This window comes from Acidovorax sp. 94 (genome assembly GCF_003634645.1).
GTDB lineage: Bacteria > Pseudomonadota > Gammaproteobacteria > Burkholderiales > Burkholderiaceae_C > Acidovorax > Acidovorax facilis.
The window spans coordinates 226,359-673,756 of record NZ_RBJA01000001.1; the positions used below are offsets into that span (position 1 = coordinate 226,359).

Annotated in this window: 419 protein-coding genes, 6 tRNA genes, 2 pseudogenes and 1 riboswitch (2 of these 428 cut by a window edge); of the genes and pseudogenes, 216 read left to right on the forward strand and 211 right to left on the reverse strand. The window is 65.0% G+C overall.

Annotated features, from left to right (window positions below; all coding sequences use genetic code 11):
• Positions 1–34 carry the 5' portion of an NAD(P)/FAD-dependent oxidoreductase gene (locus tag C8C94_RS01015; protein WP_121419391.1) on the reverse strand. It extends 1,220 nt beyond the left edge of the window, so 34 of the gene's 1,254 nt are visible here — the first part of the coding sequence; its start codon is at positions 32–34; the stop codon falls past the left edge of the window.
• 67 nt (positions 35–101) lie between these two features.
• Positions 102–1,277, reverse strand: coding sequence for an ABC transporter substrate-binding protein (locus C8C94_RS01020; RefSeq protein WP_055400202.1), 1,176 nt, complete (start codon positions 1,275–1,277; stop codon positions 102–104).
• Positions 1,278–1,548: 271 nt separating this feature from the next.
• Here C8C94_RS01020 and C8C94_RS01025 point away from each other — a divergent pair, with 271 nt between their 5' ends.
• Entirely contained in the window at positions 1,549–2,034 is a 486-nt protein-coding gene (locus C8C94_RS01025) for a DUF4124 domain-containing protein (RefSeq protein WP_055400285.1), read from the forward strand.
• A 38-nt stretch (positions 2,035–2,072) separates the two neighbouring features.
• On the opposite strand, the gene C8C94_RS01030 is transcribed toward C8C94_RS01025, so the two are convergent.
• Complete coding sequence (locus C8C94_RS01030; RefSeq protein WP_055400204.1) at positions 2,073–3,206, reverse strand: sterol desaturase family protein; 1,134 nt, start codon at positions 3,204–3,206, stop codon at positions 2,073–2,075.
• Between the two features lie 124 nt (positions 3,207–3,330).
• Between C8C94_RS01030 and C8C94_RS01035 the strand changes: the two genes are divergently transcribed.
• Positions 3,331–3,819, forward strand: a complete 489-nt coding sequence (locus C8C94_RS01035; RefSeq protein ID WP_010459986.1) for an acyl-CoA thioesterase — start codon at positions 3,331–3,333, stop codon at positions 3,817–3,819.
• A gap of 69 nt (positions 3,820–3,888) precedes the next feature.
• Here C8C94_RS01035 and C8C94_RS01040 read toward each other — a convergent pair whose 3' ends face one another.
• From C8C94_RS01040 to nirB, 10 genes are all read right to left on the reverse strand, one after another.
• Complete coding sequence (locus C8C94_RS01040; protein WP_055400206.1) at positions 3,889–5,328, reverse strand: cellulase family glycosylhydrolase; 1,440 nt, start codon at positions 5,326–5,328, stop codon at positions 3,889–3,891.
• A 156-nt stretch (positions 5,329–5,484) separates the two neighbouring features.
• Complete coding sequence (locus C8C94_RS01045; protein WP_121422626.1) at positions 5,485–6,240, reverse strand: type IV pili methyl-accepting chemotaxis transducer N-terminal domain-containing protein; 756 nt, start codon at positions 6,238–6,240, stop codon at positions 5,485–5,487.
• Between the two features lie 195 nt (positions 6,241–6,435).
• A complete protein-coding gene (locus C8C94_RS01050; protein ID WP_233573357.1) occupies positions 6,436–7,107 on the reverse strand; it encodes a TrkA family potassium uptake protein in 672 nt (223 codons plus the stop codon).
• Entirely contained in the window at positions 7,100–8,434 is a 1,335-nt protein-coding gene (locus C8C94_RS01055; RefSeq protein WP_055400210.1) for a TrkH family potassium uptake protein, read from the reverse strand. Before C8C94_RS01055 ends, C8C94_RS01050 begins: the two co-directional genes overlap by 8 nt.
• Positions 8,435–8,607: 173 nt before the next feature.
• Entirely contained in the window at positions 8,608–9,459 is an 852-nt protein-coding gene (gene cobA / locus C8C94_RS01060; RefSeq protein WP_055400212.1) for a uroporphyrinogen-III C-methyltransferase, read from the reverse strand.
• Complete coding sequence (gene ybiB / locus C8C94_RS01065) at positions 9,456–10,379, reverse strand: DNA-binding protein YbiB (RefSeq protein WP_121419393.1); 924 nt, start codon at positions 10,377–10,379, stop codon at positions 9,456–9,458. Before ybiB ends, cobA begins: the two co-directional genes overlap by 4 nt.
• Before the next feature lie 168 nt (positions 10,380–10,547).
• Positions 10,548–13,385 (reverse strand): nitrate reductase, encoded by a 2,838-nt coding sequence (locus C8C94_RS01070; RefSeq protein ID WP_121419394.1) that lies wholly within the window; start codon positions 13,383–13,385, stop codon positions 10,548–10,550.
• 100 nt (positions 13,386–13,485) lie between these two features.
• Positions 13,486–13,884 (reverse strand): nitrite reductase small subunit NirD, encoded by a 399-nt coding sequence (gene nirD, locus C8C94_RS01075; protein ID WP_055400217.1) that lies wholly within the window; start codon positions 13,882–13,884, stop codon positions 13,486–13,488.
• A gap of 93 nt (positions 13,885–13,977) precedes the next feature.
• Complete coding sequence (locus tag C8C94_RS01080; protein WP_121419395.1) at positions 13,978–14,781, reverse strand: type IV pili methyl-accepting chemotaxis transducer N-terminal domain-containing protein; 804 nt, start codon at positions 14,779–14,781, stop codon at positions 13,978–13,980.
• Positions 14,782–14,807: 26 nt separating this feature from the next.
• Positions 14,808–17,252 carry a nitrite reductase large subunit NirB gene (gene nirB / locus C8C94_RS01085; protein ID WP_121419396.1) on the reverse strand — a complete coding sequence of 815 codons (2,445 nt, stop codon included), beginning with the start codon at positions 17,250–17,252 and terminating at the stop codon, positions 14,808–14,810.
• A gap of 353 nt (positions 17,253–17,605) precedes the next feature.
• Here nirB and C8C94_RS01090 point away from each other — a divergent pair, with 353 nt between their 5' ends.
• Positions 17,606–19,369: a bifunctional protein-serine/threonine kinase/phosphatase gene (locus tag C8C94_RS01090; protein ID WP_121419397.1), complete on the forward strand. Its 1,764-nt coding sequence runs from the start codon at positions 17,606–17,608 to the stop codon at positions 19,367–19,369.
• Positions 19,370–19,562: 193 nt separating this feature from the next.
• Here the strand turns inward: C8C94_RS01090 and C8C94_RS01095 are convergent, their stop codons facing one another.
• Positions 19,563–20,777 carry a nitrate/nitrite transporter gene (locus C8C94_RS01095; protein ID WP_121419398.1) on the reverse strand — a complete coding sequence of 405 codons (1,215 nt, stop codon included), beginning with the start codon at positions 20,775–20,777 and terminating at the stop codon, positions 19,563–19,565.
• A gap of 507 nt (positions 20,778–21,284) precedes the next feature.
• On the opposite strand from C8C94_RS01095, the gene C8C94_RS01100 reads away from it, so the two are divergent.
• Positions 21,285–22,937, forward strand: coding sequence for a methyl-accepting chemotaxis protein (locus tag C8C94_RS01100; RefSeq protein WP_121419399.1), 1,653 nt, complete (start codon positions 21,285–21,287; stop codon positions 22,935–22,937).
• A 189-nt stretch (positions 22,938–23,126) separates the two neighbouring features.
• Positions 23,127–23,624 (forward strand): MarR family winged helix-turn-helix transcriptional regulator, encoded by a 498-nt coding sequence (locus C8C94_RS01105; protein WP_121419400.1) that lies wholly within the window; start codon positions 23,127–23,129, stop codon positions 23,622–23,624.
• Positions 23,625–23,681: 57 nt separating this feature from the next.
• Here C8C94_RS01105 and C8C94_RS01110 read toward each other — a convergent pair whose 3' ends face one another.
• The 7 genes from C8C94_RS01110 to C8C94_RS01140 all read right to left on the reverse strand — a co-directional run bounded on the left by C8C94_RS01110 (position 23,682) and on the right by C8C94_RS01140 (position 31,742).
• Complete coding sequence (locus C8C94_RS01110; protein ID WP_121419401.1) at positions 23,682–24,458, reverse strand: enoyl-CoA hydratase-related protein; 777 nt, start codon at positions 24,456–24,458, stop codon at positions 23,682–23,684.
• Between the two features lie 26 nt (positions 24,459–24,484).
• Complete coding sequence (locus C8C94_RS01115; protein WP_121419402.1) at positions 24,485–25,477, reverse strand: tripartite tricarboxylate transporter substrate binding protein; 993 nt, start codon at positions 25,475–25,477, stop codon at positions 24,485–24,487.
• Between the two features lie 57 nt (positions 25,478–25,534).
• Positions 25,535–27,178 carry a cyclohexanecarboxylate-CoA ligase gene (gene aliA / locus C8C94_RS01120; RefSeq protein ID WP_121419403.1) on the reverse strand — a complete coding sequence of 548 codons (1,644 nt, stop codon included), beginning with the start codon at positions 27,176–27,178 and terminating at the stop codon, positions 25,535–25,537.
• A gap of 71 nt (positions 27,179–27,249) precedes the next feature.
• Complete coding sequence (aliB, locus tag C8C94_RS01125; protein WP_121419404.1) at positions 27,250–28,407, reverse strand: cyclohexanecarboxyl-CoA dehydrogenase; 1,158 nt, start codon at positions 28,405–28,407, stop codon at positions 27,250–27,252.
• A 20-nt stretch (positions 28,408–28,427) separates the two neighbouring features.
• Positions 28,428–29,210 (reverse strand): 2-ketocyclohexanecarboxyl-CoA hydrolase, encoded by a 783-nt coding sequence (gene badI / locus C8C94_RS01130; protein ID WP_121419405.1) that lies wholly within the window; start codon positions 29,208–29,210, stop codon positions 28,428–28,430.
• Positions 29,211–29,247: 37 nt separating this feature from the next.
• Entirely contained in the window at positions 29,248–30,015 is a 768-nt protein-coding gene (gene badH, locus C8C94_RS01135; protein WP_121419406.1) for a 2-hydroxycyclohexanecarboxyl-CoA dehydrogenase, read from the reverse strand.
• A gap of 701 nt (positions 30,016–30,716) precedes the next feature.
• Complete coding sequence (locus tag C8C94_RS01140; RefSeq protein WP_055400227.1) at positions 30,717–31,742, reverse strand: LacI family DNA-binding transcriptional regulator; 1,026 nt, start codon at positions 31,740–31,742, stop codon at positions 30,717–30,719.
• Between the two features lie 205 nt (positions 31,743–31,947).
• Between C8C94_RS01140 and C8C94_RS01145 the strand changes: the two genes are divergently transcribed.
• Genes C8C94_RS01145 through C8C94_RS01160 form a run of 4 tightly spaced genes read left to right on the forward strand, consistent with a single transcriptional unit; the run spans position 31,948 to position 35,331 of the window.
• Positions 31,948–32,433, forward strand: a complete 486-nt coding sequence (locus C8C94_RS01145) for a gluconokinase (protein ID WP_121419407.1) — start codon at positions 31,948–31,950, stop codon at positions 32,431–32,433.
• On the forward strand, positions 32,430–32,951 hold the full coding sequence (locus C8C94_RS01150) for a TRAP transporter small permease (RefSeq protein WP_121419408.1): 522 nt from the start codon (positions 32,430–32,432) through the stop codon (positions 32,949–32,951). Before C8C94_RS01145 ends, C8C94_RS01150 begins: the two co-directional genes overlap by 4 nt.
• Positions 32,952–32,963: 12 nt before the next feature.
• Positions 32,964–34,256 (forward strand): TRAP transporter large permease, encoded by a 1,293-nt coding sequence (locus tag C8C94_RS01155; RefSeq protein WP_121422627.1) that lies wholly within the window; start codon positions 32,964–32,966, stop codon positions 34,254–34,256.
• Between the two features lie 55 nt (positions 34,257–34,311).
• Positions 34,312–35,331, forward strand: coding sequence for a TRAP transporter substrate-binding protein (locus C8C94_RS01160; protein ID WP_121422628.1), 1,020 nt, complete (start codon positions 34,312–34,314; stop codon positions 35,329–35,331).
• Between the two features lie 118 nt (positions 35,332–35,449).
• Here C8C94_RS01160 and C8C94_RS01165 read toward each other — a convergent pair whose 3' ends face one another.
• Together C8C94_RS01165 and C8C94_RS01170 are read right to left on the reverse strand one after the other, a co-directional pair.
• Positions 35,450–35,743, reverse strand: a complete 294-nt coding sequence (locus tag C8C94_RS01165) for a hypothetical protein (protein WP_055400235.1) — start codon at positions 35,741–35,743, stop codon at positions 35,450–35,452.
• An 84-nt stretch (positions 35,744–35,827) separates the two neighbouring features.
• Positions 35,828–36,118: a DUF4148 domain-containing protein gene (locus tag C8C94_RS01170; RefSeq protein ID WP_121419409.1), complete on the reverse strand. Its 291-nt coding sequence runs from the start codon at positions 36,116–36,118 to the stop codon at positions 35,828–35,830.
• Between the two features lie 535 nt (positions 36,119–36,653).
• Between C8C94_RS01170 and C8C94_RS01175 the strand changes: the two genes are divergently transcribed.
• Positions 36,654–37,094 (forward strand): CBS domain-containing protein, encoded by a 441-nt coding sequence (locus C8C94_RS01175; protein ID WP_121419410.1) that lies wholly within the window; start codon positions 36,654–36,656, stop codon positions 37,092–37,094.
• A gap of 227 nt (positions 37,095–37,321) precedes the next feature.
• On the opposite strand, the gene C8C94_RS01180 is transcribed toward C8C94_RS01175, so the two are convergent.
• From C8C94_RS01180 to C8C94_RS01195, 4 genes are all read right to left on the reverse strand, one after another.
• The gene (locus C8C94_RS01180) at positions 37,322–38,161 is read right to left on the reverse strand and encodes an ABC transporter ATP-binding protein (protein WP_121419411.1); all 840 of its coding nucleotides are present in this window, start codon (positions 38,159–38,161) and stop codon (positions 37,322–37,324) included.
• Positions 38,158–39,108 carry a nitrate ABC transporter permease gene (ntrB, locus tag C8C94_RS01185; protein WP_121419412.1) on the reverse strand — a complete coding sequence of 317 codons (951 nt, stop codon included), beginning with the start codon at positions 39,106–39,108 and terminating at the stop codon, positions 38,158–38,160. Before ntrB ends, C8C94_RS01180 begins: the two co-directional genes overlap by 4 nt.
• A 36-nt stretch (positions 39,109–39,144) precedes the next feature.
• On the reverse strand, positions 39,145–40,389 hold the full coding sequence (locus C8C94_RS01190; protein ID WP_121419413.1) for a CmpA/NrtA family ABC transporter substrate-binding protein: 1,245 nt from the start codon (positions 40,387–40,389) through the stop codon (positions 39,145–39,147).
• 507 nt (positions 40,390–40,896) lie between these two features.
• The gene (locus tag C8C94_RS01195) at positions 40,897–41,523 is read right to left on the reverse strand and encodes an ANTAR domain-containing response regulator (protein WP_121419414.1); all 627 of its coding nucleotides are present in this window, start codon (positions 41,521–41,523) and stop codon (positions 40,897–40,899) included.
• Between the two features lie 205 nt (positions 41,524–41,728).
• Between C8C94_RS01195 and C8C94_RS01200 the strand changes: the two genes are divergently transcribed.
• On the forward strand, positions 41,729–42,895 hold the full coding sequence (locus C8C94_RS01200) for a branched-chain amino acid ABC transporter substrate-binding protein (protein ID WP_121419415.1): 1,167 nt from the start codon (positions 41,729–41,731) through the stop codon (positions 42,893–42,895).
• A gap of 110 nt (positions 42,896–43,005) precedes the next feature.
• A complete protein-coding gene (gene tsaD / locus C8C94_RS01205) occupies positions 43,006–44,046 on the forward strand; it encodes a tRNA (adenosine(37)-N6)-threonylcarbamoyltransferase complex transferase subunit TsaD (protein WP_121419416.1) in 1,041 nt (346 codons plus the stop codon).
• 65 nt (positions 44,047–44,111) lie between these two features.
• On the opposite strand, the gene C8C94_RS01210 is transcribed toward tsaD, so the two are convergent.
• The 6 genes from C8C94_RS01210 to C8C94_RS01235 are packed head-to-tail and all read right to left on the reverse strand — an operon-like array spanning position 44,112 to position 50,088.
• Positions 44,112–45,563 (reverse strand): aldehyde dehydrogenase, encoded by a 1,452-nt coding sequence (locus C8C94_RS01210; RefSeq protein ID WP_121419417.1) that lies wholly within the window; start codon positions 45,561–45,563, stop codon positions 44,112–44,114.
• A 46-nt stretch (positions 45,564–45,609) separates the two neighbouring features.
• Complete coding sequence (locus tag C8C94_RS01215; protein ID WP_121419418.1) at positions 45,610–46,320, reverse strand: ABC transporter ATP-binding protein; 711 nt, start codon at positions 46,318–46,320, stop codon at positions 45,610–45,612.
• Positions 46,317–47,075 (reverse strand): ABC transporter ATP-binding protein, encoded by a 759-nt coding sequence (locus C8C94_RS01220; RefSeq protein ID WP_121419419.1) that lies wholly within the window; start codon positions 47,073–47,075, stop codon positions 46,317–46,319. Before C8C94_RS01220 ends, C8C94_RS01215 begins: the two co-directional genes overlap by 4 nt.
• Positions 47,068–48,000 carry a branched-chain amino acid ABC transporter permease gene (locus tag C8C94_RS01225; RefSeq protein ID WP_121419420.1) on the reverse strand — a complete coding sequence of 311 codons (933 nt, stop codon included), beginning with the start codon at positions 47,998–48,000 and terminating at the stop codon, positions 47,068–47,070. The genes C8C94_RS01220 and C8C94_RS01225 overlap by 8 nt, the downstream gene beginning before the upstream one ends.
• Positions 47,997–48,875 carry a branched-chain amino acid ABC transporter permease gene (locus C8C94_RS01230; RefSeq protein ID WP_121419421.1) on the reverse strand — a complete coding sequence of 293 codons (879 nt, stop codon included), beginning with the start codon at positions 48,873–48,875 and terminating at the stop codon, positions 47,997–47,999. The genes C8C94_RS01225 and C8C94_RS01230 overlap by 4 nt, the downstream gene beginning before the upstream one ends.
• A 4-nt stretch (positions 48,876–48,879) precedes the next feature.
• Positions 48,880–50,088: an amino acid ABC transporter substrate-binding protein gene (locus C8C94_RS01235; protein ID WP_121419422.1), complete on the reverse strand. Its 1,209-nt coding sequence runs from the start codon at positions 50,086–50,088 to the stop codon at positions 48,880–48,882.
• 219 nt (positions 50,089–50,307) lie between these two features.
• Between C8C94_RS01235 and C8C94_RS01240 the strand changes: the two genes are divergently transcribed.
• The 5 genes from C8C94_RS01240 to C8C94_RS01260 all read left to right on the forward strand — a co-directional run bounded on the left by C8C94_RS01240 (position 50,308) and on the right by C8C94_RS01260 (position 56,397).
• Entirely contained in the window at positions 50,308–51,303 is a 996-nt protein-coding gene (locus tag C8C94_RS01240; protein WP_121419423.1) for a helix-turn-helix domain-containing protein, read from the forward strand.
• Between the two features lie 297 nt (positions 51,304–51,600).
• Positions 51,601–52,959, forward strand: coding sequence for an efflux transporter outer membrane subunit (locus C8C94_RS01245; RefSeq protein ID WP_199731158.1), 1,359 nt, complete (start codon positions 51,601–51,603; stop codon positions 52,957–52,959).
• Between the two features lie 68 nt (positions 52,960–53,027).
• Positions 53,028–54,419, forward strand: a complete 1,392-nt coding sequence (locus C8C94_RS01250) for an efflux RND transporter periplasmic adaptor subunit (RefSeq protein WP_121419424.1) — start codon at positions 53,028–53,030, stop codon at positions 54,417–54,419.
• The gene (locus C8C94_RS01255) at positions 54,416–55,192 is read left to right on the forward strand and encodes an ABC transporter ATP-binding protein (protein ID WP_121419425.1); all 777 of its coding nucleotides are present in this window, start codon (positions 54,416–54,418) and stop codon (positions 55,190–55,192) included. Before C8C94_RS01250 ends, C8C94_RS01255 begins: the two co-directional genes overlap by 4 nt.
• Positions 55,192–56,397 (forward strand): ABC transporter permease, encoded by a 1,206-nt coding sequence (locus C8C94_RS01260; RefSeq protein ID WP_121419426.1) that lies wholly within the window; start codon positions 55,192–55,194, stop codon positions 56,395–56,397. Before C8C94_RS01255 ends, C8C94_RS01260 begins: the two co-directional genes overlap by 1 nt.
• A gap of 83 nt (positions 56,398–56,480) precedes the next feature.
• Here C8C94_RS01260 and C8C94_RS01265 read toward each other — a convergent pair whose 3' ends face one another.
• Positions 56,481–56,873: an Hsp20/alpha crystallin family protein gene (locus C8C94_RS01265; protein ID WP_121419427.1), complete on the reverse strand. Its 393-nt coding sequence runs from the start codon at positions 56,871–56,873 to the stop codon at positions 56,481–56,483.
• 92 nt (positions 56,874–56,965) lie between these two features.
• On the opposite strand from C8C94_RS01265, the gene C8C94_RS01270 reads away from it, so the two are divergent.
• Complete coding sequence (locus C8C94_RS01270) at positions 56,966–58,312, forward strand: branched-chain amino acid ABC transporter substrate-binding protein (protein WP_121419428.1); 1,347 nt, start codon at positions 56,966–56,968, stop codon at positions 58,310–58,312.
• A 70-nt stretch (positions 58,313–58,382) separates the two neighbouring features.
• Here the strand turns inward: C8C94_RS01270 and C8C94_RS01275 are convergent, their stop codons facing one another.
• The 6 genes from C8C94_RS01275 to C8C94_RS01300 all read right to left on the reverse strand — a co-directional run bounded on the left by C8C94_RS01275 (position 58,383) and on the right by C8C94_RS01300 (position 65,678).
• Positions 58,383–59,153: an ABC transporter permease gene (locus tag C8C94_RS01275; protein ID WP_370449702.1), complete on the reverse strand. Its 771-nt coding sequence runs from the start codon at positions 59,151–59,153 to the stop codon at positions 58,383–58,385.
• Positions 59,150–60,130: an ABC transporter ATP-binding protein gene (locus C8C94_RS01280; RefSeq protein WP_121419429.1), complete on the reverse strand. Its 981-nt coding sequence runs from the start codon at positions 60,128–60,130 to the stop codon at positions 59,150–59,152. The genes C8C94_RS01275 and C8C94_RS01280 overlap by 4 nt, the downstream gene beginning before the upstream one ends.
• 214 nt (positions 60,131–60,344) lie before the next feature.
• Positions 60,345–61,421 carry a lytic murein transglycosylase B gene (gene mltB / locus C8C94_RS01285; protein ID WP_121419430.1) on the reverse strand — a complete coding sequence of 359 codons (1,077 nt, stop codon included), beginning with the start codon at positions 61,419–61,421 and terminating at the stop codon, positions 60,345–60,347.
• 137 nt (positions 61,422–61,558) lie between these two features.
• Complete coding sequence (locus C8C94_RS01290) at positions 61,559–63,586, reverse strand: DUF3488 and transglutaminase-like domain-containing protein (RefSeq protein ID WP_121419431.1); 2,028 nt, start codon at positions 63,584–63,586, stop codon at positions 61,559–61,561.
• Positions 63,587–63,698: 112 nt separating this feature from the next.
• Positions 63,699–64,754, reverse strand: a complete 1,056-nt coding sequence (locus C8C94_RS01295; protein WP_121419432.1) for a DUF58 domain-containing protein — start codon at positions 64,752–64,754, stop codon at positions 63,699–63,701.
• Positions 64,755–64,757: 3 nt separating this feature from the next.
• A complete protein-coding gene (locus C8C94_RS01300; protein WP_010460095.1) occupies positions 64,758–65,678 on the reverse strand; it encodes a MoxR family ATPase in 921 nt (306 codons plus the stop codon).
• A gap of 53 nt (positions 65,679–65,731) precedes the next feature.
• Here C8C94_RS01300 and C8C94_RS01305 point away from each other — a divergent pair, with 53 nt between their 5' ends.
• From C8C94_RS01305 to C8C94_RS01340, 8 genes are all read left to right on the forward strand, one after another.
• Positions 65,732–66,685, forward strand: a complete 954-nt coding sequence (locus C8C94_RS01305; protein WP_199731160.1) for a histone deacetylase family protein — start codon at positions 65,732–65,734, stop codon at positions 66,683–66,685.
• A 138-nt stretch (positions 66,686–66,823) separates the two neighbouring features.
• Entirely contained in the window at positions 66,824–67,612 is a 789-nt protein-coding gene (locus C8C94_RS01310; RefSeq protein ID WP_370449703.1) for an enoyl-CoA hydratase, read from the forward strand.
• Between the two features lie 5 nt (positions 67,613–67,617).
• Positions 67,618–68,952, forward strand: coding sequence for a mechanosensitive ion channel family protein (locus C8C94_RS01315; RefSeq protein WP_121419435.1), 1,335 nt, complete (start codon positions 67,618–67,620; stop codon positions 68,950–68,952).
• A 217-nt stretch (positions 68,953–69,169) separates the two neighbouring features.
• Entirely contained in the window at positions 69,170–69,919 is a 750-nt protein-coding gene (locus C8C94_RS01320) for an electron transfer flavoprotein subunit beta/FixA family protein (RefSeq protein ID WP_121419436.1), read from the forward strand.
• Positions 69,920–70,852 (forward strand): electron transfer flavoprotein subunit alpha/FixB family protein, encoded by a 933-nt coding sequence (locus C8C94_RS01325; protein ID WP_121419437.1) that lies wholly within the window; start codon positions 69,920–69,922, stop codon positions 70,850–70,852.
• A 76-nt stretch (positions 70,853–70,928) separates the two neighbouring features.
• Positions 70,929–72,719: an acyl-CoA dehydrogenase gene (locus C8C94_RS01330; protein ID WP_121419438.1), complete on the forward strand. Its 1,791-nt coding sequence runs from the start codon at positions 70,929–70,931 to the stop codon at positions 72,717–72,719.
• A 137-nt stretch (positions 72,720–72,856) separates the two neighbouring features.
• Positions 72,857–73,810 (forward strand): nitronate monooxygenase family protein, encoded by a 954-nt coding sequence (locus C8C94_RS01335; protein WP_055394253.1) that lies wholly within the window; start codon positions 72,857–72,859, stop codon positions 73,808–73,810.
• 251 nt (positions 73,811–74,061) lie between these two features.
• Positions 74,062–75,195: an ABC transporter substrate-binding protein gene (locus C8C94_RS01340; RefSeq protein WP_121419439.1), complete on the forward strand. Its 1,134-nt coding sequence runs from the start codon at positions 74,062–74,064 to the stop codon at positions 75,193–75,195.
• Between the two features lie 9 nt (positions 75,196–75,204).
• Here C8C94_RS01340 and C8C94_RS01345 read toward each other — a convergent pair whose 3' ends face one another.
• Genes C8C94_RS01345 through C8C94_RS01355 form a run of 3 tightly spaced genes read right to left on the reverse strand, consistent with a single transcriptional unit; the run spans position 75,205 to position 78,188 of the window.
• Positions 75,205–76,215, reverse strand: a complete 1,011-nt coding sequence (locus C8C94_RS01345) for a cytochrome d ubiquinol oxidase subunit II (protein WP_121419440.1) — start codon at positions 76,213–76,215, stop codon at positions 75,205–75,207.
• Between the two features lie 10 nt (positions 76,216–76,225).
• The gene (locus tag C8C94_RS01350; protein WP_121419441.1) at positions 76,226–77,593 is read right to left on the reverse strand and encodes a cytochrome ubiquinol oxidase subunit I; all 1,368 of its coding nucleotides are present in this window, start codon (positions 77,591–77,593) and stop codon (positions 76,226–76,228) included.
• A 4-nt stretch (positions 77,594–77,597) separates the two neighbouring features.
• A complete protein-coding gene (locus C8C94_RS01355) occupies positions 77,598–78,188 on the reverse strand; it encodes a GbsR/MarR family transcriptional regulator (protein WP_121419442.1) in 591 nt (196 codons plus the stop codon).
• A gap of 190 nt (positions 78,189–78,378) precedes the next feature.
• Between C8C94_RS01355 and C8C94_RS01360 the strand changes: the two genes are divergently transcribed.
• Positions 78,379–79,497, forward strand: a complete 1,119-nt coding sequence (locus C8C94_RS01360) for an acyltransferase (protein WP_121422631.1) — start codon at positions 78,379–78,381, stop codon at positions 79,495–79,497.
• Positions 79,498–79,519: 22 nt separating this feature from the next.
• Here C8C94_RS01360 and C8C94_RS01365 read toward each other — a convergent pair whose 3' ends face one another.
• The 4 genes from C8C94_RS01365 to mdlC all read right to left on the reverse strand — a co-directional run bounded on the left by C8C94_RS01365 (position 79,520) and on the right by mdlC (position 83,351).
• The gene (locus tag C8C94_RS01365; protein ID WP_055394290.1) at positions 79,520–79,909 is read right to left on the reverse strand and encodes a hypothetical protein; all 390 of its coding nucleotides are present in this window, start codon (positions 79,907–79,909) and stop codon (positions 79,520–79,522) included.
• Positions 79,910–80,177: 268 nt separating this feature from the next.
• Positions 80,178–80,591, reverse strand: coding sequence for a nucleoside diphosphate kinase regulator (gene rnk / locus C8C94_RS01370; protein ID WP_055394263.1), 414 nt, complete (start codon positions 80,589–80,591; stop codon positions 80,178–80,180).
• A 71-nt stretch (positions 80,592–80,662) separates the two neighbouring features.
• A complete protein-coding gene (locus C8C94_RS01375) occupies positions 80,663–81,664 on the reverse strand; it encodes a tripartite tricarboxylate transporter substrate binding protein (protein ID WP_121419443.1) in 1,002 nt (333 codons plus the stop codon).
• Between the two features lie 94 nt (positions 81,665–81,758).
• Entirely contained in the window at positions 81,759–83,351 is a 1,593-nt protein-coding gene (gene mdlC, locus C8C94_RS01380) for a benzoylformate decarboxylase (protein WP_121419444.1), read from the reverse strand.
• A gap of 66 nt (positions 83,352–83,417) precedes the next feature.
• Here mdlC and C8C94_RS01385 point away from each other — a divergent pair, with 66 nt between their 5' ends.
• Positions 83,418–84,317, forward strand: coding sequence for a LysR family transcriptional regulator (locus C8C94_RS01385; RefSeq protein ID WP_121419445.1), 900 nt, complete (start codon positions 83,418–83,420; stop codon positions 84,315–84,317).
• Positions 84,318–84,397: 80 nt separating this feature from the next.
• On the forward strand, positions 84,398–85,564 hold the full coding sequence (locus C8C94_RS01390; protein ID WP_121419446.1) for a PA0069 family radical SAM protein: 1,167 nt from the start codon (positions 84,398–84,400) through the stop codon (positions 85,562–85,564).
• 51 nt (positions 85,565–85,615) lie between these two features.
• On the opposite strand, the gene C8C94_RS01395 is transcribed toward C8C94_RS01390, so the two are convergent.
• Positions 85,616–86,584 (reverse strand): IS1595 family transposase, encoded by a 969-nt coding sequence (locus C8C94_RS01395; RefSeq protein WP_082437481.1) that lies wholly within the window; start codon positions 86,582–86,584, stop codon positions 85,616–85,618.
• A 215-nt stretch (positions 86,585–86,799) separates the two neighbouring features.
• Positions 86,800–87,858, reverse strand: coding sequence for a sodium-dependent bicarbonate transport family permease (locus tag C8C94_RS01400; RefSeq protein WP_121422632.1), 1,059 nt, complete (start codon positions 87,856–87,858; stop codon positions 86,800–86,802).
• An 86-nt stretch (positions 87,859–87,944) separates the two neighbouring features.
• Between C8C94_RS01400 and C8C94_RS01405 the strand changes: the two genes are divergently transcribed.
• Positions 87,945–88,844: a LysR family transcriptional regulator gene (locus tag C8C94_RS01405; protein ID WP_121419447.1), complete on the forward strand. Its 900-nt coding sequence runs from the start codon at positions 87,945–87,947 to the stop codon at positions 88,842–88,844.
• Between the two features lie 49 nt (positions 88,845–88,893).
• Here the strand turns inward: C8C94_RS01405 and C8C94_RS01410 are convergent, their stop codons facing one another.
• A complete protein-coding gene (locus C8C94_RS01410; RefSeq protein ID WP_121419448.1) occupies positions 88,894–89,859 on the reverse strand; it encodes a LysR family transcriptional regulator in 966 nt (321 codons plus the stop codon).
• A gap of 279 nt (positions 89,860–90,138) precedes the next feature.
• Between C8C94_RS01410 and C8C94_RS01415 the strand changes: the two genes are divergently transcribed.
• Together C8C94_RS01415 and C8C94_RS01420 are read left to right on the forward strand one after the other, a co-directional pair.
• Positions 90,139–90,471 carry a nuclear transport factor 2 family protein gene (locus tag C8C94_RS01415; protein ID WP_121419449.1) on the forward strand — a complete coding sequence of 111 codons (333 nt, stop codon included), beginning with the start codon at positions 90,139–90,141 and terminating at the stop codon, positions 90,469–90,471.
• On the forward strand, positions 90,468–91,250 hold the full coding sequence (locus C8C94_RS01420; protein WP_121419450.1) for an SDR family oxidoreductase: 783 nt from the start codon (positions 90,468–90,470) through the stop codon (positions 91,248–91,250). The genes C8C94_RS01415 and C8C94_RS01420 overlap by 4 nt, the downstream gene beginning before the upstream one ends.
• A 77-nt stretch (positions 91,251–91,327) precedes the next feature.
• On the opposite strand, the gene C8C94_RS01425 is transcribed toward C8C94_RS01420, so the two are convergent.
• The 3 genes from C8C94_RS01425 to C8C94_RS01435 form a co-directional block, all read right to left on the reverse strand.
• A complete protein-coding gene (locus tag C8C94_RS01425; RefSeq protein WP_121419451.1) occupies positions 91,328–91,840 on the reverse strand; it encodes a hypothetical protein in 513 nt (170 codons plus the stop codon).
• A gap of 206 nt (positions 91,841–92,046) precedes the next feature.
• On the reverse strand, positions 92,047–92,511 hold the full coding sequence (locus tag C8C94_RS26010; RefSeq protein ID WP_370449706.1) for a GNAT family N-acetyltransferase: 465 nt from the start codon (positions 92,509–92,511) through the stop codon (positions 92,047–92,049).
• Positions 92,498–93,367, reverse strand: a complete 870-nt coding sequence (locus C8C94_RS01435; RefSeq protein ID WP_121422633.1) for a LysR family transcriptional regulator — start codon at positions 93,365–93,367, stop codon at positions 92,498–92,500. The genes C8C94_RS26010 and C8C94_RS01435 overlap by 14 nt, the downstream gene beginning before the upstream one ends.
• A 185-nt stretch (positions 93,368–93,552) precedes the next feature.
• On the opposite strand from C8C94_RS01435, the gene C8C94_RS01440 reads away from it, so the two are divergent.
• Complete coding sequence (locus C8C94_RS01440; protein ID WP_199731351.1) at positions 93,553–94,542, forward strand: NAD(P)H-quinone oxidoreductase; 990 nt, start codon at positions 93,553–93,555, stop codon at positions 94,540–94,542.
• 60 nt (positions 94,543–94,602) lie between these two features.
• On the opposite strand, the gene C8C94_RS01445 is transcribed toward C8C94_RS01440, so the two are convergent.
• The 11 genes from C8C94_RS01445 to C8C94_RS01495 form a co-directional block, all read right to left on the reverse strand.
• Positions 94,603–96,345, reverse strand: coding sequence for a phosphoethanolamine transferase (locus C8C94_RS01445; protein WP_121419454.1), 1,743 nt, complete (start codon positions 96,343–96,345; stop codon positions 94,603–94,605).
• Positions 96,346–96,380: 35 nt separating this feature from the next.
• Positions 96,381–97,250, reverse strand: a complete 870-nt coding sequence (fghA, locus tag C8C94_RS01450) for an S-formylglutathione hydrolase (RefSeq protein WP_121419455.1) — start codon at positions 97,248–97,250, stop codon at positions 96,381–96,383.
• A gap of 211 nt (positions 97,251–97,461) precedes the next feature.
• Positions 97,462–98,580: an S-(hydroxymethyl)glutathione dehydrogenase/class III alcohol dehydrogenase gene (locus C8C94_RS01455; protein ID WP_121419456.1), complete on the reverse strand. Its 1,119-nt coding sequence runs from the start codon at positions 98,578–98,580 to the stop codon at positions 97,462–97,464.
• 35 nt (positions 98,581–98,615) lie between these two features.
• Complete coding sequence (locus C8C94_RS01460) at positions 98,616–98,882, reverse strand: metal/formaldehyde-sensitive transcriptional repressor (RefSeq protein WP_055402789.1); 267 nt, start codon at positions 98,880–98,882, stop codon at positions 98,616–98,618.
• A 223-nt stretch (positions 98,883–99,105) separates the two neighbouring features.
• Complete coding sequence (locus C8C94_RS01465) at positions 99,106–100,416, reverse strand: citrate synthase (RefSeq protein WP_121419457.1); 1,311 nt, start codon at positions 100,414–100,416, stop codon at positions 99,106–99,108.
• Positions 100,417–100,494: 78 nt separating this feature from the next.
• A complete protein-coding gene (locus C8C94_RS01470) occupies positions 100,495–100,815 on the reverse strand; it encodes a succinate dehydrogenase assembly factor 2 (protein WP_055393121.1) in 321 nt (106 codons plus the stop codon).
• A gap of 18 nt (positions 100,816–100,833) precedes the next feature.
• Positions 100,834–101,538, reverse strand: coding sequence for a succinate dehydrogenase iron-sulfur subunit (locus C8C94_RS01475; protein WP_055393124.1), 705 nt, complete (start codon positions 101,536–101,538; stop codon positions 100,834–100,836).
• Positions 101,539–101,563: 25 nt separating this feature from the next.
• Positions 101,564–103,372, reverse strand: a complete 1,809-nt coding sequence (gene sdhA / locus C8C94_RS01480; protein ID WP_055393127.1) for a succinate dehydrogenase flavoprotein subunit — start codon at positions 103,370–103,372, stop codon at positions 101,564–101,566.
• A gap of 29 nt (positions 103,373–103,401) precedes the next feature.
• Entirely contained in the window at positions 103,402–103,767 is a 366-nt protein-coding gene (gene sdhD / locus C8C94_RS01485; RefSeq protein ID WP_055393129.1) for a succinate dehydrogenase, hydrophobic membrane anchor protein, read from the reverse strand.
• Positions 103,768–103,834: 67 nt separating this feature from the next.
• Positions 103,835–104,269, reverse strand: a complete 435-nt coding sequence (gene sdhC / locus C8C94_RS01490; protein WP_121419458.1) for a succinate dehydrogenase, cytochrome b556 subunit — start codon at positions 104,267–104,269, stop codon at positions 103,835–103,837.
• A gap of 133 nt (positions 104,270–104,402) precedes the next feature.
• The gene (locus C8C94_RS01495; RefSeq protein ID WP_055393133.1) at positions 104,403–105,191 is read right to left on the reverse strand and encodes a GntR family transcriptional regulator; all 789 of its coding nucleotides are present in this window, start codon (positions 105,189–105,191) and stop codon (positions 104,403–104,405) included.
• Positions 105,192–105,406: 215 nt separating this feature from the next.
• On the opposite strand from C8C94_RS01495, the gene C8C94_RS01505 reads away from it, so the two are divergent.
• The 5 genes from C8C94_RS01505 (at position 105,407) to C8C94_RS01525 (ending at position 113,672) form a co-directional block, all read left to right on the forward strand.
• Positions 105,407–106,393, forward strand: coding sequence for a malate dehydrogenase (locus C8C94_RS01505; protein ID WP_055393136.1), 987 nt, complete (start codon positions 105,407–105,409; stop codon positions 106,391–106,393).
• A gap of 14 nt (positions 106,394–106,407) precedes the next feature.
• Entirely contained in the window at positions 106,408–107,475 is a 1,068-nt protein-coding gene (locus C8C94_RS01510; protein ID WP_233573358.1) for a CoA ester lyase, read from the forward strand.
• A gap of 32 nt (positions 107,476–107,507) precedes the next feature.
• The gene (locus tag C8C94_RS01515) at positions 107,508–108,137 is read left to right on the forward strand and encodes a hypothetical protein (protein ID WP_121419460.1); all 630 of its coding nucleotides are present in this window, start codon (positions 107,508–107,510) and stop codon (positions 108,135–108,137) included.
• 127 nt (positions 108,138–108,264) lie between these two features.
• Positions 108,265–110,850, forward strand: coding sequence for a bifunctional aconitate hydratase 2/2-methylisocitrate dehydratase (acnB, locus tag C8C94_RS01520; protein WP_055393150.1), 2,586 nt, complete (start codon positions 108,265–108,267; stop codon positions 110,848–110,850).
• A 203-nt stretch (positions 110,851–111,053) separates the two neighbouring features.
• Positions 111,054–113,672: an ankyrin repeat domain-containing protein gene (locus tag C8C94_RS01525; protein WP_121419461.1), complete on the forward strand. Its 2,619-nt coding sequence runs from the start codon at positions 111,054–111,056 to the stop codon at positions 113,670–113,672.
• Positions 113,673–113,835: 163 nt separating this feature from the next.
• On the opposite strand, the gene C8C94_RS01530 is transcribed toward C8C94_RS01525, so the two are convergent.
• The 7 genes from C8C94_RS01530 to cyoA form a co-directional block, all read right to left on the reverse strand.
• A complete protein-coding gene (locus tag C8C94_RS01530) occupies positions 113,836–114,399 on the reverse strand; it encodes a response regulator transcription factor (RefSeq protein ID WP_121419462.1) in 564 nt (187 codons plus the stop codon).
• A gap of 4 nt (positions 114,400–114,403) precedes the next feature.
• Entirely contained in the window at positions 114,404–115,732 is a 1,329-nt protein-coding gene (locus C8C94_RS01535; protein WP_121419463.1) for an ATP-binding protein, read from the reverse strand.
• Entirely contained in the window at positions 115,713–116,552 is an 840-nt protein-coding gene (locus C8C94_RS01540) for an SURF1 family protein (RefSeq protein ID WP_121419464.1), read from the reverse strand. The genes C8C94_RS01535 and C8C94_RS01540 overlap by 20 nt, the downstream gene beginning before the upstream one ends.
• Complete coding sequence (gene cyoD, locus C8C94_RS01545; RefSeq protein WP_055402912.1) at positions 116,552–116,980, reverse strand: cytochrome o ubiquinol oxidase subunit IV; 429 nt, start codon at positions 116,978–116,980, stop codon at positions 116,552–116,554. The genes C8C94_RS01540 and cyoD overlap by 1 nt, the downstream gene beginning before the upstream one ends.
• A gap of 2 nt (positions 116,981–116,982) precedes the next feature.
• Positions 116,983–117,618: a cytochrome o ubiquinol oxidase subunit III gene (cyoC, locus tag C8C94_RS01550; protein ID WP_055402914.1), complete on the reverse strand. Its 636-nt coding sequence runs from the start codon at positions 117,616–117,618 to the stop codon at positions 116,983–116,985.
• Positions 117,611–119,614, reverse strand: coding sequence for a cytochrome o ubiquinol oxidase subunit I (gene cyoB / locus C8C94_RS01555; protein WP_121419465.1), 2,004 nt, complete (start codon positions 119,612–119,614; stop codon positions 117,611–117,613). The genes cyoC and cyoB overlap by 8 nt, the downstream gene beginning before the upstream one ends.
• Before the next feature lie 65 nt (positions 119,615–119,679).
• The gene (cyoA, locus tag C8C94_RS01560; RefSeq protein ID WP_121419466.1) at positions 119,680–120,735 is read right to left on the reverse strand and encodes a ubiquinol oxidase subunit II; all 1,056 of its coding nucleotides are present in this window, start codon (positions 120,733–120,735) and stop codon (positions 119,680–119,682) included.
• Positions 120,736–120,982: 247 nt separating this feature from the next.
• Here cyoA and C8C94_RS01565 point away from each other — a divergent pair, with 247 nt between their 5' ends.
• On the forward strand, positions 120,983–122,323 hold the full coding sequence (locus tag C8C94_RS01565) for an MFS transporter (protein ID WP_055402920.1): 1,341 nt from the start codon (positions 120,983–120,985) through the stop codon (positions 122,321–122,323).
• Between the two features lie 118 nt (positions 122,324–122,441).
• On the opposite strand, the gene tolA is transcribed toward C8C94_RS01565, so the two are convergent.
• The 12 genes from tolA to C8C94_RS01625 all read right to left on the reverse strand — a co-directional run bounded on the left by tolA (position 122,442) and on the right by C8C94_RS01625 (position 132,331).
• The gene (gene tolA, locus C8C94_RS01570) at positions 122,442–123,410 is read right to left on the reverse strand and encodes a cell envelope integrity protein TolA (RefSeq protein ID WP_121419467.1); all 969 of its coding nucleotides are present in this window, start codon (positions 123,408–123,410) and stop codon (positions 122,442–122,444) included.
• Between the two features lie 30 nt (positions 123,411–123,440).
• Positions 123,441–123,869: an ExbD/TolR family protein gene (locus tag C8C94_RS01575; RefSeq protein WP_055398910.1), complete on the reverse strand. Its 429-nt coding sequence runs from the start codon at positions 123,867–123,869 to the stop codon at positions 123,441–123,443.
• Between the two features lie 14 nt (positions 123,870–123,883).
• Positions 123,884–124,597, reverse strand: a complete 714-nt coding sequence (gene tolQ / locus C8C94_RS01580) for a protein TolQ (protein ID WP_055398908.1) — start codon at positions 124,595–124,597, stop codon at positions 123,884–123,886.
• Positions 124,594–125,013 carry a tol-pal system-associated acyl-CoA thioesterase gene (gene ybgC / locus C8C94_RS01585; protein ID WP_121419468.1) on the reverse strand — a complete coding sequence of 140 codons (420 nt, stop codon included), beginning with the start codon at positions 125,011–125,013 and terminating at the stop codon, positions 124,594–124,596. The genes tolQ and ybgC overlap by 4 nt, the downstream gene beginning before the upstream one ends.
• Before the next feature lie 6 nt (positions 125,014–125,019).
• Entirely contained in the window at positions 125,020–126,204 is a 1,185-nt protein-coding gene (locus C8C94_RS01590; protein ID WP_121419469.1) for a pyridoxal phosphate-dependent aminotransferase, read from the reverse strand.
• Between the two features lie 108 nt (positions 126,205–126,312).
• Positions 126,313–126,870, reverse strand: a complete 558-nt coding sequence (nusB, locus tag C8C94_RS01595) for a transcription antitermination factor NusB (RefSeq protein WP_121419470.1) — start codon at positions 126,868–126,870, stop codon at positions 126,313–126,315.
• Positions 126,867–127,331: a 6,7-dimethyl-8-ribityllumazine synthase gene (gene ribH / locus C8C94_RS01600; RefSeq protein ID WP_121419471.1), complete on the reverse strand. Its 465-nt coding sequence runs from the start codon at positions 127,329–127,331 to the stop codon at positions 126,867–126,869. The genes nusB and ribH overlap by 4 nt, the downstream gene beginning before the upstream one ends.
• A 5-nt stretch (positions 127,332–127,336) precedes the next feature.
• A complete protein-coding gene (gene ribBA, locus C8C94_RS01605; RefSeq protein ID WP_055398900.1) occupies positions 127,337–128,458 on the reverse strand; it encodes a bifunctional 3,4-dihydroxy-2-butanone-4-phosphate synthase/GTP cyclohydrolase II in 1,122 nt (373 codons plus the stop codon).
• Between the two features lie 175 nt (positions 128,459–128,633).
• Positions 128,634–130,319, reverse strand: a complete 1,686-nt coding sequence (locus C8C94_RS01610) for a DUF2235 domain-containing protein (RefSeq protein ID WP_121419472.1) — start codon at positions 130,317–130,319, stop codon at positions 128,634–128,636.
• A gap of 218 nt (positions 130,320–130,537) precedes the next feature.
• The gene (locus C8C94_RS01615) at positions 130,538–130,834 is read right to left on the reverse strand and encodes a 2Fe-2S iron-sulfur cluster binding domain-containing protein (protein ID WP_055398898.1); all 297 of its coding nucleotides are present in this window, start codon (positions 130,832–130,834) and stop codon (positions 130,538–130,540) included.
• 13 nt (positions 130,835–130,847) lie between these two features.
• Positions 130,848–131,483: a DUF938 domain-containing protein gene (locus C8C94_RS01620; protein ID WP_121419473.1), complete on the reverse strand. Its 636-nt coding sequence runs from the start codon at positions 131,481–131,483 to the stop codon at positions 130,848–130,850.
• A 566-nt stretch (positions 131,484–132,049) separates the two neighbouring features.
• Positions 132,050–132,331: a DUF427 domain-containing protein gene (locus C8C94_RS01625; RefSeq protein ID WP_121419474.1), complete on the reverse strand. Its 282-nt coding sequence runs from the start codon at positions 132,329–132,331 to the stop codon at positions 132,050–132,052.
• A gap of 351 nt (positions 132,332–132,682) precedes the next feature.
• Between C8C94_RS01625 and C8C94_RS01630 the strand changes: the two genes are divergently transcribed.
• The 3 genes from C8C94_RS01630 to C8C94_RS01640 all read left to right on the forward strand — a co-directional run bounded on the left by C8C94_RS01630 (position 132,683) and on the right by C8C94_RS01640 (position 136,062).
• Complete coding sequence (locus C8C94_RS01630) at positions 132,683–133,591, forward strand: SDR family NAD(P)-dependent oxidoreductase (protein ID WP_121419475.1); 909 nt, start codon at positions 132,683–132,685, stop codon at positions 133,589–133,591.
• Between the two features lie 71 nt (positions 133,592–133,662).
• The gene (gene gshA, locus C8C94_RS01635) at positions 133,663–135,189 is read left to right on the forward strand and encodes a glutamate--cysteine ligase (protein WP_121419476.1); all 1,527 of its coding nucleotides are present in this window, start codon (positions 133,663–133,665) and stop codon (positions 135,187–135,189) included.
• 195 nt (positions 135,190–135,384) lie between these two features.
• On the forward strand, positions 135,385–136,062 hold the full coding sequence (locus C8C94_RS01640; protein ID WP_121419477.1) for a Crp/Fnr family transcriptional regulator: 678 nt from the start codon (positions 135,385–135,387) through the stop codon (positions 136,060–136,062).
• A 71-nt stretch (positions 136,063–136,133) separates the two neighbouring features.
• Here the strand turns inward: C8C94_RS01640 and C8C94_RS01645 are convergent, their stop codons facing one another.
• From C8C94_RS01645 to C8C94_RS01670, 6 genes are all read right to left on the reverse strand, one after another.
• On the reverse strand, positions 136,134–137,036 hold the full coding sequence (locus C8C94_RS01645; RefSeq protein ID WP_121419478.1) for an alpha/beta fold hydrolase: 903 nt from the start codon (positions 137,034–137,036) through the stop codon (positions 136,134–136,136).
• A gap of 11 nt (positions 137,037–137,047) precedes the next feature.
• Positions 137,048–138,031, reverse strand: coding sequence for a tripartite tricarboxylate transporter substrate binding protein (locus C8C94_RS01650; RefSeq protein WP_121419479.1), 984 nt, complete (start codon positions 138,029–138,031; stop codon positions 137,048–137,050).
• 49 nt (positions 138,032–138,080) lie between these two features.
• Positions 138,081–138,992: an SDR family oxidoreductase gene (locus tag C8C94_RS01655; RefSeq protein WP_121419480.1), complete on the reverse strand. Its 912-nt coding sequence runs from the start codon at positions 138,990–138,992 to the stop codon at positions 138,081–138,083.
• 49 nt (positions 138,993–139,041) lie between these two features.
• Positions 139,042–140,547: an NAD(P)/FAD-dependent oxidoreductase gene (locus tag C8C94_RS01660; protein WP_121419481.1), complete on the reverse strand. Its 1,506-nt coding sequence runs from the start codon at positions 140,545–140,547 to the stop codon at positions 139,042–139,044.
• A 352-nt stretch (positions 140,548–140,899) separates the two neighbouring features.
• Positions 140,900–141,070 (reverse strand): oxidoreductase-like domain-containing protein, encoded by a 171-nt coding sequence (locus C8C94_RS01665; protein ID WP_121422635.1) that lies wholly within the window; start codon positions 141,068–141,070, stop codon positions 140,900–140,902.
• A gap of 56 nt (positions 141,071–141,126) precedes the next feature.
• On the reverse strand, positions 141,127–141,378 hold the full coding sequence (locus tag C8C94_RS01670) for a hypothetical protein (RefSeq protein WP_121419482.1): 252 nt from the start codon (positions 141,376–141,378) through the stop codon (positions 141,127–141,129).
• 85 nt (positions 141,379–141,463) lie between these two features.
• Here C8C94_RS01670 and ylqF point away from each other — a divergent pair, with 85 nt between their 5' ends.
• Positions 141,464–142,441 carry a ribosome biogenesis GTPase YlqF gene (gene ylqF / locus C8C94_RS01675; RefSeq protein ID WP_121419483.1) on the forward strand — a complete coding sequence of 326 codons (978 nt, stop codon included), beginning with the start codon at positions 141,464–141,466 and terminating at the stop codon, positions 142,439–142,441.
• A 429-nt stretch (positions 142,442–142,870) separates the two neighbouring features.
• Positions 142,871–145,174 carry a bifunctional diguanylate cyclase/phosphodiesterase gene (locus C8C94_RS01685; RefSeq protein ID WP_055398881.1) on the forward strand — a complete coding sequence of 768 codons (2,304 nt, stop codon included), beginning with the start codon at positions 142,871–142,873 and terminating at the stop codon, positions 145,172–145,174.
• A gap of 122 nt (positions 145,175–145,296) precedes the next feature.
• Here C8C94_RS01685 and C8C94_RS25700 read toward each other — a convergent pair whose 3' ends face one another.
• From C8C94_RS25700 to C8C94_RS01695, 3 genes are all read right to left on the reverse strand, one after another.
• Positions 145,297–145,440, reverse strand: coding sequence for a hypothetical protein (locus C8C94_RS25700; protein ID WP_199727021.1), 144 nt, complete (start codon positions 145,438–145,440; stop codon positions 145,297–145,299).
• Between the two features lie 65 nt (positions 145,441–145,505).
• The gene (locus C8C94_RS01690; RefSeq protein ID WP_121419484.1) at positions 145,506–146,786 is read right to left on the reverse strand and encodes an MFS transporter; all 1,281 of its coding nucleotides are present in this window, start codon (positions 146,784–146,786) and stop codon (positions 145,506–145,508) included.
• A 41-nt stretch (positions 146,787–146,827) separates the two neighbouring features.
• Positions 146,828–147,277 carry a RidA family protein gene (locus tag C8C94_RS01695; protein ID WP_121419485.1) on the reverse strand — a complete coding sequence of 150 codons (450 nt, stop codon included), beginning with the start codon at positions 147,275–147,277 and terminating at the stop codon, positions 146,828–146,830.
• Between the two features lie 214 nt (positions 147,278–147,491).
• Here C8C94_RS01695 and soxR point away from each other — a divergent pair, with 214 nt between their 5' ends.
• Positions 147,492–147,956: a redox-sensitive transcriptional activator SoxR gene (gene soxR, locus C8C94_RS01700; RefSeq protein ID WP_305000531.1), complete on the forward strand. Its 465-nt coding sequence runs from the start codon at positions 147,492–147,494 to the stop codon at positions 147,954–147,956.
• A 280-nt stretch (positions 147,957–148,236) separates the two neighbouring features.
• Here the strand turns inward: soxR and C8C94_RS01705 are convergent, their stop codons facing one another.
• The 4 genes from C8C94_RS01705 to C8C94_RS01720 all read right to left on the reverse strand — a co-directional run bounded on the left by C8C94_RS01705 (position 148,237) and on the right by C8C94_RS01720 (position 153,975).
• Positions 148,237–149,043, reverse strand: a complete 807-nt coding sequence (locus C8C94_RS01705) for an oxidoreductase (protein WP_121419486.1) — start codon at positions 149,041–149,043, stop codon at positions 148,237–148,239.
• Positions 149,044–149,078: 35 nt separating this feature from the next.
• Positions 149,079–152,162, reverse strand: a complete 3,084-nt coding sequence (locus C8C94_RS01710) for an efflux RND transporter permease subunit (protein WP_121419487.1) — start codon at positions 152,160–152,162, stop codon at positions 149,079–149,081.
• Positions 152,159–153,274 (reverse strand): efflux RND transporter periplasmic adaptor subunit, encoded by a 1,116-nt coding sequence (locus tag C8C94_RS01715; RefSeq protein ID WP_121419488.1) that lies wholly within the window; start codon positions 153,272–153,274, stop codon positions 152,159–152,161. Before C8C94_RS01715 ends, C8C94_RS01710 begins: the two co-directional genes overlap by 4 nt.
• 83 nt (positions 153,275–153,357) lie before the next feature.
• The gene (locus C8C94_RS01720) at positions 153,358–153,975 is read right to left on the reverse strand and encodes a TetR/AcrR family transcriptional regulator (protein WP_121419489.1); all 618 of its coding nucleotides are present in this window, start codon (positions 153,973–153,975) and stop codon (positions 153,358–153,360) included.
• Between the two features lie 91 nt (positions 153,976–154,066).
• Between C8C94_RS01720 and C8C94_RS01725 the strand changes: the two genes are divergently transcribed.
• Positions 154,067–155,515, forward strand: a complete 1,449-nt coding sequence (locus tag C8C94_RS01725) for an efflux transporter outer membrane subunit (RefSeq protein WP_121422637.1) — start codon at positions 154,067–154,069, stop codon at positions 155,513–155,515.
• A 60-nt stretch (positions 155,516–155,575) separates the two neighbouring features.
• Here C8C94_RS01725 and C8C94_RS01730 read toward each other — a convergent pair whose 3' ends face one another.
• Positions 155,576–158,701, reverse strand: a complete 3,126-nt coding sequence (locus C8C94_RS01730) for a WD40 repeat domain-containing protein (RefSeq protein ID WP_121419490.1) — start codon at positions 158,699–158,701, stop codon at positions 155,576–155,578.
• A 104-nt stretch (positions 158,702–158,805) separates the two neighbouring features.
• On the opposite strand from C8C94_RS01730, the gene C8C94_RS01735 reads away from it, so the two are divergent.
• On the forward strand, positions 158,806–159,741 hold the full coding sequence (locus C8C94_RS01735) for a succinylglutamate desuccinylase/aspartoacylase family protein (protein WP_121419491.1): 936 nt from the start codon (positions 158,806–158,808) through the stop codon (positions 159,739–159,741).
• A gap of 19 nt (positions 159,742–159,760) precedes the next feature.
• Here C8C94_RS01735 and C8C94_RS01740 read toward each other — a convergent pair whose 3' ends face one another.
• The 4 genes from C8C94_RS01740 to C8C94_RS01755 all read right to left on the reverse strand — a co-directional run bounded on the left by C8C94_RS01740 (position 159,761) and on the right by C8C94_RS01755 (position 162,556).
• Positions 159,761–160,300 carry a DUF924 family protein gene (locus tag C8C94_RS01740; protein ID WP_121419492.1) on the reverse strand — a complete coding sequence of 180 codons (540 nt, stop codon included), beginning with the start codon at positions 160,298–160,300 and terminating at the stop codon, positions 159,761–159,763.
• An 85-nt stretch (positions 160,301–160,385) separates the two neighbouring features.
• On the reverse strand, positions 160,386–160,601 hold the full coding sequence (locus C8C94_RS01745; RefSeq protein ID WP_055398867.1) for a hypothetical protein: 216 nt from the start codon (positions 160,599–160,601) through the stop codon (positions 160,386–160,388).
• 268 nt (positions 160,602–160,869) lie between these two features.
• A complete protein-coding gene (locus C8C94_RS01750) occupies positions 160,870–161,832 on the reverse strand; it encodes a DMT family transporter (protein WP_121419493.1) in 963 nt (320 codons plus the stop codon).
• A gap of 217 nt (positions 161,833–162,049) precedes the next feature.
• On the reverse strand, positions 162,050–162,556 hold the full coding sequence (locus C8C94_RS01755; protein ID WP_055398918.1) for an MgtC/SapB family protein: 507 nt from the start codon (positions 162,554–162,556) through the stop codon (positions 162,050–162,052).
• A 472-nt stretch (positions 162,557–163,028) separates the two neighbouring features.
• Between C8C94_RS01755 and C8C94_RS01760 the strand changes: the two genes are divergently transcribed.
• The gene (locus C8C94_RS01760; protein ID WP_121419494.1) at positions 163,029–163,619 is read left to right on the forward strand and encodes an NAD(P)H-dependent oxidoreductase; all 591 of its coding nucleotides are present in this window, start codon (positions 163,029–163,031) and stop codon (positions 163,617–163,619) included.
• 33 nt (positions 163,620–163,652) lie between these two features.
• Here C8C94_RS01760 and C8C94_RS01765 read toward each other — a convergent pair whose 3' ends face one another.
• Positions 163,653–164,603 (reverse strand): nitronate monooxygenase family protein, encoded by a 951-nt coding sequence (locus tag C8C94_RS01765; protein ID WP_121419495.1) that lies wholly within the window; start codon positions 164,601–164,603, stop codon positions 163,653–163,655.
• A gap of 68 nt (positions 164,604–164,671) precedes the next feature.
• Positions 164,672–165,466, reverse strand: a complete 795-nt coding sequence (locus C8C94_RS01770) for a pseudouridine synthase (protein WP_121419496.1) — start codon at positions 165,464–165,466, stop codon at positions 164,672–164,674.
• A 213-nt stretch (positions 165,467–165,679) separates the two neighbouring features.
• On the opposite strand from C8C94_RS01770, the gene C8C94_RS01775 reads away from it, so the two are divergent.
• Complete coding sequence (locus C8C94_RS01775; protein WP_121419497.1) at positions 165,680–166,273, forward strand: DUF6151 family protein; 594 nt, start codon at positions 165,680–165,682, stop codon at positions 166,271–166,273.
• A gap of 156 nt (positions 166,274–166,429) precedes the next feature.
• Positions 166,430–166,765, forward strand: a complete 336-nt coding sequence (locus C8C94_RS01780) for an ankyrin repeat domain-containing protein (protein ID WP_121419498.1) — start codon at positions 166,430–166,432, stop codon at positions 166,763–166,765.
• Positions 166,766–166,866: 101 nt separating this feature from the next.
• Here C8C94_RS01780 and C8C94_RS01785 read toward each other — a convergent pair whose 3' ends face one another.
• Complete coding sequence (locus C8C94_RS01785; RefSeq protein ID WP_121419499.1) at positions 166,867–167,331, reverse strand: TerB family tellurite resistance protein; 465 nt, start codon at positions 167,329–167,331, stop codon at positions 166,867–166,869.
• 129 nt (positions 167,332–167,460) lie between these two features.
• Between C8C94_RS01785 and C8C94_RS01790 the strand changes: the two genes are divergently transcribed.
• Positions 167,461–168,378, forward strand: a complete 918-nt coding sequence (locus C8C94_RS01790; protein ID WP_121419500.1) for a DHH family phosphoesterase — start codon at positions 167,461–167,463, stop codon at positions 168,376–168,378.
• A gap of 87 nt (positions 168,379–168,465) precedes the next feature.
• Here the strand turns inward: C8C94_RS01790 and C8C94_RS01795 are convergent, their stop codons facing one another.
• From C8C94_RS01795 to C8C94_RS01805, 3 genes are all read right to left on the reverse strand, one after another.
• A complete protein-coding gene (locus C8C94_RS01795; protein ID WP_121419501.1) occupies positions 168,466–169,683 on the reverse strand; it encodes a DUF1501 domain-containing protein in 1,218 nt (405 codons plus the stop codon).
• A gap of 10 nt (positions 169,684–169,693) precedes the next feature.
• Complete coding sequence (locus C8C94_RS01800) at positions 169,694–171,307, reverse strand: DUF1800 domain-containing protein (RefSeq protein WP_121419502.1); 1,614 nt, start codon at positions 171,305–171,307, stop codon at positions 169,694–169,696.
• Between the two features lie 140 nt (positions 171,308–171,447).
• Positions 171,448–172,719, reverse strand: coding sequence for an MFS transporter (locus tag C8C94_RS01805; RefSeq protein ID WP_121419503.1), 1,272 nt, complete (start codon positions 172,717–172,719; stop codon positions 171,448–171,450).
• Positions 172,720–172,996: 277 nt separating this feature from the next.
• Here C8C94_RS01805 and C8C94_RS01810 point away from each other — a divergent pair, with 277 nt between their 5' ends.
• Positions 172,997–174,700, forward strand: coding sequence for a flagellinolysin (locus tag C8C94_RS01810; RefSeq protein WP_121419504.1), 1,704 nt, complete (start codon positions 172,997–172,999; stop codon positions 174,698–174,700).
• 18 nt (positions 174,701–174,718) lie between these two features.
• Here the strand turns inward: C8C94_RS01810 and C8C94_RS01815 are convergent, their stop codons facing one another.
• The gene (locus tag C8C94_RS01815) at positions 174,719–175,156 is read right to left on the reverse strand and encodes a thermonuclease family protein (RefSeq protein WP_121419505.1); all 438 of its coding nucleotides are present in this window, start codon (positions 175,154–175,156) and stop codon (positions 174,719–174,721) included.
• A gap of 372 nt (positions 175,157–175,528) precedes the next feature.
• Between C8C94_RS01815 and C8C94_RS01820 the strand changes: the two genes are divergently transcribed.
• Positions 175,529–176,155 carry a DUF2242 domain-containing protein gene (locus C8C94_RS01820; RefSeq protein WP_228894371.1) on the forward strand — a complete coding sequence of 209 codons (627 nt, stop codon included), beginning with the start codon at positions 175,529–175,531 and terminating at the stop codon, positions 176,153–176,155.
• Positions 176,156–176,233: 78 nt separating this feature from the next.
• Here C8C94_RS01820 and C8C94_RS01825 read toward each other — a convergent pair whose 3' ends face one another.
• A complete protein-coding gene (locus C8C94_RS01825) occupies positions 176,234–176,782 on the reverse strand; it encodes an alpha/beta hydrolase (protein ID WP_121419506.1) in 549 nt (182 codons plus the stop codon).
• Positions 176,783–176,925: 143 nt separating this feature from the next.
• Between C8C94_RS01825 and C8C94_RS01830 the strand changes: the two genes are divergently transcribed.
• Positions 176,926–177,363, forward strand: a complete 438-nt coding sequence (locus C8C94_RS01830) for an Lrp/AsnC family transcriptional regulator (RefSeq protein WP_121419507.1) — start codon at positions 176,926–176,928, stop codon at positions 177,361–177,363.
• A gap of 80 nt (positions 177,364–177,443) precedes the next feature.
• Here the strand turns inward: C8C94_RS01830 and C8C94_RS01835 are convergent, their stop codons facing one another.
• On the reverse strand, positions 177,444–178,004 hold the full coding sequence (locus C8C94_RS01835; RefSeq protein WP_121419508.1) for a dihydrofolate reductase family protein: 561 nt from the start codon (positions 178,002–178,004) through the stop codon (positions 177,444–177,446).
• Positions 178,005–178,081: 77 nt separating this feature from the next.
• A complete protein-coding gene (locus tag C8C94_RS01840) occupies positions 178,082–178,972 on the reverse strand; it encodes a LysR family transcriptional regulator (RefSeq protein ID WP_121419509.1) in 891 nt (296 codons plus the stop codon).
• A 184-nt stretch (positions 178,973–179,156) separates the two neighbouring features.
• Here C8C94_RS01840 and C8C94_RS01845 point away from each other — a divergent pair, with 184 nt between their 5' ends.
• On the forward strand, positions 179,157–179,867 hold the full coding sequence (locus C8C94_RS01845; protein ID WP_121422639.1) for a glutathione S-transferase family protein: 711 nt from the start codon (positions 179,157–179,159) through the stop codon (positions 179,865–179,867).
• 19 nt (positions 179,868–179,886) lie between these two features.
• Here C8C94_RS01845 and C8C94_RS01850 read toward each other — a convergent pair whose 3' ends face one another.
• Positions 179,887–180,423 (reverse strand): pseudouridine synthase, encoded by a 537-nt coding sequence (locus tag C8C94_RS01850; protein WP_121419510.1) that lies wholly within the window; start codon positions 180,421–180,423, stop codon positions 179,887–179,889.
• A gap of 273 nt (positions 180,424–180,696) precedes the next feature.
• On the opposite strand from C8C94_RS01850, the gene gltS reads away from it, so the two are divergent.
• Positions 180,697–181,938 (forward strand): sodium/glutamate symporter, encoded by a 1,242-nt coding sequence (gene gltS, locus C8C94_RS01855; protein ID WP_121419511.1) that lies wholly within the window; start codon positions 180,697–180,699, stop codon positions 181,936–181,938.
• A gap of 137 nt (positions 181,939–182,075) precedes the next feature.
• Here gltS and C8C94_RS01860 read toward each other — a convergent pair whose 3' ends face one another.
• Positions 182,076–182,996 (reverse strand): M23 family metallopeptidase, encoded by a 921-nt coding sequence (locus C8C94_RS01860; protein ID WP_121419512.1) that lies wholly within the window; start codon positions 182,994–182,996, stop codon positions 182,076–182,078.
• A gap of 177 nt (positions 182,997–183,173) precedes the next feature.
• On the opposite strand from C8C94_RS01860, the gene C8C94_RS01865 reads away from it, so the two are divergent.
• Positions 183,174–184,445, forward strand: coding sequence for a phosphatidylserine/phosphatidylglycerophosphate/cardiolipin synthase family protein (locus C8C94_RS01865; protein WP_121422640.1), 1,272 nt, complete (start codon positions 183,174–183,176; stop codon positions 184,443–184,445).
• A gap of 436 nt (positions 184,446–184,881) precedes the next feature.
• Here C8C94_RS01865 and C8C94_RS01870 read toward each other — a convergent pair whose 3' ends face one another.
• A complete protein-coding gene (locus tag C8C94_RS01870) occupies positions 184,882–185,130 on the reverse strand; it encodes a hypothetical protein (RefSeq protein WP_121419513.1) in 249 nt (82 codons plus the stop codon).
• Between the two features lie 158 nt (positions 185,131–185,288).
• Between C8C94_RS01870 and C8C94_RS01875 the strand changes: the two genes are divergently transcribed.
• The 4 genes from C8C94_RS01875 to C8C94_RS01890 all read left to right on the forward strand — a co-directional run bounded on the left by C8C94_RS01875 (position 185,289) and on the right by C8C94_RS01890 (position 189,984).
• Complete coding sequence (locus C8C94_RS01875; RefSeq protein ID WP_121419514.1) at positions 185,289–186,251, forward strand: MoxR family ATPase; 963 nt, start codon at positions 185,289–185,291, stop codon at positions 186,249–186,251.
• A gap of 5 nt (positions 186,252–186,256) precedes the next feature.
• A complete protein-coding gene (locus C8C94_RS01880) occupies positions 186,257–187,429 on the forward strand; it encodes a DUF58 domain-containing protein (protein ID WP_121419515.1) in 1,173 nt (390 codons plus the stop codon).
• On the forward strand, positions 187,426–188,919 hold the full coding sequence (locus C8C94_RS01885; protein WP_121419516.1) for a DUF3488 domain-containing protein: 1,494 nt from the start codon (positions 187,426–187,428) through the stop codon (positions 188,917–188,919). Before C8C94_RS01880 ends, C8C94_RS01885 begins: the two co-directional genes overlap by 4 nt.
• Positions 188,920–189,207: 288 nt before the next feature.
• On the forward strand, positions 189,208–189,984 hold the full coding sequence (locus C8C94_RS01890) for a transporter substrate-binding domain-containing protein (protein WP_121419517.1): 777 nt from the start codon (positions 189,208–189,210) through the stop codon (positions 189,982–189,984).
• A 28-nt stretch (positions 189,985–190,012) separates the two neighbouring features.
• On the opposite strand, the gene C8C94_RS01895 is transcribed toward C8C94_RS01890, so the two are convergent.
• From C8C94_RS01895 to C8C94_RS01915, 5 genes are all read right to left on the reverse strand, one after another.
• Positions 190,013–190,474: an SRPBCC family protein gene (locus C8C94_RS01895; protein ID WP_055398924.1), complete on the reverse strand. Its 462-nt coding sequence runs from the start codon at positions 190,472–190,474 to the stop codon at positions 190,013–190,015.
• Positions 190,475–190,634: 160 nt separating this feature from the next.
• On the reverse strand, positions 190,635–190,952 hold the full coding sequence (locus C8C94_RS01900) for a DUF2322 family protein (RefSeq protein ID WP_055398926.1): 318 nt from the start codon (positions 190,950–190,952) through the stop codon (positions 190,635–190,637).
• Positions 190,953–191,077: 125 nt separating this feature from the next.
• Positions 191,078–191,407, reverse strand: coding sequence for a hypothetical protein (locus C8C94_RS01905; protein ID WP_010460358.1), 330 nt, complete (start codon positions 191,405–191,407; stop codon positions 191,078–191,080).
• Between the two features lie 62 nt (positions 191,408–191,469).
• Entirely contained in the window at positions 191,470–192,462 is a 993-nt protein-coding gene (locus C8C94_RS01910; RefSeq protein WP_233573360.1) for an FHA domain-containing protein, read from the reverse strand.
• Complete coding sequence (locus C8C94_RS01915) at positions 192,459–193,889, reverse strand: serine protease (protein ID WP_121419518.1); 1,431 nt, start codon at positions 193,887–193,889, stop codon at positions 192,459–192,461. The genes C8C94_RS01910 and C8C94_RS01915 overlap by 4 nt, the downstream gene beginning before the upstream one ends.
• 79 nt (positions 193,890–193,968) lie before the next feature.
• Here C8C94_RS01915 and C8C94_RS01920 point away from each other — a divergent pair, with 79 nt between their 5' ends.
• Positions 193,969–194,907: a M14 family metallocarboxypeptidase gene (locus C8C94_RS01920; RefSeq protein ID WP_121419519.1), complete on the forward strand. Its 939-nt coding sequence runs from the start codon at positions 193,969–193,971 to the stop codon at positions 194,905–194,907.
• A 54-nt stretch (positions 194,908–194,961) separates the two neighbouring features.
• On the opposite strand, the gene C8C94_RS01925 is transcribed toward C8C94_RS01920, so the two are convergent.
• The 9 genes and pseudogenes from C8C94_RS01925 to C8C94_RS01965 form a co-directional block, all read right to left on the reverse strand.
• The gene (locus tag C8C94_RS01925) at positions 194,962–195,675 is read right to left on the reverse strand and encodes a nucleotidyl transferase AbiEii/AbiGii toxin family protein (RefSeq protein WP_121419520.1); all 714 of its coding nucleotides are present in this window, start codon (positions 195,673–195,675) and stop codon (positions 194,962–194,964) included.
• Entirely contained in the window at positions 195,665–196,174 is a 510-nt protein-coding gene (locus tag C8C94_RS01930; protein ID WP_233573361.1) for a helix-turn-helix domain-containing protein, read from the reverse strand. The genes C8C94_RS01925 and C8C94_RS01930 overlap by 11 nt, the downstream gene beginning before the upstream one ends.
• Positions 196,175–196,359: 185 nt before the next feature.
• Entirely contained in the window at positions 196,360–196,671 is a 312-nt protein-coding gene (locus C8C94_RS01935) for a hypothetical protein (protein ID WP_121419522.1), read from the reverse strand.
• A 132-nt stretch (positions 196,672–196,803) separates the two neighbouring features.
• Entirely contained in the window at positions 196,804–197,034 is a 231-nt protein-coding gene (locus C8C94_RS01940) for an addiction module protein (protein WP_121419523.1), read from the reverse strand.
• A 197-nt stretch (positions 197,035–197,231) separates the two neighbouring features.
• On the reverse strand, positions 197,232–198,383 hold the full coding sequence (locus C8C94_RS25385; protein ID WP_147433213.1) for a hypothetical protein: 1,152 nt from the start codon (positions 198,381–198,383) through the stop codon (positions 197,232–197,234).
• On the reverse strand, positions 198,380–198,928 hold the full coding sequence (locus C8C94_RS01950) for a DUF4365 domain-containing protein (protein ID WP_121419524.1): 549 nt from the start codon (positions 198,926–198,928) through the stop codon (positions 198,380–198,382). The genes C8C94_RS25385 and C8C94_RS01950 overlap by 4 nt, the downstream gene beginning before the upstream one ends.
• 14 nt (positions 198,929–198,942) lie before the next feature.
• Positions 198,943–199,200: pseudogene (locus C8C94_RS01955) on the reverse strand (glutamine--tRNA ligase); the annotation flags it as partial.
• Positions 199,201–199,363: 163 nt separating this feature from the next.
• Positions 199,364–199,972 (reverse strand): zeta toxin family protein, encoded by a 609-nt coding sequence (locus C8C94_RS01960; RefSeq protein ID WP_121419525.1) that lies wholly within the window; start codon positions 199,970–199,972, stop codon positions 199,364–199,366.
• A 3-nt stretch (positions 199,973–199,975) separates the two neighbouring features.
• A complete protein-coding gene (locus C8C94_RS01965; RefSeq protein WP_121419526.1) occupies positions 199,976–201,799 on the reverse strand; it encodes a glutamine--tRNA ligase/YqeY domain fusion protein in 1,824 nt (607 codons plus the stop codon).
• A 172-nt stretch (positions 201,800–201,971) separates the two neighbouring features.
• On the opposite strand from C8C94_RS01965, the gene C8C94_RS01970 reads away from it, so the two are divergent.
• From C8C94_RS01970 to C8C94_RS01995, 6 genes are all read left to right on the forward strand, one after another.
• On the forward strand, positions 201,972–202,325 hold the full coding sequence (locus tag C8C94_RS01970; protein WP_055393575.1) for a hypothetical protein: 354 nt from the start codon (positions 201,972–201,974) through the stop codon (positions 202,323–202,325).
• A gap of 235 nt (positions 202,326–202,560) precedes the next feature.
• Positions 202,561–203,037 carry a type II 3-dehydroquinate dehydratase gene (gene aroQ / locus C8C94_RS01975; protein WP_010460374.1) on the forward strand — a complete coding sequence of 159 codons (477 nt, stop codon included), beginning with the start codon at positions 202,561–202,563 and terminating at the stop codon, positions 203,035–203,037.
• Between the two features lie 37 nt (positions 203,038–203,074).
• A complete protein-coding gene (gene arfB / locus C8C94_RS01980) occupies positions 203,075–203,491 on the forward strand; it encodes an alternative ribosome rescue aminoacyl-tRNA hydrolase ArfB (protein WP_055393573.1) in 417 nt (138 codons plus the stop codon).
• Between the two features lie 145 nt (positions 203,492–203,636).
• Positions 203,637–204,479: a class III extradiol ring-cleavage dioxygenase gene (locus C8C94_RS01985; RefSeq protein ID WP_121419527.1), complete on the forward strand. Its 843-nt coding sequence runs from the start codon at positions 203,637–203,639 to the stop codon at positions 204,477–204,479.
• Between the two features lie 38 nt (positions 204,480–204,517).
• Positions 204,518–205,189, forward strand: coding sequence for an alpha/beta hydrolase (locus C8C94_RS01990; protein WP_121419528.1), 672 nt, complete (start codon positions 204,518–204,520; stop codon positions 205,187–205,189).
• Positions 205,190–205,339: 150 nt separating this feature from the next.
• Entirely contained in the window at positions 205,340–206,236 is an 897-nt protein-coding gene (locus C8C94_RS01995) for a DUF3014 domain-containing protein (protein WP_121419529.1), read from the forward strand.
• Between the two features lie 27 nt (positions 206,237–206,263).
• On the opposite strand, the gene C8C94_RS02000 is transcribed toward C8C94_RS01995, so the two are convergent.
• On the reverse strand, positions 206,264–206,731 hold the full coding sequence (locus C8C94_RS02000; RefSeq protein WP_008903283.1) for an Lrp/AsnC family transcriptional regulator: 468 nt from the start codon (positions 206,729–206,731) through the stop codon (positions 206,264–206,266).
• A 127-nt stretch (positions 206,732–206,858) separates the two neighbouring features.
• Between C8C94_RS02000 and C8C94_RS02005 the strand changes: the two genes are divergently transcribed.
• Positions 206,859–208,130, forward strand: a complete 1,272-nt coding sequence (locus tag C8C94_RS02005; protein WP_121419530.1) for a methionine gamma-lyase — start codon at positions 206,859–206,861, stop codon at positions 208,128–208,130.
• On the opposite strand, the gene C8C94_RS02010 is transcribed toward C8C94_RS02005, so the two are convergent.
• The gene (locus C8C94_RS02010; RefSeq protein WP_055393562.1) at positions 208,078–208,551 is read right to left on the reverse strand and encodes an Lrp/AsnC family transcriptional regulator; all 474 of its coding nucleotides are present in this window, start codon (positions 208,549–208,551) and stop codon (positions 208,078–208,080) included. The genes C8C94_RS02005 and C8C94_RS02010 overlap by 53 nt on opposite strands.
• Before the next feature lie 103 nt (positions 208,552–208,654).
• On the opposite strand from C8C94_RS02010, the gene mdeB reads away from it, so the two are divergent.
• Entirely contained in the window at positions 208,655–211,318 is a 2,664-nt protein-coding gene (gene mdeB, locus C8C94_RS02015) for an alpha-ketoglutarate dehydrogenase (RefSeq protein ID WP_121419531.1), read from the forward strand.
• Positions 211,319–211,454: 136 nt separating this feature from the next.
• On the forward strand, positions 211,455–211,688 hold the full coding sequence (locus tag C8C94_RS02020; RefSeq protein WP_121419532.1) for a hypothetical protein: 234 nt from the start codon (positions 211,455–211,457) through the stop codon (positions 211,686–211,688).
• A 172-nt stretch (positions 211,689–211,860) separates the two neighbouring features.
• On the opposite strand, the gene C8C94_RS02025 is transcribed toward C8C94_RS02020, so the two are convergent.
• The 9 genes from C8C94_RS02025 to C8C94_RS02065 all read right to left on the reverse strand — a co-directional run bounded on the left by C8C94_RS02025 (position 211,861) and on the right by C8C94_RS02065 (position 223,415).
• The gene (locus C8C94_RS02025; protein ID WP_121419533.1) at positions 211,861–213,108 is read right to left on the reverse strand and encodes an ISL3 family transposase; all 1,248 of its coding nucleotides are present in this window, start codon (positions 213,106–213,108) and stop codon (positions 211,861–211,863) included.
• A 189-nt stretch (positions 213,109–213,297) separates the two neighbouring features.
• Positions 213,298–215,520 (reverse strand): hypothetical protein, encoded by a 2,223-nt coding sequence (locus tag C8C94_RS02030; RefSeq protein WP_121419534.1) that lies wholly within the window; start codon positions 215,518–215,520, stop codon positions 213,298–213,300.
• Positions 215,521–215,668: 148 nt separating this feature from the next.
• Positions 215,669–217,915: a hypothetical protein gene (locus tag C8C94_RS02035; protein ID WP_121419535.1), complete on the reverse strand. Its 2,247-nt coding sequence runs from the start codon at positions 217,913–217,915 to the stop codon at positions 215,669–215,671.
• Positions 217,916–218,152: 237 nt separating this feature from the next.
• On the reverse strand, positions 218,153–218,986 hold the full coding sequence (locus C8C94_RS02040; RefSeq protein ID WP_121419536.1) for a zinc-dependent peptidase: 834 nt from the start codon (positions 218,984–218,986) through the stop codon (positions 218,153–218,155).
• Between the two features lie 36 nt (positions 218,987–219,022).
• A complete protein-coding gene (locus C8C94_RS02045; protein ID WP_121419537.1) occupies positions 219,023–219,814 on the reverse strand; it encodes a UDP-2,3-diacylglucosamine diphosphatase in 792 nt (263 codons plus the stop codon).
• Between the two features lie 16 nt (positions 219,815–219,830).
• Positions 219,831–220,337: a peptidylprolyl isomerase gene (locus C8C94_RS02050; RefSeq protein WP_121419538.1), complete on the reverse strand. Its 507-nt coding sequence runs from the start codon at positions 220,335–220,337 to the stop codon at positions 219,831–219,833.
• A 30-nt stretch (positions 220,338–220,367) separates the two neighbouring features.
• Positions 220,368–220,949 (reverse strand): peptidylprolyl isomerase, encoded by a 582-nt coding sequence (locus C8C94_RS02055; protein ID WP_121419539.1) that lies wholly within the window; start codon positions 220,947–220,949, stop codon positions 220,368–220,370.
• Positions 220,946–222,232 carry a L,D-transpeptidase family protein gene (locus C8C94_RS02060; RefSeq protein WP_121419540.1) on the reverse strand — a complete coding sequence of 429 codons (1,287 nt, stop codon included), beginning with the start codon at positions 222,230–222,232 and terminating at the stop codon, positions 220,946–220,948. Before C8C94_RS02060 ends, C8C94_RS02055 begins: the two co-directional genes overlap by 4 nt.
• An 85-nt stretch (positions 222,233–222,317) precedes the next feature.
• Positions 222,318–223,415 (reverse strand): nuclear transport factor 2 family protein, encoded by a 1,098-nt coding sequence (locus C8C94_RS02065; RefSeq protein WP_121419541.1) that lies wholly within the window; start codon positions 223,413–223,415, stop codon positions 222,318–222,320.
• A 215-nt stretch (positions 223,416–223,630) separates the two neighbouring features.
• Here C8C94_RS02065 and cysS point away from each other — a divergent pair, with 215 nt between their 5' ends.
• From cysS to C8C94_RS02080, 3 genes are all read left to right on the forward strand, one after another.
• Positions 223,631–225,013, forward strand: coding sequence for a cysteine--tRNA ligase (gene cysS / locus C8C94_RS02070; protein WP_121419542.1), 1,383 nt, complete (start codon positions 223,631–223,633; stop codon positions 225,011–225,013).
• A 47-nt stretch (positions 225,014–225,060) separates the two neighbouring features.
• Entirely contained in the window at positions 225,061–225,735 is a 675-nt protein-coding gene (locus C8C94_RS02075) for a DNA-3-methyladenine glycosylase (protein ID WP_176885413.1), read from the forward strand.
• Positions 225,736–225,848: 113 nt separating this feature from the next.
• Positions 225,849–226,826: an acetyl-CoA carboxylase carboxyltransferase subunit alpha gene (locus C8C94_RS02080; protein ID WP_055400675.1), complete on the forward strand. Its 978-nt coding sequence runs from the start codon at positions 225,849–225,851 to the stop codon at positions 226,824–226,826.
• 512 nt (positions 226,827–227,338) lie between these two features.
• Here C8C94_RS02080 and C8C94_RS02085 read toward each other — a convergent pair.
• Positions 227,339–228,457, reverse strand: a complete 1,119-nt coding sequence (locus tag C8C94_RS02085) for an IS110 family transposase (RefSeq protein WP_121419543.1) — start codon at positions 228,455–228,457, stop codon at positions 227,339–227,341.
• A gap of 216 nt (positions 228,458–228,673) precedes the next feature.
• Between C8C94_RS02085 and C8C94_RS02090 the strand changes: the two genes are divergently transcribed.
• The 4 genes and pseudogenes from C8C94_RS02090 to C8C94_RS02105 all read left to right on the forward strand — a co-directional run bounded on the left by C8C94_RS02090 (position 228,674) and on the right by C8C94_RS02105 (position 232,287).
• The gene (locus tag C8C94_RS02090) at positions 228,674–230,527 is read left to right on the forward strand and encodes a methyl-accepting chemotaxis protein (protein ID WP_121419544.1); all 1,854 of its coding nucleotides are present in this window, start codon (positions 228,674–228,676) and stop codon (positions 230,525–230,527) included.
• Between the two features lie 127 nt (positions 230,528–230,654).
• Complete coding sequence (gene tilS / locus C8C94_RS02095) at positions 230,655–231,620, forward strand: tRNA lysidine(34) synthetase TilS (RefSeq protein ID WP_121419545.1); 966 nt, start codon at positions 230,655–230,657, stop codon at positions 231,618–231,620.
• Positions 231,621–231,647: 27 nt separating this feature from the next.
• Positions 231,648–232,184 (forward strand): annotated as a pseudogene (locus tag C8C94_RS02100) (ACT domain-containing protein); the annotation flags it as partial.
• A gap of 10 nt (positions 232,185–232,194) precedes the next feature.
• A tRNA-Ser gene (locus C8C94_RS02105) sits at positions 232,195–232,287 on the forward strand.
• 105 nt (positions 232,288–232,392) lie between these two features.
• Here the strand turns inward: C8C94_RS02105 and C8C94_RS02110 are convergent.
• From C8C94_RS02110 to C8C94_RS02120, 3 genes are read right to left on the reverse strand one after another with little or no spacing between them, the layout of a single operon-like run.
• Positions 232,393–232,824 carry an RNA-binding S4 domain-containing protein gene (locus C8C94_RS02110; protein ID WP_055400419.1) on the reverse strand — a complete coding sequence of 144 codons (432 nt, stop codon included), beginning with the start codon at positions 232,822–232,824 and terminating at the stop codon, positions 232,393–232,395.
• Positions 232,821–234,287, reverse strand: coding sequence for a sensor histidine kinase (locus C8C94_RS02115; protein ID WP_121419546.1), 1,467 nt, complete (start codon positions 234,285–234,287; stop codon positions 232,821–232,823). Before C8C94_RS02115 ends, C8C94_RS02110 begins: the two co-directional genes overlap by 4 nt.
• Positions 234,284–234,967, reverse strand: a complete 684-nt coding sequence (locus tag C8C94_RS02120) for a response regulator transcription factor (protein WP_055400466.1) — start codon at positions 234,965–234,967, stop codon at positions 234,284–234,286. Before C8C94_RS02120 ends, C8C94_RS02115 begins: the two co-directional genes overlap by 4 nt.
• Before the next feature lie 125 nt (positions 234,968–235,092).
• Between C8C94_RS02120 and C8C94_RS02125 the strand changes: the two genes are divergently transcribed.
• The 17 genes from C8C94_RS02125 to C8C94_RS02200 all read left to right on the forward strand — a co-directional run bounded on the left by C8C94_RS02125 (position 235,093) and on the right by C8C94_RS02200 (position 253,835).
• Complete coding sequence (locus tag C8C94_RS02125; RefSeq protein ID WP_121419547.1) at positions 235,093–236,052, forward strand: tripartite tricarboxylate transporter substrate binding protein; 960 nt, start codon at positions 235,093–235,095, stop codon at positions 236,050–236,052.
• 92 nt (positions 236,053–236,144) lie between these two features.
• The gene (locus tag C8C94_RS02130) at positions 236,145–236,663 is read left to right on the forward strand and encodes a tripartite tricarboxylate transporter TctB family protein (protein WP_055400468.1); all 519 of its coding nucleotides are present in this window, start codon (positions 236,145–236,147) and stop codon (positions 236,661–236,663) included.
• 12 nt (positions 236,664–236,675) lie between these two features.
• Positions 236,676–238,181, forward strand: a complete 1,506-nt coding sequence (locus C8C94_RS02135; protein ID WP_121419548.1) for a tripartite tricarboxylate transporter permease — start codon at positions 236,676–236,678, stop codon at positions 238,179–238,181.
• Positions 238,182–238,400: 219 nt separating this feature from the next.
• A complete protein-coding gene (locus tag C8C94_RS02140; RefSeq protein WP_121419549.1) occupies positions 238,401–239,114 on the forward strand; it encodes a DUF2325 domain-containing protein in 714 nt (237 codons plus the stop codon).
• 34 nt (positions 239,115–239,148) lie between these two features.
• On the forward strand, positions 239,149–240,390 hold the full coding sequence (locus C8C94_RS02145) for an ISL3 family transposase (RefSeq protein ID WP_121419550.1): 1,242 nt from the start codon (positions 239,149–239,151) through the stop codon (positions 240,388–240,390).
• 184 nt (positions 240,391–240,574) lie between these two features.
• The gene (locus tag C8C94_RS02150) at positions 240,575–242,083 is read left to right on the forward strand and encodes a sigma-54-dependent Fis family transcriptional regulator (RefSeq protein WP_121419551.1); all 1,509 of its coding nucleotides are present in this window, start codon (positions 240,575–240,577) and stop codon (positions 242,081–242,083) included.
• A 151-nt stretch (positions 242,084–242,234) separates the two neighbouring features.
• Entirely contained in the window at positions 242,235–243,428 is a 1,194-nt protein-coding gene (locus tag C8C94_RS02155) for a substrate-binding domain-containing protein (RefSeq protein ID WP_121419552.1), read from the forward strand.
• Between the two features lie 176 nt (positions 243,429–243,604).
• Positions 243,605–245,080 (forward strand): PHB depolymerase family esterase, encoded by a 1,476-nt coding sequence (locus C8C94_RS02160; protein WP_121419553.1) that lies wholly within the window; start codon positions 243,605–243,607, stop codon positions 245,078–245,080.
• Between the two features lie 64 nt (positions 245,081–245,144).
• Complete coding sequence (locus tag C8C94_RS02165; RefSeq protein WP_121422644.1) at positions 245,145–245,918, forward strand: ABC transporter ATP-binding protein; 774 nt, start codon at positions 245,145–245,147, stop codon at positions 245,916–245,918.
• Entirely contained in the window at positions 245,915–246,655 is a 741-nt protein-coding gene (locus C8C94_RS02170; protein ID WP_121419554.1) for an ABC transporter ATP-binding protein, read from the forward strand. The genes C8C94_RS02165 and C8C94_RS02170 overlap by 4 nt, the downstream gene beginning before the upstream one ends.
• Positions 246,652–246,774, forward strand: a complete 123-nt coding sequence (locus tag C8C94_RS25965) for a hypothetical protein (RefSeq protein ID WP_255424223.1) — start codon at positions 246,652–246,654, stop codon at positions 246,772–246,774. Before C8C94_RS02170 ends, C8C94_RS25965 begins: the two co-directional genes overlap by 4 nt.
• Positions 246,771–247,760, forward strand: coding sequence for a branched-chain amino acid ABC transporter permease (locus C8C94_RS02175; protein ID WP_121419555.1), 990 nt, complete (start codon positions 246,771–246,773; stop codon positions 247,758–247,760). Before C8C94_RS25965 ends, C8C94_RS02175 begins: the two co-directional genes overlap by 4 nt.
• 12 nt (positions 247,761–247,772) lie before the next feature.
• Positions 247,773–248,846, forward strand: a complete 1,074-nt coding sequence (locus tag C8C94_RS02180) for a branched-chain amino acid ABC transporter permease (RefSeq protein ID WP_121419556.1) — start codon at positions 247,773–247,775, stop codon at positions 248,844–248,846.
• A 92-nt stretch (positions 248,847–248,938) separates the two neighbouring features.
• On the forward strand, positions 248,939–251,107 hold the full coding sequence (locus C8C94_RS02185; RefSeq protein ID WP_121419557.1) for a D-(-)-3-hydroxybutyrate oligomer hydrolase: 2,169 nt from the start codon (positions 248,939–248,941) through the stop codon (positions 251,105–251,107).
• A gap of 121 nt (positions 251,108–251,228) precedes the next feature.
• Positions 251,229–252,377 (forward strand): ABC transporter substrate-binding protein, encoded by a 1,149-nt coding sequence (locus tag C8C94_RS02190; protein WP_370449763.1) that lies wholly within the window; start codon positions 251,229–251,231, stop codon positions 252,375–252,377.
• Positions 252,378–252,420: 43 nt separating this feature from the next.
• A complete protein-coding gene (locus tag C8C94_RS02195; protein WP_121419559.1) occupies positions 252,421–253,287 on the forward strand; it encodes an alpha/beta fold hydrolase in 867 nt (288 codons plus the stop codon).
• Between the two features lie 80 nt (positions 253,288–253,367).
• Complete coding sequence (locus C8C94_RS02200) at positions 253,368–253,835, forward strand: DM13 domain-containing protein (protein WP_094287412.1); 468 nt, start codon at positions 253,368–253,370, stop codon at positions 253,833–253,835.
• Between the two features lie 24 nt (positions 253,836–253,859).
• On the opposite strand, the gene C8C94_RS02205 is transcribed toward C8C94_RS02200, so the two are convergent.
• On the reverse strand, positions 253,860–254,102 hold the full coding sequence (locus C8C94_RS02205) for a glutaredoxin domain-containing protein (protein WP_055400446.1): 243 nt from the start codon (positions 254,100–254,102) through the stop codon (positions 253,860–253,862).
• Between the two features lie 111 nt (positions 254,103–254,213).
• Here C8C94_RS02205 and C8C94_RS02210 point away from each other — a divergent pair, with 111 nt between their 5' ends.
• The 7 genes from C8C94_RS02210 (at position 254,214) to C8C94_RS02245 (ending at position 260,865) form a co-directional block, all read left to right on the forward strand.
• Positions 254,214–254,780 (forward strand): lipocalin family protein, encoded by a 567-nt coding sequence (locus C8C94_RS02210; protein ID WP_121419560.1) that lies wholly within the window; start codon positions 254,214–254,216, stop codon positions 254,778–254,780.
• Positions 254,777–255,793, forward strand: a complete 1,017-nt coding sequence (locus C8C94_RS02215) for an NAD(P)/FAD-dependent oxidoreductase (protein WP_121419561.1) — start codon at positions 254,777–254,779, stop codon at positions 255,791–255,793. The genes C8C94_RS02210 and C8C94_RS02215 overlap by 4 nt, the downstream gene beginning before the upstream one ends.
• An 18-nt stretch (positions 255,794–255,811) precedes the next feature.
• Positions 255,812–255,994 carry a DUF2256 domain-containing protein gene (locus tag C8C94_RS02220; RefSeq protein ID WP_121419562.1) on the forward strand — a complete coding sequence of 61 codons (183 nt, stop codon included), beginning with the start codon at positions 255,812–255,814 and terminating at the stop codon, positions 255,992–255,994.
• Positions 255,991–257,307: a DASH family cryptochrome gene (locus tag C8C94_RS02225; protein WP_121419563.1), complete on the forward strand. Its 1,317-nt coding sequence runs from the start codon at positions 255,991–255,993 to the stop codon at positions 257,305–257,307. Before C8C94_RS02220 ends, C8C94_RS02225 begins: the two co-directional genes overlap by 4 nt.
• Complete coding sequence (locus tag C8C94_RS02230; RefSeq protein ID WP_121419564.1) at positions 257,304–258,854, forward strand: cryptochrome/photolyase family protein; 1,551 nt, start codon at positions 257,304–257,306, stop codon at positions 258,852–258,854. Before C8C94_RS02225 ends, C8C94_RS02230 begins: the two co-directional genes overlap by 4 nt.
• A 46-nt stretch (positions 258,855–258,900) precedes the next feature.
• Positions 258,901–259,638, forward strand: a complete 738-nt coding sequence (locus tag C8C94_RS02235) for an SDR family NAD(P)-dependent oxidoreductase (protein WP_121419565.1) — start codon at positions 258,901–258,903, stop codon at positions 259,636–259,638.
• A 198-nt stretch (positions 259,639–259,836) separates the two neighbouring features.
• Positions 259,837–260,865 carry a phosphotransferase enzyme family protein gene (locus C8C94_RS02245; protein ID WP_121419567.1) on the forward strand — a complete coding sequence of 343 codons (1,029 nt, stop codon included), beginning with the start codon at positions 259,837–259,839 and terminating at the stop codon, positions 260,863–260,865.
• A gap of 28 nt (positions 260,866–260,893) precedes the next feature.
• On the opposite strand, the gene map is transcribed toward C8C94_RS02245, so the two are convergent.
• Both map and C8C94_RS02255 read right to left on the reverse strand, forming a co-directional pair.
• Entirely contained in the window at positions 260,894–261,694 is an 801-nt protein-coding gene (gene map / locus C8C94_RS02250; RefSeq protein WP_121419568.1) for a type I methionyl aminopeptidase, read from the reverse strand.
• Entirely contained in the window at positions 261,694–261,969 is a 276-nt protein-coding gene (locus C8C94_RS02255) for a ParD-like family protein (RefSeq protein ID WP_094287431.1), read from the reverse strand. The genes map and C8C94_RS02255 overlap by 1 nt, the downstream gene beginning before the upstream one ends.
• A 379-nt stretch (positions 261,970–262,348) precedes the next feature.
• Between C8C94_RS02255 and C8C94_RS02260 the strand changes: the two genes are divergently transcribed.
• The 4 genes from C8C94_RS02260 to C8C94_RS02275 are packed head-to-tail and all read left to right on the forward strand — an operon-like array spanning position 262,349 to position 266,467.
• Entirely contained in the window at positions 262,349–262,762 is a 414-nt protein-coding gene (locus C8C94_RS02260; RefSeq protein WP_121419569.1) for a PepSY domain-containing protein, read from the forward strand.
• A 25-nt stretch (positions 262,763–262,787) separates the two neighbouring features.
• On the forward strand, positions 262,788–263,264 hold the full coding sequence (locus tag C8C94_RS02265; protein ID WP_055402955.1) for a DUF2271 domain-containing protein: 477 nt from the start codon (positions 262,788–262,790) through the stop codon (positions 263,262–263,264).
• Positions 263,265–263,274: 10 nt separating this feature from the next.
• On the forward strand, positions 263,275–265,482 hold the full coding sequence (locus tag C8C94_RS02270; protein ID WP_121419570.1) for a PepSY domain-containing protein: 2,208 nt from the start codon (positions 263,275–263,277) through the stop codon (positions 265,480–265,482).
• Entirely contained in the window at positions 265,463–266,467 is a 1,005-nt protein-coding gene (locus tag C8C94_RS02275) for an FAD:protein FMN transferase (protein ID WP_121419571.1), read from the forward strand. Before C8C94_RS02270 ends, C8C94_RS02275 begins: the two co-directional genes overlap by 20 nt.
• A 254-nt stretch (positions 266,468–266,721) precedes the next feature.
• Here C8C94_RS02275 and C8C94_RS02280 read toward each other — a convergent pair whose 3' ends face one another.
• From C8C94_RS02280 to C8C94_RS02285, 3 genes are all read right to left on the reverse strand, one after another.
• The gene (locus tag C8C94_RS02280) at positions 266,722–267,054 is read right to left on the reverse strand and encodes a BON domain-containing protein (protein WP_121419572.1); all 333 of its coding nucleotides are present in this window, start codon (positions 267,052–267,054) and stop codon (positions 266,722–266,724) included.
• A 193-nt stretch (positions 267,055–267,247) separates the two neighbouring features.
• Positions 267,248–267,415, reverse strand: coding sequence for a hypothetical protein (locus tag C8C94_RS25575; RefSeq protein WP_156358902.1), 168 nt, complete (start codon positions 267,413–267,415; stop codon positions 267,248–267,250).
• A gap of 261 nt (positions 267,416–267,676) precedes the next feature.
• Complete coding sequence (locus C8C94_RS02285; RefSeq protein WP_121419573.1) at positions 267,677–269,605, reverse strand: sigma-54-dependent Fis family transcriptional regulator; 1,929 nt, start codon at positions 269,603–269,605, stop codon at positions 267,677–267,679.
• Between the two features lie 280 nt (positions 269,606–269,885).
• Between C8C94_RS02285 and C8C94_RS02290 the strand changes: the two genes are divergently transcribed.
• The 9 genes from C8C94_RS02290 to C8C94_RS02330 all read left to right on the forward strand — a co-directional run bounded on the left by C8C94_RS02290 (position 269,886) and on the right by C8C94_RS02330 (position 279,115).
• A complete protein-coding gene (locus C8C94_RS02290; protein ID WP_121419574.1) occupies positions 269,886–271,361 on the forward strand; it encodes a benzaldehyde dehydrogenase in 1,476 nt (491 codons plus the stop codon).
• A gap of 73 nt (positions 271,362–271,434) precedes the next feature.
• A complete protein-coding gene (locus tag C8C94_RS02295; RefSeq protein WP_121419575.1) occupies positions 271,435–272,202 on the forward strand; it encodes a coniferyl-alcohol dehydrogenase in 768 nt (255 codons plus the stop codon).
• 15 nt (positions 272,203–272,217) lie between these two features.
• Positions 272,218–273,141, forward strand: coding sequence for an alpha/beta hydrolase (locus C8C94_RS02300; protein WP_121419576.1), 924 nt, complete (start codon positions 272,218–272,220; stop codon positions 273,139–273,141).
• Between the two features lie 155 nt (positions 273,142–273,296).
• A complete protein-coding gene (locus tag C8C94_RS02305) occupies positions 273,297–274,217 on the forward strand; it encodes a transporter (RefSeq protein ID WP_082437251.1) in 921 nt (306 codons plus the stop codon).
• 30 nt (positions 274,218–274,247) lie between these two features.
• On the forward strand, positions 274,248–275,591 hold the full coding sequence (locus tag C8C94_RS02310; RefSeq protein ID WP_121419577.1) for an ABC transporter substrate-binding protein: 1,344 nt from the start codon (positions 274,248–274,250) through the stop codon (positions 275,589–275,591).
• A 5-nt stretch (positions 275,592–275,596) separates the two neighbouring features.
• Positions 275,597–276,373, forward strand: a complete 777-nt coding sequence (locus C8C94_RS02315) for an ABC transporter ATP-binding protein (RefSeq protein ID WP_233573362.1) — start codon at positions 275,597–275,599, stop codon at positions 276,371–276,373.
• Entirely contained in the window at positions 276,370–277,131 is a 762-nt protein-coding gene (locus C8C94_RS02320) for an ABC transporter ATP-binding protein (RefSeq protein ID WP_121419578.1), read from the forward strand. The genes C8C94_RS02315 and C8C94_RS02320 overlap by 4 nt, the downstream gene beginning before the upstream one ends.
• Positions 277,128–278,027 (forward strand): branched-chain amino acid ABC transporter permease, encoded by a 900-nt coding sequence (locus C8C94_RS02325; RefSeq protein WP_199731161.1) that lies wholly within the window; start codon positions 277,128–277,130, stop codon positions 278,025–278,027. Before C8C94_RS02320 ends, C8C94_RS02325 begins: the two co-directional genes overlap by 4 nt.
• Positions 278,024–279,115: a branched-chain amino acid ABC transporter permease gene (locus C8C94_RS02330; protein ID WP_233573363.1), complete on the forward strand. Its 1,092-nt coding sequence runs from the start codon at positions 278,024–278,026 to the stop codon at positions 279,113–279,115. Before C8C94_RS02325 ends, C8C94_RS02330 begins: the two co-directional genes overlap by 4 nt.
• Positions 279,116–279,148: 33 nt before the next feature.
• Here C8C94_RS02330 and C8C94_RS02335 read toward each other — a convergent pair whose 3' ends face one another.
• On the reverse strand, positions 279,149–280,045 hold the full coding sequence (locus tag C8C94_RS02335) for a LysR family transcriptional regulator (RefSeq protein ID WP_121419579.1): 897 nt from the start codon (positions 280,043–280,045) through the stop codon (positions 279,149–279,151).
• A gap of 121 nt (positions 280,046–280,166) precedes the next feature.
• On the opposite strand from C8C94_RS02335, the gene C8C94_RS02340 reads away from it, so the two are divergent.
• The 5 genes from C8C94_RS02340 to C8C94_RS02360 all read left to right on the forward strand — a co-directional run bounded on the left by C8C94_RS02340 (position 280,167) and on the right by C8C94_RS02360 (position 285,279).
• Positions 280,167–280,862 (forward strand): class I SAM-dependent methyltransferase, encoded by a 696-nt coding sequence (locus C8C94_RS02340; protein ID WP_055393594.1) that lies wholly within the window; start codon positions 280,167–280,169, stop codon positions 280,860–280,862.
• Between the two features lie 120 nt (positions 280,863–280,982).
• Positions 280,983–281,417, forward strand: coding sequence for a hypothetical protein (locus C8C94_RS02345; RefSeq protein WP_233573364.1), 435 nt, complete (start codon positions 280,983–280,985; stop codon positions 281,415–281,417).
• Positions 281,418–281,476: 59 nt separating this feature from the next.
• Positions 281,477–282,295 (forward strand): alpha/beta fold hydrolase, encoded by an 819-nt coding sequence (locus tag C8C94_RS02350; RefSeq protein ID WP_121419580.1) that lies wholly within the window; start codon positions 281,477–281,479, stop codon positions 282,293–282,295.
• Positions 282,296–282,511: 216 nt separating this feature from the next.
• The gene (locus tag C8C94_RS02355) at positions 282,512–282,982 is read left to right on the forward strand and encodes a (2Fe-2S)-binding protein (RefSeq protein WP_121419581.1); all 471 of its coding nucleotides are present in this window, start codon (positions 282,512–282,514) and stop codon (positions 282,980–282,982) included.
• Positions 282,979–285,279: a xanthine dehydrogenase family protein molybdopterin-binding subunit gene (locus tag C8C94_RS02360; protein ID WP_121419582.1), complete on the forward strand. Its 2,301-nt coding sequence runs from the start codon at positions 282,979–282,981 to the stop codon at positions 285,277–285,279. Before C8C94_RS02355 ends, C8C94_RS02360 begins: the two co-directional genes overlap by 4 nt.
• 181 nt (positions 285,280–285,460) lie before the next feature.
• On the opposite strand, the gene C8C94_RS02365 is transcribed toward C8C94_RS02360, so the two are convergent.
• Positions 285,461–285,850 carry a nuclear transport factor 2 family protein gene (locus C8C94_RS02365; protein ID WP_121422649.1) on the reverse strand — a complete coding sequence of 130 codons (390 nt, stop codon included), beginning with the start codon at positions 285,848–285,850 and terminating at the stop codon, positions 285,461–285,463.
• A 144-nt stretch (positions 285,851–285,994) separates the two neighbouring features.
• Here C8C94_RS02365 and C8C94_RS02370 point away from each other — a divergent pair, with 144 nt between their 5' ends.
• Entirely contained in the window at positions 285,995–286,975 is a 981-nt protein-coding gene (locus tag C8C94_RS02370; protein WP_121419583.1) for an AraC family transcriptional regulator, read from the forward strand.
• An 85-nt stretch (positions 286,976–287,060) separates the two neighbouring features.
• Here the strand turns inward: C8C94_RS02370 and C8C94_RS02375 are convergent, their stop codons facing one another.
• Complete coding sequence (locus C8C94_RS02375; RefSeq protein ID WP_121422650.1) at positions 287,061–287,483, reverse strand: DUF1810 domain-containing protein; 423 nt, start codon at positions 287,481–287,483, stop codon at positions 287,061–287,063.
• 139 nt (positions 287,484–287,622) lie between these two features.
• On the opposite strand from C8C94_RS02375, the gene C8C94_RS02380 reads away from it, so the two are divergent.
• Positions 287,623–288,507, forward strand: a complete 885-nt coding sequence (locus tag C8C94_RS02380; protein ID WP_121419584.1) for an alpha/beta hydrolase — start codon at positions 287,623–287,625, stop codon at positions 288,505–288,507.
• Positions 288,508–288,554: 47 nt separating this feature from the next.
• On the opposite strand, the gene C8C94_RS02385 is transcribed toward C8C94_RS02380, so the two are convergent.
• Positions 288,555–290,249 (reverse strand): hypothetical protein, encoded by a 1,695-nt coding sequence (locus tag C8C94_RS02385; RefSeq protein WP_121419585.1) that lies wholly within the window; start codon positions 290,247–290,249, stop codon positions 288,555–288,557.
• A 77-nt stretch (positions 290,250–290,326) separates the two neighbouring features.
• On the opposite strand from C8C94_RS02385, the gene C8C94_RS02390 reads away from it, so the two are divergent.
• Positions 290,327–290,920: a serine aminopeptidase domain-containing protein gene (locus C8C94_RS02390; protein ID WP_255424252.1), complete on the forward strand. Its 594-nt coding sequence runs from the start codon at positions 290,327–290,329 to the stop codon at positions 290,918–290,920.
• A gap of 134 nt (positions 290,921–291,054) precedes the next feature.
• On the opposite strand, the gene C8C94_RS02395 is transcribed toward C8C94_RS02390, so the two are convergent.
• The 3 genes from C8C94_RS02395 to hemH all read right to left on the reverse strand — a co-directional run bounded on the left by C8C94_RS02395 (position 291,055) and on the right by hemH (position 296,932).
• Positions 291,055–292,845: an ATP-dependent endonuclease gene (locus tag C8C94_RS02395; RefSeq protein ID WP_121419586.1), complete on the reverse strand. Its 1,791-nt coding sequence runs from the start codon at positions 292,843–292,845 to the stop codon at positions 291,055–291,057.
• Between the two features lie 352 nt (positions 292,846–293,197).
• On the reverse strand, positions 293,198–295,690 hold the full coding sequence (locus C8C94_RS02400; protein ID WP_121419587.1) for a Lon protease family protein: 2,493 nt from the start codon (positions 295,688–295,690) through the stop codon (positions 293,198–293,200).
• Positions 295,691–295,816: 126 nt separating this feature from the next.
• Positions 295,817–296,932 (reverse strand): ferrochelatase, encoded by a 1,116-nt coding sequence (gene hemH, locus C8C94_RS02405; RefSeq protein WP_121419588.1) that lies wholly within the window; start codon positions 296,930–296,932, stop codon positions 295,817–295,819.
• Between the two features lie 59 nt (positions 296,933–296,991).
• Between hemH and C8C94_RS02410 the strand changes: the two genes are divergently transcribed.
• The 3 genes from C8C94_RS02410 to C8C94_RS02420 all read left to right on the forward strand — a co-directional run bounded on the left by C8C94_RS02410 (position 296,992) and on the right by C8C94_RS02420 (position 298,910).
• Positions 296,992–297,735, forward strand: coding sequence for an HAD-IA family hydrolase (locus C8C94_RS02410; RefSeq protein ID WP_121422651.1), 744 nt, complete (start codon positions 296,992–296,994; stop codon positions 297,733–297,735).
• Between the two features lie 111 nt (positions 297,736–297,846).
• Positions 297,847–298,701, forward strand: a complete 855-nt coding sequence (locus C8C94_RS02415; protein WP_121419589.1) for a DUF2189 domain-containing protein — start codon at positions 297,847–297,849, stop codon at positions 298,699–298,701.
• On the forward strand, positions 298,698–298,910 hold the full coding sequence (locus C8C94_RS02420) for a DUF2788 domain-containing protein (RefSeq protein WP_015014900.1): 213 nt from the start codon (positions 298,698–298,700) through the stop codon (positions 298,908–298,910). Before C8C94_RS02415 ends, C8C94_RS02420 begins: the two co-directional genes overlap by 4 nt.
• Positions 298,911–298,960: 50 nt before the next feature.
• Here the strand turns inward: C8C94_RS02420 and C8C94_RS02425 are convergent, their stop codons facing one another.
• From C8C94_RS02425 to hpnC, 9 genes are all read right to left on the reverse strand, one after another.
• Positions 298,961–299,998: a tripartite tricarboxylate transporter substrate-binding protein gene (locus tag C8C94_RS02425; RefSeq protein WP_121419590.1), complete on the reverse strand. Its 1,038-nt coding sequence runs from the start codon at positions 299,996–299,998 to the stop codon at positions 298,961–298,963.
• A gap of 46 nt (positions 299,999–300,044) precedes the next feature.
• Positions 300,045–301,442, reverse strand: coding sequence for a sensor histidine kinase (locus C8C94_RS02430; RefSeq protein WP_121419591.1), 1,398 nt, complete (start codon positions 301,440–301,442; stop codon positions 300,045–300,047).
• Positions 301,443–301,445: 3 nt separating this feature from the next.
• Entirely contained in the window at positions 301,446–302,114 is a 669-nt protein-coding gene (locus tag C8C94_RS02435) for a response regulator (protein ID WP_121419592.1), read from the reverse strand.
• 155 nt (positions 302,115–302,269) lie between these two features.
• Positions 302,270–303,283 carry a tripartite tricarboxylate transporter substrate binding protein gene (locus C8C94_RS02440; RefSeq protein WP_121419593.1) on the reverse strand — a complete coding sequence of 338 codons (1,014 nt, stop codon included), beginning with the start codon at positions 303,281–303,283 and terminating at the stop codon, positions 302,270–302,272.
• Between the two features lie 120 nt (positions 303,284–303,403).
• Positions 303,404–304,708: a hydroxysqualene dehydroxylase HpnE gene (gene hpnE, locus C8C94_RS02445; protein WP_121419594.1), complete on the reverse strand. Its 1,305-nt coding sequence runs from the start codon at positions 304,706–304,708 to the stop codon at positions 303,404–303,406.
• A gap of 16 nt (positions 304,709–304,724) precedes the next feature.
• The gene (gene hpnD, locus C8C94_RS02450; protein ID WP_121419595.1) at positions 304,725–305,567 is read right to left on the reverse strand and encodes a presqualene diphosphate synthase HpnD; all 843 of its coding nucleotides are present in this window, start codon (positions 305,565–305,567) and stop codon (positions 304,725–304,727) included.
• A gap of 120 nt (positions 305,568–305,687) precedes the next feature.
• A complete protein-coding gene (locus C8C94_RS02455) occupies positions 305,688–306,584 on the reverse strand; it encodes an amino acid ABC transporter substrate-binding protein (RefSeq protein WP_233573366.1) in 897 nt (298 codons plus the stop codon).
• A 117-nt stretch (positions 306,585–306,701) separates the two neighbouring features.
• The gene (locus tag C8C94_RS02460; RefSeq protein ID WP_121419596.1) at positions 306,702–308,111 is read right to left on the reverse strand and encodes an L-serine ammonia-lyase; all 1,410 of its coding nucleotides are present in this window, start codon (positions 308,109–308,111) and stop codon (positions 306,702–306,704) included.
• 301 nt (positions 308,112–308,412) lie between these two features.
• Positions 308,413–309,348, reverse strand: a complete 936-nt coding sequence (gene hpnC, locus C8C94_RS02465; protein WP_233573367.1) for a squalene synthase HpnC — start codon at positions 309,346–309,348, stop codon at positions 308,413–308,415.
• A 207-nt stretch (positions 309,349–309,555) separates the two neighbouring features.
• Here hpnC and C8C94_RS02470 point away from each other — a divergent pair, with 207 nt between their 5' ends.
• From C8C94_RS02470 to C8C94_RS02530, 13 genes are all read left to right on the forward strand, one after another.
• The gene (locus tag C8C94_RS02470; protein WP_370449711.1) at positions 309,556–310,764 is read left to right on the forward strand and encodes an efflux RND transporter periplasmic adaptor subunit; all 1,209 of its coding nucleotides are present in this window, start codon (positions 309,556–309,558) and stop codon (positions 310,762–310,764) included.
• Positions 310,765–310,772: 8 nt separating this feature from the next.
• Positions 310,773–313,955: an efflux RND transporter permease subunit gene (locus C8C94_RS02475; protein WP_121419598.1), complete on the forward strand. Its 3,183-nt coding sequence runs from the start codon at positions 310,773–310,775 to the stop codon at positions 313,953–313,955.
• Positions 313,956–314,049: 94 nt separating this feature from the next.
• Positions 314,050–314,136, forward strand: a tRNA-Leu gene (locus C8C94_RS02480).
• Positions 314,137–314,211: 75 nt separating this feature from the next.
• On the forward strand, positions 314,212–315,525 hold the full coding sequence (gene tig, locus C8C94_RS02485) for a trigger factor (protein ID WP_055399519.1): 1,314 nt from the start codon (positions 314,212–314,214) through the stop codon (positions 315,523–315,525).
• Between the two features lie 127 nt (positions 315,526–315,652).
• Entirely contained in the window at positions 315,653–316,261 is a 609-nt protein-coding gene (clpP, locus tag C8C94_RS02490) for an ATP-dependent Clp endopeptidase proteolytic subunit ClpP (RefSeq protein WP_055399521.1), read from the forward strand.
• A 102-nt stretch (positions 316,262–316,363) separates the two neighbouring features.
• Positions 316,364–317,629 (forward strand): ATP-dependent Clp protease ATP-binding subunit ClpX, encoded by a 1,266-nt coding sequence (gene clpX / locus C8C94_RS02495; protein ID WP_010460566.1) that lies wholly within the window; start codon positions 316,364–316,366, stop codon positions 317,627–317,629.
• 188 nt (positions 317,630–317,817) lie between these two features.
• A complete protein-coding gene (lon, locus tag C8C94_RS02500; RefSeq protein WP_055399523.1) occupies positions 317,818–320,250 on the forward strand; it encodes an endopeptidase La in 2,433 nt (810 codons plus the stop codon).
• Between the two features lie 86 nt (positions 320,251–320,336).
• A tRNA-Gly gene (locus tag C8C94_RS02505) sits at positions 320,337–320,412 on the forward strand.
• A 58-nt stretch (positions 320,413–320,470) separates the two neighbouring features.
• Positions 320,471–320,544 (forward strand) — tRNA-Cys (locus C8C94_RS02510).
• Between the two features lie 182 nt (positions 320,545–320,726).
• Positions 320,727–320,802: transfer RNA gene (locus tag C8C94_RS02515), tRNA-Gly, on the forward strand.
• A 156-nt stretch (positions 320,803–320,958) separates the two neighbouring features.
• A tRNA-Leu gene (locus C8C94_RS02520) sits at positions 320,959–321,051 on the forward strand.
• 284 nt (positions 321,052–321,335) lie between these two features.
• Entirely contained in the window at positions 321,336–321,974 is a 639-nt protein-coding gene (locus tag C8C94_RS02525; RefSeq protein WP_055399525.1) for a DUF6806 family protein, read from the forward strand.
• A 163-nt stretch (positions 321,975–322,137) separates the two neighbouring features.
• The gene (locus tag C8C94_RS02530) at positions 322,138–322,674 is read left to right on the forward strand and encodes a M48 family metallopeptidase (RefSeq protein ID WP_055399527.1); all 537 of its coding nucleotides are present in this window, start codon (positions 322,138–322,140) and stop codon (positions 322,672–322,674) included.
• A gap of 84 nt (positions 322,675–322,758) precedes the next feature.
• On the opposite strand, the gene murI is transcribed toward C8C94_RS02530, so the two are convergent.
• The 3 genes from murI to C8C94_RS02545 form a co-directional block, all read right to left on the reverse strand.
• Complete coding sequence (murI, locus tag C8C94_RS02535; protein WP_121419599.1) at positions 322,759–323,628, reverse strand: glutamate racemase; 870 nt, start codon at positions 323,626–323,628, stop codon at positions 322,759–322,761.
• A gap of 168 nt (positions 323,629–323,796) precedes the next feature.
• Entirely contained in the window at positions 323,797–325,383 is a 1,587-nt protein-coding gene (locus C8C94_RS02540) for a fumarate hydratase (protein ID WP_121419600.1), read from the reverse strand.
• 195 nt (positions 325,384–325,578) lie between these two features.
• The gene (locus C8C94_RS02545) at positions 325,579–325,941 is read right to left on the reverse strand and encodes a hypothetical protein (protein ID WP_121419601.1); all 363 of its coding nucleotides are present in this window, start codon (positions 325,939–325,941) and stop codon (positions 325,579–325,581) included.
• A gap of 336 nt (positions 325,942–326,277) precedes the next feature.
• Here C8C94_RS02545 and fumC point away from each other — a divergent pair, with 336 nt between their 5' ends.
• Positions 326,278–327,663 carry a class II fumarate hydratase gene (gene fumC / locus C8C94_RS02550; RefSeq protein WP_121419602.1) on the forward strand — a complete coding sequence of 462 codons (1,386 nt, stop codon included), beginning with the start codon at positions 326,278–326,280 and terminating at the stop codon, positions 327,661–327,663.
• Positions 327,664–327,775: 112 nt separating this feature from the next.
• On the opposite strand, the gene C8C94_RS02555 is transcribed toward fumC, so the two are convergent.
• The 7 genes from C8C94_RS02555 to C8C94_RS02585 all read right to left on the reverse strand — a co-directional run bounded on the left by C8C94_RS02555 (position 327,776) and on the right by C8C94_RS02585 (position 334,475).
• Positions 327,776–328,549, reverse strand: a complete 774-nt coding sequence (locus C8C94_RS02555; RefSeq protein WP_121422654.1) for a Crp/Fnr family transcriptional regulator — start codon at positions 328,547–328,549, stop codon at positions 327,776–327,778.
• Positions 328,550–328,694: 145 nt separating this feature from the next.
• A complete protein-coding gene (locus C8C94_RS02560; protein WP_121419603.1) occupies positions 328,695–329,861 on the reverse strand; it encodes a DNA topoisomerase IB in 1,167 nt (388 codons plus the stop codon).
• A gap of 213 nt (positions 329,862–330,074) precedes the next feature.
• Positions 330,075–330,773: a response regulator gene (locus C8C94_RS02565; protein ID WP_121419604.1), complete on the reverse strand. Its 699-nt coding sequence runs from the start codon at positions 330,771–330,773 to the stop codon at positions 330,075–330,077.
• A complete protein-coding gene (locus C8C94_RS02570; protein ID WP_121419605.1) occupies positions 330,770–332,353 on the reverse strand; it encodes an ATP-binding protein in 1,584 nt (527 codons plus the stop codon). The genes C8C94_RS02565 and C8C94_RS02570 overlap by 4 nt, the downstream gene beginning before the upstream one ends.
• Before the next feature lie 20 nt (positions 332,354–332,373).
• Positions 332,374–332,676: a hypothetical protein gene (locus tag C8C94_RS02575; RefSeq protein ID WP_233573368.1), complete on the reverse strand. Its 303-nt coding sequence runs from the start codon at positions 332,674–332,676 to the stop codon at positions 332,374–332,376.
• Positions 332,677–332,843: 167 nt separating this feature from the next.
• Positions 332,844–333,698, reverse strand: coding sequence for an intradiol ring-cleavage dioxygenase (locus C8C94_RS02580; RefSeq protein ID WP_121419606.1), 855 nt, complete (start codon positions 333,696–333,698; stop codon positions 332,844–332,846).
• A 204-nt stretch (positions 333,699–333,902) separates the two neighbouring features.
• Positions 333,903–334,475, reverse strand: a complete 573-nt coding sequence (locus C8C94_RS02585) for a TIGR00645 family protein (RefSeq protein WP_218135473.1) — start codon at positions 334,473–334,475, stop codon at positions 333,903–333,905.
• Positions 334,476–334,698: 223 nt separating this feature from the next.
• Between C8C94_RS02585 and acs the strand changes: the two genes are divergently transcribed.
• Entirely contained in the window at positions 334,699–336,693 is a 1,995-nt protein-coding gene (gene acs, locus C8C94_RS02590) for an acetate--CoA ligase (protein ID WP_121419607.1), read from the forward strand.
• Between the two features lie 433 nt (positions 336,694–337,126).
• Complete coding sequence (locus C8C94_RS02595; RefSeq protein ID WP_055400488.1) at positions 337,127–337,609, forward strand: hypothetical protein; 483 nt, start codon at positions 337,127–337,129, stop codon at positions 337,607–337,609.
• Positions 337,610–337,765: 156 nt separating this feature from the next.
• Here C8C94_RS02595 and C8C94_RS02600 read toward each other — a convergent pair whose 3' ends face one another.
• Positions 337,766–338,071 carry a c-type cytochrome gene (locus C8C94_RS02600; RefSeq protein WP_055400490.1) on the reverse strand — a complete coding sequence of 102 codons (306 nt, stop codon included), beginning with the start codon at positions 338,069–338,071 and terminating at the stop codon, positions 337,766–337,768.
• A 113-nt stretch (positions 338,072–338,184) separates the two neighbouring features.
• On the opposite strand from C8C94_RS02600, the gene C8C94_RS02605 reads away from it, so the two are divergent.
• Genes C8C94_RS02605 through C8C94_RS02630 form a run of 6 tightly spaced genes read left to right on the forward strand, consistent with a single transcriptional unit; the run spans position 338,185 to position 343,563 of the window.
• Positions 338,185–338,427, forward strand: coding sequence for a TIGR04438 family Trp-rich protein (locus tag C8C94_RS02605; protein ID WP_055400492.1), 243 nt, complete (start codon positions 338,185–338,187; stop codon positions 338,425–338,427).
• 48 nt (positions 338,428–338,475) lie between these two features.
• Entirely contained in the window at positions 338,476–339,552 is a 1,077-nt protein-coding gene (gene gmd / locus C8C94_RS02610; RefSeq protein WP_121419608.1) for a GDP-mannose 4,6-dehydratase, read from the forward strand.
• A 49-nt stretch (positions 339,553–339,601) separates the two neighbouring features.
• Positions 339,602–340,723 (forward strand): glycosyltransferase family 1 protein, encoded by a 1,122-nt coding sequence (locus C8C94_RS02615; RefSeq protein ID WP_121419609.1) that lies wholly within the window; start codon positions 339,602–339,604, stop codon positions 340,721–340,723.
• On the forward strand, positions 340,638–341,564 hold the full coding sequence (locus tag C8C94_RS02620) for an ABC transporter permease (protein WP_147433215.1): 927 nt from the start codon (positions 340,638–340,640) through the stop codon (positions 341,562–341,564). The genes C8C94_RS02615 and C8C94_RS02620 overlap by 86 nt, the downstream gene beginning before the upstream one ends.
• 26 nt (positions 341,565–341,590) lie before the next feature.
• Positions 341,591–342,355, forward strand: coding sequence for an ABC transporter ATP-binding protein (locus C8C94_RS02625; protein WP_121419611.1), 765 nt, complete (start codon positions 341,591–341,593; stop codon positions 342,353–342,355).
• Positions 342,352–343,563, forward strand: coding sequence for a hypothetical protein (locus tag C8C94_RS02630; RefSeq protein ID WP_121419612.1), 1,212 nt, complete (start codon positions 342,352–342,354; stop codon positions 343,561–343,563). The genes C8C94_RS02625 and C8C94_RS02630 overlap by 4 nt, the downstream gene beginning before the upstream one ends.
• A 103-nt stretch (positions 343,564–343,666) precedes the next feature.
• Here C8C94_RS02630 and ilvD read toward each other — a convergent pair whose 3' ends face one another.
• The gene (gene ilvD / locus C8C94_RS02635) at positions 343,667–345,373 is read right to left on the reverse strand and encodes a dihydroxy-acid dehydratase (RefSeq protein WP_121419613.1); all 1,707 of its coding nucleotides are present in this window, start codon (positions 345,371–345,373) and stop codon (positions 343,667–343,669) included.
• Between the two features lie 121 nt (positions 345,374–345,494).
• Between ilvD and C8C94_RS02640 the strand changes: the two genes are divergently transcribed.
• From C8C94_RS02640 to C8C94_RS02690, 12 genes are all read left to right on the forward strand, one after another.
• Entirely contained in the window at positions 345,495–346,421 is a 927-nt protein-coding gene (locus tag C8C94_RS02640) for a LysR family transcriptional regulator (RefSeq protein ID WP_121419614.1), read from the forward strand.
• 24 nt (positions 346,422–346,445) lie between these two features.
• Positions 346,446–347,273, forward strand: coding sequence for a prolipoprotein diacylglyceryl transferase (gene lgt / locus C8C94_RS02645; RefSeq protein ID WP_121419615.1), 828 nt, complete (start codon positions 346,446–346,448; stop codon positions 347,271–347,273).
• Between the two features lie 368 nt (positions 347,274–347,641).
• A complete protein-coding gene (locus C8C94_RS02650) occupies positions 347,642–348,310 on the forward strand; it encodes a GntR family transcriptional regulator (RefSeq protein WP_121422656.1) in 669 nt (222 codons plus the stop codon).
• Positions 348,307–349,830, forward strand: coding sequence for a malonyl-CoA decarboxylase (locus C8C94_RS02655; RefSeq protein WP_121419616.1), 1,524 nt, complete (start codon positions 348,307–348,309; stop codon positions 349,828–349,830). The genes C8C94_RS02650 and C8C94_RS02655 overlap by 4 nt, the downstream gene beginning before the upstream one ends.
• A gap of 173 nt (positions 349,831–350,003) precedes the next feature.
• Positions 350,004–351,005 (forward strand): tripartite tricarboxylate transporter substrate binding protein, encoded by a 1,002-nt coding sequence (locus C8C94_RS02660; protein ID WP_121419617.1) that lies wholly within the window; start codon positions 350,004–350,006, stop codon positions 351,003–351,005.
• Between the two features lie 299 nt (positions 351,006–351,304).
• Positions 351,305–352,108: an enoyl-CoA hydratase/isomerase family protein gene (locus tag C8C94_RS02665; protein WP_121419618.1), complete on the forward strand. Its 804-nt coding sequence runs from the start codon at positions 351,305–351,307 to the stop codon at positions 352,106–352,108.
• Between the two features lie 50 nt (positions 352,109–352,158).
• Positions 352,159–353,712, forward strand: a complete 1,554-nt coding sequence (locus C8C94_RS02670; protein WP_121419619.1) for a malonyl-CoA synthase — start codon at positions 352,159–352,161, stop codon at positions 353,710–353,712.
• A gap of 206 nt (positions 353,713–353,918) precedes the next feature.
• On the forward strand, positions 353,919–354,392 hold the full coding sequence (locus C8C94_RS02675) for a hypothetical protein (protein WP_147433216.1): 474 nt from the start codon (positions 353,919–353,921) through the stop codon (positions 354,390–354,392).
• A gap of 892 nt (positions 354,393–355,284) precedes the next feature.
• Positions 355,285–355,569: a hypothetical protein gene (locus C8C94_RS02680; RefSeq protein ID WP_055395182.1), complete on the forward strand. Its 285-nt coding sequence runs from the start codon at positions 355,285–355,287 to the stop codon at positions 355,567–355,569.
• 103 nt (positions 355,570–355,672) lie between these two features.
• Complete coding sequence (locus C8C94_RS25395; protein ID WP_147433217.1) at positions 355,673–356,218, forward strand: hypothetical protein; 546 nt, start codon at positions 355,673–355,675, stop codon at positions 356,216–356,218.
• A 135-nt stretch (positions 356,219–356,353) separates the two neighbouring features.
• Positions 356,354–356,539: a DUF1010 domain-containing protein gene (locus tag C8C94_RS02685; RefSeq protein WP_370449713.1), complete on the forward strand. Its 186-nt coding sequence runs from the start codon at positions 356,354–356,356 to the stop codon at positions 356,537–356,539.
• A 155-nt stretch (positions 356,540–356,694) separates the two neighbouring features.
• Entirely contained in the window at positions 356,695–357,135 is a 441-nt protein-coding gene (locus tag C8C94_RS02690) for a DUF3592 domain-containing protein (RefSeq protein WP_121419622.1), read from the forward strand.
• Between the two features lie 231 nt (positions 357,136–357,366).
• Here C8C94_RS02690 and C8C94_RS02695 read toward each other — a convergent pair whose 3' ends face one another.
• Both C8C94_RS02695 and C8C94_RS02700 read right to left on the reverse strand, forming a co-directional pair.
• On the reverse strand, positions 357,367–358,074 hold the full coding sequence (locus C8C94_RS02695) for a LysR substrate-binding domain-containing protein (protein ID WP_233573369.1): 708 nt from the start codon (positions 358,072–358,074) through the stop codon (positions 357,367–357,369).
• A gap of 138 nt (positions 358,075–358,212) precedes the next feature.
• Positions 358,213–358,656, reverse strand: a complete 444-nt coding sequence (locus C8C94_RS02700) for a universal stress protein (RefSeq protein WP_055395188.1) — start codon at positions 358,654–358,656, stop codon at positions 358,213–358,215.
• Positions 358,657–358,763: 107 nt separating this feature from the next.
• On the opposite strand from C8C94_RS02700, the gene C8C94_RS02705 reads away from it, so the two are divergent.
• The 9 genes from C8C94_RS02705 to C8C94_RS02745 all read left to right on the forward strand — a co-directional run bounded on the left by C8C94_RS02705 (position 358,764) and on the right by C8C94_RS02745 (position 366,821).
• Positions 358,764–361,205, forward strand: a complete 2,442-nt coding sequence (locus C8C94_RS02705; protein WP_233573565.1) for a cation-translocating P-type ATPase — start codon at positions 358,764–358,766, stop codon at positions 361,203–361,205.
• Positions 361,205–361,342: a cbb3-type cytochrome oxidase assembly protein CcoS gene (ccoS, locus tag C8C94_RS02710; RefSeq protein WP_008906189.1), complete on the forward strand. Its 138-nt coding sequence runs from the start codon at positions 361,205–361,207 to the stop codon at positions 361,340–361,342. Before C8C94_RS02705 ends, ccoS begins: the two co-directional genes overlap by 1 nt.
• A gap of 64 nt (positions 361,343–361,406) precedes the next feature.
• On the forward strand, positions 361,407–362,846 hold the full coding sequence (gene ccoN / locus C8C94_RS02715) for a cytochrome-c oxidase, cbb3-type subunit I (RefSeq protein ID WP_055395190.1): 1,440 nt from the start codon (positions 361,407–361,409) through the stop codon (positions 362,844–362,846).
• A gap of 17 nt (positions 362,847–362,863) precedes the next feature.
• The gene (gene ccoO / locus C8C94_RS02720; RefSeq protein WP_055395192.1) at positions 362,864–363,496 is read left to right on the forward strand and encodes a cytochrome-c oxidase, cbb3-type subunit II; all 633 of its coding nucleotides are present in this window, start codon (positions 362,864–362,866) and stop codon (positions 363,494–363,496) included.
• Between the two features lie 13 nt (positions 363,497–363,509).
• Positions 363,510–363,647: a cbb3-type cytochrome c oxidase subunit 3 gene (locus C8C94_RS02725; RefSeq protein ID WP_055395194.1), complete on the forward strand. Its 138-nt coding sequence runs from the start codon at positions 363,510–363,512 to the stop codon at positions 363,645–363,647.
• A gap of 24 nt (positions 363,648–363,671) precedes the next feature.
• Complete coding sequence (gene ccoP, locus C8C94_RS02730) at positions 363,672–364,589, forward strand: cytochrome-c oxidase, cbb3-type subunit III (RefSeq protein ID WP_055395196.1); 918 nt, start codon at positions 363,672–363,674, stop codon at positions 364,587–364,589.
• A gap of 86 nt (positions 364,590–364,675) precedes the next feature.
• Complete coding sequence (ccoG, locus tag C8C94_RS02735; RefSeq protein WP_121419623.1) at positions 364,676–366,121, forward strand: cytochrome c oxidase accessory protein CcoG; 1,446 nt, start codon at positions 364,676–364,678, stop codon at positions 366,119–366,121.
• 73 nt (positions 366,122–366,194) lie between these two features.
• The gene (locus C8C94_RS02740) at positions 366,195–366,476 is read left to right on the forward strand and encodes a FixH family protein (protein WP_055395201.1); all 282 of its coding nucleotides are present in this window, start codon (positions 366,195–366,197) and stop codon (positions 366,474–366,476) included.
• A gap of 51 nt (positions 366,477–366,527) precedes the next feature.
• A complete protein-coding gene (locus C8C94_RS02745) occupies positions 366,528–366,821 on the forward strand; it encodes a hypothetical protein (RefSeq protein WP_055395203.1) in 294 nt (97 codons plus the stop codon).
• A 68-nt stretch (positions 366,822–366,889) separates the two neighbouring features.
• Here C8C94_RS02745 and fnr read toward each other — a convergent pair whose 3' ends face one another.
• Positions 366,890–367,612, reverse strand: a complete 723-nt coding sequence (fnr, locus tag C8C94_RS02750; protein WP_121419624.1) for a fumarate/nitrate reduction transcriptional regulator Fnr — start codon at positions 367,610–367,612, stop codon at positions 366,890–366,892.
• Between the two features lie 187 nt (positions 367,613–367,799).
• On the opposite strand from fnr, the gene hemN reads away from it, so the two are divergent.
• The 4 genes from hemN (at position 367,800) to C8C94_RS02770 (ending at position 373,906) form a co-directional block, all read left to right on the forward strand.
• Positions 367,800–369,182 (forward strand): oxygen-independent coproporphyrinogen III oxidase, encoded by a 1,383-nt coding sequence (hemN, locus tag C8C94_RS02755; RefSeq protein ID WP_055395207.1) that lies wholly within the window; start codon positions 367,800–367,802, stop codon positions 369,180–369,182.
• A gap of 5 nt (positions 369,183–369,187) precedes the next feature.
• Complete coding sequence (locus C8C94_RS02760) at positions 369,188–369,946, forward strand: sulfite exporter TauE/SafE family protein (RefSeq protein WP_121419625.1); 759 nt, start codon at positions 369,188–369,190, stop codon at positions 369,944–369,946.
• A gap of 220 nt (positions 369,947–370,166) precedes the next feature.
• Complete coding sequence (locus C8C94_RS02765) at positions 370,167–371,465, forward strand: HD-GYP domain-containing protein (protein ID WP_121419626.1); 1,299 nt, start codon at positions 370,167–370,169, stop codon at positions 371,463–371,465.
• A complete protein-coding gene (locus C8C94_RS02770; protein WP_121419627.1) occupies positions 371,462–373,906 on the forward strand; it encodes a bifunctional diguanylate cyclase/phosphodiesterase in 2,445 nt (814 codons plus the stop codon). The genes C8C94_RS02765 and C8C94_RS02770 overlap by 4 nt, the downstream gene beginning before the upstream one ends.
• A 52-nt stretch (positions 373,907–373,958) precedes the next feature.
• On the opposite strand, the gene C8C94_RS02775 is transcribed toward C8C94_RS02770, so the two are convergent.
• From C8C94_RS02775 to C8C94_RS02785, 3 genes are all read right to left on the reverse strand, one after another.
• A complete protein-coding gene (locus C8C94_RS02775; protein WP_055395215.1) occupies positions 373,959–374,774 on the reverse strand; it encodes a sulfite exporter TauE/SafE family protein in 816 nt (271 codons plus the stop codon).
• Positions 374,775–375,173: 399 nt separating this feature from the next.
• The gene (locus tag C8C94_RS02780; RefSeq protein WP_055395217.1) at positions 375,174–375,545 is read right to left on the reverse strand and encodes a cell division protein ZapA; all 372 of its coding nucleotides are present in this window, start codon (positions 375,543–375,545) and stop codon (positions 375,174–375,176) included.
• Positions 375,542–375,772 carry a hypothetical protein gene (locus C8C94_RS02785; protein WP_055395219.1) on the reverse strand — a complete coding sequence of 77 codons (231 nt, stop codon included), beginning with the start codon at positions 375,770–375,772 and terminating at the stop codon, positions 375,542–375,544. The genes C8C94_RS02780 and C8C94_RS02785 overlap by 4 nt, the downstream gene beginning before the upstream one ends.
• A 36-nt stretch (positions 375,773–375,808) precedes the next feature.
• Positions 375,809–376,047, forward strand: a riboswitch (cobalamin riboswitch).
• 81 nt (positions 376,048–376,128) lie between these two features.
• On the opposite strand from C8C94_RS02785, the gene C8C94_RS02790 reads away from it, so the two are divergent.
• From C8C94_RS02790 to cobT, 16 genes are all read left to right on the forward strand, one after another.
• Positions 376,129–378,012, forward strand: a complete 1,884-nt coding sequence (locus C8C94_RS02790) for a TonB-dependent receptor domain-containing protein (RefSeq protein WP_121422658.1) — start codon at positions 376,129–376,131, stop codon at positions 378,010–378,012.
• 142 nt (positions 378,013–378,154) lie between these two features.
• Positions 378,155–379,516, forward strand: a complete 1,362-nt coding sequence (locus C8C94_RS02795) for a cobyrinate a,c-diamide synthase (protein ID WP_121419628.1) — start codon at positions 378,155–378,157, stop codon at positions 379,514–379,516.
• Positions 379,513–380,115: a bifunctional adenosylcobinamide kinase/adenosylcobinamide-phosphate guanylyltransferase gene (locus C8C94_RS02800; RefSeq protein WP_121419629.1), complete on the forward strand. Its 603-nt coding sequence runs from the start codon at positions 379,513–379,515 to the stop codon at positions 380,113–380,115. Before C8C94_RS02795 ends, C8C94_RS02800 begins: the two co-directional genes overlap by 4 nt.
• Positions 380,115–381,017: an ABC transporter substrate-binding protein gene (locus C8C94_RS02805; RefSeq protein WP_121419630.1), complete on the forward strand. Its 903-nt coding sequence runs from the start codon at positions 380,115–380,117 to the stop codon at positions 381,015–381,017. Before C8C94_RS02800 ends, C8C94_RS02805 begins: the two co-directional genes overlap by 1 nt.
• Positions 381,014–382,117 (forward strand): iron ABC transporter permease, encoded by a 1,104-nt coding sequence (locus C8C94_RS02810; RefSeq protein ID WP_233573370.1) that lies wholly within the window; start codon positions 381,014–381,016, stop codon positions 382,115–382,117. Before C8C94_RS02805 ends, C8C94_RS02810 begins: the two co-directional genes overlap by 4 nt.
• On the forward strand, positions 382,044–382,862 hold the full coding sequence (locus C8C94_RS02815; RefSeq protein WP_121419631.1) for an ABC transporter ATP-binding protein: 819 nt from the start codon (positions 382,044–382,046) through the stop codon (positions 382,860–382,862). The genes C8C94_RS02810 and C8C94_RS02815 overlap by 74 nt, the downstream gene beginning before the upstream one ends.
• Complete coding sequence (locus tag C8C94_RS02820; RefSeq protein WP_121419632.1) at positions 382,859–383,326, forward strand: hypothetical protein; 468 nt, start codon at positions 382,859–382,861, stop codon at positions 383,324–383,326. Before C8C94_RS02815 ends, C8C94_RS02820 begins: the two co-directional genes overlap by 4 nt.
• Positions 383,323–383,709 carry a DUF2149 domain-containing protein gene (locus tag C8C94_RS02825; protein ID WP_121419633.1) on the forward strand — a complete coding sequence of 129 codons (387 nt, stop codon included), beginning with the start codon at positions 383,323–383,325 and terminating at the stop codon, positions 383,707–383,709. The genes C8C94_RS02820 and C8C94_RS02825 overlap by 4 nt, the downstream gene beginning before the upstream one ends.
• Complete coding sequence (gene cobN, locus C8C94_RS02830; protein WP_121419634.1) at positions 383,706–387,902, forward strand: cobaltochelatase subunit CobN; 4,197 nt, start codon at positions 383,706–383,708, stop codon at positions 387,900–387,902. Before C8C94_RS02825 ends, cobN begins: the two co-directional genes overlap by 4 nt.
• 29 nt (positions 387,903–387,931) lie before the next feature.
• Positions 387,932–388,501 carry a cob(I)yrinic acid a,c-diamide adenosyltransferase gene (gene cobO, locus C8C94_RS02835; RefSeq protein WP_056064339.1) on the forward strand — a complete coding sequence of 190 codons (570 nt, stop codon included), beginning with the start codon at positions 387,932–387,934 and terminating at the stop codon, positions 388,499–388,501.
• Between the two features lie 58 nt (positions 388,502–388,559).
• Entirely contained in the window at positions 388,560–389,516 is a 957-nt protein-coding gene (gene cbiB / locus C8C94_RS02840) for an adenosylcobinamide-phosphate synthase CbiB (RefSeq protein ID WP_121419635.1), read from the forward strand.
• 65 nt (positions 389,517–389,581) lie between these two features.
• Positions 389,582–390,580, forward strand: a complete 999-nt coding sequence (locus tag C8C94_RS02845) for an aminotransferase class I/II-fold pyridoxal phosphate-dependent enzyme (protein ID WP_121422659.1) — start codon at positions 389,582–389,584, stop codon at positions 390,578–390,580.
• Positions 390,577–391,371: a HipA family kinase gene (locus C8C94_RS02850; protein WP_121419636.1), complete on the forward strand. Its 795-nt coding sequence runs from the start codon at positions 390,577–390,579 to the stop codon at positions 391,369–391,371. Before C8C94_RS02845 ends, C8C94_RS02850 begins: the two co-directional genes overlap by 4 nt.
• The gene (locus tag C8C94_RS02855) at positions 391,358–391,750 is read left to right on the forward strand and encodes a DUF3037 domain-containing protein (RefSeq protein ID WP_121419637.1); all 393 of its coding nucleotides are present in this window, start codon (positions 391,358–391,360) and stop codon (positions 391,748–391,750) included. Before C8C94_RS02850 ends, C8C94_RS02855 begins: the two co-directional genes overlap by 14 nt.
• A gap of 35 nt (positions 391,751–391,785) precedes the next feature.
• The gene (locus tag C8C94_RS02860) at positions 391,786–393,267 is read left to right on the forward strand and encodes a cobyric acid synthase (RefSeq protein WP_121419638.1); all 1,482 of its coding nucleotides are present in this window, start codon (positions 391,786–391,788) and stop codon (positions 393,265–393,267) included.
• A 70-nt stretch (positions 393,268–393,337) separates the two neighbouring features.
• Positions 393,338–394,408, forward strand: coding sequence for a nicotinate-nucleotide--dimethylbenzimidazole phosphoribosyltransferase (gene cobT / locus C8C94_RS02865; protein WP_121419639.1), 1,071 nt, complete (start codon positions 393,338–393,340; stop codon positions 394,406–394,408).
• Between the two features lie 25 nt (positions 394,409–394,433).
• Here the strand turns inward: cobT and C8C94_RS02870 are convergent, their stop codons facing one another.
• Complete coding sequence (locus tag C8C94_RS02870; protein ID WP_121422660.1) at positions 394,434–395,543, reverse strand: GGDEF domain-containing protein; 1,110 nt, start codon at positions 395,541–395,543, stop codon at positions 394,434–394,436.
• 284 nt (positions 395,544–395,827) lie between these two features.
• Here C8C94_RS02870 and C8C94_RS02875 point away from each other — a divergent pair, with 284 nt between their 5' ends.
• From C8C94_RS02875 to C8C94_RS02910, 8 genes are all read left to right on the forward strand, one after another.
• Positions 395,828–396,898, forward strand: coding sequence for an ABC transporter ATP-binding protein (locus C8C94_RS02875; protein ID WP_121422661.1), 1,071 nt, complete (start codon positions 395,828–395,830; stop codon positions 396,896–396,898).
• 61 nt (positions 396,899–396,959) lie between these two features.
• Positions 396,960–398,252, forward strand: coding sequence for a PotD/PotF family extracellular solute-binding protein (locus C8C94_RS02880; protein WP_121419640.1), 1,293 nt, complete (start codon positions 396,960–396,962; stop codon positions 398,250–398,252).
• Positions 398,253–398,434: 182 nt separating this feature from the next.
• The gene (locus tag C8C94_RS02885; RefSeq protein WP_055395265.1) at positions 398,435–399,346 is read left to right on the forward strand and encodes an ABC transporter permease; all 912 of its coding nucleotides are present in this window, start codon (positions 398,435–398,437) and stop codon (positions 399,344–399,346) included.
• 1 nt (position 399,347) lies between these two features.
• On the forward strand, positions 399,348–400,235 hold the full coding sequence (locus C8C94_RS02890; RefSeq protein ID WP_121419641.1) for an ABC transporter permease: 888 nt from the start codon (positions 399,348–399,350) through the stop codon (positions 400,233–400,235).
• A gap of 13 nt (positions 400,236–400,248) precedes the next feature.
• Entirely contained in the window at positions 400,249–401,010 is a 762-nt protein-coding gene (locus C8C94_RS02895; protein WP_121419642.1) for a GntR family transcriptional regulator, read from the forward strand.
• A 16-nt stretch (positions 401,011–401,026) separates the two neighbouring features.
• Positions 401,027–401,773: an aspartate/glutamate racemase family protein gene (locus C8C94_RS02900; RefSeq protein WP_121419643.1), complete on the forward strand. Its 747-nt coding sequence runs from the start codon at positions 401,027–401,029 to the stop codon at positions 401,771–401,773.
• A gap of 53 nt (positions 401,774–401,826) precedes the next feature.
• A complete protein-coding gene (locus C8C94_RS02905; RefSeq protein WP_056169497.1) occupies positions 401,827–402,051 on the forward strand; it encodes an AbrB/MazE/SpoVT family DNA-binding domain-containing protein in 225 nt (74 codons plus the stop codon).
• Positions 402,048–402,440, forward strand: coding sequence for a type II toxin-antitoxin system death-on-curing family toxin (locus C8C94_RS02910; RefSeq protein WP_121419644.1), 393 nt, complete (start codon positions 402,048–402,050; stop codon positions 402,438–402,440). The genes C8C94_RS02905 and C8C94_RS02910 overlap by 4 nt, the downstream gene beginning before the upstream one ends.
• Positions 402,441–402,529: 89 nt before the next feature.
• On the opposite strand, the gene nth is transcribed toward C8C94_RS02910, so the two are convergent.
• Entirely contained in the window at positions 402,530–403,168 is a 639-nt protein-coding gene (nth, locus tag C8C94_RS02915; RefSeq protein ID WP_121419645.1) for an endonuclease III, read from the reverse strand.
• Positions 403,169–403,255: 87 nt separating this feature from the next.
• On the reverse strand, positions 403,256–403,732 hold the full coding sequence (locus C8C94_RS02920) for a GyrI-like domain-containing protein (protein ID WP_055395273.1): 477 nt from the start codon (positions 403,730–403,732) through the stop codon (positions 403,256–403,258).
• Between the two features lie 120 nt (positions 403,733–403,852).
• On the opposite strand from C8C94_RS02920, the gene C8C94_RS02925 reads away from it, so the two are divergent.
• Positions 403,853–405,043 carry a PLP-dependent aminotransferase family protein gene (locus tag C8C94_RS02925; protein WP_121419646.1) on the forward strand — a complete coding sequence of 397 codons (1,191 nt, stop codon included), beginning with the start codon at positions 403,853–403,855 and terminating at the stop codon, positions 405,041–405,043.
• Positions 405,044–405,050: 7 nt separating this feature from the next.
• The gene (locus tag C8C94_RS02930; protein WP_015014770.1) at positions 405,051–405,278 is read left to right on the forward strand and encodes a SlyX family protein; all 228 of its coding nucleotides are present in this window, start codon (positions 405,051–405,053) and stop codon (positions 405,276–405,278) included.
• Positions 405,279–405,292: 14 nt separating this feature from the next.
• Here the strand turns inward: C8C94_RS02930 and C8C94_RS02935 are convergent, their stop codons facing one another.
• Entirely contained in the window at positions 405,293–405,925 is a 633-nt protein-coding gene (locus tag C8C94_RS02935; protein WP_121419647.1) for a TetR/AcrR family transcriptional regulator, read from the reverse strand.
• Between the two features lie 97 nt (positions 405,926–406,022).
• On the opposite strand from C8C94_RS02935, the gene C8C94_RS02940 reads away from it, so the two are divergent.
• A complete protein-coding gene (locus C8C94_RS02940; protein ID WP_121419648.1) occupies positions 406,023–408,077 on the forward strand; it encodes an NADPH-dependent 2,4-dienoyl-CoA reductase in 2,055 nt (684 codons plus the stop codon).
• Between the two features lie 96 nt (positions 408,078–408,173).
• On the opposite strand, the gene C8C94_RS02945 is transcribed toward C8C94_RS02940, so the two are convergent.
• The 3 genes from C8C94_RS02945 to pstS form a co-directional block, all read right to left on the reverse strand.
• Positions 408,174–408,830, reverse strand: a complete 657-nt coding sequence (locus C8C94_RS02945) for a 3'-5' exonuclease (protein ID WP_121419649.1) — start codon at positions 408,828–408,830, stop codon at positions 408,174–408,176.
• Positions 408,831–408,911: 81 nt separating this feature from the next.
• Positions 408,912–410,441 (reverse strand): CYTH and CHAD domain-containing protein, encoded by a 1,530-nt coding sequence (locus tag C8C94_RS02950; protein WP_121419650.1) that lies wholly within the window; start codon positions 410,439–410,441, stop codon positions 408,912–408,914.
• A 99-nt stretch (positions 410,442–410,540) separates the two neighbouring features.
• The gene (gene pstS, locus C8C94_RS02955; RefSeq protein ID WP_121419651.1) at positions 410,541–411,611 is read right to left on the reverse strand and encodes a phosphate ABC transporter substrate-binding protein PstS; all 1,071 of its coding nucleotides are present in this window, start codon (positions 411,609–411,611) and stop codon (positions 410,541–410,543) included.
• A gap of 295 nt (positions 411,612–411,906) precedes the next feature.
• Here pstS and C8C94_RS02960 point away from each other — a divergent pair, with 295 nt between their 5' ends.
• Complete coding sequence (locus C8C94_RS02960; protein ID WP_121419652.1) at positions 411,907–413,559, forward strand: methyl-accepting chemotaxis protein; 1,653 nt, start codon at positions 411,907–411,909, stop codon at positions 413,557–413,559.
• Between the two features lie 63 nt (positions 413,560–413,622).
• Positions 413,623–413,826, forward strand: coding sequence for a hypothetical protein (locus tag C8C94_RS02965; RefSeq protein ID WP_055402288.1), 204 nt, complete (start codon positions 413,623–413,625; stop codon positions 413,824–413,826).
• An 18-nt stretch (positions 413,827–413,844) separates the two neighbouring features.
• Here C8C94_RS02965 and C8C94_RS02970 read toward each other — a convergent pair whose 3' ends face one another.
• A complete protein-coding gene (locus tag C8C94_RS02970; RefSeq protein ID WP_121419653.1) occupies positions 413,845–415,131 on the reverse strand; it encodes a sensor domain-containing diguanylate cyclase in 1,287 nt (428 codons plus the stop codon).
• Positions 415,132–415,222: 91 nt separating this feature from the next.
• On the opposite strand from C8C94_RS02970, the gene C8C94_RS02975 reads away from it, so the two are divergent.
• The gene (locus C8C94_RS02975; RefSeq protein ID WP_121419654.1) at positions 415,223–415,567 is read left to right on the forward strand and encodes a DUF6172 family protein; all 345 of its coding nucleotides are present in this window, start codon (positions 415,223–415,225) and stop codon (positions 415,565–415,567) included.
• Between the two features lie 51 nt (positions 415,568–415,618).
• Here C8C94_RS02975 and C8C94_RS02980 read toward each other — a convergent pair whose 3' ends face one another.
• Entirely contained in the window at positions 415,619–416,899 is a 1,281-nt protein-coding gene (locus C8C94_RS02980) for a DEAD/DEAH box helicase (RefSeq protein ID WP_121419655.1), read from the reverse strand.
• A gap of 213 nt (positions 416,900–417,112) precedes the next feature.
• On the opposite strand from C8C94_RS02980, the gene C8C94_RS02985 reads away from it, so the two are divergent.
• The 3 genes from C8C94_RS02985 to C8C94_RS02995 are packed head-to-tail and all read left to right on the forward strand — an operon-like array spanning position 417,113 to position 418,183.
• The gene (locus tag C8C94_RS02985; protein WP_121419656.1) at positions 417,113–417,583 is read left to right on the forward strand and encodes a DUF2721 domain-containing protein; all 471 of its coding nucleotides are present in this window, start codon (positions 417,113–417,115) and stop codon (positions 417,581–417,583) included.
• Positions 417,580–417,942: a translation initiation factor Sui1 gene (locus tag C8C94_RS02990; RefSeq protein ID WP_121419657.1), complete on the forward strand. Its 363-nt coding sequence runs from the start codon at positions 417,580–417,582 to the stop codon at positions 417,940–417,942. Before C8C94_RS02985 ends, C8C94_RS02990 begins: the two co-directional genes overlap by 4 nt.
• Before the next feature lie 13 nt (positions 417,943–417,955).
• Complete coding sequence (locus tag C8C94_RS02995; RefSeq protein WP_121419658.1) at positions 417,956–418,183, forward strand: DUF3820 family protein; 228 nt, start codon at positions 417,956–417,958, stop codon at positions 418,181–418,183.
• Between the two features lie 8 nt (positions 418,184–418,191).
• On the opposite strand, the gene C8C94_RS03000 is transcribed toward C8C94_RS02995, so the two are convergent.
• On the reverse strand, positions 418,192–419,274 hold the full coding sequence (locus C8C94_RS03000) for a branched-chain amino acid ABC transporter permease (RefSeq protein ID WP_121419659.1): 1,083 nt from the start codon (positions 419,272–419,274) through the stop codon (positions 418,192–418,194).
• The gene (locus C8C94_RS03005) at positions 419,271–419,822 is read right to left on the reverse strand and encodes a GNAT family N-acetyltransferase (protein ID WP_199731165.1); all 552 of its coding nucleotides are present in this window, start codon (positions 419,820–419,822) and stop codon (positions 419,271–419,273) included. The genes C8C94_RS03000 and C8C94_RS03005 overlap by 4 nt, the downstream gene beginning before the upstream one ends.
• A gap of 125 nt (positions 419,823–419,947) precedes the next feature.
• Between C8C94_RS03005 and C8C94_RS03010 the strand changes: the two genes are divergently transcribed.
• Together C8C94_RS03010 and C8C94_RS25705 are read left to right on the forward strand one after the other, a co-directional pair.
• On the forward strand, positions 419,948–420,841 hold the full coding sequence (locus tag C8C94_RS03010) for a LysR family transcriptional regulator (protein WP_121419660.1): 894 nt from the start codon (positions 419,948–419,950) through the stop codon (positions 420,839–420,841).
• Between the two features lie 37 nt (positions 420,842–420,878).
• Complete coding sequence (locus C8C94_RS25705; RefSeq protein ID WP_171012331.1) at positions 420,879–421,052, forward strand: LiaI-LiaF-like domain-containing protein; 174 nt, start codon at positions 420,879–420,881, stop codon at positions 421,050–421,052.
• Positions 421,053–421,085: 33 nt separating this feature from the next.
• On the opposite strand, the gene C8C94_RS03015 is transcribed toward C8C94_RS25705, so the two are convergent.
• The gene (locus tag C8C94_RS03015) at positions 421,086–421,526 is read right to left on the reverse strand and encodes a group III truncated hemoglobin (RefSeq protein WP_121419661.1); all 441 of its coding nucleotides are present in this window, start codon (positions 421,524–421,526) and stop codon (positions 421,086–421,088) included.
• Positions 421,523–422,293, reverse strand: coding sequence for an iron-sulfur cluster repair protein YtfE (ytfE, locus tag C8C94_RS03020; protein ID WP_199731167.1), 771 nt, complete (start codon positions 422,291–422,293; stop codon positions 421,523–421,525). Before ytfE ends, C8C94_RS03015 begins: the two co-directional genes overlap by 4 nt.
• Before the next feature lie 92 nt (positions 422,294–422,385).
• Here ytfE and C8C94_RS03025 point away from each other — a divergent pair, with 92 nt between their 5' ends.
• Positions 422,386–422,916: an Rrf2 family transcriptional regulator gene (locus tag C8C94_RS03025; RefSeq protein WP_055402311.1), complete on the forward strand. Its 531-nt coding sequence runs from the start codon at positions 422,386–422,388 to the stop codon at positions 422,914–422,916.
• A 40-nt stretch (positions 422,917–422,956) separates the two neighbouring features.
• Here C8C94_RS03025 and C8C94_RS03030 read toward each other — a convergent pair whose 3' ends face one another.
• The 5 genes from C8C94_RS03030 to serB all read right to left on the reverse strand — a co-directional run bounded on the left by C8C94_RS03030 (position 422,957) and on the right by serB (position 428,066).
• Positions 422,957–423,991: a helix-turn-helix transcriptional regulator gene (locus C8C94_RS03030; RefSeq protein ID WP_121419662.1), complete on the reverse strand. Its 1,035-nt coding sequence runs from the start codon at positions 423,989–423,991 to the stop codon at positions 422,957–422,959.
• A 30-nt stretch (positions 423,992–424,021) separates the two neighbouring features.
• On the reverse strand, positions 424,022–426,130 hold the full coding sequence (locus C8C94_RS03035; protein ID WP_121419663.1) for a xanthine dehydrogenase family protein molybdopterin-binding subunit: 2,109 nt from the start codon (positions 426,128–426,130) through the stop codon (positions 424,022–424,024).
• Positions 426,127–426,591, reverse strand: a complete 465-nt coding sequence (locus C8C94_RS03040) for a (2Fe-2S)-binding protein (protein WP_121419664.1) — start codon at positions 426,589–426,591, stop codon at positions 426,127–426,129. Before C8C94_RS03040 ends, C8C94_RS03035 begins: the two co-directional genes overlap by 4 nt.
• A gap of 157 nt (positions 426,592–426,748) precedes the next feature.
• Entirely contained in the window at positions 426,749–427,330 is a 582-nt protein-coding gene (locus C8C94_RS03045) for a redoxin domain-containing protein (RefSeq protein ID WP_121419665.1), read from the reverse strand.
• Positions 427,331–427,352: 22 nt separating this feature from the next.
• Positions 427,353–428,066 (reverse strand): phosphoserine phosphatase SerB, encoded by a 714-nt coding sequence (gene serB / locus C8C94_RS03050; RefSeq protein WP_121419666.1) that lies wholly within the window; start codon positions 428,064–428,066, stop codon positions 427,353–427,355.
• A gap of 230 nt (positions 428,067–428,296) precedes the next feature.
• Here serB and C8C94_RS03055 point away from each other — a divergent pair, with 230 nt between their 5' ends.
• Both C8C94_RS03055 and C8C94_RS03060 read left to right on the forward strand, forming a co-directional pair.
• Positions 428,297–429,955: a serine hydrolase gene (locus tag C8C94_RS03055; RefSeq protein WP_121419667.1), complete on the forward strand. Its 1,659-nt coding sequence runs from the start codon at positions 428,297–428,299 to the stop codon at positions 429,953–429,955.
• 253 nt (positions 429,956–430,208) lie between these two features.
• On the forward strand, positions 430,209–430,427 hold the full coding sequence (locus C8C94_RS03060; RefSeq protein ID WP_121419668.1) for a hypothetical protein: 219 nt from the start codon (positions 430,209–430,211) through the stop codon (positions 430,425–430,427).
• A gap of 473 nt (positions 430,428–430,900) precedes the next feature.
• On the opposite strand, the gene C8C94_RS03070 is transcribed toward C8C94_RS03060, so the two are convergent.
• The 3 genes from C8C94_RS03070 to mfd all read right to left on the reverse strand — a co-directional run bounded on the left by C8C94_RS03070 (position 430,901) and on the right by mfd (position 435,381).
• Complete coding sequence (locus C8C94_RS03070) at positions 430,901–431,089, reverse strand: DUF3149 domain-containing protein (RefSeq protein WP_055393653.1); 189 nt, start codon at positions 431,087–431,089, stop codon at positions 430,901–430,903.
• Between the two features lie 94 nt (positions 431,090–431,183).
• On the reverse strand, positions 431,184–431,843 hold the full coding sequence (locus tag C8C94_RS03075) for a hypothetical protein (RefSeq protein ID WP_121419669.1): 660 nt from the start codon (positions 431,841–431,843) through the stop codon (positions 431,184–431,186).
• A 73-nt stretch (positions 431,844–431,916) separates the two neighbouring features.
• Positions 431,917–435,381 carry a transcription-repair coupling factor gene (gene mfd / locus C8C94_RS03080; protein WP_121422665.1) on the reverse strand — a complete coding sequence of 1,155 codons (3,465 nt, stop codon included), beginning with the start codon at positions 435,379–435,381 and terminating at the stop codon, positions 431,917–431,919.
• 96 nt (positions 435,382–435,477) lie between these two features.
• Between mfd and C8C94_RS03085 the strand changes: the two genes are divergently transcribed.
• Positions 435,478–436,392 (forward strand): 2-C-methyl-D-erythritol 4-phosphate cytidylyltransferase, encoded by a 915-nt coding sequence (locus C8C94_RS03085; RefSeq protein WP_121419670.1) that lies wholly within the window; start codon positions 435,478–435,480, stop codon positions 436,390–436,392.
• A 110-nt stretch (positions 436,393–436,502) separates the two neighbouring features.
• Entirely contained in the window at positions 436,503–436,982 is a 480-nt protein-coding gene (gene ispF, locus C8C94_RS03090) for a 2-C-methyl-D-erythritol 2,4-cyclodiphosphate synthase (RefSeq protein ID WP_055393645.1), read from the forward strand.
• A 214-nt stretch (positions 436,983–437,196) separates the two neighbouring features.
• Here ispF and C8C94_RS03095 read toward each other — a convergent pair whose 3' ends face one another.
• Together C8C94_RS03095 and C8C94_RS03100 are read right to left on the reverse strand one after the other, a co-directional pair.
• Positions 437,197–438,192, reverse strand: coding sequence for a tripartite tricarboxylate transporter substrate binding protein (locus C8C94_RS03095; protein ID WP_233573372.1), 996 nt, complete (start codon positions 438,190–438,192; stop codon positions 437,197–437,199).
• 14 nt (positions 438,193–438,206) lie between these two features.
• A complete protein-coding gene (locus C8C94_RS03100) occupies positions 438,207–439,247 on the reverse strand; it encodes a porin (RefSeq protein WP_233573373.1) in 1,041 nt (346 codons plus the stop codon).
• Positions 439,248–439,456: 209 nt separating this feature from the next.
• Here C8C94_RS03100 and C8C94_RS03105 point away from each other — a divergent pair, with 209 nt between their 5' ends.
• Positions 439,457–440,806, forward strand: a complete 1,350-nt coding sequence (locus tag C8C94_RS03105; protein WP_233573374.1) for an adenylosuccinate lyase family protein — start codon at positions 439,457–439,459, stop codon at positions 440,804–440,806.
• Here the strand turns inward: C8C94_RS03105 and C8C94_RS03110 are convergent, their stop codons facing one another.
• The 4 genes from C8C94_RS03110 to C8C94_RS03125 all read right to left on the reverse strand — a co-directional run bounded on the left by C8C94_RS03110 (position 440,807) and on the right by C8C94_RS03125 (position 444,544).
• Complete coding sequence (locus tag C8C94_RS03110) at positions 440,807–441,961, reverse strand: GntR family transcriptional regulator (RefSeq protein ID WP_121419674.1); 1,155 nt, start codon at positions 441,959–441,961, stop codon at positions 440,807–440,809.
• Between the two features lie 86 nt (positions 441,962–442,047).
• The gene (locus C8C94_RS03115) at positions 442,048–443,091 is read right to left on the reverse strand and encodes a LacI family DNA-binding transcriptional regulator (protein ID WP_370449717.1); all 1,044 of its coding nucleotides are present in this window, start codon (positions 443,089–443,091) and stop codon (positions 442,048–442,050) included.
• A gap of 107 nt (positions 443,092–443,198) precedes the next feature.
• On the reverse strand, positions 443,199–443,450 hold the full coding sequence (locus tag C8C94_RS03120) for a hypothetical protein (protein ID WP_055393637.1): 252 nt from the start codon (positions 443,448–443,450) through the stop codon (positions 443,199–443,201).
• Between the two features lie 539 nt (positions 443,451–443,989).
• Positions 443,990–444,544 carry a hypothetical protein gene (locus tag C8C94_RS03125; protein WP_147433218.1) on the reverse strand — a complete coding sequence of 185 codons (555 nt, stop codon included), beginning with the start codon at positions 444,542–444,544 and terminating at the stop codon, positions 443,990–443,992.
• A gap of 367 nt (positions 444,545–444,911) precedes the next feature.
• Between C8C94_RS03125 and C8C94_RS03130 the strand changes: the two genes are divergently transcribed.
• Both C8C94_RS03130 and gudD read left to right on the forward strand, forming a co-directional pair.
• Entirely contained in the window at positions 444,912–445,886 is a 975-nt protein-coding gene (locus tag C8C94_RS03130; protein ID WP_121419676.1) for a tripartite tricarboxylate transporter substrate binding protein, read from the forward strand.
• 50 nt (positions 445,887–445,936) lie between these two features.
• Positions 445,937–447,289 carry a glucarate dehydratase gene (gene gudD / locus C8C94_RS03135; protein ID WP_121419677.1) on the forward strand — a complete coding sequence of 451 codons (1,353 nt, stop codon included), beginning with the start codon at positions 445,937–445,939 and terminating at the stop codon, positions 447,287–447,289.
• Between the two features lie 103 nt (positions 447,290–447,392).
• On the opposite strand, the gene C8C94_RS03140 is transcribed toward gudD, so the two are convergent.
• On the reverse strand, positions 447,393–447,398 hold the end of the coding sequence (locus C8C94_RS03140) for an ATP-binding protein (protein ID WP_228894678.1). Its footprint extends 1,536 nt past the window's final position; the window shows 6 of its 1,542 coding nt (coding positions 1,537–1,542); the start codon falls outside the window, past its right edge; it ends in the stop codon at positions 447,393–447,395.

Sequence of the window (447,398 nt, forward strand, 5' to 3'; positions counted from 1 at the left end):
TGACGACGTCAAAAACAGGGGAAGTGTGGGACACAGTGATGAACAGGCAGCGGTGACAGGGCCGCCATTGTCGCCGCAGCGTTCATCGGGCCCTCACGCCATCACTGCCGGTACACCCCGCCAGAGCCCACCACCGCGATGTCCACGTAGTTCGAGCCGTGGTGGTTCTGTGGGCTGAATTGGTAGCTGTAGCCGCCCAGGTCAAGGTTGCCCAGGCCTTCCATGGCCTGGACCAGGCTGGCCCGGGTGACGCCAGGCCCTGCTGCGCGCAGGCCTTCAATCAGCACGCGCGCATCCATGTAGCCGGTGTAGCGGTCGTAGTCCACAGGCTTGTCGTGGCGCTTCATGGAGGCCTGGAAGTCCCGCGTGAGCGCAATGGTGGGCTTGGTGGGCGAGGGGCCGGTGCGTGCCACGGCCAGACCGCGCGCGTCGTCACCCAGCGCCTTGAGCACTGCGGAGCCTGCGCCCAGCGACAAGGTGTAGACCGGCACTCCCAGGTGCGCGCGGTTGGCCCGCACGTAGGCCACCACAGGCGGCCCCGCCGCCACCAGCAGCACGGCTTGTGGTTTCTGGGCGGCCAGGGCCTTGGCGGCGTCGTTGGCGTCTGCCCCGGTTGGCGCGATGGCATGCGAGCCGGCCAGCGTCGCGCCTTCGGCGGCAATGGTTTTTTCGACCAGCGGCAGCAGCAGCTTGCCAAAGTCGTTGTTCTCGTAGGCCACGGCAATGCGAGAGGTCTGCACTGCCACCAGGTTGCGCACAATCTTGACCAGCTCGTCGGCATAGCTGGCGCGTGTGGTGAAGAGGTAGGGATGCTGCTGCGCCCGGATGGCAGGGCTGCCCGTGTACACCGAGATCAGTGGCAGCTTGGCTTGCACCAAGTAGGGCAGCAGCGCCATCACTTGAGAGGTGCCCGACACGCCCAACAAGGCCAGCACGCCCTCCTTCTCGCTCAGCTGCCTGGCGTTCTCCAGCGTGCGGCGCGGATCGAACCCGTCGTCGAGCGTCACCAGGCGAATCTTGCGTCCGCCAATGCCGCCCTTGGCATTGGCGTCTTCCACTGCAGCGTCCTGTCCTTCATGGATGGGTGCAAGAAAGGGGGCCATGCCACCCGACAGCGCGGTAGACCGGCCAATGAGAATGTCGCCCTTGCCCGGAGCGGGTTGCGCCCTGGCGGACAGGCTGGCCAAGGCCGCACCGCCTGCCAGTGCCAGCACGAGGCTGCGGCGGCGCGCCTGGGAAAGCCGCTGGCTAACGGGCAAGGCAACGTGGGTTTTCATCAAACAGCTCCTCCTGGTCGTGGCCACCGTGGCCTCAAGGTGCGGCGATGGTAGGAGTGCGGTAGCCGCGCACCCACCGGGTTTTTACCGGGGGTGCGTCAAGTTAGGGACAGGCGTCTATCCCAATCCCTTTTTGAAACTGGAGCGGCTGCCCCCAGCCCTGGGGCACGCCTTGTTGGTGTCGGTCAAGGCCTCGATGCCACCAAGGAGGCTCTGAACCGGTCGTGCGCGGCGCGGTAGCATGTGGCATCCACCCGCCGAGGACTATTCCATGAAACCGATACGCTGTGCCGCCTGCGCCCTGGTGCTGGGCTTTCTGGCCCCGGCCTGGGCCGTCAACAAATGCACGGATGCCGATGGCAAGGTGTCGTTCCAGGATGGCCCTTGCCTGGGCCAGGGCGAGAAGATCGAGGTGAAGCCAGCCATGCAGGGCGCCACCCCTGTTCCACCTGGCCCCTCCACCGCGAAGGAGGGCGCCTTCGGCCCCACCTGGCAGCGCAAACACTATCTGCAGAACCAGGGCGTGCCGCAGGCGCGCGCGGCCCTCGAACGCAACCAGCAGGAATGCGCGGCAACGGCACCGGATGCTGCAGTGGCCCATGCAGGCCCCCTGCGGCGCAGCACCCTGGCACAAGGCTCCCAGTTCGCGCAGGAACGCGCGGCTGCAGCGGGCAAGGACAAAGCCGCGTGTGAGGCCCGAACCGAGGAGCTGCGCAACCAGCTCAAAGCGCTCGAAGCCGAACTCGGCAAGCTGTAGCCCTCCTCGGTGGGGGAGGGGGGAGGCGCCTCAGCCTCTCAGCCCTTCCAAGTGAACGGAAACTTGAACTGCTTCACAAACCCGTTGGGCACGTAGTCGCCCAGCACGCCGTAGTGTTCGGGCCAGAGCTTGGTGCTTTTGACGGCGGTGCCAAACAGGTAGTCCAGAAACGCAAAGTGCGCCGCGTAGTTCTTGTCCAGCGCCTCCTGGTCCTGGCTGTGGTGCCAGTGGTGGAAGTTGGGCGTGACGAGCACGTAGCGCAGCGGGCCCAGGCGCACGCTCACGTTGGCGTGGTTGAAAACGGCCTGGAAGCCCACGATGACGATGTAGGCGTCGATCACTTCCTTGCTGAAACCCAGAACGTAGATGGGCGCCAGCACCAGTGTGCGGGTGATGAGCAGCTCCAGGATGTGCTGGCGCGAGCCGGCCATCCAGTCCATGCTTTTCACGCTGTGGTGCACCGCATGCAGGCGCCACAGCAGCGGCACCTCGTGGTAGGCGCGGTGCGTCCAGTACTGCACCAGGTCGGCCACGAGCACGATGAGGAACAGCGCCACCCAGAAGTTCAGGCCCTGTACCCAGCCGCGAATACCGTCGTTGGCCGCCCAGCCAAAAAATTTGTGCACGATGAGGTTGGTGGCCAGGAGCACAAAGCCCACCACCATGTGGTTCACGATGAAGTGGTGGAAGTCGGTTTGCCACTCGGCGCGGAAGATGGGCTGGTCCTTGCGCAGTGCAAATAGTTTCTCGATGAAGATGAAGATCAGCGAGCTGCCCAGCAGGTCGAGGATGAACCAGTCCAGGCCGATGTACGGTGTGTTGTCAGGGAAGTTCGGGTCCACCTCCACCTTGTGGCCGCCCAGGAACGCCGCCAGCGCCACCATGGCAAAGGCAAACGTGGCCAGCCAGCGCGAACGGTTGAAGAGGATGTTGACGAGGGAGATGCCCCCCGCGATGGCCATGGCGGTCAGCATGATGGTGCGAATCACCGTCACGTCGTAGCTCTTGCGCAGCTGTGGTGTCGTCAGGTACTCGGGGAAGTGGAAGGCCAGCACGCCCAGAAAACACAGGATGGCCAGCGTGAGTGCAATCACGCCCGACACCAGCCCGCGCCCGGTGCGCAGCGCGCCATGGCTCTCGGTGAATTCATTGAGCTTGTCGATTTCGAGCATGGTTTCCCCTCTGGCCTCGCGGCCTGCTTGGCTTTTTTGATGGGCCGTGATCTGGCTTGTGTGGCGCGAGTGTAGCGGCCCGCAGCGTTGCGCCTGCGACACGGGGGAGCCCTAAAATCGCGGCATGAACATCCCTTCACACCAACTCAGCATGACGGTGCTGATGTCCCCCGACATGGCCAATTTTTCGGGCAATGTGCACGGCGGGGCCATTCTCAAGCTGCTGGACCAGGTGGCCTATTCGTGCGCAAGCCGCTATTCGGCCTGCTATGTGGTGACCTTGAGTGTGGACCAGGTGATGTTTCTGCAGCCCATCCATGTGGGAGAGCTGGTGACCTTCCTGGCCAGCGTGAACTACACCGGTTCCTCGTCGATGGAGGTTGGTATCAAGGTGGTGGCCGAAGACATCCGCTCGCAGGTGGTGCGGCATGTGAACAGCTGCTTCTTCACCATGGTGGCGGTGGACGAGGCGCGCAAGCCGGTGCAGGTGCCGCCGCTGTCGCCTTCCACGCCCGACGAACGCCGCCGCTGGGATGCGGCACTGCTGCGCAAGTCCCTGCGCAAGGAGCTGGCGGAGCGTTTCAGGCAGGTGCGCGAGACTGCTGGCGGGTAGGCCGGGAACCCAGAACAAAAAAGGGCCCCTGCATGGCAGGAGCCCTTGTTCAATTGGGGAAAAAGTTGCTTAGCGCGCGGCGCAGAAACCGAATTCGGCCGCTGCCCCGGGGGCGAGGGTCTTGTTCCAGTCCACGCCGGACGCGTTCAGGTTGCTGCCAGCCTGCGTCCATGTGGCATTCCAAAGATTGTTGATGGTGCCGCTCACGGGGATGGTGATCGCCCAGTTGCCAGCGGCGGTGCCCTGGTTGGTGACGCGGACCCGCTGGCAATAGCCTGCGTTCCAGACACTGTCCATCATCTCCTGCACCGAGAAGCCACCGGTAGGCGTCGGTGGGGTTGGCGTTGTCGGCGTTGTGGGGGTGGTTGGCGTCGTAGGTGTTGTTGGCGTCGAACCATCGCCCCAGAGGCGCTGCAGCAACTGGACCTTGTCGGTGCGCACGGTGGTCCAGTCATCGTCCAGAATGCCGCCGGTGTCGCCACTGTTGGGGTTCCACGACCAGTAGAAGCCGCTGCGCATGCCCTTGCCGACCATGTAGTCCACCAGCGCGTTCTGCCACTGCACATCCCGCGCATCGCCCCGGCCAAATTTGCCACCGAACTCGCCCAGCATGACGGCATAACCGGCCTGCACGAACTGGCCAAAATGCTGGTCCCAGATGGCCGGCATGTTGCTCGGGAAGTTCGAAGCATTGAAGTAAGGCTGCACGTAGACATCCGGCCCGTAGGTGTGCGGCGCCAGCAGCAGGCGGTTGGCGGGGATGTTCAGGGGCGTGCAGGCCAGAGGTTCGAGGTTGCCACCCCAGAAGTGCGCGTTGCTGCCCGAGCAGCTGGGGTTCTCGCCGATGCCTTCCACGGCAATCAGCCAATGGGGAGCCAGCGGCAATACGGCAGCGGCTGCGCGCTCGGCGGCGCGGTTCCAGTCGGTGGCGTTGTTGCCCGTGCCCCAGGTGGCGGCACCGTGGGGTTCGTTCTTGATATCGATGCCGATGACGCCGGGTACGCCTGCGTAGCGCTGGGCGACAAAGGTCAGATCACTGATCCATTGCTGTTCGCTGTAGCTCTGGGTGTACCAGAGTTCACTGATGGTCTGGCAATCGGGGGTGTGATGGTCCAGCAGCACATACATGCCACGGTTGCTCAGTTCCGTGACCACCTTGTCCATCACCTGGATGGCCGAGAGGCCCTGCAGGTCGGCATTGCGGCCGTAATCGATGCTGCTGGGCGGCGCCGAGCCGTGCAGGGTGGCGGGGCAGAACGGCAGGCGCACGGCGTTGAAGCCCTGGGCCTGCATTTGCGTGATCATTTCAGTCCAGTTGCGCGCCCACAGGCCATGCACCACATGGTTGTTGGTCTCAAAGCCAAACCAGTTGACGCCGCGCAGCTGGATGGCCTTGCCCGCACCGTCCAGCACCTTGCCTGCGTTGATTTCGTAGCTCCAGGCCATGCTGGTACTTGCCAGCAGGCAACCGGCCAACGCCAGGCTCTTGCACAGGGTGGTGATCTTCATGGCTTACGCATCTCCCGAAAGTGTTGTGTGTCTGGCGTGAAAGAGTACAGGCCCTCTACAGCCGGGCTACTGCCCGGTGGTGGGCTGAGTGTGGGCGCTCTGCCCATCGGCCACCGTTTCCAATGGCTGCAATTGTAAGTGCCTGTTGCGCCCTTTTCAGGCTGCGCCACGGCTGCGTCCAGCCAGCGATACTGCCTGTAGCGAAAGGCCGTCTATTTCGTTGGTGATACCCGACAGTACGTTGGCCACCACCGCAAATTCCCGTCCGTGCTGGCCTGCGCGGGCGGCCATGACCTGGGCATTGAAGCTGACCACCTTGGCCTCGCGGGCCACGGTCTGGATGGAAGCCACGATGCCCGCCAGTTCTTTCATGAGGGTTTCGGACTTGGCCTTACCCACTTGATCGAATGCGGTGGTGGCGGTATTCAAGGCCTCCAGTGCGCTGTCGGTGGACTCCACCAGCCGCGCCAGCGCGTCTTCCACACGCGGGCTGTGGCGCTCTGCCAAGTCCAGCGTGGTGCCCACCTGCTGTGCAAACGCATCAATCGTGGCGCCAACGCCGTTGGGGCCGTGGTAGGCCTTGCGGATGATGTCGCCGTTGGCGGCATCCAAGTGACCGGCAGTGTCTACCAGCCTGGCTTGGCTGTCGGTGAACAGCGTCAATGAGCTGCGCGCCGCCTTCATGTGCAGATCGCTGCCGCGTGCGGCCAGCACCGTCTGCAACACCATGCGCTGCGACAGCATGCGCTGGCGTGCCGCCAGGTTGACCAGCGACATCTCGCCGTCACGGCCGGTTGAAGACCCGGCCTTGGGCGCCAAAGACAGCGTCGAAGAGGGGGGCGAAAAGGACGTCGAAGCTGGCGTTGAGGAAGTGGCCATGCCGTTGCGGGTGGAGATGGGGAAGGCTGCCATGGTGTTCCTTGTGCTGATTGCATTCAGATACATCCGGTCAAGCAATACCCGGGCCAGTGTCATGCGTCGCAGCCGCTTTCGATGCGATGGATGCAGACGCACTGACGAGGTTTGACCCGCACCCGCTACCGGCCGCGCAAGGTGCTCTGGCACGTTGGCGGCAGGGAAGGGCGCGTGCGGCGCGGCGCTGGGCGCTCAGTACAACGCTGCGAAGCGCTCCACCATGCGCGTGGGGCCTGCCACGATGAGGTGGTCGCCCGGTTTGATTTCGGTATCTGCCTTGGCGTAGATGAAGTCGAGGTGGCGACGTTTGATGCCCACCACCGTAATGCCATGGCGTTTGCGCACGTCGGATTGCGACAATGGCTTGTTGTGTGTCTCCATCGGCGCCCGGGTTTTGGCAATGGCAAAGCCGTCGTCAAACTCGATGAAGTCGATCATCTTGCCGGTGACCAAGTGCGCCACGCGCTCGCCCATGTCCGCCTCAGGGTAGACGACATGGTGCGCACCCACCCGCTCGGCAATGCGGCCGTGCTGGGGGTCAATGGCCTTGGCCCAGATGTCCTTGAGCCCCAGCTGGCTCAGGTTCAGGATGGTGAGCACGCTCGCTTCCAGGTTGCCGCCGATGCTCACCACCGCATGCGCAAAGTCGGGCACGGCCAGCTGGCGCAGGGTTTCCAGGTCGGTGGCGTCGGCCTGCACCACATGGGGTAGCACGCTCGCCAGCGACTGCACCGTCTCGGCATCGCTCTCGATGGCCAGCACGTCGTGGCCCAGCTCCACCAGTGATTTGGCAACCCCGGTGCCAAAGCGGCCCAGGCCAATCACCACCACGCTGCCCGACAGGTTCTTTACGGCTTTATCCAACAATGGGTTTCTCCTCGGGGTAACGGTAGTTGCGGCGCATCTGGTTGGTGGCCAGGGCCACGGCCAGGGTGACCACGCCCACGCGCCCAATGAACATGAGCGCAATGATGATGGCCTGCGCCCCCGGCACCAGGTCGGCGGTGATGCCCGTAGACAGCCCCACGGTGCCGAACGCTGAAATCACTTCGAACAGCACCTTTTCCAGCGGTAGCGGCGTGAGCGGCAAGATGAGCAAAATGGCCAGTCCCACCACGGCCGCGCTGAGCACCAAGATGGTGATGGCCTGGCGTTGCACCGAATCGGCGATGCGACGGCCGCGAAACTCGACGTCGCGGTGCCCACGGATTTCGTTCCACACCACCAGTACCAACACAAAAAACGTGGTCACCTTGACGCCCCCGGCGGTGCCCGCGCTGCCCCCGCCGATGAACATGAGGATGTAGTGCAGCGCCAGTGATTCGGTGCTCAGCGCTCCGATATCGACTGCATTGAACCCTGCCGTGCGTGCCGATACCGAGGTGAACAGTGCCACCAGCCCCTTGTGCGCCCAGCCCATGGGCCCCAGCGTTCCCGGATTGTCGAACTCGGCCAGAAAGATCACCACCGTGCCCAGTGCGATCAACGCCAGCGAGCCCCACACCGTGAGGGCGGTGTGCATGGACCACAGTGGGCGTTTGCGTCCGCGTTCGGCCAGCAGCTCGTGCAGCACAGGAAACCCCAGGCCTCCGATGATGATCGCCAGCATCAGCGGAGCCAGCACCAGCATATCGGACGAGAACCGCACCACGCTGTCTGCCCAGGTCGAAAAGCCCGCATTGTTGAAGGCCGATATGGAGTGGAACATGCCTTGCCAGGCAGCCTCTCCCCAGGGCATGCCATAGCCCAGTGCGAACCGCAGGCCCAGGGCCAGCGCCATCAGCAGCTCGACGGCAACCGTCACTTGGAGCACGATCTTGGCAACGCTCTTTACGTCCCCCAGCGCCAGCGAATGGGTCTCTGCCTGCAGCAGCAGCCGGGTGCGTATGCGCATTTGCCCACTGATGAGCAGCCCCATCAGCGTGGCCGACGTCATCATGCCGAAGCCGCCCAGCTGAAACAGGCCCATGATGAGGGCCTGGCCCGTGCCGCTCCAATAGGTGCCGGTGTCCACCACGACCAGCCCTGTCACGCACACGGCAGAGGTGGCGGTGAACAATGCCGTGAGAAATGGCGCGCTCTGCCCCTGGGCGTGCGAGAGCGGCAGCATGAGCAAGACCGTGCCGGCAGCGATGACGGTCAGAAAAGACAGCACCAGAACCGCTGCGGGGTGCACGACACGTTGGTTCAAACGAATTCCTGGGCGGGTGGCAACAATGCGCGGCCCGTGAGGGTCGGGGCTTGGCGAAGACTCTCTTCAGAGTCTGCGCGCGGCGATGCTATCAGCTTTGGATAGATCGCTCGCCTGCTGCGGCGCTGTGGAGCCGGCCGGTGCCGCGCACAGCCGCAGGCACCCCCACGTCGTCAGACAGCGCGCCGCGCCCGGGGTGCTTCGGATTTTTCTGACGTGGAATGCATCGCGTCCTGCGACGCCAGCGCCACACCCCGCACCACATCCCCCACAACGATCACCGAGGGGCTGGCGAGCCCGTCGCGCGTGATGGTGGTGTGCAGTGCGCCCAGCGTGGTCACGGCGTGGCGCTGCTGGGGCAAGCTGGCATGCTGGATGATGGCCACGGGCGTGCTGGCGGGCAGGCCGGTGAGCAGCTCCTGCTCGATGGTGGCGGCGCCACTCACACCCATGTAGATCACCAGCGTGAGCTTGGCGTCGCGGGCCGTGGCGGCCAGTTGGCGCCAGTCGGTGCCCGCATCGCCGGGCTTGGCGTGGCCGGTGACGAACACCACGCCGTGGGCATGCTCGCGGTGGGTGAGCGGCGCGCCCAGCGAGGTCAGGCCCGCCAGGCCCGCCGTGATGCCGTTGATGACGGTGACCGGCACGCCTGCCGCGCGCAGGTGCTCCACTTCTTCTCCACCCCGGCCAAAGATGAACGGGTCGCCGCCTTTAAGGCGCACCACGTTCTCACCCTCGTTCACCGCCATCAGCATCAGCTTCTCGATGAAGGCCTGGGGCGTGCTCTTGCAGCCACCACGTTTGCCCACGTAGACGATGCGGGCCGTGGGCGACGCGTGCGCCACGATGGCGTCGCTCACCAGGTCATCCACCAGCAGCACGGTGGCGGCCTGGATGGCCTTGAGCGCCTTGATGGTGAGCAGTTCCGGATCGCCGGGGCCAGCGCCCACCAGCGTGCAGCTGCCTCCCGTTCCGAGGTGGGGCTTGGAAGGGGGCAGGGTGTTGGTGTGCGTGGGGCGGCTCATGGGGATGTCTCCGAATTGGTTTGTTCCGCAAGTCGCAAGATATGTTCCACCTGGCGCTCAATCGCAGGCGGAATCGGCAACTCGCCCGCCAGCACGCAGCGGGTGTAACTGGCCGTTGTGGCCACGTCGATCTCGGTGGGTAAGCCGGGCACCTCGCTGGCGGTCCCGGGCTGCTGTGATTCCAGCACCGCGTGCATGCCGTGCACAAAACCGTCGTATCGCGGTGTGCGGCGCGGATCAGTAGCGACCTCGCCCTCCAGCCCACGCGAGAGCAGCGCACTCACGCCCAGTGTGCGAAAGGTGGTCTGCAGCATCTCGAAATATTCAGGGTGTGTGTACGCAGTGACCACCACCGACGGCCCCGCGCACGGGCTCATCAGCTTGACCACGCTGTGCCCCGGGTTGCGCAAGCCCACCACCTCGCGCACAGAGAGCAGGCGCGCCAGGCCTGCGTGCAGGTGTTGGGTGTGGATATGGCGCACGGTGCCGTTTGCTATTTTTTCAGGAGCTGTTAGCGAAGGTACATCAAGCGCTAGAAGCACATCGGATGCCAAAATGCGCCGCGCCTCGGTGCGCATGCCGTGCAGCAGCACGGGCAGCCCCTCGCGCGCCAGCAGCAGCGCCAGCAGCGGCGTCAGCACCGGCAGCTTGCGCGCGCCGTTGTAGCTGGGCAGCACGATGAGCGGGCGGTCGGTGGCGGGCAGCAGGGCCAGGCGCTGGTGCGTGGCATCCAGAAAGCCGCACATCTCTTCGGACGTCTCCCCCTTGATGCGCATGGCCAGGCAGAACGCGCCGATCTCCAGGTCGCTCACCTGCCCGTCCAGCACCTGGCCGAACAGGTCGGTGGCCTGCTCGCGCGACAGTGGCTTGGCGCCGCGCGCGCCGCGGCCGATTTCCTTGATGTACTGGGCGATGGCCATGGTCTTTGGTGGCGGGACTTGTGAAACAGGGCTTCAGCGTCGTTGTTTCGGCTTGCCGTACAGGCGTACTGTCTGTGCCGAAAGCGCCTGGCTGCAGCCCTGTTGCACAAGTCCTGGTGGGGATTGTTGGTTTGAAGGCTATTTTCTCGCAACCCAGAGAACTTTTGGTTATATGGTGGCCTGCGCCAGGGGCTTGGACGCCAGTGGCCCCGTGGCGCGCACCATGCGCTTGAGTTCGGGCAGGCACGAGCCGCAGTTGGTGCCGCAGCGCAGCTTGCCCTGTAGTTGCGCCAGCCGGTCGTCGTCGGTTCCGTGGCAGTGCGCCAGCTCGGCGGTGATGGCGGTGTCCGTCACGTTGAAGCAGGTGCACACCGATTTTCCACGCGACTGCACGGCCACGGGTGCTTTGGCGCCGGGCACGAGCAGCAGGCGGCCATAGGTCTGCGCGGGCAATTCTTCCTGCAGCAGGGTCTTGAGCCAGCCCTCGGCGCTGGTGTCGCCTGCGAGCACTATGCCTTCGAGCGTGGTGGTGTCCCCATGGCGTGCCAGCCGCGCGGCGCGGCGCTGGCCGCGTTTCTTGTCGGCATAGCGCAGCGTGTCGGCGCCAGTCAGGCCCATCAGGGATTCGATGCGCTCCACGGTGGCGTCGGGCGGTGCCTCGTGCGCGGCGGCGCGCAGCAGCACGCCCACGCGCTCACGGCCGGGTTCGCCCAGCGGTGTGTTGTTGCTGAAGGGCACGCAGCTCGCAAACGGAAACTGCGCCATCAGCGCGGACAGCACCTCGCGCGTGGCCTGGGCGCTGTCGGCGGGCAGCCAGGCCATGGCCAGCAGCGTCCAGGGCAGCTCGGCCTTGAGCACCTTCACGGCCGCGTGCTTGAGTTCGGGTTGCTTGGACGTGGGGCAATAGGCCGAGGTGGTGAGCGCGTTCACACCTGCCAGCCGCTCGCCGGTGGAGGAACACCCGCTCAAAAATTCGCTGCCCCAGTGCATGGCCATGAAGGCCTGTGACAGGCCCACCGTGGTATCGGCCTGCGCGGGCACCACGATGGTGCCGCGCTTGCTCGTCACATAGACCAGGTCGCCGTTCTTCAGGCCGCGCCGTTCCATGTCCTGTGGGTGGAGCTGCACGCTGGGCTCGGCTACATGGCCGAACAGGCGGCCCAGTGTGCCGGTGCGCGTCATGCCGTGCCACTGGTCGCGCAGGCGGCCGGTGGTCAGGCTGAAGGGGTAACGCGACTCGCGCTGCTCGGCCGTGGGTTGCCAGGCGTGCGCGGCAAAACGGGCGCGGCCATCGGGGGTGGGGAACACGCCGTCTTCGTACAGGCGGGCCTTGCCCGTGGTGGATCCCTCAGGCAATGGCCACTGTTGGGGGCCTGCAGATTCGAGCGTCTCCCACGACAGACCGGTGATGTCCAGGTCGCGTCCGCGGGTGCTCTCGCGGTGCTCATTCCACACAGTTTCGGCGCCCTGGTCGGCGTCGTCAGTGGTGTAGGGGAACAGCGTGGGCTGGCCGGGGCGTAGGCGCGCCTCCAGCTGGTGCGCAAACTGCACCGCAATGGCCCAGTCGTGGCGCGCCAGGCCGGGTGCGGGCACGGCAGTGCGCACGCGCGAGATGCGGCGCTCGCTGTTGGTCACCGTGCCGGTCTTTTCACCCCAGGTGGTGGCGGGCAGCAGCAGGTCGGCATAGGCACAGGTGGCGGCGCTGGCAAAGGCTTCTTGCACCACCACAAACTCGGCGCGCTGCAATGCGCGGCGCACGGTGGCCTGGTCTGGCATGCTTTGCGCGGGGTTGGTGCAGGCAATCCACAGGGCCTTGATCTCGCCGTCGGCGGCGGCCTGGAACATCTCCACGGCCGTCTTGCCCGGCTTGCTGGGCACGTCGGCCACGCCCCACAGTGCGGCCACCTCGGCGCGGTGCTGCGGGTTGGCCAGGTCGCGGTGGGCGCTGAGCAGATTGGCCAGGCCACCCACTTCGCGCCCGCCCATGGCGTTGGGCTGGCCGGTCAGGCTGAACGGGCCCGCGCCGGGCTTGCCGATCTGTGCGGTGGCAAGGTGCAGGTTGATGAGCGCTGCGTTCTTGGCCGTGCCGCTGCTGCTCTGGTTCAGGCCCTGGCAGTACAGGCTGAGCGTGGCTTTGGACTGCGCAAACCACTTGGCGGCGGTGGTCAGGTCGGCCACGCTGATACCGCAGGTCTGCGCCACGCGTTCGGGTGTGTAGTCGCGCACCAGGGCCTTGAGCTCGTCAAAGCCCGTGGTGTGCGCAGCGATGTATTCGGCGTCCGTCCAACCCTCCCACAGCATCAGGTGCAGCATGCCGTTGAACAGCATCACGTCGCTGCCGGGCTGGATGGGCAGGAACAGGTCGGCCATGCCGGCCGTGTCGGTGCGGCGCGGGTCGGCCACGATGACCTTCATGCCGGGGTTGCTGGCGCGCGCGTCTTCGATGCGGCGGAACAAGATGGGGTGTGCCCAGGCCGCGTTGCTGCCCACGATGAACAGGCACTGTGCGTGTTTCACGTCGTCGTAGCAGGCGGGGGGCGCGTCGGCGCCCAGGGTCTGCTTGTAGCCCGCCACGGCGCTGCTCATGCACAGGCGCGAGTTGGTGTCGATGTTGTTGGTGCCGATCAGGCCCTTGGCCAGCTTGTTGAAGACGTAGTAGTCCTCGGTGAGCAATTGGCCGCTCACGTAAAAGCCCACGGCATCGGGGCCGTGGTTCTGGATGGTGTTTGCGAATTTTTCGGTGGCCAGGTTCAGCGCGGCGTCCCATGGCAGGGGCTGGGGAGCATCGCTGCGTTGCGCGCGGTGCAGGGGCTGTAGCAAGCGGGTCTGCAGCGTGATGGGGCTGCTGGCCGTGAGGTGCAGGGTCGAGCCCTTGGTGCACAGGCGGCCAAAGTTGGCGGGGTGGGAGGGGTCGCCGCGCACGCCGGTGATCTGCGCGCCATCGGATTCGATGATCACGCCGCAGCCTACGCCACAGTAGGGGCAGGTGGATTTCGTTTCTTGCATGGCGTGGATTCCAGATGTTTTTGGGCTCTAGCGCTTAATGGAAAAGCGCTGATAGCTATGTATTTAATAGCTTTGGTGTTCGATGGGCGTTGCGGGGTGATCAGGCCGCCAGGCCGCGCCGCGCCGGCCCTGCTACGGGGCGCGTCAAATCGACCGCATGCTCGTCCAGCTCCAGGGCATCCAGATACACCGCGCCATCTTCCACCTTCACGGCGAACTTGGGCGTGCAGCCTTCGTCGGGAGCCGATGCCTGCCCATCGCACAACCCAATCGTCCAGTTGTGCAGCGGGCACGCCACCTGCGTGCCAAACACAATGCCCTGCGACAGCGGGCCGCCCTTGTGAGGGCAGCGGTCGAGCAGTGCGAACACGCCTCCGGCGTCGTTGCGGAACACGGCCACATCCAGACCCTGTGGGCGCGCCACACGGCGCGAGCCCAGCACGGGGATGTCGTCCACGCGGCAGATCAGCTTCCATTGCGGGGTGGGGGTTGTGGTCATCGTGGTTCCTTCGGTGTTTTTGGATGTTGTCGGGGAGCCTGCCAGGGTCATCGTGGGGCGGCTCGTTATTTTTTGAGGAAGCCTCGGGTGGGCTCAGGCGGCCAGCGCCGCATACATGCCGGTCACGCGGTCCATGCTGGAGAGCAGGTTTTCGCTGGCCACGTACACCTCGGCCACTTGGCGGTTCACGTTGCCCCCACCCTGCATGCGCTGCAGCGCAGCGTCAAAAAACACCCACTGGCCGTCGGCCAGCTGCAGTTCCTGGCGGATGCGGTTGGTGGCCTGGGGGGCATTGCGCAGCAGCTCGGTGGCTGCGATGAATTCACTGCGGGCCTTGGCGATTTCGGTGGTGGCGGTGGACGCGTCCACTGGCAGCATGGCGGCCAGGTAGAACTTGGCCATGCGCTGGCTCAGCATGCGCTGGCGGCCTGCAATGTTCACCAGGTGGCCCACGGGCTTGCCCGAGGCCGCCTCGTACTGCGTGGTGCCCAGATGGGCCAGGGCCAGCACCTTGGCATCGGCCTGCAGCATGGCGCTGGCGTTGTCGGTGGACGATGTCGCAGCGGCCAGCGTGGTCTTGTGAGCGGCCCAGGCGGTTTCCAGCTTGGTGTACGTTTCGCGGATGGTGGGCGAGGGCGCATAGGCCTTGAGTTCCACCAGCTGGCGCTCGAACAGCGCGATGGACTGCTCCATCACCTGGCGTGCCGTGGGCGTGTCGGCCTTGTGGGCCAGGGCCAGCCAGGCCTTGCCCACACGCTGGCTCAGCATGCGCTGGCGCCCGGCCTTGTTGATGGCGTCGTTGAGGTCGGTGACCTGGGCGTGGGCGCTGCCCAGCGGGGCGAGGGCGCTGCACGCAGCGGCGCAGCTGGCGGCGGTCAAAAGGGTTCTGCGGTGCATGGTGGGGTCTCTCCGGACTTGGGCGATCAGGCGCTCAAGGGCGCGAACTGGCGTGTGTCCACGGCCGCCTTGTCAAAGTCGAACCAGGGATCGGGCTCGCCGTCCAGCGCAAACTGCAGCTGCTCCCACAGCGCCTTGCGGCCTTCGTGGTCTTCCAAAATGCGCTTCTTCACGTAGTCCAGGCCCACACGGTTCACGTAGTGCACGGTGCGCTCCAGGTACCAGCCTTCCTGGCGGTACAGCTCGCAGAAGGCGCCGGTGTACTCCAGCACTTCCTCGGCGGTTTTGAGCTTGGTGAAGAAGTGCGCCACCTCGGTCTTGATGCCGCCGTTGCCCGCCACGTACATCTCCCAGCCGCTGTCCACGCCGATGATGCCCACGTCCTTGATGCCCGCCTCGGCGCAGTTGCGGGGGCAGCCGCTCACCGCAAACTTCACCTTGTGCGGCGCATACATGCGCCACATGGCGCGCTCCAGATCCTTGCCCATCTGGGTGCTGTCTTGTGTGCCCATGCGGCACCACTCGCTGCCCACGCAGGTCTTCACGGTGCGCAGGGCCTTGGCGTAGGCGTGGCCGCTGGGCATGCCGATGTCCTTCCAGACGTTGACCAGGTCTTCCTTCTTCACGCCCAGCAGATCAATACGCTGGCCGCCCGTGACCTTGACGGTGGGGATCTTGTACTTGTCCACCGCATCGGCAATGCGGCGCAACTCATCGGCCGTGGTCTCGCCGCCCCACATGCGGGGGATCACGCTGTAGGTGCCGTCTTTCTGGATGTTGGCGTGGCTGCGTTCGTTGATGAAGCGGCTTTGCGGGTCGTCCTTGGCTTCTTTCGGCCAGGTGCTGATGAGGTAGTAATTGACCGCCGGGCGGCAGGTGGCGCAGCCGTTGGGCGTCTTCCATTCCATGAACTTGAACACCTCGGCAATGCTGACCAGCTTGCTGCCGCGGATCACGTCACGCACGGCCTGGTGGCCGTGGTCGGTGCAGCCGCACATGGCCTTGGTCTTGGGCGTGGCGCTGTAGTCGCCACCGGCGGTGAACATGATGATCTGCTCCACCAGCCCGGTGCACGAGCCACACGAGGCGCTGGCCTTCGTGTGCTTGCGCACTTCATCCAGTGTGAACAGGCCTTTGTCCTTGATGGCCTTGCAGATGGCGCCCTTGGTCACGCCGTTGCAGCCGCAGACCTCGTCGCTGTCCTGCATGGCGGCAGCCTTGCTCTGGCCCTGGTGGCCGGTGTCGCCCAGGTGCGATTCGCCAAACATCAGCTTGTCGCGGATGTCGCTCACGCTGCGGCCGTCGCGCAGCAGCTTGAAGTACCAGCTACCGTCCACCGTGTCGCCATACAGGCAGGCGCCCACGAGCTTGTCGTCTTTGATGACGAGCTTTTTGTACACGCCACCGAAGGGGTCGCTCATCACGATCTCCTCGGTGTCGTCTCCTCCTTGAAAGTCTCCGGCCGAGAACAGGTCGATGCCCGTCACCTTGAGCTTGGTGGACGTGAGCGAGCCCTGGTAGCGGCCGATGCCGAATTCGGCCAAATGGTTGGCCAGCACCTTGCCCTGCTCGAACAGCGGGGCCACCAAGCCATAGGCAATGCCCCGGTGCGCGGCGCATTCGCCCACGGCATAGATGCGGGCGTCGGTGGTGGTCTGCAGCGTGTCGCTGACCACAATGCCGCGGTTCACGTGCAGGCGCATCTTTTCGGCCAGGGCAGTGTTGGGGCGGATGCCCACGGCCATCACCACCAGGTCGGCAGGCACCTCGGTGCCGTCCTTGAACTTCACGCTGGCCACGCGGCCTTCGGCGTTGCCCACCAGCTCTTGTGTTTGTGCTTTCATCAAGAACTGCATGCCGCGCTCCTGCAGCGACTTTTGCAGCATCTTCCCGGCCACATCGTCCAGCTGCCGTTCCATCAGCCAGTCGCCCACATGCACCACGCTCACTTGCATGCCGCGCTTCATCAGGCCGTTGGCGGCCTCCAGGCCCAGCAGGCCGCCGCCGATGACCACGGCGTGTTTGTAGGTGGCTGCCGCGTCGATCATGGCCTGTGTGTCGGCAATGTCGCGGTAGGCCAGCACGCCCTGCAAGTCTTTGCCGGGGATGGGCAGGATGAAGGGGTTGGAGCCTGTGGCGAGGATCAGTCGGTCGTATTCGGCGGTGACCACCGTGCCATCCTTGCTGGTGGCGCTGACCACGCGGCGCACGCGGTCCACGTCGGTCACGGTGAAGCCGGTGTGCAGCGTGATGTGATTGTCGGCATACCACGACCAATCGTTCAGAATGATCTCGTCGATGGTCTGCTCGCCGGCCAGCACGGGCGAGAGCAGGATGCGGTTGTAGTTGGGGTGGGGCTCGGCCCCAAACACCGTGATGTCGTAAAGATCCGGGGCAATCTTGAGCAGCTCTTCCAGCGTGCGCACACCGGCCATGCCGTTTCCTACCATCACCAGCTTGAGCTTTTTCATCGTGACTCCGTCGGTTCTATCGCCTGGGCGATTCGAAAAACAAAAAAGGCGTCCACACGATGCCGTTTCGAATTCCTGTCGAAACCGCATGTGCGGACGCCTTCGTCCGGGCAATCCACCCCTGCGCCATTGCACGGGTGGATTGCGTGACCCTGTGGGGTCGTTGCTGGAGTTAAGCAATGCTTGTGCCAGTCGATTTGCACTGAGGTGGGGCGGCTTCTGGGGGTGTTTTGAGACCCGCGTGTGGGGGGGGGTGCAGTGCTGCCCCGGCTCTGCGCAGGTGCCACGGGGGTATGCCCTTGTCTGGCGCGGGGCGCACCACCTTGGGCACGGAACCTGCAAGGAGCTGGTGCATGACTTTTGAACTGGATTTCGGCCACACCTCGCAGGCTGGGCGCAAGGAGCTGAACGAAGACTTCGCCGCGCTCGTGCTGGGCCAGGGGCGCGACCGTGAGCGCGGAGCCATCGCGGCCATCGCCGACGGCGTGAGTACCGGCGGCAATGGCCGCGAGGCCGCCCAGACTTCAGTGAACACACTGGTGAACGACTATTTCGCCACGCCCGACACCTGGGACACCACGGTGGCGCTGGACCGCATCCTGTCCGCCCACAACGGCTGGCTCGCCTCCATGAACCGGCGCCGCCAGCCTGCGGTGGGATTGACCACGCTGACCGCGCTGGTGCTGTGTGGCCAGTCCTACACGCTGGCCCATGTGGGAGACACGCGCGCCTACCTGGTGCGCGAGGGCCGCCTGCAGCAGCTGACCACCGACCATGTCATGGCGCAGCACGATCTCAGGCACCAGCTCACCCGCGCCATGGGCCTGGACGACCACGTGGTGGTGGACTACAGCCAGGGCGAGCTGCGCAGCGGCGACCTGTTTGTGCTGCTGTCGGACGGCGTGCACGGCAGCGTGCCCGAGCGCGAACTGCGCCAGCTGCTGCGCCAGGAGATACCGGCCCAGGCGCTCACCGACGAGCTGGTGCAGGTTGCCCTGCGCCGTGGCAGCAGCGACAACGTGACCGCGCTGGTGGTGCGGGTGCAGGGCGCGCTGGAGGCCACGCTGCAAGACGAATCGCGCCGCGCCCAGGACCTGCCCGTGCTGCCCCTGCTCAAGGTGGGCGACACCGTGGACGGCCTTACGGTGACAGCCATCGTGGCCGACAACGGCATCCACCGGCTGTACCAGGTGCGCGACGGGGCCACGCAGCGGCTGTATGCCCTCAAGACCCTGCTGCCCGCGCGCGCCCACGACGCCGAAGAACGCGCTACGCTGGCGCACGAGGCCTGGGTGGCGCGGCGCATGCAGTCGGGTCAGGCCGCCGCCCATCTGGCGCGGCTCAACGACTGGCCGGTGGGGGACGGCGGCTTTGGCGATGGCGCCGCAGCCAGCGCGTTTTACCTGCTGTACGACTGGCATTCCGGCGACACGCTGGGGCAGCGCCTGCGCCATCGCCAGCACCTGGCCGTGGGGCAGGCTGTGACGGTGACCGTGCAGGCCGCGCGCGTGCTGGGCTGGCTGCACCGCCAGGGCGTGGTGCACCGCGACATCAAGCCCGACAACCTGCACCTGGGGGACGACGGGGTGCTGCGTGTGCTGGACCTGGGCGTGGCCCTCTCAGGCCGCGAGCCCGAGGCCACCCGCCGCCTGCACGCCGGAACCCCCAGCTACATGAACCCCGAGCAGTGGCCGGGCTATGAAAAGGGCGGCGACCCCTCCGGCCAGCTGCCCGATGCGGGCAGCGACCTGTTTGCGCTGGGGGTCACGCTGTACCAGCTGCTCAGCCACGGGCGCCTGCCCTATGGCGAGGTGGTGCAGTACCAGCTGGGCCGCTACCACCGCGACCCGGTGCCCCCCAGCCGCCACAACCCGGGCGTGCCGATCTGGCTCGACCAGATTGCCCTGAAGGCCGTGGCCCGCAACCGCGCCCAGCGTTTTGAAACTGCCGAGGAACTGCTGCTGGCCCTGGAGCGCGGCGCCTCACGCCCCCTGTCGGCGACCGGGTCCCAGCCGCTGATGCAGCGCGATGCCACGGCCCTGTGGAAGATCGCTCTGGCCGTGAGCGTGCTGGTGAATGTGCTGTTGATTTATTGGCTGCTGTTTTTGCCGCGATAAGAGTAGGTGGTGATTTGCTATTGAAAGGATAGCTTGTGGTGCTTATGAGATAAGCGCTGGGGATTTTTTTGGTCAAAGACCAGTGCAGGGACGGGGGAACGCGGGCGTCGGGCACTGCATGCACGACGCCCGTTGAGCGACTGTCCTTTGGCTGGAAGTGGGGTGAGCGCTGACGCGCTCACGGCTGCGCCGTTCACGCACTGCGCGCACGTCCACCCTTCTCCGCCCACGTGCGCGTCCAGCGGATCTGCATCACCCGCAGTAGCACCAGCATGGCCAGCGCGCACACCGCAATGCCCACAAAGCCCCAGAGGTAGGTGCCGGTGTACTGGCGCGAGATGCCCATGCCATTGGGGATGAGGCCGCCGCCCAGCGCGCCGATCTCGCCGATCATCGAGCCTGCCACCGCCGTGGCCAATGGCCAGCGCAGCGGCACCAGCTGGAACAGGGCGCCGTTGCCCGCCCCCAGGGCCGCAAAACACACCAGGAACAGCAGCATGGTCACGGGCAGTGATTTTTCGGCCAGGCCACACAGCACCATGCTGGCGGCGGTGATGGCCAGCACGCCGGTCAGGGTGTTCACACCGCCCCAGTGGTCCGACAGCCAGCCACCAAACACGCGCAGGGCCGCGCCCAGGAACGCCGCCATCATCGTGAGCTGGCCGGCCGCCACCTTGCTCACGCCGAACTGGTCATAAAAGTAGCTGGGCAAGAAGGTGGTCAGGCCAATGAAGCCGCCAAAAGTCACGGCGTAGATCAGGCTGAAGGCCCAGCCGTCTTTTTCAAACAGGCAGGCGATGTGCTCACGGAAGCTGGCGTGGGGTGCCAGGTCGGGCGGCTCCTTGGCATACACCGCCATCACCAGCGCGGGTATCGCCACACTCACGGCAGCAAAGCCATACACGGCCTGCCAGCCAAACTTCTGCGCCAGCATGGGCGCGAGCAGGGCTGCCACTGCAGTGCCCACGTTGCCGGCGCCCACGATACCCATGGCCAGGCCTTTGTAGCGCGGCGGGAACGAGCCCGAGCCCAGTGACAGGGCCACCCCAAAGCTGGCGCCCGCCACGCCCAGCAGGATGCCCATGGCGAGCAGGTCGTTGTACGAATGCACGAACAGGTAGCCGTAGCCCATGGCCACAAAGATCCCCGCCATCTCGACCAGCGTGGCGTTCTTGCGACCGATGTACTGCGCCAGGATGCCCAGCGGAAACCGCATGAGGGCGCCCGCAAAGATGGGAATGGACAGCATCATGCCCATCTGCGTCGGCGTGAGCTGGAAGGCATCGCGGATGAACGGTGCCATGGCACCGTTGATCACCCAGACTGCGCACGAGAAACCGAAATACAGAAAGGACGACCACAGCGTTGGGGCGTGGCCGGACTTGAGAAACTCTCGAAATTGAAGCATGGCGATCTAGCGCAAAGAGGCTGCTGTGCTGCTGCAAGCACACCCACAACCGGGCAGAAAAACAAAAAGGCGCCAACACGGGCCGCTCGGGCTTGCTGGTTTGTTTGCAAGCCCCACACATCCCATGAAGACGCCAACGTCTTGTTCGCCCAATCCGCCGTTGCACCGGGCTGACACACGGCCAGCGTTGACCGTGGTGCTGAACATGCAAAGGATGTGCCAAGTTCTGGTGGCACTTGGTTTGAGTAAAAACGGCGGCTGGCACTTGCGTATCGAGAGTTTTTTGCTATCAAATTTGAAGTTAAAATTGCCTGCCAGTCCAAGTTAGTGCAGCGTGCTCCGGTGTGATGCACTTTTTTGGCGCGATGCACCAATTTGGTGGCTGCAAACCAGCAGAGCCACTTAGGTGTTTCAAATCATAAAAATTCAACATAGGATGTATTCGGTTCATCCGTTGCCGTGTTGCCCGGTTCTGAGGTGACGAGGCATTCCCTGAGGAGGGTCCCCATGCGCGTCAATCTCCCGATCAGCACGCAGGAATATGCGTTCCCCAAAGGCCAGACCCTGGTGTCCACCACCGATCTCAAGGGCCGCATCCTGTACTGCAACCCGATGTTCATCGAGGTCAGCGGGTACGAGAAGGAAGAGCTGCTGGGCCAGCCCCACAACATCGTCAGACACCCCGACATGCCCGAGGAGGCCTACCGCGACATGTGGGAGACCATTGCCAGCGGCAACCCGTGGTCGGCCCCGGTCAAGAACCGGCGCAAGGACGGCACGTTCTACTGGGTGATGGCCAACGTCACCCCGCTCATGCAGGGCGACCAGCCCACGGGCTACATGTCCGTGCGCACCGAGGCCACCCGCGATCAGATACAGGCCGCCGACCAGCTCTACCGCCAGATGCAGGCCGAAAAACAGGCTGGAACCCTGGTGCACGTGCTGCGCGAGGGGCAGATCGTCAAGAACACGCTCTGGGGGCGCATGGCCCGCGCAGTGCAGCTCGGGCCGCTCGGCAAGATCATGCTGTGCACGCTGCTGCTGGTGTTCGCGTCGTGGGGGGCTGCGCTGCTGGGCGGGCACACCATGACCGTCGCGGCGGGCGCAGCCTGGCTGGGCGTGGTGCTGCTGGCCCTGGGCATGGCGGTGTACCTGCACCGGGCCACCGTGGCGCCGTTGTCGCAGATGCTGCGCTGGGCCAACCGCATGGCCGCAGGCGACCTTACCCAGAAGATTGCGGCGTCGCGCAGCGACACCGTGGGTCAACTGCAAAAGGCGCTGGCCCAGCTCAATGTGAACCTGTTGTCCATCGTGCGCGATGCGCGCCAGGAGAGCGAACACATGCAGCTTTCCACCCGCGAGATCGCGCAGGGCAACCAGGACCTGTCAGAACGCACCGAAGCCCAGGCCAGCAACCTGGAGCAGACGGCGGCGTCGATGGAGGAAATCACTGGCACCGTCAAGCAGACGGCCGAATCGGCCCGCCAGGCCACCGTGCTGGCCACCCAGGCCACCCAGGTAGCTGAGCGCAGCAGCGAGGCCGTGGACGGCGTTGCCAGCACCATGAAGCAGATCCAGACTGCCTCCGGCCGCATCAGCGAGATCACCCAGCTCATCGACTCCATTGCGTTTCAGACCAATATCCTCGCGCTCAACGCCGCCGTGGAGGCCGCGCGTGCGGGTGAGCAGGGGCGCGGGTTTGCGGTGGTGGCCTCCGAGGTGCGCAGCCTGTCGCACCGCACGCTCTCGGCCGCCAAGGAAATCCGGCAGCTCATTGACGACTCGGCCACCAAGGTGAGCGAAGGCCACGCAAAGACCGACGCAGCGCAGAAGACTATGACCGAATCGCTGGAGCTGGTGCGCCGCGTGAACACGCTGATCGGTGAAATTCACAGCGCGTCCAACGAGCAGCTCAGCGGCATCTCTCAGGTCAACGCCGCCGTGGCGCAACTGGACACCATCACGCAGCAGAACGCCGCGCTGGTGGAGGAAAACGCCGCCTCGGCGATGCAGCTCAACGGGCAGGCGCAGACGATGACCGAGACGGTGCAGGTGTTCCGCATCGATGCGTCGGCGCCCAGCCAGGCGCGGGACGCGGTGGCGTTGCGCAAGGAAATGAAGGCAACCTCCGGCGGCCGGGCGCTGGCAGCACCGACCTGAGATGAGAGCTGGCGCTGGCGGCACCAGCTGCCAGAGGCCTTGCTGCGATCGCTGTGACTGGGTGGGGTGGTGCACAGGCAAGGAGGTTGTTGAGCGGGCCATGGCATGCAGAGGCTGGATGACGGTGCGACAATGTGTTGTCTTGATTGTCCTGTTGCCATCGTCTGCAAAACTCCGAGAGCCCAACGCATGCATTCTCCAGATTCCAAAGCCCAGATTGCCCGCATGGAGCTGGCCAATCGGTTGTTTTTCAGGCTGTATCAATGCGCTAACTTGTTGCATAAAACCGGTTCGCGGGCGGTGGAGAGCGAAGGGCTGACCACGCAGCAATGGGCAGTACTTGGTGCCCTGTCGCGTGAGGATGCGCAGCAGGGCATGGGTGTGAACGAGCTGGCGCGCTACCTGTTGGTCAGCCGCCAGAACCTTGCGGGCGTGATCGGGCGGCTGGAGCGCGATGGCCATATCTGCATGGAGATCGATGAAAAGGACCGCCGCTCCCGTCTGATCAAGATGACCGAGTCAGGGCGCATGGTGTGGCTGGTCAAGGCCCGGCCCAAGATCGATGCGTACTATGAACAGGCGCTGGATGAGTTCTCGGTGGGTGACATCACCCACACGCTGCACTACCTGCTCAAGCTGCTGGACAACATGCAGCGGCTGGACACTGGCGGGGACACCGAGGGCTGAGCAGACTGCAGCCGGGTGGATGCCGGACACCGGTCGGAGGCGACCGGCTTCTTCTGCTCAGCGGTGTTCGAATGCCGGTTCGCGTTTGCCGAGAAACGCATGCATGCCTTCATGGGCATCTGCACTGGCAAAGCGCTCGTACAGCGCATGGCGCTCGAACAGGATGCCTTCGGTCAGCGGGCTTTCCCAGGCGCGGTTGACCGATGCCTTGATGGCCATAAGCGCGGGCAGCGAGAAGCCGGCAATCTGGGTGGCCAGGGCCAGCGTGCGGTCCAGCAGTTCGGCGTCGGGTACGACGCGTGAGACCAAACCGTAGCGGTCGGCCTCTTGCGCGTCGAGCATGCGGGCCGACAGGCACATGTCCATCGCCTTGGCCTTGCCGATGGCACGCGGCAGGCGCTGCGTGCCGCCGGCACCGGGCAGCATGGCGAGCTTGATCTCGGGCAGCGCGAACCGGGCCGATTCGGCTGCCATGGTGATGTCGCAGGCCAAGGCCAACTCACAGCCGCCACCCATCGCATAGCCTGCAACGGCAGCCAGCACCGGCTTGCGCACCTGGCGAATGGTCTCCCAGTTGCGGGTGATGAAGCCGCCCCGGTACACGTCCATGAACGACCAGTCGGCCATGGCCGCAATATCGGCCCCGGCCGCAAACGCCCGGGCGCTGCCGGCGATGACGATGGCACCCACGCCATCGTCCGCATCGAAGGCCTGCAGCGCAGCGCCCAGCTGGTCCATCAGGGCGTCGTTGAGCGCGTTGAGCTGCGCGGGCCGGTGGAGGGTGATCATGCCCACCCGGCCGCGGGTTTCCGTCAGGATCAGTGCTTCATTCATGCTGGATCTGGGCTTGGTAGGGCTGGTCAGTCGATGTTGATCTTGGCTTCCTGGATCAGGCCGGACAGCAGCTTGGTCTCTTCGGTCAGCAGTGCGCGAAACTCGGCGTTGTCCAGGCCCACGGGCTCTGCGCCCAGCGATTCATAGCGGCTCTTGGTGCTGGGCAGGGCGAGCACCTTGGCGATTTCACGGGCCATGCGCGCCGTGATGTCTGCAGGTGTGCCATTGGGCGCCCACATGCCAAACCAGATGTCCAGCTCGGCGCCCTTGAAGCCCAGCTCTGCCAGCGTGGGCACATCCGGGAAGAACGACGACCGCTTGGCGCCCGCCACGGCCAGCATGCGCACCTTGCCTGCGCGGACATGCGGGAACGCAATGCCTGGGTCAAAGACATAGTCCGCCTGGTTGGCCATCACATCCTGCAATGCAGGCGCTGCGCCCCGGTAAGGGATGTGCGTTGCAAATACACCGGTGACCTTCTTGAACAGCTCGCCCGCCAGGTGCGGTGGCGTGCCGGGGCCTGCGGAGGAGTACGACAGTTTGCCCGGGTTGGCGCGGGCATAGGCCACAAACTCCCTGGCGTCCTTGAAGGTGGACTGGGGCTTGACCACCAGGTACATCTGGCTGCGGCCCACGCCCGCGATGGGCGTGAGGTCCTTGGCCGGGGCAATGCTCTGCTTGAAGAGGAAAGGGTTGGCCGTTTCGAACGAAGTAGGCGCAATCAGGAAGGTGTGGCCGTCTGCAGGTGCGCGAATCACTTCGGCCGCTGCCACGTTGCCGCTGGCGCCAGGTTTGTTGTCCACCACAACGGGCTGGCCCAGCGCTTCGGTGAGCGACTGGGCCATGACGCGTGCCATCACATCGGTGGTGCCGCCTGGGGCAAAGCCGACCACGATCTTGACCGGCTTGGTGGGCCAGGCCTGCGCATGCGCCGTGCCGATGGCGCCCAGGACACAGAGTGCCAGGGCGGCAGACTGGCTGAGGCGTCTGCGGATGGGGGAAGGTTGGCGTGTAAGCATGTCGTTGTCTCCTGCTGGTTTGTTGTGTAGTGATCGACGGGAAAACGGTGGCAACCTTCAGGCAACCTGTTCGCGCAGCATTTCGCGCAGCTTGAACTTCTGGATCTTTCCGGACGGTGTGGCTGGCATCACGTCTCGCACGATCAGGCGCTCGGGGATGTACTGCACGGCAATCTTTTGGTCCTTGAGGAACTGCACCAGGCCTGGCAGGTCGATGGTCTGCCCGGGCTTGGGCACCACCACGGCGCAGGCCCGCTCGCCCAGGCGCTCGTCAGGGTAGGCCACGATGGCCGCCATGGCGATGGCGGGGTGGCGATAGAGCAGCGACTCGACTTCGACCACCGGAATGTTCTCGCCGCCGCGGATGATCACGTCCTTGCTGCGGCCGGTGATGCGCAGGTAGCCGCGCTCGTCGATGCGGGCCAGGTCACCGGTGTCGAACCAGTCGTCGGCGTCGGTGGCGTTCAGATGCGCGCGGTGCAGGTAGCCGCCAAAGTTGGAGCATGAGCGCAGCAGCAGCTTGCCGGGCTCGCCTGGCGGCAAGGCGTTGCCGTCCACATCCACCACCTTGATCTCCACGCCAGGCAGTGGGCAGCCATCGGTGTTGAAAGAGCGTTCATCGTCGTCCTCCGGACGGGTGAGCGTGACAGCGCCGTTCTCGGTCATGCCCCAGGCCGACACGATCTTGGCGCCCAGCGCCTTGCGCGCCTGTTCCACCAGCGGACCGGGGATGGGCGCTCCAGCGCACAAGAAGGTGCGCAGGCTGGGTACGGCTACGCCGCTGTCGGCCACCGTACGCGCCAGATCGGTGAGAAACGGCGTGGAGGCCATGGTGAAGCTGGCCTTCTCTGCATTGATCAGTGCGATGGCCTTGGTGGGCTCCCACACGTCCTGTAGCACGGCACTGGCCTGTAGGAGGATGGGCATGATCAGACCGTACATGAAGCCCGTCTGGTGTGCCATGGGCGAGGCCATCAACACCACGTCGTCGGCACCCAGGTGCAAGCGCTTGGCGTACGGGATGATGTTGGCCATCACGGTGTTGGCCGAGTGCATAACGCCCTTGGGCTCGCCCGTGGTGCCCGACGTGTAGATGAGCTGGGTGACTTCGTCGGGGCCGGGGCGGTGGGCGGTCAGGATGGCTTGCGCATCGGGCTGCTGTTCCCATTCGGGACCGCTGAGCAGGGCGTCAAAGCTGTTGGCACCACTGCCACCGACCACCACCACATGCTTGAGGTGCGGCAGGGCGGGCTGCAGGTCGGTGATCATTTGCTCAAAATCAAAGCCCCGAAAGGTTTGGGGCGCAATCACCACCTTGGCCTCGCCATGTTGCAGCATGAACGAGAGTTCGCGCTCGCGAAAGATGTGCATCAGCGGGTTCATTACGGCACCGATGCGCGAGCAGGCCAGGTAGGTCAGCGTGAACTGCCACCAATTGGGCAACTGGCACGCCACGACGTCGCCCCGGCCCACGCCCAGGCGCGATAGGCCCACGGCAATGCGATCAGCCATGCGTGCCAACTCGCGGTAGGTAAAGCGGGTGGTGGCTCCCGTTTCCACTTGCAGCGCGGTCAGCGCCAGTTTGTCGGGGCAGGTGGCCACGCAGGCGTCCAGCGCATCGTTGATGGTGCGGTCACGCCAGTGGCCTTCGGCCACCCGCTGCGTGCGGCGCGGGGGGAGCAGTACAGCGTCAAATTCCATGGTCTTGTCTCCTGGTGTTGTTGTGGGTGATCCGTGGCCTGCGGTGAGCTGTGGTGACTTGGGGGGGGCGCTCAGGCAGGCACAAACTTGCGGCCGGCTCGGTCGCGGGCGATGATGGTTTTCATGATCTGCGCCGTGCCGTCGCCGATCTGGAAGCCCAGCACGTCGCGCAGGCGCTGCTCCATCAGTCCGCGGTCGTAGCCGCCGTGGCCAAAGCACAGCAGGCATTGGTGGATCACGTCGTAGGCCAGCTTGGGGCCCCACCACTTGGCCATGCCTGCTTCTGCGGTGTGCGGCAGGCCCTTGTCCTTGAGCCACAGGCCCTGCAGGCACAGCAGGCGAGCGCCTTCGACCTCGGTGTCGTACTGCGCCAGCGGATGCGTCACGCCCTGGAACGCCGACAGCGGCTGGCCGAAGGCCTGGCGCTGGGTGATGTATTCCCAGGTTTCCTCCAGCGCCACGCGCGCCACGGCCAGGCATTGCAGACCGATGAGCGAGCGCGAGAAGTCAAAGCCGTGCATTACCTGCACGAAGCCCTTGTTCTCGTCGCCCAGGCGGTGGCTGATGGGCACGCGCACGTTCTCGAAAAAGATCGAGCCGCGGCCAATGGCGCGTTGGCCATGGCAGTCAAAGCGGTTAGTGGTGATGCCAGGTGTATCCATGGGCACCAGCACGGCGGTCACCCCATGCGCGGCCTGCTCGGGTGTGCCGGTGCGACCAAACACCACGGTGATGTCGGCCTGGTCGGCGGCCGAGATGGAGGTCTTTTCACCGTCGATGACGTAATGGTCGCCATCGCGGTCGATCTTCAGGCGCAGGTTGGCGGCGTCGGAGCCACCACGCGGCTCGGTCAGGGCGATGGCGCAGATCGCTTCGCCTTGAATGAGTTTCTGCAGCCAGGGGCCGACCACGTCAGGGTTGCCATACTTGGACAGGATCTGCGCGTTGAGCGATGCCAGCAGATTCAGGTACGAGAAGCTCAGGTCAGCGCGGGCAATCTCTTCGTGGATCACGCCCGCAGCCAGACACCCCATGCCCAGTCCGCCGAACTGCTCGGGCAACTCCGGCACGATGAACCCTAGCGAGCCCATTTCACGCAGCAGGGCGCGGTCCAGCACCCGGGTCCTATCGCGCTCCAAAAAGCCAGGCGCGACCTTCTCCTGCGCAAAGCGGCGCACCGTTTCAGCCAGTGCCTGCAGGTCTTCGTTGATGTACGGGTTCGGGTTCATCGTTCTTCTCCGGCGGTTGCTTACTTCACGTACTTGCGGAATTCGGGCTTGCGCTTCTCTTTCAAAGCGTTCACGCCTTCGCGCGACTCTTCGGTGTCGTAGTAAAGCTTGAGCGCGTACATGCCCAGGCCTGCAATACCGGCCTGGTGGGCGGTGTCGGCGTTGAAGCTGCGCTTGGCAATGGCCAGGGCGGTGGGGCTGCGCTCGCACAGTTCTTCACCGATCTTCTGCACCTCGGCGTCCAACTGGTCGTGCGGGAAGCAGAAGTTGGCCAGGCCCATGGCCACCGCCTCTGCACCGCTGTAGCGGCGGTTCAGGTACCAGATTTCACGGGCCTTCTTTTCACCGACCACGCGGGCCAGGAAGGCCGTGCCGTAGCCGGGGTCCACTGAGCCCATCTTGGGACCAACCTGGCCGAACTGGGCCTTGTCGGAGCAGATGGTCAGGTCACAGATGGTGGCCAGCACGTTGCCGCCGCCGATCGCAAAACCTTGCACGCGGGCGATCACGGGCTTGGGCACGTCGCGGATGGCGGTGTGCAGCTCTTCCATAGGCAGCCCAATGGTGCCGCGGCCGTCGTAGTTGCCGCTGTGGGCCGATTGGTCGCCGCCAGTGCAGAAAGCGCGATCGCCAGCGCCGGCCAGCACGATGGCACCCACATCACGGTCATAGCCGGCCTTGTTCAGCGCCTTGATGATTTCGTCGCAGGTCTGACCGCGAAAGGCGTTCATCTTGTCGGGCCGGTTGATGGTGATCCAAGCCACGCCGTTGCGCACTTCGTACAGGATGTCTTCGAAATTCATGGTGTTCTCTCGGTAAAGGTAAGGAGGTATCCGGGGATCAACCGTGCATGGTCAGGCCGCCCGACACGCTGATGACCTGGCCGGTGATGAAGCCCGCGTCATCGCTGCCAAAGAAGGCAATGGCGCTGGCCAGGTCATCGGGCTGGCCCAGGCGGCCCAGGGGGATCGCGCTGCGAAACGCTTCCAGCAGCTTGGCGGGGTCGCGGGCGCCTTCAGCCACACCGGCCAGCAGTGCGGTGTCGGTGGGGCCGGGGCAGACCACGTTGACGGTGATGTTCTGGCGGGCGTGCTCCCGGGCCAGCGTCTTGGACAAGGCCACCAGCCCTCCCTTGCACGCGGAGTACACCGCCTCGCCGGACGAACCACCGCGCGCCGCATCGGACGCGATGTTGACGATGCGGCCGGTCTTGCGCTCTGCCATGCCGGGCAGCACGGCGTGCAGCATGTGCAGGGCGCCCGTCAGGTTGATGGCAATGAGCTTGTCCCACTCGGCAGGCACGGTCTTGGTGAAAGGCTTGAACACATCCCAGCCGGCGTTGTTGACCAGCACATCGATGGGTCCCAGGGCAGCTTCGGCCGCTGCCACGGCGGTGTCTACCTGGGTGCGCTGCGTGATATCGCACTGGAAGGCCTGGGCTACGCCCCCTGCAGCCCGAATGCCCTCCACCACTTTCTGCGCAGCCTCCAGGTTCATGTCGAACACGGCCACCCGGGCGCCTTCTTCGGCGAAGCGGCGGCTGGTAGCCCCACCAATGCCGCCGCCGCCGCCGGTCACGATCACGGTCTTTCCATTCAGATTGCGCATGGTTCACTCCTGGGTAATTCGAGGCATACCTTCCTGCGACAGCAGTCAGTGAAAGGTATTTAAGACAATGTATTTGCATATCGTAGTGGGATGGACTACATGTGTCAAACAGTTGTCGTTTAATCTTGTCTAAGTGTTTACCCTTTGTTTGTCGTAATCAAGAGAGTTTTTCTTCGAGGTTGACTTTGTTTTTTGAAGATTTGGATTCTTTTTATAAGTAAATAGATTGTCTTAAATGGACTGGTTTTATACACCGCAGAGAGACCGCAGGGCGGATGTTGGGCTAGGGGGCTTTGCTGAGGTCGTGGCTTGGATGACTGGCGGCGTGTCATACCGCCCACAGCGCGTGTGGCGTGCATGCTCAGAGGTGGAGTGCAGGGGGCTGCGCTCTTGACGGCTGTGGCGCGTGCCATGCACGCCCTGTGCGTGGCCGACGGGGAGGCGTTGCCCGCGCAAGGGCTACAGCGGCGCAGCCGTCAGGCCTGGGGATCTTGAGAAAAATACCGCGTTATGTATGCACCTGCGGTTTCGGGCAGTCTGCGGCGCTGCAAAGACTCGCAATAGCCACGGCTACTGCCGCGTTGTACGCCTGGCAGCCCATCCTGATCCGCAGCGCACACTGACCGCTCGATGTGCGCAGAGAACCCCTGGGAGAACGGCGGGGCGGTGCGGGTATGTTGGGTGCGCGCCGTGTTGCGCGGTCAGGTACTTGCCCGCACCGTCAGCTCAAACCCCAGATTCACTGAATTTTTCTCCGGCATCTCGCCCCGCATCAGCGTCAGCAGCATCTGCGCACTGGCCTCGCCGATGGCCGAGCGCGGGGTGCGTACGGTGGTTAGCGGCGGCAGCATCTGGTCGCTGCCTGCCAGATCGTTAAAGCCGGCGATGGCCACGCGGCCAGGCACGTCCAGACCCAGACGCTGGGCGGCCAGCAGACCACCCTGCGCGAGGTCGTCGTTGCAGAAGAACACGGCGTCCACGCCAGGGCGGGTGCGCAGCACCTCTTCCAGCAGCTCTGCGCCCAGGCGGATGGATGAAGGCTGAGGGCTGAGCAGCTCCAGCCGTGGGTCGTACATCCCCGCCTCGCGCAGGCAACGGCGGTAGCCTTCGGCGCGCTGCATGGTGCGTGGGTCCAGCTGGGCGGCAACGAATGCGATGTTCTTGTGGCCGCGCGACAGCAGGTGGGTTGTCATCGCATGGCCTGCGTCCTGCTGCGAAAAGCCCACGCAGAACACGCCGGGTGCGGGCGTCATTTCCATCAAGTGCACGCAGGGCACGCCGCTGGTGGCAATCATGTGGCGGGCGGCCTCGGTGCGGTCAAAGCCCGTGACAAGCAGGCCCGCCGGGCGGTGGGCCAGGTAGGTGCGCAGCAGCTGCTCTTCTTCCTGCGGGTCGTAGTGCGTCACGCCAATCAGGGCTTGGTAGCCGTGCGGGAAGAGGGTGCGGTGCACGGCCTCCAGCACGTCTACAAACAGTGCGTTGGACAGCAGCGGTACCAGCACCGGCACCTGCACACTGCGCTGCGAGGCCAGTGCGCGGGCGGCGGGGTCGGGCACGTAGCCCAGTTGTGCGGCGGCGTCTTTCACACGCTGCACCAGTTCTTGCGCCACGCCGCGCTCGCCGCGCAGGGCACGGGACGCGGTGATGGGACTCACCTCGGCGGCCTTGGCCACGTCGTTCAGCGTGATGCGGCCGCTGGAGCGGCGTCTTGTCTCGGGTTTGTTCAAGGGTTAACCCTCATGGGGGTTGAGATTGATCTGGTTAGGATAGCGCTGTCCAAGCGATGGAGCAAGGCGATGCCCGCTATTTTGGATGAAGTTGAAGAACTTGCCACAGTTTGTGCGGCATCCGGGAGCGGATGCCTTTTTTACGGATCGCTTGGATAGCGCTACCAACATGAGTGTTTTACCGTCAACGGTTTATCTGGTGGTCATGGGTGTGGCCGGGTGTGGCAAGTCCAGCCTGGGTTCTGCCCTGGCGCAGGCCCAGGGCCTGCCCCTGATAGAAGGGGACGACCACCACAGCCCGGTCAGCCGCGAAAAGATGCGCCAGGGCATTGCCCTGACCGACGAAGACCGCGAGGGCTGGCTGGCCACGTTAGGACAATTGCTGCAGGCGCACCCGCACGGTGCGGTGTTGACCTGCTCTGCGCTCAAGAAGGTATACCGGAACCGGCTGCGCAACGCCTGTCCGGGACTGCTGTTTGTCTTTCTGGAAATCGACCGTGCCAGCGCCGGCCAGCGTGTAGCAGCGCGCGCGGGCACCCATTTTTTTTCCAGCGCGCTGGTGGAAAGCCAGTTCGCCACGCTGGAGTCACCGGTGGGCGAGGCGGGCGTGTTGCGGCTCGATGCGCTACTGAATCTGGCCACGCTGCAGCAACAGGCTTCGGCCTGGATCGCCGCCCAGGAGTCTGCATGAATTCCCCTGCACAACACGCGCAACTGCAGCCGTCGCTCAGCCGGTTCGCCAGGATCTCCCAGCTGCTGATGGCCAGTTGCCTCGGCGTGATGGCCGTGGCGGTGTTCATCAACGTGGTGCTGCGCTACGGCTTTGGCAGCGGTGTGGCGGCCAGCGAAGAGCTGTCGCGCCTGCTGTTTGTCTGGATGGTTTTTATCGGTGCCGCAGCGGCCTACCCCGCCGGTGAGCACATGGCTTTTACCAGTCTGGCGGGCCTGTTGGCAAAGCGCCCGGTGGCCTTTGGCCTGTTGACGGCCGTGATCCGGCTGCTGGTGATCAGCGCCAGCGCCATGTTGGCCTGGGGCGCCTGGCAGCAGGTAGTGGTGGGCATGGGCAGCCGCTCCGTCGTCATGGCCTACCCGGCGGCGTTGCTACCACTGCCGGCCTTTTTGTGCGCGGTGGCCATCGGAGTGATGGCGGTCATCGAGTTGATTCAACGCAAGCCGCTGGACCTCGGTCACGGCGCCGAGGTGGAGTAAGTGATGATGGCCATGGGACCCGAAGCGCAGGCTTTTATCGTTTTTTCGCTGGGCATGCTGGTGCTGATGGGCACCGGCATGAACATGGGCCTGGCCCTGGTGCTCACTGGCGCTGGCATGGCCTGGGTGCTGGATTTTTTCGACACGCAATTGCTCGCGCAGAACCTCGTGGCCGGGGTGGACAGCTTTCCGCTGCTGGCCGTGCCATTCTTCATCCTGGCCGGTGAGCTGATGAACTCAGGCGGCATCAGCCGTCGCATCATCGACATGGCGCAGGCATGGGTGGGGCATATCCGGGGTGGGCTGGGTTATGTAGCCATCGGCGCTGCGGTGCTGATGGCCAGCATGAGCGGGTCGGCCCTGGCCGACACGGCAGCCCTCGCCACCATCCTGCTGCCCATGATGCGCCAGCAGGGCTACCCGATGAACACCTCGGCAGGGCTGATCGCCTCGGGCGGGATCATTGCGCCCATCATTCCGCCGTCCATGCCGTTCGTGATTTATGGCGTGACGACCAACACCTCGATCTCGGCGCTGTTTGTGTCGGGCATCGTGCCTGGCTTGATGATGGGCGCGGGCCTTATCTTTGCCTGGCGCTGGGTGCTGCGCGGCTTGGATCTGCCTAAGGGCGAACCCTTGCCCGCCAAGGACCGCTTGCGCGCCACGGCACGCGCCTTCTGGGCCATGCTGATGCCGCTCATCATCATCGGCGGCATGAAGACGGGGGTTTTCACCCCCACCGAGGCCGCCGTGGTGGCCGCGTTCTATGCGCTGGCGGTGGCACTTTTCATCCACCGCGAGATGAAGCTGGCGGACATCTATGGCGTGCTGGTGCGTGCGGCCAAGACGACTTCCATCGTGATGTTCTTGTGCGCAGGCGCCCAGGTGGCCAGCTACATGATCACGCTGGCCGACCTGCCCAATGTGCTGACCAGCTGGCTGGGCCCGCTGGTGGAGAACCCGCGCCTGTTGATGGCCGTGATGATGATCGTGCTGGTGCTCATCGGCACGGCGCTGGACCTCACGCCCACCATCCTGATCTTTGCGCCCGTGATGCTGCCCATCGCCGTCAAGGCGGGGATCGACCCGGTGTACTTCGGCCTGATGTTTGTGCTCAACGGCGCCATCGGCCTCATCACGCCGCCCGTGGGCACGGTGCTCAATGTGGTGGCCGGGGTGGGGCGCATCTCGATGCACAGCGTGATCAAGGGCGTGAACCCGTTCCTCTTCACCTACGTGCTGATCCTGGCACTGCTGGTCGTGTTTCCGCAGATCGTGACCGCTCCGGTTCTGTGGATGCGTTGACGATGCTGCGCCCTCTTTTCCCGTGCCTTTCTTTCCTTCGCCAATGGAGACAACCATGAAAACTTTCCGCCGTACCCTGCTCGCCGCCCTGTCGGTGGCCGCCATCACCTGCTCGTTCCAGGTCGCTGCGCAAGACATCAAGCCGCGCATCATCCGTTTTGGCTATGGCCTCAACGAGGTGTCCAACCAGGGCCGCGCCACCAAGCTGTTTGCCGAAGAGGTCGAAAAAGCCTCGGGCGGCAAGATGAAGGTGCGCGCCATCGGCGCCGCCGCGCTGGGTTCGGACGTGCAAATGCAGCAGGCCCTGATCGGTGGCGCGCAGGAGATGATGGTGGGCTCCACCGCCACGCTGGTCGGCATCACCAAAGAAATGGCGATCTGGGACACGCCCTTCCTGTTCAACAACGCCAAGGAAGCCGACGTGGTGCTGGATGGCCCCGTGGGCCAGAAGGTGATGGACAAGCTGCAGGAAAAAGGCCTGGTGGGCCTGGTGTACTGGGAGAACGGCTTTCGCAACCTCACCAACAGCAAGCGCCCCGTCAACAAGCTGGAAGACATGGACGGCATCAAGCTGCGCGTGATGCAGAACAACGTGTTCCTCGACAGCTTCAAGACCCTGGGTGCCAACGCGGTGCCGCTGCCGTTCTCCGAACTCTTCACCGCGCTCGAAACCAAGACGGTGGACGGCCAGGAGAACCCCTACAACACCATCCTGTCGAGCAAGTTCTATGAGGTGCAGAAGTACCTCACCGTGACCAACCACGTCTACAGCCCCTGGATCGTGCTGGTGAGCAAGAAGTACTGGGACGGCCTGTCGAAGGCCGAGCAGAAGGTGCTGCTCGACGCCGCCAAGAAGAGCCGCGACTTCGAACGCCAGGACACACGTGCCGAGGCCGACAAGGCGCTGGCCGACCTCAAGGGCAAAGGCATGCAGGTGAACGAACTGCCTGCCGCCGAAGCCAACCGCATGCGCGAAAAGCTCAGCGCCGTGAACGCGAGCATCGCTGCCAATGTGGGTGAAAGCCTGTGGAAGGATGTGCAGGGCGCCGTGGCGCAGGCACGGGCTGGCAAGTAAACCAACGCTTGTTGACGGGGCTCAGCCCCGGCAATAGAAAAGGCCGAGGCCCCATGCGGGGCCTCGGCCTTTTTGCATTTGCAATTCAGGGTCTGCGCCACGGCGCAGACCCGGCAAATTACAGCGAACCGATTTCGCCGGAAGAGATCTTGCCGGTGCGCAGCGCGTCCACAGCCTGAGCGTTCACTGCATTGCGGTCAGCCGTGGAGGTGTAGACCAGAGCACGCGAACCGACGGGGATGGCGCCGCTGGTCTGGGGCACGGTGGAGGCTTCAGCCATCACTTCAGCGCGGGTGCGGCTGGTTTCGAACTTCGTGGCGAATTGCGATGCATCGGCTTCGTCAGCCTGGGCACCGAAGGAAGCGAAAGCGGCAACAGCAGCGATGGAGAGGAAACGTGCGGTCTTGTTCATGGTGAAACTCCTGTGAAATTCAACAAATGGGGACGAGGTGTCTGGAATACGTGAAGCGCGAAGCAGTGGATTCAAAAAGGTGAATCAACCGCCTTCAGCGGGGCCCACGCGGCCAGTGCGCATGGCTTGTGCGGCAGCTTCGGCACGCACTGCAGCGCGGTCTACCGTGGACTTGTAGGTCACCACGCGGGAGCCTGCTGGCTCCTGGCTGCGCATTTGGACTGCGGCGGCGGCTTCGGCAACCACTTCGGCACGGGTGCGGTTCGTGTCGAATTTCAGGGCAAATTGCGAACCATCAGCTTCGTCAGCCTGGGCACCCAAAGAAGCGAAAGCAGCCACAGCGGCGATAGAGAGAAAACGTGCAGTGTTGTTCATGATGAAAGTCCTTGAAGTTAAAAAAAGCGTCTCAAAAAAGCCGGAGCGAAGATCAAAAACAACGTGCTTCGCACCGGGTTCGGTGAGTCGCCTTGCGGGTTCGGCTCATCGATGGGATGAACTGTACGCCGCAGGTGGATGAAGAAAAACCAGCTGGTCGCAAACTAACTGTTCCAGTTTTGGAAACAATCTGGACGCTTGTTTCCTGCCTGTGGCCGATGAGAAGAATCTCAGGCCCGCAGCCGGTCGCAAGCGATCGATCCGAGGCAAGAAGGGTGGGCGTTGATTCCTTTGGAAGTGCGTTGGACATGGGCTGTATCGTGCCCGGCCGGCGCTGCGGCGTCGTCTCGTCGCCGTTTCGGTTCTTTTCAGTTTGTTTCGGGTTCGGCTGAATGCAACAGGGTCGAAACATATGCATCGCTGTTGCCACACCGGGCCCAAAAGGGGGAGAAATCGGGCTTGCGCGGCTTGCGCCCGTTGGGCTTATGGGCTGAAATCTCTCTGTACCTGTTCCAGGTGTTACGAGGGAGGTTCCATGACCGTAGTCGCCAAAATTCTTCAGTCCAAACCGGACGCCACTGTCCACACCATTGCGCCCACGGCGTCGGTGTTCGATGCGCTCAAGCTCATGGCCGACAAGGGCATCGGCGCCCTGGTGGTTACCGAGGGGGATGCCATCGTGGGCATCTTCACGGAGCGCGATTACGCGCGAAAGATCGCCCTGCTGGGCCGCACGTCAGCCGCCACGCTGGCGCGCGATGTGATGACCACCTCGGTACGCTTTGTGCGGCCCGAGCAGACCAGCGAGCAGTGCATGCAGATCATGAGTACCGGCCGCCTGCGCCACCTGCCAGTGGTGGACAACAACGGCAAACTCGTGGGCATGATCTCGATCGGGGACTTGGTCAAGGACATCATCTCCGAGCAGAAATTCATCATTGAACAGCTGGAGCAGTACATCACTGGAAGTCACTAGAGTACATCCCCCTGAGGCGCTGCGCGCCTTCCCCCTTCTCTCGAATCGCTGCGCGATTCGGGAAGGGGGACGCCCCAGCGCGGCGGGGCGTCCCTTGCGCGGGGGCGCTGGCCTGGGGTTGCGCGCGTGCGACGGCCCTGCCATGGGGACAAAACGAAAAAGGGCTCTGACCGATCTGGTCAGAGCCCTTTTGATTTGCCGTGTTGTCGGGCCTGGAGCCCAGCGGTTCAAGCTGCTTTTTCGACGTGCCCCTGGCGGGTGTACAAGAAATCGATCACCGCCTTGCGGTAGTGCACGTACTGCGGGTCTTCGGCCAGCTCCACGCGTTTGCGGGGGTGGGGCAGGTCGACGGTCAGCACTTCGCCAATCGTCGCGGCCGGGCCGTTGGTCATCATCACGATCTTGTCGGACAGCAGCACGGCCTCGTCCACGTCGTGGGTCACCATGACCACGGTGCTTTGGGTGCGTGCGACGATTTCCAGCAATTCGTCCTGCAGCTTGGCGCGGGTCAAGGCGTCCAGCGCGCCAAAGGGCTCGTCCATCAGCAGCACCTGGGGCTCCATGGAGAGTGCCCGGGCAATGCCCACGCGCTGCTTCATGCCGCCAGAGATTTCACCGGGGCGTTTTTGTCCAGCGGGCGTGAGGCCCACCAGGGCCAGTGCGGCGTCGGTGCGGGCCTTGAGCTGGGCCTTGGTTTCCTTGTCACCGAACACGCGCTCCACGGCCAGGTAGATGTTGTCGAAGCAGGTGAGCCAGGGCAGCAGCGAGTGGTTCTGGAACACCACGGCGCGCTCGGGGCCTGGGCCCTTGATCTCCTTGTTGGCACACAGCAGCGCACCGTTGGTGGGCGTGGTCAGCCCGGCGATCAGATTCAAGAGCGTGGACTTGCCGCAGCCCGAGTGGCCGATCAGCGCTACGAACTCGCCCTTGGCAATCGTCAGGTTGATGTCGCGCAGCGCGGGGAACAGGCCCTTGGCCGTCTTGAAGGTCTGTTCGACGCCGTGGACTTCGATGAACTTGGTGCTCATGGAGGGGTGTGTGGATGCTGCCGTGGTGGTCGTGTTCATGCTTTCACCTCTTCAAACGTAAATGCGGTGGCCAGCTTGATGAGCGCAAACTCCAGCACCAGCCCGACGATGCCGATCACGAAGATGGCGATGATGATGTTCTTGACGTTGAGGTTGTTCCACTCGTCCCACACCCAGAAGCCAATGCCCACGCCGCCGGTCAGCATCTCGGCAGCTACGATCACCAGCCATGCGGTGCCCACGGCCAGGCGCACGCCGGTCAGCATGTAGGGCAGCACGGCGGGGAAGAGGATCTTGGTGGCGATCTTCCATTCGCTCAGGTTCAGCACGCGGGCCACGTTCATGTAGTCCTGCGGCACACGCTGCACGCCCACGGCGGTGTTGATGATCATGGGCCAGATGGAGCAGATGAAGATGGTCCAGATGGCGGCGGGGTTGGCGCCCTTGAAGACCAGCAGGCCGATCGGCAGCCAGGCCAGCGGCGACACCGGCCGCAGCAGGCTGATGAGCGGGTTGAACATGCGCGACAGGAAGTTGAACCGTCCGATCACGAAGCCTGCCGGAATGCCCACCAGCGCCGCCATGCCAAAGCCCACGGCCACGCGCTCCAGCGACATCAGCACATTCCAGCCCACGCCCTGGTCATTGGGGCCATTGCGGTAGAACGGGTTGCTGAAGATTTCCAGCGCCTGCTTCCAGGTCTCCACCGGGCTGGGGATGCTGCCGCCCGTGGTGGTGGATACCACCGCCCACAGACCGATGAGCAGGCCCAGGCCACAGAGCGGCGGCAGCACCGCCGTCCAGAAACTGCGCGACAGGGCCGCCCAGTCGCGACTGGCAGGGGCGGGGCTCGCCGTTGTTTCGGCTTTGGACTGTTTTTGGATTCTGGCGCTTGCTGGTGAAGCGTTGATAGCTACATTATTCATAGCGTTCTGTGCAACCACGGGGGCTGCATCCAACGGGGAGTGAAAGACGGCACTGACCATGGTGTTCTCCTTGGCAGGGTGGGCGGGGCAGGGCGCTTACGCCTTGATCTTGAAGCTGTCGGCGTACTTGGCGGGGTCTTTGCCGTCCCACACCACGCCGTCCATGAGCTTGGCGGTGCGCATCGGGTCCTTGGGCACGTTGATCTTCATGGCGCTGGCAACCGACTTGTACAGGTCCACCTGGTTGATCTCTTTGGCCACGGCCAGGTAATCGGGGTGGCTCTTGATCAAACCCCAGCGCTTGTGCTGCGTCAGGAACCACATGCCGTCCGACAGGTAGGGGAAGTTCACCGCGCCGTCGTTGAAGAATTTCATGTGGTTGGGATCGTCCCAGGTCTTACCCATGCCGTTCTGGTAGCGGCCCAGGATGCGCTGGTTGATGGCGTCCACGCTGGTGTTGATGTAGGACTTCTGGGCCACCGTTTCGGCCATCTTCATTTTGTTGGACAGGCTGGCGTCAATCCACTGGCTGGCTTCCAGCACGGCCATCATCACGGCGCGGGTGGTGTTGGGGTTCTTCTTGACGAAATCGGCCGAGGTGCCCAGCACCTTCTCGGGGTGGTCCTTCCAGATGTCCTGGGTGGTGTTGGCGGTCACTCCGATGCCATCCATGATGGCGCGGTGGTTCCAGGGTTCGCCCACGCAGAAGCCATCCATGTTGCCCACGCGCATGTTGGCCACCATCTGGGGTGGCGGCACGGTGATCAGCTTGGCGCCCGACAGCGGGTTGATGCCGGCGGCGGCCAACCAGTAGTGCATCCACATCGCGTGGGTGCCGGTCGGGAAGGTGCCTGCGAAGGTGTACTCGCGCTTGTTGGCGGCCATGAACTTGGCCAGGGACGGGCCATCCACCGCGCCCTTGTCGGCCAGTGCCTTGGACAGCGTGATCGCCTGGCCGTTGTTGTTCAGGCTCATCAGAACGGCCATGTCCTTCTTGGGGCCGGCCGTGCCCATGTGCACGCCGTACACCAGGCCATACAGCACGTGGGCAAAGTCGAGTTCGCCATTCACCAGCTTGTCGCGCACACCGGCCCACGATGCTTCCTTGGTGGGGATGATGGTCACGCCATACTTCTTGTCAAAGCCCAGCACCGAGGCCATCACCACGCTGGCGCAGTCGGTCAGCGGGATGAAGCCAATCTTCACTTCCTTCTTCTCGGGGGCGTCCGAGCCCTGGGCGTGCACCAGGGCACGCAGTGCCGGGCTCACGCCCACTGCGCCCACGGTGGCGGCCTGCAGCACGGTGCGGCGGTTGAGGCTGGTTTTCAACAGATCGGTCATGGGGCGGTTCCTCGGTGCGTTAGAAAACAAAAAAGGCGTCCTCCCCTGGCCTGGTTGCATGCGCAAACGAGCTTCGGAGAGGGACGCCTTTGTCCATGGCAAAGCCCATTGGGGGGCCTTGTGTCAGCACCGGCCCGCCATTGGGTCAGTGCTGTCAGTGGTGGGACCGTCTTTGGTCTTGCCAGGGTTAATGCAAGCAGCGTGCCAGCCTGTTTTCGCCAGTTTGGCGCCACCATTACTATGCTTTTGATAGCTGCCTAGGCATGCTGGAAAGGCGCAAACGGCCTTTTTTGGCCTGCGACGGTCAGGGTTGGTGCATGCGCGCTGGCTGCACTGCGTTTGTGCGGCGCACCATCTGGGAGAAGCTGGTTGAGCTGGGCTTGGCCTAGGCGAAGGATGCCAAGCAAGGGCCGCCCCGCAGCGAGGGCATCGTCCCCCTTCCCGAATCGCGGCAGCGATTCGAGAGAAGGGGGAAGGCGCGCAGCGCCTCAGGGGGATGTCACCTGCCTACCCCAGCAGATCCATCACATCGAGCATGCGCTGGGCCACGTCCACGAGCTTGAGGCCCTTGTCCATGGCGGTCTTGCGCAGTTTCTCGTACGCGGCCTGTTCGCTCAGGCCCTGGCGCTGCATGAGCAGTCCCTTGGCGCGGTCGATGGTCTTGCGGTCCTTGAGTTCGGTCTTGGCGTCGGCCAGCTCGGCGCGCAGCGCCTGTTCGTGCTGGAAGCGCGCCATGGCCACGTCCAGAATGGGGCGGATGCGCTGGGGCGCCAGGCCCGCCACGATGTAGGCCGACACGCCCGCCGCCACCGCGTCCTTCACGTGCGAGGTGTCCTCGTCGTTGGTGAACATCACGATGGGGCGCCGCTCGTCGCGCGTGGCCATCACCACATGTTCGAGCGCGTCGCGCGCCTCGCTTTCGGCGTCCACGATGATGAGGTCGGGCTGCAGCTGGGCGATGCGCTCGCTCAGGAAGACATCGGCAGGCAGGGTGGCCACCAGGTTGAAGTTGTTCTCCAGCAACCCAATGCGCAGCGCCCGCGACCGTTCCGCCTGAAGTACGGCGTGTTCGTCGGCGGGGTCGGCGACTGCCAGATCCGGGGCAACCACCACGATGCGCAGAGACTCGTTCATACCCAGGAGCATAAGCAATTTTTACGCCACAAAATGGTGCATCGAAGCGGTGCGTTCCGGGGCTGAAGGCTGGCAGCAGGTTGCGGCAGCTTCCAAGGCCTGAAACTTGCTAATAGTTTGTCGATGGGCAGGGCATACCCGATAGCAGCTACCCGGTCGCATCGCATATACATCTGGTCACATTGACCCATTCAAGAGGATTTGCATGAACAAGCACATTGACCGGCGGCGTATCTCTGCCGGCTTGGCCCTGACCACCGTGGCGGTATCCGCGCTGCTGGTGCTGACAGGCTGCAGCAAGGTGCCCGACACCATCAAGATCGGCGTGGCCCAGCCCCTCTCCGGCCCCTTGGGCGCGCTGGGGCAGGATTTGCTCAACGGCGTCAACCTGGCCGTGGCAGAACTGAACAAGGGTGGCTACACCGTGGACGGCAAGCGTGTGACGCTGGAGGTGGTGTCGGTGGACGACAAGGCCGACGCCGCCACCGGCAAGACCGTGGCGCAGCAGCTGGTGGACTCGGGCGTGGTGGCGGTGATCGGGCACCTGAATTCGGGGGTGAGCATTGAGACGGCTCCGATTTACGCCGCCAAGGACATCGCCCAGATCGCCATCTCCACCAACCCCAAGTTCACGCAACTCGGCTTCCCAACCACCTTCCGCATGGTGGCCAATGACACCTTGCAGGCGCGCGCTATCGGCTCGTTTGCCGCCACACAGCTGGGTGCCGCCCGCTACGCTGCGCTGGACGATGGCACGCCTTACGGCAAGGGCCTGGCCGACGGTGCTGCCGAGCAGCTCAAGGCTGAAAAGAAGGAAGTGGTGGTGCGCAAGTCGTTTGACGACAAGACGGTGGCTTTCGACGAACTGGCTGGCGAGCTGAAGGCCGCCAAGGTCGAGGTCATCGTGTCCACCCTCAACGACTTTCAGGCCCTGGCTCTGCTCGAAGCCCTGCGCAAGGTGGACCACACCAAGGTCAGCCTGCTGGGCGGGGACACCATCAAGACCACCGACATGACCAAGGCCATGGGCATGGTCGAAGGCGTCTACGCCACATCGCCCGTACTGGAAGCCAAGGAGTTCACCACCGGCAAGCCCTTCCTCGAAAAGTACATCGAGGCCTACAAGAAGCCCCCGGCCTATGGCGGCCACTACAGCTACGACAGCACCTATGTGCTGTCAGCCGCCATCCAGAAGGCCAAGTCGGCAGATCCGAAAGCGATCACCAAGGCCATGCACAGCATCAACGGCTATGCGCCCGTGATCGGCACCATGACCTGGGACGACAAGGGCGAACAGCGCTACGGCGCCGTGGGCGTGTATGAACTGCGCAGCGGAAGCTGGGAACTGCGCATGCGTTCGGACCGCTGGTAAGCAAGCCGCCGCGTCGGCAGGCGCTATCCATCCGCACAACCCCTGCTGGCGACTGCCAGCAGGGGTTTTTGCATCCGACCCTGAACGGGGCCGGGTTTTACACTCGGGGCATGAGTTTGCTGATCCTCGGTATTGAATCTTCGTGCGACGAAACGGGCGTGGCGTTGGTCCGTTCCACGGGCAATGCCGTGCCCACGTTGCTATCGCACGCGCTGCACAGCCAGATTGAGATGCACCAGGCCTACGGTGGCGTGGTGCCCGAGCTGGCCAGCCGTGACCACATCCGACGTGTGCTGCCGCTGGCCACGCAGGTGCTGACCGAGTCCGGCCAGTCGCTGGCCGATGTGGACGTGGTGGCCTACACCCGCGGGCCGGGCCTGGCGGGTGCGCTACTGGTGGGGGCGGGCGTGGCGTGCGCGTTGGGCGCTGCACTGGACAAGCCGGTGCTGGGTGTGCACCACCTGGAGGGGCATCTGCTGTCGCCCTTCCTCAGCGCCGACCCGCCAGAGTTCCCTTTTGTGGCCCTGCTCGTCTCGGGCGGCCACACGCAGCTGATGCGGGTGGATGGCGTGGGCCGCTACGAGATCCTGGGTGAGACCATTGACGATGCGGCTGGCGAGGCGTTCGACAAGTCCGCCAAGCTCATGGGCCTGGGCTACCCCGGTGGCCCTGCGCTGTCGCGCTTGGCTGAGCAGGGCGATGCCACGGCCTTCAAGCTGCCACGCCCTCTGCTGCACAGTGGCAATCTCGACTTCTCTTTTGCCGGGCTCAAGACAGCGGTGCTCACGCAGGCCAAGAAGCTGGGCGATGAGCTGGAGGCACGCAAGGCCGACCTAGCGGCGAGCACCGAGGCTGCGATTGTCGAAGTGCTGGTGAAGAAGACGCTGGCTGCGCTCAAGCAGACCGGTCTGAAACGTGTGGTGGTCGCCGGTGGCGTAGGGGCCAACCGGCATCTGCGTGCGCAACTCAATGCGGCCTGCGCCGCGGCCAAGGTGCGGGTGCACTACCCTGAGCTGCACCTGTGCACCGACAACGGCGCCATGATTGCCATGGCTGCAGCCATGCGGTTGCAGGCTGGGCAGCAGCAGGCCAACGCCGACTATGCGTTTGACGTGAAGCCACGCTGGCCGCTGGATGCGATCACAGTTTGATGTTTGAGCGAAAAATGGCCGCTAGCGCTTGTCTAGAGAGCGCCAGCAGCTGTCTTTTTTGAACTTCAGAAGGGGTAGTGGCGGGGAGTGGTCTGCACTGTGATCCAGCGCAATTCCGTGAACTCGCGCACGCCCGCCATGCCGCCAAAGCGGCCATAGCCCGAACTTTTCACGCCACCAAACGGCATCTGCCCTTCGTCGTGCACCGTGGGGCCGTTGATGTGGCAGATGCCCGACTCGATGCGCGCGGCCACGTTCCAGGCCTTGGCCACATCGCGGCTGAACACGGCGGAGGACAGGCCAAACTCGTTGTCGTTGGCGCAGGCAATGGCTTCCTCGACGCCGTTCACGCGCACCACGGGCTTGACGGGGCCGAACGATTCTTCGCGGTAGATGTCCATCTCGGCCGTCACATGGTCGAGCACCGTGGCCTGCATCAGCGTGCTGTCGCTCTTGCCGCCACACACCAGTTTTGCACCCTTGGCCAGCGCGTCGTCGATCATCGCGTTGCAGCGGTGCACCGTGGTCATGTCCACCACCGATCCCAGCACCACCGGGCCCTTGCGTGGGTCGCCCAGGGGCAGGGATTGGGCACGCGCGCCGAGCTTCGCCACGAACTCGTCGGCCACGGCGTTGTCCACGATGATGCGTTCGGTGGACATGCAGATTTGGCCCGAGTTGGCGAATGCGCCGAACACGGTGCCTGCGACAGCGGCGTCGATGTCCGCGTCATCCAGCACCAGCAGGGGGGCCTTGCCGCCCAGTTCCAGCACCACGGGCTTGAGGTACTTGGCGCAGGTCTGCGCAATGATGCGGCCCACCTTGGTGGAGCCGGTGAAGTTGATGCGGCGCACTGCCGGGTGGGACACGATGGCCTCGACCACGGCACCGGCATCGGCGGGTGCGTTGGTCACAAAGTTCACCACCCCGGCAGGCAAACCGGCCTCCTGCAGCGCCTCGATGATGAGGCCATGCGTGGCGGGGCACAGCTCCGACCCCTTCAGGATCACCGTGTTGCCACACGCCAGCGGCGTGGCGATAGCGCGCACGCCCAGGATGACGGGGGCGTTCCACGGTGCAATGCCCAGCACCACACCCGCTGCCTGGCGCACGCCCATGGCCAGGCTGCCGGGCACGTCGGACGGAATCACCTCGCCCGCAATCTGCGTGGTCAGCGCGGCGGCTTCTTGCAGCAGGCCAGCGGCCAGGTGCACGTTGAAGCCCGCCCACATGCCGGATGCTCCCGTCTCCGCCGCCATGGCCACAGCAAAGTCGGCCGTGCGGGCCTCCAGCGCGTGTGCGGCCTTGAGCAGCAGCGCGCGGCGCGCGTTGGGGCCCAGGGCCGACCAGGCCGGGAAGGCCTTGGCAGCCGCGTCGGCAGCGGCCTTGGCGTCGGCCACGCTGGCTGCTGGGGCGGTGGTGGCGACCGATCCGTCGAGCGGGTTGCGGCGCTCAAACGTGGCACCGCCAGTGGCTTGCACGCGCTCGCCGTTGATCAGCATGGAAATGGCAGTCATTGAAAGCTCCTGAAAAAGAACAGATAAAAAAGGGGGAAAGAGGTATTCAGGTCACGCCCAGGTAGGCTTGTCGAACCACGTCGGACTGCAGCAAGTCAGAGGCTGCGCCAGACGCCACGATGCGTCCTCGCTCCAGCACATAGCCGCGCTGCGCGATCTGCAGTGCCTTGCGCACGTTCTGCTCCACCATGAGCACGGTCACGCCCTGCGCGGCAATGCGCTGCACGATGGCTAGCAGCTCATCGACCATGCGCGGCGCCAGGCCCAGCGAGGGCTCGTCCAGCATCAACAGGCGCGGGCCGCTCATCATGGCGCGGGCCACGGCCACCATCTGCTGCTCGCCGCCGCTCATGGTGCCGGCTAGCTGTGTGGCGCGTTCCTTGAGGCGGGGAAAGTCTTCAAACGCCTGGTGCAACCGCTCGGCGCGCACCCGCGATGGCACCAGCCAGCCGCCCAGCTCCAGGTTCTCGGTCACCGTCATCTGCGGAAAAAGCTGGCGACCTTCGGCGACCAACGCCAGGCCGCGTTGCACGCAGGCCGTGGCGTTCATTGCAGGCACGGCCTGGCCGTCGAGCGTCACCGTGCCTTGGCGCGGCAGCAGGCCCGCCAACGCCTTGAGCAGCGTGGTCTTGCCCGCGCCGTTGGGGCCGACGATGACGGTGATGCCGGGCGCGGCTTCCAGTGCCAGGTCCTGCAGCACCTGAAAGCCGTGGTAGCCCGTGGTCAGGTTCTGCACGGTGAGGTGTGCGCCGCTCATGCCGTGGCTCCTTCGCTGGTGGCTGTCATTTCGTCACCCAGATAGGCCTCGATCACGTGCGGGTCGCGCACCACTTCGGCGGGCGTGCCGTAGGCAATCTTGCGGCCCTGGTGCAGAACCAGCACACGCTCCACGTACTTGAGCAGCGTGGTCACCGCATGCTCGATCCACACCACGGTCAGGCCCCAGTCATCGCGCAGGCGGCGGATGCGCTGGGCCATGGCGTCCACCTCGGCCTCTGTCAGGCCCGCAGCCACCTCGTCGAGCAACAACAGGCGCGGGCGTGTGCCCAGGGCCATGCCGATCTCCAGCAGGCGCTGCTGCGACGGCGTCACATCGGCGGCAGGGCGGTCGGCCAGGTGCGCCAGGCCCAGCATGGCCAGGATCTCGCCCTCGCTGCGCAGGCCCTCGGGCCCCTGGCGGTGGCGGCCTGCGAACTGCATGCCAAAGCGCACGTTGTCGCGCACCGTCATGTCGGGGAACACGCGCGGCGTCTGGAAGGTGCGGGCAATACCGTGGGCTGCATAGTGGTGCGGGCCCTTGCCGGTCAGGTTGTCGGCACCACAGTGCAGCGTGCCCGAGGTAGGCGGCTGCACGCCCGAGATGGCGTTGAAGAACGTGGTCTTGCCCGCACCGTTGGGGCCGATGATGCCGATCAGCTCGCCCGTGTGCAGCGTGGCGCTCACGCCATCCACGGCAGTCAGGCCGCCAAAGCGCACGGTCACGCTGTCAATGGTCAACAGGGCTTCAGCCATGGTGCACCTCCGCAGCAGGCTTGCGCCGTTGCCACAGCGTGGCCAGGCCATTGGGCAAGTACATCACGCACAGAATCAGCAGCAGGCCCAGCACCATCATGTAGCCGTAGGGCAGCTGCAGGCGCAGGGTTTCGGCCAGCAGGCTGAACACGATGGCTGCGAGGATGGGGCCGCCAATGCTGGTCGCGCCGCCAATCAACGCGATCAGCACCGTCTGGAAGCCGATGAAGGGGCTGAACACGGCTGCGGGCTCGATGTAGGTCCAGCGCACGGCCATGGCCGCGCCTACGGCGCCCGCAAAGGCGGCGGTGATGCCGAAGCCCGCGATCTTGGCCAGGCGCGTGTCCACGCCCAGGGTCTGCGCGCGCTGCTCGTCGGCGCCGATGCCTGCCAGTGCGAGGCCAAACCGGCTGCACTGGATGGCAATGGCGGTGGCAATGGCCGCCGCCGCGATCAGCAGCACCGTGAGGTACACGGTCTCGTTGCTGGGCACCACCGTGAGCACGCGGCCCACGGTGCCCGACACCTGCTTTTCGACAAAGGTCACCGCGTGGCGGATCAGCTCCGTCATGCCAAAGGTCAGCACCGCAAAGTAGGTGCCGCGAAGGTGCAGCACGGCCGCGCCCATCACCACGGCCACGATGGTGGCGATCAGTGCGCCGCTCAGAATCACCAGCGGCCAGGGCAGCACGCCCAGCAGCGTGGCGCTGGTGTACGCACCAATGCCAAAGAAGGCCGACGTGGCAAGTGAGAGGTAGCGCGTTGCGCCGCAAAACAGCGACCAGCTGGTGGCCAGCGCGATGTACATCAGGCAGCTGAGCAGCACCGAGGTGGCGAACTCGGACACCAGCCAGGGCAAGGTGGCGACCACGGCTAACCCCGCTGCCAGTGCGAGCCAGGGCTTGTTGGAATGGAGAGATTTCATTTTTTGGAAAAGAGGCCGTTGGGGCGCCAGATCAGCACGCCGATGAATACCGCGTAACTCAGCAGCATCTTGAGAGACGGGCTGCTGAAATGCATACCCAGCGCCTCGACCACGCCCAGCAGCAGGCCGCCGGCCAGACTGCCTGCCAGGCTGCCAAAGCCGCCCAGCGTGATCACGATCAGCGCCGTCACGGTGTAGGGCTCACCCATCGACGGAGAAATCTCATACGTCATGGACAGCAGCGCACCCGCCACGCCCGACAGGCCCAGTCCAATGCCAAACATCATGGGATGCAGGCGCCGGGTGTTGATGCCCACCAACTGCGCGCCCGTGGGCGACTGCATCAGTGCCCGCACGGCCTTGCCCAGCAGCGTGAGCTTGAGCAGCGCGATCAGCGCGGCCGACAGCGCCAGCGCCACGCCGAACAGCACCAGCTTGTTCTCGGTGAAGCGCATGCCCGCAATCTGCACCGGGTCGGACAGGTATTCATAGCCGCGCAGGTCGCCGCCCCAGATCAACAGGGCGGTGTTCTGCACCAGGAACATCAGGCCGAAGCCCACCATCAGGCTGCGCGCCTCGAACACGTCCACATTCGGTGCGCGAGCCGCCAGGCGTTTGAAGCACAGCGCATGCACCACCACGCCCAGCACAAACAGCGCAATGAACGCTAGCGGCATGAGCAGCAGCGGCGAGATGCCTGTGGCCGTGTGCGCCCACCAGGTCAGAAACGCGCCGAGCATCAGAAACTCGCCGTGCGAGATGTTCATGATGCGCATCAGCCCGTATTGCAGGTTCAGGCCCATGGCCACCAGCGCATAGATGCCGCCGGTAATAAGGCCACTGGCGACCAGTTCGGCCCAGGAGGTCAAAGACACTTTGTTATTTCCACGCAGGTTTACTGGTGTTCAACTGCGCCGTGGCCCGGTCCTTGGGCCACACCACCTCAAAGTCGTTGCCTTGCCACTGGCTCACCGTGCCGGGGATGGATGCGTTTTCGCTGCCCTGGAAGCGGATGCCGCCCAGGATGGTCTGGAACTCGTTCTTGGCGATGTGCTCGCGCAGCGCCTTGCGGTCCAGGCCCGCCTTTTCCACGGCTTGCTGCAGGATCTGCAGGCCCGCCCAGGCGTGGCCGCTGGCCCAGCGGTCGGGTTCCTTGTTGAATTTCTTCACGTGGGCGTCGAAGTAGGCCTTGGCCTCGGGGCTGGTCTTCACGCTCCACGAGCCCATGCCGATCACGCCCTCGGTGTTGGCCTGCATCACGTTCTTGTAGAGCTGGAAGGCCGTGCCCACCGAGGCGTAAAAGAACTTGGGGTTCAGCCCCACCTCGCGCGCCTGGCGGCTGGCCAGGATGGTGTCGGGCGGGTAGGTGATGCCGATGAAGGCGTCGGGGTTCTGGTCCTTGATACCGCGCAGCACGGGGGCCAGGTCCTTCACGCCCAGCGGGTAGCTCTTGCGCTCCAGCACCTGGATGCTGGTCTTCTTGAGCGCGTTGTTCAGCGCGGCAAAGTTCTCCAGACCAAACAGGTCGTCCATGTAGACGATGGCAATGGTTTTGACGTTGTTGGCCACCAGCATGTCCACCAGCGCGCCCATCATCTTGTCGGGCTGCTGCAGCAGCGAGAAGAAGTAGGGCAGGTTCATGTCGATCAGCTTGCGCGACAGCGCCGTGGGCGCCAGCAGCGGGTAGCCAAAGCGGTTGGCCAGCGGCGCGATGGCGAAGTTGGCGCCCGAGCCCCAGGGCGGCAGGATCAGGTCCACCTTGTCGCTGCCCATCAGCTTTTCGTAGGTGCGCACACAGGTTTCCGTCTCGCTGCGGTCGTCGTAGCCGATGAGTTCGATGGGGCGCTTGGTGCCCTTCACGCTCAGCCCGCCCGCCGCGTTCACCTGCTCGGCCCACAACAGGTAGTTGGGCTCCTGGCTCACCTGCGCGCCGGCCGCCCAGGGGCCTGTGCGGGCAATCGCATAGCCAATGCGGATGGGCGCTGCGCTGCTGCCCTGGGCCCACAGCTGGGGGGCCACGGCCAGGGTGCCGACCGTGGCGGCGGCGCCTTTGATCCACTGGCGCTTGGAGGGTTGGTGTGCTGTCATTGTGTGTCTCCTCGGATGGGGCCTGCGTGGTGCACGCCGTGCCAAGAATCGTAGGGAGACGGGCCCCAGCGCGCTGCGCTGAGCGTGCACAAAACGCTTGCCTCAGCGTGCAGGCGGCAGCGGGTTTACCCGGATTTCCCTCGGTGGCACGGGGTAACGGGGCCCCGGATAATTCAGGGGCATAACGATCCGGCTTGCGCCCAACTGCCTGGAGACACCATGGCCCAATCATTGACCGAGGTATCCACCGACGCCGTGCCCGCGCGCGACCGCCTGCACCTGTGGGGCGACGCGGTGTGGCGCCTCATTGGCGGGCTGGAGTCCGATGCGTTTGGCGACGATGCCTTTGCGGGCCACATCACCTCGGGCCAGGCGGGCTATGTGAACCTGTGCCAGCTGGATGTGAGCCGCCACCGCGTGGTGCGCACCCCCAGCCTCATCCGGGGCAGCGACCGGGCCTACATCAAGGTGGTGGCGCAGCTCGAAGGGCGCGCCTGCTTTGAGCAGAACGGCCGCCAGGTGTGGCTGTCGCCCGGCGAGTGGAGCGTGTACGACACCACGCGCGCCTACGCCGTGAGCAACCCCGAGGCCGTGCGGCAGATGGTGCTGATGATTCCCAAGGAGCAGCTGCCCGAGCGCAAGCTCAAGCTCGATGACCTGATGGTGCAGCGCTTCTCGGGCACCACGGGCGTGTCGCGCCTCGCGTGGGACACCATGCGCGCCGCGTTTGCCGAGCTGCCCACCATGTCCGACGTGGCCGCCGATGGCGTGGCCGATGTGATCACGCACCTGGTGCAGCTGTCGCTGCTGGAGCGCAACGGCCAGCAAAGCCTGCTGTCGCAGCGCGAGGCGCTGCGTGACCGCATCAGCCAGTACATCGACCGCCACCTGGGCGACCCCGATCTCACCATTGACCGCATGGCCCAGGCGCTCAACTGCAGCAAGCGGCATCTGTACAACGCGGTGGCCGATGACGAGGAAACCCTGGCCGCCATGATCCAGCGCCGCCGCCTGGAGGCCTGCCTGCGCGACCTGCGCCACCCGGCGCACGCGCAGCGCTCGGTCACCGACATTGCGCTGTCCTGGGGCTTCAGCAACAGCGCGCATTTCAGCCGGGCGTTCCGCGCGCATGTGGGCTGCAGCCCCAGCGAATACCGGGCCCGGGCTTTTGCGCCGGTGGTGTTGCTGCGCGACCAGTCGCTGCGCGCGCACTGATCGACGACCTGGCCCACAGGCGGGCTGTGCCCGTTGTGCGGCACTGCAGGCCCATGTGTTTGAGGTGCAGGCTGCGTCGGCGCGACCGCCCAGTGATCGTTGACTTGCATCAATTCTTTACGCGGGCTTGACCCAGTCGGTACCTTGGCTGCGCAATCGCTGCTCACAATGGGGTTTTCCCCTGCGTAGCCATTGCCCATGCGTTTTCTCCCACCGGCCTCTCCAGGCGCTCCCACCGCTCGCACAGCGCACGTTGTGCGCGCTGCGCCGTGGAGGCAAACGGCCCTGATTGTGTGCGTGCTGCTCGCCACCGGGTGTGCCAGCCTGGCACCCACCGACGACACCTTGCCCCAGGTGGCCGTTCCCTCGGCTTGGTCTTCGGGAGGTAACGGTGCCTCGCAAGCGGCTGCAACTACATCCCTCGCCCAGTGGTGGCAGCGGTTTGACGATGCAGTGCTCACCACGCTGGTCGAGCAAGCCTTGCGCGCCAACACCAGCGTGCGCACTGCCCAGGCCGCGTTGCAGCAAGCACGTGCCCAGGTGGATGTGCAGTCGGCCGGGCTGCTGCCCAGCGTGGGCGCATCCGCCTCGGCGCAGCGCAGCCGGGCCAGCAACAGCACGGGCAACAGTTTCCAGGCTGGCTTTGATGCGAGCTGGGAGCCCGATGTGTTTGGCCGCCTGCGCAGCGGCGTGAGCGCCAGCGAGGCCGATGCGCGCGCGGCAGAGGCCAGCCTGGCCGACGTGCAGGTGTCGCTGTCGGCCGAGGTGGCCGTCAACTACATCGAGCTGCGCGGGCTGCAGCAGCGCCTGGCCATTGCGCGCAGCAACTTGGCCAGCCAGCAGGAGACCCTGCAGCTCACGCAGTGGCGCCTGCAGGCGGGGCTGACCACCTCGCTCGTCACCGAGCAGGCCCGTGCAGCGGCCGAGCAGACCGCCGCGCAGATTCCCAGCCTGGAAGCCAGCCTGGCGCAGTCGCGCTACAGCCTGGCCGTGCTGACGGGCCAGGTGCCCGGCGCGCTCGACGCTACCCTGGCCGCCAGTGCCCCTGTGCCTCAGCCGACCGCAGAGCTCGCCCTGGCGATCCCGGCCGAGACGCTGCGCCAGCGGCCCGATGTGCGTGCGGCCGAGCAACGCATTGCGGCCGCCCTGGCGCGCTTGTCGCAGGCCGATGCAGCGCGCTACCCCAGCTTCTCCCTCGGTGGCTCGCTGGGCCTGCGCGCCCTCACGCTGGGTGCGTTGTCGGGTGGCAGTGCGGTAACCAGTGCCTTGCTGGGCAGCGTGTCCATCCCGCTGCTGGATGGCGGCGCCGCCCGCGCGCAGGTGCGCGTGCAGTCTGCAGCGCTGGAGCAGGCCCGTGTGGCCTACGAAGCCACCGTCCTCACGGCCCTGCAGGATGTGGAGAACGCGCTGGTAGCCTTGCGTGGCGATCGTGAAAAGCTGGAGCGACTGACGGCCGCCGCAGACGCCGCCCGCAACGCCGCGCTGCTGGCACAGCAGCGCTACAGCAGTGGGCTGATCGACTTTCAGGCGGTGCTGGAGACCCAGCGCACGTTGCTGTCCACGCAAGAGAGCGTGGCCACCACCACCGCTGCCGTTGCGGCAGACCATGTGCGCCTCTACAAGGCGCTGGGCGGCGGCTGGGCGGTAGCCGAATGAACAGCTGACAAGCCCTTCCACACGCCCACACCATTGCCTGTCAGCCCCCATTTTCTGATTCACGCCCCATGCCAAATACCGACACCTCCGCTTCTTCTGCACCCGCCAAAGCCGCCCCCTCCGACCTGAGCGCCTTGCTGGGGGCTGACCGTCCGCGCCGCTGGTGGCAGCGCACTACTGTGTGGCTGGGGGTGGTAGCGCTCGTGGTGGTGGGCGGTGGCTTGTATGCCTGGCAATCGCGCCAGAGCGCCAGCACTGCACCCACCTATGTCACCGAAGAGCTGCGCCGGGGCAATCTCACACTCACCGTGTCGGCCAACGGCACGCTGCAGCCCACGCGCTCGGTCACCATTGGCAGCGAGCTGTCGGGCACCGTGCGCAACGTGCTGGTGGATGTGAACGACAAGGTCAAGAAGGGGCAGCTGCTGGTGGAGCTGGACACCGCCAAGCTTGAATCGCAGGTGCTGCGCTCGCGCGCATCGCTGGCGTCGGCGCGGGCGCGCCTGGCACAGGCCGTGGCCACCACCAAAGAGGCCATTGCCAACTTTGGCCGGCTCGAAGAGGTGGCCCGCCTGTCCGGCGGTAAGGTGCCCTCGGCCTCCGAGCTGGACGCAGGCCGCGCCACGCTGGACCGCGCCCGCGCCGACGAAACCAGTGCCGGCGCCACGGTCGAGGACGCACGCGCTGCGCTGTCCACCGACGAGACCAATTTGTCCAAGGCCTCCATCCGCTCGCCTATCGACGGCGTGGTGCTGACCCGCACGGTGGAGCCTGGCAACGCGGTGGCCGCATCGCTGCAAGCGGTTACGCTGTTCACCGTGGCCGAAGACCTCACGCGGCTGCGGCTGGATGTGAGCGTGGACGAGGCCGATGTGGGCTCGGTCAAGGTGGGACAGGACGCGAGCTTTACGGTCAGCGCCTACCCTTCGCGCCGCTACCCGGCCCAGGTCACGCGCGTGTCGTTTGGCTCCACCAAGACAGACAACGTGGTGACCTACATCACCTGGCTGGAAGTAAATAACAGTGACATGAGCCTGCGCCCCGGCATGACGGCGGCGGCCACCATCACCTCCACCGAGCGCAAGGATGTGCTGCTGGTGCCCAACACGGCGCTGCGCTTCACGCCTGCGCAGGCTGCCGGGGTAGAGGCCAAGCCGGGTGCCGGTGGTGCCAAGCCTGCTGCATCGGGCGGCAGCAGCAGTAGCGGCGGGATCATGTCGCAGCTCATGCCGCGCATGCCACGGTCTGGCTCGGGCCCACGCAAACCGGGTGCGGGGGGCGAGGCGGGCGATGGCGCGGGCAAGACGCGGCAGGTGTGGGTGCTGCAGGACGGTGCCGCCAAGCCCTTCACCGTGCAGGTGGGCATCAGCGATGGCCGCCATACCGAGGTCACCGGCGACGGCCTCACGCCCGGCATGGCCGTGATCACCGACCAGCGCGCGGCTGGGGCCAAGCCATGAGCGTGGCGGGCGACATCCCCATCATCCGCCTGCGTGGCGTGACCAAAGTCTATGGCGAAGGGGCGCTGGCCTTTCAGGCGCTCAAGGGCGTTCATCTCGACATTGCGCAGGGCGACTTTGTGGCCATCATGGGCCCCAGCGGCTCGGGCAAGTCCACGGCCATGAACACGCTGGGCTGCCTGGACCGGCCCACCACGGGCGAATACCTGTTCAAGGGCGTGCATGTGGAGTCGCTCTCGCGCGACGAGCGGGCACGGCTGCGGCGGCGCTACTTTGGCTTTGTGTTCCAGGGCTTCAACCTGCTGGCGCGCACCTCGGCGCAAGAGAATGTGGAACTGCCCCTGCTGTACCGGGGCGAGTCCGCTGCGGCGCGCCATGCGGCGGCGGCGCGCGCGCTGGCGGCTGTGGGCCTCACGGGCTGGGAGCACCACACGCCCGCCGAGCTGTCGGGCGGGCAGCAGCAGCGCGTGGCCATTGCGCGCGCCATCGTCACCGAGCCCGATGTGCTGCTGGCCGACGAGCCCACCGGCAACCTCGACACGCAGCGCAGCTTTGAAATCATGGAGCTGCTCTGGCGCCTGAATGTGGACCATGGCATCACCGTGCTGATGGTCACGCACGAGCCCGACATGGCGCAGTACGCGCGGCGCATCGTGCGGTTTGTGGATGGGGTGGTGGACAGCGATGCCCCCAACCCGCACCCCAAGGGCCTGGACACTGCTGCGGTATCGACCGCGGCGGCCGTGGTCGCCTCGGATTCAGGGGGCCACTGATGCTGCTCAACACCCTGCTGCTGGCGCTGCGCTCCATCCGGCGCAATCTCATGCGCTCGTTCCTCACCATTCTGGGTATCGTGATCGGCGTGAGCGCGGTGATCACCATGGTCACGCTGGGCAATGGCGCCACGCTGGCCATCCAGAACCAGATCTCGGGCCTGGGTACCAACCTGCTGCAGGTGCGCCCCGGCCAGCGCATGGGGCCCGGCGGTGGCTCGGGTGCCCCGGCCTTCAAGGACACCGATGCCGACATGATCGCCCAGCAGATCGGCGGCATCCTGGCCGTGGCACCCGAGGCGCGAGCTGGCGCCACCGCCGTGGTGGGCGGGCGCAACTGGACGACCAGCGTGATCGGCAGCACCAACGCCTGGCTGGAGACCGGCAACTGGACCGTGCGCAGTGGCCGCGTCTTTACTGACGCGGAGTTGCGCGCCGGTGCCGCTGTCTGTCTGATCGGCGAAACCGTGCGGCGCGAGCTGTTTGGCACCGCAGATGCCGTGGGTGGCCAGCTGCGCGTGAAGGCGTTTTCGTGCGAGGTGGTGGGTGTGCTCGCGTCCAAAGGGCAGGGTGCGTTTGGCAACGACCAGGACGACACCGTGCTGGTGCCGCTGCGCACGCTGCAGCGCCGCGTGACGGGCAACACGCGGGTGAACACGCTGCTGGTGTCCATGAAGGATGGCAGCGACCCCGAGCGTGTGAAGGCCAGCCTCACCCAACTGCTGCGCGAGCTGCGCAAGCTGTCGGACTCGGACGAAGACAACTTCAACGTGCTCGACACCAAGCAGCTGGCCGACACGCTCTCGGGCACCACCAAGGTGCTGACCACGCTGCTGGGCGCCGTGGCGGCCGTGAGCCTGCTGGTGGGCGGCATCGGCATCATGAACATCATGCTGGTGAGCGTGACCGAGCGCACGCGCGAGATCGGCTTGCGCCTGGCCATTGGCGCGCTGGAGCGCGAGGTGCTGCTGCAGTTCCTGATCGAGGCCGTGGTGCTGGCCGCTTTAGGCGGGCTCATCGGCATCGTGCTGGCCACGGGCGCGTCGCTCGCGCTGTCGGGGCTGATGGGGGTGCCCTATCTTTTCAACCCCGGGGTGAATCTGCTGTCGTTCCTTTTCTCTGCGGGCATTGGCGTGGTGTTTGGCTACTTCCCGGCACGGCGCGCTGCCCGCATGGACCCCATCGATGCGCTGCGGCATGAGTAGTGCAGCGGGTCTGGAAAGAGAATTTGAATGAAAAACGCCCGTACCGCTTATGGTACGGGCGTTTCTAGCTATTAATTCAATAGTTAGTGGATCGTGAGCGTTGTGGCCTTGCTGGCAGGCTCCACCTTGGCCAGGGTCAGCGTCAGTACGCCGTTTTCCAGCTTGGCGCTGCTGTGGGCGGCGTCGATGTCAGCGGCCAGTTCCCAGGCGCGCTGCACCTGGCGCGGGGCGCCTTCCACACTTTGCAGGCGCACCACGTTGCCTTCAATGCTGATCTGCAACTGCTCGCGGGCCAGGCCGGGCACATCCAGCTGCAAGGTGGTGGCTTTGTCGTCCTGTGTGACAGTGCAGCCTGCTGCAGAACGTGCGGCAGCGGGGTCGGCCAGCGTACCCATCAAAAAACGCTGCAGGGCCTGGTCGGCGGAACGGGGGGCTTGGGCGTAGGCGGCGCGGCGGATCACGGGGGAGAAGATCATGGGGTACTCCTATAAACTGCGCGGCTCTCGACGTGGTCGCCGCATGCCAAAGAGGTGTGTACGGCCACGCCGCATTTCAAGGAAAAAATGGCATGAATAAATTGCGCTCCGTGGGCTTGAAAACAGGCACAGCGGCATTACGTCAATCCGCTTTGGCTGCAGCAGCCACGTTATGCTGCGTGCTGCTGCCTATCTCCGCGAGCCACGCCCAGGCTGCAGCACCTGGCACTGCCGTGGCGCAGGCCAAGCCCGTGAAGGTGGCGCTCATCGAAAGCCTGTCGGGCGCATTTGCCAACACGGGCGAAGCTGTGTATCGCAACATCTACTGGGCCATGGAACGTGTGAACGCGCGGGGTGGCGTGCAGTTGCCAGCCGCTGCGGGTGGCCCCCGCCCGCTGGCGCTGGAGCGCTACGACAGCAAGGGCCAGAACGAAGAGGCGCTGTCGGCCCTGCGGGCGGCCATCGACGATGGCGCGCAGGTCATCCTGCAGGGCAATTCATCGGCTACGGCGGCGGTGCTGATCGAGGCGATCAACAAACACAACGAGCGCGAGCCGAACAAGCGCGTGATTTTTCTGAATTACTCGGCGGTGGACCCCATCCTCACCAACGAGAAGTGCAGCTTCTGGCACTTTCGTTTTGACGCCCATGCCGACATGCGCATGGCCGCGCTGATGGATGTGATGCGCGAAGACAAGTCCCTCAAAAGTGTGTACCTCATCGGCCAGGACTACAGCTTTGGCCAGGCCGTGCTGCGCGAGGCCAAGAAGCAGCTGGCCGCACAACGCCCCGATGTGGCGGTGGTGGGTGACGAGCTGCACCCGGTGGGCCGCGTGAAGGACTTTGCACCCTACGCCGTCAAGATCAAGACCAGCGGCGCGCAGGCGGTGGTCACAGGCAACTGGGGCAATGACCTGACGCTGCTCGTAAAGGCCGCGCGGGAAGTGGGCTACGAGGGCAGCTTCTACACCTTCTATGGCAACGCGCTGGGTGCGCCCGCTGCCATGGGTGATGCGGGCATTGGCAAGGTGGTGGCGGTGGCCGACTGGCTGCCCAATGTGCCAGGCGCCCAGAGCGAAGCGTTCTACCAGTCTTTCCGCGAGCGTTTTCCCAAGCCGCAGGACGACTACGTGCACATGCGCATGCAGCTCATGGTGGAGGCTCTGGCCCAGTCCATCGAGCGAGCGGGCAGCACCGACGCCGTGGCCGTGGCGCGCCAGATGGAGAAGGCCGATGTGCGGCTCTCGGGCCAGGGCGGCAGCATGCGCGCGGCGGACCACCAGTTCCAGCAGGCGCTGGTGGTGGGCGTGATGGACAAAAAAGGCGCGCCGGGCGTGAAGTTTGATGTTGAAGGCTCGGGCTACGGCTTTCGCGTGGTGCGGCAGATTCCGGCGGCCAAGGCGCAGCAGCCGCACAGCTGCAGCATGCAGCGGTATTGAGTCCACGTCCTGAACCGTTCACGCTGAGCCCGCCGAAGGTCTCAGCGTGAATGTTTTTGGGACGGTGGGCTCAACGCCGGATGCGGCGCCCCGTTTTGAACACCCACCACACCACGACGAGGCACGCGGCCATGAACACCAGCGTCATGCCCGTGCTCACGCCAATGTGGACATCGGCCTGGCCATAGAACGCCCAGCGCAGTCCGCTGATGAGATAGACCACCGGGTTGAACAGCGAAACGGTCTGCCAGAACGGTGGCAGCATGTTGATGCTGTAGAACGCCCCGCCCAGAAAGGTCAGCGGCGTGATGACCAGCAGCGGGATGACCTGCAGCTTTTGGAAGCTGTCGGCCCACAGGCCGATGATGAAACCGAACAGGCAGAACGTGACGGCGGTGAGCACCAGGAAGCCCACCATCCACACCGGGTGCGCCACTTCGTAGGGCACAAACACCCGGGCCGTGGTGAGGATGAGCACCGACACCAGCAGCGACTTGCTGGCCGCTGCGCCCACATAGCCCAGCAGCACCTCCACCCAGTTCACAGGTGCGCTGAGCAGCTCGTAGATGGTGCCAGACCACTTGGGCATGTAGATGCCAAAGGCCGAGTTGGAGATGCTCTCGGACAGCAGCGACAGCATGAGCAGGCCGGGGATGATGTAGGCGCCGTAACTTACGCCGCCGATGTCGCCCATGCGTGATCCGATGGCGGAACCGAACACGATGAAGTAGAGAGCGGTGGTGAGCACCGGCGCGATCAGGCTCTGCATCCAGGTGCGAAACGCACGGTGCATCTCAAAGCGGTAGATGGCGCTGACGCCATGCCAGTTCAGGCCGTTCATGCTTGGGGTGCTTTCTGCTGAGGGGTGTCCTGGTGCACCAGGCTCACAAAGATGTCTTCGAGCGAGCTTTCGCTGGAGTGCAGATCCTTGAAATCAATGCCGTGCTCGGCCAGTGCGCGCAACAGTGCGGCAATGCCCGTGTCCTCCTGCTGCGTGTCGAAGGTGTAGGTCAGCGCGGTGCCGCCCTGGCTCAGCACGAGCGGCCAGCGTGCCAACGCGTCGGGCACTTGGTCCATCGGCTGCTGCAGGGTCAGCGTGAGCTGCTTCTTGCCCAGCTTGCGCATCAGCACGTCCTTGTCTTCCACCACGATCAGCTCACCCTTGCGGATCACACCGATGCGGTCGGCCATGTCTTCGGCTTCTTCGATGTAGTGGGTGGTGAGGATGATGGTGGTACCGGCGTCGCGCAGCTCGCGCACCAGGCGCCACATGTCATGGCGCAGCTCCACGTCGACGCCAGCACTGGGTTCGTCCAGAAACAGGATTTTGGGCTCGTGCGACAGCGCCTTGGCGATCAGCACGCGGCGCTTCATGCCGCCCGACAGCGCGAGGATCTTGCTGTCCTTCTTGTCCCAGAGCGACAGGTCCTTGAGGATCTTCTCGATGAACGCCGGGTTGGGCGCCTTGCCAAACAGGCCACGGCTGAAGTTGACCGTGGCCCACACGGTTTCAAACGAATCGGTGTGCAGCTCTTGCGGCACGAGGCCAATGGCCGCGCGGGCGGCTCGGTAGTCGTGCATGGTGTCGTGGCCGTCTGCGGTGATGGAGCCAGCCGTGGCATTGCTCATGCCGCAGATCACGCTGATGAGCGTGGTCTTGCCCGCGCCGTTGGGCCCGAGCAGGGCAAATATTTCGCCGCGCCGGATGTCCAGGTCGATGTTCTTGAGCGCCTGAAAGCCGCCCGCGTAGGTTTTACTCACGCCGCGCACCCGGACGATGGCGTCCACAGCGGGCGTTGGAGAAGGTGATACAGGCATGAAGAAAAGGGGTGGGGTGGGGGTGGGCAAAGAGGTGTGCCGCTGCGGCAGTGCTGCCGGGCCAGCGGTCCAAGCCGGGCATTGTGGACTGACTTGCGCAAGCGCGCTCGCAGGCGCCGCCAAACCCCGCATCGGCCGTCCGGCCGTCCTCCTGCCGGGCCTGCGGTGCGCCGCAGCGCCTCCCCCCAAAAGCGCCCCGGTGCGCCTGCGCGGGTCAGCGCGCGCGCGCCGCCGCCACTTCGCGGCCCAGCTCGATCACCGCCATCGCGTAGTAGCTCGACCAGTTGTAGCGGGTGATGGCGTAGAAATTTTCGGTGCCCGCCACATAGCTCGGCGCCTCTGCGCCGTTTTGCAGCTCCACCAGTGCGAGCGGGCCGTTGTGTTGTACGCCAGCCGCGTCGAGCACAGCACCCTTGGCTTGCATGCTGGCCACGCTGAAGGTGGGCAGGATGTCGGGCGCCAGCAGGTCATCCATCTGCAGCCGTGCCGTGTCGAACTGCACGCCAAAGTGCGTGGGCATGCCCGGCGTCCAGCCGTGGCCCCGGAAGTAGTTGGCTACCGAGCCGATGGCGTCGGCCGGGCTGTTGAACAGGTCCACGCGGCCATCGCCGTCATAGTCCACGGCGTAACGCACCCAGCTCGACGGCATGAACTGTCCCAGGCCCATGGCACCAGCGTAGCTGCCGCGCGGCTCGAACGGGTCGGTGTTGCTGCGGTTGGTGAGGCTCAGGAACTGCTCCAGCTCGCGGCGGAAAAATTCGGTGCGCTCCTTGGCGCGAGGATGGGCTGATGGGAAATCAAACGCCAGCGTGGCCAGCGCGTCCATCACGCGGAACGTGCCCATCTGCTGGCCGTAGATGGTCTCCACGCCGATGATCCCCACGATGATCTCGGCGGGCACGCCGTACTCGCGCTCGGCGCGCTCCAGCGTGGCCTGGTTCTCCTGCCAGAACCGCTGGCCGGCGCGGATGCGGATGGGGTCGATGAAGCGGCTGCGGTACACGCGCCAGTTCTTGGCCGTGCCCTTGGGTGGCGGCAGCATGAGCCGGGGCACCTGCGGCAAAAAATGCGCCTGCCCGATGGCCTGGCGCACCCATTCGCGGTCCAGGTCGCGGCGCGCAGCCAGGTCGTCGGCAAACTGCAGCGCCTCGGGGCGCGATGCGTAGAGCACGGCTGGCTTTTGCTTTGTGATGCTGGTTTTGGAGGATTTTTGCGGGCTAGCGCTTACTGGTAATGCGCAAGCAGCTATCAAAAATATAGCTGTTGTGATCCATGGAGCTGTCTTCTTCATTTGGGTTGTTCGTTACTTTGTTTTGTCCCTGCGCCCCGAAACCTACGCGACCCAGGCCAGGGATGCCAAGCAAGGGCCGCCCCGCAGCAAGGGCATCGTCCCCTTGGGGGGAAGCGGCGAAGCCGCTCAGGGGGGATTCATCGGTTTGGCCAGGGCAGTGCGCGAAACTCGCGCCGCAGGGCTCCCAGTTCGGTGTCGGGGTGGGGGGCGTAGCGCAGGCGTTCCAGCCGCAGCAGCCAGTCTGCCACCCCAGTAGCCTGCGGGCCGAAGTGCGCGCGCACCCGTTCGGCCATGGCGCGAGGGGGCAGGGTTTCGGGCAGCGTCAGGCCGGCGCGCGCCAGGCGCTGGCGTGTGCGAGCCAGCAGCCGCAGCCAGGGGTCGTGCTGGGCGCGTTCCCAAAGGCTCCAGCCCATGCCGCCCAGTGCAGCCGCGATGACCAGGCTGCCCAGCACGGTGGTGAGGTCCTGCCAGCTGGGAGATTCAAACCCCAGCGCCTTGAGCAGGTCCATCTGGCGGCTCTGGGTGTAGTTGAGCACCCACTGGTTCCAGCCGTTGTTGACGGCTTCCCACACGGCCCGCAGGTTCTGCACCATGCCCGGGCTCAGGGTGCCCAGGGCGTTGGCAAACACACCCTGGGGGGCGCGCAGACGCTGGAACTGGCCTACGCGCCCTGGTGAGACAGCGCCCGTGGGGTCTACGCGCGCCCAGCCGCGCCCTTCCATCCAGACCTCGGCCCAGGCATGGGCGTCGGCATTGCGCACGGTCCAGTAGCCATCCACGGGGTTGCGTTCACCCCCCTGGTAGCCCGTGACGATGCGCGCGGGCACATCCATGGCGCGCATCAGCACCACGAAGGCCGAAGCAATGTGCTCGCAAAAGCCTTCCTTGCGGTCAAACCAGAACTCGTCGGCGGTGTGCTCGCCATAGACGCCTGGATCGAGGGAGTAGTTGTAGCCCCCTGTGCGCAGGCGTTGCAGGACGGCATTCACCAGAACTTCCGTGCGGGCGTTGGCCAGTGCAGGGTCTGCCCGCATCTGTGCCGCCAGCTCCAGGGTGCGCGGATTGAAGCCGGGCGGCAGCTCTGTGTACACGCGCAGTTGCCGCACCGACTGCTGGGGGCCGTGGCGGAACTCGGGGTAGCTCACGGCCTGGTAGCGCATCACCTCGGTGATGGGACGTGCCGTCATCCACTGCAGATCCTGCGTCATGTAGGCCTGCATGTTGTTGGGCAGCTGGGGCGCCTCGGGGGTGGCCTCCAGCACCATCAGCCAGGGCTGGCGCTGGGGTTCGAGCGTTACTTCGTAGCGCACCGCCGGGCCGCTGACCTGCAGATTGGCGGGCAGGGCTGCACGTGCGGCCCAGGCGCTGTCTTCGCGGAAGGGCTCGGCCTGCCATTCCCGGCCATCGAACGCGGTCATGACGGGCCCGCGAAAGTACAGCGTGGATTGCGCAGGCACATCGGTGGGAGCCCCCTCGAAACGCAGGCGGATGGCCACGCGCTCATCCAGTGCGATCTCGGCCATGTCCCCGATCTTCATCGTGCCCGAGAGGCCGCTGCGCCCGGAGAGGTTTTCGCCGGGCATGCCCCACAACGGTGACATGCGTGGGAACAGCATGAACAGCGCCACCATGATGGGCGCGCCCAGCAGTGCCATGGTGCCCGCCATGCGAAAGGTCTGCGCCAGCGGCGGGCGCCCCACCGGCATGTGGGCATTGACCAATGCCATGAGCAAGCCCAGCAGCGCCACCAGCATGGCGGCGGCAGTCAGCAGAGATTGAGAGAAGAAGAAATTGCTGAGCATCGTGAAGAAGCCCAGGAAGAACACCACCATGGCATCGCGGCGTGCGCGCAGCTCCAGCATCTTGAGGGCGAGCAGCATGACGATGAGGGTGACACCCGCATCCCGCCCGAGGATGGTGCGGTGCGTGAACAGTGTGCCTGCCACCGCTACCAGGAGCAGGGCGGCCACCGTCCAGCGGCCGGGCAGGGGGCGGCCCGCCCAGGCCAGCCAGCCGCGCCACAGCAGCAGGCCGCCAGCCAGCAGGCTGGTCCACACCGGCAGGTTGGACACCTGCGGCGCGATGACCCAGACGATCACGAACAGCAGAAAAAGCGTGTCGCGGGCGTCGCGAGGTAGGGAAACAAGGGTCTGTCGCAGGTTCATGGCAAGGGGGCACGCCCGACAGGTGGTGATTGAATTGCTATCAAAAATATAGCACTCTGCGCTTTTCCAGCAAGCGCCAGGTGCCAATTTGATCTAAATTTTGAGGGACGACTCAGCACAATGCCAGTGCCTCCAGGCAATTTCTGCGATGGGCCGCTCCCGTGTCCGGGGCGATCTCCACACCCGGCAGGCGCAAGCCATAGTCCAGCCCCAGCCGGTCGGCCTGCAGCACCCAGGCGGTGAGGCGCGAGATGCGGGCCTCGTGGTCGGGCAGTGAGGCACGGGCCAGGTCCAGCCACAGCTCGTGCCGCTGGGCCTGCTGGGCGTCGCGGCTCACCAGGTCGTCGGTGCCAGTGGCCAGCGACTTGGCGGCCTTCTTCCAGACCACGAGCTTGAGCGGATCGCCCCGGCGGTAGGCACGCACACCGTCGAATTCGCCAATGCCCTGTGTGGGCGTGTTGCCCGCTCCGCCCGCGCGCGGTTCGCCAGACGGCAGGGGCGGTGTCGGTGTTTCGGGTGCGGGGTAGACCAGCACCTGGGCCGCGGGGCGCCAGTAGGTCCAGACGCGGAAGGTGCCCAGCGGAAAGCGCGTCTCGGCGGTCAATGTGGGAACGCGGTGCAGGCCCCGGCGCTCGGGCTTGAAAGCGACTTGCACGCTGGACTGTCCTTGCGCTGGCACGTCGGTCCAGGCCCAATGATGGGGTTCCTTTTGCGCCTCCTTGCCCGTGCCGTGCACCGACAGGGCGATGCCGTAGCGCGGGGTCTTGCGCTCGCTGGACAGCTGGATGTCAAACGCGGTGCTGCTGCCCATGAAGTGCGGCTCGGGTGCTTTCAGGTGCAGGGTCAGGCCGCGCAGGTTGGCGTGGCAGATGTGCATGCCGATCACCGCACTGCCCGCCAGCAAAAAGGTGAGCAGGTAGCCCAGGTTGAGCTGGTAGTTGATGGACGCGATGAGCAGCACGATCAGCGTCAACGCCAGCATCCAGCCCGAACCGGTGGGCAGGATATAGACATTGCGCTGCGTGAGCGCCAGCGTGTCGCTCAGAGGCAGGCGCGCCTGCCACCAGCGCTGGAAGCGGCGGCGCAGCGGCGCAAATGGGTTGAGCGTGGCGGCCAGGCTGCGCCAGCGCGCAAGAGGTGGGAGGGGCGGTGGGGTGGCGGATTCCATGGGTCAGGGCAACGGAACCGCTTCGACCATCGCGCGCACCTGCTCCACCGCGCCGCGTCCGGCGTCGCCCACGGGCACCAGGCGGTGGGCAATGGTCTGGGGCAGCACCGCCTGCACATCATCGGGCGCCACATAGTCGCGCCCGCTGATGAGGGCCTGCGCCTTGGCTGCGCGCACCAGGGCAATGCCCGCGCGGGGCGAGAGCCCTTGCAGAAACCACCGGCCCGAGCGGGTGGCCGCAATCAGGTCCTGGACATAGTTGAGCAGCGGATCGGCCGTGTGGATGGCCTGCACCTGGCGCTGCAGCTCGGCCAGTTCCTCGTCGGACAGCAGGGGCAGCATGGTGTCCACCATGTCGCGCCGGTCCGCGCCCGCCAGCAGCACACGTTCGGCGGCGCGGTCGGGGTAGCCGATGGAGATGCGCATCAAAAAGCGGTCGAGCTGCGACTCGGGCAGCGCGAAGGTGCCCAGCTGGTCGTGCGGGTTCTGCGTGGCGATCACGAAGAACGGGTGGGGCAGGGCGCGGGTTTCGCCCTCCACCGACACCTGCTTTTCTTCCATGGCTTCGAGCAGCGCGCTCTGCGTCTTGGGGCTGGCGCGGTTGATTTCGTCGGCCAGCAGCACCTGTGCAAACACCGGGCCGGGGTGGAACACGAAGGCTTCCTTGCCGCGTTCGTACACCGACACGCCGGTCAGGTCGCTGGGCATCAGGTCGGCCGTGAACTGCACGCGCGAGAACTGCAGGCCGAAGGTGCGTGACAAGGCGTGGGCCAGGGTGGTCTTGCCCACCCCGGGCACGTCTTCGATCAGCAGGTGCCCCCCCGCCAGCAGGCAGGCCACGCAGTCCTGGACCTGGGCCTGTTTGCCCACGATCACCGTGTTAAGCTGATCCAGAAGTGATTTGATTTTGTGCTGTGCGTTCATGGCATGACGTTATCCGAAAAATTGAGAAAAATGCGACACGCGGGGACAAGACTGTGAGCAAGACGGGCTATTTCACCCATCGGGATTGTTGGAAGCACGAGATGGGCCCGGGCCACCCCGAATGCCCCGAACGGCTGGACGCCATTGAGGATCGCTTGCTGATCACCGGCGTGGCCGACGCGCTGGAGCGCTACGACGCCCCCGAGGCCTCGCTGGCCGACATCGAGCTGGCCCACGGCCGCATGCACATTGCGGCGTTGCGCGGCCTGTCAGACCGGCTCAACGAAGAGCTGATGGCTGGCGGCCCCAACTACGCGCAGATCGACACCGACACCTCCATCAACGCCCACACCTGGAAGGCGTCGCTGCGCGCTGCGGGGGCGGCCCTGGCCGCCACCGATGCCGTGATGGCGGGCGAGGTGGAAAACGCGTTCTGCTCGGTGCGCCCCCCCGGCCACCATGCCTGCCGCGACAAGGCCATGGGTTTTTGCTTCTTCAACAACGTGGCCGTGGCTGCCAAATATGCGCTGCAGCGCTACAACCTGCAGCGCGTGGCGGTGGTGGACTTTGACGTGCACCACGGCAATGGCACCGAGGACATCCTGGCCAATGACCCCCGGGCGTTGATGGTCAGCATCTTCCAGCACCCGTTCTATCCCTACAGCGGCGACCATGATCCCGCCCCGAACATGGTCAACGTGCCCGTGCCCGCCTACACGCGGGGCATGGACATCCGCGAGATCATCGAGATGATGTGGATGCCCCGGCTGGAGGCCTTCAAGCCCGAGATGATTTTTGTGAGTGCGGGTTTTGACGGCCACCGCGAGGACGACATGGGCCAGCTGGGCCTGACCGAGCAGGATTACGCCTGGATCACCCAGCGTGTGAAGGACGTGGCACGCCGCTATGCCAAGGGCCGCATCGTGTCGTGCCTGGAGGGCGGCTATGTGATGGGGCCGCTGGCGCGCAGTGTGGAGGCCCATTTGCGGGCCCTCGCTGATCTTTGACTCCCCCTGAGCCGCCTGCGGCGTCTTCCCCCCAAGGGGGACGCCACCCGTGGCCTGGCAAAGCCAGTTCCACGGTGGCACTGGCCTGGAGCCGCGCCGGTTTCGGCGGCCCCGTGGCGCGCAAACACTGGAGAAATGATGACGACGAATGCCCATGAACTGCTGCAGGCCACCCGCGATGCGCGCGGCGTGGTCACTTTGACCCTGAACGACCCGGCCCGCTTCAACGCGCTGGGTGCAGAGATGCTCTCTGCGCTGCAACAGGCGCTGGACGATGCGGGCCGCGACGAGTCCGTGCGGGTGGTGGTGCTGGCCGCAGCAGGCAAGGCCTTCTGTGCCGGGCACAACCTCAAGGACATGGCGGCGAACCCGGAGCTGGCGTACTACCAGAAGCTGTTTGCGCAATGCAGCCGCATGATGCTGACCATCCACAAGCTGCCAGTACCCGTGATCGCCAGGGTGCAGGGCATGGCGACGGCGGCGGGCTGCCAGCTGGTGGCGCAGTGCGACCTGGCGGTGGCGGCGGACAGCGCCAGCTTTGCCACCAGTGGCATCCACTACGGTCTGTTCTGCGCAACGCCGAGCGTGCCGCTCGTGCGCAATGTGCCCGCCAAGCGGGCTATGGAAATGTTGCTCACCGGCGATTTCATCGATGCGCCCACCGCGCTGGCGCAGGGTCTGGTGAACCGTGTGGTGCCCGCCGATGCGCTGGATGCCGAGGTCGAAAAGTTGGTGGAGTCCATCCTGCAAAAGCCCCGCGTGGCCGTGGCCATGGGCAAGGCGCTGGTGTACCAGCAGCGGGAGCTGGGCATCGATGCGGCCTACCAGCTGGCGGGCCAGACCATGGCCACCAACATGATGGACGCCGCCGCGCAAGAGGGCGCGCGCGCCTTTGCCGAAAAGCGCCAGCCCACCTGGAAGCGCTGAGAGCCATGGCCGCGACAGAAATCCCCATGCTGGAAGATGTGGGCCGCTGGGCCGAGGCGTTTCTTCGGCCCACGGTGCTGGTGGAGTTTGCCGCCCTGGCCGCCTGCCTGGGCCTGGCCTGGTTGCTGGTGTCGCTGCTGCAGCGTGGGCTGCACCGGGGTGACCCGCGCTCGATCCTGTTCGGCACGCGGATTGTCGATGGCGCACTGTTTCCGCTGGCGTTGCTGAGCCTGGCTTATGTGGCGCGCACCGTGCTGCTGCAGTGGGTTCCGCTGGCCGTGTTCAAGGTCGCCGTGCCGGTGCTGGTGTCGCTGGTGGTCATCCGCATCGGGGTGAAGGTGCTGCAGGTGGCCTACCCGGATGCCGCCTGGGTGCGGCCGATTGAACGCTCCATCTCGTGGCTGGCCTGGCTGGGCATGGTGCTGTGGGTCACGGGGCTGTTGCCCTTGGTGCTCGAAGAGCTGGACCAGATCCACTGGAAGGTGGGGGGCGCCACGCTGTCGGTGCGCACCATGATCGAAGGGGCACTGACGGCTGCTGCCGTGTTGCTGATCGCTCTGTGGATATCTGCCGCCATCGAGTCGCGCCTGCTGCGCTCGGCCACCGGGGCCGAGCTGTCGCTGCGCAAGGCCGTGAGCAATGCCGTGCGGGCGCTGCTGATCTTCGTCGGGCTCATCATGGCTCTGTCGGCCGTGGGCATTGACCTGACTGCGTTGTCGGTGCTGGGCGGCGCTGTGGGGGTGGGCATTGGTTTTGGCCTGCAGAAGCTGGCGTCCAACTATGTGAGCGGTTTTGTGATCCTGGCCGAGCGCAGCATGCGCATTGGCGACAATGTGCGGGTGGACAACTTCGAGGGGCGCATCACCGATATCAATGCGCGCTACACGGTGGTGCGCTCGTCCACGGGCCGCGAGTCCATCGTGCCCAATGAGATGCTGATCATCCAGCGGGTGGAAAACCTGTCGCTGGCGGACCCCCGGGTGTGGTTGTCCACCGTGGTGAGCGTTGGCTATGACAGCGATGTGGACCTGGTGACGCGGCTGCTGGGCGAGGCCGCCTTTGCCAGCAGCCGTGTGCTGCGCGATCCGGCGCCCAGTGTGTCCTTGTCGACGTTTGGTGCCGATGGGCTGGAGTTCACCGTGGGCTTCTGGATTGCCGACCCCGAGAACGGTTCGCTGGGCCTGCGCTCGGAGATCAACCGCGCCATCCTGAGTGCACTGCGCGCCCACAAGATCGAAATCCCTTATCCGCAGCGGGTCATGCATGTGCAGGTCGAGGGAGCACTGCCCCCTGCTGTGTCGAATGCGGCGGTGGGCCGCGCACTGGCGGGTTCTGAGTAGCCTTGCCCGCTTGTCCGGCAGCTGCAGGTTGCCCAAGGCGACAGCAAACTCTAGACAGGTACTGCGCCCACTCGCCTATAATCCACAAAAAGCACGATCGTTCTTTTTTCTAATCGTGTGATCTGTGTGCTGGGCCCGTAGCGCTTTCGTTGCAGTGCCGCATAGAATGTTCCAGTTTACGTAAACGTCAATTCAACCAACTCTAGGAGCCGCAGCAATGAAGGTCTTGGTCCCTGTCAAGCGCGTGGTGGACTACAACGTGAAGGTCCGCGTGAAGTCGGACAACACGGGTGTAGACATCGCCAACGTGAAGATGAGCATGAACCCCTTTGACGAAATCGCCGTTGAAGAGGCCGTGCGCCTGAAAGAAAAAGGCCTGGTGACCGAAGTCATCGCAGTCTCCTGCGGCGTGGCCCAGTGCCAGGAAACCCTGCGCACCGCCATGGCCATCGGTGCAGACCGCGCCATCCTGGTGGAAACCGACGTCGAGCTGCAGCCCCTGGCCGTTGCCAAGATCCTCAAGGCCCTGGTGGACAAAGAGCAGCCCGGTCTCATCATCCTGGGCAAGCAAGCCATCGACGACGACGCCAACCAGACCGGCCAGATGCTCGCGGCCCTGGCCGACCTGCCCCAGGCCACGTTCGCCAACAAGGTTGAACTGTCGGCCGACAAGGTCAGCGTGACGCGTGAAGTGGACGGCGGCCTGGAAACCCTGCAGCTGTCGCTGCCAGCGGTCATCACCACCGACCTGCGCCTGAACGAGCCCCGCTACGTCACCTTGCCCAACATCATGAAGGCCAAGAAAAAGCAGCTCGATACCGTCAAGCCCGAAGACCTCGGCGTGGACGTGACTCCGCGCCTGAAGACCCTCAAGGTGACCGAGCCCGCCAAGCGCGGTGCTGGCATCAAGGTGGCGGACGTGGCCGCCCTGGTCGAGAAACTCAAGAACGAAGCGAAGGTGATCTAAATGTCGGTACTCGTTATTGCTGAACACAACAACGCGTCCATCAAGGGCGCCACGCTGAACACCGTGACGGCCGCTGTGGCCTGCGGTGGCGACGTGCACGTGCTGGTGGCCGGCCACAACGCCGGTGCAGCCGCCGCCGCAGCCGCCCAGATCGCCGGTGTCGCCAAGGTCATCCACGCCGACGCCCCTGGCCTCGAACACGGCCTGGCCGAGAACGTGGCCGCGCAAGTGCTCGCCATCGCAGGCAACTACAGCCACATCCTGTTCCCCGCCACCGCCAGCGGCCGCAACGTGGCCCCCCGCGTGGCCGCCAAGCTGGACGTGGCGCAGGTCAGCGACATCACCAAGGTGATTTCTGGCGACACCTTCGAGCGCCCCATCTACGCCGGCAACGCCATTGCCACCGTGCAAAGCGCCGACAGCGTAAAGGTCATCACCGTGCGCGCCACGGGCTTTGACGCCGCAGCCGCCACGGGCGGTTCCGCAGCCGTTGAAACCGCCGCAGCCACCGCAGACGCTGGCAAGAGCAGCTTCATGGGCAGCGAAATCGCCAAGAGCGACCGCCCCGAACTCACGGCCGCCAAGATCATCGTCTCCGGTGGCCGAGCCCTCGGCAGCAAGGAAAAGTTCGACGAAGTGATGACGCCCCTGGCCGACAAGCTGGGCGCCGCTTTGGGTGCCAGCCGCGCCGCAGTGGACGCAGGCTACGCCCCCAACGACTGGCAAGTGGGCCAGACCGGCAAGATCGTGGCGCCGCAGCTGTACATCGCAGCGGGTATCTCGGGCGCCATCCAGCATTTGGCGGGCATGAAGGACTCCAAGGTGATCGTGGCGATCAACAAGGACCCTGAGGCGCCGATCTTCAGCGTGGCCGACTATGGGCTGGAAGCGGATCTGTTCACGGCCGTGCCAGAACTGGTCAAGGCCCTGTAAGAACGCCCCTGTGCACACAAAGGCATCGCTCGCGATGCCTTTTTTTTGACGAAATTTCGCTTTCCCGGAGACACCCATGAGCTACACCGCCCCCGTCAAGGACATGCTGTTCGCCATCGAGCACCTGGCCAACATTGAACAGATCGCGCAAATCCCCGGTTTTGAGGATGCCGGGCTGGACACGGCGGCTGCCGTGCTGGAAGAGTGCGCCAAGTTCAACGAAGGGGTGTTGTCGCCGCTCAACTGGGAAGGCGACAAGAACCCGTCGAGCTTTCAATCCGGCGTGGTCACCACCACCCCCGGCTTCAAGGAAGCCTTCCGCCAATATGGCGAAGGCGGCTGGCAAGGCCTGCAGCACCCCGCCGACTTTGGCGGCCAGGGCCTGCCCAAGACCATCGGTGCGGCCTGCATCGAGATGACCAACAGCGCCAACATGAGCTTTGCGCTGTGCCCGCTGCTGACCGATGGCGCCATTGAGGCGCTGCTCACTGCAGGCAGTGACGAGCTCAAGGCCACGTACCTTGAAAAACTGGTGACCGGCGAATGGACCGGCACCATGAACCTGACCGAACCCCAGGCTGGTTCGGACCTGGCCCTGGTGCGTACGCGTGCAGAACCCCAGCCCGACGGCACCTACAAGATTTTCGGCACCAAGATCTTCATCACCTACGGTGAGCACGACATGGCCGAGAACATCATCCATCTGGTGCTGGCCCGCGTCCAGGGCGCACCCGAGGGCGTCAAGGGCATCAGCCTTTTTGTCGTGCCCAAATTCATGGTGAATAAGGACGGTACGCTGGGCGACCGCAACGACGCCCATTGCGTGAGCATCGAGCACAAGCTGGGCATCAAGGCATCGCCCACGGCCGTGCTGCAGTTTGGCGACCATGGCGGCGCCGTGGGCTACCTCGTGGGCCAGGAAAACCGCGGCCTCGAATACATGTTCATCATGATGAACGCGGCCCGCTACGCCGTGGGCATGCAGGGCATTGCGATTTCCGAGCGCGCCTACCAGAAGGCTGTGCAGTACGCCAAAGACCGCGTGCAGAGCCGCCCCGTGGACGGCAGCATCGCCGCCAGCGCCGCCATCATTCACCACCCCGATGTGAAGCGCATGCTGATGACGATGCGCGCCACCGTGGAGGGCTGCCGTGCCATGGCCACCGTGGCTGCAGCAGCGTTCGATGCTGCCCACCACCACCCCGATGCGGAAACGCGCAGGCAGAACCAGGCGTTCTATGAATTCATGGTGCCGCTGGTCAAGGGCTACAGCACCGAGACGAGCCTGGAAGTGACCAGCCTGGGCGTGCAGGTGCATGGCGGCATGGGCTTCATCGAAGAAACCGGCGCGGCCCAGTACTACCGCGACGCCAAGATCCTGACCATCTACGAAGGCACCACCGCCATCCAGGCCAACGACCTCGTCGGCCGCAAGACGGCGCGTGACGGCGGCCAGACCGCCAAGGGCATCGCCGCACAGATCGAGAAGACCGAGGCCGATCTGCTGGCCAGCGGCACCCCCGCCGCGCTGGCAGTGGCCAAGCGCCTCACGGCGGCGCGCAAGGCGCTGCTCGATGTGATTGACTTTGTGGCCGGTGGCACCAAGGCCCTGCCCAACGCCGTGTTTGCGGGCAGCGTGCCCTACCTGATGCTGGCGGGCAATGTGGTGGCAGGCTGGCAGCTGGCGCGCAGCCTGCTGGTGGCGCAGGACCTGTTGCAAAAGGGACAGGACGAAGCGTTCATGCGCGCAAAAATCACTACGGCCCAGTTCTACGCTGATCACATCCTGGTGAAGGCCCCGGGCCTGCGCGACAGCATTGTGGAAGGCGCGGCCAGCGTTACCGAGTTGGCGCTGGAAGCCTTTTGAAGGTTGAGCGTGTTGTGAGGAGACGGACTGCCCGCAGAGCGGGCAGCTTATTGATATAAAAATGATAGCTGCTAGCGCTTGATGAATAAGCGCTAGAGCCCTATTTCATCCAAAAACCTGTTCAGGAAGTTGTTGCCATGTCCAAACTGCCCGCCGCGCTGCAAAACCTCTCGCTGCCTGTCATCGGCTCGCCGCTGTTCATCATCAGCAACCCCAAGCTTGTCATTGAGCAGTGCAAGGCGGGTGTGGTGGGCTCCATGCCCGCGCTCAATGCCCGCCCCGCTGAGCTGCTCGACGAATGGCTGGCCGAGATCACGGAGACGCTGGCTGCCTACAACAAGGCCAACCCCGACAAGCCGGCCGCGCCTTTTGCCATCAACCAGATCGTGCACAAGAGCAACGACCGGCTGGAGCACGACATGCAGGTGTGCGCCAAGTACAAGGTGCCGATCATCATTACCAGCCTGGGCGCGCGCGAGGATGTGAACCAGGCTGTGCATGCCTGGGGTGGCATCGTGCTGCACGACATCATCAACAACAAGTTTGCCCACAAGGCGATCGAAAAGGGTGCCGATGGCCTGATCGCCGTGGCCGCTGGTGCGGGCGGCCATGCGGGTGTGAAGAGCCCGTTTGCGCTCATCCAGGAAATCCGCCAGTGGTTCGACGGCCCCGTTGCGCTGAGTGGTTCCATCGCCAGCGGCGACGCAGTGCTGGCCGCGCAGGCCATGGGCGCAGACTTTGGCTACATCGGCTCGGCCTTCATCGCCACGCACGAAGCGCGTGCTAGCGATGCCTACAAGCAGGCCATCGTGGACGGCAACTCCGACGACATCGTCTACAGCAACCTGTTCACCGGCGTGCACGGCAACTACCTGGCTCCGTCGATTCGCGCTGCGGGCATGGACCCCGACAACCTGCCCGAGTCCGACCCCAGCAAGATGAACTTTGGCGGCGATGCCAAGAAGGCCTGGAAAGACATCTGGGGCTGCGGCCAGGGCATTGGTGCCATCAACGCCGTGACCAGCACCGCCGAGCTGGTGGGCAAGCTGCGCCGCGAGTACGAGGCTGCGCGCGCGCGCCTCAAGCTCTGATGCTGCGCTGAGCTTTTTGGGCTCCACACCACCGCCTCCGCCCAGGGCGTGGTGGCTTTGGGCAAGAGGGCTTCATTCGCCCGCAGTGCGCCTGGTGTGCACTGCGGGCGAAGCTGTTTCTGGCGCTCCCGAGGCAAGGGCAAACCCCCATAAGCCTGTTCTGGTGGCTGCGGATAATGATGATGATCAATAACCAAAGCGCGTGTGCTTGGGTTGCTCGGTCAGCACATTCTTTGCAAGGTGGGTGCGTGATGTTTCGTTCTTTTCTGGTGCTGCTGGTTGCCTTGTGCACAGGTGGCCTGGGCCATGCCCGCAACGAGGGCGTGACCGCCGATGAAATCCGTCTCGGCGCATCGGCGGTGCTGTCGGGGCCGCTCGGGCCACAGACTGCGCAGTATGGCGAGGGCTCGCGGCTCATGTTCGACGCGGTGAATGCGCAGGGCGGCGTGCATGGCCGCATGATCCGATACACCACACTTGACGACGGCTTCGATCCCCAGAAAGCGGTGGAGAACACGCGCCAGCTGCTGGAGACCGACAAGGTCTTCATGATCTACAACAGCACCGGCACGGCGCAGACGGCCGCCATATTGCCCCTGATCAAGGAGCACCGCACCCTGCTGTTTGGCCCGGTCACGGGCGCTTCGGTGTTTCGGGAAACCCTCAACCCCTACGTCTTTCATGTGCGCGCAGGGTATGCGAGCGAGGCTGCAAAAATCGTCTCGCAGCTGCGCCAGCAGGGCATCAGCCGCGTGGCCGTGTTCTACCAGGACGACGGGCTGGGCAAAACCTTGCTGGCCGAACTCAAGAAAGCCTCCGATGAGGAAAAGCTGGCCTTCGTGGCGGAGATCAAGGTAGATCCCAAACAGCCGGACTTCGCTGCTGCGGCGCAGGCCACCGAAAAGGCACAGCCCCAGGCCGTGATCGTTGCAACCGCAGGAACCACGTTCACCAGCTACATCAAGGCCGTGCAATCGACAGCGGCGCGGCCCGCGTACTACGGGTTCTCTGTAGCCAGCATGGACGTGATCCACCGCGAACTTAAAGAAAAGGCGCGCGGCATCATCCTCGCGCAGATCATGCCGTCGCTGCGCAGCACCACGGTGCCCGTGGTGGCCGAATACCTGGCCCTGCTGCGCGCCAAGTCCCCCAGCGCCCAGCCTTCGGCTTCGCAGTTCGAGGGATTCGTGCATGCCCGGCTGCTGGTGGAGGGGTTGCGCCGCACGGGGCGCAACCTGACCACGGAGTCTTTCATCAAGACGATGGAGGATGCCGGTGAAATATCCTTTGGGCGCTTTAACGTCAAATACTCGCCCAAGAGCCACAACGGCTCGACTTATGTGGAACTGGCCATTGTGGACGCGGAAGGGAGTCTGCGGTATTGAGCGGAGGTTTCACAACCCGTATGTCAGCTCCCGCGCCTTGCCCCAGAACACCCGGTACATGAAGATGGTGTAGGCAATGATCGCTGGCAGCGTGATGGCCACGCCGATGCCGATCACCACCAGCGATTCCGTGGCGCTGGCGGCCTGCCACACTGTCAGGCGGTCGATCACGATGTAGGGATAGATGCTGTAGGCGAGTCCCAGGAAGGCCAGCACAAAGATCAGCACGGTGGCCCCGAACACGATCCAGCCGTAGCCGGCCTGCACCACGCGCGGCGTGGCCAGCACATGGCGGATGGCAAAGAAGGCTGCCACACAGGCCAGCGGGATGGGCAGCAGCGCAAACAGCTCGGGCAGTACAAACCACTTGGCAAACACCGTGGGGCTGACCAGCGGCGTGGCCAGCGAAATCCCCATGAGCGCAAACCCCATGGGCCACAGCGCACCCTGGCCCCAGCGGGCGGCCTTGCGCTGAAGCTCGCCATCGGTCTTCATGAGGAGCCAGCCCGCGCCCAGCATCGCGTAGGCCGCAGGCAGGGTGATGGCAATGCCTGCAGAAAACAGCAGGCCCCAGGTGTCGTTCTGAAAGCCGGTGATGTAGGCCCCCAGCATCCAGCCCTGGGCCAGGGTGGTCGCCAGAGAGCCTGCCGCAAACAGGCGGTTCCATGTGGTCTTGTGCGAGTCGCGGGCCTTCACGCGAAAGTCGAAAGCCACGCCGCGCAGTATCAGGCCCACCAGCATCACGGCTACCGGCAGGTACAGGGCCGACAGCACCACGCCGTGCGCGGTCGGAAAACAGATGAGCAGCACCCCCACGCCCAACACCAGCCAGGTCTCGTTGGCGTCCCAGAAAGGGCCGATGCTGGACACCATCACGTCCTTCTCCGCATCGGTGGCAAAGGGCAGGAGGATGCCCACGCCCAGGTCGTAGCCGTCGAGGATCACATAGGCCAGCAGGGCCAGGCCCATTACGGCCATGAAGATCAGGGGCAGGGCGGTGGCCCAGTTCATTGCGTCCATGAAGGCCTCCTTAAACGGCGCGAGGGGCTGGCGCGGGATGGGACGCCGCCGGTGTGGGCATGGCTGGGTGTTCGGCCATGTACTTGATCACGCCCACATAGGCCACCAGCAGCAGCCCATAGACGGTGAGATAGGCAGCCAGCGTGCTGGCCACCATGGCGGGCGCGTGGGGGGCCACGGCGTCGGCGGTCTTGAAAAGGCCATAGACCAGGTAAGGCTGGCGACCGATTTCGGTCACGTACCACCCGGCCAGCGTGGCCACCCAGCCTGAGAACGCCATACCCACCAGCGTGTAGAGCAGTGGCCGGGGCAGGGTGGCCAGGTCTTGCTTGCGGCGGCGATACAGCACAAAAGCACCCACCCAGGCCACGGCCAGCATGAGCAGGCCCACACCCACCATCACGCGGAACCCCCAGAAAACGGGCGCCACGGGCGGATGGGCGCCTGGGAATTCGTTGAGCCCCTTCAGCTCGGCGTCGACGTCGTGCGCCAGGATCAGGCTGGCCGCCTTGGGGATCTGCAAGGCGTAGTCGGTGCGACCTTCCTTCTCGTTGGGCAGGCCAAACAGCGTAAGTGGCGCACCCTTCTCGGTGTGCCAGATGCCCTCGATAGCGGCGATCTTGGCGGGCTGGTGCTCCAGCGTGTTGAGACCATGCAGGTCGCCCATGAAGATCTGCAGCGGGATCACGACGGCCACGGCGGTGATGGCCGTGCGCAGGGCCTTGCGCGTGCCTTCGTTGGCCGTGCCCTTGATGAACTGCCAGGCACTCACCCCGGCGATCAAGAAGCCTGCCGTGAGGGCCGATGCCAGCAGCTTGTGGCCCAGTCGGTAGGGGAAGGACGGGTTGAACACAATCGCCAGCCAGTCCACCGCGTGGAACTTGCCATCGATGATCTTGTAGCCCACAGGCGTCTGCATCCACGAGTTCAAACTCAAAATCCAGAAAGCCGACAGCGTGGTGCCAAAAGCCACCATGAGCGTGGCGACAAGGTGCATGCGCTCGGACACGCGCCCCCGGCCAAACAGCATGATCCCCAGGAAGGTGGCCTCCAGAAAGAACGCCGTCAGCACCTCATAGCCCAGCAGCGGTCCGGCAATGTTGCCCACATGCTCCATGAAGCCCGGCCAGTTCGTGCCGAACTGAAAACTCATGGTGATGCCCGACACCACGCCCAGCGCAAAGGTCAGCGCAAACACCTTGGTCCAGAAGTAGTAGGCCTGCTCCCAGCCCAGCGCCGCCGGTGTGCCGCGCGTGGCCGTGTGCCGCAGGCGGAAGAACACCAGAAACCAGCACAGCGCAATCGTGATGGTGGGGAACAGGATGTGAAAGCTGATGTTGGCCGCGAACTGGATGCGCGAGAGCGTGAAGGCGTCCATGGCGTCAAACTCCTGAGGGATTGCTCTTTGGCGAGTGACTGCCCTTGCCGGTCAGCCGGTCCTTGAATTCGAGCACCCGGGTAACGGCGGTGCCCATGCCCATGAGCTGCATCGCTGTTTCAGGCGCCAGGCGCTGCACGTCGTCGAACCATGTCATGAGCCGGTCGATCAGTTCGTGCATCTCGCGCATGCGTTCCTGGGCGTGGCGCTCTTCATCGGAGGAGGGCTCTTCGAGTAGCGCCATGCGCAGCATCGACAAGGTGGGTTCGATCTCGCGGCGGCGGCGTTCCTCGGCCAGCACACGGAAGATCTCCCACACGTCCTTGGGTGCCTCGAAGTATTCGCGCCGGTCGCCCGGCTGGTGGCTCAGTTTCACCAGCCGCCAGGCCTGAAGCTCCTTGAGCCCCATGCTCACGTTGGAGCGCGAAAACTCCAGCGTTTCAGCAATCTCGTCGGCGTTGAGCGGGCGAGGAGACAGGAAGATGAGTGCATACATCTGGCCGACCGTGCGGTTGATGCCCCAGCGGCTGCCCATCTCGCCAAAGTGGGCCACGAACTGGCGGTTCAGAGGGGGTAAATGGTTGACGTAGGTCATATAGGCACGTATTGTGCGCTTGATTTTTGAAATTTCAGTAATTTCTGAAAATTCAGGAAATTGCACCTTCAGAAGGCGGGGTACTGCGGCAGGCTCTAGGGCTGCGCAAACTGCTGGATGCGGGGGACAATAGAGGTTTTTGTCTGCCGGTGCGGCCCCGCCTCGGCACATGCCATACCTCCCCGCTCCCATGTCTTCGTCTCCTTCCCGTATGCCCCTGATCGATATGGTCAAGGGCGTGGCGTGCATCACCATCGTCTGGCACCACCTGGCCTTTTATGGCCCGATGTCGGACATCGCCCAGCCTCTCGCCCCCGCCTTGATGGCCTGGCTGTATGACTATGGGCGCATGGCGGTGCAGGTGTTTCTGGTGCTGGGCGGCTACCTTGCCGCAGCCAGCCTGGCGCCCCAGGGCGTGGCGCGGTTTGACCATGCTGGCAATGCAGTGGCCAAGCGTTTTGTACGGCTGGTGGTTCCCTACGCGGTGGCGTTGTTGCTGACGGTGGTGGTGGCCGCCTTGGTGCGCCCCTGGATGGAGCACTCTTCTGTTCCGGGAGAACCCACCTTGGCGCAATTGCTGGCCAATGCCTTGTTGCTGCAGGACATCGTGGACGAAGATGCCCTGTCTGCCGGTGTCTGGTATGTGGCCATCGACTTCCAGCTTTTTGCATTGAGCGTGCTGCTCTGGGCGGGCGTCAGAGCCCTGCCGGGCGTGTGGGCCCAGCGGCACGGGGCTGTTTTGGCCCGGGTGCTCATCGTGGCAGGTGTGGCGGCGTCGCTGTGGGTTTTCAACCGCATGGCCGGGCTCGACATGTGGGCGATCTACTTCCTGGGTGCCTATGGCCTGGGCATGCTGGCGTACTGGGCTGTGCGCGCAGCCAGCCCGGTGGGGTGGCTGAGCGCCATGGTGCTGCTGGGCGGTGTGGCCCTGGCGCTGGACTTCCGGGGCCGCATCGTGGTGGCGCTCGTCACGGCGCTGTGCCTGGTGGTGGCGTTGCGGTCCGAACGTCTGCGTGCCTGGGGCGGTTTTGCGCCGCTGGTTCGCGTGGGGCAGATGTCTTACTCCATCTTCCTCGTGCACTTTGCCGTGTGCCTGCTGGTCAATGCCGTGGTCAGCCACTTGTGGCCTGCTTCGCCGGTGCCCAATGCACTGGGCATGCTGCTGGCGTTTGTCCTGTCCCTCGCCGCCGGGCGCCTGCTCTACCTGCGGGTGGAGCGGCATGTGCCCACCTGGTCCACCGCATTGCGCTGGCAGGCGGGGCTGGTGGGCACCGGTCTGCTGGTGGCTGTTACCAACAACGGGTTCTGAATGAGGGCTCGTGAAGAGCTCTTCAACGCTGTAGCTTGCGCTCGCGCCGCTTGCGCTGCCGGTCCAGAAACCAGGCCATGAAGGGCAGGATCAGCATCGAGCCCGGAATCACCCAGATGAACAGGTAGGGACTCACGGACGAGGCTGACCGCATCACATCCCGCAAATGGGCGCGCTCTGCGGCATCCCAGTTGCCCTGGCGGCGCTGCTGCACCAGCCACACCACCGAGCCCTTCATTGTTGCCATCTCGCGCTTGAGGCGGCTCTTTTCGCGGCTGTTTCCCGCCAGGAAGGAGCAGAACCATTCAGGAGCCCGCTCCATTCGCCGCTGGAATGCGACCGTCGAGTCCGGGTCGAACTGGTCAATCGATGGAGGGATGTCTGGCGTGTGTGGTGCGGGCGGTGTGGTCATGGCGGCTGCCATTGTCGCGGCTCATGGCGCTTTGCACCACCCCAATCCGTGGCACTTGCACCCTCCAGGCAGGGCTCGCCGGGAATAGAAGGCGCGCAGTGCTCCAGCGGGCTCCTGCTACCCCATAGCCTCAGAAACCGGCGAGCTCAAAGGCCAGGGCAGCCAAGCAAGGGCCGCCCCGCAGCGAGGGCGGCGTCCCCCGCCCGCAGTGCGCAGCGCTGTGAGAGCGGGGGGAAGGCGCGCAGCGCCTCAGGGGGGTGTCCCGAATTCAACGATGCAGTTCGCCGGCACTTTCAGGCTGGTACAGGATGTCTTTCACGCGCACCGTCATCGACTTGCCGCCCGGTCCGGGCCAGGCCAGTTCATCGCCCACCGCCAGGCCCAGCAGGGCGCTGCCCACGGGCGCGAAGATCGAGATGCGGTCCGCAGTGCCATCCGCGTCGCGCGGGTAGACCAGGGTCAGGCAGAACTCCTTGCCCGTCTCCAGGATGGAGAACTGCACGGTGGAATTCATGGTCACCACGTTGGGCGGGATGTCCTCGGGCGGCACCACATCGGCCCGGTCCAGCTCTGCTTGCAGGTCCGCCTTGCCCGGGAAGACACTGGCCGGGATGGCGGCCAGCAGGGCTTCGATGCGGTCAACGTCGAGCGACGACAGGATGATCTGGGGCTTGCGCGCCATGGCAGTACCTCTAAGGTGGTGACAAAGCGCGGGACTGTAGACCATCGCGAATCTCGCACTGCCGCGCGCGGTCAATCTCCCTGGATGTTGCGCGCCTTGATCAGGGCGCCAAACCGTGCGCTGTCGATGGAAGCCCGTGCGTTGAAGTCGGTGGGCGACATGGGGGCGGGCACCCCGCCCAGCGCCGTGATGCGGTCCTTGACGGCCTGCGTGCCCAGCACCTTGTTGATCTCGCGGTTCAGGCGCGTGACCACGTCGGGCGGTGTGCCCGCCGGTGCATAAAAACCAAACCAGGTGTCTGCGTCAAAGCCCTTCAGGCCCACTTCGTCCAGTGTGGGAACGTCCGGGAAGAGGGGTGAGCGCTTGGCGCTGCCCACGGCCAGCAGCCGGAGCTTGCCCGCTTTCACATGCGAGAGGCCGATACCTGGGTCGAACATGAAGTCCAGTTGCCCACCCAGCAGGTCCTGCATGGCCGGTGCCGCGCCCCGGTAGGGCACATGCACCGCAAATACATTGGCCTGGGTCTTGAGCATCTCGGCCGCCAGGTGGGGCGAGCTGCCGTTGCCCGGCGTGCCAAAGCTCAGCTTGCCGGGGTTGGCCTTCAGGTGCGCGAGGAACTCCTGGATGGTGTTGACCGGCAGTGTGGGGCGCACCTCCAGGAAGACCAGCACCCGTGCAGCAGCAGCCACGGGTGTCAGGTCCTTGACGGGGTCGAAAGGCATCTTGGGATACAGGTGCGGGTTGACCGACACCATGCCGCCCGAACTCATGAGCAGGGTATAGCCGTCGGCCGGGGATTTGGCCACGGCCTCCCCGCCGATGTTGCCGCCCGCACCGCCCCGGTTTTCCACCACCACCGGCTGTCCCAGCACGGCCTGCAGGGGCTGGGTGACGGCGCGCGCAATCTGGTCGGCGGCGCCCCCGGCGGGGAAGTTGACGATGACTTTAATCGGCTTGCTGGGCCAGGTGTCTGCCATGGCGGCGGTGCTGAGCAGCACGCTGGCAGCGGCGCATGCCAGCGTGCGCAGCAGGTGGCGGGTGGTTGGGGAGGGCGGGTTGTGAACGATGTGCATGGTTGTCTCCAGTCAAGGTGAGCGCCCGGGTGCGCCGGGTCTGGTGTGTTGTGGTGATGGGGTGAGCCGGGAAGAACGGTTTGTGCAGGGCCTGTCAGGCCACGTCCACCTCAACCAGGATGGCGCGCGGGCTGGCCAGTGCATCGCGCAGCGCCTGGTGCAGCAAGGCGGGGTCGCTCACACGCACAGCCTCGCAGCCCTGGCCACGGGCGAGCGCGAGGAAGTCGAGATCCGGCAGGTCGGTGCCTTCGAGCTTGTCGCCTTCGTGGAAGCCGAAGGTGGGGGCAAACTCCTGCAGCGCCGCGTAGCGGCGGTTCTTGAGGATGATGAAGGTGATAGGCAGCTTCAGCTGCGCCGCGCTCCACAGGGCCTGGATGGAATACATCGCCGAGCCGTCGCCCAGCAGTCCGATCACCTTCTTGTCGGGTTTGGCCAGCGCCACGCCCACGGCGGCCGGCATGCCATAGCCCAGGCCGCCGCTGCACATGGTGTAGAAGGTTTCGCTTTGCACAATGGGCAGGTAGGCGTGCATGGCGGCGCGCGAGCTCGGGGCTTCTTCCACCACGATGGTGGCCGCGTCGCGCACCTCGGCCAGGGTCTGCATCACATAGGGCACGCTCATCAGCGGCCCCGTGGGCTCCACACGCGGGCGTGCGGGGCGCGGTTGTGGCAAGGCGCGTGGCGGTGGTGCGGGGCGCGCCAGCAGGTCGAGCACCCCGAGCCGAATGCTGCCCACGGCCGAGGTGCCATCAGGCGTCCAGGCGGCGGTGCCGGGGTCTTCAATCAGCTGCATCAGTTGCGCGCCCGGCGGCACGTGCGGGCCAAAGCCTTCCACGTGGTAGGTGAATGCGGCGGCGCCCAGCGCAAACACCAGGTCGTGCCCGCCGAGCAGCGCCACGATCTTCTCGCGCATGGCGGGCAGCACACCCGCAAACAGGCGGTGGTCCTGCGGAAAGCCGCAGCGGCCGGACATGGGCGCGATCCACACGGCGGCGTTGTGCCGTTCGGCCAGCGCCAGCACGCCGTTCCAGGCGCGGTCGCGGTCCACGGCGGCGCCCACCACGAAGACGGGGCGCCGCGCGGCATCCAGTGCATCGCCAATGGCCTCCAGCACGCGGGGCTCGGGACGCGTTTCGGTGCTCACGGTGCGCGCCTTCAGCGGCTCGCAAGGCTTGTCCCAATCGTCGGCGGGGATAGACACCAGCACCGGCCCACGCGGCTGCTGCATGGCGATGTAGTAGGCGCGGGCGATGGCCAGGGGTACGTCTTCGGCGCGCGCGGGCTCCACGCTCCACTTCACGTAGGGCTTGGGCAGCTCGGTGGCCTGGCCCGAGAACAGGAAGGGGTCGAACGGCAGGATGGAGCGCGCCTGCTGCCCGGCCGTGATGACCATGGGCGTGCGGTTCTTGTGTGCCGTGAAGATATTGCCCATGGCGTGCCCCACGCCGGCCGCCGAGTGCAGGTTCACAAAGGCGGCGTTGTGGGTGGCCTGCGCATAGCCGTCGGCCATGCCCACCACCACCGATTCCTGCAGGCCCAGGATGTAACGGAAGTCGCTGGGAAAGTCGAGGAACAGTGGCAGCTCGGTGGAGCCCGGGTTGCCAAAGATGGTATCGATGTGAAAGCCGCGCAGCAGGTCGAGCACGGCCTCGCGCACGGTGGGGAGATGGGGTTGTTCTGAAGGCATCCCCGCATCTTCGGACGGCTTTCTCTATCCATCAATACAATGAAGTGACTAATCGGTATTCACTCAATGCATATCAAAGACATCGACCTCAACCTGCTGCGCCTGTTCGATGCCGTCTACCGCACGCGCAACGTGAGCCGGGCCGCCGAGCTGCTGGACCTGACACAGCCGGCAGCCAGCCAGGCGCTGACGCGGCTGCGTTTGCTGATCAAAGACCCGCTGTTTGTGCGCGCGGGCGGCGGCGTGCAGCCCACCCCCAAGGCCGACCGGCTGGCCAACGCCGTGCGCAGCGCGCTGGGCCTGCTGGAAGAGGCCCTCAACGAGTCGGCCTTGTTCGACCCTTTGCAGTCGCGCAAGGTCTTTCGCATCCACATGAGCGATATTGGCGAGGGCCGCTTTCTGCCCGACCTGATGGTGGCGCTGCAGCGCCAGGCGCCCGGCGTGCGGCTGGAGACATTGCCCGTGCCACGCCACGAGATCCCCCAGCGGCTGGACAGCGGCGCCATCGACTATGCCTTTGGTTTTTTGCCCACGGTGAAGGACACGCAGCGTGTGCAGCTCCTCCAGGACCGCTACGTGGTGCTGCTGCGCGCAGGCCACCCCTTCGCCGCCACCAGGCGCAGCGGCCCCGTCCTGCTCAGCGCCCTGCGCCAGCTGGAGTTTGTGGCCGTGCGCACCCACTCCGACACCCTGCGCATTCTGGAGATGCAACAGTTGCAGGACCGCATCCGCCTGACCACCGAGCACTTCATGGTGCTGCCCGCCATCGTGCGGGCCACGGACCTGGCCGTGGTCATGCCCCGCAACATCGCACGCACTTTTGCGGCCGACGGTGGCTACACCCTGATCGAGCCGGCGCTGCCGCTGCGTGACTTCACGGTGTCGCTGCACTGGAGCCGCCGCTTTGAAAGCGACCCCGGCAACCAGTGGATGCGGGGGCTGATCGAGCAGCTGTTCAAGGAGTAAACCGTGCCAAGGCCGCGCGCATGCTTGCGGGGGCGGAGGGGCAAGCACGCAGCACCAAATGTCTGTATATTCATACAGTTATGTCTCGCACCTTCACGGACAAGTCCGACATCCCTGCGCCGCCCGAAGAGGTCCGCATCCCGCTGCAGGCCATCCGTGGCCGGGGCGCGGCCACGGCCCTGGCGCACCGGTTTGCGCGCGACACGCGCGAGGTGGCCGACGACGGCTGGGGCCAGCCGCCTGGTGATGAGGACGGTGCAGGCGATGTCCCAGCCACCCCCGCCGCCACCCGGGTGCACCTCGAAACAGCGCGCAGCGCCATCTGCGCCAACGATTCGCCGGACATCTTCTTTGAACTCTCGGTCAACCCCTACCGGGGCTGCGAGCACGGCTGCATCTATTGCTACGCCCGGCCTACGCACAGCTACCTCAACTTTTCGCCCGGGCTGGACTTTGAAACGCAGATCGTGGCCAAGCACAACATCGCCAGCGTGCTGCGGCACGAGCTGGCCCAGCCGCGTTATGTGCCGCGCCTGTTGAACATTGGCTCGGCCACCGATTGCTACCAGCCCGTGGAGCGCGAGCTGAAGCTCACCCGCAGCGTGATCGAGGTGATGCGCGACGCGCGCCACCCGTTTTCGCTCATCACCAAGTCCAGCGGCGTGGAGCGCGACCTGGACCTGCTCGCCCCGCTGGCCGCGCAGCGCCTGGCTGCGGTGTACGTCACCATCACCACGCTCGACGCTACCCTGGCCCGCCGCATGGAACCCCGTGCCGCCGCGCCCCACCGGCGCCTGCGCACCATCCGCGCGCTGGCCGAGGCGGGTGTGCCCGTGGGCGTGAGCGTGGCGCCACAGATCCCCTTCATCACTGAAGACATGGAACAGGTGCTGGAGGCTGCGCGCGACGCGGGCGCGCGCAGCGCCTTCTACACCGTGCTGCGACTGCCGTGGGAGCTGGATGCGCTGTTTCGCGAATGGCTGCAGGTGCACTACCCCCAGCGTGCCGCGCGCGTGATGGCCCGTGTGCAAGACCTGCACCACCTGAGCGACGCCGAGCGCCGCGCGGGCAAAACCTACAACAGCGACTTCGCCACCCGCATGAAAGGCACCGGCCTGTGGGCCGACCTGGTGCGCCAGCGTTTTGCCACCACCTGCCGCAAGCTGGGCCTGAACCGCGAACGCGTGGAGCTGGACCTGGGCCAGTTCCGCCCCGGGCTGCTGCAGGGGCAAAGCAGCCTGTTCTGACCCGGCTGTGTGGCGCAGTGGGTTGTAAATTTGAATAAAAAATGGGCTCTTCTAGCGAATGCTAGTGACGTCTTGATTCCCCATGGCCGCACCCAGCACCAGCGCGGGCTGTGGGCCCATCGGGCCTGATCGGTCCAACAACCTGAACCACCCCAGGTACGAATCAAGGTATTTCGTTGCAACGCCCTTGAAGTGCTGCATCCAGCCGCGCAGCCTGCTGACATAGGCATTGACGTTCTGCACATGCCAGGGGCCGCTCACCCGCTGGCCCCGGCTCACGTTCACTGCCTGGTGCTGCACACCCAAGAGCCGCGCTGCACTGGCCAGAGTGACGCTGCCATCGGTGCACAGGATGGTGTCCGGTGGCAACAAGGGCTTGAGTGCCGCTTGCACACTGACGGCCTTGTTCGTCTCCAGGATGAGGTTGACCGTTGCTCCCGCACGGTCTCGCGCCATCAGTACGGGTGTGTACTCCGAACCCTTGCAGCCAGCCAGCGCTTTACCTCCCCGGCGACGGGCCTTGCGCAGCAACCCTCTTTGACCCTTGCAGGAGACCAGGAAGTAGGACTCATCGGCCTCGGCAATGCCCACAAGCTGGCGAGCCTGCTGGTTGCTTGGGCAGGCCAGGAAGCGGTGACGCCAGCGAAAGGCGGTGCTTTGTGCCACGCCCAGGCGCTGGGCCACCTGATTGAGCGAGAGGCCTTCGCCCAAAGCTTGTGTCTGACCCATCCACTTGTCCCGCAGATGCAAACGCGCCAGCGGTGTTCCAGTCAAGGCGTTGAAGGTGCGCGCGCAATGGCGGCACTTGAAGCGTTGAAGCCCATTGGCCGAGCCGTTCTTGACAAGCAGGGAACTGTTGCAATGCGGGCAAGCCCGGGAACCGCCGCTGTGCGCTTCTACAACGGCGATGGCTTGACTGTGATCGAGCAGCACCTGCAGGGAGCTTGCCAGTTGCTGGCGCTGGTGGTGCGTCAGCTGGGGCAAGCTGTGGATCAAGCGCGTCATCTGTTGCTGTCGCATGGCCTTCTCCTGGGGCAGACGCAAAGGCGTCGTACCTTAAAGATCAGGGCCATGGGGCGCGATTAAAGAGGCATCACTAGCATTCGCTAGAAGAGCCAAAAAATGGCCGCTTCCGCGCATCCGGTATGCCTCAATAGCTATCTAAATGATAGCAATTGAAGCAGGCTCTGCAAGCGCACGCCAGGGGCCACGTGTGGGCTGTATGCATCGCCCCCTCACACGGCCCACAGGCTTTGCACCACCTGCGTGTACAGCGGAATGCCCAGCACGATGTTGAGCGGAAACGTCAGCCCCAGCGACAGGCTCACATACAGCGACGGGTCGGCCTCGGGGATGGCATAGCGCACCACCGCAGGTACGGCGATGTAAGAGGCACTGGCCGCCAGCACCATCAGCAGCACCGCATCGCCTGCGGGCACGGCCACCAGCCAGGCCAGTCCCAGCGCCAGCGTGGCGTGGGTGATGGGGCCCAGCACCGCATAGGCCAGCAGCCAGGGCGACTGCTGGCGCACCGCAGGCAGGTTGCGTGCGGTCGATAGGCCCATGTCCAGCAAGAACAGGCACAGCATGCCCTTGAACAGATCACCCGAAAACGGCTGCATGGCCGCCTTGCCCGCATCGCCCGTCAGCAGGCCGATCAGCATCGCGCCCAGCAGCAGCAACTGCGTGCCATCGGTGAACGACTCGTGCAGGATCTTGCCCACCGACAGGTGCGGGCCGCCCTTCCCACTGACGTTGCCCGGGCCATGACCGCCCAGCGTGGCGGCGCCCCCGCCTGTCATCGCTACCACGGGCGGGGCGGCGGTGGCCATGGCCACCGCCTGCTGTTTTTGCCGCAGCGCATTCGCCAGCAGCACTGCGAGGATGATGGCGGGCGACTCCATCAGCGCCATCGCCGCCGCCATGTGGCCGCCGTAGGCGATGTGTTGCGACTCCAGGTACTGCGTGGCCGTCACAAACGTCACCGCGCTCACCGATCCATAGGTGGCTGCCACCGCCGCCGCATTGAAGCCCGACAGCACCCGCCGCAAGAGCACATAGCCCACCAGCGGCACCACAATGGCCAGCAGCACCGCCAGCCCCAGGCCGGTGGCCACGCTGGGCGTGAAGCCCGATGCCGCCAGCGCAAACCCGCCCTTGAGGCCCAGTGCCATCAGCAGGTAGATCGACAAGAACTTCGAGATCGCCGCAGGCATCTCCAGGTTGGACCGCACCAGGCCCGCAAACACACCCAGGGCAAAAAACAGGATCGCAGGGTCCAGCAAGCTTTGCATCATTCAACTCCTTGGGCGCCAATGCTATGCAGTGCAGGGTGCAAAGTAAAATCGATTCGAATGCGCTTATCTATAGATAAAAATCTATGAACATCACCTTTCGCCAGCTGCGCCTTTTTCTGGCGCTGGCCGAAACCGGCAGCGTCAGCGCCGCCGCCCGGGTCATGCACGTCACCCAGCCCACCGCCTCCATGCAGCTGCGCGAGGTGTCTCAGGCCGTGGGCCTGCCGCTGTACGAAGTCATCTCGCGCCGCGTGCACCTCACCGAAGCGGGGCATGCCCTGGCCCGCACCGCGCGCGCCATTGCGGGCGAGTGGGATGCGTTTGAGCAGCGCGTGTCTGGCGCCAAGGGCCTCACCAGCGGACGCCTCAAGGTCGCCGTGGTCAGCACCGCCAAATACTTTGTGCCGCGTCTGCTGGGCAGCTTCTGCAAGCTGCACCCGCAGATCGACATCTCGCTGGAGGTGCTCAACCGCGACCATGTCATCAACCGGCTGCGTAGCAACCTGGACGACCTCTACGTCATGTCCATGCCGCCGGCCGATTTGCCGCTGGAAGACCACATCCTCATGCCCAACCCGCTCGTCGTCATCGCCGCCGCAGGCCACCCACTCGCCGCGAAAAAGCGCGTCAAGTTCACGCAATTGCAGGCCGAGCGCTTCATCCTGCGCGAAAAAGGCTCCGGTACCCGTATGGCCACCGACGCGCATCTGCGCCAGCTGGGCTTTGTTCCCAGCGCCGTACTGGAGCTGGGCAGCAACGAGGCCATCAAGGAATCGGTGGAAGGCCAGCTGGGCGTCTCCATCGTTTCCCGCCACAGCCTCGGCCCCCACCACGAGGGTCTGGCCGTGCTCAACGTGCAAGGCTTCCCCATCCAGTCGCAATGGCACTTGGTCTGGCCCAAGGGCAAGCAGCTGTCACCGATTGCGGAGGTGTTCCGGGGGCATCTGATGGGCGAGGTGAAGGGGTGGATGGAAGGCCGGTGAGGGCGACGCTTCTGGCTTGAATGGCTGATATCGGCCACCCAAGACCCCATTACCGACGTGGAGTCCTCTGCACAGCCGCATTCACTGATGGGCGTTGCAAGCCAGGCATGGGTTCTGGCAGATCACGGTCCAGCAGGCAGTCGATGAAAGCCGTCAATGCCGGTGATGGATGGCGCCGGTTGGAGTAGTACAGGAACAGGCCGGGCTTTGCCACCGACCAGTCGGCAAGCACCTGCACCAGCTGCCCCTGGTCGATGTGGTTGTCCACCCGCTCACGGTCAAATGCATAGGCAATGCCCAGGCCCTGCACGGCCGCAGCCACGCCGATGTCCGAGTGGTTGGTCACCAGCGGTCCTTCTGCCGCAATCTCCACCCGTTTTCCTTTTTTCTCGAACTCCCAGCGGTAGGTCCGGCCATCCATCTGAAGCCGCCAGTTGATGCACGCGTGGCCGTGCAGGTCGGCGGGCGCCTTGGGCGTGCCGCGCTGCGCCAGGTAGTCGGGCGAGGCCACGGCAATCATCTTCACGTCCGGTGTTAGGCGCACGGCGATCATGTCTTTTTCCAGCCGCCCGCCCACGCGGATGCCCGCATCAAAGCGGCCCGCAACGATGTCGCTCAGCCCGTCGTCCACCACGATGTCCAGCACCACATCCGGGTGGGCCTGGTGAAACCGCCCAAGCCGTGGCGCGATGACCTGCGTGGCGGCCATGCCCAGCGTGTTGATGCGCAGCGTGCCCCCCATCTGGCTGGCCGACGCACTGGCTTCGGCCACTGCGTCGGCCATGTCCCGAAATAGCGGGGCCATGCGCGCATACAGCTGCGCCCCGGTGGCCGTGGGCGCCACGCTGCGCGTGGTGCGGTTCAGCAATCGCGCGCCCAAGCGGGCTTCCAGCTGGCGAATCGTCTGGCTCAGCGCCGACGGCGACAGCCCCAGGTGCTCCGCCGCGCGCGCAAAGCTCGCGCGCTCGACCACGGCGGCAAAGGCCTTCAGTTCTGCAAAATCCGATCCGCGCATTCTGTATTTTTTTCTACATAGCTTATTCAAATTCTAGGCCATTCACTAATTGGTTCTGCAGGCGCATCCTGACGACTCCACCAACCCAACGACTAGGGGTGACCTGCATAACCCTCGCGAGGCGGTGGTAGCGCGGATCGGGATGGGGCACAAGGCGTCTTTTCTTGCCAATAGCCGCGCTATTGGCAAGAAAAGCAACGCAGTGGACAGCCCGAGACCGCGCTATCACAGACCGCGGGGAGTTGCGCAGCTCATCCCTAAACCAAGGAGATCGTCACCATGACCCCTTTGAGCCTCCCTGACCCCATTGCCGCCTACTTTGCGGCCGACCAACAAAAGAACGCTGAGGCCATTGCCCGGTGCTTCACGGCACAGGCCGTCGTCAAGGACGAGGGCCGCACCCATTCGGGCATCGACGCCATCAAGGCCTGGAAGGCCGCGGCATCGACAAAGTACACGTACACCACCGAACCCTTTGCGCTGCAGCAGAGCGACGGCCACCAGTTCGTCACCAGCCGCGTCGAGGGCAACTTCCCTGGTAGCCCGGTCGATCTGCGCTACCGCTTTCGCCTTGAGCGTGGCCTGATTGCGTCGCTGGAGATGACGGTATGAGCTTCGACCTTCAACTGCGCGGCCAGCGCGCACTCGTCACGGGCGGCACCAAAGGCGTGGGCGCTGCCGTGGTGCAGGCTTTGGTGGACGCCGGTGTGCAGGTGATGGCTACCGCGCGTTCAGCCCCTGCGCACCCGATTGGCGGCGTGCTGTATGTGCCTGCCGACGTCTCCACCGCAGAAGGCGCTGTAGAGGTTGCGCAGGCGGTGCTCACGCACTGGGGCTGCGTGGACATTCTGGTCAACGTGGTGGGCGGCTCCAGCGCGCCAGGCGGGGGCTTTGCAGCGCTGGACGATGCGCAGTGGTTCAACGAACTGAACCAGAACCTGATGCCCGCCGTGCGCCTGGACCGCGCTTTGTTGCCCGCCATGCTGGCCCTGGGCGCGGGCGTCATCGTCCACGTCAGCTCTATCCAGCGCGTGCTGCCGCTGCCCGGGTCCACCACCGCCTACGCTGCTGCCAAGGCGGCCCTGTCCACCTACAGCAAGGCCTTGTCGAAAGAGGTCACGCCACAAGGCGTTCGCGTGCTGAGCGTCTCGCCCGGCTGGGTCGAAACCGAAGCTGCCGTCGCCCTGGCCGAGCGCGTGGCCACCCAGGCAGGCACGGACTACGAAGGCGGCAAGCAGATCATCATGCAGTCGCTGGGCGGCATCCCGCTGGGCCGCCCCGCCAGGCCGCAAGAGGTGGCCGACCTGATCACGTTTTTGGTGTCACCGCGTGCGGGAGCGATATCGGGCTCGGAGCATGTGATTGATGGGGGCACGGTGCCGACGGTTTAGAGGCGCAGCAATGCGGCTTCTCACATCAGCCCTGGTGGAACGCCAGGAACTGACACCCGGTTGAGCTGCGGTTCGTCTTACCGCACCCCTGTCAGGCCCCCGCCACCGACAGCCCGCGTTACGGGGCAGTTGATGACGATATCGGTGACTTCGAGCGAGACCAGGCCTTTTTCTTCGGCAGCCAATAGCTCCTCCTCCGATGTCAGCTCGGGCCCCGGATGGTGTGTCGTTCTCGTCACCAGGACGAGGCGCCACAGTGGGCTGTAGCTTCGGTCCGTGTTCGCCGCGCCCACGGGACGTGGCGCAGATTGAAAGATGCTGATCTGTTCGCCCTGCGAGAATTTGTACACACGCTCCAGCACCGAGGGGCGCGCGGCGATGGCGTCGCGCAGGCGAGGGACGTGGTTCACACCGGCGGCCTCTGCCATGGCGCCGTCCGAGATGTCTGTCGTGATGTACTCCACCTGTCGCCCGTCAACCCAGGCACGGTGCAGTGGAAGTACCGTTTCTGTCCGTCCGGCATCAAAACGGGGCCCCGCGCATCCGATGAGCAGAACCACGGATGCAATGGCGATGGTGAGACGAATCAAGTGCGACGCTCCTGGTGATGCTGTACGCTGATCCTGAGCAGCAGTTGGTGGCTAGCCGAAGTGAGTCGGCTCGTGCGACGGATGGGAGTGCTGGCGCATGGTGCTGCCATTTTGCCCAGGCGACGTCTGACTCCAAGAAGCAAAAACCCCGGCGAGCGGATCCAATCAGTGGGTTGAGGCTGTTGCGTCCCCGTTATAGGGCCTGCCTAAACCAGCACATCCCGAATAGCCACATCCTTGTCAAACTGTGCCTTGGCAAACGGGCACAGCGGGACCACTTTGGTACCCGTAGCCCGCGCCCACAGCACCAGCGCGTCGAGCAGTGCGCGTCCGACACCTTGCCCGCTGAGTGATGGATCTACCTCGGTGTGGTCCACGATGACCATCGTGGCGTTGGTGCGGCTGTAGGTCATCTCGGCCAGGCGCTGGCCGCTGTTCTCGATGGTGAAGGCGCCTTTGGCGTCTTGCTCCTGGTGCTGGATGGTGTGCTGCATGGGGTGGTGAATGAAGCAGGTGGAATAAGTGCCGGAGTATGGCGCAGCAGGTATTGCCGCCGCTGACCGACTGATGAATGGGTTGCTTCTTCGGTCGGTCGGCCAGTTCAGTTTGCTGATGCCTTGGTTGCGAAGGCAGCGCCAAGCAGCATGCCGTTTTCCGCTACGCCTGACCAAATGCCTCCGACAGAAACTCTGCCGTGGCGCGGACGCGTGCGGTGCGCTGCAGGTCGGGGTGCATGACTTGCCAGACCTCGTAATCGGTGGCGCGGCGGCGTTGGGGCCAGATGCGGACCAGGCCTTCGCGCTCGCCCATCCACACCGGCATTTCACCCAGGCCAATGCCCGCTGCCACCGCCTTGCGCACCAGCAGGCTGGAGCGCACGGCCATGGCGATGCGGGCTTGGCGGGCGGGCACACCGGCCATGGTCAGAAACGGGCTGTGCTCCAGGTAGGGGCCATAGGCCACCAGGTGGTGGCCCCGCAGCTCGTCGTCGGGCACGGGTTCGCCAAAGCGCTCGATATAGCCCGCGCTGGCAAACAGGCCCACCGGCCATGACACCACGCGGCGCACGACCAGGTCGGGCGTCTCCGGGCGGACGTTGCGAAACGCAATGTCCACCTGCCTGCGGCTGAGGCTGAGCAACTGGGTGGAGACCTCCAGGTCCACACGGATGTGGGGCCAGTGCCGCTGCAGGCGCTCGACTGCGGGCAGCAGCAGGTCGATGGCGATGGAGTCGGTACTGGTGACGCGCACGATGCCGCCGGGGTTTTCGTCCTGGCCTTCGATTTTGGTGCGCAGGTCGAGGGCTGCGCTTTCCATGCGGCGGGCGGCTGCCAAGGCCGTTTCGCCTGCCGGCGTGAGCAGGTATCCATCTTTGGCACGCAGGAACAGCTTGGCGCCCAGCTCGGCCTCCAGTGCATTCAGCCGCCGCCCCACGGTGGCCTGGTCGATGCCCAGGCTGCGCGCGGCGGCGCGCAAGGAGGGGGCTCTTGTCAGCGCGAGAAAGACGCGGGTGTCGTCCCAGTTCATGGTGGTGTTCATCGGGTGGGCGTGATGCAATTTTGCATCACTACAGAGCGAAATTGCTGCGTTTGAATGGTGTGTTGGCGCGGTAACCTTGCAGGCCTGAATGACATTTTTGAGGACTGCAACCCATGCCCACCGCTTTGAGTGAACAACATCCCGCCACTGTGCAGACCGCCGTACCACCCACCATGCAGGTCATCGTGTTCGACGACTTCGGTGGGCCTGAGGTGCTGGTGGCCCGGGAGGTCCCGACCCCCGAGGTGCGTCCGCACGACCTGTTGGTGCGCAACGCCTCCATCGGCGTGAACCGCGCTGATCTGTTGCACCGCAAGGGGGCTTACGGTCGCGCCTACTTTGGCGATGCGGACACCATGGGGCTGGAGATCGCGGGCACGGTGGTCGAGGTGGGCCCGCTGGTGCGCGGCTTTGCCGTGGGCGACCGTGTGATGGGCATTGTGGGCGGCGGGGCCTACGCCGAGCTGTCGCGCATCGACCACCGCATGGCCATGCATGTGCCGGACGGCCTGGGCCTGGTGGCAGCGGGTGCGGTGGCAGAGGTGTTTGTGACTGCACACGAGGCGCTGTTCCACCTGGCCAACCTGCAGGCGGGCGAGTCGGTGCTGATCCACGCAGCCGCAGGCGGCGTGGGCTCGGCGGCGGTGCAACTGGCGAAAGCGGCGGGCGCACGGGTGTTTGGCACAGCAAGCGGTGACAAGCGCGATGCAGTGCTGGGCTTTGGCGCAGATGTGTTCATTGATTACCGCAGCGAGGACTTTGCGGCCGTGGTGGCGCAGGCAACGGACGGTAAAGGTGTGGACGTGGTGATCGACTTCATTGGTGCGCCATACCTGGAGCGCAACGTGCGGTCGTTGGCCGTGGGCGGGCGCATGGTGGCCGTGGGCTTGCTGGGTGGTGCGCAAGGCGCCACGTTGCCGATGGACGCCGTGCTGTACCGCCATCTGCAGATCTTTGGCACGGTGATGAAGTCGCGCCCGCCCGAGGTCAAGCAGGCCATGGTGCAGCGCTTTGCCGAGCGGTGGCTGCCTGCGCTGGCGGCCGGTGCGATCTGGCCGGTGATTGACAGCACCTACCCGTTGGCAGATGCCGCGCAGGCCCACAGTCGCATGGAATCTGGCGTCAACGTCGGCAAGATTCTGCTGCTGCCAGGGGCGGCGTGAGGCGCGCAGAAGTTCATTGTTGCGGTTGGGGCATGGCGCCCGGGCAGGCCCGACTCCGCGTCAGCCCGCCGCTCTGGCCGCCCCCGCCGCCTGTCGGCAGCCTGCAAACATGTCCAGCCCCGCGCTGTACGCCCCGGTCTTCACATCCATCAGCCCCAGCACCGAGTGAAAGTAGTTGTCGTGGGTGATGCGCCGCTCGGCCAGCTCGTGCTGCAGGCAGCCGGTGGCGACCTGGGTGCGCGCCTGCATGGCGGGCGAGAGCCAGGTGATCCACGGCACATGCTTTTGCACGTCGGGCGCAATGGAGTAGGGCAGGCCGTGCAGGTAGAGGTTGTTCTCGCCCAGTGATTCGCCGTGGTCTGCTACGTAAATCATAGCTGTTTGCGCTTTGCTATCCTGCGCTGTGAGCCATTTGAGCACTGAATCGAGGAAAAAGTCCGTCTCCACGACGCTGTTGTCATACGCGTTGACGACCTGCTGGCGCTCACACTCCTGCAGGGAGGTGGATGTGCATTCGGGGCCAAACTTCTTGTTGTCGGGCGCCGAGCGTTTGTAGTACGCGGGGCCGTGGCTGCCCATCTGGTGCAGCACGACCACGGTGCCGCGCTGGCGCTGTTCGGCGGGCAGGGCGGCGATGCGGGTGTCCAGGTCTTGCAGCATCACGCGGTCCAGGCATTCGCCGCCGGGGCACAGGGCGGGGTCTGGCGTCGGGCTTTTTGGCGCGCTGGTGAGGGTCTCGCCAATGCGGTCGCACACGCCTTTGCAGCCAGACTGGTTGTCTACCCACAGCACGGCCAGGCCTGCGTGGTGCAGCACGTCGATGAGGCTTTCAAAGTTGGCAGCGCGCGCTTCGTAGCCCGTGCGGCCCAGGTGCGAGAACATGCAGGGCACCGATGCTGCGGTGCTGGTGCCGCACGACCAGGCGTTGCGGGCGCTGACGAGGTCCGTGCGGGCCGCGAGCAGCGGTGTGGTGTTGCGCTCATAGCCGTTGATGCCGAAGTTGCCGCTGCGGCCGGTTTCGCCCAGCACCAGCACCAGCAGCGGGGGCTTGGCCTGGCCCGCATAGCTGGCGCCCAGCTGTGCATCGCGCCCCAGGGGCAGCAGCTTGCTGGTGTCCATGCGCAGGGGCTTGGTGGCGATGTTGCCCAGCGCGTACACGCTGTTGAGCGGGTTGATCAGGTAGCGCAGCTTGGTGTGGTTGCGCATGGTCGATGCAAAGTCCTGGAACACCAGCAGCAGGCACACCACGATGACGGCGATGGCGCCCGCCAGCAGCAGCCCGTTGTGCGCCGCGTGGCGCAGGGTGCTCAGCCGCAACACGGGGCGGCGCAGCAGCCACCACAGCGGTGGCACGGCCAGCGCCAGTACGGTGGCCAGCATGCGCCAGTTGAGCAGGTCACCCGCCTCTTTGACGTCGGTTTGCAGCACGTTGGTGAGCATGCTGGCGTCAATGGCCACGCCGTAGGCCAGCATGAAATACGCGCCAAACGCAGCCATCACCACCAGCACGGTGGCGGCGGGCTTGAGCGTCCAGCGCCAGGCCAGCAGGCTCAGCAGTGCGGCATTGCCCGCTGCCACGATGAGCGCAAACGCGATGGCAAAGCCCCAGCCGCGCAGGCTGCCCTGGCCCGGCAACTGCGCCACCTCGCGCCACAGCGGCACATTGCAGGCCGTGGCCAGCCAGGTGCTGATGAGCACCACCACCCAGGCGGGGTGCAGGTGGCGTGTTGCGGTGGAAGCGGGCCGGGGCGCGGCGCCCGTGGCCAGGTGGGGAAGCAGCAGGCGCTGCAGTATCAAAGGCATGGGGCGCACTGTGGCGCCCGAGGCTTAAGGCCGCATTAACGTTCGGACTGCGGCAGGAGGTTTCTGGCGTGGTGCGCCAGGTGGTCGGCCATGAAGGTCTGAATGAAGTAGTAGCCGTGGTCGTAGCCCGCGTGGCGGCGCAGGCTGAGCGGCTGGCCGATGGCCTGGCACGCAGCTTCGAACAGGTGTGGGTGCAGTTGGTCGGCCAGAAACTTGTCGGACAGGCCTTGGTCGATGAGGATGCCTGCAGGGTAAGGCGCGACTGGCTGGTGCTGCATGAGCACCGTGGCGTCGTGCTCGATCCAGCCCGTGCGGTCTGCACCTAGGTAGCCCGTGAAGGCTTTCTCACCCCACGGGCACTGGGTGGGCGCGCAGATGGGGGCAAAGGCCGACAGGCTCAGGAAACGGCCCGGATGGCGCAGCGCCAGCGTGAGCGCGCCATGCCCGCCCATCGAGTGGCCGGTGATGCCCAGGCGGGTGCCGTCGATGGGCAACTGGGCTGAGACCAGCGGCAGCAGCTCTTTCAGGAGGTAGCTCTCCATGCGCCAGTGGGTGTGCCAGGGCGCTTGGGTTGCGTCCAGATAAAAGCCTGCGCCCACGCCGAAGTCCCAGCTATCGGCCTCACCCGGCGCATTGGCCCCGCGCGGGCTGGTGTCGGGCGCAATGAGGGCCAGGCCCAGCTCGGCCGCCAGGCGCTGGGCGCCGGCCTTGACCATGAAGGTTTCTTCGGTGCAGGTCAGCCCCGCCAGGAAGAGCAGGGCGGGCACGGGCCCTTGCTGCGCCTGCGGGGGCAGGAACACCGAGAACTTCATGGGCAGCCCGATTTCGGTGGAGGCGTGCTGGTAGAAGCGCTGCTCGCCCCCAAAGCAGGCGTGGGTGCTGAGGAGTTCCAGGGAGGTGGTCATGGTAGATGCTCTGAAAATAATAGCTGCTAGCGCTTGATGGATAAGCGTTAGAGGTCTTTTTTGCTTGAATTGAAAATTGACCTTAGACCGAGCCCGTTTGCCCTGAGCCTGTCGAAGGGTTGGTGGCAAGGCGTGCCATGGCTTCGACAGGCTCAGCCCGAACGGGTAACGGGGCGTTCGGGCGTCTCAAACGTTAGCTGCTCTGCAGGGGTCAGGCCACTGCGTATTTAACGACGGAGCGGATCGACTTGCCTTCGTGCATCAAATCAAACGCTTCGTTGATGTCCTTGAGGCCCATGGTGTGCGTGACAAACGGCGCGAGCTGGATCTTGCCCGCCATCGCGTCTTCGACCATGCCGGGCAATTCGCTGCGGCCCTTGACGCCGCCGAACGCCGTGCCCATCCACTTGCGGCCGGTGACGAGCTGGAAGGGGCGGGTGCTGATCTCCTGCCCCGCGCCTGCCACGCCGATGATGACCGACTGGCCCCAGCCGCGGTGCGCGCATTCGAGGGCGGCGCGCATCACGTTGACGTTGCCGATGCACTCAAAGCTGTGGTCCACGCCCCAGGTCGTCATCTCCACAATGACTTGCTGGATAGGCTTGTCATGGTCCTTGGGGTTCACGCAGTCGGTGGCGCCAAAGGTGCGGGCCAGATCGAACTTGGAGGGGTTGGTGTCCACGGCGATGATGCGCCCGGCCTTGGCCAGCTTGGCGCCTTGAATGACCGCCAGGCCGATGCCGCCCAGGCCGAACACGGCGACCGTATCGCCCTCTTGCACCTTTGCGGTGTTCTTGACGGCGCCCAGGCCCGTGGTCACGCCGCAGCCCAGCAGGCAGACCTGCTCGGGGTTGGCGTTGGAGTTGACCTTGGCCAGCGACACCTCGGCCACCACGGTGTATTCGCTGAAGGTGCTGCAGCCCATGTAGTGGTAGATGGGCTGGCCGTTGTAGCTGAAGCGCGTGGTGCCGTCGGGCATCACGCCTTTGCCCTGTGTGGCGCGCACGCTCACGCACAGGTTGGTCTTGCCGCTCTTGCAGAACAGGCACTCGCCACATTCGGCGGTGTAGAGCGGGATCACATGGTCGCCGGGCTTCACGCTGGTCACGCCTTCGCCCACTTCCACCACGATGCCAGCGCCTTCATGGCCCAGCACCACGGGGAACAGGCCTTCGGGGTCGTCACCGCTCAGGGTGAAGGCGTCGGTATGGCACACACCGGTGTCGGTGATCTTGATGAGCACTTCGCCCTTCTTGGGCGGGGCGACGTCGATCTCGACGATCTGCAGGGGTTCTCCGGCTTTGAAGGCGACGGCGGCGCGGGATTTCATGGGGTGTTCCTTTCGGTCAATCGGATGGGGACGGTCTATTTGAGGTAGGAGCGAAGCAACGCCAGTGTTTCGTCAATGGCCTGCTGTGACGGTGCTGGTTTTTCCGCCAGCGTCTCGCGCACATGGCTGTCGAGCAGGTCGGCCATCAGTCCGTGCACGGCGCCACGCATGGCCGCCAGCTGCTGCAGGATGGGGGCACAGTCGCTGCCCGCCTCCACCGCGCGTTCCAGCGCCTCGGCCTGGCCCTTGATGCGGCGCAGTCGGGTGATGGCGCGTTGCTTGTCTTCGGGGGTGTGGGGCATGGGTTGCGGGTGTGGGGTGCGGGGGGCTGCCTTTGTACTGGGTAGCAGTATAAAAGATAGCCCCATACTGGTCGTGCGCTAGGTCGTCAAAAAGCCTTTTAACTAGGGGGGAGTATGTGCATCCGGCACGGCTTGGCCTGTGTGGGGCACCCATGAAAAAAGCCCGCAGGCACTGCCTGCGGGCTTCGGGAGGGGGTGGACGGCGCGCGGGGCGCCGTACCGGTCAACGCTTGGCCAGGGGTGGCACGTCGCGGCGCTCGGAGCCGGTGAACAGCTGGCGGGGGCGGCCGATCTTGTACTCGGGGTCGCCGATCATTTCGTTGAGCTGGGCGATCCAGCCCACGGTGCGGGCCAGGCTGAAGATGCCGGTGAACAGGTTCACAGGAATGCCGATGGCGCGCTGCACGATGCCGGAGTAGAAGTCCACGTTCGGGTAGAGCTTGCGCTGCACGAAGTAGTCGTCTTCCAGGGCGATCTTTTCCAGTTCCTTGGCCAGCTTGAACAGCGGGTCGTTTTCAAGGCCCAGCTCGGCCAGCACTTCATTGCAAGTCTCTTGCATGAGCTTGGCGCGGGGGTCGTAGTTCTTGTACACGCGGTGGCCAAAGCCCATGAGCTTGACGCCGGAGTTCTTGTCCTTGACCTGCTTGATGAAGTCGCCGATCTTTTCCACGCCGCCTTGGGCCTGGATGTCGTACAGCATGTTCAGCGCTGCTTCGTTGGCGCCGCCGTGGGCAGGGCCCCACAGGCAGGCCACGCCCGCCGCGATAGCCGCAAACGGGTTGGTGCCCGACGAGCCGCACAGGCGCACGGTGGAGGTCGAAGCGTTCTGCTCGTGGTCTGCGTGCAGGATGAAGATGCGGTCGAGCGCGCGTTCCAGCACGGGGTTGACCTTGTACTCTTCGCAGGGTGTGCCGAACATCATGCGCAGGAAGTTGCCTGCATACGAGAGGTTGTTCTGCGGGTACATGTAGGGCTGGCCCATGCCGTACTTGTAGGCCATGGCGACCAGCGTGGGCATCTTGGCGATCAGGCGGATGGCGGCGATCTCACGGTGCTGCGGATTGTTGATGTCCGTGCTGTCGTGGTAGAAGGCCGACAGGGCGCCCACCAGGCCGGTCAGCACGGCCATGGGGTGCGCGTCACGGCGGAAGCCACGCAGGAAGAACTGCATCTGCTCGTTGACCATGGTGTGGTTGGTCACGCGGCTCGTGAAGTCGGTCTTCTGCGCTGCGTTGGGCAGGTCACCGTACAGCAGCAGGTGGCAGGTTTCCAGGAAGTCGCAGTTTTCAGCCAGCTGCTCAATGGGGTAGCCGCGGTACAGCAGTTCGCCCTTGTCGCCGTCAATGTAAGTGATGGCCGACTGGGTGGCTGCCGTTGACAGGAAGCCTGGGTCATAGGTGAACATGCCCGTCTGCGCATACAGCTTGCGGATGTCGATGACATCCGGGCCAATGGTGCCCTGGTAGACCGGCAGGTCCACGCTGGGACCGCCGTTACTGAACGACAGGGTGGCTTTGTTGTCAGCTAGCTTCATTGTTACTTTCCTTAGGTTTGCCGATGATCATCCGGTCTGGTGGGGCTGGGATCTTTTCAGAGCGAGAAAACCCGCTCGTCAGGTGCCCAGCACGGGGGTGCCGCCGCTTTCCCGCAGCATGCCCAGCACTTCATGCACCTCGGGCGCATCCAGCGTCTCGCTGGGTTCCTTGCGGCAAAGCAGCAGGTCCAGGAGGTCGTTGTCGGCGAGGTCCATCAGGGCCGCAAGGCCCTGGGCGTGGCGCTGGTTCAGCTCAGGCTCGAAACGGGTGAAGAACTGTTCGATGAACAGATCGTTTTCCAGCAGGCCGCGCCGGCAGCGCCAGTGCAGCTTGCTGAGTTCGCGTTCCGTCAGCAGCGGCGAGGCTGCCGAGGGGGCGGTGGTGGCGGTTGCACCCATGGCGGTCCTGGGCCCCGGTCAGATGGCGCGACGCACCATCAGTTCCTTGATCTTGCCGATGGCCTTCGTGGGGTTCAGGCCCTTGGGGCACACGTCCACGCAGTTCATGATGGTGTGGCAACGGAACAGGCGGTACGGGTCTTCGAGGTTATCGAGGCGCTGGCCGGTGGCGTCATCGCGGCTGTCGGCGATGAAGCGGTAGGCCTGCAGCAGTCCGGCAGGGCCCACGAACTTGTCGGGGTTCCACCAGAAGCTGGGGCAGCTCGTGGAGCAGCTGGCACACAGGATGCACTCGTACAGGCCGTTGAGCTCTTCGCGCTCTTCGGGAGACTGCAGGCGCTCGCGGTCGGGTGGAATCTGCTCGTTGATCAGGTAGGGCTTGATCGAGTTGTACTGCTTGAAGAACTGCGTCATGTCCACGATCAGGTCGCGGATCACGGGCAGACCGGGCAGGGGCTTGAGAACAATCGTGCCCTTCAGGGTATTCATGTTCGTCAGGCACGCTAGGCCGTTCTTGCCATTGATGTTCATCGCGTCGGAGCCACAGACGCCTTCGCGGCACGAACGGCGGAACGACAGCGTGGGGTCCTGCTCCTTGAGCTTCATCAGGGCGTCCAGCAGCATGCGTTCATGGCCGTCGAGTTCGATCTCGATGGTCTGCATGTAAGGCTTGGCGTCCTTGTCCGGGTCGTAGCGGTAGATTTGGAATGTGCGCTTTTGCATGGTTCTTCTCTCGTGGGGCTACTGTTTAGAACGTACGGACCTTGGGGGGCACGCTGTCCACCGTCAGGGGCTTGAGGTTGACCGGCTTGTAGGCGAGGCGGTTGCCTTCGCTGTACCACAGGGTGTGCTTCATCCACTCCTGGTCATTGCGGCCCAGGGGGAACTCGGCGTGGTCGGCTGGGTGCTCGTAGTCGTACACAGTGTGGGCGCCACGGCATTCCTTGCGGGCGGCGGCCGACACCATGGTGGCCTGCGCCACTTCGATCAGGTTGTCCACTTCCAGCGCTTCGATGCGGGCGGTGTTGAACACCTTGGACTTGTCCTTCAGCGTCACGTTGGCCACGCGGCTGCGGATCTCGGCGATCTTCTTGACGCCTTCGTCCATGCTGGCCTGGGTGCGGAACACGCCGGCATGCTGCTGCATGGTGGAGCGGATGTCGCCCGCCAGGTTTTGCGCGTAGATGCCTTCGTTCGACTTGTCGAGCTGGTTCAAGCGCTCCAAGGTGCGGTCGGCCGCATCCTTGGGCAGGGGCTTGTGCTCCTTGTTCTTGTTGTTGAACTCGACGATGTGGCGGCCAGCGGCCTTGCCGAACACCAGCAGGTCCAGCAGCGAGTTGGTGCCCAGGCGGTTGGCGCCGTGCACCGACACGCAGGCGCATTCGCCCACGGCGTACAGGCCGTTGACCACTTCGTTGTTGATGCCGTTGGCTTGTGCAACCACTTGGCCGTTGATGTTGGTAGGCACGCCACCCATCTGGTAGTGGATGGTGGGCACCACAGGAATAGGTTCCTTGGTGATGTCCACGTTGGCGAAGTTGACTCCGATTTCGTACACCGAAGGCAGGCGTTTATGGATGGTGTCTGCACCCAGGTGGTCGAGCTTGAGCAGGATGTAGTCCTTGTTGGGACCGCAGCCGCGACCTTCCTTGATTTCCTGGTCCATGCAGCGGGACACGAAGTCGCGCGGGGCCAGGTCCTTCATGGTGGGCGCATAACGCTCCATGAAGCGCTCGCCGTTGCTGTTGAGCAAAATAGCGCCTTCGCCACGGCAGCCTTCGGTCAGCAGCACGCCGGCGCCGGCCACGCCGGTGGGGTGGAACTGCCAGAACTCCATGTCCTGCAGCGCAATGCCGGCACGTGCCGCCATGCCCAGGCCGTCACCGGTGTTGATGAAGGCGTTGGTCGATGCCGCAAAGATGCGGCCAGCACCGCCGGTGGCCAGCAGCACGGTCTTGGCTTCCAGGATGTACAGGTCGCCGGTTTCCATTTCCAGGGCGGTCACGCCCACCACGTCACCGTCGGCGTCGCGGACCAGGTCCAGCGCCATCCATTCGACGAAGAAGTTGGTCTTGGCCTTCACGTTCTGCTGGTACAGCGTGTGCAGCATGGCGTGGCCAGTGCGGTCGGCAGCGGCGCAGGCGCGTTGCACGGGCTTTTCGCCATAGTTGGCGGTGTGGCCGCCAAAGGGGCGCTGGTAGATGGTGCCGTCGGGGTTGCGGTCGAACGGCATGCCGAAGTGTTCCAGCTCATACACCACCTTGGGTGCTTCGCGGCACATGAACTCGATGGCGTCCTGGTCGCCCAGCCAGTCGGAGCCCTTGATGGTGTCGTAGAAGTGGTAGTGCCAGTTGTCTTCGGACATGTTGCCCAGCGATGCGCTCACGCCGCCTTGTGCAGCCACGGTGTGCGAACGGGTGGGGAAAACCTTGGACAGCGAGGCCACGTTCAGGCCTGCGCGGGAGAGTTCAAGCGCGGCACGCATGCCGGAGCCGCCTGCGCCGACGATGACGACATCGAACTTGCGGCGGGTGATGTTAGCGTTGGTGTAGCTCATTATTTTTTGCCTTCAGTCGCGGGGATCAATCAGAGACGCCACAAAACCTGGATACCCCAGCCGGCACAGCCGACCAGCCAGACGATGCTGAACACCTGCAGTGCCAGGCGCAGGCCCACGGGCTTGATGTAGTCCATCAAGACTTCACGCAGGCCGATCCAGGCGTGCCAAGCCAGTGCAACGATCACGGAGAAGGTCAGCACCTTCATCCACTGGGCCGAGAAGATACCGGCCCATTTGTCGTAGCCGATGGGGCCTTTGGAGAAGATCACCTGGGCCAGCAGTGCCAGGGTGAACAGGGCCATCAGGACTGCCGTGACGCGCTGGCTGAGCCAGTCGCGCAGGCCATAGTGGGCGCCGACGACGACGCGCTTGGAACCGTAATTGACGGACATGGGAATTTCCTCTCGTTCTTCGGCGGGCACTGCCTGGCAGCAGCCGCCGCTTTTTGGGGTTGATCGATCAGTACAGGCCGAAAAGCTTGGCGCCCAGCACCAGGGTCAGCGTGATGCTGATGGCCAGGACGGCAAAGGCCGAGGACTTGCCGAATTCCTTGTTCACGGCGCTGTGGCTCACATCCATCCACAGGTGGCGCAGGCCAGCGGTGAAGTGGTGCAGGTAGGCCCAGATCAGTGCCAGGGCCACCAGTTTGATGAACCAGCCGGGCACGAAGCCAATGCCGATGTTGAAAGCCGCCGAGAACCGGGCGAACGAGATTTCAGACGACACCGAGGTGTCGAACATCCAGATGATGAAGGGCAGCAGCAGGAACATGATCAGCCCGCTGCCGCGGTGCAGGATCGAAACCCACGCGGCAGGAGTCATGCGGTAGGTGGTCAGGTCCTTGAAGGCATTGATGTTGCGGAATTCAGGCCGTTTTTTGGCGAGTTCTGTCATGTTGTGTGCTTTCGTGGATGTAACTGCTTTGTAATTTGAAGATGCAAAGAACGCAAAATTCTATTGCAACGCAACAAGAAGGGTTTGCTCCAGCCCGAATGTTCTACGTTTCCGCTCAGTTGCCAGGGTGGTGTCAGCTCAGTTCGTTACGGTAATGGTGCGTGTCGGTCAGGTACAGGCCGCGCCGTAACTCCATCGGAACGTCGTTGTAGGTGTAGGCGATGCGCTCCACGCTCAGCAGCGGCGTGGCCTGTGGGATCTGCAGCATCGCCGCCTGGTCGGCATCGGGCAGTACGGCACGTATTTTCTCCTCGGCACGTACCATGCGTACGCCAAAGTCGAGTTCAAACATGGCGTAAGTAGGGCCTTGGTAGTTGGCCAACTGTTCGGCCGTCAGCCCTTTGAAAGCCTGGCCGGGCAGCCAGATGTCTTCCAGGATGGTGGGTACGCCTGCGAATGACAGGACTCGCCGCGCCTGGACCACCGGGTCGGCGCTGCGCAGTGCCAGTGCGCGCGCAACGTCAGCGCTGGCACGCACACGCCGACAATCGATCACCTTGCGCTGTGCAGGGCCCTCCACGCGGACGTCTCCCGTGTCGGGCATGAGCTTGAGAAAACGGTACTGCACATGCTGCTCGGCATGGGTGGCCACAAAGGTACCCTTGCCCTGGCGCCGCATCACGAGGTTTTCGGCCGCCAGCTCGTCAATGGCCTTGCGCACCGTGCCCTGGCTCACGCGAAAGCGTGCAGCCAGCTCCATCTCGCTGGGGATGGATTCGCCCGGTTTCCACTCGCCCTGTTGCAGACTTTGCAGGATGAGCCCTTTGATCTGCTGGTACAGGGGGCTGAACGCGGGCGTGGCAGAGCCCGTGCCTGCCAAAGGCTGCGCAGGGTTGTCGGCGTTGAGCGGAAGCGAGGACATGGCGATCGGGAGAAGGGCGGGCCGCACGCGAAGTGATATGCGGGCTGTGTCAGGGTGTTAATCATATCTTATATAAGACATAAGACAAATTGACCGAGGTGTCCAATCAGCGGTACACTCCAAGGCTGTTTTGCGGGGCACGGGCTGCTGGTAACAGGCGCTGGTGCTTGCGTTGCACTCACACCTGTTTTCCTCACTTCCCTGGAGTTTTCACCATGAGCAAGAAGCCTGTTCGCGTCGCCGTCACCGGTGCCGCTGGTCAAATTGGTTACGCCCTGCTGTTCCGCATCGCCTCCGGCGAAATGCTGGGCAAGGACCAGCCCGTCATCCTGCAATTGCTCGAAGTGCCTGTCGAAGGCCCCCAGAAGGCGCTCAAGGGCGTGATGATGGAGCTGGACGATTGCGCGTTCCCCCTGCTGGTGGGCATGGAAGCCCACAGCGACCCCATGACCGCTTTCAAGGACGCTGACTACGCCCTGTTGGTCGGTTCGCGCCCCCGTGGCCCGGGCATGGAACGCGCCGAACTGCTGGCTGTCAACGGCGCCATCTTCACGGCACAGGGCAAGGCCCTGAATGCCGTGGCTTCGCGCAACGTGAAGGTGCTGGTCGTCGGCAACCCTGCCAACACCAACGCCTACATCGCCATGAAGTCGGCCCCCGACCTGCCACGCAAGAACTTCACCGCCATGCTGCGCCTGGACCACAACCGCGCTGCCAGCCAGATCGCAGCCAAGACCGGCAAGGCCGTGGCGGACATCGAAAAGCTGACCGTCTGGGGCAACCATTCGCCCACGATGTACGCCGACTACCGCTTCGCCACCATCAACGGTGAAAGCGTCGCCAAGATGATCAACGACCAGGAATGGAACGCCAACACTTTCCTGCCCACCGTGGGCAAGCGCGGCGCTGCCATTATCGAAGCGCGTGGCCTGTCGTCGGCTGCTTCGGCTGCCAACGCCGCCATCGACCACATGCGTGACTGGGCCCTGGGCACCAACGGCAAGTGGGTCACCATGGGCATTCCTTCGGACGGCCAGTACGGCATCCCCAAGGACACCATGTTCGGTTTCCCCGTGACGTGCGAAAACGGCGAGTACAAGATCGTTGAAGGTCTGGAAATCGACGCGTTCTCGCAAGAGCGCATCAACATCACGCTGGCTGAGCTGCAAGGCGAGCAAGACGGCGTCAAGCACCTGCTGTAAACCAGGTGAGCGCCATGCAGCCGACGCCACAGGCATCGGGCCTTCGGGCCGCCCGGGTCCCCGCGCAGGGGCAGGGCGCTGCGCCATCCCATCCACGCGATGTGTTGCTGGGCGCCCAGGCGCAGACAGGCTTCCTGCCGGTCTGTGACCACTACAGCGGCGTCGAAGCGCGCATGCGCAAGAGCCTGCAGCTGCAGGCCGAGATGACGCAGGAGTTCGGTACCTGCGTCTTTGATGTCACCCTCGATTGCGAAGACGGCGCCCCCGTCGGCCTTGAAGCCGACCACGCCCGGCTGGTTGCCCGTCTGGCCCTGGGCGCTGCACCCGGTGCCCGCGTGGCCGCCCGGGTCCACGCGGTGGACCACCCGGCATTCGCCAACGATGTCGCCACGATAGCGGGCGAAGCAGGCCATCGGCTCAGCCACATCATGGTTCCCAAGGTGGAATCTGTGGACGACGTACTGGCAGCGGAGCGGGCGCTGGAGAAAGCCTCTGCCGCCCCGGTACCGATCCATGTCCTCATCGAATCCCCTGCTGCGGTGCACCGTGCTTTTGAAATCGCAGCCCACCCGCGCGTGCAGAGCCTGAGTTTTGGCCTCATGGATTTTGTGTCGGCCCATGGTGGCGCCATCCCTGCGCATGGCATGACTTCGGCGGGGCAGTTTTCTAACCCACTGGTGGTGCGTGCCAAGCTGGAGATTGCCGCGGCCTGCCATGCCCACGGCAAGGTGCCATCGCATTGTGTGGTGACGGAGTTCGCCGATACGGTGGCCATGCAAGGCGCCGCCAGCCGTGCCGCGCGCGAGCTGGGCTATACCCGCATGTGGAGCATCCATCCCGCACAGATCCGACCCATCCTGCAGGCGTTTGCGCCTCAGCAGGATGACATCGAAGTTGCTTCAAAAATAATAGCTGCTGCCGTAGATTCTGATTGGGCTCCCATCAGTTTTGAAGGCACGTTGCACGACCGCGCCAGCTATCGCTTTTACTGGCAGGTGCTGGAGCGCGCTCACCGTACCGGGCGCACACTTCCTCTTGCCGTGCGCCATTGGTTTGGCGCGTCGGCCTCCGTTCCGTTGTGAACATTCCTGAATTTTTCCACGCAGGACCTCCCATGAAATCCTTTATCGCCTCTGCCCTGATGCTGCTGGCTCCAGCCCTCGCCCTGGCGCAAACCCCTGCCAAGACCGAAGCCAAACCCGAGACCAAGGCTGCCGCCAAACCTGCAGCAAAGCCCGCTGCCAAGCCCGATGCGAAGTCTGCCAAGGCTGCGGACAAGGCGCCTGCCGCCAAGAAATCTTCGGTAGCCAAAACCGAAGGCACCAGCAGCCGCAGCCAGCTCAAGAGCGCGGCGAACCAGGTGGCCACCGGCATCATTGCTGCCGAAGCCGCGCTGTCCCCCGAAGAACTGGCCATTGCCGAACGTGTGCACGTGGGCCGCATTCCCTGCGAACTCGGTGCCTTTGTCACCGTGACCGCCGAGCCCGCGAGCCCAGGCCACTTCCATGTGGAAGGCAAGGGCTTCAAGTACTTCATGGCCCCGGTCGCTACCACCACGGGCACGGTGCGCCTGGAAGACCAGAAGGGTGGCGCCGTCTGGCTGCAGATCGCCAACAAGTCCATGCTGATGAACCAGAAACTGGGTCAACGCCTGGCCGACGAATGCATGAGCCCGCAGCAGGTGGTGGTGGCCGAGGCCATCAAGAAAAACCCGCCCGTGAGTGTGCTGGAACCCCTGAAGTAAGCCCTTCACCAGCGCAGCGCCACAGAGAAGAAAACCGCACGACCCCGCGCATGCAGGCGCCCCGGCTATCGAAAAACGCCGCCGCGCTGCACGCCGCCCCACTTTAGAACGCAACCGGAGAAAAATGATGTTGAAAGCCTACCGTGACCATGTGGCCGAGCGCGCCGCCCTCGGCATCCCGCCCCTGCCGCTGACCGCCAAGCAGACGGGCGAGCTGATCGAGCTGCTCAAGAACCCCCCTGCGGGCGAAGAAGCCACGCTGGTGGACCTGATCACGCACCGCGTGCCTGCCGGTGTGGACGACGCCGCCAAGGTCAAGGCCAGCTACCTCGCTGCCGTGGCGCACGGTACGGAGGTGTGCACGCTGATTGGCCGCGAGCGCGCCACGCAGCTTTTGGGCACCATGCTGGGCGGCTACAACCTCACCCCCCTGATCGACCTGCTGGACGACGCTGCGGTGGCCTCCGTCGCCGCCGAAGCGCTCAAGAAGACGCTGCTCATGTTCGATCAGTTCCATGACGTCAAGGAAAAGGCCGACAAGGGCAACACCTTCGCCAAGGCCGTGCTGCAAAGCTGGGCCGATGCCGAGTGGTTCACCAGCCGCCCCGAAGTGCCCCAGAGCATCAAGCTCACCGTGCTCAAGGTCACTGGCGAAACCAACACCGACGACCTGTCGCCCGCACCGGACGCGTGGAGCCGCCCCGACATCCCGCTGCACGCGCTGGCCATGCTCAAGAACAAGCGCGACGGCATCACGCCCGAAGAAGACGGCAAGCGCGGCCCGGTGAAGTTCATCGAAGACCTGCGCGCGCGTGGCAACCTGGTGGCCTACGTGGGCGACGTGGTCGGCACGGGTTCGAGCCGCAAGTCCGCCACCAACAGCGTGCTGTGGTTCACGGGCGAAGACATCCCGTTCGTGCCCAACAAGCGCTTCGGCGGCGTGTGCCTGGGCAGCAAGATTGCGCCCATCTTCTACAACACCATGGAAGACGCTGGTGCACTGCCCATCGAACTGGATGTAAGCCAGATGCACATGGGCGACGAGATCGAACTGCTGCCCTACGCTGGCAAGGCGCTCAAGGACGGTAACGTGATTGCCGAATTCGAAGTCAAGAGCGAAGTCCTGTTCGACGAAGTGCGTGCCGGTGGCCGCATTCCGCTGATCATTGGCCGTGGCTTGACTGCCAAGGCCCGCGAAGCCCTGGGCCTGCCGCCTTCCACGCTGTTCCGCCTGCCGCAAGTGCCTGCCGCCACCGGCAAGGGTTTCACGCTGGCCCAGAAGATGGTCGGCCGCGCCTGCGGACTGCCCGAAGGCCTGGGTGTGGTGCCCGGCACCTACTGCGAACCCCGCATGACCTCGGTGGGCTCGCAGGACACCACCGGACCCATGACCCGCGACGAACTCAAGGACCTGGCCTGCCTGGGCTTCAGCTCCGATCTGGTGATGCAGTCCTTCTGCCACACGGCTGCGTACCCCAAGCCCGTGGACGTGAAGATGCACCACGAGCTGCCTGACTTCATCAGCACGCGCGGCGGCATCTCGCTCAAGCCTGGCGACGGCATCATCCACAGCTGGCTCAACCGCATGCTGCTGCCCGACACCGTGGGAACGGGCGGCGACTCGCATACGCGTTTCCCTATCGGCATCAGCTTCCCTGCAGGTTCGGGCCTGGTGGCGTTCGCCGCAGCCACGGGCGTGATGCCGCTGGACATGCCTGAGTCGGTGCTGGTGCGCTTCAAGGGCCAGATGCAGCCCGGCGTCACGCTGCGTGACCTGGTGCACGCGATTCCGCTGTACGCCATCAAGCAAGGCCTGCTCACAGTGGCCAAGCAGGGCAAGAAGAACATCTTCTCGGGCCGCATCCTGGAAATCGAAGGCCTGCCTGACATGAAGGTCGAGCAAGCGTTCGAACTGTCTGACGCCTCGGCCGAGCGCTCTGCCGCTGGCTGCACGGTGCGCCTGAACAAGGAACCCGTGATCGAGTACATCAACTCGAACATCGTGCTGCTCAAGAACATGATCGCCCAGGGCTATGCCGACGCGCGCACCATCGGCCGCCGCATCAAGGCCATGGAAGCCTGGCTGGCCAACCCCCAGCTGCTGGCACCTGATGAAGATGCCGAGTACGCGGCCGTCATCGAGATCGACCTGGCCGAGATCACCGAACCCATCGTGTGCTGCCCCAACGATCCCGACGACGCCAAGACGCTGTCGGACGTGGCGGGTGCTGCCATCGACGAAGTGTTCATCGGCTCGTGCATGACCAACATCGGCCACTTCCGTGCAGCCTCCAAGCTGCTCGAAGGCAAGAAGGACATCCCCGTCAAGCTGTGGATGGCCCCGCCCACGAAGATGGATGCGCACCAGCTCACCGAAGAAGGCCACTACGGCGTGTTCGGCGCGGCCGGTGCCCGCATGGAAATGCCCGGCTGCTCGCTGTGCATGGGCAACCAGGCGCAGGTGAAGGAAGGCGCTACCGTGATGTCCACCAGCACCCGCAACTTCCCCAACCGTCTGGGCAAGAACACCAACGTGTACCTGGGCTCGGCCGAACTCTCGGCCATCTGCTCCAAGCTGGGTCGCATTCCTTCCAAGGAAGAGTACCTGGCAGACATCGGTGTCATCAACCAGAACGGCGACAAGATCTACAAGTACATGAACTTCGACCAGATCGCCGAGTTCAAGGAAGTGGCAGACGGCGTGACCGCCTGATCCTTCCCCTCGGGGATGGATAGACCAGTAAAAAGCGGCTCTTCGGAGCCGCTTTTTTTTGGCGCTGGATGTTTGTTGCAAACCACGCAATCGCCAAGCCATGCCACGGCGTGTCACGCAATGGACGTGTTTTTGTCACGCAAATGTCATGATTTCGTCGCTATGCTCCAGCCATAAAAACAAAACGAAATGGGGGGACATCCATGGCAAGAGAGAAAAACAATGCCGACAAGACCAGCAGCGTAGGGGCACGCTTCGCGGCGCTGCTGATCAGCGCGGTCTTCGCTCTGGGGTTTGGGTTGGGCGGCTACCACGCCGGGCTCAAGCCCCTCGCCCGTACGCTCGATACTGCCCTGCAGGTGCGTGGCTGGCAGCCTGTGCAGGCCGAAGTCCTGTCGGCTGAACTCAAGACGCACCACAGCAGCGATGGCGCCACCTACGAAGTGCAGGCCCGCTACCGCTATCAGGTGGCGGGCAAGGCTTACGAAGGCACCCGCGTCGGCCTGGACGCGCGGGGCAACAGCGACAACATCGACGACTGGCCACGGCAGTGGGCGGGGCGTCTTCAGAGCGCGCAGGCACGGGGGCAGGGCATCACGGTCCTGGTCAATCCCCACGATCCGTCGCAGTCGCTTATCGATCCCTCCATCCGCTGGTCGCTGCAGATTTTCCGCATTCCGTTTGCCCTGGTTTTTACCTTGGTGGGGCTGGTGGCGGCCTGGTTTTTTCTGCACACCCTGCTGGGTCTGGTCAGGGCCGGGGGGACATCGCCGGCAGCTGGCAGTGGCGGCCTGCAGCCGGGCTCGTCGCCCACCAGCTTGTTCGCGAAGGGCGCTTCCGGCACTTCGGTGGGTGCCATCTGGTTTTTCACCATCTTCTGGTGCGGTATTGCGTTCCCTATGGCGGCCCTGCTGTGGACCCAATCCAGCGCCCCCTGGTTTGCCAAGGCCTTCATCTCCCTCTTCGTGATGATCGGCCTGGGGCTGGTGGCCCTGTCGGTGCGCCATACCCACATGGCCTGGCGCTACGCGGGCGCAGAGCTGACCGCACTGCCCACAGTCCCGCGTGCGGGCCACCCGGTCGAGATGACACTGCTCCTGCCCGAGCGTGCCGCCGCCTACCAGCAGGGCCAGCAGTTGCAACTGCGCCTGGCCCAGTACCGGGTGGATGAATCGAGTTCCGGTTCGCCGGAGCGTTGTGTGGAGTCTTTCTCTGAAACCGCGCGTGTGCAGCCCACGGCCGATGGTGGACTGCGGCTGACGGCCCGTTTTGACCTGCCACCCGACGCGCCCCCGCACGGCGCGCAACGCTCTGGTGAACGTGTGGACTGGCGGCTGGAGTTGCTGCGCACCCCGGGCGGGGACGTAGAGCTGACCTACGACGTGCCCGTGCAGGCGGCCCCACAGGCGTTTGGCCACGAGCAGGCCGATCGCTTTGACCGGCGCGCTATCTGGAAGAAAGTGACCCCCATCGCGCCCGCTGATCCGGCCCACGGAGAAGGAGAAGCGGGCCTGGATGGTGAGGGCGCCTTGCTCCTGCCCGCTTCCGTTACGCTGCTGGAGACCCCGCATGCGTGGCAGTTTGAATTCAGCCGTCGCGGCTGGCGCTGGGCTGCAGGCCTGGTGCTGGCGGGTCTTGTGGCGGAGGCCTTCGTGAACGGCCGTTTCGGCTCTGGCGGCATCGCATTGCCACCATTCTTTGTGGCCACCGGCGCCTGGTGGCTGCTGGTCGCCTTTGTCCTGCAGGCTGCCACCTGCCGCTGGACTCTGTCTGTGCGGGATGAGGGCCTCACCGTGCGCCGCTACTCTGCGCTGTGGTCGCGGGCAGACGCCCTACCTGGGCAGGCCAGCCAGAGTCTGGTGCACAAGCTGCTGTATTCCACCGGCAGCGGCGCCAGCGAGACCCCTTATTTCGCTGTCTATGCGCGCGAGCGCGATGGCCCCCTGGTTCGGTTGACCCCCGGCGTCAGTGGCGAAGGGGCTGCCACTGCGTTGGGCCAATCCATCGCACGGGCCTGGTCGCACCGCCGGGGCCATTTCAGCCCTGGCGCGCAGCGGCCTGCCCGCACCGAGTATTCGCGCCCGGCCTGGGGATTGCTGCTGCTGGCAGTTGCTTTGGCCTGGTGGATCTGGGGGCCGTCCCTTGTCGGCCTGGTGCGCCCGGCTCTGCCGGGTCCATCCGCTGCGCCCGTTGCCGCCGCCGTACAGCCATCTGCGTCGTATTCTGCAGTGGACGACGCGCTGCTCGACGCGCAGGACGCCGGTGATGCCCAGGCCCTGGGCGCAGCCCTGGCAGCAGGCGCCAACCCCAACCTGCTCGCGCCCGGCGGCTCGTCCATGCTCATGCTGGCGGCCTACCGGGGGCAGCTGGAGCACATCGAGCTGCTGTTGCAGGCTGGTGCCCAGCCCGACCTTCGCCAGACACACAAAGACAGCGAGCGTGGCGACACTGCGTTGTTGCGCGCCTTCTACGGCGGCCACCTCGCTGCCGCCCAACGTCTGGTGCAGGTCGGGGCCAGCCTGGCGGCCCGCAACCGGTGGGACTGGGGCCCAGCACACATGGCCGCGCAAAGTGGTTGTGTGCCTTGTTTGCAGTGGCTGGCCGAACAGGGGCAGCCCCTGGACGAGCCCGCGCCCGCAAGCCGGAGCGAGACGCCTGCGATGCTGGCTGCTGCCAAAGGGCGCATCCAGGCGCTGGAGTGGTTGGAGGTGCGGGGTGTGGACCTTTGGCGCAAAGACCCGCATGGCAAGAATGCGCTGGATTGGGCGCGGTTTGGAAAGCAGCAAGAGGCGGAGCACTGGCTGGTGCAGCGCCAGCGCTGATGTGAGGCCAGGCCTCAGGCGCAAAGGGTGTCTATGGATGGGCCGAGGCAGTTGATTGGCGCTTCACAGGGTTTTGCTATAAAAAATATAGCTAACAATGACGCCCTTTAAGCGCTAGCGGCCAATTTTCCTTGAAACACCGAGCCTTGGTTCCGGTGCCCGCCTAACGAACCTGCTTCTTTTCCAGCTTGCGGGTCAGGGTGCGGCGGTGCATGCCCAGGCGCCTTGCCGCTTCCGAGAGATTGAAGCCGGTTTCTGCCAGCACCTCGTTGATGCGCTCCCATTCCAGCGTCTTGATGGAACTGGAGCGGTTGGTCAGCTCCACTTCGGTGTTGCCCGCCTTCAGGCCAAAAGCGGCCTCGATGTCGTCGGTATTGGACGGCTTGGCGAGGTAGTGGCAGGCGCCCAGTTTCACGGCTTCCACGGCGGTGGCGATGCTGGCAAAGCCGGTGAGCACCACGATCAGCATGTCTTCGCTGGAGGCATGCAGCTTTTGCACACAGGCCAGGCCCGAGGCTTCGCCCTTGAGCTTGAGGTCCACCACCGCAAAGCCGGGCGTGTGTTGTGCGAGCAGGGTTTCGACCTCGGGCAGGCTGGCAGCCTGCAGCACGCGGTAGCCGCGCCGTTCGAATGAACGGGCGAGCGTGCGGGCAAAGGCCTCGTCGTCTTCCACGATGAGCAGCAGTGGTTGCGCTTGTTCTCGTTCTTTGTCGTCGGTAGGGCTCATGGGTTCAGGCTTTGGCTTCAGGCAGTGTGATCGCCGCCAGTGGCAGTTCGATGGTTACTTCGGCACCCCCTTCGGGGCGGTTGCGTGCCGCCACGCTGCCACCCAGCGTGCGTGCCACGTTGAGCACAAGGTACAGGCCCAGCCCACCGCCCGGGCGGTTTTTGGAGGACTGGTAGGGCGTGCCCAGCTTGGCCAGCATGTCGGGGGCAAAGCCCGGCCCTGCGTCGGTCACCGTGATGCGCAGTGCATCGGCGTTGCGGGTGACGGCCAGGCGCACCCAGCCGGGCGAAGCATCGCGTGCATTGTCCAGCACATTGAAAACCATCTGCTGGAGCGTGGTGTCAGACACCATGGGCGTATCCGCGCCAAAGTCGTTGTCGTAGATGAACTGCGGCATCGACCGGGTGCTGCGCCATTCTTCGGCCAGGGCATCCACAAAGGTGCGCACGGTGGTCTGCATGGAGGCTTCGCCGCGTGTCTCTCCGGCCGAAAGCAGGATGCCGCTCACGATGCTCTTGCAGCGCTGCACCTGGGCCTGCATTTCGTCGATGTCCTCCTTCAGCGCTGGGTGGGCCGCCAGCTGCTTGTCATGCTGCCAGTCCCCCAGGATCACGGCCAGCGTGGACAGCGGCGTGCCCAGCTCGTGGGCAGCCCCTGAGGCCAGGAGGCCCATGCGCACGATGTGCTCTTCTTCCACGCGGCGGCGGCGTGCTGCGGCCAGGCGCGCATCGCGTTCACGCAGGTTCAGGTTGATGCGGGTGATGAAGACCACCACCAGCGTGGCGTTGAGCACAAAGCACACCAGCAACCCGATCACGTAAAGGCTCGACAGGCCCTGGTGCAGGTCCTGCGGCAACTCCAGGGGCAGGTGGTGTGTGGCCAGCACGCCAAAACACAGCAGCGTGATGATCACGATGGACCAGATGTAGGCGCCGCGCAGCAGCACGGCCCCCAGCGTGATCTGCAGCAGGTACAGGAAGACGAATGGGTTGCTGGTGCCCCCGCTCAGGTACAGCTGCACTGTGAGCACGGCCACATCGATCAGCAGGGCCAGAAAAAGCTCCACATTGCGCACCATCACACCGGTGCGCAGCCGCAGCAGGCTCACCACGTTGAACACCGCCAGGCAGCCCACCACCAGCAGCATCTCGCGCACAGGCAGCGTGAGGTTCAGGCTGTAGTGCGCCATCTCGATGGTGAACACCTGGCCGACCACGGCAATCCAGCGTAGCTCGATCAGCTGCTGAAGGTTCTTGATGCCTGCGGCGGCATCGGCCGAGCGTGCGTTGCGCTGCGGCGCGGCGGTCGCAGTATCAGGACGAAGAGGTGTCATCAGGGGCGAAGGTGGTGGCAGGGCGCGCAAAGCCGCGCAGGCGGCGCTCGTAGCGTGCCACATACCAGCCAGCACCCGCAACCATGATGGCCAGACCGTACCAGGTCAGTGCGTAGACCAGGTGGCTGTTATGGAACCGGATCACCGTCATGCCAGCGCGCGGCCAACGGGTGTCCGCTGCCGGGGGCGCAGCGGCGCCTGGTAAGGGAGGCAACCCCGCATCGATGAAGAAGGGGGCAGTCTCGGGCAACTGCAGCCAATGGCCGATGGCCGCAATGTCGCGCGAGTACCAGCGCTGCTCAGCCGGGGCATTGGTGCGCAGAAAACCACCGTCAGGCTCGCTCATGCGCAGCAGGCCCTGGACAGTCGCGGTGGTGGAGGTAGGGGGGATGGAGGCGGGCATAGGCTTTGCCAGCCATTGGGCGCGCTGCTCCTGCGGCACAAAACCCCGGTTCACCAGCACCTGCGCGCCATCATCCAGCTGCAAGGGCGTCATCACCCAGAAGCCCGAGCCCAGCTCGGTCAGGGCCTGGGTAAGCACGGTTTTCTCGGGCAGCCACCGGCCCTGCGCGGTGACGGGCAGGTATTCGTGGCTGGCCGCACTCACCTGGGGCCACTCTGGGCGGGAGGGCAGGGGTACAGGAGCAGCGTGCACGCGTTGATCGACGCGCTCGATCAACGCGAGCTTCCATGCGCGGCGCTGCACCTGCCAGGTACCCAGCGCGATAAAGCCCAAAAACAAGGCGATGCCCACAACTGCGAGCACCGCCTGGCGAAGCCGCCGGGACTGGGGGACCGGGGCTGTGGGGTGGAATGGCATCAGGGCGTCGAGTGGCCCGGCGCCTCATGCGTTGCGGGCGTGGGGGTGGGGTGCTCGGGCATCATGTTTGCGTTCATGTGGAACATGACCCACAGCGTGCCCGCAATGGCAATGGCTACGAACACCACGGTGAAGATGGTGGACAGCATGGTCCAGCCGCCTTCGACCTTGCCGTTCATGTGCAGGAAATACACCATGTGCACCAGGATCTGGATCACGGCGAAGCCGCCCAGCACCAGCACGGCGGTGTTGCGGTCGGCGATGACCTTGGCCATGACGAGCCAGAAGGGAATGGCCGTGAGGATGACCGAGAGCACGAAGCCGATCGTGTAGTCGCGCAGGCTGCTGTGCGGTTCCGCGTCGCCGTGGTGGTCGTGGCCGCCATGGTCATGCGCGCCGTGTGCGTGTGTTGTGTGTTGTGCGCTCATAGTTACAGCACTCCCATCAGGTACACAAAGGTGAAGACGCCAATCCAGACCACGTCCAGAAAGTGCCAGAACATCGACAGGCACATCAGGCGGCGGGTGTTTGCAGGGATCAGGCCGTGTTTGCCGATCTGCACCATCAGCACCACCAGCCAGATCAGACCAAAGGTCACGTGCAGGCCGTGGGTGCCCACCAGCGTGAAGAAGGCCGACAGGAAGGCGCTGCGCTGGGGCGTGGCACCCTGGTGGATCAGGTGGGCAAACTCATAGAGTTCGAGGCCCAGGAAGCACAGGCCGAAGAAGCCGGTGACGGCCAGCCACAGCAGCGTGCCTTTCACATCCTTTTGCTGCTTGCGCAGCATGGCAAAACCGAAGGTGATGGACGACAGCAGCAGGAAGGCCGTATTGATGGCCACCAGCGTCAGGTCGAACAGCTGCGCACCGGTGGGGCCGGCCGCATAGCTGCGGCCCAGCACGCCATAGGTGGCAAACAGGGCGGCAAAGATGAGGCAGTCGCTCATCAGGTAGAGCCAGAAGCCCAGTGCGGTGCCGTTTTCGGGATGGGGCTCGTGCGCAAGGTGGTAGTCGCGCGGGGCCAGGGCGCCTGCGGCGGCGCCAGCGTTAAGGCGGAGTTCAGACATGGCGTGCCAGTTGGAGTGTGCGGGCTTCTTCGGTGGCGGCGACTTGGGACGCCGGGATGTAGAAGTCACGCTTGTAGTTGAACGTGTGGATGATCGAAGCCAGCAGCAGCGCCGCGAACGAAACGCCCGCAAGCAGCCACATGTGCCAGATCAGCGCGAAGCCAAAGACCAGTGACAAGGCCGAGATGACCGCGCCCGAGCCGGTGTTGGCAGGCATGTGGATGGGCGCAAAGCCGCCGAGCGGGCGCTGGTACCCATGCTTCTTCATGTCCCACCACGCATCGATTTCATGCACGACAGGGGTGAAGGCAAAGTTGTAGTCGGGCGGGGGCGACGAGGTGGCCCATTCGAGCGTGCGCGCATCCCACGGGTCGCCCGTGTGGTCGCGCAGCTGGTCGCGCTTGAGGTAGCTCACCACGATCTGGATCAGGAAGCAGGCGATGCCCGCAGCAATCATTGCGGCGCCGATGGCGGCGATCACGAACCAGATCTGCAGCGACGGGTCTTCAAAATGGTTGGCACGGCGCGTGACACCCATCAGGCCCAGCACATACAGCGGGCCGAACGCCACCCAGAAGCCCACCACCCACAGCCAGAAGGAACGCAAGCCCCAGGTGCGGTCGAGCTTGTAGCCAAAGGCCTTGGGATACCAGTAGTTGATGCCGGCGAACAGCCCGAACAGCACGCCACCGATGATCACGTTGTGGAAGTGGGCGATCAGGAACAGGCTGTTGTGCAGCACGAAGTCGGCCGGGGGCACGGCCAGCAGCACGCCGGTCATGCCGCCGATGGCAAAGGTCACCATGAAGGCCACGGTCCACATCATGGGCAGCTCGAAGCGGATGCGGCCCTTGTACATGGTGAACAGCCAGTTGAAGATCTTCGCGCCCGTGGGGATCGAGATGATCATCGTCGTGATGCCAAAGAAGGTATTCACGCTCGCACCTGAGCCCATGGTGAAGAAGTGGTGCAGCCACACCAGGTACGACAGGATGGTGATCACCACCGTGGCGTAGACCATGGAGGTGTAGCCGAACAGCCGCTTCTTGCAGAACGTGGCCACCACTTCAGAGAAGATGCCGAAGCACGGCAGGATCAGGATGTAGACCTCGGGGTGGCCCCAGATCCAGATCAGGTTCACGTACAGCATGGCGTTGCCGCCCAGGTCGTTCGTGAAGAAGTTGGTGCCGACATAGCGGTCCAGCGACATCAGCACGAGCGCTGCCGTCAGCACCGGGAACGAGGCCACGATCAGCGCGTTGGTGCACAGGGCAGTCCAGGTGAAGACGGGCATGCGCATCAGGTTCATGCCGGGTGCGCGCATCTTGATGATGGTGACGATCAGGTTGATGCCCGAGAGCGTGGTGCCCACCCCCGCAATCTGCAGGGCCCAGATGTAGTAGTCGAGCCCCACGCCGGGGTCCTGCGCCCCCAGGTTGGACAGTGCCAGCCAGCCGGATGTGGAGAACTCGCCCAGGAACAGCGACACCATCACCAGGATCGCGCCTGCCGTGGTCATCCAGAAGCTGAAGTTGTTGAGGAACGGGAACGACACGTCGCGCGCGCCGATCTGCAGCGGCACGAGGTAGTTCATGAGGCCCGTGACCAGTGGCATCGCCACGAAGAAGATCATGATCACGCCGTGGGCGGTGAAGATCTGGTCATAGTGGTGCGGCGGCAGGTAGCCCATGTTGTCGCCAAAAGCCATGGCCTGCTGCAGGCGCATCATCACGGCGTCGGCAAAGCCGCGCAGCAGCATCACGAGGCCGAGGATCATGTACATGATGCCGATGCGCTTGTGGTCGATGCTGCAGATCCAGTCGCGCCACAGCGTGCCCCACAGGCGGAATTTGGTGATGGCGGCCATCACGGCCAGGCCACCCAGCACGGTGGCGACAAAGGTCCAGAGCACGATGGGCTCGTGCGCCATCGGTATGGAATCCCAGGTGATTCGGCCCAGGGCCCAATGGGATGCGGTATCAGGTGCGGAGGACATAAAGGTCTTTGGAAGATGCCAACACCCGCTTGGCACGGGCGCCGACATGGCAAATCAAGGGCGGGTCATTGGGCGGAGTTGGCGCGCGGTGCGTGGCGGGCTTCCAGGCTGGCCACCACCTGGGCGGCGTTCTGCGAGGTGCATACGTCCTGCGGCAGATTCAGGCCCACGGCGCGCACATAGGCGTCACCGCCGTTCTCGTCAATGGCCATCATGTGGTGCATGCACATCTTGCCGTCTTCGACACAGCGGTTCAGTACCTTGTCATACAGGCCTTCTTCCACGCTGGCAAAGCGCTGCACGGGGTCGCGCTCGCTGGGCTTGGCCAGGTCCATGTAGGCCTGGCGTGTAAGTGGCTTGCCTTCGGACTTGGTCTTGGCCACCCACTGCGCGAAGTCGCTCTCGCTCAGGCCATGGAACTTGAACGTCATGCCAGAGAAGCCAGCGCCGCTGTAGTGCGAGGACATGCCCTTGTACACGCCCGGTTGGTTGATCACGGCGTTCAGCTCGGTCTGCATGCCGGGCATCGCGTAGATCATGCCGGCGAGGTCGGGCACGTAAAACGCGTTCATCGTGGACGTGGCCGTGAGCTTGAACAGGATGGGGCGGTCCACCGGCGCAGCCAGTTCATTCACGGTGGCAATGCCCAGCTCAGGGTAGAAGAACAGCCACTTCCAGTCCATGGCCACCACCTGCACTTCCATGGGGGTGGATTGGGCGTCCAGCGGTTTGCTGGCCGAGATGCGGTCCAGCGGGCGGTAGGGGTCGAGCTTGTGGGTGCCGATCCAGGTCAGGGCGCCGAGGGCGATGACGATCAAGAGCGGCACGGTCCAGATCACCAGCTCCAGCGTGGTGGAGTGGTGCCAGTCGGGGTCGTAGTCGGCCTCGGTGTTGGCAGTGTTGTTCTGGCGGTACTTCCAGGCAAACCACAGGGTGAGGGCAATCACCGGAACGATGATGATCAGCATCAGCAGCGTGGCCTGGATGACCATGTGGCCTTGCTGGGCCGCGATGTCGCCGGCGGGGTTGAGGACGACCGCCTTGCTGCAGCCAGCCAGGCTGCCCAGGGCGGCCATGGCGGCGAGCCAGACAGGCACGCGAGGTAAAGGTAGTTTGGACATGTGACAGGCGCAACCAAGGCGTTTAAGGGTAAACGCGGATAACGAAGTGCCGTCGAATGTAATAGCCCTAGCTTTTTTGTACATTGGACATTTTGTCCAAGGTCAAAGTAATGCGCCCCACTTTGGTGCATTTCCGGTCCCTGCGGTGTTGTCCTGCACACGGCATAGTGAAACCGCACTTGTCCCAGATCAAACTTGCGTGTAGAACCAGAATGTCTTATCCAAACAACGACAAGGAGCCCTGTTCATGAGCAGCCCCGCCTCTGCCACTTACCCTGCGGCCGGCTTTGAAGAAAGCCCCGCCTCTCTCTCGCGGGCTGATACGCATGAAGACGTGACCCCCAGCGAAATTGCTGTGGGCGTGATCATCGGACGCTCGTCCGAGTATTTCGACTTCTTCGTTTTCGGGATCGCCTGCGTTCTCGTCTTCCCGTCCTTCCTCTTTCCATTCCTCTCGCGCCTGGATGGCACGCTGATGGCGTTTGCGCTGCTGGCGGTCGCTTTTGTCGTGCGCCCGGTGGGCACGGCCATTTCCATGGCCATCCAGCGGCGCTGGGGCCGGGGCACCAAGCTGACCATTGCACTATTCTTGCTGGGCGTGTGCACGGTGGGGATGGCGTTCTTGCCGGGCTACAAGGACGCGGGCCTGACTGCCGTGGTGGCGCTGCTGATCCTGCGCATTGGCCAGGGTCTGGCGCTCGGCGGTTCTTGGGACGGCCTGCCGTCGCTGCTGGCCATGTCGGCGCCCAAGGAACGGCGGGGCTGGTTTGCCATGATCGGGCAATTGGGCGCGCCTGTCGGGTTTGTGCTGGCGGCGGGTCTGTTTGCCTATCTGTACAGCAGCCTCAGCGTGCAGGAATTTCTGGCCTGGGGCTGGCGTTATCCCTTCTTCGTGGCCTTTGCCGTGAACGTGGTGGCCCTGTTTGCCCGCCTGCGCCTGGTGGTGGGGCAGTCATACGCCGAGCTGCTGCAAGAGCGTGAACTGCAGCCCGTGCCTGTGAGCCGTGTGATACGTGACGAAGGCAGCAATGTGGTACTGGGTGCTTTTGCCGCGCTGGCGAGCTTTGCGCTGTTCCACTTGGTCACGGTGTTCCCGCTGTCTTGGATCACGCTGTATTCGGACCAGCCGGTGACCCAGATTCTGGGCGTGCAGATCGTAGGCGCCTTCCTGGCAGCTGGGGCCATCATGGTGTCTGGCTGGCTGTCGGACCACCTGGGCCGCCGCAAGCTGCTGGGCGGCATGGCGGTGTTGATCGGTGTGTTCAGCTTCATGGCCCCCGTTCTGCTCAACTCGGGCGAGGTGGGCAGCACCATGTTCCTTCTACTGGGTTTTGTGCTGCTGGGCTTGTCGTATGGCCAGGCGTCGGGCACGGTCACGGCCAATTTTTCGCCCCAATACCGCTACACGGGCGCCGCTCTCTCGGCCGACCTTGCCTGGATCATTGGCGCCGCGTTTGCACCGCTGGTGGCCTTGTACCTGTCGGCCCAGTTCGGGCTGCTGGCGGTCACGGTGTATTTGCTGTCGGGCGTGGCCTGCACGCTGGGCGCGCTGAACCTGAATCGGCGCATGGAGCGCCGGGACCGGTAAGGGGCAGAGATTTGCTATTGTTTGTATAGCTGTTTGCGCTTTTCTACAAAGCGCTAGAGGCTAAAAATGCTCTAAAAAAAAGCGCCCGGTACTACCGGGCGCTTTTTTTTGTGAAGGCTCAGTCCTGTGGTCTGAAGCCAATGGTCAGTGAAGGCGGCACGCGGCCATCCACATCGCGCGGCAGGGTCTCGGTCTTGTCCAGGGCGCGGAGCACTGCGTCATCCCAGGCCTTGTTGCCGCTGGACTGCACCAGGCGTTTGCCCACGATGGTGCCATCGGGCGAAAGGCGGACTTCCACCTCGGCGCGCGGGTTGCCTGAGATCGCGTCGGGGTACACGATGTTGGGCTTGACCTTGGCTGCAACCTTGCCGCCATAGCTGCCCGACGGACCAGCGCTGCGCTGGGCTGTGCCTGTGGCGTTCTCGCCGCCCGTGGCCCCCGCCAGGCCCTGGAGGCGGCGCAGGTTGGCTTCCCGCTGTTCTGCCAGCTGTTTGGCCTCCGCGTCGGCCTTGCGCTTGGCGGCTTCGTCCGCCTTGCGCTTGTCTTCGGCCAGCTTCTTTTGCTTGTCCTGCTCGGCCTTCTTCTGCTCAGCCAGCTGCTTTTCGCGCTGTTCCTTTTCTTTTTCCTTTTCCTTTTGCAGGCGTTCCTTCTTTTCCTGCTCCAGGCGGTCGCGGCGTTCGTCTTCCTTGCGCTCACGTTCGCGCTTTTCACGTTCCAGCTGCTGCTCGCGCGCCTTCTTCTCCTGCTCCAGGCGCTTTTTTTCGCGTTCGATGGCGATGTCCGCCTCGCGCGTGTCGGGCGGCTCCACGGCGCGGGGGGGCGGTGGTGGTGGCGGAGCGGGCGGACGCACTTCCGGGGGAGCGGGTGGTGGCGGCGGGGGCTCCACGGCGCGTGGTGCGGCCTGCTGGGGCACCGCAGCCCACAGTTCGGCCTCCACCGCAGGCTGGTCGGCGCTGTTCTTCCAGTTCACGCCCCAGGTGAGCGCACCGATGAGCACGACATGCACAAGCACCGCCAGTGAAATGGCGCGCAAGCGTGCCGGGGGGCGGGGCGGGGAAAACTGGTCGCGGTCGTTGTGGGCGTGCATGGGCTTCAGAGCGGCGGGCGTGCGTTCGGTTCAACCACCCTGTTTGACGGAAAGACCCACGCGTTGCACGCCCGCCTTTTGCAAGGCATCCATGGCTTTCACCACGTTTTCGTACTGCACTCCCTTGTCGGCGCTGATGACCACGGCACTGGCGCTGTCAGCACCCTGGGCCTTCTGCCAGCGGCTGGCCGCGTCGCCGATCTCGCGCTGGTTCAGACTGCGTGTGGCTTCGGGCGTCTTGAACTGCAGCGTGCCGTCCTTGTTGACGATGACCTGGGCCACCACCTTGGGCATGTTCTTGCCTTTGCCCACGCTGGGCACATCAACAACGCCCGGCGTCAGCATGGGCGCCGTCACCATGAAGATGATGAGCAGCACCAGCATCACGTCGATGAACGGGACCATGTTGATCTCGTTGATGGTGCGGCGGCCTCGACCGCGGGATGCCATGGCGGGCATGTGGGCCTCCGTGCTCAGTGGCCCGAGGCCGTATGGCCTGCGGGTGCGGGCTGGGCGCCCAGATTGCGCTGCAGGATGTTGGAGAACTCTTCGATGAAGGTCTCCTGGTGCGTGGCCACGCGGTCGATGTCGCGGGCAAAGCGGTTGTAGGCGATCACAGCGGGGATGGCGGCAAACAGGCCGATCGCGGTGGCCACCAGGGCTTCGGCAATGCCAGGCGCCACGGTGGCCAGCGTGACCTGCTCCATGCCCGCAAAGCCGGTGAACGCGTGCATGATGCCCCACACGGTGCCAAACAGGCCTACGTACGGCGACACGGAGCCGACCGACGCCAGGAATGAAAGGCTCGATTCGACCACGTCCATCTCGCGCTGGAAGCTCGCGCGCATGGCGCGGCGTGCGCCGTCGAGCAGGGTGCCGGGGTCCACGATGCGGCGCTCACGCAGCTTCTGGTATTCACGCATGCCGCTGGCAAAAATACGTTCCATGGGACCGGCCTGCTTGGCGTTTTGTGCGGCACTGGCGTACAGGTCGTTCAGGCTGGTGCCCGACCAGAACTCGCGCTCGAAATCCTCATTGAGCGCTTTCACGCGCTTGAGCGAAAACAGCTTTCGGAAGATGGCTGCCCAACTGGCGACGGAGACGCCCAGCAACAGCAGCATCACGAGTTGCACCACCCAGCTGGCGTGCAGCACCAGGGTGATGATGGACATGTCTTGGGAGTTCATGGTGAGAGTTGTTCCAGCAGGGTGTTCGGAATTCTTGCGGGGCGCATGGTGGCAGCATCAACCCATCCGATGCGGATGGTGCCTTCGCTCAGCAACAAAGGGGCTTGTTCGGTCATCTGCTCTGGTTTCAGGAGCGCGCGCTGCACTATTGTCAACGATGCGCGGCCCGAGGCCTGCAGGGCGGCGGTAACAATCAGTTCATCGTCCAGCCGTGCAGGCCGGTGGTAGCGAAGCTGGGCATCGGTTACGACAAACATGCCCCCGGTTTGTTCCCGCAATCGCTGCTGACCCACGCCCAGCGACCGCAGCCATTCGGTGCGAGCGCGCTCGAAGAACTTGAGGTAGTTGGCATAGAACACGATGCCGCCGGCATCGGTGTCCTCCCAATACACGCGGATGGGGAACTCGAATGCCATCGCGCGTTACCCCAGCACGCTGCGCAGCCGCGCCACAGACTCTTGGAGTTGCGCCATGGAGTTGGCGGTGGAAAAGCGCACAAACCGTTCTGGCTCGGCCGTGCCGAAGTCACGCCCTGGCGTCACGGCGATGTGCGCACGGCGCATCAGCTCAAAAGCAAAGTCCCAGCTGCCGCTGACACCCAGGCGCTCGGCGGCCTGCGTGCAGTCCGCCCAGGCGTAGAAGGCACCGTCGGGCATCACCGGCACCGAAAGGCCCATGGACTGCAGGGCGGGGATAAAGAAGTCGCGCCGGGCCTTGAACTCGGCGCGGCGGCGTTCGTATTCAGCAATGCTCTCTGCCTCGAAGCAGGCCAGCGCCGCGTGTTGCGACACGGTGCTGGCGCAGATGAACAGGTTCTGCGCCAGGCGCTCGACCACCGGCACCATGGCTTCGGGCACTACCATCCAGCCCAGGCGCCAGCCGGTCATGTTGAAGTATTTGCTGAAGCTGTTGATGCTGATGATGTTGTCGTCGATGGCCAGTGCGGTGTGGCCAAACTCTTCCTCGTACGACAGGCCCAGGTAGATCTCGTCGATCATCGTGATGCCGTCATGCGCGCGGACCACTTCGTGGATTCGGCGCAGCTCACCGGGCGCGATGGAAGTGCCGGTGGGGTTGGACGGCGATGCGAGCAGCACACCCCGCGTCTTGTCCGTCCAGGCCGCACGCACCTTGTCGGCGCTCAGCTGGTAGCGTTCTGCGGCCGTGGTGGGCAGCAGCACGGCCTTGCCCTCGGCGGCGCTCACGAAGTGGCGGTTGCAGGGGTAGCTGGGGTCGGGCATCAGGATCTCGTCGCCCGACTCGATCAGCGCCAGGCACGCCAGCTGCAGCGCGGCCGAAGCACCGGCCGTGACCACGATGCGGCGTGCAGGCACATTGACGCCAAAGCGGCTCTGATACCAGCCGCTGATGCGCTCGCGCAGCGCATCCAGCCCCAGCGCGTTGGTGTACTGCGTAGCGCCGCTGTGCACGGCGCGCGCGGCGGCCTCCTGCACCAAGGGCGGCGCGGTGAAGTCCGGCTCGCCAATGTTCAGGAAGATCATCGGCTCGCGCGTGCCCGCCACCTCGCGGGCCAGGGCCTGCGCGGCCTTGGCGACCTCCATCACATAGAACGGTTCGATGCGCTCAGCGCGCGTGGAAAACTTCATGGGAAGGTGTCCTGCCCGTGCGGGTCGGGTGTTGCTCGGAAACTCAAGAAAGAAGGCCCCGTGCGTGGCAGTGGGTTGCACGCGCGGGAGCCTTTCGGCGGGGTGCGCTCAGGCTTCGTCGGCGGGCGCGCCAGGCATTGCGCCCGGGGCCTTGTCGGCCGCCACTTCCAGCGCACGCAGCTTGGGAGCCAGGCCGTTGAGCACGGCGTTCACGTACTTGTGGCCGTCGGTGCCGCCAAACTCTTTGGCAAGCTCAATGCACTCGTTGAGCACCACACGCCACGGCACGTCCAGGCAGTGCTGAAACTCGTACACGCCGATCCACATCACGGCATGCTCGATGGGCGAGATCTCGGCCATCTTGCGGTCCAGCAGCGGGGTGATCAGCGCGTCCAGGTCGGCGGCGGTGTTGATGCAGCCGTGCAGCAGTGCGTCGTAGTGCACCGAATCGGCCTTGTGAAAGCCCGCCAGGTCGCGGGTGAACGCGTCGATGGCGTGCGCATCGTTGCCGCCCACCAGGTGCTGGTACAGCGCCTGCAGCGCGAATTCGCGCGCGCGGCTGCGGTTGGACTTGGAGGCTGCCTTGCGCGTGCCCGTGCTCTTGAGCCCGGTGCGGGCCTGCTTGGGCGGGCGTGCCGAGGACGGTGTGGGGGTGTTTTCGCTCATGACAGCTCGTCCAGCAGGTTGGCCATTTCCACCGCAACGCGGGCGGCATCGGTGCCTTTTTCGGTCTGGCGGGCGATGGCCTGCTCGACGTTTTCGGTGGTGATGATGGCGTTGGCAATCGGGATCTGGTAGTCCAGCGACAGGCGCGTGACGCCCGCGCCGGATTCGTTGGCCACCAGTTCGAAGTGGTAGGTCTCGCCACGGATGATGCAGCCCAGCGCGATCAGCGCGTCGAATTCATCGCTTTCGGCCATGGCCTGCAAGGCCACGGGCACCTCCAGCGCGCCGGGCACCAGCACGTGCTTGATGTTTTTCTCTTGCACACCCAGCGCGAGCAACTCGGCGCGGCAGGCGGCCGCCAGCGTGTTGGTGATGCTCTCGTTGAAGCGGGCCTGCACGATGCCGATGTGCAATTTCTTGCCGTCCAGCTTGTCCGCTGTTCCTTTGTCTGCGCCAAACATGTTCTTTATTCCTTGGGGATGAAGCCGGTGATTTCGAGGCCGTAGCCGGCCATGCTGGGCATGCGGCGGGGCTGGCCCATCAGAGCCATCTTGTGTACGCCACATTCGCGCAGGATCTGCGCGCCCACGCCATAGGTGCGCAGGTCCATGCGGCCGCGTTCGGGGGCCTGCGCCGCGCGGGCGGTGCCTTCAAACTGGGCCAGCAGCTGGGCGGCGCTTTCACCGCAGTTGAGCAGCACGGCCACGCCCTTGCCTTGCTTGACGAGGTATTGCAGGCTGGTATCGAGGCCCCACGAGTGCATGGAGCGGTTGACTTCGAGCGCGTCGAACACCGACAGCGGCTCGTGCACGCGCACAGGTACCACGTCGTCGGCGCTCCACTGGCCCTTGACCAGCGCCAGGTGCACGGCCTGGCTGGGTTTGTCGCGGAAGGCGTGGGCGGTAAATTCGCCGTAGGCGGTCTGCAGCGTGCGCGTGCCGACCTTTTCGACCAGCGACTCGTTGCGGCTGCGGTATTCGATGAGGTCGGCAATGGTGCCGATCTTCAGGCCGTGCTCGGCCGCAAACAGCTGCAGGTCGGGCAGGCGGGCCATGGTGCCGTCGTCCTTCATGATCTCGCAGATCACCGATGCGGGGCTGCAGCCTGCCATGGCGGCCAGGTCGCAACCGGCTTCAGTATGGCCTGCGCGCATGAGCACGCCGCCATCCACGGCCTGCAGCGGGAAGATGTGGCCGGGTTGGACCAGGTCGGTGGGCTTGGAGTTGCGGTCCACCGCCACCTGCACGGTGCGGGCACGGTCGGCCGCCGAGATGCCGGTGGTCACGCCCTCGGCCGCCTCGATGGAGACGGTGAACGCCGTGCTGTACACCGTGCCATTGCGCGCGGCCATGGGTGGCAGCTTGAGGAACTCGCAGCGCTCACGGCTCAATGTCAGGCAGATCAGGCCCCGGCCGAAGCGGGCCATGAAGTTGATAGCCTCGGGCGTCACGTGGTCGGCGGCCAGGACGAGGTCGCCTTCGTTTTCGCGGTCTTCTTCATCCACCAGGATGACGATGCGCCCGGCGCGCATCTCGGCCACGATGTCTTCGACGGGGGAGATCGGCACGGGGGTGAGGGGGGAAGTCATGGAAGGGCGGGCTTTCGGTGGGCCGCGCGGGTGGCGCGCACCGCACGCTGTCCGGCCACGACCCGGGCGGGTCGATTCCAAAGAGCGGGCAGTGCGGGGCTGGCCGCACGGTGCGGGAGCGCTCTGCGCCCCGAAAGCCGAGATTTTAGTTCACTTGGGGCGCGGCCAAAGCGGATCACGCAGTCGAGCGGCCGCCGTCATGCCGGGCCAGCGCGCCGGCCACGATCAAGCCGGCCAGCAGCATCAGGGACAGCATCTTGACGCCGCTGGCCACCGTCACCACTGTAGGCCAGTGGGCGAGGTGCATGTGCAGCGTGGCAAAGTTTTCCACGAGATCCGACACCACGAGCGTGCCCATCGCCCAGTGTGCATGGCGCGAAAGGCCACCCAGGGCCCGGCCCTGCGGCACGGCCCGCGCGACCAACCGCCGCACGGCCCACGCCACCGGGTAGGCCAGCCACAGGGTGTAGCAGGCGAGCAGGGCCCAATCCAAGGCGATGACGCGGCGCACGCCCTCGGCGTTGCACATCACCTCCCAGCTGGCATGCCAGTGGGCCGACAGCTGAAAGCCCGTGGGCAGGATCTGCAGCCACAACGGCGCGGTATCCAGGTCGCAGGCGCGGTAGCCAGCGAGGGTGGTGATGGCGTACAGCACGGCCGTGGCGGCTGCCAGCGCTATACCCATCCAGCGCCAGGGTTGCGTGCGCGGCACGGTGCTCGCGGGCACGGCGCCGTCCACCGGGCGGGCCGTGGGGTCGATGAAGTCGCTGGTCTCACGGCCACGGGCGTTCAGGCCGGTCCAGACCCAGTAGGGGCAGTCATACGCCTGGTCGTGCATGGCGGTGAGCGGGTCGCCGGGCTGCAGCTGGCTCTTGTCCACCCGCAAGCCGTGGGCAGCGGCTTCGTCCACCATCCAGGCCAGCGTGATGTTGGACAGCCCGTCGCGCGCGTACGAGCCGCCCACGTCGCTGTGCACGCCGCGGAACCAGCGCTGGTCGTAGCTGCGCCAGGGCTGCTCCTCGGCGGTGAAGTGCGGGTCTTCGTAGCGGCGGGGCGTGTACTTGCTGCGCGATTCATACAGCGACATGGCATGGCGCACGTGGGCAAAGCGCTTGCGGTCGAAGTCGGTGGAGTTGCTGATCTTGATGCTGCCCAGTCCGCCCAGGCCGATGGCCTCCACCGTGTCCCACACGCCCACGAAGTGCACCAGCGGCGTGCGGCCCAGCGAGAAGTTGTTGATCACGTCCTCCGCAAATTTCTCCCGGTCTTTGGTGCCGGCCTGGTTTTTGTGGCCGCGCGGCGCAAAGTAGGTGCGCACCAGCGTTTCGATGAGCGGCAGCCCCTCGGTGTGGATCAGGCCGTACATGTTGATCATCCCGGCCACCGACCGCGCCGTGAATGCGCCGCGCGAGAAGCCGAACAGGTAGATCCGGTCGCCCCGCTGGTACGTATTGACGAGGAACCGGTAGGCCTCTGCGATGTTGGGGAACACGCCGTTGCCCAGTGCCAGCCCTGCCAGTTGCCGCAGCTGGTTCTTGGCCTCGGACACGATCCCGTCCGCCGGGAACTCGTTGGTCGTGCCCACGCCGGGGTCGTAGTAAACGAGCTGGGTGGGCTCCTTGCCCGATGGGTCGTGGCCCTTGCCGAGCATGCGCAGCAGCTTAACCACGTTGGTGTCCTGCTGGTTGCCCAGAATGTTGCCGGTGCCGTCGAACAGCAGCACCAGGTTGCGGCCGGGCTTTTCGGCCCATTGCGCGTCCGCCGCGATGCACTGGGTCAGGATGTCCTTGCGGGTGGGGGGACGGTAGGCGGCGCGCGGTGGATTTGTGGCTACTGCGGCCGGTGTGGCAAGTGCGTTCATGAAGTCCCCCCCTCGCTCTGCAACCAATCATGACTGACGCAAACAGTGCTCAGGCAAGCGACACGCCCACGGCAAAGCCGGTTGCTGCATCCCGATTGGCGTAAGTCCTCAATGTATGTGCCGCAGATTCTGGGTGACTACTGCCGGGCATGGCAAGCAGGAAAGCGCCATTCGGGGGGGGGGCGAGCCGGGGCAGGGGGCAGGCCCTTCAGCCAACGTCAGATGCTTTGCGCTTGCAACCGCACGTCGCTTGCCGGGTAGGCCACGCAGGGCAGCACGCAGCCCTCGGCCTTTTCTTCGGCAGACAGGCCGGGCCACTCGATGGCATAACGCACTTCGCCTTCGATCAGCATGCCGAGGCAGGTGCGGCAGGTGCCGTTGCGGCAGGAGCTGGGCCAGTCGATGCCGCCTTGCTCCAGCGACAACAGCAGGGGCTGCTCGGGCCAGGCGTCGCATTGCTGGCCGTCGGGCTCGACCTTGGCGATGAAAAAGGGGGCTGCGGTGGGTGTGTTCATGGGGTGCGTTTCTTCAAGCGTTGCGGGAGGCGTGTGTCCACACCAGCAGCAGGTTGTTGGCGGGCAGCGCATGCCGCGCGGCCAGTTGCAGGCCCGCTTCGGCAGCCACAGCGGCCACGTCTTCGATGCGGCGGATGCCCCAGCTCGCGTCTTGTGCGCGCAGGCTGGCATCGAACGACAGATTGCCAGGAGCCGTGGGCACGCCGTCTTCCAGGTACGGGCCGTAGGTGACGAGGTAACCGCCCGGCGCCAAGTGTCGCGCGGCGCCTTGCATCAGCCCGGTGCAGCAGGCCCACGGCGCGATGTGCAGCATGTTGGCGCAGTAGATCAGGTCAAACGTGGCGCCGAATGCGGGGGGCTCGCTGGGCCAGGGGCTTTGCAGCACATCCAGCCGCAGCGGCGGACGCACGTTGCGGGCGCCCGCCTGGGCGGCCCAGCCGCTGATCGAGCCAAAGTGGGTGGCCTGCTGGTCGGTGGGTTGCCAGGACCAGCCGGGCAGGGCGGCGGCAAAGTGCGCGGCGTGCTGGCCGGTGCCGCTGGCAACCTCCAGCGCCGCACCCGCAGGCGCCAGCAGGGCCAGCAACTGCGCGAGGATGGCGGGCTGGTTGCGTTCGGCGGCGGGGCTGTGCTGAAGTTGCGGGATGGGCATGGATGATTTTTAGGTGTTTTTGGCCTCTAGCGCTTATCTGATAAGCGCTAGTAGCTATGAAATAAAGAGCGGCACAAGGGCGCCGATGGGGACTGTACCGCAGTCATCCTGCCCCCACGGCATTGCCTTTTTTTTAAGCGGGCCAAGGAGTTTCCTTGTAAATCAAGCACTTAACACGGTCATACAAGGCTTGTTCATAGTTATCCACAAGATTGTCCAGGGCGAGCAGGGATAACCGGGGTTTTTGTGGCCGTCTCTGGCGTGTGGGCAGCCGGGTTGCAAAGCCAGCGGAACATGCCTATCTTTTAAGCGTTACAAGGATATTCTTTATAAATCAATCACTTAAAACTGTCATACAAGGCTTATCCAAGGTTATCCACAAGATTGTCCAGTGCAGAACGGGACAACTATCACCTCGGAGAACTGACCTGCCTAAAAATAAGGCAGCGCAGGGCTTTCCTATACAAATCAAGCACTTGGCGCCGCCATACAAGGCTTGTCCAAACTTATCCACATGATTGTCCAGCGCTGGCAGGGATAATCCGCTGTCCACGTTGCCAGCAGGCTCAGGCCGAAACCTTCACGCCCTTCCAGAAAGCGACGCGGCCCTTGATTTCTTCGGCTTCGGGCTTGGGGTCGGCGTAAAACCAGGCGGCGTCGGTGTTCATTTCGCCGTTGACCAGCAGCGACAGATAGCTGGCCTGGCCCTTCCAGTGGCAAGTGGTCTTGTGGTTGCTGAAGGTGAAGTAGTCGCGGTTGAGCGCGCTTTCGGGAAAGTAGTGGTTGCCTTCGACCACCACGGTGTCGTCGCTCTCGGCCACCACCACGTCGTTCCAGACTGCTTTCATGACGAAAATCCTTGGTAAAAATAGCCTGTAGCGCTTGATAGATAAGCGCTGATAGCTATGAAATTGTGAGTTATGGCGCGCCGCAGCGGGTGCGGTGCCTGGGAAAGGTGTTGCGAGGCCGATTATTCCCAATGTGCCGTGCGTGTGCACGCGGAACTGAGCGATCCGTGGCGATCCGGGGCATGACAGGGGCGAGGCGCCTTGGCTTTAGTCGCCTGCGCAACCGGCTGCCCCCGGCGCGTGGCTTACAGTGCAGCGCGCGGCGCCTGTGCCTTTGAGCAGCAGTTGCCAGGCATTTTTCTCTTCATCCATTCATTCATAGAGTCATTGAGACAACAGGAGAGCTTCACCATGGGTATTGATTTCAACGGCCGTGTGGCCATCGTGACGGGCGCGGGCGGCGGTCTGGGCCGCCAGCATGCGCTGGCGCTGGCGGCTCGCGGTGCGAAGGTGCTGGTCAACGACCTGGGTGGCGCGGTGGACGGCAGCGGCGCCACGGTGGGCGCGGCCCAAGCGGTGGTCGACGAGATCCGTGCGGCGGGCGGCGAGGCGATGGCCAACGGCGCATCCGTCACCGACTTCGCGGCGGTCGAGGCCATGGTGCAGCAGGCCATCGACGCCTGGGGCCGGGTGGATGTGCTGGTCAACAACGCGGGCATCTTGCGTGACAAGTCGTTCTCCAAGATGAGCATGGACGACTTCCGCCTGGTGGTGGACGTGCACCTGATGGGCGCCGCCAACTGCTGCAAGGCCGTGTGGCCGCACATGGTGGCGCAGCAATACGGCCGCATCGTGATGACCACGTCGTCCACCGGCCTGTACGGCAACTTCGGCCAAAGCAACTACGGCGCGGCCAAGCTGGCCCAGGTGGGGCTGATGCAGACCCTGGCGATTGAAGGCGCCAAGTACAACATCCACGTCAACGCCCTGGCGCCTACGGCCGCCACGCGCATGACCGAGGGCCTGATGCCGCAGGAGGTGCTCGATGCCTTGAAGCCCGAGGCCGTGGTGCCCGCCATGCTGGTGCTGGCGCACGAAAGCGCACCCACGCGCACTATCCTGTGTGCGGGTGCGGGCACGTTCGAGGCCGCCCACATCACCCTGACGCAGGGCGTTCATCTGGGCATTGGCGCTGATGTGCCCGAGCAACTGGCGGCCCACCTGGCCCAGGTGACGGACCGTGCCGGCGAGCAAGTACCACAAAGTGGCGCAGCCCAAGGAACCAACGAAGTTGGAAAGGCCTTGGCCGCAAGGGCTTGATTTCCCCAGAGGCGGGCCAGCGCTCAACGTGCTAAGTTCCGGGCCGACAGAAGTTGGATCGGTATAAACATATGAGCACACTGCACGAGAGACTGGCCGCCTACCCGGCGGACGCCCTGGGGGGGATTCGCCGCGGCATCGAAAAGGAAGGGCTGCGCGTGCTGCCCACCGGCGGCCTGGCCCTTACACCCCACCCGCTGGCCCTGGGCTCTGCCCTCACGCACCCGCTGATCACGACCGATTACAGCGAGTCGCAGCTGGAGCTGATCACTGGCGCCCACAAGGGCGTGCAGCAGTGCCTGGATGAGCTGACCGAGGTGCACCAGTTTGTGCACCACACCCTCAAGGACAGCGGCGGCGAGCTGCTGTGGGCCTCCAGCATGCCCTGCGGCCTGCCCACCGACGAGACGATTCCGATTGGCCGCTACGGCAGCTCCAATGTGGGCCGCGCCAAGAGCGTGTACCGCATGGGCCTGGGCCACCGCTATGGCCGCCGCATGCAGACCATCTCGGGCATTCACTACAACTGGTCGCTGCCGGGCGTGGACAGCGAGCAGTATTTCGCACTCATCCGCAACTTCCGCCGCCACGCGTTTGTGCTGCTTTACCTGTTCGGCGCGTCGCCCGCCTTGTGCCCCTGTTTTGTGGAAGGGCGCGAGCACCGCCTGGAGCGCATGGAGGGCGGCAGCGCGCTGTACCTGCCCCACGCCACGTCGCTGCGCATGGGCCGCCTGGGCTACCAGAGCGACGCGCAGGCCACGCTGGCCGTGAGCTACAACGGCCTGACGGGCTACGCCAACTCGCTCCACGAGGCGTTGACCAAGCCGTACCCCGCCTACGAAACCGTCGGTGTGCGCAACCCCGGTGGCGACTACAACCAGCTGGGCACCAGCCTGCTGCAGATCGAAAATGAGTTCTACGGCACCATCCGCCCCAAGCGCACCGTGCGCACCGGCGAGCGCCCGCTGCACGCGCTGCGCGAGCGGGGTGTGGAATACGTGGAAGTGCGCCTGATGGACCTGGACCCGTTTGTGCCCGTGGGCATCACCGCGCCCACCATGCGCCTGCTGGATGTGTTCCTGCTGCACTGCCTGCTGTCCGACAGCCCGCCCGACACGCCGGCCGAAATTGCCGAACTCAAGCAGAACCAGCACCTCACCGCAGAGCGTGGCCGCGAGCCCGGCCTGCACCTGTCGCGCAACGGCCAGAGCGTGCTGCTGACCGAATGGGGTGCCGAGGTGCTGGCCGCCTGCGAGCCGCTGGCCGCCGCGCTGGATGTCACCCATGGCACCGATGACTACAGCGCCGCGTTGCGCGACGCCCGCGCCCTGATGGCTGCGCCCGAGCGCACACCGTCGGCCCGCGTGCTGGGCAGCATCGTGCACAGCCACCAGCACAGCTTTGAAGCCTTTGCGCGCCAGCAGTCCATGGCTGCGCGCGATGCGCTGCTGGGCCTGCCCTGGACGCCTGAGCAGCAGGCGCGCTACCTGGCGATGGCCGATGAATCGATCGCTGCGCAAAAGGCCATCGAGGCGGCAGACACGCTGCCGTTTGAGGAATGGCGCGAGCAGTACATGGCGGTGAGTGAGTTAGGGTAGTTTTTAGGGTTTTGCGCTGTCTGTATAAGCGCTGACAGCTATATTTATTGAAGCAAAGGGGACGCTGTTCTCCACCACGGCACGCGCCGCGGCGGCTTTGTTCATGGAAGACACCCGCCGGACCTCCCCTCAGCGGTATGTTGGTGGTCAGTGACTATGCGGCGTCCGCGCTGGCGTCATTTTGGAGACGATGGGATGCGAAAACAGACTCCGGAAATCCCTTCGGGCAGTGCTCCAGACAGACTGTCTCCCGAGCTGGAGCGGCTGTTGCGGGTCGGCGCCCGCCGTCGGCACCTGTCGAGAAACGAGGTCCTCTACACGCGGGGCTCGGCGCCTGACTCGGTGTTCTGCGTCGAATCAGGTGCCGTTCAACTGAGCGCCACTTCAGTCAACGGCAGGGAAGCGGTGCTGGGCGTGGCTGAACAGGGGCGATGGTTTGGTGAGCTGACCCTGTTCATCAATGCTCCCCGGGTCCATGACGCCAAGGCGCTGGTGAAAACCGAACTGCTCGTGGTGCCGGCCCGGCGTCTTCACGAGGTGGTGGACAACAATGCCGACTACCTTCGCGAGTTCCTCCGCGTGGTGTGTTACCGGTACAAATGGGCCATTGAGCGGATCGATGCCAGCATCCTGCAGCCGCTGTCCGTGCGGCTGGCCCAGCGCCTGCTCGCCGAGCGGGAAATGGCGATGCGCGAGGGTGCCGCGCAGCAGCCCGAGCTTCGCCTGTCCCAGGAAGGGCTTGCGCAGCGGCTGGGCGCCTCGCGGCAGAGCGTCAACAGGCAGCTCAAGGAATGGGAGTCTAAGGGCCTGCTGCGCCTGGTGTACGGAGGGGTCACGCTACTGGATCCGGAGGCTCTGCGGCGTGTCTCCTGAGGCGTGGTGACTGCTGAGTCACTGCTCCGGCGGGCGCGTGCTGCAGCCGTTTTCAGGTTGACACACTCCGCTCATGCAAGAAACCGCGTCAACAGATGGATGAAGTCGTGGGGCCGCTCCAGGTGGGGTACATGGCCGCAACGGCCCAGCATGTGCAGGTCGGCTCCCGGGATGCGCTGCGCGATCTGCAGGCCAATGTCCAGCGGTACCACCCGGTCCTCGCTGCCCCAGATCACCAGCGTGGGCAACGTGATCTCTGCCAGCCTGTGGGTGACGTCGCCAAACTGGGTGGGGTACTGGCGAAGGCTTTCCACAAAGTTCTCCAGGTGCTGGGGGCAGGCCATGGCCGCCGCCAGCTTCTGTTGCACCATCTCCGGGGTGAGGGCGCTGGAGTCAAAGACAACGCATTCCAGGAAGCTGCGCATGCGGGCCGCAGTGGGTTCTTGGTAGAAGTCCAGCATGGACCGCACGCCCTCGGGCAAGACAGGATGGAAATTGCTGCGGCCCCCCGTGCCGCCCGATGCCAGCACCATGCGTGCGGCACGCCCCGGCCACTGCAGCGCAAACGCCACTGCGCTGTGGGCGCCCATGGAAGTGCCCACCAGATGCACAGGCTCGTGGACGCCGGCGGCGTCCAGCACCGCATGCAGTGCCCGGGCGTTGAATTGCGAACGATCCTCCTTGCAAACCACGCCGTCGCTGCGGCCCCAGCCCGGCAGGTCCGGCGTGATCAGGCGAAATCCCGCATCCTGGAGGGCCGGGCGCTGCAGGGCAAATGCGCTCCACCCCGTCGTGCCGGGCCCCGAGCCATGCAACAGCGCAACCGCCGGTGCATGGGGCGTGCGGCTGCCCGTGTCCGTGTAGTGGATGCGCAGCAGCCTGCCTTCATGGTCCATGACCGCTTCGCGGGAACATTCACGTTCATGGGCCTGCGCTGCCATGGGGGCAGCCATTTCGATCGCTGCGGGGGACATTTGCGCATGCCTCACTGCGTCAGCCGGATGTTGGCCGCCTTGGCGATCTCCGCATAGACGGGTGCGTCGGCCTTGATCTGTTGTGCAAATTCCTCGGGGGTCCCGCCGCCGGCGATGACGCCGAGCGTCTTGAGCTTTGCCAGCACATCGGGCATGCGCAGGATGTTGCTGACCTCGTTGGCAATCTTTTGCGCAACGGCAGGAGGCGCCCCCGCCGGAAGGAACAGGCCGTGCCATCCCATGGGTTCGAACGACTTGTAGCCCAGTTCGGCGAACGTGGGCACGTTCGGCAGTTCCTGAAGGCGCTGCGGGCCACCGACCGCCAGCGGCCTCATCGACTTGATGTGCGGAAGCGCAGACGGAACATCAATGAACGCGCTCGGCAGCTGGCCGCCCACGATGTTGGTGATCATGGGTGCCGACCCCTGGAATGGCACATGCGCCAGATCGATACCCGCCTGCATTTTGAGCAGTTCGCCCTGGAAATGGGCGCCGCTGGCGATGCCGTAGCTGCCGTAGCTGAGCTTGTTGGGGTTGGCCTTGGCCTGGGCCACGAACTCTGCCACGGATTTCACCGGGGAGTCATTGGGCACGACGAATAGGTTGGTCGTGCGAATCGTCATGACCACCGGGAGCAGGTCCTTGAAGGCATTGAAGGACAGTTTCTCCATCACCGCGGGTTGCTGAATCAGCACGACGTTGTGGGCCAGCAGCGTGTAGCCATCTGCCGGGGACTTGATGGTGGCCTGCGTGCCGATGATTCCCGAGGCTCCCGGCTTGTTGTCGATGTAAACGGGTTGTCCCCAGGCCTGTTGCAGCTTCTCGCCGATCATTCGCGCCACGGCGTCCGACGCACCTCCGGCGGGGTACGGAACGATGATCTTGATGGGGGCGCTGGGGTAGGCGGGTTGCGCCAGTGCGGAGGAGAGCGCCCATGGGCTGCAGGTCAGGAGGGCCAGCGTGGCAGCGGGGAATGCGCGTCGAATCATCTTCATGGTGTTGTCTCCAAACAGTCGTTATGTTGTAGGTGGGGGGAAATGTTGCTCAGTGCGTAATGGCTGCCACCAGCCGATCGCGCCGGGCTTTCAGGGCGGGGACCATTTCGTACGGCAGATCAGGGTTGGTCTGATCCAGAACGTGGTCCATGCGGGACTTGACCAGCGGGAGTGCTTCAGGGCTGGGGAAAACGTAGAAGCGGTCTTGCTCGATCGCCTGGAAGGTGATCTCTGCCACCGCTTGCGCAGAGATGGCGCCATTCATCACCGCCTGCTGGGAGGCTTTGCGGGCTGCGAGCTGGGATTTCGTCAGGCCGCCTTCATCCACGAGATGGGCGGGCCGGTTGCGCTCCGACTGGCCAATGTCGGTGGACACATACGACGGGCACAGAAGTGCGGCGTGCACCTGTGGCGTCACCATCTCCAGGTCGTGGCGCAGGCATTCGGAGAGCGCCACCACGGCATGCTTGGACACGCTGTAGATGCCCATTCCGGGGGAGGTGAGCAGGCCCGCCATCGATGCCGTGTTGACAATGCAGCCTTCATAGGCGGTGTCTGCCGCGGCAGCGGCCAGCATTTGCGGCGCGAAGCAGCGAACCCCGTTGATAACGCCCTTGAGGTTGACGCCGAGCAGCCACTCCCAGTCCTTTTCCGAGTGCTCCCAGACCAGGCCGCCTGCCGTGACGCCCGCGTTGTTGAACACCACATGCACAGGGCCAAACGACTGCTGCGCTTGATCGGCCAGCCTTTGCACCGCCGCGGAATCGGACACATCGACCACCACGCCGACCGCCTCCGTTCCCTGTGATTGCAGGGCCTGGACGGTCTGCTCCAGAACGTCTGCCTGGATGTCGGCGAGCACCAGCTTCATGCCGCGCTGGGCAGCCGCCATGGCAAATGCCTTGCCGAGACCCGAACCGCCGCCGGTGATGACTGCGACACGGCCATTGAATGTCTTCATGGTGAATTTCCTTGGTTGTGTGGTGCCTTGCACCGTGGAGGTTGCGTTGTCAGTCTGCGTAGGAGAACAGCGGATCCGTCAGATCCACGCTGGGCAGCACTTTGCGTTCATAGAGATAGTCCTGGCTGTGTTGCCACTCGGGCTTGTCGCCGCGCTTGGGAAGGCGATGCAGGCCGCGCAACATGTACCCGGCGTTTATGTCCTCCGCGTCGACCCAGGCGCCAAGCGCCATGTCGGCATCCTCAGGGCGCGTCACGGGGGTCACGTGCCGGGCCTTGCGGGTCTGCATGTGCTGCAGCAGCCTGCAAACGAACTGGCCCACGAGCTCGGCTCGCAGCGTCCAGCTGTAGCGCCCATAGCCGTACACCCAGGCCATGTTGGGCACGCCGGAGAACATCATTCCGCGATAGCTCACCGTCTGGGCAAAGTCCACCGCACGCCCGTCCACCGAGAACGGTATGTCGCCCATGACCGATAACTCGAAGCCTGTGGCGGTGACGACCACGTCACAGTCGACGCGGTCCCCGGACTGCAGCTGAATGCCCTTTTCGTCGAACTGCGCAATCTGATCGGTGACCACGGACGCCTTGCCTGCGCTGATGGCCTTGAACAGGTCACCGTCGGGCACAAAGGCCACGCGCTGCTGAAGCGGTTTGTACGGGGGGGTGAAATGCCGCTCCACGTCGTAGCCCTCGGGCAGGCAGGCCTTGACGCCGGCGATGAGCTGCTGCTTGAGGGCGTCCGGGTGGGTTCGCGCGCGCTCGATCAGGTCGGCCCGATCCCGCACAACCTTGCGGCGCATGATCTCGTGGATCCATGCCTCGTCGACTTCCAGCTTGCGCAACTCGTCGGCCAATGCATCGGCATTGCGGCCGGTGGCGAAATACGTGGGCGTGCGCTGCAGCATGGTGACGTGCGCACAACGGTCGGCCAGCGCCGGTATGAGGGTCGCCGCCGTCGCCCCGGAGCCGATCACGGTCACGCGCTTGCCGGCGAGATCGATCGAATCGGGCCAATGCTGCGGATGCACAACCTCACCCTTGAACTGCTCAAGCCCCGGCCAGGAGGGTGTATACCCCTTGCCATGCCGGTAGTAGCCCTGGCACATCCAGAGAAAGCCCGCCTGGATCTGCGCCGGTTCCCGGGCGTCGCCCATGGCAAGGTCCAGCGTCCAGGTGCTGGACGCACTGGACCACGAGGCCGACTGCACGCGATGCCGGTAGCGGATGTGCGGCCCCAGCTGTTCGTCCTCGATGGTCGATGCAAGGTAGTCCAGGATCTCCTCGCGCGAGGCAATGGGCTTGCCCTTCCAGGGCTTGAAGTCATAGCCAAAAGTGAAGAGGTCGCTGTCCGAGCGTGCGCCCGGGTATTTGTGAATCAGCCAGGTGCCCCCGGGGGCCTCCATGGCATCCACGATGAGAAAGCTCAATTGCGGGCAATGCTTGCGCAGCAGGGTGGCGCTGCAGATGCCGGAGATGCCGGCCCCCACAATGACCACGTCATAACGCTGGGCAGTGCCGGTTGCGGGATCAGAAACCTGGCGGGGTGAAAGCATTTTTTCTCCTGACTTTGACGGTGGGGCTTGCGTCCTTCAGGTCATTGTGTGCAGCGCATGGATGCAAGACTGTCGGCTTTGGGCAGTCTTCGTGTGCTGGGGAAAAACGTCGAAGTGCGCAGATGCCTGTGCACTGACGGTCACACCTGAACTCACACCGTCAGTCCGCGTGCTGTGCAGCACGTGCAAAGCCACCAGCACCGCCTTGAAGCCTTTGCGCGCCAGCAGTCCATAGCGGTGGAGCAGCTGGGCTGAGTTCGCGGTCGCGGGGCGGGATCCGATTGATCTGCTATTGAATTGATAGCTGCTCAGGCATATTGCACTGGCGCTACCAGCCAAAAACGCTTCAAAGTCAGTCTTGCAGCTGCAGCAAGGCCTCTTGCCGCCAGTATTCGGCGGCGCTCAGAAACCCTTCCCACACGCAGCCGTTGCAGCCGCGCCCGCAGCAGGTCGTGGGCTCGGGCGGCGGGTTGCGCAGCGTGATGCCCAGAGCAGCCGCGCGCTGCTGCAGCGCCGCGAACATGGCTTGCGCAGTGGCGCCGTCCACCGCCGGGGCTGGGTCTATCAGTTCAGGCGCTGTCACGGCTGGCGGCGCCCCGCCTTGGCGCGGCGCAGGCCGTATTGCACGCCAAACGCGATGCCCAGCACCAGCGCAAACCAGCCCACCAGGGCCGCCTGGCTCATCAGATCGCGCACGCTGGCGGAGCGGGCCACATGAGGCGCCAGCAAGATGACCAGGCCAATCAGGGCCAGGGTCACGCTCTTGAACAGCAGCTCCTTGTCGGCCTTGGTGGCGTTGGGCTTGCGCGGGGTGTCGAGAGGTGCAGGCATGCAGATAAAAACGCCGGGGCGTGGGCAGAAGGAAGACCGCGATTATCCTTGCCACCCTTAGAACACAGAAGAAAGTACCCCCCGCATGGCCATCCAGTGGTTCCCCGGTCACATGCACCTGACCCGCAAAGCCATCACCGAACGCATCAAGGACATTGACGTGGTGATCGAGGTGCTGGACGCGCGCCTGCCCGGCTCCAGCGCCAACCCGCTGCTGGCCGAGATCACAGGCCACAAGCCCACGCTCAAGGTGCTCAACAAGCAGGACGTGGCCGACCCCGAGCGCACGGCGCTGTGGGTGGACTGGTACAACGCCCAGAGCGACACGCGCGCCTTGCCGCTCGATGCATCTGACCCGGCCCCCACGCGCAAGCTGATTGACGCGTGCCACCTGCTGTCGCCCAACCGGGGCGGCATGGCCAAGCCCATGCGGGTGCTGATCTGCGGCGTGCCCAACGTGGGCAAGTCCACGCTCATCAACACGCTCAGCAACAAGCGCCAGGCCAAGACGGGCGACGAGGCCGGCATCACCAAGCTGGAGCAGCGCATCACCCTGGCCGACGACTTCTACCTGTGGGACACGCCCGGCATGCTGTGGCCGCGCATTGTGGTGCCCGAAAGCGGCTACAACCTGGCCGCCAGCGGCGCGGTGGGCCGCAATGCCTACGACGAGGAGTTGGTGGCGTTGGAGCTGCTGCGCCGCCTGCAGAAAAACTACGCCCCACTGTTGGAGGCTCGCTACAAACTGGGCCTGCCCGAGGGGGCCGTGGCAACGATGCACGACGAAGAGCTGCTCGAAGCCATTGGCCGCAAACGCGGTGCCATGCTGGGCGGCGGCAAGGTCAACCTGCAAAAGACAGCCGAGATCGTGATGACGGATTTCCGCACCGCCATCCTGGGCCGCATCACGCTGGAGACGCCCGCCGAGTTTGAAGCCTGGCGCGCTGCGGGCCTGGCCGAAGACGCCAAGCGCCAGGCCAAGAAGGATGCGCGCGCCAAGTCCAAAGGCAAGGGCTCGGGTGTGCGGGAGCCTGCGCCGGGCAGCGACGACGGCACGGACTGACCGGGTTCCCGGCGCATCCCAGCGGGCGCGCAGGATGCCCGCCGTCGGCGTTGCGTAGCCGCCGCTGCTGGCGTTTTGCTGGTAGCCGATCCGTAAGAACCTGTTCAAGATCTTTTCGGGGATCGCATTGGAGTGCAATCGGGATGAGTGGAAGCTTCGGATGCGCCGCATGGGCTCATGCCCATGCAAGCAGCCGAGGCATTCAATCGCCCGATTTCACTCCAACCCTTCGGGCAAGTGCCTTGCCGGGCGGTCTGCGGCGTTGCGGCGCTTGCCAATAGCCGGGCTATTGGCCGCTCACCGCGCCTTGCATCCCATCCCGGCAAGGCACTTGTGCGACCCCGAAAAGATCTTGAACAGGTTCTAAGAACTTGAACAGGTTCTAAGGCTGCGGTTACGATGGCCTTCCCCCCTGCAACCCCCGTCGCCATGGCCGAAGCCCCCGCTGTTCCGCTGCCCGACCACGAAGACGCCACCACACGCCATCTGGTGCGTGTGGCAGGGTGGGCCGTGATGCTGCTCGGTGGCGTCATCGGTGTGCTGCTGATGTTTGACGACCCCGTGCAGCCTGCGCGTGTGGCGCTCAATCTGGTGGCGGGCCTGGTGGGGGGCTCAGCGCTGTGGCTGGCGCGCCAGCAGCGCTGGACGCAGGCGGCCCACCTGCTGGTGTGGGGCGTGTGGGTATCGGTGTCGTTGGTGGCGGCCCGCAATGGCGGTGTGAACGGCCCCAACCTGCTCAACTACCCGGTGATCATCGTGCTGGCCGGCTGGCTGCTGGGGGCCAGGGCCACCCTGACACTGGTGGGGCTCACGGCGCTGCTGTTCCTGGGGTTCATCTGGGCCGACATCCAGGGCATGTTCAAGCCGGTGCAGGTGGCCAACCGGGTGGCTGGTGCGGTGTACCTGGCAGGCATTCTGGTGCTGACAGCAGCGGCCACGCTGCTGTCGCGCCGCAACTACATGAGCCGGGTGCAGGAGGCGCAGCAGACCGCTACCAACCTGGCTGCCAGCGAGGCTGCACTGCGCAAGCTGCTGCGGGCGGTGGAGCAGAGCCCCGAGAGCATCGTTATTACCGATCTGAAAGAAGACATCGAGTACGTGAATGACGCCTTCGTGCGCCGCACGGGTTATGAGCGCGATGAAGTGGTGGGCAAGGCATCGGCCGACTATTCCAGCAATGGCCTGGCGCCCGCGCAGCGGGACGGCCTGCGCGCCACCCTGGCACGCGGCGAGAGCTGGGCGGGCGAGCAGGTCAATCGCCGCAAGGACGGCGCCGAGATTGCCGAGGCCGTGGTGGTGGCCCCCATCCGCCAGCCCGACGGCCACATCAGCCACTATGTAGAGCTCAAGCAGGACGTCACCGAGCGCAAGCGCGCAGCGCAGGAAATTCATCGCCTGGCGCATTTCGACAGCCTCACCAGCCTGCCCAACCGCTTCACGCTGATGGAGCGACTGTCTGCGCTGCAGGGCCGCGCGGGCCGCCCGCCCACCACGCAGCACGCGCTGCTGCTGCTGGACCTGGACCGCTTCACCACCTTCAACGATGCACGCGGCAGCGAGATGGGCGACCGCCTGCTGTGCGCCGTGGCGCTGCGCCTGTCCGAGATACTGCCCCCCCAGGGCCTGCTGGTGCGTGTGGCGGGCGACGAATTTGCCGTGGTGCTCCACGGCCTGGGCGCCGATGCCTCGCTGGCGGGCCGGCGTGCCCTGGCCTTTGCCGAAAAGCTGCAGACAGCGTTGCTGCGGCCGCTGCACCTGCAAGACAACGACACCGAAGAAGCCCAGCTGGGTGCGAGCGTGGGCATCACGCTCTATCCGCAAAGCGCCAACGATGTTGCGCACGACGCCCTGCGCCGTGCAGGCACGGCGCTGCACCGCGCCAAGCAGGCCGGTGGTGGGCGGGCGGCCTTCTTCGAGCAGGGCATGGGCGAGGCGGCCGAGCAGCGCTTTCGCGTGGAGCGCGAGCTGCGCCAGGCCATCGGCGCGGGCGAGCTGCGGCTGTACCTGCAGTCGCAGGTAGACGTGTTGGGCCAGATCACCGGGGCTGAGGTGCTGGTGCGCTGGCAGCATCCGCGCGACGGCCTGGTGGCGCCGGGGGTGTTCATCCCGGTGGCGGAGGAGTCAGACCTCATCGTGAGCCTGGGCGGCTGGGTACTCTCCCATGCCTGCGCGCTGCTGGCGCAGCCATTGTTTCAGGAGCGGCGACTGCGGCTGTCGGTCAACCTGAGTGCCCGGCAGTTCCGGCAGGCGGGTTTTGTGCCGCAGCTGCGCGCCATGCTGGCTGCCAGCGGCGCCGACCCGCGCCTGCTCACGCTGGAGGTGACCGAAGGCTTGGTGATCGACGATTTTGACGACGCCGTGGCCAAGATGGGCGAGCTGGCGGCGCTGGGGGTGGACATGTCGCTGGACGACTTTGGCACGGGCTATTCGTCGCTGGCCTATCTCAAGCGCCTGCCGATCCAGGAGATCAAGATCGACCGCTCCTTTGTGCGCGACGCACCCACCAATGCCGACGATGGCGTGCTGGTGGAAGGCATCCTGTCGGTGGCCCGCCACTTCGGCCTGCGCGTGGTGGCGGAAGGGGTCGAGACCCGCGACCAGGCGGATTTCCTGAGCCAACGCGCTCCCGACATCGTGTACCAGGGCTACCTCTTCGGGCGCCCCGAGCCCGACACCGACTGGCTGGCCCGTGCAGCGCTGGTGGGCACCGCCACCGTGGAGGATGAAGGCTGAATTTCAAGAAAAAAATAGCTGCCAGCGCTTATTGGTAAAGCGCTGGCAGCTATTTTTATGATAGCAAACGGCTTGTTGGCGCATGCGCGCCTCAGCGCAACGGCCTGCGGGTGCTGGGTGACTTACTTGTTCTTCTCTTTGCCACGCGGGATGACGGCGGTCACCGGTGGCATGGGGCGGTCAGAGCCGCCGCTTTCCTTGGGCAGCGAAGTGTCCTTCTTGGGTTTCTTTGCCATCTTGTTGCTGCGTTGTTCGCCTTTGGCCATGGTGCCTCCTGTAAAGGTCTCGGAATGGGACCGTGCCGGGATGGTACGTCACAAACCGGCCCCTTTCAGCGTATGGCGGGCTGCGCCGCAGCGGGGTTCGCTGCCGCAGGATGCGCTCGCAGAGCCAGGCGCTGGTCATGCGCCAGCGCCAGGGCGTTGAGCACCGCGATGCCCCCACCCAGCGCACAGGTGGCGCCCCAACCGCCCCACAGCCAGGCCACAGACCCGAGCGCCGACCCGCTGGCCGCGCCGGTGAAGTAACTGGTCATGTACACCGCGTTGATGCGCGCACGGGCCGTGGGGTCCAGCCGGTAGATCACGTTCTGATTGCTGATGTGCACGCCCTGCAGCGCCAGGTCCACCACCAGCATGCCCACTACAAACCACACCAGGCTGGTGGCGCCCAGCCAGAGCGCGCCCCAGCCCAGCAGCAGCAACCCCACCGAAACGGCCGTGGCCACCTGGGCCTGACCACGGTCGGCCATGCGGCCCGCCACATTGGCCATGAGCGCACCGGCCACGCCCGCCAGCCCCACCAGGCCGATGCCCGCATCGCCCAGGCGGTGGGCAGGCCCCGCCAGCAACAGCGCCATGGTGGAGAACAACACGCTGACCGACGCAAACGACAGCCCACCCAGCAAGGCCCGGCTGCGCAGCCGAGGGTGGCGCAGGGCCAGCGTGCCCAGAGAGCGCAGCACCTGGCCATACCCCTGGGCCCGCCCAGCGTTTCGCGAGCGGGGCATTGCCCACCACAGCGCCAGCGCCACGGCCACCATGGCCACGCCCGCCACGCGGTACACCAGCGTCCAGCCACCCAGTTCAGACAGCAGTCCTGCCACACTGCGCGCCGCCAGAATGCCTACAAGCAGCCCGCTCATCACCAGCCCCACCGCGCGCCCACTGCGGCCCGGCGCAGCCAGCGTGGCCGCCAACGGCACCAGCACCTGCGCAGCCACCGAGAACAGCCCCGTCAGCACCGTGCCCAGCGCCAGCAGGGTGTAGCTGCCCGCAAACCCGCTGGTGAACAGCCCCAGGGCCGCCAGCAACATCAGCGTGGTGATGAGCCGCCGCCGCTCCAGCATGTCACCCAGCGGCACCAAAAACAACAAACCCGCCGCGTAGGCCACCTGCGCCAGCGTGACGATGAGCGCCGCCGAGGCGTCACGCACCTGCAACTGCGTGGCAATGGAGTGCAGAAGGGGCTGGTTGAAGTAATTGCTGCCCGCGCACAACCCGCAGGCCACGGCCATGAGCAGCAGCACCGGCGTGCTGAGGCCTGGCGCCTCTGCGCGGGGCGTGCTGGGCGGTGTGGTGGATGCGGAGCGGGAGTGCGGTGGAGTGCTCATCTTGGGGACAGTGGTTGCCTGGGGTGGTGTGCATGCACAGCTCATGCCTGCATCACTGCTGTGGCCTCGATTTCAATCAGCATGCCGTCGAGCGCCAGCCGGGGCACCGGGATCAGCGTGCAGGCTGGTGCCGCCCCATCGGGCCACAGGCTGCGCACCGCCTGGCTGAACAGCGCCAGCCGCTGCTCGGTGTGGTCCACCACCAGCACGGTGAGCTTGGCCACATCGTGCACGCTGGCCCCCGCGCCTGCCAATGCGATACGCAGGTTGGTGAACGCCTGGCGCAGCTGCTCGCCAAAGTTGGCAGGCAGCTGGCCCGCCGCGTTCTCGCCACCTTGGCCCGCCACAAAGACAGTGCGTGCCGGGGCGGGCGCCACCACCACATGGGTGTAGCCATTGGCACGCGGGTCGTACAGGCCCGGCGGGTTGATGAAGCGCAGCGTGGAAGTTGCCGTGGCGGGGTGCTGGGTTGTTGCGGTATCAAGGCGCATGGTGCAGAAATCCTGAGAGGGGATGTGAAGGTGAAACCCAAGGTGGAATTGCCGGAAAGCCTGGGCGACCGCAGTCGCAGCGGCATCGGCGGCGGTTGCAAGGGCTTCGTGGGTTAGTATCAAACCTCAAGTTAAATTGAGGTCAATCGCCGTGAAGAAAGCCCTTGCAGAAGCTGTTGTGAAACCAGGCAAGCCTCGCATTCCCGTTGCCCGCGTGGTAGCGCACGCGCTGGCTGACCCGTCCGAGCTGTGCGAAAAATCCGAGCTGTCGGTGGGCGAGGTCGCCAGCCGCAGCGGGCTGGCCGTGTCGGCCCTGCATTTTTATGAATCGCGCGGGCTGATCGCCAGCGTGCGCAATGCGGGCAACCAGCGGCGCTACCCGCGCTCCGTGCTGCGCCGCGTGGCGGTGATCAAGGTGGCGCAGCGCATGGGCGTGCCGCTGGCCGCCATCGCCGAGGCCTTGCAGGCGCTGCCCGCCGGGCGCACGCCCACGGTGGCCGACTGGCGCCGCCTGTCCGCCCGCTGGCGCGACGATCTGGACGAGCGCATCCGCACGCTGACGGCGCTGCGTGACCAGCTGGATGGCTGCATTGGCTGCGGTTGTTTGTCGCTCAAGGTCTGCCCGCTGCGCAATGCGCAGGATGCGCTTGCAGAGGAGGGGCCTGGGCCGCATTTTTGAGATGCGATGTGTGATTTGCTGCGCCCGCCGACGAAAAGGACGCATGGATTCCTGAAGGTCCTGTCCATTCATCCCCTCAATCTGCTCCGCCCGCGCGTGCCCAGGCCCGCCACCGCCATCACGCATGCGTTGAGCCGCTTCCGACTGCTGAAGGGCCCAGACCAATGCCTTTTGATCGTCATTCATGCTTGTCTCCCGTTGCGTAATTCGGTACTCCATCTGCGGCCGCCCTTGCGGGGGCGGGACCTGCGGTGGTTGTATGGGGTATCGGCATGAGCCGTCACGCAAGCCCGAATGACTTGCGCAAGCCCTTCCCGACAGGGCCTGCGGGCATGAAGCGGCGCAGTTTGGCCAGCATCGACGCTTCACCCTTGGGTGTGTGGCGCATTTTCCAAGTCCCCAGCGCGGCACGGACGATGGTGTCGGCCACGCCCTGGGGCGGGGGCGCCTTCTGCACGTTGCTCTGGATCGCTTGCGACACGACGTCCAGCTCCTTGCTGTAGTCAGCAATCCGGGCCACCGTTTGGGGCGCGTTCAGATCCAGGTTGGTCTTGGTGAAGGAGGGCTCGACCAGCGAGACGCGGATACCGAATTGGCGCACTTCGTGGTCCAGCGTTTCAGCCAGCCCTTCAACGGCGTGCTTGGACGCCGAATAGAGAGCCATGTAGGGCGCGGGCAAAAATCCGAGCACCGAACTCACATTGACGATGCGGCCAGAGCGCTGCCCGCGCATGTGCGGCAACACTGCCTTGATCACGCGCAAGACGCCAAAGAGGTTCGTGTCAAACAGCTTCTGAGCCTCCTCCACAGATGTTTCTTCCGCAGCGCCCAGCAGAGTCACCCCCGCGCTGTTGACCAGCACGTCGATGCGTTGGGCTTGCGCGATGATGGTCTGGATGCCGCTTTCAACGGACATTTCGTCGCGGATGTCCATCTCAACGAGCGTCACGTTGGGAATGGCGTGCGCTTTGGCGGTGTTGCGCACGGTGCCGAAAACCCGGCAGCCCTGTTCGGCAAACTTCATGGCGGCAGCACGACCGATGCCGGAGGACACGCCGGTAACAACGACAACTTTGGATTTCGACATGGCAGTTCCTTTGATAGTGAGATTCGCAAGGGGAATCAGATAGATGCAGATGCGGGGGCTGAGCGAACGGGCCGGATGCCGAACCAGATCGAATACATCGCGGGCAGGAAAACGAGCGTCAGTACCGTGCCGGCCAGCGTGCCGCCGATCAAGGTGTAGGCCAACGTTCCCCAGAACACGGAGTGCGTCAGCGGGATGAACGCCAGGATCGCGGCCAGGGCGGTGAGGATCACCGGGCGGGCACGTTGCACGGTGGCTTCCACCACGGCGCGGAAGGGGTCCAGTCCGGCGTCTTCGTTTTCGCGGATCTGTCCGATCAGGATGAGTGTGTTGCGCATCAGAATGCCGGACAACGCGATCAGGCCAACCAGCGCATTGATGCCAAAGGGCTGTTGAAACAACAGCAGTGTCGGCACCACGCCGATCAGGCCCAGCGGGCTGGTCAGGAAGACCATGACCATCCCTGAGATGGAGCGAACCTGCAGGATGATGATGAGCAGGGTGGCTGCCAGCATGATCGGGAAGATTGGCAGCATGGCGACCGTCGCCTTGCCGGCTTCCTCGATAGAGCCTGCTTCCACGATGCGGTAGCCGCCAGGCAGCTTGTCCATGAGGGGCTTCAGTTGCTGGGTGATGGCCGTGGATACGTCCGGAGGCTGCAAACCTTCGGCAATGTCGCCGCGCACCGTGATCGTCGGCGTGCGGTCACGCCGACGCAGGATGGGATCTTCCATGCGCACATCGACCTTGCCCACCTGCGACAGCGGAATGCGCTGCCCGCTCGATCCCACCAGCGACAGGCCCGAAATCTTCGCGGGGTCGAGACGGACATCACCGGCGGCCCGGCCCATCACTTGCACCGAGCGGATATCCTCGCGCACCTCCGTCAACGGGGCTCCGCTCAGCAGGAACTGCAGCTGCAGCGCCACCGAGCTGGAGCTGAGTCCCACGGCGCTCAGGCGGTCCTGGTCGAGTGTGAAATGCAAGGTCGGAACACGCGGGCCCCAGTCCGTGTTGACGGTGCGCATCATCGGGCTGGCCTGCAGGACCGCCTCGACCTCGGCGGAAATCTCGCGCAGCTTGTCCAGATCGGGCCCCATGACGCGGTAAGCCACGGGGAAGGGCGAAGGCGGGCCAAACACGATTTGCGTGACACGCACCCGTGCCTCGGGCGCCAGGCCATCTGCCACCGCATGGCGCAGTCTGAATTTGAGCTCTTCCCGTTCCTTGTCATTGCCGGTGAGCACCACGATCTTGGCGAACGACGGGTCCGGCAGCTCGGGCGACATGGCCAGGAAAAAGCGCGGGGCACCCTGGCCGATGTAGGCGGTCACGACCTTGGCCTCCTCCTGCTTGGCCAGCCAAGCCTCCACCTTGGCCGTCGCAGCGCTGGTTTGTTCGATGGACGTGCCATAGGGCATCTGCACCTCGACCAGCACTTCCGGCCGGTCGGACGTGGGGAAGAACTGCTTCTTGACCAGCGCCATCCCCAGCACCGACACCACAAACAGGATGACGACGGAGGCTGCAACAATCCATTTGCGCGCAATGACGCGGCCAAGCAGCTGGCGGAACTGGTTGTAGCGCGGTGTGTCGTAAATGGCGTCGTGTCCGCCTTCGACCTTTTTGAGGTCAGGCAACAGCTTGACGCCCAGGTAAGGCGTAAAAACCACCGCCACCACCCACGACGCAATCAATGCAATGCCTACGATCCAGAACATGTTGCTGGTGTATTCACCCGCCGTGGAGCGTGCGAAACCATTCGGCATGAAGCCAATGGCTGTGACCAGGGTGCCAGAAAGCATGGGGGCTGCCGTATGGCTCCAGGCGTAGGCCGAGGCCGCCACACGGCTGTAGCCTTCTTCCATCTTCACCACCATCATTTCAATGGCAATGATGGCGTCGTCCACCAGCAGGCCCAGGGCCAGGATGAGTGAGCCCAGCGTGATCCGGTCAAAGTTCTTGCCAGAGGCGGCCATGATCACGAACACCGCCGCCAGCGTCAACGGCACGGCGGCTGCCACGACGATGCCCACACGCCAGCCCATGCTGACAAAGCAGACCACCATCACGACGAGCAGGGCGACGAAAAACTTGACCATGAACTCGTCCACTGCCGAGCTGATGTTGACGGCCTGGTCGGTCACCTTGGTCAGCGTCATGCCCATGGGGAGTTCTGCATTGATCTTGGTGACCTCGGCCTCCAGCGCTTTGCCCAGATCGAGCCCGTTCCAGTCGTCGCGCATCACGACGCCCAGCAGCAGGGCTGGCTCGCCGCCGTTGCGCACCAGGAAGGTTGCGGGGTCTTCATAGCCGCGCTCGATAGTCGCCACATCCGACAGCTTCAGCGTCCGCCCCTGCGCGATGATCGGGGTCTGCCGGATCTTCTCCAGCGTGTCGAACGCGCCATCCACACGCAGGAAAATCTGTGGTCCCTTGGTTTCGATGGAGCCTGCGGGCGTCAGCACGTTCTGGCTGTTGAGCGCGGCAAAAATGTCCTGCGGCGCCACGCCCAGCGTGGCCAGGCGATCATGGGAGAACGAGACGTAGATCCGCTCGGGTAGTTCCCCAATGATGTTGACTTTCTTGACGCCCGCCACATGCAGCAGTTGCTGGCGCAACCCTTCCGCGTCGCGGACCAACTGTCTTTGGGGTTCACCCTTGGCCTTGAGGGCGAAGAGCGCAAAGGTCACATCTGCATATTCGTCGTTGACCATAGGGCCGATGACGCCAGCAGGCAGTTTCCTCGCCTCGTCGCTGATCTTCTTGCGTGCCTGGTAGAACTCCTCCTGCATTTGCGACGGCGGTGCGCTGTCCAGCAGCGACACCATGGTGAAAGCCAGGCCGGGGCGGGTAAAGGTTTCTGTGCGGTCGTACCAGCGCAATTCCTGCATGCGCTTTTCCAGGGGTTCTGCAACCTGATCCTGCATCTCCTGGGCCGTGGCGCCAGGCCACGCCGTAACGATCGTCATCTGCTTGATGGTGAAAGGCGGGTCTTCAGCGCGCCCGAGTTTGGCGAACGCGAGAATGCCTGCTGCAGAGATCAGGAGGATCAGGAACAGGGTGATGGCGCGCTCGCGCACTGCGAGCGCCGACAGGTTCAAACGGCCTTCGCTCACGGACGTGCTCCTTCCTTCGGAGCAGCTGTCGCAAGATCTGCCAGCCGGACCTGCTCGCCTTCGCGCAACAGGTGCGCACCCAGTGCGACGATTCGCTCCCCGGGCTTGATGTGGCCCGTCACGTAGGCACCTGCATCGTCCAGGCGCTGGACGGCCACCGGCTGCCAGGCAACCTTGGCCGGTTCACCGCGAAGCACCCAAACTCCTGGGCCCTTGCCTGCATCGAACAAGGCGCCGATGGGCACTTGCAGACCCGCCGCCGCAGAGGACTTTTCGTCCGGAATGCGAACCGCCACCGTGGTGCCCAGGGGCGCGTTGGCCAAATCCCCTTCGAGCACATAGCGGGCCTCGAAGGTGCGCGTCACCCGGTCTGCCGAGCTGGAAAGCTGTCGCAGCTTGGCCGAGACGGCGGCCTCCTCCTTGCCAAACAAGGTGGCTTGTGCCTGCGACCCTATGGCGGGGCGCAAAGTCTCCGGCAGCTGCACGAGCGCTTCGCGTCGGCCTGCATGGGCCAGGCGGACCACCGGTTGCCCGGCGCTCACCACCTGTCCGGGTTCGGCCAGCGTTTCCACGACGACGCCGTCGCCGTCTGCCACCAGCTCGGCATAACGGCTTGCATTGCGGGAGACATCCGCCTGGGCTTCGGCCGCACTGAGCTGCGCCTGGGCTGCGTCTGCAGCCGCCTTCACCTGGTCATAGGCCGCAGCGGAGATAGCGCCTGTGCCGCGCAGGTCGCGGTACCGTGCTTCATCGTCCGCCGTCTGGCGAGCACGGGCACGCGCAGCGGCCACAGCCTCTTGCTGCGCATGGGCGGCCAGTTTCAGATCGACCGCATCGATGCGCATGAGCAGCTGCCCGCGTTTGACGGTCTGCCCCGCATCCACCAGCCGTTCCAGCACCTTGCCCGAGACGCGAAAGCCCAGGTCGCTCTGCACCCGGGCCGCTACGGTACCCGTGAACGCCCTGGAGGCAGCTGCGGCCTCTTGAACAATGGCTGCGCGCACCAGCGGCGCTTCGGTGCGTGGATCGGAAGAAGCCTTTTCGCCGCAGGCGACCAGCGCCAACGGCAAGGCAGAAATGAGAAACAGAGTGGCGAGGCGAGGCCGAAGCATGAAAGTCCCTTGTGCAGATGGATCGGGACTTTCATTGTGATTCTTGTGACCAAATTAGTCAATAGTCACAAATAAACTTTCGCTCATGGGGACAGGCTGCGCAGGACCAGGCTGGACAACTGGGTGGGCGCCTCGTTGGCGTAGTCCAGGCTGTGCTGCAGGATCAGCGGATTGAGGTAGGGGCGCATCACCAGGTGGATGGCTGCAGTGGTTTCATCCAGCGGCGTCTTGCGCTCGAAGTCGCCAGTCTGCCGGCCTTCCTGCAAGACATCCCGCAACAGCGCCTGTAGGCGCTCCTCGTACACGATGGTGGACTGCCAGCGTTCGGTTGCCGCAGAGGTGGCGATCTCGTAGAGCTTTCTGTCCTGGAAAAAGAGACGCAGGCTCGACTCCACAATGGCTTTGAACATGCGCCGCAGCTTCTCGGGTGGCCGATCGGCCTGGGCCACGGCCGCCCGGACCTCGCTCTCGATATCGCTCAGGCAGTTGGCGCAAATCATCTCGCCGATGGCCTGCTTGGATTCGAAGAACTTGTAGATATAGGCTTTTGAAAAACCGATCTCCTTGGCCAAGTCGGACACGGTGGTTTTTTCGTAGCCGTAGCGGCTGAAGTGCTCGGTGGCGGCAGTCACGATCTGGTTTCGCACCTCGTGGTCCGCAGGGCCCCGGCCTGCGGCGGTGGGATGGCTTGTTTTGGTCATGGGCAAAGCTTACGCCAGTCTTGGTGACTAGACAACGAGTGACTATTTGGTATTATGGTCACAATTCAATTGAACCATGACCGAAAAAACCATGCTGCGCAAACGCACACTCGCCGCCCTTCTTGTGGCCAGCCTCTCCGCCGGCTGCGCCGTGGGGCCGGACTATGTCCGGCCAGAGATTTCCCTGCCTGGGCATTACCAGGATCAGCCCGGCAGCAATCAACAGCCAGAGAAGGCCGCCGCCGAACTGGCCTCCTGGTGGTCTGCGTTTGGCGATCCTCAACTCACGCGATTCGTGTCGCTCGCGCTGGCGCAAAACCTCGATCTGGCGCAAGCCGCTGCACGGGTCGCCCAGGCGCGTGCGGGGCTGGGCGCGGCCGACGCCGCACTGTTGCCGTCCGCAGCCATGTCGGGCCAGGCTGCGCGGGCCTATCAGTCCACGCAAACACCCTTGGGACAGGTCTTGAGTTCGACGCCGGGTTTTGACCGGTATGGCAGCGCTTACGAGGCAAACCTGGGCGCAAGCTGGGAGCTGGATGTGTTTGGCGGCCTGCGCCGGGGGCGGGAGGCGGCCACCGCCGAATACCAGTCTTCGGAGGCTGGTGCTGTTGCCACCCGATTGGCCGTGGCGGCACAGACCGCAGATATCTACATCACGATTCGCGGCCTGCAGGCCCGCCGAGACGTGGCCCGCCAGCAGGTGCAGACGCAACACGACCTGCTGTCCAACGTCAGGCTGCTGCACAGTAAGGGTCTTGCGGCAGAGCTCCAGGTGAGCCAGGCGGAGGGGTCGCTCTCGCAGGCGCAAGCAGCGATCCCGGTGCTGGACGCTTCCTTGGACACGGTAATGAACGCCATGGATGTCATCCTGGGAACTCCCCCGGGCACCCACCGCGCAGAACTGATCGCGCCGGGCGGCATTCCGGCAACTCCCCAAGGAATTGCGACGGGCTCGCCGAGCGAGCTGCTCAGGCGCAGGCCGGACCTCATCGCTGCGGAGCGCCGCTTGGCTGCATCCAATGCGCGCATTGGCGCCGCCATCTCCGAGTACTACCCCAAACTCTCCCTCAGCGGCTTGGTGGGGAGTGCAACGTCTGTGTCCAGCGGCAGCCTGTTCTCGGGCGGCGCCAGCCAGGCCACAGGCGTGCTCGGGCTGCGCTGGCGCCTTTTCGACTTCGCGCGCATCAATGCGCAGATAGAGCAGGCCAAGGGCCAGGAGGCAGAGATGCTGGCCGCCTACCGATTGGCGGCGCTGCGGGCCACGGAAGATGTGGAAAACTCGCTCTCCGCGTTTTCCAGGCGCCAGGAGCAAGTTTTGGTGTTGAAGGCCGGTGTCGATTCGCTGGATCGCGCTCGCGCAGCGTCGTTCTCGGCCTACCAAAAAGGCGTTGTCAGCATGATCGAAGTCCTGCACGCCGATGAGACCTTGCTCCGGGCTGCCGATGCGCGTGTACAGGCGCAGACGGAATCTGCCCGTTCGGCAGTGGCCATCTTCAAAGCACTGGGGGGAGGGTGGGAGTCCGGTGCATCTCCGACCTAGTCCACGTTCAATGGCCACGCCCAAGGCAGCGTTAACTTCCGACGAGTACGGTCACATCGCCTACCACCGCAACGGCCCGGTTTCATCGCTCCAGAAGATCCACCGCCGCACCTCCGCATACGGCGATGTGCCGATGGAATAAGGGTCCATCCCCGTCTCCACGCGCTCCAGGTGCACCAGGTAGCCGCCGTAGCTGGCGGCCCACAGGGTGCTGCCGTCGGGCGATATGTCCATGGCGCTGATGGTGCTGCCGATGTGGTGGCGCCACAGCGGGCATCCTTCGTCGCTGAGGGCGTGCAGGTAGCCATTGGCATCGCCCAGCACCACCATGCCCGGCAGGGTGGCAGATGCATACACGCGCCACTGGGTGTTGATGGCCGGGGCTCCGTGTGTTTCTTCTTCTCCACTGTCTGCCGCGAGGTCTGGCAACGCTTCACTCACTGGCGCGGCCAGCGTGCAGCCCCCGTAGAAGTGGCAGGAGTTGGCCAACAGCTGCGTGCCGTCGTGTGAAAAGGTGGTGTGGTGCGGGTAGGACGACAGGGGCTCGTAGCGGCGCACCACCTGGCCTCGGGCGTTCAGCAGGATGTGCACGCTGTCCTGGTCGCCCACAGCGATGTAGCGCTCGTCCGGTGACAGGGCCATGTGCAGCATGTCGAGCGCCAGCATCGTGACCTCGGCGCCGTTCACCGATTCGTCCTGCTGGTTCTTGGGCCAGGTGTAGGGGCCGTCTTCGTCAAAGGTTTGCGGGTGGATGCGCTGCACGGGGCTGCTGGCTCCCGCGGCACCCTCGGCGTGCAACAGATAGACGCCCGTGGGGTTGCGCAGCAGCACACGCTGGCCGTCGTTGAAGGGGATCAGCTCGTCGCAGCGCTGGCCCAGGGGGCCGGGCGATACCACCACCTGAGCTGGCAGTGCTTCGTTGCCCTGGGGCAGGGCAAAGCGGGCGATGACGGGGCCGTCAAAACCATCGTGCGTGGTGACATGCTCGCCGTCGCTTTGCGCAAAGCAGCGCCGGTTGGGCGAGCGGCCGAGGCCGCGCAGTGCGGGCAAGGGGATGTGCCGCAGGCCCTGCAGGGCCACCCAGTGCGCCGTGTCGTCGTAGGGGGCGCCGATGCGCGCCAGCACGCGGCCGTCGTCCAGCGCGAACACCGGGCCGATGAAGCGGCCCGCATCGGCGGCGTGCCGCACGAAGGCGTCGGGGGCAAATGCAAAGCGCTGGCGAAAGCGGTCGGCCAGGTCTTCGTCGGCGTGGGTGTTGACCACGCGGGCCAGCTGCAGCACGGTGGCTGCGGCCGCCTTGCGCGGGTCGGAGGGCAGGTCGCTGTCTTCGTTTTCTTCTTGTTCTTCTTCGGTATCGCCGTTGCCTTCCTGCACTTCGGCCGAATCCAGTGCGAGCTGGTGCGCGCGGATGGCGGCTACATAGCTTTGCCCATCGGCCTGCCATTGGTCGGACAGCGTCATCAGCTCGACAGGGAAGACCGCTGCATCGGGCAGGTCGGGCGCCAGCGGGGGCGTGGCCAGCAGGTGCACGGCGGCTTCGATGCGCCGCGCCTCGGCCTGACGGGCCTGCTCCTGTTCGTGCTGATCGCGTACGCGCAATTGGACCGCGCCGTAAAAACGCAGCAGCCGCGTTATGTGGTCGGCGGCGCTGCGGGGCAGGGTGGCGCGGGCATCGCTCTGGCGCTGCGCATAGGTGAACTCCACCACGGCAGGCCCGTCCAGCGCGGCTTCCACGTTGATCTGGTAGGCGCTGTGGGCGTTGTCGTCTTCGTCGCCGGGGGCTTCGTCGCCGTTTTCCCAGCTGAGCTTGAGGGCGCGGCCCCAAGGCTCGCCTTCGTGCATGCAGGGCTGGCGTGCGCCCACCCACACGTCGCCTTCCCACCAGCCGTTCTTGTCGCTGTCCCACCAGTCGTTGTAGCGCTCGGTGAACACAGGCAGGGAGGTAAATTCTTCGATGCGCTCTGCGGTCAGCTCGGCCACCAGGCGCTGGTACAGCGGGTAACGGGCGCGGTGCTGGCCCACGGCCTTGCGCAGGTAGTCCAACACGCCGCGCCAGGCCAGCGTGCAGGCCTGCCAGGCTTCGGGGGCGGTGTCGGGTGCCAGGGGCAGCCATTCGCCGGGCTCGCCGTCGCTATAGCCGCGGTACACCAGCGTGAGCTGCGCGGTGGTGGGCACCTTGCGGCCCCGCACGGCGGCGGCCAGGCGCGCCAGCAGCCCCTGGCGTTCGGGCACTTGCGCCACCGAGAGGTAAAAGTCCCAGGTCTTCCAGACGGTGATGAACACGTTGTCATCGCGCTGGTCGCCATCGGCGTCCACATGCCGCTGGCACAGCGAAAAATCAGTCTGCTGAAACCACCCGGTGGCCGTGTGCTCCTTGGGGCCGATCACGGGCGTGTGCACGGCTGCCAGGATGTTGCGCACGCTGATGGCCTCATCGGCGAACAGGTCTGCCTCCAGGGGCATCAGCGCGTGGATCTCGGCGCTGGTGCGCGTGGCGTTCTCGCCCGCGCGCACGGCGGCCACCACGCGGGCGCGGTCCAGCACGTAGCTGACGCCGCTTTCGCCATCGTCGATGCCGTCATGGAACTCAGGCAGGAACACGATGCCTACGATTTCGCTGGAGAACTCCGCCAGGTGCGGCACGCCGCGCACCTCGTCCATGAGGAACTCCACCTGTTCGGGCCCGGTGATGTCTACGGGGTATTCATCCGTGAACAGTGCCACCCGCGCCGTGAGCCCGCCACGCACGGTGAGCCCGCCGTGGTTGTAGTCGCCCCACAGCAGGTCGGCCACTTGCAGCGCGCCCTGCACATAAAGCAGCTCGCCGCCCACCACGGCGTTGTGCATGCGCGCGTCGCCCAGTACGACCAGGTGCGTGGCGCCATCGGTGTCGTCGCAGGTGAGCGCGCCGTCGATCTGCAGATGGCCTTCGATCAGGATCAGAAAGGGCTGGCCCGTGGGAGCTTGGTTGGTGTTGTTGCCGCCCTGCAGCAGCGTCCGCAGCGGGCTGCCGCTGGCCAGGGGCGCATCCAGGTGCAGCTCGGGCACCTGCGCATCGCCGGTGATGCAGAGCACGGTTTCCGTGGTCAACGCATCCGGGTCCTCTGCAAGGCGCTGGGCGATCCAGCTGTCGGCGGGCAGTCGGGCGGCCACATCGGCCAGCGGGCAAAGTCGGGCAGTGGGCATGGTGCGGCGGGGCGGTGGAACAACGGGCGGGGCATCGTACACCGCGCGCCATGGGGTTTTTGCTTTGCGCGGAGAATGATGTGTTGTCTTACTAATTGCCCGCCATGACGCAAAACTCTCCCGTTTTCGAAGTCCTTCCCCGCGACCTGTCTGCCTACCGCCAGGGCAATGTGGGCATCGACTACGTGCACCGTTTTGAATCGGGCCAGCCAGGCCCCCACGTGCTCATCAATGCGCTCACGCATGGCAACGAGATCTGCGGCATGGTGGCGGCCACGCACCTGCTGGACACGGGCGTGCGCCCGCGGATTGGCACGCTGACCATCAGCTTTGCCAACGTGGCGGCGTATGCATCGTTTGATCCGACCCGTCCGTTTGAAAGCCGCCAGCTGGTGCACAACCTCAACCGCATCTGGTCCGCCGGTGAACTGGACGGCACGGCCGCAAGCCCCGAGCTGGACCGCGCCCGTGCGCTGCGCCCGGTGGTGGCTGCGGCCGATCACATCCTGGACATCCACTCCACCAGCCAGGACGTACAGCCTTTCTGGGTGTACCCGGCCTATCCGCGCAATGCCCAGGTGGCGTTGGCCATTGGCCGCCCGCCCGTGCACCTGGTGATGCCCAGCGGGCTGGGCTCGGGCACGCCGCTCATCCAGCACGGCCGCCATGGGCTGGCTGAGAGCGATGGGGTGGCTTTGGTGGTGGAGTGTGGCCAGCATTTCCGCCAGTCGGCGGCCGACGTGGCCACGGCCGTGGCGCTGGATTTTCTGGCGCATTTCGGGCTGGTCGAAGCTGCTGCCAACCGCCCCGCGCCAGGCCCGCAGCGCCGCTATGAACTGCTGGAGACCTGCATGGTGCGCACGCCGGACTTCCGCTTCACACGGCCTGTGCAGGGCTTTGAGGTGTTTGCCCAGGGCGAACTCATCGCCACCGATGGCCCGCACGAGATCCGCGCGCTGTGCGACGACTGCACGGTGATGATGCCCACGCGCGAGCCCATCGTGGGCCGCGAGGCGGTGTACCTGACCCGGCCGATCTGATCGGCAAGGACCGGCAAGCTCAGAAGGACGAGCCGGGCTGCGCGAGGAAGGCCAGCTCCTGCGCCGTGGACGTGCGCCCCAGCACGGCGTTGCGGTGCGGGTAGCGCCCGAAGCGCGCAATGATGTCGCGGTGCGCCACCTCGAACTTCAGGTTGTTTTCCAGCCCCGGCTGGTCAAACAGCACCATCGCCTGGGCGTGCACCACCAGCGACTCGCTGTGCATGTAGGGCATATAGGCAAAGGCGCGTTGGGCGGGGGTGAGTGCCGTGTCGTGCTGCCCGGCCACCAGTTCCTGCGCCAGGACCAGCGCCTGGGCGTCTTGCGCAAACGCAAGCGGCGAGCCCCGGTGGATGTTGCGCGAGAACTGGTCCAGCACCAGGATCTCCGCCAGGCGGCCTTGGGGCGTGCCGCGCCAACTCCACAACTCGCACTGCCGGGCCGCCTCCCAGGTGGCACCGAAGCGGACACGGATCATCGCGTCGATGGCGTCCTCTTGTGCGAAGTGCTGGGCGGGGGTGAGTTCTTCGAACCAGAAATGAAGGATGTCTTCGGCTTGCATCGTGAATATCGCATGAAATAGGGCTCTGGCGCTTGATCATAAAGCGCTGGCCGCTATCAGTTTCATAGTATCCGATGCTGATCGCTCAGTTCTGGATGCGGATTTTTCCCTCGCGCACGTATTGGTTGAACTGGTCCTTCGGGATCGCGGCGGAGCCCACGGCATCGTTGTCTGCGGTCCAGCTCAAGGTGGTGCTGTCTTTGGAAGGCTCCAGCTCCACGGGGCCTTTCGGAATGGTCAACGGCGCTCCGTCACCCGGGGTGTAGGTAACGTGGCCTGCAATGGTGGCGTGCTGGGTCATGGTGAATTCCTTTTTGGTGGTGCCGATGTGATGGACCTCCTATTGCACCGCCCATGCGCCTTCCGGGGTGTAAGACCATGCCGTGCGACGGCGCGGGCCGGTGCCGCCACCTGCAAGGTCGTCGTTGTCCCTGGCTCAGCGCATGAAACTGGCACGGCCCAGGCCAGTGCCACCGTGGAACTGGCTTTGCCAGGCCACCGGTGGCGTCCCCCTCCCGCGCAGCGAGAGAGGGGGAAGGCGCCGAAGGCGACTCAGGGGGAGCTTCACCTCACGGAGGCACCACCGCCTGCGTCCGCTCCTGCCGCACCAGATACAACCCGCTGCCGATGATGATCGCGCCGCCCAGCAATGTGGAAACCCCCGGCACGGCCTGCCACAGCACCCAGTCGAGCCCCATGCCCCAGGCCAGGGCCGTGTATTCAAACGGTGCCACCACCGACGCCTGCCCGTGCCGGAACGCCTCGGTGATCGCCAGCTGCCCCAGAAACCCCGTGACCGCCAGGCCCGCCACCAGCGGCCAGTGTGCAGCGTCCACGCCCACCCAGCCCGGCCAGGCCAGCGTGCCCGCGCCCAGCGCCAGCAAGGCGGTGGTCCAGAAGACCAGGCTGGCGCTGGAGTCTGTGCGGCTGAGCACGCGCCCCGTGATGGCCGACACGGCGTATCCACACGCTGCGCCCAGCACCGCCAGCGCGCCCAGCGTGAAAAATGCGTCCTGGCTGGGCCGCAGGGCCACCACCACGCCCACCATGCCCAGCACGATCGCCACCCAGTGGGCGGCGCGCACCTTCTCGCCCAGCACCACGGTGGACAGCGCCGTGATCAGCAACGGGGCGATGAAAAACAGCGTGTAGGCCTCGGCCAGGCCCAGCTCTTTGAGTGCGTAGGTGAACAGGCCCAGCATGGTCACGTTGAGCACGCCACGCAGCAGGTGCAGCGGCCAGCGCACCTTGAGCAAGCCCCGCACCTCGCCGCGCCACAGCACATACAGCGCCACCAGCGGCAACGCAGCCCAGCCGCGCAGCGCCGCCACCTGCATGGCGGGGTAGCTGGCCGACAGGGTCTTGAGCAGGGCGTCCATCAGCGAAAAACACCCCACCGCCGCGACCATCGCGACGATGCCGCGCAGGTTGCCCGAGGCTGCCGCCTGCGCTCTGGTAGCCGTCGCAGTCGCAGTTGTGGTCGCGGCTGCAGATGCCGCAGGCTGAGCCTCGGTGTCGCTCGTCCGCGTCATGGTTGTACCGCCGCAGGAAGGCTGCAGGCTGTGGTGGGTGGCAGGGTGGCAAATGGCGCAGGAGCTGTGCCGCCAAGGCAGCGGTGCTGCGCTGGAAGACTGTGCATGGGGTAACCAGAGGTGGCTGGCTGCGGCGCGTGGGCCTGCGCCGCAGCCAGGGGGTCGGTGGGCCAAAAAGTGTAGCGCAGCCCGCGCCAGCGGGTTGCCTCGGCTCGGCTCAGTCCGCCTTGTGGTTGGCTGCGTTGCGGCTCACCTTGTCGTGCAGCATCGGAATGGCCCACAGCACCACCAGCGCCAGCACCGTGCTCAGCACCGCCGTGGCTTCGCGGCCCAGCCCGGCGGCCACGCCGATGGCGGCCGTGAGCCAGATGCCAGCGGCTGTGGTCAGGCCCTTGACCTGGCTTTCGGCATCGCCCTTGAGGATGGTGCCCGCGCCCAGAAACCCCACGCCCGCGATGATGCCCTGCAGCACGCGGCTGTTGTCTGCCGCTTCAATGCCGGCTTGCTGCGCCACCAGCACGAACAGGGCCGCGCCCATGGCCACCAGCATGTGCGTGCGCACACCGGCGGCCTTGCCCGCGTGTTCGCGTTCCCAACCCAGCAGCCCGCCCAGCAGCGCTGCCATGGCCAGGCGCACCACGATGCGCGTGGCCTGTGCCGCATCGGGCACGTCCGAGAATTCCGAGGCCACCGTGCTGGCGATCTCCTGCCAGAGGTCAGCCATGGCCATGGTCCTTGCACCCGGTGACCGGCGTTGTGACGAGGGAGGGCGGTGTGCTCAGAGAGCGGTACGCGTGTGGTGGCATGGCGGGGAGTCCAGCGGAGGAGGGGGCGCAGCAACAGTGCTGCCCTGCGACTGTGCTGCTCCGGCGCGGCAGCGTCTACCGGTGGCGGGCGAGCGCGGGGGTAGGACACTGCCGACGCACGCCAACGACCGCTTGGCGGGGGGTGGGCGTCAGGTTTTGATAGAAATTGGCACCTGGCGCTTGATGGTAAAGCGCTGGTAGCTATCAAAAGTGAAGCGTCTGGCGATGGCCGCCCATAGCCGCGTTCCTCCCGCGCCTCCCCAACCCGTCCCTGCGGATGGCGCCATCTGCTCGGCGCTTGCACCTCGGGGTTGCGCGTGTCACGATTTGCCTTGGTGCCCGCAGCGGCCGCCATCACCGGCGGGCCTGGCGCCGCGAGGAGTTTTTGCCATGACGCCCCAACGCATTCTTCTGATACAGGGCCACCCGGACGCGAGTGCGCCCCACCTGTGCCACGCGCTGGCGCAGGCCTATGCGCAAGGGGCCATCGCGGCGGGCCACGAGGTGCGCGAGATCGAGGTGGCTGCCATCGACTTTGCGCTGCTGCGCAGCCAGCACGAGTGGGAGCTGGGCCTGCTGCCCGCATCGCTCAAGCCTGCCCAGGCGGACATCGGCTGGGCGCAGCACATCGTGCTGTTCTTTCCGCTGTGGCTGGGCGACATGCCAGCCCTGCTCAAGGGTTTTCTGGAGCAGGTGGCGCGACCCGGGTTTGCCTTCAATACCGAAGGCAGCAACCCCTTTGGCCGCAAGGGGCTCACAGGGCGCAGTGCGCGGGTGGTAGTCACCATGGGCATGCCTGCGCTGGTATACCGCTGGTACTTCCGCGCGCACAGCGTGAAGTCGCTGGAGCGCAATATCCTGGGCTTTGTGGGCATTGCGCCGGTGCATGAGACGCTGGTGGGCAGCGTGGAGCAACTGGGCGACGATGGGATTGCCAAGTGGAAGGCGCGCATGCGTGCGCTGGGCGCGAAGGCGGCGTAGAGCCCCGGCCCTAGCCCTGCGCTGCGATGGCGATCAGCCAAATGACCGCGCTGCAGCCCAGGCGCCCATGCGTTGGCTGATCGCAAAGAACTCCTGCACTGTGTCGTCAATGATCTGCTGCGCGGTCTTGACGGAATCGATGAGCCCGGCGGTCTGGCCTGCGAGGGCCGGTGCGGCCTCCATGTCGCCGTCAAAGTACACGCGCTGGATGCCCGCAAAGCTGTCGGCGGGCATGAGGCCTGCCTCATGGATGGCCTGGGTGCGCTGCGACTTGAGCGCGCGGATGCAGGGGCTGGCCTTGGTGTTGAGCATCCAGGTGCCGGTCACGCCCGCATCGACGATGGCGTTCTTGTAGTTGGCGTGCACGGGGCTTTCGGCGCAGCTCACAAACCGTGTGCCCATCTGTACCGCCTCAGCCCCCAGCGCAAAAGCCGCCGCCATGCCGCGCCCGTCGCAGATGCCCCCGGCGGCCACCAGCGGCACATCCACCCGCGCACGAATGGCTTGCAGCAGCACCAGGGTGGAGACCTCTTCGGGGTTCTTGAACCCGCCGCCTTCGCCGCCCTCGACCACCAGACCGTCGATGCCTGCGTCCACGCATTTGAGCGCCGCGTCCACCGTGGGCACCGCGTGGTACACGGTGATGCCCGCGTCCTTGAGCGGCGCAATGAACTTGGCCGGGCTGCCCGCCGAGGTGGTCACAAACTTCACACCCGACGCGCACACAAAGCGCAGCATGGCGTCGTCTTTCAGAAAACGGATGGGCAGGTTCACGCCGAAGGGCAGGCCCAGTGCGCTCATCTTGGTGATCTCGGCCTGGCAGTTGGCGGTTTCGCCCGACGATGTCTCGATGATGCCCAGCCCGCCCGCGCGGGACACGGCCGATGCCAGCTGCGTGCGCGCGATCCAGCCCATTGGCGCCTGGATGATGGGGTAGCGCGCGCCCGTGTGGGCGAGGACGCGGTTGGTGGCGGGTACGGTCATGGGCGGAGTCTCCTGATTTTTGGAGTGCCCATTATTTCGACGGGTGCGCTGTCGTCGTGTCGCCCGGGTTACGGTGCAGTGGGCGTGCCTTGCGTCTCTTCCCACGGCAAGCGTGCAAACAGCCGCTGCCAATCGGAGACGGGGCTGGCGTTGGCAATCTCTGCCGTGTCGTGCCCGGGGCCCCAGCCCGCAGGCCCCGGCCATGGCAGCCCGCTGTCAAACGTCATCACAGCGCCCGACACGGGGTGTGGCACCGTCAGCTGCCACGCATGCAGCCACAGCCTCTGCTGCCCCAGCCGCTCGGCCCACCAGCGGTTGAGGGGGCCTTTGCCGTGTGTCGCGTCGCCGATGATGGGGTGGGCCAGGTGCTTGAGGTGGCGGCGTATCTGGTGGCGCCGCCCGGTGGTGGGGATCGCCTCGACCAGCGAGGCGCGGGTGGTGGCAAAACGCGCATCACTGGCCTCGGTCAGCGTGAGCTGCGCCAGGCGCCGAAAGCGGGTGTGGGCGTCCTGAACGGCCGCATCGGCCGGGGCATCGTCGGGCTTCAAGGCGTGGTCCACCTCGATGGCCTCGGGCGCCCAGCCGCGCACCAGGGCCAGGTAGCGCTTGTGCGTGGCGCCGTGCTCGAAGGCCTGTGACAGTGCCCGCGCCGCATGGCTGTGCAGCGCCATCACCAGCACGCCGCAGGTGCCCTTGTCGAGCCGGTGCACGGGGTACACATGCTGGCCCAGCTGGTCGCGCAGGGTCTGCATCACAAACCGTGTCTCGCCCGCGTCCAGCCCCGTGCGGTGCACCAGCCAGCCCGCAGGCTTGTAGACGGCGACCAGGTGCTCGTCGCGCCAGAGGATGTGCAGAGGGGGCATGGAAGAAGGTAGAGAAAAAAGGGGCGGGAGGCCGTAGACAGGGGCCCAACCGCACGACAGCACGGCCGATGCCGGGGCTGGCACAGGGCTCATGCGGCGGCATCATTTCTACTATACGGCGAGGAGTAGGGCGCCCGCGTGGCCTGGCCTGCACACTGCTGACAAATTCTGGCAGCAGGGGCGATAAGCTCCCGGTCCATCAGAGGGGGCTTCATGATCCATCGCTTTCAATGCCAGTGTGCCAAGGTCGTCGGCGAAGTGGCCGACACGCGCTCCGCCATCCACGCCATCTGTTACTGCCGGGACTGCCAGGCCTATGCCCACCATCTGGGGCAGCCCGACGCGGTGCTGGACGCTCTGGCCGGCACCGAGGTGGTGGGCACGCATGCCCGCAACGTGTCTTTCACCAGTGGCACCGATCAGCTGGCCTGCCTGTCGTTGTCCGAAGGCGGCTTGCTGCGCTGGTACGCGCGCTGTTGCAACACCCCCTTGGCCAATACGGGGCGCGACTGGCGCATGCCCTATGTGGGCCTGGTCCATCTGTGCCTGCGCGCGGGCGGCGAGCCGCTTGCGCCCGCGTTTGGGCCGGTGCAGATGCACCTGGAGACCGCCAGCGCCAAGGGCACGCCGCCCCGCACGGGCTGGAGCCAGCTGAGGGCGCTGCTGGGCTTCATGCCCCGCATTGCGGCGGCGCGATTCACCGGCAGCTACCGCCGCACACCGTTCTTCACGGCCACTGGCGCGCCTGTGGTGGCGGTGCGTGTGCTGTCCGCCGCCGAACGCGAAAAGGCCGTGGCAGCGGTGTAGCAGCTGGGCCGGGTGCCGTAGTTCTTTGCGCTACCACCCACGCGCCAGGGCGTGCCAGAATGCCGACGGTTTGCCGTGGAGCCTCTGGTCTGGAGGCATGTGCATCGGCCCGCGCTGCGCTCCTCGCAAAACCGAAAAACAATACAAGGAGACCCCATGTCCGCTGGTGACTGGAAAGACATGTACGCCGCCGCAGTGGCGGGCGACCTGGCACTGGTGCGCCACCACATCAGCGCGGGCGTCAACCCCAACTACCAGCACCCCGAAATTTTGTGCACACCGCTGGTGGCCAGCCTGATCCATGGCCACAGCGAGATCGCGCACTACCTGCTGGCCCACGGTGCCGACCCCGGGCTGCGGTCAGACTTTGACGACATGACCCCACTGGAGGCCGCGCGCCGCTACCGGCGCACCGAGTTCATCACGTTGCTGCAGGCACAGGGCGCCAAGGAAGAGCGCAAGCCGTTCTGGTGGCGCTGGCTGCCGGTGTAGACGCCGAGCACACGCGCATCCGTAGAGCCCGCGCAGTCCAGGCCAGCGGCCGCCTCGCCGCCCGGGCGGTGTCCCACTCGGGGGGAAGGGCCGAATGCGACTCAGAGTGGGCTTCCTTCCTTTGCCCGCATCTTGGCCGCGATGTACTCGCCATGCGTCACATGCAACAGCCCGGCCACCTTGCTGATGGTGTGGTTCTCGTTGGCGTCGATGTGGGCGTCGGCATACGCCACCTGCCACATGGCCTCCACGAGCTGGATCTTCTGGTCCTGCGTGAAGTGATCGTTGAGGCTGCTGGTAAATCGCTGGTAGTCGTAGGCGGTCTTCGATGTGGTTACGGCCAGCTCCAGCAGGCGCTCCAGCTCATCATCGCTCAGCGCAAATTTGCTGCGCAGGGCGGTCACCATGGTGGAACGCTCGGCGTCGTCCATGGCGGCATCAAACCGCACCACCTCCACCAGCAGCACGGCGGCTGCCAGTTGCACGGCGTGGGCGCGCGCGGCGGGCGACTGGGTGGTGGAGGGCTGCGTGAAGCTGTCAAACAGGTCTTTGAGGGTTCGGAACATCGGGTGCTTTTCGGGGTGCGGGGCAAATGGGGTGGAGGCGCGGTGGATGGGTTGGTTCCCGCAGCGCGCGCGGGCGGGCTGCGCACTTTGCGCTCGCGTGGTGCACCGCCCCGGCGACAATCGGGGGCCATGACGAAGAAAACCATACTCCCCCTGCAACTGCTGGTTGCCCCCGACAAGAACGATCCCAAGCCGCTGATCCTGTACCACGGGCGCAATTGCCCCGACGGTTTTGGCGCGGCGCTGGCCGCATGGCTGTACTACGGCGATAGTGCTGAATACGTGGGGCTCGACCACGGCGATGTCAAGTCTTTGGACGACCTGCCGCCCCTGCAAGGCCGTGCGGTTTACATCCTCGACTTTTCCTTTGCCGCCGAGGTGATGGCTGCCATCGACGAGCGTGCCGCCAAGCTGGTGATGCTGGACCACCACAAGAGCGCCGCCGAAAAACTCACTGGCTTTGCCTGCCGCTGCGGTGTGGTGCACTTCGACATGGGCAAGTCGGGCGCGCGCCTGGCGTGGGAGTTCTTTCACCCGCACGAGCCTATCCCTGAGCTGCTCAAGTACGTGGAAGACCGCGACATCTGGAAGTGGGAATTTGCCGAGAGCGCCGCGTTCTTGTCGGCCCTCGACATGGAAGAACAGGGCTTTGCGCGCTGGCGCGAGATCGCGTCCTTCACGCCCGAGCAGCTCAAGGAGTTCATGGTGCGCGGCGAGGCCATGGACGAGAAGTACAAGAAGCTCTGCGCCGACATCGCCGAAGGCGCGCAGCCGCTGGTGTTCAACGGCATCACCGGGCTGATGGTGAATGCGCCCGGCATGTTCCACAGCCTGGTGGGCGACATGCTTTCGGCCAAGACTGGCACCTTTGCGCTGATGTGGAGCGCGGGCGAAAAAGGTGTGAAGGTGGGGCTGCGTGCGCAGCGCAACTTTGACTGCATCGCGTTGGCCGAAAGCATGGGCGGCGGCGGGCATGCCCAGGCCTGTGGTTTCAAGATGAAGGTGGAGCGCCTGCCCGAGCTGCTCAGTGGCACCTTCAACGCCTGAAGCAGGGGCAGGTTCTGAATAAAAATCGGCCTTTGCGCTCTATGGATAAGCGCTGATTGCTATTAAATATATAGCAATCAGCGCAAGCTACACCAGCCGCAAGTCCGCCCCCTTCGTCCCCGGAAACACCCGCGCCACGGCGGCTGCGTTCAGTCCGTACATGCGCGCAAACAGCCCGCCCAGCACGGCGCGGTAGTCGTTGAGCACGGGGTAGTCGCGGTTCTGGAACAAGGTGGCGGCCGTCAGCGCCTGCTGCTCGCCCACAATGCGCCCGCCGCCCACACCACCGCCCAGCACCCAGAACACGGTGCCGTGGCCGTGGTCGGTGCCCCGGTTGCCGTTCTCGCGGAAGGTGCGGCCAAACTCGCTGACCACCACGACCACGGTGGATTTCCACGCCGGCCCCATCTCGTCGGCAAAACCCGCCAGGCCCCGGCCCAGCTCTTCAAACCGGTTGGCCAGCGCGCCCGTGGCCGCACCCTGTGCCACATGGGTGTCCCAGCCGCCTACGTCCACAAAGCCCAGTTGGTAGCGCGTCTGCATCAGCTTTGCCATGCGCCGCGCCGTGCCTTCAAAACCCTTGGTGCTCAGCGCATTGCGGCTGGCGGCTTCCATCTCGCCCTGCATGGTGCGCGCCACTTCTTCGCGCGTGGCAAAACCTTCGACCACGGGTGTGGCCAGTGGCGTGCCCCGGTACATGGATTCGATGAGCTGCGCCTGCCGCGCATCCACGCCGCTGCGGCCCGCCGCCGCGCTCAGCAGCGTGTTGGGCACATCCACTGCGCCGCGCAGCACCAGGGGCAAGGTGCTGGTGAAAGCCATGGGCTGCCGCGTGGCCGTGGCCGGGGTGTTGCCGGTGCGCGGGTTCAACTCGGCCACCAGCCGGTTCAAAAAACCCGAGCGGTAGTCGCGCCGCCCGCCCACGGGCTGGCCCAGCTCCATGCTGTCTTGCGTGTCGAAGTGGCTGCGCGAGAGGTCGTCGGTGCCTGCAAACGGCACAAAGGCCAGCTGGCGCTGCTGGTACAGCGGCAGCATCGATTCGGCCAGCGCGGGGTGCAGGCCCCAGTCGGGGGTGAGCGGCAGCGCGCCGCCGTCCTGCCCGGGTCGGGCGATGGCGATGTTCGGGCGCGTCTCGTAGTAGTAGCTGCTGGCCGTGGGCACCAGCAGGCTGGCGCAGTCATAACCACCGCGCAAAAACACAAGCAGAAAACGCACGTCCTGCGCGCCGGGGGCGGCCATCGCGCTGGCGCTGTGCACGCCGAGGGCGCTGGCGCCCAGGGCTTGAAGAAGGTGTCTGCGTCGCATGGTGATTTCCTCAGCCGTGCATGAATTCCGGTGATGCAAGGAACAACAGGTTCCACTCACGCGGTGATGTTGCCTGCGCCAGCGCATTGCGCGTGGCGGCCGACCAGGTGGGCTGCAGGGCGCGCACATAGGCACTCTGTGCCAGCGGTGGGGGCGTGCGCTGCGATGCAGACTGTTCGGCCATCCTCATCTCCTTCTCGCGCGGGGTGGGCATGGGGGCGGTGGCCACACCGGCCCCGATGGCGCGGGCGATCTCGAAGCGGGTGGACATCTGCCCTGAACCCGCCCATGCCGCTGCGTCCAGCGGGTAGCCGTCGGGCGTGGCGCGGCCGTACAGGGGTTCGGCCAGGCGCTGCAGCCAGCCCAGCGCGGGCTCGGCGCCGGGCAGCACGGCGTCGCCATGGGCCAGGCGCAGGCTGGCCAGCACATAGTGCACCGGGTCGCGAAAGCGCTGGCCCAGCGATGCCCGAAATTCCGGCGCGCTGAACAGTGCCTCCAGCACGGCGGCGATTTCGCCATCGGTGCGCTCGAACGTGCGGGCCAGCGTCTGCAGCAGCGCAGGCGGTGGCTTGTCGCCCACCAGGAAGAGCGCGATCTTGCGGGTGATGAAGCGTGCGGTGGCCGGTGCGCGTGCCAGGCGGTCCAGCGCTTCGTCCACCTCGGCCAGGCCTTCGGCGCGCAGGGGCTGGCCCAGCAGGGTCTTGGGTTCCCAGTCATGCCGCTGGGGGTTGAACTCGAACAGGCCATCGCGCACGTAGTGGCGGCGCAGCGCGGGCTTCATGCGCGGGGGCTCGTCGCGGTCTGGCTGGCGCGCAATGCCCACGCCGGTCAGCACGCGTGCCAGCTCCTGCACATCCTGCTGGCTGTAGCCGCCGTCCACGCCCAGGGTGTGCAGCTCCATCAGCTCGCGCGCGTAGTTTTCGTTGATGCGGCCCGCGGCGTTGCGGGCGTTGTCCAGGTAATGCAGCATGGCCGGGTGGCGCACCGTGGCACCCAGCAGGTCGCGAAAGCGGCCCAGCGCATGGGGGCGGATGGCGCGTTCCTCATAGTCGCCCACCAGCACACGCAGGTGGCCCTTGCCTGCAAACACGCTGAAGTGGTTCATCCAGAACCAGGTCATCTTTTCGCGCAGCTGGGTGGGCGAATACAGCGCGCGCAGCACAAAACGCTCGGCCGCCTCCTGCTGTAGCGCGCGCATGTCCTGCTGCCAGGCCTTGAGCGCGGCCTTGCGGCCATCCTCGGTGGGCTGGGCCTTGGCGGCCTGGTGCTGCGCCTCCATGCGCGCGGCCAGATCGGGCAGGGGCGTGCGGGTGATGGCCATGGCGTCGATCTGCGCCTGGGCCGCGCGCGGCAGCGTGGCGGGCGGGGGGCGCAGCTGCGCGGCCAGGTAGGCAGCAACCCCTTGCGGCGGCAGCGCCTGTGCGCCTTGGGCGGTGTTGCCCCAGGTCACGCGGTCCAGCAGGCGGGTTTGCATGGCTTCGTCGGCACTGGCCCAGCCAGCGGTACCCGCCGGGGTGGCGGCGCGGGCCAGGCCCAGCGGGGCGGTGGCAGCCATGCCCAGCAGGCCCGCGAGCACGGTGCGGCGGTGAAGAGGGCCGGGGAGCGGGGCGGAAGGAGCGTTCATGGGGCGCACAGGGGGCAGGCAGTGGAGCGCATGGTGCTCCGCCCCAACGCGCCGTGCAAGCCTGCCGCGCGGGTTTTACCTGCGCGACACAAACGCCCCGGAGCTTGTTTACAAGGGCTGTCGCGCCGTCGCTGAACCGCTCAGCTGCTGGCCTGCGCAGCTTCCTCAAAACGGTCCACCGTGCGCAGGGTCTTGAACGCCAGCATCCAGCCACCCACCACGCCCAGCGTGCACAGGCCGCCCACCACGGCGGCGGGCACCACGCCCAGCCAGGCGGCGCTGGTGCCCGCGCGGAACTCGCCCAGCTCGTTGGACGAGCCGATGAACAGCATGTTCACCGCGTTCACCCGCCCGCGCATGGTGTCGGGGGTGGAGAACTGCACCAGTGCGCCGCGGATGTACACGCTCACCATGTCGGCCGCGCCAGCCACCATCAGCGCCGCAAACGACAGCCAGAACCAGTGCGAGAGCGCAAACACCAGGTTGGCCACGCCAAACACCGCCACGGCGATGAACATGGTGCGCCCCACATGGCGGTTGAAGGGCCGCATGCTCAGGTACAGCCCCGCACCCACCTCGCCCACGGCCATGGCGCTGCGCAGCGCGCCCAGGCCCGCCGGGCCTACATGCAGCACCTCCTGCGCATAGATGGGCAGCAGGGCCACCACGCCGCCCAGCAGCACGGCGAACAGGTCCAGCGAGATGGTGCCCAGGATGATGGGCCGGGTGCGGATGAAGGTGATGCCTGCGCCAAAGCGCTCGAACATCGTTCCCTGCGCGGGGCCGGGCGCCGTGGCATGGGCCACCACCACACGCAGCAGCAGCGCCACGCCCAGCACAAAACACGCGCAGCACACGGCGTAGGTCAGCTCGCCACCGCCCAGCGCATACAGCAGCCCGCCCAGCAGCGGCCCTCCGATGCTGGCCACGCGCATCAGCATGCTGTTGGCGGCAATGGCCTGCGCGAGCTGCCCGCGCGGCACGATCTGCGGCAGCAGGCTTTGCATGGCTGGCCCCGAAAAAGCGCGTGCGCAGCCATACAGCACCAGCACCGCATAAATGCCAGCCACACCGCTGGCCCCATGGCCCGCCAGCCACCACAGCAGGGCACTGCACACGCCGCCCACCGACCAAGCCAGCGCCAGGATGCGCATGCGGTCAAAGCGGTCGATCAAATCGCCTGCTGGCAGCAGCAGGGCCAGCATGGGCAGAAACTGCGCCAGACCCACATAGGCCAGTGCCAGCGGCTCGCGGGTGAGGTCATACACCTGCCAGGCCACCACCACGGCCTGCACCTGGGTGGCGACCACGGCCACCACGCGGGCGATCAGAAAGGAAATGAAGCCGGAGTGGCCGTAGACGCTGGAGGTCTCCGCATCGGGTGCTGCAGGGGGGGAATGGGGGACTGTCATGAAAACGGAACGGGGGCGGCCGGGGCAGCGCACGCTGGGGGCCAGATGGGAAAGACTCCAGGATGCTAGCGGCTGTGCAGCCTGCACGCTGGGGGCTTGGGGGAAGACCCGCAGAAATGGGTCTTCAGGTTTTGCCCTGGCCCGCCGATAAGGCAGAGAGGAAGAAGCGGGTTTGCGGCCTCGGCGCTGCTGCTGCGTGGGGCTGGGCGTGCCGCTTCGACCGGTTTTTACCGTTTGTCCATTCATCTGCTTTGACCAGGAGTCCCCGGGGCGTGCCATGGCGTTGACGATCAACACCAACGTGATGTCGCTGAATGCGCAGCGCCGGCTTGGCGGTGCACAGAGTGACATGGGCACGACCGTGCGGCGCCTGTCCTCGGGCTTGCGCATCAACAGTGCCAAGGACGACGCGGCGGGCCTGGCGATCTCCGAGCGGTTCACTTCGCAGATCCGGGGGCTCAACCAAGCGGTGCGTAATGCCAACGACGGCGTTTCGCTCATGCAGACGGCCGAGGGCGCGCTGCAAAGCGTCACCGCCAGCCTGCAGCGCATCCGCGAGCTGGCCGTGCAGGCCGCCAACGACACCAACAGCGCGTCTGACCGCCAGGCCATCCAGGCCGAGGTGACGCGGCTGGCGCAAGAGATCGACCGCACCGGGCGCACCACGCAGTTCAACGGCATGGACGTGTTCGACCGCTCCGACGCCAGCGTGGTGGGCGACGAGAACCTGCTGTCCGTGTTTGACGGCCTGACCAGCGCGGGCAGCTGGCTGGAGAGCAGCGAAAACCTCATCCGCAACTACTTTGGTCTGCAGGGCGATGGCGCGGCCATCGACATCCGCTACACCGGCTTTACCGACAACGCGGGCGGTGTGGCCGCCTATGTGCAGGTCACCGGGTTTGACGGGCAGGGGCGGGGCAACAACCTGGTGCTGCAGGTGGACATGGCCGACTTCGTGCCGCCCAACCCGCCCAATGGCGGCTCCGCACCGTTCTACAACGACCGTGTGATTGCCCACGAAATGGCGCACGCGGTGATGGCCCGCTCCACCAACTGGCAGAACATCACCGGAAGCCACTTGTGGTTTGCCGAAGGCGCGGCCGAGTTCATTCACGGCGCCGAAGAGCGCGTGCGCGCCGATGTGGCCAACCTGGGCGTGGCGGCCGTGGTGGCGGCCATTGGCGGGCCCAGCAATACCAGCGAGTTCTACTCGTCCAGCTACTCGGCCGTGCGCTACATGCACGACCGCATCAAGACGGCGGGCGGCACCGGCATCAAGGATGTGCTCACCTACATGAGCAACAACCCCGGCTCCACGCTGGACGCGGCCATTGGCGCAGCCTCGGCCGGGGCCTTCACCAACGCGGGGGATGTGCTCACGCAGTACGGGCTCAACGGTGCGGCCTTCATCGGCAGCTTTGACCTGAACAATGCCGACACCGGCGCCATTGGCGGCGCCGACGTGGACGGCGGCATGGTGCGCGACGCCACGGCGGCGCTGCCCAACCAGGGCAGCCGCTCGGGCAAGGACGCGCTGCAGGGCTTCACCGAGACCTACGAAAACATCGCCTCGACCAGCGGCGCCATCAGCACCAAGGTGTTCCAGGTGGGCGCCAATGCCAACCAGACCCTGGAAACCCGCGTGGGCGCGATTGGCCTGGGGGCCATGGGCCTGCGCAACACGCTGGACGTGACCACCTCGGCCGCACAGGCCATCGTGTCGGTAGACCGCGCGCTCGACTACGTGAACAGCCAGCGCGCCGTCATCGGCGCGCAGTCGTCGCGGCTGGAGTCGGCCATCACCAACCTGCAGATCGGCAGCGAAAACCTGTCGGCCAGCCGCTCGCGCATTGTCGACACGGATTTCGCGGTAGAGACCGCCAGCCTGGCCCGCCAGCAGATCCTGCAGCAGGCGGGCAACGCCATGGTGGTGCAGGCCAACCAGATGCCCCAGGGCGTGCTGGCACTGCTGCGCACCTGAGGCAGTGTGACAAGAGGGTCAGCGCTGGCTGTGCCGGTGCCGGTAGGTCCACGGCGCCAGCGGCCGCTTCTGTGACCACAACCCTGTGCCGCTGCTGCGCGCCTGGCGCTGCAGCGCCACCAGCTGCGGGCGGGATTCGGCATAGGGCGTGTACACCCAGGCCAGGCCGGCACGCACCTGGGCGGTGGCCACATCGGCGCTGCCGCAGCGCACATGGGCCACCGTGCGGCCATAGCTGTCTTCGTCCACCGGCTGCAGCGCGGCGCGTTGCCTGAAGCACAGCTGCGCCAGGTGCTGCCGTGACTTCTGGCCAAAGGCCTGGCGTGACTCGGGCGCGTCGATGGCGGCGATACGCACCTTCACCTGCTGGTAGGCACCGGGCGCGCCGCAGCGCACGGTCAGGGTGTCGCCGTCGCTGATGGCGACGACCAGGCAGAGCAGGGAGGCAAGGGGCACGGCAGCAGAGGGAGAGAGAAATGGTGGAAGGCGAGCAAGAAGGCAGGTGACAGAATGTTGTGCCAAATTGCCACTTTGCGCTTTATGGATAAGCGCTAACAGCTATCAATAGTGTAGCATCTGGCGTGTTGTCTCTACGGGCTGCTGCAAATTGATACCTTGACGCGTGCAATGCCCGAAATGGTGCGCAGGGCATGTGTGCAGGGCTTTGGGCTGTGGTTACCACGCTTTCAGCCCCTCCACGGGCAAGGGCGTTGTGCCAGGCTGGGCATAGGGCTTTCTAGAATCGACGGGAACCGGGTGTGGTGCAGACTGTCAGAACGCCATGGCAGCCGTTCTGCGCCGCTATGGCAACCGGAAATGCCCCCCGCAATGACGACTTTCTTGATGATGTTGATGACCCCGAAGGAGTGCCCGCCCTTGCGTTTGTGCCTTTTCCCGACCCGCTTCACTGTTCGTTCTGGTGCCGCTGCAGGTAGCTTGGCTCTGGCCGCATTGCTGGCAGGCTGTGTGGGCACCACGCCCAAGACGTTTGGGGTGCAGGAGAGTTTTGGTTCGGTGGCCACCTACTCGCGCCTGTTTGACGCCACGCCCGCCCAGACCTGCGAGGCATCGCGCCGCGCGCTGCTGAGCCAGGGCTACATCATCTCCACCCACCAGCCGGAGCTGGTGGAGGGCAAAAAGAGCTTCCAGCCCGAAGCCGAGTCGCACCTGCAGATGGTGGTGCGCGTGGTGTGTGTGCCCGAGGCCAATGACGGCAAGGTGAGCCTGGGCTTTGTGACGGCGCTGCAGGACACCTATGCCCTGCGCAAGACCAACAACTCGGCCAGCGTGGGCGTGGGCGCCATCGGGTCCGTGTCGCTGCCGTTTTCTGCCAGCAGCGAATCGCTGGTCAAGGTGGGCAGCGAGACCATTTCCAAGGACGCTTTCTACGAGAGCTTCTTCGATCTGGTCAAGCGCTACCTCGTGATGGACCAGGCGCAAGCCATCGGTGGCTGAAGCGGAGGTTCCAGGCACTGGGGCCTGAGCGCTCTGGGCCTGCGCTCTCAGAGGGGCGTGGCAATCCCGCAGCGGTTCTCACTCTCCGCGCCAGCGCGCCACCAGCTCCCATCCCTGCGGCCAGTCACCCAGGCCACTGTCGGCATTGAGGTGGCCCCGCGCACCCAGCACCACGTGCTCGGCGTTCCAGGCGCTGGCGCACTGCGCCGAAAAGCCGGGGGTGGAATACGGGTCGCTGGTGCTGCTCATCAGCACCCGTCTTGGCAGGTCGGGCTGGGTGGGCAGCACGGCAGGCAGTGGGGCAAAGCCTTTGGCGTCGGCCGGAAAATTCGGCCCCCCGGGGTCTGGCACCGCCACCAGCAGCAGCGCTTGCACGGGCCGGTGGTGGCGCGCGGCCCAGTGCACCGCGACCAGGCAGCCCAGGCTGTGTGCCACCAGGATGGGGGGCTGGGGCGATGCAGCAATGGCGTCATCGAGCGTGCGCACCCAGGTGTCGCAATCGGGGTGGTCCCAGTCGGCCTGCTCCACCCGCGCCACGCCCGCGTGCCGGGTTTGCCACAATGACTGCCAATGTGTCGGGCCCGAGTTGTAGATGCCCGGAATCAGCAAAACAGGTCGCGTCGTCATTCAATGTCCTTGTTCTCAAAGCAGATCCATCACTGCCCGCCAACAATAGGAAACCGCCGCTGTTCCGGCCAGGGGGGCTCATCGGAAATCGCCCGCCCAAACCTTGAAGTCATCGTTAAGAGCCTGTTCAAAGAAAGCACCCCGTGGAACTGGACAAAAAAGACCGGCAGATCCTCATGGCCCTGCAGCACGACGCGCGGCAAAGCCTGTCGGCGCTGGGCAAGCAGATCGGCCTGTCGCAGCCTGCGATGAGCGAGCGTGTGAAAAAGCTCGAGGACGCGGGCGTGATTGCAGGCTACGCGGCCCGCATCAACCTGGACGCCGTGGGCCTGGGCCTGCAGGCGGTGGTGCGGGTGCGCACCACGCACGAGCACATCCAGCGCTATGTGTTGCTGTTCCAGTCCCTGCCCGAAGTGCTGGATGTTGTGCGCGTGACCGGCGACGACTGCTTCGTGGTGCGCTGCGCCTTCGGCCAGCCCGCCGACCTGGAGCGTGTGGTGGATGCGCTGGCCGCGTTTGGCAGCGTCTCCACATCACTGGTACTGTCGCACCCGGTGAACAAGGCGGTGCCGCTGGGTTAAGAATTTTTGCGTCCAAAGAGCCGCTGACGCTTGATGGATAAGCGCAAATAGCTATAAAAACAATAGCTTCAAGAGAGTGGCTATGGGTTGCGTTGCGAGGCTGGCGGCACCTTGTACCGCAGCTCTGCAAAGAGGCCGCCCAGCGTTGTCACCGACTGCAGGCGCAGCGCCGGTTGTGTGATCCGGCGTGGCAACAGCGGCTTGCCCGCACCCAGTGTGACCGGTGCGATCTGCACGATCAACTCGTCCAGCAGGCCCGCATCATAAAACTGCCCCACCAGCTCGCCCCCGCCCACGATCCACACATTGCGCCCCGCTGCGGCCCGCACCATGGACTGGTGCACGGGCCGCACATCGCCATGCACAAAGCGCACATCGGCGCCCGGGATGGCGCGCAGAGTGCGCGTGCTGAACACCCATGTGGGCTGCACGTAGGGCCATGGCTGGCCTGCGTCGATGGCGTGTTTCAGCATCCATTCGTAGGTGTGCGAGCCCATGGCCAGCGCACCCACGTCGCGGATGAAAGCGGGGTAGCTGGAGCCCTCGATCTCGCCGAACTGCAAGAGCCAGCCAAGGTCATGGTCTGCCGTGGCAATGAAGCCGTCGAGGCTGGAAGCGCCGTAGAACTGTGTGATGGTCATGGGCGCTCACTGTGAAGACCGGCTGCTGACAACGTGCTGGCAGCAAGCTGGGAGGGAGACGGGAAGGCCCGAGTGCGTCAGGGCAACTGCACCGTCTCCGCGAGATGCCCGTACACCGCGGCAATGCGCCGCAGGTGCCGCGACTCGGGGTGCGTCAGCAGCCACAGCTCGGTTTCACAGTCGGCCAGCGACCCGGTGAGGGGGCGCAGGTCGCTGCGGCCCTGGGCCAGAAAGAGGGGCAGCACCCCCACGCCCATGCCCAGGGCCACCAGCTCCATCACGGTGAGCAGGCTGTTGACGCGGTAGGTGGGCTGCGCCTTGGGGTATCGCTTTTTGCGCCAGCGCACCGAGGGGTGGTCGGGCAGCGCGTCGTCGGGCGCAATCCAGGCTGCGCGGCCCGCCTCCACGTCGGACAGGACCAGCGGGCTGGCGGTGCCTGCGTACAGCGCGGATCGGATCATGCCCAGTTGCCGACCCACCAGGTGTTGTGGTGGACGCTTGGTGGCGCGCACGGCGATGTCGGTGTCTCGGCGCGTCAGGCTCACCAGTTCATTGCCCGCATGCAGTTCGTACACCAAGGCCGGGTGCCGGGGCTGCAGCACCTGCAGGGCGGGGGCGATGAGGCCGTGCAGGAGGGTGTCGGTGGTGGAGATGCGCACCGTGCCCGACACCTGCTCGGGCTGTGCCTGCGTGGCCGTGCGGGCGGCCTCCAGGGCGGCTTCCACGCGCTCGGCCTGCTCGGCCAGGGCCTGGGCCAGCTCCGAGGCGCGGTAGCCCGCGCGCGAGCGCTCGAACAGCAACTGGCCCAGCCCGCGCTCGATGCGCTGGATGGCACGGAACACCGTGGACGCATCCACGCCAAGCCGTTCACCGGCTGCTGCCAAGGTGCCGGTGCGCACCATGGCCAGCAGCACTTCCAGCTCTGCGGCGCCCAATTGGTATTGCGTGAATGCAATGGATGTTTTCATGTGTGCTTATTTTATTTGCGCCAATGCAATCATAAATTTTGCTGGTCGCCATACGTCGGTAGATACACCAACGGGTGATGCCAACCCTCTTGCCATAGAAAGCCCGCCCCATGAAACGCACCTGCACCTGCATTGCCCGCCTGTTGAATACCCTCTGTGCCCCACACGCTCAAGGATGGACGGCATGAGCTCGCGAACAGCCGCACCCGCACTCACCCTGGTCTCGCATGCGCTGTGCCCCTACGTGCAGCGCGTGGCCATCGTTCTGCACGAAAAGGGGCTGGCGTTTGAGCGCCGCACCATCGACCTGGCCCGCAAGCCCGACTGGTTTTTGGCCATCTCGCCGCTGGGCAAGACCCCGGTCTTGCAGGTGCAGGGCCAAAGCCTGTTCGAGTCGGCCGTGATCTGCGAATACCTTGAGGAGGTGGCCATGCCCGTGTTGCACCCGTCAGATCCGCTGCAACGCGCACGCCACCGGGCATGGATGGAGTTTGGCTCTGCCGTGCTGAACACCATCGGCGGCTTCTACGCCGCGCCGGATGAGGCCACGCTGCAGGCCCGCGCGCAGGACCTGCGCAGCCGTTTTGTGCAGATCGAAGAGGCCCTGGGCCAGCGCAGCGTGCCGGGGCCGTACTTTGCGGGGCCGCACTTTGGCATGGTGGACGCGGTGTTTGGCCCGGTGTTCCGGTACTTTGACGTCATCGACACCTTGCCGGGCATGGATGACCTGGCGCTCTGGCAAGACTTGCCGCTGGTGCAGCAGTGGCGGGCAGCGCTGGCTGCGCGCCCTTCTGTGCAGCAGGCCGTGGGTGCGGACTATGCCGAGGGCTTGCGGGCCTTTTTGCGCGCGCGTGGGTCAGCCCTGTCGCGGCGCATGCATGCGGTGGCCGCCTAGGCCCTTCACGCCTACCAGCTCAATCTGCCCAGGTGCCCGGCGCCAGCCCGTCCAGCGTGTACGGCCCGATGGCCGCACGGATGAGCCGCAGCGTGGGGTGGCCCACGGCGGCCGTCATGCGGCGCACCTGGCGGTTGCGGCCTTCGCGGATGATCAGCTCGATCCAGGCAGTGGGGATGGCCTTGCGTTCGCGGATAGGCGGGTTGCGGTCCCACACTGCAGGCGCGGGCTCCAGCAGCCGTGCGCGGGTCGGCAGGGTGGGGCCATCGTTCAGCACCACGCCGCTGCGCAGCGCGGCCAGCGCGGCCTCATCGGGGACGCCCTCCACCTGCACCCAGTAGGTCTTCTCCATCTTGAAGCGCGGGTCCGCAATGCGGGCCTGTTGCTTGCCGTCGTTGGTCAGCAGCAGCAGGCCCTCGCTGTCCGCATCCAGCCGCCCCGCCACGTACACGCCGGGCAGGTCGATGTAATCCTTCAGGCCCTGCCATTTGCCCTCGGCCGTAAACTGGCTGAGCACGCCGTAGGGTTTGTTGAAGCGGATCAGGCGGGCGGTCATCGACGACGGGGTGGGAGCGGTGATGGTGGATCGGGGGGGCAGGGCTGCCGAGCATAGCTGCGGCGAGGGAGGAAAGAACCAGTGCGGCGCTGAGTGAACAGGATGGCGTCTGACACCCGCTTCATCTCCGGCCTGGCCGGGGAGGCGGAGCTTGACAGGTAAAATAGGCTCCAGCGCTACGCTAGCTTGTGCTGGCAGCTATCTAATCCATAGCTGATACATCTGGGAAAGTGTTGCCTGACCCTCTCATCCAGGCCTCAAGGAGACACCGCCATGACCACCATTGAACTCGACATTGCCCAGACCATCGGCATCGCCGCCGTGCTGCTGGTGGTGGGCGATTTCATCAAAAACCGCGTCGGCTTGCTCTCGCGTTACTTCATTCCCGGGCCCATCATCGGCGGACTGGTGTTTTCGCTGATTGCGCTGGTGGGCCACCAGACGGGCCTGTTCACCTTTCAGTTCTACGACAACATGCGCGCCTTTTTGCTGCTGGTGTTTTTCACCACCATCGGCTTTTCGGCCAGCTTCGAGCTGCTCAAGAAAGGCGGTGTCGGCGTAGCGCTGTTTCTGGCCGCCGCCGTGGGCCTGGTGGTGCTGCAGAACCTGCTGGGCGCCGGGCTGGCTGCTGCGCTGGGCGTGCATCCGCTCATCGGCGTGGCGGCGGGATCCATATCGCTCACGGGTGGGCACGGCACCTCGGCCGCGTTTGGCCCGCTGCTGGAGCAGGCGGGCGCCGCAGGTGCGTTGCCCGCCGCCATTGCAGCGGCCACCTATGGCCTGGTGGCGGGTTGCGTGATTGGCGGCCCGCTGGGCACCCTGCTGATGCGGCGCAATGGCCTGCACACCTCGGGGTTGGCTGCGGGCATGCCAGCCGGTGCTACCGCCACGGCGGCTGGCGCTGTCGACGCCGCCAATGCCTCCACCGCCCGCCTTGCAGCCCCGGCCCCCATGGGCAACAGCGACACTGTGATGTACGCCAGCATCCTGATTGCCGTGTCCATCGGGGCAGGCACGTTGCTGGTCAACTGGCTCAAGGACCTGGGCATTACGCTGCCGTCGTACCTGGGCCCGATGCTGGTGGCGGCGGTGGTGCGCAACATCATCGACTGGCGCGACAGTGCGCTGCCCCTGCGCCAGTTCGAGGTAGTGGGCAATGTGTCGCTGGCGTTCTTCCTGGCCATGGCGTTGATGTCGATGAAGCTGTGGGAACTGGCCGAGGTGGCCGGGCCGCTGCTGGTCATCCTGCTTGCCCAGACCGTGCTGATGTTTGCGTATGGCTACTTTGTCACCTTCCGTGTGATGGGCCGTGACTATGACGCCGCAGTCATCGCCGCCGGCCACTGCGGCTTTGGCATGGGCGCCACGCCCAACGCCATGGCCAACATGCAGGCGTTCACCGCCGTCAATGGGCCATCGGTGAAGGCGTTTTTTGTGATCCCGCTCGTGGGTTCGCTCTTCATCGACTTTTTCAACGCCGTGATCATCACGGGCTTCATGAATTATTTGAAGTAGCCCGTTGAAGCGTGGTGCGGCTCAACGGGCTGCATGGGTTTCAGCGCGGCGCACCGGCCCGCAGCCGCGAAGCGGGCACGGCCCGAGCAAGGGCCGTCCCGCAGTGAGGGGCGTCATCCCGCGCAGCGACTCTGGGGCTACAAGAACAATGCGGGGTCCACCATGGTGCGGTTCAGCATCACGCCCCAGTGCAGGTGCGGGCCGGTCACGCGGCCGGTGGCGCCCACCTTGCAGAACGCGTCGCCTGCCTGCAGCACATCGCCCACGCGCACCTCCATGCTGCTCAGGTGGCAGTACATGGTGAGCAGGCCTTGGCCGTGGTCCAGCCACACCGTGCCGCCGTTGAAGAAGTAGTCGCCCACGTCAATCACCCGGCCCGGCAGCGGCGCCACGATGGGCGTACCGGTGGCGGCGGCAATGTCCATGCCGCTGTGCGGATTGCGCGGCTGGCCGTTGAACACGCGGCGCAGCCCGAACGAGCTGGACCGCCGCCCCGGCACGGGCACGCGCATGCGCAGCGATGCCAGCGCCACGCCTGCGGGCTGCTCGGTGAAGGTGGCCATCACCTGGGCCTGGTGGTCGCGCTCGCGCTCGTAGCGGGCCTGGTCCTCGGGCGAGAGGTCCACCGTGCGGGGCGATACCTTGAGGTGCTGCTCCTTGTATTGCTTGGGGGCTACGGCGTAGTGCACCAGGCGCGGGCTGCCGCCGCTTTCGGCCAGCACGGTGATAAACGCATCGCCGGGTGCTGCGGCCAGCGGTATGCCCACGATGGCTGTCCACTCAATGGCATCGCCCACCACCCGCAGCGGCACATCCGCATCGCCCTGGCGCACCTGCGCCACCGGCCGTGTGGCCGCTGGGCCCAGCGACAGCCGCGCCACACCACCGGGCACCTGCAGCGCCTGGGGCCACACCGTGGGCGCGGGTGGCAAGGGCTTGGCGTGCAGCAGCCCCACCAGGGCGGGCTGGGCGAGAAGGCCCGCCGTGCCGATCAAGGCGCTGCGGCGGTTAATGGGGTTGGCTGGGCGGATGAGGGAAGGGCGGGCAGGTTCAGACACGGCAGGGCAACGGTAAGAAAAAAGCGCGGGGGGATGGCAAGCGTGCTGCAGCCGCGCGTGCACGGCGAGCACCCCGCAATTGTGCCGCCCAGCGTTGGCGGCGTCCGCCTACATCGCCACCCCCAGGCCGCCACCTACCATCGCGCCATGCCACCTGCCGCCCCCCGCCGCTTCACCATGTTCACTGTCTTGCTCACGGCCCTGGCCACGGGGGCCCTTGTCTTGTTGGCGCTCAACTTCACGGCGGGCGAGAAAAAGGTGCAGCAACAGCTGCCGCGCCTGTACAACACCGCCCACCCGCAGTTCGAACGTGCCCTGGGCAGTCTGCTGGGCCCGGGCATTGTGGGCGGCAATGCGGTGACAGAGCTGCTCAACGGCGACCAGATCTTTCCGCCCATGCTGGCCGCGATCAAATCCGCGCAAAAAAGCGTCACCTTCGAAACCTACATCTACTGGTCGGGCGACATCGGCAAGCAGTTTGCCGACGCCCTGAGCGAGCGCGCCCGCGCGGGTGTGCCCGTGCATGTGCTGCTCGACTGGGTGGGCAGCGCCAAGATGGAAGAGAGCTACCTGGCCGAAATGAAAGCGGCCGGGGTGCAGATCGAAAAATTCCACAAACCCCACTGGTACAACCTGGCACGCCTGAACAACCGCACCCACCGCAAGCTGTTGGTGGTGGATGGACAGGTGGGCTTTACCGGTGGCGTGGGCATTGCGCCGGAGTGGACGGGCCACGCGCAAGACCCCAACCACTGGCGCGACTCGCACTACCTGGTGCGTGGCCCAGTGGTGGCGCAGATGCAGGCCACGTTTTTGGACAACTGGCTCAAGGTCACCGGCAAGGTGCTGCATGGCGAGGCGTACTTTCCGGCCATCGCACAAGACCCTCCCGTGGGCACGCAAAAGGCGCAGATGTTCTCCAGCTCGCCATCGAGTGGCAGCGAGAGCATGCAGCTCATGTACCACCTGGCCATCACCGCGGCCGAGCGCAGCATCGACCTGTCGGTGGCGTACTTCGTGCCCGATGAGCTGACCCACAAATTGCTGATGGACGCCTTGGCGCGCGGCGTGCGCCTGCGCCTGGTGACCCCCGGTGAACACACCGACACCGAAACGGTGAAGGCTGCATCCCGCGCCACCTGGGGCCCGCTGCTGCAGGCCGGTGCCGAGATTTATGAATACACGCCCACCATGTACCACTGCAAGGTCATGATCGTGGACCAGCTGCTGGTGTCGGTGGGCTCCACCAATTTTGACAACCGCTCGTTCCGCCTGAACGATGAGGCCAACCTGAACGTGTACGACGCGGCGTTTGCGCAGCGCCAGACCCAGGTTTTTGAAGACGATATCGAGCGGTCACGCCGCGTGACCTACCAGGCTTGGTTGGACCGGCCGCTGCGCGAGAAGGCTCACGAGAAATTGACGGCCTTGCTGCGGTCGCAGTTGTGATGGGGTTTGAATAAAATCAGGTGCTAGCGCTTTTGGGTAAAGCGCCAGACGCTATCAATAGTGTAGTTTTCTGCGTCTGATGCGGGGGCGAAGACGCCGCCTGGATTTTTCAACCCAAGCAGGCATTTGCCCCTAGTCCACTGAAACCGAGAAATCGGCTGTGCGCCGGGGTGGCAGCGGGTGCAGCGCAAGGCTCGGGCTGCGGCCAAGGCTGGCCGCCTTGGCAAAGCCCGCAACGCAGCCATGCGCCTGCTACCACCCTGGCCCGAAGGGTGAGGGCCTGGCAGGGCCGCCCTCGTCGTTGCTGTGCTCGCCGGGTGTGCAACCCGCCTGCGCCCGCCGCCTAGAGTGCGGCCCTGCCAGACCCTCACGCACAGCCGATTTCTCGGTTTCAGTGGACTAGTGTCCCAAGTTTCAAACTCGGGACCCTCGTCCATCAGTGCGTCACAAACTCATACGTCACTGCCTCACTGTCCACCATGTCGAGGATGTCGTCCAGCACATCTTCATCTTCGGTGCTGGCCCACAGGTCTTCAGGGTCTGCCGCAAACAGGGGTTCGATGGCAATGTCCATGAACTTGCCGTCGGGCAGCTTGATGACAGGCGTGCCCTCCGAGGTGTCGACCAGCTCCCAGTCGTCGGGCACGGTCATTTCGAGTTGGATGGTGACGTTGAGTTTTTTCATGGCGATTCCTTGTTGGTAACCGGGCAGGGTAACCTGATTTGTTCTGCTGTGCGGGCTCCGGCGCCGACCGAGCGCGGATATGTGCCTGCTCATCGTGTGTCTTGGTTCCACCACAGCCGCTCCCTTAGAATTTTTGGCATATCAAGAGGGGAAGTCCGTTGGATCTCGCACAAACAGTCACAGACGCGGCACAGCAGTGCGCGCGCACGGCACAAGCCATCGTTCACAATGTTGAAAAAGTTCTGGAGGGCAAGCATCAGCAGGTCGAATTGGCGCTCGCAGCCGTCGTGGCTGGAGGGCACCTGCTGATTGAGGATGTGCCCGGCCTGGGCAAGACCATGCTGGCGCGCGCGCTGGCGGTGTCGGTGGGGCTGTCGTTCAAGCGCATCCAGTTCACCGCCGACCTGATGCCTTCAGACATCGTGGGCGGGCCGGTCTACAACCCCAAGGACGGCAGCTTCACGCTGCGCCCCGGCCCCGTCTTTGCCAACATCGTGCTGGCTGACGAGATCAATCGTGCCAACCCGCGCGCCCAGTCGGCCCTGCTCGAATGCATGGAGGAGGGGCAGATCACGCTGGACGGGCAAACCCTGCCGCTGCCAACACCGTTCGCCGTGCTGGCTACGCAAAACCCCATCGACATGGCGGGCACTTACCCGCTGCCAGAGGCGCAGCTCGACCGCTTCCTCATCCGCCTTTCGCTGGGCTACCCCGACGCGGATACCGAAGCGGGCCTGATCCAGAGCCAGCAGTTCTCGCACCCCATCAGCCGATTGCAGCCGGTGTGCCGGGCCGGCGAGTTCGAGCGGCTGGTGGCAGGGGCGCACGAGGTGTCCATCACCCCTGAGGTGGCGCAGTTCATTGCTGCCATCGTGCGGGCCACGCGCAAGCACCCCGACATCCGCTTCGGCGCCAGCCCGCGCGGCACGCTGGGCCTGGCGCGGATGGCGCGCGCGCTCAGCTGCATCCGCGGGCGCTCTTATGTGGACCCGGCCGTGGTGCGCGAAGTGGCCACGCCGGTGCTGGCACACCGCATCATTGTGCAGGGGCAGGGCGCCCAGGCCAAGGACCCCCACGACATCATCCAGGCCATCCTGATGTCGCAGCGCACGCCCCAGTAGCGCCCATGGAGCGACTGCTGACCCGATCACGCGTACTGCTCGCGTTCTGCTGCACGCTGCTGCTGGCGGCGCTCAACCGCCGAGACCCCATGGTCTACGGCATGTTCCTGTTCCTCGCCACCGTGACCGTGATGGGCTTCGTGCTGCCCTGGCTTTCGCTGCGCGGCATGGCCGTGCGGCTGCGGGCCGATGGTCTGGGTGGGGAAATGATCGAAGGCGCTGGGTGCGACATTGGCATCGTGGTGGAGCGCAGCGTGCGCTGGCCCGCCTTCATGGTGGACGTGGAGACCGAATGGGAATGGGCCGGGCGTCACCTGACACTGTGCCAGACGATTCCCGTAGTTCGCGCAGGCAAGGCCGTTGAACTGGGCCGGCAAGTGCGGTTTGCATGCCGGGGTCACTACCGGCTGGTTGCCGTGCGTCTGGCCTGTGGCTTCCCGCTGGGCCTGGTGCAGGCCCGGCATGCCATGCAGCACACCGGTATCGCAGTGCATGTACTGCCCAAGCCGCAAGCGATGTATTGGCCGCTGCCCTGGAATGTATCGCCCGACCCCTCGGGCACGCTCGCCACCCGCCACACGGGCCAATCGTTCGAGCTGGGCCTGTTGCGCGAGTACCAGCAGGGCGATTCAGTAGGACGGGTGAACTGGCGCGCTTCAGCCCGGGTGGGCGAGTTGGTGATCCAGCACTTCCAGCAACTGGGGGCCGTGGTCCTGCGGGTGGCTGTGCATGCGCCTGCGGCGCCAGCCTTGGGCAACCCCGCCAGCGCGGGGGAGCAGGCCATCCGCCTGGCGGCGGGGGTTTTCGATGCAGCCCAAGGACACGGTGCACAGGCATTTCTGTATTTGGCGGGCGATGGCGAGCCTGTGCAGGGCGCTGCCCTGGTGCGCACGGCCCTGGCTGCGGCGCAGCCAGCAAGTCCTGCCCAGTTGTGCGAAGCCTGCATGCGCGTGGCTGCGGTTGCAAGGGTGGGCGATCAGATCGCGCTGGTCGTGCCGGGCGACATGGTGCAGGCCGACCTGGCAGCAGCGCTGGCAGAGTTGAAGGGCGTTGCCTGCGCAGTGGTGGTGTGCATCGCCTTGGGACATGTTGTTGGTCCGGCGCAATTGGTAGCTGCCCAGGGCCTGCAGGCCGTGGCCCAGCGGGCCGGTGCAGTCAGCTGGATGGAGGCACCATGAGGTCTGGCAGCACACCCGGCAATGCATCCGCCCTGGCCTCCACCGGCGTGCAGCCCGTACCCACCAGGGGCAGCACCCGCCGGGCGGACAAAGAACCATCGGCCCCGCTGCAGAGTCGGGGCGCCATCGTGTTCGCAGGGCTGAGCTATCTGTTCACAGCCTTTGCGTTCTCTTACGTGGAACGGAGCTATCGGGCCTTCGGTTTTGCCTGTCTGCTGTGGCTGGTGTGGGCGGCACTTGGCTTTGGCGCTGGGGTGTTCAACCAGCGCGGCCCCGAGGGTGCAGGCCGCAGGCAATGGCAGGTGCTGGGTCTGTTGGGCTTTGTGCTGGCGGTGTTCCCAGGCATCCTTCTCTTCTCCTTCCCGCGCTGGGTGTGCATGGTGCTGCTGGTCGTGATGGGCGCGCGGGCGGCCCAGCTGCGCACGCGGCGTGACCTGTACCTCACGATGACCGTGATCTTCACGGTATGTTTTCTGACCACCACGCACTACGCTGCCGACTGGAGCCTGTGGTTCTACCTGGGGCCGGCCTGGCTGTGCGGTGCGCTGACGCTTGCTTGGCTTCATGCCGAAGGCGTAGACCTGTCGCGCTGGACCAAGCTGTCGATGACTGCAGGTTTCGTAGCGGTGTCCTTTGCCATTGCTACCACACTGTTCCTGTTTGCACCCCGGCCGCCGGTGCTCGGTTTTGGCTTCCTGCCAGGCGGCGATACGCCGGGTTTGTTCGAACCGCCTTTCGGGAAGCAGAGCGACCCTGATGCGGACCAACGCGCCCGGGGGCAGGGCGGTCAAGGTGGTGCGGGTGGCAAGGGCTCCGGCTGGGGGGCGCCTCCGCGCCAGGGGCAGTCGCGGCTACAGCCCGGTACGCCCCCATCGCAGTGGGATCGCATGCTGGATTCCATGCGGGACGCTGGCCGCGACCCGTTCGCTCCACAGTGGCAGCGCGGTGCTATCAATGGGGCGCTGGACGCGGCCCAGGCGCTGCGCAACTGGTGGAAAGGCAGCGGCGGTCCAGGTGGCGCGGTGGGGACTGGTGGGCAGGACGACACGTCCATGCAGCCGCCTCCACCGGGCAGCGGCGGGGCAAGCAGTCTGCTCGGTCTGTTGCTATGGCTGGTCTTCGTGTTTCTGGCATGGCTGCTGTGGCGTCGGCGCCATCGATGGGGCGTGCGCCTGGCACTGGCTGTGGCGTGGGGCCTGTCGCGGTGGTTTCCTGCACGGTCCATGCAGCTGTCTGCCCGTGCCATGACTTGGTGCTTGCGCGCCTACCGGCACCCGCCGCTGCGCGGGCAGTCCGTGCGCGAGCACTGGTCTTCTGCGAAAGGGCTTGCGCCACTGGCCCACACCTGGCTGAGTCGGGCGCTGGAGAACTACTGCGCCATGCGCTTCGGCGGCCTGCCTGCGACTCAGGAGCGGGCCCGGCGCCTGCGCGAGGACGTGCTGGGCGCCACCGAGGTCATGAGCGGCACCGTGCCCGAACTCAGCCGCTGAAGTCAGGCAGCCCTCCGGCGTCGCTGCGCGGCGGGGTTGAGTCCCTGCTGCTTGGCCGTCGTCTTCATTTGCCACGCTGACCGCAGCCGCGCGCGGTTCAATTCAAGGCTGACGGCAGTGTGCAGACTATGGATACGGGTGCGGCGTGCCTTGAACTGGTGGACCTCATCCGGCCGACTCGCTGGGCACGCTGCGTAGCGAGGGGCTGCTGTATCCTTTTGTTGCGCACCGCTCACGCAGATGTTTGCAGTTGCACAGCGTATCCCTCTTCCTTCGGAGTCTCGCCCAATGATCGCCAAAAAAGTATTTGCCCTGGCCGCCGTGGCCGCCACCCTCGCCTTCAGCCAGGCCGCACAAGCCGGCCCCCGGCTCGACAAGATCATGGAGGCCAAGGTCATCCGCGTGGGCACGCCCGGCGACTACCGCCCGTTTGCCATCAAGACCGACGCGGGCTACAGCGGCCACGACATCGACGTGATCGAAACCATGGCCAAGGAGCTGGGCGTGAAGATCGAATACGTGCCCACCACCTGGCCCAACCTGGTGAAGGACCTGCAGGGCGACAAGTTCGACGTGGCCGTCGGCGGCATCACCCGCAACGTCAACCGCATGCGCATCTTTGAAATGCTGCCAGGCTACGCTCCGTTCGGCAAAGTAGCCCTGGTGCGCGCGGCCGACAAGGCCAAATACACCAGCGTGGATGCCATGAACCAGCCCGCCGTGCGCGTCATCAAGAACCCCGGCGGCACCAACGAAACCTATGTGCTGGCCAACCTGAAAACTGCCCAGGTCAGCACGCACGACAAGAACGCCGAGATCCCCGCGCTGATCGCCGAAGGCAAGGGCGACGTGATGATCACCGAAACCTACGAAGCCCTGCACTACGCCAAGGTCGACCCGCGCCTGCACGCCGCGTTTGTGGATGCGCCACTCACGCCCAAGAACTACCTGGGCTTCATGTTGCCCACCGACGACGCCGACTATGTGCGTGTGATGGGCTTTGTGTGGGGCCTGGTGGACAGCCGGGGCACCATCAAGCAGGCGGCTGACAAGTGGTTGAAGTGATCAGGGCCTGAGGCTATGGGCGTCTGAGTTATTCGCCCGGAATCTCTGGCTCCACCAGCAGCGCCAGCAGCTGCAGCGACTCCTGCCAGCCCACGTAGCACATCTCGGTGGGGATCACCGCCGGGATGCCCGCCTGCACGATGGACACCTCGGTCCCCGCGATCACCTTTTTCAGCTGGATCGTGGTGCGCATCTCGCCCGGCAGGTTGGGGTCGTCAAACCGGTCGGTGTGCACGATGCGCTCGCCCGGCACCAGCTCCACATACTCGCCGCCAAACGCATGCGTCCCGCCACTGCTGAAGTTGGTGAACTGCATGCGGTAACTCCCGCCCACGCGTGCGTCCATGCTCAGCACCCGGCCGGTAAACCCGTGGGGCGGCAGCCATTTGCACATGGCGTCTGGGTCCAGAAAGGCGCGGTAGATGCGCTCTGCCGGGGCGCGCAGCACGCGGTGCAGGGTGACGGTACCGGTGTTGGTGTTGGTCGTCATGCTCGGGTCTCCTTGGGGTGTAGATCTGTGGTGGATGAAAGCGTGAACCGCCAAACCATATCGGTTATTCAACATGTTCACACCCCTACGACGAACGGACCTGCGCGTTTTCGACACGCCGCTGTTGCAACGGCAAACTTTTTGGCAAAGCCTCAGCCTTTCAGGCCAAAACCGTCCGCACCCCAAAGCTCTCGCTGCCCTGCGCCCAGGCCAGCAGCCGGTCAATGTTGGGGTGCTTGCCAGGGAAGGTGCGCGCATCGGCTACATGCTCGGCATACCACTCCAGCCCCAGGGTGGCGGCCGCAGGCGTGATGCGGCCGCCGTATAAGGCCGCCAACGCGGCATACACCACCAGCGACCCGGTCTGTCCGGGCTTGTTCTCGATGGTGGCCAGCACTTGCCCATCCGGGCCCAGCAGGTGCAGGGCGGTAAGGTGGCTGGCGGAGGGGAGTTGCTTGAGGCGGTCTGTGAAGTTCATGGGATGGTGATAGGAGTGAAAATTTGAATGAAATTGGCCGCTTCCGCTCTATGGATAAGCACTTGTAGCTACCAAAAGAGGAGTAAAAACCGATGGTATGGAAGTAGCGGTGCGGTGGCGGGTGCTTACGCCTGCCACACCCCAAACCCCGCCGACCGCAGGTCGATGCCAATCTCGATCTCGCGGTCCACTGCATCCTCGTAGCTCATGGGGTTGAAGCCTTCGTACAGATCGGGCAGCAGGCGCAGGCCGTATTGCGTCACGAACCGGTTGGCCTGGATGCCCGCCTTGTGCTTGTCAAAGCGCACATCCGGGTCCAGCCCGGTCATGCCCACATACACGCAGGGCTTGCCCTCGATGTAGCCCGGGTTGCACCGGCGAAAGCGCGGCTCCAGCAGCACGTCCTTGGAGAGTTCGACCACGTAGACGTGGTGGTGGAGCTTGCGGCGGCGCATGGGTGGATGGGATAGACGCGGGTAGTAGGGCTGCGGTGAAGCGCTCTGCGCGGTGCTACTTTTTACTCGTCATCGTCCGCCTGGCCGTCATCGCTCAGGCGGCGGTCCAGCTTGCTGCGCAGCGACTCGGTTTCTTGCAGAAACTGCTCTACCGGCACGGCCGGGGCCACGCGCAGGCTGGGCGGGAACACGCTGCTCATGTACAGCGTTTTCGACAGGCGCATGTTGTTTAGCCACTGCGCTCCCAGCCACGACGGCACGCCCAGGGCCACCACAGCAGCCACCATCCACGCCAGGCCCACGCGGCGGCGCGGCAGCACGGTGGCCAGGTGGGCATACAGCGCACCAGCCAGCACCAGCACGATCAACACACTGGCGAACTGCGAAAAAACCTCCAGCGAGAAAGCGAAGGCCATCAGGTGGGCCACCAGATGCACCACGTCCACCCCCAGGGCCGCCGCGCAGGCAATGCGCACGTGGCGCCAGAACTGCAGGTGGCCCGCAAACACCTTGTTGGCCGCCGACCACAGGCCCGACCAGGCGGCCAGCATCACCAGCGTGGTCAGCAGCACCAACGGCAGCGACTTCAGGTACTGCGCCGTGTCGCGTGCCTCCAGCCAGGACGACGCCAGTGCGGCCAGCACCACCAGCGCTGTCAGCACAGCCGTGGTGCCCACCGTGCACCACGGAAACTGCGGCAGCGGCTGCTCGTCGGCAATGGGCGTGTCGGCCAGGCGCAGCGTGATGTGGGTGTGGCCCAAGTCGATGGGCGCGCCGTTGGGCCAGTCAAACTGCTCGCCTTGGCCGTGCTGCTTGCGCTGCAGGCGTGCGCCATTGCGCGTCTCCAGCACCTGCACCTGCACGGTGCGCGGTTCGTTCACGGCACGGTCGATGCGCAGGTGGCGGGGCGCCACAAACGGGTCGTCCAGCACCAGGTCGCAGTCCAGCGCGCGGCCCACCGTCACGGGCCAGCGCGTGATGGGCGCGCGCGCCAGCAGGGCGCCGTGGCGGTCAAAGGCCTCGATCAGCCCCAGGGTCGTCGTCATCGTGCTCATGGCGCGGCCTCCCAGCGGAAGGCCTTGAGGTAGTGGCTGGCCAGCTTCATGCCGTTGTCAAAGGCCACGCCTTGCACATCCAGGCGGCCCAGCACGCCTTGGGTGGGCTGGTTGATGGAGGTGGCCAGGATGGTCATGTTGTACAGGCCGGGCAGCTTGCGGTAGGCCGACAGGCAGACCACCGCGCGCAGCGGCAGGCTGCCAGGGTCCACATAACGCTCGGTGCACTCGGCCGCCGTTTGGTGGCGGTTGCCGCGTGTGGGCAGTTGCTCGTTGGCAAAACTTTGCGAAACCATGCGGGCAAACCGTGCAGCGCCCAGGGTGGGGGCGTTGTAGGCCTCATAGGCCAGGCGCACCGCGCCGGTGTTGAAGTCGCCCGCTACCACATCGCTGTCGGCGCGGCACTGCGTGCGCTCCAGGTTCAGGCCCGGAAACGCCGGGTCGCGCCCCGATCCCCAGCACCGCGCCAGCGCGTCGTCGGGCACCGGCACGCGGTAGTTGCCGTGGCGCTGCTCGCGAAACGGCGCTTTCAAGAACCGGTCCGTCAGCTGCTGCTGGTGCTCCATCAGCTGCCGCGTCATCTCGGCATGCGCGGCCTGCGTGATGGGCTGGGCATTGGCTGCGCGCTGCACCAGTGCCTGCGCAAACTCGGCCGGGATCAAAAAGCTGACCTGCTCGCCATCGAGCCGCTTGGCCACGTTCACGCCCAGCACCCGGCCCGCGTCGTCCACCGCCGGGCCGCCGCTCATGCCGGGGTTGAGCGCGCCGCCAAAAAAGATGCGTGGGTAAAAACTGCGCTTGACCAACCCGTTGTAGGTGCCCTCGGTCACGGCAAAGCCGATGTCCAGCGGGTTGCCCAGCGAGTAAATGCGCTCGCCCTGCGCCAGCGCTTCCGCAGCAGGACGAAAGCTCAGCACCGGCGCCGCCGCCGTGCGCCCCTTGGCGCGCAGCACGGCCAGGTCGCGCTGCACGTCAAACGCCAGCAGCTCCACCTCGCCCTCCTGCCCCTCCATCGTCACGTACACGCCCTGGTAGCGCTCGGGCTCCAGCGCCAGCTGGCTGGCCACGTGAAAGTTGGTGACGATCAGCCCATCGGCTGACACGAAGAACCCCGAGCCAATCGACGCCTGCGTGTTGGCATTGCGCAGCAGCGTGCGGATCTGCACCAGCTTGTCGCGCGACAGCTCGTAAATGCGCCGCGCATCGCGCGACAGCAAGGCGGCATCCGCCCCGGTGGGCGCAGCGGCGGCAGCGGCCCCGGGCGGCGGCGTGGTGCCGTCTACCGGGTCACTGCCCGCCGGGCGAGTTGCCGGGGTGTGGGTGGAGGCGGGTGGAGGGGCATTCTGTGCGTGGGCGACCAGGGCGCAGAGCAGCAGAACGAGGGACGAGGTTGCCAGCCGCAGGGGCCGGGTCAGGGGGAAGGGCATCGCGGTATTCTATGAATGCCCTGCACCGCCCCAGGTTCTGCCTGGGTAACCCATCCCATATCTACGCACCCACGCACCCATGCCAGAAACCCACACCTATCCCATCGGCACGCCCGGCCAACCCTGGGGCGCCGCAGAGCGCGACCAGTGGCGCGCGCGCCAGGTGCGCCAGCGCAGCTATGCCGACGACGTGCTCACCGCCGTTGAGGCACTGCGGGGCCGGTTCGATGTAGAGATGTATGGCGATGTGATTTATGCCGATGCGCAGCACCCGGCAGAGCGCTTTCCCCTGCGGGCCCTGCGCAGCCGAGATTGGCAACCCGGCCTGCCCAGCGTGCTGGTGACCGGCGGGGTGCATGGCTACGAAACCAGCGGCGTGCACGGCGCGCTGCGGTTTGTGGACACGCAGGCCGAGCGCTATGCCGGCCGCGCCAACCTGCTGGTGGTGCCCTGCGTTAGCCCCTGGGCATACGAGCGTTTTCAGCGCTGGAACTTCGACGCCATCGACCCCAACCGCGCCTTCAAAGAAGGCTCGCCCGCGCAGGAATCCCTTGCCCTCATGCGGCTGGTGGCACCGCTGCACGGCCAGTTCGCCGCCCACATCGACCTGCACGAAACCACCGACACCGACGAATCCGAATACCGTCCCGCCGTGGCCGCGCGCGACGGCAAGGTGTTCGAACCCGGCAGCATTCCCGACGGCTTTTACCTGGTGGACGACACCGAGAACCCGCAGCCCGCATTCCAGCAGGCCATCATCGACGCCGTGGGCCGCGTGACGCACATTGCGCCTGCGGACGAGAAGAACGAAATCATCGGCTCGCCCATGACCGAGCCCGGCGTGATCCGCTACGAATTCAAGGCCTGGGGCCTGTGCGCGAGCGTCACGGGTGCGCGCTACACCACGACGACGGAGGTCTACCCCGACAGCCCCCGTGCCACGCCTGAGCAGTGCATTGAGGCGCAGGTGGCGGCGGTGTGTGCGGCGGTGGAGTTTGTGTGTGGGGAGAAAGCGTAGTGCGGGGTGCTGTGTCGGCTGCTGTTGATGCGTGAAGTGGGCTCTATTGCGGTATCAAGCGGCGGGTACAACGCGCCGCAACGCCCGCACCTTTTGCCAAACCACTGCCTTGGGCATCTGCATGGCCATGGCCTGCATGCAGCGCTCCAGCCAGCCGGTGCGGTTCTGCAGCCGGTCAATCGCCTTGCCCAGGTCGCGCGCTACCGACGGGCCATAGGCCTGCGCCGCCTTGGTCAGTGCGGCACGCAGTTGGGGCAGCGGCAAGTTCATCATGGCCAGGTCAATCACGTCGCGGCTGAAAACACCGTCGTCGGCCTGCCGGTCAGAGTTGGCCAGCAGCTTTGAGGCCGCCAAGTCGAGGGGGGTCAGCGTGCCCACGCCGCACACCGTGTCATCGGGCGCCGGTGCTTCCAGTGTGATGCGCGCCTCGCGCACGATCTCCAGCTTGATCGCCTGCCCATCCATCTGCACCTGGGTGCGAATGCCGTACTGGTCGGCCCGGATCTCACGCAGCACCACCAGCGGCGGAGCGTGTGTGTGGGTGATGGGTGCCAACCTGTCGGGGCCGGTGAGCAGCTGGCGCAGCTCGCGATAGCCCGCCGCATCCGACACCAGAAAATCAATGTCCACCGACTCGCGGTATTCGCCATAGCGCAGCGCAATGCAGGTGCCGCCGCCAAACAGGCAGCCATGCTGCAGAAGAGTTTCGCCGTTCAGCGCGCTCAGCACATGCGTAATGCGCTGGTGGTGCGGACGTTCAAACTGCATCGCTGGCCCCGCCGTTGGCGCTCTCTCCGGGTGACAGCGCCACGCGCAAGGCCGCCAGCAGTGCCTGTTCATCGTCAGACATGGCCTGCAGGTCCAGGTGCCTCGCATTGCGTTCGTAAATGCCCAGCGCTTCGACAGGCGTGAGGGTGTCCATGCCGTGCACCTGCCACGCCAACGCACGCAGTTGCGGGTAGTCCGCCAGGGCCACCCGCGCCGGAATCCACCCAGCGCGGTTGGGCGCCGCAGCGGGCTGCCCTTGCGCGCCCGTATGTGCCTGCAACTCCATGCCCAGCGCCGCCAGGGCGTTGCACCACGCGCCCATGGTCACCGAGGGCTCGCCCTTCTCAATGCGGTGCAGCGTCACCCTTGATAGCCCGGCCGCCTCTGCCGTCACCGTAGCGCTCAGCCGCAATGCCTTGCGCTGGGCGCGAATGTGCGCGCCCAACGCTTGCAGCTGGGCCGCGCACTGTTCGGGGAGGATAGGGGCGGTTGATGGCATGATGTTTCTCATTATTTGCAAAAATAAGTTTTTGTCAAATATAAGAAACACTTTAGTCTGTCTATTGGCTATGGAAGCCGCCCGAAATGCGATTGGCTTAATATTTATGGGTCAAATTCGACCCCTGCGCTTGCAGTACAAGCGCAAGCAGCTATAAAAATAGAAGCAAATTGGCTTGGAAAGATTCAAGCCGCCGCGTCCGGCCCGTCGGTCGGCGCTCCAAGCAACCGGGCGCTCACCTCGGTCGCATCAAGCGTTGCGAACACCATGTTGTGCTGCTCCGTCAGCGGCCCATGGCCGGGCTCCATGCGCCCGGCAGCGTCGTAGCCCATGGCCTTGAACTTCCAGACCCCGCCGACGAGCTTGAGCGAACCTACGTGTGCGCCGGTGGCGGTGTGTACGGACACCACGGCGGCATTGACGGGCAACAACTGCAAGGGGCCAGTCACCGGGCCAGGCGGCACGTGGGCGAAGGTGGGGGTGAACGAAGGCGACATGGATGGGTCTTGGCGGGGCTGCAGTTTTAGATAAAATTGGCCTCTAGCGCTTGATGGATAAGCGCAAGCAGCTATCAATATAGGAGTTTCTTATGTTGAGGTGGAGCCTCATGCTCAACCAAGCCGGTTCCCTCAGTAACTAGCGCTTTGGTTGTACTTAGCAATCACATCAATCAGTGCCACAGCCTTGATCTCACCGCGCCGATACGCGGCCATGCGGTCGTTGGCTTCTTCGGCCCAGAGCGTTTCCAGTAAGGCGTCGGGCTGTTCCAGACTGTCCAAGATGCGCTCCACCACTTCTATTCGCTCTGCAGGTGGCAGCTGAGCGGCTTGGGCGCTGAGAGCTTCGGCGGTGGTGGTCATGGCGGCTCCAGAGGTATCAGCGGCAAGAGTCACTATAGCTAGAGCGCGGACACCTGCCAGACCGCATCAGGTGCGCCCGGCTTACGGCCATCGCCTCGCGTAGCACCTGGTCGCGAAAGCTGGCGGCCAGGCTGTTGGGGGTAAGCACATCCACCTCCATGCAGGTCAGGGCCGCGTTATGTGGGGAGGTTTACACATTACAGTGATGCGACTCTTTCGAATTTTTCAACTGCAGAAAATATCCAAACTCGAGGGCGTTGCTCAACCGTGCCGGTTATCGCGATGAACTGCGCACCGTTGATGTGCGCAGTATCAGCCTCTTTGTATTGATCAGCGGATAATTCAGCGGCAGCCCGAATCCATCCTATGTCACGTAGATTTAGAGCGAGCTCAACCCAGCCTGCGCGTCTTCCCCCGTCAATAATATCGCCTCGCAAAGCCTCAACCGTTCCAATAAAGCGGTTAGTGTGGGTGGCCTCTTGTGGGCGCAATCTTTCTGCAACTTCATAAATTTGTGCGGCGTCATTCTGAGAAAAATGAACTACTCTTTCTGCATAGTCTTCCGCGGTAGGCTTAATTAACTCCGACCACGCAAATCCAAATTCGACTCCACCGCCAGTATCAGATGCCGCAATATTTCCAATCGCCTGAGCAATGTTTGCTGACACATGAGGACTGGTTGATGCTAGAACATCATTTGCGAATTGGATGTGTTTTCGGTCAGAAATAGCTTCTTCAAGTGCGGAAATACCAGTATGAAGTGTTAAGAACGTTTTTCGCGTAACTGGAAGGTCATTTTTTTCTAAGCCCAGTGGAAGCTGCTCGCCTGTAGAAAGAATTGGGCACGAAACGCTAAGTACAAAACTCCCGTATCGTGTGTGATTGAAAATAGCCCTATCTAACAAGCCATTTGATATTTTGTTATCAATTCTTCGGTAATAGGTTTCTGGTTTCTGGGCTTGGCAACTGGCGGCCAGTATCAAGACTTCTGTTTCCGTCAAGGCTGTTCGGGCAAGCGTCAATGGAATGCCCTCACCATCTTCAGATGGCTGCACTATCCGCAAAATTAGACTGTCGGCTGAGTGCGGCAACTGGCCTTCTCGGGCCGTACCTACTTCCCTGATCAGCTTTTCTATGGGTTGCTTCTCAAGAGCTGCGAGTTTGGAAAAAAGTATAGAAATCGCATCGTCGTAATCTGATGCGCTCTCTTTGTTGGGTAGGCTGAGTTCCCTGTTTGGAAATCTGGCGTTTGTGAATAAAAGTAAATGCTCGTTGAACTTGGCTCGCTCAACTTCCCGCCAACCACGAGAAACCAATAGATGAGTTATGTGCGAAATTGGAAATCTCATTTCGCCTCCATTGGCACATAAGTTGGAAAATTACCGATGGATACATCGGAAAATAGCCCCCGAAGTGCTGCGGGGGTGAGCAAGTTTTGCTTTGGAATATGTACTGTTACAGAAGCTGTTGTAACTTCTGCAGCACCCGCCAAGCTAACCCAATAAGCTGACCTTCTGAGGGCTAGAGACTGCTCGGTAACGGATAGCCAGGTTTGTTTATCTCGAGGAAGAAAAAGTACGACTAATATGCGCGGCGCTGAATAGGCAATCGCGCGCAAGTCATTATATTGAGAGACCTTTTTCAGTGAATATGAGAAGTGAGTTCCTAAGTCAATCGGTTCAGCTATCGTGGCCTTCAACTGTACTTTCAAATCGACTTCAATTTTCGCCCCTTCAGCGAAGGGGCCCCACGATGTTAGCACCGCATCTATGCCCCTGTTGTCTGAGAGACGTTGCGCGACGGTGCAACTGGCTTGAGATTGCGAGGCTACTGCATGCAAAAAGGCATAACTAAGTTCAGCCTCGATATCGGTGTCTTCAATTGCTATCGTCACTTACCCTCCCATTTTTATTTCCCCCAACTATCCTTTAACCCTACCGCCAAGTTGAATACGGGTTTACCCGCCGCGTGATCTACCCGGTCCGCCACAAAGTACCCGTGCTGCTCCAACTGGAATTTGTCGGGCGGCTTGGCATTGACCAATTACGGTTCCGCGATGGCGGTCACTACCGTCAGGCTACTTTGGTTCAAGCTCTCAATAAAGTCCTTGCCGCCCGCGTCGGGGTGGGCGTCCAGGAACAGGCGGTCGTACATGCGCACTTCGGAGTTCACGCCGCCGGGTTTTTAACGGCGGTGCCTGTCCAACTCTGTGTAGGCAACTTGAGGCCATTGGCGGTGAGTTGCTTCTTCGCCTGCTTGGAGGCTTGCTTGAGAGCGTTGTCCACCCGGTCCTGCATAGGTGCAGCAGGTTTGCTGGGGGTGGCGCGTTCTACTGCCCGAGTCGTTGAAGATTCAGCCATTTGTCCGGGTCCTCTACGTAAGTGCGGTGTGCAGTGCCGCGTGCGATGGATGTTAGCGCGCCGGTTGCGTTATTCAGAACGCGCCAACGGTCTGCCAAGGGTAAATACAGGGCAAACAGGTTGTGCAGGCTGCGCTGAAAGCGGCGGGTAATGTCGGCGGGTGGAATGTTGTGCCCGCCCAGTTTGACGCGCAGTGCGACGCGTTGGGTGGCCAGCTCTGCGCTGGGCAAGGCCACGTAATAGATATGCACCTGGTAGCCCTGCGCTTTGCAGCGTGCCAGAAACAAGGCAAAGGTGCGGCTGGAGAGCGTGGATTCAAATGCAAAGCTGACTTTGGCTGCAGCCAGCGTGCGCAGGCGCTGCAGCATGATGCGCCCCGCCTCAAACGCCACGGTTTCGGGGGCGTAGGCTGAGAGGCCTGCCGCAATCTGGTCTGCGTTGACGAACTCCAGAATGCCCAAGGCGTCCTTGAGCAAGTAGGGCGCCGCAGTGGATTTTCCCGCGCCATTGGGCCCGGCAATGACCACCACAGTGGGCTGCTTGGGCCTAGGTTGTGGCTTTGTGGCGCGGGCGGGCATGGCTTACTTGCCCCAGCTGTCCTTCAACCCCACCGCCAAGTTAAACACCGGCTTCCCCGCCGCGTGATCCATCCGGTCCGCCACAAAGTACCCGTGCCGCTCAAACTGAAACTTGTCATCCGGCTTGGCATTCGCCAATGACGGCTCCACGATGGCGGTCACCACTTTCAGGCTGTTCGGGTTCAGGCTTTCAATGAAGTCCTTGCCGCCCGCGTCGGGGTGGGCGTCCAGGAACAGGCGGTCGTACATGCGCACTTCGGCGTTCACGCCGTCGGCCACGCCCACCCAGGTGATGGCGGCTTTCACCTTGACGGTGTCGGCGCCGGGGGTGCCGCTCTTGGTGTCGGGCACCACGGTGGCCAGCACTTCGGTGATGACGCCGTTAGCGTCTTTGGTGCAGCCGGTGCATTCAATGACGTAGCCGCCCTTCAGGCGCACCTTGTTGCCGGGGAAGAGGCGCTTGTAGCCCTTGGGGGGCACTTCTTCAAAGTCTTCGCGCTCGATCCACACTTCTTTGCCGATGGTGAAGTGGCGCACGGGGCTTTCTACGCCTTCGGGTGGGTGGGGCAGGGCGGGCAGGGTGCAGGGCTCCAGGTGGCCTGCGCCCATCACTTCGTCCCAGTTGGTCAGCACGAGTTTGACGGGGTTGAGCACGGCCATGCCACGGTGGGCCTTCAGCTCCAGGTCTTCGCGCAGGCAGCCTTCCAGGGTGCTGTAGTCGATCCAGCTGTCGGATTTGGTCACGCCAATGCGGTCGGCAAAGGTCTGGATGGCGGCGGGGGTGTAGCCACGGCGGCGCAGGCCGACGATGGTGGGCATGCGGGGGTCGTCCCAGCCGCTGACCTTGTGGTCGTACACCAGCTGGGCGAGCTTGCGTTTGCTGGTGATGACGTAGGTGAGGTTCAGGCGCGCAAATTCGTACTGGCGGGGGGGTGGGCTGGCCAGCAGGCCGCCTTCGGTCAAGCGCTCCAGCAGCCAGTCGTAGAAGGGGCGCTGGTCTTCAAACTCCAGCGTGCACAGGCTGTGGGTGATTTGCTCCAGCGCGTCCTCGATGGGGTGCGCGTAGGTGTACATGGGGTAGATGCACCAGGTGTCGCCCGTGTTGTGGTGCGTGGCGCGGCGGATGCGGTAGATGGCCGGGTCGCGCATGTTGATGTTGGGGCTGGCCATGTCGATCTTGGCGCGCAGCACCATGGATCCATCTTCGTGCTGGCCGTCGCGCATTTCGCGGAACTTGGCCAAGTTTTCGGCGGGGGTGCGGCTGCGGAAGGGGCTGTCCACGCCGGGCTTGCTGAAGTCGCCCCGGTTGATGCGGATTTGTTCTACCGTTTGTTCGTCCACATAGGCGTGGCCGGCTTCGATCAGATATTCGGCTGCGCGGTACATGAAGCCGAAGTAGTCGCTGGCCTGGTAGGCGGGGGCGTCGGGCGCGCCGTTCCAGTCAAAGCCCAGCCATTTCACCGCGTCGATGATGCTGTTGACGTATTCGGTGTCTTCTTTTTCGGGGTTGGTGTCGTCAAAGCGCAGGTGGCAGATGCCGCCGTAGTCGCGTGCCAGGCCAAAGTTGATGCAGATGCTCTTGGCGTGGCCGACGTGCAGGTAGCCGTTGGGCTCGGGCGGGAAGCGGGTGCGGATTTTGGCGGGGTCGGGCTCGCCTGCGGCTTGGTGGGCGGCGTCGCCGGGTGTGCCGGCCCAGCGGCGGCTGGCGTAGGTGCCTTTGTCCAGGTCGGCTTCGATGATCTGGCGCAGAAAGTTGCTGGGCTTGACGGATTCAGGGGCTGCGGCGGTGCCGGCAGGTTGTGTGTTGGCGGGGGTGGGGGTGCTCATTCAGCCATTTTAGGCGCCGGTTTCGTGATGGTTTACGCATAGAAACAGGCGCGTATACGTCCGGACACAACGTAAAGACGGTTTTGTGCCATCCTTTTGTCTACTTGGTGCGTTATGTACCGGTGAGGTGAGTCCATTTGGCTGGCTGCCCTCGCTCAAACAGGAGATTTCCATGACGAAAACCCGTTCTATCTATGCCATGGCCGCTTCGGCAGGCGTGGCGCTGGCATTGCTGGCCGGCACGGGCGCAGCCCAGGCCCGCGACGTAAATTGGTCGGTTGGCATTGGCGTGCCTGGTGTGGTGGTGGGGGCCAGCAATGGCTACTACGCCCCAGCCCCGGTGTATGTGGCGCCGCCCCCGCCCGTTTATTACGCGCCCCCCCGGCCCGTGTACTACGCGCCTCCCCCAGCGTATTACGCACCGCCCCCGGTCGTGTACTACGGTGATCGCGGCTACCGCCACCATCGGCACCACCGCCACCACGGATATGGCCATGGGTATGGCCACGGCCGCTGGGATCGTTGATCCCTGGTCTGATCCGCTGGCAGCCCGACCGGGTTGCCGCGTTGTGTAACCAACCTCTTGGGCGCCAGTCGCTCACAGGCAGCGTCTTTGCACAGGCTGCCTTTTACAGCGGACCTTCGGGGCCGCTTTTCTTTTGACGCGGGAATTTTGGCGCGCGCACGGTGCGCGCGGGGCGCCGCATAATCGCGCACTCTGGCCTGCCAGCGTGGCAGGCGCAACGCCCCCGGAGTGCCGCATGTCTGTGAAGAAAAAAACCGTTTTTGTCCTGAATGGCCCCAACCTGAACCTGCTGGGCACGCGCGAGCCCGCTGTGTATGGCGCGGCCACGCTGGCCGATGTCGAAAAGCTGTGCGCCGATGCGTGCGAGCGCCATGGTTTTGCGCTGCGCTTTCACCAAAGCAACCACGAAGGCGCGCTGGTGGACTGGATTCACGAGGCAGGCCGCCTGCACGCAGCGGGCGAGCTGGCAGGCGTGGTGATCAACGCCGGGGCCTACACCCACACCAGCATTGCGTTGCACGATGCCACCAAGGGTACCGGCATCACGCTGATTGAGCTGCATATCAGCAATGTGCATGCGCGCGAGGCGTTCCGCCACCATTCGTACATGGCGGCAGCCGCCAAGGCTGTGATGTGCGGCTTTGGCGTGCTGGGCTATGGCCTGGCGATTGACGGTCTGGCCCAGTTGCTGGCCCAGCAGCCTGCGGCCTGACGCCAGGCGGTAAGGGGACCCATAGATCTGTAGATATATGGCCCCGCCATTGCCCCTGCAGGTGTCTGAGGACGAGGTGGAAATCACCGCCATGCGCGCCCAGGGCGCGGGTGGGCAGAACGTCAACAAGGTATCAAGCGCCGTCCACCTGCGCTTTGACGTGGCCGCATCGTCGCTGCCCGAGGACGTGAAAGAGCGCCTGCTGGCCCTGCGCGACACGCGCATCACGCAAGAGGGTGTGGTGGTCATCAAGGCCCAGCAGTACCGCAGCCAGGAGCAAAACCGCACCGATGCGCTCGCGCGGCTGAACGCGCTGATCAACACTGTGGCCGTGCCGCCCCGGGTGCGCCGCGCCACCAAACCCACCTACGGGTCGAAACAGCGGCGGCTGGAGGGCAAGACCCAGCGCAGCGAGACCAAGGCACTGCGGGGCAGGGTGCGCGACGGGTCTTGAACCGGGGCTCCCTGTGTAGTGGGTATCTCCACGGCCATCGTCCATGGCGCATTGGCATCATCTGTAGAACAATCTGTCCGACCGGCAGTGCTTGGTATCAGGTGCTATCAGTCCTACATTCATTGCATTCACGGATGGAATTGCCATGACTGCCTTTGCCCAAGCCCCCCTCACTGCTCCCGCTGTGGTTCCCGCCTTGTTCGTATCGCACGGCGCGCCGCTGTTTGCGATCGATGCTGGCACCACCGGCCCCGCGCTCACGCAGTGGGGTGAAAACCTCAAGGCGCAGTACCCTGGCCTGCGGGGCGTGGTCATCATGTCGCCGCACTGGATGGCGCGTTCTGCCCAGGTCATGACCGGCCCGCAGCCCGCCACGTGGCACGACTTTGGCGGTTTCCCGCCCGCGCTGTACCAGCTGCAATACCCCGCCTCAGGCTCGCCTGCGCTGGCGCAAGAGGTGCTGGGCCTGCTGCAGGCTGCCGGTGTGGCCGCACAGGGCGATGCCGCGCGCCCCTTTGACCATGGCGCCTGGGTGTCGCTGATGCATTTGTTCCCGCAGGCCGACGTGCCCGTGGTGCAGGTGGCTCTGCCCGTGGGCGCAGGCCCGGCCGATGTGTATGCACTGGGTGCCGCGCTACGCAGCCTGCGCAGCCAGGGCGTGCTGGTGGTGGGGTCCGGCAGCATGACGCACAACCTGGCCGAATTCTTTGGCGGCGAGCGTGCGCCCGCGCCCTACGTGCTGGAGTTCAGCCGCTGGATCGAGGATGCGCTGGCACGTGGCGACATGGCCGCGCTGCTCAACTACCGTACCCAGGCCCCCCATGCCAGCCGCGCCCACCCGACCGAAGACCATTTCTTGCCCATCTTCTTCGCGCTGGGCGCGGCGGGCGACGATCTGCACGCAAACTACTTGAGCCGCGAGGTGATGTACAGCATGCTGTCGATGGATGCTTTTGCCCTGGAGCCTGTCGCAGGACGGGCGGTTTAAGTAAGTTTTTTAGCTAAAAATGCCGCTGGCGCTTGTCTATGCTCAATCTACCGCTCACATTTTTGCAGCGACCCGCTGCTTCCACCACCCCCCGCCCCTGGCTGCTGGTGCTGATGCACGGCGTGGGCAGCAACGAGCAGGACCTGTTCAGCTTGGCGCCGCAGATCCCCGAGCGGTTTCATGTGCTGAGCCTGCGCGCGCCGTTTCGCATGGGGCCGGGCGCGCACGCGTGGTTTGATTTTTCGATCGAGCCCGGTGGCGAGCGCACCATCAACGAAGAGCAAGAGGCGCAAAGCCGAGCCCTGGTGGCCCAGGCGGTCGAGTCTGCCGCCGAGCAATTGGGCATTCCGCCCGAGCGCGTGGTGGTGGGCGGCTTCAGCCAGGGCGGCATCATGGCGCTGTCGCTGCTGCTGACCCGGCCCGCGCTGATGCAGGCCGCGCTGGTGTGGCACAGCCGGCTGCTGCAGCAGGTGGTGCCTTTGAGTGCACCTGCCGACGCGCTGCGGGGCAAAAGGCTGTGGCTGAGCCACGGCACGCACGACAACGTGATCCCCCTGGCCCACGCCCAGGCCATCGCGCACCACATGGCGCCGCTGCCGGTGACGGTGACGTACCACGAGTTCCCCAGCGCGCACGAGATCCGGCCATCTGAGCTGGCGGCCACGGTGGCGTGGCTGGAGTCGCTGTCGACAACGCCAGCGGCGTTTTAGTCGCGGGGTTCCGGGGCGCGGTCTACATCGCGTTACCGGCGCCTCATCCAGCAGGTTTCCAATCAAGCAGATCCCCAGGGGGGATTGGTAGGGAACGCCCGGCGCCGCAGCCGCTCGGACAAGGGTTGTTCCCGTCTTGAAGGAGATCCGATGCCTGAAAACGAAACCGCCGAGTTCCGCCCCGCGCCACCGCGCGCATCCTCCATACCGTGGATCATTGCCGCCGTGCTGGCCTGTGCGGTCGGCGCCGGAGCCGCCTGGTGGTTCTGGCTGCGCCCGGTGGAGGCCCCGGTGGCGCCGCCCCCCGTGGCCAGCGCACCCGAAGCGCCCGTGGCCCCACCGCCCATGCCCGAGGCGTCTGGTCCCCAGAACCCTGTGGATGCGCTGGCCCCGGCAGATACCGCCTTGCCCGTATTGGCTGAATCCGACAAGCGAGTGGCGGAGCTGCTGGCCGAATTGCTGGGTAGCGACAAGGTCGCGTCGTTCTTGTTGACCGAAGGTTTTGTCCGCCGCGTGGTGGCCACGGTAGACAACCTGGGCCGCGCCCAGGCCCCGTCGCGCATGTGGCCGGTACAGCCCATGCCGCAGCGCTTTGTGGTGGATGGCGAGGGCGATGCACCCACCACAATTGCCACCACCAATGCCGCCCGCTACAGCGCCTTTTTGACTTTTGCCGAAGCCGTGCCCTTGGAGCCCGCCGTGGCCTTGTATGCGCGGCTGTACCCGCTGTTCCAGCAGGCGTATGAAGAGCTGGGCTACCCCAAGCGCTACTTCAACGACCGCCTGGTGGCCGTGCTGGACCACTTGCTGCTGGCGCCCGAACCCAAAAGCCCGCTGCGCGTGAAGCTCACGCTCGTCAACACCGATGTGCCCAACCTGCGCCCGTGGGTGCGCTATGAGTTTGTGGACCCGGCACTCGAATCGCTCACCAGCGGGCAAAAAATTCTGGTGCGGATGGGGCCTGCGAACCAAGCGCGCGCGAAAGCGCTGCTCCGTGATCTGCGCAAGCGCGTGGCAACCAGCGAGTTGCAGCTCCCCCCGCGGTGAAGGATGTGAGGGGCTGCTGCGCGCTGGCTACAGCGGCAGTGCCATGGTGCGCTTGACCTCCTTGAGCGAGAAGCTCGTGGAAATCTCACGCACGCCGGGCAGGCTGCGCACATGGGTGCGCACATAGTCGGCAAACGATGCGAGGTCGGCCGCCACCACCTCCAGCTGGTAGTCGTAGCGGCCCGAAAGGTTGTGGCACGACAACACCTGGGGCATCGCCATGACCTCGCGCTCCAGGGCCGATGTGGTGTCAGCCGTGTGGTCGTGCAGCGCCAGCTGCACAAAGCCCAGTACGCCCCAGCCCACACGCTGGCGGTGCAGATGGGCGTGGTAGCCCGCAATCACGCCCGCATCCTCCAGCGCGCGCACGCGCCTCCAGCACGGGGAGGTGGACAGCGAAACCGCTTCGGCCAGATCGCCCACGGTGGCGCGACCATCGCGTTGCAGGGCGTTGAGGATCGTGCGGTCCACGGGGTCGAGTGGATGAGGGTGCATGGTAGTGTGTCCTGCAGATTGGGTAATTTGAGGCAAATTTTGCCTTCTTTGATCGTATGTAGGGCAAATAAGGCGAAAATTTACCCGTTGATGGGTTGAAGAATCTCCCTATTCCAAGGAGACCACCATGACCCGCACATCCGCCACCGGCTTCAGCACCCGCGCCATCCACCACGGCTACAACCCGGCCGACCACCAAGGCGCGCTGGTGCCGCCCATCCACACCTCGGCCACCTTTGCCTTCCCCGATGTGGCCTATGGCGCGCGCTGCTTTGCAGGCGAGGAGCCCGGCTACTTCTACACCCGCATCGCCAACCCCACGCTGGCGCTGCTGGAGGGGCGCCTGGCCAGCCTGGAGCAGGGCGCAGGCGCCGTGGTGTTCGGCTCGGGCATGGGGGCCATCACGGCCACGCTGTGGTCCATGCTGGAGCCGGGCGATGAAATCCTGGCCGACCTTACGCTGTATGGCTGCACCTTCTCGTTTTTGCACAACGGGCTGGGCCGCTTTGGCGTGAGCGTGCGCCATGTGGACATGACCGACCCGGCCCACGTGGCCGCCGCGCTGAGCCAGAAGACCCGCGTGGTCTACCTGGAAACCCCGGCCAACCCCAACATGCGGCTGGTGGACATTGCCGCCGTTTCGGCCCTGGCCCACGCCCAGGGCGCCAAGGTGGTGGTGGACAACACCTACTGCACGCCTTACCTGCAGCAGCCCCTGCTGTTGGGTGCCGATGTGAGCGTGCATTCCATGACGAAGTACCTCGGTGGCCATGGTGACCTGACCGCAGGCGCGGCCGTGTTTGCCGATGCAGAACTGGCCCAGCGCGTGCGCTTGTATGGTCTCAAAGACATGACGGGTGCTGTGATGTCGGCGCAGGACGCGCACCTTGTGATGCGCGGCCTCAAGACGCTGGCGCTGCGCATGGACCGCCACTGCCAGAGCGCTCAGAACGTGGCCGAGTTCATCGCCGCCCACCCGGCTGCGGCGGCCGTGCACTACCCCGGCCTGCCCAGCTTTGCCCAGCACGCGCTGGCAAAGCAGCAGATGCGCCAGATGGGCGGGATGATCGCTTTTGAGCTGCGTGGTGGCCTGCAGGCGGGCGTGCGCTTCATGGACGCGTTGCAGCTCGTCACCCGCGCCGTGAGCCTGGGCGATGCCGAGACGCTGGCCCAGCACCCGGCCAGCATGACGCATTCCACCTACACGCCCGAGCAGCGTGCCGCCCACGGCATTGCCGAAGGGCTGGTGCGCCTGTCGGTCGGCCTGGAGGACCTGGATGACCTGCTGGCCGATATTGGTCAGGCACTGGACCTGGTGCAGGCGCTGGATTTCAAGGCCGATTCCACTACGGGGAAGACTGCGGCAGCGGCAGCGCCGTCTTGTAACGCACCTGCTTGAGCGCGAAGCTGGAGCGGATCTTCTCCAGCCCTGGAATGGGGGAAAGCTGTTCGACGATGAAGCGCTCCAGCGCCGCAATGTCGGGCAGTGCCACGCGGATGAGGTAGTCGGAGTCGCCGCTCATCAGGTAGCACTCCATCACCTCATCGTGCTCGGCAATGCGCTGTTCAAAGTCGGCCAGCGCTTCCTTGCTCTGGCTTTTCAGGCTGATGCTGATGAACACGTTCAGTCCCAGCCCCAGTGCGGCGGCGTTGGCCAGCGCTACATAACGCGCGATGACACCCTCGGTCTCCAGTGCCTTCACGCGTGCCAGGCAGGGAGACGGCGAGAGATGCACACGCCGGGCCAGCTCCACGTTGGAGAGCGAGCCATCGGCCTGCAGTTCGGCCAGTATGCGCAGATCGGTGGTGTCAAGCTTCATGTGCTGCAATATTGGTTTTTGGTGGAATATTGTGCTGCTATTGATGGCTAATTTTCGCGATTCGGCATCACATTTTTTGCAAATCCTTCTAGAGTGTGCTCCTATGAACGCCCCTTTGCCTTCCCATCTGCTCCATACCCAGGATGCCCTGGCCGACACTGACCCCCAGGAGACCGCCGAATGGCGCGACGCCTTTCTGGCCCTGGTCGCCACCGAAGGCCCCGAGCGGGCGCGGCACATGCTGCAGGAGCTGGTGCGGGTGGCGCGTGCGCAGCGGATTGGCTGGCAGCCCGACCTGAACACGCCGTACGTGAACACCGTGGCGGTACAGGACCAGCCCGTGTTCCCCGGCGACTTGGCCATCGAAGAGCGCGTGGCTTCCATCGTGCGCTGGAACGCGCTGGCCATGGTGGTGCGCGCGAACCAGGCGTATGGCGAACTGGGTGGCCACATCGCCAGCTATGCGAGCGCGGCCGACTTGTTCGAGAGCGGCTTTAACCATTTCTTCCGTGCACGTGAGGGTGTGGGTGAAGGCCAGCACCGGGGCGACCTGGTGTTCTTCCAGCCCCACAGCGCGCCGGGCGTGTATGCACGTGCATTCCTCGAAGGGCGTTTGTCCGAAAAAGACCTCATGCACTACCGCCAGGAGCTGACCGCTCCTGCAGCGGGCGCGCAGGGCCTGTCGAGCTACCCACACCCGTGGCTGATGCCGGACTTCTGGCAGTTTCCCACCGGCTCGATGGGCATCGGCCCCATCAGCAGCATCTACCACGCGCGCTTCATGCGCTACCTCACGCACCGCAATCTGCTCGACTGCAGCCAACGCAAGGTGTGGGGCGTGTTTGGCGATGGCGAGATGGACGAGCCCGAATCCATGAGTGCCCTGACCCTAGCCGCGCGCGAGGGCCTGGACAACCTGGTCTGGGTGGTCAACTGCAACCTGCAGCGGCTGGATGGCCCGGTGCGCGGCAACGGCCGCATCATCGACGAGCTGGAGCGCCTGTTCGCCGGCGCGGGCTGGAACGTGCTCAAGCTCGTGTGGGGCAGCGACTGGGACGGCCTGTTCGCCCGCGACCTGACCGGCGCCCTGGTGCGAACGCTGGAAGGTACGGTGGACGGCCAGATGCAGACCTTTGCCGCCAAGGACGGACGCTTCAACCGCGACAACTTCTTCGGCCAGAACCCCGAGCTGGCGGCCCTGGCCCAGGGCATGACGGACGAGCAGATCGACCGCTTGAAGCGCGGTGGGCACGACCTGGTGAAGATCCACGCTGCCTACGCTGCTGCCAGCGCGCACAAAGGCCAGCCCACGGTGATCCTGGCGCACACCAAGAAGGGCTACGGCATGGGCACTGCCGGCCAGGGCAAGATGACCACGCACAGCCAGAAGAAGCTGGACGAGACCGACCTCATCGAGTTCCGCAACCGCTTCAACCTGCCGCTGTCCGACGAGCAGGCTACGAGCCTCGCCTTCTTCAAACCTGCCGAAGACAGCCCCGAGATGCGCTACCTGCGCAGCCACCGCGACGCGCTGGGCGGCTACCTGCCGCGCCGAGAGACCACCTGCGCGGCGCTGCCCGTGCCTGCCATCGACAGCTACGCCCAGTTCGCGCTGCAGGCCGATGGCAAGGAGATGAGCACCACCATGGCCTTCGTGCGCATGCTGGGCACCTTGCTCAAGGACGCCACGCTGGGCCCGCGCATCGTACCCATCGTGGCCGACGAGGCGCGCACCTTTGGCATGGCCAACCTGTTCAAGCAGGTGGGCATCTACAGCAGTGTCGGCCAGCGTTACGCGCCCGAAGACATCGGATCGGTGCTGAGCTACCGCGAGGCGCTGGACGGCCAGATTCTGGAAGAAGGCATCAGCGAAGCCGGCGCCATCGCCAGCTGGACCGCTGCGGCCACCAGCTACAGCGTGCACGGCCTGGCCATGCTGCCGTTTTACATCTACTACTCGATGTTTGGCTTCCAGCGCGTGGGCGATGCCATCTGGGCCGCGGCCGACCAGCGTGCGCGCGGCTTTTTGCTGGGCGCCACCTCGGGCCGTACCACGCTGGGCGGAGAGGGCCTGCAGCACCAGGATGGATCGAGCCACTTGGTGGCAGCCACCATCCCTAACTGCAAGGCCTACGACCCAGCCTACGCAGGCGAGATGGCCGTGATCATCGATGCTGGCATGCGCGAGATGGTGACCGAGCAGCGCGACGTTTTCTACTACGTGACACTGATGAACGAGAACTACGCCCAGCCCGACCTGCCCGCCGGTGCGGCAGAAGGTGTGTTGCGTGGTTGCTATGTTTTTAAGAGCTACTCGCGCTTGATAGATAAGCGCGAGAGCACGATTTCATCCAAATCCGTCACCCTGATGGGCTCTGGCGCCATCCTGACCGAGGTGGTCAAGGCCGCCGAACTGCTGGCCGCAGAAGGCGTGGATGTGACCGTGCTCAGCGTGACCAGCTGGAGCGAGCTGGCGCGCGATGGTGTGGCGTGCGAGCAGCGTTGGCTGGCGGGCGAATCCGCGCCTGCATCCGCATGGCTGACGCAGCAGCTGGCCCCAACACGCGGGCCTGTGATTGCAGCCACCGACTACGTGCGCGCCGTGCCCGAGACGGTGCGGGCACTTGTCCCCGAGGGCCGCAAGTATGTGACCCTGGGCACGGACGGATTTGGACGCAGCGACACGCGCGCTGCACTGCGCCATTTTTTTGGCGTAGACGCTTCCAGCGTGACCCAAGCTGCACGACGCGCGATGGCCGCTGGCTGACGAACACGGGCGCCATGTGGGCGCCTGCTGTCGTTCCGCGACTTCGCAATTCCGCCGCCAGGGTGGGGTGGGTGAATGCCGTTGCCCAATTCGGCGCAGGCTTCCTACAATGGCCCAGCAACCGCGAGAGGGCGCCATGACACACGTCACCTGGGACCATAACCCGCCGACCACCTGGACAGCCATGGCGGACGGGCAAGCACTTTGCTCCATCAAGCGCAAGGACATTGGCGGCTGGACGGCGGTCTGGATGGATGAGCGCCTGTGGCCAGCGCCACCCCATCTGCCCAAGGCCATGCCCCAGCCCACACGGTTTTTCAGCAGTCTGGAAGAAGCCAAACTGGCGGTCGAGCAGGCGCTGTCGGCGTGAACCGTTGTCGGGCCTGAATCCGTCAGGCATCCAGCAGCTGGCTGGATTCCAGCAGGTGTTGAAGTGCTTTGTTTTTTATAGCGGCCAACGCAATACCAACGGGCGCCAGGGCCGACACTGATGGCTCTCTTCCATTTCGGGTGGAACGCCACATTCCCCACCAGAGCCATGGTCAGGCCCTTGCTTTTTGCAAAGGACTGCCTGGCAGGTGAGTGAGCTTGCCAGCAATCAAGAACGCCATGGCGATGAAGTGATCGGTGGTGCCATAACCACGCGCCTTGGCCTTGGCTGCTTGCAGCAGTGAGTTCACCGCCTCCACATAGCCGGTGTGCAGGTGAGAGGCATCAAACGCTTTGAGTATTCCCGCCCAGTGCTGCTGGATGGTCTTGGCCAGATCAGTGAAGGGCCGCAAGCGGCTGCGCTGTGCCCATCGCAGCCACTTTTTGAGTGCCAGCTCGCTTTGTGCAGCCTGAGTCTGAGCGAGCGCACTGCGGTAGATGTCCCGCAGCGCCTCCTTCATCCGCCACGCCCTGGCGGTCTTCAATCGGGTGCGAGGCAACCAATCCATCTTGGCCTGCTCTTTGTCCGTCCACCTGGCTTTGTCCTTGAGCCAGCACCAACGGGTCTTCTTGAGCCAGCGCTCGCCCCGGGCCTCTTCCCGCCGCACTGCGTCCACTGCCCGGTTGGCCATCTGCACCACATGGAATCCATCAAAGGCAATGGCCGCCTGGGGCAAGTGCTGGCCAGTTCCTGCGATAAAGGCCTTGGACATGTCCATGCACACCACCTGGATGGCTTCGGGCCTGCCTTGGTGGCTCTTGAGGTCCGCCGCAAAGCGCTGCACGGTGCTGGCATCCTTGCCGGGTGTGGCGTAGATCAGTCGCGCCCGCTCAAGATCGTGCACCAGGGTGATGTAGCTGTGGCCTTTGGCGCAGCTGGTCTCATCGATACCGATGACCGCCACACCCGCGTAGCTCTCCTTGGCGCGCGCCAGGCTGACATGGGCATCGATCTGGCGCCACAAGGCGTTGTCCGCACAGCGCAGGATGCGTGCACACGCGGCCACCGGCATCTCACGGGCCAGCGTCAGAGCCAGAGCCTCGAACATGAGCGTGAAGCGGCTGCCCTCTCGCGCCCAGGGAACACTCAGCTGGGTCGTAGAGCTGCAGGCGCTGCAAGACACCCGGGGCAGCGCGCAGTGCACGTAGGCTTCAAACTGAAAGAAATCAAGATGCCGCCAGCTGCGCTGGCGGTGGTCATGCAGTTTCTGCTCAGCTGCGGCGCAAACGGGGCAGGCGGCACTGCCCGATTGCCAGACCACGTACAGGTCGATGCGGCTGCGCTCGACATCCAGTGCAACACGCTCCACAGCCCAGGGCGCGGCCAGCCCCAACGCTTGGCAGAACAACGCTTCTTGCATCGGGACGGCTCCTGTTCAGGGGGTGTCAATGGATTTATTTGAACTGTAGTGTTCCACCCGAAACGGAAGAGAGCCACACTGATTCGTGAAACTGCTTTTTTGCAGCACCCACCCGCCATGCCGACTGCAAGGCGCCAAAGGGCCTTGCACCTTGGCCCCTTCGGTGCGCCAGGGGCCGCAGCCCCTTGGTCAGGGCAGTTTGACGGCCGCCACGGCGTTGGACGTGGAGAGGTACAGCGTAGCGCCATTCACGGCGATGCCCGTGGGTTCGTCGATCAGGCCCGGCAGTGGGCCGGCCGCGAACCCCTTGTTCCAACGCTGGCCCACCAGCGTGCTCACCTGGCCATCGGCTCCGATCTTGCGCACCACGCGGTTGCGCGGATCGGTCACGTAGACATTGCCGCTGGCATCGGCGGCCAGCCAGGCGTGCGAGTCCGAAATGGGCGCGCCCGTGTCGACCGTCAACTGCGCCGAGGCCGCCGGGCCGTCCACGAGCCCCGGCGGCAGGTCGGGGCGCCCCGCGATCGTGCTCACCACCCCGGCGGGTGTGATCTTGCGGACGGTGGGGCCCACGCCCGTCGCGTTGTGGTAGCGGCCGTCCACCACATACAGGTTGCCGGCGGGGTCCATGGTCATGTGGCCCATGGCGGAGAACTGCGCTGAGGCGGCCGGGCCGTCGGCGTGCCCGCGCGCGTTGGGGTTTCCCGCAAACACGCTGACAGCGCCGGCCGGGGTGATCTTGAAGATCACGCTGCGCAGGGACACCGCATACACGGTACCGCCGCTGTCGACGACCATGCCGGTCAGCCCCTCGAGCAGGAAACCCGGTATCGCGTCGAATGCGGCGGTGAGGTCGGCATGCACCGTGACGTTGCCGGCAGGGCTGGTCTTCAGGATGCGCTTGAAGTCATACGAATAGATGTTGCCGGCACCGTCGATGGACAGCGGCGCCGATCCGCAGTAGGCCACGTCGTTGATCGGCCCGGTGACTTGCGCGCACGGGTTCTTGGCCCGGCCGAGCGTGGCCACCGTGCCATCGGGCGTGACGGTGCGCAGTGCGGCGTTGTTGCGGTCGCGCACGTACAGCGTGCCAGCCTTGTCCACCGCCAGCGCGCCGGGGCTGTCAAAGCGCGCGGCGCTGCCGCGGCCGTCGGTGTGCCCTGCCAGCGAGGCGGTGCCCACCTGCAGGTCGGGCGCGCCGGCGCGCGGAGTGCGGTAGACAACCGCATACGTTCGATAGGCGTCGGAGGGACCGTTTTCCGTGATGAGGAAGCGGCCTTCGGCGTCCACCGCCAGATGTTTGCCCGCACAGAAGGGTTGGGGCAGCATGTTGGGTCCAAAGCTGCAGTTGTCCGCGCGCCGCACGGTTATGACGGAGCCATCGGCCGCGATCTCGCGCACGGGCGTGCCCTCATACCGGTCCAGGACGAACACTCGGTTGGAGCGGTCTATTGCGATGGCCTGCAGTGCACCAAATTTGGCCGCGCTAGCCGCTCCATCCACGTGGCCCGCGTTATTGAGGGCCACGGTGCCCGACAGCACCGTCGCCTGGCCGTTGGGCGCGTATTTGCGCACTACGTGGTCGTTGGGATCTGCAGCGTACAGGGCTCCTGTGGAGTCGGTCGCTAGGTTGACGGGGTACAGGCGGCTAGGGTTGTTGCGCCCGAAGCCCGGGGTGGCGTTCTGGCTGGCCCTGAAGATGACCGTTGTGACTGCCCCTCCGGGCGTGATTTTGCGAATGGGATTGCCTGTCGGCGTCTGGGAGAAGTCTTGCAAGGTTGGCGCCCATTCGGACACATACACATTGCCCTCCCGGTCCACCGCAATGCTGGTCGGGCTGCACAGCGTGGCCGCCGTGCCCGTGCCATCGGCATTGCCGCACACGCCCACCTGGCCGGCCAGCGTGGTGACGTTGCCTGCGGCATCGATCTTGCGCACCAGATGATTACCGGCGTCTGCCACATAGGCGTTGCCAGCCGCATCCACTGCCACGGCCAGGGGGACATTGAAGCGGGCGGCGGTGCCCGCGGCATCCAGATAGCGCGGCCCCTCGCTGCTGGCATCGCTGCGGGTGGGGCCTCCGCCCACCCAGGTGCTGAGCTGCCCGGTGGGCGCGAGCCTGCGAATGGTGTGGTTGCCCGGATCGGCGATCAGTACATCGCCGGTGGGTGTCAGTGCCATGCCGCCGCTCTCGGTGCTGAGCTTGGCCGCCGTGCCCATCCCGTCCTGCGTGCCCGGCCCCTCGGTGGTGCCGGCCAGCAGCGCCAAGGGCGTGGCGGGCGGCGGTGGAGGCGGCGGGGGCGGCGCGTCACCGCCCGAACCTCCACCGCAGGACACCAGCGCGGACACGGCCAGCGAGGCCCAGAGTGTGCGGGACAGCCGACGGCGGCTGGATATGGGTGAACTTGGCATGGGCGTGTACCTCAGTAAAAGTGATGAACGGATGGGGCGCGTCCGCCAGCTGGCATGCTGCAGCAGTGACGCAAAAGGAATGAGGGGGGTGCCGTGGCCGCAGCACGCCCAGCGTGGGCGCCGCGCACCACGGTCAGCCGGGCGCTGACTACGGCAACTGCACCTGCACCACGGCGTTCGGCACCGAGAGGTACATCATGCTGCCGCGCACGGTGATACCTGTCGGGCGGTTGATGATGCCCGGCAGGTCGCCCGCAGCAAAGCCGTATTTCCATGCCTGGCCCACCGGAGTACTGACCTGGCCATCGGTGCCGATTTTGCGGACCACGCTGGTGAAGGGATCGGTGACATAGACGTTGCCTCTGTTGTCCACGGCGAGGCTGGCCGTCTGCGCGGGCCAGCCTGCGTACTGCTGCACGGTGAAGCGGGCGGCAGCGGCAGGACCATCCGCGTAGCCAGGGGCCGCGGTGGGGCTGCCCGCCAGCGTGGTGACCGCGCCGGACGGAGTGATCTTGCGAACGGTCGGCCCCACCTTGTTGGTGTCGTAAAACAGGCCGTCGATCACATACAGGTTGCCCGCCGCATCGGTGGTCATCTGACCCAGCGCCGAGAACTGCGCCGCCGCGCCTTGCCCGTCCACATGGCCCACCGTGCCCAGGCTGCCGGCAAACAGGGTGACTTCGCCCTTGGTATCGATCTTGAAGATGGCGCCCTTGAGGCTGGCGACGTACACGTTGCCGGCGGTGTCGGCCGCAATGCCGGATGCGACACCGAGGAAAGCCGTTGGCACCTTGTCCAGCCATGGCGCCAGGTCGGCCAGAAGCACGGCCTGGCAGTTGGCGGTTTTAAGGACGCGCGCACCGTCAATGGTGTAGAGGTTGCCCGCGCCATCGGTGGCCAAGGGGGCCGTGGAGTTGGACAGCACGTCCTCGCCCAGGCCGGTGATCGCAGCGCAATGGCCGCCTGGCTTGCCCAGGGTGCGCACGAGGCCGTCGGCCTGCACGGTGCGGATGGTGCGGTTGCCCTCGTCGCGCACGTAGAGCGTGCCGGCAGGGTTCAACGCGATCGAGCCAGGTGTGGCGAACCGCGCGCTGCTGCCCTGTCCATCGTCCGCCCCTGCCGCAGCGGGGATGCCGGCCACCACGGTGGAGGTGCCTTGGGGCGTGTAGCTGCGCAACTGCGCGTAGCTAGCAATAGGGAAACCAGTAGCAGAGCGGTTCTCGCCAGTTTCGGCGACGAGGAACCGGCCATCGGGAGTGACGGTCATCTGGCTCGCAGTGCAGAAGGTGCCTGGCCCGGCCCCAGTGCCGTCCCCTGCGAAGTTGCAGGAGTTGGCACGAACGAGGGTGGTCACGCTGCCGTCGCTGCCAATCTGGCGGATGGCCGGGGTTCCGTACCAGTCCAGTACGAACAGGCGATTCGCTGTGTCGAATGCAATCGCCTTGAGGTAGCTGAACTTTGCCACGGACGCGGCACCATCCGTATTGCCCTCGTTGTTGGCGGCCACGACGCCGGACACCACGGTGGGCTGGCCATCGGCCGCATACCTGCGGATCACGTGGTCGTTCGGGTCTGCCGCGTAGAGAACTCCGGTCGAATCGGTGGCCAGAAGCACCGGACGGTAGATCTCGATGGCAGGGCCGGAGATGAAGACCAAAGTCGGGTTCTGGCTGGCCTTGCTGGTCAGCGTGGTCACTTCACCCGTGGGTGCGATCTTGCGGATGGGGTTGGCAACTGAACTGTGTGTCGTGGATTCCCTGACTTCCGCCACGTACAAGTTCCCGGCCTTGTCCACGGCAATGCTGGCAGGCCTGCATAGGGTTGCCGCGCTACCTGCTCCATCCTGGTTGCCGCAGACGCCGGGCTTGCCAGCGAGGGTGGTCACTGCACCGGCCGCGCTGATCTTGCGCACCAGGTGGTTGTCGGTGTCCGCCACGTAAGTGTTCCCGGCCGCATCGACCGCAACGCCCATGGGGTGGTAGAACCGCGCGGCCGTGCCGGAGCCGTCGGCATGGTTGGAGGGGACGTTGAACACCCCGGCATCGCCGCCACCCGCCAGCGTCGTGACCTGCGTCCTGTCGGCGCTGAGTTTGCGGACCTGGTTGTTGCCACTGTCCACGATGACGACCTCACCCGTGCTGTTCACGGCCATCCCGCCGATGTAGGCACTGAGGCGCGCGGTGGACTGCGCTGCGCCATCCAGGTTACCCGCACCGTCGGTGTTGCCGGCAAGCAGCGACAGGGGCGTCGCGGGAGCAGGTGGGGGCTGCGTGGTTGGCGGGGCGGTAACCGGGTCTGAAGAGCCGCCACCTCCGCATGCGCTGAGTAGCGGGACTACCAATGCAGCAAGAATGCCCACGCGTTGGAACGGAATCCTTGAGACAACACCTGACATGAAGCGCTTTCTGACGAAGAGATTGGGAGCACCACCTTTGCGCCATCTTTGAGCGTGTTGGGCCGCGCGGTGGTCGTGTCTCTCCGAGGCTACCGCAAAGATACGAAACGAATGCACATTGTTTCGATTCGCAACAGATGCAGACAATGGGCACGCCAGAGTCACGGCGACGGTTGCCCTGATCTGCGTTGCAAGCGCCTGGCGTTGAGGCCGCCTCCCCTTGGTGGCTTCAATTTGTCAGGACGAGCTGGAACCCCCGGCAACGAAGAACGCATCCAGCACCGGCATCAACACCGGGAACTCCTGCGCAAACCTATCGCGGTTCACAAAGTACGCCTCGCAGGCCACCGCAAAAAACTCGGACTGTGATGTGGCCCCGTAGGCGTCCAGCCAGGGGCGTTCTGCTCCGAAGCGCTCGGCCAGGATCACACGCTCGCGGAACTGCTCGTACGCTGGCTCCCAGGCGGCCCACCAGGCCTCGTAGGCGGCGCGTCCGGTGCGTGTCCCCATGAAGCCTGCGGGCAAGGGCGGGCAGCCGTTGGGTTCGCCGCTCTTCATGTCGAGCTTGTGCACGAACTCGTGCACCACCACGTTGTGGCCGCGTGCCGTGTTCTCGGTGGCATTGGCCACGTGCTCCCAGCTGAGCATGATGGGGCCGCGCTCCATGGCCTCGCCCAGCAGCACCTGGGTGTGTTCATGCACCACGCCGGCCTCGTCCACCGTCTGGCGGCGTGCCACGGCTTCGCCAGGGTGCAGCACGATGCCCACAAAATCGTCGTACCAGTCGAGCGCCTTGGCCGGGTCGCCCCAATGCAACAGAGGCAGGCAGGCTTGCGCTGCAATGTCGATGGCCATGGAGTCGGTCACCACCAGGCCGTGGGCGCCGTGGAACTCCTTGTGGTGCAGGAAGAGGGCGCTCAAGGCGCGCAGCTTGGACTGGTCGTGCAGCGAGAGCGCCGCCAGAAACGGATAACGCTGCAGGGTCTGGAGCCACAGCGTGGCCGAGATGTCGGGCACGGGGGCCACCGTGGCGCGGACGCGGCTCCAGAGCCGATGGAGGAGAGGGGGCATGGCGATCAGGCAGCGGGTGGTAAAACCCCGCGCAGTTCAGGATCGCGAGTACTTGGGGGCCAGGGACCGCCGTTCCAAGCCCGTGTGCGACAAACGCAGTGTTTCCACGCGGGGTGGTAATGCCGCGGCATCCCAGTCGCTGAGCACCACGCGCTGCAGGCCGGGCGCCAGCACATGGTCGGCGGGGCGGTGGGTGTGGCCGTGAATGAGCGTATGCGCCTGAGCCGCCTGCAGCCAGGTGATGGCGGCCGGGCCGTCTACATCGGCATAGGTGACGCCCGACTGTTTGCGTGCCTCGCTCTCCTGGCGGATGCCACGCGCCTGCGCGCGACGTGTGGCCAGGGGCTGCGCCAGAAACTGCTGCTGCCACTCGGCACTGCGGGCCTGCACGCGAAAGCGCTGGTACTCGACATCGTCCAGGCACAGCAGGTCGCCGTGGCTGAGCACGAAGCGCTGGCTGCCAAACACCAGCACCGTCGGGTCTGCCAGGCCAGTGATGCCACACTGCGCCAGGAACGCAGGGCCCGCCAGAAAGTCACGGTTGCCGTGCATGAAGTACACCGGCAGGCGCTGCGCGGCGGCCCGCAGGGCGGCGCAGCCTTCGGCCTCGAAACTGCCAGGTTCGCCCATGGCGTCATCGCCCACCCACACCTCGAACAGGTCACCCAGGATGAAGAGGGCGTCGGCCTCGGTGGTGGCCAGGTAGTGCTCGAAAGCGGCTACCGTGGCGGGCTCGCTGGCCTGCAGGTGCAGGTCCGAAATGAAATCGACCGTGCGCCAGTGCGAGGGCGCGACAAGCTCCTCGAACCGGGGCACGGTCGTGGTCACGGACTTGGAATTCAGATCAGAGAGCGACTGCCTTCTCGATGATCACGTCTTCCTTCGGCACGTCGTCATGAAAACCCTTGCGGCCCGTCTTCACGGCCTTGATCTTGTCCACCACGTCGGTGCCCGACACGACCTTGCCGAACACGGCATAGCCCCAGCCCTGGGCCGAGGGGGCGGTGTGGTTCAGGAAACCGTTGTCGGCCACGTTGATGAAGAACTGGGCGGTGGCCGAGTGCGGGTCGCTGGTGCGGGCCATGGCCACGGTGTAGTTGGCGTTCTTGAGGCCATTGTTGGCTTCGTTTTCGATGGGTGCGTCCGTGCCCTTCTGGGTCATGCCGGGCTCAAAGCCGCCGCCTTGCACCATGAAGCCAGGAATCACGCGGTGGAAGATGGTGTTGTTGTAATGGCCCTTGTTCACATAGGCCAGAAAGTTCTCGACCGACTTGGGGGCCTTGGCGGCATCGAGTTCGAGGGTGATGACACCGTAGCCGGTGATGTGCAGTTCGACCTGGGGGTTGCTCATGGCAATGCTTCCTTCAAAAAAATGGCGGGTTCACTTCACCAGGGTGGCGGAGTTGATGGTGACGGGAGTGGTGGGCACGTTCTGGTGCGGGCCCTTGTTGCCGGTGGCCACGGCCTTGATCTTGTCCACCACGGCCGTGCCTTCGACCACCTTGCCGAACACGGCATAGCCATGGCCGTCGGGGCTCGGGGCGTTGAGCATGGCGTTGTCCTTCACGTTGATGAAGAACTGCGATGTGGCCGAGTTGGGGTTGCCCGTGCGCGCCATTGCGATGGTGTAGGTGTCGTTCTTGAGGCCGTTGTTGGCTTCCAGCGGAATCGGGGCCCTGGTGGGCTTGGGAATCAGGTCAGCGGTGTAGCCACCGCCCTGGATCATGAAACCGTCGATCACGCGGTGGAACACGGTGCCGTCATAGGTCTTGTCCTTGACGTAGCCCAGGAAGTTTTCCACCGTCTTGGGCGCCTTGGCCGGGTCGAGTTGCACCACGATGTCGCCCATCGAGGTAGACAGCTTGACCTTGGGGGCGTCTTGCGCCTGTACGGACGCTACTGAAAAAATAGCTGTCAGCGCAATACCTGCAAGCGCCAGGGTCGAATTTCTTCTGGAAATCATCCAATCACTCCTTCGAAAAATATCTGCCATTGTTGGCCCCGCCGCGCCCAGTACTGGCGTTTGACGGGACCCGTGCGGGCGCCTTCGGCGACTTCGCCGAACGTTACCACCATGGTGTCGGCGGAGTCTGTCCAGCGCAGGTAAGACTTGTCCTTGAGGTGGAGTTCCCGGCCTTTCAGGGCGCGGGTCTCCGCCTGGAGCACCTGGGTCCATTCGTTGAGCGGTTTTTTGCGGTAACTCTGGAAGTCTGGCGCGTAAAAGCCCAGCAACCGGTTCATGTCGCCCTGGGTCTTGGCGCTGCGCCAGGCATTGAGCACCGCGTCAAAAGACTTGCGGTCCGCCTGCACGGCGTGGGGCGCTACCCACTGCAGCTGGCGCGCAATGACCACGGGGGTGGAACGGGGCTCCACGGTGCGCAGAATGCGTTCCAGGTCGGGATTGGCCAGCACCAGGCAGCCATCGGTGGCCAGGGGCGCGCGGGCAAACTGGTCGGGTGGCGTGCCATGCAGCCAGATGCCGCTGCCGGTCTTGCCCCGGCTCTGGTCCAGCGGGTTGGGGTAGTTGATGGGCAGCGCGCCTGCGCCGTAGAAGTCCTTGAGCGTGGCGGGGTCCAGGCGGCTGGTGATGAAGTACACACCAAGCGGTGTGCGCTGGTCGCCCTCCAGGCTTTTCTCGATACCCAGCTTGCCGACCGAGGCGTAGTAGTCGGCCACCAACTGCAGGCCCTTGGGCGTGTTCTCGAAAAGGTACAGGCGCGAGCGCGACGCGTCCACTGCAATCGCATGGCGCGAGCGGGGCGAGAGTTCCAGGAACTGGGCGGGAATGCTGTGTGCGGGTGGGCGGCTGCGCTGGGCGTCCACGCGCTGGCGCGATTCGTTGCGCAGCTCTTCCAGGGTGGTGGCTACCTGCAGGCTGCGTGCTGTGTCGGGCTCTGGCACATCGCCCATGCGGCGGATGGGCCGTGTGCGCGACATCAGCAGGTCGCCCACGGCCAGTTGCGCCAGCTGGAAGTTGGGATAGTCGCGTGCCAGGGTTTCGGCCTGGGCCAGTGCCTCGCGGCTGCGGCCTTCTGCGATGAGCTTGTACACGGCCAGCAGGCGTGTTTCTGCCTGTCCGTCGCGCAGGTTGGGCGCCTTGGTGTCGGCCGGTTCTGTCGAAGGCTGGGTGGCGGCGCGGCGCACTTTTCCGCTCTGGGCGTGCGCCGGTGCTGCCTGCAGCAGTGCGGCGAGGAACAGGGTGCCTGCCGCAGCCCGGCGGCTTGGTGCGGACAACTCCACAAACATGCGCGGTTTCAGGTTCAGGCCTTCAGGGGCTCGGCAGCAGGCACAGCCCGCGCACGCTGCGCAGGCCCAGGGGCGGGGTTCACAGTCAACCGCCTGTGGATTCGCGGACGATGGTCCAGCGGCCGTTGTGGTTCACCAGGTCCAGCGTCTTGCGGCTCGTGACGTTGAGAGCATCAGCAGTGTAGGCCTGCCGAAAACGGGCGGTGGCCTTGTCGCCATTGACCGCAACGGTAACGTCGGACAGCTGCACGTTGATCTTGGACTTGCCCACGATGCGCGCCTCGCGCTCCTTTTCCCACGCTGAGCGCGTCTGGCGGCCGGGTGGATCGAACGATTTGTCGTAGGCGCCCAGATAGGCCTGCATGTCTTTGGCCGACCAGGCGGCCGCCCATGCCTGCACGGCTGAGGTCACGGCCTGAACGGCTGCGGCGTCGCTTGCTGCTGCCGGGGTGGCTGAGGGTGCTGCGGTGGGGGCTTGGGCGATAGCAGGCGCAGGAGCAGGAGCTGCACTGGGCGCAGATGCGGGTACGGGTGTGGCTGCCGGGGTCGGTGCAGGGGCGGGGGCCACTGCTGCGGGTGGCGCTGGCCGCTGCGTGGCCACCACGGCAGGGGCCGTTGCCGGGGCGGCGGCGGCGGGGCGGCCTGGCTTGCCGGCGGTTTCAGGCGCGAACAGCTCGCGGATCAGTGCCAGCTTGGGCTTGACGGAATTGGCGTTGGTGGCGTCCAGCTGCAGCGCCTTGTTGTAGGCCTGGCTGGCCAGCTTGGCGTAGATGTCGCCCAGATTTTCGTGGGCAGTGGCGTAGCTGGGGTTGGTGCGGATTGCCATCTCCAGCGCCGTGCGTGCCTTGTCGAGCTGGTTCTGGTTGGCGTAGAGCACCGCCAGGTTGTTGTAGGGCTCGGGCAGCTCTGGGTATTCTTCGGTCAGCTTGGTGAAGGTGGTGATGGCATCGGCAGGCTTGCCCGAATCTGCCTGTGCCACGCCACGCAGGAAGCGCAGCTGCGGGTCGCGTGGGTTGGCGGCCAGGCGCTGATCGGCCTTGGCGAGCGCGTCGGCGGGCTTGCCTGCTTTGATCAGCTGGGTGATTTCTGTGTAGTCGTCGGCCTGGGCCGCGCCAGTGCCCAGCAGCGCGGTCAGTGCCAGCAGGCGCAGGAGGCGTGGAAGTGTGCGGCGGACTTGCTTCATGGGGGCTTCAAAGGTGTGGGGCAGCGTCTGTCCCGGGCGGGGGCTTATACTGCGGCGGATTGTAGCTGAGGGGGTTGTCATGACGGAACGCTGTTGCCGCGGGTGATTTCGCTGTAGGCCCCTCGCTGGGCCAACCCTTCGCCAGGGGCCTTTGCCCCCAGCTGCCGGGTGGATTTTCATTCACCCACCACCCCATCCCCCGTTACTGAAATCCCATGAGTTTGCGCATCTACAACACGCTGTCGCGTGCATTGGAAGACTTTTCCCCGCTCGAACCTGGCCATGTGCGCATGTATGTGTGCGGCATGACCATCTATGACCTGTGCCACATCGGCCACGCCCGCATGATGATGGCCTTTGACGTGGTGCAGCGCTGGCTCAAAAGCAGTGGCTACCGCGTCACCTACGTGCGCAACATCACCGATATCGATGACAAGATCATCAAGCGCGCGCTGGAGCGCGGCATCACCATCCGTCAGCTGACCGACGAGATGATTGCCGCCATGCACCAGGACATCGGCCTGCTGGGCATCGAGCCGCCCTCGGCCGAGCCCCGCGCCACCGAATACGTGCCCCAGATGCTGTCGCTGATCGGCCAGCTTGAGGGCAAAGGCCTGGCCTACCGTGCCAGCAATGGCGATGTGAATTACTCTGTGCGCAAGTTCGACGGCTACGGCAAGCTCTCGGGCAAGTCGCTCGATGAACTGCGTGCGGGTGAACGTGTGGCCGTGCTTGATGGCAAGGAAGACCCGCTCGACTTTGTGCTGTGGAAGTCTGCCAAGGCCGAGGAACCACCCGAGGCCAAGTGGGAAAGCGCTTTTGGCGTTGGCCGCCCCGGCTGGCACATCGAATGCTCGGCCATGAGCTGCGCCACGCTGGGCGAGACGTTTGACATCCACGGCGGCGGGGCTGATTTGCAGTTCCCCCACCACGAAAACGAAATCGCCCAGAGCGAAGGCGCCACGGGCAAGCCGCTCGCGAAGTTCTGGGTGCACAACGGTTTTGTGCGCGTGGACAACGAGAAGATGTCCAAGAGTCTGGGCAATTTCTTCACCATCCGCGACGTGCTCCAGCAGTATGACGCCGAGACGGTGCGTTTCTTCATCGTGCGGGCCCACTACCGCAGCGCGCTGAACTACAGCGATGCCCATCTGGACGACGCGCGCCAAGCGCTCAAGCGCCTGTACACGTCGCTAAGCCTGGTGGCGCCCGCCGATGTGGCGACCATCAATTGGGCCGATCCCTACGCCGCGCGTTTCAAGGCGGCCATGGACGAGGACTTTGGCACGCCCGAGGCCGTGGCCGTGCTGTTTGATCTGGCCGGTGAAGTCAACAAGACGCGATCGGCCGCGCTGGCGGGGCTGCTCAAGGCGCTGGGGGGATGCCTGGGCATTCTGCAAGGTGACCCCAAAGCCTTTCTGCAAGCGGGTGCCAGTGGCGTGGACGAGGCCGACATCCAGGCGCAGATCGCCGCCCGCGCTGCCGCCAAGGCTGCCAAGAACTTCGCTGAGGCCGACCGCATCCGCCAGGCGCTGCTTGCCCAGGGCATCGTGCTCAAGGATTCCGCCGCAGGCACGACCTGGGAAGCTGCGCAGTGAAGCTGGTTTTTATGTCAAATATGCCTCTGGCGCTGGTGGGGTAAGCGGTGGCAGCTCTTAAAAAGATAGCGAGCGATGCTGCAACGCCGCCGCTGGTGCTGGCCACGCCCGACTATTGGGCGGAGGCCTGCAAGCACTTGGTGAAGAAGGACCGGGTGATGAAGCGCCTGATCCCGCAGTTGGGCGATGCCGCGCTGCGTACGCGGGGTGATGCGTTCGTCACGCTGGCGCGCAGCATCGTGGGCCAGCAGGTGTCCGTCACGGCGGCGCAGGCCGTGTGGGAGCGCTTCGTCGCGCTGCTGCCGCGCGGCATGAAGCCCGCCAGCGTGCTCAAGCTCAAGATCGACGACATGCGGGCCGCAGGCTTGTCGGCGCGCAAGGTGGATTACCTGGTGGACCTGGCCATCCACTTTGAACAAGGCAAGCTGCACGTGAAGGACTGGGCGGCGATGGACGACGAAGCCATCATTGCCGAACTGGTAGCGATCCGAGGCATTGGCCGCTGGACGGCCGAGATGTTCCTGATCTTCTACCTGATGCGCCCCAACGTATTGCCCTTGGATGACCCAGGGTTGATCGCAGGGATCAGTCACAACTATTTCTCGGGCGATCCCGTCAGCCGCAGCGATGCGCGCGAGGTGGCCGAGGCCTGGAAGCCATGGTGCAGCGTGGCAACTTGGTATATTTGGCGATCGCTCGACCCCCTGCCGGTGGCTTACTGAAAACGGCTGACCCAGCCTGACGCGCTTTACAAAACTCGTTAACCGTCGGTTACAGTGCGTGCCATTCGTATTCGTGGCAGCCGCAACCGGCGCGATCCCCTAGGAGAAAAACGTTGGCGAAAAAGACCTTTCTGGATTTCGAGCAGCCCATCGCCGAACTCGAATCCAAAATTGAAGAACTGCGCTACGTGCAGACCGAGAGTGCCGTCGATATCTCGGAAGAAATCGACCAGCTGAGCAAGAAGAGCCAGCAACTCACCAAAGACATCTACAGCGAACTGTCGCCCTGGCAGATCACCAAGATTGCCCGGCACCCCGAGCGCCCCTACACGCTCGACTACGTGCGCGACATCTTCACCGACTTCGTGGAACTGCACGGCGATCGCCATTACGCGGACGACCTGTCCATCGTGGGCGGCCTGGCGCGTTTCAACGGCCACGCCTGCATGGTGCTGGGCCACCAGAAGGGGCGCGACACCAAGGAGCGCGCCATGCGTAACTTTGGCATGAGCAAGCCCGAGGGCTATCGCAAGGCCCTGCGCCTCATGAAAACGGCCGAGAAGTTCAAGCTGCCCGTGTTCACCTTTGTGGACACGCCCGGCGCCTACCCCGGCATCGACGCCGAAGAACGCGGCCAGTCTGAAGCCATCGGCCGCAACATTTTCGAGATGGCGCAGCTCGAAGTGCCCATCATTACCACCATTATTGGTGAAGGCGGCTCTGGCGGCGCACTGGCCATCAGCGTGGGTGACCAGGTCGTCATGCTGCAATACGCCATCTACTCCGTGATCAGCCCTGAGGGCTGCGCTTCCATCCTCTGGAAGACCAGCGACAAGGCACAGGAGGCTGCCGATGCCCTGGGCATCACCGCCCACCGCTTGAAGGCCCTGGGCCTGGTGGACAAGATCGTGAGCGAGCCCGTGGGCGGCGCCCACCGCGACCACAAGCAGATGGCGGCCTTCTTGAAGCGTGCCCTGGGCGATGCCTTCCGCCAGGTGGCCGACCTCAAGACCAAAGACCTGCTGGACCGCCGCTACGAGCGTCTGCAGAGCTATGGCCGCTTCAGCGACACCAAGGCCGATAGCCGCTGAGCGGTTGACTGCCCACCGCGCATTGCGCCCACGGCCCTTCGGGGCCGTTGTTGTTTTTGTGGTCAGAACCTAGGAGTGTGGGCGGCAGAAGGAGCACCGGCTGCAACGCGCGATAAACCGGTCTCGCGCGGTACTACCTCCTGCGCCCAGGGGCCCACCCTGGGCTTGTCGGTAGCACCACGCAATCCTCGGTTTTCGCACGTTTCGCTTCGATGCCTTCTGCCGCGCAGCCTCCTCATATGGTCGCCATTGTCAATACTGTCAGTGCCTCATTTGGTGTGCTCTCAGGATCAATCGGGTGATGCGACACGAGCGTTAGCAGCGACGATGAATCAGACTCATATCCGCGGATTGGTTACCAGCACTTCATCGATTCGTCGTGGGCCTGCCTCGCTCTAGCGTCGGGGATCTGCCTTGCGGTGCCCTGGTAGGAGTCTCGAGGGTTGCCCTATCGTGGCCCGTATCGCATCGCCAGATCGATCCTGCTGCTTGCTTGTCCTGCCTCTTTTCTTTCAGATGGTTTGGCCTTGCTCGCGCTGCGCCTGCATGCCGATGGCCCAGATGAAGCCTGCCAACTCTCTTGCGACGGCGATGCAGGCTTTGTTGGCCTGCAAGCCACGTGCACTCAACGCCGCGAAGCGCTGTGTCAGTCGCAACTGCGCTGTCCATGCCATCCTTCGTATCGGCTCGGACAGATCTTGTTGCCTGATCTGCGCTTGTTTGCCGATGCGCGCCTTGAAGCGGTAGTTCCAGGCAGCTTCGGTCAGCAGCCGCCGGGCGTGTGCGTTGCCTGTCTTGGTGATGCTGCCCCGGCTCGTGCGCTGACCACTGGAGTGCTCCGCGGGAACCAGGCCGAGATACCCCATGAGCTTGCGGGGATGCGCAAAGCGCCCCAGATCTCCAATCTCTGCCACCAGACCAATCGCCGTGATCGCGGCAATACCACGCAGCGCCTGCAGCGCAGCCACCACGGGCTCAAAGCGCCAGCCAGTGATCGAGGCCTGTAGCGCCTTCGTCAGCCGGTCCACACGGTCATCTGCTGCCGTCACGGCTTGCCAGTATTCGGTAAATGCCGTCTGCGTGGCGCCAGCACCGAAGTTCAGTGTTCCCAGCCAGCGGTAGTAGGCGCCGCACCACGAAGTTTTGCCGGTGTAGCGCACGTCGTGGCGCAGCAAGAACCCCTTGAGTTGGTGGCGGGCCTGCACGCGAGTGTTGACCGCGTCTTCGCGCGCCCGCGACAGGTCGCGGATCGCTTCGTCCTCTGGGTCGGGGATCCACACGGCGCTCAACTGGCCAGCGCGAGAGCACTCGGCCAATTGAACGCAGTCGCGCCCGTCGGTCTTGATCCTGTCTCCCGGGCGGCGCGGGATCTGCGAGGGGGCAATGATCTCGCACAGGTAACCCTTGCTTTGCAAGGCGCGCTGAAGGCCAAAGCCGGTAGGCCCGGCCTCGTACACGATGTGCAGCTGATCGGCGTTGCCGACCTTGGTCAACACCTTGAACAGCTTGTTCACATCGTGCGTGACCTTGCCTATCAGGCGCCCAGGCATGCGCCCGGGCTCGGCCGCTGCGATGCTGATGCTGTCTTTGTGGACGTCCAATCCCACGTGAATCTTGCTACTCTCTTGCATGGTCGGTCTCCTTGTTGCTGACGACGCAAGTCACAGCATGTAGCTCTACGTCCTTGGACGCAACCTACGATGTGGGAGACCGGCCGCCTAGTCGAGGGGCGGCGACCATGATGTCTAGCGCTCTGCGGGCTAACCACCACTGGCGCACAGGCTGATACCGGATGTAACATGGCTCAATCCGACCGCACGTGCGGGTGGATCAAGAAGGGGTGCCCCATGTCGCTTCTGAAGACGCTCAAAGGCCAGATTCTGGTGTTGTCCGCCCTGTGTATGGTGGCCGCCCTGCTGGTACTGACCCTGGTCAACTACTTTTCAGCGCGCGGGCAGGCGCAGGTGTCGCTGGCGGAAGAGGGGCTGGCCACGGCCAAAAGCCACGCCGAGACCATTGAGGAATGGGCACGGGGCAAGTCGGCGATCATTGCGGCGTCCGTCACCGCCTTTGAAGAGCCCGAGCCCGCCAAGCCGCTGGTCATGCTGCGGGACGCTGGCAAGTTCAGTACCGCCTATTTTGGCTATGCCGACAAAAAATACGTGTTCTCTGAAACACGCAATTTGCCGGCAGATTACGACCCCACTGCGCGGCCCTGGTACAAGCAGGCGGCGCAGGCGGGAACGTCGGTCGTCACGCCGCCCTACATTTCAGCGTCGGACCAGAAGCTCGTGGTGACGTTTGCCACCCCGGTGGGCGCAGGCGCAGCCCTCAAGGGGGTGGCGGCGGGCGATGTGTATATGGAGTCGGTGGTGGCCAATGTGGCCTCCATCCGGCCCACGCCCCAGAGCTTTGGGTTCTTGGTGTCAGCCGACGGCAAGATCATTGCCCACCGCGATCAGGCGCTCACCCTCAAGCCCATTGCGGAGCTGTCCAAAGACCTTGCGGTGGACAAATTGGTCGCCGCTGCCAAAGACAGCACCAGTCTGCTGCAAGCCGACATTGGAGGGCGCAACCGCCTGCTGAGTGTGGTTCCCATCGCTGGCACCTCGTGGATGCTGGTGGTGGCCCTGGATGAGAGCGAAGCGATGGCGCCCATCCGCTCCATGCTGGCCACATCCTTGATTTCCAGCGTGTTGGTGTTGCTGGTAGCCGTCGGGTTGCTGGGTGTGATCCTGACCCGGCGCCTGCGCCGGTTGACCCTGGTGCGCGACGCCATGCACGAGATCGGCACAGGCGACGGTGATCTGTCGCGCCGCATCGACGCGCAGGGCGAGGACGAACTGGCGCAAATTGCTGCCAGCTTCAACAGCTTTGCGGGCAAGCTCTCGGGTGTGCTGGCGCAGATTCGTGATGCCAGCAGCTCGGTGCGCGTGGCGGCCGAAGAGATTGCCACGGGCAACCAGGACCTGAGCGGGCGCACCGAACTCACGGCCTCCAGCCTGGAGGAAACCTCCGCATCGATGCAGCAGCTGACCGAAACCGTGCGCCACAACGCGGATTCAGCTCGCCAGGCCAACCAGCTGGTGGCACAGGCATCCAGCGTGGCGCAGCACGGTGGCCAGGTGGTGGGCAATGTGGTGACCACCATGGAGCAGATCAATGCCGCGTCGCGCAAGATCAACGACATCATTGGAGTCATTGACGGCATCGCCTTCCAGACCAACATCCTCGCATTGAATGCGGCGGTGGAGGCAGCGCGCGCTGGCGAGCAGGGCCGGGGCTTTGCGGTGGTGGCCAGCGAAGTGCGCAGCCTGGCTGGGCGCAGTGCGGAGGCGGCCAAGGAAATCAAGCAGCTCATCAGCGCGTCGGTGGAACAGGTGGAAAACGGCTCGCGCCTGGTGCATGACGCGGGCACCACGATGAAAGACATCGTGACCTCGGTGCAGCGCGTCACGGACATCATGGCCGAGATCACGGCCTCGACCAACGAGCAAAGCACCAGCATCAACGAGGTCGGGCAGGCGGTATCGCACCTGGACCAGATGACCCAGCAGAACGCGGCGCTGGTGGAGCAAAGCGCCGCCGCCGCCCAGAGCCTCAAGGACCAGTCGGTGCGGCTGTCGGAGGTGGTGGGCACGTTCCGCCTGTCCGCCGATGCCTCACGCGCCGGGCCGCGTTTGTCCGCGCCAGCCGGTTGATGGGATGAAGGGGGCAGGCGAGGGGAAGGTGCCCGCGATAATCGGCGCCCATGCATTCCCGCTCTGTCCATCGCTTTTGTGTGCTTGATGCGCCACCACCGCTCCGTGGCGCGGGCCGGGTGCCGCAGTGACCCAGTCTTTCGACGCTGCCATGAAGGCCTTTGCCCCCGCACTGCCACTGGCTGTGGGGCTGAGTGGCGGGGCTGACTCCACGGCGCTGCTGCTGGCTTGTGCGCGCCGGTGGCCTGGGCAGGTGCAGGCCATCCATGTGCACCACGGCCTGCAGGCGGCAGCCGATGGGTTTGAGCGGCATTGCACCGCCTTGTGCCAGGGCCTTGGCGTGCCGCTGTGGGTGGAACGGTTGGATGCCCGCCATGCCTCGGGCCAGAGCCCCGAAGATGCCGCCCGACAGGCAAGATACAAGGCTTTTGAGGCGGTAGCGCTTGCCAGTCAATCGCAAATAGCTATCAAATCAATAGCAATTGCGCAACATGCGGATGACCAGGTTGAGACGCTGCTGCTGGCGTTGTCACGTGGTGCAGGCGTTGCCGGGCTGGCCGCCATGCCTGCCCGGTGGGAACGCGCTGGCGTGGTCTGGCACCGCCCGTTGCTGCCGGTGGCCGCCGGAGACATTCGCAGCTGGCTGCGAGCGCAGGAACAGGGCTGGGTGGAAGACCCCACCAACACCGACGAACGCTACACCCGCAACCGCATCCGCGCGCAGCTACTGCCTGCGCTGGAGGCCGCCTTTCCGGCGTTCCGCGACACGTTCGCCCGCTCGGCCTCCAACGCCGCGCAGGCCGCTGAGCTGCTCGAAGAACTGGCGCAGCAGGACCTGGCGCGCGTCGGTGCACCGCCGCAGATCGCTGCACTGCAGGGCTTGAGCCGCTCGCGCCAGGCCAACGTGCTGCGCCACTGGTTGCGCCAGTTCCACCACACCACGCCCGCCGCGGCGCAACTGGGCGAGCTGTTGGACCAGATTGCGGCCTGCACCACGCGTGGCCACCGCATCCACATCAAGGTGGGGCGTGGCTTTGTGGTGAGGACCGGGTCAGACCTTGACTGGTACTGCCCCCAAGTTGGGGAGCTCTAGTTGCCCGAACATCGCAAGGCACCCTGCGAGGAAGACAAAAAAATGGAACAAGCCGTCGTACCCGGCATCGTGGTCAACTGCGACGAGGCCAAGATCTCCGTGCTGGGCGTGCCCGGCAAGCGCGGCCTTGCCCGCGAGATCCTGGGCGCGGTGGCCAACGCCAACGTCGAAGTCGGCGTGATCATCCAGAACGTGAACAAGGACGGAAAAACCGACGTCAGCTTCACCGTGCACTGCAATGACTACGCCCGCACCATGGACCTGCTCCAGGAGAAGGTGGCACCCACACTGGGGGTGCAGGAACTGGTGGGGGACACCACCATCTGCGCGGTGAGCATCGCCGGTATCGGCATGCACAGCCCTGTGGGGATGGCCAGCAAGATGTTTAGTGCCCTGAGGGAAGAGGGCATCAACATCCAGATGATCTCCACGTCCGCAATCAAGACCTCGGTGGTGATCGACGAAAAGTACGCCGAGTTGGCCGTGCAAAGCCTGTGCAGAGCATTCGAGTGTGACCAGCAAGCCGTACCAGACTGCCTGAATCGGCTCAGAAATGGGGCATAATAGCGGGATTGGAAACGTGACCGAGTGGCCGAAGGTGCTCCCCTGCTAAGGGAGTATGGGGTGTAGAGCCTCATCGAGGGTTCGAATCCCTCCGTTTCCGCCAAGATAAAGCCCAAGTGATTCATTCACTTGGGCTTTTTTCTTGTCAAGCATTCGTCTTGGCGCCTTGTCTGCCGCGCCTGGCGAATTCGCCTGACTCACGCTGCGCTCATTCGTCGATGGACGCGCTCCAGCGGCTGCCCCAATCGCCCCCCTTGTTGCTCACCTTGTCGATCTCGCGCCGATCCCGTTTGGTAGGGCGGCCTTCGTGCAACGTGGCGGCGGGTTCTGGTGCCAGGCGGCGCAACTCCGCAGCCTTTTCGCGGGTGGCGATGCTATCGGGCGTTTCCTGGTACAGCTGTTGGGCGACAGGTGCTGGGCCGCGCGCTCCGCTCAGGCCCATCACCAGCACCGTACGGGCAACCGGCCCCTGGCGCAGCGCGACGGTATCGCCGCAGCGCAGGTCCCGCGCGGGTTTGGCCAGTTGGCCATTGACGGTGACGCGGCCTTTGCCGATTTCTTCGGTGGCCAGGCTGCGGGTTTTGTAAAAGCGCGCGCACCAGAGCCACTTGTCCAGCCGCATTGTCTCCAGGGTGTTCATGTCGGGGATTGTGCCGCGTGTACGGGGTTGCCCATGTCAGCCGATGGCGCGGCCAGTGGCAGGCGCACCACGGCGTCCAGCCCTGTCAGTCTGCTGCCCACCATGCGGTTGGTTAAGGCGATGCTGCCACCGAGGGCTTGCACGATCTCGTGGCAGATCGCCAGGCCCAGGCCGCTGCCCGCGCGCACGTCGCCGGCCGAAAAGGGCTGAAAGAGGCGTGTCGCCAGTTCGTCGTCGATGCCGGGGCCGTGGTCGCTGATGGTCAGCGCCACATGGTGGCTGTCGGTGCGCAGATCCACCGTGAGTTCACTGCCCTGTGGGGCGTGGCGCACGGCGTTGTGCAACAGGTTGCGGCTCAGCTCGCGCAGCATCCACTCATGAGCCTGCACCCGTGCGGGCTCGGTGTGTATGCCGAAATCCAGGTCGCGCTGGGCGATCAGGGGCGAGATTTCTAGCGCCACGGTACGCAGCATTTCGTCCAGCCGTGTGGTCGGTGGGGTGCTTTGCTGGCGCAGTTGCTCCACCTTGGCGAGAGCCAGCATCTGGTTCGCCAGCTGGGTCGCGCGGTCCACGGTGTCGCTGATTTCATGCAGGGCCTGCTGGGGCTCCACATCGCCGCGCAGTGCAGACTGCACCTGGGTCTTGAGCACCGCCAAGGGCGTGCGCAACTGGTGCGAGGCATCGCGCACAAAGCGCTTCTGGTGCCGCAGCAGGTGGCGCAGGCGCTGCATGACCTCGTTGGTGGCATCGATCAGCGGCTGCAGTTCGCGCGGGGTGGAGGGGGCTGCGATGGGGCTCAGGTCGCCCTCCCTGCGCCCTTGTAGCTGCAGGCTCAGCTGCCGCACAGGGTGGATGGCCCGCTGCACCACCAGCACCACGGTCAACGCGATCACGGCGACGAGCAGGGCCTGGCGCAGCAGGGTGTTGCGCAGAATCTGCAAGGCCAGGGTTTCGCGCACCTCCAGGGTTTCGGCCACCTGGATCACGGCCATGGTGCGGCCTTCCGAGCTGGCCACGGGCTGCAGCAGCACGGCCACGCGCACATCGCGCTCCCGAAAGCGGTCGTCGTAGAAATCCACCAATGCCGCATACGGCGGGCGGGCCGGTATCTGGCCGCGCCATACCGGCAGTTCGGCAAATCCAGAAACCAGGTCGCCTTGCAGGGTGGACACACGGTAGAACATCTGGCTCTGGTTGTCCGCCTCAAAGGCTTCCAGCGCGGAGTAGGGCACCGTGGCGCGCAACTCTGCCGCTTCGTCGTAGCCCCGCACATCGAGTTGCTCGCTGATGCTTTTGGCCGATGCCAGCAGGGTGCGGTCATAGGCCGTATTGAGCGAGGCCAGGGTCTGCTGGTAGAGGCTGTAGGTGTTGAACCCGATGAACAGCACCACGGGCAGCAGAATACCCAGCAGTAGGCGCCTGCGCAACGAAGGGTGGCGGCCCGAGTCCGTTGCAGCGCTCATGTGTCGGCCCGCAGCAGGTAGCCCAGCCCGCGCAGGGTCATCAGCGTGAGGCCCGTGCCTGCCAGCTTCTTGCGCAGGCGGTACACCACGACCTCAATGGCCTCGTACTGCACATCCAGCTGGCCGGGGAACACCAGTTCGTACAGCCGCTCCTTCGTTACAGCATGGCCGGGCTGGGCGAGCAGAGCGTGCATCAGTGCCAGTTCGCGCGGTGTCAGCTCCATCACTTCGCCATTCAGGTAGAGCGCGCCGCTGTCCTTGTCGTAACGGATGGCGCCGATCTGCACGGTGCTGGGCGCCAGCGGCGCCACGGTGGGATCTGCGCTGCGCCGCACCAGGGCGCGCAGGCGCGCCTCCAGCTCGTCCAGGTCAAAGGGTTTGGGCAGGTAGTCATCGGCACCCGCGTTCAGGCCCATCACGCGGTCGCCCACAGTGCCGCGTGCAGTGAGGATGAGCACGGGGGTGCGCAGCCCGCGCGAGCGCGCCTGCTGCAGCACCTGCAGGCCGTCGAGCCCGGGCAGGGTCAGGTCCAGGATCACCGCGTCGGGCTGCCGTGCGGCCCACTGGCTGAGCGCCGCGCGGCCGTCGCCCACGGCGGTGACTTCCATGCCACGGCGTGTCAGGGCGCGGTGCAGCGTGGCTTGCATGGTGGGGTCGTCTTCAACAAGAAGCAATTGCATGCGCGGCACCATAGCACCGTCTCATCGGGCCGGTCGCATGAGTGTTTTCCCTGAGTTCATGGACAGCCGTTTGACAGGCAGGGCGCGCATCATCGAGCGGTTCGCAAACCTTACAAGGAGACACCATGCGTCGCGATACCTTCCTCAAATCAATGGCTGCCATGGCCGCCGCAGGCGTGTTGCCTGTGTCGGCCCAGAGCGCTCCGGCCCTCAAGATGATGATTCCCGCCAACCCCGGCGGTGGCTGGGATTCCACCGGCCGTGCGCTGGGCAAGGCCATGCAGGATGCGGGCGCAGCGGCGTCGGTGTCCTATGACAACAAGGGTGGCGCCGCCGGTGCGATCGGTCTGGCCCAGTTCGTCAATGCCAGCAAGGGCGATCCCAACGCGATGATGGTGATGGGCGCCGTGATGCTGGGCGGCATCATCACCGGCAAGCCGCCGGTCGGCCTGGACAAGGTCACGCCCCTGGCGCGCCTGACCAGCGAATACAACGTGTTCGTGCTGCCCGCCAACTCGCCTTTCAAGACCATGAAGGATGTGGTGGACCAACTCAAGAAGGACCCCGGCAGCGTGAAGTGGGGCGGTGGTTCGCGCGGCTCTACCGAGCACATTGCGGCAGCCATGATTGCGCGCGAAGTGGGCGTGGACCCCGCCAAGATCAACTACGTGGCGTTCCGTGGGGGTGGTGAGGCCACCGCCGCCATCCTGGGCGGCAACGTCACCGTGGGCGGCAGCGGCTACAGCGAGTTTGCCGAGTACATCTCTGCGGGCAAGATGCGCGCCGTGGGCGTCACCTCGGGCTCGCGTCTGAAGGGCGTGAACGTGGCCACGCTCAAGGAGCAGGGCATCAACGTGGAAATCGGCAACTGGCGCGGCGTGTATGGCGCGCCCGGCATCACGGCCGAGCAGCGCAAGGCACTGATCGACGCCCTGTCCAAGACCTTCAAGCACAAGGCCTGGCAGGATGCCATGGAGAAGAACGGCTGGACCCCTGCATGGATGGCGGGTGACGAGTTTGCCAACTTTGTGGACGCCGAGTTCGCCAGCATGCGCGCCACGATGGCCAAGTCTGGAATGATCTGATCTGAGACAAGCAAGCAGGTCAAGGCGCTGGCTGCGCGCCCCTGACAGGGGTGTGCGGCCATGCCGCCGGCCGCTCGGTGCGAAAGAAAAACATGACACAACAACATTCATCGCGCTCCAAGCCTTTGCAGACCTTGATCGGTGCGGGGCTGGTGGTGCTGGCGCTGTGCCTGGCCTGGGGGGCCAGTTCGGTCAGCTCTGAGGCTGGCTATGGCGGTGTAGGCCCCAATTTCTTTCCCTGGGTGGTCAGCATTGCCATCCTGATTTGTGGTGTGCTTTGCGTGGTGCACGCGCTGACGGGCGGGTTTCGCGACCTGGAAGAAGGTTCCGGCGACACGCACGCCCACTGGAAAGGCTTCATCTGGGTGTCGGCCGGGCTGCTGCTCAATGCCTTGCTCATCACCACGCTGGGCTTCATCCTGAGTTGCGCACTGTGCTTTGTGCTGTCGGTGCGGGGCTTCAGGAGTTCGGAAGGCGAGTTGGACCTGCGCCTGCAGGCCTGGATCAAAGACTCCGCCATCGGCGTGGCCGTGTCTGCGCCTGTGTTCTGGATGTTTACGCAATTGCTGGCCATCAACCTGCCCGGCCTGACCAATACGGGGTGGCTGTAAAGCCTGCATGTTATGGATACCTTAAACCTTTTGATGCAGGGTTTTGCGACCGCTGCAACACCCATCAACCTGATGTGGGCCTTTGTGGGCTGCATCATCGGCACCGCCGTGGGCGTGTTGCCCGGCATTGGCCCGGCCGTGGCGGTGGCCATGCTGCTGCCCATCACCGTCAAGGTCGAGGCCACGGCCTCCATGATCTTCTTTGCGGGCATCTACTACGGCGCCATGTACGGTGGCTCCACCACGTCCATTTTGCTCAATACGCCCGGTGAGGCCGGGTCCATGGTCACGGCCATGGAGGGCAACAAGATGGCCAAAAGCGGCCGCGCTGGCGCGGCGCTGGCCACCGCAGCCATTGGCTCGTTTGTGGCGGGCACCATTGCCACCATCCTGGTCACGTTCTTTGCGCCCCTGGTCGCCGAATACGCTGTGCGCCTTGGTCCGCCCGAATACTTCATGCTGATGGTGCTGGCCTTCACCACCGTGAGCGCGGTGCTGGGCAAGAGCACGCTGCGTGGCATGGTCGCGCTGTTCGTTGGCCTGGCCATGGGCCTCATTGGTATCGACCAGCTCACCGGGCAAGCCCGCTACACCGGCGGTGTGCCAGAGCTGATGGACGGCATCGAGGTCGTGCTGATCGCCGTGGGCCTGTTTGCCGTGGGCGAAGCCCTGTACAACGTGATGTACGAAGGCCGCACCGACGAAACGCAGAACCGCCTGACCAGCACGCACATGACCAAGGAGGAGTGGAAGCGCTCCTGGCCTGCGTGGATTCGCGCCACGTTCATCGGCTTTCCGTTTGGCACCGTGCCCGCTGGCGGTAGCGAGATCCCGACCTTCCTGAGCTATGCCGCTGAAAAGAAGCTGAGCAAGAACCCCGAAGAGTTCGGCACCACCGGCGCCATCGAAGGTGTGGCCGGCCCCGAAGCCGCCAACAACGCGGCCATCACAGCCACGCTGATCCCGCTGCTCACGCTGGGCATTCCCACATCGAATACCACGGCCATCCTGCTTGGCGCGTTCCAGAACTACGGCATCCAGCCCGGCCCCCAGTTGTTTGACACCAACGGTGCGCTGGTGTGGGCGCTGATCGCGTCGATGTACATCGGCAACGTGATGCTGCTCATCCTGAACCTGCCTTTGGTGGGCCTGTGGGTCAAGCTGCTGAACATTCCCAAGTCGTACCTGTACGCGGGCATTCTGGTGTTCTCCACGCTCGGTGTGTATGGCATGCGCCAAAGCGCGTTCGACCTTGTGCTGCTGTATGCGATTGGCCTGCTGGGCGTGGTGATGCGCCGCTTTGACTTCCCGGCTGCGCCGGTGGTGGTGGGCATGATCCTGGGCCCCTTGGCGGAAGCCCAGATGCGCAATGCCGTGGCCATTGGCGAAGGCAAGTGGAGCATCTTCGTGGAGCGTCCAGGCTCGCTGACCCTGATCGTCATCGTGCTGGCCGTGCTGATCGTGCCGCGCCTGCTGCGGCGCTGGGCGGCGCGTAAGCTGGCATTGGTGCAGGCCTGACCGGCGCTCGCCTTTCACCCACAAAAAAACCGCGCTGCAATGGCGCGGTTTTTTGTTTCTTGGGGCACCCGTTGGCGCGGGTGTTTTTTCAGCATCTGCGCAAGCCAGACACCGGGGGCTGGACGCCCCCGGTGCCCTCCCCACCAAGGTGACTTGCGTGCTCACAAGCCGTGAATCGTACCATAAAATGCGAATAGTTCTTATTTGCAAAGGTGGCGCATGCATTCACTTCCGCAGGAGTTTCTGGCACTTTGCCGCCAATTGGGCGATGTGCAAAAGCGCTGCAGTGCCACGGTGGCAGCCCAGGCGGCACAGATAGATGCCCTCCAGGCCCAGGTGCTGCTACTGCGTGCCGAGGTGATCGTGCGGGACACGCGCCTGGCCATGGCGCAGGATGCGCTGGCGCAGTGGAAAGCGGCCCACCCCAGCCTGCCGCGCCGCAAGGCGATGGCCCGCCACGTCAGCGTGCTGGTCGAACGCATTGCCAGCCTGTCGCGCGAATGCCTGCGCTGGCGGCTGGCGGCAGAGGCGCCCGCCCAGCCCGTGCAGTCCGAAGGTAGTCTGGGCGTGGCAGGCCATCCTTCTGCGGCCAAGGGCCAAGGTTGCGCCGAGCCCGATGCCGCGCCGGACGGCACCCTGGACGCCAATCTGGCCGCTGCCGACCTGGTGATCTGCCAGACGGGCTGCATCAGCCATGACGAGTACTGGCGCGTGCAGGACCACTGCCGCCGCACAGGCAAGCCCTGCATCCTGGTGGACCAACCCCTGGCCGTGCGCGAGGCTGAGGCGCTGGCCGCCGTTCAGCCCATGGTGGTTCTGCGCATGACGCGCGCGCAGCGCCCGGTGGGCAATGCACAGGCGACCGACGGGTATGTGGTTCTGGATAAAAATAGGCTCTCTTCCGTTTCGGGTGGAACACTACAGTTCAAATAAATCCATTGACACCCCCTGAACAGGAGCCCTCCCGATGCAAGAAGCGTTGTTCTGCCAAGCGTTGGGGCTGGCCGCGCCCTGGGCTGTGGAGCGTGTTGCACTGGATGTCGAGCGCAGCCGCATCGACCTGTACGTGGTCTGGCAATCGGGCAGTGCCGCCTGCCCCGTTTGCGCCGCAGCTGAGCAGAAACTGCATGACCACCGCCAGCGCAGCTGGCGGCATCTTGATTTCTTTCAGTTCGAAGCCTACGTGCACTGCGCGCTGCCTCGCGTGTCATGCAGCGCCTGCAGCTCTACGACCCAGCTGAGTGTTCCCTGGGCGCGAGAGGGCAGCCGCTTCACGCTCATGTTCGAGGCTCTGGCTCTGACGCTGGCCCGTGAGATGCCGGTGGCCGCGTGTGCACGCATCCTGCGCTGTGCGGACAACGCCTTGTGGCGCCAGATCGATGCCCATGTCAGCTTGGCGCGCGCCAAGGAGAGCTACGCGGGTGTGGCGGTCATCGGTATCGATGAGACCAGCTGCGCCAAAGGCCACAGCTACATCACCCTGGTGCACGATCTTGAGCGGGCGCGACTGATCTACGCCACACCCGGCAAGGATGCCAGCACCGTGCAGCGCTTTGCGGCGGACCTCAAGAGCCACCAAGGCAGGCCCGAAGCCATCCAGGTGGTGTGCATGGACATGTCCAAGGCCTTTATCGCAGGAGCAGGCCAGCACTTGCCCCAGGCGGCCATTGCCTTTGATGGCTTTCATGTGGTGCAGATGGCCAACCGGGCAGTGGACGCAGTGCGGCGGGAAGAGGCCCGGGGCGAGCGCTGGCTCAAGAAGACCCGTTGGTGCTGGCTCAAGGACAAAGCCAAGTGGACGGACAAAGAGCAGGCAAAGATGGATTGGCTGCCTCGCACCCGATTGAAGACCGCCAGGGCGTGGCGGATGAAGGAGGCGCTGCGCGATGTTTACAGGAACTCAGACGCGGATGCCGCCAGCAGTGCACAGGCACTCAAGAAATGGCTGCACTGGGCGCAACGCAGCCGCTTGCAGCCCTTCAAGGACTTGGCCAAGACCATCCAGCAACACTGGGCGGGAATACTCCAGGCGTTTGATGCTTCTCATCTGCACACCGGCTATGTGGAGGCGGTGAACTCACTGTTGCAAGCAGCTAAGGCCAAGGCGCGTGGCTATGGCACCACCGATCACTTCATCGCCATGGCGTTCTTGATTGCTGGCAAGCTCACTCACCTGCCAGGCAGTCCTTTGCGAAAAGCAAGGGCCTGACCATGGCTCTGGTGGGGAATGTGGCGTTCCACCCGAAATGGAAGAGAGCCTAAAAATAGCCTCTAGCGCTTGATGATATTGTGCTAATAGCTATAAAAATAGTAGCATTTGGATTTGCAGGCAGCTGCGCGGAGACAGCGGCGTGACTGTTCTTCGGCCCACCCCGCCGCGCTACCATCCGCAGATGCCTTTGCTCACCGATGACGCCCCCGCATTGCCGCTGGATGCCCAGGGCATCCTGGAACTGGCGGCACGCTCCATGTTTCAGCTGTTCTCCAGCGTCAGCCAGGGCATGTTCCTGGTGGACCGCAGCGGGCGCATCGTGTGGGTGAACGAGGGCTACCAGCGTTTTCTGCCCGACCTTGGGTTCTCTTCGGTGGACCAGTTTGTCGGCCGCACGGTGGAAGAGGTGATCCCCAACACCCAGATGCGCCGCGTGCTCGAAACCGGCCAGCCCGTGCTCATTGACCTGCTCACCAACAAGGCGGGCACCTTCGTGGTCAGCCGCATCCCGCTGCGCGACGATGCGGACCGCGTGATCGGCGCCATCGGCATCGTGTTGTTCGACCATCCCGAGACCACGCTGCAGCCGCTGATCAGCAAGTTTGCCCTGCTGCAGCGCGATCTGGACGATGCACGGCGCGAGCTGGCCAGCCAGCGGCGGCGCAGCCTGACGGTGGCGGGTGACGGCGAGCGGCGGTCCAAATACACCTTTGCCAGCTTCATCGGGTCGAGCCCCGCTGCGGCCGAGGTCAAGCGCCAGGCACGCCGTGCAGCGCAGTCCACCAGCCCGGTGCTGCTGCTGGGCGAGACAGGCACCGGCAAAGAGCTGCTGGCCCACGCCATCCACGCTGCATCCAGCCGTGCAAGCGGCCCGTTTGTCAGCGTCAACATCGCTGCCGTGCCCGACACGCTGCTGGAGGCCGAGTTCTTTGGCGTGGCGCCCGGCGCCTACACCGGCGCGTCGGCCAAGGGGCGCGATGGCAAGTTCAAGCTGGCCGATGGCGGCACGCTGTTCCTCGACGAAATCGGCGATATGCCCCAAAGCCTGCAGGCCAAGCTGCTGCGCGCGCTGCAGGAAGGGGAGATCGAGCCGCTGGGCAGCAACAAGCTCGTGCCCTTCAACGTACGCATCCTGGCCGCCACCTCGCGCGATCTGGCTGGCCTGGTGCGTGAAGGCAAGTTCCGCGAAGACCTGTTTTACCGCCTGCACGTGCTGCCGGTGCGCGTGCCACCACTGCGTGCGCGGCGCAGTGACATTCCGGCACTGGTCGAGGCTCTGGGCGATGACCTGGCGCTGCGCAACGGCACGCCACCGCCCGAGCTGCTGCCCGAGGCCATGGCCTTGCTCGCTGGCCAGCCCTGGCGCGGCAACATCCGCGAGCTGCGCAACGTGCTGGAGCAGGCCGTGATGCGCAGCGAGGGCCAGTCCATCGACGCGGCGCAGCTCGAACGCATCCTGCGCGAAGCGGGCGTGGAGCCCGCCGCGCCGGTGCAGGACACCACCGCCGTGGTGGTCGAGGCCGAGGACGAGTCGCGCTACCTGCGGCCCCTGGCCGAACAGGTGGCCGAGCTGGAGCAGCGGGCCATCCATGCCGCCATGAAGGCCCATGGCGGCAACAAGCTGGCCACGGCGCGGCAGCTCGGTATCTCACGCGCCACGCTCTATGGACGTCTGGAAAACCCTGAATAAATTTCAGGCAATTGTCTGAAAATTAGACATTTATTGTGTATTGAATTCAGGCATAGCCTCCAGTGTGTGAGGAAAAGTTTCTTTGAAATCAAGCACTTGGCTGCTGGCACAGACTGTGCAATAAAGAAGCATCACAACAGGAGACATCGCCATGCACCGTCGCACTCTGGTCGCCCTCGCTTCCGCAGCCGTTACCGCCGCCACACTTTCCGCCCCTGCATTCGCACAGACCGGCGAAATTCGCATTGCCCACGTGTACAGCAAGACCGGCCCTCTGGAGGCCTATGGCAAGCAGACCCAGACTGGCCTGATGATGGGTCTGAACTACGCCACCGGCGGCAGCATGACGGTCAATGGCAAGAAGCTGGTCGTGATCGAGAAAGACGACCAGGGCAAGCCCGACCTGGGCAAGAGCCTGCTGGCCACCGCGTACTCTGACGACAAGGCCGACATCGCCGTCGGCCCCACCGCATCGGGCGTGGCCCTGGCCATGCTGCCGGTGGCCGAGGAATACAAAAAGATCCTGCTGGTCGAGCCCGCCGTGGCCGACTCGATCACCGGCGACAAATGGAACAAGTACATCTTCCGCACAGGCCGCAACAGCAGCCAGGATGCCATCTCCAACGCCGTGGCGGTGGACAAGGAAGGCGTGACGATTGCCACCTTGGCGCAAGACAACGCGTTTGGCCGCGATGGCGTGAAAGCCTTCAAGGACTCGGTCAAGAAGGCCAAGCTCGCCCACGAGGAATACCTGCCCGCTGCCACCACCGACTTCACCGCCGGTGCCCAGCGCTTGATCGACAAGCTCAAGGACCAGCCCGGCCGCAAGATCATCTGGGTGGTCTGGGCCGGTGCAGGCAACCCCTTCAAGATCGCCGACATGGACTTGAAGCGCTATGGCATCGAGATCTCTACGGGCGGCAACATCCTGCCCGCCATGGCCGCGTACAAGAACTTCCCCGGCATGGAAGGCGCCACGTACTACTACTTCGGCATCCCCAAGAACCCCGTGAACGAAGCCCTGGTGGCTGCGCATTACAAGGAGTTCAAGACTCCGCCAGACTTCTTCACCGCCGGTGGTTTCAGCTCGGCCATGGCGCTGGTCACAGCGCTCAAGGCCACGGGTGGCGACACCAACACCAACAAGCTCATCAAGACTATGGAGGGCATGAGCTTTGACACCCCCAAGGGCAAGATGACTTTCCGCAAGGAAGACCACCAGGCCATGCAGAGCATGTACCACTTCAAGATCAAGGTGGACCCGGCCTTTGCCTGGGGCGTGCCCGAACTGGTGCGCGAGATCAAGCCTGAAGAAATGAACGTGCCGATTCGCAACAAGCGATAAGACGGTCTTTTCGATGCGTTAGCGAGGCCCGACGGGTAGGACAACCATCCTGCCTCGTCGGGGTTCATCCCGCAGGGGCGGCCGCCCCTCTTTTTCCAGTGAATTGATGCATGAACTCCCGGGTTGACACGGGGGCTGGGTCAGACTTTCTCAAAATTATTTGGAGACAAGACAACATGGCTTTCAATTTCATCCGGGCGGCTGCAGCAGGGGCTGCGATAGCACTCTGTGGCGTGGCCAGTGTTCACGCTGCCGTCAACCTCCCCGCACTCAAGATCGACAAGACGCAGACCACGGTTTCCGGCCTGTCCTCGGGCGGCTTCATGGCCGTGCAGCTGCATGTGGCGTACTCGGCCACGTTTGCCAAAGGCGTGGGGGTGGTGGCGGGCGGCCCGTTCTATTGCGCCGAGGGCTCAGTCGTCAATGCCACGGGGCGCTGCATGGCCAGCCCCACGGGCATTCCCACCAGCACGCTGGTGAACACCACCAACACCTGGGCCGGTCAGGGCGTGATCGACCCCGTGGCCAACCTGCAGAACTCCAAGGTCTACCTGTTCTCGGGCACGCTCGACAGCGTGGTCAAGACGGGGGTGATGGATGCACTGCGCACCTACTACAACAGCTTCGTGCCAGCGGCCAACGTGGTCTACAAGAAGGACATCGCATCAGAGCATGCGATGGTGACGGACGACTATGGCAACGGCTGCTCCACCAAGGGTGCCCCCTACATCAGCGATTGCAACTTCGACCTGGCAGGCGCCATGCTGCAGCACCTGTACGGCACGCTGAACGCACGCAACAACGCCACGCTGCCCACCGGCAATTTCATCGAGTTCAACCAGAGCGAATTCATCACCAACCACGGCATGGCCACCACGGGCTGGGCCTATGTGCCCCAGGCCTGCCAGGCGGGCGGCACGGCCACCTGCAAGCTGCATGTGGTGCTGCATGGCTGCAAGCAGAACGTGAACGACGTGCAGCAGCAGTACGTGCGCAACACGGGCTACAACCGCTGGGCCGACAGTAACAACATCGTGATGCTGTACCCGCAGACCAGCCTGGCCGCCACCAACAGCTGCTGGGACTGGTGGGGCTATGACAGCGCCAACTATTCCAAGAAGTCCGGCCCGCAGATGGCTGCCATCAAGGCCATGGTGGACCGCGTGGGAAGCGGTGGAACCACCAACCCACCGGTGGACCTGCCAGCCCCCACGGGCGTGAGCACCTCGGGCGCCACGGCCAGCAGCATGGCGATTGGCTGGAACGCCGTGAGCGGAGCGGCCAGCTACAACGTGTACCGCAATGGCAACAAGACCAATGCGCTGCCCGTGACTGCCACGAACTTCACCGACACCAGCCTGGCCGCATCCACCACCTACAGCTGGACGGTGCGTGCCGCTGATGGCAACGGCGCCGAGGGCGCCGTGTCCGCCGCTGCATCCGGCACCACGCTGGCCGCATCGGGCGGCGGCACGGGCACCTGCACCACGGCCAGCAACTACGCCCACACCATGGCGGGCCGTGCCTACGTGTATGGCGGCTACACCTTCGCGCTGGGTTCCAACCAGAGCATGGGGCTGTGGAACATCTTTGTGAACAACACGCTGAAACAGACAAGCCCCAACTACTTCGTCATCGGAACTTGCCCTTGACGTGAAAAAGGGGGCCGCCCCCCCCTCGACCAACGATGACTACCGTGAAAGTGAACCACCACCCATGAGCACCTTGGCCACCAAGGACTTGACCATCCGCTTTGGCGGCCACGTGGCGGTCAATGCCGTGACCTGCTCTTTCGAGCCCGGCACGCTGACCGCCATCGTGGGCCCCAATGGCGCGGGCAAGACCACGTACTTCAACCTCATCTCGGGGCAACTCAAGGCCACCAGCGGCAGCGTCACGCTGGGCGGGCAGGACCTGACCGGGCAGTCCGTCTCGGCACGCACGCATGCGGGCCTGGGCCGGGCGTTCCAGCTCACCAACCTGTTCCCCAACCTCAGCGTGCTGGAGAACGTGCGCCTGGCCGTGCAGGCCACGCAAGAGGGCAAGCACCGCCGGGGCCTGAACCTGTGGAGCATCTGGAGCGACCACCGTGCGCTGACCGAGCGTGCTGAATCCATCCTGCAGACGGTGGCCATGTACGACCGTCGCGACACGCCCGTGGCCAGCCTGCCGCATGGCGACCAGCGCAAGCTCGAAGTGGCGCTGCTCATGGCGCTGGAGCCGCAGGTCTACATGTTCGACGAGCCCACGGCCGGCATGAGCCACGACGAGGCGCCCGTGATCCTGAACCTGATCCGCGAGCTTAAGAAGGACAAGACCAAGATCATCCTGCTGGTGGAGCACAAGATGGACGTGGTGCGCGAGCTGGCCGACCGCATCATCGTGCTGACCAACGGCACGCTGGTGGCCGACGGACCGCCGGCCGAGGTGATTGCATCGCCCGTGGTGCAAGAGGCCTACCTCGGTGTGACGAAGGAGGCCGCCGTATGACGACCAACCGCAACAAGGGCAATCTGCTCGAACTCAAGGGCGTGCACACCCACATCGGGGCGTACCACATCCTGCATGGCGTGGACTTGGCCGTGCCCCAGGGCGAGCTCACCATGCTGCTCGGCCGCAACGGCGCGGGCAAGACCACCACACTGCGCACCATCATGGGCCTGTGGCATGCGTCGCAGGGCTCCATCCACTTCGGCGGCAAGGACATCACGGCAATGAACACCCCTGCCATCGCGGGCCTGAACATCGCCTATGTGCCCGAGAACATGGGCATCTTTGCCGACCTGACGGTCAAGGAAAACATGCTGCTGGCCGCCCGCAGCGCGCGCAATGCCGCGCAGATGGACGAGGCGCGGCTGCAGTGGATCTTCAAGCTCTTCCCCGCCGTGGAGAAGTTCTGGAACCACCCGGCCGGCAAGCTCAGCGGCGGGCAAAAGCAGATGGTGGCCGTGAGCCGCGCCATCGTCGAGCCGCGCGACCTGCTCATCGTGGACGAGCCCAGCAAGGGCCTGGCGCCCGCCATCATCAACAACATGATCGAGGCGTTCGACCAGCTCAAAAAGAGCGGCGTGACCATCTTGCTGGTCGAGCAGAACATCAACTTTGCCAAGCGGCTCGGCGACACCGTGGCCGTGATGGACAACGGCCAGGTGGTGCATGCAGGCAGCATGGCTGCGCTAGCCGAAGACGAAGCACTGCAGCGCTCGCTGCTGGGGTTGGCACTATGAGTTTTGCACCAGATTTCAAGCCTTTTGAGCTGCTAGCGCTTGATGGTAAAGCGCTGGCAGCTATTAAATATGTAGCAAATGCGCAGATGTCGCCTGCCATGCAAGGAGGCCGCGTATGAGCGCCATCACCCGTGACTTCGACTGGAAGCCCCTGGCCCTGGTGCCCGCGCTTGCGCTGCTGGTGCTGCCCTTCATCGGTTCACCCAGCACCTGGCTCACGCTCACCGTGGCGGGCCTGGCGATGGGCATGATCATCTTCATCATTGCCTCGGGCCTCACGCTGGTGTTCGGCCTGATGGACGTGCTCAACTTCGGCCACGGCGTGTTCATTGCCTTGGGCGCATTCGTGGCCACCAGCGTGCTGGGCGCCATGGGCGACTACACCCAAAGCGCTGACCTGTGGCGCAACCTGATGGCTGTGCTGCCCGCCATGCTGGTGGCCATGGCCGTGGCGGGGGCCGTGGGCCTGGCGTTCGAGCGCTTCATCGTGCGGCCCGTGTACGGCCAGCATTTGAAGCAGATCCTCATCACCATGGGCGGCATGATCATTGGTGAAGAACTCATCAAGGTCATCTGGGGCCCCGCGCAGATTCCGCTGCCGCTGCCTGAGGGCATGCGCGGCTCGCTGCTGATTGGTGACGCCGCCATCGAGAAATACCGCCTGATCGCCGTGGCGGTGGGCCTGGTGGTCTTCGGCGTACTGGCCTGGACGCTGTCGCGCACCAAGGTGGGCCTGCTCATCCGCGCTGGCGTGCAAGACCGCGAGATGGTGGAGAGCCTGGGCTACCGCATCCGCCGCCTGTTCGTGGGCGTGTTCGTGGTGGGCTCGGCCCTGGCGGGCCTGGGCGGCGTGATGTGGGGGCTTTACCAGCAGAACGTGATCCCGCAGATGGGCGCACAGGTCAATGTGCTGATCTTCATCGTGATCATCATCGGAGGCCTCGGCAGCACGGGTGGCGCGCTCATTGGCGCGCTGCTGGTGGGGCTGATGGCCAACTACACCGGCTTCCTGGTGCCCAAGGTGGCGCTGTTCTCCAACATCGCGTTGATGGTGGCCATCTTGCTGTGGCGACCCCAGGGCGTCTATCCGGTCGCTAACCGTTGAGGAAACAAGACCATGTTGAACCGTCTTCTTTCCAACGACTACCCGCGCAGCAAGGTGCTGGCGGTGATCCTGGTGGCCATCCTCATCGGGCTGGCGTTTGCCCCGTTCCTGTTCCCGGGCGTCAAGGCGCTGTCGGTGGCGGCCAAGGTGCTGATCTTTGTGGTGCTGGTCGCCAGCTTTGACCTGCTGCTGGGCTACACCGGCATCGTGAGCTTTGCGCACACCATGTTCTTTGGCATCGGGGCCTATGGCATCGCAGTGGCCACCACGCGCCTGGGCCCCACCTGGACGGCGCTGGGCGTGGGCATTGGTGGCGCGCTGCTGCTGTCCCTGCTGCTGTCGCTGGCGGTGGGGCTGTTCTCGCTGCGCGTGCGCGCCATCTTCTTCGCCATGATCACGCTGGCGGTGGCGGCGGCGTTCCAGACTCTGGCCTCGCAGCTGTCCGACATCACCGGCGGTGAAGACGGCCTGACCTTCAAGGTGCCCGAATTCCTGTCGCCCAGTTTCGAGCCCTTCGAAGAGCCCTTTCTGGGCGTGACCATCGACGGGCGCCTGATCTGCTACTACCTGCTGTTCGTCACCGCCGTGGCCCTGGTGCTGGCCCTGCTGCGCATCGTCAACTCGCCCTTTGGCCGCGTGCTGCAGGCCATCCGCGAGAACGAATTCCGTGCAGAGGCCATTGGCTACCGCGTGGTGGTGTACCGCACCACATCGAGCGTGCTGTCGGCCCTGTTCGCCACGCTGGCGGGTTGCATGCTGGCGCTCTGGCTGCGCTACAACGGGCCGGACACTTCGCTGAGCTTCGAAATCATGATGGACTGCCTGCTCATCGTGGTGATCGGTGGCATGGGCACCATCTATGGCTCTGCCATCGGGGCGGTGCTTTTCCTGGTGGCGCAAAGCTACCTGCAAGACTTGCTGCGGCTAGGCAGCGAGGCTGCCACGGGTCTGCCCTGGCTGTCGGCATTGCTCTCGCCTGACCGCTGGCTGCTGTGGCTGGGAGTGCTCTTCGTTCTTTCGGTCTATTACTTCCCTACCGGTGTGGTGGGGCGTCTGCGCGCGGCAGCTGCGCGCAAGGCGGGGTGAGTGGCCCCGGCCGCGCCGGGTGACCGGCGTGGCCTGGGTGTGTGGATGAGCTGTGCAACCAGAAGCAAAGAAAAACTCCAGGAGACAAGCACATGAAGATGAACATCAAGAACCCGCGTTTCCGTCCCCTTTCTCGTCCCCTTTCCCGTCCGTTCCTGCCCGCAGCGCTGGCCGCTGCGGTGCTGGCTGCCTGCGGTGGCAGCAGTGGCGACAGTGCCGCCCCCAACACCAAGCCCGGCTACCTCGGCACCATCAGCGAGACCACGTACGACGGCGCCAGCAATGACCTGCTCACGGCGGGCCTGGGCGCCACGGGCCTGGCCGCTGCCGTGCCCCCCGCGTTTGCCGACCCCCTCAAGCCCACGGCGGCTGAACTGCGCCGCACCGCCATCCACACCAACTACCGCGCCATGCTCGACATGACGGCAGCCGGTGGTTACGGCACGCTCTACGGTCCCAATGTGGATGCGCAGGGCAAGGTCACCACGGGCGAAGGCAAGGTGGCGGGCACCGAATACATCGCGTTTGCCGATGACGGCACAGGCCGCAAGAACGTCACCCTCATGGTGCAGGTGCCCGCCAGCTTCGACCCCAAGAAGCCCTGCATGATCACCGCAACCACCTCGGGCTCGCGCGGCGTGTACGGCGGCATTTCCACCGGAGAGTGGGGCCTCAAGAAGGGCTGCGCCGTGGCCTACTCGGACAAGGGCACGGGCGGCGCGCCGCACGACCTCATGAACGACACCGTGCCGCTGATCGACGGCACACGCACCACGGCCGCCGCAGCGGGCAAGGCCGCAGCCTTCAACGCAGGCCTCACGGCCACCGAGCAGGCCGCCTTCAACACCGCCACCCCCAACCGCTTTGCCTTCAAGCACGCCCACTCGGGCCAGAACTCTGAGAAGGACTGGGGCACGAGCACGCTGCAGGCCGTGGAGTTTGGCTACTACGTGCTCAACCAGCGCTACGGCGCCACCGACGCAGCGGGCCAGCGCCTCAAGACGCTGACCCCGGCCAACACCATCGTGATCGCATCGAGCATCTCCAACGGCGGTGGCGCGGCCATTGCGGCGGCCGAGCTGGACACGCAGGGCCTGATCAGCGGCGTGGCCGTGTCCGAGCCCGCCATCGAGATGCCCGCCAACCCCGGTGTTACGGTGCGCCGAGGCAGCGCCGACGTGGCCGTCACCGGCAAGACGCTGGTGGACTTCACCACCTACGCCAACCTCTACCAGGCCTGCGCGTCGCTTGCACCCTCGGTCAGCACCAGTCCGTTTGCCGCCGCGTTTGCGGCCGGGTTTGCCAGCGCTGCGTTGCCCATAGCGCCCAACCGCTGCGCGTCGCTCAAGGCGGCAGGACTGCTCACTGCCAGCACCATGCCCGCGCAGGCCGAAGAGGCATTGCAAAAGCTGCGCGCCTACGGTTGGGAGCCCGAGTCCAACGACCTGCATGCCTCCATGGCGGCGTTTGAAGTGTCCCCCGCCGTGGCCGTGACCTTTGCCAACGGCCTCTCGCGCGCCAGCGTGCAAGACAACCTCTGCGGCTTCAGCTACGCCGCCACGGCGGCCACTGGCGGGGTCACCCCGCTGGCCGCCGCTGCATTGCCAGGCATGTTTGCCACCGGCAACGGTGTGCCTCCCTCGGGCGGCATCAACCTGGTCAACAACCTCGGCAAGCTGGGCCCGGCGCGCGACTTCCTGTCGGTGTCGGACGCCGGTGTAGCCGACTGGAACCTGAGCGGCGCGCTGTGCCTGCGCAACCTCGTCACCGGCAATGACGCCGCCGCCAAGAAGCTGCAGGCTGGTGTTCAGGAAACCCGCCGCAACGGCAACCTGCGCGGCAAGCCCGCTGTGATCGTGCATGGCCGTGCCGATGCGCTGCTGCCTGTGAGCCACACCTCGCGCCCCTATGCCGCGCTGAACAAGAAGGTCGAAGGCGCCGCCAGCAAGCTCAGCTATATGGAAGTGGCCAACGCCCAGCACTTCGACAGCTTCATCGGCCTGCCCACGGTGCTGCCGGGCTATGACAGCCGCTACGTGCCGCTGCATGTGTACCTGAACCACGCGCTCGATGCCGTGTATGACCACCTCGCCAGCGGCAAGGCGCTGCCCGCCAGCCAGGTGGTGCGCACCGTGCCGCGCGGCGGCACACCGGGCAGAGCCCCGGCCATCACCGCCGCCAACGTGCCGCCGCTGGCTACCACGCCTGCTGCCGCCAACGCCATCGCCATCACGGCGGGCGCCATTGCCATCCCCGACTGACCCAAGGAGCTTTGCCAGACGACACACCGTCACCGCCGCCCACCGGGCACGCGTGGGGGCCATCGGCCCTTGCGCCGCCCGTGGGCGCGGCTGCAAGCAACACAAACAGGGGATGAACCGAATGGACAAGGTCAAGACATGGAGCCGCCGTGCGGCGGCAGCACTGGCGGTGCTGTGGGGCGGGGCCACGGCGCCCTCGCTGCACGCCGCCGAGATTGTGGTGGGGCAGGTGGCACCGCTCACCGGCGTGCTGGCCAGCACTGGCGCACAGATGGTGCTGGGCGGCAAGATCTACTTTGACTGGGTGAACGCCCAGGGCGGCGTGCACGGCGCGACCATCCGCCAGGAGGTGGCCGACGACGCTTACAAGGTGGCCGACACCGTGAAGCTCACCCGCGAGATGCTGGCCAAGCCCGAGGTGGTGGCGCTGTATGGCTTTGCGGGCACGGCCAACATCACCCAACTGCTGGCAGACGGCGTGTTGCAAGAGGGCGGTGCGGCGCTGGTGGCGCCTTACACGGGGGGCGAATCGCTGCGCAACCCGTTCAACCCCTGGATCTTTCATGTGCGCGCCGGCTATGTCGATGAGACCGAGCACATGGTGCAGCAGCTCACCACACTGGGCATGAACCGTGTGGCCGTGATGTACCAGGACGACGGTTTTGGCAAGGCGGGCCTGGCGGGGGTCGAGGCGGCCCTCGCTAAGCGCAACCTCAAGCTCGTGGTAGCAGCAGGCTACGAACGCAATACCGACAAGGTCGATGAGGCCGTCAAGGCCATCAAGGCCGCCGATGTGCACGCGGTCATCATGATCGCGGTGAACAAGCCTGCGGCGGCCTTTATCCAGCGCTACCGCGAGCAGGGCGGTGGCGCGCAGCTCTACAACATCTCGGTGGTGGACCCGACCGAGCTGGTCAAGCTCGCGGGCCTGAAGAACGCGCACGGCCTGGGCATCAGCCAGGTGGTGCCGTACCCCTACCGGCCCCAGTTGCCAGTGGTGCGTGAATACCAGTCACTGCTCAAGAAATACGCCCCCGAGGCCGAGGTCAACTACACCAGCTTCGAGCAGTTTCTGGGCGCCAAGGTGCTGGTCGAGGCCCTGCGCCGTGCCGGGCCCGCGCCCACGCGCGCCAAGGTCGTCAAGGCGCTGGAGTCGCTGCAAAGCTTTGACCTCGGCGGCATCACGCTGGGCTACTCCCCCACCAACCGCATCGGCTCACGGTATGTCGAGGTCACTGTCATTGGCAGCAATGGTCGCCTCATGAAGTGAGCCGCCGATCCCTTTTTATTCTCTGTTCCACAAGGTCGCCATCATGTCCCCCACCTCGCGCTACCTCACCTGCGCTGGCTATGAAATCCACACCACGGAGTGGGGTGCGCCCGACGCGCCGGTGGTGATTGCCTGGCACGGCCTGGCGCGCACCGGGCGCGACATGGACCCCCTGGCCGCCCACCTCGCGTCACGCTATCGCGTGATCTGCCCCGACACCCTGGGCCGGGGCCTGAGCCAGTGGGCGCGCGCCCCGCAGGACGAATACCGCCTCTCGTTCTACGCGCGCATCGCGGCCGATCTGTTCGACCAATTGGGTGTCGAGAAAGCGCACTGGGTGGGCACGTCGATGGGCGGGGCCATCGGCACCGTGTGCGCCTCGGGTTTGTTCGAGCCGCAGCTCAAGGGCCGCATCCAGAGCCTGCTGCTCAATGACAACGCCCCGCGCCTGGCCGACGCCGCGCTGGAGCGCATCAAGGCCTACGCAGGCCACCCGCCCGCGTTCGACACCGTGCGGGAGCTGGAGGCGTTCTTCCGGCAGGTCTACACGCCCTACGGCTGGCTCAGCGATGCACAGTGGCGCCTGCTGACCGAGAGCAGCACCCGCCGCCTGCCCGACGGCCGCGTGACGCCGCATTACGACCCGGCCATGGTGCAGCAGTTCACCCACCACACCAACGACTACCTGATCTGGGACCACTACGACGCGCTCGACATCCCCGTGTTGTGCCTGCGTGGCGAAGAGTCGGACCTGGTGCTGCGCGATACCACCGCCGAGATGCTGACCCGGGGGCCTGGCGCCCGTGGCTTGGCCCAGGTGGTGGAGGTGCCCGGCTGCGGCCACGCGCCCGCGCTCAATGTGCCGGAGCACTACGCACTGGTGGATGGCTTTCTGGCCCGCGCATCCTGATCGGACACCGGGGAGCAGCGCAGCGTTGAAGGCGAGGGCGCTGCGCAGTACATTGGGCTCAGTCCACTGAACCCGCTGCCATGAAACCTCTGCTGCTCATCGCCTCGCACCTGCTCACCCTGGTCATCGGGTTTGCGCTGGGTGTGTATGTGCTGCCGATCCTGATCGCGCCCGACGCCCCCACGCTGCAGCAAATCCAGTCAAGCCAGCCCGCTGCGCAATGGACTGCCACGTTCCGCCGTGACCTGAAAGACAGCGACGCCCTGCACTGGGGCGAAGGCGCCGTGTCCATCAGCCCGCAGGCCATCAGCCTAGTGGGCAAGCTGGCCCCGGGGCCGGACTACAAGCTCTACCTGTCGCCCGAGTTTGTCGAGACCGAGGCCGACTTCAAACGCCTCAAGCCCCAGATGCTGCGCGTGGGCGATGTGAAGACGTTCAACAACTTCATCGTCCCGCTGCCGCAGGGCGTGGACCCGGCCAAGTTCAACACGGTGATTGTGTGGTGCGAAACCTTCAGCGAGTTCATCACCGCTGCGAAGTACCAATAACCAGGGGACGGACGAAAGCGGGTGTCACTGGCCGATCTGCGCCAGCGCAGCCTGCAGCCCCGCCAGCCCGCCCACGCGCTGGTTGTTGATGAAGATCTGCGGCATCTGCCGCACCGAAGGCCCGCACTTGGCATAAAACGCCAGGCGCTCGGCCTCGTCGTCGATCTTGATTTCCTCAAAAGGCAGGGAGCGCGACTGCAGCAGCTTCTTGGCCGAATCGCATTGGGGGCAGGCGGATTTGGAGTAAACGGTGATTTGAAAAGTCATGGCCGGAGTTTACGGGTGGGCCATGGCAAGCGCCCGCGCCGGGCTTTCGCCACAACAGCGTTTGTGATGGCAGAATACCAACTGGTTTGTTTTGTGACCAATTGGTAATTTATGCCCTTCTTCCTATCCTGCTTCCGCCGCTGCGCCTGGTTGGGGCTTGCTGTGGCGTTGCTTGCCTTGAGTGGCTGCTCGTCCACCCGCCCGCCCGAGGGCATCACCCCCGTCACCCCGTTTGACCTAGCCCGTTATGAGGGCCGCTGGTACGAGGTGGCCCGGCTTGACCACTCGTTCGAGCGCGGCATGACGGATGTGAGCGCCACTTACCAGCGCCAGGCGGACGGCAGCGTGCGCGTGCTCAACCGGGGCTTTGACACCGGCAAGAACGACTGGCGCCAGGCGGAAGGCAAAGCGCTGTTCACGGGCGATGCCAACACCGCATCGCTCAAGGTGTCGTTCTTTGGTCCCTTTTACGGCGGCTACCACGTGGCCGCGCTGGATGCCAACTACCAGTGGGCTCTGGTAGTGGGGCCGGACCGCAGTTACTGCTGGATCCTGTCGCGCACCAAGCAACTGCCCCCCGGTGTGCGCGAGCAGCTCATCGCCCGCGCCAGCGCGCTGGGCATCGACACCCAGGACCTGATCTGGGTGACCCACGAACGCACAGACCCTCAGCCATGATCAGCACCGCGACCCCTTTGCCCATCGCCGTTGTGGGTGCAGGCCTGGCAGGCTTGTCGTGCGCACAGGCGCTGCTGCAGGCGGGGCACACGGTGCATGTGTTCGACAAATCCCGTGGCCCGTCTGGCCGTATGAGCACCCGCCGCGCCGAAGATGAAAGCGGCCCCTGGCAGTGCGACCACGGCGCCCAGTATTTCACTGCCCGCGACCCGGCCTTTCGCGCCGAAGTGGCCCGCTGGCAGCAAGCCGGTGTGGCAGCGTTGTGGAATGCCCGACTGGCCAGCTTTGACGGCAATGCCTGGTCCACCCCAGCGACACCGCTGGAGCGGTTTGTGGGCACGCCGCGCATGACATCGCCGGCCGCCTGGCTGGTGCAGCACCTGGGCGAGCCTGCGCTGGCGCAGTGGCAAACCACCGTGCAGCGGCTGGACCACACCGAGGGCGGCTGGTCCCTCACCTCGGCAGAACATGGCCTGCACAGCCCGCGATACAGCGCAGTGCTGCTGGCCGTTCCCGCCCCGCAGGCCGTGCCCTTGCTGGCCGCCGTGGCACCTGCGGGCGCCGCCTTGGCCGCCAGCGCACGCATGCGTGGCAGCTGGGCTGTGATGCTGCGCTACGCAAGCCCTGTGGCCCTGCCCTGGGAGGGGGCGTTCATCAACACCGGCCCACTGCGCTGGGTGGCGCGCGACAGCAGCAAACCCGGCCGCACGGGGCAAGAAACCTGGCTGCTGCACGCCAGCCCCGAATGGAGCGAAGCCCACATCGAAGACAGCGCTGAGGCCGTCACCGCCGCCCTGCTCGCCGCCTTTGCCGCCCTGGGTGGCCCCGCACCTTTGGCCGCCACCGCCCACCGCTGGCGCTATGCCGACACCGAACCCGCGCTCACGCAGGGCAGCTGGTGGGATGCGCAAATGCGCCTGGGCCTGTGTGGCGACTGGTTGCACGGCGGAAAGGTCGAAGGCGCGTGGCTCAGCGGGCGTGCGCTGGCGCAGCAGGTGTTGAAGCCTGCGTAACCAACCCACAGGTCCGCCATGCGCATGCGCAAAAAATCAGACCTTCCGCAAAAAACCTGCCTTCACTGCGGCCTGCCCTTCGCCTGGCGCAAGAAGTGGGAGAAGGTGTGGGACGAGGTGAAGTATTGCTCCGACCGCTGCCGCAGTGAACGCAAGCGCAGCAGCACTTCGCAAGGCGTGGCAGGGGAGGGCGCTGCATGAGCACCGTGCTGTTCTGGTTTCGCAACGATCTGCGGCTGCACGACCAGCCCGCGCTGCACGTGGCGCTCACCAGCGGGGCTACGCATCTGCTGCCCGTGGTGTGCCTGCCCGCGCCCGATGAACGCACGCCCTGGGGCTTTGCCCGCGTAGGCTCCCACCGCCGCGCCTTCACCGCTGCCGCGCTGCGCGGGCTGCATCAACAGACGAGCGCACTGGGCAACCCGCTGTTGGTCTGCCAGGCCCCACCCGCCACCGCCTTGCCACAACTGGCCCAGGCCGTGGGGACCACCACCGTGGTGTGCGAAGACATCGCAGCCCCCTACGAGCAGGCCGAGGTGGCCGCACTGCGCGCAGCAGGCCTGCAGGTGCGTAGCGTATGGCACAGCAGCCTGCTGCACCCGGCCGACATGCCCTGGCCTGCCTCTGACCTGCCCGGTGTGTTCACCAGCTTCCGCCAGAAGGTCGAGCGTGCAGGCATCACCCCCGCTGCACCACTGCCAGCACCAGCCCAACTGCTGCCGCCACCCGATGTGCCTACCTCCGTGCTGCAAGCCGTGGGCGCAGAGCAGGGCGCTGCCAGCATCCAGCAACCCACACCGCCCCAGGGCACCGATGCCCGCTCATCCTTCCCCTACGGCACACCTGCATGCGACGGCAGCGAGGCTGCCGCGCTGGCCCACCAGGCGCAGTACCTGGCCCGCAAGCTGCCTCACAGCTACAAGGCCACGCGCAACGGGCTCACGGGGCTGGACTACTCCAGCAAGTTCTCACCCTGGCTGGCCACGGGTGCACTCTCGCCGCGCCAGATCTATGCCGATTTGAAAGCCTTTGAGCGCGACCACGGCGCCAACGACGGCACCTACTGGCTGTGGTTTGAGCTGCTGTGGCGCGACTACTTTCGGCTGCTGCACCAGCAATACGGCGCAACGCTGTACCGGGCGCGCGGCCTGTCAGAACTGCCGCCCGCCCGACACAACCCGCGCGGCTTTGACCACTGGTGCCGGGGCGAGACGGGCGAGCCACTGGTCGATGCCGCCATGCGTGAGCTGGCTGCCACCGGATATCTGAGCAACCGCCTGCGCCAGGTGGTGGCCAGCTACCTCATCTACGACCTGCACGGCGACTGGCGCGCAGGCACTGCGTGGTTTGAATCGCAACTGGTGGACTACGACGTGTACAGCAACCAGGCCAACTGGCTCTACATTGCCGGGCGCGGCACCGACCCGCGCGGGGGGCGCCGCTTCAACCCCATCAAGCAGGCGCAAGACCACGATGCCGATGGCAGCTACCGCCGCCTGTGGGGCACGGCATGACCACGCCGCCGTCCCGCACTCACACCCTGCGACTGCTGCTGGGCGACCAGCTCAACCCCGAGCATTCATGGTTTGCCACGCTGGACGAAGGCGTGGTCTACGTGCTGATGGAAGTGCGGCAAGAGACCGACTATGTGCTGCACCACGCGCAAAAGATCCTCGCCATCTTTGCCGCCATGCGCGACCTGGCCCGCCACCTGCGCGAGGCCGGGCACCGCGTGCGCTACGTGGCGATTGATGACGCCAGCAACCGCCAGTCGGTGCCCGACAACCTGGCCGCCCTCATGGCCCACTACGGTGCGCACACGCTGCAATACCAGCACCCCGACGAATGGCGGCTGGACGAGCAGCTGCGCACCTGGGGTGCAGAGCAAGCCTTTGCCGTGCAGGCCGTGAGCAGCGAGCACTTCTACGCCACCCGCACCGAAATGGCCGAGGTGTTCCAAGGCCGCAAGCAGTGGCTCATGGAGCACTTCTACCGTCGCATGCGCCAGCGCCACAGCGTGCTGATCGACGCAGCGGGTGAGCCCGAAGGTGGGCAGTGGAACTACGACCACGACAACCGCAAGCCCTGGCCCGGCACACCCGCGCTGCCGCCCGATGCCCGCCCCACGCACGACCACAGCGCACTGTGGGCCACCATCCAGGCCGCAGGCGTGCAAAGCTTTGGCAACCCGCAGGCCCATGCATTGCGCTGGCCCCTCAACAGGGCCGAGGCACTGGCGTGGCTGGAGCACTTCATCACCACCACGCTGCCGCACTTTGGCGCGTATGAAGACGCCATGAGCACAAAGAGCAGCAGGCTCTTTCACTCCCTGCTGTCCTTTGCCCTCAACACCAAAATGCTGCGCCCGCAAGAGGTGGTGCAACGCGCCCAGGTCGCCTACCACGCAGGCGCTGCGCCCCTGCCTGCGGTGGAGGGCTTTGTCCGCCAGATCCTTGGCTGGCGCGAATATGTGCGCGGCATCTACTGGGCCCACATGCCCGGCTACGACGAGCGCAACGCCCTGGGCCACAGCACGCCGCTGCCAGAGTGGTTTTGGACGGGCAACACTCGCATGCGCTGCATGCAGCACGCCGTGGGCCAGTCGCTGGAGTTTGCGTACGCCCACCACATCCAGCGCCTCATGGTCATAGGCAACTTTGCGCTGCTGGCGGGGCTCGACCCTGCCGCCGTGCACCGCTGGTACCTGGGCGTGTACATCGACGCCTTTGAATGGGTAGAAGTGCCCAACACCGTGGGCATGAGCCAGTTTGCCGACGGCGGCCTGCTGGCCACCAAGCCCTATGTGAGCAGCGCCGCCTACATTGACCGCATGAGCGACTACTGCAGCGGCTGCCACTACGACAAGAAGCTCAAGGTGGGTGACCGCGCCTGCCCGTACAACGCCCTGTACTGGGATTTTTTTGCGCGCAACGAAGGCACGCTGGGCAACAACTTCCGCCTCGGCATGGTGTACCGCCAGCTGCAAAAGATGCAGGGCCCGCAGCTCGATACGCTGCGTGAGCATGCGGCCAGCTTGCGCACGCGGCTGGATTCGCTGTAGCCCGCTTGCCTAACCATCTCAAGTCCCCTCACCGCAGGACCGCACCATGTCTCCAGCCCAGCCTACGTCAACATCCTTCACCTCTTTGCAGTCATTGCCTGACGGCTACCGCGCCCTCGTCATCGGCGCCACCGGTGCCATCGGCAGCGCCTTCCTCGCCCACCTGCAGGCCGACCCGCGCTGCGCCCTGGCCGTGGGCCTGGGCCGCCACACCAGCCCGGCGGTGGACCTGGATGACGAAGCCACCATTGCCGCCGCCGCCCACCAGCTCAAGGCCCAGGGCCCGTGGCACTGCATCATCCACGCCGCTGGCATGCTGCACGGCCCCCACGGCATGCCCGAAAAGCGCCTGGGCCAGCTGAACTACGCGCAGATGGAGGCCACCTTCCGCACCAACACCTTCGGCCCGGCTCTCGTGCTGGCCCACTTTGCACCGCTGTTGCCCAAACAGGGGCGCGGCCTGCTGGCCGTGCTCTCGGCCAAGGTGGGCAGCATTGGCGACAACCGCCTGGGCGGCTGGTACAGCTACCGCGCCAGCAAGGCCGCGCTCAACATGCTGGTCAAAACGGCTGCCATCGAAGTGGCCCGCACCCACCCGCAGGCCGTGCTGGTGGCATTACACCCGGGCACTGTCAAATCGGCGTTGTCGGCCCCGTTCCACGGTGCAGAAATCGGCCGCCCGGCTGCAGATGCGGCGGGTGACATGCTGCGGGTGCTGGATGGGTTGCCGGTGGAGGAAACGGGGTGCTTTTACGCTTACAGCGGCGACAAGCTGCCGTGGTGATGGCGACGTGGATTGCTATGGTTTTGATACCGATGGTGCAATACCAGCGTGCGGTAGCAGCCCTTTTAGGCAACTTTTTTGTGACGTGGCTGTTTTCCCGCTTGCACCAGCCTGGGTGGTTCAGCAAAAAATTCTTGACGCAACCGCATCGAATCAGGTCGCACGGGTATTTCATGCTGCATCCATGGAGAATGCCGCATGCTTTCACCCACCTCCCGTGACCTCAACCTGGTCGTCTCCCACACTACAGCCGCTGCCTCTTCCGTGAGTGATTGGGTGGCGCGGCACTATGGCCTGCCAGTGCAGCAGTGCTACCTGATCCGCCGCAACCTCAACGACAACTACGCCGTGCGGGCCACGGATGGCAGCCGCTATGTGGCGCGGCTTTGTGCCATCCGGCCGCGTGGCGCGTTCAATGTGGATTTTGAAGTCGCGCTGCTGGCCCACCTGGACGCAAAGGGCGTGGGCGTGACCACGCCGGTGCTGGCTGCGAACGGAGCTGCCAGCGTTACCCTGCCGTTCCCTGAGGGCCCGCGTGCGCTGGTGCTGTTTCGCCACTGCGATGGTGCCGTGCCCGATACGCCCGAGGAACTGCATCTGACCGGCGCCACGCTGGCCCAGATTCACAGCGCCGCGCAAAGCTACGCAGGCCCAACAAGCCGCTATGTGCTGGACGGCCACCATCTGGCAAGCCGCACGCTGGACTACCTTGCCGCCCATCCTGATCTGGCCCCCACCGTGCTGGATGCCTACCGGCAACTGATTGAGCGCCTTCTGAGCGAGTTGGCGAATGTTGAGTGCACCTTGACCCGCGTGATGTGCCACGGCGACACGCATGGCTTCAACAACCATGTGACCACCGATGCCGATGGTGTGCAGCGCGCCGCCTTCTTTGACTTTGACGACGCCGGACCAGGGTTCCTGACCTATGACCTGTGTGTGTGGCTGTGGTCGAACCTACCGCGCAAGGCCCCCATGGAGCCCGACGAAGCCTTGCTCAAGCGCTGGCAGCAGTACCTGGCCGGCTACCGCGCAGGGGGCGGCCGTGTCACCGATGCCGACCTTGCTGCCTTGCCCCTGTTCCTGCAGTTGCGGCACCTGTGGAATATGGGGGAGGGCGTGGCGCGCATCCACCATTGGGGCGCCAACATGATGTCTGCCGACTGGATCAAGAAGCAGCTCGATGTGATGGCCGCTTGGGCCCGTCTGGAGCTGCCACCCGGCTGATGCGGCAATCTCCTCGTACAGGCCATCCTTAAATCGCCGGGTAGCTGCCCGTGCTCCCCGGCCACGCTGTCAGCACCTCATAGCCGCTGTCCGTCACCGCCACCATGTGCTCCCACTGGGCGGAGAGCGAGCGGTCCTTGGTCACCACCGTCCAGCCATCGGCCAGCTCCTTGGTCTCGCGCTGGCCTGCGTTCAGCATGGGCTCGATGGTGAAGACCATGCCCGCCTCCAGCCGCAGTCCCTGGCCCCGCCGCCCGTAATGCAGCACCTGCGGCTCATCGTGGTACACGGTGCCAATGCCGTGGCCGCAGTACTCGCGCACCACGCTGAAGTTCTCGCGCTGCGCCACGGTGGCAATGGCGTTGCCCACATCGCCCAGCGTGGCGCCGGGCTTCACCTCGCGGATGCCTGCGCACAGCGCCTCGTACGTGGTGCGCACCAGCCGCTGGGCCAGCACGCTGGGCGTGCCCACGCAGAACATGCGGCTGGTGTCGCCATACCAGCCGTCTTTTTCCACCGCCACATCAATGTTCACGATGTCGCCCTTCTTCAGCATCTGCTGGGGCGAGGGGATGCCGTGGCACACCACGTGGTTCACCGAGGTCAGCACCGTCTTGGGGTAGCCCAGATAGCCCACATTGGCAGGCCGCGCGCCCTGCACGTTCACGATGTGGTCGTGGCACATGCGGTCCAGTGCGTCGGTGGTCACGCCCGGCACCACATGCGGCTCGATCATCGCCAGCACCTCGGCCGCTAGTTGTGCGGCCCGCCGCGCCATCACCAGTTCTTCGGCCGAGCGGATCGGCACCCCACGGTCAGCGCGCGCCATCAGTGCGGCTGCTTTCTGGCGCGTGCGGTGGGGGCGTCTGCAGCAGGCTTGCTGTCCAGTTCACCCCGCGCCGCCAGCGCCACGTCCAGCCCACCCGCCAGCTCGGCCCGAACCAGCATCTGGCAAATCTCGCGGTGGTCCAGGTCGGGGTACATCTCGGCCAGCATGCCCACGCGCATCCAGTGCTCGGCCTGGGAGTTGATGGAACGGCTCAGCGCCGTGCTGGCCAGACGCAGGTTTTCGTGCATCTGGTCGGAAATTTTGACTATGCCCATGGGCTACCTATATATGAAACGTAGTCGAATTATATATTTCGTCTGTTGGGCAGGGCGCAGTGGGGTGGTGGCACCGGGCTCGTTGATCTTGCTTGTAGGTCGTCGCGGTACCTTTGCCCCCGGCGATGAACAGAGGATGAATGCGCCATTCAGCAGGCATTCAAGGGGAGGCTTCCACAATGCCCTCCAACACGCATGCAGACACCTCATGGATAGCGAAGTTGCCGCTGGAAGGAGCCGATGGGTGCCCACTTTGCATGAGCAACCACACGCTGCGATACGGGCTGGGCGGGCCTACATTGCGCAACCCTGCGCAGCCTCAACCATGAACCGTGTGGGATGTGTTAAGTCATGTATTACCGACTTCAAGGAGCCTCTCATGAAACACCACCCCTCTTTGCGGCGCGGCCTTCTGATTCTTTCACTGGCCCTGGCTGCATCGCCCACATGGGCCGGTGACGATTGCGATGCGCCGTTGCACCGCTGGCAGAACCGTGAAGCGGTGCTGCAGATGGCAGCCGCGCAGGGCTGGCAGATCCAGCGCCTGAAGATTGACGACGGTTGCTATGAAATTCGCGGCACGGACGTCCAAGGCCGCGCTTTCAAAGCCAAGATCGATCCGGAAACACTGAAGGTGTTGAAGATGAAGCAAGACAACCACCAGCGTGCCCGGGAACGTGATCGTGATGACGACGGTGCTGCGCGGCAGCCCCGACCACCGCAACCGGACGGCGCCGCCGTGCCATCGCCTTTGTTGACGCCTGGCACCGCGCCACGCGGCCAGATCGAGTAACCACCTTTCTCACAGGAGCATCACCATGTCCAAACCTCTTTTGACCCTTTTGGCCACCGCCTGCGCGCTGGCCCTTCCGGCCCTGGCGTACAGCCGCCCACTCACGCTGACCGCCCAGCTCAAAAACTACGGTGGCGACGGCGCCTACGTGGCGGCCTACCTGACCGACGCCAAAGGCAACTATGTGCGCACGCTGTGGGTCGCCGGCGGCAAGGCCAAGTACCACAAGCACTTGTCTGACTGGAGCCGCCTCTCGGCCGGCGACGCCAAGCGCCTGGATGGCGTCACCGGTGCCAGCGTGGGCGCGGGGCGCACACTCAAGGTCACCGCCGATCTGGCGGATGCACTGATGGATGCGGGTTATGAAATCCGCATCGATGCCGCTGTGGAAGACATGCGGGACAGCCCGTCGGAGGTCCGCATCCCGCTGTCCAAAGCGAACGTCGGCAAGCCGCAGGCTGGCAAGCAGTACATCCAGTCGGTGACCTTCCAACTTCAGTAAAGGGGCTTGCGTGAGCTGGAAAGTCATCCACCGCTGGCTGGGCCTGACCGTTGGCACCCTGGCTGTGGTGCTGGGCATCACCGGCTCTGTCTTGGCGATCGACCCAGTGCAGCAGGCGTGGCAGGCCCCCGTCGCACCAGGCGATTTGCCCGTGGCCATGCTGGTGGAGCGCGTGACGCGCAGCGTCCCGGGTGTGGAGGAAATTCGCCGTCTGCCTTCGGGTGCCATCGCGGTGTTCAGCTTTGCTGGCGACCAGCCGCAGGCGTCTTACGTGGATCCGGCCGATGGCAAGGTGCTGGGTGCGTGGCAACCCTCGGCGCTTCCGCGCTGGGTGAAGAACCTGCACCGCTCACTGTTGCTGGGCGACGCCGGGCGCTGGGGTGCTGCGGGCATTGCGCTGGCCATGGCCTTGTTGTGCGTCTCTGCGCTGGTGCTGTTGCTGCGGCGCATGGGCGGCTGGCAGCGGCTGGCGGCACGGGTGCGTGGATCGCTGGCGCAGCGGATCCATGTGGTCACGGGCCGTGTGGTGCTCGCCGTGCTTTGCCTGACATCACTCACGGCGCTGACCATGAGCGCCTCGACCCTGGGGCTGGTGGCGTTGGACACAAGGACCGAGCCGGAAGTGCTCTCCGTGGTCACCGGCAAACCGGATTTGCCAGGCGCACAGCTTGCCACGTTGCAAAGCCTTGCTGTGCAGGATTTACGCAAACTGAATTTTCCCGGCGCCACCGACCCGGAGGACACCTGGAAGGTCGCCACCGCCCAGGGTCAAGGTTGGATCGACCGGTACTCTGGCCAGATGCTGGCCTGGCAGGACGCCACCCTGGCTCAGCGCGTCTATGACTGGGCCGTGGTGCTGCACACGGGCGAAGCCGCCTGGCCCTGGGCCGTGGTGCTGGGGCTCGTGGGCGCCAGCGTGTTGCTGTTCTGGCTGTCGGGCGTTGTCATATGGTGGCAAGCACGCCGCCTGGCGCCGCATATCACAGGCAACACCCCGCTGGCACAGGCTGATGTGCTTATCTTCGTGGCCAGCGAAGGCGGCAGCACCTGGGGTTTTGCCCAAACGCTGCAAGACGCGCTGAGCCAAGGTGGCCACCGCGTTCACACCAGCGCACTGGAGAATTTTCAAACCACCGCCACCACGCGGCAGGTGTTTGTGCTTGCAGCCACCTATGGCGAAGGCCAGGCCCCCGCACACGCCAGCCACGCTCTGGAGCACATCGCCAAGCTGAACGTCAGCGCCGTGCCAGTGACGGTACTGGGCTTTGGCGACCGGCAGTTTCCGGCCTTCTGCGCCTTTGCCGAGGCGCTGGATCGGACGCTGCGCGCACGGGGCTGGCCCGCGTTGCTGCCGCTGGAGTGCATCCACCAGCAATCGGGCCAGCAGTTTGCACGGTGGGGCATTGCGCTGGCGCAGGCGCTGAACGAACCCCTGGTGCTGGAGCATGTACCGCGCCTGCCGCCCACCGCCGTGCTCACGCTCATCGCACGCCAAGACTACCCCGGTGTTACCGGACAGCCCACGGCGATCCTGCGTTTTGCGTGGCCTTCACAGGGCCTAGTCACGCGTTTGCGCGGGCACGGTCTGGCGCGGTTTGCGGCAGGCGATCTTGTGGGCATAGTGCCACCGGGTTCAGCCGTGCCGCGGTATTACTCGCTGGCGTCGGGCTGGGAGGACGGATTTCTGGAAATCTGCGTGCGCCAGATGCCCGGTGGCCTGTGCTCCATGCACCTGCTGGGCCTGCAGGTGGGGGACAGCATCACCGCCTTCATCCGCACCAACCCCGGATTTTCGCTACCGCGAACGCGGCGGCCTGTGTTGCTGATTGGGGCGGGTACAGGTGTGGCGCCGCTGGTCGGCTTCATACGCCGCAACGACAGACGCAGCCCCATGCATCTGTATTTCGGCGGGCGCGACCCGGCGCGCGATTTTTTCTTCGGTGCCGAAATCCAGCGCTGGCTCGGCGAGGGACGCCTGGCCACTTTGCAAACGGTTTTCTCCCGCGTGCCCGACGGCGGTGGCTATGTGCAGGACGCCTTGCGACGCGACGCCGAGCACCTGCGCGGCTGGGTGGTGCAGGGCGCCATAGTGCGGGTCTGCGGAAGCCGCGCCATGGCGCAGGGCGTGGCCGAGGCGCTGGACGCGGTGCTGGAACCGCTGCAGTTGAGCGTCGCGGCGCTGAAAGCCAAGGAGCGCTATGCCGAAGATATCTTCTGACACCACTGCGGCCCACAAGCGCACCACCTTGCACGGCCCCACCATGGGCACACGCTGGTCGGCCAGTGTCGATGCCGACAACTCCATGGACCTTGCGGCCTTGCGCCAGGCCCTTGCCGCTGCGGTCGAGCAGGTTGACGAGCAGATGTCGCCCTGGAAGCAGGATAGCGACCTCATGCGCCTGAACCGCGCGCCCGTGGACGCCTGGGTCGACCTGCCCGTTGAAATACTGGAGGTACTCGACTGTGCGCTCGATGTCCAACGCCTGAGCGCGGGCGCTTTCGATCCGTGCATGGGGGCGCTGGTCGATGCCTGGGGGTTCGGCGCGGTGCGCGACGCACCCGACGCGGATGCAATCCGCACCGCACGCCAACTCCCGCCGCGAACTGGGCACGGGGGCCTGGAGCTGGACAGGCCCGCAGGCCGCGCCCGAAAGCGTTTGCCCTTGCAACTCGACTTGTGCGGCATTGCCAAGGGCTACGCGGTGGACCGCATGGCCAATGTGCTGCAACTGCACGGTGCGCGGCACGCGCTGGCCGCGCTGGATGGTGAGCTGCGCGCCGTGGGCAGCCAGGCGAGCGGCTCGCCCTGGGCTGTGGCTCTCGAACGGCCCGAGGCAGGGCGCCGCGGGGTGCATGGGGTCATCGAGCTGGAGGATCTGGCTGTGGCCACCTCAGGCGACTACCGACGCTATCTGGAAGTGGGTGGTGCGCGCCTTGCGCACACCATGGACCCGCGCCGCTGCGCACCCGTGAACAACGCCGTGGCATCGGTCACCGTGCTGGCGCGTACCTGCATGCATGCGGATGCGTGGGCCACGGCTTTGCTGGTGGCAGGTCCCGACGAAGGTCTGGCCATGGCACAGCGCATGGGGATGGATGTGCTGTTCCTGTTGCGCCGTGCTGAGGGTTTGGTCAACGTGGGGCTGGGTCGTTTTGGCAGATCCGGTGGCGCTATACCGCATGAGCGTCCCGTCTCCGGATAGCTTCTCAGGCCCCTCCTTGGGCGCGCAACAGGACTTACTCAGCGGGGCTCCGCGCTGTCGGACTTTCGCAGGGCCCACTGTATGCCATCGAACCACAGCACACTCCGCAAGCCATACCGCAGTCTGCAGCCAGCTTGAGCGTGGTTGTGGGGCGCGATCCGCCGCATCTTGGCGTTGCCTGCCGAACTGGTCTGCAATCTCGCTCGAAGGCTCACCTCTGTGGCGGTCATGGACCGACGATTCGCGGGGCTGCTTCACTGCTTGACGGTCAACTCATTGTGGATGGAGTGTGCGCCTTCAGCGGCCCGCGCGGCGGTGAGGACGGCGTCGATCTGCGTCTGGCTTGCCACCGCACCCGTTAGCCGAACGTCGCCCTTGGTGGTGACGACTGTGATTTCCAGCCCCGCCAAACCAGGCTCTGTGTTCAGTGCAGATTTGACATGGGTCGTGGTGTCGGCGTCTGAAACGTTGGCGGCTGCGCTGGCAGCCTGGGCTTGCTTCGGACTCGCGGTGTCTGTTCCATTGCATGCGGTCAGCAACACCGCGCAGCAGGCGGTCAATAGAAAAACTTGGTGGATAGATTTCATGGGATTCTTTCGTGGGATGCGGGCAAGAGCAGGGCTGCGCTGCTTCGCTCGGTGTGCATTGAGGCACTGGCCGCCATCGCGACTTTCCGGTCGTCGGCTTGGTGAGCGTCATTTCGATGACCACCGCGATGACTGCAGCGGGTGTTACGCCGGCCGCACTGGCTGCCGAGTCGAATTCAATGACAGGAAGGGTTCAGGTCAGGTGACGCAGGTTGGTTTGGCGCGACGGCAACTGAGGATCGCCCGGGTGCTGCTCAAGCGCGTAGGGAACTGAAAAGAAGGCCACGGTAAACACGAAAAATAGTGTTGCGGCGATAGTTCGTGCGATGGGTTGGATAAAGTTCTTGAGGTCGGCGTTCATGGTGGATCCTTTGACGGCTGAAGATTGAAGGGGTTGAGGACCGTTTGCCTGCTTAGTCCTTGGAGCCATGTTGCAGGCGTGTGGCTGAACACACGCTGAACGGCCGCTTCTGCGGACCATCACCCTCGGATCGTGGCGATAGCGCCGACTACGGCTTGTCGATGCCCAATGAGCCTGCACGAGGGCGACCTGGCGACACACCACCGACCCATGATGTTCCAGGGGCCAGCGCTTCGCCGCCGTGCTCGCATCGCTGTCCCCTCAGATCCCAAACTTCCTCACCCGATAAGCCATCGTCGCCCGGCTTATCCCTAACAACCGCCCAGCCAGCGCCACATTTCCCCCTGCGCTCTGCAACGCCTGCCGCAGCATCTGCTCTTCCGCCTGGTGCAGCGGTGCCACCACCGGCGCTGCGGCTGGCGCTAGCGTCACACTGCCCCGCGCACTGACTGCCGCAGCGGCTTGCGGAGCCTGCATCGCAGCAGCCCCCCCACCCGCCACCCCCTGCGCATGCAATGTCCCCCCGCTGTTCCCCTGCAATTGCAGCGACATCACACCACCACCACTTTGCTCACCCCCCGCAAACAGGTGGTGCGGCTCAATCGGCTCCCCATCCGTCGCCAAGATCACCGCCCGCTCGATCAGGTTCTGCAACTCGCGGATGTTGCCGGGGAAGGGGTAGTGAAACATCGCCTTCACGGCAGCCTGGCTAAAGCCGGGCACCTGCCGTTGGTGCTTGCGCTGGTAGTGGGCCAAGAAGTGGCTCATCAGCAAGGGGATGTCGTCGCGACGGTCGCGCAGCGGGGGCAGGTGGATGGGGAAGACGTTGAGGCGGTAGAACAGGTCTTCGCGGAATGTGCCTTCGCGCACGGCCTGGCGCAGGTCCACGTTGGTGGCGGCCACCAGGCGCACGTCCACGCGCACGGTGCGGGTGCCGCCCACGCGCTCTACCTCGCCTTCCTGCAGTGCGCGCAGCAGCTTGCCCTGGGCCACCAGGCTGAGCGTGCCGATTTCGTCGAGGAAGAGGGTGCCGCCGTGTGCACGCTCAAAACGGCCGGGGCGCGACGTGCCTGCGCCGGTGTAGGCGCCGCGCTCCACGCCAAAGAGTTCGGATTCGACCAGTGTTTCGGGAATGGCCGCGCAGTTGATGGCCACAAAGGGCTGGCTGCTGCGCGGGCTGATGCGGTGGAGCATGCTGGCAAACATCTCTTTGCCTACGCCCGATTCGCCGGTGAACAGCACGGTGGCGGCGGTGGGGGCCACGCGCTGCAGCATGTGGCAGGCGGCGTTGAAGGCGGATGAGGCGCCGACCATGGTGGCGCTTGCCGTGGGGTCGGCAGCGGTGCTTGCATTGCTGGATGCCGCCTTGCCCGGTGGCACGCCCAGGTAGGTGGTGCGTGTCTTGGCCCGCGCGCCTTCTGGCATAGAGGTGGGCAGCGTTGCGGGCGGGGTGCCCACAAAGTCCTGGGCGTTCAGGTAGAACAGGTCTTGCTCGGGGTCATCCCACAGTTCGGCCGATTTGCCCACCACGCGGCAGTGCGCGGCGCCGGAGGATCGGCAGTCCACCTCACGGAAGACGATCATGCGGCCAAACAAGGTGCTGACGTAGCCGGTGGCGTAGCCCACCTGCATCCAGCACGCGGGCGAGCCGCCCACGCCGTAGGCGGCGATGTGTTCGTCGTCTTCGCTGGAGTTGTGCCAGATGAACTCGCCGTCGTATTCGCCCAGCTCGGCGTTGTAGCGGGCGTGCACCACCTCCACCTGCACCACGCCCTCCAGCGCGTGCAGGCGGGTGCCCGCCATGGCGGCGGCGGTGGGCTCGGCATCGGGCCACTGCTGGCGCACCAGGCGGGCGTCGCGCGCGCCGCTGACGTAGCCCGCGCGGGTCAGCAGGCCACGCGCCTTGTCCAGGCCAATGCTGTCGATCAGCTCGCGCCGCAGCGAGCCCAGGGCCTCGGAGTGCAGCAGGATCATGCGCTGGTCTTGCAGCCAGATACGCCCGTCGCCGGGGGAGAAGAACAGGCATTCGCTGATGTCGGCCACCGTGGGGTGGGTGTGCTGGCTGATGCCATGGGTGTCAAACCCGCCGAGGGCGCGGGGGGCTTCGGCAGGCATGGTGCCCAGCAATGCCTGGCCTTGGCCCACGGCGGTGCGGTGCAGGTCGGCCAGAGAGACGCGGCGCTTCGGCATGGGGGCCTCCGGTTGTGGATCAGAAAGTGATCAAAAAGTGATCATTTGATCAATCTTTGCAGTGCTATTTGTTTATGAATGGTAACTATTTGGCGGCAAAAAGTCGCCCATACCAGCCGTGTTTTGGCCTAGGGAAAGTCCGTAGCGCTCCCTCTCAAAAAGCCGGTGTTTCATGCGTTTTGGTGCTTGGTGGCAGGCGGGGCTGGTACGCCCGTTGCAATTTCAGACCACGCCGCTGCAGCCATGCGGTGGGTTTTGATTTCAACCAAGGAGCAATGCAATGGGTGTTTCAGAAAAACCAGGCCTGCTGGACAACCGCCTGTGGGCGGGCAAGGCCTTTGATGGTGAATGGTCTACCGCGCTGAGCACGGCGCGTGATGCGGTGGAGCCCGCTACGGGCCAGGTGTTCAGCCGCGTGGGCATTGCCAGTGCGGCAGACATGCAGGCTGCCATTGGCCGTGCGCAGCAGGCGCAGGCCGCGTGGGCGGCCACGGGGCCGCGCGAGCGTGCGGCGGTGTTCCACCGTGCGGCCAGCATTTTTGAGCAGCACTTTGACGAGCTGGCCATGACAGTCGCCCGCGAAACCGGCGGCATCGTGCCCAAGGGCCAGCACGAGGTGCGCGAGGCCATCACGCTGTGTCACCTGGCCGCAGCCTTGCCCATGCAGGCCCAGGGTCAGGTGCTGCCCAGCACGCCGGGGCGCTTGTCGATTGCGCGGCGTGTGCCGCATGGCGTGGTGGGCGTGATCTCGCCGTTCAACTTCCCGCTCATCCTGGGCTTGCGCTCGGTGGCCCCGGCGCTGGCGCTGGGCAATGCGGTGGTGCTCAAGCCCGACACGCGCACGCCAGTGAGCGGTGGCTTCATCATGGCCCGCGTGTTTGAAGAAGCGGGCCTGCCCAAGGGCCTGCTGCAGGTGGTGCCCGGCGATGCCGAGGCGGGCGAGGCGCTGGTGGTGGACGAGCGCGTGCCCATGATCGCCTTCACCGGCTCGCCCACGGTGGGCCGCCGCATTGGCGCGTTGGCCGGGCAGCATCTCAAGAAGGTGTCGCTGGAGCTGGGCGGCGCCAACAACCTCATCATTCTGGAAGACGCCGACCTGGACGCCGCCGCCAGCGCCGCCGCGTTTGGCGCGTGGTTCCACCAGGGGCAGATCTGCATGGCATCCAACCGCATCCTGGTGCACGAGTCGATTGCCGAAGGCATCCTGCAACGCATGGTGGGTAAGGCCACGCACCTGCCCGTGGGCGATGGCGCCAGCGGCCAAGTGGCCCTGGGGCCGATGATCGACGCCAAACAGCTGCAACGCTTCGACAAGCTCATCAAGGACAGCGTGGCCCAGGGCGCCAAGCTCGAAGCGGGCGGCACCTACGAAGGCCTTGGCTACAAGCCCACGGTGCTCTCGGGCGTCAAGCCCGGTATCCGTTCGTTTGACGAAGAGCCCTTTGGCCCGGTGGCCAACCTCGTCACCTTCCGCACCGACGATGAGGCCGTGCAGTTGGCCAACACCAGCCAGGGGGGCCTGGCTGCTGCTGTCATCAGCCCCAGCGTGGGCCGCGCCATGGCCATCGGCCAGCGGCTGCGCGCGGGCATGGTGCACATCAACGACCAGACAGTGAACGACGAGTGCACCAACCCTTTTGGCGGCCCTGGCGTGGGCGGCAACGGGGGCAGCGTGGGTGGTCCGGCGGACATTGATGAATACACGCAGTGGCAGTGGATCACCGTGAAGGACGCGCCACCCGCATTCCCGTTCTGACATCGCAAGCCCTCGGTGCGGTTGGGCCGCTCCGAGGGCTTGTGCCCCCCACAAAAATCAGGAGACAACTTTCATGACCCTACACAACAAAACCATCGTCGTCACCGGCTGCTGCTCCGGCATCGGCGCAGACTTTGCCAAGCTTGCCCGCCAGCAGGGCGCCCGCGTGATCGGTGTGGACCGCAATGCGCCCACGCTCACGCTCGACGGCTTTGTGCAGGTGGACCTGGGCGACCCGGCCGCCATCAACGATGCTGTGGCGCAACTGCCTGCCAAGGTGGATGCGCTGGCCAACATTGCGGGCGTGCCCGGCACATCGCCCGCCGAGCTGGTCGGCCGCGTCAACTACCTGGGCCTGCGGCACTTCACACACCGCGTGCTGGAACGCATGGGCGAGGGCGGCTCCATCGTCAATATCTCTTCCATCCTGGGGGCCGAGTGGCCCCAGCGCCTGGAGCTGCACCGCGCACTGGGCGCCACCACCAGCTTTGATGAGGGCGCGAAGTGGCTGGCCGCTCACCCCGTGGCGCAAGACACCTGCTACCAGTACTTCAAGGAAGCGCTGATCGTGTGGACCTACACCCAGTCGCAAAAGATCTTCCTGGAGCGCGGCGTGCGCATGAACTGCGTGGCCCCAGGCCCCGTGTTCACGCCCATCCTGGGCGACTTTGTACAGATGCTGGGCCAGGAGCGGGTGGAGAAAGACGCGCACCGCATGAAGCGCCCGGCGTTCAGTGACGAAGTGGCGCCGGTGATTGCCTTCCTGTGCAGCGACGCGGCACGCTGGGTGAGCGGCATCAACCTGCCGGTGGATGGCGGGCTCGCCTCTACCTACCTCTGAGCGAAGGGGCCACACATGTCCGCACAACAGCTTGAGGCCATCTTGCAGATGGCCGCGCAAAACCCGCCGCCACCACAAGCCACCCCCGCGCAGCTGCGTGCGTGGTTTGACGCCAGCAACTCGCGAATGCCCCTGGCCCAGGGGCTTCCCATCCAGACGCTGCGCATCCCCAACGGGGCGGGCGGCACCATGGCGGCGGAGCTGCTGAGCACGCCGCAGGCGGACCCCCGCAGGCTGGTCATCTACTACCACGCGGGTGGCTTTGTGTTCGGCTCGCTCACATCACACCGGGCGCTGTGCTCGTACCTGGCGCAGTTCAGCGGCGCACAGGTGCTGAACGTGGACTACCGCCTGGCACCAGAGCACCCGGCCCCCGCAGCACACGACGATGCGCTGGCGGCCTACCAGTGGGCGCTGGCCAACGGCTATGCCGCTTCGGCCATCGCGCTGATGGGTGACTCGGCGGGCGGTAACCTGGCCTTGTCCACGGCAGTGCGTGCCCGCAACCAGGGCCTGCCCCTGCCTGCGGCCATCGTGGCCTTGTCGCCCGCGCTGGACCTGGCGTCCGAAGGTGCGTCCCACCACACGGTGGACGACCCGTTCATCACGCGCGAGCTCATGGGCTTTTTCAACGCCATGTACGTGCCCGGTGGCGATGTGCGTTCACCCACAGTCACGCCGTTCTACAGCGCCGATCTGCAAGGGTTGCCCCCTGTGCAACTGCAAGTGGGCGGCTGGGAACGCCTGCGCGACGACGCCGTGACCATGGCCGCCCGCTTGAAGGCGGCGGGCGTGCAAGCGGACTGCACCGTGTGGGACGGCATGGTGCATTGCTGGCAGCTGTTTGCGCCCGCGCTGGATGAAGCGCTGGCCTCGCTGGAGCAGGCGGGCCGGTTCATTGCCGCGCACCAGCGCACGGCGATGGCAGCTGCTGCATAGCGCAGCGGCGTCCTCCAACCCCAACCACCCCAAGGGCCGACGCATCGGCCGCGCCCCACCGGCACAGGCCGGGGCGCGAGCCTGCGCGCCACCCAGCCATGGCCTGCGCGGAGCCACAGAAAACCGATCGACATAACAACGAGGAGACAAACGACATGAAAACACTGCAGAGACTGAAAGCATCGCCCCCCAAAACAAGCCGCCTCGCCGCGCTCGCCCTGGCCAGCACGCTGGGTGCAGCGGCCTTCGCCACCGAGGGCGGGGGCTCCACCTACCCGCTGGGCACTGAGAACTTCGTGGCAGGCGCTGCGCCGCCGCCCGGGCTGTATGTGCTGGAGTACGTCAACTACTACACCACCAGCCGCGTGAACGATGGCCAGGGCAACGCCGTGCCCATCCCCGGTTTCAAGGTGCGGGCCGCCGCCGCTGCCACGCGCCTGATCTGGATCACCCCCCAGCAGGCGCTGGGCGGCCATGTGGCGGCCCACGCCATCTTCCCGCTGGTGGACCTGTCGGTGCGAGCCGGGGGCGCGAGCGATTCGCGCACCGGACTGGGCGATGTGACGGTGGGGGGCTCGGTGGCCTGGCACCACTCCCCGCAGCTTCACAGCGTGCTGGGGCTCGATGCCGTGCTGCCCACCGGGGCGTATGACCGCACGCGCCAGGCCAACATTGGGCGCAACTACCTGTCGCTGCAGCCCCTGGGCGTGCTGACCTGGATGGACCCCAGCGGCTTCAACGGCGACGTGAAGGCCACCCTCAACTTCAACCGCACCAACAGCGACACCAACTACCGCTCGGGCCGTGAACTCATCGTGGACTACGCCGCAGGCTGGGGCCTGGGCAATGGCTGGGTAGTGGGTGTGGGCGGCTATGTCTACCGGCAGTGGAGCGACGACAAGGTGGGCGGTGTGGCGCTGGCGGGATCGCGTGGCCGCAGCCAGTCCATCGGCCCCTCGGTGCGCTATGCCAATGGCAAGGGCTGGCTCATCACCGCCAAGGTCGAGAAGGAGTTCGGCGTGCGCAACCGCGCCCAGGGCTCGCAGTTCTGGCTCAAGACCACCATCCCTTTCTGAAATTTCAACGAATCGCTGGAGACATATTCCATGACAACCAACACTCCTGAATCCACTGTGGCCGCCTCAGACATTGCGCAGGTCGTATCCTGCACCATCTCGCGCCGTGGGCTAATCGCTGCTGCAGGCGCTGGTGGCCTGGCGCTGGGCGCCGGCCCGCTGTGGGCCCAGGCGGCCGGTGCCGCGCCCGTGCTCAAGGTGGGCTTCATCAGCCCCCGCACCGGCCCGCTGGGCGCGCTGGGCGAGACCGACACCTTCATCCTGGCCCAGGTGCGCAAAACGCTGGCGGCGGGCCTGACCATTGGCGGCGTGAAGTACGCGGTGGAGATCCTGGACCGCGACACGCAGTCGGACCCGGCCCGCGCCAGCCAGTTGGCCAAGGCGCTGATCAACAGCGACAAGATCGACCTCATGCTCACCACCACCACACCCGAAACGGTGAACCCGGTGTCGGATGCGTGCGAGGCGGCGGGCGTGCCCTGCCTGTCTACGGTGATGCCGTGGGAGGCCTGGTACTTTGGCCGGGGCGCCAAGCCCGGCGCGCCATCGCCCTTCAAGTGGACGTACCACTTCTCGTTTGGCGGCGGCAGCTTCACCACGTCGTACACGTCGCAGTTCGCGGCGTTGCCCACCAACAAGAAGATCGGCGTGCTGTACCCCAACGATGCCGATGGCAACGCGATTCGCGCCACGCTGGCGCCTGAGCTGGCCAAAGCGGGCTTCACCGTGGTGGACGCAGGGCCGTATGAGAACGGCACCACCGACTACTCTGCACAGATCGCCAAGTTCAAGGCCGAGCGCTGCGAGATCTTCAACACCTTCCCCATTCCGCCGGACTTCGCCACCTTCTGGCGGCAGGCGGCGCAGCAGGGCTACACGCGCATGGTGAAGATCGCGCAGATCGCCAAGACGGGCCTGGTGCCCTCGCAGGTGGAGGCCCTGGGGCCGCTGGCGATCAACCTGGGTGCAGGGTGCTTCTGGCACAAGAGCTTTCCCTACGCGTCAGCGCTCACAGGCCTCACGGGCGTGCAGCTGGCCGATGCGTACGAGGCCAGCACCGGCAAGCAGTGGACACAGATGCTGGGCTCCACCATGTCGCTGTTCGATGCAGGCACCGAGGCGCTGAAAGCCAGCACCAACCCGCGCGACAAGGCGGCGCTGGCCAAGGCCATCAGCACGCTCAAGGCCACCACCATGCAAGGCCCGGTGGACTTTGCCAAGGGGCCTGTGCCCAACGTGTCGGTGACACCGGTGGTGGGCGCGCAGTGGGTCAAGCCCGCAGGGGGCAGCAAGTTCAAGCTCGACCTCCTCGTCACCGAGAACGCCACCGACCGCAACATCCCCGTGGCGGCGGCGCTCAAGTCCTACAGCTGATCTCCATGCGACTTCCACAACCCCTTTGGAGCCCGTCAGCGGGCGGGCCGCAGCAGCAGCCGTTGCTGCTGCAGGCGCAGGGCATCGACATGCGGTTTGGTGCGCTCAAAGTGCTGGACCGGCTCGATTTTTCAGTGGGCAGTGACGAGGCCGTGGGCATTGTCGGGCCCAACGGTGCGGGCAAGACCACGCTGCTGAACGTGTTGGCCGGAGCGTATGCGCCAAGCCAGGGCGCCGTGTGGTTCCAGGGTGTGGATGTGAGCGCCCGCAGCGCGGCAGACCGCTGCCGCGCAGGCATCGCACGAACGCACCAGGTGCCTCGGCCGTTCCTGGGCATGACGGTGTTTGAAAACGTGCTCACCGGCGCCACGCATGGCGCGGGCCTGCACGCCCGCGATGCGGGTGACCGGGCCATGGAGTGCCTGCGCCTGTGTGGCATGGAAGCGCTGGCCAATCGCCGTGCAGAGACGCTGGGCCTGCTCGGCCGCAAGCGGCTGGAGCTGGTGCGGGCGCTGGCCACCGGCCCCCAGGTGCTGCTGCTCGACGAGATCGGCGGCGGGCTGACCGATGCTGAGGCCAGTGAACTGGTGGACCTGGTGCACACCCTTCGCAGCCAGCGCATCGCCATCGTCTGGATCGAACACATGGTGCATGTGCTGCTGCAAGTGGCAACGCGCCTGGTGTGCATGGACGGCGGACGGATCATTGCCAGCGGCGACCCGCAGGCCGTGCTGAACGATGCCACCGTGGTCGAGGCCTATCTGGGCGGGGTGGTCGCATGAGCGCTTTGTTGAGCATTGAGGGCCTGAACGCCCACCACGGGCAGCTGCCTGCCGTGCGCAATGTGTCGCTGCAGGTGCACACGAGCGACGTCCTGGCCCTGGTGGGGGCCAACGGCGCGGGCAAGACCACGCTGCTGCGCACGCTGGCCGGCGCCCACCGCGCCAGCAGCGGCACGGTGCGGTGGGAGGGCGTGGACATCACGCGCCTGCCCGCCCACCAACGCGTGGCCGAGGGCCTGGCCCTGGTGCCCGAGGGGCGGCGCCTGTTTGCGGGCATGACGGTGCGCGAAAACCTGCTGGTGGCCCGCGCGGCGGGGCGGCGCGGGCAGTGGAGTTTTGACACCGTGCTGGACGCTTTCCCGCAGCTGGCCCCCAAGCTGAATGCCAAGGCGGGCGAACTGTCGGGCGGGCAGCAGCAGGCCGTGGCCATTGGCCGTGCGCTCATGACCAACCCGCGCGTGTTGCTGCTCGACGAGGTCTCGCTGGGCCTGTCGCCCCTGGCCGTGCAGGGCGTGTACGACGCGCTGCGTGGCGTGGTGGGGCAGGGCACTACGCTGGTATTGGTAGAGCAGGACCTGCAGCGCGTGCAGGCCGTGGCCAGCCGCATCGTGTGCATGCTGGAAGGCAGCGTGGTGGCCGATGCGCCCGCCGACCAGCTCACCCGCGCGCAGATCACCGCGTTTTACTTTGGCGCGCAGCGGCCCGAGGCCGCCCATGACGTCAGCAACGTCCGCCATGCCTACAAGGAGGCCGCATGAACCTGCTGAATCAAATCATTCAAGGGCTGCTGCTCGGCGGCTACTACGCCTTGCTCGCCTGCGGCCTGTCGTTCATGTTCGGGGTGATGCGCATCATCAACCTGGCCCACGGCAGCCTGACGGTGGTGGCGGCCTACCTGCTGTGGGTGCTGGCCGAACCGATGGGCTGGCACCCGCTGCTGGCCCTGCTGGCGGTGGTGCCTGCCATGGCGCTGCTGGGCTGGCTGCTGCACAAGCTGGTGCTGGAGCGCAGCGCGCGCCTGGGCGCGCTGGTGCCGCTGCTGGCCACGTTCGGCCTGGCCAGCGTGATCGACAACGTGCTGTTCCAGCACTTTGGCGCCGACACGCGGTCGCTGGCCACGTCCATCGGCACGCTGGCGTATGACAGCTGGGAGCTGCCCGGCGGCCTGTATGTGGGGCGGTTGCCCACCCTGGTGCTGGTACTGGCCGTGCTGCTGCTGGGCGGCCTGCAAGCCATGCTGGCGCACACGGCGCTCGGGAGGCAGATCCGCGCAGCGTCGGAAGACGCCGACACCGCGCGCCTGGTGGGCGTGCGCACCGGCACGGTGTTTGCGGCGGCCTCGGCCATCACCATGGTCACCGTCACGCTGGCCGGGGCGTCGCTGGCCCTGCGCGCCACGTTCGATCCGTTCTCGGGCCCGCAGCAGCTGATCTTTGCGTTTGAGGCCGTGATCATCGGCGGCGCCGGATCCCTGTGGGGCACCTTGCTGGGCGGCGTGGTGCTGGGCGTGGCGCAGAACCTGGGGGCGCAGGTGCATCCCCAGGGGTTTCTCATCGCCGGGCACGCCACCTTTTTGGTCATCCTGCTGGCCCGGCTCTACGCGAGCGGTGCGCTGCGCATGTTCTTCTCCTCCCGCCGCAGGGCTGTGCCATGACTGTTCCAACGATCTCTGTTCCCTCCGCAATCACGGGCCCATCCCCATGGGTCATCCAGCGATGGACGCGCGCGTCCATCGCCTTCGCCAGCGCCACCGTGCTGCTGTTGGCCGTGCTTTGCCTGGGGCCGCTGTGGCTGCAGGCGGGCACGGTGGACAGGCTCACCACACTGTTCATCTACGTGATCCTGGCCGTGATGTGGAACGCTTTGGCGGGCTACGCCGGGCTGGTGTCGATTGGCCACCAGACGTTCTTTGGCCTCGGGGCCTACGCCATGGTGCGGCTGGCCGATGCGGGCCTGGGGCCCTACCCCGCGCTGCTGGTGGGTGCCGTTCTGGTGGCGCTGGCGGCGGTGCCGCTGGCGGCTTTCATGCTGCGGCTGCAGGGTGGCGAGTTCGCCATCGGCATGTGGGTGGTGGCCGCGCTGGCCCACCTGTGTGTGAACCTCGATAGTCTGGTGCAGGGAGAGACGGGCACCTCGATGATCGCGCTGCAGCAGTACGCGGCCGACGACCGGCGTGCCTATACCTACTGGGCGGCTCTCGCTGCGATGGCGGGGCTGTGCTGGGTGGTCTTCCTGCTTTTGCGCAGCAAGGTGGGCACGGCCGCGCAGGCGATTCGTGACAACGAGGTGGCAGCCATCTCGCTCGGCGTGCGCGTGGTCGCCATCAAGCGGCTGGTGTTTGTGCTGTCGGCCTTTGGCTGCGCCCTGGCGGGCGGCCTGTGGCTCGCCACGTCCATCAGCTTTCAGCCCAAGACCTATTTCAGCGTGCAGTGGACGGCCTACATGATATTCATGGTGTTGGTGGGGGGGATAGGCACCATGGAAGGCCCCATCCTTGGCGCGCTGCTTTTCTTTGCGGTAGAGACTGCGTGGGGCGGGCAGGGTGTGCTGTACCTCATCGGCCTGGGCGCCATTGCCATGCTGTTTGCGCTGTTTTTGCCCAAGGGCATATGGGGGGCGGTGCAGCAGCGCTGGGATTTGCACTTGCTGTCGGCGGGGTACCGGGTGCGCTCGCGGGCGCCGCACAAGGTCGATGCGGGTCGGGCCGCCGCAGGAGCGGGTACGAGTGAGGGGCACACATAGTCACGGACCGCTGAGCTTTGGTCCGTGCCGCGCTCAGCGCTCGTCCTGCGACTCCCCGTTGGACAGCCCCGCCGCCAGCGCCTCAAACACCACCCGAATCCGCCGCGAGGTGCGCAGCTCGCGGTGGGACACCAGCCAGATGGGAAAGCGCACTGGCGGCAGGTCGTCCAGCACCCGGACCATGCCCGGCGTCTTGCGGGCGATCTCGGTCATCATGGCGCCAATGCCCATGCCCTGGCACACCAGCGCCCAGTGGGCCACGGTGTGATCGGAGTAGCAGCTGAAGTTGTCCTCGCTCAGGTTCAGCCCGTGCAGGCGCAGGTACGCCAGGTATTGGCCATTGCGGTCTGAGCCCACAAAGGGCAGGCGTGCGGCCTCCTGTGCGTTGTGTGGATGGCCGTGGGCCCGGACCCAGTCCTCTGAGGCGTAGAAGTAGGCCTGTGCCTCACGGATCAGGCGAGCGATCAGGTCGGGCTGCTCGGGCTTGACGTGGCGGATGGCAATGTCGGCCTCCCGGCGCAGCAGGTCGCTCAGCGCGTTGGACGAGATCACTTCGACGGCAATGCCTGGCTCCTGCGCGCGCAGGTGCTGCACGATGGGCGGCAGCAGGTAGGCGGCCACGGCGTCGGTGGCCGACACCGACACCACGCCCCCTACCGCTTGCGACCGCCCGCTAGCCGCCAAGCCCAGCGCCTCGGCGGCAGCGCCCATGGCGCGGGCGTGTTCCAACAGGTCCAGCCCCGTGGGCGTGAGCACCATGGCCTTGCCCACGCGCTCGAACAGCGTCACCCCCATCTGCTGCTCAATGGCGGCCACCTGCCGGCTCAGGGTGGGCTGGGTCAGGCCCAGCTTGCGCGCGGCGGCAGACAGTGAGCCGGTCTGGGCCGTTTGCAGAAAGGCTTTTAGCTGATTCCAGTCGAGGTTATCCATGCGTAAACGTATATGTTCACTGCAATTTACCGCAGTTTCCTGCGCTTCAATGCATGGATAGCATCCGGGTGTTGCTCCTTCCTGCATTCCACCGCGTCAGCACTTCCCCCGAACCGTATCCATGTCTTTGCCCGCCATTGCTCCCGCCTCCAGCGCTTCTCCCTCTGCGGTCCGTTCGGCTGCGGCATCCCAAGCGCGGTTTTGGGACCGCATCGCGCCCAAGTACGCAGCCGACCCCATTGCCGACCTGGCGGGGTATGAGGCCACACTGCAGCGCGTGCAGGGCCTGCTGTCCACCCAGCATGACGTGCTGGAGATTGGCTGCGGCACGGGAAGCACGGCCCTGCGCCTGGCGCCTTTCACCCGCAGCTTGCTGGCCACTGATGTCTCGCCCGCGATGATTGCCATTGCCCACCAGCGGCTGGCCGCGCAGCCCTCGCCACAGCTGAGTTTTGCCGTGGCCGACGCCGAGGCCGCGGCCTTTGGGCAGGCGGCGTACGACGCGGTGCTGGCCTTCAACGTGCTGCACCTGGCGAGCGACCTCGACGATGCGCTGAAGCAGGTGGTGCAGGTGCTGCGGCCGGGTGGGTTGCTGATCTCCAAGACAGCTTGCCTTGCCGAGATGAACCCGCTGATTCCCTACCTGGCCGTGCCGCTGATGCGCGCCATTGGCAAGGCCCCGCCCGTGCTGTGTTTTGGCGAACAGCGGCTGCAGTCGGCCATGGTGCAGCAGGGCTTGCAGATCGTCTGCGCCGAGCGGCATGGCACGCGCGGCAAGGACATCCGCGCCTTTGTCGTGGCCCGCAAACCGGGCTGATCTTTCCTCCTCCTTTCACCGCAACGCATGCGGCCCTTTTGGGGGCGCAGGGAGTTGTTTTGCCTGCTGGTTTTTGCCGAGCCGTTTTGTTCATTCCCCATTGATCCCAAGGAGCCTGTCATGTCTGTTTCTTCCCATTCATCGCACCGCACCCGCTTTGTTCGCTGGTCTGCGGGGGCGCTGACCCTGGCGCTCTTCGCTGGTTGCGCTTCCACCCTCGACCAGTCGGGCCTGGAGCAGCGCACCGCGCAAGCCATCGGGCGGACTGCCGGCCAGTTCACCATCACCGACCGCCAGGAGGAAACCGGTGGCCGCGTCAACTACACCGTCAACACCCGCGACGGCGCCACCTACCGGTGTTACGTGTACGGCGCCACAGGCTTTCAGAAGGCCATGAGCTTTGGGCAAACACCCCATTCCGACGCCATCTGCACAGCCATGGTGGGCAGCGCGGGCAACAGTAGCAACCCGGCACCAGCGGCGGCCGCAGAGCAGCGGGGCCGCAGTGCGGGCAAGGAGTGCAATGCGCTGCTGCGCACGGCGGGGCGCTGCTGAATGCTGTCGGGCAGCCGCTTTATCCCTCCCGCCTTCCACGGCCCCGCAAACCAGACAGCATGAAAGGATGGCGCTGGGCCGGCATGCTGCTGGCGCTTGTTTTGAGCGGCTGCGCCACGGTGCCGGGCACAACCACCGACATCGTGGGTGGGCGCCAGGTGGAGTTCGTTCTGGCAGGGCAGGGGGCACCCGTGGTGGTGTTCGAGAACGGGCTGGGGGCCACAATGGACTGGTGGTCCAAGGTCTGGCCTGACGCCATGGCGGAAAGCCGGTCGTTCGCCTACCACCGTGCGGGCTATGGCCACAGCGATGCGTCTGCGCAGCCGCGCGATGGCACCCATGTGGTGGAGGAGTTGAGGGCGTTGTTGCAGGCCCGCAACCTTCCCCCGCCGTATGTTCTGGTGGGGCATTCGCTGGGTGGCCTGTACATGCAGCTGTTCGCGCGCAAGCACCCTAGCGAGGTGGCGGCACTGGTGCTGGTGGACTCGACCCATCCCGACCAAGTCAAAGGTGCTGGCAACCCGGAGCACTGGCCCACGTGGCTGAAAGTGGTGTTCCGAGCAACCACATCGGACACGGCCAAGCAGGAGTTGGCAGCGCTAGATGCTACGGGCAACCAAGTGTCCAACCTGCCAGTGGACCCGTCCGTGCCCGTGTGGGTGCTCAGCGCATTGCGCGCCACAGGTGCGCCTTCTGCGTTGGCCGACGATGCCAACCGAAAGCGGGCCGACATCGCGCACCTGTACCCGGGCTCCACCCAGGTGTGGGTGGACAGCGGCCACGGCATTCCGCTGGAGAAGCCCGAGGCCGTGGTCGGCGCGGTTCGAGAGGCGGTGCGTGCCACCCGTGCATCCCGCGATGCGCAGAAGGCGCAGTAGCAGCCTGTGCCGGATGCCGCCATGGTGGGGCGCCCCTGTGGGTCGTGGCCCTAACCGAGTGTGAACTTGACGGGTGACCTTGAGCTACAGGGATTGCACTGGATATCTGGGTCATTCATTAGCGTCATTAATAAGCCCAAGAAGCCAGAGCGCTCTAGTCTGCGAGGCACGGCGTCTGTACCGTTGCGCCCACTGAATGACTCAAGGACGCCAAGCATGACCACACTCCAAATCAACGGGCAGGTGCGCAGCACTGATGCGCCCGACGAAACCCCCTTGCTCTGGGTGTTGCGCGATGAACTCGGCATGACCGGCACCAAGTTCGGCTGCGGCATGGCCCTGTGTGGCGCCTGCACGGTGCATGTGGACGGGCAGGCCATCCGCTCATGCCTGACGCCCCACGGCTCGGTCGTGGGCAAATCAGTGCACACCATCGAGCACATGGAGCAAGACAAGGTCGGCAAAGTGGTTCAGCAGGTGTGGGTAGAACTGAACCTGGCGCAGTGCGGCTATTGCCAGGCTGGCCAGATCATGGGGGCGGTGGCGTTGCTCAAGGCCACACCAAAACCCAATGACCGACAGATCGATGACGCCATGAGCGGCAATGTGTGCCGCTGCGGAACGTATCCCCGCATTCGTGCGGCCATCCAGTTGGCATCACGCCGCCTGGCAGGAGAAAAAGCATGACCATTGCCACACCTACTTCCACGCACACCATTGCACGCCGTCGCTTTCTGCAGGCTGCAGCGGCCCCGTTCGTGCTGGCTGCTGGCGTTGACGGTATTGCCCAGACTGCAGACGGCGCCAAGAAGTTTGGTGCTGCGTCCATGCCTGGCGGCACGGTTGATAACCCGCTGGTGTTTGTCTCCATCGCCACCGATGGCACGGTGACCATCGTGGCGCACCGTGCCGAGATGGGCACGGGCGTTCGCACCAGCCTGCCCATGGTGGTGGCCGATGAACTGGAGGCGCGCTGGGACCGTGTGAAGGTCGTGCAGGCGCCTGCCGACGAAGCCCGTTTTGGCAATCAGAACGTGGATGGCTCGCGCAGCGTGCGCCACTTTCTGGAGCCCATGCGCCGAGTGGGTGCCGCAGCACGCCAGATGCTGGAGGCAGCCGCTGCCGCACGCTGGTCCGTCCCCGTGGCAGAAGTGCAGGCGGTGCAGCATGAGGTGTTGCACCGCGCCACGGGCCGCCGGTTCGGCTTTGGTGAGTTGGCCGTGGATGCCGCCAAACAAAAGGTTCCGGCCACTGGCGAGCTGCGGCTCAAGGACCCGACCCAGTGGCGTTACATCGGCAAGGGCCGGGTGGGCGGTGTGGACATGGCCGCCATTGCGCGTGGCCAGGCCACCTTCGGGATGGATGTGCGACTGCCCGGCATGGTGTATGCGGTGGTGGCCCGCCCGCCCGTGGTGGGTGGCAAGCTGCGTTCTGCCGACAGGGACGCCGCCTTGAAGGTGCCGGGCGTTCTGAAGGTGGTGGAAATTGCCGGATTCAGCGGTGCCGCGGCTTTTCAGCCGCTGGGCGGGCTGGCTGTGGTGGCGCGCAACACCTGGGCGGCCACCCAGGGCCGCGCAGCGCTGAACCCACAGTGGGACGACGGTGCCAACGGCAGTTACGAATCTGTTGCCTTCCGGCGTGAGCAAGAGCGGCTGGTCAAGGTACCGGGTACGGTTTACCGCAACAGCGGCGATGCGGCCAAGGCGCTGAGCGATGCGCCCGCAGGCAAGGTGTTCACTGCCGAGTACTACGTGCCGCACCTGGCGCATGCCACGATGGAGCCCCCGGTGGCCACAGCGCTGGTGACGGGCGATACGTGCGAGATCTGGACCTCGGTGCAGAACCCGCAGGCTGCGCTTGATGGCGCCGCCGCAGCGCTGGGCATCAAGCCGGAGAACACCAAAGTCAATGTGCTGCTGCTGGGTGGCGGCTTTGGGCGCAAGTCCAAGCCCGATTACGTGACCGAGGCCGCCCTGGTGGCCAAGGCCATGCCAGGCACGCCCGTCAAGCTGGTGTGGACGCGCGACGACGATATCCACCACGGCTACTACCATGCCGTGTCGCTGGACCGGCTGGAGGCGGTGGTCAAGGACGATGGCCTGCCCCTGGCCTGGCTGCACCGCACGGCAGCACCCACCATCACCTCACTGTTTGCACCAGGCGCCAAGGCGGCGGCACCGTTTGAAACAGGCATGTCGGCCACCAACATGCCATTTGCCGTGCCCAATGTGCGCATTGAACGTGCCGAGGTGCCTGCGCATGCGCGCATCGGGTGGTTCCGTTCGGTGGCCAACATTCCGCATGTGTTCGCCACGCAGTGTTTTGTGGATGAGCTGGCCCACCGCGCCAAAAAAGACCCGCTGCAGTACGCCCTGGCGCTGCTGGGGCCGGACCGCAAGATCGACCCGACCACGTTGTCCGACAGCTTCAATTACAGCGAGTCACCCGTGGAGTACCCCATCGACACCGGCCGCATGCGCGCCGTGGTGGAAGCAGCGGCACGCGGTGCCCGCTGGCGGCGCCGCCTGCCCAACGGCCATGGGCTGGGGCTCGCGTTGGGCTACAGCTTCGTGACCTATGCCGCCACGGTGGTCGAGGTGGAAGTGGACAGCAAGGGCCAGGTCAAGGTGGTGGCGGTGGACATGGCGCTCGACTGCGGCCCGCAGGTCAACCCCGAGCGTATCCGTGCGCAGATGGAGGGCGCCTGTGTGATGGGGCTGTCGCTCGCGCTGAGCAGCGAGATCACCTTTGAAGCCGGGCGGGTGCAGCAAAGCAATTTTCATGATTACGAAGTGCTTCGGCTGCCGCAGTCGCCCCGCACCATCCGCACGCACCTGGTGGGGGGTGATCCCAAGTTGCCCCCGGGTGGCGTGGGCGAACCACCGATGCCGCCCGTGGCGCCAGCGCTGCTCAACGCCATCTTTGCTGCCACAGGCAAGCGCATCCGGTCGCTGCCGCTGCGCGATCAGTTGGTCAAGACCTGAGTTCTGCGAGGGATGTGCCACGCGCCTCGAATCAAAGAACAGTTTGCTATAAATTAAATAGCAAATAACTGTTTATCAGTAAGCGCTGAGTGGCAATTTGGCTCAAAAAAGCGCCAGCACGCTCTGTCCCCTCTGATGAGGCAGCGCGTGTGGCCACGGTCATGGTTGGCGGGGCGGCGGGTTACTGGCCCCAGAATGCGTCTTCCTGTGCCGGATTGCTGGAGAACAGGCGGACTTCAACGATCTTTCCATCGGCGATACGCAGCAGATCCACACCCGCCTGCAGGAGCGTGAGGCCGTCGCGCTCGCCTGCAAACTCGATGCTCACGGCCACCCAGTCGCCGTTGGCCATGAAGTGGTCGGCCCGGGTGATCGCAAACGTCCCTTTCGACACCGCCATCATCTGGCCCAGCATCTGGCCCACGGCGGCCATGCCACGGTGCGTGCCCGAGAACTGGTTGTGGCCCGGCTGGTGCCAGACCACGTCGGGCGAGATGACGCGGCCGAGGGTGGCCTGGTCGCCGGTTTGTGCGGCTTGGATGTAAGTTTTGGCGATTTCAATGGCGTGCATGGGGATTCCTTGGTGGTTTTGGGGCAACGCCCCTTGTGGCGCTGTGAGGTCATTGTTGGACAATCAAAGCCCCCGCAGGCGGTGAAAATGGGGCGATTTACTGTCACTTCAGGACAAACCCCTGCGCCCCGCCGTTGCTGACCCATGACCCCACGCCATCACAAGCCCGCCGCAGCCCGCCACCCCGACATCCAGCACCTGAGCTACCAGCCCGAGGGGCTGTACCCGCTCGACCTGGAGATATTCCGGGTGTCGGACCTGCGGCAACGGGTGGGCGGCGAGGCGCTGGCGTCCACCTACCGCTACGCCTTTCCGACCCTGATCTTTGTGACGCAGGGAACCTGCCTCCACCTGGTGGACTTCGAGCACGTGCGCTGCGGCCCGGGCTCGGTGTTGGTCTTGCGGCCCGGCAAAGCCCACAGCTTTGGAGACACCCAGGACTGGGACGGGTGGATGGTGCTGTTCCGCCCCGAATTTCTGTGGGCAGCGGCCCCCGCCGCGCAGGCGCAGACCCCGATCGACGGGCTGGACGGCCTGCCGACCGCGTGGGTTCTGGGCAGCGACAGCGCGCAGGTGATTGCCCACGCCATTGCGCAGATGCACCAGGACACGCAGACCCACGCCGCATCGCTGCATGCCCATGCCCTGTTGCGCTATCAGCTCTATGCGTTGCTGACGCGGCTGCGCATGGCGCATGAGCAGCAGTCCGCGCAGAGTGCTCCCCCGGGGCGCGCGCTGCAGAGATTCAAGGCGTTTGAGTTGCTGGTGGAGAAGCACTTTGCCGCCTGGCACCAGCTGCCCCGGTATGCGCAGCAGCTGGGCTGCTCCGAGAAAAGCCTGGTGCGCGCGTCGCTGGAAGCAGCCGGGGTCACGCCCAAGGCCTTCATTTCTGCCCGCATCGTTCTGGAGGCCAAGCGCCTGCTGGCCCACACCACCTGGCCGGTGGCGCGCGTCGCCGAGGGGCTGGGCTATAGCGATCTGGCGAACTTCGCCAAGTTCTTCAAGCGGGAGGCGGGGTGCACGCCGACCGAATTTCGCAGCAGGCAGACGGCCCATCAGCAGGGGATGGCGGGGCGCCTGCAGGCAACGGCTTCGCTCCCGATTCACCCACGGCCCACAGCCTGAACGGCCCGGCCGCCGCGCCGGGGCATGCCCTGCCCGAGATACGCGGTGCCCGCAGCTGCGCAGCCAGCAGCCAGCAGCCAGCAAGCTACCCAAGCAGTTGGACCGTGCGCGGGTCTTTTTCCCCGCCGAAATACTTTTGCAGCACCGCCTCGAACACGCTGCCCGGCGCAGAAGCTTCGCCAAACAGCGTCATGCTGGAGCGCAGCTTGAGGTCGTCTGGCGAGCCCAACACATCCAGAGCAGAAGACGTCTCCAGGTCCAGCAGGATCTGGCAGCACTCGCGCAGGCGCCCGGCAAGCACCGGGTGCGCCAGGTAAGCCTGCGCCTCGGCCAGCGACTGGATGGCATAGCGCTGCGCCATGTCGCTGTGTCCCAGACCATTGATCTGCGGAAACACAAACCACATCCAATGCGTGCGCTTCCTGCCCGCCCGCAGCTCGGCGATCACACGGGGCCAGACGGGCTCCTGGGCTTGGAGGAAACGGTCGAGAACTGGGGGGAGCGGCATGCTGGATTGGGTGGTGGGCTGGTTGCAGTGGATGGTGACTGCGAACCCTTGGCAGGGCAAGAATTGAATGGTGATGGCAGTGCAGGGGAGGGGGCGCGTGCGCGTGACACGCAGTCAGACCCCATGCCAGAATGAACCGATGAGCACCACCACCTCCTCCTTCCAGTCCAACGCAGACGGCACCCAAGTCACCACCTACACCTGGGCCCAAACCCCGGGCCAACCAGTGGGCGTCGTTCAAATCTCCCACGGCCTTGCCGAGCATGGCGAGCGCTACGACCGCTTTGCGCGGGCCTTGAACGCCGCAGGCTTCATCGTCCACGCCGTGGACCATCGCGGCCACGGGCGCACCGCTGGTGGGCGGCTGGGGCACTTTGGCAGCGCTGGTTTCAACGGCCTCATTGCCGACGTGGCCCAGTTCGGCGCATTGCTGCGCGCGCAGCATGGGCAGCAGCTTCCGCTGTTCTTGTTTGGCCACTCCATGGGCTCGTTCGCAGCGCAGGCGGCCATCCTGGACCACGCATCCACCTGGTCCGGTGTGATCTTGTCGGGCACCACAGCCCTCGACCTGTTGGCCGCCGCCATGGCCAACGCCCCCGCCGATGCGCCCGCCGGGCTCGCGGCATTCAACGCCGGGTTCGAGCACCGCACCGGCTACGAATGGCTGTCGCGCGACGCTGCGGAAGTAGATGCCTACGTCGCAGACCCCTGGTGCGGTTGGGACATGCCGGACAACGTGATTCCTTCACTCTTCGCGCCCGCCCCCCGGCTTGCTGACCCCGTGCTGCTAGCGCGCATCCGCAGCGACTTGCCCATCCTGATTGCATCGGGCGATGCGGACCCGCTGGCCGCAGGCGGTGCATTGATTCAGCAACTGGGGCAGCGGTATCGGGATGCAGGGCTGGCCGATGTGACGGTCAAGCTGTACCCGGCGGCGCGGCATGAGATCTTGAATGAGACGAATCGGGATGAGGTGACGGGGGATATCGTGGCGTGGCTGCGGGCGCGTTCCCGCATTGCGTAGTCACGGCTCCCGTAGCAGCAGTCTGTTGAAGCGGCTCCCTCGCCAGTTCATGCGAAGAGCTCTGCCACCCTCTGTAGGAATGCCTGCATGTTCAGCTCGGCATCCAGCGTTTCGCGGGTGACAACGTCGGCGTTCCCGTGGCGTACCCCGTACTCGATGCGTAGCTGCATTTGGCCGTCGTCGTCCAGTCCGTTTTCGTAGCCCATGCGGAACATGCGTGATATGTCGCCGCGGCGAGCCAGTGCCAGGAAGCGATGCTCGTCGAGGCCCGTGATGGGTGGAAAGCAAAGGCACACCACTTTGATCGCGCCCTCACCAGCCCTGCCGGGCAGAGTGGCCACATGGCATCCGAGGCCGTCCGGGGGGATGCGCGCGGAGCCAGGCAAGGTGGAGGCCTTGTCTTGCCACACGCGCGTGAGCTCCGAAGCACCATCCGGACCGGCGAACCTGGCCCAAAAGCCACCTGGGTCTTTGCGCAGGTCCTGGTGCAAGGCTTCGGTCACTTCATAGTGGTGACAGCGCCGCCCGCGCGGGTCGGGGGTGTGCGACTGCAGCGATGCGGGAATAGGGCGCAGTGCGGTCCGCCAGGCAGCTATGTCGTTCCAGTGGGCCAGTGGCGGCGTTTGGGCTAGCGTGGCGCGCACGGCCGCCAGGGCCTCGCGCTCCTGAGGGGCGCGCCAGTAGCTGCTGTGCTGCCAGTGGTCCTCCAGCTCGCGGGCGATGGCGGCTGCCAGTGGGTTGCCATTGAGGTGGGCGATGACTAGGCGCTGCGAAAGCGGAAAGGCCTCTTCACGCAGACTGCGCGAGCCGTCGGAGCCGTCAGGGCGGCCCGACCAGGTGTACGCGTTGCGGTAGGGAGTACGCACCGTGTCGGCGCTGGCGTCGTTGAGCAGTTGGTCCAGCCCATGCAAGTCATTGCACAGGCCCGCCAGGGGCAGCACGCGACCACATACCAACGCAAGGACCGCAGGCAACTGCGACAGACGTTCGAGTGTCCAGCGGTGCAGGGATCCCGGCCCGGGCTCGAAGAACGCCATGCCCAGCTCGAAGGCGGTGTCCTGGTGAGGCTCGGGGCCCAGGGCTTGTGCCAGCACAGCGGTGCAAGCGTCATGCCACACGCGCAGGGTCAGGTTCAGCACTTCATAGCGCATCAGATTCACTGCCAGCACCTGGCGCACTGCACCGAGCCGTCGGGCGAGGACGATGGGCGCGCCGGGCTGGTCGGGTGGCGCAGCTTCCAGCTCAAAACCGCTGCCAGCCATAGCGCGCGCCAGTGCGGGGGCCAAAATCTCTCGCACCTCGCTTTCGCCGTTTAACGCATCTGGCGGGCGTGCCCCCCAGGGCAGCTTGCTGGCGGGCGGAACAGGCGTGGCGGCTTGCGCGAACTCGGTCGGCACTACCCGGCCGTCGGGCAGAAAACCTACGCCCAGCGTCGCGTCATACGCCACCAATCCCAGTGCACCGGCAATCTCCACAGCCGCCCGGTATGCAGGCATCTCATCCACGTTTGGCAGGTCAAACTGCCATGCCGCGCGACGGCAGGCGTTGGCCTGCTGCAAGGGCGTGGTGCGGCCCGCGTCCTTGAAGCGATCCTCGAACCGCAGCGCGAACTCGACAAAGCGCAGGTTCTTGCCATCGGCACGCGCGTGCAGCAACTCGCGCATGGCCTCCAGTGCCGCAAAGTTTTCGGGCAGCGGCAGGGCATGGCGATCGGGGTCGAAGAGGTGAAGGCTAGAGGGCATGGCTGAGCGAATACAAAGGGTTGGCTCGCGCAGCTTAGCCGGGATCAGGGCCGGGCAGCTTCGCCGCACGAGATGGACTGCACGCTCGCGTCGCGTGGCAGCATGCCGGCCTCCCGCCCTTACTGTTCGGGCACTCCATGGGCTTCTTCGCAGCGCAGGCGGTGATTCTGTACCAAGCATTCACCTGGTCCGGCGCCGTCCTGTCAGGCCCCACCGTTCTCGACCTGTTCGTCGCCGCCATGGCCAACGCCCCCTCCGATGCGCCCGCCGGGCTCGCAGCATTCAACGCAGGCATCGAGCACCGCACCGGTTACGAATGGATGTCGCGCGACGCTGCCGAGGTGGACGCCTACGTGGCAGGCCCGTGGTGCGGCTGGGACATGCCGTACGACGTGATCCCTTCACTCTTCGCCCCCGCGCCCCGGCTGGGCGACCCCGCGCTGCTCGCGCGTATCCGCAGCGACTTGCCCATCCTCATCGCATCCGGCGACGCGGACCCGCTGGCTGTAGGTGAGGTCTTATTGGAGCAACGGGGGCAGCGGTATCGGGATGCGGGTGTGGCCGATGTGACGGTCAAGCTGTACCTGGCGGCGCGGCATGAGATCTTGAATGAGACGAATCGGGATGAGGTGACGGGGGATGTTGTGGCGTGGTTGCGGGCGCGTGTTTGAGGGGGAGTCGATGCTCGACGTCGTGGTAGCGATCTGAGCGATGCCCGCTCTAGTCTGATAGCTGTTGTCCGCCTTCAGCGGTTTGATTGACGTCTATAGCTGAAAGAGAGTATTCCCCCTCCTTGTTGCTCAAACTAAATTTGCGCGAGCGCGGTGAGTGCCGCGAAGAACGTTTGCATGTCTATTGGGACTTCGTTTTGTGCCAAGTTCTTGGCGACGTCATCCCTTGTCACGTTAAAGTTTTTTGCGACTGATTCTCCGCTTATGAAAATCTCCTTGCCGTGCGCGTCGCGAATGGCTAGGGCCACGTCAGTAGGAGTAGGGTCCGCCGGCACGACCAATGCGTGCTTAGCGAAGAAATCCGCCACCTCCTCTTCTGCACAACCGGCGGCTCGAGCGATCGCACCCGAGCAAAGAAGGTAGTTCTCAATATGCCTCCTTCTCCATTTCATGGCGGTAAAGTTGGGCTCCTTTGAGATAAACGACTTGTCGATAAGACTAGCCTCGACAGTTGCGTCTGGCTCGTCGTCGCGGTCGCGAATACTTATGGCCTTGAGTCCCGGGATCTCAGACAGAAGCTGCCGATAGAGTTGAAGTCGCTCTCCAGCAGATCCAGTCCAATACCACGGGACGACGTTCTTCGGCCAAGCGAAGTTTGCCTGTTTGGCAATTGACTGGAGGAAGCGCCAATCGCTCTCTGCCTCCAAAATGAGCATGCGCTTGTGCTCCATTAGTAAGTGAAGGGTAGGTGTGTGGATTGTCCCGATACCACCCAACACCTTGACCTTTCCAACGTCCTCTTGAAGGTACTTAGCCTTGCGGTCATTTACTGCAAGAATCTTGTCGTGGTCGTAAAAGCGAATGAGTTCGGGAGAATGAGTCGCCATCAAGACCTGCTTGCCGCGGGCGGTAGCGACGTCTGCAAGGGACATGAGGAGTTCCTTTTGCAGCGTCGCGTTTAGATGGGCGTCGGGCTCATCGAGCAAGACCACGTCAACGTCTGGTGAGAGTGCAAGGGCGTAAACACTTAGCCACTGGAGAAAGCCACTACCCTCCACCATGAGATCTCGCGGTGTGTACTTTGGATAGCGTGTGAACTTGTCGCCTTTCAGTTCGCCTTTTGCGCTCTCAACACGGATATAGCTGTGGAAACGTTCGTTGAAGGGTACTACTCGTAAATCGGTCGCAAAGATTGATTGCATCGTCCGCTGCAGGATCTCCCACGGGTCATTCGCTCGAAGCCACTTGAGCGACGAGTTCTTGAGCTTCGTGCCGTTGCCTCGCAGGCGTTCTCGTTCCTTTTTGTTGTGTTCGTGCAAGTCGAACAGCACGTTGCGAATCACCCCGCCGGATAGGCCCTGCCCTATCAAACGCTCCCGCATCGCAGGCGTCAGTCGTCCCTCGCGATCGGTAATCCCGGCGAATGGTGGCAGGTAACCCACGCGAGGCACGTTCCCGTCCACCGCACCCCCCTTCGCATCGACAATCTCGGCCGCCAGCAAGTTAGTTGACGTTGTCCGCATAAATAGTCGGTCATTGGCCTGCGAGAGCCCAATTTCTAAGTGTCGCTCTTGTCCGTCGAGCAGGTTCCAATAAACGCCGATCTTCAACGTGTACCCGTCGGGCTCCTTGTCCTTGTTGGTTTTTAAGTTCGTCCACAGGTGCGTCAGCGAAGGTATCTGCATCGGCGTGAAGTCCGCTATGCCCATGCCCAGCCCTGTCTTCGCCTTGGTTTGTAGCCAGCTAGACCGACCTTTCTCGATCTCAAGCATGGTCTTACAAAACTGCCAGGTCGCAAGAGCCTGAAGAATGGACGATTTGCCAGAGTTATTGCCTCCAACGACGAGCGAAAGGCCCTGCTCAAGCTCAATCTCTGCGTCGCGGAACTGCTTAAAGCGGTGCAATGTGATTTTTTTGATGTGCATGCGATCTCCCCGGGCGTCACTTTACTTGTCCGGGCTTCAATGGTTTCTGCGCTAGGACGGGCGCGCATACGGCTTGTAGACAGAGTAGGTCAGGTTCGCGACTCTTGGTATAGGTGTCAGCAACAAGCTGGCATCTAGAAGGTCGCCTGGAGGGGCTTGTAGCGTCTGGTCTTTGAGATTTTGAGGCTACTGCGCCATCAAATCCGCTCGCTCAAGTGGTGTGGCATCACAACACCCGGCAGTGCCGCCTTAGCCCCCTGCGAGCGGGGGATGCATGCGGATTTGTGGCGGACAAGAATCGCCGCAAACAGCCAGAACCCTGAGCATTCAATATCCTGGACCACTGGCATATCTATCGACTCCGCCCCCCGCGCACCCTCCGCGCACCCCCCGCCACCTGACAAGCCCTCCGATACGCCCGCAGCGTCAGCTCCGCCCGCTGCATCACCGTGTCTTCCACCGTGGCCGCGCCCCCGGCCAACTCATCGGCTTGCGCTTGCAGCAGTTCGGCCGGGCTCATGCCTGATGCCTCCCCCGTCAGCAGCGCAATCCCCTCGCTCACATGTCCCATGGTGTAAACGTGGAACAGCCCGCGCTCCACCGCGTCTAGCACGCTGCGGTCCAGCATCAGGTGGCGCTGGTTGCGGGCGGGGATCAGTACGCCCTGCGTGCCGTCCAGCCCTGCAGTCTGGCAGGCGCGGAACCAGCCTTCGATCTTTTCGTTGATGCCGCCCACGGGCAGCACCTCGCCGTGTTGGTTCAATGCGCCGGTCACGGCGATGCCCTGGCGCAGGGGCAGGCCTGACAGGCTGGACAGCAGCGCATACAGCTCGGCGCACGAGGCCGAGTCGCCTTCCACGCCGCTGTATTCCTGCTCGAACACGATGGACGCATTCAGCGCCAGCGGCGCCACGTGGCTGAACAGGGCAGTGAGGTAGCTGTGCAGGATGAGCACGCCTTTGTCGTGGATGGGGCCGGACATATCGACTTCGCGCTCGATGTTGAGCAGGCCTTCTTGCCCGGCAAAGGTGCGCGCGGTGATGCGCACTGGAAAGCCAAACCGGTAGTCGCCCAGGTCGATCTGCGTCATGGCGTTGATCTGGCCGGTGATGGAGCCTGCCAGCGAGATCAGGCGCTCGCCCTCGGTGATGGAGTCGTGCAGCTCTTCTTCGGGCTGGTTGTGGCGCTGGGTGCGGGCGGCCAGGGCGGCCAACACGTCGGCGGCTTGCACCAGGGGGCCGCCGCGCGCCTTGCACAGCGAGGCGCTTTCAATGGCCAGCGCTTCGGTGTGCGCAAAGCGTGCGCTCTGGCGGCGCTGGTCGTCGGCCTCGCGGTGGGTTTGCTCCAGCAGCAGGGCCACGGCGTCGGGGCCGAAGTGGGGCAGGCCGCGCTTTTTGCAGACTTGCGCCACCAGGATGGCGGTGGCGTGGTGGGTGGCGGGCGTGGCGGCAAAGTGGTCTGAAAAGTCCACCTTCACGCGGAAGCGGCGCGCGGCGTCGGGGTCGGCGTCCTGCAGGGCGTAGTACTCGTCCACCGATCCGATCAGCACGATCTTCACGTCCACGTCCACCGGCTCGGGCTGCAGCGCCACGGCGCCGCCGGGGGCATGGCCCGGGCCGCCGCCGCCTTCCTCGATCTGCAGGCGGCCGCAGCGCAAGAAGCGGCGCAGGCGTTGCCACAGGCCTTCTTCGGCGGCCAGGTCGTGCAGGTGCAGCAGGATGAAGCCGCCGTGCGCCTTGAGCAGGCTGCCCGCGTGGATGCCGGTGTGGTCGGCCTGCACGGTGTCGGCGTCCGATCCATGCTCGATGCTGCCAAACAGCGTGCGCTGGGTGGGGTTGTCTTCCACCACCACGGGCGCGGCGGTGCGGCCGTGGTTGTCTACCACCAGGTTCACCTGGCAGCGGGCCAGCAGGTCGTCGAGCGCGTCCTTGCGGTCGTCTTCGGCATCGGCGCCCTGGTCGCTACCTCGTTCGGCGTCCAGGGGCTCGAACAGGTCGATGCCGCCCAGCACCGCCTGCTCCACCTGGTCTAGCCAGTGCGTGAGCTTGACGGTGTCCTTGATCTGCTTGCGCAGGCCCTGGCGGATGTCGTGCAGGGCGTGTTCCACCAGGGGCTTGATGGTCTGGCGGCGCAGGGCGGCCAGGGCGTCGTCGCGGGTGCGCTCCAGCGGGCGGGCGGCTTCAAGAAAGCGGGCAATCTCGGTCCGCAGTTCTTGTTCGGCGGCGTCGATTTCAGCGCGGCGCTCGCGCGGCAGGGCGCGGGCTTCGGCTTCGGTCAGCGCCTGGCCTTTGGGGCCGGTGAGGGTGAACACCATTTGCCCGCCCTCGCGGGTCAGGCGGAATTGGCGCGCTTCGGCAAACGCGTCGAGCACGGCAAAGGCTTCGCCTTCTTGCGCCTGCCAAGTTTTCTCGATGCGCTCCGCCTCGGCCTTGAAGTCGGCGGCGGCCAGGCGTTTGGGGATGTCGGCCTGCAGGTTCTTGGCCATGTCGGCCATGCCTTGGCGCAGCTGGCGGCCCTGGCCCGCCGGCAGGCGCAGGGCGCGGGGGCGGTCGGGCGTGTCGAAGTTGTGCAGGTAGCACAGGTCGGGCGGCACGGCGCGTTCTGCCGCAGCAGTCTCCATGGCCTGGCGCAGCAGCGATGCGCGCCCGCTGCCCACTTCGCCCAGCACGAACAGGTGGTAGTCGGGCTGGTGCAGCCCCAGGCCAAACTGCGCGGCGGCCTGCGCGCGCTCCTGGCCGATCCAGGGCAGGGGCAGGTCTTGCAGCTCGGCCGTGCTGGCAAAGCCCAGCGTGGCGGGGTCAATCGTCAGCCGCAGCTGGTGGGGGGCGAGGGCAGAAGCGGGCATCAGTACAGGTGTTGGGGGAGGGGCAGGTCACCAAAGTGTGTCTGCCATCTCGGAATATGGGTCAAATTGGCCGCTAGCGCTTGATGGATAAGCGCAAGCAGCTATAAAAATAGTAGTAACCAGCAGTCAGTGCGCCACGGGGCACACGCCTTTGGGTGCCCCACCGGCCAGCGCATGGCTGCGCGCATCGGCTAGTGCCGCAGCGGTGGGCACCTCGGTGGGCCAGCCCGCCAGGTGCTGTTGCGCCACGCGGCTCAGCGCCGTGATCCAGTGGCTGTTGTCGTTCAGGCAGGGGATGTAGTGAAACTCCTGCCCGCCCGCGTGCAGGAACGCCTCGCGCACTTCCATGTTGATTTCTTCCAGCGTCTCCAGGCAGTCGCTGGTGAAGCCGGGGCACACCACATCCACCCGGCGGGTGCCCGCCTTGCCCAGGGCCTCGATGGTGGGCTGGGTGTAGGGTTCCAGCCACTTGGCCTTGCCAAAGCGCGACTGGAAGGTGATGCGGTAGCGGTCTTCGCGCAGGCCCAGGCGCTCGGCCAGCAGACGGCCCGTCTTGCGCGATTCGCAGTGGTAGGGGTCGCCCAGGTGCAGCGTACGTTCGGGCACGCCGTGAAAGCTCATCACCAGCTGGTCGGGTTGGCCGTGGGTCTTCCAGTGCGATTCGATGGTGCGGGCCAGCGCGTCGATGTAGCCGGGGGCGTCGTGGTACCGGTTCACAAACCGCAGCTCGGGCACATTGCGGGTAGCGGCGGCCCAGGTGTACACGGCGTCGAACACGCTGGCCGTGGTGGTGGCCGAGTACTGCGGGTACAGCGGCAGGATGAGGATGCGCGTGGCGCCCTCGGCCTTGAGCGCATCGAGCTGGCTGGCGATGGACGGGTTGCCGTAGCGCATGGCATGGCGCACCAGCACCGCGTGGCCCGCCTCGCCCAGCCAGCCGCGCAGCAGCGTGGCCTGCTTGGCCGTCCAGTGCGCCAGGGGCGAGCCCTCGGGCGTCCAGATGCTGGCATATTTGGCGGCCGATTTGGCCGGGCGCGTGCGCAGGATGATGCCGTGCAGGATGGGTAGCCACACGAGTTTGGGGATCTCCACCACGCGGTGGTCACCCAGGAACTGCGCCAGATAGCGGCGCACGGCCGGGGCCGTGGGTTCGTCTGGCGTGCCCAGGTTGCACAGCAGCACTCCAGTGCGTTCGGCCTGGCCGTGGGTGTAAGGGGGTTCGGTGTGGAAGGGTGAGCGCATGCCCCGATTGTGGCAAACGGACCGGCCCTTCGGTGACCGTGGAGTATTCTCTGCAGACCATGCCCGATTCCCCCGCTGAACTGCCCGCTGCCCAGCCCACCGCGCTGCAGCTGGACACCTCCCGCATCCGCGCCATCTCCATCGACCTGGATGACACGCTCTGGCCCATCTGGCCCACCATCACGCGGGCTGAACGCGTGCTGCTGGACTGGCTCACGCACCACGCGCCCGCCACGGCAACCTTGTTCTCCAGCACCGAATCGCTGCGCGCCATCCGCAACCAGATGGTGGCGCTGCGGCCCGACCTGCTGCACGACCTGAGCGCGCTGCGGCGCGAGTCCATCCGCCTGGCGCTGACCCAAGCGGGCGACGAGCCCGCGCTGGCCGAACCGGCGTTTGACCTGTTTTTTGCCGAGCGCATGCGGGTGGAGCTGTTTGACGATGCACACGACACGCTGGCTTTCTTGTCGGCACGCTACCCGGTGGTGGCGGTGTCCAACGGCAATGCCGACGTGCACCGCATCGGCATCGGCCACTACTTTCGTCACAGCATCAGCGCCTCAGAGTTTGGCGTGGCCAAGCCCGATGCGCGCATTTTTCACGCTGCCGCCACGGCCGTCGATGTGCTGCCCCACGAGGTGCTGCACGTGGGCGACGATGCCACGCTGGATGCGCAGGGCGCGCTGAACGCGGGCATGCAGGCCGTGTGGATCAACAGCGCCAACCACCCCTGGCCGCACGACGACACACCGCCCCATGCCACGGTGGACAGCCTCACTGCGCTGTGCAGGCTGCTCGCCTGACCGGCTGCGCTGGCCCGGTTTCTTGCCTCAGGTCAAGGTTTGGGCGTGCGGTGGTTGAAGCCGTTGCCCGATAAGGTCACACTCCATCGTCGCTCGGCGACCCTTCCCACCATGCCCCGTACTCCCCCCCCGTTGCCCACCATCCGCACCATCGGCCTCATGCAACCCATGGCCTGGCTGGTGCTGGCCTGGCGCGACATGGCGCGGGCGGGCTGGATCAGCTTTGCGCATGGGCTGGCGCTCACGCTGTTCGGGGCCGCGATCTTTGCGGTGGGGCACCACCGCTTCTGGCTGCTGGCGGGGGCGCTGTCGGGCTTTCTGGTGGTGGCGCCGGTGCTGGCCACCAGCCTGTATGCGCTGAGCCGCGCGCTGGAGCGCCGCGAAAGCGCCAACCTGGGCGTGGTGCTCAAGACCTGGTTCAACTGGCAGAACAGCCACGTCAACAAATGGGGCAACGACTACTGGTGCATGGTGCAGTTTGGCGCCCTGCTGGCGCTGGCGGCTTCGGGCTGGGTCATGACTTCGGCGGCGCTCATCACGCTGCTCGCACCGGTGCCGATCGAGACACCGCTCGACTTTCTGCGCCACGTGGTCATGGCGCGCGATGGCTGGCTGTTTGAAATCTGGCTGGCGCTGGGCAGCCTGATGGCCGCCCCGATTTTTGCGTCCAGCGTGGTGGCCATGCCGCTGCTGCTGGACCGCCGCGCCACGCTATTGCAGGCGGTGCTGACCAGCTGGCAGGCCGTGGTGGTCAACCCGCTGCCCATGGCGTTCTGGGCGGCGATCATCCTGGGCTTTACCTTGCTGGGCCTCGGCTCGCTGCTGCTGGGCCTGATCGCCGTGATGCCCATGCTGGGCCACGCCAGCTGGCACGCCTACCGCGACCTGGTGGACGCATCCAGCCTGCCCGAGCGCGACCTGGCTGCACCCGCTGCACCGGCGCGCACGCCTGGAGGGGCATCGTGATTTTTGGCTTCACCGAGGCACAGATCTCGGGCTTCTTCCTCACCTATGGCGTGGGCGCGTTCATCGCCTACATGCTGTTCATCATCGGCCAGCTGGCATGGGAGTCCAAGGCCGGGCGGTTTGGCACCTTTGTGCTCTTCCTGGGCCTGGGCGTGGGGTTTCTGGGGTTCCTGGCCAAGGTGGTGATCCAGTGGTGGCTGGAGAAGTGAGCGGGCCAGAGATCCACTGAGACCACTGCACGGGTTCTGCAGCAGCCGCCTCAGCGCGGCCAGGACCGCAGGCCCAGCTCCTGTGCCAGTTGCCGGTAGTCGGCCAGACTGCGTTGCACAAACTCCTCCAGCGCCGCGCCGGTGCGTGCAAACGGGTACAGGCCGTACTGGCTGCACAGCGCGGCGTAACCGGGTGCGGCCAGTGCATCGGCAAACGCGGCCACCCAGGCGCGCACGGCGGCGTCGGGTGCGCTGGCGGCCATGTACAGGCCGCGCACCGTAGGCCAGACCAGGTCCACGCCCTGCTCGCGCGCCGTGGGCAGGTCGGCCAGGGCGCCGGGCAGGCGGGCCTGTGCCAGCACGGCCAGAAAGCGCAGGGGCGCGCCCTTGTCCAAAGCCTGCCGGGCCTCGGCCGCATCGCCGGTGAAGACGCCGATGTGGCCGCCGCGCAGGGCCTTCAGGGCCTCGCCGCCGCCTTCGAATGACACAAAGCGCATGCGTTTGGGGTCCTGCCCGGCGGCGCGGGTCAGCAGGGCGGCTTTCATCCAGTCCTGGCTGCCCAGGGTGCCGCCCGCGCCAAACACTACGCGGGCCGGGTCCTTGCGCAGCGCGGCCACCACGTCTTGCAGGCGCTGGTGGGGCGAATCGCGGTGCACGGCCACCACACCATAGTCGGTGCCCAGCGTGGCGATCCAGCGCACGGCGCTCACCGGGTGCGGGCCAAAGCGGCCCTGTGCGATGTTGAGCAGCGAGCCGCTGGAGAACGCCACCAGCGTGCCCGGCCCGCCGAGCCGCCCGGTGGCGATCTGGTCAAACGCCATGGCACCGATGCCCCCGGGTAGATAGCGTGTGTGCAGCGGTGGGCGTGCGGGGCGCACGGCTTGCACGGCCTGCGTGGCCAGGCCGCAGGTCAGGTCGAACCCGCCGCCGGGGCGGGAGGGGGCGATGCACTCGGCGGGCTCCAGCGATGCGTCGGCCGCCCACGCAGCTGGCGTGTGCGCAGCGGCTGAAGTGCCCGCCAGTGCTGCCAGCCACTGCAGAGCGCGGCGGCGGTGCAGGGTGGGGAGGGGGCGTGGTGCGGACGGCATGCGGGGCGAATTCTGGCGGAATCTGGGGTGCTGCGGGATGGGGTTTTCAGCCCCGGGGCCACCACAGGATGGCCAGCAGGCCGGGCCCACCCGCGCGTTCTTCGAGTCGCAGGCCGCCCCGGTGCCGCTCGGCAATGGAGCGCGCGATTGCCAGCCCCAGGCCCGAGCCGCCCGCCGCCGCCTGCGAGCCACGCCGGTAGCGCTGGCCCAGTGCATCGCGTTCGTTGGCGGGCAGGCCGGGGCCGTTGTCTTCCACGCTGAGGCTCCAGCCCAGGTCATCGCCTGCGGCTGACACGGTGACCGTGCCGTGTTCAGGTGTGTAGGCAATCGCGTTGGCCGCCAGGTTGGTAAGCGCCTCGCGCAGCAAGCCGCTGTCGCCCACGGCCATGAACTCAGGCGTGGGGGTGTGGATGCCAAAGTCGATGTGCCGAGCGCGGGCGCGGGGCAGCAGCTCCAGCGCCACGGCGCGCAGCAGCGCGGCCAGGTCGAACGGGGCCAGCTCTACCGCCGCAGTGTCGCTGCGGCCCAGGGCCAGCAGCTGCTGGGTGCTGCGCGTGGCGCGCGCGACTTCGCCGCCGATGGCTTCCAGGGTGTGCTGAACCTGGGTGGCGTCGGCCTCGCGCCGGGCGTAGTCGATCTGCATCTGCAGCGTTGTGAGGTGGGTGCGCAGCTGGTGCGAGGCGTCGTCCAGAAACTGCCGCTGCTGGGCCACCAGGTCTTGCGTGCGCGCCATCTGCTGGTTGGCGGCGGCCACCAGGGGTCGGATGTCGGCAGGCAGGTCGGTGTCGGCCATGGGGGTCATGTCGTCGGGGCTGCGCGCCTGCACCTCGCGCGCCAGGCGCGCCAGCGGCCGCAGCGCCACGGCCAGCGTGGCGGCTGTGCCCAGCACCATGAGCGCCAGCACCAGCGTGTCGCGCAGCGCGGCCCGGCGCACAAAGCGGCGGGTGAACTCCTGCCGCGAGCGGGTGCTTTCTGCCACCTGCACCAGCACGCTGCTGGCATCGGTTCCGGGCGCGGCGCCTTCCACCGCGCGGCGGTAGGCGGCCAGCCGCACGGATTCGCCGAAGTAGGTGGCGTCGTAGAAGCGGGGCACGCCGGGCGTGAGCGGGCCGGGCGGAAGGGGCAGGTCGGCGTTGCCCAGCTCCACCAGCCCGTCGGACGACGCCACGCGGAAGTACACATTGCCGCTGGCCGTGAGCTCAAAAAATTCGAGCATGCTGTAAGGCAGCTCGGCCGACAGGCCGCCCGAGGCGGTGGAGATGTTGGCGTCAATGGATTTGAGCGCCCCGAGCAGCGATCGGTCGTAGGCCGCGTTGGCCGCCTCGAGCGCGTCGTGCCGGGTCATCCATAGCTCCACCCCTGTCACCACGGCCAGCAGCGGCAGCAGCAGCAGGGCCAATAGCCGCCACAGGCTGGCGCGGCGCAGGCGCGCGATCAGTCTCATGGTTCAGTCGGCTTCGAGCGCGTAGCCCAGGCCGCGCAGGGTGGTGATGCGCACACCGCTGCCATCGAGCCGCTTGCGCAGGCGGTGCACAAACACTTCCACGGCTTCGGGGTGCACGTCCTCGTCGTCAGAGAACACGCGGTCCAGGATCTGCTGCTTGGAAAACGGCTCGCCGCTGCGCTGCACCAGCACGCGCAGCACGGCATGCTCGCGCGGCGACAGGGCCAGGGGCTCGCCATGCAGCGTGAACTGCTTGCGCGGGTTGTCGTACACCAGCGCGCCACAGGCCAGACGCGGGTGCTCGTTGCCGCGTGCGCGGCGCACCAGGGCATGCAGGCGGGCCTCCAGCTCGGCCAGCTCGAAAGGCTTGGCCAGAAAGTCGTCAGCCCCCGCGTTGAGCGAGCGCACGCGCTCGTCCAGCGAATCGCGGGCCGTGAGGATCAGCGCGGGCAGGCGCTGGTCGCGGTCGCGCAGGCGCTGCAGCACGGCCTGGCCGTCCAGCCCGGGCAGGCCCAGGTCCAGCACCAGCGCATCGTAGTTGTCGTGCTGCTGCAGCGCACGGTCGGCCAGGCGCCCATCGTTCACCCATTCCACCTGGATGCCCGCATGCTCCAGCGCGCGGCTGAGCCAGGTGCCCAGGTTGTGGTCGTCTTCGGCCAGGAGGATGCGCATGGGGGGATGCTAATGCCGTTGTGCCGTGGCCCGGCCCGCCAGCAGGCTGTTGAAACTGGCGTGCCCCCAAAGCCAGTGCCACCGTGGAGCGGGCTTTGCCCGGCCACCGGTGGCGTCCCCCTCGGGGGAAGACGCGAAGCGGCTCAGGGGGCTTCCTAGTCCGGCTTGATCTGCGCGCGCTTGATGACTTTCTGCCAGCGCGCCTGCTCCGCCGCAATGAACTGTGCAAACTGCGCGGGCGTGCCGCCGATGGCTTCGGCGGCGTCGCCGTTCAGGCGCTTGAGGGCTTCGGGTGCCTTCACGGCCTTCATGGTTTCGGCGGCCAGCTTGTCCAGGTGTTCTTTGGGCAGGCTCGCAGGGGCCAGCATGCCGTACCACTGCGTCATCTCGAAGCCGGGGAAGCCCTGTTCGGCCACGGTGGCCACATCGGGCAGCTGGGGCAGGCGCTGGGTGGAGCCGGTGGCGATGCAGCGCACCTTGCCGGACTTGATGAACGGCAGCAGGGCCGCTGCGCCCACCGAGGCGGCATCAAGGCGGCCCGAGAGCAGGTCGGTCATCATGGGGCCGGTGCCCCGGTAGGGCACGTGCAGCATGAAGATCTCGGCGGTCATCTTGAGGTATTCAAACGCGAGGTGGCCCGCGCTGCCATTGCCTGCCGAGCCGTAGCTGAGCTTGCCTGGGTTCTTCTTGGCGTAGGCGATGAACTCCTTGAGGTTCTTGGCGGGCACGTCGGGGTGCACCACGTACAGGCTGGGCACCTTGGCCAACAGGCTCACGGGCTTGAAGTCCTTGTTGGCGTCGTAGGGCAGTTTGTCAAAGATGTAGGGGTTGACGGCCAGCGTGCCGATGTGGCCCAGGATGAGGGTGTGCTGGTCTTCGGCGCGGGCGACTTCCTGCATGGCGATGTTGCCTGCGGCGCCGGGTTTGTTGTCCACAAACACGCTCTGGCCCAGGGTCTTGCTCAGCTCGGCCGCTGTGGAACGCGCCACGATTTCGGAGCTGCCGCCAGGTGCAAAGGGCACGACGAAGCGGATGGACTTGGCGGGCCACGCGGCCTGGGCTGAAACGGTGGTGGGCAGCAGGCCGCCCAGGGCCAGGGCGCTGCCTGCGCCCAGCAGGTGGCGTCGGGTGGGGTGGAAGGCTTCGGGAATGTCGTTGTTGAAAAGCATGGGTGTCTCCGTGAAAGCCATCAAGGCGTTACCAGACGTATGGTGTGCGCCGTGTGCTTTCGGAATGCTGTCAGTCGGCTTGGGGTTTTCCCGAGTCACCCCACGCCGACGGAGCGGGGACTACGCCAGTGCCGCTACTGCCGTGCCGCTGAGCACGGCCCCTTCCAGCGTGGCAGGGTAGGGGCCGTCCACATAGTCCCCGCAGGCCGTCAGCCCCGGCAGCACCTGCATGCCGGGCCGCTGCAGGCCGGGGGTGCAGGCAAAGGTGGCGCGCTTTTCCACCACAGTCTGCACGGGCTGCAGCGCCGAAATGCCCAGCTGGGCGGCGGCCTGCTGCAGCACCTGCTGCTCGATCAAGGCGCGGTCCCCATCACTGGCGCTCACCACAAAGGCCAGCAGCCCGTGCTGGCCGTCGAGCTGGCCCCGGTCGAACACAAACTGCGCCGGGTGGGTAGCGGTGTTGCGCAGTGCCAGCATGGGCAGGGGCAGGTGGGCGCCCGGGGCGTGGGCATAGACGGTGGTGATGGCCTCAAACCGCAGGGCGCTTGTGGTGGCGCTCCAGCGGGCTGCACTGGCCAGGCCCGCAGTGCCTGCCAGGCCTTCGACCAGGCGGCTGGCCTCCCAGGACGGGCAGGCCAGGGTGACGTGGTCGAACGCTCCGGGTTCTTCGGTGCCGTTGGCCGCCACGACCGGCTGCCAACGCCCGCCCGGCAACGGCTGCAGGCGCTGAATGCGCTGGCCGGTGAGGACCTGGCCGCCTTGCTGCTGCAGCCAGCGGGCAGCGGCTTCGGGAAAGAGGGCGCCTAAGTCCGCACGTGGCAGCAATAGGTTGGAGCCGCCGCGCCCGCTGAACAGGCTGTCCTGCAGCACGCGCAGAAACACCTGGCCGCTGGCCTGGTTGGCAGGGGTGTTGAGGGCCGACACACACAGCGGGTCGATGAACTCGGTCATGAGCCGGGGCGTGAGCGGCGCGCACAGCGCGGCCACCGATGTGGCGGGCGCGCAGCGAAAGCCGCGCAGCTGCCAGGCCGTGGCTGTGCGCAGCAGTGCCAGCTTGTCGCGCCAGCCCCAGCCCTTGGCGCGGGCAATGCCCAGCAGCGCATCGAGGGGTGGGGGCAGGTCGGGCAGTTGCAGGCCCTGGCCATCAGGGAATTGCAGCGTGAGTGGCAGGCGCAGCAGGGCGGTATCGATGTCCACGCCCACCAGCCGCATCAGGCGCAGGCTTTCGGCGTAGGCGCCGATCAGGATGTGCTGGCCGTTGTCGAGCGTGGCGGGCGTGCCATCGGGCAGCGCGCCCGGCACGGCGCGCGCCCGGCCGCCCACGGTGCGCGCGGCCTCGAACACGGTGACCTGGCGCCCTGCCTGCACATGGGCGATGGCGGCGGCCATGCCCGCCCAGCCTGCGCCGATGACGGCGACCTTCATGGACGCGGGCCCACGGCTACGACATCCGGCCGAGCGCTTGCACCTTCCACGCCAGCCAGAACTTGCGCAGCGGCGTGAGGCGAATGCGCTGGTGCAGCACCTGGAAGTTCTCGTGCTCGATCTCGCGCAGCAGGGTGCGGTAGATGTTGGCCATCATCAGGCCGGGCTTCTGGGCGCGGCGGTCGGCATCGGGCAGCAGGGCGAAGGCCTCGTCGTACAGCCGGTGCGCGCGCTCGGCCTGAAAGCGCATCAGCGCCGTGAAGCGGTCGGAGTAGGTGCGCTTCAAGATCTCGTGCGCCTTCACGTCAAATTGCTGCAGCTCGCTCACCGGCAGGTAGATGCGGCCCAGCATGGCGTCTTCGCCCACGTCACGGATGATGTTGGTGAGCTGAAAGGCCAAGCCCAGCGTGTGGGCGTAGTCGGTGGTGCGCGGGTCGGTCTGGCCGAAGATGCGTGCGGCGACTTCGCCCACGATGCCCGCCACCAGGTGGCAGTAGCCCTTGAGGCCCGCAAAGTCGAGGTAGCGGGTCTGCTCCAGGTCCATCTGGCAGCCGTCGATCACGGCCTGCAGGTGGCGTTGTTCAATGCCATAGTCGGCGGCCAGCGGCATCAGTGCCAGCATCACGGGGTGGGTGGGCTGGCCCGCATAGGCCTTGGCCACCTCGGCCTGCCACCAGGCCAGTTTGGTGCGCGCCACGCCAGGGTCGGAGACTTCGTCCACCACATCGTCCACTTCGCGGCAGAAGGCATAAAACGCCGTGATCGCGGCGCGGCGCGGGGCCGGCAGGAACAGGAAGGCGTAGTAGAAGCTGCTGCCTGAGGCCACGGCTTTTTGCTGTACGTATTGCTGTGGGGTCATGGGGCGCGATTGTCCCATGGCGGACATGGCCCGCGAATGCAACCTGGCAGCTGGTGGAGGCCGCAGTTCCCCAGTTTAGCCTGCCTGTTCTGCGGCAGTTCTGCGGCAGGCCGAAGGGCATCAAAAGGCGATCTGTTCCACGCCCACGTCGCTGGGCCGCTTGAGCGCTTCGCGCATGAAGACGCTCATGGGGAGCGTGCCTTGGTCCGAGTGGAACCACTTTTTGTAGAGAGCCGCCATCTCCCCGGTCTGGATCAGGCGGCGGGTGACTTGGTCTACCAGCTCCTTGAAACGAGGGTCTTGCCTGCGCAGGCCAATGCTGTAGGGCTCTACCGAAAGGCGCTTTTCCAGAAACTGGTAGTCCCCCATGGCCTTGCCCAGCCGGGTCATGGGGCTCCACAGGCCTGCATCGTCTGCAAAAACCGCATCTGCCTCCCTGCGCGTGAGTGCATCCAGCCCCTGTGCAGTGCTGTCTACCGGCACGTAGATGAATTTGCGGTGGTAGGTGCGTTCGTTGGTGGCCAGCAGGCCGTCATTGGTGGTTTTCCGTTCCACGGCAATGCGTTTGCCGTTCAGATCGTCCACCGTCTTGATGCCCGAGTCCTTGCGCACGAGGAACGCAGTGGTGGCGATGAAGATGTGGTGGCTGAAGGCGACTTCCTTCTGGCGCTCCAGGGTGTTGGTGGTCGTGCCGCATTCCAGGTCCACTACGTTGTTTTTCAGGTCCGCAAGGCGGGTTTTGCCGTCTACCAGTACATAGGTCAGGCGCAGGTCGGGGCGCTTGAGCTCCTTCTTGAGCTCCTCATAAATCTTGGTGCAGATATCAACGCTGTAGCCACGCACCTGTCCAGTGGCTGGGTCTTTGTAGGAGAAGGGGTGGGATGCCTCGCGGTGCCCCAGTCGCAATTCGCCGGTCTTGGCAATGTGGGTCAGGGTGTCTTGCGCCCAGGCGCCAGGGGACATCCAGGACAGGGGAAGGATCAGTAGCAGGGCTCGCAGCGCAGAGAAGAGGTGCATAGGAAACGGAAAAGGTGACGGGGCCATGCATGCCAGGCGTCGCAGGAAGCGCGCGAGGCTGCACGCCGCGCATTGTGCTGCGGCACCTGCTGTTGTGTCACATTGGCGACAGGTTTGTCAGCATTCCACAACATTCACCGCCAGCCCGCCGCGCGATGTCTCCTTGTATTTGACCTTCATGTCCGCACCGGTCTGCATCATGGTCTTGATGACCTTGTCGAGCGAGACCACATGCTGCCCGTCGCCGCGCAGCGCCATGCGGGCGGCGTTGATGGCCTTGATGGCGCCCATGGCGTTGCGTTCAATGCAGGGGATCTGCACCAGGCCGCCCACGGGGTCGCAGGTCATGCCCAGGTTGTGCTCCATGCCGATCTCGGCGGCGTTCTCGATCTGCTCGGGGGTGCCACCCATCACCGCAGCCAGCGCGCCTGCTGCCATGGAGCAGGCCACGCCCACCTCGCCCTGGCAGCCCACTTCGGCTCCCGAGAGCGATGCGTTTTCTTTGTAGATGATGCCGATGGCGCCTGCCGTGAGCAAAAAGGTGGCAATGCCGTCGTCGTTGGCCGGGATGGGGCCTTGCAGGAAGTTGACGTAGTAATGCAGTACGGCGGGGATCACGCCTGCAGCGCCGTTGGTGGGCGCCGTCACCACGCGGCCTCCGGCGGCGTTTTCTTCGTTGACGGCCATGGCATAGAGGTTCACCCAGTCGAGCATCGAGAGGGGATCGCGCAGTGCGGCCTCGGGCTGCGTGCTGAGCTTGTGGTGCAGCTCGGCCGCGCGGCGGCGCACGTGCATGGGGCCAGGCAACGTACCGGTGCTGGCGCAGCCGCGCTGCACGGCACCGGCCATGGTCTTCCAGATGGCCATGAGCTGGCGGCGCACCTCGAATGCGCTGCGCCAGTGTTGCTCATTGGCCGCCATGAGCTGGGCGGGGGTGAGGCCGGTGGCCTGGCACTGGGCCAGCAGCTCGGCCCCCGTGCGGAAAGGGTGGGGCAGGCCTTGGGCATGGCCGGCCGCATCGGGCCCAGCGGTGGCGGCGCTGTTGAGTACACGCTCGCCCGCCGCGTCGATCACAAAACCGCCACCCACCGAGTAGTACTCACGCGCCGCAATCTCGTTGCCCTGCGCGTCGAACGCGTGAAACGCCATGCCGTTGGGGTGCAGCGGCAGGCTTTTGCGGCGAAACAGCAGGTGCTCTTTTTCAACAAACGGTACCCCATGCTCGCCCAGCAGTTCCAGCGTTTGCCGGGTGCGGATGTCGGCGATGGCGGGCTGGATCTGGTCCGGGTCGATGTGGTCGGGCTCGTGCCCGGCCAGGCCCAGCAGCACGGCCTTGTCAGTGCCGTGGCCCACGCCGGTGGCAGACAGGGAGCCGAACAGATCCACGGTGACGTGGTGCACGGCGGCCAAGCCCAGCGTGTCGCGCAGATAACAGGCAAACTGCCGCGCCGCGATCATGGGGCCCACGGTGTGGGAGCTGGACGGGCCGACGCCAATCTTGAAGAGGTCGAAAACGCTGACGGACATGGTGGGTGCGTACCGGAAGGGCCCGGGGCCGCAGCGCTTGTGGCGCGGGCTTGGGTTGCGTGATGGGGCCGCACGGGGCGGTTGGTGGCCGCGAGGCTAACCGCGCGCTGCAGCAGCCGGATGCTCGCTATCCCTGCCTTGCGGGATTGCCCCTCATCAGCGTGCAGCGCCCAGCAGGGAGGGCATTCCTGAATTGATAGCTACCAGCGATTGATAGATAAGCGCTAAGAGCCAATTTGGCTTGTAATTTTGGCCAAAACCCATCCCGATGTCAGCGCGCCTTGTGGCCCATGAATCTTTCTTACATCACCAGCGCGCGGCCCAGCATCACGCACCAATCCCACGCATGCAGGCGTGGACGGGTGTGCAGGCTGCCGCCTTTAAGGGCGTCCACCTTGTCCAGAATGCGCAGGCCGCCTTGCACCACCAGGCGCAGCTCCCACCCGGCGCGGCCGGGCAGACGGTGCACCAAGGGGGCGCCTATTTGCATGCTGGCGCGGGCCCAGCGGGCGCAGTCGGTGATGAGGCGCACGTTCTCGGGGGTACTTCTGAGTGCCAGCAGTTCGGCCTGACAGGCGCCATGAACGGCGCAGTCGGCGCGGGGCAGGTAGTGGCGCCCTCGGGGGATGTCCACGGAGAGGTCCTGCCAGAAGTTGATGAGCTGCAGCGCGGTGCAGATGGCATCGCTTTCTTGCAGCGCCTGGGCGTCTGTTACGCCGTACAGGTGCAGCAGCAGCCGGCCCACGGGGTTGGCTGAGCGGCGGCAGTAGTCCAGCAGCTCGGCGCGGTCGGCATAGCCCTCGGCGTCACGGGTTTTTTCCACATCCTGGGCAAAGGCGCTGAGCAGGTCTGCCAGCAGTGGCACGGGCAGCTGGTGGCTATGGAGCACCGCTTGCAGCGGCAAGAACACGCTGGCCCAGCGGGGCGAGGGCGGCTGGCCTTGGGCGACGGCCATCAGGTCGGCATGGTAGGCGGCCAGGTCGGCTAGGCGGGCGGCAGCCAGGGCGTCGCCCTCATCCGCGATGTCGTCGGCGGTACGCGCAAAGCCGTAGATGGCGGCAATGGGCTGGCGCAGGTGCGGTGGGCACAGCAGGGACGCGACCGGGAAGTTCTCGTAGTGCGTGACAGGGGCGGCCAGGGTGGCAGACGCATGGTGTGGTGCGGTCTGGAGCGGCTGTGGCGCGGAAGTTGCAGCAGACGCCACTTCAGGCTGGGGAGGGGGGGATCGGTCGTTCACACCCTGGATTGTCGCTTGACAATGCCAAGGGCTTCTCATAGATTACTAACCGGTCAGTCAGTAATCAAAAAACCAATTCAATCAGGGACAAGGAGGCTGGCCGGTAACTGTTACCGCAGTTCCGTTTTCAGCGCAGGCATTCGTGCCTGCGTTTTGCGTGCAGCCCCTGCAACTCCTTGTAGCCCTTCTCTATTCACCGGATTTCCCATGCGCACATCCTCCGCTTCGCGGCCTTTTCAACGGCACTGCCGGACCTTGCTGATGGTGGCCGCCGCTGCTTTGCTGGCCGCCTGTTCCCGCCCCGCGCCGCCCGAAGAGCCGGTGCGCTCCGTCAAGTTGCTGACGGTGGGGGTGGGTGCGCTGCAATCCAGCCTGGAGTATTCGGGTGAGGTGCGGGCGCGCGTGGAGTCGCGCTTGGGGTTCCGCGTGGCGGGCAAGATCGTGCAGCGCCAGGCCGAACTGGGCCAGCGTGTGCGGGCCGGACAGGTGCTGGCCCAGCTGGACCCCAAGGATTACCAACTGGCCACCGACGCCGCGCGCGCACAGTTGGCATCGGCCACCACGCAGCGTGATCTGGCCGCTGCCGACTACAAGCGCTACCAAGCCCTGAAGGACCAGAACTTCATCAGCGGCGCCGAGCTGGAGCGCCGCGACGCGACGCTGAAAGCCGCCCAGGCCACGCTGGACCAGGCCCGCGCGCAGCTGTCATCGCAAGGCAACCAGGCGGCCTACACCACGCTGGTGGCCGACGTGGCGGGCGTTGTCACTGGCATTGACGCCGAGCCTGGCCAGGTGGTGTCGGCCGGGACGCCTGTGGTGCGCATTGCGCAGGATGGCCCCCGCGATGTGGTGTTTGCGGTGCCGGAGGACAAGGTGGGGCTGATCACCCCAGGCTCAGAAGTGGCGGTGCGCGGCTGGTCCGGTGGCGCCAACCTGACGGGCCGCGTGCGCGAAGTGGCCGCCAGTGCCGACGCCGCCACGCGCACTTACCAAGTCAAGGTGGCCATCGACGGTGCCGATGCGCCTGCCCTGGGCTCCACCGTGTATGTCACGCCCAAGGCGCTCAGCCATGCGGGCATTCCGGCTATCAAGCTGCCCACCAGTGCGCTGCGCCAGGAGGGGCAGTCCACGGCGGTGTGGGTGTATGACGCGGCCAGCAGCACGGTGAAGTCGCAGGTGGTGCAGATTGCCACGGCCGATGGCAACGAGGCCGTGGTGGCTGCGGGTCTAGCCCCCGGCATGCAGGTGGTGGCCACGGGGGTGCATGTGCTCTCGCCTGGGCAGAAAGTGCTGATTTATCAGCCAAAAACGGCCTCAGCGCCCGCCAGTAAAGCGCAGACAGCTACCAATCCAGTAGCAATGCCTGCCGCGCCTGCTGCCACAGCAGCGGCACCCGCAGCTTCCACAGCCAACTGAGGCCGGCCATGACGCAAGTACAACCCAAAGAGGGGTTCAACCTCTCCAAGTGGGCGCTCGACCATCCCGCCCTCACGCGCTACCTGATGGTGGTGCTGATGCTGCTGGGGTTTGCCGCCTATTTCCAGCTGGGGCAGGACGAGGACCCGCCGTTCACCTTCCGTGCCATGGTGGTGCGTACCTACTGGCCGGGCGCCACGGCGCAGCAGGTGGCCGAGCAGGTCACTGACAAGATCGAGCGCACGCTGCAAGAGGTGCCCTACGCCGACAAGATCCGCAGTTATTCGAAGCCCGGCGAGTCGCAGATCATCTTTCAGATCAAGGATTCGTCCAAGGCCAGCGAGGTGGCCAACGTCTGGTACAGCGTGCGCAAGAAGGTGGGCGACATGCGCTACACCTTGCCGCAGGGCATCCAGGGCCCGTTCTTCAACGACGACTTTGGCGATGTGTATGGCGTGATCTACGCGCTGGAGTCCGAGGGCTTCAGCTACGCCGAACTCAAGCAGTTTGCCGATGACGCACGCCAGCAGCTGCTGCGTGTGCCCGATGTCGCCAAGGTTGAGCTGTTTGGCGTGCAAGACGAAAAGCTGTTCATCGAAATCTCGCAAAAACGCCTGTCGCAACTGGGCCTGGACATGAACCAGGTGCTGGCCCAGCTGGGCCAGCAAAACGCCGTGGAGAGCGCCGGAGCTATTCAGACCCCGCAAGACCAGGTGCAGGTGCGGGTGCAGGGTCAGTTCAACGCGATTGAAGACCTGCGCGCCATGCCGATCCGTGGCCCGTCGGGCGCACAACTGCGCCTGGGCGATATCGCCGAGGTCAAGCGCGGCTATGTGGACCCGGCCACCGTGAAGGTGCGTCACCAGGGGCAGGAAGTGATTGCGCTGGGCGTCTCCATGGCCAAGGGCGGCGACATCATTGCGCTGGGCAAGGCGCTGCATGCCGCCACCGACCGCATTGGCGGCACGCTGCCAGCGGGGGTGAAGCTCGTCAACGTGCAAGATCAGCCCAAGGCGGTGGCCACCTCGGTGAACGAATTCGTCAAGGTGCTGATCGAGGCCGTGGTCATCGTGCTGGCGGTAAGCTTCATCGCGCTGGGCCTGCACAAGCGCCCCGGCAAGAACCCGCTGTGGAAGCGCTGGTACATCGATCCGCGCCCAGGGCTGGTGGTGGGCATCACCATTCCGCTGGTGCTTGCCGTGACCTTCTTGGCCATGTGGTACTGGGGCATCGGCCTGCACAAGATATCGCTGGGCTCGCTCATCATCGCACTGGGCCTGCTGGTGGATGACGCGATCATTGCGGTCGAAATGATGGTTCTCAAGCTTGAAGAGGGCTACGACAAGGTGCGTGCCGCTACCTTTGCCTACGAGATCACGGCCATGCCGATGCTGACGGGCACGCTGATCACGGCGGCGGGCTTTTTGCCCATCGGCCTCGCCAAGTCCACTACGGGCGAATACACCTTCGCCATTTTTGCGGTCACCGTGATCGCGCTGGTGCTCAGCTGGTTCGTGTCGGTGTACTTTGTGCCGTACCTGGGCACGCTGCTGCTCAAGGTGCCGCCGCATGTGCTGGCTGCCCAGGCCAACAAGGGCATCACCGACGATCCACACGAAGTGTTTGACAGCCCGTTCTACCGCACCTTCCGCCGCCTGGTGGACTGGTGTGTGTTGCACCGCTGGATCACCATTGGCGCCACGGTACTGACCTTTGCGCTGGGCATTGTGGGCATGGGCAAGGTGCAGCAGCAGTTCTTCCCCGATTCGAGCCGGCCTGAAATTCTGGTGGACATCTGGTTCCCCGAGGGCACCTCATTTGCAGGCAATGAAGAAGTGACCAAACGTGTGGAGCAGCGCTTGCTCTCTGAGCCTGGCGTCAGTTCTGTCAGCACCTGGGTCGGTTCCGGCGTGCCGCGTTTCTATTTGCCGCTGGATCAGGTGTTTCCCCAGAGCAACGTGTCGCAGTTCATCGTTCTGCCCCAGGATCTGAAGGTGCGTGAGTCTCTGCGCGTGAAGTTGCCTGCGCTGCTGGCTGAGGAGTTCCCGGAGGTGCGTGGTCGCGTCAAGCTGCTGCCCAATGGACCGCCGGTGCCTTACCCCGTGCAGTTCCGCGTGGTGGGGCCTGATCCGCTGGTGCTGCGTGAGCGCGCCGATGAAGTGAAAGCCCAGCTGCGCAAGAACCCGGACATGCGCGGTGTGAATGACAACTGGAACGAGTCTGTGAAGGTGCTGCGTCTGGAAGTGGACCAGGCCAAGGCGCGCGCTCTGGGTGTCACCAGCCAGTCGATTGCCCAGGCGTCCAAGACTATCCTGTCGGGTACGCAGGTGGGCCAGTACCGCGAGGGTGACAAGCTCATCGACATTCTGCTGCGCCAGCCGCTGGACGAGCGCAACGCCATCACCGACATCGCCAACGCCTACCTGCCCACGGCCTCGGGCAAGTCGATCCCGCTCACGCAGATCGCAAAGCCGGTCTTCACCTGGGAGCCCGGTGTGATGTGGCGCGAGAACCGCGACTACGCCATCACCGTGCAGGGGGATGTGACCGAGGGGCTGCAGGGGGCCACGGTGACGGCGGCGCTGCTGCCTGCTCTCAAGGACATTGAGGCGAAGTGGCGCGCTGCCGGGCAGACCGGCTACCGCATCGAAGTGGCGGGTGCTGTGGAGGAAAGCTCTAAGGGCTCGGCGTCGATTGCAGCCGGCATTCCGGTCATGTTGTTCATCACCTTCACGCTGCTGATGCTGCAACTGCACAGCTTCAGCCGCGCGATGCTGGTGTTCCTGACCGGGCCGTTGGGCCTGGCAGGGGTGGCTGCGGCGCTGATTCTGCTCAACCGTCCGTTCGGCTTCGTGGCGTTGCTGGGGGTGATTGCACTCATGGGCATGATCCAGCGCAACTCGGTGATCCTGATCGACCAGATCGAACAGGACCGCGCGAGGGGTGTGCCTGCGTGGGATGCGATTGTTGAATCGGCAGTGCGCCGCCTGCGTCCTATCGTGCTGACGGCTGCGGCTGCGGTGCTGGCCATGATCCCGCTGTCACGCAGCGTGTTCTGGGGCCCGATGGCCGTGGCCATCATGGGCGGACTGGTGGTGGCCACCGTGCTGACGCTGCTGGCGCTGCCCGCGATGTATGCCGCGTGGTTCCGTGTGAAAAGGCCTGCGCCGGAGGTCCTTGGAGGGGTTTGATTCCCACCCTGCCCGCATCAGGGTAAAATAGAAGGTTGACCGATTTCACACAGGCGGCAGCTGAGGTTGCCGCCTGTTTGTTTGTTGTAGAACCGCGCGGGTGGCGAAATTGGTAGACGCACCAGGTTTAGGTCCTGACGCCAGCAATGGTGTGGGGGTTCGAGTCCCCCCCCGCGCACCACCCATGTGAGACTTTGCGGAACACGGCGCTGCTGCGCTGCAGCCAGCACGATCCACATTCATAAGAGGAATAGCCATGGCCGTTACTGTTGAAACCCTTGAGAAGCTCGAGCGCAAGATTACGCTGAGCGTGCCCGTCACCCTGATCCAGTCCGAAGTCGACACGCGCCTCAAGCGCCTGGCCCGCACGGTCAAGATGGACGGTTTCCGTCCCGGCAAGGTGCCCATGAACGTGGTGGCCCAGCGTTACGGCTACTCGGTGCAGTACGAAGTGCTGAACGACAAGGTGGGTGAAGCCTTTGCCGTGGCAGCCAACGAAGCCAACCTGCGTGTTGCTGGCCAGCCCCGCATCACCGAAAAGGAAGGCGCTCCTGAAGGCCAGGTCACTTTCGATGCCATTTTCGAAGTGTTCCCAGAAGTCAAGATTGCCGATCTGTCTGATGCCGAAGTCGAAAAGCTGTCGGCTGAAGTGACGGACGCCGCCATCGACAAGACCATCGACATCCTGCGCAAGCAGCGCCGCAGCTTCGCCCAGCGCGCCATGGATGCTGCTGCTCAAGACGGCGACCGCGTGACGGTCGATTTCGAAGGCAAGATCGATGGCGAGCCGTTTGAAGGCGGCAAGGCCGAAGACTTCCAGTTCCTGGTGGGCGAAGGCCAGATGCTCAAGGAGTTCGAAGACGCCGTGCGTGGCATGAAGTCTGGCGAAAGCAAGACCTTCCCCCTGGCATTCCCTGCGGAGTACCACGGCAAGGATGTGGCTGGCAAGACCGCTGACTTCCTGGTGACCATCAAGAAGATCGAAGCTGCCCACCTGCCCGAAGTGAATGATGCCCTGGCCAAGTCGCTCGGTATTGCCGATGGCTCCGTGGAAGGCCTGCGCGCCGACATCAAGAAGAACCTGGAGCGTGAAGTCAAGTTCCGTCTGCTGGCCCGCAACAAGCAAGCCGTGATGGACGCCCTGGTGGCCAAGGCTGAGCTGGACCTGCCCAACTCCAGCGTGCAAGCTGAAATCGCCCGCCTGCTGGAAGGTGCCCGCGCTGAACTCAAGCAACGCGGCATCAAGGACGCCGACAAGGCCGAGATCCCTGAAGACGTGTTCCGCCCCCAGGCTGAGCGCCGCGTGCGCCTGGGCCTGGTGCTGGCCGAGCTGGTGCGTGCCAATGAGCTGCAGGCCAAGCCCGAACAGCTCAAGGCCCACATCGATGAGCTGGCTGCCAGCTACGAGAAGCCCGAAGACGTGGTGCGCTGGTACTTCGGCGACCGCCAGCGCCTGGCGGAAGTCGAAGCCGTTGTGATCGAAAACAACGTGACCGAGTTTGTGCTGTCCAAGGCCAAGGTGGTCGAGAAGGCCGTGTCGTTTGACGAACTGATGGCCCAGCAAGGCTGATAGGCTGTCGACTGGGCGGCTTGTTATCGAATTGCCCGGTTGTTGCCGTTACATACAGGGGCTTGTGCTTTCGTGCACAAGCCCCAATTCATTTCTGGGTACAGTACCTGCTTGTCTGGAGAAAAACATGAGCGCATTGGAAACACAAGGCCTGGGCATGGTTCCCATGGTCATCGAGCAGTCGGGCCGTGGCGAACGGTCCTACGACATCTACTCGCGCCTGCTCAAGGAGCGCGTGATTTTTCTGGTGGGTCCGGTCAACGACCAGACCGCCAACCTGGTGGTGGCTCAGCTGCTGTTCCTGGAGAGTGAAAACCCCGACAAAGACATTTCGTTCTACATCAACTCCCCAGGTGGCTCGGTAAGCGCCGGCATGGCGATCTTTGACACCATGAACTTCATCAAGCCTGATGTCTCGACCCTGTGCACCGGCATGGCCGCCAGCATGGGCGCCTTCCTGCTGGCCGCAGGAGCCAAGGGCAAGCGTTTTGCGCTGCCCAACTCCAAGGTCATGATCCACCAGCCTCTGGGCGGCATGCAGGGCCAGGCAACCGAGATTGAGATCCACGCCCGCGAAATCCTCAAGACCCGCGAGCAGCTCAACAAGATCCTTGCCGAGCGCACGGGCCAGCCGCTGGAAAAGATCCAGCGCGACACCGAGCGTGACTATTTCCTGTCGGCTGATGAGTCCAAGGAATACGGTTTGGTCGATCAGGTGATCAGCAAGCGCTCCTGATAGCCAGAGGGTCAAACAGCGGCGTTTTCCTTTGGGGAAGACGCCGTTTTTTATTTGGTTATCATCCCGACAACTTTCCGTAACAAGCAAGGCATTGCCCCCATGGCCGAGAAAAAAGGCTCTTCCAGCGAAAAAACCCTTTACTGCTCTTTCTGCGGCAAAAGCCAGCATGAAGTGAAGAAGCTGATCGCCGGTCCGTCGGTCTTTATCTGCGACGAGTGCATTGACCTGTGCAACGAGATCATTCGCGATGAGCTCCCGGCTGGCGACCTGGCGCGCGAAGGCCGCAGTGACCTGCCCACCCCCGTAGAGATCAAGACCAACCTCGACAACTATGTGATTGGTCAGGACGTGGCCAAGCGCACGCTGGCGGTGGCGGTGTACAACCACTACAAGCGCCTGCGCCACAAGGACAAGGCCCACAAAGACGATGTGGAGCTGTCCAAGAGCAACATTTTGCTGATTGGGCCCACGGGTTCGGGCAAGACGCTGCTGGCGCAGACCCTGGCGCGCATGCTGGACGTTCCCTTTGTGATGGCCGACGCCACCACGCTGACGGAAGCCGGTTATGTGGGCGAAGATGTGGAGAACATCGTCCAGAAGCTGCTGCAAAGCTGCAACTATGAGGTGGAGCGCGCGCAGCGCGGCATCGTCTACATCGACGAGATCGACAAGATCTCGCGCAAGTCGGACAACCCCAGCATCACGCGTGACGTTTCGGGCGAGGGCGTCCAGCAGGCGCTGCTCAAGCTCATCGAAGGCACGATGGCCAGCGTGCCGCCGCAGGGCGGACGCAAGCACCCGAATCAGGACTTCCTGCAGATCGACACGACCAACATTCTGTTTATCTGTGGCGGTGCGTTTGCGGGACTGGAAAAGGTCATCGAGAACCGCACCGAAGCGTCGGGCATCGGGTTTGGCGCATCGGTCAAGAGCAAGAAGCAGCGTTCGCTGACAGAGGTGTTCACCGAGATCGAACCCGAAGATCTGATCAAGTTCGGCCTGATTCCTGAGCTCGTGGGGCGCATGCCCGTGGTGACGGCTCTGGCTGAACTCAGCGAGGATGCGCTGGTGCAGATCCTGACGGAGCCCAAGAACGCGCTGGTCAAGCAATACAGCAAGCTCCTGGCCATGGAAGGTGTAGACCTCGAAATCCGTCCTGCCGCGCTTAAGGCCATCGCTCGCAAGGCCTTGGCCCGCAAGACCGGAGCCCGCGGCCTGCGCTCAATCCTGGAGCAATCGCTGATTGGCACGATGTTCGACTTGCCCAATACAAGCAACGTTGAAAAAGTGGTGGTGGACGAGTCCACCATCGAAGAAAACAAGCCGCCGCTGCTCGTCTATCGCGAAGCGGCCAAGAAGGCCTGAGAAGGCGTGAAGGAGTCTGCGATGCCCGCATGGACACGCCGGAATCCTTCACACCGTCTGAGATGACCGGAGCGGGCGCATTGGTGTCGCCCATTGAACCATCAACCCTTGTGCCAGCGCGGCTTGCGCGTAAGGGTTGAAAATCCCCACATGTGGACCCATTTCCACAGAGCACTTTGAGGATTTCCATGTCCGGACATACCCCCCTGCCAGCCACCCCTATCGATCTACCGCTGTTGCCTTTGCGTGACGTGGTGGTGTTTCCCCACATGGTCATCCCGCTTTTTGTGGGGCGTCCCAAGAGCATCAAGGCGCTTGAGTTGGCCATGGAGGCCGACCGTCGCATCATGCTGGTGGCACAGAAAGCTGCAGCCAAGGACGAGCCTTCGGTGTCGGACATGTTCGATGTCGGCTGCGTCTCCACCATCCTGCAGATGCTCAAGTTGCCTGACGGCACCGTGAAGGTGCTGGTCGAAGGCCAGCAGCGCGCTCTGGTGACGTCCATCGAGGACGCTGAGACCCATTTCACGGCCACCGTCACGCCGGTAGAAGCCACACCCGAGGCCAACAAGCCTAGCGAGATTGAAGCGCTGCGCCGTGCTGTGATGCAGCAGTTTGACCAGTACGTCAAACTCAACAAAAAAATTCCCCCGGAGATCCTCACATCGATCTCCAGCATCGACGATCCAGGCCGTCTGGCCGACACCATCGCCGCGCACCTGCCGCTCAAGCTCGAGAACAAGCAGGTGGTGCTGGACCTGTCGGATGTGAAGGCGCGCCTTGAAAACCTGTTCGAGCAGCTTGACCGCGAGGTGGACATCCTCAACGTGGACAAGAAGATCCGTGGGCGTGTGAAGCGCCAGATGGAGAAGAACCAGCGCGACTTCTACTTGAACGAGCAGGTCAAGGCCATTCAGAAGGAGTTGGGCGAAGGCGACGAAGGCGCGGACATCGAGGAGATCGAGAAAAAGATCAAGCTCGCCAAGATGCCTGCCGAGGCACGCAAGAAGGCTGATGCAGAACTCAAGAAGCTCAAGCTGATGTCGCCCATGTCGGCCGAGGCCACCGTGGTGCGTAACTACATTGACGTGCTCACGGCGCTGCCTTGGAGCAAAAAGACCAAGATCAAGCACGATCTGGTCAATGCCGAAGGCGTGCTCAACGAAGACCACTTTGGCCTGGACAAGGTAAAGGACCGCATCCTTGAATATCTTGCGGTGCAGCAGCGCGTGGACAAGGTGAAGGCTCCCATCCTGTGCCTGGTGGGGCCACCTGGCGTGGGCAAGACCTCGTTGGGGCAATCCATTGCCAAGGCCACGGGCCGCAAGTACGTGCGCATGGCCTTGGGTGGCATGCGCGACGAAGCTGAAATCCGTGGGCACCGCCGCACGTACATCGGCGCGCTGCCTGGCAAGGTGCTGCAGAGCCTGTCGAAGGTGGGCACGCGCAATCCGCTGTTTCTGCTGGACGAAATCGACAAGCTGGGCACGGACTTCCGAGGCGACCCGTCGAGTGCGCTGCTGGAGGTGCTGGACCCCGAGCAGAACCACACCTTTGGCGATCACTACGTCGAAGTGGACTTCGACCTGAGCGACGTGATGTTCGTCGCCACGTCGAATTCGATGAACATTCCGCCGGCCCTGCTCGACCGCATGGAAGTGATCCGCCTGTCGGGTTACACCGAGGACGAGAAGACCAGCATCGCCATGAAGTACTTGCTGCCCAAGCAGCTCAAGAACAATGGCGTGAAGGACGAAGAACTGCTGATCACCGAGCCCGCCGTGCGAGACATGGTGCGTTACTACACGCGGGAAGCCGGCGTGCGTTCGCTGGAGCGCGAGTTGTCCAAGATCTGCCGCAAGGTGGTCAAGGGCCTGCAGCTCAAGAAGCTCGAGCCCCAGGTCGTCGTCACCGCCGACAACCTGCCCGACTTCCTGGGTGTGCGCAAGTACACCTACGGCCGTGCCGAGGCGCAGAACCAAGTGGGCCAGGTGGTCGGCCTGGCGTGGACTGAGGTGGGCGGCGACCTGCTGACCATCGAAGCCGCCGCCATGCCCGGAAAGGGTGTGATCACGCGCACCGGTTCTTTGGGTGATGTGATGAAGGAGTCGGTGGAGGCTGCCCGCACGGTGGTGCGCAGCCGCTCGCGCATTCTGGGCATCAAGGACGAAGCGTTTGAGAAGCGCGACATCCACATCCATGTGCCAGACGGGGCAACCCCTAAGGATGGTCCGAGTGCTGGCGCTGCGATGACGACGGCGTTTGTTTCGGCCCTCACGGGTATTCCCGTGCGCGGTGATGTTGCCATGACCGGTGAGATCACATTGCGCGGTGAAGTTACCGCCATTGGTGGCCTCAAGGAAAAGCTGCTGGCGGCTCTGCGCGGCGGCATCAAGACGGTGCTGATCCCCGAAGAGAACGTCAAAGACCTGGCCGAGATTCCGGACAACGTGAAGAGTGGACTTGAGATCGTGCCGGTGCGCTGGATCGACAAGGTACTGGAAGTGGCCTTGGAAACCAAGCCTGTGCCCCTGACGGATGAGGAAGTGGCGGTCGTGGCTGCTCCCTCGACGGACAAGGCCGTTGCAGCGTCGTCCGCGACAGATGGCCTGAAACATTGACGCAAATTTTTTTGAGAACCCCAAAAAATGCGCTACAATTCATTCCATCGCAGCAAACGTTGTACAATGTGAGGCTTCGGTAAAATGCGGGAATAGCTCAGTTGGTAGAGCGCAACCTTGCCAAGGTTGAGGTCGAGAGTTCGAGACTCTTTTCCCGCTCCAATTTCCACAAAAAGGGAAGCAAATGCTTCCCTTTTTTGTCAGAGAAATGTGAATTTCTGGCGCGGTAGCAAAGCGGTTATGCCCCGGATTGCAAATCCGGTTAGTCCGGTTCGACTCCGGACCGCGCCTCCAGATACGGTCTGTGTCTTGATGTCTGAAGATCTTCTGTGATCGTCGTAATCAAGATGACTGTTGAAGGATGGATGGTGATTGGTTGATTTTTTGGTTTGCAATTGAATAGAGCCAAAAAATAGCGATATAATTTGAGGCTTGCTGATTAGCTCTGATGGAAACGTCGGGTGCAGTAGGCGAATGCGGGAATAGCTCAGTTGGTAGAGCGCAACCTTGCCAAGGTTGAGGTCGAGAGTTCGAGACTCTTTTCCCGCTCCATATTTGTAAGGGAAGCTTCGGCTTCCCTTTTTTCTTGGTGGTGCAAGGCGGGCGGCTCGGCGGGGCGTCGGCCCTGTGACCAGAGATACGACAGGGCATTGCGCGCATGCGCTGCCCGGGTTACGCTGCGACGCAGGAGTGCGTTGGGCAGCCGGCGCCCCGATGGTGAAATTGGTAGACACTGCGGACTTAAAATCCGCCGCTTTCCTGAAAAGGGGCGTGCCGGTTCGACCCCGGCTCGGGGCACCACGAAGAGCCTGTTCAATGTCCTTTTGGAGATCGCATTGGAGTGCAATCGGGAAGAGTGGATGCGCTGGCTGCGCAGTATGGGCTCATGCCCATGCAAGCAGCCGGGGCGTCCAGTCGCCCGATTTCACTCCAACCCTTTGGGCAAGTGCCTTGCCGGGCGGTATGCGGCGTTGCGGCGCTTGTTGATAGCCGGGCTATCAACTGCGCACCGCGCCTAGCAGCCCATCCCGGTAAGGTACTTGTGCGACTCCAAAAAGACATTGAACAGGCTCTAGGATTCAATCATGTCAAGTTACAACGCTCCCTTCGAAATCCACGTCCACGGACAAGTCCAGCTGCGCGCTGATGTGAGCTTTGACCAACTCCAGGAGGCGCTCAAACCCTTGTGGAAGTACGCCGGAGCCCGCTCGCTGGCTGATGGCGCTGCCAGCGCCTACGAAGAAGAGCCTGGCATCAAATACGACGCGCAGGAACACTTGCTGCAGATGTGCTGGACGGTGCGGGGGGATGAAGACTTTCGCCAAGTTCTGGACGAAATGTGCATGAGCCTCAATGAGCTTGCCGAGCAAGGTGCTGCCATCGAAGTCACGTTCTACGACGCAGATTTCGACGAGGACGAGGAAGAGCAGGGTGCGGAGTCGCGCGACGATTTCGTCATGCTGTTTGTCGGCCCCACGCCCGCCGCCATCATGCAGGTGCAGCGTGATTTGCTGGTGCAGGACGTTGTCAACATGATGGAGCGCCACTTTGATGGTGCCGAACTGGGCGGCGTGGTGGCCGAGATCGACAAACTGTTCAGCCAGCGCTTTGATGCACTGGTGAACTCGCTGGAGATCGGAAAACCGCCGCGTGGCCCTGGTGGGGGCGGCTCCGGCAGTGGTCATGGTGGCGGTGGTGGTCGCCGTCCGCGCCACCTGCACTGATTCTTTCATTCAACCTCACACTGGTGTCCCCGTGTGGGGTTGCCTTGCATGTGCTGGTGGCAAAAGTTGATCGGCAGGCTGTGGCAATGACTTGTGCCCGTGTGCGTTGTATTCAATGCGGTCCTGCGCAGTTCTGTGATCTCTTCGAACTGTCGTGCTCTCCATGACCTCTGATCTACCGTATCTGCGTTCCTATCCGGTGTCTTTGCAGGACCAGGCGCGTGATCTGCTTGCGCAGGGGCGGCTGGGGGGCATGTTGCAGCGCAAGTATCCCCAGGCCCATGCGGTGCGCAGCGACAAGGCGCTGTATGACTACGCGCAGGAACTCAAGGCGCGGTACCTGCGCAATGCGGGCACGGTCAACAAGGTCCTTTTTGACAACAAGATCCACGTGGTGCGCCATGCCTTGGGGTTGCACACGGCGGTCTCGCGCGTGCAGGGCAACCGGCTGGCGGCCAAGCATGAGATCCGCATTGCGTCGATGTTCAAACAGGCACCCGACGAGTTTCTGCGCATGATTGTGGTCCACGAGCTGGCCCACCTGCGTGAGAAGGACCACGGCAAGGCTTTTTACCAACTGTGTACCCACATGGAGCCGCAGTACCACCAATACGAGTTCGACCTGCGCCTGTACCTCACCCATGTGGAGCATGCGGGTGAGCGGCTGTGGAGCGCTGCTGCAGAAACTAGTTCTGGGTAGAAGAAAAGTTGAACGCCACTTTGTTGATGGCACTTTGCAATTTGCGCTTGCTGGCAAAGCGCCAGGCCCTAACACAGCGGTTGGTCAAGGCACAGACACCGTTTCACAGCAGTCTGCTGGCAAACCCAGCCAGCGCTCTGCAGCCGCCTGAAGCATGGCCACCGGCCCGGTGGTCAACAGGCGGGTGCGTGGTGCATCCGTGGCCACGGCACCATCGGGCGCGGCCTTTAGCCCCGCAGTCTCCAGCAAGCGCCGCGTCTGGCGGGCGACGGGCTCACCCGTCTCGATGAACTGCACGCCCGGCCCGACCAGTGCGCGCAGCTCGTGCGCCACAAAGATGTAGTGCGTGCAGCCCAGAACCAGCGTGTCCATCTGCCCCGGGGCGGTGCCAAAACTGCCCATGGCTTGGACATAACGCGCGCACAGCGCCCCGGTCTCCGTGGCATGGGCGGGGCTGCCTTGGTCGGCCACTGGCAGCGCCACACTGCGCTCGATGGCATGGGCCAGGCCGTCACAGGGTTGCACCACAAAATGCGCCTGATCAGCCAGCGAGGCCATGAGCTTGCCGAACTTCGCACTGGTCAGCGTGCCCCGGGTGCCGATCACGCCCACGTGGCCTGTCTTTGTCACCGCGAGGGCGGGCTTGATGGCGGGCTCCAGGCCCACGAGGGGTAATTCCGGGTGGCTGCTGCGCACTTCGTGGATGGCCGCTGCCGTGGCGGTATTGCAGGCTACCACCAGCGCCTTGATGTGGTGCTGCTCGCGCAGGTACTCGGTGATGGCGTGGGTGCGGGCGGCCACAAAGGCATCGCCGCGCTCGCCATAGGGGGCGTTGGCGCTGTCTGCCAGGTACACGAAACGTTCGTGGGGCATGGCGGCCAGCAGGGCGCGCAGCACGCTCAGCCCACCGACGCCACTGTCAAAAACACCGATGGGAGAAGAGGCCTGCGGCATCGAGGAACCAAGCTCTGGCAGTTGGAGGAAAGCGTGGATTGTAGGAAAGACGCAGCCTTCGTGCCGGAGTGGGCGAGCCCCAAGAAAAAACCGCCCGAAGGCGGTTGGGAGAGCGATTGCCCTGGTACCAGCGTCGAGTCTGCCGCCAGGGCGACGCCGAGCGGGGCCTCAGGCCGCAGCGACCCCGATGCCCTTGAATTCGCCCGAGGCAATGCGCTTTTGCCATTCGGCCGGGCCGGTGATGTGGGCGCTGGTGCCACCGGCGTCCACGGCCACGGTCACGGGCATGTCCACCACGTCGAATTCGTAGATGGCTTCCATGCCCAGGTCTTCAAAACCCACGACCTTGGCGGCCTTGATGGCCTTGGAGACCAGGTAGGCGGCGCCGCCCACGGCCATGAGGTAGGCGCTCTGGTGCTTCTTGATGGCCTCGATGGCGACCGGGCCGCGCTCGGCCTTGCCCACCATGGCGATCAGGCCGGTCTGGGCCAGCATCATCTCGGTGAAGCCGTCCATGCGTGTGGCGGTGGTAGGGCCTGCAGGGCCTACGGCTTCGCCCTTCACGGGGTCCACCGGGCCCACGTAGTAGATGACGCGGTTGGTGAAGTCCACGGGCAGCTTCTCGCCCTTGGCCAGCATGTCCTGGATGCGCTTGTGTGCGGCATCGCGGCCCGTCAGCATCTTGCCGTTGAGCAACAGGGTGTCGCCGGGCTTCCAGCTGGCCACTTCTTCCTTGGTCAGCGTATCGAGGTTGACCTTCTTGCTCTTGTTGTAGTCGGGCGCCCAGTTCACGTTGGGCCACAGGTCCAGGCTCGGGGGCGTGAGGTACACCGGGCCCGAGCCGTCCATCACGAAGTGCGCGTGGCGTGTGGCGGCGCAGTTGGGGATCATCGCAATTGGCTTGCTCGCCGCGTGCGTGGGGTACATCTTGATCTTGACGTCCAGTACCGTGGTCAGGCCACCCAGGCCTTGGGCGCCAATGCCCAGCGCGTTGACCTTTTCAAACAGCTCCAGGCGCAGCTCTTCAACCTTGTCGAGCGCGGGGCCGCCGGTCTTGGCGGCTTCGGCCTTGGCCTGCAGTTCATACATGTCCAGGTCGTCCATCAGGCTTTCCTTGGCCATGAGCACGGCCTTTTCGGCCGTACCGCCAATGCCGATGCCCAGCATGCCGGGCGGGCACCAGCCAGCGCCCATGGTGGGTACGGTCTTGAGCACCCAGTCCACCACGTTGTCGCCGGGGTTGAGCATGTACATCTTGGACTTGTTCTCCGAGCCACCGCCCTTGGCCGCCACGGTGATGTCGACGGTGTTGCCAGGCACGATCTCGGTGAAGATCACGGCAGGGGTGTTGTCCTTGGTGTTCTTACGGGCGAACTGCGGATCGGCCACGACCGAGGCGCGCAGCGTGTTGTCGGGGTGGTTGTAGCCCCGGCGCACGCCTTCGTTGATGGCGTCGTCCAGGCTGCGGGCCTTGCCATCGACGCCAGCATCGAAGCCATCCCAACGCACGTCCATGCCCACTTTCAGGAACACGTTGACGATGCCGGTGTCCTGGCAGATGGGGCGCTGGCCTGTGGCGCTCATCTTGCTGTTGGTGAGGATCTGGGCTATCGCGTCCTTGGCTGCCGGGCTCTGCTCGCGCTCGTAGGCACGGGCCAGGTGGGCGATGTAGTCGGTGGGGTGGTAGTAGCTGATGTACTGCAGCGCGGCAGCAATGGACTCGACGAGGTCGTCGTATTGGATTGTGGTGGTCATCGTGGTTCTGTCGTGAGGCGGGAACGAACGCATGCCGGGGCACGCAGCCCGCAATTATCCCACCCCCCTGCTGACACGGCGCTGGCGCGGCCTTGGCGCGGATTACCTGTGGACAACGCGACTATCGCGGTCTGGCCCGCCTCTCAAAGCTCAGCAGCCCCAACAGCAGACTGGCTGGAGGCCACGCCGTGCTTTTTACGCTTCGGCATCGTCGCCGGAGTCCGGATCCAGCTCCGGGTCGTCCGCCGTGTCATCGTCCGGATACTGGTCGGCTCCCGCCCGCACATCGCCGTTTTCAGCGGTGTCGTCGTCGGTGTCCATCGACTCCAGATGGTCGGGCAGGATGTCGCGCGACTCCAGCTGCAGTTCGGGCTCCACGCTCGCGCGTTCGCCGGTTCCGTAGCGGTCGGTGTCATTGTCGGGGTCGGTGCCATACAGCCCGGTGCTGTCGCTGCCCGAGTCGGACGCATCGCTGGGGCCCAGGCTGTCGTTGCCCTTGGCGCTGTGAAGGGGAGAAAGGTTGTCGGCATCGATGCCAAGCAGGCTGCTTTTGGCCATGGTGGTCTCCGTGGATTCGCGGCGAGGAAAGTTGCTGCACTGCCATGGTGTGCCCGCTGGCGCCCGTGCGGTGTAAGAACAAGCCGACGATTGAGCGCGAGAAGGTGTGGGGCCTTGTCAAGACCTCACAGCGGGCCGAAGCGAAGCCCCCACCGGCAGTGATGACGGCACCGCTTTTTGCGCTCTCCAGCGGGGCTTGCCACACACTGACGAGCGCATGCTTGCGCACCAGCAGTGCAGTGTATTAAATGAGAATGGTTATTTTTTGCATTATTCTGCCGGGAGCGGCCCCGTTGCCAGGTCGCACCTGTTGTTTCACTTGGAGAACCGCTGTCCATGACCACCCGCACCGAACGCGACACCTTTGGCCCCATCGAAGTCCCGGCCGACAAACTCTGGGGCGCGCAGACGCAGCGCTCGCTGCAGAACTTCGACATCTCTGGCGAGCAGCAGCCGCGCGAGATCATCAAGGCGCTGGCCCAGGTCAAGCGCGCCTCGGCCGTTGTCAACCAGGCGCTGGGCCTGCAGGACGCGCAGAAGACCGAGGCCATCGTGGCCGCTGCTGACGAGGTGATTGCTGGCAAACATCCCGGTGAGTTTCCGCTGGTGGTCTGGCAGACGGGCTCGGGCACGCAGACCAACATGAACGTCAATGAAGTGCTGGCCAACCGCGCGAGCGAACTCCTGGGCGGCGAGCGCGGAGAAGGCCGCCTGGTGCACCCCAACGACGACGTAAACCGCAGCCAGTCGAGCAACGACGTGTTCCCCACCGCCATGCACGTGGCCGCCGTGGAAGCCCTCACGCACCGCCTGCTGCCCGCCATTGCCAAGCTGCGCGCCACGCTGGCGAAGAAGGCGCAGGACTTCGACGGCATCGTCAAGATCGGCCGCACCCATCTGCAGGACGCCACCCCGCTCACGCTGGGCCAGGAGTTCTCGGGCTACGTGGCCCAGCTCGACCATGGCGAGCGCCATGTGCGCGCGGCGCTGCCCCACCTGTACGAGCTGGCGCTGGGCGGCACCGCCGTAGGTACGGGGCTGAACGCGCCCAAGGGCTATGCCGAGCAGGCCGCCGCCGAGCTGGCGCGCCTCACGGGTCTGCCTTTTGTCACCGCGCCGAACAAGTTCGAAGCCCTGGCGTCTGTGGATGCGCTGGTGTTTGCCCACGGCGCGCTCAAGACCCTCGCCGCCAGCATGATGAAGATCGCCAACGACGTGCGCTGGCTCGCCAGCGGCCCGCGCAGCGGCATTGGCGAACTCAGCATCCCCGAGAACGAACCCGGCTCGTCGATCATGCCCGGCAAGGTCAACCCCACCCAGAGCGAGGCGGTGACCATGCTGGCCGCCCAGGTGTTCGGCAACGACGTGGCCATCAACTTCGGCGGAGCCTCGGGCAACTTCGAGCTCAACGTGTTCCGCCCCATGGTAGCCCACAACTTTCTGCAGAGCGTGCGCCTGCTGGCCGACGGCATGGTGAGCTTCAACGACCAGTGCGCCGTGGGTATCGAGCCCAACCGCGAGCGCATCACCGAACTGGTGGATCGCTCGCTGATGCTGGTGACCGCGCTCAACACCCACATCGGCTACGACAAGGCCGCTTTCATCGCCAAGAAGGCGCACAAGGAAGGCACCAGCCTGCGCGAAGCGGCCGTGGCCTCGGGCCATGTGACGGGCGAGCAGTTCGACCAGTGGGTGGTGCCGGGCAATATGGTGGGGCGCTGAGGGCCAGCGCGGTGTGGCGTGGGTCAAAAAATCAAGAAAAAATGGCCGCCAGCGCTTGTCCAATAAGCGCAAGGTGCTATTGTTTTTGATAAACAGATCGCAAGGCTGCGCGCTATTCCTGCTGCGCCAGCGCTTCGAGTTGGTCTTGCTGGTAGACGACGATGCTGCGCTGGTGGATGCCGATGATGCCCTCGCGCTCCATCCACTTGAGCTCCACATTGATGCGCTGGCGTGAGCCTCCCAGCAGTTGTGCCAGCTCGTCCTGCACCAGTGCCAGCCCGATGGCCCCGCGCTGGCCCGGCACGGCCGCACGCTCGCCAAAGCGGCGCAGCACGTGCAGCAGCTGCTTGGCCAGCCGCGCGCGCAGGGGCAGGGTGGCCATGTCTTCCATCATCCAGTACAGGTAGCGCATGCGGCGCGCCTGCAGCGTGAGCAGCGCCTCGCCGAACTCGGGGTGTTCGCGCAGCAACTGGCGGAACACGCCCTCGGCCACGCTCAGCACCGTGGTGGGGCCGTGGGCGTGCGCGTCGTAGGTGTTGGGCCCCCGGTGCAGCACCTCGGCCTCGCCCACCCAGATGCCGGGCTCCACATAGGCCAGCGTCACCTGCTTGCCCGACGGCGTGGTGCGCCGAAACCGGATGGCGCCACTGGCACAGGCAAACCAGTCCTGCGCCAGATCACCCTGCTCCACGATCATCTGGCCGTGTGTGTAGCGCGTGATGCGGCCCAGCCGGAAGATGTCATGCCGCAGCGACGGCGTAAGCGCGGCGAACCAGCGGCCTCGGTTTATGGCTTCACGCTCCGGCTGGCTGAGGAACGGGCGTTGCAGGTGGTGGTCGGCCAGGGAATGGGTTGACTCTGGCAAGGCAATGGTGGCGGTGGGCATGGCGGCAGGCTGGAGTTGGGGGGCCGGCCTGTGCGCGGGGCCGGGCGGGAAGGCGGTGACAAGGCGCAGCATGCCAGTTTAGCGAGACAGCGCTCACCGCGATGGCCCTGCACGGCACTTGTGCGACACCCCAGCAGCACCATGCTTACGCTTTGGTGGTGGAGCGCGCCTTGTGCGGCTTGCGCAGAAACGCCAGCAGTCGGCGCTCCGCCGCGCTCAAGCCCCGTGGCGATGTGGTGCCGCCAATGTGATTCCACACCGCCTGCAGGCCGGGCCCCGCGTCAGATGCCAATCGTGTGCCCAGCTCCAGCACAGCCGGGTGCACGTACGACTTCTTGCACACGGCGGGCGTGTTGCCCAGCTGGCGCGCCACCTCGGCCAGAATGGCCTTGGCGTTGTAGCGCACGTTTTTATCGGCGGCGGTGGGGGCAACTGGTTGCGTACAGGCCAGGCGCGTCAGCTCCAGCGCCTGCGTGGTGCCGTGCCAGGTGCGAAAGTCCTTGGCAGTGAAATGATCACCTTCTGAGTCTGCAGCGCCGTGCGTGATCTCGCGCAGATAGTCGTTCACGTCGCCCGAGCCTACGGTGCGCAAACTACCGTCTTCGTCCTCGTATTGAAAGAGTTCCTGCCCCGGCAGTTGTTGGCAGCGTCGCACTACGCGGGCCACGCGCGGGTCGTCCAGCTCGACCTCTTGCAACACGCCGCTCTTGCCGCGAAATCGCAGCTTGAGCTGACTGCCTTTGAGTTGCACATGCCGCGTGCGCAGCGTGGTCAGGCCATACGAGCGGTTGGTGGCGGCGTATTCCTCATTGCCCACGCGCAGGTAGGTGGTGTCCAGCAGGCGCACCAGCGTGGCCAGCACCAGCGTGCGAGTCAGAGGCTGGCCGTTGCGGTGCGCTGCAAGGTCGCGCGCCACGCGGCTGCGCAGGCGCGGGAGCACGCGGCCAAACGCCTGCATGTGTTCGAACTTGCCCTCGTCGCGCTGAGCGCGCCACTGCGGGTGGTAACGGTATTGGCGCCGTCCGCGCGCGTCCAGCCCCGTGGCCTGCAGGTGCCCGTGGGGCAGGGGGCAAATCCACACGTCGGTATAAGCCGGTGGGATAGCCAGGCGTTTGATGCGGGCGACCTCGTCCGGGTCTTGCAGCCACTGGCCATCGGGCAAACGGTAGCGGAATGCCTTGGCGCCGCTGCGCACGCGGGTGAGGCCGGGCATGTCGGGTGTGACGTACACCAGGCCTCCGGGGAGCTTCTGGGGGCGGCTGGTGGGCCGGGGTGGCGCAGGTGCGCGGGGCGATGGGGGCGGGGCGGGCATCGGGGCGAACAGGTGAAAGTGGCCAGGGTGTGGCCCCGATCACACCCGTGCCCGGGCGGAGGTGCTGTAGGTGCGCTGCGTGCGTTGGGGTGAGACAGGGGCTGAATAGGCGGCCCGCCACACCACTATCTCGTGGTTAAAAATGGCCCCTGCGCATATTGGATAAGCTTCAATAGCTATTAAAAATGTAGCAATCTGCCCATCGGGCCAGGCTCACTCGGCCGCCGTCGGGTCCAGCGCAAAACCCACGCCGTACACCGAACGAATCCAGTCGCTGCCGTCTGCGCTGGCGGCCTTGAGTTTTTTGCGCAGATTCTTGATATGGCTGTCGATCGCGCGCTCGTTCACATCGAGGGTGTCTTCATAGGCCTGGTCCAGAAGCTGCGCGCGCGAGAAGATGCGCCCCTGCTGGCGTGCCAGCACTTGCAGCAGGCGGAACTCGCGCCGCGTCAGGCCCAGCGGCGTGCCGTGCAACGTGGCTTGCCAGTGCGATTCGTCCAGCATCAGCGCTGCGACCGTGGTGGTGGCTGCCGGTAGCTCCTGCGCGGCGGCGGTGCGGCGCAGCACGGCCTTGACGCGGGCCACCACCTCGCGCGGCGAAAACGGCTTGCAGATGTAGTCGTCCGCGCCCAGCTCCAGGCCGATGAGGCGGTCTACCTCTTCGACGCGGGCGGTCAGCATGATGATGGGGTGCTGGGTGTGGCGGCGCGCCTGGCGCAGGATTTCAAGCCCATCCAGGCCGGGCAGCATGATGTCCAGCAGCGTGAGGTCCGGCGGCGCGGCCAGCATGCTGGCGAGCGCCGCGCGGCCCTCGGCCTGGTGTTCCACGGTGTAGCCTGCGTGGCGCAGGTAGTCCACCACGATGGCGGCGATGTCGGGTTCGTCTTCGATGACGAGGATGCGGTGGCTCATGAGGGGTTGTCCAGCAGTGGCAGTTGCAGCGTGATGCGCAGGCCGCCCAGGGGTGAGGTGTCGGCCGTCAGCGTGCCGCCGTGCGCGAGCACGATGGCGCGGCAGATCGCCAGGCCCAGGCCCGAGCCGCCATGGTCGCGGTTGCGCGAGGTTTCTGCGCGGTACAGGCGGTCAAAGATGCGTGGCAGCTCGTGCGCGGGCACGCCGGGCGCGCTGTCGTCCAGCTGCACCTGCAGTTGGGCGGCTCCATCGGCCGGTGGCAACAGGCGTGCCGAGAGGCGCAGCAGGCCGCCCGCGTCGGTGTAACGCAGGCTGTTTTCCAGCAAGTTCAAGAACACCTGGTGCAGTTGCTGCGCATCGCCCCGCACCAGGGGTGCAGGCTGCGCCGGAACCTGCGTGGTCAGGGCGTCCAGGCCGGTGGTGTCCACGTCGATGCCCGCCTGCGCCAAGCGCGGGCGCATGGATGCGAGCGCCTCGTTCAGCAGCGACAGCGGGTGCACGGGCACCTGGGCCGAGGGCGCACTGGTGCCCGCCGCGTCCAGGCTGGCGCGCAGGTCGCCCACCAGCTGGATCAGGCGCATCACCTGCCGGTGCAGGCGCAGCGCGGTCTTGTCGTCAAACGGGCGGATGCCGTCCTGCACGGCCTCGATTTCGGCGCGCATGGCGGCCAGGGGGGTGCGCAGCTCGTGGGCTACGTCGCCCAGCCACTGGCGGCGGCTGGCCTCGATGCTGCTCAGTTGTTCGGCCATGGTGTTGAAGGTGCGGGCCAGCTGGGCCAGTTCGTCGTTGCCGTGCACGGGCACGCGGGTGTGCAGGTGGCCCTGCGCAATGCCGCGCGCGCCGGTGGCCAGCGCCTCGACGGGGGCCAGCCAGCGCCCTGCCAGCCAGCCCGACAGCAGCAGTGCCAGTGCCAGCCCGGCCAGGCCTGTCCATGCCACAAAGCCCAGGTGTTGCGCCAGAAAGGCCTGGTCGGCTTCGCTGCGCACACCCTGCGGAGGTGCCAGCACCAGCTGGCCGATGGTCTTGCCGTCGGCGCCGGTCAGGGCCAGGCGCGCGCCACCTGGCTGGGGCGCCGTGCCAGCCACCAGGTGTTGCTGTGCGTCCACCAGACCCAGGCGGGGGAACAGGTCGTCGGGGTGGCGTTGTGGGCCACCCGCGCCGCGCTCGCCCGGGGGCGGTCCGCCATCGGGGGGCGGTGGTGGGGGCTGCCGCATGCTGCGGTCCGCTGCCGGGTTGCCGTTCGCCAGTTCGGGGGGCGTGCCGGGCGAACCGCTCTGGTCGGTGGGCGGGGTGCCTTCTGCGCCTTGGGTGTTTGATCGGCGCAGGCCGCTGCCAGGGTGGCTGAGCTGGCCCCAGAGGCGGGGCTGGTTGCGCAGGGTCTCCCAACCGCCCGTCTGCGTGTGGTGGGCCTGCAGGCGCTCGGCCAGCCAGTCCATGCGGGCCAGTTCGATCTCTGCCACGTACGGCCCCAGGCCCCGCTGCAAGCCCAGCCGCGAAAAGCCTGCAAAGATCAACAACAAGGCCACCAGCAGGGCTGCCAGGGCGATGAAGGCTTTGCGGTGAAGGGTCAGGTGGGGCATCGATGGGGCTGCAGGACGGTCTAGCGGGCGGGGGGCGGGCCGCCTGCACCGCCGGGGCCGCCAGGCCCGCCTGCGGGCATGGCCACCAGGGTGCCACCCATTGTGCGGCATGTGCCTGCGAGCGATTTGCCGTCAGGCATGGTCAGCGTCACGCTGGCGCCTTCGGTCTTGCCCTTGCAGGCGGCATAGGCTTCGGGCGGCGGAGCGGGCGGCTCTTGCCGGCCCTGGGATTGCGCCAGCACGGGGGTGGCGGATGTAGCTGCCAGTACGGTCGCGAGGGTCATGCGGGCCAGCAAGTGGAGGCGAAGAGAGTGCAAAGTCATGGTGATTTTTCCGTCAGTGTTGTGGAGAAAAGCGTTCAACGAGTGGATTCGCCGCCAGAAACCGGCGCGGCCCAGGCCAGTGCACCCGTAGAACCGGCTTTGACGGGCCATCGGGTGCGTCCCCCTCCGGGGGATGGCGCCGAAGGCGACTCAAGGAGGGCTTTCAGTCAAGCCGCAATCGAGATCGTGATGCTGGCCGAGTACCCGCCGCCGCTGTTGGCCTGCATCGTGGTCATCTCCAGCGTGGTGCCATCGCTGAAGACGTTGTCGGTGGCAAAGGTGATGGAAGCCAGGTTGCGCACGCTGGCGCTGTAGCCGGAATTGGCGCTGTAGATGCTGCTGAGCAGCTCGGTGGGGAAGGCCAGCTGCGTGGTCTTGACCTTGTTGCGCGCATTGTTGGCCGACGCGAGCGTGGGGTAGATCTCCAGGTGCATGTGCGGCATGCGGCCCGCATAACAGCCGGGCACGACGGTGGTGAAGGTCACGGTGCCGCTGGCATCCGTGGCCTGCACGCCGCGCAGGTAGTTGTCGGCAATGTTGTTCGAGCTGTAGACCGAGTAGTTGCCGTCCTGCGTGCAGTGCCACAGGTAGATGGCGTAGCCTGATAGCGCTGCGCAGCTGGCGCTGGTGTTCGTCAGCGTGATGGTGATCGTCAGCGGCACGCCACTGACCTGCGTGGACGAGCCGATGGAGCTGCGGATGTCCGATCGCACGATGCCGCTGAGCGCCAGCACGTTGTAGGTGTTGTTGCTGGCCGTGGAGCCATCGGCGGGGTAGGGGCCTGCGGTTTCTTCGGGGACAACCGAGCAGGTGGTTGTGGTGCCTGTCCCCGTTCCGGTGCCTGTACCTGTGCCGGTGGTGTCGGTCGTGTCCGTGGTTTCGGTGTCTCCGCCCCCGCAGCCGAACAAGGTGGCCACGCCCAGGGAACCCAGGGCGTTCAGGGCAAAACGGCGGTTGGTGGGTGCCTGCGTGGCGGTGGCGAGGGGGGCGACGATGGCTTGGGCGGCGGTGCTGCGGTCCATGGATTTCTCCTGCAAGTGGGTATGGCCTGCACTGTGCCGCCCGATTGGGGAGAAATTTGGGAGCAGATATCGACCTAAATTGCTAACTTTTTTGTAGCTATAAATCGATGTGGGTTAAGCGATAGCGCTATTTTTCAATCAAATATAAGCAAAGAGGCCGCAATGGGCGGCCTCTTTCGGGGGCGGAGGGGGTGAGGGCGACCGTCAGTGGCGCGCGGGCGGTGTGGAATGCGCCATCAGGCGGTCTGTCAGGGCAATGGCCAACGCGCTGAGGAGGAACACCACATGAATGATGGTCTGCCACATCAGCACCTTGATGTCGTAGTTGGCGGCGTTGATGAAGGTCTTGAGCAGGTGGATCGAGCTGATGCCGATGATGGCGGTGGCCAGCTTGACCTTGAGTACCGAGGCGTTCACATGGCTCAGCCACTCGGGCTGGTCGGGGTGGTCTTCCAGGTGCAGGCGCGAGACGAAGGTTTCATAGCCCCCCACGATCACCATGATCAGCAGGTTCGAGATCATCACCACGTCGATCAGCGCCAGCACCACCAGCATGATGATGGTTTCGTTGAGCGAGGTCACCTCGAAGTCGCTCTTGTAGCCAATGCTGGAGACCAGGCTCTTGAGCGCGGTGGTGTTGCCAAAAGCGGCCTCGATCAGATGCACCAGCTCCACCCAGAAGTGGAAAACGTACACCGCCTGGGCCAGGATCAGGCCCAGGTACAGGGGCAGCTGCAGCCACCGGCTGGCAAAAATCAGCGAGGGCAGGGGACGCATGGGCGCCGGGGGGACGGGTTTTTTGGGGAGGGACATGAAATGAAGGGTGGATCTTGGGTCGCGCGATTTTAGGGGTGCCGCGTGACACCCCTCATCCGCAAGCGCTCTTCCGCCTGGTTGCAGGTGGCCTATTCTGTAAGCTTCGTGCCAGTCAGTGGCTTGTAAGTGCCACGGCCGACAGTACCGCCCAATTCCAATTCCATCAGACCCAGGAGACAACACCATGAGTGCGCCCACATCCGCCATCGAGTCCGTATTGGTTGAGAACCGCGTGTTCCCGCCCTCCGATGCGATCGTCAAAGCCGCCCGCGTGTCAGGCATGGCGGGCTACGATGCGCTGTGTGCCGAAGCCGAGAAGGACTTCGAAGGCTTCTGGGCGCGCCTGGCGCGCGAGAACGTGCAGTGGTCCAAGCCGTTCACGCGCACGCTGGATGAATCCAACGCACCGTTTTACCAGTGGTTTGCCGACGGCGAACTCAATGCCTCGGCCAACTGCCTGGACCGCCACATCGGCACGCCCACCGAGAACAAGACCGCCATCCTCTTTGAGGCCGACGATGGAACGGTCACCAAGATCACCTACAAAGAGTTGCTGGCCCGTGTGAGCCAGTTTGCCAACGCCCTGAAGGCCCATGGCGTGAGCAAGGGCGACCGGGTGCTGATCTATATGCCGATGACCATCGAAGGTGTGGTGGCGATGCAGGCCTGTGCCCGCATTGGCGCCACGCACAGCGTGGTGTTTGGCGGCTTCAGCGCCAAGGCGGTGCACGAGCGCATCATTGACGCGGGTGCCGTGGCCGTGATCACCGCCAATTACCAGATGCGGGGCGGCAAAGAGCTGCCGCTCAAAGCCATCATCGACGAAGCCCTGGCCATGGGCGGCTGCGACACCCTCCGCAATGTGTTTGTTTACCAGCGCACGGCCACGGCCTGCAACATGGTGGCCGGGCGCGACAAGACCTTTGCCGAAGCACTGGCAGGGCAAAGCACCGAATGCGCGCCGGTGGCCGTGGGTGCCGAGCATCCGCTGTTCATCCTCTACACCAGCGGCTCTACCGGCAAGCCCAAAGGCGTGCAGCACAGCACCGGCGGCTACCTGCTGTGGGCCAAGATGACCATGGACTGGACGTTCGACCTGCGTGCTGACGATGTGTTCTGGTGCACGGCCGACATCGGCTGGATCACGGGCCACACCTACGTCGCCTATGGCCCGCTGGCTGCAGGCGCCACGCAGATCATCTTTGAAGGCATTCCCACCTTCCCGAATGCCGGCCGCTTCTGGCAGATGATCGAGCGCCACAAGTGCACCATCTTCTACACAGCACCCACGGCCATCCGTTCGCTCATCAAGGCTGCGGAAGCTGACGAGGCGGTACACCCTGCACGCTCGGACCTGTCGAGCCTGCGCATCCTGGGCAGCGTGGGCGAGCCCATCAACCCCGAAGCCTGGATGTGGTACCACAAGAACGTGGGCGGCGAGCGTTGCCCCATCGTGGACACTTTCTGGCAGACCGAAACGGGCGGCCATGTCATCACGCCTCTGCCTGGCGCCACGCCGCTGGTGCCTGGCAGCTGCACGCTGCCCCTGCCCGGCATTACCGCTGCCATCGTGGACGAAATGGGCAACGATGTGCCCAACGGCTCGGGCGGCATCCTCGTCATCAAGCGCCCTTGGCCCAGCATGATCCGCACCATCTGGAACGACCCTGAGCGTTTCAAGAAGAGCTACTTCCCCGAAGAACTCAAGGGCTACTACCTGGCGGGGGATGGTGCGGTGCGCAGCGCCGATCGGGGCTACTTCCGCATCACTGGCCGCATCGATGACGTGCTGAACGTCTCGGGCCACCGCATGGGCACGATGGAGATCGAATCGGCCCTGGTCTCCAAGACCGACCTCGTCGCCGAGGCCGCTGTGGTGGGCCGCCCTGACGATGTGACCGGTGAAGCCATCTGCGCCTTCGTGGTGCTCAAGCGTTCCCGCCCCACGGGTGAAGAAGCCAAGCAGATTGCCAACGAACTGCGCAACTGGGTCGCCAAGGAAATCGGCCCCATCGCCAAGCCCAAGGACATCCGCTTTGGCGATAACCTGCCCAAGACCCGCAGCGGCAAGATCATGCGTCGGTTGCTGCGCAGCATCGCGAAGGGCGAGGCCATCACGCAGGACACCAGCACGTTGGAAAACCCCGCAATCCTGGATCAGTTGGCTCAGACCAACTGATCCAGAAGGTGCCGTGTAACGGCGCCAGCGCGCAGCGCTTGCGGGGTTTGGGGACACTCACGTCGCGTAGCGATGTGATGTGGCCACACAATCCCGTCGCTGGTCCTCCGCACTTGTGAGGCGCTCTCGGGCTCCTCTGCACGAATCGGCGCGCCGTGTGCATCTGCGGTCTCGGGCGGTCTGCGGCGTTGCAAAACCTCGCAATAGCTGCGGCTATTGCTGCGTTTTGCGCCTTGCAGTCCATCCCGATCCGCAGCGCACGCTTTCCGCTCGATTCGTGCAGAGAATCCCTAGGGCTCCGCGCCTCCCTAGTTCTCTTTGTAGGACACCGCCTGAAATCTCCCGCCTGCGGTCGGTGACGGCCCGTGCATGCGTTACAACGGCGCATGGCGCTTGCGGATCTTCGCCTGGGCGCTGCCTACAGGAGGTTTTCATGCATCTGCGTTCCATCGTTCTTTGGGTGACGGTTTTAGCCATTGCTGCACTCGCCGCCCTCAATTGGCCCGCTCTGGCCGCACCGTCCCTGGTATCGCTTGGCATTGTGGTCTTTGAGGCTCCGCTGGGGCTCATCATGTTGGGCCTTACGGGCTTGCTGGGCATCTTTTTTATCGTCTATGTCTTGTCGCTCCAGGGTTCGGTATTGATGGAGACGCGACGTCATACCAAGGAAATGCAGGTCCAGCGCGAACTGGCGGACAAGGCGGAAGCCTCGCGTTTTACGGAGTTGCGGGCTTTTCTGGATGCTCAGCACCAGCAGGCGCACGCCACTGTGCTGGCGCGGCTGGATGAACTGGAAGCGCACCTGGCAGCGCGTGCCACTGAGTCCGACAACTCCACCGCAGCGTATGTGGGGCAGCTTGAGCACCAGCTGCGAACGCGCGGGCTGGAGGCGGTGCCGGTCGTTTCTCGGGTGTGATCAGAGCGGCTCGCAGCTTTTCGTTGCTGTGTCCTGCAATTTGCCCGCGCCCTGAAAAGCAAAACAGGTTCTAGAAACTATAAAGGCCGCGTCACAGTGCGTGGCGCGGCCTTTCACCAAGGGGCTATGCCGCCCCCGGGGTGAGGTTGAGGCGATTTACTTCTGCGTCAGCACCCACGCAGCCAGCTTCTTGGCTTCTGCATCGTTGACCTGTGCGTTGGCAGGCATCGGAACTGGACCCCACACTCCCGCGCCGCCCTTGACGATCTTGGCGGCCAGCTTGTCCACAGCATCTTTCTGACCGGAGTATTTGGCAGCCACATCCTTGTACGAAGGGCCCACCAGCTTTTTGTCCACAGCGTGGCAAGCCATGCAGTTCTTCGAGGTTGCCAAGGCCAGATCGGCCATGGCGGGTGCCGCAACCGACAGCGTCATGGCAAGGGTGATCAGGGTACGCTTCATGGTGGGAATTCCTGTGGTTGAGTTACAGTTCTTTAATGGAATTGTAGTGGCTTGGGTTGACAGGGATTTGTCCGGGGTCAACCGGGCGGTTTCGGCCTTTTCTGGAGATCGCGATGTACCTGCTGGGTCTTTCACTGTTGCTTCTGGCATTGAAGTATTTCGAGGTTGGACCCGTGGCCGCCTGGTCCTGGTGGTGGGTGCTGGCGCCCTTTGGTGCCACGGCCTTATGGTGGGCCTGGGCTGATTCCACGGGATATACGAAACGTAAAGCCATGGAAAAGATGGAGCAACGCAAGCAGGACCGGATCAACAAGAACAAGGAAGCCCTGGGCATGCGCCCGCGCAAGCCTCGTTGACTCCAAGACTCTGCAGCCGCCGGTCTTCGCTCCGATCCTGGGGCGGGTATGGCAAGGTTGTGTCACAGAAAAGAGCCCATCATCGCTGCACGTGGCAAGACGGCCATCATTACGGGTGTCACCGGGCAGGATGGCGCCTATCTGGCAGCGTTTCTGCTGAACAAGGGTTACCAGGTCATAGGCACCCATCGACGCACCAGCAGTGTGAATACCTGGCGCCTTCAGGAGCTGGGCGTGATGGGCCATCCCCATTTGCTGCTGGTTGATTTTGATCTGACGGACCCCGGCTCTGCCATAGCACTTCTGCAAAAATTCCGTCCGGACGAGTTGTACAACCTGGCGGCACAGAGCTTTGTGGGAGCGAGTTTTGACGCTCCGACCACTACGGCGCTGGTCAATGGCCAAGGGGCATTGAATCTGCTGGAAGCTGTCCGGCTGGTGGACCCCCACATACGCTACTACCAGGCCAGTTCCTCAGAGATGTTCGGTGGGGTGGGTCAAACGCCGCAGTGCGAGTCCACCCCCTTTTGTCCGCGCAGCCCTTATGCGGTGTCCAAGCTGTTTGCCCACTGGATGACCATCAACTACCGGGAAGCTTACGGCATGTATGCCGTCAGCGGCATTCTGTTCAACCATGAAAGCCCCCTTCGGGGCAGTGAATTTGTGACACGCAAGATATCGAATGCGGTGGCCCGCATGGCCCATGGCGAAAGGGGGGTGCTCGAATTGGGTAACCTGGATGCGCGTCGCGACTGGGGTTTTGCGGCCGAGTACGTCGAAGGCATGTGGCAGATGATGCAAGCAGACAGGCCTGGTACCTACGTGCTGGCAACCGGCCGCCAGCAGACCGTGCGCGACTTTGTGCGTATGGCGTTCTCGATTACTGGCATATCCCTGGAGTTTGCGGGTGCCGCTGCTTCGGAAGTGGCCGTGGATGTGGGGACGGGGCGCGTTGTGGCGAGCGTGGATCCCAGTTTCTTTCGCCCTGCAGAGGTGGATATCCTGGTGGGCGACGCCTCCCGGGCCCGGGCCGAACTGGGTTGGGAGGCGCGCACCTCCGTAGAGCAGATCTGTCGAATGATGGTGGAAGCAGACTTGCGGCGCACTTATCCCGGGGCCCGATGATGGTGAACCACTACTGTGCGCCCTGCTGGCTGCTGTGTGAGGTGGCCCGATGAGGGTAGCTTTTGGCGTCAGCGTGCTGGCACGTTCTGTCCAGCAGGGTGGTGTGGATGGCATTGGTACCTACACCCGGGAGCTGATGGCTGCCATGCCGCCGTCAGCGCAACTGCAGCCCTATCTGTTCGATGCTCCGGCGAGCCTCTGGCAGGGCGCGACACCTGCGATGTCCTTTGGACCTTTTGCGCGGCAGGCCCTGGCCGCCACGCTGCCGGGGGTGGACTTTGGCAGGGTGCGCCGCGCGCTCTGCGCGGGGATTGATGTCATCCATGCCACCGACCATCTGGTTCCGCGCTTGCGTGGAACGCCGGTGGTGGCGACGATTTTTGATGCGATCCCGCTCTCTCACCCCGAGTGGGTCCGATACCGGTTCAAGGGCCTGAAAAACGAATTGTGGCGGCGTACTGCGTTCTGGGCGCAGCAGGTCATCACGATTTCCAATTACTCCCGCCAGGAGATCGCTACGCACTTCCGCCTGCCCGAAGAGCGGATCACTGCCATTCCTCTGGGTGTAGGTTCGCAGTGGTTTGCTCCGGTCGATGAGTCCGTGGAAAAAGCCGTGCGGGATCGGCATGCATTGCCAGACCGCTATTTTGTGAGCGTCGGTACCCTGCAGCCGCGCAAGAACATCAGCCGCCTGCTTTTGGCCCACGCCAGCCTGCCCGAGCCTCTGCAGCGGCAGTTTCCGTTGGTGGTGGTCGGCAAACCGGGCTGGGGGTGCGAAGACGTTGTCGCCCAATTCACCGGGGGCGCGCTCAAACATGTCCGCTGGCTGCAGCACTTGCCGGATGCTGATCTTCAGGTGGTTATCAAGCGTGCGACGGCCTTGGTGTTCCCGTCGCTCCACGAGGGATTCGGACTGCCGGTTCTGGAAGCCTTTGCGGCGGGGGTGCCGGTGGTGGCGTCCAACACGACCTCCATCCCGGAGGTTGCGGGGGATGCGGCCTTGCTGATTGATCCTCTGCGCATCGACGAACTCGCGGACGCGATGCGCCGAGTTGCCGAGAACTCAGAACTGGCGGGCCAACTGGTTGCGCGCGGGCGTGATCGCGTGCGCGCTTTCACCTGGCAAGCGTGCGCAGAAAAAACCCTGCGCGTCTACGAGTCGATGGCTTGATATTGCTGTGATGGCTCATTCAACCGCCAATCCCCTCGTGTCTGCGCGTCAGAGGCAAGTTCAATTGTTGGGGCTTGACATCTGGAGCGCCATGGTGGCGTGGCGCTTCTGGTGTTTTATGGGCTGGAACGATGTCGCCAAGCAGTATCGGCGGACCTTTCTGGGGCCTGTCTGGATTACGCTGCACACGGCCATTTTCATCGTTGCATTTGGCTTGATCGGCGCCCAACTGTTCAAGTACCCGGCCGAGTGGTACCTGCCGTATTTTTGTGCTGGGCATGTGCTGTTCGGGTATTTCAGTGCGCTGATCAACGAGGGCTGCTTGACCTATATCGGCTCGGACGCGTTTTTGAAGCAGACGCCTTACCCCAAGATGGCGTTTGTGTTCCGCACCGTGTTTCGATGCTCCATCCTGATGCTGCACAGCGCTGTTATTGTGTTGGCCGTCTTGTGGTGGGCGGGGCGGCTGGGGGCTGTGCAGTGGGGGGCGCTGCTTGGCGCCACCGCCCTGACATTGCTGGCTGCTAGTTTTGTGGTTGCCATTCTGGGGGGGCTTGCGGCCCGATTTCGTGACGTGACGGTGGCCCTGGGCAGCCTGATGCAGGTCAGTTTTTTTGTGACCCCCGTGCTTTGGGTGCCTGACCAGCTGACCGAACGTGCACAGTGGGTGGTGCGCCTGAATCCATTGGCGCTTTTCCTGGACCTGACGCGCAGCCCCTTGATGGGAGAGGTCCCCGCCCTGCAGACCTGGGGTGCCGCAGTGGGGGTGGTCTTGCTGTTGGGTTTGATTTTCTTTTGGCAGTACGTCGCGATTCGGCGGCGGATTGTGTACTGGCTGTAGGCGCCGCCACCCTTCGGTATCCCAAGATGGCCCATATCCAGTTGTCCAACGTATCCATCGACTTTCCCGTGTTCACTACGCGGTCACGGGGCCTGCTCAATACGGTGCTGGGGCTTCCTATGCGTGACAAGGCCCGTGTGGAGGCCAGCGGTTTGCGGCAGGTCAGCGTGCATGCGTTGCGTGATGTGAGCCTGTTGCTGCGTCCGGGGGATCGGGTCGGCCTGATTGGTTCGAACGGCGCTGGCAAAACCACGCTGCTGCGCGTGCTCTCGGGCGTCTATGAGCCCACGCAAGGCGAGCTGTCCTTCAGTGGCCGGATTGCAGCGCTCACAGACATCATGCTGGGCATGGATGTCGATGCCACTGGGTACGACAACATCATCATGCGGGGCATCGTGATGGGTCTGACGCGCAAGCAGGCGATGGGCCTCATACCCTCGGTAGAGGCATTCACACAGCTGGGCGAGCATCTTCAGTTGCCGGTCAGGACGTACTCACAGGGTATGCTGCTACGCTTGGCGTTTGCCGTTTCCACGAGCGTGGTTCCCGATATTCTGCTCATGGACGAGATGATTGGTGCTGGTGATGCGAAGTTTTTCAGCCAGGCCAAGGAGCGCATCAACGGGCTGATCGAGCAGGTCTCCATTCTGGTGCTGGCATCCCATAACGAGGTCATTCTCAAGAGCTTTTGCAACCGAGCGTTGGTCCTTAAAGATGGATGCGTGGTGATGGATGGCAGTGTGGACGATGCCTTGGCGTTTCACAACATCCAGCAAGGAGTTTCGCCATGAGACTGGCATGCATTGGCCCCGCAGAGGTATTGGACGCCATTTCGTCCATGGGGCGAACCGAAGATGTGAGCTGGTCGCCCGACGGACGTCGTGTGGCGCTTGCTGCCATCACCCTCGACAGGGTGCTGGTCGTGGGGATGGACTGCCAGTTTGAAAACGGGCAGAAGGTGCTCTACCTGACGGATGCCGTGGAGGTCGCGTCCACCAGCCTCCAGCGCCCTCATGGCCTGTGCTGGATCAGCAACAGCATCATCGCGGTCGCGAGCCGGGAGGGCAATGTATCGCTGTTCGACATTCCCCCGGCGGATGGTCTGACCGCGTTGCACACGTTGGAGCCCCTGTCCGTGATCGGCAAGCAGGAGACGGAGCTCCTGAGCACCCCAGGAAGCCTGTGCGCACGGGATCTGGGCGCAGGCTTGCACGAGCTGTGGGTGTGCAACGGCTTTTCCCATTACGTGACCCATCACCTGCTGAACGCTGCTGCCGGTTTTTCCCATCTGGATGCGCAGCTTCTCATGCAGCACGGGCTGGAGGTTCCGGATGGTGTGGCGCTGGACCTCAATGCTGAATGGGTGGCGGTCAGCAACCACGACCGCCACATTGTCGCGCTCTACCGCAACGATGAGTTCCTTGCGCCTGGCAACGCGCCTGCTGCACAACTGCGTGGCGTCAGCTACCCCCATGGGCTGTGTTTCCTGGCGGGCGGGCGCATTCTTCTGGTGGCGGATGCTGGCGCCCCCCATGTGGCCGTGTTTCACCGGGCTCCTTCCGGGTGGTGCAGCCTGGCCGAACCGAATGCCGTGTTCCGCGTGCTGGATGACGCTGTGTTTGAGCGGGGGCACCACAACCCGCGCGAGGGTGGTCCCAAGGGCATCGATGTGCATGAGCCCTGGGGCCTGATGGTGACCACCTGTGCAGAGCAGCCTCTGGCCATTTTCGACATCCTCGACATCGCGGCTGGTGTGGAAGCCTCGGCGCCAGAAGATGCGGTGAACCCAGGCTCGCCCAGTGCCTCACCTGCAGACCGTACACGGGTGACCGTACTTCGGCTGGTGCGGGATGTAGCGGCCCGTGAGGCCGCCGTGACGGCGGCCGTGCGAAAGGAAGTGGGATTGATGCGCGCAAGCTGGTCCTGGCGTGTGACCGCACCATTGAGAGCTTTGGCAGGCGGCTGGATCCGGTGGCGGTCGAGGCGGCGCGGGTTTTAAGACGCAAGTCACGCGGGGGCACACAACGCGGATGCCATGGTCTTTGCAGCAAAAAAAAGCCCGCCGGGAGCGGCGGGCTTTTGCTTTTTGAAAGCGCTGGACTTCAATACGCGTCGAGCACCGCACCCTTGCTGGCGCTCGATGCATTGAACGCGAACTTGGCCTGCACCCCGCGCGTGTAACGCGGTGCGGGGGCCGTCCAGGCTGCGCGGCGCTTGGCGATCTCTTCTTCGCTCACGTTCAGCTCCAGCAGCAGTTGGCGTGCGTCGATGGTGATGCTGTCGCCTTCGTTCACGAAGGCGATGGTGCCACCGGCTGCCGCTTCGGGCGCCACGTGGCCGACCACCATGCCCCAGGTGCCGCCCGAGAAGCGGCCGTCGGTGATCAGGCCCACGCTTTCACCCAGGCCAGCACCAATCAGCGCGCCAGTGGGGGCCAGCATTTCGGGCATGCCGGGGCCGCCCTTGGGGCCCAAATAGCGCAGCACCATCACGTCCCCCGCCTTGATCTTGCCGGCCAGGATGGCTTCCAGTGCCGATTGTTCGTCGTCAAACACGCGGGCCGGTCCGGTGATCACGGGGTTCTTCAGGCCCGTGATCTTGGCCACAGCGCCCTCGGGGCTCAGGTTGCCTTTGAGGATGGCCAGGTGGCCTTGGGCGTACATCGGGTTGCTGATGGGGCGGATCACGTCCTGGTCGGCGCGGGGCTCGTCCGGCACATCCTTGAGCACTTCGGCAATCGTCTTGCCTTCGATGGTGATGCAGTCGCCATGCAGCAGGCCTGCGTTCAGCAAGATCTTCATGACCTGCGGGATGCCGCCTGCGCGGTGCAGGTCCACAGCCAGGTATTTGCCGCTGGGCTTGAGGTCGCACAGCACGGGGGTCTTCACGCGCACGCGTTCGAAGTCGTCAATGGTCCATTCCACGCCCGCTGCGTGGGCAATGGCCAGGAAGTGCAGCACCGCGTTGGTGGAGCCACCCGTGGCCATGATGACGGCCACGGCGTTCTCGATGGACTTCTTGGTCACGATGTCGCGCGGCTTCAGGTCCATCTTGATGGCCTCGATCAGCACCTTGGCCGATTCCTTGGCCGAGTTCATCTTTTCGTCGTGCGGGTTGGCCATGGTGGACGAGTAGGGCAGGCTGATGCCCAGGGCCTCGAACGCGCTGGACATGGTGTTCGCGGTGTACATGCCGCCGCACGAGCCGGTGCCGGGGATGGCGCGCTTCTCGATTTCCTTCAGGTCAAAGTCGCTCATCTTGCCGGCGGCGTTCTCGCCCACGGCCTCGAACACGCTCACGATATTCAGGTCCTTGCCCTGGTAGTGGCCAGGCAGGATGGTGCCGCCATACACGTAGATGGCGGGCACATTGGCGCGCAGCATGCCCATCAGGCCGCCCGGCATGTTCTTGTCGCAGCCGCCTACCACCAGCACGCCGTCCATCCACTGACCGCCCACGCAGGTCTCGATGCAGTCGCTAATGACTTCACGGCTCACCAGGCTGTATTTCATGCCTTCGGTGCCCATGGCCATGCCGTCGCTGATGGTGGGGGTGCCGAATACCTGGGCGTTGCCACCGGCTTCCTCGATACCTGCGATGGCCGCGTCTGCCAGCTTTTGCAGGCCGCTGTTGCAGGGCGTGATGGTGCTGTGGCCGTTGGCCACGCCCACCATGGGTTTCACGAAGTCGCCTTCCTCGTAGCCCATGGCGTAGTACATGGAGCGGTTGGGTGCGCGCGACTTGCCCTGGGTGATGTTGGCGCTGCGGCGGTTGATGGGCTGGATCGGGATGACTTTGTTGTCTGCCATGGTGTGTTTTCCTTCGTGGAGCGAATCTTGTGGGTGGAGAAACTTTTCGCAGCCGCGAGTATGCGGCGATTGGTGGGCGCCATCCAATCCATTTGTACAGGGCGATTAATATGTACAGCATATGAAAGAGCCATTCATTGATATGCGTTTGTGGCGGCAGTTTGCCGCAGTGGCTGAGGAGCTGCACTTTGGCCGCGCGGCGCAGCGCCTGCACATGACACAACCGCCGCTCACGCAGGCCATCGCCGGGCTGGAGCGCACGCTGGGCCTTCAACTGTTCGACCGCACCAAACGCAGCGTGCAGCTCACTCCGGCCGGGGCTGCCCTGTTGCCGCAGGTGCTGGATTTGCTCGACCGCGCCCAGGCACTCCCTGCACAGGCGCGCGCGGCGGCAGCGGGCGAGGTGGGGCGGCTGCGTCTGGCGTTTGTCTCGACCGTGGGTTTTGGGATGCTGCCGCAGTGGGTGCTAGCCTTCCGGGCCCAGTGGCCCGGGGTGCGGCTTGAATTGATCGAGGCGACGGGCGACGTGCAACTTCAGGCGCTGGAGCGGGGGGAGATTGATGCCGGGCTGCTTTTGCACACGCCCGGCCAGGCGCCACCTGCCCTGCGAAGCCTGTGTGTGGCGCAAGAGCCGCTGGTGCTTGCGCTGCCTGAGCTTCACCCGCTGGCGCGCACGCCCACCGTCCGGTTCTCTGACCTGCTGCGGGAGCCTCTGGTGATTTTCCCCCGCCCGATCCTGCCATCGCTGTACGACGCGATCGTGGCGCTGTACCACGCAGCGGGGCAGGTGCCGCAGGTGGCCCAGGAGGCCATCCAGATGCAGACCATCGTCAACCTGGTGTCGGCCGACCTGGGGCTGGCCTGGGTGCCTGCCAGCGTGCAACAGTTTCAGCGGCCGGGCGTTGTCTACCGGCAGCTGGGCGGCAAGTCTCCCCTGGCGCCCGTGTGCGAAACCAGCCTGGTCTGGGGCGCCACTGTGCCGCCCGCACTGGCCCGGTGGATCGACTTTGTGGCCCATGAGGTGCAGGCCAGCGCCCTGAAAGGGTAGTGCTGCGCGTGCACAATCGCCCCCATGCTGACTTATCCCCACATCGACCCTGTCGCCCTGCAGATCGGCCCGCTGGCCATCCACTGGTACGGCCTGACCTATCTTGCGGCTTTTGGCCTGTTCATGCTGCTGGGCATCCGGCGCCTGCGGCACGAACCGTTTGCCTCCATCACCGGCCCTGGCGCATGGTCGCGCAAGGACGTGGAAGACATCCTGTTCCTGGGGGTGGCGGGTGTGGTGGTGGGGGGGCGCCTGGGGTATTGCCTGTTCTACAAACCTGCGTATTACCTGAGTCACCCCCTGGAAATCTTTGCCGTGTGGCAAGGGGGTATGGCCTTTCACGGTGGCTTGTTGGGCGTGATAGCGGCCATGTTGTGGTTCGCACATTCGCGCAAGCGCCCCTGGCTGCAGGTTGCCGACTTTGTGGCGCCCTGCGTGCCCACGGGTTTGGCCGCAGGGCGGGTGGGCAACTTCATCAACGGCGAACTGTGGGGCCGTTTTGCCAGCCCGGACCTGCCGTGGGGCATGGTGTTTGCACACAGCGGTTCCCTGCAGCCACGCCATCCGTCGCAGGTTTACCAGTTCCTCTTGGAGGGCTTGCTGCTGTTCATCCTGCTGTGGCTGTATGCGCGCAAAGAACGTCGCCAGGGCCAGGTGGCCGCCGCATTCCTGGTGGGTTATGGCACCTTCCGCTTTATTGCCGAATACTTTCGCGAGCCCGATGCGTTCCTCGGCATCCTGTCCTTGGGTATGAGCATGGGCCAGTGGCTGTGCGTGCCGATGATCGCCGCGGGCGTGGGCCTGTGGGTGTGGGCACAGCGCCAGCCCGCGGTGGCGCAAAAAATCAGTTGAAATTGGCCTCTAGCGCTTAACTGGTAAGCGCTAGCAGCTATAAAAATAGCAGCGCTTGCCATTGCAAGGTAAGTGCTCTGCCGGTGGGTGAGGCGGGACGATGTGTTGACCCGCCTCCGCCGCGCTTCCCGTGCGGCTTTTTACCGAAATAAAACGGCCCTCGTGTTGCATCTCTGCACCATGGGTGCACCGTTTGTCGCCCCATCAGCACATTTCAGGGTTTTCCTCTTGTGATTTTGCGTAATTATGAGAAATTACGAACTATTCAGAGTGATGTTGACGTTTGGCGGCATTTGAAGCCGCGTTGGCAGCAAAAGATGCAGGCGTTTTGCCTGCGCACCCTGACACCCTGGAGTTTTCCCCGCACCATGCGCCCGGTTCCCAACTCACTGCACGACGAAGCCGCCTCGCGCTTGCGCGAGCAAATCTTTGCGGGCGCCTTGCCCCCCGGGAGTTTTCTGGACGAAGCGGCCTTGTGCGAGCGGCTCGCTATTTCGCGCACGCCGCTGCGCGAGGCGCTCAAAGTGTTGGTGGCGGAGGGCTTGCTGCGCCACGAACCGCGCCGCGGCTGCTTTGTGGCTGAGATCACCGAGCGCGACCTGGACGATCTTTTTCCCGTGATCGCGCTGCTGGAGGGGCGGGCGGCCCATGAGGCCACGCGCAAGGCGGTCGCGGCGGATGTTGCGGCGCTTGAGGTGTTGCACCAGCGGCTGCAGCAGTTTGCCGCTGAAGGCCTGATTGCCGACTACTACGAAGCCAACTACGCCATTCACGAGGCCTTCATCACACTGGCGGACAACCGCTGGCTGGCCCAGGTGATTGGCGATCTGCGAAAGATCCTGCGCCTGGCGCGAGCACAAACGCTGCATGTGCCGGGCCGCCTGCAGCAAAGCCTGGCCGAGCACCTGGCAGTGTTCGCCGCGCTCAAGGCGCGCGACTGCGACGCCGCCGAAGAGGCCATGCGCAACCATCTGTTGCGCCAGCGCGATGCGCTGCGCGACGTAGCCCGCAACCAGCAATCGAGGCTCACCCCATGATCAACAGCACCCCCGAATGGATCACCCGCAGTGTGTCGCGCCTGCGCACGGCAGCGCCCGCCGCAGACAAGCCCGCTGACAAAACCGGCGAGAAGGCAAGCGAGAAGGCGACCGACAAACCGGCCCGCGCCGGGCTCGACAAATCGGTGACCGATGTGGTGGCCAAGGTCGCCGTACCGCGTTCCACCAACGAGCGGCTGCAGGCCACGCTGCGGCGCGGGCAGGAGGCTCTGTCGCCCCGCGCGCTGCGCCGCCTGCTGGCCGACCTGCAGGAGGTGGTGGCCCCGCAGGTGAGCGAGATCGAAGGTGGCCGCCGCGCCCAGGCCGTGGCCGAGTGGTATGCCAAGGCCGAGCCCGAAGAGCGCCGCGACATGTGGCTGCTGATGTGCGAGCAGTTCGCCCCCGACGCCACGCGCTTCAAATCGGCCCGCCAACGCTACGAAGCGGCGGCTGGCACGGCCGAAGAAGGCCAGGCCGAGATCAGCCTGCGCCGCGCACTGGTATCGCCGCGCACGCGGCTGCTGCAGCGTTTTTCTGCGTTCCCTGAAGGCATGCGGTTCTTGCTGGACATGCGTGCCGAGCTGCTGCCCCTGCTCAAGTCCGACAAGCGCCTGTTGGCGCTGGATGCCGAGCTGGAGCACCTGTTCTCGACCTGGTTTGACGTGGCCTTTCTGGAGCTACGCCGCCTGTCGTGGGACTCGCCCGCTTCGCTGATTGAAAAGCTCATCAAGTACGAGGCCGTGCATGACATCCGCAGCTGGGCCGATCTGAAAAACCGGCTCGACAGCGACCGCCGCTGCTACGGCTTCTTTCATCCGCGTTTGCCCAACGAGCCGCTGATCTTTGTGGAGGTGGCGCTGGTGGACAAAATCTCGTCCAGCATCACGCCTTTGCTCGACGAAGCGGCGGCACCCGCTGACATCGGGCGGGCCACCACGGCGATTTTCTATTCGATCAGCAACACCCAGACCGGGCTGCGCGGTGTGAGCTTTGGCGATTCACTCATCAAGCATGTGGTGGAGACCCTCACGGCCGAATTTCCCCGGCTGCGCACCTTTGCCACGTTGTCGCCGATTCCGGGTTTCCGCGCTTGGCTGGGCAAGCATGCCGGTGCGATGCTGGAGCGCCTGGATGACAAGCGCCGCACCGAGCTGGGCCGGGCCGTGGGCTTTGAACCCCCGCAAGCCACCCATCTGCTGGCTGCGCTCGACAAGGCCACCGACCTCGATGCCCGATCGCCCGTGCGCCAGATGCTGATGGAGTGCGCCGCACGCTACCTGGCCCGTGAGCTGCAGGACGGAAAGCCAGTGGACCCGGTGGCCCGCTTCCACCTGGGCAACGGAGCGCGGGTGGAACGCCTGAACTGGGCGGGAGACCCGTCCAGCAAAGGACTGAAACAATCGTACGGGCTGATGGTGAACTACCTGTACGACCTCAAGCGCATCGACAAGCACCGCAGCTTGCTCGCGCAAGGCAAGGTGCCGGTGTCGGGGGACATCGACAGCCTGTGCCGTGACTGACCGCAGGCCCCGGTGCCGCGCAATGCCATCATCGTCATCATCGGCGCAGACAATGGCCGATGGACCCCCTCAGAGGGGAGCCAGCCGATGGTGGCAAGTGCCTGGCACGGTTTTGAACGGTGGGGCACCGTAGGCCTGCTTTCCTTTTTTACAACGACGACAGGAGACAAGGAATGAAAGACATGCGAATTCAGCGCCGCGAGGTGCTGCTGGGGGCTGCTGCCACAGGTTTGGGGCTGGCCACGGGCACGGTGCCTGCATGGGCCCAGGCATCGGCCTGGCCCACCAAACCGGTGAACCTGGTGGTGCCGTTCCCTGCGGGCGGCGGCACCGATGCCTTTGCGCGCCCCTTGGCAGCGCAGTTCTCCAAGGCCACCGGCAAGACGCTGGTGATCGACAACCGAGGGGGCGCGGGCGGCACCGTGGGGGCCAGCTTTGCCTCCAAGGCCGCACCAGACGGCTACACGCTCTTCATGGGGGCCGTGCACCACGCGATCGCCCCGTCGATGTACCCCAAGCTCGACTACGACCTGGAGAAGGACTTCATTCCGCTGTACCTGCTGGCCAACGTGCCCCAGGTGGTGGTGGTCAACCCCAAGAACGTGCCGGTCAACAACTTCCAGCAGTTCATGGACTATGTGAAGCGCAACCCCGCCAAGCTCAATTACGGGTCTGCGGGCGCTGGCACGTCGCACCACCTGGCGGGCGAGCTGTTCAAGCAGCAGACGGGCACCTTCATCACCCACATCCCCTACCGGGGTGCCGGCCCCGCGCTGCAGGACCTGATTGGTGGGCAAGTGGACATGATGTTTGACGGGCTCGGTTCCTCGGCGTCCCACATCAAAGGTGGCCGTATCAAGGCACTCATGGTGTCGGGCCCCAAGCGCAATGCCGCGTTCCCAGACGTACCCTGCGCCGCCGAAGTTGGCCTGCCCGACTACACCGTCACCACCTGGTACGGCCTGTGGGCACCCAAGGGCACCCCCGCCGATGTGCAGGCGCGCATCGTGGACGAGGTGCGCAAGCTGGGCAGCGCCGACGAACTCAAAACGATCTGGGCCAACAACGGTGCCGAATACGGCGGCATGACCCAGCAGCAGTTTGCGGGCATGGTCAGCAGCGAGGTCAAGCGCTGGGCGGCGGTGGTGAAGGCCTCTGGCGCAAAGCTTGATTAACCCCCCCAGAAGGTGTGAATGAACCCGCCATGCCCGCTCGTCCCGCAAAAACCCGCCCCGTCGTTGTTGCATATGCTCGCCATAGCCGCGCTATGGCTGCGCTTTGCGCCTAGACGGAGCGCGTTTGTGCGGTCCGCTCTGACACGCCGGATTCATACACACCTTCCGCGCTTCGCGCCTTCCCCCTGAAGGGAGACGCCACCCGTGGCCTGGCAGAGCCAGTTCCACGGTGGCACTGGCGATGGCGCTGCGCCGGTTTTTGCGGGCAGTGGACTTTGCAAACGTGATGGGCAACGAATATGTCGGGTGAAGTGTTGATGGAAGCGGGTGAGGGCGGTGTGGTGCATGTCACGCTGCGCCACACCGGGCGGCTGAACGCCATGTCGCGACCCATGTGGCGGCAGCTGCGTGCGGCGTTTGAAGACATCCAGCAGCGCAGCGATGTGCGCTGCGTGCTCATTGCGGGGGAGGGCGATGCCTTCTGTGCGGGCGGTGACATTTCGGAGTACCCCGGCTTTCGGTTTGATGTCGCTGCCTTGCGGGACTTTCATGAGAACGACGTCTGGGGTGGGCTTAACGCCATGCTCCAGTGCGATGTGCCTGTGGTGGCGCAGATCCGTGGCGCCTGCATGGGTGCCGGGGTGGAGATTGCCAGCTGCTGCGACATCCGCGTGGCGGGCAGTGGTGCGCGTTTTGGCGCGCCGATTGCCAAGCTCGGTTTCCCGATGGCCCCGCGCGAGGCGCAGCTGGTGGCGGGTGCTGTGGGTGACGTGACCGCACGCCAGATGCTGCTGGAGGCCGCCACCTTCAGCGCCTCTGACATGCTGGCGCGCGGCTTTCTGAGCCGTGTGGTGGCCGACGACATGGTGGCCACTGAGGCCTTGGGCAGCGCACAGCGCATCGCAGCACTGGCGCCGCAGGCCGCCCGCATGAACAAGCAGACATTTCGGGCATTAAAAATGCCTCTAGCGCTTGATGGTAAAGCGCAAGAAGCTATGAAAAATATAGTAAACGGGGCGCCTGACCCCTATGCCTACGCGGACAGCGCCGAGCACCGCGAAGGCATCACCGCGTTCCTAGAAAAACGCGCGCCGTTGTTTTGACGGGCCCCGCCCGCCTTGTTGATCCAAACCTTTAAAACCGTCCAACTGCCATGAGCCAAAACAACCTCTTCAGCGCCCTGCGCGCAGCCTTCCCGTCTGACCTGGACAGCACCGCCGTCGAGACCATGGCGGCAGACGGCACCCCGCTGTTCTACACCTGGCGCGACCTGGACCGCGCCAGCGCCCGCATCGCCAACCTGCTCGCATCGCTCAAGCTGCCCCAAGGCAGCCGCGTGGCCGTGCAGGTGGAAAAGTCCGTCGAAGCCATGGCCCTGTACCTGGCCACGCTGCGCGCGGGCTACGTGTTCCTGCCACTCAACACCGCCTACCAAAGCGCCGAGATCGAATACTTCATCGGCAACGCCGAGCCCGCGGTGGTGGTGTGCTCGCCCGGCAACTTCGGCTGGGTCAGCAAGATTGCCTTCACGCTGGGCACGCAGCATGTGTTCACCCTGGGCGACGACCGCACCGGCAGCCTGCTCGAGCGCGCCACCCACCACAGCGATGAGCACCAGGCCGTGGCCCGCAGTGCCGACGACCTGGCCGCCATCCTCTACACCAGTGGCACCACCGGCCGCAGCAAGGGCGCCATGCTTACGCACGGCAACATGCTGAGCAACGCCGTCATGCTCAAGGACTACTGGGGCTGGAAGAAGGGCGATGTGCTCATCCACGCACTGCCCATCTTCCACGTGCATGGCCTGTTCGTCGCCATCCACGGTGCGCTCATCAACGGCAGCAAGATGATCTGGATGGCCAAGTTCGACCCCAAGGCCGTCATCGGCGCCATGCCCCGCGCCACCGTGTTCATGGGCGTGCCCACGCTGTACGTGCGCATGCTGGCAGAGCCCGGCCTGACCAAAGAGGCCGTGAAGAACATGCGCCTGTTCATTGCAGGCTCTGCACCGCTGCTCATCGAAACCTTCAAGGAATGGCAGCAACGCACCGGCCACACCATTCTGGAGCGTTACGGCATGAGCGAAACCATCATGCTCACCAGCAACCCCTACAGCGCCGACAAGCGATACAAAGGCGAGGATGAGCGCCGTGGTGGCACCGTCGGCTTCCCCCTGCCGGGCGTGAGCCTGCGCGTGCAGGGCGACGACGGCAAAGACCTGCCCGTGGGCGAGATCGGCGGCATCCAGGTCAAGGGCCCCAACGTGTTCAAGGGCTACTGGCGCATGCCCGAGAAGACGGCGGAAGAGTTCACCAAAGACGGCTACTTCAAGACCGGTGACGTGGGCAAGGTCGATGAGCGCGGCTACGTCCACATCGTAGGCCGCAGCAAAGACCTCATCATCAGCGGCGGCTACAACGTCTATCCGGCAGAGATCGAGGGCTACATCAACGACATGCCCGGCGTGGCCGAAAGCGCCCTGGTCGGCGTGCCGCACCCCGACTTTGGCGAAGTGGGCGTTGCTGTGGTCATCGCCAAGCCCGGTGCCAAACTGGATGCCGATGCCATCGTGGCCCAGCTTAAGTCGCAGCTGGCCAACTTCAAGATTCCCAAGAAGTGTTTTGTGGTGGCGGAGCTGCCGCGCAATACGATGGGGAAGGTGCAGAAGAACTTGTTGCGGGATCAGTACAAGGGGTTGTTTGCCTGAAGTTGAAAGGCTGGCATCCAGGCCCGCCTTGGCGGGCCCGATCAGAACAAGCATCGGAATGCGTCCATCCGCAGAATTTTAGGTTTGCCTAAAAGGCGAGGGCATGCATACTGCCAGCGAAATAGCCGTGTCGAAATGCGTTGTCAGACTTCTGTTGTTTTGATTTTTTCGCCTAAATCTAGTTAGGCATTGCAATGGAGAATTTCGTGAGCCAAGAAGCACCGGTTCAAACTAGTGACCCATTCATTCAAAAACTTCATGAGTTCTACGGCTCCACCCTTTTCCAGCAGAAGGTCAGCTTTTGGAGCAGTGTCGTTGCTTCTGCGGCGGGCCTAATCGTTGTGATTCTTGCGTTCATTGCCTATTTCTACGACCGGAATAAATTGAGCGAATCCGTAGTTCTTGGGGTCGCTGGCGTAGTCGCGCAATTCATTTCAGCTGCATTCTTTTACGTACACAACAAGAGTACTTCGCAAGCCCTTGAAGGCTTCGGCAAGCTCGTGAAACTTCAAGATACAAAGCTTGCAGTTGATCTCGTCGCGCGTATGGACCCCAAGAACCACGACTATATGTATATGAGCATCATCAACGTCCTCATTCTTCGTAATGAACCAAATCGTGACCTCACTCCAGACCTTGTCCGAGCATTGCAGGAGACTGGTAAACAGAACAAGCCCTAACAATTTATTCAAGCCGATGCCGCTTTGCGTCTCGGCTTAACTCAGGCGTTAGGCCATGAAGAATCGCATCCCCTTCGCAGTGATCGCCTTGGCCTTGGTTACTGGCCTCGGGTACTTTGTGGCCGGCGAAAAAATCGATAGACAGCTTTGTGGTGTTCGAAATGGAAAGTGGGCATCCGTCGATGGGGTGTGCATAGCGCGGACTTGTTTAAAAATGGAAGCTGTGGATCTTGGGCCAACCCGGTTGCTTCCTGCAAAAATCTTAGCGCGGGCTCTCCAAGATCAGAGGTGTATTTCCAATTGGGTATGCCAGAAAGCTCAACCGAATCTTTGGCGACATGGAGTGCAGCCAAGGGAAGTGACAAGAAAATTACCGCCGATTTTAAAGGAGACCGTCTTGCTTCGCTCAGTTGCCCCGCCTAACCCGGCAGTCAAGCTGACCCGCCAAAGGCGGGCAGCTTACTTTGTCCGTTGTGCTTCAGTGAACCAAGTCAATGATTGAGCGTCTGGCGGAACTTCTGGATCTTCCCGATGCGGACTATTGGTCTGATGTTGGGTGTATCGAGGCGCGTTCCATCATTGATGCAGACCCGCAGTTGGTTATGTGCCAGATCAAAAGCCAATGGAGATCGTGGCCGGAACCACGACAGGAGCACTTGGCTTACATACTTGGAGAGGGAACGCATCCACTGGAAAGGGAAGTCCTCCTCGAGATGGCATCCTCTAGTGCTCCCGGCGTCGTTATGTCCGCCCGAGAAGCGCTACGTGGAATTCCTGGCAGTGAGGCATAACCTGACAGTCAACCGGACACCCAAATGCTGCGCATTTGGGTTCCCTTCGCTGGCGCTTCGGTGCCGGTTACTTCTACGTTATGCCTCATGAGGTGGCCGCAATGAGCGTCTGGCAAGTACTTGGCATCGGCGAAGGTTTCGTCCGCTCCGGAAAAGTTGACTCGTTCGAGTTGTCCGGATTTGTTCAAGCTCCCAGCGCACGTGAAGCGGCGAGCCGAGCCCTGTCAATTGCAAAGCAGCAGGTCGCTGAGCTGACTCAGATGAACGAAGCGGCTCAGCGCTGGCCGCTGATCAACTGGAACGAAATCCAAGAAGCGGACGCGCTCGCATTGAGCCCAGGGCAGCTAGACAAGGTTGAACTTCACTGGGCGAGCGATGCGGCATAACCATTCATTGCAGCCGACCTGCGCCAGCTTCGCTGACTGGTCGGCTGAATTCAAACGTTATGTTTTATTAAAGTAATATCGTCATCCGAAATATGGGGAGTCTATGAACACTGGTCGCAATACACTTTTGATATTTATCGTTTCTGTACTTCTTAGCGCCTGTGTTGCGCCAACAACAATCGCTTCCAATAAGGCGGAAAATTACAATAAAGAGCCAAAACGTATTTTTGTACTGACCGATGTAGGTAGTGAATTTGGGAAAGATTTTTTCGATTCCTTCCAAGCAAAGCTGGGTGCTATTGCAAGAGATTGCGGTGCCGCTTTAGAGGTGAGCAGAATTTCTTCATTAGAGCTGGATGAGAAAATTCATCTCAATAAAATGAAAATGTTTAAAGCCGATACTATTATGAGTGTTCGCCGAAATGGTGGAACAAGAAATGAATACGGCATTTTTCATGCAATCTATAATGTCAAATTAGTTGACGTGCAAACCAATAAAGCGGTGTGGAGAGCAGATACTAATTTTTATCGCGGTGGAACTGCTATTCCAATAAAAGAGCGTGGTGAAGCTCTTGCCGTTGATATAACTAATAAAATAAAGGAAGATAAAATATTTCGCTCCTGCGAAATAATAAAATCTAAAACATAACAGGTCGCTCAACCTGACTCGCATATCCAGACCGCCATTAACTCCAGCGCTTCGCCCTTCTCAAAGGTTTCTCCTTGGGGGTTTTGGCGCTCTGCTGGGCTCCGGCTGCGTTCGCTTCGTCGGTTTCAGGCTTTTTTGGCCTCTGGCGCCTGTGCTGCAAGCGCTACCAGCTATCAGTCTTGTAGCGCCGTGCACCCTTCGGTACCCAGCGCTTTTGCGTGGGCTGCGCCCTTCTCCAATTCAGGGTGCTCCCTTTTGGCCTTCGGGTCTCACTGTTCGTCGCAGCCGACTGCTACGCGGCGGCTGAACTCAGAGCGTTAGAGAGAATTCGATGCGCTTCGAGAGATTCATGAATTGGTTTTGCTGCTTGGCCGTCGTTGACCGCATAAAGCTGTGTGCATAGTCAGATGCGGTGTGCCAAATGCCATCGGTAGCAATGTGGAATCAGTCTATTTCAGCCTCGTCAGACCTCATCAATGAATCGCCGCATCCTCGCCGTCGCCCTCGCAATTGCCCTGTTTGCGATTATTGGGGCATCCCTTGCACCCCTATTTTTGACTCCTCCGGTTCCCCAATGTCCCTACTTGAGCACACCGGTGCGGTTTACCAAAATTGATAGTCGCCCAGTGCAAGTACGTAGAGGAACGCGCCAGTTCATCGCCCAGTTTCCGGTGGTGGAATACAGCTACGTCGTTTCCGGCAAGAGCTACACCAGCACCAGGATGTTTTGCTCAGACAGTGATGGTTTCAGAGCGGATTGGTCCAAGGTGGACCGCTTCTTTCACATTGCCAGAAATGGCGGTGAACTGGTGGCGTGGTTTCCGCCGTCATCACCCGAGTCGGCGTGCATCTCCATCGATGCGGACTTCGATTACTCCGTGGTTTCCAGCACCTCTTCGCAGTGCCGGGCGCATTGAAGTCTGCCCTTGGGTGGGTGGGGGGGTGAGGGGGCTTCGTGCCCGCGCGGGCGGATGCTGCCGAATGCTTCGTTTGGCAGCGGGGTCGTGCAAACAGTGGTTGCTATACTATTGATAGCTTGTTGCGGTTGATAGATAAGCGCTAGGGCCCTATTTGATTAAAAACTGTTCGTGCAGCGCCAGGGGCTTCCATCCCACGCGCAGGCCTGCCAGCGCAGGGATCTGGCTTCGTCAACCCGCTGTGACCTTGGCCGTGGTGACGGTGTTGGCGCTCCCCAGTCCTTGCGGTGGTGCGCAAAAGATGCAGCCTGCCCCAGCCTCTGCCGTCACAGGCGCAGCCGCCCCTTCCCCATGGTTGCAGCAATGCTCCAGCCACCCGGCCACCAGCCGGTACACCGACAAGTTGGTGCGGGCCGTGGGCGCGCACAGGTAGTAGCCCAGCGGGCTGTCAAAGCGGTCCTTCAGGGGCTCGACCAGCGTACCGGCCTGCAGTTCGTCTTCCACCAGACAGGTGGGCACAATGCCCACGCCAAAGCCTGAGACTGCTGCGCGGATGATGAGTGAGTAGAGGTTGAAGCCCGGCCCGAAGCGGCTGGCGCTGGTGTCCAGGCGATGTGCTTCCAACCAGTCTTGCCAGGCCAGGGGCACCTCGATGTGTTGCAGCAGCGTGGCGCGCACCAAGTCTTCCGGAGTGTGCAGGGGCAGGGCGTCGCGCAGTTGGGGATTGCAGACGATGCAGGTCTCTTTGCCGATCAGATAGCGCGCATTGGCGCTGGGCCAGTTGCCGTAGCCGTACTGGATGGCAGCGTCGAACTCGTGCGGCGTCGCAAAGTCGTGCGCGTGCTGGTAACGCACAAAGTTCAGCGACACCTGCGGCAACGTGCGCTTGAAGTGGCCCAGGCGCGGAAACAGCCACGGCACCCCAAATTGGGCAAGCACGAGGCGCCGAACATTTGGACGGGAATGAAAAAAACACCGAGCGGGTGTCTAGCCTTCTCGGTGTTTTGCTATGTATTTAATAGCTTTTAGCGCTTTATGGATAAGCGCTAGAGCCTGTTTTTATGCTTGAATTCGTGCTTAACGCAGCACAAGCACAGGGATGTGCGAGTGCGTCAGCACGTGCTGCGTCTCGCTGCCCAGCAGCAGGCGCTTGAGGCCCTTGCGGCCGTGCGATGCCATCACGATCAGGTCGCACTTGTGCTTCTTGGCGGCCGAGATGATGGCTTCGGCCACGAGGTCGGACTTGGCGATGACGGCCTTGACTGCCACGCCTTGGGCGTCGCCCTGGGCCTTCACACCATCGACCATGGCCTGTGCCGCATCGCCCCATTGGGTTTCGATGCGCTTGACGTCGTTGGTATCGACGGGCATGCCGCCCTCGAAGTAACTGCGGGGGTAGCGGGGCACCACCTTGAGGGCCACGGCAGAGGCGCCGGTGAGCGCGGCCAGCGACAGTCCGTGTTCCACGGCCTTGTCGGAAAGGGGTGAGCCGTCCGTTGCGATCAGGATGCGTTTGTACATAAAGGTCTCCTCAAAGTGATGGAACAAGCTTAGGATGAATCATGTTCTGGGACTTGATGCAGGTCAATGTACCTGTCATGCCCGAACGATAGGCTTGAACCATGTCAATGTTTCGACCCGGTGCGCCGGCCTCCTCCCCGGCACATCCGCCCGATGCTGTTTCCAATGCGGAGCCTGCCGCGCACGCCGTGCTGCTGGACGACCCGCAGGAGTGGTCGGCGTTCGGTCGGCCTGTGGGGCCAACGGGCCAGGCTGCCGAAGATCCCGCCAGCTGTGCCTGGGACTCCCAGGTGGTGCTGGACGGCATGCACTGCGCGGCCTGTGCCCTCACCATCGAAGATGCCCTGCGCAGCGTGCCCGGCGTGCTGCAGGCGGATGTGAGCGCTGCCACGCGCCGTGCGCGCGTGGTGTGGCAGCCCTCCCAGGTGCAGCCCTCGCAGTGGATGGACGCTGTGCACAAGGCAGGCTACCGCGCCATGCCCGCCATGGATGCCTTTGCGCGCGAGCAGCGCCAGCGTGAGAACCGCCGCGCGCTGTGGCGCTGGCTGGTGGCAGGCTTTTGCATGATGCAGGTGATGATGTACGCGTGGCCCGCGTACGTGGCGCAACCTGGCGACCTGACGGGCGAGATGGAGCAGTTGCTGCGCTGGGCCTCGTGGGTCATCACGCTGCCCATGGTGGTGTTCTCGTGTGGGCCGTTCTTCAGCAGTGCGCTGCGCGATATTCGCCTGCGCCGCGTCAGCATGGACCTGCCCGTGGCGCTGGGCATGGCCATTACCTTTGTGGTGAGCACGGCGGGCACCTTCGACCCTGCAGGCATCTTTGGCAAGGAGGTGTACTACGACTCGCTGACGATGTTTGTTTTCTTCCTGCTCACGGGCCGCTGGCTGGAGCTGCGCCTGCGCGACCGCACTGCCGGTGCGCTGGAAGCTGTGATGAACCGCCTGCCCGACAGCGTGGAGCGGCGCACTGCCGATGGCAGCTTTGTGCGCGTGGCCACGCGCCGTGTGGTGGCGGGAGACACCATTCGTGTGCTGCCGGGCGAGGCGTTTCCGGCCGATGGGCGCATTACGCTGGGCAGCACGCACGCCGATGAATCCCTGCTGACGGGCGAGTCCACCCCCGTGGCGCGCCCCGTGGGCAGCACGGTCACGGCGGGCAGCTACAACCTGCAGGCGCCGGTGGAGGTGCATGTGGAAGGCACGGGCGGGCAGACCCGCTTTGCGCAGATCGTGGCGCTGATGGAAAGCGCGTCGCTGCAAAAGCCACGCCTTGCCCAATTGGCGGATCGCATTGCGCGGCCGTTTCTGGTGGCGGTGCTCGTGGCAGCGGGCCTGGCTGCGGTGTACTGGTGGCCGTCCGACCCGGGGCATGCCTTGATGGTGGCGGTGGCTGTGCTCATCGTCACCTGCCCCTGCGCGCTGTCGCTGGCCACGCCGGTGGCCATGCTCACCGCCGCTGGCACGCTGGCGCGCCATGGTGTGCTGGTGCGCAACCTGCAGGGGCTGGAGGCGCTGGCCCATGTGGACACCGTGGTGTTCGACAAGACCGGCACGCTCACGCGGGACGGCATGGCCTTGCAGGCCGTACACACCGCCCATGGATGGAGCACGGAAGAGGTGTTGGCTATGGCGGCGTCTCTGGCGCGCCACTCGATGCATCCTGCATCGCGAGCCGTGGTAGCTGCGGCTGCTGCGCTGGATGATGGTCGCTGGGCGGTGACCGATCTGCAGGAAGAAGCCGGGCAGGGCCTGGTGGCCAGGGTGCACGACAGATTGGGGGCCGGACAGCCCGCGCGCCAGGTCCGGCTGGGGTCTGCGCACCATGCCGGCGTGGCGCCTGAAGAAGCGGGGTCGGCGCTGCAGGTGGTGCTGTCGGAGCAGCATGTCAGCGGCGCAGTGTCCGAGCTGGCCCGTTTCGATCTGGTGGAGGACCTGCGCACAGAGGCACCCGCTGTAGTGGCTGCGTTGGAGCAGGGCGGCGTGGCGGTGCAACTGCTGTCGGGCGACCGCGTGGGCGCGGTGCAACGTGTGGCGGCGCAAGCGGGCATTGCCCAGGCGGCGGGCGAGTGCACGCCCCAGGGCAAGCTGGCTGCGTTGCAGTCCTTGCAGGCCGGTGGCCACCAGGTGGCCATGGTGGGCGATGGGCTGAACGATGGCCCGGTGCTGGCAGGGGCCCATGTGTCGTTTGCATTTGGCCGTGCGGTGCCGCTGGCGCAGTCGCAGGCCGATTTTGTGGTGCTGGGCGACAGCCTGGCGCTGGTGCCACAGACCGTGCTGCTGGCGCGCCGTACCTTGCGTGTGGTGCGCCAGAACCTGTGGTGGGCTGCGGGCTACAACGCGTTGTGTGTTCCGCTGGCGGTGGTGGGCTGGATGCCAGCCTGGTTGGCCGGGCTGGGCATGGCGCTCAGCTCGTTGCTGGTGGTGCTCAACGCCGCGCGCCTTGCGCGCGACCTGCCGGCTTTGCCTGCGCAAGGCGAAGACCTGCGGCCACAACAGGGCGCTGTGCCGATTGATATCTCAAAAACAAGCTGGCTGGAGGCTGCCTGATGGACATTCTTTATCTGCTGATTCCACTGTCCGTGGTGCTGGTGCTGATGATTCTGGCGGGCCTGTGGTGGGCGGTCTACCACGGCCAGTTCGAGAGTGTCGAGCAAGAGGGAGAGCGGATTCTCCGAGACGGTTGACTTGTGTCAATGCCCAAAAAAGCTGACTGCAACAAACTCTTACTGCATTACAAAGAGGTGCCCGATGGATTCTCCAAAAACAAATGCTGCGCACTACAACGATACAGTGGTGCGGCAGTTTTCTATCCTGGCCGTGGTTGTGGGGGTGGTTGGCATGCTGGTGGGCGTCATCATCGCCGCCCAGCTTGCCTGGCCTGAACTCAACTTTGGCATTCCGTGGCTCAGTTATGGCCGCTTGCGACCCTTGCACACCAATGCGGTGATCTTTGGGTTTGGTGGCAGTGCGCTGTTCGCCACCAGTTACTACGTGGTGCAACGCACCTGCCAGGTTCGCCTGTTTGCCGGGCCCCTGGCGGCCTTCACCTTCTGGGGATGGGTGCTGGTCATTGCCGGGGCCGTCATCAGCCTGCCAATGGGCTACACCCAGGGCAAGGAATACGCTGAACTCGAATGGCCGATTGACATCCTGATCACGCTGGTATGGGTGTCCTATGCCATCGTGTTCTTTGGCACCATCGGTGTGCGCAAGGTCAAGCACATCTATGTGGCCAACTGGTTCTTTGGCGCGTTCATCCTGGCTGTGGCATTGCTGCACGTGGTCAACAGCGCTGCGATCCCGGCTGACCTCATGAAGAGCTACTCGGCCTACGCCGGTGTGCAGGATGCCATGGTGCAGTGGTGGTATGGCCACAACGCCGTGGGCTTCTTCCTGACCGCAGGCTTCCTGGGCATGATGTACTACTTCATCCCCAAGCAGGCGGGACGACCCGTGTATTCGTATCGCCTGTCGATCGTGCACTTCTGGGCCTTGATCTTCACCTACATGTGGGCCGGCCCTCACCACCTGCACTACACCGCGCTGCCTGACTGGACGCAATCGGTGGGCATGGTGTTCTCGCTGATCCTGCTGGCACCCAGCTGGGGCGGGATGATCAACGGCATCATGACCCTGTCGGGCGCATGGCACAAGCTGCGTGACGACCCCATCCTGCGTTTCCTGATCGTGTCGCTGTCGTTCTACGGCATGTCCACGTTCGAAGGTCCGATGATGTCCATCAAGACCGTCAACGCCCTGAGTCACTACACCGACTGGACCGTGGGCCACGTGCACTCTGGCGCGTTGGGCTGGGTGGGGCTGATCTCGATGGGCTCGCTGTACTACCTGGTGCCCCGACTGTTTGGCCGCGAAAAGATGCACTCCATCAAGGCCATTGAGCTGCACTTCTGGATGGCCACCATCGGCATCGTGCTGTACATCGCCGCGATGTGGATTGCCGGTGTGATGCAAGGCCTGATGTGGCGCGCCATCAACCCCGACGGCACGCTCACCTACACCTTTGTGGAAAGCGTGAAGGCGACCTATCCGTTCTATGTGATCCGCGTGGCCGGTGGCCTGCTGTATCTGGGTGGCATGTTGGTCATGGCCTGGAACGTGTGGATGACAGCGATCTCGGGCCGTTCGGTCAAGGTGGCGATCCCTGCCGTGAATGCGGCCCACGCCTGAGCCGAAGGAGATAACTCATGTCTAACAATAACCCATCGAATTCGACCGGCTTCTCCCATGAAAAGGTGGAAACCAACAACTTCCTGATGATCGTGCTGATCCTCCTGGTCATCGCCATCGGCGGCCTGGTAGAGATCGTGCCACTGTTCTTCCAGAAGTCCACAACCGAGGCGGTCAAGGGCGTGGAGCCTTACAACGCCATGCAACTCGTGGGCCGCGACGTCTACATCCGTGAAGGTTGCTACAACTGCCACTCGCAGATGATCCGCCCGTTCCGCGCTGAAACCCTGCGCTATGGGCACTATTCGGTGGCGGGTGAGTTTGTGTACGACCACCCCTTCCAGTGGGGCAGCAAGCGCACAGGCCCCGACCTGCACCGCGTGGGAGGCAAGTACAGCGACGAATGGCACCGCATCCACCTGAACAACCCGCGTGATGTGGTGCCCGAATCGAACATGCCTGCCTACCCCTGGCTGGAGAAGAACGCCGTGGACCCCGCCAGCGTGGCGCCGCGCATGAAGGCCCTGCGCACTGTGGGTGTGCCGTACACCGACGAACAGATCGCTGCGTCTGCCGCTGATGTCAAGGGCAAGACGGAGATGGAAGCGCTGATTGCGTACCTGCAAGTCATGGGCCGCGCGCTCAAGTAAAGGAGATATCCCCATGGACATCACCACCATGCGCATTGTGGCCACGCTGGCTTCAATGGCCTGTTTCATTGGCATCTGGGTCTGGGCCTATCGAGGCCGCAATAAGGCCCGGTTCGACGAGGCCGCCCAGCTGCCTTTCGAGCAAGATTGACCTTCACCAGAACGAGAACACCCCATGAGTGACTTCACCAGCAATTTCTGGTCGGTCTTTGTGACCACGCTGACCCTGGTCGGCATCATCGCCTGCGGCATTCTGCTTTGGATGGCAGGCCGCAAGAAGGTGATGGCCACGTCCGACAACACTACCGGCCACGTCTGGGACGAAGACCTGGTCGAGATGAACAACCCCCTGCCACGCTGGTGGGTGTGGCTGTTTGTCATCACCATCATCTTCGGCCTGGGCTACCTGGCCGCCTATCCAGGCCTGGGCAGCTTTTCCGGCAAGCTCAACTGGACACAGAAGGGTGAATACGAGGCTGAGATGGCCAAGGCCAAGGCCGAGCTGGAGCCGCTGTATGCCCGGTTTGCCTCGATGAAGCCTGAAGACATTGCCAAGGATCCTCAGGCCCAGGCCATTGGCGAGCGCCTGTTCATGAACAACTGCGCGCAGTGCCATGGCTCGGACGCCCGGGGTAGCAAGGGTTTCCCCAATCTGGCTGATGGCGATTGGTTGCATGGCGGTGCACCCGAGAAGATCCGTGAAACCATCGAGAAGGGCCGTATCGGCAACATGCCTCCCATGGCTGCCGCAGTGGGCTCCCCCGAAGATGTGCGCAATCTCTCGCACTATGTGCTGAGTCTTTCGGGCAGCCCGCATGACTCGCTGCGTGCTTCGTTGGGCAAGTCCAAGTTCACGGCGTGTGCAGCCTGCCACGGAATGGACGGAAAGGGTAATCAGGCACTGGGTGCCCCCAACCTGACCGACGACATCTGGCTGCATGGCTGGGGCGAGGCGGCCATCACTGCCATGGTCAACAACGGCAAGGTCAACCAGATGCCCGCACAGGCGGACAAGCTGACAGAAGCGCAGATCGGTGTGCTGTCGGCCTATGTCTGGGGCTTGTCGAACGGCACCCAGGCCGCTGCACGCTGAGCCTTGGCCACTTGGAGCAGTGCCTAGGCACTGCTCCAGGGGGCAGCGCAAACTGAGAACCACGAAGCAAACGGACCGATACCATCATGAACCCACCCAGCGAGCCTGCTCGCAAGGTCATCCCGATAGCGCCGGTTGCGTCCGATGCCTCATCGCAGGGCGAGATTGTTTCCCTGTACGAAGCGCAAAAGAAGATCTACCCGCGTTCCATCAGTGGCCTCTTCGCGCGTTGGCGCTGGGGTATGGTGTTTCTCACGCAGATCGTTTTCTACGGGCTGCCCTGGTTTGAATGGGGGCAGCGCCAGATGGTGCTGTTTGACCTGGGGGCTCGGCGGTTCTACATCTTCGGCCTGGTTCTGTACCCCCAGGATTTCATCTATCTCACGGGCCTGCTCATTATCTCGGCGTTGTCGCTGTTCCTGTTTACGGCGGTAGCGGGGCGGCTTTGGTGTGGTTTTGCATGCCCGCAAACGGTCTACACCGAAATGTTCATGTGGATCGAGCACAAGATCGAAGGCGATCGCAGTGCGCGGCTTCGCCTGGACAACGGGCCCTGGACCTTCGAGAAGGTCCGCAAGAAGTTTTTCAAGCAGGTCATCTGGATTGCCGTGGCGTTGTGGACGGGGTTCACGTTCGTGGGCTATTTCGTGCCCATCCGCGAACTCGGGGCGGAGCTGTTGGCGGTGCAGGGTGGCTGGCCGATTTTCTGGGTACTGTTCTATGGCTTTGCCACCTATGGCAATGCCGGCTATATGCGCGAACAGGTGTGCAAATACATGTGTCCCTATGCGCGCTTTCAGAGCGCCATGTTTGACAAGGACACGCTGATCGTTACCTACGACCCAGAACGCGGTGAGCAGCGTGGGCCGCGCAAGAAGAACATCGACTACAAGGCCCAGGGGTTGGGCGATTGCATTGACTGCTCGCTGTGTGTGCAGGTGTGCCCCGTGGGCATCGACATTCGCAAGGGCTTGCAGTACGAATGCATTGGCTGCGGCCTGTGCGTGGACGCCTGCAATACCGTGATGGACAAGATGCAGTATCCGCGCGGGCTCATCCGGTTTTCTACGCAGAACGGCGTGGCCAAACGGTGGAGTCAGTCGCAGATCCTGCGCCGTGTGCTGCGGCCACGAGTGCTGATATACAGCGCGGTTCTGGTGGCCCTGTGCGTAGGCATGATGGCCAGCCTTGTCACACGCACGCCTTTGAAGGTGGATGTGGTGCGTGATCGGGCGGCGCTGTCGCGCATCGTGGCGGGTGGAAAGCTGGAGAACATCTACCGCCTGCAGATCATGAACGCCACTGAAGGCCCCCAGCGCTATCGCATCAGTGTGCGTGGCCTTGAAGGGCTGGAGGTCGCTTCTGATGCCGAGGTGGACATCGGTGCGGCGGAGTCCCGGTGGGTGGCCGTCCGTCTGCAGATACCCTATGGATCAGTCCCTTCGGGATCACATGCCGTGCAGTTCGATGTGCAGGCCTTGGGCGCGGACGCCCATGTGAGCGAGAAATCCGTGTTTCTGGTGCCGCGATAACGCAGCGCGCGCCCCGTTGCAAGACCTTCGCGGGTCTTGCTTTGAGCAAGATAATTTTTGAGGAGTAAGCACCATGCCATCCAGTTCCGCCCTCGGCACTGCCCCTTCTGCCGCTGCACCCTGGTGGAGGTTTGGCCATGTTTGGCTGATCATCGCCGGTCCCGTGATCGTGATCATTGCAGGTTTTGTCACCCTGTGGCTCGCGATATCGCGCCCCGACCCCGTGGTCGCTGAGGACTATTACCGCCAGGGCATCGAGATCAACAAGACACTGGCCACCCCAGAAAAAAGCCTGTTGCCAGCCATGAAGGGCCGCAACCACGCGGCCACCCCGGTCCAGGACCAGCCGCGCTGAACCCACCTGGCCGGGCGGCATGCCTGCACGGCCTTACCAGGAGACAAACCAATGTGGATGCAACGCGTGATGTGGATTGCATGGCCGGCCTTTTTGATGGCAGGTGTGATGGAAATGCTGGTTTTTGCGATGGTGGACCCGCAAGACCTTCACTGGTTTGGGCAGCCGTTGGCGTTGTCACGGCAGGGCGTATACACGCTTGCCTTTTTTGCGTTCTGGATGATCACGATGGCATCCAGCGCGTTGACCACGCTGCTCGCGATGTCGCCGTTTGAACTCAACCGTTGCCCGGTTCCCGAAGGCGAGCGCCCCGATGACTGTCGCAAGACATCATCGTGTCCTTGAGCGGTAACGCCACCTGTGGGCAGAGGTCAAGTTGGTGAGAACTGTCAGGGTGGCAGACTACACCGAGTTCAGTGGCAGGCCTGCTGGTTGTTCACGATGCGCTTGAGGGCCTCGGTCTCCAGGATGCGCACATGGCGCTGCTTGACCTCGACAATGCCTTCTTCCACGAACTTGGAGAAGGTGCGGCTCACGGTTTCGAGCTTGAGGCCCAGGTAGCTACCGATCTCTTCGCGGGTCATGCGCAACACGAGTTCGGACTGCGAGAACCCCCGGGCGTGCAGGCGCTGAACCAGGTTGAGCAGGAATGCGGCCAGGCGCTCCTCAGCGCGCATGCTGCCCAGGAGCAGCATCACGCCATGCTCGCGGACAATCTCGCGGCTCATGATCTTGTGCACATGGTGCTGCAAGGCGGTGACTTCGCGGGACAGTTCTTCGATGCGGTCAAAGGGCATGACGCAGACTTCCGCGTCTTCCAGGGCCACTGCATCGCAGGTGTGGTGGTCATTCACGATGCCATCGAGGCCGATGATCTCGCCTGCCATCTGAAAACCCGTGACCTGGTCACGCCCATCTTCGGTGGCCACACATGTTTTGAAGAAGCCGGTGCGAATGGCATAGAGCGAGGTGAAGGATTCGCCATTGCGGAAAAGGGTTCCACCGCGTTTGACCTTGCGGCGAACGGCAACGACCTCGTCAATGCGTTGCAGCTGTTCCTCGTTCAGCCCGACCGGCATGCACAGCTCGCGCAGGTTGCAGTTGGAGCAGGCGACTTTGATGGTGAGCGGGTTCATAGGCACAGGGGCTGGGTAAGGTTTGAGCATATCGCCCCATATGCCTAACAGGCTGGGCCTTTGGGTGCGGGCGGGCGACTGATGTGCATCAAATTGTCGCTGTTCGTCCCGGCCCATCACTTGATGCAGGTCAAGGACATGGAGTGCAGCTTACGGCACAGTCGAAGTGTACGCAAGGAATTTGCCCATGACCGCTGTTTCGCCCGAGCTGCTGCGCCGTTTCGACGTGCCAGGGCCCCGTTATACCTCTTACCCAACAGCTGACCGTTTCGTCGAGGCCTTTGGGCAGGACGACTACGCACTTGCCTTGGAGCAGCGCAGGCTGGGCTCCATGACGAAAGCATTGCCGCTGTCTTTGTACGTGCACATCCCCTTTTGCGAGTCCCTGTGTTACTACTGCGCATGCAACAAGATCATCACCAAACACCATGATCGGGCAGAGGTGTATTTGCGGTATTTGAGCCGCGAGATTGACTTGCACACAGCACACTGCGGCACGGGGCAGGTGGTGAGTCAGCTTCACCTGGGTGGTGGCACGCCCACTTTTCTATCGGACGAGGGCTTGCGGGAGCTGATGGGCATGCTCAAACGCAGCTTTTCGTTGGCGCCGGGCGGGGAGTATTCGATTGAGGTGGACCCTCGCACCGTCAATGCGGACCGCCTTGCCGTGCTGGCGGAACTGGGGTTCAACCGACTGAGCTTTGGAGTGCAGGATTTCGATCCCGAGGTTCAAAAGGCCGTTCATCGCATACAGCCTGCCGAGCAGGTGTTTTCGCTCGTGGAGTCCGCACGTTCGCTGGGTTTTGAATCCATCAATGTGGATTTGATCTACGGCCTGCCTCGGCAGACGCCAGAGTCGTTTGACCGCACGCTGGCCCAGGTTACGCAGCTGCGGCCTGACCGTATCGCGTTGTACGCGTATGCCCATCTGCCAGAACGTTTCAAGCCTCAGCGCCGTATTGTTTCGGCCGAGTTGCCAGCGGCTGCAGGCAAGGTGTCGATGCTCTCCCGTTCGCTGGACGCCTTCATGGATGCTGGGTACGTGTATGTGGGCATGGACCACTTTGCATTGCCTGAGGATGCATTGGCAGTCGCCAAGCGCCAGGGGCGTCTGCACCGCAACTTCCAGGGCTACAGTACGCAACCTGATTGCGACCTGATCGGCCTGGGGGTGTCTGCGATTGGCCGGGTCGGAGCTACCTACAGCCAAAATGCCAAGACCCTGGATGAGTATTACGATTTTCTGAACCAGGGGCGCCTGCCCGTTGTTCGTGGATTGGCCCTGACGCGTGACGATCTTGTGCGCCGCGCAGTCATCATGGCCTTGATGTGCCAAGGCGAGCTGTTGTTTGAGCCCATGGAGCAAGCGTGGTTGATCGACTTTCGCCACTACTTCTCTGCGGAGCTGGCGCAACTGGAAACCATGGCCGAGCAGGGGCTTGTGGTGGTGCGGCCCGATGGGGTCGAGGTCACTGCCATGGGCTGGTTCTTTGTGCGTGGCATTGCCATGGTCTTTGACCGTTACCTGCAGGCTGACCGCAACCGCGCCCGTTTTTCGCGCATCATCTGATCCTCATGATTGCTACGGTCGCCTCAACCGCCTTGCTGATGGGGCTCGTTGGCGGGTCCCATTGTTTGGCCATGTGTTCTGCGCCTTGTGGGGCATTGATCGGGCAGGGCGGTGGGGGCATGGCGTCCACAGCCGGTGGAGATGCGCAGCCACAGGCAACTCCCCAGACGGTGCAGACGGTGCAGTGGGTGCCCCGTGGCGGTGTCATTCGGCGCGCCGTCGCTTTTCATGCTGGCCGCTTGGCCGGGTACGCTGTGGCGGGTGGCTTGGCTGCATGGGCCATGGATAGCCTGGCATGGTTGACCCAGCAGACCGTGGCACTTCGCCCTGCGTGGACCCTGATGCATGTTGCGGTGATGGCGTGGGGTTTGATGATGGTGATCCAGGCGCGCCAGCCCCAGTGGGTAGAGCAGGCGGGCCGTACCGTATGGGCGCGTGTGCGGCCTCTCGTCAGTGCACCAGGCGGGGTTCTGGTTGCTGGGGGGCTTTGGGCCTTGATGCCCTGTGGCTTGCTCTATTCAGCGCTGCTCGTGGCTGCGCTGAGCGGTGGGCCTCTGGAAGGGGCGTTCAGCATGGCGCTTTTTGGCCTGGGCAGTGGTGTGTGGCTGGTGGGCGGGCCCTTGGTGTGGATTCGGCTGAAAGCAGGGGTCAATGCGAAACGTGCGGACTGGGGAACGCGCATCGCAGGAGGGTTGCTGTGCGCAGTGGCCAGCTGGGCACTCTGGATGGACCTGGTCTACAAACCGTCGTTGTGGTGCCGCTAGCCAGCAGTTCCCCCATTCGCAAGCTGCGGTGCGACGGGGTTCGGGAGGCCTCGTAAATCCATGTCTATACAAGGGTGATCAACGCCTGCCCTTGGTGAGAAAGGCAAGTGTTGCCGTGCCGCTGCGGCGCAGGCGCACTCCTTCGACAAGACCCTCGAACTGGCGATAATCTGTGTAACTATTGGTGGCATTGACGTCGCCATGTTTCACACACCTTGAAGTGAACTCCTCCATCCTCATCGACATCAGCCAACTGCGTGTCGGCATGTACATCCAGCTCGACGTGGGTTGGTTGCACCATCCGTTCCCGGTGAGCAGCTTTCGTGTGGCGGCGGCGGAGCAGATTGCCACCTTGCGTGAGCTGGGGCTCACCGAGGTGCGGTACTTTCCCAAAAAGAGCGATCCAGAACTGAGGGAACTCGTGCCTGCAGCCTGGAGCGTGCCGGAAATGAAGGCATCGTCTTCGAGTGCACCAGAGGCTGCGACAGCTACTGCTAAGGTGGACCCAGAGGCGCAGCGCAGGCGTGAATTGCTGGAGGCCCAGAACCGGACGCTGGCGGCCTGCAATCAGCGGTTTGGGGAGGCCACGCGGCAATACCAGGCGCTGGAGCGGGTCGTCTCGGAGCACCCCGACCAGGCCCGTACCAAAGGCGAAACGCTGGTGTCAGGTTGCGTGGCCGAGCTCCTGGAAAACGGTGATTCTGTCATCCGGCTGTTGTCGGAAGGGGTGGGCGAGCGCAATGCCCTGCACCCGATCAACGTGATGGTGATCTCTTTGCTGCTGGGCCGTGCGTTGGGCATGAAAAGTGCCGAGCTGCACGACCTTGGCATTGCCGCGCTGATTCATGATCTGGGCAAGCTCAAGCTGCCGCCGAATCTCAGGCAACCTACGCCCTCCATGATTCCGATGGAGCGTACGCGTTACGAGACCCATGTGGCTGAGTCCGTGACACTGGCCACGCGCATGGGGCTGCCCGAACCTGTGATTACCGCCGTTGCTCGGCACCATGAGATGGCCGATGGCAGTGGGTTTCCGCTGCGGTTGTCGGGGCCCGATCTGGGGCGCGCGAGCCAGGTGCTCGCCCTCGTCAATCGCTACGACCGCATGTGCAATCCCGCCAATGGAGTGGATGCGCTCACACCCCACGAGGCTTTGTCGGTCATCTTTGCACAGCTCAAGGCGCGCTTCGATTCAGTGGTGCTCGGGGCATTCATTCGCATGATGGGGGTGTACCCGCCGGGCTCCATCGTCCAGCTGGTGAACGACCGCTATGCGATTGTTGCCTCGGTCAACTCTTCGCGTCCGCTGCGGCCCAAGGTCATCGTCCATGACTCCCGGGTGCCCAAGGATGAGGCTCCCATCTTGGACCTGGAAACTGTGCCCGAGCTGGGTATCCGGCGCAGCCTCAAGCCTGCGCAACTGCCGCGCGATGCGCTGGACTACCTCTCTCCGCGGCAGCGTATCTGTTACTTTTTCGAGCGTGCGGTCAGCCCCGGTCCCGAAGAGGCAGGGTCGTGACCGTTTCGCAGTCCCACGGCTGGCTCGACGGTTTACAGGAGGCCGTCTGGCTGGTCGATGAGACCAGCCTGCTCATCCTTCACGCGAATGCCGCCGCGCAGCGGCTGGTGGGTTTGCCTGTGGCCGAGATGGTGGGTACGCCCGTGTTGCGTCTGGCCTCCACGCCGCAGGACATGGCGTTCTGGGGGGAGTCGGCCCAGGTGGTTGCAGATGGCATTCATTCCCACACCAGCCTTTTGCGCGCTGACGGCACCCTGGTTCCAGTCAATCGTCAGGTGACGCGCGTTCCTGCAGAGGTCGCTTCTGGCACGGTCTTCATGCTGACCATGCTGGATCGCAGTGTCCAGGAATCGACCGAGCGCGAGCTGGAAACTTTGCTGTCTGAGCTGCGCGCCACGCTGGATTCTGCCGCTGACGGCATGCTCGTGTGCAGCCTCGATGGCCGGGTGCGGGCTTTCAATCAGCGGCTTGCGCAACTGTGGAATATTCCGCGCGATTTGCTGGTGCGGCGCGACGATGCGGCTGTCTATGCGCACATGGAGGCCCAGGTTGAGGACGCACGTGCCTATGCGGAGCGTTTGGCTGCCATCGCCCGAGAGCCGATGCAGGAGAGCACCGACATTCTGGTGTTGCGAAATGGCTTGGTGCTGGAGTTGCGCACCGTGCCGCAGTTCAGCCAGGGGCGGCCCGTGGGGCGGGTGTATTCGTACCGGGACATCACCCGCCAGACCGAGATACAGGCCAGCCTGAGACTGGCCGCACGGGTGTTCGAGTCCAGCCTGGACGCCATCTTCATCGCCGACAGCCAGCACCGGGTCTTGCGCATGAACCCAGGCTGCGAGCGGCTGGTGGGGCCGTCTGCCAAATCGTTTGAAGGGTGCCTGGCGGCGTCGTTGTTCGGTGGTGGGTCGGACGCGGCTTTCATGGAGCAGGTGCTGCAGGGGTGGGCCAAGGAGGGTTTCTGGGAAGGCGAGCTGTGGCTGCCCCGTGACAACGGCACCTATTGCGCAGTGCAGTTGTCATGGGTGGCGCTGCGCGACGACGAAGAGCGTCTGGTGCAGAGCATCGGCTTCATGCGGGATCTGACGCTGCAGCACGCCGCCCAGAAGCGCATTGAGGAGCTGGCCTACAGCGACGTACTCACGGGCCTGCCCAACCGTCTGCTGTTGTCGCAGCGTGTGGACACTGCCATCCAGGGGGCGCGCCAGAGCGACACGGGCTTTGCCATCCTGTTTCTGGATCTCGACCGCTTCAAGATCATCAATGACTCCCTCGGCCACCCTTTCGGTGACCGTGTGCTGCAACTGGTGGCCGAGCGCCTGCAGGCCTGCCTGCGCCAGACGGACATGTTGTGCCGACTGGGTGGCGATGAATTTGTCATCTACCTGCATGGCGGTGATGCCGTGGTGGCTGAGAGCGTGGCGCGCCGCATCCTGGAAGACATGCTCAGGCCCTTCATGCTTGACAGCATGGGCTTCTCCATCCAGTGCAGCATTGGCATGGCGCTGTACCCACAGGACGGTGCGACGCTGGACGATCTCATCAAGCAGGCTGACACGGCCATGTACCGTGTCAAAGAGCGCGGCCGGGGTAGCTATGGCTTTTACCAGCCGCAGATGAATGCCAATCTGCTGTCGCGCATGCAGATGGAGCATGCGATGCGCCAGGCGCTGGGGCTTGACCGCATGGCAGTGCACTACCAACCACAGGTCAACATGGCCACCGGGCGCATCACGGGGGCCGAAGCGCTGATACGCTGGACCGACCCGGAGTTCGGTGCAGTATCACCTGGGCAGTTCATCCCCCTGGCGGAGGAGTCTGGCTACATCGTGACGCTGGGCGCGTGGGTCATGGAGCAGGCCGTGCGTGAGGCGGCGGTGTGGATGCACAGTGGCATGCCGATCATGATTTCGGTGAACGTGTCGGCGCTGGAGTTCCGGCAGCCTGATTTCGTGGACCGCATCACCCGGCTACTGGCGGTGCACCAGTTGCCGCCCACGCTGCTGGAACTGGAGCTGACGGAAACCATCCTGCTGCAGGATGCACAGGAAATGGAGCAGCGCCTGCGTGTGCTCGCCGGGCTTGGCATTGGACTCGCCATCGACGATTTCGGCACCGGGTATTCCAGCCTGGCGTACCTGAAGAAGCTGCCGATCCACAAGCTCAAGATCGACCAGTCCTTTGTGCGTGGCCTGCCCGACGATGATGGAGACCGGGCCATCGTGAGTGCCATCATCAGCATGGGGCGTGCCATGCACATTGAGGTGGTGGCAGAGGGGGTGGAAACAGAAACCCAGCAGGCGGTGTTGCTGCAGATGCAGTGCGACCACTACCAGGGATTTCTCTGCGCGCCAGGGCTTCCTGCCCAGGAGTTTCGCGCCATGCTTGCCAGGCCCTTGCCTTTGAATGCGCGGGGGCGGCGCAGTTCGGTCCAGAACTAAGGCAACCTGGTGCTAGGGCCCCCCGGTAGCATGGAGGTCGGTCCAGAGACGCTTAAAACGCCGCGATGCCCTTCCAGAGCATGTACGCCGCCAGCCCGAACAACAGCGATGCGAATACACGCTTGAGCTGCTTGACTGGCAGGCTGTGTGCTGCTTTGGCTCCCAGTGGCGCGGTGAGCACGCTGCAGGTCGCGATCACGGCCAGGGCGGGGAGCCAGATGTAGCCCAGCGAGGCGGTTGGCAATCCCTCCACGTTCTGCCCTCCGATCACATAGCCCACCACGTTGGCCAGTGCGATGGGAAAACCCAGCGCCGCACTGGTGGCTACCGCATTGTGGATGGGCACGTTGCACCAGGTCATGAACGGCACGCTCACAAAGCCACCACCGGCCCCTACCAGGCCTGAAAGGAATCCGATCACACCACCTGCCGCCACCTGGCCTGCACCACCGGGCATCTGGCGCGTGGGGGCGGGTTTTTTGTCCAGAAACATCTGCGTGGCCGAAAAACTCACGAACAACGCGAAGAAGATGGCTAGGAACGAACCCTTGAGCAGCGCAAACACGCCCAGGCTCGCAATGAAACCACCGAGCACGATGCCAGGCGCCAGCCGCTTGACGATGTCCCAGCGCACGGCGCCGCGCTGGTGGTGGGCCCGCACACTGGAGATCGACGTGAACATGATGGTGGCCATCGAGGTCGCAATCGCCATCTTCACCGCCAGATCGGGTGCGACCTTTTGCGCGCCCAGGATGTAGGTCAGGAACGGGACCAGCAGCATCCCGCCGCCAATGCCCAGTAGGCCCGCCAGAAAACCTGTGGCCAGGCCCAGGACACCGAGTTCAACAATCAGCAGGGGATCGAGCATTGCGCGACGTCAGACAAAGGGGTGGAAAGAGGAGAGGGAAGGCGGGGAGATGCCCTGTCGGAGATGCTGCAGCGTGGGGTTGCGTGGACAGGGGCATGGGGAAGAAGGTGTCTGCGAATGCCACCGGACTCTCATCCTGAACCGGGGGTTCAGGTGGGCGAGGGCAGCCAAGCGTTGGGTTCATCTGACGCGAGATGATCACGCTCACCGGGCAATGTACCAAGCCCGAGCTCGTTGAGCATTGGTTCAAGGAAATATAAAGCCCGGCGGCTTCGCAGACAACGCCATTGTAGGCGCTGCCTGCACGGGTTGAGTGTCTGGGGCCATGTAAAGCCCGTAAGCCTTGAGGGGTGCAGATCGGGGGCAATCCGGCAGGCTTGGCGATGTGCTGGGGGGCTGTCAAAGAAGGCGGCCGTCGTCGCCCAATGCCTGATCCAATCGCTGCACCAGGGCATGAAGGCGCTGCTGGTCTTCGTCGGGTAGGAGGGTTTCCTGCGTACCCGTGCTGGCAGCGGTTGCGATGGTGGTGCTGGCCGTTTTGGCGGCGGCACCTGCTGCCAGGTCGGCAGCCTCGCGGTCGGCGATTTCGAAAGCCAGGTTCAAGGCCGCCAGCACCGCAATGCGTTCGCGGGCGCGGACCTTGCCCGCATCGCGGATGCGGATCATCGCGGTATCGACACGCTCCACAGCATCCAGCAGGCGGCTTTCGTGGCCCTCGGGGCAGGTCAGCAGGTAGCTTTGCTGCAGGATCTGCACCTCGATTTGCTTCATTCGGCTTCCTTGGTGACAGCGGCGGGGGCTGCGGCGGGCAGGCGCTCCAGCAGTGCATCCACGCGGGCGCGGGCGGCGCTGAGGCGGGATTTGAGGGAGTCCCGTTCTTGCGTCAGCGCGGCCACCTGATCGGTCAGCAGCGCGTTGGTGCGTTGCAGTTCTGCGTGGCGCAGCAGCAGGCGGTCGACGCGCTCGGCGATCTGGTCGGTGGGGGACGGTGTTGCCATACAGCCCCCGATTGTAGGGTTGCAGGCTGTAAACAGCCGTAAAATCGCGCGGTTGGTGCTCGCGGTGTGGTTCACATGCCGCAGTTCAACGGGAAGCAGGGAGGCGCAGTACCACCGGTACACGCCCAGCCTGCGCTGCCCCCGCAACGGTCAGCGGACGAGTCTTTCGACTCTCTCTCCATCCATACGCCACTGAGCGCCTTGAACAAGCGCATGGGAAGGCATTGGGGGGTGTTCCGCCAGCCCGGATACCGGCCAACACGGTGGCTGCGTGCGCCCTTTTTTGGAGCTGCGCGGCTGTATCACCCACATGCTGGCGGGAGGCCGGCCCGGGTTGTTTGTTGACGATGATCCCCATGAAAATCCGTACCCTTCGTGCGCGCCCTTTGGCGCTGCTGCGCCTGCCTGCCCACCGTGTGGCCCTGTTGACCCTGGCGGTTGGCAGTGCCTGCAGTGCGCTGGCCCAGAGTGCCCCGGCAACCGGCGAACTGCTGGCCCAGAACCTGCGCGCGCCCTCGCTCGCCGAAACCGTGGTGGCCGCCACGCGCACGCCGCAGCCGCTGTCCGACCTGGTGGCCGACATCTCCATCGTGGACCGCGAAACCATCGAAAGCAGCGGCGCCACTGGCCTGGCCGACCTGCTGGCCCGTCTGCCGGGTGTGGAGTTCTCGCGCAATGGCGGCCCGGGTGCCACCACGGGTGTATTCCTGCGCGGTGCTGAATCGCGCTTCACAGCGGTATATATCGACGGGGTGCGCATCGATTCGCAGTCCACCGGGGGGGCGCCGTGGGAGAGCATTCCGCTCGGCCTCATCGATCGCATCGAAGTGCTGCGCGGCCCCGCAGGCGCCGTATACGGATCGGATGCCATGGGCGGCGTGGTGCAGATTTTCACCAAGCGCGGCGAGAACGGCACGGCGCCGTATGTGGGCGTGGGCATTGGCAACCACAACACCACCAAGGTGGAGGCCGGCATCAGCGGGGCCAGCGGCACCGTGGACTACGCGCTGGGCTTTGCGCGCGATGACAGCAAGGGCTTCAACGCCCGCGCGGTGGCCACCCAGAACCCTGACCGCGACGGCTATCGCACCACGGCAGGCCATGCCCGCGTGGGCCTGCAGGTCGATGTGGCGCATCGGCTGGAGGGAACGCTCATGGTCAATGACTCCAACAGCGGCTACGACAGCGGGCTGGGCAAGGACGACCGCAACCTGCACACCATGCACGCCCTGGGCCTCAACTGGATTGCCCAGTGGAGCAGCGCCTACAAGACGCGCCTGTCCATCACCGACTCGCGCGATGAATACGAAACCCGCCCCTCGCCCTACCTGAGCGACACGCGCCTGCGTGGCTACTACTTCCAGAACGAATGGCGCCAGGGCGCGCACCTGGTCACGGCCGCGTTGGAGCGCCGTGAAGACCGCCTCGAAAACTCCCCCATCGATGCCAAGCGCTCGCAGGACGCGCTGGCCCTGGGCTACGGCTACAACGCTGCAGGCCACACCGTGCAGCTCAACCTGCGCCACGATTCCGACAGCGAGTTTGGCGGCAAGAGCACCGGCAGCGTGGCCTACGGCTACGCCATCACACCGCAGTGGCGCGCTACGGCATCGGTGGGCACGGCCTTCCGCGCGCCCACGCTGTACCACCGCTTCAGCGAATACGGCGTGGCCACGCTGCGCCCCGAAAGCAGCCGCAATGCCGAAGTGGCGCTGCGCTATGCCCAGGGCAACAGCACCTTCTCTGCCACGCTGTTCCGCAACCGTGTCAGCAACCTGATTTCGTTCTCTGGCCCCGGCACCTGCCTGTCGGATTTTGGCTGCTACGCCAACACGGCCCGCGCCGAATACAAGGGCGTCACGTTTGCGGGCTCGCACCGCGTGGGCGATGTGCAGCTGCACGGCTCCATTGACTTGCAACGCCCGCGTGATCTGGACACCGGCAAGCAGCTGGCGCGCCGCGCCAAGCAGCACGCCACCTTCGGCGCCGACACCCGCCTGGCGGGCTGGACCGTGGGCGCCGAAGTGCAGGCATCAGGCCGCCGCTTCGACACCGTGGCCAATACCAATGTGCTCGGCGGCTATGCGCTGGTCAACCTGTATGCCAGCACCCGCCTTGCACGCGACTACACGCTGCTGGCGCGCATCGACAACCTGGCCGACAAGGACTACCAGCTGGCCCGCACCTATGCCACCGCAGGCCGCACGGTATACGTCGGTGTGAAGTGGGCGCCTCAATGAAGCCCCCCCTGAGTCGCTGCGCGCCTTCCCCCCGGAGGGGGAACGCCACCCGTGGCCTGGCGGAGCCAGTTCCACGGTGGCACTGGCTTGGGGCGCGCCAGTTTCGTCGGCCGCTGGGTGAGTACCGCACTGGGGGTGGGGTGTGACACGCTGTCCCGCGCTGCTGATTGCAGCCCCGGCCTCGGGACAGGGTAAGACCACCGTCACCGCCGCCCTGGCGCGCCTGCACACACGCCAGGGGCGGCGCGTGCGGGTTTTCAAGTGCGGGCCGGATTTTCTGGACCCGCACTGGCACCTGCTGGCCAGCGGGGCGCCGGTGCACCAGCTCGATTTGTGGATGAACGGTGAGGCCGACTGCGCGCAGCGACTGCACGACGCCGCTGTCGAGTCGGACCTGATCCTCATCGAAGGCGTGATGGGCCTGTTTGACGGCAGCCCCAGCGCGGCCGACCTGGCCCGGCACTTTGGTGTGCCGGTGCTGGCGGTGGTCGATGCCTCGGCCATGGCGGGCACGTTTGGCGCGCTGGCCTATGGCCTGCGCCACTACCGGCCGGGCCTGCCCTGGGCGGGGGTGCTGGCCAACCGCGTAGGCAGCGCGCGCCATGCCGACATGTTGCGTGACGGCTTGCACGATGCCGACGACTGGATGGGCGCGCTGATGCGGGTGCAGCTAGGCAAGGCGCCTTTAGCCGCCAAGGCCGGTGCGGCGCTGCTGCCCGAGCGCCACCTGGGCCTGGTGGCCGCGCACGAGCTGGACGACAGCCTGCAGCGGCTGGACGCAGCGGCCGATGCGCTGGCTGCTACGCCGCTGGGCCAAATGACGCTGGAGGACCTGCAGCGCTGGGCCGTGGACTTTCCGGCGCCTGCATCCACGGTTGCCGTGCCTGCTTTGCTCGCAGGCCGTACGGTGGCCGTGGGGCGTGATGCGGCGTTCTGCTTCATCTACGCTGCCAACGTGCAATGCTTGGAGCAGATGGGCGCGAGCGTGGTGTTCTTCTCGCCCTTGCACGATGCGGTGCTGCCCGAATGCGACGCGGTGTGGCTGCCCGGCGGCTACCCCGAGCTGTACACCGCGAAGATCGCGGCCAACACCGGGATGCAAGCCAGCCTGCGCGCTCATGTGGCCGCAGGTAAACCGCTGTGGGCCGAGTGCGGCGGCATGATGGCGCTGTTTGAATCCATCACCCTGGCCGATGGCAGCACGGCCACTTTGTGGGGCGTGCTGCTCGGTCACGTCACCATGCAAAAGCGCCTGGCAGCGCTGGGGCCGCAGCAACTGACCGTGGCAGGACACACGTTGCGCGGCCACACCTTCCACTATTCGACCAGCGACAGCAGCGCCCCCGTGGTGGCCCGCACGGCGCGGCCCAACGAGGCGGTTGCGCCGGATGCGGGTGAAGCGTTGTACCAGCAGGGCAGCATCCATGCCAGCTACTTCCATGCGTGGTTCCCTTCGAGTCCAGAGGCGGTGGCGCATCTGCTGGGCGGTGAGAGCAAATCATGACATCCGCGTCGCACCCCATCACTACCGAACTCATCCTGGGCGGTCAGAAAAGCGGCAAATCCCGCCGCGCTGAGCTGCTGGCACGCGACTGGCTGGCCCAGTCCGCCGACCACCGCGCCGTGCTGATCGCCACCGGGCAGGCCTGGGACGAGGAGATGCGCGAGCGCATCGCCCGCCACCAACGTGACCGCGCCGAACGGGTGCCTGGCCTGCAAACCGTGGAAGAGCCGCACGACGTGGCCGCTGCCGTGGGGTTGCACAGCACCCCACAAACCCTGCTGGTGGTGGACTGCCTCACGCTGTGGCTCACCCGCTGGACCATGCCCGTGGGTGTGGAAGCTATGAGTTTTGAACAAAAACAGGCTCTAGCGCTTGATTGGAAAGCGCAAGCAGCTATGTTTTTAATAGCGGTTCGGAAATCCCCTGGCCCCGTTGTTCTGGTGGGCAACGAAATTGGCCTGGGGGTTATCCCTATGGGGCGCGAGGTGCGCGCCTTTGTGGATGCGCTCGGCACGCTCAACCAGCAGGTGGCGCAGGTGTGCCCCCGCGTGACGCTCATGGCGGCTGGCCTGCCGCTTACCTTGAAAGAACCTCGCTGATGAAACCCACCCCCGTGCGCCGCATCCTCTGGGTGATCGCAATCGTGATTGCGCTGGGCATGCTCATGGCTGGCCTGGCGCGTGCACAGCCCGTGCACATCAAGGACGACAAGGGCCGCGAGGTCTCGCTGCCCCGTCCGCCGCAGCGCATTGTGAGCCTGCTGCCCTCGTTGACCGAAAGTGTGTGCGAGCTGGAGCAATGCCACCGGCTCGTGGGGGTGGACCGCTATTCCAACTGGCCGGAGGCCGTGATTGCCAAGCTGCCCAAGGTGGGCGGCGGGCTGGACCCGAGCATCGAGGCCATCGTAGCGCTCAAGCCGGACCTGGTGCTCATGTCCGTCAGCTCGCGTGCCAGCGACCGGCTGGAGGCACTGGGCCTCACCGTCGTGCAGCTGGAGCCTAAGACGCATGCCGACGTGCGACGCGTGCTGGGCACCGTGAGCGACCTGCTGGGCGTGCCCCGCGCACAAGGCTCTGACCGCCTCTGGCGGGTGATCGATGCGGGCGTGCTGGCGGCGGCGCAGTCCCTGCCACCCAAGGCCAAAAATGCGCGCGTGTACTTCGAGGTGAGCCGTGGCCCCTATGCAGCGGGCGAGTCGTCCTTCATCGGCGAGTCGCTCACGCGGCTGGGCGTGCGCAACGTGGTACCGGCGTCGCTCGGGCCGTTTCCGCGCCTGAACCCCGAGTTCGTGGTGCGCGCCAACCCCGACATCATCATGATCGGCAACCGCAGCATGCAGGCCATGGTGCCGTACCCAGGCTGGGCCACCATGCGTGCAATTCGCGAGAACCGGTTGTGTGTCTTTGGCGTGGGGGACTCCGACGTGGTGGTGCGCCCCGGTCCGCGCATGGCCGAGGCGGCCCGCATCATGGCGCGCTGTATAGCGGACAAGGCTTCATGACCAGCGTACCCATCGACGTGCCCACTGGCTCGGCGAGCCGTCGCGCGGCCTGGTGCGCCGTCTGGCTGCTGCTGGCCAGCGCCGTGCTGGCCGTGTGTGGCGCCAGCGTGGGCAGCACGGGTTTTGACAGCGTGTTGCGCATGCACGGCGACCCCGTCGCCTGGCAGATCGTGTGGGACATCCGTTTGCCGCGCACCCTGGGTGCGTGGTTGGCGGGCGCGCTTCTGGGCCTGTCGGGCGCGGTGGCGCAGGGGCTGTTTCGCAACCCGCTGGCCGACCCGTACCTGCTGGGCAGCGCCTCGGGCGCAGCGCTGGGTGGGGCCGTGGCGATGGCGATGTTCGGCGTGTCGCCGGTGGCGGCGCAATGGATGGCCCGCATCGGCATCACGGGCATGGCATTTTTGGGCGCGGCGGGGGCGGTGGTGCTCACGCTGCTGCTCGCCAAGGGCGTGCAGCACACGCTGCGCCTGCTGCTGGCGGGCGTGATTGTGGGCGTGGTGCTGGGCGCGCTGCGTGACCTGGTGGAACTGGCCTCGCCCGACATCCTGCAGGCCATGCAGGCCTTCACGCTGGGCAGCACGGCTTTTGTGGGCTGGGCGGCCTGCTTGCTCATGGCCGTGGCCTGGGCGCTGTGCTCGGTGGTTGCCTGGATGCTGGCACGTGCGCTGGACGGCCTCACGCTGGGCGAGGCCACGGCCGCCAGCCTGGGCCTGCCACTCATGCCCATGCGTGTGGGGCTGGTGGCTGCCATGGCGCTGGCCACGGGCACGGCGGTGGCGCAGACGGGGCTCATCGCCTTTGTGGGGCTGGCCGCGCCGCACCTGGTGCGCTCCATCGTCCGCGTGACGCACGAACGGCACATCGTGCTCTCCAGCCTGATGGGCGCAGTGCTACTGCTGGCGGCCGACATCCTGGCGCGCTGGCTGCTGGCGCCGCAGGAGCTGCCCGTGGGCGTGCTCACGGCGGCGTTGGGCGGCACCTACCTGCTGTGGCTCATGCACCGGCGCACCTCGCAAGGGGGGCACTATGAAATCAATAGCTGTCAGTGCAAATGGAATAAGCGCCAGCATCGGGAATCGCTCGATATTGCAGGGCATTGACCTGCAACTGCCCGCCGGGCGCTGGACCAGCATCGTCGGCCCCAACGGCGCGGGCAAGTCCACCCTGCTCAAGGTGCTGGCGGGCCTGCTGCCGCGTGTGGCGGTGCAGGGCGACGTGTTGTTGCTCGGCCGCCCGCTGGTGCAGATTCCCGCGCGCGAACGCGCCCGCCAGCTGGCCTGGCTGGGGCAAAACGAAGGCTCGGCCGACGACCTCACGAGCTATGACGTGGCCATGCTGGGCCGCCTGCCGCACCAGCCCTGGCTGGCCCCGCCAAGTGCTGGCGACCATGCCGCCGTCGAGCAGGCGCTGCGCACCACGCAGGCCTGGGACTGGCGCCACCGCCCGTTGTCGCAGCTGTCGGGTGGCGAACGCCAGCGCGTGCTGCTGGCCCGCGCCCTGGCGGTGCAGGCGCAGGTGCTGCTGATGGACGAGCCCCTGGCCAACCTCGACCCGCCGCACCAGACCGACTGGCTGCACACCATGCGCGCGCTGGTCGATGCGGGGGGCACGGTGGTCAGCGTGCTGCACGAGGTGTCGCTGGCGCTGCAGGCCGACGACATGGTGGTGATGGCACAGGGCTGCGTGCTGCACCAGGGCGCCTGCGATGCGCCCGATACCCACGCCGCGCTGGAGAGCGTGTTTGACCACCGCATCCACGTGCGGCATCTGGATGGCATGTGGATGGCGCTGCCCTCCCTGCAACGCAAGAACAACGATCAAGGAATCAAGGGAGTGCAAGCATGAACATCGAATCGGGTTTTTCGCAGGTCGCGCAATCGCTGCTGTGGCCGGTGCTGGTGCTGGTGGGGCTGGCGTTTGTCTACGCGCTGTGGGCAGGCGGCGCCACGCTGATGGAAGCCTGGCAGCGCTGGCGCCAGCCGCAGTACCGCTCGCTGCGCGTGGCTCCGGGTTTGTCGATGGAAGAGCTGGAGCTGCAACTGGTGCGCCAGGTGGAGCCCGTGCGCCTGCTCAGCCGCCTGTCGCCCATGTTGGGGCTGATCGCCACGATGATCCCGCTGGGCCCCGCGCTGCAGAGCGTGGCGGCGGGCAACGGCCAGCAGGCCCTCGCCGTGTTCAGCGGCGCCTTTGCGGGTGTGGTGCTGGCGCTGGCTGCCGCGTCGGTGGGCCTGGTGGTGTACTCGGTGCGCCGCCGCTGGCTGCTGGCCGAGCTGCTGGTGGTGCGCAAGGAGCGCGGGGTGGCGCAATGAGCTTGAAGCACCTGAATGTGCTGGCGGAGGACGACGACGACCCGATGCTGTCCGCCGTCAACCTGGTGGACGTGTTTCTGGTGCTGGTGGTGGCCCTTCTGACGGCCGTGGCCGTGCAGAGCCAGACCAGCGCCAACGAGAGTGTGACCATCATCCGCAACGCGGGCCAGCCTGACATGGAAGTGGTGGTGCGCGAGCAGGGCAAGGAAGTGCGCTTCAAGGGCGCTGGCAGCGCAGCGCAAGGGCAGGGCGTGCGCGCAGGCGTGGCCTACAAGCTGGAAGACGGCAACATCGTCTACATCCCTGAAACGGGCGCTGCTCCTGTCGGTGTCGCGGCCGGTGGCGCGGGTGACGCCGCCACGCCGGTACCTGCCAAGCCATGACGGCGCTGATCCTGCGCGCGGCACTGTGGTGCCTGCTGCTGGCTGCACCGCTGGTGCAGGCCGCGCAGTCTGCGCCCGTGTTGCTCTGGCTCACCTCCGACATCACCACCGCCCCACGCACGGCCATGGTGCAGCGTCTGGCCTCCGAGGCGGGTCTGGGCTTTGTGCACATCGACTACCCGTTGGGTGGCCCAGCGGTGCTGGACGCGGCACAGGCCCAGAAGCTGGAGCGCGCGCTGGCGGGCGCTGCGCTGGTGTGGGTGGATGCGCCACATGCCAGCGTGGAGGCACGCTTGCGCCGCATGGCGGGGGCGCAGCTCGATGCGCGTGCGGTGCGCACCCCTGGCCGCGTGGTCTGGGTGCCTGCGGGCACCCCCGCCGCTGACCTGACCGCGCTCGATGCGTCCGGCCACATGGTGGCCTACCTGCAGGCCGGCGGCCCGCGCAACCTGAAGAACGCCATCGCCCTGGCGCGCGCCACGGTGGCAGGTGTTGGGATGCCGACCTTGCCCGCGCCCGATATCCTGCCCCCCCGGGGCATCTACCACCCCGACGCGCCCCGCCTGCTGCCCAACGCCGCCGCGCTGGAGGCCTGGCGCCAGGGCCAGCCCGCGCTGCGCGGCCTGCCCGCCGTGGCCGTGCTGGTGCACCGCCACCATTTTGTGGATGGCAGCACCGAGTGGCTCAATGCCTGGCTGCGCACCTTCCGCCAGCAAGGCCTGTTCGCCTATGCCGCCTTTGGCCAGCAGGTCACGGCGCAGACCCTGGCCGAGGTGCTGGAGCTGCCCCCCGAAAGCGGCATCGGCCCGGGCCGCCTGCATGCCTCGGCCCTGGTGCTGCACCAGCTCGTGCCACAGGCCGCCGCGCTGCAGCCGCTGCTGGCCCGCTGGGGCGCACCCCTGCTGGGCACGCAGCCTTACCGCGCGGGCGATGCCGCTGCGTGGGAGGCCAGCGACACGGGCCTGTCGCTGTCCGATGTGCCGTTCTACCTGGCCCAGCCCGAAGCGGCCGGTGCCATCGACCCGGTCCTGGTCGCCGCCCACGGCGCCGAGGGCCGGGACTTCCGCCTCATCGAGCGCCAGGCCCAGGCCGTGGCGGCCAAGGCACGGCGCCTGATCGCGCTGCAGACCAAACCCGCCGCCGACAAGCGCCTGGTGGCCATGGTCTACAACTACCCGCCGGGCGGCACCAACTTCGGCGCCTCATTCCTCAACGTGCCGCGCAGCCTGGAGCAGGTCTCTGGCGGCCTGGCCCAGGCGGGCTACCGCACGCAGCAGGTGCCCGAGCAGGGCTGGATCGATGGGCTCAAACCGCTGCTGGCCGCCTACTACCCCGGCGCCGATGCGCGTGCGCTGCTGCAAAACGGCCAGGCCGCTGCGCTGCCGCTGGCGCGTTATGAGCAGCACCTGGCCACCTTGCCCAAGGCCGTGCGCGAGCGCATGAACGCCTACTGGGGCCCGCCTGAAAAAAGCCGCTACGTGGTCGAGTGGCAGGGCGAAAAGGTGTTCGCCATCCCGCGCCTGCAGGTGGGCAAGCTCTCGGTATTGCCCCAGCCCCCGCGCGAGGAAACCCTGCGCCTGGGCCAGAACCCGTTCATGCACAAGAGCAAGGCGCCGCTGTCGCACCACTACCTGGCCGTGTACCTGTGGGCGCAGCTGGAGACCGATGCCCTCATCCACTTCGGCACCCACGGCACGCAGGAGTGGGCCGGTGGCAAGGCGCGTGCGCTCGATGTGCACGACGACGCGCTGCTGCCGCTCGGTGACCTGCCCGTGGTCTACCCCTACATCGTGGACAACCTGGGCGAGGCCCTCACGGCCAAGCGCCGGGGCCGCGCCGTGCTGGTGAGCCACCGCACGCCCGTGTTCGCCCCGGCAGGTTTCGAGGCGCGCATGGCCCACATGCACGAGGTGATGCACGAATGGGAAACCGTGGACGAAGGCCCCACGCGCCGCGCGCTCGAAAAGCAGCTGGTCGCGCAGTTTGTAGAGCACCAGCTGCACCGCGACCTGGGCTGGAGCGCCGAGCGCATCACGGCCGACTTCCACGGCTTTCTTGAAATTCTGCATCCCTACCTGGACCAGCTCGCGCAAAGCTCGCAGCCCAAGGGCCTGGCCGTGTTCGGCCGCGTGCCCGCACCCGAGCAGCGGCGCGAGACCATCCTGCAGGCGCTGCGCAAGCCACTGATCGAGGCGCTGGGCGAGGACATCGACGAAGCCTTCCTGATCAAGCACGACGCAGTGCTGGCCGCACGCCCCGCGCGCTGGCTGGAAGTGGCGCTGACCGATGCGCAGGCCGCCAGCGTGCTGGACCTGCGCCCCGTGCTGCCAGCGCAGGCTGCAACGCCGGGTGCAGCGGGTGCATCCGACGTGGTGCGCGCCGAAGACCATGTGCCCAACCGCGCCGCGCGCAAACCCATCGACACGCCCGCGCTGCTACAGCTGGCCCAGCGCGCGCAGGAGCTGGAGCGCCTGCTTGCCACAGAGGGCGAGCTGCCCGGCTTGCTGGCTGCGCTGGAAGGGCGCTACCTGCCCGCTGCGTACGGTGGCGACCCCATCCGCAACCCCGACAGCCTGCCCACAGGCCGCAACCTCACGGGGCTGGACCCGAGCCGCCTGCCCACGCGCCAGGCCTATGCCGTGGCGCAGACCTTGTTCAACGACTGGTTCAAGGACTACCAGGCGCGCCACAACGGCCGGGCGCCAGAGCGCATGGCGCTGTCGCTGTGGGCGGGCGAAACGCTGCGCCACCAGGGCATCATGGAAGCGCAGGCGCTCGTGGCGCTGGGCATGCGCCCGGTGTGGGACGACTCGGGCCGCCCGGTGCGCGTGGAGACCATTGCCGCCGATGAGCTCAAGCGCCCACGCGTCGATGTGCTCATGAGCATCACTGGCTCGTACCGCGACCAGTTCCCCGCGCTGATGGCGCTGCTCGACCGCGCGGTGGCCCAGGCCGCCACGGCCGAGCCTGGCAATGTGATTGCGCGCAATACCGAGCAGATCGGCCAGGAGCTGCGCAAGCAAGGCGTGCCCCGCGCACAGGCTGAGCAACTGGCACGCGTGCGCTCGTTTGGCAATGCGGTGGGCGACTACGGCACCGGCCTGTCCGACGCGGTGCAAAGCGACGGCCTGCAAACCAACGATGCGCGCCTGGGCCAGATGTTCCTCGAGCGGATGAGCCAGCCTTATCTGGAGGGCGAGCCGGTGACGGGGGGTGCAGGTGGCACGGCGGCGAAGGCGCTGGGGGCGCACCTGCGCCGTACCGACGCGGCCATCCTCTCGCGCAGCTCGAACCTGTACGCCATGGTCAGTTCGGACGACCCGTTCCAGTACCTGGGTGGCTTGTCGGCCGCAGCCCGTGTGGCCGGCCGGCCGCAGGGGCTGGAGCTGCATGTGGCCCAGCTGCAGGATGTGAGCGAGCCCACCACCGAGACCGCGCAGCGCGCCATTGCGCTGGAGATGCAGTCGCGCTACCTGCACCCGGGCTGGCTCCAGGCGCAGAAGGCCGAGGGCTATTCGGGCACGCTGCAGGTGCTCAAGGCCGTGCAGTTCGCCTGGGGCTGGCAGGCCGTGGCGCCCGGCACGGTGCGCAGCGACCATTGGCAAAGCTTCTACGACGTGCTGGTGCGCGACAAGCACCAGCTGGGCCTGCCCGAATGGCTCAAGGAACACCCGCAGGCCTACGCCCAATCGCTCGAACGCCTGGTGCAGGCCCAGCGCCAGGGCTATTGGCAGGCCGATGCCGACACGCAAAAACAGCTCGCGCAGATGTACCAGGAGCTCACGCGCGCCGCGCCGCTGGCGGCCGAGCTGCCCAGCGTGCGCCGCTGGGTGGAGCAGGCGGCTCGTGGTGAGCCTGTGGCCATGTTCGCGCCTGCAGGCATGGCTGTTGCCACGCCGCAGTCGCCAGCCCTGGCAGCGCCACAGCCTACGCCCGCCGCCGCTGACCTGCCCGCGCCGCCCGCCCAGGCAGAAGCACCACCCTCCGCGCCCGCCGTGCCTACCATGGGCGTGTTGCTGGAGCGGCAGCCCGAGCCAGCCCCTTCTGACAGCGCCACCGAACCCAGCCCCGTGGAGCGCATGGCCGGCATCGTGGCCCTGTTGGTCATGGCTCTGGTGGCGATGGCGGGCGCCGCGTGGCAGGCGCGCCGTCCGTCCTCGCTGTCTTCCCCGTTGCAACCGGCCGGCGTGTGATGCCCGGTCTCTCTGAAAGAATCGACACCATGCAGATCGAAACCCCGCCCACCGAAAAACGCTACGAAAAGCCCGAGGGCGAACGCCGGGGCCTTGTCATCGTCAACACCGGCGACGGCAAGGGCAAAAGCACGGCCGCCTTTGGCTTGGCGCTGCGCGCCCATGGCCGGGGCAAGGCCGTGAAGATCTTCCAGTTCATGAAGGTGCCCACCGCGCGTTTTGGCGAGCACCGCATGTTCGAGCAGATCGGCCTGCCCATCGAAGGCCTGGGCGACGGCTTCAGCTGGAAGAGCAAGGACCTGGAGCACTCGGCTCAGCTCGCGCGCGACGGCTGGGAAAAGGCGCGCGCCGCCATCCTGTCGGGCGCGCATTTTCTGGTGGTGCTGGACGAGATTACCTACCCGCTGATCTACGGCTGGCTGCCGCTCGACGGCGTGTTGCAGACCCTGCGCGATCGCCCCAAGGACGTGCACGTGTGCCTCACCGGCCGCCGCTGCCCCCCCGAGATCATCGAGCTGGCCGACACCGTGACCGAGATGCAGCTGATCAAGCACGCGTTCAAGGCGGGCATTCCCGCGCAGCGCGGCATCGAAGATTAGTGAGGCCGCCGTGTCCGACCACTGGCTTTTGTTGCTCACACCCGCCGGGGGCTGGCCCATGGTGGCGGTGTGGATCGGCGTGCCGCTGCTGGCGCTGGCGGTGGACTGGTGGCTGGGCGAGCCGCCCGCTGCCTGGCACCCGGTGGTCTGGATGGGGCGGGCGCTGCAGTGGTGGGGTGAGCGCCTGGCGCCCCGGATGCCAGTGGCCCGAGATTTCAAGCTATTTTGGCGCGCAGCGCTTGTCTGGTGCGCGCTGGCTGCTATTGTTTTTATATTCGGTTGGGCGGCGCAGAAGCTGGTGCTGATGCTGCACGGTTTTGTGGCGGCGGCGTTGCTGGCACTGCTGCTCAAGCCCCTGCTGGCCTGGCGCATGCTGCACGATGAAGTGCTGGCGGTGGAGGTGGCGCTAGGCCAATCGCTGCCTGCCGGGCGTGCGCAGCTGGCCCGGCTGGTGAGCCGGGATGTAAGCGCGCTCACTGCCATGCAGGTGCGCGAATCGGCCATCGAGTCGCTGGCCGAGAACCTCAACGACTCCGTGGTGGCGCCGTTGTTCTGGTTTGCGCTGCTGGGCCTGCCGGGCGCTGCGCTGTACCGCTTTGCCAATACGGCCGATGCCATGTGGGGCTACCCGGGCATGCGCGGCGGGCGCTACTGGCAATGGGCGGGCAAGTGGGCGGCGCGTGCGGACGACGTGCTGTCGTGGGTGCCTGCACGCATCACGGCCTTGTTGTTGGCGGTGGTCGCCAAGGGCCTGCCTTTTTCCACTCTGGCCCGCCAGGCGCGCAAGACGCCATCCCCCAACAGCGGCTGGCCCATGGCGGCCATGGCACTGGCGTTGAACGTGCGCCTGGCCAAGCCGGGTGTGTACACGCTGCACAGCAAGGGCCACCGGGTTGGACCACTCGATACGCGTCGTGCCGCGCGCCTGGGCACGCAGGTGGTGCTGGCGATGGTGCCGGTGGCGGCCGCCCTTCAGCTGCTGGTCCTGGTTGCCTTTGCCTGGGTGCATGCATGACATTCCCAGGTCCTTTTTGCTTGCCTGTGCAATTGCACGGTGGGCCGGACGCTGCGGGCATCCCGGTGTTTGATTTTTCGACCAACAGCAACGCCTGCGGGCCATGCCCCGAAGCGCTGCACGCCGTGCAGGCGGCCGAAGCCACGCGCTACCCCGACCCGGCCTACACGGCGCTGCGTGAGGCCCTGGGCGCCTTCCACGGCGTATCGCCAGGGCGCATCGTGCTGGCGGCCAGTGCCAGCGAGTTCATCCACCGCACCACTGCGCTGGCCGCACAGCAGGGCGCAGTGCAGGTGGCGGTGCCGCCTCACAGCTATGGCGACTATGCTCAGGCTGCGCAGGTGCGGGGGCTGGATGTGCTGCGCAGCGGTGGTGCCGCGGCGGGTTTGCAATGGGCGTGCGAGCCGTCGAGCCCTTTGGGGCTGGAAGATCCCGCGCTGGGCGCTTGGCGGCCGGGCGATGCTGCTGCCTGGCGTGTGCTCGACTGCGCGTATGTCCCCCTGAGGTTGGACCCCGAGGGCGCATGGACCGGCGCACCGCAGCCGTACCTGCCATCGGCCTGCTGGCAGCTCTGGACCCCCAACAAGGCCCTGGGGCTGACGGGTGTACGTGCCGCCTATGCGATTGCGCCGCCAGACTGTGAAGAGCAGGCGCTGGGACTGACGGCCCTGGCGTCTTCCTGGCCCGTGGGTGCCCACGGCGTGGCACTGCTGCAGGCGTGGACGCAGGCCACCGTGCAGCAATGGCTGGTGCACAGCCTGCGCACCCTGCGGGACTGGAAGGCTCGCCAGCAGGCTCTGTGTATCGACCTGGGCTGGGCCTTGCACGCCGGCAGCCTGGCCAACTATTTCTGCGCGCAGCCCGCCACCAACACGTTGCAAAGCGATCTGGCCGCGCTGCGAGCCAGCGGCATCAAGCTGCGGGATGCGACGTCGTTCGGCCTCCACGGCACCGTGCGCCTGGGGGTGCTGGCGCCCGCGGCACAAGATGCGCTGCAGGCTGCATGGCAGGCGCTGCCGGGCCGTACCATCCCGCATTCCATCGGATCGAGGGAGACCTTGTGAGAACCATCACCGTCAATCGCTACGTCACGCCGCTGCGTGAAGGTGGCTCCATGCCCGCCATCGTCGAAGGCGACGACCTGGGCACCTACGTGCTCAAGTTCCGTGGCGCAGGGCAGGGCGTGCGCGCCCTGCTGGCTGAAATGATCGCGGGTGGCATCGCCCGTGCGCTGGGCCTGCCCGTGCCCGACATCGTGCTGGCCCTGCTCGACCCCGCCCTGGCGCAGACCGAGCCCGACCCGGAGATCCAGGACCTGGTGCGCGCCAGCGGTGGCCTGAACGTGGGGCTGGATTACCTGTCGGGCGCGCTCAATTTCGACCCGGCGGTGGATGTCGTGTCGGATGATTTTGCCTCGCGCCTCGTGTGGTTCGATGCCTTGGTGGGCAATGTGGACCGCACCGCGCGCAACACCAATCTGCTGATGTGGCACCGCCAGCCCTGGCTCATCGACCACGGTGCGGCGCTGACCTTTCACCACGCCTGGAACGGCACGGTGGCCCTGCCCGCCAAACCTTTTGCGCCCATTGCCGACCATGTGCTGCTGGCCCGGGCCACGCTGCTCGCGCAGGTGGATGCCGAGCTGGCCGCGCGCCTCACGCCCGAGGTGGTGGCGGGCATCCTGGCCGAGGTGCCCGACGAGTTTTTGGTGCTGGCCGGTGCAGATCACGAAGAAGGCCTGCTGACCGCTGCCCCTACCCACCGCCAGGCCTATGTGGACTACTTCTGCGCCCGCCTGGCCGGGCGCGCCACCTGGGTGAATGCACTGAAGGAGGCCGCCGATGCACGTGCCTGAGGTGTATGACTACGCCATCGTGCGCGTGGTGCCGCGCGTGGAGCGCGAGGAATTCATCAACGCGGGCGTGATCCTCTCGTGCCAGCGCACCGGCTTTCTCCAGGCTGCCATCGCGCTCGACGAGGCGCGCCTGCTGGCCATGGACCCGCAGGCCGACATTGACGCCGTGCGCCGCCACCTGGCCGCCATCGTGGCCATCTGTGCGGGCGACGAAGGCTGTGGCCCCATTGCGCGCCTGCCGTACCGCCAGCGCTTTCACTGGCTCACCGCCAAACGCAGCGCCATCATCCAGACCTCTCCCGTGCACACGGGCCGCTGCACCGATGCGGCTGCAGCACTTGAACACATCATGGACCGCATGGTCCGCCCACTGCCTTGACTGAAAACTCTGCTCCCCAATTGGCCCGTTGTGTGATGGTGCTTGGCACCACCAGCGGCGCCGGCAAAAGCTGGCTCACCACGGCGCTGTGCCGCTACTACAGCAACCAGGGTCTGAAGGTTGCTCCGTTCAAGGCACAGAACATGAGCAACAACGCACGTGTGGTGTCGGGCCCTGCAGGTGTGATGGGTGAAATCGGCAGCGCCCAGTATTTCCAGGCCCTGGCTGCGCGTGCCGAGCCTGAGGTGCGCATGAACCCGCTGCTGCTCAAGCCCGAGGCCGACACGCACAGCCAGGTCGTGCTGATGGGGCAGGTGAGCGCCGAGCTGACCGCCATGCCCTGGCGCGGCCGCAGCGAAAAGGTGTGGCCGCAGATCACCGCAGCGCTGGATGCACTGCGTGCCGAGAACGACGTGGTCGTGATCGAGGGCGCAGGCTCGCCCGCCGAAATCAACCTGCACGCCAGCGACATCGTCAACATGCGCGTGGCCCGCCATGCCGATGCTCGCTGCCTGCTGGTGACCGACATCGACCGGGGCGGCGCGTTCGCCCACCTGTACGGCACCTGGGCACTGCTGCCCGAGGACGAGCGCGCGGTGATCCAAGGCTTTGTGCTCAACAAGTTTCGGGGCGATGCCAGCCTGCTGGCGCCTGCGCCGCAGATGCTGCAAGACCTCACGGGTGTGCCCACCGTGGCCACCATCCCCATGCAATGGCGCCACGGCCTGCCCGAGGAGGACGGTGTGTTCGATGACCGCACGTTGTCAGCGGGCGCGGTGTACACCACCGTGGCCGTCATCGCCTACCCGCGCATCAGCAACCTGGACGAGTTCCAGCCGCTCAAGAACGTGCCCGGCGTGCGCCTGCTCTGGGCGCGCAGCCCGGCCGACCTGGCGGGCCTCAAGCCCACCGACTGGGTGGTGCTGCCGGGCTCCAAGTCCACCGCTGCCGACCTGGCGTGGCTGCGCGCGCAAGGGCTGGACCAGGCCATTGCCCATCACGCGGGGCAGGGCGGCACGGTGCTGGGCGTGTGTGGCGGCCTGCAGATGCTGGGCGAGGCATTGATCGATACCGCAGGCATCGACGGCAATGCGCCGGGCCTGGGCCTGCTGCCGCTGGTCACCACCTTCGAGGTTGCCAAGACCGTGCAACGCACCCAGGCGCATTTTGGTGCGGTGTTGGGGGCCTGGGCTGCGCTGGCGGGTGTGTCTGTCACGGGCTACGAAATCCACCACGGCCAGACCGCCCAGCACCCGGCCATGGCTGCCAAGGGCGATGTGGCGCGCGAGGTTATCCCCGGCATCGCTTGGCAGAACCCGGCGGGCAACGTGCTGGGCGTGTACCTGCATGGCTTGCTGGAAGACCCTGCTGCGCTGCAGGCCCTGTTTGGCCGCGCGGGTGCGGCGCCCGTGCCCACGCTCGACGCGGTGTTTGACGGTTTGGCCCGCGTGGCAGAGGCCAGCTTTGCCCCTGGCGCGTTGCGGGCGTTGATCGCCCCAGATCCGGCCACCGTCTGAGTGCTGTTGCCCACGGCCTTCAGCCCTTCCTGTTTCCTTTTTCCTTTTTCATTCTGTTGTCTCACACACCATGCACTCCCTGGCCCCGTTCACCGTCCCCGCCATCGCCGATATTTCCGACGCTCCGTTGACCGCCCGTCTGCAGTACCTGCTCGATAACAAGACCAAACCGCTCGGTTCACTGGGTCGGCTGGAGTCGCTGGCCCTGCGCATCGGCCAGGTGCTGGGCACCGAGGCTCCCGCGCTGCTGCAGCCGCAAATGCTGGTGTGCGCGGGCGACCATGGCCTGGCGGCCAAGGGGGTGTCGGCCTTCCCCAGTGACGTGACTTGGCAGATGGTGGAGAACTTTCTGGCCGGTGGCGCTGCCGTGAGCGTGCTGGCTCGCCAACACGGCCTGGCCCTCACCGTGGTGGACTGCGGCGTGGCCAAGCCCATCGCGCCGCGCGATGCCGCCCCGGGCGCGCCCCAGTTGCTGCTGCGCAAGGTGGCGCCCGGCACGGCCGACGCGTCGGTCGGCCCAGCCATGACTGCGGAGCAATGCGCTCAAGCGATCACCAACGGTATAGAGGTGGTGCGCACTTTGCCCGGCAATGCGCTGCTGCTCGGCGAGATGGGCATTGCCAACACCTCGGTGGCATCGCTGCTGCTGGCGCGCCTGGCGGGCCTGCCCCTGGCGGACGTCACGGGCGCGGGCACGGGCCTGGATGCTGCAGGCATCGAGCGCAAACGCGCCGTGCTGCAGCAGGCGCTGGACGCGAATGCCGAGGCCACCACGCCGCTGGCCGCATTGGCCGCGCTGGGCGGCTATGAGGTGGCCACGCTGGTGGGCGCTGTGTTGCAGGCAGCCCTGGAGCGGCGCGTGATTGTGGTGGATGGCTTTATCACCAGCGCTGCCGTGCTGGTAGCCAGCCGTCTGCAGCCTGCGGTGCTGCAGCGCTGCGTGTTTGCGCACCGCTCGGGCGAACGCGGCCACAGCCTCATGCTGGCGCAAATGCAGGCCGAACCGCTGCTGGACCTGGGCCTGCGCCTGGGCGAGGGTTCGGGCGCTGCGTTGGCGTGGCCGCTGTTGCAGTCGGCCTGCTCGGTGCTGGCGGAAATGGCGAGCTTTGAATCGGCCGGTGTGGCCACGCAGACGGCTTGAACCTGCTGGACTTCCCTGCGTCGTATCAAGCGACGCAGGTCCGGTTGCGCCCCTCGTTCTTGGCGCGGTACAGCGCCGCATCGGCACGTGACAGCATGGCATCCAGCGTTTCGTGGGGGCCGGTCCAGCTGGTGAGCCCGATGCTGACCTCGCAGTCCAGGGGATGGCCGGCGGACAGCGTGGCGTGGATGCGCTGGGCCACGCCCTGGGCGGCGGCAGTTTCTGCGTCGGGTAGCAGCACCAGAAACTCCTCGCCGCCGTAGCGCCCCAGCCGGTCCGCGCGGCGCAGCACCTGGCGGGTGCATTCTGCAAAATGCACCAGCACCGCATCGCCATGCTGGTGGCCTCGGGTGTCGTTCACGGCCTTGAAGTTGTCCAGGTCCACCATCATGATGGACGGCCCGTTGCCATAGCGCTGTGCGCGCTCCAGCTCTTCATCGCAGCGCTGCAGCAGCGCTCGGCGGTTCAGTGTGTTGGTAAGGGAGTCGTGGGTGGCCAGGTGTTCCAGCTCGGTACGCAGGCGGTCGGTGGCCATGAGCACCGCGCCGATGGACAGCATGAGCACTGTGATCACATAGGCCCCGATGTACAGCGTCTGGAACAGCGAAGGCTCCATCAGGTCGGCACCGGCATTCCCGGTCACGATCGAGATCAGCCGCACGGCCAGCACCGCCATGTGCAGGGCCAGCACCACCTCCACCAGCCGCACGGGGAAGTTGCGCCCACCGTGGCGCAGCATGAAGCGCATCTGTGCGATGTAGATCACCTCCATGACCACCGTGAAGAAGCCGACCCGCATGGCGTAGTTGGGCGCCCAGTAAGTGAGCACGATGAACACCAGGGTGGTGCCCACCATCAGCCAGTTCCATGGCCGCCAGACGGTTGGCTGCCCCATGAAGCTGCGCGTGCCCATGTAGTAGGTGACGGTGCCCAGCACCAGCAGTTGGTTGGCGAGCACCAGGCTGAGCCAGTCTGGGATGAGCCCGCGTGCGCCGAACAGCACGGTGGACACCAGCCACAGCAGCGGCGCTGCGGCCCAGGCGCCCACGCCGCGGATGGAGGGCGGGTAGTAGCGCCGCATGAACAGCAGCACGATGGCCATGATGGCGGACATGAAGCCCGCCATGGCAATCATCGAGCGTGGGTCGAGGTTCATGCGGCGAGCGCGGAAGGGCTGTACGTAAGAAATTGTTTCTTGATGCCGAGGCCAGTATAGCCACGCACCTGCGTGCGGACGTAGGGTGATTTACTAAATCCCGCAGTGCACCGTGTGCACCACAACGAGCTGCGTGTGGGCCGACTGTGGTGCACAAGCGCTTTGGTGCAGGTGTGGCCGCGCACAGTGGTGGTGCATTTTGTATGCAAAACAAATAAAACATTGTGTACAAAGTTGGCACAGGCTTTGCGTACGGCAGGTTCATGCAAAGCCTCACCCCCGAGCCGACTCCGGCCGCCATCGAGATCGTCGCCCTCACCAAACGCTACGCCCAGGGCAAGCCGGCGGTGGATGCGATCAACCTTCGCATTGCCAGCGGGAGCTACTGCTGCCTGCTGGGCCCCTCGGGCTGCGGCAAGAGCACCACGCTGCGCATGATCGCAGGGCACGAGTCGGTGACCAGCGGCGACATCCTGCTGGAGAACCGCAACATCACTGACCTGCCCGCCGCCGCGCGCGGCACGGCCATGATGTTCCAGAGCTTTGCGCTGTTCCCGCACCTGTCTGCGCTGGACAACGTGGCTTTCAGCATCAAGATGAAGGGCGTAGCCAAGGCCGAGCGCCAGGCCAAGGCGCGTGACCTGCTGGAGCGCGTCGCGATGGGCCACCTGGCCGAGCGAAAGCCCGCCGAACTCTCTGGCGGGCAGCAGCAGCGCGTAGCGCTGGCGCGGGCCCTCATCACCCAGCCGCGTGTCTTGCTGCTGGACGAACCTTTGTCGGCACTCGACCCCTTCCTGCGCATCCAGATGCGTGCCGAGCTGCGCCGCTGGCAAAAGGAGCTGGGCCTGACCTTCATCCATGTGACCCACAGCCAGGAAGAGGCCATGGCCCTGGCCGACACCATGGTGGTGATGAACCACGGCGTGATCGAGCAGGTGGGCAGCCCGCACGAGGTCTATAACCGGCCCGCCAGCGAATTCGTGGCGCGCTTCATGGGCGGGCACAACGTGATCGACACACCCGAAGGCAAGGTGGGCGTGCGCACCGACCACCTGCAGATTGCCCCCGCCAGTGCCGAGTTGCCCTGTGGTGCCCAGCGCATGCAGGCCGTGGTGACCGATGTGGAATACCAGGGCACCTACGTGCTGGTAGGCCTGCAAAAGCACGGTGCAGTTCTGTCGGCCAACGCCACGGCGGCCTATTCGGTGATGGTGTCTGAAGCCGCCTTTGCCGCGCAACCCTACCAGGTGGGGCAGGGCGTGCAACTGCACTGGACACCTGACCAGGCGCACCCGCTGTCTGTGCCCGCTCCCGCAATGGCCGTAGCCGCCTGACCGCGCCGCCACGTCCCCTCTTTTTTCACCCGTCCCCTTCCGCAACCCAAGGAGTTTTCCCATGTCCGATGCTTCCCGTGCTGATTCCCCTGTTGTTGTCTCCGATGCCACTGGAGTGGCGCGCCGCTCGTTGCTCAAGGGCACGGCGGGCATCCTGGCCGCTGGCATGTTCCCGGCCGTGCATGCGCAAGAGAAGATCGTGCTGCGCTACTTGGGCACGGCTGTGAACCAGGACAAGGCGATTGCCGAGAAGTTCAAGGCCGACACCGGCATCGAGATCCAGTACGTGGCCGTGACCACGGACGACGTGACCAAGCGCGCCGTCACCGCGCCCAACAGCTTTGACCTGATCGACACCGAGTACTTCTCGCTCAAGAAGATCGTGCCCACGGGCAACCTCAAGGGCATCGATACCAAGAAGATCAAGAACGCCGACAAGATCACCACGCTGTTCACCACCGGCATGGTGGCGGGCAAGGCCGTGGGCGACCAGGGCACCGCGCCCAAGAAAGTGATCTACCTGGAAGGTGAGAAGTCCAAGAAGTTCGCGACTGCGCCCACGCAGTTCATGAGCCTGATCCCCACCGTGTACAACGCCGACACCCTGGGCATCCGCCCCGACCTGATCAAGCGCCCCATCAACTCCTGGGCCGAGCTGCTCAACCCCGAGTTCAAGGGCAAGACCGCGATCCTGAATATTCCTTCGATCGGCATCATGGACGCCGCCATGGTGGTCGAGGCCATGGGCATCTACAAGTACCCCGACAAGGGCAACATGACCAAGAAGGAGATTGACCTCACGATCAAGACCCTGATCGAAGCCAAGAAGCAGGGCCAGTTCCGCGCGCTGTGGAAGGACTTCAACGAGTCGGTGAACCTCATGGCATCGGGCGAGGTGGTGATTCAGTCGATGTGGAGCCCGGCTGTGACGGCCGTGCGCACCAAGGGCATTGCCTGCAACTTCCAGCCCCTGAAAGAAGGCTATCGCGCCTGGGCCGCCGGCTTTGGCCTGCCGGCCACGCTGAGCGGCCGCAAGCTCGATGGCGCGTACGAGTTCATCAACTGGTTCCTGGACGGCTGGGCTGGTGCCTACCTGAACCGCCAGGGCTACTACAGCGCCGTGCTGGAGACCGCCAAGTCCAAGATGGAAGCCTACGAGTGGGCCTACTGGATGGAAGGCAAGCCCGCCACGCAGGACATCAAGAGCCCCAATGGCGATGTGCTCGCCAAGGCCGGTGCAGTGCGCGACGGCGGCAGTTATGAGTCGCGCATGGGCGGTATTGCCTGCTGGAATGCGCTGATGGATGAGAACAACTACATGGTGCAGAAGTGGAATGAATTCGTTGCTGCATAAGGAGTGCACCCCCTGAGGCGCTGCGCGCCTTCACCCCTCTCTCGACCCGCTGCGCGGGTCGGGAGGGGGACGCCCCCGGTGCGGCGGGGCGGCCCTTGCACGGGGGCACTGGTCTTGGGCAGCGTCAGTCTCAAGAGCAAGCGCCGAACGGTAGACCTTTGAATTCATTGATTGCAAACACCATGAGCACGACCACACAGTCCTTACCTGCTGCAGCTGTCCCCGGCCGCAGCATTGCCGCCTGGTGGCAGGCTGCGCCGTTCACGCTGGTGTTTGCGCTGTTTTTCCTGATTCCGCTGACGTTGATCGTGATGGTCAGCTTCTGGGACTTCAATGAGTACGAGTTGCTGCCGGGCTTCACGTTCAAGAACTACGTGTCCATCTTTGACGGCTGCAGTGACGTGTCCGACGGGCTGTGCGTCACGCTCAAGACGTATTGGTCCACGCTCAAGTTCAGTTTTCTGGTGTGGCTGATCACGCTGGTGATCGGCTTCACCGTCGCCTACTTTCTGGCCTTCCATGTGCGCTCTTCGGGCATGCAGACGCTGCTGTTCGTGCTGTGCACCATTCCGTTCTGGACATCGAATGTGATCCGCATGATCTCGTGGGTGCCGCTGCTGGGACGCAATGGGCTGGTCAACCAGACGCTGATGGGCATGAACCTCATCGAAACACCTGTGGAGTGGCTGCTGTTCTCGGACTTCTCGGTGGTGCTGGCCTTTGTGCACCTGTACACCATGTTCATGATCGTGCCCATCTTCAACAGCATGATGCGCATCGACCGCAGCCTCATCGAGGCGGCCAGCGACAGTGGCGCGAGTGGCTGGCAGACGCTGTGGAACGTGATCGTGCCGCTCTCGCGCACCGGCATCATCATCGGCTCGATCTTTGTGATCACCATCGTCATGGGCGATTTCGTGACCATCGGCGTGATGGGCGGGCAGCAGATCGCCTCCATCGGCAAGATCATCCAGGTGCAGACGTCCTACCTGCAGTTCCCGCTGGCGGCGGCCAATGCCGTGATCCTGCTGGCCGTGGTGCTGATGATCATCTGGGGCCTCACACGCCTCGTCGACATTCGCAAGGAGCTGTGAGATGAAAGTCCGTGAATCTCGTCCCGCCAGCTTCTGGCCCCTGGCCATCTTCTTTGCGCTGTTCGTGCTGTTCATGTACGGGCCCATGTTCGTCATCTTCATCCTGAGCTTCCAGGGCCCCGAGGGCGGGCTGACCTTCCCCATGCGCGGCGTGTCGCTGCACTGGTTCTCCAAGCTGGCCGAAGGGCTGGGAGTGGTGGACATCGGCGCGGCGCTGTGGCGCTCACTGGGTCTGGGTGTGGCGGTGATGCTGTGCACCGTGGTGTTGTCGGTGCTGGCCGGGCTGGCGTTTCGCAAGCGGCTGGCGGGCGGCAACACGTTGTTCTTCATCGTGGTGGCCAGCCTCATCATGCCGTCCATCATCGTCTCGCTGGGCATCGGGCTGGAGTTCCGGCTCATCGACAACGGCATCAAGGCGGCCCTTGAATGGCTGGGCATGGAGAGTGCGCTGGAGGGCTACGGCACGTCGCTGGGCCTGTTCACCTCGGCCCTGGGCGCGCACCTGACCTGGACGCTGCCGTTTGGCCTGCTCATCATGTTTGCGGTGTTCAACCGCTTCAACCCTGCGTACGAAGAAGCCGCACGCGACCTGGGCGCCACGCTCTGGCAGGGCTTTGCGCATGTGGTGCTGCCGCTGATCGCTCCCTCGGTCGTGGGCATTGGCATGTTCGGCTTCACGCTCAGCTGGGACGAGATCGCCCGCACCTCGCAGGCCATTGGCGACGTGAACACGCTGCCCTTGGAGCTGCAAGGGTTGACCAGCACGGTGACCACGCCATCCATCTATGCGCTGGGCACGCTGACCACGGTGGTGTCTTTCATCGTCATGGGCATCACGCTGGCGCTGGTGTGGGCATTGGGTCGCAGGCGCAAGGGCCGTTCGGGGTAAAAACGGCACCCTTATGACGACCACCCTCCCTAAGCCCCGGCGCGCGCGCGCTGCGGTCACCGAACCGCCCGTGCAGCCTGACACGACAGGCCAGCTCAGCGACAACGACATGTACGAACGCATGATCTCGGCCATCCTCGACCACCGCCTGCCACCCGGCACCAAGCTGGTGGAGGACAAGCTGGCGGCGGCCTTTGGCGTGTCACGCACACGCGTACGGCCTGTGCTGGTGCGGCTGGCCAACGAGCAGGTCGTCACGCTCACACCCAACCGGGGCGCATCGATAGCGCAGCCCACGCCGCAAGAGGCGCTGGAGGTGTTCGAGGCCCGCCGCCTGCTGGAGCCGCGCCTGGTCGAGCTGTTCATCGCCAACGCCACCGATGCCGACATCGCCGCACTGCGCACCTGCATCGACGACGAAGAGGCCGCGCGCGCCAGTGGCGACATGCGCCGCGCCATCCGCCTCTCCGGCGACTTTCACCTGCACATCGCACAGGCGGCCGGGCACCAGACGCTAGGCCGCATCCTGCGCGAGCTGGTCTCGCGCACCTCGCTCATCCTCATGACCTACAGCCCCAGCCATGCGCGCGAACGCGAAGAGGCCACCGCCTGCGGTTGCCGCGAGCACCGGGCGTTGATTGATGCGATTCGCCTGCGCGATGCGCGCGAGGCCGCGCGCCTCATGCTGACGCATTTGGCACGCATTGAAACGCGGCTGGAGTTCACGCCACCGGCTGCCGACGCGCCCGACCTGGCGCAACTGCTGGGCGCCTGAATCCTGCCACCTTGTTATGCGCCAACTGCTCGTCCTCAACCCCAACACCTCGGCCAGCGTCAGCGCCTTGCTTCAGCGGCATGTGCAGGCTGCTGCGGGCTTGCATGTGGCGGTGCGCACGGCCACGGCGCGTTTCGGCGCCCCCTACATCGCCTGCGAGGCCAGCTATGCAGTGGCGGCCCACGCCGCGCTGGATGCCTGGGCGAATGAACTGTCACAACACCAGCCGCAGCCTGATGCCGTGCTGATAGGCTGTTTTGGCGACCCGGGCCTGATGGCGCTGCGCGAAAGCAGCCCCGTGCCTGTGACAGGGCTGGCCGAAGCATCTTTCATCGAAGCCGCTCGCCACGGGCGCTATGCCATCGTTACGGGTGGCGAGCGCTGGGGGCCCATGCTGCAGCGCCTGGCGCAGGCGCTGGGCCACGCGCACGCGCTGGCTGGAATCCACACCGTGGCACCCACCGGTGCTCAGCTGGCCGCCGACCCCGAAGCCGCCCGCACGCTGCTCGCCCAGGCCTGCCGCGACGTGGTGCGGCAAATGGGTGTGCAGGCCGTCATCCTGGGCGGGGCGGGGCTGGCCGGCATGGCTGCTCTGGTGCAGCCGCAGGTGACGGTACCGGTGATCGATAGTGTGGTGGCTGGTGCCACCTGGGCGCTGCGTGCGCACCCCGTGCCTCCAGAGCGCAAAGTGCCTGGATTCGATGTGGCGTGGGCGGGGGTGTCGGGGGAGATGACAGCGCTGGGAGTGGCCGGGGTGGTTTGACGCGGGGTGGTGGAAAGTCTAGTATTACGTTTGTAATTACTCGGAGGTTTCCCATGCACACTCTCAAACTCACCCAGGTGGGCAACTCTGTCGGCGCGATTTTCCCAAAGGAACTGCTGGCGCGGTTGCAGCTGGAAAAGGGAGACGAGCTGTATGTGACGGAATCGCCTGACGGTTTGCGGATCACCACCCACAACCCCGAATTTGAAGCGCAGATGCGCGTGGCGCGCGAGATCATGAAAGAGCGCCGGGCCGTACTGCACGAGCTGGCCAAATGAGCGAATGGGTCTGGCTGAACCGCGCCGTCATCATTGCCATCCACGAAGTGCAGCTGGCCGAACATGGGGGCGGGACAGGCGTCCGCGATGCGGGTTTGTTGGATTCGGCCCTGGGCAAGCCGCAGCAGCTGAACAACTATGGCGAGCCGCCGCCTGATGCAGCCGCGCTGGCAGCCTCGTATGGCTATGGAATTTCGCGCAACCATCCGTTTATTGATGGAAACAAGCGAACGGGCTATGTGGCGGCCGAATTGTTTTTGCGGCTCAATGGCTGGAGGCTTAACGCTGACGATGCATCGTGTGTGGTCACCATGCTCGCTGTTGCCGCTGGCGATATCACCGAAGAGGCCTTCGCCGCCTGGCTGCGGGCACATGCCGTCGCTTGCTAACGGAGATTTCAAGCATTTTCCGCCCTAGCGCTTGACCAATAAGCGCTAGTTGCTATAAAAATAGAAGCAATTTGCCTGGTTCGTTCAACTCAAGGCGCCAACGTCTTCGGCTGGTAGTCGCAATACCTGCTCACCGCACACTCCCAGCAGCGCGGCTTGCGCGCCTGGCACACGTAGCGGCCGTGCAGGATGAGCCAGTGGTGCGAATCCACAGCATACGCGGCGGGCACGCGCTTCATCAGCTGCAGCTCCACCGCCAGCGGGTTCTTACCGGGCGCCAGACCGGTGCGGTTGCTCACCCGAAAGATGTGCGTGTCCACCGCCATGGTCGGCTCGCCGAAGGCCACGTTCAGCACCACATTGGCCGTCTTGCGGCCCACACCGGGCAGGGCTTCCAGGGCTTCGCGCGTGCGCGGCACCTGGCCCCCATGCTGCTCCACCAGGATGCGGCAGGTCTCCATCAGGTTTTTGGCCTTGGTGCGGTACAGGCCGATGGTCTTGACATAGCCCTCCAGTCGCTCAAGCCCCAGGTCAAGGATAGCCTGCGGCGTGCCCGCCACCGGGAACAGCTTGCGCGTGGCCTTGTTCACGCCCACGTCCGTGGCCTGGGCCGACAGCAGCACGGCAGCCAGCAGCTCGAACGGCGTCGTGTATTCGAGCTCCGTGTTGGGCAGGGGGTTGGCGGCCTTCAAGGTGGCAAAGAAAGGCTCGATGTCAGACGTCTTCATGGGGGCGGGGTGTGTCGTTTATGTACTGCGGCATGCGGGGCTGCGCCCGCGCCTGCATCGTTTTCGCGAGGGTTAGAACGAACTACCTCAGTGGGTGCGCTGCACCGCCAGGCACAGCCAGCAGGGGAACGCGCCGGTGGCGGGGTTGACGGCAAAGTCTTCGTCGTAGACCTCGATGGCGGGCCGAGGGGCAGCTTCCCAACCTGCGGGGATCTGGCCCGGGGCCATCATGCTGGCCCAGGCCGCGCCAATCTCCGGCCCGGTACCGACGAAACGCAGGCAGGCGTAATCGCCACCGGCAAAGTCCTGGATCATGGCCTCGGTGCCGGTGCGCAGGCCCACGCCCACCTGCACGCAGGCGTCGTAGCGGCATTGCGCGGGCGGGGTGCATGCGGGGTTGTCCAGGCTGATGCCGTAGTACTTGGGGCGTGGCTCGCTCAAACGATTTGCTTCGCACCAGCGGCCGAACCGCTCCCAAAGTTGCGTGAGCGAGGGGCCATAAGGGCCTGTCTGGCGCATATAGGCAAGGCGCATGCGGGGCAACTGACGGATTTCGAGGGGCATAGTTGGTCTCGGTAGTTGTGCGGTGGGCCAGGTTTTTGCCCTCGCAGTCTAAGCCGCAGGAAACCTGCACGGCAATTGGCGACAATGCGGAATCCTTTGCCACCAACTCCTGCCCACGCCATGCAATTCGCCGACCGCCTGAACAACGTAGAAACCTCCGCCATCCGCGAACTCTTCAAGCTGCTGGGCAAGCCCGGCATCATCAGCTTTGCGGGCGGCTTCCCTGACAGCGCCATGTTCGACGTGGAGGGCATCCGCGCCGCCAGCAACGCCGCCCTGGCCGAAGAACCCGGCGCCGCGCTGCAATACGGTGCGACCGAGGGCTACAACCCGTTGCGCGAACAACTGGCCGCCTTCATGGCCAGCAAGGGCGCAAAGGACGTGGCCGCCGACAACCTCATCGTCACCACCGGCAGCCAGCAGGCACTGGACCTGCTGGGCAAGACGCTCATCAGCCCCGGCGACAAAGTGATTGTGGAAGGCCCGACCTTCCTCGCCACCATCCAGTGCTTTCGCCTGTATGGCGCCGAACTCATCAGTGCGCCCATCGACGGCAACGGCGTGAAGACCGACGAGCTGGAAAAGCTCATTGCCGAGCACAAGCCCAAGTTCGTCTACCTCATCCCCACCTTTGGCAACCCCAGCGGCGCCATGCTGAGCCTGGAGCGCCGCAAGGCCGTGCTCGAGATGGCCGTCAAGCACAACACCCTGATCGTCGAGGACGACCCCTACGGCGACCTGTATTTTGGCGACGCGCCTCCCCCCAGCCTGCTCAACCTGTCGGCCACCGTGCCGGGCAGCCGCGACCTGCTGGTGCACTGCGGCAGCTTGAGCAAGGTGCTGTCGCCCGGCCTGCGCGTGGGCTGGATGATTGCCCCGGCCGAGCTGCTGGGCAAGGCCACCATGTGCAAGCAGTTCAGCGACGCCCACACCAGCACCTTTGCGCAGGCCACGGCCGCGCAATACCTCAAGGCCGGCCGCATGCCCGGCACGCTGGCCCATGTGCGCAAGGTGTATGCCGAGCGCGCCCAGGCCATGGGCGATGCGCTGCGCAAGGAACTGGGCGACGCCATCGAGTTTGTGCAGCCCCAGGGCGGCCTGTTTGTGTGGGCACGCCTCACGGGTGCGGGCGGCAAGGTGGCCGACGGCAATGTGCTGGCCAAGCGCGCGATTGAAAAGGGCGTGGCCTTTGTGCCCGGCACGCCGTTCTTCTGCGCCAACCCCGACCACGCCACCTTCCGCCTGTCGTTTGCGACCGCCGATGTGGACAAGATCCGCGAAGGCGTGGCGCGCCTGGGCCAGGCCATCTGAAGCGTCGATGTCTGACGCCAACGATCTCGCCAACGTTCTCCAGCGCCTGGAAAGCCTGGAGATCAAGGCCAGCTTTACCGAAGACCTGCTGGACCAGCTGAACATGACCATCTACCAGCAGCAGCAACTGATCGACCGGTTGACGCACGAGGTCATCCAGTTGCGCCAGCAGGCGCCCGAAGGTGGCTCGAACGGCCCGCGCAACCTGCGCGACGAGCTGCCGCCGCATTACTGATCGGATCGCTCGGTCTACGCCCTGACGGACCGCCACGCTGCGTCCGCCAGCTCTGCGCGGTACGTGGTGGGCGAGGGCAGGCCGCCCTGGCCTGCATTGCCTGACAGCCACGCCCTGCAATAGCTCTGCACCGGCCCCATCACCAGCGACGGCATCAGCTCACACGGCAGGTTGCGCAGCGCGCCCGATTGGCGGTGGGGCTCGAACCAGGCCACCAGCGCCTGGTTGCGGCGCCGCGCGGCTTCGGCCAGGTCGGGCGTGCGCGGGCCAGCGGCCACGGCGCCCCGGGACTGGAACATGAACCGGGCCCGCTCTGGCTGCGCCACCACCCAGTCCAGATAGCCGGTGACCAGGGCGTGCACGCCCGCCTCTACGCCCTGGGCGGCATCGAGCTGCGCCTGCACGCTGCGAGACTGGTCGTGAAAGATGTCAAAGAACAGCGCCGCCACGATGCCGTCGCGGTTGCCAAAGTGGTGGTAGATGCTACCCACGCTGGCCCCGCAGCGCGCACGCACGCCGTCGATGGTCACCGCGTCCACGCCGCCTTCGGCCGCACAGGCGAGGGCGGCGTTCAGGATGTCTTGGCGGCGGTCGGTGGGGGCTTCGGCAGAGGATGAAGTGGGAGGCGGGGAATTGCGGCTTGCCATGGAATGGGATTCTAGAATAAAGTTCTAGAAAATACTTCTAGCCCACGCTCCTTCCATGCATTCTTCCTTCATTGCCCCCCCTGCGGCCGCTGCCTCTATGCCCGGCGCCGCCCTGTACCCGCACCTGCTCGCCCCCCTGGACCTGGGGTTCACCACCCTCAAGAATCGCGTGCTCATGGGCTCCATGCACACGGGCCTGGAGGACGGACGCGACCTCTCGCGCATGGCAGCGTACTTCCGTGAGCGGGCCGAGGGCGATGTGGGGCTGATCGTGACGGGCGGCTTTGCGCCCAACATCGCGGGCTGGGCCAAGCCGTTTGCGGGCACGCTGGCGACCTCGGGCGCCGCCAAACGCCACCGCGTGGTGACGGACGCGGTGCACGTTGCGGGCGGCAAGATCGCGCTGCAGATCCTGCACACGGGGCGCTACGCCTACCATCCGCTGGCGGTGGCGCCCTCGCGGCTGCAGTCGCCCATCTCGCCGTTCACACCGTTCGCGCTGTCGGCGCGCGGGGTGGAGCGGCAAATTCGTGCGTTTGTGAACTGTGCCGTGAAAGCGCGCGAGGCGGGCTACGACGGCGTGGAGGTGATGGGATCGGAGGGCTATTTCATCAACCAGTTCCTGTCGCAAACCACCAACCTGCGCACCGACGCCTGGGGCGGCGACTACAGCCACCGCATGCGCCTGCCGGTGGAGATCCTGGCCCGCATGCGCGAGGCCGTTGGCAAGGACTTCATCATCATCTACCGCCTGTCGATGATCGACCTGGTGCCCGGCGGCAGCGCGTGGGACGAGATCGTCACCCTGGGCAAGGCCGTGGCCACGGGCGGGGCGAACATCGTCAACACCGGCATTGGCTGGCACGAGGCGCGGGTGCCCACCATTGCCACCAGCGTGCCGCGCGCAGCGTTTGCCTGGGTCACGCAAAAGATGAAGGCCGAGTTCGCGGCGGCGGGCATCACCACGCCGCTGGTCACGTCCAACCGCATCAACACGCCCGAGGTGGCCGAGCAGGTGCTGGCCGATGGCTGTGCCGACATGGTGTCCATGGCGCGGCCACTGCTGGCCGATGCGGCGTTTGTGAAGAAGGCTGCGCAAGGCCGGGCCGACCGCATCAACACCTGCATTGCATGCAACCAGGCCTGCCTGGACCATGTGTTCCAGAACAAGACCAGCAGTTGTCTGGTGAACCCGCGCGCCTGCCACGAGACCGAACTGGTGTACCGCTCGGTGTCGTCGCGCAAGCGTGTGGCGGTGGTGGGCGCAGGGCCAGCAGGCCTGACCGCCGCCACCGTGGCCGCCGAACGCGGGCACGAGGTGCATCTGTTCGACGCCGCGCCCGCCATCGGTGGTCAGCTCAACATGGCCAAGGTGATTCCTGGCAAGGAAGAGTTCCACGAAATGCTGCGCTACCTGGCCGCGCGGGTGGAGGACACCGGCGTGCAATTGCACCTGAACCAGCGCGTGTTGGCCACCGACCTGGCGGGCTATGACGAGGTGGTGATTGCCACTGGTGTGGAGCCACGCGACCCGAAGATCCCCGGCCAGGACCACCCCAAGGTGCTGAGCTACATCGACGTGCTGCGCCATGGCAAGCCGGTGGGCGAGCGCGTGGCCATCATCGGCGCGGGCGGCATCGGCTTTGACGTGGCCGAATTCTTGACACATGGCGACCACCCTTCCACCACGCTCGATCTGCCCGCCTGGAAGGCCGAGTGGGGCATCACCGACCCGGCCGAGGCGCGCGGTGGTCTGGCGCCCAGCGGCCCGCGCGTCACGCCCCCCGCACGGCAGGTCACGCTGCTGCAGCGCAAGAAGGGCAAGCTCGGCGCGGGCCTGGGCAAGACAACGGGCTGGATCCACCGCACCACGCTCAAGATGAAACAGGTGCAGATGGTGAGCGGCGTGAACTACGAGCGCATTGCCGACGAAGGGCTGCTGGTGTCATACGGCGACAAGCGCGAAGACCCCACCTGGATTGCGTGCGACACCGTGGTGCTGTGCGCGGGGCAGGTGCCCCTCTTCAGCCTGGCGCAGGAACTGGAGGCTGCCGGCCGCAAGCCGCACCGAATTGGTGGCGCGCTGGAAGCGGGCGAGCTGGATGCCAAGCGCGCTATCGACCAGGCGGCGAGGCTGGCGGCGCGTTTGTGAGGGGAGTGCGGCCAGAATCTAAGAAAAATTGGCTGCTAGCGCTTGATAGGTAATCGCTAACAGCTATTATTTTGATAGCAAATGGCTGCTGCCTGGCTATGCGCCTTGATGCGTGGCAGAGCCCTCCAGCGCGTTGAACACCCGCAGCGCTGCCCACGCATCGTTGGCTGCGTAGACCAGTTGGGCCTCAGTCAGCCGGGCGTTGGCCCAGTTCGATGTCGCGGCTTTCTTGGACTTGATGAAGCGCTTGTTGAACAGCACGGCCACGGCGCCTTTCACGCCCATGTCTTTGCGGTAACCACGCTGTCGGAACACGGTGTTGAGCTCCAGCACATCGGCTGGTTGTACGCCCAGTTTGTGCTGGATGCGTTTGGTGTCATCCCCCAGCCCAAAGCCCGCCTTGGTCACGCCGCGCAGGGCCAGCAGCTCGGCCACGCGGGCACGGCAACCGGGGTCGTGCAGCTGGAACACCCAGGCGGTTTCAAGCGTGGCCAGCTGCACGATGTGGGGCCCGTCGGACTGTTCACCCTGCACAAAGGTGGGTTTGGATTCGGTGTCGAACCCCCAGGCGCTGGCCGCTGCCAGAGCATCACAGGCCTTGTCGGCCTGCTCGGGGGTGGCAACAAGGCTGATGCGGTCCATGCCCAGGCGCTCGAAAGGTTCCAGCAGGGCGATCTGGTCTTTGTCGGGGGTGCTGCGGTGGGCGGTGCGCGAAGGCGGGTGGGTGCGCTGGGGAGAGGGAGATGCCGTCATGGGCCCATTGTGCCGTGCCAACTTGGGAACCCCGCTGTGACCCGCGATGGGGGTGCGGCGCGTCTACTGCAGCTACCGCTCTCAGCGCTTGCCCGCCTTGCGCAGGCGGGGCATGTCGGCAAGGTGGGCCAAGGCCTTTTCGCAGTCAGCCACCGTCAACGCCTCCCGTGCAGTCAGCCAGCCTACGCCAAACCAGGCCCGCGGGTCCGTGGCAGCGATGTCTCTGTACAGCGCGCGGGCCACACGTTCATCACCCAGCCGGCCCAGAGCCGTCAGCGCTGGCTGCAGGCTGGCGAGGAACGATTCCCCCTCGGCGTCCAGCGCAGGCGCGACAAATTCCGTCAGGTAGCGCAAACGCTTCAAGCGCTTGCGCAGGCGGTGTTGCTCCTCCACCGGCAGGGCGGCAAAGTCTTGGGAGCCGTGGCGCACCTTGGCGTGCAGGCGGCGCAATCGCTTCTGCAGCAGGCGGCGGGTGTCCTTCGTGGCCAGGGCTTCTTCTGCGGCCGCCGGCGGGGCGTCCTCGCCCTGGGCCGTGAACGCCATGAGGGCGATCAACGCTGCCTGAAACGCTGGCATGCGCACGATGGCGGCGGCGGATGGGGCGGGGGCGTGCCCCGCCGCCACAATCACATCCAGGGCAGGCGCACCCGCATCGCGCAGATCGGCAACGATGGACTGCAGGGCTTGGCCCTGGTCGCGCAGTTGGCCCAGGCGCTGGAACACCTCCACCAGCGGCGGCTCCCAGGCGGGGTCGAATGCGCCGGGTGCCAACGGCGCCAACTCGCGCAAGGCGGTGCGTAAGCGGCGGATGCCGATGCGCAACTGGTGCACATGCTCTTCATCGACCCCGCCTTCGACGATCTCGCTGGCGTTGGCCAGGATCTGGTGGAGGCAATGGGCCACTGCCGCGCGCTGCAACGCGCGCCCGTTCAGGAAGTGCTTTGGGAGGCCACTGGCCTTCATCGGGGTGGCCTTGGTGGCGGGCCGGGCCCACTGCGGGGCCAGCAGACGCTCGCCTCGCTCTGCCTTGGACACCGTACTCAGAAACAGCCTATGCCGCGTGGCCCACCGGGTGGCGATGGCCGCCAGGCCCGCCAGCGGGCCGGCCTTGAGTTCCAGCTCCAGCTCGCAGATGCGGGCCTCTTTCTGCTGCGGCGTGCCGCGATGGGCGATGACCCGGCCGATGTCCAGAGCCAACTCCACCACACCGCCCTTGAAGGCGATGTCCCGTGTCACGCGGTCCATCTCGGTGCCGTAGGTTTCGGTCAGAGGGCCGCTGGCGGCCCGCAGAGCACCCAGCAGCCGTGTGCCCGCCACGGTGCCTGCGTGCAACTCAGGCTGGGGCTCTGGGGCAGGGCTTGTGGCGTGGCCCCGGTCCACGTTGTGCTCCTCGCGGTCCAGCGGTCCGTTGCCCAGGGCCTTGACGGTTTGCACCCACTGGTCGCCCTCGCGGCGCAGCCGAAAAGCAATGCCACGCGACGACAGCGCTGCATCGGGCGTATCGAAGTAGCGGGCCTCCATACGGATGTGCGCGTGTGTGCCCCTGCGCGCGGCGGCCTGCACCGCAGCCAGGCGCTCTGGGGGGATGCAGAACTTGAACTCGATTTCCACGAAGACGGCGCCTGGTGGTGGGGGCGGCAGAGCCTGCCGGTAAAAGATTAATAGAAATCCCAGTGAATGATTTTAAAGGCGAAAACCATGAGTGCCAGATTATTGCTGCAAGGGTGCGGACGATGAAATCAGGCTCATGCCCAGCGGAGTGCCATTTTTATCGCGGATGGAGGTAATTGCCTTGAAAGCCGATGCCTGAACCCGGTCTGGTAATCGAACAAAATTGTTTTCATGGACGAGGGTATCGCCATTGAGAAACGACCAGATAATGAATTTGAGGGCCAGGGTGGTTTGCTCTGGATTTTGAGTGACTTTGGGGAACACCACAAACGTGCCCATGGTGATGGGCCACACGGCTTTGCCGGGTTTTTGTGTCAGTGTATTGTGGAAGGCCCCGGTGGCTGGCCACTCGCTGTTGGCCAGTGCGGATTTGAAAGCGTCGATGGAGGGTTTCACAAAAACACCTTCGGCATTTTTCATCTGCACCGATGCCAGGCCATATTCGGCCACATACCCAAAATCCACATAACCGATGGCACCCGCCGTGTCGCGCACACCCTTGGCCACCCCATCGCTCCCCTTGAAGGCCAGAAATCCTTCGGGCCATTGGATGCTTGTCTTGGCTCCGTGGGAAGCCTTCCATTTCGGGCTGACCTTGCCCAGGTAATCGGCGAAGTTGTAGGTGGTACCCGAGCCGTCGGCACGCACAACCACCTTGATGGGCATGTCGGGCAGCGGAGTCTCGGGGTTCAGCGCGGTGATCTCGGGGGCATTCCAGCGGCTGATTTCGCCCAGGAAGATGCGGCTGAGCACCTCGCCCGTCAGGCGCAGCTGTGCGTTTTGGACTTTGGGCAGGTTGACGATGGGGCTGATGCCGGTGATGGCCACGGGCAGTGCGAGCAAGCCGTGTTCGATGAGGTCCTTGTCAGGCGGGTAGACATCGGTGGCTCCGAAGCCCACGGCCTGTTGCTGGATCTTTTTCATGCCTGCGCTGGAGCCCACCGGGTCGTAGTCCACTCTGGAGCCGGTGGCTTTGGCGTAGGCCTTGGCCCAGCTGCGGTAGATGGGGGCTGCGGCCGACGAGCCCGCGCCCGTTACGGCTTGTGCCCTGGCCTGGTCCGCCTGTAGCAGTGCAAGTGCCAGCATGAATACGGTATAGATATATTTCATGGATTTTTGTGTGTTGGTTTTAATTAATAAGGATGTGGCTGTGAAATTCTGACCATGGGCCTATGCCCGGCAGGGACATCGGAGTGATTTATGAAGTCTCAGCTTGTCAAAGCGGCGCCGATTTTAACCATTGGAATGAATGGGGAATGTTTATCCCATCGTCATTATTTTGTCATTTGAAACAATTAGTATCAGCCGCGGCAGACGTAGACCTTGCTGGCAAGGCGTGCGCGCCAGTTGATGCGGTGGCAATGCCCCCGGCTGCCCACCCAGTGAACCTTCATGAGAGATTCAGATGCTTCAAAAAATCAAGATTGGCACCCGGCTGGCGCTGGCGTTTGCAGTGCTTTTGCTGCTGATTTCTGCACTGGCTGCGGGGGGCATCAGCGGTGCCAAGCGCCTGACCGAGCGCAGCGCGGCGCTGTATGGTGACCGCACGGTGCCCCTGGGCGTGCTGGCAGAGATCAGCCACCTCACGCAGCGCAACCGGGTGCTGGTGATGGACATGCTGATGGACCCGGGTACCAGCAACCTGCAGGCCAGCCACGCCGCGTTGACTGCCAACGTGGAGCGCATCCACGCGCTGTGGACGGCGTATTCCGGCAAGGCGCTGGGTGCTGAGGAGCAAGGTCTGGCGCAGGCCTTTGCCGATGCCAATGCCACCTACCTGGACAAGGGTCTCATCCCGGCTGCCTCGGCATTGGTGGCAGGCAAGTACGACGATGGTTCCGAGCTTTATATCAACCAGATCCGCCCCAATGCGGCCAAGGTGCAGGACGCCATCGAGAAGCTGGTAGCCCTGCAGATCAACGTGGCGGCGGCAGAGTTTGCCGGCGCACGGGAGATGAGCAACACCATTCACTGGTGGATGCTGGCGGCCACCGGGCTGGCCCTGGTGGCGGGCGCTGCGATGGCGTGGGTTATCACCCGTTCAATCTCGCGCCCTTTGCGCCAGGCGGTGGTGCTGGCCCGCACGGTGGCGGGTGGCGATCTGAGCGCACAGATCGATGTGCGCGGCACGGATGAAACCGCAGAATTGCTGGGCGCCCTGCGGGAGATGAACCACCAGCTGGTGCGCGTGATCACCGAGGTGCGCTCCAGCACCGAGACGGTGGCGCAGGAGGCCGTGCTGATTGCGGGCGGCACCGAAGACCTGGCGCGCCGTACCGAGGTGCAGGCGTCCAATCTCCAGGAGACGGCCGCCTCGATGGAGCAGCTCACCATCACCGTGCAACACAACACGGACAACGCCCACCGCGCCACCGAGCTGGCCCAAGAGGCCGCCAAGGTGGCCAACGAGGGCGGCAGTGTGATGCGCGACGTGATCACCACCATGCAGGAGATCAGCGTGCAGTCGCAAAAGGTCACCGACATCATCAAGGTGATTGATGACATCGCGTTCCAGACCAACCTGCTGGCCCTCAATGCGGCGGTGGAGGCGGCCCGCGCGGGTGAGCAGGGACGCGGCTTTGCCGTGGTGGCGGGCGAGGTGCGTGGACTGTCCCAGCGCAGCAGCACGGCCGCCCGCGAGATTCGGGGCCTGATTGCCGCCAGTGTGCGTGGTGTGGAGCGCGGGTCCACCCTGGTGGGCCAGGCGGGCGAGCGGGTGGCCAGCACCGTGCAGCGCGTGGACGAGGTGATGGTACTCATCAGCGAGATCAAGGACGCGGGGCAGGAGCAGGCCCGCGGCATTGCGCAGATCGGCGAAGCCGTGCGGCAGCTGGACGCCGCCACGCAGAAAAATGCCGCGCTGGTGGACGACAGTTCGTCGGCATCCACCGGCATGAAGAACCAGGTTAGGCGCCTGCTGGAGGTCGTTCACCAGTTCAGGCTGGCGCCTGACGGCGCTGGGGATGCCTTCGAAGGAGGCTACCGAGGTACGCAGCCACTGCCTGCCCTGCCAGCAAGGGCTTCATCCCCCAAGCAATTGTCCCTGGCACCCCGCTGACTGGACGCACAGGACCGGTGCGGTGCAGGTCATCAGATTCTTTTGCTATGGGGAAGATGCTCCATGAACCGCACAGACGTACTCATCGCCATTGCCGAGATTGCGCGGACGGGCGGTGCCTCTGCGCCCGAAGACGCCATCTCGCAACTGGCCGTGATCATCGATGGCCTGGAGCTGTCGAGCAGCGGCTCCGAACAGGTGATGGAGATGCTGCTACGGATTGCCGCCTGCCTGTGGAACCTGCAGCAGGAACGCATGCGTTGGTAAGGCGCAGCCGCAGATAGGTTACTGGGCTACTTGGCCATTCGGCTGTTCGCCCAAGGGTTCCAGCGAAGCGATCTGGTCGCGCCCCTGGTTTTTGGCCAGGTACAGAGCCTGGTCGGCGCGGTCGAGCATGTCGCGTAGGCTGCGGTCTGCCTGGCGGAAGGTGCTCAGGCCCAGGCTGGCTGTGATGCCGTAGGCGTGGCCTGCCTCGTCGCTCAGTTGCAGGGCGCGAACGCCATGCAGGATGCGTTTCGCCACTTCCAGGCCCTCGGCCATGCTGGTCAGCGGCAGCAGCACGCCAAACTCTTCGCCGCCCAGTCGGCCCACGGTGTCGCTGGCGCGCAGCTGGTTTTTGACGGCCTGTGCAAACGCCACCAGGGCGCGGTCGCCTTCCAGGTGGCCAAAACGGTCGTTGATGGATTTGAAATGGTCCAGGTCCAGCATCAGCAGCGTGAGCGGCTCGCCATTGCTGCGTGAATGGGCATACACCGACTCGGCACATTCCAGAAATGCGCGGCGGTTGGCCATGCCGGTGAGCATGTCGGTGGTGGCCAGGCGCTGCAGCTCGCGCTCCAGGTTCTTGCGCTGCGTCACGTCGCGGTAAATGCCCTCCACCCCTGCGAAATTGCCAGCATGGTCGTACAAGGCGTGGCTGCTGATGGAGATGTCGATCACGGTGCCGTCGCGCCGCACCATCTGGCCCGGAAAATCCGACACCTCGCCATGCTCCATGATGGCGGCCTTGAACGCGTCTCTGTCAGTGCTTTGCGGGTAGTACGACTCGGCCGTGCGGCCCTCGATTTCGTGGGGCTCGTAGCCCAGCACCCGGCGCACGCCAGGGCCCACATGTTGCACGATGCCCTGGGCATCGGTGCGGTAGTAGACGTCCTGCATGTTCTCAAAAAGGCGACGGAAGTTCTGCTCGCTCTCGCGCAGCTGGGCCTCGATCTCGCTCTGGTGGGTCATGTCCAGACCACACATCAGCACGGCGGGGGCTCCGTTCCACTCCACAGCCACGCTGCTGATGAGCACCATGCTCAGGTTGCCCTGCAGTGTGCGGATGCGAAATTCAGACGATTTGTTGGGCCGGCCGCCCTGTTCGGGCACAGCGACCTGCTGGATGCGGTTGGTAGAGCGCACCTGGTCCATGGGATGCACAAAATCGCCCGAGAGGCGGCCGATCAGGCTATCGGTGCTGGGCGCTTCCAGCAGCGCCATGCTGGCAGCGTTGGCAAAGCGGATGGCGCCCTCCTGCGTGACGAGCACGGCCGCTGGCAGTGTGTGCAGCAGACTGAGGTCGTGGAACATCGGGCTTGGCAGTAACCAAAAGTAATGCACCATTGTGGCACTGGGGTGCCCGGCTGGGAATCCATATCTGTCACAGGCGGTACCATCACCCATGAGAAAAACTTTCCAACTCCATGTTGAAGGCAAGAACCGGGACCGCGTTCTGGATGCCGTCAAGCACGAAATCCGCAAGTACATCAAGCGCGAACGGCGCCGCGACCTGCCCGAAGGCGCTGATTTTTGGGACTTTGACTGCCAGTTTGGTCGCACCAAGGAAGACGCCACCGTGGCGCACCTGTCGGCCTTGACCGGGCTGATCAACGGTGTGGCCGCTGAGGGCGGAGCGCAGTTCTATGTCGAGATTCTGGCCAAGCCCGCCAAGCGCACGCCACGGGCGCCGGGCGTGCCGCAAGGCGCTGATGCGGATGGCATGGACGACGGCGACGAAGAGGTCTGAGACTGAGGCTGCTTGGGCGGCCGCCCTTCACGGCGCTTCCAAAGGCTCCTTTCAGGAGCCTTTTTTATGGGCGGCGGAGGGCGATTCCGGAGCTACCGCTGCTGCTGCGCGCAGCTTGTCCTTTTTGCTGGGCCGCTTGCCCTTGATGCCGCCGGTGCCCTGGGGATCTGCGGATGACGCGGGCGCAGGGGCCTCGGTGGGGTCAAAACCCGCAATGTGTTCGCGCGGGATGGTGAGGTGCTGACGTTTTTCGATGAGGCGGAAATGTGCTTCGGCATCGGCCGTCACAAAGCTCACGGCCACACCGCTCTCGCCCGCGCGGCCCGTGCGGCCGATGCGGTGCACATAGTCCACGGCCGAGCGTGGCAGGTCGTAATTGACCACCGCAGGCAACTGCGCAATGTCGATGCCGCGTGCGGCCAGGTCGGTGGTCACCACCACCTGCCAGCGTTCATCCTTGAACTCCTGCAGCACCTGTTTGCGCGCGCCCTGGCTCAGGCCGCCGTGGAAGGGTGTGGCAAAGATACCCGCTTTGTAGAGCTTTTCGGCCACATGCTCGGCAGCGTATTGCGTGGCCACAAACACCAGCACGCGCGACCAGTTGTGCTCCTTGACCAGATAGCGCAGCAGCTGGGTGCGGCGCACGGCGTCCACCGCAATGGCCCGTTGCTCGATGGCCGGTTCGTTGCCGGGCGTGTGGGGCACCTCCACGCGCAACGGGTTGTTCAGCAGGCCATCGGCCAGCGCTTGCACGGCGGCAGGGAAGGTGGCCGAGAAGAACAGGTTCTGCCGCTGCGCAGGCAGCAGCGCCAGCACGCGCTGCAGTTCTTCGGCAAAGCCCAGGTCCAGCAGGCGGTCGGCCTCGTCCAGCACCAGGTGCGCCACGGCCGACAGGCGCAGCGCGTTGTGGTCTACCAGGTCCAGCAGGCGGCCCGGCGTGGCCACCACAATGTCGGCGCCGCCACGCAGGCCCAGCATTTGCGGGTTGATCGAGACGCCGCCGAACACAATGGCCACTTTCAGCGGCTGCTGCAGGTGCTGTGCCAGGCTGCGCAGCACCTCTCCCACCTGGGCGGCCAGCTCGCGCGTGGGCACCAGCACCAGGGCGCGCACCCGGCGTGGGCCGCCGGTGGCGCTCAGCTGCAGCTGCTGCAGCAAGGGCAAGGCAAAAGCGGCTGTCTTGCCCGAACCCGTCTGGGCGGCTCCCAGCAGATCAGCCCCCTGCAGGATGGCCGGGATGGCCCCCGCCTGGATGGGCGTGGGCGCTACAAAACCCGCTTTTTCTGCAGCGTGGACAAGGGCAGGGGACAAACCGAGGGAGGCAAAGGGCATGGAGGCAGCGCTGGGGCGGCGTTGAAAGGGGGACGCACAACAGCGCGAACGGTGGGAAGGGATGGGGCGATTGTCGCCGCAGTTGCTGCCGAAGCCCCTGCACGCGCGCCAGGCAGTCAAGGCCGTGGTGCGCAGGGCCTGGCTGCGCGCGCCATCACCCTGATAATTGGGCCACCGGTGGTTCGCCGGTTTTTCCTTTGTTTCCCAAGCACCATGGCCCTCACCCTTGACTCCTCTGCCATCACCCACGGCATCCAGCTGGCGGTGGCCCCCGTGTTTTTGCTCACGGCCGTGTCCGGCATGATTGGCGCTGTGGCGGGCCGGTTGGCCCGCATCATCGACCGGGCCCGCGTGGTGGAAGACCGCGCCCGCGCCAACACCGAGCCCGAGTTTCTGGCCCGCGCCTACAACGAACTGGCCGACTTGCGGCTGCGTGGGCGGCTGGCCAATGGCTGCATCGGGCTGCTCACGTTCTGTGCGTTCCTGATCGGCATCACCATCATCCTGCTGTTCCTCGGCGAGACCACCAACTTCCAGTCCAACCGCTTGGCCGTGGCGGGTTTTCTGGCGGGGGTGGTGTCGTTTTTGCTGGCGCTGGTGTGTTTTTTGACCGAGACCATGCTGGCCACCCGGCTGCTCAACTTTCACATGCTGCAGCAAGAGGTGGAAGGAAAAAAGCCATGAAGTCGTTGGCTGACCTGGGCGGCCTGGTGTATTCCACCGAGTCCGGCCGCATGTGCCCCGGCTGCCGCCAGCCCGTGGCGCAGTGTACCGGCCATCAGAACAAACCTTTGCCCACCGGAGATGGCATCGTGCGGGTGTCGCGTGAAACCAAGGGCCGGGGCGGCAAGGCTGTGACCCTGGTCAAGGGCGTGCTGGTGGACGCGGCCGCACTGGAGCAGCTGGGCAAGCAACTCAAAGCCGCCTGCGGCAGTGGCGGCACGGTGAAAGACGGCGTGATCGAAGTGCAGGGCGACCATGTGGAGCGCGTGATGGCCGCACTGCAAAAGCTGGGCCACAAGGTCAAGCGGGCAGGCGGCTGAGGAGGGCTGTCCGATGGACTCGGAAAAATTGCAGCGCCTGGTCACCACCGAGATGCCCTACGGCAAATACAAAGGCACGCTGTTGGCCGACCTGCCGGGCAACTACCTGAACTGGTTTGCGCGCGAGGGCTTCCCCAAAGGCGAGCTGGGGCAATTGCTGGCGCTGATGCACGAGATTGACCACAATGGGCTGTCGGACCTGCTCAAGCCGTTGCGAGGGGCCGGTGCTGCAAAGGTCTGATCCGCAAGTCACCTGCTATGCCCGGTTGATCCGGGTGCTTGTGCCTTGTCGGGTGCAGGCCACAGTCCACTGGAGCGCCACAGCATGGTGACGATCATCGCCAGCGCAATTAGCAGCGGGCGCACCACGCCGGCGTCCAGCTGCCCGTTGGTCGCGGCCTGCAAAGGGCCGACCACATAGCGCAGCATTTCAGGCAGGGCCGCGAGCAGCACTGCGCCCAACACCACGCCCGGGATATGGCCCATGCCCCCAAACACCACCATGGCCACGATGAGCACGGACTCGTTCAGGCTGAAGGCTTCGGGCGAAACAAAGCCCTGGAAAGCAGCAAACATGGCACCGGTGATTCCGCCAAAGCTGGCCCCCACGCCAAAAGCCAGCAGCTTGAGATTGCGGGTATTGATGCCCATGGACCGCGCGGCAGTCTCGTCGTCGCGGATGGCCATCCAAGCGCGGCCAATGCGTGAATCCTGAAGGCGCTGGCAAATCACGATGGTGATCAGCACCAGAGTCAGGAACAGGTAGTAGTAGAGGGTGACGGAGGCTACTTCGTGGCCTGCCACGACCAGGGGCTGGCCCAGGTCCACTCCCAGGATGCGGACCGGGTCAATCAGCCCCAGGCCCTGGGCGCCGTGGGTGATGTTGACCGGGTGGCCCAGGTTGATGACCAGCAGGCGCACGATCTCGCCAAAGCCCAGCGTGACCACCGCCAGGTAGTCACCGCGCAGCCTCAGCGTGGGCGCCCCCAGCAGCATGCCCAGGATGGCGGCCAGCGGGATGGTCACCCACCAGGGGGTGTGCAGCCCGTTCGGGAACAGCGCCGCGATCCAGGCAAAGTGGTCGGTCAGGTGCGGTGAGGTCAGTAACGCGAACAGGTAGGCGCCCAGGGCGTAGAAGGCGACGTAGCCCAGGTCCAGCAGGCCCGCATAGCCCACCACGACGTTCAGGCCCAGCGCCAGCATCACGTACAGCAGGCTGGTGTCTGCGACACGCACCCAGTGGTGTCCGAGGCTTTGCAGCACCAGGGGCAGCAGGAGCAGTATGGCTGCCAGGCCTGCGCGCCTGGCATGCCGTGCGGAGAGCGTTTTCATGGGCAAGGATGGGTGATGGCGCGGTGCATGAAGCGCCATTGGCCCTGCAGCGCGGCGGGCACCTCGGTGCCTTCGTAGGCCGCACAGTCGGTAAAGCCGTGGGCTTCGTAGAGACAGTGCGCAGCCTGCATGAACAAGGCGGTGTCCAGGCAGATGCGGGTGTATCCCCAAAGACGGGCGTCGGCGAGCAGCCTGCGCAGTGCGGACGACCCGAGCTGCATGCCCCGGTAGGCAGGGCGGACATACAGGCGCTTGATCTCGGCGGTGTTGCCGCCCAGGCTACGTAGGCCACACATGCCGGCGGCTTCGCCATCGACCTCCATCAGATAGAAAACGCTGCCCGGTGTGCGCCCGGCGCAGAGCGCCTGAATCACGTCGGCGTTGCCTTCAGTGTGGGGCTGTCCCGCATCGCGGGTGGGAAGGGCGGAAAAGCTCCGCGCCATCTCGCCGTATACCCAGGCTAGGTATTCAGCTTGCAGGCCAAGCAGCGAATCGTGGACAGCACAGGGACTGCCGACTGCGGCGCGAATGAACAACGGAGTGGGCATGGTGCGGGTTTTGTGGACTTGGCAAAGGTTAAACTGGCCTGAATGGTGGAAAAAGTAACTCCCATTCCTTTCATTGCGGACCAAATCGCTTGAATTGACCGTATCAAGCAATCACGTGAGGGCAGATGGACAAGCTCAGCGGCATGTTGGCCTTTGTCAAAACGGCGGAACTTGGCAGCTTTGTGGCGGCAGGACGGGCGCTCGCGATATCCGCGTCTGCCGTGGGCAAGGGCGTGGCGCGGCTGGAGCAGGAGGTGGGTGTGCGGCTCTTGCAGCGCAGTACCCGGCGCATCCAGCTCACGGCAGAGGGACATCTGTTTCACGAACGCTGTCGGCGCATCCTGGATGACCTGGACGATGCGCAGGCCATGCTGTCCTTGTCGCGCGAGGCCCCCCGTGGGCGGCTGCGGGTGAGCGCGCCCATCGTGGGGTACCACTTCCTGATCCCCCTGGTGCCGGAGTTTCTGACCCGCCACCCAGAGGTGGAACTGGACATCAATTTCAGCGACCGCGCGGTCGATCTGATCGACGAGGGCATTGACGTGGCCATCCGCAGCGGTGACCTGCGCGACTCCCGCCTTGTCTCGCGCCCGTTGCAGGCCTTCCGGCTGCTGTTATGCGCAGCCCCGGCCTACCTGACGCGCCATGGCACGCCTGCGGCCATGCGCGATCTGGAACAGCACGCCTGCGTGCGGTTTCGCCATCCGGACTCCGGCAAGCTGCTCGATTGGCCTTGGCGCGAGGGCGTGGCCAGCGCCGAGCCGCGCCTGCGCACCGTACTTGCCTGCAACAACATCGAGGCGGTTCTGGGCGCCACGTTGCGCGGGCTCGGGATTGCCTGTCTGCCCGACTTTCTGGTGCGTGATGCCCTGGCCGATGGCCGGTTGGTCAGTGTGCTGGAGCAGGACATGGGCCCCAGCCGCCAGTTCCGCGCGCTGTGGCCATCCAGCAGGCATTTGTCCCCCAAGGTGCGTGTGTTTGTGGACCACCTGGGGGCGCGGCTGTCCGGCCCGCCATAATCGCCCTCAGATACACAACTACTCCGAGGGAATGCACATGAAGGGCCATATCGCTGCCATTGTTCTGGTCGTACTGGGCGTGTTTTTTCTGCTGACCAATCTGGGGCTGATCAGCATCAGCCTGCGCGAGCTGCTGCGGGTGTGGTGGCCGGTGGCGCTGATCGCGGTGGGCCTGGCGCTGTTCTTCACACCGGGCGACAAGAAGAAGTAGCCCTGGCGCAAAGACCCAGGCAAAGGCCTGGGCTCAGCGCTCGCCGTGCCCGCTGTGCGGCGTCACAAACGCCGGGTCGCTGCCAAAGAAACCCCGGAACAAATTGCGCGCAATGCCGTGTGCCGCTACCTGCAGGTCGTGCGCCACCTCGGGGGCAAACAGGCGGCTGGTGTGCTGCTGCCACAGCCCCACCCAGGCGGCAAAGTGGGCGGGAGTCACGCCCTCCAGCGCCATGTGTTTGCCAAACACGTCGCCCTTGAAGCTGCGCGTGCCCAGTGCCACCGTGCTCCAGAAGTCCACGAGCCGCTGCAGGTGGGCGTCCCACTGGGCGTGCAAGGCCTTTTCAAACACGGGCCCCAGCAGCGGGTCCTGGCGCACATCGTCGTAAAAGCCATGCACCAGCTGCGTGATGCTTTCCACGCTGGGTGGTGCGTGTGCCCCAAGACCCTCGGGTGAAGTGGTTTGCAGGTTCATGCCTGCAGTGTGCCCCCGCCGCTGCACGCGCAGCCTGACGGACCGCAACCTTGCGACGAGGGCGCTGCGCCGGCTTCGAACGCCGGGAACAGCACGTTGTTCTCCAGGTGGATGTGGTTGATGAGGTCATCGCCCAGCTGGGCAATGCCTGCATACAGCGCGCGCCAGGTGTTGCACGCGCCTTGGGGGGGCGTGGCGTCGTTGGTCAGGGCGTTGAGCTTGTCTAACGCTTCGCCGTGGTCCACGTGTTCGGCGCGCATCATGCCGATGGGCTGGCCCACAAAGGGGTTGCCGCCGCTCTTGAGCATGGGGAACAGCACCTGCTCTTCCTTGAGCATGTGCGAGAGCAGCTCTTCGTGCATGGTTTCCAGGTGGTCGGCCAGTCCGGCGGGCACATGGGGGTTGTCGCGGTGCACGGCCTCCACGCGGCGGGCCATGCGGATCAGCTCGGGCAGCTGCTGGCGGTGCACCTCGTGGTAGCGCGCCAGGATGTGGTCGATCAGTGCGCTGGGCGATGCGGCTTCGGGCACGGCGTCGCTGCGTTGCAAGGCCGCCAGCTCGGCCAGCACGGCGTCGGCGTCCAGCCCCTTGTCGGCAGCCGCCTTGGACAGGCTCACCTGGCCGCCGCAGCAAAAGTCGAGCTTGAGACGCCGAAAAACCGCCGTGGCACCGGGCAGTTGCACCGCGATCTGGCCGATCTGCTGGTCGGCGCTGAGCGGGGCGGGGTGGGCGGAGGCAGCTTCCAGGTGGTCAACGCGGGCATTCATGGCGGGTCCTTTTAAAGATTCATTTGATATGAATATTTTATTCAATAAAATTCGTCCTGCATACCTCTTTCAATTGACCTGCGGCAAAAACCATGCGCCTGACCCAATGGACCGACTACACGCTGCGCGTGCTCATGTACTGCGCAGCCACCGAAGGCCGCGAGCAACCTGTAACGATCATCGAGGTGGCCGAGGGCTACGGCATCTCGCGCAGCCACTTGATGAAGATCGTGCAGCAGCTGGCCGCCCAGGGGCTGCTGGAGACCACGCGCGGGCGGGGCGGTGGCATGCGGCTGATGGTGCCGGCGTCGGCCATCAACATCGGCGCCGTGGTGCGTGCCACCGAGACCGACTTCAACCTGGTGGAATGTTTTGATCCCGGCACCAACCAGTGCCGCCTGAGCAACCACTGTCGCCTCAAGGGCGTGCTGTGGCAGGCCATGCAGGCCTACCTGGCGGTGCTGGACAGCGTGACGCTGGCCGACCTGATGGCACCGGCCGCTGCGGGTGGGTCGGCTGCACGCGCCCTGCTGCCCACGGTGGCGCTGCCCCGGGGCGGCGGCGCCATGCGCAAGCGAGCACCCGTGGCCGGGTTGCCCTCCAAAGCCGAAAATATTGAATAAAAATGGTCCATTGCGCTCGATAGATATCGAGTTTTTGCTATCAAATTGATAGCAAATCCGACCCTTGCATGCCTCCGACTGCAAACGCCTGCCGGTAGCGCGCCGGGGTCAGGCCCACATGCCGCGCAAATTCGCGTGTGAAGTGGGGCTGGTCTGCAAAGCCGCACGCAAACCCGATTTCAGCCAGGCCATGCGGGCTCTCCAGCAGCCATTGGGCGGCCACGCGCGCGCGTGCCTCGGTCACGATTTGGCGGCAGCTCAGGCCGCGTTCGGTCAGCGCCCGCTGCAGGCTGCGGCGGGCCAGGCCCGTGTGTTGGGCCAGTGCATCCACCGTGTGCTGTGCTGCCGGGTCCTGCAGCACATGGCGCGCCAGCTGGTGCGCCAGCGGCGGCCAGGGCAGGGCGTCGCACAGGTGGGTGGCGGGCTGGGGCTGCTGGGTGGGGGTTGTGGGTGCGTTGCTTTCGTGATGTTCCCAATGCAAGGTCCAATGGCCTAGCAACTTTTGCGCGGCCAGCGGTGCCAGTTGCGCGTGCAGTTCTGCCGGGGTGGTGGCTGGGGCTTCCATCCGCAGGTTCACGCGGTGGCCTGCGGCCTCGGGCGCGCCGATCTCCACCCGCAACCCGCGCACGCCCAGGGCCCGGCTGGCGCCCATCAGCACGCCGAGTACTGCCAGGCTTTCGGTGGGGTGGGGTTCTTCCGGCACACCGGGGCGCGCATGGTGGCGCAGTGCCAGTTCGCCGGGGATGCTGGCCGTGATGCTGACCTGGTGGCGCGAATGCACATACCGCTCCAGCCGCTGCCAGCGCGCCATCAGTTCGGGCACATCGTTCGCGCCCAGCAGCGCGCGGTGCACCGGGTCGCCCGCCAGCAGGTCCACCCGCTGGGCCAGCTGCAGAAGTGTGCCCAGGCCGCCCTGGTGCAGCACGGCTTCGACCACGCTGCGTTTGTAGGCCAGGGGCACATGGCTCGCGGCCAGCCCGTCGGCACCCGGTGGGGGCGGTGGCGGCACCAGCCCGTGCGCAGCCATGGCGCGCACCAGCAGGCGGACCATGGCGGCGCTGGCAAAGTCTTGCATGGGCGGATTGTGCCGTTGGTGCTGCCTGATTCAGCTCCGCGTGCTCAAGGCCCGCAGCACATCCGCGCTGCGCACCGGCAGGCGGGCAAAACGCACGCCGGTGGCGTCGCGCAGCGCGTTGGCGATCGCTCCGGCCCCCGCCACCATGGCGGTTTCTCCGGCACCGGTGGGCGGCGCGCTGCTGTCGATCAGGTGCACATGCAGCGGCGGAATGTCGCCCATGCGTGGCAGCGGGTAGTCGGCAAAGCTGGCGGCGGCCACGCCCGAGCGGGCCACGGGCAACTTCTCGTGCAGCACCATGCCCACGCACCACACGAGGTTGCCCTCGGACTGCGCGCGCACGCCGTCAGGCTGCAGCACCAGGCCGCAGTCGTGCGCGCACCACAGCGCCGTTACGCGCACCTGGCCGGTGGCGCGTTGCACCTCCACGTCGGCCACGGCGGCGGCGTAGCTCACGCCCTTATAGATACCGCCTGCGATGCCGCGCCCGCGCAAGGTGGTGGCGTCGCTGGCGGGGCGCTCTGACCATCTGGATTCTGCAGCGGCACTGCGCAGCACCTGCGCCAGGCGTGCATCGGTGGTGTGCTGCAGGCGCCAGTCCAGCGGGTCGGCCCCAACGTGGCGCGCGCATTCGTCCATGGTGCTCTCCACCACGAGGGTGTTGGGCCCCGCACCCAGGCCGCGCCAGGGGCCTGTGTGCACGGGCAGGCGCTGGGCGGTGAACTCGATGCGCTGCTGGGGCACGTCGTACGGCATTTGTGCGCCGCGCGCCACGCCGCTGTCGCCCGCCAGGTCGGCCAGGGTTTGCATCCACACCGGCATGGCGGCGGGTGTGAACAGGATGTGGCTGCTGGCCAGCGCATGCCACCAGTGGGTGATGCGCCCGCCTTGCACGCGGGCCCGCACACGGTGGCTGGAGGGCGGGCGCTGGAAGCCCTGGGCAAACTCCTGCGCGCGGCTCCATTGCACCTTGACGGGTGCCCCTGCAGCCTGGGCGAGCACGGCGGCCTCCAGCTCCACCGTGCACAGCGTGCGGCCGCCAAAGCCGCCGCCGATGCGGCAGGCCTGCACCTCGATACGTTCGGCATCCAGGCCCAGCTGGCGAGCGAGCACGTCGCGCATGTAGAACAGGTCTTGGGTGCCCGCCCATACCTTCAGGGCGATGCCTTGGTCTGCGGCGGCCAGCCAGTGCGCCGTTGCGCTGCGCGGCTCTATGGGCGCGTGGGCGGCCAGGGGCACGTCCATGCGCAGGTCCAGCGTCCATGCTGTGTCTGTGGGCAGGTCGTCCTTGCGCAGCCGGTGCTGCAGCGCGCCCCGGCGCAGGTGGGTGTCGATGTCGATGCGCTCGTCGATGGCGGCCTGCTCGAATGCGCTGCCATCTTCCACCTGCCATTGCACGGCCAGCGCGGCCTCGATGCGGTCGAGCGCCGAGGGCGTGCGCGCCACGATGCCCAGGCCCAGGCTGCCCATCTGTGCGAGGCGCGGGTGCTGCACCACGGCCACGCAGGCTGGGTCGGTGCGGGCGGCCGTCTCATCCCACGCTTGCGGGCGTGAGGTGATTTCGGCCGACATCGGTGCGCGCAGCACGCGGCCATAGAGCAGGCCGGGCAGGCCCGTGTCGCCCGCAAACAGCGGCCGGCCGGTGACGAGGGCGTGCAGCTGGCCCGGCGCCGCCGCAGCTTCTTTGGCGGCCCCCGTGCGCGCCTGCAGGCTGCGCAGCGCGCTGGCCGGGATGTCGCGCGGGGCCAGCGTTCCCGTGGTCTGGCCTTGCGCCAGGGCCTCGCGCAGCGTGGCGCAGGCGCGGGCCAGGGGCAGGGCAAAGTCCTGCACGCTGGCGCTGCCCACGGTGGCGCGCACGCGGGCGATGTGGCGGGTGCTGGGCAGTTGCAGGTGTACTTGTGCAGGCGGCACGCCCAGCTCGGCAGCGGCCAGGCCCTGCATGGCGGCGCTGATCTGCTGGCCCATTTCGGCGCTGGGCAGCCACAGGGTGTAGCGGCCGTTTTCGTGCCGTATCCAGCCCAGCGCGTCATCGGCGGTGGAAGTGGGGCGCTTGGGGATCACTGGCACCAGGCTGCAGCCCGCCAGCGTGACGGTGAGTACCCCGGCGCCTGCCGCTGCCAAAAACTGGCGGCGCTTCATGGTTTGGTTCCCCCGGCTGCTTGGTGGATGGCTGCGCGCACGCGGTGCTGGGTGCCGCAGCGGCACAGGTGGGCCGACATGGCGGCGTCGATCTGCGCATCGCTGGGGCGGGGTGTGGCGCGCAGCAAGGCCACGGCGCCCATGATCTGGCCGCTCTGGCAGTAGCCGCACTGGGGCACGCGCAGGTCCAGCCAGGCCTGTTGCACGGGGTGCAGCGTCCCGTCGGGCGCCGCCAGCCCCTCGATGGTGGTGATGGAGCGCCCTTGCAGCCCGCGCGCCGTCTGCAGGCAGGCGCGCTGCGCTACGCCGTCGATGAGCACGGTGCAGGCTCCACATTGGCCCATGCCGCAGCCAAAGCGGGTGCCCGTGAGGCCCAGGGGCTCGCGCAGCAGCCAAAGCAGGGGGTCGTCCTCCCAGCCGGGTGGTACGGGCTGGGGCTGTTGGTTCAGGGTGATGTGCATGCGGGCCTCCGTGGGTGGTACGGGGCCAGTGTGCAAAGGCGGAGGCGGTTGGTCTTGAAGATCTGCGCCAAACAGATCAGAGCGGCAACTTTGGCGTCGGGCCGGGGATTTGAATGAAAATGGCCTCCAGCGCTTGTCCATCAAGCGCTAGATGCTATCATTTTGGAAGCATTGCACTCCACTGCGGCATGGTCTGCGCCCACCACAGCCGCAGGCGCATGGCCCATTCGGGTGTGTAGCCCGAGGTGGCGAACCGCACTTGGCCGTGCGCGTCGATGACCACCAGCGCGGGCACGGCGCGCACGCCCCAGCTGCGTGACAGGGTGCCCTGCGGGTCCACCGCCGTAGGCCAGACCATGCTGCGCTGGCGCTGCACCTGGGCCACCTTTTCGGCGTTGCCCGACTGCATGGCCACACCCAGCACCGGCCAGTCGGCGGACAGGCTGGCGATGCTGGGCTCTTCCAGCTTGCAGATGGAACACCATTCGGCCCAGAAGTGCACGGCCACGGCCTGACCGGGGTGCTGGGCGCGCCACTGGGCCAGGGTGGTGGGGGCGGTGGCGCCAGCGCTGGGGGCCATCACCAGCGCCACATCGGGCGCAGGGCCCTGGGGCAGGTCGCGCGTGCGCCAGGTGTCTACCGCCACGATGGCGACCCAGGCGAGCGCGAGGGTGGCCAGGTGCTGCTTCCAGCTTTTGCGCAAGGACTGCGCGGCACGGGTGGCAAGGGCCTTCAGCATGGCGGGGCTGTGGTGTCGCGAATCAGCGCAGCACTTCCAGCAGCCGGTCCAGCCCGCCCTGGTTGATGGCCACCTTGGCCTGCGCGCGCACGGCGGGCTTGGCGTGGTAGGCCACCGACAGGCCCGCCGCGCCCATCATGGGCAGGTCATTGGCGCCATCGCCCACGGCAATCGCCTGCTGGGGCGAGATGCCCATGAGCGAAGCCACTTCCAGCAACGTGCGGCGCTTTTCGGCGCCATCACAGATATCGCCCCAGGCCTGGTCCACCATGCGGCCGGTGAGTTGGCCATCTTGCACTTCGAGCATGTTGGAGCGGGCGAAATCAATGCCCAGCCCGGCCTTCACGCGGTCGGCAAAAAAGGTGAAACCGCCAGAGACCAGCAGCGTCGTCAGGCCTGCAGCCTTGGCGGCGGTGATCAGCTCCTTGGCGCCTGGGTTAAAGCGCAGGCGCTCGGTGAACACCTGTTCCATGTGCTGCACCGTCACGCCCTTGAGCAGGGCCACGCGCTGGCGCAGGCTTTCCTTGTAGTCGGTGATCACGCCTTGCATGGCCGCTTCGGTGATGGCGGCCACCTCGGCCTTGCGGCCTGCGGCGTCGGCGATTTCGTCCACGCACTCGATGTTGATGAGGGTGGAGTCCATGTCAAACGCGATGAGCTTGTAGCTCGACAGGGACAGGGGGGCTTCAATGCCCTGGACAACAAGGCCGGGCGCGAATTCGGTAGCGTGGGTCATGGCAGAACGTGGGAGTCGATTTTTTGGGGGAGCACAACCTGCAATGGTATCGCCCGCGCCTGCGTACTCGACAGCCCCAAACCGTATCGCCCCGCAGGGCATAAATTCCGCGGCTCGCGGCCGAGAGCGGTTGCTTCCAGCTCTTGGGTTTGCCTGGGATGCGGACGATGTGCAGTACGGGCCCATGGGCGCATATGATTTCTGCACAACATGCACTGAGGGTACTGACGATGGCCATGCACAGAGACGGCAACGCGGGAGAGAAAGTCTCCGCGACATGGATCAACCGCAGGCAGGCCACGGCCGTACTGCTGGCCAGCGCGGCGGTGCCTTTTACCCCAGCGGGAGCGCAGGATGCAGCGGCCCCCGCATCACCTGCCGCATCCCCCGCTGCATCGGCTGCCGAAGCCCCTCTCGCCGCTATCTGGCCTGCTGACGACTGGGCAGAAAGCACGCCCGAGGCGCAGGGCATGGACTCCGCAGCGCTGGCCAAGCTCGTCGACTTTGGCGCAGCGCAGGGCATGGACAGCCTGCTCGTCACCCGACACGGCAGCCTGGTGGCCGAGGCCTTCTATGCCCCTTACCGCGAGGGGCTCAAGCATGCCGTCAACTCCACCACCAAGGGTGTCGTCGCCACGCTCACCGGCATGGCCATCCAGGACGGGCTGATCGCCTCGCGCGATGCGCCCGTGCTTGACTTCTTTGCTGACCGCAAGGTCGCCAACGCCGATGCCTCCAAGAAGGCCATGACTGTGGGCCACCTGCTGGACATGACCTCGGGCCTGAACTGGATCGAGCCGCTCAGCGACGCCGTGCCAGAGACCATGCTGCAGCTGACCCGCACGCGCGACTGGCAGGGCTTTGTGCTCGACCGGCCCATGGCCCAGGCGCCCGGCACGGGCTTCAACTACAACAGTGGCAACACCCATCTGCTCTCGGCCATCCTGGCGCACAAGACCGGCGGCAGCACCCTGGCCTATGCGCAAAAACGCCTGTTCGGCCCCTTGGGCATCACCGACGTACGCTGGCGCAAGGACCCGCAGGGCCTGGAGGTCGGCGGCTGGGGCCTGTACCTGCACCCGCGCGACATGGCGCGCATCGGCTACCTCTACCTGCGCATGGGCCAGTGGAACGGCCGCCAGCTGCTGCCCGCCGCCTGGGTGGAGCAGGTCTTCAATCCCGTGGTGGACATGGGTTTTGGCACCAGCAACGGGGCGCCCTCCCTCAAGTACGCCAACGGTTGGTGGAGCATCCCTTCCAAGCGCGCGTACTTCACGGCCGGCTTCAACCGCCAGCTCATCGTGGTGCTGCCCGACCTCGACGTGGTCGTCGCCGTGACCGGCCGGCGCCACTACCCGCTGCCCCTGTTCATCGACCACATCACCGCCGCCGTGCGCTCGCGCGAGCCCCTGCCTGCTGACGCTGCCGGGCAGGACCATCTGGCCGCCCGTATCCGCGACGCCGGGGTGGAAAAGCCCAGCGCCATCCCCACCACCACGCCCGAACTGGCCGCCACCGTTTCGCGCAAGGCCTGGCTGCTGGAGCGCAACGGCATGGGCATCCAGCGCCTGGTGCTGGATCTCACGCCTGCCAACCCGCGCTATGAGGTCACCTTCGACAGCAGCCGCCCCGATTTGCCTCGCGAGCCGGTTGCCGGCCCGCTGGGCCTGGATGGGAAGTACCGCACCGCGCAGCAGGGACCCAATGCGGTCATCGCCATCAAGGGCCACTGGCTTGATGCGCAGACCTTTCAGCTCATCTCGCGCTCGGTGGCGGATGGCGAGGTCACCGTGGTCACGCTGAAATTCGAGGACGGCGGGAAGGCGGTGAATGTGGGGCTGGAGAACAACTGGGGGTTCAGGGCGCAGGTGCGGGGGCGCGGGGAGTAGCGCTTCGGCTTTGCATGACCATCGGCAATGAAGCTACCAGGTTCAGCGCCACGGCGACCAGCCCGGCTCTGGCCAGGTTCTTCCATGATCGTGGCTGGATGGTCGCGTTTCCCGAGCGCCGGGGGCTCGCCATGCCCCGGTTGATATTGGCGCTCTCGGCCGCATGTTGATGGTTGTCAGGTAGCCTTGGGCTTCCACTTCCCAGCACCAGCAGGTGCCCTCGCCAGCAAGCCCCGCTACCGATAGACCACCGATGAAGACCATTGACGAAATGCTGCACCTGGACTTGCTCACCGCCGAGCAGCACGTTGACATCAGCGCATGGATTGCGCAGTCAGCCTCTCCCGAAGAAATACTGCAGATGCCTGCGCCCCTGTGGCAGGCCCTGGAGCGCGCCAGCAAAGTGATGGGCATCGACGAGGACCTTTTGCGACCACCGTCGTTCGATGCGGGCAGTCTGGCGCTGGGCTAAGAACCTATTCAAGATCTTTTCAGGGTCGCACGAGTACCTTGCCGGGATGGAATGCAAGGCGCGGGGTGCAGCCAATAGCCCGGCTATTGGCAAGCGTCCGTAACGCCGCAGACCGCCCGGCAAGGCACCTGCCCGAAGGGTTGGAGTGAAATCGGGCGATTGGACGCTCCGGCTGCTTGCATGGGCACCAGCCCATGCGGCGCATCCGAAGCTTCCACTCATCCCGATTGCACTCCAATGCGATCCCCGAAAAGATTTTGAACAGGTTCTAAGACGCTTGTGCCGCTGGCGGCAAGCTTGGCTGGGTGTCCGGGTCGAAAAGGGCGGCATGCACTGCGCGCTGGAGTTTGTCGGCAACGGGCCGTGGACCATGGCAGAACGTGGGAGCCGTTTTTAGGGGCTACGGCCCGCAATAGCATCGCCTCCTCGGCTTCCCAGTGCCGGGCTACGGCGCTCAGACCGTGCGGGCCGGATCAGCGTGAAGGCGGCAGGCTCTTGCCGTTGCCCGCGCGCCCGGCGGTGGCGGGGTTGGGCGTAGGTGGTTCGTTCATCTTGACCAGGAACATGCGCAGGAAAAACGCGGCCATGCACAGCATGAACCCGATGCCAATGATGCTCATCAGCCCGTAGTCGGTAGAGAAAAGATCGTTCAGCAGCTTCATGGTGGGGCACTCCTTGTTGGTGTGATGTCCACTATCGCGCTGCAAAGGCGGATACCCCTTGCGCTGTGTCAACCATCGCTGCAGCAGCCGAGGCTCAGTCCGGCCGGGGCAAGTACAGCCGGTCCGACCATGTGGCCAGCCACTCGGGCTTGAAGGCTACAAAAATCGCCGCGAGCATGCCGGTGACAAACCCATCGCCCCAGGCCATGAGCCAGCGCGCCACCAGCGACAGCTCATCGCCCACGCCGGGCAGCAGGTGGCCGCTCCACTGCGACAGGACACCCGCCGCAAACACGCAGACCACCGTGCCCAGAAACGCACGGCCCAGCACATAGACAAACGGTTTGGTGCCGGTGTAGCGCCGCAGCAGCGCACCCAGGCCCAGCGCCAGCGTGGCAGGCACCACGCCCAGCCACACCGTGGCACCCAGCGCATCGGCCCAGGCCATCGCTGGGGAGATCAGGCAGGCCACGATGCCCACGCCCATCAGCACCGGGATCGCCAGCGGCCAGCCCAGCATCAGCACCACCAGGCAGGCGCCCGACATTTGCAGCTGCAGCGGCATGGCGTGCAGTGTGGGCAGGGCCCACAGCCAGGGCAGGAAGACCAGCGTGGCGAGTAGTGGCGTCCACAGCGCAGACGGCGCGCCCTGCGTCTCGTGTGCCAGAGGCTTGCGGTTGGCCAGCATGCGCCAGGGACGGGCCGCCAGAGCGGCAACCAGAGTGACGAGGACGAGGGCGGCTTCCAGCCACATGGTTCTGTTTGCTATTCTATTGATAGCTACTAGCCATTGCCAGATAAGCGCTAGAGGCCAATTTTATTAAAAATCAAGCAACCACCAGCGGCTGCCCCAGACTGCGCAAGATGTCCCGCACCATCTGCGCCCGATCCTTGGGTTCTTTCAGCTCGCGCTCGATGCGCAGCTTCTCGTTGCCCGCCAGCTTGATGTGCTTGTTTTTCTGGATCAGCTCGATGATGCGCATCGGGTCGATGGGCGGCTGAGGCTTGAAGGTGATGTTGATGACGCCAGGGGCCGCATCCACCTTGACCACTCCGTAGGGCTGGCTCAGCACGCGCAGGCGGTGCACGTCAATCAGGGTCTGGGCCTGCGGCGGCAGCTTGCCGAAACGGTCCACGATCTCTTCGAGCAGTCCGTCGATCTGGTCAGGGTTCTTGGCCGTGGCCAGCTTCTTGTAGAACGACAGGCGCAGATGCACGTCGCCGCAGTAGTCGTCGGGTAGCAGGGCAGGGGCGTGCAGGTTGATGTCGGTGGTCACGCTCAGCGGGCTGAGCAGGTCCGGCTCCTTGCCAGCTTTGAGCGCCTTGACGGCTTCGTTGAGCATCTCGTTGTACAGCTGAAAGCCCACCTCCAGCATGTTGCCGCTCTGGTTCTCGCCCAGCACCTCGCCCGCGCCGCGGATCTCCAGGTCGTGCATGGCCAGGTAGAAGCCGCTGCCCAGTTCTTCCATCTGCTGGATGGCTTCAAGCCGCTGCTGCGCTTGTTTGGTCAGGCCTTCCACGTCGGGCACCATGAGGTAGGCGTACGCCTGGTGGTGGCTGCGGCCAACGCGCCCGCGCAGCTGGTGCAGCTGCGCCAGGCCGAACTTGTCGGCGCGGCTCATGATGATGGTGTTGGCGGTGGGCACGTCGATCCCGGTCTCGATGATGGTCGAGCACAGGAGGATGTTGTAGCGCTGGGCCACGAAGTCGCGCATCACGCGTTCGAGCTCGCGCTCGGGCATCTGGCCGTGGGCCACGGCGATGCGGGCCTCGGGCAGTATCTCTTCGAGCTTCTGGCGGCGGTTCTCGATGGTCTCCACCTCGTTGTGCAGGAAGTACACCTGCCCGCCGCGCTTGAGTTCGCGCAGCACCGCCTCGCGGATCACGCCCGTGCCCTCGTTGCGCACAAAGGTCTTGATCGCCAGGCGCCGCTGCGGCGCGGTGGCGATGACCGAGAGGTCGCGCAGCCCTTCGAGCGCCATGCCCAGCGTGCGAGGGATGGGCGTGGCCGTGAGCGTCAGCACGTCCACCTCGGCGCGCAGGGCCTTCATCTGCTCCTTGTGGCGCACGCCGAAGCGGTGCTCCTCGTCGATGATCAAGAGGCCCAGGTTGTGGAACTTGGTGGATTCGCTCAATAGCTTGTGCGTGCCCACCACGATGTCCACCGTGCCGTCGCCGATGCCCTTGATGGCGGCGGTGATCTCCTTGCCCGAGCGAAAGCGCGAGACCTCGGCCACCTTCACCGGCCACTTGGAAAAGCGGTCCACCAGTGTCTGGTAGTGCTGCTCGGCCAGCAGCGTAGTGGGCGCGAGGAAGGCCACCTGCTTGCCGCCCGTGACGGCCACGAAGGCCGCGCGCAGCGCCACCTCGGTCTTGCCGAAACCCACATCGCCGCAGACCAGGCGGTCCATGGGGCGGGGGCTGATCATGTCCTGGATGACCGCGTGGATGGCGGCGTTCTGGTCGGCTGTTTCTTCAAAGCCGAAGTCGTTGGCAAAGGTCTCGTAGTCTTGCGGGCTGTAGCGGAAGGCATGGCCTTGGCGTAGCGCGCGGCGGGCGTAGATGTTGAGCAGCTCGGCCGCGCTGTCGCGCACCTGTTCGGCGGCCTTGCGCTTGGCCTTTTCCCACTGGCCGCTGCCCAGCTTGTGCAGCGGCGCCTCGTCGGCGCTCACGCCGGTGTAGCGGCTGATGAGCTGCAGCTGACTCACGGGCACATACAGCACCGCCTTGTCGGCGTATTCGAGGTGCAAGAACTCCTGCATGGCGGGCGTGCCGTCGGGGTTCTTGTTGCCCACGTCCATGTTGACCAGGCCGCGGTAGCGCCCGATGCCGTGCTGGCTGTGCACCACCGGGTCGCCCACGTTCAGCTCGGCCAGGTCCTTGATCAGTGCCTCGACATCGCTCACTTGCTCCTGTTTCTTGCGCCGGCGCGTGGTGGGGCCTGCGGCAAACAGCTCGGTCTCGGTGACGAAGTCGATGCCGTCCTCGATCCAGCTGAAGCCCACGGTGAGGCCCGCGGTGGCGATGCCCACCTTTTCGTCGGCTGTGCCCTGGAACTCGGCCAGCGAGTCGAAGGCCGGTGGGTTCACGCCGCTGGCGCGCAGAAAGTCGAGCAGGCTCTCGCGCCGCCCATCGCTCTCGGCCAGCAGCAGCACCCGGTGCTGGGTGTTACGGAGGTGGGCGTGCAGGCGCGCCAGCGGGTCCTCTGCCCCGCGCACCACCGAGAGGTCGCCGAGCTTCTGGAAGTGGGGGTTGTCGGCAATGTCCTCTACCCCGGGGCGGATGGACAGCTGGGCATGCTCCTTGGCGCGCGTGTAGAACTGATCGGCTGAGAGGAACAGCGCCTCGGGCGGCAGAGCAGGCCGTTCGGGATCGCCCTGCACCAGGCGAAAGCGATCCTTGGTGTCCTGCCAGAAACGTTGAAACGCGGGCTCCAGGTCGCCGTGTAGCACCACGGTGGCCTCGCCGCCCAGGTAGTCGAACACGGTGGCCGTTTCGTCGAAGAACAGCGGCAGGTAGTACTCGATGCCGGCCGTGGCCACGCCCGCGCCCATGTCCTTGTAGATGCGGCTCTTGGTCGGGTCGCCTTCGAGCATCTCGCGCCAGCGGCTGCGGAATTTCGCGCGCGCGTCGTCGTCCATGGGGAACTCGCGGCCGGGCAAGAGGCGCACCTCGGGCACGGGGTACAGGCTGCGCTGGCTGTCGGGATCGAAGGTGCGGATGCTGTCGATCTCGTTGTCGAACAGGTCCACGCGGTAGGGCACCAGCGAGCCCATGGGGAACAGATCGATCAGCCCGCCGCGAACCGCGTATTCGCCAGGGCTGACCACCTGGGACACGTGGCTGTAGCCCGCCAGCGTGAGCTGGGCCTTGAACTTGGCTTCGTCGAGCTTTTGCTTGACCTTGAAGTGGAAGGTATAGCCCGCCAGGAAGGAGGGCGGGGCGAGGCGGTACAGCGCTGTGGTGGCAGGCACCAGCACCACGTCGGCTTCACCCTGGGAGATGCGCCACAGCGTGGCCAGCCGCTCGCTGATCAGGTCCTGGTGCGGCGAGAAGGTGTCGTAGGGCAGCGTCTCCCAGTCCGGGAACAGCGCGCAGCGCAGGCCAGGCGCAAAAAAGGCCATCTCGTCGATGAGCCGCTGCGCATCGGTGGCGTCGGCCGTGACGATGGCGGTGGTGCGGCCCCCTGCCTTGTCACGTTCGGCCAGACGGGCCAGTAGAAGGGAATCGGCGCTGCCCACGGGGCGGGGCAGGGTGAAACGTTTTCCGGGGGAGAGTTTGGGCAGTTCCATGCGGACGGTGTCGTCTGGGCCCACCGCATCCCCAGGGGCGCGAAACACGCACGGGCTGGATCGGAGGGCAACGGAGGATTTTAGAATGAGCGCTTCATGATTGCTCCCTTGCTCCAACCCCCGCTCGCCCCTTTGTCTGCCCATGGGCGATTCTGGGCGCTGGTGCCCTGTGCCGGAATGGGCTTGCGGGCTGTTGCGGCGGGCGCTGCAGCCCCCGCGTCCGCCTCCGGCAATGCTGCGCCATCGACCTCGACCGTGGCTGCGTTTTCGGCTGTGGACGTTGCGGCGCCCCCGCCCACATCCCCTTTGCCCAAGCAGTACCACCTGGTGGCGGGCCAACCGATGGTGCTGCACACGCTCGCGGCCTTTGCCGGTGTAGGGCGGCTGCTGGGCACCCTGGTCGCGGTGGCCCCCGGGGACCGGTTTTTGGACACGCATGCGCACCCCACCTTTTTTGTGGTGGAGTGTGGCGGCCCTACGCGGGCCGATACGGTGCTGGGCGGCCTCAAGGCGCTGCTGGAACGGGGGGCGCAGCCGGATGACTGGGTGCTGGTGCACGATGCCGCGCGTTGCCTGGTCACGTCCGAGCAGATCGACTCCCTCATCGACCAGTGCGCTGGCGACAGTGTCGGGGGCCTGCTGGCGCACAAGCTGGCCGACACGCTCAAGACCTCCATCGACGGTCCGGGCGGCGTGCGTGTGGCCTCCACGGTGGATCGCAGCGACAAGTGGCTGGCCCAGACGCCGCAGATGTTTCGCATCGGCCCCCTCATGGATGCCATCGACAAGGTGGGTTCCAACGTGACCGACGAGGCCAGCGCCATGGAGGCCATGGGCCTGCACCCGCGCCTGGTGCCAGGTGGGGCGCAGAACTTCAAGGTCACCTACCCGGACGATTTTGCGCTGGCGGCGGCTGTACTGGCTGCGCGTGCGCACGGCACGACGCTGGAGCGTTTTGGGGGCGACCGGGGCCAGGTGACCACCGCACCGGGCAAAAAGAATCTGTTCTAGAACCGTTTCCTTCAGTGCTTTAACCCCGGCCTCACGGCGCCGTGGATGAGTGCGGCGGGGGGCGCAAGGCAATACAACGCCGCAAGGCACGCAACAACAAAGGCAAGCGGATGAATTTCAGGATTGGTGAAGGTTGGGACGTGCACGCCCTGGTGCCCGGTCGTCGGCTGGTGATTGGTGGCGTGGACATTGCCCACCCCACGGGGCTGCTGGGCCACTCGGACGCCGATGTGCTGCTGCACGCCATCACCGATGCGCTGCTGGGCGCAGCTGCCCTGGGCGACATTGGCAGCCATTTCCCCGATACCGACGCTGCCTTTCGCGGTGCCGACTCCGGCGTGCTGCTGGCCGAAGCAGCGCGGCGCGTGCGTGCGGCGGGCTACGAGATCGGCAACATCGACAGCACCGTGATCGCGCAAGCTCCGCGACTGGCGGCGCACATTCCCGGCATGCGTGCCGCCATTGCACGGGCCGTGGGCATCGCTGAGGGGCAAGTCAATGTGAAAGCCAAGACGGCCGAGCGCCTGGGGCCCGTGGGGCAGGGGCTGGCGATGGAAGCTCGGGCGGCGGCGCTGATCTATGCGTCCTGAATTTTTGCGCTGACCGGCCCGGGCGGCATTGTCTGTTCGCAGCCTGCGCGGCATCCCCCGTCCGGGGGGATGCCTGTCTTGCCCACGCTGCGAGGAGTGCGGGGCCTGAACCACCAGGAGAGGGCCACACACTTCGCAATCCGGTATCCAGAGCAAAAAAGAGCGTTGGGGGCCGCGCTGCGCCCCATGGTTCTGCCACGCTTGCCGCGCGACTTCACTCCATCGTGATCTGGGATGTCGTCACGATATCGCGGTACAGCTTCGCCTGCGGTTTGATGAATGTCTTGAATTCAGGTCCGTTCAAGGGGGCGACCGTAATGCCTGCTTCCTGCAGCTTCTGCCGCAGCTCGGACTGCGCAAGCGCTTCCTGCAGTGCCTTGTCGGCGGCGTTCACAGTCGCGGCGGGCGTGCCCGCCTTCATGAAGAGGCCTTGCCACAATGGCAGAGCCATGCCGGAGAAACCCTCCTCCTCTCCAATGCGCTTGACGTCAGGCAGCTGCTGCACCCGTGCGGTGTCGGAGACCGACAGCGCCCTGATCTTGCCGTCCTTGAGAAATGGCATGGCCGTGGATAGCACCAACATTGCGCTGTCCACCTGTCCGCCGACCAGGTCGTTGGTGATATGGGTGCCACCTCGGTAGGGCACGTGCAGCATGGACACCTTCGCCTGCTTGTTGATCAGCGCGCCGTACAGGTGCTGCATCGTCCCGATGCCCGGCGTGGCGAAGTTGATGCTGTCCTTGCCACCCTTGCGCAGCGCGGCGACAAGATCTTGCAGGTTGGCGTAGGGAGACGCCTTGCGCACGGCAAAGATCATCGGGACGGTGGTCATGCGCCCCACCGGAATGAAGTCATTCTCCCAGTCGAGCTTGACCTTGGGGTTGACCATGGGCACGACCACTGTGTCGGTGCCTCCCATGTAGACCAGACTGCCATCGGCCGGTCCGTTGAGCACCCGCTGTGCGGCCAGCATGCCGCTGGCGCCCGCCACATTCTCGATGATGACGGTACGGCCAAGCCGCTTGCCCAGCTCGGTCGCAACAATGCGCGCGACAAGATCTGCGCTTCCGCCAGCGGAATAGCCCACGATCAGTGAGATGGGTTTGGTATTGCCGCTGTCGCTCTGCGCCTGCGCGGTGTGCGTGATAAGAGTGCCCGTGCTCAGAACTGTCATCGCGGCGGCCTGACGGAGGAGTTGTCTGCGTTGCATGTGGTGACTCCTGTTCAGAACGTGTGCTTCACGCCAAAGTCGATGGCTGTGGTGCGTGTGAGGCCGTCGCGCTTGGCTGTGCCGAGGTTGGTGTAGAGCAATGTGCGTTTGCTCAGGTCGTACTGAAGACCAGCGCCGATCATCTGCGAATCGAGTTGGGTGGCGGGTTTCAGGAGCCCAACCATGAGGTAGGTACGACCAAAACTCAGCGGCACCATGGCCGACACGCTGTAGGCCGTGGCATCGCCATTGACCCCGCCTTTGGCGCGGCTGTAGCTGGCCTTGGTGTGAACCACGCCGAAGTCGTACCCGCCTGCCACCAGAGCCAGGTGGGTGCTGGAGTCAAGCCGATCGAACGCAGCGCCCACCCATACAGGCCCGGTCTTGTACTGCAGGTTGCCCGAGGTGGCGTTGCTGCGCACTCCTTCGCCAAAAGCGCCTGCAATCTCCATGCTCACGCCAGAGATCACGGGCGATTTGTAGCCTACGGCGTTTGCCCAACGGATGTTGGATGCTTCTGCGGGAGCCGCCACTGGCGTGTAGTTGGCATAGGTGTAGGCAGAGCCCAACTGGCTCACGTAGCTCCAATAGGTGGGGTCTGCATTGAGAGCCACTGTGTAGGCAGCCGAGTATTCGCGCCCCGCATACACCTCGCCCCACTGCTTGCTACCTACTGCCACCACCGAGCGGCCCAGCCAGTAGATGCTGGGATTGCTTGGCGCGCCCGTGTCAGCGGCAAAGCGGTGCTCGATCTGAAAGCGCGAGTAGAGACCGCCGCCCATGTCTTCGCGGCCCATGAACCCCAGGCGCGACGTGTTGCCGGCCTTCATGGTCCAGACCCGTGGCGCCACGCCGCGCCCGGGTAGCAGGGCGCCGGGGGTTGTGCCCCCATTGGCACGGGCCAGGCCCTGGTCGACGATGCCATAGATGGTCAGCGAGGACTGGGCCTGCGCTGTACCGCAGGCCCCGAGGCTGGCCAAGGCGACGCACAGCAGTGCGGTGTAGGGCGCTGAAGAGGTTGGGCAAGCCGTGCTTGCCAGGAAATGCCGTGTCATGGATTTGTCTCCGTGGATTGTGGTTTGGCGGTTGCATCTGAATTGTATGTATTGAGTTTTATTAATGCAATACAATGCAATCAATGGGTGGTCGCAATTCACTGGCACCTGGCTTTTGGAATGCGGCTTGCCCTCGATGGACAACGCAATACAACACAATCTACGGATATACCCGTAGTTGTATGGATGGAGCACACATGGCGATCGGTATGTTCGAATCTTTCATCACGGGTCACTGGTTCAGTGCACCTGCCAAGGCCATCTGGAGCGATTCGGCCACTCTGCAGGCCTGGCTGGACGTGGAGGCGGCCTTGGCCCACGCCCAGGCCGGGCTGGGCGTGATACCTGTCGAAGTGGCACCGGTGATCGCTGCCCATGCTCGGGCAGAACTGTTCGACCTGCCGCATTTGGCAAAGGCCATCGCTTTCGCACAACACCCGCTGGTGCCAGTGCTCCACCGGTTCGAGGAGCTGTGCGGTGAGCCTGCGGCTGGCTTCATCCACTGGGGCGCGACCACGCAGAACATCTTCGACACGGCCAGCGCACTGCAGATGGTGCGAACCCACAGGCTGCTGGCAGGGCACCTGGATGCCGCCATAGCCGCATTGGCCGCGCTGGCGTTGGAGCACCAGGCCACGCCCATGGCAGGTCGCACGCATGGCCAGCACGCGTTACCGATGACCCTGGGCTTCAAGCTCGCGGGCTGGGTCGATGAACTGGACCGTGGCCGCCGTCGCCTTGCCGAGCGGCTTGCCTCCTCGTTTCCAGCCAGCATGGGGGGCGCCATCGGCACCTTTGCTGCCACCGGGCCGCTCGGGCCCGCAGTGCAGGCGCTGATGGCGCAGCAACTGGGCCTGCTGTCGGCCGACATGCCGCTGCGGTCGTCCTATGACCGGGCCAGCGACTATCTGGCCGCACTGGGCCTCCTGGCGGGCACGGCACAGAAGATCGCGCAGGACGTGGTCTTCCTGCAGCGCACCGAGATCGGGGAAGTGGCGGAAGCCTTTCACATCGGGAAGGTGGGCAGTTCCACCATGGCGCAAAAGCGCAACCCTTCCATGGCACTGCTGCTGGTCAGTCTGGCGCGCATGCTGCGTACGCGCACCCAGGCCGCGCTGGAGACCATGGTGCGCATGGACGAGGGTGACTCATCGGCCACCAACGTGGCCGATACGCTGCTGCCCGAGATCGCCATCATCGCCACCTCGGTGGCCGAGACGCTGGCGCGGCTGGCGCAAGGCCTGGCGGTCAACCCGCAGGCAATGTCCCGCAACCTCGCAATGACGCGGGGGTTGATCGCCTCTGAGGCTGTGATGATGCGGCTCACCCGCCTTATGGGCCGGCATGAGGCGCATCGCCTGCTCTACGCGGCGGCGCAGCGCTCGCAGTCTGAGGGCGTGCCTTTCATCGACGCGATCCGCGCACAGCCGCCGTTCAATGGCGGTGCCTTGCCGGATGACTTGCTGCAGGCGCTGGATGCACAAGCCTATGTCGGCGAATCGGCGCCGCTCGTGGTGGACACCGTGGCGCGCTTGGCACCCGGTTGCGTGGAGCCATAGCTACCGTGCAGGGGCTGCTACCGATGTGCCCGCACGGTGCGTGACCGGCGTCAGGTGCACGCCGTAGGGTGTCCCTGCGTCAGCCCAGCGCGCCGTGATGGCGCGGTGCAGGGCATCGACCTGGTCAGCCACGCTGCAACCGATCACCTCGAAAAAGTCCGCATGTTCGCTGGCCAGGTCCGTGCGGCCGAGCAATACCACGCTCAGCTGCGCGGGCACCGAAATCCCGCTGTGGGCCAGCAGGCGCTGGAAGAGGGCGCCATCCTCGATGCCCCAGGCCACCAGGGCTGTAAAGGGCAAAGCGCTCGCGCTGTCGGCGCCCTTCGCGCGGACCTGGATCTGTTCCACCAGTCGGGCGGTGTAGTCCTCGTGCGGCAGCATGTCCAGCGTGATTTCCTGCAGCACCACATCGGACAGCGTCGCTTGCAGATACTTAAAGCGCCGACGCCCGAGCTGGGTGGCCAGAAAGGGGTGCGAGGTGCATGCGTAGGCAATGCGCCGGTGGCCTTGCTCCATCAGCAGGGCGATGGCGGCTGCCAGCGGCTCGCCCCACTCGGTGCCCACGGCCTCGACGTCGGCACCCACCAGCGCCGCCCCGTCCACGGCCAGCACGTCGCACTTGTCGCGAAGAGCCGCCAGAAGGGCGATGGGAATGGCCTTAAAGGTGGATTGCACCACGCAGGCATCGAAGCGCGGCAGGCCCTTGAGCACCGTGAGCGCATGGTCCGGGTCGTTGTACGACAGCTCCAGCACCCGGTGCCCGTCGGCCGCAAGGCGGTGCTGCAGACTTTCGATCAGCACGCGCCCGCGCGCAATGCTGATGGAGCGGCGCAGCAGCAGCACCGATTTCACAGAGGAGGTGACTGCCGCGGGGGATTTGGGATGCGGGCTTTTGCTCGGCAAGGGACTCGTTTCAGTCGTCGTCACCGGTTGCGAGCCTGTGCCCAGGAAGTAGGTGCCCCGACCCACCTGGGCATCAATCAACCCCTTTTCCTTGAGCCTTTGGAAAGCCCGCTGAACCAGCATTTGCGATGCGCCAAAGCGCTTCATCAATTCGCGGATGGTGGGGAGTCGGTCGCCCGGGCGGGCTTCGTGGGCGAGTTGTTCCAGGAATTGCTCGAGATCTGGCGAGGGGCTGCTGCGCATGGTGTTCATACAATACACCACAAATTGAACGGTATTGGCCTGTAGAGATATGCCCGTGCGTCCGACCTGGATCTCTGGTGGTGCCGGGCTACCCGCTATGCGCTCTCGCGCTCCATGATCGAAAAGCCGATATCCACCACCGGCTCCGCCACGGTCTTTCCCTCCGCGCGGTCGGCAATAAAGTCTGCCGCCGTCTGGCCCATACGCGTGCCGTCGATGCGCACGGTCGTGAGGCTGGGGATCACGGTCTGGGCGAACTCAATGTCTCCGAAACCGACGACGGCCAACTGGTCGGGGACCGCCATGGCGCGCGCCCGCGCCTCGGTGAGGACCCCCAAGGCCAGCATGTCGGAGCTGCAGAACACGGCATCGATGTCTGGCTGGGCGGCCAGCAAGGCCGCCAGACCCGCACGCCCTTCGGTGTGGGAGGTGGGTGATTTCTCCAACTGCAGGGCGGGCTCGCGCAAGCCCAGTCGGCCCGCTTCGGCATAAAAGCCTTTTCGCCGCCGCGCGGCGCGCTCATCGTCGCCGCTGAGCAGCGCCAGCCGGCGCCGACCCTTGGCGTGCAGGTGCTTGCACACGGCGGCGCCCAGTTGTTCGTGTGACAGTCCGACCAGCATGTCGATGGGGTTGGGGGTGAAGTCCCAGGTCTCCACCACAGGGATGCCAGAGGCCTGCAGCAGCCGCCGCCCTTCGGGCGAATGCATGATGCCAGTGAGCACAATGCCGTCGGGCCTGCGGCCCACGATGGCGCGCAGCAGTTCGTCTTCGCGCGAATGTGCATAGCCCACCTGGCCCAGCATCACCTGGTAGCCGCGCAACTCCAGCGCGTCGGTGAGCGATTGGACCATCTCGCCGAACAGCTGCCCCGTGGTGGTGGGCACGAGGGCCGTGACCAGGTGGCTGCGTGCCGAGCGCAAGCCCCCCGCAATGAGGTTGGGCACATAGCCCAGGCTGGAGATGGCTGCCTGCACCCGGGTGCGTGTGGGCTCGGACACCTGGCCGGGCGTATTGATGGCGCGGGAGACGGTGATCATGGACACCCCCGCCTGCTCAGCCACTTCACGCAACGTCACCACCGGTCGGTTGCGAATAGGTTCCGGTGTCTCTGGCAGGGTGCTTGGGGGAGGGCGCGGCATCCGCCGAGTCTATCCACGAAGCGATGATTCCTCAGGACGGGCGCCTCGCTGTTGGTCAGAAACCGCCCAGCAGTCCGTCGTGTGGGGCGCCCGCCGAACCAGTCCTGCTAGATGGCGTACACGTTGATAACGATAGCCCCGGCAGCATGTCCAATCATTGACTGAAATTTGACCGAAATATCGGGCGTGCCAGCGCCGTTGCTCAACTTGTAGATTTCTTCTGTGCTGAATACCGGGATGCCAGGAACGAGCGTCACGTTGGTGAGGCGGTACTGGCCAGGTTGCAGGGTGTCGTAGTTGTTGGGGCTGTTTGCCAAAATGCCTGTCTGGCCAAAGCCGGTAGAGAGAGTGCTGGGCATGGTGCTTCCTTGAAAGTGAATAAGTAATGCGGAGACGGCAGTCAAATGCAATTGCATTGACTCTTGTGTACTGCAGGGCCTTTGAAAAAGAGGCCCTTGAGGATGACCTGCACAACTCCCTGCGGTCTGTGATAGCGCGGTCTCGGGCAGTCCACTGCGTTGCTTTTCTTGCCAATAGCGCGGCTATTGGCTGCAAAAAGACGCCTTGTGCCCCATCTCCATCCGCGCTACCACCGTCTCGCGAGGGTTATGCCGGTCTTCCTTAACAGCACCACTTCAGAATATCGAGCGGGTTGGGCGCAGGCGATTACAGTCCATTACGCCAGCTGCAAATCCACGCGCGCGAGCGCAACCATCAGGACAGCGGCAAGCTGCGATGCTGTGCACACCCACACGGGTGCGATGGCCTGCGAGCCTCTTTTTTGCACAGTGGGCGCATATGGCTTTGGCTGAGGGCCACAGGTTCAAAGAAGCGCGTTCCGCTGATACCGCTGCTACTGGTTCCGCCTTTTCGCTGGCAAGCGAAGTAGGGTGTGCAGTTACCCCGCCTCAGGTAGATATGCCTTGAAAAGCTGCTCGTGCAAGGCTGCCGGGGAGGGGGTGACCTGCGGATTGCCGAGGTCATAGGGGTAGGCGGGCAGGGCGGTCAGACCCAGGCGCAGAAACCATTGGCGGGTCTCGTCGAACGTTCCACCGTAGCAACACTGGGTCAGGATGGCACCCGCGATGTTCGCGGTTCCGCACACCGAGAACTGCGCTTCGTTGCTCAGTTGCACCACCACACTGTCGGCAATGGGTGTTGACGACGGCCCGCGCCAGTAGCCAAAGTAATTGCCTTCATCATCGGCCACCACAAAAGCAATGTGGCGGCAGACCTCGGCGATGGCCCGAAGGTTCGCAGCAATCTCAGGGTCGGCCCGCTCGGCTTCGCTCAGGTCGCTGGTGTTCAACCAGGGGGCCCAGTCGGCCGCGGTGCCCATACAGACGCCGGTGCGGCGTTGCAGCTCTTCCTGGTGATGGAGAAGGACTGCAAGGTCCTGTGGCAGAGGCTCGCCCTGCAATCGGAGAAGAGAGAACTGTGTTTGGATGCTCATGGGCTGGTTAGGCGGGTGGATGCCTAGCGTAACGCAGACTGCAGGCCAAACGCTCCGGGGCTTACAAGCGCTTTTCCCATCAATGGGTTGGTGGTCCTATGACTAAGGGTTTTCCATGGTATTTGATGCGACTGTTAACGTTAACATTTGCCCATCCAGGCATTCAGAATGCGCCTGTTAATAGGTGTTTGAGGCTTGAATCCGGGTTGATTGATTGAATGAATAGCTGCTTGTACGACCTCTTGCTTTTGGTGAGCGGATGTTCACGTTGGTGCCAGCTCGTCGTCAACCTGAGCACACCCCGGTTCACTTTCCCCAACCAAGGCCCCGTAGAAGGCCCTTCCACAACTGTTCAGGAGACCTCCCCATGTTCAAGAAACTGCTGCTGATTGCCAGTACCTGCACCATCGCTCTGGCTGCATCGGCCCAGACCGCTGCCACCCCCTGGCCCGAAAAACCCGTCACCGTCGTCGTGCCCTTTCCGGCCGGGGGCTCCACCGACATGGTGGCCCGCGCCATGGCGCAGCACATGGGCGACAAGCTGGGCCAGAACTTCGTGGTGGATAACCGCCCCGGTGCCACGGGCACGCTGGGGGCCGGTGCGGTGAAGCGCGCCGCACCCGACGGCTACACGCTGCTGGTGTCGTCGCTCGGTGCGTTTGTGGTGGCGCCGCACTTGCTCAAAAGCGTGCCGTACGACGCCCTCAAGGACTTTGACTACATCACCGTGCCCGTGCAGGCACCCAACGTGCTGGTGGCTGCCCCCAATCAGAAGGCGCGCACCGTGCAAGAGGTGATTGCCCAGCTCAAGGCCAATCCTGGCAAGGTGAGCTTTGCAAGCTCGGGCAACGGCTCGTCGGACCACCTCTCGGCCGAGGTTTTTTGGCAGCAGAGCGGCACCGAAGGCCTGCACATCCCTTACAAGGGCGGAGCACCGGCCATCAACGACCTGCTGGGCGGGCAGGTGGAGTTCTCGTTCCAGAACGTGAACGCCGTGCTGCAGCACATCCGGGCGGGCAAGCTGCACGCGATTGCCGTCACCGGCGACAAGCGCAGCCCCGTGCTGCCCGACGTGCCCACCTTGGCCGAGGCTGGCGTGGCCGGTGCCGAGGTCTACTCGTGGCAAGGCATGGCCGCGCCCAAGGGCCTGCCCGCCGCCGTGAAGAAGAAGCTTTCGGACGCAGCCATCGCCGCCATGAACGACCCCGCCGTGAAGAAGCGAATGCTCGACCAGGGCCTGGAGATCGTGGCCAGCACGCCCGATGCCTTCACTGCTTACCAGGCGCGCGAATTCGCGCGCTGGAAGACCGTCATCGAAACCCGAAAAATCACTGCCGATTGAGCCTTGTCACGGGGCCCTTTTGCCCGCCCCATATTCGTTTCCAGACCTCCATGACCACCTCCTCCATCCCTTCCGTCGCCAGCACCCCCGTTGTCACCGAGCTGCGCGTGGTGCCCGTGGCGGGCCACGACAGCATGCTCATGAACCTGAGCGGCGCACACGGCCCCTTCTTCACGCGCAACCTGATCATCCTGCGCGACAGCGCGGGCAACACCGGGGTGGGTGAGGTGCCCGGCGGCGAGAAGATTCGCCAGACTATCGAGGACGCGCGATCGCTGATCATGGGCCGCCCCATCGGGCACCACAACGCCGTGCTCAACGCCATGCGCGCGCAGTTTGCCGACCGCGATGCAGGCGGACGCGGCCTGCAAACCTTTGACCTGCGCATCACCATCCACGCCGTCACGGCCGTGGAGTCCGCCTTCCTGGACCTGCTGGGCCAGCACCTGGATGTGCCCGTGGCCGCGCTGCTGGGCGACGGCGTGCAGCGCGAGGCGGTGCAGATGCTGGGCTACCTGTTCTACGTGGGCGACCGCGAAAAGACCGACCTGGCCTACCGCACCGAGCCCGGTGCCGACAACGACTGGTTCCGCCTGCGCAACGAGAAGGCCATGTCGGCCGACGGCATCGTGCGCCTGGCCGAGGCGGCGTACGAGCGCTATGGCTTTGCCGACTTCAAGCTCAAGGGCGGCGTGCTGCGCGGCGAGGAAGAGGTCGAGGCCATCCGCGCGCTGCATGAGCGCTTTCCCGAAGCGCGCGTCACGCTGGACCCCAATGGCGGCTGGTTGCTGAAAGATGCGATTCGCCTCACGCGTGATCTGCACGGCGTGATGGCCTATGCCGAAGACCCCTGCGGCGCCGAAGGCGTGTTTTCGGGCCGCGAGGTGATGGCGGAATTTCGCCGCGCCACGGGCTTGCCCACCGCCACCAACATGGTCGCCACCGACTGGCGCGAAATGGCGCACAGCCTGGCCCTGCAGTCGGTGGACATCCCGCTGGCCGACCCGCACTTCTGGACCATGGCCGGGTCGGTCCGCGTGGCGCAGATGTGCCAGGCCTTCGGCCTGACCTGGGGTTCGCACTCGAACAACCATTTCGACGTCTCGCTGGCCATGTTCACCCACGTGGGCGCCGCCGCCCCGGGCCGCGTGACGGCGATTGACACGCACTGGATCTGGCAGGACGGTGAGCGGCTGACGAAGGAACCGTTCCAGATCAAGGACGGCTTCATCCAGCTGCCCAAGAAGCCCGGCCTGGGCGTTGAGTTGGACATGGACGAGGTCGAGCGTGCCCACCGCCTGTACTTGCAGCATGGCCTGGGCGCACGCGACGACGCAGTTGCCATGCAGTTCCTGATCCCAGGCTGGAAGTTCAACAACAAGGCGCCCTGCATGGTGCGCTGAGGGTTCTTGCGGTCTGGTCGCCGCCACCTTCGGATGCCGAGAGGATGCGCCAAAAACAAAGCCCTCCAGGTGAGGGCTTTGTACATAGGGCAGTGCGGGGCGATCACGC

What these genes read in the sequence shown, in the direction of transcription:
- C8C94_RS02255 (WP_094287431.1), bottom strand. Translation starts at nt 261,969, where the DNA reads ATGGGCATAGTCAAAATTTCCGACCAGATGCACGAAAACCTGCGTCTG.
- C8C94_RS02165 (WP_121422644.1), top strand. Translation starts at nt 245,145, where the DNA reads ATGAGCACCTTGGCCACCAAGGACTTGACCATCCGCTTTGGCGGCCAC.
- C8C94_RS01880 (WP_121419515.1), top strand. Translation starts at nt 186,257, where the DNA reads ATGGAGCGACTGCTGACCCGATCACGCGTACTGCTCGCGTTCTGCTGC.
- C8C94_RS01890 (WP_121419517.1), top strand. Translation starts at nt 189,208, where the DNA reads ATGATCGCCAAAAAAGTATTTGCCCTGGCCGCCGTGGCCGCCACCCTC.
- C8C94_RS02195 (WP_121419559.1), top strand. Translation starts at nt 252,421, where the DNA reads ATGTCCCCCACCTCGCGCTACCTCACCTGCGCTGGCTATGAAATCCAC.
- C8C94_RS02430 (WP_121419591.1), bottom strand. Translation starts at nt 301,442, where the DNA reads ATGAGACTGATCGCGCGCCTGCGCCGCGCCAGCCTGTGGCGGCTATTG.
- C8C94_RS01200 (WP_121419415.1), top strand. Translation starts at nt 41,729, where the DNA reads ATGAACAAGCACATTGACCGGCGGCGTATCTCTGCCGGCTTGGCCCTG.
- C8C94_RS01565 (WP_055402920.1), top strand. Translation starts at nt 120,983, where the DNA reads ATGAGCAGCCCCGCCTCTGCCACTTACCCTGCGGCCGGCTTTGAAGAA.
- C8C94_RS01470 (WP_055393121.1), bottom strand. Translation starts at nt 100,815, where the DNA reads ATGGGTGCAACCGCCACCACCGCCCCCTCGGCAGCCTCGCCGCTGCTG.
- C8C94_RS01685 (WP_055398881.1), top strand. Translation starts at nt 142,871, where the DNA reads ATGGCCGAAGCCCCCGCTGTTCCGCTGCCCGACCACGAAGACGCCACC.
- lgt (WP_121419615.1), top strand. Translation starts at nt 346,446, where the DNA reads ATGCTGACTTATCCCCACATCGACCCTGTCGCCCTGCAGATCGGCCCG.
- C8C94_RS02145 (WP_121419550.1), top strand. Translation starts at nt 239,149, where the DNA reads ATGCAAGAAGCGTTGTTCTGCCAAGCGTTGGGGCTGGCCGCGCCCTGG.
- tolQ (WP_055398908.1), bottom strand. Translation starts at nt 124,597, where the DNA reads ATGAACTCCCAAGACATGTCCATCATCACCCTGGTGCTGCACGCCAGC.
- C8C94_RS01820 (WP_228894371.1), top strand. Translation starts at nt 175,529, where the DNA reads ATGACGACTTTCTTGATGATGTTGATGACCCCGAAGGAGTGCCCGCCC.
- C8C94_RS02310 (WP_121419577.1), top strand. Translation starts at nt 274,248, where the DNA reads ATGACAACCAACACTCCTGAATCCACTGTGGCCGCCTCAGACATTGCG.
- ccoS (WP_008906189.1), top strand. Translation starts at nt 361,205, where the DNA reads ATGGACATTCTTTATCTGCTGATTCCACTGTCCGTGGTGCTGGTGCTG.
- aliA (WP_121419403.1), bottom strand. Translation starts at nt 27,178, where the DNA reads ATGGAATTTGACGCTGTACTGCTCCCCCCGCGCCGCACGCAGCGGGTG.
- C8C94_RS02990 (WP_121419657.1), top strand. Translation starts at nt 417,580, where the DNA reads ATGAAGTCGTTGGCTGACCTGGGCGGCCTGGTGTATTCCACCGAGTCC.
- C8C94_RS01180 (WP_121419411.1), bottom strand. Translation starts at nt 38,161, where the DNA reads ATGAACACGACCACCACGGCAGCATCCACACACCCCTCCATGAGCACC.
- C8C94_RS01655 (WP_121419480.1), bottom strand. Translation starts at nt 138,992, where the DNA reads ATGAAGACATTCAATGGCCGTGTCGCAGTCATCACCGGCGGCGGTTCG.
- C8C94_RS01390 (WP_121419446.1), top strand. Translation starts at nt 84,398, where the DNA reads ATGTCTCGCACCTTCACGGACAAGTCCGACATCCCTGCGCCGCCCGAA.
- C8C94_RS02890 (WP_121419641.1), top strand. Translation starts at nt 399,348, where the DNA reads ATGAAAGTCCGTGAATCTCGTCCCGCCAGCTTCTGGCCCCTGGCCATC.
- C8C94_RS02700 (WP_055395188.1), bottom strand. Translation starts at nt 358,656, where the DNA reads ATGTACAAACGCATCCTGATCGCAACGGACGGCTCACCCCTTTCCGAC.
- C8C94_RS01905 (WP_010460358.1), bottom strand. Translation starts at nt 191,407, where the DNA reads ATGCGCCGCCGCAAGCTCCACCACCACGTCTACGTGGTCGAACTCTCC.
- C8C94_RS02400 (WP_121419587.1), bottom strand. Translation starts at nt 295,690, where the DNA reads ATGCCCGCTTCTGCCCTCGCCCCCCACCAGCTGCGGCTGACGATTGAC.
- C8C94_RS01340 (WP_121419439.1), top strand. Translation starts at nt 74,062, where the DNA reads ATGTTTCGTTCTTTTCTGGTGCTGCTGGTTGCCTTGTGCACAGGTGGC.
- C8C94_RS03075 (WP_121419669.1), bottom strand. Translation starts at nt 431,843, where the DNA reads ATGTGGCTGGAAGCCGCCCTCGTCCTCGTCACTCTGGTTGCCGCTCTG.
- C8C94_RS01575 (WP_055398910.1), bottom strand. Translation starts at nt 123,869, where the DNA reads ATGCCCGCCATGGCATCCCGCGGTCGAGGCCGCCGCACCATCAACGAG.
- C8C94_RS01790 (WP_121419500.1), top strand. Translation starts at nt 167,461, where the DNA reads ATGACGAAGAAAACCATACTCCCCCTGCAACTGCTGGTTGCCCCCGAC.
- C8C94_RS02365 (WP_121422649.1), bottom strand. Translation starts at nt 285,850, where the DNA reads ATGCACGCCATTGAAATCGCCAAAACTTACATCCAAGCCGCACAAACC.
- C8C94_RS02305 (WP_082437251.1), top strand. Translation starts at nt 273,297, where the DNA reads ATGAAAACACTGCAGAGACTGAAAGCATCGCCCCCCAAAACAAGCCGC.
- C8C94_RS01910 (WP_233573360.1), bottom strand. Translation starts at nt 192,462, where the DNA reads ATGAGCACGATGACGACGACCCTGGGGCTGATCGAGGCCTTTGACCGC.
- C8C94_RS02930 (WP_015014770.1), top strand. Translation starts at nt 405,051, where the DNA reads ATGTCTGACGCCAACGATCTCGCCAACGTTCTCCAGCGCCTGGAAAGC.
- C8C94_RS02385 (WP_121419585.1), bottom strand. Translation starts at nt 290,249, where the DNA reads ATGCCCTCTAGCCTTCACCTCTTCGACCCCGATCGCCATGCCCTGCCG.
- C8C94_RS25395 (WP_147433217.1), top strand. Translation starts at nt 355,673, where the DNA reads ATGAACACTGGTCGCAATACACTTTTGATATTTATCGTTTCTGTACTT.
- C8C94_RS01650 (WP_121419479.1), bottom strand. Translation starts at nt 138,031, where the DNA reads ATGAAGATGATTCGACGCGCATTCCCCGCTGCCACGCTGGCCCTCCTG.
- tolA (WP_121419467.1), bottom strand. Translation starts at nt 123,410, where the DNA reads ATGCACGCCCACAACGACCGCGACCAGTTTTCCCCGCCCCGCCCCCCG.
- C8C94_RS01965 (WP_121419526.1), bottom strand. Translation starts at nt 201,799, where the DNA reads ATGAGCACCCCCACCCCCGCCAACACACAACCTGCCGGCACCGCCGCA.
- C8C94_RS01240 (WP_121419423.1), top strand. Translation starts at nt 50,308, where the DNA reads ATGGCCCAATCATTGACCGAGGTATCCACCGACGCCGTGCCCGCGCGC.
- C8C94_RS03120 (WP_055393637.1), bottom strand. Translation starts at nt 443,450, where the DNA reads ATGCCCAGCACTCTCTCTACCGGCTTTGGCCAGACAGGCATTTTGGCA.
- C8C94_RS02815 (WP_121419631.1), top strand. Translation starts at nt 382,044, where the DNA reads ATGAAATCAATAGCTGTCAGTGCAAATGGAATAAGCGCCAGCATCGGG.
- murI (WP_121419599.1), bottom strand. Translation starts at nt 323,628, where the DNA reads ATGCCGCAGGCCTCTTCTCCCATCGGTGTTTTTGACAGTGGCGTCGGT.
- nirD (WP_055400217.1), bottom strand. Translation starts at nt 13,884, where the DNA reads ATGACCACAACCCCCACCCCGCAATGGAAGCTGATCTGCCGCGTGGAC.
- C8C94_RS01325 (WP_121419437.1), top strand. Translation starts at nt 69,920, where the DNA reads ATGTCGGTACTCGTTATTGCTGAACACAACAACGCGTCCATCAAGGGC.
- ybiB (WP_121419393.1), bottom strand. Translation starts at nt 10,379, where the DNA reads ATGGCCATCGCCCAGTACATCAAGGAAATCGGCCGCGGCGCGCGCGGC.
- C8C94_RS02805 (WP_121419630.1), top strand. Translation starts at nt 380,115, where the DNA reads ATGAAACCCACCCCCGTGCGCCGCATCCTCTGGGTGATCGCAATCGTG.
- C8C94_RS25575 (WP_156358902.1), bottom strand. Translation starts at nt 267,415, where the DNA reads ATGAACGCCGACCTCAAGAACTTTATCCAACCCATCGCACGAACTATC.
- C8C94_RS01210 (WP_121419417.1), bottom strand. Translation starts at nt 45,563, where the DNA reads ATGACTGCCATTTCCATGCTGATCAACGGCGAGCGCGTGCAAGCCACT.
- C8C94_RS01535 (WP_121419463.1), bottom strand. Translation starts at nt 115,732, where the DNA reads ATGACACCTCTTCGTCCTGATACTGCGACCGCCGCGCCGCAGCGCAAC.
- C8C94_RS01030 (WP_055400204.1), bottom strand. Translation starts at nt 3,206, where the DNA reads ATGCTCGAAATCGACAAGCTCAATGAATTCACCGAGAGCCATGGCGCG.
- C8C94_RS03000 (WP_121419659.1), bottom strand. Translation starts at nt 419,274, where the DNA reads ATGAAAACGCTCTCCGCACGGCATGCCAGGCGCGCAGGCCTGGCAGCC.
- C8C94_RS02600 (WP_055400490.1), bottom strand. Translation starts at nt 338,071, where the DNA reads ATGAAGCGTACCCTGATCACCCTTGCCATGACGCTGTCGGTTGCGGCA.
- C8C94_RS01940 (WP_121419523.1), bottom strand. Translation starts at nt 197,034, where the DNA reads ATGACCACCACCGCCGAAGCTCTCAGCGCCCAAGCCGCTCAGCTGCCA.
- mltB (WP_121419430.1), bottom strand. Translation starts at nt 61,421, where the DNA reads ATGAAGAAGACAGCTCCATGGATCACAACAGCTATATTTTTGATAGCT.
- C8C94_RS02120 (WP_055400466.1), bottom strand. Translation starts at nt 234,967, where the DNA reads ATGCAATTGCTTCTTGTTGAAGACGACCCCACCATGCAAGCCACGCTG.
- ccoN (WP_055395190.1), top strand. Translation starts at nt 361,407, where the DNA reads ATGGATTCTCCAAAAACAAATGCTGCGCACTACAACGATACAGTGGTG.
- C8C94_RS02435 (WP_121419592.1), bottom strand. Translation starts at nt 302,114, where the DNA reads ATGCGCATCCTCCTGGCCGAAGACGACCACAACCTGGGCACCTGGCTC.
- C8C94_RS01260 (WP_121419426.1), top strand. Translation starts at nt 55,192, where the DNA reads ATGCTGCTCAACACCCTGCTGCTGGCGCTGCGCTCCATCCGGCGCAAT.
- gltS (WP_121419511.1), top strand. Translation starts at nt 180,697, where the DNA reads ATGACCACCATTGAACTCGACATTGCCCAGACCATCGGCATCGCCGCC.
- rnk (WP_055394263.1), bottom strand. Translation starts at nt 80,591, where the DNA reads ATGGCGCGCAAGCCCCAGATCATCCTGTCGTCGCTCGACGTTGACCGC.
- C8C94_RS02125 (WP_121419547.1), top strand. Translation starts at nt 235,093, where the DNA reads ATGCGTCGCGATACCTTCCTCAAATCAATGGCTGCCATGGCCGCCGCA.
- C8C94_RS01025 (WP_055400285.1), top strand. Translation starts at nt 1,549, where the DNA reads ATGAAACCGATACGCTGTGCCGCCTGCGCCCTGGTGCTGGGCTTTCTG.
- ribH (WP_121419471.1), bottom strand. Translation starts at nt 127,331, where the DNA reads ATGTTTGGCGCAGACAAAGGAACAGCGGACAAGCTGGACGGCAAGAAA.
- C8C94_RS03055 (WP_121419667.1), top strand. Translation starts at nt 428,297, where the DNA reads ATGGCCATGCACAGAGACGGCAACGCGGGAGAGAAAGTCTCCGCGACA.
- C8C94_RS01785 (WP_121419499.1), bottom strand. Translation starts at nt 167,331, where the DNA reads ATGTTCCGAACCCTCAAAGACCTGTTTGACAGCTTCACGCAGCCCTCC.
- C8C94_RS02055 (WP_121419539.1), bottom strand. Translation starts at nt 220,949, where the DNA reads ATGATTTCCAGAAGAAATTCGACCCTGGCGCTTGCAGGTATTGCGCTG.
- C8C94_RS02130 (WP_055400468.1), top strand. Translation starts at nt 236,145, where the DNA reads ATGACACAACAACATTCATCGCGCTCCAAGCCTTTGCAGACCTTGATC.
- C8C94_RS02940 (WP_121419648.1), top strand. Translation starts at nt 406,023, where the DNA reads ATGCCCGGCGCCGCCCTGTACCCGCACCTGCTCGCCCCCCTGGACCTG.
- C8C94_RS01930 (WP_233573361.1), bottom strand. Translation starts at nt 196,174, where the DNA reads ATGCCATCAACCGCCCCTATCCTCCCCGAACAGTGCGCGGCCCAGCTG.
- nth (WP_121419645.1), bottom strand. Translation starts at nt 403,168, where the DNA reads ATGAAGACGTCTGACATCGAGCCTTTCTTTGCCACCTTGAAGGCCGCC.
- C8C94_RS03015 (WP_121419661.1), bottom strand. Translation starts at nt 421,526, where the DNA reads ATGAACCTGCAAACCACTTCACCCGAGGGTCTTGGGGCACACGCACCA.
- C8C94_RS02335 (WP_121419579.1), bottom strand. Translation starts at nt 280,045, where the DNA reads ATGGATAACCTCGACTGGAATCAGCTAAAAGCCTTTCTGCAAACGGCC.
- C8C94_RS01895 (WP_055398924.1), bottom strand. Translation starts at nt 190,474, where the DNA reads ATGACGACCAACACCAACACCGGTACCGTCACCCTGCACCGCGTGCTG.
- C8C94_RS02925 (WP_121419646.1), top strand. Translation starts at nt 403,853, where the DNA reads ATGCAATTCGCCGACCGCCTGAACAACGTAGAAACCTCCGCCATCCGC.
- C8C94_RS01145 (WP_121419407.1), top strand. Translation starts at nt 31,948, where the DNA reads ATGGGTGTGGCCGGGTGTGGCAAGTCCAGCCTGGGTTCTGCCCTGGCG.
- C8C94_RS02455 (WP_233573366.1), bottom strand. Translation starts at nt 306,584, where the DNA reads ATGCACCTCTTCTCTGCGCTGCGAGCCCTGCTACTGATCCTTCCCCTG.
- C8C94_RS01330 (WP_121419438.1), top strand. Translation starts at nt 70,929, where the DNA reads ATGAGCTACACCGCCCCCGTCAAGGACATGCTGTTCGCCATCGAGCAC.
- ccoP (WP_055395196.1), top strand. Translation starts at nt 363,672, where the DNA reads ATGAGTGACTTCACCAGCAATTTCTGGTCGGTCTTTGTGACCACGCTG.
- C8C94_RS01270 (WP_121419428.1), top strand. Translation starts at nt 56,966, where the DNA reads ATGAATAAATTGCGCTCCGTGGGCTTGAAAACAGGCACAGCGGCATTA.
- C8C94_RS01415 (WP_121419449.1), top strand. Translation starts at nt 90,139, where the DNA reads ATGACCCCTTTGAGCCTCCCTGACCCCATTGCCGCCTACTTTGCGGCC.
- ccoO (WP_055395192.1), top strand. Translation starts at nt 362,864, where the DNA reads ATGTCTAACAATAACCCATCGAATTCGACCGGCTTCTCCCATGAAAAG.
- C8C94_RS01175 (WP_121419410.1), top strand. Translation starts at nt 36,654, where the DNA reads ATGACCGTAGTCGCCAAAATTCTTCAGTCCAAACCGGACGCCACTGTC.
- C8C94_RS03110 (WP_121419674.1), bottom strand. Translation starts at nt 441,961, where the DNA reads ATGAACACCATGCGCAGCAGCCCCTCGCCAGATCTCGAGCAATTCCTG.
- C8C94_RS02295 (WP_121419575.1), top strand. Translation starts at nt 271,435, where the DNA reads ATGACCCTACACAACAAAACCATCGTCGTCACCGGCTGCTGCTCCGGC.
- C8C94_RS02555 (WP_121422654.1), bottom strand. Translation starts at nt 328,549, where the DNA reads ATGCCCACCGCCACCATTGCCTTGCCAGAGTCAACCCATTCCCTGGCC.
- arfB (WP_055393573.1), top strand. Translation starts at nt 203,075, where the DNA reads ATGGCCCCGCCATTGCCCCTGCAGGTGTCTGAGGACGAGGTGGAAATC.
- cyoA (WP_121419466.1), bottom strand. Translation starts at nt 120,735, where the DNA reads ATGTCCAAACTACCTTTACCTCGCGTGCCTGTCTGGCTCGCCGCCATG.
- C8C94_RS01160 (WP_121422628.1), top strand. Translation starts at nt 34,312, where the DNA reads ATGAAAACTTTCCGCCGTACCCTGCTCGCCGCCCTGTCGGTGGCCGCC.
- C8C94_RS01690 (WP_121419484.1), bottom strand. Translation starts at nt 146,786, where the DNA reads ATGAGCACTCCACCGCACTCCCGCTCCGCATCCACCACACCGCCCAGC.
- C8C94_RS01610 (WP_121419472.1), bottom strand. Translation starts at nt 130,319, where the DNA reads ATGAACGCACTTGCCACACCGGCCGCAGTAGCCACAAATCCACCGCGC.
- fnr (WP_121419624.1), bottom strand. Translation starts at nt 367,612, where the DNA reads ATGAACCCGCTCACCATCAAAGTCGCCTGCTCCAACTGCAACCTGCGC.
- C8C94_RS02215 (WP_121419561.1), top strand. Translation starts at nt 254,777, where the DNA reads ATGATCAGCACCGCGACCCCTTTGCCCATCGCCGTTGTGGGTGCAGGC.
- C8C94_RS02115 (WP_121419546.1), bottom strand. Translation starts at nt 234,287, where the DNA reads ATGAGCGCTGCAACGGACTCGGGCCGCCACCCTTCGTTGCGCAGGCGC.
- C8C94_RS01780 (WP_121419498.1), top strand. Translation starts at nt 166,430, where the DNA reads ATGTCCGCTGGTGACTGGAAAGACATGTACGCCGCCGCAGTGGCGGGC.
- C8C94_RS02810 (WP_233573370.1), top strand. Translation starts at nt 381,014, where the DNA reads ATGACCAGCGTACCCATCGACGTGCCCACTGGCTCGGCGAGCCGTCGC.
- hpnE (WP_121419594.1), bottom strand. Translation starts at nt 304,708, where the DNA reads ATGAAGGTCGCCGTCATCGGCGCAGGCTGGGCGGGCATGGCCGCCGCC.
- C8C94_RS02155 (WP_121419552.1), top strand. Translation starts at nt 242,235, where the DNA reads ATGCACCGTCGCACTCTGGTCGCCCTCGCTTCCGCAGCCGTTACCGCC.
- C8C94_RS01670 (WP_121419482.1), bottom strand. Translation starts at nt 141,378, where the DNA reads ATGCCTGCACCTCTCGACACCCCGCGCAAGCCCAACGCCACCAAGGCC.
- C8C94_RS02315 (WP_233573362.1), top strand. Translation starts at nt 275,597, where the DNA reads ATGCGACTTCCACAACCCCTTTGGAGCCCGTCAGCGGGCGGGCCGCAG.
- C8C94_RS01105 (WP_121419400.1), top strand. Translation starts at nt 23,127, where the DNA reads ATGCATTCTCCAGATTCCAAAGCCCAGATTGCCCGCATGGAGCTGGCC.
- C8C94_RS01475 (WP_055393124.1), bottom strand. Translation starts at nt 101,538, where the DNA reads ATGCAAAAGCGCACATTCCAAATCTACCGCTACGACCCGGACAAGGAC.
- C8C94_RS01090 (WP_121419397.1), top strand. Translation starts at nt 17,606, where the DNA reads ATGACTTTTGAACTGGATTTCGGCCACACCTCGCAGGCTGGGCGCAAG.
- C8C94_RS03035 (WP_121419663.1), bottom strand. Translation starts at nt 426,130, where the DNA reads ATGAAGCGCCGCCAGTTTTTGGCAGCGGCAGGCGCCGGGGTACTCACC.
- C8C94_RS02035 (WP_121419535.1), bottom strand. Translation starts at nt 217,915, where the DNA reads ATGTCAGGTGTTGTCTCAAGGATTCCGTTCCAACGCGTGGGCATTCTT.
- C8C94_RS01625 (WP_121419474.1), bottom strand. Translation starts at nt 132,331, where the DNA reads ATGAAAGCAGTCTGGAACGACGTGGTGGTGGCCGAGAGCGACGACACC.
- sdhC (WP_121419458.1), bottom strand. Translation starts at nt 104,269, where the DNA reads ATGACAGAACTCGCCAAAAAACGGCCTGAATTCCGCAACATCAATGCC.
- tig (WP_055399519.1), top strand. Translation starts at nt 314,212, where the DNA reads ATGGCCGTTACTGTTGAAACCCTTGAGAAGCTCGAGCGCAAGATTACG.
- C8C94_RS01765 (WP_121419495.1), bottom strand. Translation starts at nt 164,603, where the DNA reads ATGACCGTACCCGCCACCAACCGCGTCCTCGCCCACACGGGCGCGCGC.
- map (WP_121419568.1), bottom strand. Translation starts at nt 261,694, where the DNA reads ATGGCGCGCGCTGACCGTGGGGTGCCGATCCGCTCGGCCGAAGAACTG.
- C8C94_RS03025 (WP_055402311.1), top strand. Translation starts at nt 422,386, where the DNA reads ATGCGCCTGACCCAATGGACCGACTACACGCTGCGCGTGCTCATGTAC.
- C8C94_RS02705 (WP_233573565.1), top strand. Translation starts at nt 358,764, where the DNA reads ATGTTTCGACCCGGTGCGCCGGCCTCCTCCCCGGCACATCCGCCCGAT.
- C8C94_RS02210 (WP_121419560.1), top strand. Translation starts at nt 254,214, where the DNA reads ATGCCCTTCTTCCTATCCTGCTTCCGCCGCTGCGCCTGGTTGGGGCTT.
- C8C94_RS02285 (WP_121419573.1), bottom strand. Translation starts at nt 269,605, where the DNA reads ATGCCGAAGCGCCGCGTCTCTCTGGCCGACCTGCACCGCACCGCCGTG.
- C8C94_RS02260 (WP_121419569.1), top strand. Translation starts at nt 262,349, where the DNA reads ATGAAACACCACCCCTCTTTGCGGCGCGGCCTTCTGATTCTTTCACTG.
- C8C94_RS02935 (WP_121419647.1), bottom strand. Translation starts at nt 405,925, where the DNA reads ATGGCAAGCCGCAATTCCCCGCCTCCCACTTCATCCTCTGCCGAAGCC.
- acs (WP_121419607.1), top strand. Translation starts at nt 334,699, where the DNA reads ATGAGTGCGCCCACATCCGCCATCGAGTCCGTATTGGTTGAGAACCGC.
- C8C94_RS01935 (WP_121419522.1), bottom strand. Translation starts at nt 196,671, where the DNA reads ATGTCGCCTTCGTTCACCCCCACCTTCGCCCACGTGCCGCCTGGCCCG.
- C8C94_RS01460 (WP_055402789.1), bottom strand. Translation starts at nt 98,882, where the DNA reads ATGCCCCACACCCCCGAAGACAAGCAACGCGCCATCACCCGACTGCGC.
- C8C94_RS02160 (WP_121419553.1), top strand. Translation starts at nt 243,605, where the DNA reads ATGGCTTTCAATTTCATCCGGGCGGCTGCAGCAGGGGCTGCGATAGCA.
- nusB (WP_121419470.1), bottom strand. Translation starts at nt 126,870, where the DNA reads ATGAGCGAAAACACCCCCACACCGTCCTCGGCACGCCCGCCCAAGCAG.
- C8C94_RS25705 (WP_171012331.1), top strand. Translation starts at nt 420,879, where the DNA reads ATGAAGGGCCATATCGCTGCCATTGTTCTGGTCGTACTGGGCGTGTTT.
- clpP (WP_055399521.1), top strand. Translation starts at nt 315,653, where the DNA reads ATGAGCGCATTGGAAACACAAGGCCTGGGCATGGTTCCCATGGTCATC.
- C8C94_RS01615 (WP_055398898.1), bottom strand. Translation starts at nt 130,834, where the DNA reads ATGAACACACCCACCGCAGCCCCCTTTTTCATCGCCAAGGTCGAGCCC.
- C8C94_RS01400 (WP_121422632.1), bottom strand. Translation starts at nt 87,858, where the DNA reads ATGCAAAGCTTGCTGGACCCTGCGATCCTGTTTTTTGCCCTGGGTGTG.
- C8C94_RS02090 (WP_121419544.1), top strand. Translation starts at nt 228,674, where the DNA reads ATGTCGCTTCTGAAGACGCTCAAAGGCCAGATTCTGGTGTTGTCCGCC.
- C8C94_RS02175 (WP_121419555.1), top strand. Translation starts at nt 246,771, where the DNA reads ATGAGCGCCATCACCCGTGACTTCGACTGGAAGCCCCTGGCCCTGGTG.
- C8C94_RS02525 (WP_055399525.1), top strand. Translation starts at nt 321,336, where the DNA reads ATGTCAAGTTACAACGCTCCCTTCGAAATCCACGTCCACGGACAAGTC.
- C8C94_RS03085 (WP_121419670.1), top strand. Translation starts at nt 435,478, where the DNA reads ATGATTGCTCCCTTGCTCCAACCCCCGCTCGCCCCTTTGTCTGCCCAT.
- C8C94_RS02660 (WP_121419617.1), top strand. Translation starts at nt 350,004, where the DNA reads ATGAAAGACATGCGAATTCAGCGCCGCGAGGTGCTGCTGGGGGCTGCT.
- C8C94_RS01810 (WP_121419504.1), top strand. Translation starts at nt 172,997, where the DNA reads ATGGCGTTGACGATCAACACCAACGTGATGTCGCTGAATGCGCAGCGC.
- sdhD (WP_055393129.1), bottom strand. Translation starts at nt 103,767, where the DNA reads ATGTCCGTCAATTACGGTTCCAAGCGCGTCGTCGTCGGCGCCCACTAT.
- C8C94_RS02545 (WP_121419601.1), bottom strand. Translation starts at nt 325,941, where the DNA reads ATGGCCAAAAGCAGCCTGCTTGGCATCGATGCCGACAACCTTTCTCCC.
- C8C94_RS01275 (WP_370449702.1), bottom strand. Translation starts at nt 59,153, where the DNA reads ATGAACGGCCTGAACTGGCATGGCGTCAGCGCCATCTACCGCTTTGAG.
- C8C94_RS02875 (WP_121422661.1), top strand. Translation starts at nt 395,828, where the DNA reads ATGCAAAGCCTCACCCCCGAGCCGACTCCGGCCGCCATCGAGATCGTC.
- badI (WP_121419405.1), bottom strand. Translation starts at nt 29,210, where the DNA reads ATGAATTTCGAAGACATCCTGTACGAAGTGCGCAACGGCGTGGCTTGG.
- C8C94_RS02585 (WP_218135473.1), bottom strand. Translation starts at nt 334,475, where the DNA reads ATGCGTCCCCTGCCCTCGCTGATTTTTGCCAGCCGGTGGCTGCAGCTG.
- C8C94_RS01385 (WP_121419445.1), top strand. Translation starts at nt 83,418, where the DNA reads ATGCATATCAAAGACATCGACCTCAACCTGCTGCGCCTGTTCGATGCC.
- cyoB (WP_121419465.1), bottom strand. Translation starts at nt 119,614, where the DNA reads ATGTCCTCCGCACCTGATACCGCATCCCATTGGGCCCTGGGCCGAATC.
- C8C94_RS02040 (WP_121419536.1), bottom strand. Translation starts at nt 218,986, where the DNA reads ATGCCCCCTCTCCTCCATCGGCTCTGGAGCCGCGTCCGCGCCACGGTG.
- C8C94_RS01355 (WP_121419442.1), bottom strand. Translation starts at nt 78,188, where the DNA reads ATGACCTACGTCAACCATTTACCCCCTCTGAACCGCCAGTTCGTGGCC.
- pstS (WP_121419651.1), bottom strand. Translation starts at nt 411,611, where the DNA reads ATGAAATATATCTATACCGTATTCATGCTGGCACTTGCACTGCTACAG.
- C8C94_RS01405 (WP_121419447.1), top strand. Translation starts at nt 87,945, where the DNA reads ATGAACATCACCTTTCGCCAGCTGCGCCTTTTTCTGGCGCTGGCCGAA.
- cobN (WP_121419634.1), top strand. Translation starts at nt 383,706, where the DNA reads ATGACGGCGCTGATCCTGCGCGCGGCACTGTGGTGCCTGCTGCTGGCT.
- C8C94_RS01540 (WP_121419464.1), bottom strand. Translation starts at nt 116,552, where the DNA reads ATGCCATTCCACCCCACAGCCCCGGTCCCCCAGTCCCGGCGGCTTCGC.
- C8C94_RS01735 (WP_121419491.1), top strand. Translation starts at nt 158,806, where the DNA reads ATGACGCAAAACTCTCCCGTTTTCGAAGTCCTTCCCCGCGACCTGTCT.
- C8C94_RS01825 (WP_121419506.1), bottom strand. Translation starts at nt 176,782, where the DNA reads ATGACGACGCGACCTGTTTTGCTGATTCCGGGCATCTACAACTCGGGC.
- C8C94_RS01250 (WP_121419424.1), top strand. Translation starts at nt 53,028, where the DNA reads ATGCCAAATACCGACACCTCCGCTTCTTCTGCACCCGCCAAAGCCGCC.
- gshA (WP_121419476.1), top strand. Translation starts at nt 133,663, where the DNA reads ATGAGCACACTGCACGAGAGACTGGCCGCCTACCCGGCGGACGCCCTG.
- fghA (WP_121419455.1), bottom strand. Translation starts at nt 97,250, where the DNA reads ATGACCACCTCCCTGGAACTCCTCAGCACCCACGCCTGCTTTGGGGGC.
- C8C94_RS01515 (WP_121419460.1), top strand. Translation starts at nt 107,508, where the DNA reads ATGAAATCCTTTATCGCCTCTGCCCTGATGCTGCTGGCTCCAGCCCTC.
- C8C94_RS02415 (WP_121419589.1), top strand. Translation starts at nt 297,847, where the DNA reads ATGCCCCGTACTCCCCCCCCGTTGCCCACCATCCGCACCATCGGCCTC.
- C8C94_RS03030 (WP_121419662.1), bottom strand. Translation starts at nt 423,991, where the DNA reads ATGCAAGACTTTGCCAGCGCCGCCATGGTCCGCCTGCTGGTGCGCGCC.
- cyoD (WP_055402912.1), bottom strand. Translation starts at nt 116,980, where the DNA reads ATGAGCGCACAACACACAACACACGCACACGGCGCGCATGACCATGGC.
- C8C94_RS02395 (WP_121419586.1), bottom strand. Translation starts at nt 292,845, where the DNA reads ATGCACATCAAAAAAATCACATTGCACCGCTTTAAGCAGTTCCGCGAC.
- gmd (WP_121419608.1), top strand. Translation starts at nt 338,476, where the DNA reads ATGGCAAGGTTGTGTCACAGAAAAGAGCCCATCATCGCTGCACGTGGC.
- C8C94_RS01190 (WP_121419413.1), bottom strand. Translation starts at nt 40,389, where the DNA reads ATGACCGATCTGTTGAAAACCAGCCTCAACCGCCGCACCGTGCTGCAG.
- fumC (WP_121419602.1), top strand. Translation starts at nt 326,278, where the DNA reads ATGACCACCCGCACCGAACGCGACACCTTTGGCCCCATCGAAGTCCCG.
- C8C94_RS02470 (WP_370449711.1), top strand. Translation starts at nt 309,556, where the DNA reads ATGCGCACATCCTCCGCTTCGCGGCCTTTTCAACGGCACTGCCGGACC.
- C8C94_RS01915 (WP_121419518.1), bottom strand. Translation starts at nt 193,889, where the DNA reads ATGCCCTTCCCCCTGACCCGGCCCCTGCGGCTGGCAACCTCGTCCCTC.
- ntrB (WP_121419412.1), bottom strand. Translation starts at nt 39,108, where the DNA reads ATGGTCAGTGCCGTCTTTCACTCCCCGTTGGATGCAGCCCCCGTGGTT.
- ytfE (WP_199731167.1), bottom strand. Translation starts at nt 422,293, where the DNA reads ATGAATGCCCGCGTTGACCACCTGGAAGCTGCCTCCGCCCACCCCGCC.
- C8C94_RS02030 (WP_121419534.1), bottom strand. Translation starts at nt 215,520, where the DNA reads ATGCCAAGTTCACCCATATCCAGCCGCCGTCGGCTGTCCCGCACACTC.
- C8C94_RS01865 (WP_121422640.1), top strand. Translation starts at nt 183,174, where the DNA reads ATGTTCACTGTCTTGCTCACGGCCCTGGCCACGGGGGCCCTTGTCTTG.
- C8C94_RS02575 (WP_233573368.1), bottom strand. Translation starts at nt 332,676, where the DNA reads ATGACTTTGCACTCTCTTCGCCTCCACTTGCTGGCCCGCATGACCCTC.
- C8C94_RS01665 (WP_121422635.1), bottom strand. Translation starts at nt 141,070, where the DNA reads ATGTTCGCGGCGCTGCAGCAGCGCGCGGCTGCTCTGGGCATCACGCTG.
- C8C94_RS02275 (WP_121419571.1), top strand. Translation starts at nt 265,463, where the DNA reads ATGCCGAAGATATCTTCTGACACCACTGCGGCCCACAAGCGCACCACC.
- C8C94_RS02375 (WP_121422650.1), bottom strand. Translation starts at nt 287,483, where the DNA reads ATGCCGCTCCCCCCAGTTCTCGACCGTTTCCTCCAAGCCCAGGAGCCC.
- C8C94_RS02800 (WP_121419629.1), top strand. Translation starts at nt 379,513, where the DNA reads ATGACATCCGCGTCGCACCCCATCACTACCGAACTCATCCTGGGCGGT.
- C8C94_RS01280 (WP_121419429.1), bottom strand. Translation starts at nt 60,130, where the DNA reads ATGCCTGTATCACCTTCTCCAACGCCCGCTGTGGACGCCATCGTCCGG.
- C8C94_RS02290 (WP_121419574.1), top strand. Translation starts at nt 269,886, where the DNA reads ATGGGTGTTTCAGAAAAACCAGGCCTGCTGGACAACCGCCTGTGGGCG.
- C8C94_RS02225 (WP_121419563.1), top strand. Translation starts at nt 255,991, where the DNA reads ATGAGCACCGTGCTGTTCTGGTTTCGCAACGATCTGCGGCTGCACGAC.
- C8C94_RS02640 (WP_121419614.1), top strand. Translation starts at nt 345,495, where the DNA reads ATGAAAGAGCCATTCATTGATATGCGTTTGTGGCGGCAGTTTGCCGCA.
- cobA (WP_055400212.1), bottom strand. Translation starts at nt 9,459, where the DNA reads ATGAGCCGCCCCACGCACACCAACACCCTGCCCCCTTCCAAGCCCCAC.
- C8C94_RS02970 (WP_121419653.1), bottom strand. Translation starts at nt 415,131, where the DNA reads ATGTTCCACGACCTCAGTCTGCTGCACACACTGCCAGCGGCCGTGCTC.
- C8C94_RS01215 (WP_121419418.1), bottom strand. Translation starts at nt 46,320, where the DNA reads ATGAGCGGCGCACACCTCACCGTGCAGAACCTGACCACGGGCTACCAC.
- C8C94_RS01235 (WP_121419422.1), bottom strand. Translation starts at nt 50,088, where the DNA reads ATGACAGCACACCAACCCTCCAAGCGCCAGTGGATCAAAGGCGCCGCC.
- C8C94_RS01725 (WP_121422637.1), top strand. Translation starts at nt 154,067, where the DNA reads ATGCTGCGCAAACGCACACTCGCCGCCCTTCTTGTGGCCAGCCTCTCC.
- C8C94_RS01720 (WP_121419489.1), bottom strand. Translation starts at nt 153,975, where the DNA reads ATGACCAAAACAAGCCATCCCACCGCCGCAGGCCGGGGCCCTGCGGAC.
- C8C94_RS03130 (WP_121419676.1), top strand. Translation starts at nt 444,912, where the DNA reads ATGTTCAAGAAACTGCTGCTGATTGCCAGTACCTGCACCATCGCTCTG.
- lon (WP_055399523.1), top strand. Translation starts at nt 317,818, where the DNA reads ATGTCCGGACATACCCCCCTGCCAGCCACCCCTATCGATCTACCGCTG.
- C8C94_RS03060 (WP_121419668.1), top strand. Translation starts at nt 430,209, where the DNA reads ATGAAGACCATTGACGAAATGCTGCACCTGGACTTGCTCACCGCCGAG.
- C8C94_RS02945 (WP_121419649.1), bottom strand. Translation starts at nt 408,830, where the DNA reads ATGACGGCATCTCCCTCTCCCCAGCGCACCCACCCGCCTTCGCGCACC.
- C8C94_RS02780 (WP_055395217.1), bottom strand. Translation starts at nt 375,545, where the DNA reads ATGAAGCAAATCGAGGTGCAGATCCTGCAGCAAAGCTACCTGCTGACC.
- C8C94_RS01840 (WP_121419509.1), bottom strand. Translation starts at nt 178,972, where the DNA reads ATGAAAACATCCATTGCATTCACGCAATACCAATTGGGCGCCGCAGAG.
- acnB (WP_055393150.1), top strand. Translation starts at nt 108,265, where the DNA reads ATGTTGAAAGCCTACCGTGACCATGTGGCCGAGCGCGCCGCCCTCGGC.
- C8C94_RS01990 (WP_121419528.1), top strand. Translation starts at nt 204,518, where the DNA reads ATGCTCAATCTACCGCTCACATTTTTGCAGCGACCCGCTGCTTCCACC.
- C8C94_RS02725 (WP_055395194.1), top strand. Translation starts at nt 363,510, where the DNA reads ATGGACATCACCACCATGCGCATTGTGGCCACGCTGGCTTCAATGGCC.
- C8C94_RS02565 (WP_121419604.1), bottom strand. Translation starts at nt 330,773, where the DNA reads ATGAGCCACCGCATCCTCGTCATCGAAGACGAACCCGACATCGCCGCC.
- ylqF (WP_121419483.1), top strand. Translation starts at nt 141,464, where the DNA reads ATGGCCATCCAGTGGTTCCCCGGTCACATGCACCTGACCCGCAAAGCC.
- C8C94_RS01960 (WP_121419525.1), bottom strand. Translation starts at nt 199,972, where the DNA reads ATGCCCGCCCGCGCCACAAAGCCACAACCTAGGCCCAAGCAGCCCACT.
- C8C94_RS02760 (WP_121419625.1), top strand. Translation starts at nt 369,188, where the DNA reads ATGATTGCTACGGTCGCCTCAACCGCCTTGCTGATGGGGCTCGTTGGC.
- C8C94_RS02985 (WP_121419656.1), top strand. Translation starts at nt 417,113, where the DNA reads ATGGCCCTCACCCTTGACTCCTCTGCCATCACCCACGGCATCCAGCTG.
- C8C94_RS02690 (WP_121419622.1), top strand. Translation starts at nt 356,695, where the DNA reads ATGAATCGCCGCATCCTCGCCGTCGCCCTCGCAATTGCCCTGTTTGCG.
- C8C94_RS01315 (WP_121419435.1), top strand. Translation starts at nt 67,618, where the DNA reads ATGGCCGCGACAGAAATCCCCATGCTGGAAGATGTGGGCCGCTGGGCC.
- C8C94_RS01070 (WP_121419394.1), bottom strand. Translation starts at nt 13,385, where the DNA reads ATGCAAGAAACGAAATCCACCTGCCCCTACTGTGGCGTAGGCTGCGGC.
- C8C94_RS01770 (WP_121419496.1), bottom strand. Translation starts at nt 165,466, where the DNA reads ATGCCCCCTCTGCACATCCTCTGGCGCGACGAGCACCTGGTCGCCGTC.
- C8C94_RS01800 (WP_121419502.1), bottom strand. Translation starts at nt 171,307, where the DNA reads ATGAACGCTCCTTCCGCCCCGCTCCCCGGCCCTCTTCACCGCCGCACC.
- clpX (WP_010460566.1), top strand. Translation starts at nt 316,364, where the DNA reads ATGGCCGAGAAAAAAGGCTCTTCCAGCGAAAAAACCCTTTACTGCTCT.
- C8C94_RS01040 (WP_055400206.1), bottom strand. Translation starts at nt 5,328, where the DNA reads ATGAAGATCACCACCCTGTGCAAGAGCCTGGCGTTGGCCGGTTGCCTG.
- C8C94_RS01095 (WP_121419398.1), bottom strand. Translation starts at nt 20,777, where the DNA reads ATGCTTCAATTTCGAGAGTTTCTCAAGTCCGGCCACGCCCCAACGCTG.
- C8C94_RS02790 (WP_121422658.1), top strand. Translation starts at nt 376,129, where the DNA reads ATGAAAATCCGTACCCTTCGTGCGCGCCCTTTGGCGCTGCTGCGCCTG.
- C8C94_RS02655 (WP_121419616.1), top strand. Translation starts at nt 348,307, where the DNA reads ATGATCAACAGCACCCCCGAATGGATCACCCGCAGTGTGTCGCGCCTG.
- C8C94_RS01225 (WP_121419420.1), bottom strand. Translation starts at nt 48,000, where the DNA reads ATGAAATCTCTCCATTCCAACAAGCCCTGGCTCGCACTGGCAGCGGGG.
- ribBA (WP_055398900.1), bottom strand. Translation starts at nt 128,458, where the DNA reads ATGACTTCCCCCCTCACCCCCGTGCCGATCTCCCCCGTCGAAGACATC.
- C8C94_RS01255 (WP_121419425.1), top strand. Translation starts at nt 54,416, where the DNA reads ATGAGCGTGGCGGGCGACATCCCCATCATCCGCCTGCGTGGCGTGACC.
- C8C94_RS03100 (WP_233573373.1), bottom strand. Translation starts at nt 439,247, where the DNA reads ATGACACGGCATTTCCTGGCAAGCACGGCTTGCCCAACCTCTTCAGCG.
- nirB (WP_121419396.1), bottom strand. Translation starts at nt 17,252, where the DNA reads ATGAAAAAGCTCAAGCTGGTGATGGTAGGAAACGGCATGGCCGGTGTG.
- C8C94_RS01660 (WP_121419481.1), bottom strand. Translation starts at nt 140,547, where the DNA reads ATGCTTTCACCCCGCCAGGTTTCTGATCCCGCAACCGGCACTGCCCAG.
- C8C94_RS02180 (WP_121419556.1), top strand. Translation starts at nt 247,773, where the DNA reads ATGTTGAACCGTCTTCTTTCCAACGACTACCCGCGCAGCAAGGTGCTG.
- C8C94_RS02170 (WP_121419554.1), top strand. Translation starts at nt 245,915, where the DNA reads ATGACGACCAACCGCAACAAGGGCAATCTGCTCGAACTCAAGGGCGTG.
- C8C94_RS02975 (WP_121419654.1), top strand. Translation starts at nt 415,223, where the DNA reads ATGAGAAAAACTTTCCAACTCCATGTTGAAGGCAAGAACCGGGACCGC.
- C8C94_RS02880 (WP_121419640.1), top strand. Translation starts at nt 396,960, where the DNA reads ATGTCCGATGCTTCCCGTGCTGATTCCCCTGTTGTTGTCTCCGATGCC.
- C8C94_RS02530 (WP_055399527.1), top strand. Translation starts at nt 322,138, where the DNA reads ATGACCTCTGATCTACCGTATCTGCGTTCCTATCCGGTGTCTTTGCAG.
- C8C94_RS01300 (WP_010460095.1), bottom strand. Translation starts at nt 65,678, where the DNA reads ATGAACGCACAGCACAAAATCAAATCACTTCTGGATCAGCTTAACACG.
- C8C94_RS02885 (WP_055395265.1), top strand. Translation starts at nt 398,435, where the DNA reads ATGAGCACGACCACACAGTCCTTACCTGCTGCAGCTGTCCCCGGCCGC.
- cobO (WP_056064339.1), top strand. Translation starts at nt 387,932, where the DNA reads ATGCAGATCGAAACCCCGCCCACCGAAAAACGCTACGAAAAGCCCGAG.
- C8C94_RS02960 (WP_121419652.1), top strand. Translation starts at nt 411,907, where the DNA reads ATGCTTCAAAAAATCAAGATTGGCACCCGGCTGGCGCTGGCGTTTGCA.
- C8C94_RS03040 (WP_121419664.1), bottom strand. Translation starts at nt 426,591, where the DNA reads ATGCACATCACCCTGAACCAACAGCCCCAGCCCGTACCACCCGGCTGG.
- C8C94_RS01080 (WP_121419395.1), bottom strand. Translation starts at nt 14,781, where the DNA reads ATGCACCGCAGAACCCTTTTGACCGCCGCCAGCTGCGCCGCTGCGTGC.
- sdhA (WP_055393127.1), bottom strand. Translation starts at nt 103,372, where the DNA reads ATGAGCTACACCAACGCTAACATCACCCGCCGCAAGTTCGATGTCGTC.
- C8C94_RS01835 (WP_121419508.1), bottom strand. Translation starts at nt 178,004, where the DNA reads ATGACCATCACACAGTTCTACGGCGCTTCCAGCCTCGACGGCTTCATT.
- C8C94_RS01920 (WP_121419519.1), top strand. Translation starts at nt 193,969, where the DNA reads ATGCCAGAAACCCACACCTATCCCATCGGCACGCCCGGCCAACCCTGG.
- C8C94_RS02820 (WP_121419632.1), top strand. Translation starts at nt 382,859, where the DNA reads ATGAACATCGAATCGGGTTTTTCGCAGGTCGCGCAATCGCTGCTGTGG.
- C8C94_RS01740 (WP_121419492.1), bottom strand. Translation starts at nt 160,300, where the DNA reads ATGCAAGCCGAAGACATCCTTCATTTCTGGTTCGAAGAACTCACCCCC.
- badH (WP_121419406.1), bottom strand. Translation starts at nt 30,015, where the DNA reads ATGCGCAATCTGAATGGAAAGACCGTGATCGTGACCGGCGGCGGCGGC.
- C8C94_RS02980 (WP_121419655.1), bottom strand. Translation starts at nt 416,899, where the DNA reads ATGCCCTTTGCCTCCCTCGGTTTGTCCCCTGCCCTTGTCCACGCTGCA.
- C8C94_RS01750 (WP_121419493.1), bottom strand. Translation starts at nt 161,832, where the DNA reads ATGACGCGGACGAGCGACACCGAGGCTCAGCCTGCGGCATCTGCAGCC.
- C8C94_RS01020 (WP_055400202.1), bottom strand. Translation starts at nt 1,277, where the DNA reads ATGAAAACCCACGTTGCCTTGCCCGTTAGCCAGCGGCTTTCCCAGGCG.
- C8C94_RS01845 (WP_121422639.1), top strand. Translation starts at nt 179,157, where the DNA reads ATGAGCTCGCGAACAGCCGCACCCGCACTCACCCTGGTCTCGCATGCG.
- C8C94_RS01265 (WP_121419427.1), bottom strand. Translation starts at nt 56,873, where the DNA reads ATGATCTTCTCCCCCGTGATCCGCCGCGCCGCCTACGCCCAAGCCCCC.
- C8C94_RS01645 (WP_121419478.1), bottom strand. Translation starts at nt 137,036, where the DNA reads ATGTCCCCCGCAGCGATCGAAATGGCTGCCCCCATGGCAGCGCAGGCC.
- C8C94_RS01465 (WP_121419457.1), bottom strand. Translation starts at nt 100,416, where the DNA reads ATGAAGCTAGCTGACAACAAAGCCACCCTGTCGTTCAGTAACGGCGGT.
- ispF (WP_055393645.1), top strand. Translation starts at nt 436,503, where the DNA reads ATGAATTTCAGGATTGGTGAAGGTTGGGACGTGCACGCCCTGGTGCCC.
- C8C94_RS01775 (WP_121419497.1), top strand. Translation starts at nt 165,680, where the DNA reads ATGATCCATCGCTTTCAATGCCAGTGTGCCAAGGTCGTCGGCGAAGTG.
- C8C94_RS01220 (WP_121419419.1), bottom strand. Translation starts at nt 47,075, where the DNA reads ATGGCTGAAGCCCTGTTGACCATTGACAGCGTGACCGTGCGCTTTGGC.
- C8C94_RS01900 (WP_055398926.1), bottom strand. Translation starts at nt 190,952, where the DNA reads ATGAACTTCACAGACCGCCTCAAGCAACTCCCCTCCGCCAGCCACCTT.
- C8C94_RS01375 (WP_121419443.1), bottom strand. Translation starts at nt 81,664, where the DNA reads ATGCACATCGTTCACAACCCGCCCTCCCCAACCACCCGCCACCTGCTG.
- C8C94_RS02410 (WP_121422651.1), top strand. Translation starts at nt 296,992, where the DNA reads ATGCCCGATTCCCCCGCTGAACTGCCCGCTGCCCAGCCCACCGCGCTG.
- C8C94_RS02000 (WP_008903283.1), bottom strand. Translation starts at nt 206,731, where the DNA reads ATGCACCCTCATCCACTCGACCCCGTGGACCGCACGATCCTCAACGCC.
- C8C94_RS03070 (WP_055393653.1), bottom strand. Translation starts at nt 431,089, where the DNA reads ATGAAGCTGCTGAACGATCTTTTCTCTACCGACTACGGGCTGATGAGC.
- C8C94_RS01495 (WP_055393133.1), bottom strand. Translation starts at nt 105,191, where the DNA reads ATGTCCTCGCTTCCGCTCAACGCCGACAACCCTGCGCAGCCTTTGGCA.
- mfd (WP_121422665.1), bottom strand. Translation starts at nt 435,381, where the DNA reads ATGGAACTGCCCAAACTCTCCCCCGGAAAACGTTTCACCCTGCCCCGC.
- C8C94_RS01155 (WP_121422627.1), top strand. Translation starts at nt 32,964, where the DNA reads ATGGGACCCGAAGCGCAGGCTTTTATCGTTTTTTCGCTGGGCATGCTG.
- C8C94_RS02355 (WP_121419581.1), top strand. Translation starts at nt 282,512, where the DNA reads ATGACCACACTCCAAATCAACGGGCAGGTGCGCAGCACTGATGCGCCC.
- ccoG (WP_121419623.1), top strand. Translation starts at nt 364,676, where the DNA reads ATGAACCCACCCAGCGAGCCTGCTCGCAAGGTCATCCCGATAGCGCCG.
- ilvD (WP_121419613.1), bottom strand. Translation starts at nt 345,373, where the DNA reads ATGGCAGACAACAAAGTCATCCCGATCCAGCCCATCAACCGCCGCAGC.
- C8C94_RS03105 (WP_233573374.1), top strand. Translation starts at nt 439,457, where the DNA reads ATGTTCGAATCTTTCATCACGGGTCACTGGTTCAGTGCACCTGCCAAG.
- C8C94_RS01165 (WP_055400235.1), bottom strand. Translation starts at nt 35,743, where the DNA reads ATGAACAAGACCGCACGTTTCCTCTCCATCGCTGCTGTTGCCGCTTTC.
- C8C94_RS02050 (WP_121419538.1), bottom strand. Translation starts at nt 220,337, where the DNA reads ATGAGCAACCCCCAGGTCGAACTGCACATCACCGGCTACGGTGTCATC.
- mdlC (WP_121419444.1), bottom strand. Translation starts at nt 83,351, where the DNA reads ATGCCTTCAGAACAACCCCATCTCCCCACCGTGCGCGAGGCCGTGCTC.
- C8C94_RS02265 (WP_055402955.1), top strand. Translation starts at nt 262,788, where the DNA reads ATGTCCAAACCTCTTTTGACCCTTTTGGCCACCGCCTGCGCGCTGGCC.
- C8C94_RS02325 (WP_199731161.1), top strand. Translation starts at nt 277,128, where the DNA reads ATGAACCTGCTGAATCAAATCATTCAAGGGCTGCTGCTCGGCGGCTAC.
- C8C94_RS25700 (WP_199727021.1), bottom strand. Translation starts at nt 145,440, where the DNA reads ATGGCCAAAGGCGAACAACGCAGCAACAAGATGGCAAAGAAACCCAAG.
- C8C94_RS02340 (WP_055393594.1), top strand. Translation starts at nt 280,167, where the DNA reads ATGTCTTTGCCCGCCATTGCTCCCGCCTCCAGCGCTTCTCCCTCTGCG.
- C8C94_RS02085 (WP_121419543.1), bottom strand. Translation starts at nt 228,457, where the DNA reads ATGCAAGAGAGTAGCAAGATTCACGTGGGATTGGACGTCCACAAAGAC.
- C8C94_RS01715 (WP_121419488.1), bottom strand. Translation starts at nt 153,274, where the DNA reads ATGCTTCGGCCTCGCCTCGCCACTCTGTTTCTCATTTCTGCCTTGCCG.
- C8C94_RS02615 (WP_121419609.1), top strand. Translation starts at nt 339,602, where the DNA reads ATGAGGGTAGCTTTTGGCGTCAGCGTGCTGGCACGTTCTGTCCAGCAG.
- C8C94_RS02745 (WP_055395203.1), top strand. Translation starts at nt 366,528, where the DNA reads ATGTGGATGCAACGCGTGATGTGGATTGCATGGCCGGCCTTTTTGATG.
- C8C94_RS01365 (WP_055394290.1), bottom strand. Translation starts at nt 79,909, where the DNA reads ATGACCACACCGCCCGCACCACACACGCCAGACATCCCTCCATCGATT.
- C8C94_RS01345 (WP_121419440.1), bottom strand. Translation starts at nt 76,215, where the DNA reads ATGGACGCAATGAACTGGGCCACCGCCCTGCCCCTGATCTTCATGGCC.
- C8C94_RS01760 (WP_121419494.1), top strand. Translation starts at nt 163,029, where the DNA reads ATGACGCCCCAACGCATTCTTCTGATACAGGGCCACCCGGACGCGAGT.
- C8C94_RS02625 (WP_121419611.1), top strand. Translation starts at nt 341,591, where the DNA reads ATGGCCCATATCCAGTTGTCCAACGTATCCATCGACTTTCCCGTGTTC.
- cysS (WP_121419542.1), top strand. Translation starts at nt 223,631, where the DNA reads ATGAGTTTGCGCATCTACAACACGCTGTCGCGTGCATTGGAAGACTTT.
- C8C94_RS01925 (WP_121419520.1), bottom strand. Translation starts at nt 195,675, where the DNA reads ATGCAGTTTGAACGTCCGCACCACCAGCGCATTACGCATGTGCTGAGC.
- C8C94_RS02360 (WP_121419582.1), top strand. Translation starts at nt 282,979, where the DNA reads ATGACCATTGCCACACCTACTTCCACGCACACCATTGCACGCCGTCGC.
- C8C94_RS01640 (WP_121419477.1), top strand. Translation starts at nt 135,385, where the DNA reads ATGCGAAAACAGACTCCGGAAATCCCTTCGGGCAGTGCTCCAGACAGA.
- C8C94_RS02870 (WP_121422660.1), bottom strand. Translation starts at nt 395,543, where the DNA reads ATGATTGCCATGGCGGGCTTCATGTCCGCCATCATGGCCATCGTGCTG.
- C8C94_RS02785 (WP_055395219.1), bottom strand. Translation starts at nt 375,772, where the DNA reads ATGGCAACACCGTCCCCCACCGACCAGATCGCCGAGCGCGTCGACCGC.
- C8C94_RS01805 (WP_121419503.1), bottom strand. Translation starts at nt 172,719, where the DNA reads ATGACAGTCCCCCATTCCCCCCCTGCAGCACCCGATGCGGAGACCTCC.
- C8C94_RS01510 (WP_233573358.1), top strand. Translation starts at nt 106,408, where the DNA reads ATGCAGCCGACGCCACAGGCATCGGGCCTTCGGGCCGCCCGGGTCCCC.
- C8C94_RS02560 (WP_121419603.1), bottom strand. Translation starts at nt 329,861, where the DNA reads ATGCCCGCCCCGCCCCCATCGCCCCGCGCACCTGCGCCACCCCGGCCC.
- C8C94_RS01870 (WP_121419513.1), bottom strand. Translation starts at nt 185,130, where the DNA reads ATGAAAAAACTCAACGTCACCATCCAACTCGAAATGACCGTGCCCGAC.
- C8C94_RS02775 (WP_055395215.1), bottom strand. Translation starts at nt 374,774, where the DNA reads ATGCTCGATCCCCTGCTGATTGTTGAACTCGGTGTCCTGGGCCTGGCC.
- C8C94_RS01620 (WP_121419473.1), bottom strand. Translation starts at nt 131,483, where the DNA reads ATGCCCATCCCGCAACTTCAGCACAGCCCCGCCGCCGAACGCAACCAG.
- C8C94_RS01885 (WP_121419516.1), top strand. Translation starts at nt 187,426, where the DNA reads ATGAGGTCTGGCAGCACACCCGGCAATGCATCCGCCCTGGCCTCCACC.
- C8C94_RS02920 (WP_055395273.1), bottom strand. Translation starts at nt 403,732, where the DNA reads ATGCCCCTCGAAATCCGTCAGTTGCCCCGCATGCGCCTTGCCTATATG.
- C8C94_RS02595 (WP_055400488.1), top strand. Translation starts at nt 337,127, where the DNA reads ATGCATCTGCGTTCCATCGTTCTTTGGGTGACGGTTTTAGCCATTGCT.
- C8C94_RS03125 (WP_147433218.1), bottom strand. Translation starts at nt 444,544, where the DNA reads ATGAGCATCCAAACACAGTTCTCTCTTCTCCGATTGCAGGGCGAGCCT.
- C8C94_RS01110 (WP_121419401.1), bottom strand. Translation starts at nt 24,458, where the DNA reads ATGAATGAAGCACTGATCCTGACGGAAACCCGCGGCCGGGTGGGCATG.
- C8C94_RS02460 (WP_121419596.1), bottom strand. Translation starts at nt 308,111, where the DNA reads ATGTCCGTCAGCGTTTTCGACCTCTTCAAGATTGGCGTCGGCCCGTCC.
- hemH (WP_121419588.1), bottom strand. Translation starts at nt 296,932, where the DNA reads ATGCGCTCACCCTTCCACACCGAACCCCCTTACACCCACGGCCAGGCC.
- C8C94_RS02900 (WP_121419643.1), top strand. Translation starts at nt 401,027, where the DNA reads ATGCGCCAACTGCTCGTCCTCAACCCCAACACCTCGGCCAGCGTCAGC.
- C8C94_RS02300 (WP_121419576.1), top strand. Translation starts at nt 272,218, where the DNA reads ATGTCCGCACAACAGCTTGAGGCCATCTTGCAGATGGCCGCGCAAAAC.
- C8C94_RS02630 (WP_121419612.1), top strand. Translation starts at nt 342,352, where the DNA reads ATGAGACTGGCATGCATTGGCCCCGCAGAGGTATTGGACGCCATTTCG.
- aliB (WP_121419404.1), bottom strand. Translation starts at nt 28,407, where the DNA reads ATGAACCCGAACCCGTACATCAACGAAGACCTGCAGGCACTGGCTGAA.
- C8C94_RS01350 (WP_121419441.1), bottom strand. Translation starts at nt 77,593, where the DNA reads ATGGACGCCTTCACGCTCTCGCGCATCCAGTTCGCGGCCAACATCAGC.
- C8C94_RS01525 (WP_121419461.1), top strand. Translation starts at nt 111,054, where the DNA reads ATGGCAAGAGAGAAAAACAATGCCGACAAGACCAGCAGCGTAGGGGCA.
- C8C94_RS01360 (WP_121422631.1), top strand. Translation starts at nt 78,379, where the DNA reads ATGTCTTCGTCTCCTTCCCGTATGCCCCTGATCGATATGGTCAAGGGC.
- mdeB (WP_121419531.1), top strand. Translation starts at nt 208,655, where the DNA reads ATGAACGCCCCTTTGCCTTCCCATCTGCTCCATACCCAGGATGCCCTG.
- C8C94_RS02220 (WP_121419562.1), top strand. Translation starts at nt 255,812, where the DNA reads ATGCGCATGCGCAAAAAATCAGACCTTCCGCAAAAAACCTGCCTTCAC.
- C8C94_RS02110 (WP_055400419.1), bottom strand. Translation starts at nt 232,824, where the DNA reads ATGAACACCCTGGAGACAATGCGGCTGGACAAGTGGCTCTGGTGCGCG.
- C8C94_RS01335 (WP_055394253.1), top strand. Translation starts at nt 72,857, where the DNA reads ATGTCCAAACTGCCCGCCGCGCTGCAAAACCTCTCGCTGCCTGTCATC.
- C8C94_RS01410 (WP_121419448.1), bottom strand. Translation starts at nt 89,859, where the DNA reads ATGCGCGGATCGGATTTTGCAGAACTGAAGGCCTTTGCCGCCGTGGTC.
- C8C94_RS02205 (WP_055400446.1), bottom strand. Translation starts at nt 254,102, where the DNA reads ATGACTTTTCAAATCACCGTTTACTCCAAATCCGCCTGCCCCCAATGC.
- C8C94_RS01755 (WP_055398918.1), bottom strand. Translation starts at nt 162,556, where the DNA reads ATGGCTGACCTCTGGCAGGAGATCGCCAGCACGGTGGCCTCGGAATTC.
- C8C94_RS02650 (WP_121422656.1), top strand. Translation starts at nt 347,642, where the DNA reads ATGCGCCCGGTTCCCAACTCACTGCACGACGAAGCCGCCTCGCGCTTG.
- C8C94_RS02020 (WP_121419532.1), top strand. Translation starts at nt 211,455, where the DNA reads ATGACACACGTCACCTGGGACCATAACCCGCCGACCACCTGGACAGCC.
- tsaD (WP_121419416.1), top strand. Translation starts at nt 43,006, where the DNA reads ATGAGTTTGCTGATCCTCGGTATTGAATCTTCGTGCGACGAAACGGGC.
- C8C94_RS02010 (WP_055393562.1), bottom strand. Translation starts at nt 208,551, where the DNA reads ATGAAGCTTGACACCACCGATCTGCGCATACTGGCCGAACTGCAGGCC.
- C8C94_RS02475 (WP_121419598.1), top strand. Translation starts at nt 310,773, where the DNA reads ATGACGCAAGTACAACCCAAAGAGGGGTTCAACCTCTCCAAGTGGGCG.
- C8C94_RS02440 (WP_121419593.1), bottom strand. Translation starts at nt 303,283, where the DNA reads ATGCTTTTCAACAACGACATTCCCGAAGCCTTCCACCCCACCCGACGC.
- C8C94_RS02855 (WP_121419637.1), top strand. Translation starts at nt 391,358, where the DNA reads ATGCACGTGCCTGAGGTGTATGACTACGCCATCGTGCGCGTGGTGCCG.
- gudD (WP_121419677.1), top strand. Translation starts at nt 445,937, where the DNA reads ATGACCACCTCCTCCATCCCTTCCGTCGCCAGCACCCCCGTTGTCACC.
- cbiB (WP_121419635.1), top strand. Translation starts at nt 388,560, where the DNA reads ATGGTGGCGGTGTGGATCGGCGTGCCGCTGCTGGCGCTGGCGGTGGAC.
- C8C94_RS01170 (WP_121419409.1), bottom strand. Translation starts at nt 36,118, where the DNA reads ATGAACAACACTGCACGTTTTCTCTCTATCGCCGCTGTGGCTGCTTTC.
- C8C94_RS02895 (WP_121419642.1), top strand. Translation starts at nt 400,249, where the DNA reads ATGACGACCACCCTCCCTAAGCCCCGGCGCGCGCGCGCTGCGGTCACC.
- C8C94_RS02345 (WP_233573364.1), top strand. Translation starts at nt 280,983, where the DNA reads ATGTCTGTTTCTTCCCATTCATCGCACCGCACCCGCTTTGTTCGCTGG.
- C8C94_RS02140 (WP_121419549.1), top strand. Translation starts at nt 238,401, where the DNA reads ATGCATTCACTTCCGCAGGAGTTTCTGGCACTTTGCCGCCAATTGGGC.
- C8C94_RS02135 (WP_121419548.1), top strand. Translation starts at nt 236,676, where the DNA reads ATGGATACCTTAAACCTTTTGATGCAGGGTTTTGCGACCGCTGCAACA.
- hemN (WP_055395207.1), top strand. Translation starts at nt 367,800, where the DNA reads ATGACCGCTGTTTCGCCCGAGCTGCTGCGCCGTTTCGACGTGCCAGGG.
- C8C94_RS01195 (WP_121419414.1), bottom strand. Translation starts at nt 41,523, where the DNA reads ATGAACGAGTCTCTGCGCATCGTGGTGGTTGCCCCGGATCTGGCAGTC.
- C8C94_RS02540 (WP_121419600.1), bottom strand. Translation starts at nt 325,383, where the DNA reads ATGACCACCACAATCCAATACGACGACCTCGTCGAGTCCATTGCTGCC.
- C8C94_RS01745 (WP_055398867.1), bottom strand. Translation starts at nt 160,601, where the DNA reads ATGACCCAGCACGCCACCATTGCAGGCCACGTTACCTACACCCCGGGT.
- C8C94_RS02605 (WP_055400492.1), top strand. Translation starts at nt 338,185, where the DNA reads ATGTACCTGCTGGGTCTTTCACTGTTGCTTCTGGCATTGAAGTATTTC.
- C8C94_RS02025 (WP_121419533.1), bottom strand. Translation starts at nt 213,108, where the DNA reads ATGCAAGAAGCGTTGTTCTGCCAAGCGTTGGGGCTGGCCGCGCCCTGG.
- C8C94_RS02150 (WP_121419551.1), top strand. Translation starts at nt 240,575, where the DNA reads ATGCCTTTGCTCACCGATGACGCCCCCGCATTGCCGCTGGATGCCCAG.
- C8C94_RS25965 (WP_255424223.1), top strand. Translation starts at nt 246,652, where the DNA reads ATGAGTTTTGCACCAGATTTCAAGCCTTTTGAGCTGCTAGCGCTTGAT.
- C8C94_RS01420 (WP_121419450.1), top strand. Translation starts at nt 90,468, where the DNA reads ATGAGCTTCGACCTTCAACTGCGCGGCCAGCGCGCACTCGTCACGGGC.
- C8C94_RS02350 (WP_121419580.1), top strand. Translation starts at nt 281,477, where the DNA reads ATGAAAGGATGGCGCTGGGCCGGCATGCTGCTGGCGCTTGTTTTGAGC.
- cyoC (WP_055402914.1), bottom strand. Translation starts at nt 117,618, where the DNA reads ATGTCTGAACTCCGCCTTAACGCTGGCGCCGCCGCAGGCGCCCTGGCC.
- C8C94_RS01115 (WP_121419402.1), bottom strand. Translation starts at nt 25,477, where the DNA reads ATGCTTACACGCCAACCTTCCCCCATCCGCAGACGCCTCAGCCAGTCT.
- C8C94_RS02245 (WP_121419567.1), top strand. Translation starts at nt 259,837, where the DNA reads ATGCTTTCACCCACCTCCCGTGACCTCAACCTGGTCGTCTCCCACACT.
- C8C94_RS03005 (WP_199731165.1), bottom strand. Translation starts at nt 419,822, where the DNA reads ATGCCCACTCCGTTGTTCATTCGCGCCGCAGTCGGCAGTCCCTGTGCT.
- C8C94_RS02330 (WP_233573363.1), top strand. Translation starts at nt 278,024, where the DNA reads ATGACTGTTCCAACGATCTCTGTTCCCTCCGCAATCACGGGCCCATCC.
- C8C94_RS02065 (WP_121419541.1), bottom strand. Translation starts at nt 223,415, where the DNA reads ATGAAGCAAGTCCGCCGCACACTTCCACGCCTCCTGCGCCTGCTGGCA.
- C8C94_RS03095 (WP_233573372.1), bottom strand. Translation starts at nt 438,192, where the DNA reads ATGCAACGCAGACAACTCCTCCGTCAGGCCGCCGCGATGACAGTTCTG.
- C8C94_RS01630 (WP_121419475.1), top strand. Translation starts at nt 132,683, where the DNA reads ATGGGTATTGATTTCAACGGCCGTGTGGCCATCGTGACGGGCGCGGGC.
- C8C94_RS01985 (WP_121419527.1), top strand. Translation starts at nt 203,637, where the DNA reads ATGACTGCCTTTGCCCAAGCCCCCCTCACTGCTCCCGCTGTGGTTCCC.
- hpnD (WP_121419595.1), bottom strand. Translation starts at nt 305,567, where the DNA reads ATGACCCCACAGCAATACGTACAGCAAAAAGCCGTGGCCTCAGGCAGC.
- C8C94_RS02005 (WP_121419530.1), top strand. Translation starts at nt 206,859, where the DNA reads ATGACCCGCACATCCGCCACCGGCTTCAGCACCCGCGCCATCCACCAC.
- ybgC (WP_121419468.1), bottom strand. Translation starts at nt 125,013, where the DNA reads ATGGCATTCGAGTTCCCCATCCGCGTGTATTGGGAGGACACCGATGCC.
- C8C94_RS03045 (WP_121419665.1), bottom strand. Translation starts at nt 427,330, where the DNA reads ATGCTGAAGGCCCTTGCCACCCGTGCCGCGCAGTCCTTGCGCAAAAGC.
- C8C94_RS25385 (WP_147433213.1), bottom strand. Translation starts at nt 198,383, where the DNA reads ATGAGATTTCCAATTTCGCACATAACTCATCTATTGGTTTCTCGTGGT.
- C8C94_RS01290 (WP_121419431.1), bottom strand. Translation starts at nt 63,586, where the DNA reads ATGAACCTGCGACAGACCCTTGTTTCCCTACCTCGCGACGCCCGCGAC.
- C8C94_RS01440 (WP_199731351.1), top strand. Translation starts at nt 93,553, where the DNA reads ATGCAGGTCATCGTGTTCGACGACTTCGGTGGGCCTGAGGTGCTGGTG.
- C8C94_RS02320 (WP_121419578.1), top strand. Translation starts at nt 276,370, where the DNA reads ATGAGCGCTTTGTTGAGCATTGAGGGCCTGAACGCCCACCACGGGCAG.
- C8C94_RS01045 (WP_121422626.1), bottom strand. Translation starts at nt 6,240, where the DNA reads ATGGCAGCCTTCCCCATCTCCACCCGCAACGGCATGGCCACTTCCTCA.
- serB (WP_121419666.1), bottom strand. Translation starts at nt 428,066, where the DNA reads ATGACCCACGCTACCGAATTCGCGCCCGGCCTTGTTGTCCAGGGCATT.
- C8C94_RS02190 (WP_370449763.1), top strand. Translation starts at nt 251,229, where the DNA reads ATGGACAAGGTCAAGACATGGAGCCGCCGTGCGGCGGCAGCACTGGCG.
- C8C94_RS02905 (WP_056169497.1), top strand. Translation starts at nt 401,827, where the DNA reads ATGCACACTCTCAAACTCACCCAGGTGGGCAACTCTGTCGGCGCGATT.
- C8C94_RS02570 (WP_121419605.1), bottom strand. Translation starts at nt 332,353, where the DNA reads ATGCCCCACCTGACCCTTCACCGCAAAGCCTTCATCGCCCTGGCAGCC.
- C8C94_RS02860 (WP_121419638.1), top strand. Translation starts at nt 391,786, where the DNA reads ATGGTGCTTGGCACCACCAGCGGCGCCGGCAAAAGCTGGCTCACCACG.
- C8C94_RS01445 (WP_121419454.1), bottom strand. Translation starts at nt 96,345, where the DNA reads ATGCCTTTGATACTGCAGCGCCTGCTGCTTCCCCACCTGGCCACGGGC.
- C8C94_RS01320 (WP_121419436.1), top strand. Translation starts at nt 69,170, where the DNA reads ATGAAGGTCTTGGTCCCTGTCAAGCGCGTGGTGGACTACAACGTGAAG.
- C8C94_RS02670 (WP_121419619.1), top strand. Translation starts at nt 352,159, where the DNA reads ATGAGCCAAAACAACCTCTTCAGCGCCCTGCGCGCAGCCTTCCCGTCT.
- C8C94_RS01310 (WP_370449703.1), top strand. Translation starts at nt 66,824, where the DNA reads ATGACGACGAATGCCCATGAACTGCTGCAGGCCACCCGCGATGCGCGC.
- C8C94_RS02370 (WP_121419583.1), top strand. Translation starts at nt 285,995, where the DNA reads ATGACCCCACGCCATCACAAGCCCGCCGCAGCCCGCCACCCCGACATC.
- C8C94_RS01730 (WP_121419490.1), bottom strand. Translation starts at nt 158,701, where the DNA reads ATGCCCACTGCCCGACTTTGCCCGCTGGCCGATGTGGCCGCCCGACTG.
- C8C94_RS01150 (WP_121419408.1), top strand. Translation starts at nt 32,430, where the DNA reads ATGAATTCCCCTGCACAACACGCGCAACTGCAGCCGTCGCTCAGCCGG.
- aroQ (WP_010460374.1), top strand. Translation starts at nt 202,561, where the DNA reads ATGTCTGTGAAGAAAAAAACCGTTTTTGTCCTGAATGGCCCCAACCTG.
- C8C94_RS02230 (WP_121419564.1), top strand. Translation starts at nt 257,304, where the DNA reads ATGACCACGCCGCCGTCCCGCACTCACACCCTGCGACTGCTGCTGGGC.
- C8C94_RS02280 (WP_121419572.1), bottom strand. Translation starts at nt 267,054, where the DNA reads ATGAAATCTATCCACCAAGTTTTTCTATTGACCGCCTGCTGCGCGGTG.
- C8C94_RS01530 (WP_121419462.1), bottom strand. Translation starts at nt 114,399, where the DNA reads ATGAGCCCTACCGACGACAAAGAACGAGAACAAGCGCAACCACTGCTG.
- C8C94_RS01970 (WP_055393575.1), top strand. Translation starts at nt 201,972, where the DNA reads ATGACGAAAACCCGTTCTATCTATGCCATGGCCGCTTCGGCAGGCGTG.
- C8C94_RS02740 (WP_055395201.1), top strand. Translation starts at nt 366,195, where the DNA reads ATGCCATCCAGTTCCGCCCTCGGCACTGCCCCTTCTGCCGCTGCACCC.
- C8C94_RS01995 (WP_121419529.1), top strand. Translation starts at nt 205,340, where the DNA reads ATGCCTGAAAACGAAACCGCCGAGTTCCGCCCCGCGCCACCGCGCGCA.
- C8C94_RS01795 (WP_121419501.1), bottom strand. Translation starts at nt 169,683, where the DNA reads ATGCGACGCAGACACCTTCTTCAAGCCCTGGGCGCCAGCGCCCTCGGC.
- C8C94_RS02235 (WP_121419565.1), top strand. Translation starts at nt 258,901, where the DNA reads ATGTCTCCAGCCCAGCCTACGTCAACATCCTTCACCTCTTTGCAGTCA.
- C8C94_RS02185 (WP_121419557.1), top strand. Translation starts at nt 248,939, where the DNA reads ATGAAGATGAACATCAAGAACCCGCGTTTCCGTCCCCTTTCTCGTCCC.
- C8C94_RS01505 (WP_055393136.1), top strand. Translation starts at nt 105,407, where the DNA reads ATGAGCAAGAAGCCTGTTCGCGTCGCCGTCACCGGTGCCGCTGGTCAA.
- C8C94_RS01395 (WP_082437481.1), bottom strand. Translation starts at nt 86,584, where the DNA reads ATGCGACAGCAACAGATGACGCGCTTGATCCACAGCTTGCCCCAGCTG.
- C8C94_RS02060 (WP_121419540.1), bottom strand. Translation starts at nt 222,232, where the DNA reads ATGTTTGTGGAGTTGTCCGCACCAAGCCGCCGGGCTGCGGCAGGCACC.
- C8C94_RS01100 (WP_121419399.1), top strand. Translation starts at nt 21,285, where the DNA reads ATGCGCGTCAATCTCCCGATCAGCACGCAGGAATATGCGTTCCCCAAA.
- C8C94_RS03115 (WP_370449717.1), bottom strand. Translation starts at nt 443,091, where the DNA reads ATGCCGCGCCCTCCCCCAAGCACCCTGCCAGAGACACCGGAACCTATT.
- C8C94_RS02910 (WP_121419644.1), top strand. Translation starts at nt 402,048, where the DNA reads ATGAGCGAATGGGTCTGGCTGAACCGCGCCGTCATCATTGCCATCCAC.
- C8C94_RS01435 (WP_121422633.1), bottom strand. Translation starts at nt 93,367, where the DNA reads ATGAACTGGGACGACACCCGCGTCTTTCTCGCGCTGACAAGAGCCCCC.
- C8C94_RS01850 (WP_121419510.1), bottom strand. Translation starts at nt 180,423, where the DNA reads ATGACCGCCCGCCTGATCCGCTTCAACAAACCCTACGGCGTGCTCAGC.
- C8C94_RS01035 (WP_010459986.1), top strand. Translation starts at nt 3,331, where the DNA reads ATGAACATCCCTTCACACCAACTCAGCATGACGGTGCTGATGTCCCCC.
- C8C94_RS01590 (WP_121419469.1), bottom strand. Translation starts at nt 126,204, where the DNA reads ATGAAGTTTTCCACGCGCGCTGAGCGCATCGAACCGTTCTATGTGATG.
- C8C94_RS02995 (WP_121419658.1), top strand. Translation starts at nt 417,956, where the DNA reads ATGGACTCGGAAAAATTGCAGCGCCTGGTCACCACCGAGATGCCCTAC.
- C8C94_RS02200 (WP_094287412.1), top strand. Translation starts at nt 253,368, where the DNA reads ATGAAACCTCTGCTGCTCATCGCCTCGCACCTGCTCACCCTGGTCATC.
- C8C94_RS03010 (WP_121419660.1), top strand. Translation starts at nt 419,948, where the DNA reads ATGGACAAGCTCAGCGGCATGTTGGCCTTTGTCAAAACGGCGGAACTT.
- C8C94_RS01455 (WP_121419456.1), bottom strand. Translation starts at nt 98,580, where the DNA reads ATGAAATCCCGCGCCGCCGTCGCCTTCAAAGCCGGAGAACCCCTGCAG.
- C8C94_RS02380 (WP_121419584.1), top strand. Translation starts at nt 287,623, where the DNA reads ATGAGCACCACCACCTCCTCCTTCCAGTCCAACGCAGACGGCACCCAA.
- cobT (WP_121419639.1), top strand. Translation starts at nt 393,338, where the DNA reads ATGCACTCCCTGGCCCCGTTCACCGTCCCCGCCATCGCCGATATTTCC.
- C8C94_RS01295 (WP_121419432.1), bottom strand. Translation starts at nt 64,754, where the DNA reads ATGGAATCCGCCACCCCACCGCCCCTCCCACCTCTTGCGCGCTGGCGC.
- C8C94_RS02580 (WP_121419606.1), bottom strand. Translation starts at nt 333,698, where the DNA reads ATGGACCGCAGCACCGCCGCCCAAGCCATCGTCGCCCCCCTCGCCACC.
- C8C94_RS02680 (WP_055395182.1), top strand. Translation starts at nt 355,285, where the DNA reads ATGAGCGTCTGGCAAGTACTTGGCATCGGCGAAGGTTTCGTCCGCTCC.
- C8C94_RS02425 (WP_121419590.1), bottom strand. Translation starts at nt 299,998, where the DNA reads ATGCCGTCCGCACCACGCCCCCTCCCCACCCTGCACCGCCGCCGCGCT.
- C8C94_RS02965 (WP_055402288.1), top strand. Translation starts at nt 413,623, where the DNA reads ATGAACCGCACAGACGTACTCATCGCCATTGCCGAGATTGCGCGGACG.
- C8C94_RS01705 (WP_121419486.1), bottom strand. Translation starts at nt 149,043, where the DNA reads ATGTCGAAATCCAAAGTTGTCGTTGTTACCGGCGTGTCCTCCGGCATC.
- C8C94_RS02665 (WP_121419618.1), top strand. Translation starts at nt 351,305, where the DNA reads ATGTCGGGTGAAGTGTTGATGGAAGCGGGTGAGGGCGGTGTGGTGCAT.
- C8C94_RS01695 (WP_121419485.1), bottom strand. Translation starts at nt 147,277, where the DNA reads ATGCGCCTTGATACCGCAACAACCCAGCACCCCGCCACGGCAACTTCC.
- C8C94_RS02825 (WP_121419633.1), top strand. Translation starts at nt 383,323, where the DNA reads ATGAGCTTGAAGCACCTGAATGTGCTGGCGGAGGACGACGACGACCCG.